This window comes from Shewanella indica (assembly GCF_033842865.1).
In the GTDB taxonomy this organism is placed as follows: Bacteria; Pseudomonadota; Gammaproteobacteria; order Enterobacterales; family Shewanellaceae; genus Shewanella; species Shewanella indica.
Genome location: NZ_JAWXXR010000001.1, coordinates 2200842 through 2662214 on the forward strand (window position 1 = coordinate 2200842; position 461373 = coordinate 2662214).

Here is a 461373-nt window from a genome sequence, read left to right on the forward strand (position 1 = left end):
ATGGTTTGCCCAGTTTGGGTTGTCTGACAATTCTAACTCCACCTCTAGGCGCGGATGAGCTTGTTTATACTCACCTAATAAAGGGGCTATCACATCGTTGCCAAAGCCAAGGGGCGCCAAAACTTGTAGACGACCACTGACATCCCCTCTGCTTTCATTGAGCTTATCGATGAGTTCATCCAAGTCCTCAAGGATCGAAATACCGGTATCGATTAAGACGCGCCCTTCTTCTGTTAGGCTAACCACACGCGAAGGTCGTTGAAGTAACTTAAGTGATAGCTTCTTTTCGATATGTTGAATACGCTGAGTGACTGATGGAGGCGTTATATTGAGCGCACGAGCTGCATCTGCCAATGTTCTATGGTTAGACACTACCACAAGAAATCGAATATCTTCTGTCGTCAACATTAACTTTCAACCTAATCTATAAGTAGATTTTTGTTAATATAATTCAACTTTCTCCTATCTCATAATTATTTCATCGACATTGAACTGCAATTTTCGAGCTTAGGTAAATGAAATGATTAAACATACAGAGCACCCTGATTTAGAAAAGCAATACAATGCCATCGGCACACCATTTCTCTACCTGGACAAACAAAAGTTTTTAAACAATCTCACGCAAATGTGCAGTCATATTTCGAAACTGGGCACGTCACTAAGACCCCACTTTAAAACGGTAAAGTCGTTAGATGCGCTTCCTTACTTAATTGACTCTCTAGAGGACCCAATCACTGTATCTACCCTTGAGGAAGCAGAACAGCTTGCTAATTATGGTTGTAAAGACATTCTCTATGCAGTTGGTATATCACAAGAAAAGCTATTACGAGTCGAGCAGTTACTGAAACGTGGCATTAGCATTGTGGTGTTACTTGATAGCATGGAACAAGTCGATTTTGTTAACACCTACTCTCAGGAACATGAGTGTGTCATTAGCTGTCTTATAGAGATTGATTGTGACGGACACCGAGGTGGCGTCAGTGCAGATTCCGAAGCCTTGATTGCTATGGCTAAGAGCTTAGATAAAGGTTTTGCCGATTTTAAAGGTGTGATGCTTCACGCAGGCGAATCTTACCACTGTTCGTCTCAAGAAGCGCTAAACCAATCAGCCAGTAATGAAGTAGCGACTGCACAACTTGCAGCGAAACGCCTCGAATTAGTGGGGATTCATTGCGAAATAGTCAGCATAGGGTCTACCCCAACGGCATGTTCATACACAAACACAAGTGGAATTACAGAGGTCAGAGCTGGTGTCTATTCGTTGTTTGATTTGGTGATGCATCAGCTTGGAGTGTGTACCTTAAACGATATAGCAATCTCAGTAGTAAGTAGTGTTATTGGACACAATAAATCAAGGGGACAAATATTTGTTGATGCTGGTTGGATGGCTCTTTCTTTAGATAAAGGCCATGAAGAACAATGTTATGGCGTGGTTCTCCAACCGAATGGTCAAGAGAGTAAAATACTGAAAGTCGTGCAGGTAAATCAAGAGCACGGCATACTCGAAGCGGCTTCTGGAAGCGAGATTGACTTCGAATGTTTTCCCATTGGTTCTCGAGTACACATAGTCCCAAATCATGCATGCTCTACAAGCGCAATGCACCGTCAATACCATGTCTTTGACTTGGTCGAGGGGCAAATTGAACAATGGCAACGTATCTCAGGGTGGTAACATGCTTTATTTAGATGAAAAAACAACCGCAGCGTTAATTACTCACGAACTGGCATACAAAGCAGTCAAAGCGGCCTTTTCCGCAGTACAAGAGCAGCACTCATCAATATTTTCAGTGGTTAACGCATCAGGCCCGATAGAAGGCTCAATGTTTTCACTCAAATCAGCACGTACAGATCAATTGCTTGGTTGGAAAATGGGAAGTTATTGGCCTTACAATAATCAATCTGGGCTACCAAACCATGGTACTCATATCTTTCTTCTCTCACCTGATACGGGAGAAATGAAAGCCATTTTGTCAGCAAGTTTGGTTAATGCCTATCGAACCGCTGCAGCCGATGCCATCGCAGTTGATCTATTGGCGAGACAAGATTCAACGGTACTAGCGTTATTTGGCACGGGTCATCAGGCTAAATATGAAGCGCTTGCCATTTCAAAAGTTAGGAACCTATCTAAAGTGCTGATTATTGGTAGAAATCAGACTAGCGCTAACCAACTGGCGCAAGAGCTAAGCAATGAAGGTTTAACAACTGATATCAAGACTGCTCAAGAAGCCTGTGAAAGCGCAGATATTATTGTTACCGTCACAGCATCCACCGCCCCTTTGTTTGAATCGTCGTGGATAAAGCCTGGAACTCATATTTCTGCAATGGGAGCAGATAAAGTAGGAAAACAAGAACTGCCGCCATCACTATTTGAGAATGCCATCCTCTACTGTGACTATTTACCTCAGTCCAAAACAATTGGTGAGTTCCAGCATGCACCAGATAAAGAGATATATCAGATCTGCGACAAGCTTCAATTAAAAGAAAGGAACGAAAACGACATTACTATTTTTGATAGCTCAGGAATTGCCTATCAAGATCTATACATTGCAAAAATAATTTTAGATAAATACCTATCCAAGGAAGATAACCATGAATAACGTTAGCTTTTTAAAAATAAACGGTAACACCATCGATGACATTATTGACCTTACAGTGGGAGAGCTTCAAAAGCATCTTATTGCTAGTAACGCAGAATGGCTTGCAGAGGCGAGTTTTAACGACGATAGTGTCAGCTACGGCATTTATTTAGACGACAAGCCAGCAGGGCTCATCTCTCTTATCGATCCAAGATTACTCGATAAGTTCGATGATCACTTTCAAAAGGATCATTTGTACGTGTGGCGTGTCATGATTGACCATCGTTTTCAAGGAAAGGGATTGGGGAGTCACGCGATTAACTTCAGCAAGCGATACGCTTCCATTGTTGGTTTAAAAGGCGTGTCGCTAACCACAATGGATAAAGAGGAAGGGAATGCTCTCTATATTTACCAAAAGCTTGGGTTTACACCAACGGGCAGAAGACTTGATGATGAAATTGAATTAATTTTTAGCTTAGATATTTGATTGAATAAACGGGTTAGACGGTTCAGTGTAGTACTCATGATTTAATTTGTGATAAAAATTAAGTGGCTATTTAAATTTAGGTTTTCAAATTGTTGATGAATTGATTCATAAAGTTGAGGTTTTAATTTGTCAATCTGGAGAGCTAATGAAGAATATACTGAGATATATTATTTTCTATTGTCACCCCAAACCACTGCCTATGGCGGTGGTGGTTGTCTTAAATTCGGGGTAAAGGTCAATTGATATAAAAAAGACCTAAATGAATAGATCTTTTTATATGCTACCAACCACAAGTAATAACATTCTGGGCTTTATGCTTAACGGGAAACTGCCTCATCAGCAGCCGCGGCAGAATGCTTTAGTCCACCAGGCTGTATTGTTCCTTGAGCACTCGGATGATTTCTGCCTTGGGATTATCCGAGAGAGTAATCTTGGTTCCGGTGACTTTCTCGGCAATACCTGTGTAGGTACGCGAGACATTCATCATGGCCTCCAGTGGCAGGTCGTTGTCGCGGGCCAGGGCTTCACGTTCCGGCATTCTGTCCTTGTTCAACAGGATATCCGGATCCGGGAAGTGGTTGAGCAGGAACTGACGGAAGCCTTCTTTGGAGTTCTCGAGGATCTTACCGTCACGGTAGGCGCTGCCATCCCAAATACGTGAAGAGTCCGGGGTTCCCACTTCATCCATATAGATAAGCTTGGACTGACCTTGTTTGTCAGTGACATAGCCAAATTCGAACTTGGTATCGACAAAGATCTGATCTTGCTGTGCCAGCGCCTCGGAAATGACTTCGAATCCCTGCTTGAGCAGTTTTTCGTACAGATCGATATCTTCAGGCTTTTCAAAGCCGAAGGCCTCGAAGTTGGCTTCGATATCTGCGCGGCTGATGTTGACATCATCCTGCTCCGGCACCCCAGGGATCCCCTTGAGTATGCCCTTGGTCGATGGGGTGATCAGTAACTCGGGTAGCTGCTGGTCCTTTTGCAATCCCTCCGGCAGCGTGATGCCGCAAAATACCCGCTCACCCTTTTGATAGGCGCGCCACATGGATCCGGTAATATAGCGGCGAATAATGGCTTCTACCTTTATCGGGCGAGCCTTTTGTACTATCCACACGAAGGGATGGGGAATGTCGAGAATATGGCTGTCGGCCAGCCCTTTTTCCTTGAACAGGCTGAACCAGTGGTTGGAGATGGCGTTGAGTGCTGCCCCTTTGCCCGGGATCCCTTTGAGATCTTCTTCGCCGTGGAAGATGCAATCGAAGGCGGAGATACGATCCGAGATCACCATGATCGCCAGCGGAGTATCGGCGGGCACATCATAGCCCTTTTCGCGGATCAATCTGGCGCTGTCGGCCTCGGTCAACCAGTAGACACTGCGCACTTTTCCGCTGTGAACCGGCTTGTCGGTGCGGATAGGCAGATCATTGTTTACGGCTAGAACGGAATCAGCAAGACTCATGACGAGTATTCCTCTGGGTGTAGGGTTTAAGGCTAAGTCCGGCAGGCGGGGTTATTGTTATCTGCCTGTTTCCGGGAGAATGCGAGCCGGCGGCGGGGCAGCAGCAAGCAGCAAAAAAGACTGTGCTTGAGAGGTAAAGCCGCTGTGGAGTCATGCAAGTATGAGATGCCGCCGACAAAAGATGGGTTATTTTACCTCAGTCGCAACCTTTTGCCACGGGGAGGCTTTGTTTACTGGAGCAAAACTCTGTTCGCGATAGAGACTAATGAGGCTGCACCCAGGGAGATTGGGCGCTGATTCGGCATCCATGTTTCAGCCACGTTATTTGCGCCAACAGTTTTCGGCGACACCGAGGGGGAAAGTCGGTGCAATTCTGCAATCATAGCGTTGCTTGAAATTGCTTATATACCTACAGACATACGCCTATTTTCCAGGCATAGGCGGAACTGTGACCTTCCGAGCCAGGGATGGCGAGGCGACTACCGCATTTGTTCCAGACAAATGTCGGCATACACTCCATCCATGGAGATAAGGGATGTACTTGAATAACGTCCCTGTTTAACGGCCGGCTCACCGTCCCTGGCTCGCGCTCGAAAGCACGTTGCTGTGCAACTCTCGCCATGTCACAGGATCGCCTATGCATAAGCCGGCGGCAGGCAATGAGCAACATCCATCGCCGGAAGCTCGGGCAATACTAGCTTAGATACTTTTAGCTGGAAGCCATGCTAGCCGCTGTGCCAGCGGCCTAAAGTCGTGGAGCAAATGCATCCATGCATAACGGCAGTACTTGAAAGCACGTTGCTACGCAACTCTCGCCGTGTTACAGAATCGCCTGTGCGAAAGGCCGTTCTCGAACATCCTATTCTTCACTGCATTCGGGCTTCCTGCCCATCCTCACTGCAGGTGATGAGCTGCAGCTTAACCAATACCCAGGCACAGGATTGTTTGTGTAAAAGTTGTTCTTGGCAGCGCCGCGTTCGGGGGAGGGAATAACTTGGTTTCCGGCGGTTATTATCATTAATGAAAAGACCCAACTCACGTTGGGTCTTTGGGGTTTTTAAATCAAGGAGATTTTACCGCTCAGGTTGGCGGCAAACGCCTTAAGCCTGTTGCGGTTCCACTGCCCGATAATGATCCTGCATGGTGTAAGAGCGGGCATAGAGCGCAAACACCAAGGCGGCCAGCAGGGCGAAGCCGGCGAAGAAGAACATCTGGAAGGCGGTGACACTCAGGCCGGTTTCGGCAATCTGATTGGTCACGGCATCGCTCTTGACGCTGGCGTTGGCTAATAGCACCCAGAGGTTGCCCACAGTGACCGATAGGGTCCAGAAACTCATGATGCTGCCTTTCATCGACTTGGGTGCCTGGCTGTATGCAAACTTCAATCCGGTGGCAGAAACCAGTACTTCACCGAAAGTCAGCAGTGCATAAGGCAGTATTTGCCAGGTGATGGACATGGGGGTGCCGCCATCCATCATCAACTGAATGCTGCCTATTACTATCCAGGAAAGGCCGGAGAAGGCGATACCCGCACCCATTTTACGCAGGGCATTGAGGCGCACGCCATTGCGCTCCAGCATGGGGTAGAGCACGAAGTTATTGAAGGGGATCAGCAGCATAACCAGCAGTGGGTTGAGAGCTTGCATCATGGCCGGTTCAAACCAATCCGGCTTGACCATGTCGTTGGCCTGTAAAATCCAGGTGGAAGCCTTTTGATCGAACAGCGACCAGAAGGGGGTGACCAGGGCAAACAGGATTAAGATGCGAAATACGGCGCGCACTCCGTCCACTGCCTCGAGCGGGTGTTGATTGCGGGCCCGCTCAAGCTGCATGGAGGCGCCTACGCCGACAAAGCCCATCAAGAGCACCATTGCCAGACATAGCGCTGTTACCACTCCAAGGCTGTTGTATTGGGTGAGGGAAAACAGCGCCAGCAGTATACCTATGGCACTCAGCAGCAAACCTGTATTGGCCTTGCCGGGTACGGGGGTGAAGATGGCGCTCTTGAGCACAGGTAGGAAGCCGTGTGGATCTTTGGGCTCGGGTTGCTGGTGGACATAACGTTTACGGCCGCCCCAGAAGAATACCGTGGCGATAAACATCAATACTCCTGGGATACCGAAGGCCACCGAAGGGCCGAAGAATTTCAGTAGCAGCGGCATCGACAGCGAGGCGAAGAAGGAGCCGAAGTTGATGGTGAAATAGAACATATCGAAGGCTTTTTGCGCCAACGACTTATTGCTCTGATCGAACTGATCGCCCATGAAAGAGGACACCAGCGGCTTGATGCCGCCTGACCCCAGGGCTATCAGAAACAGGCCCGAATAGAAGCCGGTTTTGCTGGTTTCGAAAATCGCCAGGAAGGCATGGCCAATCACATAGACTATGCTAAGCCACAAAATGGTGTGGTATTTACCGAAGAAACGGTCGGCCAGCCAGCCCCCTAAGAGGGGGAAGAAATACACCCCGATCACAAAGGAGTGGAACACATCTTTGGCTTCGCCCTGACGCAGTTCTTCCGGCACCGACAGCAGCAAAGCCGTCATCAGGAAGGGAGTCAGAATATTGCGCATGCCGTAAAAACTGAAGCGCTCGCAGGCTTCACTGGCAATGATAAAGGGGATCTGCCGCGGCCAGCGTGCAGAGGAAGGTGAGCTCATAATGTACCTTGGTTATTGTCGATTCTAATAAAGGTTGCAGCTATATGCGCATAATCCGGCTTTCCATTCAACTCCGGCCATGAACAAAACCGTTTTTTTTGTGAACTGAAGTGCAAATTTGCTTCGAAAGCCATGAAAAGGGCAAACTGATTACTCGCATTGGCAACGGCATTGAGCTGTCATCATAGCGCCACGCTAAACCAAGGTTATCGGGAGCCAGGCACCATGGATACACCCTTGTATGGACCATTGACTATCGATGAATGGCTCAGGCTCAATCTGCAGCGCCAGGGCTTGTTGCAACCGGCGAACTCGGCGGCGGCCGTGATCCGTCAGTTGGGCTATATCCAGATAGATTCCATCAATGTGGTCGAGCGGGCCCATCACCATGTGCTGCACAATCGGTTGCCCGGTTATCACCCCGAACAGCTGCAACAGGCTATGGCCGATAAGGAGGTGTTCGAGTACTGGGCTCACGCTGCGGCCTATCTGCCCATGAGTGACTACAGGTACAGCCTGCAGCGCAAACGGCAACTGAGTCAGGGGGATAAACACTGGTTTGAACCGGACGAGCCCTTGATGCGGGAAGTGCTTGCCAGAGTGCGCGCCGAGGGGCCGCTCAAGGCCAGTGATTTTGAACACTCAAGTGATCAACGTGGCAGTTGGTGGGACTGGAAACCGGCCAAGAAGGCGCTGGAACAGCTGTTTATGCGCGGCGAGTTAATGGTGCTGCGGCGTGAGCGGTTTCAAAAGGTTTATGATTTGGCCGAGCGAGTGCTCCCGCCGGGCATAGATACCAGGGAGCCTGACGATGATGAGTTTGGCCGGTATCTGGTGAACCGCTTTCTCAATGCCAACGGTTTTGGCTCAGAGGCCCAGTTTGCCTATCTGCGAAAAGGCATGCGGCCGGTTATCAAGCGGGTGTTGGACCAAGGGCTGGAGGCCGGTGAACTGCAGCGGTTCAAGGTCGATGGTCAGCAGTATTTCTGCCCGGCAGAGCTGAGCGCGGTGCCCAAGATCCCGGAGCGGGTCTGGCTGCTCAATCCCTTCGATAATCTGGTTATTCAACGTAACCGCTTAAAGCAATGGTTTGGCTTTGACTATCAACTGGAAGTGTACCTGCCGCAGGAAAAGCGGGTCTACGGCTATTTCAGCCTGGCCATCCTCTGGCGCCAGCAGTTTATCGGCCGGGTCGATGTCAAGGCCGACCGGCTGCGCCAATGCCTGTTGTTGCAAAACCTGGTGTTGGAGCCCGAGTATGCCAACCGGCCTTTGGATGATATGTTGCTGGCCGAGCTTACCAGGGCCATTGGCGACTATGCCTGTTTCAATGCCTGTGAACGCTGGAAGCTGGTGCGCAGCAATCACAAGGGGCTGAAGCAGCGCTGGCGCCGTTTGCAAAGTTTATAGTGCCGACTCGGCTCTGAGCCTACCTTAAAATAGCCGTGTAGTTGGCTGAGAGGAGTGTGGCATTTTGGTCAATAAATCCCCGCAAGCGGACTTTTGTTCTCAAGGCTTTTTTGGCGTCGCCGGTAGACTCGGGCCAGTTTTTATCCGAGAAACAGCTTATGGCAGCACATGCCAACGGCGCCAAAGGCGATTTTGCCAAGACAGTTATCATGCCCGGCGATTCTTGGTGGGCCAACTACATTGCCGAGCACTTTCTCGATGATGCCCGCGAGGTGATCTCGGTGCGCAATATGCTGGGTTATACCGGCAGTTGGCAGGGGAAGCCGGTTTCTGTAATGGGCCAATCAAAGCAAAGAATACGCTTTATAGTCAGCAGGGACAGAGTCAGCGCGCGCTTATAGTACGTTTCGGGACGGCGCGAAATGACATATTGTGAATGGCCTTTGTCGGTTTTTTGCAAGCACACAATAGGTTTCAGTAAAAAACGGGAGCCTTGTGGCTCCCGTTGGCAGTGACTCATTTCAACTTTGCATTAATCGTTCAGGTGGGCACAGCGACCAAACTCGGCTCCGCCTTTAACGGCAGCAACCACCTGTTTAGGGAAGCTGAGCTGAACATCCTGGCCATCACGGCAGACAAAGGCATTGTTCAGATCGACATCGATAGACAAGACTGCTCCTGCGATACCACCCATCATTTCAGAGCCGTTGGCACTGATGGCAAATGGGTTATCTATGGTCAGTGCCTTGGCTTCGGTAACGCCCTGCTTGGCGAAGAACTCCTTGGTGCTCATCCAGCCCAAACCTTCCAGGTAGATACCACCACTGAAACCGGTAAACAGGTTGCCGGAGCGAGCAGTAATCATCGACAGATCGTCGCTGGCATCAAGCAGCAGCATACGCGGTACGCCAAATTCGGCGCTGATGCTGTCGTGATCCCAACCTTCGGCACACAGATTACCCAGGAAGAAGTGATTGAAAGGTACCTGCTCACACCAGCGCAGACTGCCTATGTTCTCCTGTTGGCCCGAGTCCGTATGCCACAGGGTGACTCCGGTGCGGGTACCAAAGCCAACTGTGTTACCGTCGTTGGAGATCACTGAGGAGTCCTGGGCGCCAAATTCAGCCGAGGTGTCGTGGAAGCGGCCATCGACCCAGGCAACCTGACTGGTGCCATCATAAGTACCGGTAATGGTACTGCCGTTGCCGGCTATCCTGTCGGCACGTAGCCATTGAACCTTGTCGGCAAATTGGTAAGGCAGTTGCTGCATACCGGCTTTCTTGGTCCAGATAAAGGGTACTATCTCGTCTTTGAATGCACTCTGGCAGGCGCCGTTACCGTCAGTATCCATATAGGCGGTGCCGACAACTGTGTCGCCGCTATCGTCCATATCCCAGACATAGCTGGAGTTGGTGCCTGACTGGCCCGAACCACCACAGCTGTTACCGTTGAGATCTCCAAGCGAGGTCAACTTGTCGCTGCGCAGATCCCAGATGGCGGCATTGCTGATGCCGTTGCCGCTGAAGTCTGCCATGACGCCGGCCTTGGTGGCGTTTTTGTTCATGGTGGCGTGTCCGGCAGCCACGGCATTCCCGGCCGGGTGCAGCTCGAACAGGGCTTTCTTGGTGCTATCATAGAGGAAAGGCGTAGTGCCGGTTATCCCCATGGCACGTTTGCCGTTCTTGGCATGATCCAGCACAAAGGCGCTTACCAACGGGGTATATTGGATGCCATCGCTATAGCCGTTGAAATAGATATCTGCCTGCTTGGTTACTCCGGCTTCGGCAATGATAGGAGTGAAATCACAGGCGCTATCGCTGGCCGGATTGCTGCTTTCATTGCTGTTCCAATACTCGGCCTCTGACAAGAGGGAGGTTTGCCGGGTAGGATAACCACCGGCCTTGATGGTCTCCATATAGAGCACATAGCGGCCGCCGGGAGTCAATCCATTGATGGTGAACTTGCCATCCGGGCCTACAAGCCCTTGAGTCAGGTTGCCGGACTGCTGAGTGACCACATCGTACAGAGGGTTATCCAGGTTGCGGGCCACCATGTTCATGCCCGAATAGTCCACTCCTTCCTTGGTGTACAAGGTGCCGGAAATCGAGCCGTAGCCTGAACGATATTCCGCTGTTGGATAGAGGTCGGACAGATTGACTATATCGTCGCGCACATTAACAGTTGATTGCTCGGCACCCTGAACTCCTAACACATTGATGAAGGGGAACATGGTTTCAATAGTGTCCGGCGCTATCTGGCTGGCGCTGGTGTATTGATTGGTGATGGCGCAACCCGGTACTCCGTCATATTGCGGGCTGTATGAGGCTGACATATAGCTGAGATGGCCATTGGCCTGGGAGTGCGACATGTTGAGGGCGTGGCCGAATTCATGGGTAAATACCCCGGCAATCATTTCGCCTTCTGTGTCATCTATACCCACATACCAGCCGTTCATCAAGGCAGTAGCCTCGAGGATTTCACCGGTTTCTTCATCGGCCCACTCGGGGAAGGCTATCCCCAGCACCTGGCTGCGTGGTACGCCGAAATACTGTTCCAGGATCTGGCCGTCGGTGTCATAGTTGACCCAGAAACCATAGCCGTTAACGGCGGAATAGATCTGATCGACGTTATGTTGATTCACATCTTTGATGCCGGTTTGCTGTTCAATGGTGCCCTGCACCGACATCTCAAAGGTGGAGGTTTCCACCGCAGACCATTCGCCCACGGCCTTGGCGGTAATGGCATTGGCCTGAGCTATGCTGAGGAAGGTGTAATCCCGCTCCAACACAGTACCTGCCGGGATAACAGTGCCGTCCGGTAGTGTGATGTCGAGATTGAACACCAGCCCTTTTTCCAGAACGGTGAAGGTTTGTACGTCAACGCCATCCTTGTTTTTAATCACAGGGCCGCCGTCGGTATAGACGGGAATCGCCCCCTTGGACGTATCCCACTTATAGGGCTGCATTGTAGGTTCGTGAATATACAGCGGGCCACCGGCCAGCGCGGCAGAGGAGACTGAGCCCAAAAGTAAGGCAGTGGCAATTCTTGAAAGCTTCATTATTTGGCCTCCTGTACCAGTTTGCCAACCAGAGACATAAATGCGGCGGCATCCACAGCACCGGCCGTGGTGATAAGGCTCTGCTCTTCAGGGCTGAGCGACTGAGTGTTCATGCCATCAAACAGGCCTATGTTGCCCAGTTGATTGCTGACTTTGCCGTTTTGCACAGTGAATTTGCCTTGTTCCAGCCCTACGGTAGAAGTCAGGCCGGCACCGAGATCCGGATTCATAAAGGCCACTACCTGCTCGCCAACCGACCAGCGGGCGAACCCTTCGGGTGATACGCCCAGGTAGACTTTGCCATTACCCATGGAGCGGGGCTTGAGCAAACCAAACTGGCGGAAGGTATATTCGCTGCCTGCTTTATGTTTGTGTTTGGCATCCATACCTACCCGAATGGTTATCTGGGTATAGGGGCGTTTGCGCTCATCAAAGCCATCGGTCACAGACACCACTTGGCCCGAGACTATGCTGGACGCTTGATTGGTCAATTGACTGAGATTTTGTTTGAGATGTTTTTGGGCTATCGCGGCGGGTGTCAGCAGCAAACTGGCTGAGACGAGACATAGCGCCGACAGACGCTTGAACCACTGGGATCTTGTCACTGGAATACCTCCTGTATGATTGGGATAAATTCAGCTTTCGATCATCGACCCATACATCCTTGGTCGAATATTGACCGAGCACCTACTTAAGCACGCCGACTCAGTGGGTGGCACGGCAAATGATGTAGCGTTTTGTAGCGTGTTTGTTAAACGCACACGATTTGTCTCAATCTTGTGCTAGGAAAATATCACGGAGAGATAAGAGATTGGCTTTCAACAGGCCTTTGGTTATCTTTTGCTCAGCGTGAGCTGTTTTGCCATGCTGAATATCAGTTAATAACAGGGAGAGAGCTGATGAGCTGTAACTTTTGTGGTGGGCGTTTGAATAGCGGAATGTTACGTAAGCAGGAGCCGGGAAGCTGCCGAAAGTTTAAGTCGTGTCCCAACTGTTCAACGACTCATGGTGAGGAACATATATTTCATCCCTATCCCACTGATTTTGGTAATACGCCGGCACGAGTGACCGCGGCCAATCCGGACGGGCATCAAAGTTATTGCAGAAATTGCCGGGCGCTTGATACGGGTATTGCTTCAGAGAACTATCAAAAATGGAAGGTGCGAACAAGTCCCATGTGTGCTCTGCGTCGGCTTACAGGCCTGGATGCAAGGCGTGGTTCGCAGCAAATGGCCCTAGTCCTTTGCAAGAAGCACAACACAGCAGACAGATCTGTAAGCCACGCCCTTCGGGGCTTTCACAGCAACCGGCTCTCTGCGTTATTCGACTTCAACATGCCCCGGCATGCCTTCAGTCAGATGCCTTGAGCGCCAATTGCTGTGTAAGCCACTCTCTACAAAAGAGAAGGCCACGAGGACCTATTCGCACCTTCCTAAGCGTTGCAGCGAACTGAGCTGATGGCCCAGCCAATTTATCAGCCTAATACCTGATGCATGACAGAGCATGAAATTGACCCTCAAAGCCATGTGAGTCAGGCCTTGAGGGCGCACAGGATTAAACAGGTTTGTTCATTTGTGCTTTGGCGGCTTCAACCTTGGAAAAATCCAGTCCCAGTTCTTCCACGGCTTCTTTGATCAGGGCTGGGTTCTGCATCACCTGCATCATCAACCCCTGCAGCTTTTCCGGTGGCAATCCCAACTGACCCAAGATACCCATGGCCATCAGAGGATTTTCGGTCAGGCTCTGGAACAGGCTGCTTATTTGTTCATCGCTGATATTGTGCTCTTTCAGCAGGGCAATAATAGGGTTCATAAGTTCCTCATTGGTTTCAAGCATTCAGATTGAGTTGATTTTAACAGAAGAAACGCCTGGTACCTTCATCGGGACATCGCAAAATTAAGCTGCTTTGGGTTATTTTTAAAGACTCTATTCAAGCCTGGCTGAGAGAAAACCTGCCAAGAGTCATGGGGCTTGGTTTTTTGTTTTTAGTCGTAGTCTTGGGGTTCAGTTCGATACGGCGTATATGGTCGAATAGCAGGAGAATTGTGACTTCTGATTTGGCATAATGTGGCGCTAATTTTTCAGCGTTCTTCTTCAAGGAATGAAATGAAGCAGTATCTTTCCCTCTTCGGCCTGTTATGGCTCTTATCCGCGTGTACCCCCAATTCCCATGTTGAATTTGACCCTAAACAAGGCGATCGAGTCGATTACTGGGTGCAGACAAAAGCCAACATAGATATTGGCGGACGGGTATTTACTCAGTACAGCAACTCTTTGATGCACTATGAGGTGATTGAGACCTCGCCGACACTAAAGCTGGAGCTGGTGCCCAGGTTTATGACTATGTCCGGTGGCGGCAATAGTTTCAGTAGTTTTACCGCTGCAAACGATGAGCCCGAGTTGCAACAGATGTTTTCCAGCGGCTTTGAAATCACCCTGGATAAAGACTCCGGCAAATTACTGGCATTTAAGGGCAAGGATGAAGAGAGCTGGCAAAAGATGTTGGCACGCTCGGGCCCTGAGTTAATCGAGCATTTGACTCAGGGGATGGAGACTCCCGGTGTGTTGCAAAAGATCCCCGCCAAAGAGGGCAGTAAGCTGATACTCGAGGGGTTCAATGGTCAGCAAACGGAACTATTGGTCACTAAGGTGACCCCGGAGATAGTGGACGCAGAGTTGACCGCCGAAAGCGGCGATAGTCGCCTGTATGGTCATATGCGCCTGGCGCGTGAGAGTGGTTGGTTGCAGAAAATGGTATTGGTGCTGGAGAGCAAGATTGACGCCATGGGCCAACAAGGCAACAACCATATACAGATAGTGATGTCGCGCAAGGATCTGCTCGATCAGGTGGGCGATCTGAGGCAACAAATCGCCTTCGATGATATGGACAACTGGAACCCCATCATGGCATCGCCCCCCAAGCCAGCCGATGGGCTTGAGCTCAGTGCCGAAAGCTTATTCCAATATGGCAAGGGCACATTTCGTGGCGAGTCAGAACATCTGCAACTGGAACTCTTGCTGACCGAAGTCGATAGAGAAGTTTTGGGGGAAATCCGCTACCGAGATCTGCAGGCGCTGGATGCCGAAGATAAACCCATTGCAATGGAGTGGAGCATACTCAGCCAGTTGGGTCCCTATCGGGAGAGTGGTGCGCTAATCACCAGCACCGCGATTGTGCCCCTGGGATGGGATCAGCGAAACCAGTTTGAAAAAATATCCTCCTTCAGTGCCGTGGCAGACTATACGCCACTCGAGTTGGTATCGGTTTCCAGCCAATGGCGGTCTGGGCAGGAGCAGCAGTTGGCGCTGGCCGGTGGCACACTCACTATTACCCCGGTAGCGCAGCAAGAGGGCGAGTATCTGCTGCATTTCAGTGGCGCCGATGGTTATCTGGTGCCGTTTTTCGATGGGCTTGAAGGCGAGTTCCGCTATCAGACACCGCAAGGTGGCCCCGAGTGGCTCAACTGCATGGATCGCAGTTTGCTGTTTAGCGGCCAACAACTTTTTCGGGTGAAATTGACCAAGCCGGCAGCTGAGGTAACCTTCCATGCCATCTTGGATCAGCAACAAGCCGGTTTCAGCCGTGAGGTGCGCTGGGTAAGCCGAGAGGCCTTTGCCGCTGATTACACTCTGCCTCCCATGGGCAAGCATTACCTTTATTACAATGATACCGACGAAGAGGCGGTCGATTTTGATCCGGCCAGCTTTGCGACTCAGGCCGATACGCCACAGGGTGCCAAGCTGATTCTGCCGCAGGACTGGGCCGGTATCTGCCAGCTGCAAATTGAAGGCGATTTTAAACAAGGGCCATCGGCTTTGGTCTGGAAAGCAAAGCCTAACGAGCGCATGACGACTCAAGTCGAGTACCAACTGAGTACCGAGGATGGTATACGCCGTTATTTCTATGGTCTGGAAATACCCAGTCACCTGCATTGTGATGGTCGCCCGGTATGGAACTCTGTCGACTATACCCCGGGTGAACGTGCCTGGTTGGTGCCCCTTGAAGTGTTTGGCGAGCTGGATCGGCAGCAATCTGTGCAGCAATTCCTGCAGAATTACCATCTCTACAGCGCCGATGATGTGCAACTGCCGTTGCTGGACAAGCAGGCGCGCTACCTGAGTTCAGAGGATATCCCGCTGAGCGAAGCCATCATGGAAGACAAATACCTAAGGGTTGCCGATAGCGTGGAACGTATCGGTAAACTCGACTACCAGGGCGAACCCCTGGATATCCGCTGGGTCAACAGTTTCCCGCCACTGCCTTAAGGACAAGAAAATGCGTGTATTGATATTACTTTGTGGCCTGATGAGCTGGATGGCCAGCGCCGAGACAGTGTGGCTGAATGAGGATTGGCAAGTGGTCGACAGTGAGCGCCAGGCCAGTTTTTATGTCAAAGATCCGCAAACTCAAGATCAACAGGGTTGGCAGACCACCATCTATTATGTCGGCTCGGATACCCCCAGATTCAAGGGCAGCTTTGCCAAGCCGGGTATCTTTCAAAATGCCTTGGGTAACTACCAGTTCTTTCACAATAACGGCAAGCTGTCTTCCGATGGCCGTTATAACGATAACAGCGAGATGGAAGGCCCGATCCGTTTCTATGATGAAGACGGCATCTTGACCATGGAGGCCGGTTTTGTTGATGGTGAACAAAGAGGCACTCAAAAAAACTTCTACAGTAACGGTCAGTTAGAGGAGGTTTATCAGCAGTTGGGCGACAAACGCGTCGGTAAAGACAGCCACTATTACCAGGATGGCAGTCTGCAGGCGCAGCACTCGCTGGTCAATGGTCTGCCGGAAGGGGAGCAACTGGAATACTACCCGGGTGGGCAACTGCGTGAGCGCAGTCTGTATCTGGCGGGTAAACTGACAGGGGAGCGCAAACGTTATCACCGCAATGGTGAGCTGTCCTCCATTGACACCTTTGGCCCTAAAGGTCAGCAGGGAAAAGCCTATGAATACTGGGATACAGGTGTCCAAGAGGCCGAGTATGTCTATGTGGATGGTCAGCGACAGGGACCGGCCAAACGCTGGCATAAAAATGGCCAGCTTAGTCGGGAAACCAGTTTCCGGCAGAATCGAGAGCATGGGGAAAGCCGCCAGTATGATGCCAAGGGACAGCTGACTCGAATTGAACATTATCAGCAGGGCAAAAAGGTGGGCGAGCAGCAAACCTTTTATACCAGTAGCTCGCAGCTGCAGCAGTTGCAGCGCTTTGACGAAAAAAGCCGTTTGGTCTTTGAACAAAAGTTTGCCGATGACGGCAGCAAGACCATGGAGTTCAACGCCCGTTTTGTCAAAGACAAACAGATCCTCGACAGACAATACTTCCAAGACGGCAAACTCAGCTCAAGAATGCAGCAGGATATGACCCGGGTGTGGACTTTATACCAGAAGTTTGATGCCAACGGCGTTGTCATCGAACGAGAGGAGAAACTCAAGGGCAAGCGCGAGGGGCTGGCCGTGCAAATGTATCAGGGGCTCTGGGATGATGAGCCCTACATAGAGACCAGTCACTACCAAGAAGGCCAGCTTCACGGTGCTTATGAGAAGAAACTGGTCAGCGGCAAGCTGCTGGAGCAGGGCGAATATGCCCATTACAAAAAGGTGGGGTTTTGGACTTATCAAGATGCCCGTAACCGCCGCACAGAACAGCGTGATAGCCAGGGGCGGTTGCACGGTGAAGTGAAAGAAATCCAGGTACACGATGGCCAATTGTTACAGCTGGCGCATTACCGGCACGGGCAGCTTGAGGGGGAATACCAAACCTACAGCGAAAAAGGCGAGCTGCAAGCCAAGGGAAATTATAGCCAGGACAAACGGCATGGCCAGTGGCAGTACCAGGATCCCTATGAAACCCAATTGTCCCTCTGGCAAGGGGAGTATCATTACGGCAAAAAAGTCGGCACTTGGCTGGCGCACTCTGCAGCGGGTTACGAACTGGGGCGGGAGCAATATGACGCCAAAGGACAGGCGCAGGGCAGTTTTTACTATTTCACCGAAGATGGGTTACTGAACAAGGTCGCCCGTTATCAGGACGGTAAAGAGCATGGCGAAACCGTGTCTTACATCCAGGGTAAAGCTTACTATATCCAGACGTTCGAACACGGTGAGTATCTGGGCAGTCGTGATGTTTACGACGATGAGCTTAAGGCCGAGAGCGACTGCGATAGCTCTGCCTCATCGCTGTTATTTGGCTGTTGAGGCTTTATTTATGGTTTAGCCGTGTGGGCTTAATGATTGCCGCAATAAGCTGTTTGCGCTGCAGCTTGAGCCCTTCGGCAACCTGTTACGCCGAGGGACTATAGTGGCTCTGGCGCTTAAAGCAGGCCGGTTTGTCTGTCAGGAAAGTGGTCAACTCGGCTTCGCTCGGCGCCTGTGCGAATTAATGCGCAGAGTTGTTGAAATCGGGTGTAAAATAAGGTTTTCAACCCTTACCGCAAGCGTTGCAAGGAAAGTATAAGTGGCTGAATTTACTTTTTATTCCTATGTTTAGTGGTGCTCTCTCTTTGGGTAAGAGCATGTCTGAAACTGCATAAACTGACTCAGACCAATCAGGATAAAAACAGGACATTTTGGGGACAAATAGGCCAACAACTAGGCGACTATGATCTGTATATGGGGATCTTGTTTGGAAGAGCTGAACGTTATTCCCTGTATCATTCAGAGTTGGCAGCGCTAATCACTGAAATCAGAGCGGCTTTCAAACCGCGAATTCAACTCCGAAGTGCACCACTCGCTAAATTAGGCTGCCTTGCGTAATTCATTGAATACCGCAATAGGTTGCCTGAAGCCGAGGCACTTTCTCGGTCTGGCATTTAATGCCCGTTCAATCTCACTAATTTGCCTATCTGTTACCGTCCGCAAATCGGTGCCTTTCCGTATGTATTGCCGCAGCAAACCGTTGAAGTTTTCATTCAGTCCGCGTTCCCAGGACGAATAAGGGTTAGCGAAGTAGACATCCGTTTTAAGCTTTTCTGCGACCTGTTCGTGGTCACAGAATTCGCTGCCGTTGTCCGCTGTGATAGTTCGAACATAACTTCGATATTTCCACAGCATGCCAACCATTGCCCGGGCCACATCGACTGCGCTTTTCGCTGGCACTTTGCGTATCAGGTACAGCTTACTTTTTCTCTCAACCAGGCTGACAATCGCGCCCGTACCTTGCTTGCCCAGAACCGTGTCAGCTTCCCAGTCCCCAAACCGCTTTTTCTTGTTCACGATAGCGGGACGATGCTCTATGCCTACGCGATTCGGGATAATCACACGCTTCGCGCGGTTACCTTTACGGTATCTTCGGTGACTCTGGCGTAGCTGTTTGTACAACTTGCCGCCGCATAATTTATCACGCTGGACATAGCCATAAATCCACTCGTGACTGACGTTATATCCGATGATTTTACCGACACCGGCTATTTGTTCCGGACTCCACTTCTCATTGAGACCGAACTCAACAAAGGTGATGGTCAGTCCAGATATTCTAGACTTCGCGGACTGACAACGGCGTTTTAATGCCTTCGCCTGAGCGACTTCCGGCAAGTAATGGTTATCCCGAATTCGATTGCGATTTACTTCCCGGCTGATTGTGCTGTGACTTACTTTCAGACGTTTTCCTATCTCCCGATAACTGAAACCCTCGCGTAAATAGGCCTCAATCTGGTATCGTTGTCCCTCGATCAACTGCTTGTAATTCATGGTAACTACTCATGTTTGTTTGGCGACTACAGAGTATCACCAACAGGCAGTTGATCTCTCCTCACCGTTTAACCATGAGTGGTGCACTTATTATCTGAATTCGGGACTGGCTATATGGGCAATACTCTTGTTTATTTTGTACTTGATATTCAACTTTGGGTTATAGCAAGGCAAATTACCGCGAAAGAAATTTGCGGGTCGAAAAAAGTCATACCAGGGGGCATCAATAGGCAGTTGTTAATGCATAAGCGTGTTTTTTATACATCTCTTACCCAAACTGTTTTTACATGCTTTTTAAGCAAAGCTACCACGCTGTTATGGATAAACAGGTAACCGAAATCCTCTTCAAGCTTAAATATTAGTCGCTCTTCAAGTGGGACACCTTCCAGGCGTGAAAAATCCAGCTTTGCGGTTTCCAAATCCAACCAGTTTAACTTGCCATATTGCTTCTCTTCATTAGTTAGCCGATAAGTCTGGTGTATGTACGGCATACGGAAGTTTTCAAATACTTTTATTTGATCTTTTGATGGTTGGCTTGGTGAGCAATCTACCCTTGCGTCCAGCCATTCGACACCATGTTGGACCCGTTCCGCGATTCTCTCTGCTATATCGTTGACAATAAAAAGCTTGGGGGAGAATGTTATTTCCAGAAGCAGGTCTGGTTCAAGAGTGACTGTGGATTTCGGGGTTGGCTGGAATGCAAATTCAGCCAGAGATTGTCTGGACAGCAGCGCGTAATCATTCATGGTTATATTCATAGCGGCATTATTAGTGGGACTCATAGCCAGGCGCATCCTTTTTAAAGGTTTATATTCTAGGTGCTTCTTCGGATGTATCAAATGAGAAAGCCACAATGCTGGTGTTTATCTTTCCTTCCTCGTCCAGGCGTATGAGGGCTTCAAGTAGTTCAATAGAGAAGAATGTTTTCGTCATTCCTATCGGCTTGAATACGTGTCTTTTACTTTCGGGGAGTTTATTGATTTTTTCAGCCGATAAGAAAAACCGGCTGGTAGCTTTGGTTATTTTGATGCTGTTTTCGGTATCAACGGCATCCACCAAGTTGTCTACTGCCAGTATATAACGATCGGTTAAAACCCCTGAGCCGGCGCAGGTTAACTTGGAGGGATAGACTTCGACCCCGTAAGGGTCAAAGCTCATGATTAATTCGGCTATCTCCTTGGTAACATTAAAAGCGCCCCCTCTGATTAAATCCAGCGCTTCAATATCGAGGATGTCAGTGTCCTGCCATACAATCTCATTCAGACAACTTGTTGGGATAAAGTCATTGTCATCATAAAGTGACGAGCGAATATCGACCGCACTAAATAGTGATTCCCCTTCATTAATGTCTTCGTTTATATAGGCTACTTGCATTCTCAATTCTCTATATTTTTCTCTGGGGCAAAAAAGCCACCTCGTGAGGTGGCTTGGGGAGTATAAACCGGAGTTAGCCCATACGTTTAAGCTTTTCCTTCAACTCTGGGATGGCGCGGGTAAAACCGTCGATATGGTCGGTCAGGCGTGACAGCAGTTTGCGCTTACGCTCTTGGTTACGCCGACCATACAGTAGGGTCCAAACCAGCAGTACTGCACTGACCATGATAAACACTACCAGGGTCAGGTTGTGTCTAAAGAAGGAGGTGCTGTAGATGGGATCCAGCAGCGGGAAGTAGAGCATATCGAACAGCGGATACCAGATATGATCCGGGCCCCAGAAGTTGAAGATCAAGGCGGCAATCGCCAACAAGATCCAGGTGCCTGCGCCGTTGAGCTTGCCGTATTGCTGGAAAGATGTGTTGTTATAACGTTTGCTCTTGGTCAGGTTATAGGCGTACTCACGGTTATAGTCATCAACGCCCAATTTGGCCCTTGAGCTGGCGTAAATCATCCAATCGCCCACATCCAGATCCCCCAACAGATCTTCGCCGAAGCGCATCTCCCGCACTTCACCATCGGCCAGTTGCAGCAAGACTTCGCCATCAACGTTGGAGCTGCGGCTGCGATGGCTGCTGGTTTCAGTGTCTGTGGTGCTGTGGGAGAATCTGTTACCCACATAATGGTCTGTGGTGGTGGTTTTAGTGGTGGTGACCGTGAAGTCATCGACACTGGCGCTGGCACTTCTGTCGAGCACTTTGCCCATGATACAAGAGACGCTGACTTCACCCTTTTCATCGCCGGCCAAGACATGCTTGTGCAGATAGGGCTCACGGTAACTCAGGCTGTATTGCCGCATCATGGCCTCTTCCTCATCGCGGACACTGAGGCTGTTGGCGGCCGTTGCCGGTGCTTGCTGCTGCGAGCTGCCGCATTGAACACAGTAGCCGTGTTCGCCGTCGATGCGACTCTGGCATTTGAAGCAGAAAATATCCGAGTCTTTTCTCGGCCGCTGGGCGATATGGTAGCCCAGCGCTTCTTGGGTGACAGACAACAGGCGTTTCATCGCCAGTTGCAGCGCCTCGTAGCGGCGCAGTTCCCTGGTGTGTTTCTTCTGGTTGCGTTGACGCTCCAGAATGAAACACACCACAGACAGAACCACGGCCACCCCGATAGCGATTTCTGTGGGTTGCTTGGCACCAAAGTACAGCAACAAGGCGCTGGCAATCCCCAGCAGCAGCCACCAGAAGGCGCTGGATTGGCTACCCGGCTCATAGTCGGGCACTATGGTGGAGCGTTGACCGTCGGCTTCATGACTGATGGCTGCCGGAGCCATATGGTTATGGCTGACCAGGCGTTTGGCGTCTTTACCTTCGATGCGGTAATTCAGGGTGTAGTCTGTCGGATAAAACAAGGTCAGCACATCGCCGCGGCGAAGTTGGTCGTAGAACTTGTTCTCGGCGTTGACACTAACCCGCTCTATGTTGCCGTCCTTGTCTTCCAGCTCAAGCCACCAGTAGCTGTAGGTGAGGTTATTGCCACTGTCTACCCGGCGCCGCTTGTAGAGGAAACTGGAGTTGACCCGGCCGGTGAACGTCCTGGCGCCGGAATAGTGGGGTTTGAGATCTTTTAGGATCTCAGGGGCGACATCCTCAATATTCTTCAGTTTGGGCTGCTCAGGCAGGGACTCTCCGCAGTGACCGCAGAAGTTTTCCTTGGCATAAATGGGTTGATTGCAGTGGTGCATTCAGTTTCCTTGTCAATTGGGTAAAAGACGGATTGTCAGTGTTTGTTCGCCGCCATTCAGGCTGTGCCATTTGCGGTAGGTCTGATAACCGGGGGCGCTTACCTGCACATCGTAGTTGCCCGGTTTAAGCCGGATCCCCGAGTGATACTTGGGGCCGATATTCATGATCCTGATATTTGCGTTGTTCACATTGGTTTCGACCTTGAGGTGTGTCTCGGTCGGTGCCAGCTCGCTGGCCTTAAGTGGCGCTGGAGTGCTCTTGTGCAGCAAGTCTATCTTGGCCAGTGAATGTGCCAGTGGCGAGAAGGCCTGATAGATACCCGTGTGTTGCTCAAAGCTCAGCCCCAAAGGATGCAGCAGCGGTTGGGCGTGCAGTGTCCAGCGCAGGGCGTAGGCAAAGCCGATATTGCCGGACTGTTCCACCTTGGTGAGGAAGTAGTTCACCGGGCTGGTATCATCCTGGGTGTAGCGGTTTTGCACCAAAAGCACCGGCAAGGTCAGCAGCAACAGGGGCGGCAATAACTTGGCGGTCAATGCCAGCCAGCGGCGTTTGCCGGACTTGGCACTTTCATTGGCATTCTCATCTATGCCGGTACTGTCTTCGTTGGCACTTGCTTGACTCGCGCCGGGGCGGAACAGCTGCAGCGTCTTTAGCGGCAGTTTGATAAAGGTCATACAGATCAAAAACAGGCTGAGTGACATGGAGATGGGCGGAATAATCACAGATCGCAGCGCCTGCTTACCTTGTTCGGCATAGCGGCCGCCATCGGCAAATTCACGTTCCGACTCGGCCAACATCTGCAGGTAACTCTGGGTACGCTTCTGGATGTTGGGATCCAGCACATGGCGTTTGAAGTTGGCCTGGTTCCAGTCGGCGCGGACGTTCGGCACATAGAGATCGCCCATGCGAGCGGCTATCTTGCGTTGGATCTGCGGATGCAACTGGAAGGCGTTCCAACTTAAGTTGATGGGCAAGTCCAAACCGCGTTTACGCATCTCGCTCTGCCAGCGGGCATCGGCTTCAGCCTTAACCGTCTTGGCCACGCTTTGGCTAAACAGCGGACGATTGCTGATATGCCAGCTGTCCGGCAGTTTCAGTCCCTTGGCCTTGAGGGCCCGGCGTAGTTTCACCTGAGTCACAGGATGCACCCTGAAGTCAGCCAGTGACGCTATGTTGAACGGATAGCCGGTTTCCTTTTCAAACATCGCCTGGAACTTGGGATGGGCCAAGAACAGGCGCTGGTAATGATCCGGATCGTCTGTGTACTTATAGCGTTTGTCCTTAAGACCGCCATCGCCACCTGTAGCCAGGCTCAGCGCCTGCATGGCGGTGCCGACACCGGCAGTCATCACCCCGAACAGGGCGCTGGACAGCAGGTTTTCGCCTGTGCTGATATCTTCGACTATCAACCAGTAGTTGGGATCTATGTAGCCGAGCCCCGCCTTGGAGATCATTGTCTTGTAGCGGGCGTTTTCCCGTTCTATACATTGATAGCGACGTTCTTTCTGGGACGACTTCTTGTAGCGTTCCTGGCAGCGGTTGGTGTCTTTGTGGTAGGCGAAGATCTTGGGGCCGTATTTCTGGGCCCTGGCACCGGCCTTGGCCACATGGGCCTTTTGCGCCTGTTGATACTTGCCCCAGCCTTGATTGACCTCTTGCTCTATGTTTTGCCAGTAACCCATCTCCCGCTCAGGGATCCCCGCCAAGGTCTGGTTGTAGCGGTTGGAGCCTTCGGCATAACTGCGATAGCTGGCCGACAGCTCATCATAGAGTTGACCAAAGTCTTGATAGTGCTGGTCAAAGTCGCGATAGGCCCGCTTTTGCACGAAGTTGTGAATGATCTTCTGCTTGTAATCATCCAGGTTGTCGGTGAGGTTGTGGTCGGCATAGGCCAGGCCGCCGAATAGGGCCAGAAAGGTCAGGTTTTCAGAGCTGTGCAGCTCTTTGGGGTCGTAGTTGAGACCTTCGACTTCGACCGCATTAACCGCCAGGGCATCACGCAGCGCCGCGCTGTAGGCCGCGTATTGACGCTGCTCCGGGGTAGAGGGTTCAATCAGCCATTGCTCTATCAGGTATTTTTGGCCGAAAAACACGCTGGGCCAGACGCACAAGGTGAGCAGCAACAGGGTCAGGCTGCCTCTTAGGCCGGTTTTGAACAGCCGTGCCGGCAAGAGATCGGCCAGCAGCAGGGTCACACCTATCCCGGAAATGGTGCGGCCGTAAATCTCCAGGTGTTCGAGTTGCTCGGGCTTGGGGGTGCCCAAGCCCACCAAAGAAACCAGTTGGGCGTTGAAGATGGCCTCTGGGATCAGATAGGCGGCGCTCAGCAGCAGGAAAAATACCCGCCAGGACAGTTTTTTCATCCTTGGTTCCTCACTGCTGCTCGCTGCGGCGCAGCTCGATTTTCACTGCATCATCTGCGGTGAGGTCTACTTGGGTCTGGTTTTCTCTGGGGCCGGCCTGGGTTTTCATGATCACAGGAACAAAGCCGCCGCCAGACTCGGACTGGGACGCCTTGCCTTTATTGGCCACAGCGCCTGTCTTGAAGGACTTCAGTTTGCCATCCACCGCCGGATACAGACCGTTGGGCCAGTAGGTTTCCAGCAAAGAGAGCTTGGAAAGATCCAGATCCTTGGGCAGTGTAGCCAGCTTGCGGGTCAGCTCAGTACTGCCTTGATAAGGCAGCATGGGCGGCAGGGCGAAGCGGCTGCAAAAACCATAGAGACTGTCGTCGATAATCACAGAGTCGGGTAGTTGACTGCGCTTGAGTCCCAGCAGGCTCTGTTCGTGGTAATCATGACCATTGATGGTATAGCTGGCCACAGGAATGCCGCGGTTATGGGCCAATGACTTGAAGCCTTGGGCGTTTCGCCGATAGTGGCGTATGTCCACGGCGATACCGAAGTTGGACTTGAGCGCCTTTTTCAGCTTATTGAGTCCGGCCGCAGAGTCATAACGCTTTTCCCGGTAGCGGCGGTTGGCGTAACCCTGAATATCCTCCAGCATGGATTGATTACGCAAAAAGATGGGATCTTGACCTGCGCCGCGTTTCATATCGGCCGCCAGTTTGTTCATCGAGGCCTTGGCCGGGCTCTGGATAAAGGACAGGAATACAGCGTCGTTTATCTGCCTCATTTTTTTGAGGTTTTCCAGCTCCAGACTGCTGTAGAAGTAGCGCCCCTGGCCTATGATACTGAAGGCCAGATAGTCGAGCATCTCCAGATCTCGGCTGCCGGCGCGGCTCTTGATCTCAATATTCAGCTTCTGTCCGCTATGGGCATAGCGGCTGAACACCTGCGCCAGCTGGCGAAAGTTGGGCGGTACTGTATCTGTGAGGGCGCCGGTTTGCATGTCCCGCTGGCGCAGATAGCCCCACTCTTTTTCATAGCGAATCGATTCTATCTTGCGGCGCTTATTGTCTATGGTGCCGGTTTCACGTCCGGTGCGGCCATCGTGATGAATGACCCAGACATCATCCCGGGTCAGGCGCACATCGATTTCTATCACATCAAATTGGTTATCCAGGGCATCTATGACGGCTTCCAGCGAGTTTTCCGGAAAACGTATCGAGCCTCTGTGGGCCTGGAGTTCCAGGTTGCTGCACTGCCTGGCACCCAGATAATTGATGTTATCCAGTGCTGACAGAGTAAAGCCTCTGGCGTTGAAGGCTTGTTCCAATGCTAGTTTCTGCGGATCCACGGGTTGAGGTTCGGGGGCGGAGGGGGTGCTTTTACAGCCGCCAAGCAGGCCGAAACAGCAAAGTATCAGGACAAAAAAAAGACGCACTTGTATTCCTTGGTGCTCTGTAACTATTTATAAAAACGGGGTATTAAAATTAATTATTTACTCTCGGTCAACCTGTGATGTCAATGTTTAACAAGTTTTACTTGTGCCGTCTCAAAACTGAACATTGGCTGACTTTTTATTGGTCAGCTCGTCCGCTTTTAAAAGGCTGTATAACCAGAGACTCAGAACCTGGGCCGCGCGTTTTACTCGCAACTTGCTTGAGGTATGCTTGAAGCAATTTTGTGAATAACCAAGGAAACCAGGTGAACAGACTGATACTCTGCCTGCTTTGCAGTTTGGCTCTGAGCCCTGCCGCCCAGGCCAAGTCGCCCAACAAAGCGGTTAATAAAAGCGTTAGCGCCAGGCCGGCCATGCGCATAGTGGCGCTCTCTCCCCATGCGGTGGAGATGCTGTTTGCCATAGGCGCGGGGGAGCAGATAGTGGCCACCACAGACTATGCCGATTTCCCCGAGGCCGCCAAGGCAATTCCCCGCATAGGCGGTTACTACGGCATACAGATAGAAAGAGTGATAGAGCTGAACCCGGATCTGGTGGTGGTCTGGGACACGGGCAACCGCAGCGAAGATATCGAACAGTTGACCAAGCTTGGGTATCGCATTTACGGCAGTGACCCCAAGACCCTGGAAGGTATTGCCGAAGAGCTGGAACAGCTAGGGCGTCTCACCGGCCACAGACAGCAGGCCGGGGAAGTGGCTGCCGACTACCGGCAACAATTGGCAAACTTGCGCCGGGACAATGCCGCCAAGCCGGAGATCAAGGTGTTCTATCAACTCTGGTCCGAGCCTTTGATGACAGTGGCCCAGGACAGCTGGATCCAGCAGTTGTTGGAAGTCTGCCATGGCAACAACGTCTTCAAGGACAGCAGCTCACCTTATCCGCAGGTAAGCATGGAAAATGTGCTTCTCAGTCAACCCGAGGTGATCATCAAGACGGATGAAAAGGGCGATGGCAAGCGGTTGGACTGGAGCCGATGGCAGGAGATCCCTGCGGTGAAAACGGAACAAATCTACACACTTAACGCCGATCTCCTGCACCGGGCGACCCCAAGGGCGCTGGAAGGTGTTGAGGCTATCTGCAAGGTGCTCGACCAGGCCCGCGAAGGGCAGCGGCCATGATAATCATCATCCCGGCTTCGGCGCCAGTCTGGTAATCCTGCTGCAAGCGTTTTAAGCCCGCTCTCTATTTATTCTTCTGTTACTAAGTGTCCGCCAGGCGGACACTTTTGCAAAAAGCGGACAGTATCCGCTTGTCCGCGGACACAAATAAAATCTCCTCTGTTTTTCAACCAATTGATAACTATGACTATCTAAACTTGGCACAAGCTTTGTAAACCTAGTTGCAACAAGATGGTCACAAGCTCAATTGAGGAACAAACGGGATGATTAAGGATACCAGCGGACAAGACAAGCAAGTGGCACCGGGTTTAGCGCGTCGCCTCAAGTGGCCGGCTACCCTGGGCGCGGCAGTATTGTTGCTGTCGGGCCTGGTGTGGGCCAGTGTCAGTGGCAGCGGTGTCAGTGAATCCATAGATCGCAGTGAGCTGCGCTTCGCCACTCTGGAGCGCGGCACTCTGACCCGGGATATCGCCACTACAGGCAAGATAGTCGCCGCCAACGCGCCAATCCTCTACAGCCCGGAAGGTGGCACTGTGACTCTGATAGCCAACCCGGGGGACAGGGTCGAGCAGGGCCAGGTGGTCGCGACCATAGAAAGCCACAGCCTGACCAACAGCCTCAAGCAGCAGCAAGCCCTGCTCGATGGGATGAAGAGTGCCCTGGAACGGGCCAAGTTGGACGCCCGACGTAATCAACTCAAGGCGAATCAGACACTGGATATGGCCAAGGTGGATCTGGAGGCCGCAGACAGGGAGAGCCGCCGCGGCGATCAACTGATCGAAACCAGTCTGATCTCCAAGATAGATTACGAGAAGAGCAAGGATGAGCTGCACAAGGCCAAGCTGCAGTATGCCCATGCCCAGCAGGAAGCCGCACTGATGAAAGACACCCTGACCTTTGAGCTGCAAAACAAGGCGGCCGAGGTCAATCGTCAGGCACTGGTGGTCGCCGAGTTGGAACGTCAGGTGGCAGCACTGAACATCACAGCCCCTGTTGGCGGCATCATAGGTAACTGGCTGACGGAACAAAAAGCCCGTATCGCCCAGAGCCAGCCGATCCTCACTGTTGTGGACTTGAGTGCCTTCGAGGCCGAGTTGGCTGTGCCGGAAACCTACGCCGATGAACTGGGGCTGGGGATGGATGTGGAACTCAACTTCGGCGGCGTGATGGTGATGGGCAAGTTGGCCTCCATCTCCCCCGAAGTACGTAACCGCGAAGTCTCTACCCGGGTCCGGTTTCAGCAGGATACCGCTTTGCACCTGAGGCAGAATCAGCGCCTGTCGGCCAGGGTCTTGTTGGAAAACCGTGCCGATGTGCTGATGGTCAAGCGCGGCGCCTTCGTGAACAGTGGCGGTGGTCGCCTGGTGTACCGTCTCCAGGGGGATATTGCCGAGCGCACCGAGATCAAACTCGGTGCTCGCAGCATGAGCCATATCGAGGTGCTGGAAGGCGGCGAGGTGGGCGACCAATGGGTGATTTCCAATATCGATCTGTTCAATGACGCCGAGCAAGTGCTGGTTCGCTGAGGAGAGAAGAATGAAAACCGAAAGCTTCAACACCGAACGTCTGGTGGCGGCCCTGGCTCTGCTGCTGTTGCTGGTGGCGACTCTGGTCTATACCCGAGATACCTCGGACTGGTTCCTGCTGGGACTCAATCTTATCGAAGCCACCACAGTCAACTCTGTGTCGGCCGAGCCGGGGCAAGTTGCCGATTTCAGCCATGCCGCGATGGCGCCGGGCCAGTGGTTTGGGCAATGTCTGTCTGCCCTGACGAAACTAAAATAACCCACCGAATAACGCAAAAATAAGGAACTAAAACCATGTTAACCATGAAAAATATCAACAAGGTGTTCAAAACGGATTTAGTGGAAACCCATGCGTTACGGGATTTCAATCTGTCGGTGAAAGAGGGGGAGTTTGTTGCCGTGACCGGACCGTCGGGCTCGGGTAAAACCACCTTTCTCAATATCGCCGGTCTGCTCGAAGGCTTTACCCATGGCGAGTATTTTCTTGATGATGTCAATATCTCCAACCTGAATGACAACAAGGCTGCGGCCATTCGTAATGAGAAAATTGGCTTTATCTTTCAGGGTTTTAACCTTATCCCTGACTTGAATCTGGCAGAGAATGTTGAAGTACCACTGCGTTATCGCGGCTTTGGCGCCAAGGAGCGCCAGAAGCGGGTGAAGCAGGCGCTGGAGCAGGTGGGCCTGGGGGCGAGGATGAAGCATCTGCCCTCACAACTCTCGGGGGGGCAGCAGCAGCGGGTGGCCATCGCCCGCGCCTTGGCCGGGGAGCCGAGATTCCTGCTCGCCGACGAACCTACGGGTAACCTGGACAGCCTGATGGCCCGCCAGGTGATGGAACTGCTGGAAGAGATCAACAAGGCCGGCACGACCATCATCATGGTGACTCATGACCCGGAGCTGGCCCGCCGCGCCCAGCGCAATATTCAGATAGTGGATGGCCAGGTGTGTGACTTCAGCCGTTATCAAACCGAACAGGCGCCGCAGCTGGATGTGGCCGAACAAGTGGCCAGCTAAGGAGCGCGAGCATGTTTATTTACTATGTTGACCTGGCCTGGCGCAGCATCAAAAAGACGCCGATATTGTCGCTGTTGATGGTGTTGGCCATCTCAGTGGGGATAGGGATCACCATCACCACGCTGAACGTGTACAGCATGATGTCCTTCAACCCGGCCGGGGAGCGTGCCGAGCAACTCAACACAGTGCAGCTGTGGAGCCAGGGACCCGATTCCTGGGATGAGTTTAACTCGCTGATCACTTTTCAGGATGCCATGAATCTGCGTAAGGGGGATCTTCCCAAATCGCAGGCCGCCATGTTCCGCAGTGGTATGGCGGTGCAAACGGATGACCCTGAAGTTCTGCCCATGTTGCAGGGCGTCAGGGTGACCGACCGCGGCTTCTTCCCGCTGTTCGAAGTGCCTTTTCTCTATGGCAACGTTTGGGACAAATCAGTGGACGAGCAAGCGGCCTATCAAGTGGTTATCGGCAGAAAGCTGAACCAGAAGCTGTTTGGCGGCGAGAACAGCGTCGGCAAGACTGTCTATCTCAACCGTAAACCCTTTCAGGTGGTGGGCGTGATAGCCGACTGGAACCCTCAGCCCAAGTATTACGATCCTACCAGCGGCGCCTTTGCCAGTGCCGAGCAAGTGTATATTCCGTTTTCGCTGGCCGCCCATGAAGAGTTTCCGATTTGGGGGAATGTCTCGGGTTGGAAGTATGAGCGTCTGGACAACTATCAGGACAGACTGGTTTCAGAGAAAGTCTGGCTCGAGTACTGGGTCGATCTGCCAAGCGCAGAAGACAGAGCCGCCTATAAGAACTTCCTCGCTCAGTATGTCGAGCAGCAAAAAGAACTGGGGCGCTTCACCGATGGCAAGTCTCCCTCTGAGTCGGCGCAGCTGTCCGATGTAGACGCCTGGCTGGAGAAAAATCACGTAGTGCCCGAGGACAATAAGATTCTGGTGGGGCTGAGCATACTGTTTCTCAGTGTTTGCCTGGTCAATATTCTGGGATTGATGCTGACCAAGTTCCTTAAGCGAGCCCCCGAGGTTGGCGTGCGCCGCGCCATTGGGGCCAGCCGCGGGCAGATCTTCTCTCAATACATGGTAGAGGTGGGCGTGATTGGGCTGTTGGGTGGTTTTCTCGGCCTCGCCTGGGCCTGGGGAGCACTCTATAGCCTGTCGGCGCGCTTCGGGGTTGCCGAAGGGCTGACGCACCTGTCTTTGAGTATGTGGTTTATCACCCCCGGGATAGCGGTAGGTACCGCCATGTTGGCGGGGCTTTATCCGGCTTGGGTTGTGTGCCGCACTAAACCAAGCGTTTACCTCAAGAGCCAGTAAGGGATTGACTATGCTAAATATTAAACCGGTTTTCAGCAGTCTGATGCGCAGCAAGAGCGGCCCGATACTACTGCTGATGCAGATCATCTTATCGGTGGCCATAGTCGCCAATGCCAGCTTTATTATCCATGAACGTTTGACCATGATGCAGCGTGATTCCGGGATTGCCGAGCAGGAGATCCTGGTCTTTACCGTCTATAACTTCGACCCCAATATAGATACCAAGCTGCAGAACAAGGTCGACCAGCAGATCCTCCGCCGCCTGCCCAATGTCGTCACGGCGACGTCCACCAATATGTTGCCGCTCAGTGGCAGTGGCTGGTCCACCACGCTGAATCTGGGCCCGGATCCGGAAACGTCCAAGACGACGCCTCAGCTTGCCATGTACCTGGGGACAGAGCACACCCTGGAAACCTTGGGGGTCAAGTTGGTGGATGGGCGTAACTTCTACGCCAACGAGATCAATGATGATGTTAACGGCAGCAATAAGCTGGTGATCATCAGCAAGGCGCTGGCCGATGAGGTTTGGCCGAATGAGTCCGCCGTGGGCAAGACCCTCTGGGCCGACAGGGACGAGAATGTCACAGTGATAGGTGTGGTCGACAAACTGCAGGGTGCCTGGGTGGACAGTAAAGATCTCGAGTACAGCCTGATCCAGAACGTCGATTACAGCGGGCATTTCTACATGGTGCGGGCGCCGAGCGAGCATCACAAGGCGCTGAAAGAGCAGATCCTCGAGGCCTTGATGAAGGAAAACCCCAATCGGGTGATCGATGATTTCCAATCTATCCAGGAAGTAAAACAAAGCTCCTATCGTGACCACGAGCTCATGGTCAGCGTGCTGTCCATGATGGTGATTTTGCTGCTGCTGATCACCAGTTTGGGCCTGACAGGTATGGTGATGTTCAATATTCAGCGCCGCACCAAACAGATTGGCACCCGGCGGGCCTTGGGGGCCACCAAGGCCGATATCCTGAGTCTGTTTCTGACGGAAAACTACCTTATCTGTATCGCCGGAGGGCTGTTGGGGGCTTGTCTTGCCGTGGTGTTGGGGCAACAACTGATGCAGCACTATGACCTGCCACAGCTCGACCTCATCTATCCGCTGCTGACAGTGGTGGGCATGTTGCTGGTGACGACAGTGGCTGTGGTCTTGCCTGCCCGCAGGGCGGCGAATATCTCACCGGCAATGGCGACCCGCAGCGTCTGAACCGCCTGCCGCCCATTCGAGTCGACGGCATGGCCCATGCAGTTTGGCTCGCGTTGGCGGTAGCTTTAGGGTAGTTTTACTCATAATTTTTACAATAGATATAACAGGATGTAACAAGCAGGCATGATGGATACTGTACTCGTTGTCGATGACAATCAGGCCGTATGTCAGGCGTTGTCGCTGATGTTGGAAATTGCCGGTTACCGGCCGCTCAGTTGTCAGAGCCCTCAAGAGGCACTGTACTTTATCGAGCAAGAAGAGGTCAGCCTGGTGATCCAGGACATGAATTTCAGCCGCGACACCACCTCGGGGGAGGAAGGACGGGAACTGTTTCACGCCTTGCGCAGTCGTCAGCCGCAACTGCCAATCATCCTGCTCACCGCTTGGACCGAACTGGAAATGGCCGTGGAATTGATGAAGGCCGGGGCCGCCGATTATCTGGCCAAGCCCTGGGATGACAACAAGTTGCTCAACAGTATTGCCAACCTGATTTCCCTTTACAAGTTGCAACAGGATAACCAGCAGTTGCAACAGCGTGAGCAGCAACGGCAGGCGGCATTCGACGGCGCCGATCTCTGTGGTTTGGTATTTGCCAGCGCTGCTATGGAGCGCTGTGTTGATCTGGCGTTGCAACTGGCACGCTCGGATGTCTCTGTGCTGATCACAGGTCCCAACGGCGCAGGCAAGGATAAGCTGGCGGACATACTGCACGCCAATTCGCCGCTGAAACACAAGCCGCTTATCAAGGTCAATGTCGGCGCCTTGCCGATGGAGCTGATGGAGGCCGAGTTGTTTGGCGCCGAGGCCGGTGCATTTACCGGCGCCACCAAGGCCCGTATCGGCCGTTTCGAAGCGGCCGATGGCGGCACCCTGTTTCTGGATGAGATAGGCAACCTGCCGCTGTCCGGGCAGATAAAACTGCTGCGGGTATTGCAGACCGGCGAGTTTGAGCGCCTGGGCAGCCATCAGACCCGTAAGGTCAAGGTCAGGCTGCTGAGTGCCACCAACGCCGATCTGCGTCAGGACATTATCGAAGGCCGTTTTCGCGAGGATCTTTTCTATCGTCTCAATGTGGTGGAGCTGGCATTGCCGCCATTGGCGCAGCGCAAAGACGATATCTTGCCGCTGGTGGAGCACTTTTGTGCCGGCGCGGCCGCGGCCTTGAACAAGAGCGCGGCGTTGAGCAAGAGCCTTACGTTGGACAAGAGTGCCAAAGAGGCGCTGCTGGCCCACGACTGGCCCGGTAATGTACGCGAGTTGGAAAACGCCTGTAAACGCGCGGTTTTGCTGAGTCGCGGCGAGTCTTTGAGCTACAGTGATTTCGGTTTGGCTGCGGCAACCGCCTCGAAAGCTATTTTGGATTCAAGTGTCGGCCAAGCTGCAGAGAACCAAGGCCAACAAGCCGGGGCAGAGGAGCCGGGCAAGGCGGAAATAGAAGCAGCGCTGGCCGAGCACGGCGGCGTTATCGCCAGGGTTGCCAAGTCATTTGGCATCAGCCGTCAAGCGCTCTATCGGCGGATGGAGAAGTTTGGTATCGACGGCAAGAGGCAGGCATGACAGGAGGACTCAGTCTAAGACACAGGCTGCTGCTGGGCATGCTGCTGAGCACCTTGCTGGGTTTGCTGCTCGGGTGGGGTTGTCTGTTGTGGTTGGGGCCTGAATGGTTATGGCTGGCGGTAGTGGCAGGCTTGCTGGCAGCGCTGGGCATAGGGCTCAGGTTGACCCGAACCCTGGGTGACAGCCTGGCGGGGCTGGAAATCGGCATGCTTAACCTGATTGATCGAGATTTTAGTGTCTCGTTGCCGGACAGCGGCATCAGCGAGCTGGATAGACTGGCTCAACTGTTCAACGAGGCGTCGGCCCGACTCAGGCAGGAGCGGCAGCATATCTATCAGCGGGAATTGCTGCTGGATAAGGTCATTCAAAACTCGCCCAATATCATGCTGCTGTGCGATAGCGTGGGTCATATCATTTATGCCAACGACGCCGCCAAACATCTGTTCAATGCCAGGAAAGGCCTGGAAGGAAGCAGCCTCTCTGAGCTCAAAGCCAAGGTGAGCGAAGAGATGCGCCAAATGTTGGAGAGTGAGCGCGATGGCCTGTTCAATCTCGGCTTGCCGGAAGGCGAAAACCAGAGCTGGCACTTGAGTCGCGGCCAGTTCAACCTCAATGGTCAGCAGCATCAGTTGCTGCTGCTCAAGCAGATGACCCGTGAGCTCAACCGCCAGGAGGTGGCGGTGTGGAAGAAGGTGATCCGGGTAATCAGTCATGAGCTCAATAACTCGCTGGCGCCAATTGCCTCCATGGTCAACTCGGGTCGGCGCTTGACCACAGAGAACCGCGATCCCAAGCTGAGCCTGATCTTCGATACCATAGAAAATCGCACCAATCATCTGGGGCAATTTATCGAAGGTTATGCCCGTTTTGCCAAGCTGCCCAGCCCCAAAAAACAAGTTATTCCATGGGCCCGCTTGCTGCCTGAGTTGGCTGAGCATTACGCCTTTGTCTGCCACGAGCCCCCTAGGCTGACCTTGCTGGCCGATGAGGTGCAGCTGGAGCAGGTGTTGCTGAATCTGCTCAAAAACGCCCATGAGTCCGGCTCAGCGCCTGAGGAGATTGAGCTGCAGATAGCCAGCCGCTCCGGTTGGCGCAGCGATGCTGCCGACCCGGTTGCCGGCGTCAGTATCTGCGTGATGGATCGCGGCAGTGGCATGTCAGCGGAGGTGTTGTCGCAGGCGCTGTTACCCTTCTACTCCACCAAGCCCCAGGGCAGTGGCCTGGGACTGGCGCTGTGCCGGGAGATAGCCGAGGCTCACGACGGTCGCCTCAGCCTGCAAAACCGTCAGGATGGTGGCTTGCTGGTTCAGCTGTGGTTACCGCAACAGTGAGTCATACTTTCGTATGGTTTTTAACAGATATTGACTCAGCCGAAATAGCTATTTTCAGGTAAATACATTGCTGACGGGTGACTCGGTTCCGGCGCTGCTGTTAATGTAATGCTCTTGTTAATGGAATGGCCTTCAGGCAACAAAGGGAATTTTCGGGGACAATGCCGCACTCTGTCTTGTTATCCATGCGCTGTATCTTGTGCTTACTTATGCTGACACTTGCGTCTGCTCCGGCGTTGGCTGCAGCCGAGGCGGATGACATAGAGATCAGTGGCCTGGTCATAGACAGAACCCTGACCCGCTTTGGCAAGGATTTTGGTTTTTACTACTCGGGGTATTGGCGGGATCTGCCCTTTACCCAGGGATTCAATGTCACCCTTTACGAAACGGTTTTCCCTCAGGCCGGCACCTTGCTGACACTGGAGGTTAACGGTACCCGTATTTACCAAACCCATTTTGGCCGCAGAGCCAGTCCCATCAAGGAGCGGGCCGAACAGGCGATTCTCTTGACCATAGATTATATCGCCTCGGTCAGAGCCCAATCCATGACAGGGGAATTGGGATCCCATTGGGATGGAATTTAGGAAGCAAGCACAATGACACTCAGGATGTTAATCGCAGCCGGCGCCTTGCTGGCTTTTTCGGGGCAGGCCACCGAACTGGTCTATACCCCAATCAACCCCAGTTTTGGTGGTAACCCTCTCAACGGTTCGTTTCTGCTGAGCAAGGCCCAGGCCCAAAATGACAATCAGCCCAGCGGCAATGAAAAGGATTTTGTTACCCGCTTCAAGGAGTCGCTGGAGCGTAACATTATTAACTCTATCACCCGTGGTGTGGCCGACGGTGATATCACAGATGGCGTTTATGATACGGGTGACTACCGCGTCGAAGTGGCTTCTACCGGCAGCGGTGTGATGTTGACCATTACCAACCTGCTTTCCGGCGAAGTCACAGTGATAGAGATGCCTATTTATGGAGGTAATCCATGAGGTGGCTGGCATTGGTTTCACTGTTACTGCTGGGGGGCTGTAGCCTGGTTCCCAAGCCTGATTTGAATATCAATGAGGCCCAGGTAAATCCCTTGAGTGAAACCATGAAGGCGCTGCAGTCGCGTCCCGGGCCGCGTTTCCCTATCCCGGTTGCGGTTTACTCTTTCCGGGATCAGACCGGGCAATATAAGCCCCAGGCCAATGTCAGTTCCTTCTCGACCGCAGTGACCCAGGGTGCCACTTCCATGTTGGTGCAGACTCTGCTGGACTCCAGGTGGTTTACCCCTGTGGAGCGGGAAGGGCTGCAGAACCTGCTGACCGAGCGCAAGATCTCAGGTAAGCAGCAGGGGCGCAATAATGAAGTGCCGACCCTGACCAATGCCAGGCTGCTTCTGGAAGGTGGGATCATCAGCTATGAAACCAACGTGGAAACCGGCGGCAGTGGCGTGGAGTACTACGGCATAGGCGCCTCCGAGCTGTACCGGGAAGATCAGGTGACCATATATCTGAGGGCGGTGGATGTGCACACAGGTAAGGTGCTGATGTCGGTCAATACCACCAAGCGGGTGTTCTCTCAGGAGATGCGTGCCGGCCTGTTCCGTTACACCAGTTTGAACCGCCTGGCCGAGGCCGAAGTGGGCTTTACCACCAATGAGCCGGTACAGTTTTGTGTGTTGCAGGCGATAGAACTGGCGGTCTCCGAGCTTATCGACAAGGGGAGCCGCATGGGGTACTGGAGCGCCGAGGCTTCGGGCGACGACAACAGCCTGAGTCAGGGATAAACAGCTTGAGCGAGAGAGTAACAGCTTGAGCGATAGGTCAACCTCAGTTTGTTGATTTTTAAAAAGAAGGGCCCGCAATTGCGGGCCCTTTGTTTGACTAACTCCAGGGCGTTCATTTCAGCTGGCTCATTTCAGGAGGCCGATTTCAAGAGCCAGGCTTGCGGCTGCCATTGGGGTTTGACTCCGAAGGGCTAGGCTGCAACACCGCGCCAGAACAGGCGAAAGCTGGCGTCTCTGGCCTCTCGGGTGGCCTTCTGAGGCTGGTTGCAGAAGCAGCGTGCCGCCGCCAGGAACTGGCTGTGGCAAGCTTCCAGCAACAGTTCTCTGGGTAAATCTGCCAGAACCCCTTGGTTGATGCCTTGCTCCAACAGTTCAGCGATAAAGCCGAGAATGCCATGCATCGCCTGCTGCCGGACCGCTTCACTGACACTGGGCGACATGGCGTATTGCACAAAGAAACTCAGCTTCAGAGGCTGCGCCAGCGCCCAATCGAGCCCGGCCTGCCAGAGCATTTCTGCCCGCTGCGGCAATTCAGTGATGCTTGCCGGCGTCTTTGGCAAACTTGCTGAAATGGCGTTGGCAAACTCTGTCTTGATAGCCAGAAACAGCTGATCCATCAGGGTTTCTTTACTGCTAAAGTGATGGAACAGGGTGCCTGTGGCCACGCCGGCGTGGCGGGCTATGCTGGCGGTCGAGGTGGCATAGAAACCTTGCTCGACAAACAGTTGCAATGCGCTGCCCAGGATCTGTTGCTTCTTGTCCTGTTTGCTGCTTATTGCCCGGGCAGCTTCGCTGCTGCGCTTCATCTGAGAAACACCTTAAGCAGCAGCTTCTGGATCCCCTTGCCGTAGGGAGGATGCACCAGTTTGCCGGTATTGAATCGCCCCCGGGACAGCACAGTGCGGGCGTGACTGAAGGTGCGAAACCCTTCCTGGCCGTGGTAGTGCCCCATGCCGGACGGACCTATGCCTCCGAAGGGGGCATCATCGGCGGCTACATGAAACACGGTTTCATTGATACAGACGCCGCCCGAGTGGGTTTGGGACAATACCTTTTGCTGCACTTCTTTATCGAAACTCATCAGATACAAGGCCAAAGGTCTGGGGCGCGCCTTGATATAGCTGAGCGCCTGCTCCAGCTCTTGATAACTGACCAAGGGCAGTAAAGGGCCGAAGATCTCTTCCTGCATCAGTTTCATATCATCGCTGACCTTGGTCAGCAACAAGGTGGGCCATTTGCGCTGTTTGGCGCTGGGCAGTTTGCTGAGTGGTTGCTCGCGGTCGGCGGCAAATACCTGTGCCCCTTTGGCGGTGGCATCTTCCAGGAGGGCGACCAGCCTGGCGGCCTGACGTTCGTTGAGTATCTGGCCATAGTCCGGGGTGTTGTCAAAGTCGGGATAAAACTGCTGGAAGCGGCGCCGATAGGCGCTAATAAACTCAGCCTCTTTGCCACTGGGGCAGAGAATATAGTCGGGGGCGACACAAATTTGCCCGGCGTTGAGACACTTGCCGTAGATGAGGCGCTCTACCGCCGTCTCCATGGGCATGTCCCGGGCGATTAACACAGGGGACTTGCCTCCCAGCTCCAGGGTGACAGGGGTGAGATTATCGGCCGCCGCGCGCATTACATGGCGTCCTACCTGAGTCGAGCCGGTAAACAGCAGATGATCGAAGGGCAGGGCGGAGAAACTGGCGGCAATCTCGGCTTCCCCTTCAATCACACAGACCTCGGAGCCATCGAAGACTTCGGCCAGCAGGGAGCGCAGGGCGGCATTGGTGTGGGGAGTAAATTCAGACAACTTCAACATGGCGCGGTTACCGGCGGCAATCACTGTTGCCAGCGGACTCAAGGACAACATGATAGGAAAGTTCCACGGCACTATAATACCCACCACGCCTTTGGGTTGATACTCCACCCTGACGCTGGCCGGGGCCAGCAATAATCCGGCATGGCGGCGACTGGGTTTCATCCAGCCTTTGAGATGCCTGAGGCTGTAGTTGATCTGGGTAACGACCGGCAGTATGTCGGAGATCAGGCTATCGTCGGTCGATCTGTGGCCATAGTCGCGACTGAGTGCATCCGTGAGGGCTTGCTGGTGTTTCAACAAGGCTTGTTTTAACGCCTTGAGCTTGACCTTGCGCTCGCCAAGGCTTGGCATGGGGGCGGCATTGAAAGCCTGGCGCTGCACGGTGAATTTTTGCAGTAATTGCTGATTTTCCACTGTGAGCGGCTCTGGGTTAACAAGCGACATTTTGCCTCCTTCGGCAACCATTAAGCTGCTTTTAAAATAACCGACTGATTAGTCGGTCTAATGTTAGTTCAGTCTGCGCCTATTGGCAATAACCGGGCTATATTTGATATGGATCACAGAATGCGTTACGGTCGCCAACTAGACTGAAATCGAATAGATGGGGCTTTGTTTTTGAAATCGTTGACATAAGGAATTGATGATGAGCTTGAACATGCATGGTATTTCAATCGGAATTGAGCGTTATGGTGATGACGATTTCTTTGTCACCATGAAAGCCGTGGGAAAACTGACCCACGAAGACTATGAATATATGGTGCCTATGCTGGAATCGGCGATATCCGGTGTGAAGGATCCGGATATTTACGCCCTGCTGGATGTTACCGAAATGGATGGCTGGGAAGCCAGAGCCATGTGGGACGATCTCAAGCTGGGGATCAAGCATGGGCGCCATTTCGAGAAGATTGCCATCATAGGCAATACCAGTTTGCAGGAATGGATGACCAAGATGGCCGACTGGTTCACTCCCTTAGATGTGAAGTTCTTTGTCGACCGTCTCGATGCCATCGACTGGCTGAAAGACTAAACCGTCTTGCCATGAAATGCCCGCGACCTGTGAGGAGGCGCGGGCGTTTTTTATTGCCATTCCAACAGGGCTTTGAGCTGCTCGCTGCGCTCTTGAGTCAAGAGCGCCTGCCACTCCTGCTCAGTGGTAGAGCCTTCAAGTGCGGCAAATAGGCGCGCATTGCTGTCGCGGTATTTAAGCCATAACCGCTGCACCGCGCGAAGGTCTTCTTTGGTCACTTCAAACATATAAAGCTCGGGATCATCTGCCGGGCGCAGTTTCTTCATCAAGGCGCGGTACACCTGGTTGAGCGCTTTGTCGGCGCTGGCAAAGTCAGGGAAAGTGTTCACCACTTGCTCTTCGTTACTGAGCATTTCCAAACGTGCCAGATAGTTTTGCCGCTGCTCGCTCTGGGAGCCAATAATAAAGGCGCTGCGACCGCTGCCGCCATGACCTTCCTCCCTTGAGGTTTTCGCTTGCAACCACAGCTCGAACGCACGGTTGGCCGACTCAAGTAATTTAAGCGGCGCTAATCCCAGGCGTTGTTTGATATTTTGGTTGATCTCTTCTTGTTTGGCGAGGCGTTGCTGCTCCAGCCGCTGCTCTTCCCGTGAGGCACAAAAGCCCATTCCCATGCCGCTGGTAATCGCGCTGCAGAGATCAAATTCAGTGGTCTGTTTGGCACCGGGGTCGAGTTTGAGCCTGTCTTTGACGGCGATATCCAGCTCGGCCGGTACCTCGGCGCCATAGCAGATGAGCTGCAGTACCTGGCGGTCATAATTGTTGCCATCTTGCAGTTTGGAGAGATTCTCGGCCTGTTGCCACAAACGATAGCTATAGCCTTCCTCTAAGGGCGCGCTCAGAGCCTTAAGCCGGTTGAAATCGGGCTTGTCGGCATAGATGCAGGCATCCAGCGTGGTTTGATAGTCGAAGCTAAAGTCCGGGTGGTGAATTCGATACTGTTTTAACACCTCGGCCAGCCTGAGCGGGTCGGCACTGTTTGTTGAGCCGCCGCGGGTCAGCAGGCGCTCTGTCAGGTAATAGAAGGCCTTGGGGTGACCGGCCCTTGCAGCCTGGCTTAAATGGGCTATGTCTTCGGCCAAAGGTAAGGAATAACTGTAGCTCAGCATGAAGTGGGCTTCGCTGCTGCCAAGGGCCGCGGCTCGTTCAAAGAGCGGCTTGGCCTGTTGGCTCTGTCCGGCTTGTTGCAGCGCCTTGGCTTCTTCTACCAGACTGGCGGCATCCTCGGCGTAAACCGGGGTAAAAATAATCACCAATAGGCTTACGGTTGTGGCTAAATGGAGTAAAGTATTCATAGGGTGCTTAAAAGTTTTGCAATATAACTTGTTGATATTATTCGGCAGGTATCTCATTAGTCGATACCCGTCGTGTCAAGGAGGTCGCTATGCGTAACAAAGATATCCTCTGGCCCACTGATTTCAGTGATACAGCCGCCAACGCATTGAGATATGCTATTGAAATGGCTAATCTTTACCATGTAGGACTGCGAATTTTGCACGTGGTGGATCAACCTTTCGGTGATGAAAACTATCAGCTGTTGATCATCACTCCGGAAGAACTGGCACAAACCATGGAGAAGGCCGCCGCCGAGAAGATGCATGAGTTGCTGGCCAAGCTGAAAAGCCCGCTGAAGATTGAAACTGTGATTCGCCGTGGTGACGCAGTTGATGAGATCCTGGCGGAAGCCGAGTCTGCCGATGTCGGTATGATAGTGATTGCCAGCCATGGTCGCAGTGGTCTGGCCCATTTCCTCAGCACCAATGTGGCCGAGGCCGTGGCCAACAAGGCAAGCTGTCCCGTGCTGGTGGTGAAGTAGCAAGTCGATGCCGCTTGAATGAGCACTAGAACGAGGAGCCGGGCTGCTCTAGAAAGGTCAGCTCCTCGGCGGTCGACTCTCGTCCCAATATGGCATTGCGATGGGGATAGCGGCCAAACCTGTCGATAATCGCCTTGTGTCTCAATTCAAAGTCATAGTTGTCCTTGGTCTGTTCCGAGGTGAATAGTTCCAGGGCTTTTTGATGGATAAGCGCCGACTCGCTGTGCATAAAGGGCATATAGAGGAATGCCAGCATAGGGGCTTGCAGCTGTTTGTCGGCGCCTATGCTGATAGCCTCCTGCGCCAGAGCCAATGCCATGGGATCGGCACTGAAGGCATCGGGAGTGTCGCGGTGAATGTTGCGCGAGAACTGATCCAGCAGCAAAATTTCCGCCAGGCGCCCTTGTGGCGTTTGCCGCCAATGCCACAACTCGCCCTGACGGGCCGCATTGAGCAAGGCGCCGAAACGACGCTCAATTGTTTGGTCAAACTCAGGATCCTTGACCCACCAGGCCTTGGGGTTTATCTCTTCAAACCAAAAATGGATTATCTGTTGTGGCTTGTACTCGGACGCGATTTGAGCTGACATGACAATTCCTTCTATTGACCTGAGATTAAATCCAGTTGCTGTGATCATGGGCGATAAGCCCAAGGGTTTGCGCCGCGATATCCTGCGCCTTGGCCAGCGGGATCGCAGGTAGCGTCAGTTCACCGCTGGCCAGCCCCAGTTTGAGGCTGGCGAGGCCTCGGCGTTTTTGTCCCCGGCTTTGGATCAGCTGCAGATGTTGCACCTTGTTCAGCGACACCAATAGCCAACTGTGGCTTAGGATCCCTTTGTGGATCCAGAGATCGTTTTCAATCCGCCAAAATCCCCATTGACGATAGCGTAGGTAAAGCGCCGGGACAGCCATTACTCCTGCCAGTAATAGTAGCCAAACTTCTGTCGTCAGACCCCAAAACGCCCATGTCAACGATGCGGGAGTTAAGCACCACAGCGCCCTATAGTAAAACCAGCTCGGGTGAATGGGGTGCCAACGATTGGGAATACGGTCGGCCTTGCTGCTTCTTTGGTTGAGCCTTTTCAGCAGGCGATGCACTTCGCCGCTACCGAGAGATGGCACCAACATGTGATTGCTGTTGCCCCCTTCCACTTCATTGCCTTTTACCTGCTTGAAGCTCAAAGTCCAGCGTTTCAGCCAGCGGGCCAGCAATGGCTGCTGCAAACTGATGAGTTGAATCCTGTGCTGCTTGAGTATGTCTTGCTGGTGGGACAGCAGGCCGCCGCTACGCTGTAATGTTTCCTGCTCCTGGGTCAGGCGATAGGGGGCATATTTCAGCAGCGCCGCGACTATTGAGATCAAGGAAAACAGCAGATAGCCAAGGAGCAGAAGGCCGACAAGGAACCCCAGCTCCAGCAGCAGGTTGCCGCTTACCTGCTGCTGATGCCAGTCGAAGACTTGTGTCAGCCCGAGCTCCATCAGTTGACTGCCTTCGAGCTGGCTGAGCACCGGACCTGCGATGACGGCAAACCAAACAAAATTATTCTGATACAGACCAAAGAGCGCCAGCTCGGCCAGGGACTTCTTCACCAGTAAGCGGGAGTTTGGCGGTGCAGAGGTGGCGGCGCTTTGGTCTGTGTCGGCCTGTTTCATCAATTGCCGCCTCAGTGACTCGGCCTGAACTTGGGTGACTGCGCTTAAGCAGGCTTCATCCTTGGCTGAACCCGCAGTTTCCACTATCAAGTTACCCAGTCGCAACGGCTTAAAGTAAAAAGGCTGTTCCAGACGCACATTTTGAATTCTATCTACCGGCAGTTCGACTTTGCGCCTGAACAGGGCGCCGCTGTGGACCTCGAGTTGCCCTCGAGTCAAGCGATAACGGAATTTACGCCAGCTCAACAGCCCATGGGCAAAAATGATTACCAGGGTCAATACCAGCGCCAGTGGCAGCCAAACGGAGTCAAATCCCTGCTGCCAGCCGGTATAGAGGATAGGCACCAGGGCATAGCCGTTGCTGAGGAAGTGCTTTAGGCTGGAGAGGCTGAAACTGATGATTGCCCAAGGCGAGAGCGAGTGCCAGTCGGCTTGCTGCACCTGGTTCAATTCGGCGTCTCCATTGAGGTGCCACTGACATTTTTACTCGCCAGAGACAGCAGATGTTGGCGCAGCGCTTCGGCTACTTCATTCTCCAACCCGGGCAGGCTGACCTCGGCCGCCGAACTGCCGGCACTGTAGCAGCGCAAACTTGTCAGTCCGAAATGGCGCTGCAATGGTCCCTGAGACAGGCTCACATGTTGCAGCCTGCTGGCCGGCATGGCGGTATGGCTCTGCCACCAAAGCCCTTCACGTAGCAAAATGCCGTATTCACAAACGCCATAACCCATGGCTCCGGCTTGTTTTTGATTGAGCCAGATCTTGAATCCCAAAAGCAGCAGTGCCAGCGTGACCGAGATGATGACTTCAAGACCACTCAGCTTGGCGCTGAGCAGTAAAGCAGGCACTAGCAGCAGTATGATCAGTGCCATTAGCAGCAGGTTTTGCCACAGCAATTGTTGGCGGTAGCGGGGAGACAAAGGGGTTAAGGGTTGGCTGTCAAAGCCTAACCACTGTTGCTGTGGCAGGGGCGAGTGGGGCGAGCGGATATCCATGTGCTTTGAGTCCTTGGGGCATTGACTCGACTATAGCAATAGAGAGTTTGTCGCTTCAAGCAGCCAGCTCGGATGGCAGAGACTTGATGCAGTTCCAGATCCTGAGCGATTGCACTTGTGTTAACAACTGGATATCAAGTAGTTTGGTTGCAAGACTTTGTTGCCTGTGTGGTGCTCGTTTTCTCAAACGCGCCGCTACTGGCTGTAAACCATCAGGACGATGAGTATGTTCCAAGCCGATAAGGTATCCAAACAGCAAACCGCCTTTTTACGTAAGCTCTATCTGGCCCACCTGATAGACGATAGCCAACATAATCTGTTGTCCTTACAGAAGGAAACCGGCATGCCGCGCCGCACCTTGCAAGATGCCATTGCCGCCTTCGGCGATATAGGTATTCAGGTGGACTTTATCCAGGATGGCCGCCGGAATAACTCAGGGCACTACCACATCCGCACCTGGGGGCCGATTAACAGCGCCTGGGTCGGTACTCACCTGGAGCAGATACGCACCTTGTTGTTTAGCGACATCTGAGCTTCTCTGTTGCCATTAACCGTCAGGAAGTTCGCGGATTATCGTATCTTAAATCATGCCGCAACTTGTTCGTGTGTGGCTGAACTCACTGTGAGGAAGCTATCTTTATAACCTTATCAGTTCTCCAGCTCAGCATTAAGTATTTGATAAGTTTATATAAAAATAAACCAAATCCAGCTTAAAATCAGCAGTATCCAAGGTAACAAGAGTTGCCATTTGGGGATGTGGCTTGAAGGCATTTCGCTTGCCTCTACACAGTCATCTTCGTCGTGCTGGAGTTTCTTTTTCTGTCTAAGCTCTTGCTTGCGCGCCTTGTCTCTTTCTCTGGCCTTGGCCTTTTGTTGCTTCTTGTATTCGGCAATGCCTTTCTCTATGCCCTGGGCAATGAGGCGGGTTTGCTCCTTGGTCTGCCCCGCCTTTTGAGTGGCTTTGGCCATACGCATGGCTTCGGTTTGGGTTTCGTTGGAAATCGTTGGCTTCTTGTTCATCTCTGATGGGGTTGATGACTGACCCAAGGATTATACTTGCCTGCTTGACGTTCTGACCACAGACGGCTTCACATCAAAGGTGTTTGTTGGTGCTGAATTTGTTCTGGGTCATCTTATGGCAGGGTTCATACTGCATGGGCTTTGATAGCTTCAAAAATAGAGTCTCTGTCCCTGCGCGTCGGCGAAGGTGCCCGGTTCATAGTGCCAGACCCTGGAAATCAGTTCAGGCGTCAAAGCCTGTTGGGGCGGCCCCTGTACCAGGAGTTTACCTTTGTCCATAACCAGCAATTGATCAGCATAGTGACTGGCCTGGTTGAGGTCGTGCAGCACGGCCAATACAGTGTAGCCCTGCTCATGTGCCAGCTCTCTGGCGAGCCGCAGTACTCTGTGTTGCTGGGCCAAATCCAGTGCCGAGGTGGGTTCATCCAGCAAGAGTACAGGCGAGTGCTCGGCCTGGGCCAATTGAGTCAAAACCCTGGCCAACTGAACCCGCTGGCGTTCACCGCCGGACAGTGCCGGATAGTTGCGCTCACTCAGATGAGCCAGGTCCAGACGCCAAAGTTGCTGCTCAACCAGTTGGGCGGCATCTCTGGCACTGAGACTGAGAGGATACAGGCCCATGGCTACCACTTCACGAACGCTGAAGGGAAAGCTGAGACTCGAGTGTTGCGGCAACATGGCCAGATGCCTGGCCAAGGCTTGCTTCGGCCACTGCCCAAGAGGCGAGCCGTGAAGGCTTATCCGCCCGGCATCGGCCTTGAGCTCCTGGGTCAACAGCCTTAGCAGACTGGACTTGCCGGCGCCATTGGGCCCCAGCAGAGCGTAAAATTGACCGCTTTGCAGTCGGCAACTGACATCGGTCAGCAAGGGCTTGTTGTCGACTCTGGCATGGAGATGTTTGAGCTCCAGTACTTGCTCAGTAACTGCGGTGGACTCAAATGGCATGGCTGTCTGTGCGGCAGTTGTCGTGGTCACGGATTCAAGTGAAGGCATGGAGTACCTCAATAAAGCTTACGTCGCTGACTCAGCAGCAGATAGAGGAAGAAGGGAGCGCCGAGCAGAGCCGTCATCAGGCCGACAGGGATCTCCGCCGGTGACATCAAGGTGCGGGCCCCTGAGTCGGCCAAGGCCAGTAGCACGGCGCCGAGAATGGCACTCAGCGGCAGCAGTTGGCGATGATCCGGCCCCTTGAGCAGTCGCACCAGATGCGGTACCACCAGTCCGATAAAACCTATGATGCCGGTGGCCGCCACGGCAACACCGACACCCAAAGAGCAGAGTAAGATCAACTTCAACTTGAGCCTGTCTACCTCTATGCCCAGATGACGCGCCTCGGATTCGCCCAGCAATAGGGCGTTGAGCGCCAATGCCTGTTTGTTGAACTGCCAACTCACCAAGGCCAGTACCGGCAGACAGATAACTACGGATTGCCAACTGGCACCGGCGATGGCTCCCAACTGCCACAGGCTAAGATCCCGCAGTGCCATGTCGTTGGCAAGGAAAGTCAGCATGCCAATTCCGGCACCGGCCAGGGCGGTAATAGCCACCCCGGCCAGCAAGAGTAACACCACTGAGGTGCTGCCACCTGAAGTGGCGAGCCGGTAAACCAGTAAACTGGTTGCCAGACCGCAGAGAAAAGCACCAAGGGGGACGGCATAGCTGCCAAGATGCGGCAGCAGCACTATACAGATGGCGGCTCCCAGCGCCGCGCCCGAGGACACACCTATGATGCCTGGGTCAGCCAGAGGGTTACGAAACAGGCCTTGCATTACGGCGCCGCACTGTGCCAACAGGGCGCCGACAATCAGTGCCAGCAAGGTTCTCGGTAGACGGACATTTTGCACTATCAGGGCATTGGCTTCCTGCCCGGCGGCGACTGAGCCAAGCAGGGAGTCGATTATATCGCTCAAGCCTATGGTCACTGGCCCTGTTGTTATCGAGAGCAACGCGGAAAACAGCAGCAGGCTGGCGAGTCCTGGCCAGAGCCAGGGGTGACGGTGGGTGGGCAGCACGGCAGCCATGATTATTGCTCCAGCAGTTCCTGATTCAGGGACTCGGCCGCTTCAATGGCGGAGATACCCAATCCCCCGAGTAAGGCCTGAGGTTGAAGATCCCGGATCAAACCGGCTTTTCCGGCCGGAGTATGGGCCAGTAGCGGCATGCTCTTTAGTAGCTTATCGGCTTGAGGTTCGGGTTGCTCGCTGGCGCTTGAGAGTAAAATCAGCTCTGGCTTGAGCGCCAGAATGCCTTCCTGAGACAGGCTGCGGTAGCCGCTGAAGTCGGCGGCGTTGGTGGCACCGGCTAGCTGGATAATGATATCGGCGGCCGTATCGGTGCCGCCGACTCTGGCGGGACGCTCTGACTGCAGCAACATAAACATGACTCTGGGAGGATGTTCGAATTTGGCCGCAGATTGCGCCAGCTGCTGTAACCTGCCACCCAGGGTATCGGCCAGTTCGGTGGCGGCTTTCTCCTTATTCAGGGCCTTCCCCAGAGTGAGAATATTTTGCTGTAGTTGCTCGGCGGTATCGGCCGCCTTCAGGGTGATAACCGGCACACCGGCCTGTTTTACCAGGTCTATGCTGCTGGTAGGTCCCATCACAGAGGTGCCAATCAGGAGATCCGGTTTTTGCGCCAATATGCCCTCGGCTGACAGCATTCTGTGGTAGCCGAGTCTTGGCAGTTTCAGCGTCTTTGGCAGGGCGCTACTGGCGTCGACAGCCACCAGTTGTGGGGCGGCATCCAATGCCAGCACCAATTCAGTGACACCGGCACCGGCACTGATCACTCGCTTGGGGGGCTCTTCAGCGGCAAAAAGCGGCATGGCGAGCAGGCCACAGAGAAAGATAAGAGAATTTTTCATTCTAGCTCCAAAATAATTCAGGGACTCATCGCCACAGACTTGTGTCTGAGGTTTCATCAGGTGTTTAGGGTTCCATCAGGACCCGGGTCTGGCTGATCTCCAGCCGTTGCAGCAGACTCAGCAGTTGCATCAGCGGCTGGACTCTTGCCTCCTTGTCGGCGGCTACCACCAAGGTCAGCTCGGGATTGTCGGCCAGCGCTTGAGTCAGGGCCTGCTCGAACGCGTCGAACCGGGCAAATTTTTGTTCATTGAGTGCCCAGAACGGCGCCTGGGGTAACACGCTGACCGTCAATTGAGTCTGCGCTTGTGGGCTCAAAGTGCTGGCGCTGTTATCCGGCACTTCAATCGGCAGGCTCAATAACCTGGGGTTGGCTGTGAGCAGTAAAAACACCAACACAATGAAGATGATGTCTATCAAGGGGGTTAGATCCAGGCCGCTATCCAGGCCATGCTCTTCCTTAATTTCAATCATGACAGCGGCTCCGGATGGCGCCGCTTGCCGTTGACACCGGTGAGCTTGGTCAGGTTGAAGGCGGCGTAATCATTGTCTTCGCCCTGCAGCGGAACCCCTTCCAACCAAAGGTTGAGATGATTCAGTACATGGGCGCAGGAGGCCACTGAACGCTCGGCCCAGAGTCCGAACAGCTGCGCTCCCAATAACGCGGGTACAGCGATCAACAAGCCGGCGGCTGTGGTGTACATGGCTAATCCCAAGCCCGAGGCCAACAAGGCCGGAGTGATACTGTCACTCTGATTGGCGCCAATATCGTTGAACATCTCCACTAGCCCCAGCACAGTGCCGAGTAAACCCAGAAGCGGGCTGATGGTACCTATGTATTGCAACAACTTGAGTCCAGCGTGGAGTTTGCGCTTCTCCCTTGCCAGCCAAAGTGACAACAACTCTTCCCGCAGCGCCTTGGGTTGTGCGGCCTGCCTCAGCAAATGGCGGGCACCGCAGGAAATCAGTCCCCGGTTATCTTTCAGGCGTTCAAGCAGGCTGTCACTGCTTTCATCCAGTGTGCCGTTGCGTAATTCGCCGAGCCAGGATTGGCGCCTGAACAGGCTGGGCAACAAGATGGCAAAGCGCTCCAGTAATATCATCAGGGTCAGAAAGGCGCAGATGAGCAAAGGCCAGGTAAGAGCGCCTAGTTGCTGGTGCAGGCTTTGGTACAAATTTAATTCCATCGTGTCTCCAACTGTTAATTAAGGGCGAAGCGAACCGGCACCCTGACTTTGAAACGAGCCGCTGAAGCTTGGGAAGGAATGCTGAACTGCCAGTGGCGTACGGCGGCCAATGCCGCTTCATCCAAAATGGCATAGCCTGAGCTGCTGACGAGCAAGGCGTTTTGGGTTCTGCCCTGGTGATCAAAGAAGATGTCTACCAGAGCCGTGCCTTCAAAGCCCCGCTTGCGGGCGAGTCTGGGGTAGCTCGGCGGCGTAGGCGGGCTGGCAAATACAGGCTCAGCCAGCTCTACTGTGTGATTCAGCCCTGAGGTGGCGGCAGTTTGAACCGGTGACGAAGGAATAGCCGGCTTATCTTCACGTGGCTCAGGTTCTGCTCGCGGAGTCGATGGGGCGTGTTTCGGTTCAGATTTCTCTGCTATCTCACGCGGCTTTTCCTGAGTCGGTTGTGGCTTGCTCATCTTTGAAGTTTGTTTCTGACTCGCTTTGAGCGGCCTGGTTTTGAGCAGCTTTGACTTTGGCGGCTCAGGTTTCGCCACATTCTGTTTCAGCGGTTCTTGATGTTGAGGGGCTTTATGTTCAGCTTCTTTATGCTTAGCGGATGGGGCGTTTGCCGCAGGGTGGCTTTCGGCGTTAGCAGCCTGGTTTTGAGTCTGTACTGAGGCAGTTTGGGACGCTGCAGCAGGGGCTACGCTGAAACTCAGTTGCAAACCGCCCTTGGTGGGCATTACCAAAGGATCTGGGGTGGCTGTCTGAGAGGCCAATACGGCACTCTGAAGTGACAATGCCATGAGCGCAAAACCACAATAACGCTTGGGGGTCACGCCGTTACTCCTGTTTACAACCGCTTGTTGCGGCGGGTGAATGTTCAAATTCAACTAAGCAATGACCCATAAGGCTCAATGCTGTTCTGTCTTGGGTCGGCTCTGTCCCTGAGCCGCCACCATTCCATGGTTCCTGCCTTTACCGTCTGGCCAGTTTTTACCGTTTGGCTGGCACCGTATTTCGTACCGAAAAATGGCTTGGCTTCCCGAGTAACTTCCCTTTCTTCAGATTAAAATATATTAGAGTAAATAATATTGCAAATGATAATAATTACTATTTGATCATCTTCTAAAGTTAAGCTAGAGTGCCGCCTTAAGTGGTGTTGTCCCGGGCTTGCTGTTTGCCCTTGGGCTCAATTTATTTTCAGTAATGCCACTCCCATGAGAAAGGCTGGAGATACAGCCTGATAATCTGTTTGAGGATTAAGATGATGAATAGAAAACCGCTGGTTATGGCTATTACTCTGGCATTGGGAACCCCCCTCCTGAGTCTGGCCGCTGTTGCCGAGCAGGTGAAAACAGCTGAATTTGATGAAGTGCTGGTAAGTGCTACCCGCATTCAGGAGAAAGTCTCTGAATCCAGCCGCAGTGCTGCGGTTGTCGGTGAAGAGCAGTTGGCCGAGAAGCAGGGCAACTCGGTGGCCGAAGTGCTCAAGACGGAAGCCAACATCAATATCGCTAATGGCCCCAGGGCATCTGCCCAGCAGGTAGAAATTCGTGGTCTCAGTGGCCAGAGGGTATTGCAGACCATAGATGGTGCCAGGCAAAACGCCAGTGCCGGCCACAGAGGCACCTTCTTTATGGACCCTGAGCTGCTCAGTTCTGTTGAGGTGGTACGTGGCCCGGCTTCCAGCCTTTGGGGCAGTGGCGCCATAGGCGGTGTGGTATCGCAAAACACCAAGTCGGCCAGAGAGATGCTCGACGAAGGCCAGAGCTTTGGTGGCTATCTCAAGCAGGGCTATGAAACCAATGGCCAGCGCAGCAAGAGCAGTGGTGCCATTTATGGAGCCAAGGGCAGTATCGACTGGTTGTTGAACGGCAGCTACAGCGACGGCGACAACATCAAGGCCGGTAATGACAATACCCTGGAAAACAGCGCCAGCCGTAGCCGCAGCGGCTTGGCCAAGTTCGGTTGGCAGTTGGATGAGGCGCAAAGGTTGCAACTTTCCGGCAGGATCAATGAGATCTTTGAAGCCGTGCCCAGTAATCCGGCCACAGGTGTCAGCAACAGTGTGCCTCTGGTGCGCCGTGACAGCAAAGATTCCAACCTGACCCTGGACTACAGCCTGGCACCAAGGGGCAACGCCCTGCTGGATCTGGATGCCAAGTTCTATTGGAACAAGACGGATTATGATGAGAATCGCCTGACCAAGGGCCAGTTCGACACCACAGAATATGAAACCCTGGGGTTCAGTATTGCCAATCGCAGTCAATGGCAGGGGCTCAAATTAACTTATGGTCTGGACGGCTACCGCGACCAGATAGAAACCTTCCGTGATGACAGCGGCCAGAGCGGTCAGCGTCCCGGCAACATAGATGGTGAGTCTCGGGTGTGGGGCGCTTTCGTTGCCGCCAATATCGCCCTGGGGGAAAACTGGTCATTGGATCCGGCGCTGCGTTACGACAGCTTTGAAAACGAAAGCAATAACCTGGGCCATTCCAGTGATGACGATGCCTTGTCTCCCTCGTTGGCACTGGTGTGGAAGACTGCGCCTTGGCTGACACTCAGCGCCCGTTACGATGAAGCCTTCCGCGCGCCATCAGTGGAGGAGATGTACTCCAGCGGTACTCATTACTGTATTCCTCCCATCCCTAACTTTTTGCCCAACGGCCTGTGCAATACCTTTGAGGTCAATGAAAACCTCAAGGCTGAAAAGGCCAAGAACAAAGAATTGAAGGCCGATATGCGCTTTGCCGAGCTGGCGGGCAACGATGAACTGGCGCTGAGCCTGAGTGTATTCAGAAACGATGTCGATGACTTTATCGAGCAGCGGGTGACCAATCCACTGCACGGCATTCCCAGACTTGAGCAGAACACCCGCTGGGATAACGTCGACAAGGCCAGACTGACTGGCTTTGAACTGACAGGAAAGTATCGCATCAATCAGACCCGCTTATCGCTCAGCTATGGTCAGACTGAAGGTAAAGACAGGCATGACGGGGGCTATCTGGCCAATATTCCGGCCAACAAGTTGGTGCTCGACTTGTCGCAGGGGATCATGGCGGGCGATATGAAGCTGGGAACCCGGGTCAGCTATAACGCCAGTCAAGACAGGGTGCCCAAAGATAACCCGGTTAACCGCTACCAGGACTACACCCTATGGGATGTGTATCTGGCTTGGGAGCCTGCCATGGGGACCTTCGAAGGGTTGCGGGTCGACTTTGCCATTGAAAACATTGGCGATGAAGAGTACATCCAAGCCTGGCAAACCCTGATGGATCAAGGGCGCAACTTCAAGCTCTCGGCCCGTTACCGTTTCTGATGGAGCAACAGATGCAGATAAGCGATACAACAAGGGCGGCCGCTGGCCGCCTGCAGATAGCCGCCGCCATGCTGGAACACCCCGAGTGGTTGCCGGCCGATGCCGCCGCTAATCTGGGGATTTCAGAGCTTGAGGTGGTGCAGGCATTACCGGCCGAGCAGCAGCAATTCTTGCCGCTGGAGTGGCTGGAAGCCCTGTTGCAGGCACTGCCTGAGTGGGGTAAGTTGACCACCATAGTCACAGTTGCCGGGCAGATATTTGAATTCAAAGGCGACTTCCCCAAGGGAAAGACGGCTCATGGCTATTTTAACCTCTACAGCAAGGGAGATGGCCTGCATGGCCATCTGAAATTGGAGAATTTCAGTGCCATTGCCTTGATAAGTCGTCCATTTCGGGGCACTGAAAGTCATTCGATTAATTTCTTCGGCCCTGATGGCGCCATCGTTTTTAAGGTCTATTTGGGCCGGGATCAACAACGCAAGCTGCTGCCGCCACAGTTGGCACTGTTTGCCGACTGGCGTCACCGTGGTGAAGTGGCTGCCCAAAAGGGGGAAATATGACCAGTGAAAACCAACGCCTGCAGGAAAAACTGCTGCCGGAAATCGAAGAGTTCAAACAGGGGCGTACCACCTTGCAGTTGGCGACCCAGGATGCCAACGGGATCCCCAACGCCAGTTATGCGCCGTTCGCGCTGGCCGATGATGGTTTCTATATTCTGGTAAGCGATCTGGCGCGTCACGGTATCAACCTTAAACAGTCACCGCGGGTATCTGTGATGCTGGTGGAAGACGAAGCCGAGGCGCGCAGCGTGTTTGCCCGCCGCCGCCTGACCTTTGATGCCGCCGCCGAGCTGATAGCAAGAGACGGCCCGAGCTTTGCCAAAGGGGTACAGGTGTTGTCCGGGCGCTTCGGTGAGATGATAGATAACCTGGCGGCCTTGACCGATTTCAACTTGTTTAAGCTGGTGCCCGAGCGCGGTCTCTATGTCAAAGGCTTTGGCCAGGCGTTCAGTCTCAGCGGTGCCGAGTTGTTGGATGTCAACTGGATGCGTGATGGTCACCATGGAACGCCCAAGGCCGTACCTGCCTGAGCTGGACTCATCGGCGCTTTGGCGCCACAATCCTGATTAACAGTCATTGTCTGGATTTTCTCTTGTCTGCTCCTCAAACCTCTTCGGCTCGGATCCTGCCCTGGATCCTGAGCTTTCTTAAGCCTTATCGTTTGCGGGTTGCCCTGGCGCTGCTGTTTCTGCTGCTGGGGTCATTGGCCTGGCTGGCCCTGGGGCAAGGGGTTCGCTTGATAGTGGATGAGGGCTTTATGGCCGACAACTCGGGGCGCCTCAACGAAATTGTATTGCTTATTCTGGGGATCACCTTGGTCAGTGCTGTGGCCGTGTTCTGCCGCTTTTATCTGATGACCTGGCTCGGTGAGAAAGTCAGCAACGATATTCGCCGCTTGGTGTATCACAGGTTACTGGAACAAAGCCCGGTGTTTTTCGCCCGCTTGCGCACCGGGGAAATCATCTCCCGCTTTACCGCCGACAGCACTCTGTTGCAGACAGTTATAGGTTCTAGCCTGTCGATGGCGCTGCGATCTTCAGTGACCACTATGGGTGGCTTGGTGATGATGGCTTTTACCAGCATCAAGCTCACGGCCTTGGTGCTGCTGGCCGTGCCGCTGGTGTTGGTGCCTGTGGGCTTACTCGGGCGGCGGGTACGCAAGCTTGCGCGCACCAGTCAGGACAGTGTCGCCGATCTCGGCGCCTATGTGGATGAAACCTTGCATGAGATCCACACGGTACAATCCTATGGTCACGAGGCTCGCGATCGCGATAATTTTGACGGCTACCTGGCGGCGGTGATGCGTGCTGCCAGTGGTCGCATCCGCTATCGCTCGGCACTGATCTCCTCTGTCATGTTGCTGACTATCGGTGCCATAGTGGCTGTGACCTGGGTGGGGGCCAGAGACGTAATGGCCGGTGTGGTCAGCGCCGGTGAGCTGTCGGCATTCATGTTTTACGCCATGATGGTGGCGGGCGCGGTGGCCACCATAAGCGAAGTGATAGGTGATATTCAGCGGGCCGCCGGTGCCAGCGAACGCTTGATGGAGCTGGCCGAGTCCAAGGCAAATATTGCCGAGCCGGCCAAGCCGCTGGCGCTGCCCAGTCCGCTCAAGGGGGAACTCAGAATAGAGCAGCTGAGTTTTGCCTATGATGAGGGCGCAACTGTGCTTGAGGATCTCAATATCCATATTCAACCCGGTGAACGGGTGGCTTTGGTTGGGCCCAGCGGTGCCGGCAAGAGTACGTTGTTTCAGCTGCTGCAGCGTTTCTATCAGCCGAGTTGCGGCCGCATTCTGCTCGATGGTGTCGATATCGCTTCTGTATCATTGGCGAGCCTGAGGGCACAGTTTGCCCTGGTGCCCCAGGAGTCGGTGATCTTCGCCACCAGTGTGCTGGAAAATGTGCGTTATGGCCGCCCGGAGGCCAGCCTGGAAGAGGTGGTTGCCGCCTGCAAGGGCGCCAGAGCTCATGAATTTATCAGTGAGTTTACCCAGGGGTATAACACCTATTTGGGTGAGCGTGGCGTGCGCCTTTCCGGTGGTCAAAAGCAGCGAATTGCCATTGCCCGCGCCATCTTGGCCCGCAGGCCTTTACTGCTGCTCGATGAAGCCACCAGTGCCCTGGATGCGGTCAGTGAAGTCAAGGTCAAACAGGCTTTGGATGAGTTGATGGCGGGACAAACCACTCTCATCATAGCCCACAGATTGGCGACAGTGCTCAATGCCGACCGTATTCTGGTGCTGGAGCGGGGGCGATTATTGGCCAGTGGCAGCCACAGCGAGTTGATGCAAACCAGCCCGCTGTACCGTGAATTTGCCAGTCTGCAGTTGCTTGCGCCCGATGGCCTGGCCGGGAGCTCAAACGAGCCCGGGCAGGCATCATCGCTGGCTTGATCTCAGCGCTTCTGTTTTAAATAAATGATCAGGCCAGTCACGGCCAGCAACAATAAGGCGATCGCCGCCAGATCCATCAGATAACTGCCGGCAGCGCCGAAGATCCGGCCGCTGTGCAGATCCAGAAGAACCCTGTGCCAGGACAGGCGACTGGCGCGAATATCTCCGAGCAACTGCTGCGTTTGTATCTTTGCCCCTTCGAGTGGTTTTATCCAGGGGAGGGCAACCAGGCTGCTGGCCGCTTGCCAATCCAACAGTTCGCTGTCGCTGCGATATTGGCCCCGGGATGTTTTCAGCCAGACACCGCCGGGCTCGACTGCCATGGCGTTTATCTGCGGCGGCAAACCTGTCAGCTCGGTTTGGGTTTCCAGCACAGCAAGATCCTGGCTCAAAATTGTCAAACTGTTTCGGGTCAGCAGTAGCCACTTGTCTTCAAAGGGGGCTATGGCCAGTATCTCATCGGTTTGCTCGGCTAGCGGCGTGCCGGCTATCCAGGCCTGTCCCTGACTGCTGCCCGCCAGCGGCTGGGCTTGCCAGACTTTGACATCTTCCGGGGCGCCAATGCCGTAATAGTCTTGCAGCCATTGCCAGTGCACGCCTTGGGATAGGTTCAGCTCACGGCCGTGATTCAAAGCCAGGCCGGTCAGAGTCAGCAGCAACACAAGCACACTGCTGATGATGCCAATACGTCTGTGCCAGGGGCGCAGGGTGCGCAGGAGACGGACTCGAAAGTCCGGATGTTTACGTGTCATCTGGGCTCGCTGTTTTGTTGCAGGCTGTGTTGTTGCAGATCGTGTTGCAGGCTGAGTTGCCGGTCAAGATAGAGGGCGATGCGGGCCAGTTTGGTCAGGGCCCTGACGGAAAGTGTCGCTCCGGTAATGCCATCTATATGTTTGTCCAGCTGTTTATCTTTTGTGAGTGTTGCCGATTTAAATTGGTCGGTAAAGAAGTCGTGCCTGACTTCATCGCCGCGGCTCTCGCGGTAGATAAGCACCTTGGTGCGATAAATCTGCCCATGGCGCACCTGAATACCCACAGTGATTGGCGCTTCTTTACCTATCTCCTCGAGGATCCAGACAGTGTCGTCTCCCTGCTGCCAATAGCGGGTACGCAGCGGCCGAAAATCGTGGGCCAGTATCTCTTCTATGACCTGGCGTTGCTCGGCGCTGAACCAAAAGACTTTGGCTTTCGCTTGACCTTTACCTTGGTTTCCCAAGGCCTGGGTGACAAAGTCTGCCGGGCTTTGGTAAACGCTTTGCGCCGCCTGGGTTTGAGTGAATGGCAGCAAAAACAGCGAGAGTAATGCAATAAGAGTCTTCATAAATGCCTCAATGAGGGCGCCCCAGAGGGCACCCAAAGATCATCAGAACTGATAACCTACACCCAGATTGAACCCATCTGAGTCTGACTTACCGCCACGTTTTTCGTAGTCGGCCTTGAACACCACATTCTCGTGCAACCAGTAGTTGATACCCACATTGGTTTGGGTTTCTTTGGTGTCTTGATTGTCACCGGCGTTGTTGTCCCATTCGTTGTAGCGGGCGAAAATTCCGAACTGCTCGTTAAAGCGGTAGGACGGTTCTATGTACCAGCCATTTTGCTTGTCGCGGCCCAGGGCTTCGGCTTCAAATCCATCTATGTCCCACTCGGCATAGAGGGCTCTGATACTGAAGTTTTCTAGGTGGTAGATAGCATGCGCCGACCACATCAGGGCCGAGGCGGTGTCTACACTGGCTTCGCCTTGAGTCAGATCCGATTGGTACTGCACCGTCGCGGCCAGCTCCAGGCCGGGAACGGCTGTGTATTTCACCCGGCCGGTATAGGCCAGATCGTCAGCCTTGGCCTCGGAAACCTTTTGGCGACCGCTTCTTGGCTTATAGGCATTTTTACCTGTGGTAGGGACATTCAGACCCGAGGTCACGGCCGCATCGAAGGCCAGTCCGGGAGCCGCCTGGATATTCATTGCCAGACCCGCTTCCCACCAGGTAGCCGGGAGTATGTCTTTCTCAACCGGGTTGCGCTCGACACCATAAAATGCCGGTGGCTCGTGGGTTTCATTGATGATGCCAACCGGCATCAGGAACAGACCCGCCTTGGCAGTCAGGGCTTGGTTGAAGTCGTGCTCTATGTAGGCCTGCTCCAGCTCGACTTCACCATTTTGACCATCACCTGAGATGGAGTGCTCCACTTCCAGCTCGGAGAAGAAACGGGTGTCTTCGGTAAACTCATGGCCGAAGAAGAGCACGAAACGGTGGAAGTCGAACTCTTTCTTATCCTCGCCCAGCTTGTTGTCTATGTTGTTGTAGTGCAGCTCACCATAGCCGCCGATAGTGGTGGCGGTTTTTTGCGGCGTGGCATCTACCACCTCGGCGGTCTGTTCAACCCGCTCAGCGGTTTGCTCGACACGCTCGGCAGTTTGTTGCTGACGCTTTTCGGTTTCTGCCAGACGGCGCTCCAGATCCTTGAGGACCTTCTGCTGCTGTTCGATGATTTTGCGCAGCTCCTGAGTCTCGTCCGAGGCGAATGCCTGTGGGCCGCACAGGGCTGTCAGTAGCGCACTGGCAATGAGAGTTTTCTTGATCATCTTGGTTCCCGTTGTGATGTTACTGTTGTTGAAATCGAGCGAATTCTAGCAATTGATTTAATAAATGCAAACGATTTGCATTTATTGTTGTGATCAAAATTAACAAATGTCAGCGTCTGTAAACCGAGTTGTTATTGTTGAGGTTTTGCCTGAAAAACTGGCTTTACAAAGTAAGCTTTTGATCTTTTAAGCAAAGTAGTAAGGCTGTATTTGAGTTATCCAGCAGAGCTTGGAACCATTTTCGGATAAAGTCGCTGAAGTGCGATTGCTTGATTTTTAAACATTTAACCTTGGCTGGAAGTCAAGGCCAACAGATCGGGTGAGTTATTTGTCAAAAGGCGGTTAAACTGATAAACCTTTTTATTCCGGTTAGCCTTGGCTTTGTGAGTGTTCGAACAAGATGTTTCTAGTTGATTATTTTAAAAGAGAAAATAACCAAATAACCATAGGCCGCAAGCAGGCCAGTGATTTTGCCAAGGGAGTAGCAGGGGATTTCAATCCTATCCATGATGAGGATGCCAAGCGTTTTTGCGTTCCAGGCGATCTTCTGTTTGCCCTGGTGTTGAACGATTATGGCCTTAGCCGCCGGATGCTGTTCAAGTTTGAAGGCATGGTCGGTGACGGCGTATGTCTGCATTTCCCTGGTGACCAGGGGGCCGAGCTGGCGATAGAAGATGAGCGCGGCAAACGCTACCTGAATGTCCATCGCGATGGTGAAACGCGCCACTGCGAGCGGCAACTGGAGTCATTTGTCCGCAGTTATGTGGCTTTTTCCGGTCTCAACTTTACCCATGTTTTGGTGCCTTTGATGCGCGAGCATCAGGTCACCATTAATCCGGCGCGGCCCTTGGTTATCTATGAAAGCATGGGTTTTGAACTGGACACCCTGGAGTTTGAGCAGGTTAAACTGGAGCTGATTAACAGCAATCTCAAAGTCGATGGCAAACGCGGCGATGTGACGCTGGATTTCGCGCTTATCAGTGATGATAAACAGGTAGGAACCGGACGTAAGACCTTGGTACTCAGTGGCTTACGTCCTTTCGACGAGGCGGCAGTGGAGGCCATGGTCAGTGAGTATCAGGCGCGCCGCGATGGCAGCTGGAATGGCGGCGGCTCGCAGACAAACGCCTGAATTCAAACTGCGTTGGCTTCTGAGTCCTGTGCCAGCTCACTTTCGACTCGATTACGCCCAAGCTGCTTGGCTTGATAAAGAAGTTTATCCGCAGTATCAGTCAGTTGACTGAAGCTTTGGCAGCCGTCGACGTCCAAAGCCACTCCTTGGCTAACGGTGAGTCTCAGTGGCTCGCCATTTTCCAGGGTGAATATGTGCTCGGCCACGCTTTGCCTAAGGGTTTCGGCAACAGACACAGCGTCATTCAAGCCGGTATTGGGCAGCAATAACATAAACTCTTCACCGCCAACCCGAGCCAGCAGATCATCCTTCCGCAGCAAGGCTTTCATCACCTTGGCCAGTTCGATCAGCACTCGGTCGCCGTTATTGTGGCCATGAGTGTCATTAACCTTTTTGAAACTATCTATGTCGAGCGTGATTAACGCCAGCGGGCCATGTCTGCGCTGGACTTTGGCCGGCAACAACAGTGATTTCAGTCGAAAAAGCAGTGTGCGCCACTTAGGTTGCGACTCCTGGCTTTGCTCCTCTGAAGCTTGATGGTACAGCAACCAACCTGCCAGATAACGGCGGTTATAGAGGCCGGTGAGGCTGTCAGTCTTGGCCAGCAGTCCCCACTTCAAGCGTGAGCGATTGAGCCAGAGAATGATGATAGTGGCCAGTAACAGCAGCAACAGGATGATGCTGCTGATGATATTGAGTTGATTCAGGGTCGTGCGGTTGGTTTCCAACTCCAGTTTTTGCAGTACGTTGTTCCAGTTGAGATCCTGGTTTTCAAATTCGAGACGTTCTAAGTTAAACAGTAACTGCTGGCGATCCAGATTACTGACCAACTCCTTGGAGCTGTATACGGCGAAGCGTTGCTGGTACTGATCCAATACCTCGTAAGCGCGCTTGAAATTACCCAATCCGGCAAAGCCTTCGGCGCTGACCTTTAACAATTCTATCTGGGAGCGTAACAAGGCTTTTTCCTTGGCAAAGCTGATAAGCAGAGGGTCGACATAGACGGCCATTTCGGCGTACTTATGCTTGTTGAGTAACTCTTGGGCCTTGAGCAGTTGAAAGCGGCTGGTATAGAGGGTTGAAGTCTCGCGATATTGCAACTTGTCGGCCAGTTGCAGGTGCTTTGCCATGGAAGACTCATCCCCGGAATCCCGGTACTTTAGCGCCAGTTCTACATTGATGCGAAAGCGATACAGGCCGTATCCCAATACTCTGGCCAGTTCCAGCGCCGCTTGATATCTATCTATGGCTATTTCAACCTGTCCCTGCTGCTCGGCCAACTGAGCCAATTCCAATTGCACCAGCATCTGATTGTAGGACATCCTTCTGTCCTTGAAGAATTTGAATGCTTTCTTAAGCAGTTTTTCCGAGCGCTCAAAGCCGTTGAGGCGCACCAGAAGGTGGCCCATGCCAAAGGAGATCCGCTCCAGCAACTCTTTGTTCTGGCTCTGTTCGGCGGCGTCCAATGACAGCATCAGGCTGGCATAGGATGCATCCAGCTTGCCTTGCTGTTCAAGCGCCTTACTTTTTAGTAGCAGGGCTTCAGCCTGAACCACTTTATCGGCCGAATTTTGCTGACTATCTATTATTTTTTGCAGTTCGCTGATGGCCTGCGTGACCTTGCCGGATTGCAACATCACCTGTACCAGTCTCAGTTCCAGCAGGGTATGTTCGCTGGTTCCCGGAACCGCCAGTTTCAGGCCCTCTTTGGCGGCTTGCTCGGCGGCGGGGATCTCATGCAGCAGCAGAGATACTGTCGCCTTGGTCAGATAAAAACGGGTCAGCAGGGGCTTGGGCAGGTCTTTGAGTTGCCCGCTTTCCATCTCGTACAGTTGAGCCTGCGACCGTTGCGGCAGGGAATAGAGCTGGCTTTCGGCCCCTTTAAGCAAGCGGGAGAATTGCTCTGCGTTGGTCGCCGACAGAGCAGGGCTGGCCAGTATCATTATTATTGCTATCCATGGCAGGCAGAAGCGTTTCTTCATACTTTTAGTGCTCTTTGAACCGAAAATGTCTGATAAAAGTGATATTGGGGAGGGATTATCGCGTTGGCGGCTTGGGTTTGTCTAATTATTCGCGGGTGACTACTTAAGTTTGGGAATTGTCCGATGGAGCCGGAGTGCCCGAAGGAGCTAGGTGATCAACAAATGGCGGAAAGGCGGGTTGTCGTAAAAACAGCGCCGATAACCGCAAATTTTGTTTGGCTATCGGCGCTTGTGGATCAGTTTTCTACTAGCGTTTGATAGGGGCCGTCGTTGGCAGGGCTGTTTTCAGTTTGCTGATCCAGACGGCTTATTTTGACTTCGGCTATCTGGTGCTGATTCATCTCAGTGACTTCAAAGCGCCAGGGCTCTATAGTCAGCACACTGCCTGCTTCCGGGATCCGGCCAAAGCGTGCCAGTAACATGCCCGCGAGGGTCACATACTCGTGATTATGGCTTTCGAGTTCATCGTAGCCCAGGAGCTTCCCTAACTGATGCAGGTTAATGCTGCCGCGAGCGCGCCAACCATCGCCATCGATGCGGATCTCTTCGGCCTCATCTTCCTGGGGCAGTTCGCCGACTATGGCTTCGAGAATGTCGTGGCCGGTGACCAGTCCCAATAGGGCACCGAATTCGTCTGTGACCAACGCCATGTCGGCCTTGGCGCGCTTTAGCTCTTCCAACAAACGGAACACGCTGATGCTTTTCGGCACTATCACCGGCTTGTGGCCGGGGCGCAGACTCTGCAGTGGCCGTTGTTGCTCTATGGCGGCCAGCAACTCCTTGGCACTCACCAGTGCCACGACCTTGTCTATATCGCCGTCACACAGGGGATACTGGCTGAATCTGTCGCTAAGCAGTTGTTGTTTTATCTGCTCGGGGCTGTGGCTGAGGTTAACCCAGCTTATTTCGGCTCGCGGCGTCATAATGCTCTTGATGCGGCGCTCCGCCAGAGTCAGCACCTCGCCGACCATGTTGCGCTCGTCTTCAGCAAAGCACTTGCTCAGGGCACGCTCGTCGTTTGGCTGTTCTTCATCTTCGTCAATTTCTTCAAACTGTTTCTTGCCGCCCATCAGCTTGAAAATAGCGTTGGCTGTCCTGTCCCTCAAGGGTTTACGGGCTTCACGTTGTTCGAACCTGCGTTGCCCCAACTGGTTGAAGAACTCGATCATGATGGAGAAACCTATGGCGGCATACAGATAGCCTTTTGGAATATGGAAACCAAAGCCTTCGGCTACCAGGCTGAAACCTATCATCAACAGGAAACTGAGACAGAGCACCACCACGGTTGGGTGGGCATTGACAAAGCGAGTCAGCGGTTTGGAAGCCAGCAACATCACAGTCATGGCTACCACTACGGCTGTCATCATCACCCAGAGTTCATCCACCATGCCGACCGCGGTGATGATGGAGTCGATGGAGAATACCGCATCCAGCACCAGTATCTGGGTCACAACTATGCCAAAGCTGGCATAGGCGACTTTCTGGCCTATTTCCGGCTCTTTGGACTCCAGCCGTTCATGCAGTTCACTGGTGGCCTTGAACAGCAGGAATAGACCACCGGATATCAGGATCAGATCCCGTCCGGAAAAACTGAAATTGGCAAGGCTGAACAAAGGTTGGTTGAGGGTGACCAGCCAGGACACCACGGCCAATAGGCCAAGGCGCATCAATAAGGCCAGCGACAGGCCTATGACCCGGGCTTTGTCTCTTTGATGTTGAGGGAGTTTTTTAACCAGAATGGCAATAAATACCAGGTTGTCTATGCCGAGAACTATCTCGAGGATGATAAGGGTAAAGAGTCCGATCCATATGTGTGGGTCGAGCAAAAGTTCCATAGTGGTGAACCAAGGGCCTCAAAATGGGTTTAACTTGGGCCTATTGCAGCACAACTTGGGCGAAATGCTGAATTAATTTTGGTTAATCCTTTGCCGGTGCTGCAGCGCTTGAATGAGTGTCAAAAAACTGCCTTTGAGTCATAAAATTTACGCATTGATAGTTGCTTAAAAAGTTGATTATAAAGGTTTTATCTTTCCATGGCAGACTTTAGAATTAACCCGGAATAACAAATGGGAAACATCTGTGATGGCAAGAAAAAAACCTCTGTTGCTGCACTCGATATTACTGGGTAGTTTACTGCTTGGCGCTTGCGGCGGTGGTGATGATGAAAGTGGCGCCGGGTCAAGCGGTGATAATCTGCAGCCGCCTGCTGGCGTTAATCAAGCGCCTAAGGGTGACGATATTCAGCTGGCTTATGACAGCTTGCTGCAGAGCATTACGGTCAACTGGCAAGGTTATGTGTCAGATCCCGATGGCGATCCCTTGCAGGCCAGCATTGCCGAGCAGGGCAAGCTGGGGCAGTTCAGTCTCGATGGCGATATGCTGAGCTACAAAGCAGATAAAGATGCCAAGGGCAGCGATCAAGGGCTATTGCAGGTCAGTGATGGCCGTGGTGGCAGCGTCAGCCTCAAGTTGGCAGTTTTTGGCGTGGACGGTCAAAGCCCTCTGGAGCTGGCGCTGGCAAGCGGTGATGCAAGCGGGCTGAACCCGGATACTCTGCTTGAGGCGATTGCCGCGCAGATAACGCAGCTGCGCTCGAATGAGCAAGCCCTGCGGCAAAGGGTATTTGCCGATACGGCGCTGGCCTATGCTCCAGGCAACCGAACTCAATTGTTCAATATCATCGAGCCGGAAATCGCCACACCTCTGCTACGTGCCAACACGGGGCAGGTATTGGCCGTCGCCGGCGAGCAGCATACCGGGCGCTTTGCGGCCTTTGGTACCCATCTGTTTGCCCGTTTCCATGCCGGTGAACTCACCGCCATGGAGCCAGCCAATGATAATCTGCTGGCTTGGTTGCTGAACAGAGCACAAGTGGCAGAATTGCAGCAACCATTGACCGTGTCCTTGAGCTTTCTTGGTGGCCAGGAGAGTGCCAGTCGCAGTTGGCTGCAAGGGCGGTTTCCCAATTGGACCATCAAGAGTTGTAATCAGGTCGCCACTTTGGAAGCCTGTATCGCCGATGCCCAGTTGTTAATCAGTGGCTGGCGCGCGGCCGATACCGATGCCGGGCAGGTAGCCGGCGTCTATTCCCGGGCGCTGGCATCGGGCAAGGCACTCTATTATCAGCACAACTGGTATGAAGCGACCAATGCGGTGGCCGACGCCATTGCCGGAACCATGGGAGTCAGTTTGCCCTATGGCGGTAACTTCTGGGCCAGCGCCGCTGCCGATTGGTCTTCGGCCACGGCCATGGCGGCCGCTTTCCCGCTGCTTGGCAGTGAGCAGCGCCTGACACAACACTTTATTGATGATGACTTCAACTTTGACTGGTCCGGCTGTGAAACCTATGTGGGTAAAGTGAGCTGTGACAAGGTCAACGGCTTTGAGTCTGAGTTTCTTGCAGGTGCCAGAGCGCTTAAAAATTCACTTAATCAACTGGATAGCCGTGGTCAGATGTTGTTCGGCAACGAGGGGCGCAGGCTGCTGAAACTCTTTGTGTTGCTTGGCGATCTTTACCGTGCCGACATAGCTTATCCCATGGATAAGGACACCACGCCGCAAGGGCGTTTTCTGGCGGCCTATCTGGCCGACCACTTGGCGCTGTATTTGAGGGGGAATAATCCAGCGCAGCCGGATTTGGGCAATTTCAGCGATCCTTTGCCGCAAACGCTGACGCTTGAGAACGTCAGCCTGGAAATGGCACTGGGCAAAGAGAGTGGTTATCGCGGCAGCGGTTTTTACTTGTTGCCCGGCCAGAGTGTGCGTCTCGAGCGCAAAGACACACTGCCGCTGACGGTCAAGGCCTTTATCAATACCCAGAGAACCGGCTCAACCCGGGAATTCAATAACCAGGGATACCAGCGCCCCAAATTTTTGCGCTCGGTCGAGCTGACCTTGAAACCCGGGCAACCTCTGACCCTGAGTAGCCCTTATGGCGGGACTTTGATGCTGCAACTGCCGGCCGGTGAGGGCGTGGTGAGTGTTGAAGCGCAAAATGTACTGGCCTATCCCTACCTCAAGGATTTCAACCAAGCGAGTGGTTATTTGACGGCGCTTGAAACCAGCCCGCTGAGCTGGGCCGGGCTGCGCACCGACTTTGTCGAAGTTAACTCCCGCAAACATATGATGAAACAGTTCATCTATGCCGAGCCGTACCGCGGCGATGTGGAGCAGGCCCTGAATGATGTTTGGCGCTATATGATCAAGGGGACCTACGATCTGGCCGGCTTCAGTGGTGAAGGACTGGCGCTGGCACCCAGCGTGGCCGCCCGCTGCGCCCTGCTGGGTTGGGATTGCCAAAATGAACAGATCCATGCCAAACCCAAGGTGCAGCACATCAATGTCGATGAGGCGGCACACTGTGGTGGCGGCTGCTCGGGTAACCCCTATGATCAAGCCTGGGTATTGAGTCCCTTCGGCTGGGGCGAGAGTCACGAGATAGGCCACAATCTGCAGCGGAACCGGCTGAAAATCTATGGTGGCCGCTCCGGTGAAGTCTCCAATAATATTTTCCCGCTGTACAAGGGTTGGCAACGCTTTAAAGATAGTGGTGAGCGGATCGCCAGCTGCGATCGCCAGTCGCCTCAAACCACGTTCGAGTGGCTGAAACAGGCGCAAAACAGCAGCGATCCTGTGACCTCTGTCTACGAAAAGCTCTGGAGTCAGACCGGCACCTATGACAACGCCGGGCCCAGGCTGGATTTCTATCTGCAGCTGGCGGCATTGGCCGAAGAACATGCCGGTTTGGATAACGGCTGGCAGATTTTCACCTTGCTCTATCTGCATGAGCGTCTGTTCAGCCATGCGATTGCCGACGTCGCTCGCTGGGGCGAGATGAGGGATGCACTGGGCATGAGCAGTTATATCTATGCCCCGAACCTGGATGGCAACGACTTTATGCTGCTCAGCCTGTCGAAGTTGCTGCAACTGGATATGCGTCCCTGGTTCGATCTCTGGGGTGTGCGCTATCAGGCCCAGGCCGCCAACCAGGTAGCTGCCTATGGTTACCCGGCCGCCGAAGCCGTGTTTTATCGCCTTTCGAGCCAATGTGCTGAGCTGGCGGTGCCCAAGCTCACTCTGGATGCCAATTGGTAACAGAGAGGAAAGGGCGCTTTAGCGCTCTTTCCCTCTTTTCGGAGGCGTTGCGGTTGGGGCGTGATTCAGCCGCGGCTTTTTCCCCCAAGCACTTTGAAGCATATTAAAAATCAGGCATAGTGCACTTTGGTCATTTGCGCGAGACTCAAGGATGACTGTGAGAACTTTTCTTTCTCGATTAGGATGTTGTAGCCAATGAGTTTGTCTGTTTATCAGTTGAAATCCCGCTTTCAGGGCCTACTGAGGCCACTGGTTACCCGTCTGTATCGGCGCGGCGTCAGCGCCAATCAAGTCACAGTGTTGGCGGCGCTGGGTTCTATATTGCTGGGAACCCTGTTGCTTATCTGGCCTCATCCTTGGCTCTTTGCTCTCATCCCTATTTGGATGCTGAAAAGAATGGCGCTCAATGCCATAGATGGCATGTTGGCCCGTGAGTTTGGGCAGCAATCCCGTCTCGGCGCCTATCTCAATGAGCTCGCCGATATCGTTTCGGATGCGATACTCTATCTGCCTTTCGCCTTGCTCGGTGGTGTGGAACCTGCGCTGGTGATCGCCCTGACCTTACTGGCCGTTGCCAGTGAATACGCCGGGGTGCTCGGCCTGATGGTGGGGGCAGAGCGCCGCTATGATGGCCCCATGGGCAAGAGCGATCGCGCGTTTGTCTTCGGTATTCTGGGGCTGGCTGTCGCCTTGGGTTGGTTGACGCCATTCTGGCTCAATTTGATCCTGTCATTGGTGCTCCTGTTACTCTGTCTGACCATATTCAACCGGGTAAAATCCGGTTTGAAGCAGGCCGAGAGCGCAAGTTAAGTTGGTTATCAAAGGAATGAATTATATGGATAATGCCGCAAGGGTACCCGAGGAACACTTTTTTACTACCCATGATGGATTCCAGCTGTTTTATCGTTTCTGGCCGGCGCTGGAAACCAATGAACAAGAGGAATCCGGGGCCGTGTTGCTGTTCCACCGTGGCCATGAACACGGTGGCAGAATGGCGCACCTGGTGGATGAATTGGCGCTGCCTGAGCAGGCTTTTTTCGCCTGGGATGCCCGTGGTCATGGGCAATCACCGGGCGCCAGAGGCGACAGCCCCTCCTTTGGTACCAGTGTTCGCGACATTCAGACCTTTGTGGAACACATAGAGCGCAAACATGGTTTCAGCCAAGAGCAGCTGTGTGTGGTGGCCCAAAGTGTCGGCGCCGTGCTGGCCAGCACCTGGGTGCATGACTATGCGCCTGCTATTCGCGCGCTGGTGCTGGCGTCGCCGGCCTTCAGCGTCAAGCTCTATGTGCCTTTTGCTATCCCTGGGCTCAAGCTGCTGAGGAGCCTCAAGGGCAACTTTTTCGTCAACAGCTATGTTAAGGCCAAGCTGTTGACCCATGACCCCGCCAGACAATACAGCTTTGAGACAGACCCACTGATCGCCAGACCGATCTCGGTCAATGTGTTGTTGGGACTCTATGATGCCGCCGAAAGGGTGGTGGCCAATGCCCAGGCGATTACTGTACCGACTCAGGTACTGATCTCGGGCGCCGACTATGTGGTTCGGCGCAAGCCGCAGCAGCAGTTTTTTGAGCGTTTGGGTTCCCAGCGTAAAGAATTGCACCTGCTGCCCGGGTTTTATCATGACACCCTGGGAGAGCTGGACCGGGCCGACCCGATAGCCAGGATTAGACGCTTCCTGCGGGCCAATATCGCCTCGCCGCAGGCGGCAGTGAATTTGTTGCAGCAAGATAAATTCGGCCCGAGCTGCGCCGAGAGTGAATCGCTCGCCGCCCCTTTGCCCGAGGCTTCCTGGCAGGCCAAATACTGGCAAGCCACCCGCGCGGTGATGAAGCTGGGGGAGAAATACTCAGAGGGCATCGCTCTGGGTTTCGAGCGCGGCTTCGACTCGGGCAGTACCCTGGACTATGTCTATCGCAACACCCCCGCCGGCAAGGGGGAGTTTGGCCGTTTTGTCGACAAACAATATCTCAATGCCATTGGCTGGCGCGGCATACGCCAGCGTAAACGCCATATCGAAGAGCTGCTGGCGCAGGCGCTGTCGACGCTGAGAAAGGAAGAAAAGCCGCTGCATTTGATGGATGTGGCCGCCGGACATGGCCGCTATCTGCTGGAGAGCCTGGCGAACAGCGATATTAAGCCTGATTCTGTGCTGCTGCGTGATTACAGTGATATCAATATCCGCGACGGCCGCGCCCTCATCGATGAGCTTGGCCTCAGTGACATAGTGCGCTTTGAAAAGGGCGATGCCTTCGACTTTGATTCGCTGGCGGCGGTCGAGCCCAAGCCAACCCTGGCGGTAGTCTCCGGCCTTTACGAGCTGTTTGGTGACAATGAGATGGTGTCTCGCTCCCTGGCGGGTATTGCCGCGGCGCTGGCGCCAGGAGGTCTGCTTATCTACACGGGCCAGCCTTGGCATCCGCAGCTGGAATTCATCGGCCGGGCCCTGACCAGCCACAGAGACGGTCAGCCTTGGGTGATGCGTCGCCGCAGTCAGCAGGAGATGGATCAACTGACCAAAGCCAACGGTTTTCACAAGTTGACTCAAAGAGTGGATGAGTGGGGCATATTTACCGTGTCTATGGCGCGTAAGGCCGACTGATGCCTGAGCTGCCCGCCCGTCGACGCGAGGTCGGCACCATTCGCCGGGGCCTGCTTTGGCTGGCCTTGTTGGCGCCGTTTTTCTTTGCCAGCTATGGTTTTGCCAATTGGTATGCCTCGCAGCAAAGTGAGGTTCCCAGTCTGGTGTTTTCCTGGGAACATGCCATTCCGCTCTGGCCCTGGACCATAGTGCCTTACTGGTCGATAGATCTTCTCTACGGCCTGGCGTTTCTGCTCCCCTTCAGCCGTAAGGGGATAGACAGACTGGGGCTCAGGCTGCTGAGCGTACAGCTTCTGTGCATCGGCTGTTTTCTCATCTGGCCCCTTAAATTCAGTTTTGAGCGCCCGCCGCTCGACGGCGTTTTTGGTGGTTTGTTCGATCTCCTGATGGGGTTTGATAAGCCTTTCAATCAGGCGCCCTCTTTGCACATCGCGCTCTTGGTGGTGCTCTGGAGTGAATACAGTCAGCGGGCCAGTGGCCCCTGGCGTTATCTGCTCCACGGCTGGTTTGCCTTGATTGGCCTGTCTGTGCTGACGACTTGGCAACATCATTTTATCGACCTGCCCACAGGGCTGGCGGCCGGTCTGTTCTGCCTCTGGCTGTGGCCACGAAATTCGTTCAGCCGCTTGAGTTTGGCGAGGGAACCTTGCAGGCTCAAGCTGGCAGCGGCTTATGGCGTGGGCGTCGTCTTGCTGCTGCTCGCGGCCTTGCTCTGGCCCATGAGTCTCTTTGGCATGCTGCTGTTTTGGCTGGCCTTGGCGCTGGCCATGGTGGCGCTCAATTATCTCCTGTTTGCCGCCGCGGGTTTTCAAAAGAGTGAGTTGGGCCATCCCAGCTTCGCCAGTCGCTGGCTGTTATTACCTTACCGGTTGTTTGCCTGGCTCAATATCCGTTTCTGGACCGCTGGCAAGGTAGCGGCGCAAGAGGTGCTGCCCGGGGTTTGGCTTGGGCGCATGCCCACCATGAGTGAAGCGCAGCAATATGATGCCATATTGGATCTCTGCGCCGAGTTGCCTTTCCCCTATTCGGGTAAGGCTTTGCTTACACCCGCCCGGGGGATGACCGAAGGCAGGCTCAAATGGTATCAGCCCATGCCCATGCTGGATTTATGCTTGCCGGATGAACAGGACTGCCTGGAAGCGGTCAGGCGGCTCGAGTGTTTGCGCACCTCAGGTACTCTACTTGTATGTTGCGCCTTGGGTTATGGCCGTAGCGCCCTGGTATTGGCGGCCTGGTTGCTGCTGAGCGGTCGGGCCGGCAGTGCCCTGGATGCCGCAAAGATGATTGCCGCCGTTAGGCCCAAGGTGGTTTTCAAGCCAGAGACTCTGGCTTATCTGGAGCGGCTCAAGTCCGGTTTTTGCCCGCCAGAGGTGCAACATGCCTGAGTCGCAGCAGCGGGATCTGGCTAAATTGGTGGCCACTTTATTGGGCAATGCCGCGCCGCTGCGCTGGTTCAGTGCGGTTTTGATGTTGGCACCTTTGCTGCTTCTCTGGGGCGGCAAGCTTCAGGGATGGCCGGAACTGCTCAGCGCCCTGTTGATGGTGCTTTTCGGGCTGGGCGGACAGTATTTCGGCCTCAGAGTGGCGCTGGATGCCAAGCTGTTTGCCGCCCTGGCAAGGGAGCATACCTGCGAACGTCTGGATCACAGCATGCAGCAGCTCGGATGGCTTAAAGAAGAGCAGGCCGGTCGCAGTATGCTGCAGCGCGCCCAAGGGGCGCAGGCGCTGCTAAAGCGTCTGTTCCTCTGCTTTGCCGGGCAGGCCGCCGCATTGGTGTTGTTACTCGTCTGGCGCTTTTTCCTGTAAGAGGAGTTTACCCTTATCTATGGATACCCTAATCGGCTGGCTCGCGGGATTGACTGCCTTTGGGATCACCTCGGCGGCCAGGTTGGTCACCGGTGCCCGCGCCCTGTGGCTTGGCTGCCGCGCCAATCACAATCAGCGGCTCTACTTTGCCAATCACAGCAGTCACGGTGACTTTGTGTTGCTGTGGGCATCACTGCCTGCCTTGCTGAGACGCAAGACACGTCCGGTTGCCGGCGCCGAGTATTGGCAAAAGACGGCGCTGAGGCGCTTTATTATTCAGCGGGTATTCAATGCCGTGCTTATTCCAAGAGAGAGCCATGGTGAGGGCAATCCCTTGGCGCCGGTGGAAAAGGCGCTGGCAGAGGGTGACTCGCTGATCTTCTTCCCGGAAGGTACCCGTAATCTGAGCGAGGCGCCATTGTTGCCGTTCAAGAGTGGAATCTATCATCTGGCGCACTCGCGCCCGGATCTGGAACTGATCCCCGTGTGGATTGCCAACCTCAATCGCGCCATGCCCAAGGGGCGTTATCTGCCGTTGCCGCTGCTCTGCACTTTGAGTTTCGGCACGCCTATCAAGCTGCAGCCGCAGGAAACCAAGGTGGCCTTTCTCGAGCGTTTGCGTTTGGCACTATTGGCGATGTCACGGGAGGAAGTATGAACCAGACACTGTGGTTGTTTGCCGGTATAGGCCTGTTGCTGGTGGTAGCGACCCTGATAGGTCGTTTGCTGGCCTGGCGTAAGGGCAACAACGCCGTTATTGCCAATCTCAATGCCAGAATCGATGCCTGGTGGATGATGGTGCTGGCCATAGGTATCGCTTTCCTGTTCGGGCTCTATGGGGTGATATTGCTGTTTGCCCTGGTATCTTTCTATGCGCTGAGGGAGTTTTTAACCCTGACACCGACCCGGGCCAGCGATTATCCTGCCCTGGTCGCCGCCTTCTATTTTGCCTTGCCGGTGCAGTATCTGCTGATCGCCATCCATTGGTACGGCATGTTCAGTATCTTTATTCCCGTGTATCTGTTCCTGCTGATGCCGATTCTGGCAGCACTTGGCGGCGATACTACACGTTACCTTGAGCGTACCGCCAAAGTGCAGTGGGGGCTGATGATAGCCGTCTATTGTGTCTCGTCAGTGCCGGCGCTGATGACCTTGAAGATAGAGGGCTATGAAGGGCGTAACTTGCTGCTGATCGCCTGGCTTATTTTGGTGGTGCAACTCTCCGATGTGCTGCAGTATTGCTGTGGCAAGCTGTTTGGCAAACGCAAGGTGGCACCCAAGCTGTCGCCCTCCAAGACCCTCGAAGGCTTGGTCGGTGGGGTGTTGCTGGCGACGCTGGTGGGTACTTCGCTGTTTTGGATCACCCCATTCACCCCCTGGCAGGCGGCAATCATAGCTTTACTGGTGAACCTGCTCGGCTTTGCCGGGGGACTGGTGATGTCGGCCATCAAGCGTGACCGCGGCGTCAAGGATTGGGGCCATATGATAGAGGGCCACGGCGGCATGCTGGATCGCATGGATTCTGTCTGTTTTGCTGCGCCGGTTTTCTTCCATGTGGTGCGCTATTGGTGGGTGTGACCTTTCTATAAAGTCGAAGACTCATAGCGGATAAATGCGCTTTTTGTTGTTATTTGTCGGCAGTAAGCTGGGGTTATTCCAAAGTGAAGGAGCCCAATGATGAAAATATTGCAAATACTGCCGGCGCAACCCACCTCTGACGGCGATGGGGTCAATATCAGCCGGGTCGCCGATTTTCAGGCTCTGGCGTTGGATCCCTATCTGATGCTGGATGAGATCCGCTCCGACGATGAACGCGATTATCTCGGCGGTTTTCCGCCGCATCCCCACCGCGGTATGGAAACTTTTACCTATATCCGCAAGGGCGGTTTTGAGCACAGGGATCAACTGGGCAATGTCCGCGCCATCCGCGAAGGCAAGGTGCAGTGGATGAGTACCGGCCGTGGTGTGGTCCACTCCGAAATGCCGCTGGCCGATGCCAAAGAGGGGCTGCATGGCTTTCAGATCTGGCTCAATATGCCGGCCAAGGACAAGATGCGGCCGCCCAGGTATCAGGACAGCGCTGCCGATGAACACCAACAGCTTGAAACTGACGGCGCCAGCCTGAGACTGCTGGCCGGTGATTGGCGTTTCGCCGGTACTGAAGCCAGTGCTCCCTTGACCGGGTTGGCCGGCGATGCGGCGATTGCCGATTTGACGCTGGCGCCTGATGCCCAAGCCGAGTTGGATCTCAGTCATCTGGGGCGACTGGCGCTCTATCTGCACAGTGGTGAATTGCAACTGCCGGATGGCAAACAAGTGGCGGCCGGTAATATGTTGCTGCTCGATAGTCGTTATCCTCTCAAGCTGCAAGCCGGTTTCAAGGGCGCGGGCCTGCTCATTCTGGCCGGTAACCCTATTGGTGAGGCCGTGGTGCAGATGGGGCCTTTTGTGATGAATACCCAGGCGGAGATCCTGCAGGCCATTCGTGATTACCAAAACGGTGATTTCGGTGAGATCCCATCCGGTTCCGTTTAACTGACATAGGCAACAGACGGCTGCTTTACTTCAGCCGTCTGCCATATTGCATCAACTCTGCAATATCTTGAGTGGCAATCCCAGCATATCATCTCCGCTACCCGCCAGATGCCAGATAACCCCTACCAGGGCCGCCACGGTTAACAGATACCAGATAAGGGAAAACACTTGCCCATACCTGTCCAGCGGCAACAGATGGCTTTGATGACGCTGTTTCCACTCAAACAGAATCTCGGCGCTGCCTATCAGCAACAGGAACCCCAGCAGCGCTAGCCCCAGGCTGTAGCTGATAAATACTCCGATGGCGGCACCGAGAATACAGGCGATAAGGCCGATGGCGCTGTTCATTGAAAAGCTGATGCTCTTGAGAATATGTCCGCCGTCCAGCGGCAGAATTGGCAATAGGTTGAACAGATTGAGTAAGGCGTTGAAGGCCGCCAGACCGGCAAAGAAGGGATTGCCAGTGATCCAGTAGGCCACGAGTGCCGCCAACGACATCAACAGGCCAAAGGTTGGCCCCATGATGGAGATCACCACATCTTGCCAGCGGGTGTTGATCTTCTCATCGGATAAGGCCAGGCCGCCCATAAAGGGAATGAGGTAAATACCTTTGGTTTTCATACCAAAATACTTCATCGCCCGGATATGGCCGTATTCGTGAAACACCAGACAGGCAATAAGGGCCAGGGCAAACTGCAGTGAAAACAGCCAGGAATAAGCGGCAATACTGGCCCCGGCCAGTACGACTTTGATTACCTTGGCACTCTTGAGCAGCTTAAAGCCCAGAGACACCAGCCCCACCAGACTCAGTTTCTGTTGTTTCACCGGCGCTATGTCTGGTGTTTGCCGCTCAATATCTTTGCTATCGCGCCTGCCTTCAATCGTGACTTGCTCATCGATGAGCAAACGATAGCTCAGCTCAAAGGGTTGCCAGTTGAGCTGGGTTTCCAGGCGCACCTTGATGCTGCTGCCATCGGTGCGACTAAGACTGAACTCATGGCTGCCGCTGCCTTGGTCATTGGCGCTGGCGGCTTGTTGCGAGACCAATTGGTTATCCCAAAAGAGTTGTTGCCAACCTGCCATGGAACCTTCCAGCCTCAGAGGCTTCCCTAAGCAATCTATTTTCAGAAGTTGCAAATCTATGACTCCGGTGAGAGAAAACGCGCCGATTATACCCGTGGGCGCCGGGCTTTGTCAGAGATTGTCGAGATAACGCACCATCTCCAGCCCTTGTGGAAAAGTGATAAAGGCTAATTTGGCCACGCAGCAACTGCCGAGCGCGGCGGCGTGCTTTTGTACCAACAGCTTGAGATCTTTGAGTTCGAGCCGAGACTGGCTCGGGCCTATTTGCGGCAATGAAGCCAGTACAGGTTCGTCACAGCGAGTGGCCGGAAGTATGGGATAGCATAAGCCGTCGGAATCTATCAGTTGGTCGCCCTGGCAACTCAGGTGTTGATGTAGGCAGATATACTCCAACCAGTCTCTTTCATTCTCAAGGAACAGGAGTTCGTCTGAATCTGCCGGTTTTAGAATGGCGGGCCAGGTGGGCTGTGTCATAGGATATCCAAGCATAAGCTGTTGCCGATACCATAACACAGTGACTTGGTGTTGCTATGATTTCTTCCCGGTCAGATTGAACCATAACCGTGCGGCTTTGAGCTTAACCGCGATTGCTGTAATCGAAGTGGATTTCTCCATTTTGGTTTTCAATCACGCAGGGGCCGTGTTCCCTTTGAGTGCGCTGCTGGGCCGGGCCTATATGAATTTCCACATTGGAGTAGACATGCTTCAGGGCTTCGACAAAGTAATGGCGATAGTAACCTTCGGTTTCTGCTTTCAGTAGATCGAGTTCGGTTTCTTCCCGCAGCCGCTCATCATCGACACGATGTTTCTCCTGCAGCATCATTTTTACCTGTTCGACCATGGTAGGATCTGTTTGCCATTCACTCTTGGGCGGCAGTTTTCTCAGCCGGGCTTCCATTTCCAGCCCGGCCACTACCAGAACCCTAACACTCTCTTCGAGTTCTTTGAGGTTTTGGCGGTATTCCCCCAAACGCATGGCGCAGAAGAGCTCTGTCTTGGTATCGGCTGTGGCGCCTATGGCAACTGCCTTGATGCCTTTTTCTGCCTTGGCTATTCCGCCCACCAGGTCTCCGCGACGGCCGTTGCCATCGCTGACTATCAGTTTGCCATCGGTGCAACTGTGGCTGTGCAGCAGTTGCTTGGTTACCAGAATATCGCCTTGGCACTGAAGATCGGAATATTGCACAAATTGGGCCGAAATTTGCCCCTTGGCTCTTATTTGGGTCGACAGCTCATTGGTGCGGATCTGCCTGCCTATGATGCCTTTGCTGACAGTGATATCTCCCTCGGCCGTCAGGGATGCCGAGTCGACAAAGCCCATGACTGTGATATCGCCGCTGCTCGTGACTTGCATCCCTTCATGGACGTCGCCACTGATAAGAATACTGCCTTTAAAGTCGACGTTGCCATAGCCCACGTCGACATCTTTTATCTGCAGCACATCATCTACCTGCATGCCATTGCGGATTTCCACCGGCTGACCGGCAACTGTGGCGATAAGCTTATTGCTGTCCTTGGCGCTGAGTTCTGTACCTTTACCTATCACCATCTCCAACTCTTTACCTGGCTTGGCCGGTAGTACTTCACCGAAGACATTGTAGCCAGGGGTACCTTGGGTGGCGGGGATCTTCTCCATTAAAAGATCCCCGCTATTGACCATGATGACGGCGCCCAGGTTGCGCATATCCACAGTGCCATCCTCACGTTCTTGCGGATGCAATAGGCGTTCACGGGCCAGGGGCACTTTGCGGTCCAATTTGGCATGGTTGCCATTTACCGCCGCCTTGCCGCAGGCAATGATGCCTTCTATGGTTTCACCGGGTTTACTCTGCTTCAGGCGTTTGAGCATGGTTTCTATCTTGATTTTCGACAGCCCCATGCAGATCTTATCTTCCTTGAGACGGCGAAGGATATCCGGCAGGGTGATCTCCTTCCCCCCCCAGGCGGCGGTAAGGGTCATTGTGGCTTGCATCTTGTCCTTACTGGGCTGGAGTGATATCTGGCCGTCACGACGCTCGGCTATCTGAAAAAATTGCTCGAATTGGCCATCTTCTTCGGCATAGAGCTTGTTGATCTCTTTGACGGCTTTAACAATTTGACTGTCGAGGGGGTAAAGTTTGGCAAAGTCAGGTAATGCCAGCAGATGACGAATGGCTTCCTCGGTAACGGGACCATGGGTTTTGGGGATGAGCCTCAGCTCGGCAAATTGCATGTTACTGCTGAGTTCAACGAGATCCGGCGCCAGCATATTAGAGTATCCAGGTTAGTTATACCTTTCCTTTGGAGCTTGAACATGTTTGCCACTCGAGTAAGAAACTGTTTGTCCATGGTGCGGGGTGTGCCATGACATAACAGGAAAACAGGGGCTCTTATCGACTGAGTCAACTCCTGTGCGGAACGGTACTATTATTATTTTTCCGACTGCTATTGAGTATAACAACATAAGCTCGCCGAAACGAAGCCTGTCGTTAACATCCCATTAGCAGTTATTCAAAAGATAATAGCCCTGAATACTTATAAAAATCTTTGATCTCTTAGCGAAAAGTTACCAAAAATTTTCGGCGCTACTTTTTGTCACTGGTATTCCGGTAAAGCTTGTATTTGTTGTTTTCGGCGATGACATTCACCTTGCCGAAATGGGCCGCGATTGTATCGCTGTAAGGCAGGTGGCGGTTGGCTACTATCTGCCATACTCCTCGCTCTGTGAGTTTTTTGGTACTGTCGGCGATAAAGCTTTCGGCAATATGGGTAGTTGCCGCCAAACCATCATGAAACGGTGGGTTGGAGATAATGGCGTCGAACTCGCCCTGAGTGGCGCTCAAGCCATCTGATGGATAGACTTTGGCGCTAAGGCCATTGGCCTTAAGGGTCAGCTCACAGGACAGCAGCGCCATGGCATTGATGTCGACACATTCAAGGCTCAGCTCCGGCTGGGCCTTGAGCAGGGCGGCCGCAATCACTCCGGCGCCGCAGCCAAAGTCCAATACCCGGCCCTTAAGCTTAGGCAGATGAGACAGCAACAGCTCAGTACCCAGATCCAGCCGTTTTTCACTGAATACTCCGGCCATATTGCAGATTTGCACATCCCCTTGGGGAGTAGGCAAGCTGTAGTGGCTGACATAGGTCTCAATATCCAGCGCAGTTGGGTTGGTGATGGCCTCGGCGGCAAACAATAGACAGTGACGGGCGTTGTCCAGTTTGGCAGCATTGCTGAACCAGCGACTTTGCTGCTTGGCAAACGACTTTATCCCGCCTTTGTTTTCCCCTATGACCAGAAGTTGGCCTCCCGGTTGCAGGTGCAGCGCCGCCAGCTCCAGCAGATAAGCGAGCAGCGGCTTGGCCTTGGGGTAGTAGACCACAACGGTCTCGAACCTGTCTGTATGGGGCAATTGGTGGCCAAAGTAGCAATGAAGCGAGGCTGTGGCTTGCGATTTAAGCTGTTGGAAGTGATTGAAGTCCAGCGCCAGGGCATCGACTCTGGGGCACAGCTTCAAAAGCTCTCTGGCGCAGCTATCGCTTTCATGGTTGAGCAGCAGCAGGCTTTGGCCTTCAAATAGCGCACTGTTGCGCAGCAGTAATTGCGATGGCGGTGTCAGCAACATAGGAGAACTTCCAAGGATAAAATCTGCCGCGCATTATAGCCAATCAGTGGTGGCAGCGGGCAAGAGTTATAGTCGGCAAAGACAAAAAAAGCGGCCGCAGCCGCTTTTACCAGGCCAAGCCTTATTTGGCGGCGTGTTGCCCCTTGGGCAGTAGGCTGCTCAGTTTGGAGGCGATATCCGTGTTGTCCTGGTTGCCGATAAACAGCTCGGCGCCCGGGCCTGCGGCAAACACCTGCACATCTGTGCCCGTATGGCCACCTGTGGTCCAGCCTGTGTTGGAGCGGCGATCCACTTCCTGTTTGATAGCGCTGGCCAGCGTCTCTTTGCCTTGCATTCTGGCCTTGGCCAATTGCTCCAGCAAAGCGGGTTCCAGCTCAAAACCCAGGCCTTGAGCCAGCGGTGCTTGCCAGTCTTCTGCGGTCAACGCCGCGGCTGCCAGAGTGTCGATACTGGCAGAGAGCCCCTTGAGTACCTCTGGATTCCAGGCATATTTGCCCTTGCTGCCGATGGAGAGACCGCCGGTATTGTGATCTGCGGTGGCCACCATCAGGGTATTGGGGTTTTGGCGTACGAACTGCTCGACCACTTCCATGGTACGGGCAAATTCATCCATCTCCGCCATAGCGGCGGCGATGTCGTTGTTGTGACCGGCCCAGTCGATCAGACTGCCTTCGACCAGCAATACAAAGCCGTTGTTGTTTTGTGACAAGAGCTCCAGTGCCTTGCCTGTCATGGTGCTGAGGCGATGGCCGTCCTTGTCATCCAGCACCCAGGGCAATTGCACTTCGGCAAACAGGCCCATTACCTTGGGTTGTGTGATACTTTCAAGCGCGCTGAACTCCTGCAAAATTTGATAGCCCTTGGCATCAAACTTGGCCAGCAGTTCCTGATCAAAGTATTTCTGGCCGCCACCCAGCATTACATCAGCATCCGTCTCCAGATACTTGTTGGCCAGCTCGACATAGTGCTTGCGACTTTCGCTGTGAGACAAAAAGGCCGCCGGTGTGGCGTGATTTATCTGGGAAGTGACCGCCACTCCTGTGCTCATTCCCCGTTGCTTGGCCTTTTCCATTATGGTCGGGATCGGCTGCTTCTGGGTGTCGACCGAGATGGCACCATTATAGCTTTTTACCCCGGTTGCCAGCGCGGTTGCCGCGGCGGCGGAGTCGGTGACATAGCCACTGACTCTGGCGGGGTAGGTACTGGCCATACCGACCAACAGGCGATCGAATACCGTCTGTTCTATCTCTTCGGTATCCGGGTTGTCTTTGAAATATCGGTAGGCGCTGGTATAAGCCGGCCCCATGCCATCACCGACCATGATCACGATATTTTGGGGTCTGGAAGGGGCGGGATTGGGCAACTGATTGGCATCGACTGCCAGTGGCAGCAGCAATGACAGTCCCAGTAATGCGCCCGTGAGTTGGCTCAGTTTCATCAGAGTCTCATCCTTGTTGTTTTTGTTGCAGTCTTTGCTCAATGGCATTCATCAGCATGCCGGTGATATTGACATCGAAAGCCGCTTCAATCTCTTTGATGCAAGTTGGGCTGGTGACATTGATTTCGGTGAGCTTATCCCCAATCACATCCAGACCGACGAAGATCAGGCCGCGCTTTTTAAGCTCTGGCCCCAGGGCTCTGGCAATGGCCCAGTCACTTTCTGACAGAGGCTGGGCAACACCGCTGCCACCGGCTGCCAGGTTACCGCGGGTTTCGCCCTTCTTGGGGATCCGCGCCAAACAGTAGGGGACAGGCTCGCCGTCGATGACCAGAATACGCTTGTCACCCTTGGTGATTTCAGGAATAAATACCTGCGCCATGGCATAGTTTTGGCCGTAGTTGGTCAGGGTTTCTATGATGACCCCCAGGTTGGGGTCGTCCTGCTTGACCCTGAATATAGATGTGCCGCCCATGCCGTCCAATGGCTTGAGGATCACATCGCCATGCTGAGCATGGAAAGCGCGTAACCGCTGCGGATCGCTACTGACCAGTGTGGTGGGGGTGAATTGACTGAACCAGGCGGTAAACAGCTTTTCATTGGCATCACGCAGGCTCTGTGGCTTGTTGACTATCAGTACCCCGGCCTCTTCGGCGCGCTCAAGCATGTAAGTGGCGTAGATGTATTCGGTATCGAACGGTGGATCCTTACGCATCAGAATCACATCCAGCTCCTTGAGCGGCGTGTCGGTCGCTTCACCCAACTGGTACCAATCAGTGGGATCTTCCTGAACTTTGAGTGGCCGCATCTTGGCCCAGGCTTCGCCCTGCAGCAGCGCCAGATCCTGCATCTCCATATAGAAGAGCTCATAGCCGCGGGACTGCGCCGCCAACAACATGGCGAAGCTGGAGTCTTTTTTGATGTTGATATCCTTGATGGGGTCCATCACTATGCCGAGCTTGATCATGATGCCTTTCCTTTATTCGTTACGCCCACCGGGCGGAAAATGGTTAACCCAGATCGCCGAATCTGAGTTGCAATGCGGTAATGGCGGTTAGCGCCGCGGTTTCGGTGCGCAGTACTCTGGGGCCGAGCAGAACTTCGGTAAATGCCTGGGTTTCTGTCATGGCAATTTCCTGCTCCGACAAGCCGCCTTCCGGACCTATCAAGAGTCGCACCTTGTTGTTTGGCAGCTCAAGGCCATTGATGCCGTGAGCGGCTCTGGGATGCAGATTGAGTTTCAATGCTGTTGTTGGCTCGGCGCACCAAGCGGCCAGCTCCATGACTGGTCTCACTTCAGGAACCCGGCTACGGCCGGATTGCTCACAGGCGCTGATAACAATTTTTTGCCACTGCTGCAGTTTCTTTTCTAACCTATCGCCGCTGAGTTTAACGCCGCAACGCTCTGAAAACAGTGGCGTGATGGTGTTAACCCCCAACTCTACCGATTTTTGCAAGGTGAAGTCCATGCGATCGCCGCGGGAGATCACTTGTCCCAGGTGCAGATCCAGAGGGGACTCAGAGGGATTGTCCATGGCAGACAGCACGTTCACATCCACGGCCTTCTTTCCGGCGCTGACGATAGTGGCCGGATAGTCTTTACCATCGCCATTGAACAGGCTTATCTGCTCGCCGCTGGACATCCGCAGCACTCGGCCGACATGGGCGCTGGCATCATCATCCAATGACAGGACTTGCCCCGCAGTTATTGGACCTGGGTGATAAATTCTCGGCACTCTCATGCTCTGTGTTCCTTAGGCTTAATGTGTTCTGCCACTGAAGGCACTTTGGCTGCAGGCAGCCTGCACCCATGGATTGTGATTACCCTGAGAGGTAGCAATCGCCTGATCTCGTTGGCATTCAATAGTATCAACTGGATAGCTTTTGTCCCAAGCCTTGAATAACTTTAATTGGCTGGAGGCTATCTTGAGCCCATAGGTTTGTTGCATATAAAGGTAGGTTCGGGCGATGCGCCCCCTTGCCTGCGCCGGTGGCTCTGCCTTACGGCCTTTAAAGTCGACTGTCATCTGACACTGGCCATATTGGTTTGGCTTGGCGTTCCACTGGCTGAACCTGAAGTTGGACCTATCGCCGTTGACCTCACCTACGGCGGGCACCAGATTATGCAGGTCGGCCTCCATGCGCTTGAAGGTCTTGTCGTTACGGCTGCAGTTCTTGCGGCCGCCGTTTTGCCAGCACTGCAACTGATGGCCAAACTCCCAGGCAGGCACTATGTGCTCCCATTCGATGCGGTTGGCACGGGTCTGTTGTTTGCGGATTTGATAGCCGCAACTTTCCAAGTCAGGCTGCCATTTCTTGCCTTCCATTTTGATGGCGCAGCCACAGTAGAAACTGACCGCCGGCAGGGTTTGGCTGTAGATAGTCCTGGCGCGTTTTTTTGCTTCGGGAAAACTGCTTGGATGGCTGGGCGAAGCCAGCACAGATGAGGCTGCCAAAAGCAGCGGCAGGGCCACAAGCGGCCGCTGAAGGAATGAAATCACTCTGTTCCCTAAAATCATAGCTAAGGATGCCGACAGCCGATACTTCAGGTGTCAGACTTGGAATTGTTGCAGCAGATAGTAAAAGAAGCCGCCAGGCTTGGCAACTTGGCTCAGGATGGCTGAGGGCTTAGCAGTTGGCCGCAGCGGCGGCATTGATATTTAGCCTGACCCCGCATGACCTTGTTATGGCGGCGGATGCTTAGCTCCACCACGCCGCAGCCACACTGATAGGGTAGGGTTCTGGGTTTGACCGAACTGATATCCATTGAGTGAGTGGTACGCGGTGCCAGACCGTAGATCCGTCGCATCAAGCTCTGCCACTCCTTACCATGAGGTCGGGTTTTGCCATGCAGTTGGAAGCAGAGCAGGTGACAGATCTCGTGTGGAACCACCTCATGGGTGAAGGTGTGCAGGTTTTGCTCCAGCAGTACTGGATTGAAACGCAAGCGGTTCTCGGTTGGATGAGCGGTACCGGCGCTGCGGCCTCGCAGGGCAAAGCTGACCGAGGGGCGCTTTAGTGCATGCCCCAGCGCGGCCTCCGCCTTGAGATAGCAAAGCTCTATTGCATCGAGCACTGCCTGCTGCGCTTCACTAGCGGCAGCTTCAGGCTGCGGTTTAGACGCTTGGTTGTATTCAGAGGTGTCGGCGTTTTTAAGGGATCTGAACAACTGACTCAGCATGAGAAAACTCGAATTGGCATGAATTGGTGGCAAATAAGCAGAGGCGCAACCGCGCCTCTATGAGTAAGGAATTATAGGCTTTTGGCAGCCGCTGTCAGCATGGCTTTGACCTGCTCGACAATTGCCGTTTCGGTATCGGCTTCAAAACCGGCAATTCTCGGGGTGTGAATATGCCCGGTGGGAATGCGGCTGCCGAGTTGGTTCTGCAACAGGATAGCCCGGTAGGAGATTTCGTTGGACAGGTAACCGCCGCCAGAGCCCTCCACCGAAATGCTGTTTTGCAGTTCGCTCAGGCTACTTGCCTGAAACTCGCCCCGGGAAATAGTGCTGACGCTATGGTTGTCGTTGACCTTCCAGCGGCCATTTATACTTTGCATGGCCGCTACCGGCAGGGAGAACTCGACAAACTCAGGGCCATTGAGGGTATCGTTATCCAGCTTGGGGGGCAGAGGGCGCTGTATACTGGCGCCGGTGAAAATATTGCGGTTGTCCGGTGCTTCGGCGCTGCGGTTGCGGCCCGGGAAGCGCTCCAGATCGAAGTCGCTGCGCCCCATACTGACAGTGACCACCATGTCGACACTCTTGTCGCGATAAACCGGGGTCAACAGCGACTCTATGATGCCCTCATCAAAGTCGGCGAAACGCACCGGGATCATCACAGTCTCTATCTGCGCCTGACGGCCGTTAACCGAAAAGCGGTAACCATCCAATGCCAAAGCGACCAGACCTGAAGGGTTGCTCTGCTCTATATTGCGGTCGAGAAAGAAGGGGTCGAATCCGGTCAGCAGTATCTTGATGCTGACATCATCCTTAAAGTCGATATCGCTGAAACCTCGGGATGACTTTTCCACCGCCTTGGTGAGTATCTGCCGTTGCCAGGAGGCGATATTGAACTTGGGCGATTGTTTGCTTAGCTCTGCGCGCATTTGCAACCGGCTCCAATAAAGGGAGCGATCGTCGCTGTGACCTGACTGCACATCTCTGACTGCCTGTTGCCACAGGCGTTGCCCCTGGTGCGCCACCATCTGGGTAACCTTGAGCTCATCGGTATGTTGGCGGTATTTGGTTACCAGATCATCAGTCAATGCCTGATAGCGCTGGACCACTTGAGGCATTTTTTCGTTGGCGGCAGGCAGGCGATCCTCTTCGACACCGGCCTGAGCCGACAGAGAAACCAGAGTACCCGACAGCAGGGCTATGGCCAGGCTGGGCTTAAACATGGCAGTTCCTTTCGCTTATAGAGTTGTAAAGTAATGCGTTTGTTAAGTATGCAACACTCGTCAGCAACTGGAAAGCTATCTGTTACCTTGCCAGATTGTTGCCACAATTGAGCAGGGCTTTGCCAGACCATTATTCACTCCAGGGCTGTATGCTTGTTGCTTTGGCCGCCGGGAATAAAAGGGGAATGAGATGAATAAAGGTTTGCACAGAAAACGCCTGAGTAAGCATTTGCTGCTGCCCATGTTGCTGTGTTTATTGGCTCAACAAACGCAGGTTGTGGCAGCGGCGCAGACCAAGGTCAGTGACGTCGGCTCTGAGGTCACGGCCGAGGGGTGGCAAGAGGTACGCCGCTGGGACAAACTGTTCGAATCCGCAGGTGTTAAAGGCTGTTTGCTGCTTTGGGATCAAAAGCGTTCTTTGGGGCTCTCCAACAATCTAAGTCGCGCCGCCGAAGGTTTTATTCCGGCTTCTACCTTTAAGATCCCCTCCAGCCTTATTGCGTTGCAAACCGGGGCAGTGCGCGATGAAACCAGTCGTTTTAGCTGGGACGGAAAGGTTCGTGAAATTGCTGCCTGGAACCGGGACCAGAGTTTTCGCACCGCAATGAAGTATTCTGTGGTGCCTGTGTATCAGCAGTTGGCAAGGGAGATAGGCCCCAAAGTGATGGCAGCTATGGTGCGGCAGCTGCAATATGGCAATCAGGATATCGGCGGTCAAGCGGACAGTTTCTGGCTCGACGGCCAACTTAGGATAACGGCGTTTCAACAGCTGGATTTTCTGCAGCAACTGCATGACAACAAGTTGCCTGTGTCCGAGCGCAGCCAGCGAATAGTCAAACAGATGATGCTGACCGAAGCGAGTACTGACTATATCATTCGTGCCAAGACAGGCTATGGTGTGCGGCATACGCCGGCCATAGGTTGGTGGGTCGGTTGGTTGGAGTTGGACGACAACACTGTCTATTTCGCCATTAACCTGGATCTGGCCTCGGCCGGCCAGTTACCGTTGCGCCAACAACTGGTGAAACAGGTGCTCAAGCAGGAACAGCTACTGCCTTGAGTATGGCTGGCACGGAATATAGAGAGCCAAAAAATAAGTCAGAGAAGGCCGACTTGTGTGCTGTGTTATTGATTCCTCAGCCTACTTTCATCTGCAAAGATTGGCTACATCATTAAAGATTGCAGTGACTCCTGACTGTTGAAGCGTTTGGTGAAAAAGTCCAGAAACACACTGATATTGGTCGCCAGTTGCCGACGGGAGGAGTAGACGCCATAGACCTTGAAGGGCTCTATGGGCCATTCCTGCAGCAGCGGCACCAGGGCGCCACTGGCCAGTTCGTTCTTGCATACCGAATGGGACAACATGGCGATGCCAAAATCATCCAGCGCCAGTTGCTTGACCATGATGGCACTGTTTACCCGAGTGCGGCGCCTGAAGCTGGCCATGGTTTTGCGGCTACCCTTTCCCAGCGGCCAGATGGGGGCCGAACGGGAGGTACCCAGCAAGATACCATCGTGGCGGGCCAGATCTCTCGGGGTTGCCGGCGTTCCTTTGGACTTGAGATAGCCAGGGCCTGCCACCAGAATCGGCTGACGTTCAAACAGGAGCCGGGCGACAAGATCCGAAGGCTGCAGCGGGCCATACTTGATGGCGATATCATAGCCTTCGCCTACCAAGCCCACATCGGCATCGGTAAACTGTACATCCAGTTCGACCCCAGGATAGAGACGCATAAAGCCGCTGCAGAGATTGGCGATTAACTCTTGGCTGAATGAAACCGGGATCGCAATCCGCAATGAACCGGAAACATCGTTATGGGTATTCTCGATTGTGGCTTTTGCCGCTTCCACTTCGTTGCAGATGCTGTCACAGTGTTGATAAAAGAGCGCGCCCACCTGAGTGAGGCTTATTGAGCGGGTATTTCGTTGCAGCAGACGTACCCCAAGCTGTTGTTCCAGTTGGGCGATTTTTCGGCTAATGGTAGATTTTGGCAGGCCGGTTTCACGGGCCGCCTGAGAGAAGCCTTCTGCTCTGACCACTGCTGCAAATAGGAGCATCCCATTCAAATCTGGCATGTTTTTATTACTGTCTCAAAAATGGAACATAGCGTCTAAGGCAGTTTAATGGCATTTGACGGGATAACAAAGGTATATTTACTGGCTAAAAAATTTCAGAGGCTTAGCAGAGGATCGATAGATGACCAGCAAGAAGCAGCCCGCAAACACGACTCAAGCCCAGACTCCGGATCCCCTGTTTTTGCAGGCGGAGCATTTGGCTAAAGATTTTTCGCTGTTCCCAGAGCACAGCAAACAGAGCCTTTCAGAAGAGATAAAGGGTCTGTTGGATGACGATGCCATCCAGAGTAACTTAAAGTCATTGGCGCAGTTGGATGTGGATGGCTATGTTGCCAAAGTTATCCAGCCTACCCAGGACAAGAACCGCCCAGGTGCCAAAAGGATCATTGCCGATCTGAAAGGCAAAATGATCGCCGAGAGCCACAACGGCCCATTCTACAGCGCCGAAATAGAGCTGAATTTTGGTGGTCGTAACCGCCGCATCGGCTTTATCGCCCAGGAGCGCACCACGGCCAACGGTGCCTGGATGCCGGAGCACCACCTGCAGGCCTGTGAGGCGATTCGCCATTTTGCCGAATTGTCCATGCCCATCGTTTACTTGATTGATACCCCCGGAGCCGATGCCGGTGAAGTGGCCAACAGCCACAACCAGGCGCATTCTATTTCCAAGGCGATCGCCGAAAGTGCCAACGTCGATGTGCCGACTCTGGGTATAGTGATTGGTGCTGGCTACTCGGGCGGGGCTATTCCACTGGCGGCGGCCAATATACTGTTGTCGCTGCGTGATGGTATTTTCAACACCATTCAGCCTCAGGGCCTGCAGAGCATTGCCCGCAAGTACAACCTTTCATGGCAGGAGTGTGCCAAGTCTGTGGGCGTGTCCCCGGAAGAGCTTTACACTTCAGGTTGTATCGATGGCATTGTGGATTTCTCTCCTTATGATCGCGATGAGCGTCAGCACAATCTGCGCCGCGCCATCATCAGCGCCATCGAAGCCATTGAGCGCGCTGCGGTGCAGTTTGTAAAAGAATCCGATGACCTGCGCGAACATTATGATCGCAGCCTCAAGCGTTTCCTCGAGCCTTCCAAGAGCCTCAAGGCGTTGGAGTCCAACGCGGAAATGTCGGTTGCTATCAGCCCGACCATGCACCTTAACCTGTTCGGCAGCGCCTACCGTTATTTGCGTTATTTGACCCTGCGTAGCCGTATTCACTCCATCTCAATGGATCAGTATGGTCGCCTGTCCAAGGTGAGTGTGCCGGAAGGGGATCTGTTGGCCCGGATCCAGAAAGAGCAGGAGAAGGTGTTCCAGGCTTGGCTGTCCAGTCCGGATAAACTGGTTTACGACGAAGAACTCAACAAACTGTGGAGTAACTTCATCTCCAAGCGTGATGATGTTTCCACCGAGCGCAACATGCTGACCCGTCTGATCCTGGGTGAGCCGAAAGAGAACTACAAGAAGGCCCGTAAGGCGCTGTTGTTCAACATTGGTTGGTCTTTGTATCACCGCTGGAAGAGTAATGCCGCCAACAACTTCAAGGGGCTTATCCACTATCTGGAAACTCTGCCGGCAGAAGTGACCCAGGCGCCTTGGCCTGAACTGAACCAACTGACAGTATTGGATGTCGTGGTCAATGAAGAACTGCGTGAAGACTTCATTTGGCAGTGTTACAACATCCTGATCTTTAACGCGCTGTACGACAATGTCGTGGGTAACCTGGCCTCTATCGCCAAGGAAGCCATGATGGCCAAGAGCCTGTCGCGTCAGTCTGTTGATGGCTTGCTGCACAAGTCTATCGACCGGGCGATTTCCACTCAGGATACCGCCAACGACAAGAGCAAGTTCTACAAGTGGCTGAAGTACTTCATGTCACAGTCCAACCGCGCTGAACTGCTGACCAAGACTGAGCAGTGGAAGAGCGTGGGTTTCCCACAGCTGAACGATTCGCTGTTCGTTATCCTGACTTACTTCTTCGAACGTCTGTTGCCGGAATACTTCGACAGTGAAGAGGATAAGGGCAAGTACACAGGTGCCATCAACCCGGTGCGTATCGGTCGTCGTAAGGACTTCTGGAACCGTTTGACCATGGGTTACCAGGATCTGCTGATCCAGAAGGTGCTGCGTGACGAGAAGAAAGCCGGCAATATGACCTGGGAAAATATCATCGCCAAGTTCTTCAAGAACTTCGATGAGCTCAACGGCGACAAGATGTCGGCCAACTTGCTCAACTTCCCAGGCTTCCGTCTCTCTATTGAAGATGCACTCGACAAGGGCATTCGCCCCTGCGGTTTGATCACGGGTCTGGCAGACTTTGAACATGGCGGTAAGGCGCTGCGTGTCGGGGTTGCCGTATCCAACACCGCCTTCCAGGCCGGTGCCTTCGATATGGCCAGTGCCGAGAAGTTCTCCGCCCTGCTTATTGAGTGTGCCAAGCGCAGGCTGCCGGTGATCTGCTTTATCAGCTCCGGCGGTATGCAGACCAAAGAGGGGGCTGCTGCGCTGTTCTCCATGGCCGTGGTGAACGATCGTATTACCCGTTTCGTGCGTGACAACGAACTGCCTGTGCTGATGTTCGGTTTTGGTGACTGTACCGGTGGAGCTCAGGCATCCTTCGTGACTCACCCTCTGGTGCAGACTTATTATCTGTCCGGTACCAATATGCCGTTTGCCGGTCAGATGGTGGTACCTGCTTATCTGCCATCCACTTCGACTCTGTCCAACTACCTGTCCAAGGTACCCGGAGCGATGAATGGCCTGGTCAACAATCCATTCAGCAATCAGCTCGATGAACAGCTCAAGAGCATAGATCCTCTAATGCCTATGCCTAACGCTGAGATAAGTGATGTGTTGACCAATGCTCTGTCGACTCTGGTGGTTGAAGTTGAAGAGGTCAGCGAAGAGATAGTTCAGGACGATCCTCGTGCCCTGATGAAGCCTATCGACAAGGTGCTGGTACACGCCCGAGGCTGTACAGCGGTGAAACTGATCCGCAAGGCACACGATAATGGCATTAATGTGGTACTGGTGGCGTCCGATCCTGATATGACTTCGGTTCCCGCTGACATGCTCAAGGAAAACGACAAGCTGGTTTGTCTCGGTGGTAATACTTCCGACGAGTCCTATCTGAACGCTTACTCAGTGTTGAAAGTGGCCGAGTATGAGCAGGTAGACGCGCTGCACCCCGGGATTGGCTTCCTGTCGGAAAGCCCACAGTTTGCTGCCCTGTGTGTGAACAACGGCGTGAACTTTGTTGGTCCAAGTGTGCACTCGATGACAACCATGGGTAACAAGTCCAACGCCATCAAGACCTCTCAGGCGCAGAATGTGCCCGTGGTACCAGGCTCTCACGGTATTTTGACCAACGCCGAGCAAGCGGTTAACGTGGCCAACGAAATCGGCTACCCAGTGCTGCTCAAAGCGGTACAAGGTGGTGGCGGTAAGGGTATCCAAGTGGTTAAGCGCCCCGAGGATATGATTGGCCTGTTCCAGAAAACCTCCACCGAAGCGGCTGCCGCTTTTGGTAACGGTGACCTGTACCTGGAAAAATATGTGACTTCCCTGCGTCACATTGAAGTTCAGCTGCTGCGTGACAAGTTCGGCAACACCAAGGTACTGGGTCTGCGTGACTGCTCGGTGCAGCGTAACAACCAGAAGGTGATTGAAGAGTCCGGTTCCACCATGCTGCCTGAAGAACTCAAGCAGAAGGTGATGGAATACACCCGTGCTCTGGGTGATGCCACCGACTATATGGGCGCAGGTACCGTTGAGTTCATCTATAACCTGGATGCCAACGAAGTCTACTTTATGGAGATGAATACCCGTCTGCAGGTAGAGCACCCGGTAACCGAAGCGACTTCCGGTATTGATATCGTCAGCGCCCAATTCGATGTGGCAGCCGGTCGCTCCATTGAAGATCTGCAGCCGCAGGAAATCGGTTATGCGATGGAAGTGCGGGTGACAGCCGAGAAGGCGGCACTGGACAGCCAGGGCGTTCTGCAGTTGGTGCCAAACCCGGGGCTTATCACTGAGTGCGTGATGCCTGAGCGCGATGATGTGGAAATCATCTCTATCGCGGCCGATGGCAAAGAAGTGTCGCCATACTACGACAGCCTGATTGCCCAGATCATCATCCGTGGTGAAAGCCGGGACGATGTGATTGCCAAGATGTATGACTATCTGGATCAGGTGGTCATCAAGGGTATCGCCACCAACATCCCGCTGCTGAAGCGGATCCTGGCCGACGAGACCTTCCGTGAAGGCGTGTATGACACCAACTATCTGCCGCGCCTGATGGCCGAGCTGGATATCCCTGCCCTGATCGCCGAAATGGAAGCCGCTGCCGAAACTCAAGGTGTGGATACCGAATCGCTGCGTGTGGGTGAGTCCAACGAGCTCAAGGTGTTGGCTCAGGGCGCGGGTATCTTCTATACCTCTCCGGCACCGGGCGAAGCCGACTTCGTCAAGGAAGGCGATATAGTGACTGTCGATCAAACGCTGGCACTGACCGAAGCGATGAAGATGTTCTCTCAGGTGACACTGGCAGGCTTTAACCGCAAGGGCGCCGAGCTGTATCCAGAGGACAAGAAATACCGTATCGAGCGGATCCTCAACAGTAATGGTCAACAGGTGTCCCAAGGCGATTTGCTGTTTGTGGTTTCCCCAGTGGAAGACTGAGGTTACAGATAGTCAGCTCAGGTAAATCGTGAACTGTTAAGCCTGAGCCTTTGCAGTTTCATTTATAAAGTTAAAAATCCGGTGGCTAACAGTCATCGGATTTTTTTATTTAACTCTCAGCATACCTTACACAATTGCCTAAGGTCTTGCTGAAAGCTTGTCTGCCATTGGCTTGTTTCCCATCAATCTATTTGCTGCTGGTTTAAGTTCCTATTTGCGGGACATAGACATTAAATGACAACCAATATGATAAAAATCAATATGATAAAAAAATGCCAGCCGCCCTAAAGCTGACTGGCACTTGCCAAATGGTCAATAGTTGATGAATGAAGAAGAATGAGTTTAAAATTCCCGGGTACTTAAACTATCAGTACCCTTTGAAAACTATGTCAATACAGTTTAGAACTTGTAATCCAAGGTCAAATATACTTGCTGGCTGTCATTAATTTCGATGCCGTTCTTTTCATAGTCCTGGGCCAGGTAACGATAGCCAAGGTCTGAGGAGAAATGTTCACTCCATTTGTACTGGACACCGACTTGACCACCCCAGACGAAATCTGTTGAAGATTTGCCGGCAATCTTGTTGTCATTGGCGCCCATACTGACACCGGCGAACAGATTGACATCTTTATGCACCGGCAATAGGTAATCATAGGATACCAGCCAGCTGTATTGTTCCTGTTTGTAGTTGTTGGCGGCAACGCTGAACTTATCTTCCATGTAACCAAAAGTACCGGTAATACGGTGTTGCTGTTCAATCAGCATACCTATACGTGCCTGATAGCTCATATCTTCGGTGTCTTTATTGACTGCGCCCTCAATTTCATCAGCCTGGTAGCCCAGACCTGCCCCGGCGAAGTACTCTATCTCGACTGCTTGTGCACTGCTACATACCAATGCTGCTCCTGCAGCCATCATCATTATTTTGTTCAGTTTCATCATAGACTCCTAAGACTGCTAAGTCGTTTTATTAAAATGTTTATCGGGTTGATGAGTCATACTTTAAGGTAAGTTAAGCGCTTACAGAAGCCCGCAACTATGTGTCTCTTTGTCTCAAAAAATAGAACAATAAGAGCCTTGTCACAGAGATAGCTTCAGATCTTGTGTGATAACTATTAGAGGAGGGGGTGATGCTGAGATTGCCGCCGCTAAAGTCTCTATCTACTTGATTATATTGTGTATTTTGGATTGTCCAAGTTGGAGTTGTTAGGCCGGTTGTGCACAAGTCCCATGCGTGCGTAGCGTCGGTTTACCGGCTTGGATGTAAGGTGTTTTAAGCCGTCGAAGCTCCAAGCTCATTCATATAATTTTATTATTTAACAGTTGGTTAGATTTTGTTTGGCGATTTGGTGAGTGCATGTTTTTACCCTTCCTGAACCTGAGCTGACTCATTGCTAATAATCCTTCGGGATATCCAACACCGCTGATATAGATGCTGATGTTTTCGCGGCTTTTACACCAGCCCTCAGGGCGAAAGCCCAGAGTGCTGTGATTGGAGACAATAACGGATTTTGGGAAGCGCTTGTTTTAAAGAGGAACAATGGGCAGCAATCAGGGGCTCTGATGAGAAAAGGCGAGAGCCCCTGAACAGCTCAGTTGTTCGCTTAAGAGCTTCTTTTACTCAGGATCATAATCCAACACCGGGGCCAGCCACTTCTCGGCTTCGGCCACTGTCATCCCTTTGCGGCGGGCGTAGTCTTCCACCTGATCTCGGCCTATGTTGCTTACCCCAAAATAGCGTGATTGCGGGTGCGCAAAGTACCAGCCGCTGACCGCCGCCGTGGGGTACATGGCAAAGCTTTCGGTGATCTTGAGGTCGATACACTCGTCTGGCTTAAGAAGCTGCCAAAGCAGGCCTTTTTCCGTGTGGTCCGGGCAGGCAGGGTAGCCGGGAGCCGGGCGTATGCCCTTGTACTTTTCACGAATAAGCGCCTCGTTATCCAGGTTTTCTTCTCTGGCATACCCCCAGAACTCCTTACGCACCCGCTCGTGCATCCGCTCGGCAAAGGCTTCGGCCAGGCGGTCGGCCAGACACTTGAGCATGATGGCGCTGTAGTCATCGTGGGCCGCCTCGAAACGGGCAATATGGGCGTCGATGCCATGGCCGGCGGTGACCGCAAATCCCCCCATATAGTCGGCCACGCCGCTCTCTTTGGGAGCAACAAAGTCAGAGAGACAGAAGTTGTGGTTGCCCACCCGCTCCAGCTGCATCCGTAGATGATGGGTGGTCAACAACACTTGGCTGCGAGAGTCATCTGTGTAGATCTCTATATCATCGAAGTTGACGCTGTTGGCGGGAAAGAGGCCGATAACGCCCTTGGCGGTGAGCCACTTCTCTTGGATGATTTGCTCCAGCATCGCCTTGCCGTCGGCATAGACTTTACGGGCCTCAGTACCGACGACTTCATCATCCAGGATCTGCGGGAAATGACCGTGCAACTCCCAGGCGCGGAAAAACGGTGTCCAGTCGATGCGCTCGAGTAAGTCCTCAAGCGGATAGTCGTCAAACACCTGGATCCCCGGGGTGTTGGGCTTCACCGCTTGATAGTTGGCCCAGTCGTGGCTGCAGCGGTTATCCCGTGCTACCTGCAAAGGCACTATCTGTTTGCGCTTGGTCTGCGACAGGCGCTTTTGGCGCATCATTTCATATTCGCGGTAGGTTTCGTCTATGGTGGCCTGGCGGGTTTCATTGTTGATGAGCTTGCTGACCATAGGCACGGCGCGCGAGGCATCGGCGATATAGATGGCGCCGTGGGGGTAATGGGGCGCTATCTTTACTGCGGTATGGATCTTGGAGCAGGTAGCGCCGCCGATAATCGCCGGCAGGGTCAGACCTTCGCGCTCGAAGGTTTTAACGTTGTGCACCATCTCATCCAGGCTCGGGGTAATGAGCCCGGACATGCCTATGATGTCGACCTTCTCGGCCTTGGCAACTTCGATGATTTTCTCCACCGGAACCATGACACCCAGATCTATCACTTCATAGCCATTACAGGCCAGCACCACCCCGACTATGTTCTTGCCTATGTCGTGAACATCGCCCTTGACCGTGACCATCAGCACCTTGCCGTTGCTCTGGCCTTCGACTTTTTCGGCTTCGATATAGGGATTGAGATAGGCGACCGCCTTTTTCATCACCCGGGCGGACTTGACCACTTGCGGCAAAAACATCTTACCGGCGCCAAAGAGATCGCCCACCACGTTCATGCCGTCCATCAGCGGGCCTTCAATCACATCCAGCGGCCGCTTGGCCTGCAGGCGCGCTTCTTCGGTGTCGGCGTCTATGTACTCGGTGATCCCTTTCACCAACGCGTGTTCCAGGCGTTTGTTGACCGGCAACTTGCGCCATTCGAGATCTTCTTTCTTGCCTGCGCCGCCCGGGCCACCTCGATACTTCTCGGCGACCTCGAGCAGTTGCTCTGTGTTACTGGAGTCGGCAACCGGGCAGGGCAGGTTGAGCACCACGGCCTCTACCTTCAGCTTCAGCTCAGGGTCGATATCATCATAGATGGCCAACTGACCGGCGTTGACTATGCCCATATCCATCCCCGCCTTGATGGCGTGATAGAGGAACACGGCATGAATGGCTTCCCGCACCGGGTTGTTGCCGCGGAAGGAGAAAGAAACGTTGGACACCCCGCCGGAAATCATCGCATGGGGCAGGTTGGCCTTGATATCTGCAATGGCGCCGATAAAGTCCACCGCATAGTTATCGTGCTCCTCTATGCCGGTGGCGATGGCGAAGATATTGGGGTCGAAGATAATATCTTCCGGCGGGAAGCCCACCCTATCCACCAGTACCCGGTAGGCGCGGGTACAGATCTCGGTTTTGCGCTCCCGGGTATCGGCCTGGCCCTGTTCATCGAAGGCCATGATGATGGCGGCGGCGCCGTAGCGCTTCACCAGTTTGGCCTGTTCAATAAACTTGGCCTCGCCCTCTTTGAGGGAGATGGAGTTGACTATTCCCTTGCCCTGAATGCACTTGAGCCCGGCCTCAATCACCTCCCACTTGGAGGAGTCGATCATCACAGGCACCTTGCTGATATCCGGCTCTGAGGCGATAAGGTTGAGGAATTTCCGCATCATCTCGACCCCGTCGAGCATGCCCTCATCCATGTTGATATCTATGATCTGGGCGCCGTTTTCCACCTGGTCACGGGCCACCTCCAGCGCGGTTTCGTACTGACCTTCTTTGATTAACTTGAGAAACCGGGCCGAGCCGGTGACATTGGTGCGCTCGCCCACATTCACAAACAGGCTGCTTGCATCTATGGTCAGGGGTTCCAGTCCGGAGAGGCGACATGCTACCGGCAGCTCAGGCAGCGGCCTTGGTGCATGAAGGCTAACAGCTTCAGAAATCGCCTTGATATGCGCAGGCGTGGTGCCGCAGCAGCCGCCGACAATATTGAGCAGCCCCTCTTCGGCCCAGGGGCCTATCACGCTTGCCATCTCTGCCGGAGTCTCGTCATAGCCGCCGAATTCATTGGGCAGGCCGGCATTGGGGTGCGCCGAGACAAAGCACTCGCTGATACGGGAAAGCTCCTCGACATAGGGCCGCAGTTCTTTCGGGCCCAGGGCGCAGTTGAGGCCTATACTCAGCGGCTTGATATGTCTGAGAGAATGGTAAAAGGCCTCTGTGGTTTGCCCTGTCAGGGTGCGGCCCGAGGCATCGGTAATGGTGCCGGAAATCATCACCGGCAACTTTTGGTCCAGTTTCTCGAACACATTTTCGATGGCAAACAACGCCGCCTTGGCATTGAGAGTATCGAAGATGGTTTCCACCAGGATGATGTCGGCGCCACCGGCGATCAGCGCCTCGGTGGATTCGCTGTAGGCCAACACAAGATCGTCGAAATGTATGTTGCGAAAGCCGGGGTCATTCACATCCGGGCTGATGGAGCAGGTGCGGTTGGTGGGGCCGAGCACCCCGGCCACATAGCGGGGAATACCGCTGGCGGCGGCCACCTCATCGGCCACTTCGCGGGCGATTTTGGCGCCTTGGTAATTGATCTCCGCCGCCAGGCTCTGCATCTCATAGTCGGCCATGGCAATGGTGGTGGCGTTGAAGGTGTTGGTTTCTATGATGTCGGCACCGGCCAGCAGGTATTCCCTGTGAATGGTCTTGATGATCTCGCTCTGGGTCAGTACCAGCAGATCATTGTTGCCTTTGACATCGCAATGCCAATCTTTGAAGCGCTCGCCGCGGTAATCGGCTTCTTCCAGCTTGTAGTCCTGGATCATGGTGCCCATGGCGCCATCTAAAATCAGGATCCGCTCTTTGAGGGTCTGTTTGAGCTTGAACTCTGTCTGGCTTGGGGAGTGCTGGGAAGTCGCCATAGGGTTACCTTTCATACCTGTCTTATTGCTGTTTTACATTCGCGGTGCTTGGCATCCGCGACATCATCTCTGCCGACCTGACGCCCGGGACACTATCTGGCATGATAGCCAAAGGCGTGTGTGGGCGCGGAAAGTTATTTTGGACATTTATACGTATAGACGTCCATAATATACGGATTCCGGCGGCCTGCGGCAAGGTTAAATTGGCCCGGTAACCACCGGACTCTGACGGGAGAAGTGTGTGGCTGAACATAGGCAACTGAATATCTATCTGCTGCGGCACGGTGAATGTGAAGGCGGCGAGATTATCCGCGGCCGCAGTGATGTGGCCCTGAGCGATGAGGGCAAAGCGCAGATGTGGCGTAGCTGGCGGGCTATCAGTAGTGCGCTGGAACAGTTGCCGAGTGCTCCCGACCGCCTGACGCTGCTGAGCTCTCCGGCCCAGCGTTGCCAGGCCTTTGCCGCCGAGCTCAAGGCCGATATGCCCGACTATTTCCCGGCGCCGCTGCAGCAGCATGACTGGCTCTGGGAGCTGGACTTCGGTGACTGGGACGGCATGAAGGTGGCGAGTGTCTATCAGCAGCATAGCGAGGCGGCCGAAGCCTTCTGGCGTGACCCTGTGGCCAATACTCCGCCGGGCGGGGAATCGCTGCCAGCCTTTCGTAGCCGGGTGTTGGATGGCTGGCAGACTATGGTGCAGCGCTGGCTTGCGAGAGAGGTTAGTTGTTCCGAAAGCTCTGATTCAAGAGACTCTGGTTCAAAAGGCTCTGGTTCAAAAGGCTCTGGTTCAAAAGGCTCTGGTTCTTCAGCAAGCGCCGATGCAGCGCTGATCTTGACTCACAGCGGGGTTATCCGGCTGCTGCTGGCCGAGATTTTGCTGCCGGGGCAAATACCGCCTGCGGCAGTGTTCAACGCCTTGGAGCTACCTTATGCGGCCTGGGTCAGAATAACCCTCTATGCCAGCCGTGATGCCAGCGGTGATGCCAGCGGTGAAAATGACCAGGAATGGCAGTGTTTCAGCAAACTCCACTGGCCGCAATAGTGCTGTGCTATTGCGCCGGGCAATTGTGCCGGGCGATAAAACCGGGATAATAACCCCAAATGGCCGCCAAGTGCGGCAGCAGCCAGGGTGTTGGCGCCTTTGCAGGTGAACCAACCCAGGGAACCGGGAAAGCCCGGACTGTGCCCGCAACTGTGAGTCGCCTTTGGCGGCGAGTCAGGAGACCTGCCCAGGCTGATAAACCAAACCAGAAACCCGGGCGGGTAAACCGGGGGAGCGAATAGATGATTCTTCCACTGCAGCTTGAGCCTTCTGCCGGTCACAGGCTCAATGTCGGGGGGCGGTTATGAGCCTGGCACTCAAGGTGCAACAGCTTAGCTGGCTTCCCGGTGGTCACAGCGTATTGGCCGATGTGGGTTTTGAGCTGCCAAGTGGCAAGATGCTCGGGCTCATAGGCCCCAATGGTGCCGGTAAGTCGAGCCTGCTGCGCTGCCTCTATCGTTATATCCGCCCGGATAGCGGCCAGATCCAGCTGTTTGGTCAGGATATCCATAGCTTGTCTGCCAAAGCCTTCGCCAAAGAGGTGGCCGTGGTGCTGCAGGATACCCCGGCCCAGTTGGCACTGGATTTGACTCAATTGGTGGCCATGGGACTGACTCCCCACAAGGGGTTGTTTGATATGCCATCGGCGACCGACAAGGCCCAGGTGCAGGCGGCATTGGCGCAGGTCGGGTTGCAGCACAAGGCCGCAGAGCCTTTCGCGCAGCTTTCCGGCGGTGAGAAGCAAAGGGCCTTGATTGCCCGCGCCATAGTGCAGCGCCCCAAGCTTTTGATCCTGGACGAGCCCACTAATCATCTGGATATCCGCTATCAGATCCAGATCCTCGAGCTGGTGCGCAGCCTGGGGGTCACGGTGATCGCCTCGATTCACGATCTCAATCTGGCCTCGGCCCTGTGTGACGAACTCTTGCTGCTGGATAACGGCCGCCGTATTGCCCACGGCTCGCCCCAGAGCGTATTGACCGAAGACAGAATTGCCGGTGTCTTCGGTGTCTGCTGCCAGGTGGGAAAGCATCCGCAGTTAGGAAGGCCGCTGATCCACTACTTTTACGGCTATCAGTCGCGAGAGCCTGGTCACGGCAAGGCTGTAAGCTCGGCGGCGCTCGCCAGTGGCGAGGTTCAAGGCGCTGCGATAGTCGAGCCAATGGCAGGGCCTGCCTCGGCCGAAACCTGTGTTGCTCACAAGGAAACTGACCGGCGCCCAGGCTCGGTGGGAGGTGGCGCATGAATACTTCCATGGCCACACCGGGGCGCTCGCTTATCGGCTGGTTTCTCAGGCCCTTGCCCAGACTTTACTGGTGCTGGCTGCTGTTGCTGCTCGGCACTGTGTTGACACCCTTGGCCGCCGCGGGTTTTGGCGCCGCCGATATCAGCCTCTTCGATGTGGCAAGAGTGATTGGCAAACACCTGCTGGGCGTGGGTGAGCCTTCTGCCATCAGCGAGCGTATTGTCTGGGATCTGCGCCTGCCGCGTATCTTGCTGGCCTTTATCGCCGGCAGCGGTCTGGCATTGTCGGGTTATGTATTGCAGGCGGTGACCCGCAACCCGTTGGCCGATCCTTACCTGTTCGGTATCAGCTCGGGCGCCAGCTTCGGCGCGGTGGTCTCGGTCGCCCTGGCGACCGGCCTTGGCCTGAGTTCGGCCATCTCCGGGATATCGCTGCCGCTGGGAGCCTTTATCGGTGCCAGTTTGGCTGTGCTTATGGTACTGCTGCTCGCGGGCAGGAATATCGGCAACCAGATAGAGAGAATGTTGCTCTCCGGGGTCGCCATCTCCTTTATGTTCAGCGCCCTCACCAGCTTGATCTTGTATTTTTCCACCCCGCAGGCCACCACCTCCTTGCTGTTTTGGAGTCTGGGCAGTTTTGCCCGTGCCAGTTGGGATGGGCTTGGACTGCCCACTCTGGTGGTGCTGGCGGCCTTGCTGGTGATCCTGGCCTTCAAGCGCCAGGTGCTGGCGATGCTTGCCGGTGATGAAACCGCCCACACTCTGGGGATCAGGGTGCAAAGGCTCAGGGTTTCCATGCTGCTGTTATGCTCGCTTATTACCGCCACTCTGGTGGCCCACTGCGGCGGGATAGGTTTTGTGGGGCTGATGGTGCCTCATATTGTCAGGTTGTTGCTGCCGGGGCAGCATCCCATGGTGCTGACGGCACTGGCGGGCGGCCTGTTTATGGTTTGGGTCGATGTGCTGGCTCGCAGCATACTGCCCACCCAAGAGCTGCCGGTTGGGGTGATCACCTCGGCCATCGGCAGTCTGTTTTTCCTGATGGTGCTGCGTAAACGCGGCCAATAACGATAAGAGAGGGAAGGATGTACCAGGTTGCAGCAATCAATCACGCGCTGGATGACGCGATTCAGGCCCGCATAGACAACAAGACCAAACCCCTGGGCGCTTTGGGTGAGCTGGAGGCTTTGGCGCTGCAGTTGGGGCGCATTCAGCTCGGTTCCGCCACCGATGAGTTAGTCATCCGCTGCCCCGTGATGCTGGTGTTTGCCGCCGACCATGGTATTGCCGCGGCCGGGGTGTCGATTGCTCCCAGCGAGGTGACCACCCAAATGGTGCTTAACTTTGTTGCCGGCGGCGCCGCCATCAATGTGTTTTGTCGCCAGACCGGCTTCGAGCTGGAGGTGATTGACTGCGGCATTCTCAGTCCCTTGGGGATCCCCGAGGTTACAGAGCAGCGTCTGGGCGCCGGTACCGGGCCTATCCACAAACGCGCCGCCATGACTCTGGGCGCTGTGCATCAAGGGTTTGCTATGGCGCGCACCTTGGTAAAACGCCATATCGATGCCGGCAGCAACCTGCTGGCGCTGGGGGAGATGGGAATAGGCAACACCTCTTCTGCCGCCGCCGTGATGGCCGCCCTGACCGGTCTGCCTGTGAGTGAATGTGTCGGCCGCGGCACCGGCATAGATGCCGCGACGCTTAAGCGCAAATGCCTGCTGATAGAGCAGGCACTGCTGCTGCACCACTGCGAGCTGACCGAGCCGCTCAGTATCCTCGCCTGCCTCGGAGGCTTTGAAATAGTGCAGATGACAGGGGCCATGTTGGCGGCGGCCGAATTTGGCGTGCCCGTGCTGGTGGACGGTTTTATCGCGTCGACAGCGGCGCTGGCGGCTGTGCGTTTGGCGCCGGGGGTGAGGGATTATCTTATTTTTGCCCATGAGTCTGAAGAGCGCGGCCACAAGTTGCTGCTCGAGGCCATGTCCGCCAAGCCCTTGCTCAGGCTTGGGCTCAGGTTGGGCGAAGGCTCGGGCGCGGCGCTGGCGCTGCCTTTGGTGCAGGCGGCGGCCAACTTCTACAACCAGATGGCCAGCTTTGGTGAAGCCGGGGTCGACAAGGTGGTAGAGCCTGCTACCCAAGAGGTGCTCTGATGGGATTCTGGCTCGGGCAGCTGCGGCTATTTTTGATCGCAATAGGTTTTTTCACCCGTATTCCTGTGCCCAGCGCCCTGACGGTGGACAGCGACAGCCTCAACAAGGCCAGCCGCTACTTTGGCCTGGTGGGCGTGGTGGTAGGCTTGATCTCCGCCTTGGTGTTACTGCTGGCCGCCGGCATATTGCCAAGCTCCATCGCCATAGTGCTGGCGATGATTAGCAGTGTGCTGGTTACCGGCGGTTTTCATGAAGATGGCCTGGCCGATACCGCCGATGGTTTCGGCGGCGGTTGGCGGGTAGAAGACAAACTGAAAATCATGAAAGACAGCCGCCTTGGCAGCTATGGCGCCTTGGCATTGGTGTTGGTGTTGCTGCTCAAGTACCAGCTACTGCTGGAGTTGGCACTTTACGACATCAACCAGGCGGCGCTGGCCCTGGTATTGGCGCACTGTGTCAGCCGGGTGACGGCGGCCAGCATTATCTTCAGCGAAACCTATGTTCGCGACGAGGGCAAAAGCAAACCTTTGGCGCAGCAGCAGGGGCTCAATGAGTTGGGTATTTTGCTGCTGACTGGAATTGTGCTGACGGCACTGCTGTCCACCACGCTGCTGTTCTGGCTATTGCCGACCATGTTGTTGCTGCGTTGGGCCCTGGTGTTTTGGTTCCGGCGCCAGATTGGCGGTTACACAGGTGATACCCTAGGGGCGGCGCAGCAGGTGAGTGAGCTGGCGGTTTATATGCTGTTGCTGGCATTGGGAGGCAGCCCGGCATGATCCATCTTATTCTGGGCGGTGCCCGCAGCGGCAAGAGTGGTTACGCCGAGCGGCAACTGGCCGACTTGTGCCCGGCCAATGTCCGCCCCTGGTATCTGGCAACGGCCGAGGCCGCCGATGAGGAGATGGCCCGGCGTATCACCCACCATCAAACTGAACGCCAAGGCGGCAGCCTCGAATGGCAGTTGGCCGAGGTGCCGCTCGATTTGGCCAAGGCGCTTGTGCAGCGCTCAGGCTCTGGAGCGCCGGTATTGGTAGACTGCCTGACGCTTTGGCTCAGTAATCAGCTCTGCTTAGGTGCCGATATGGCTTGCGAACGCGCGGCCTTGCTGCAGGCGGTAGCCGGGTTTGACGGCGATCTGCTGCTGGTGAGCAACGAAGTCGGATCCGGCATAGTGCCGCTTGGGGAGCTGAGTCGGCGTTTTGTCGATGAGGCCGGTTGGCTCAATCAGGCGCTGGCCGCAAAGGCCGACACAGTCACTCTGGTGGTCGCAGGTTTACCGCTGGCGTTAAAGCCTGTGAGCTCTGATAGCAGTGGCTCCCTGGGCTTGAGCGTTTCGGGTACAAGCCCAGATCAGCGGGGTAAGGTATGAGTAATCCAGTACCCCATAATGGCGCAGAACTTAAAGCTGAATTGTCGGCTCTGGCCCGGCCTGGCCGCAGCCTTATGGTGCAGGGCACCACTTCGGATGCCGGTAAGAGCACCTTGGTGGCCGGACTCTGCCGGGTGTTTCATCGTCATGGTCAGCGAGTGGCGCCCTTCAAGCCGCAAAATATGGCGCTCAACAGCGCCGTCACCCGGGATGGCGGTGAAATTGGCCGGGCCCAGGCGCTGCAGGCGGTGGCCGCCGGTCTTGAGCCGAGAATCGACTTCAACCCGGTATTGCTGAAACCCAGCTCAGATACCAAGGCGCAGGTGATTATTCAGGGCAAGGCGCTGACCAGCCTGGAAGCCGCCGCCTTTTTCGGCCCCGAGAGTCGTGACTATAAAGCCGCTGCCATGCAGGCGGTGTTGGCATCCTGGCACAGGTTGCAACAGGAGTTTGACTGGCTGCTGGTAGAAGGCGCCGGTAGCCCGGCCGAAATCAATTTGCGCCAGGGCGATATTGCCAATATGGGCTTTGCCGAAGCGGTGGACTGCCCGGTGATCCTCATCGCCGATATCGACAAGGGCGGGGTATTTGCCCACCTGGTCGGTACCTTGGCCCTGCTGTCCGAGAGTGAGCAGGCGCGGGTAAAAGGCTTTGTGATCAATCGTTTTCGCGGTGATATCTCATTGCTGCAGTCCGGGCTGGATTGGCTTGAGGCTCACACCGGCAAGCCGGTATTGGGCGTATTGCCCTACCTCGATGCCCTGCATCTGGACGCCGAAGATGCACTGGTACAGCCCACTGCTCAGTCTCAGGGGGGAACTACCGAGCAGCCGACAACAGCTCAATCAGCACGAGCTCAATCTGAAACAGCTCAAACTGGGACGCGACTGCGAGTCGGCGTCTTGGTGTACCCCAGGATCAGCAACCATACCGACTTTGACCCGCTGCGGCTGCATCCGGATATCGAGTTTTATTATATAGGGCCGACCCATCAGGGCGAACTTCCTGGGCTGGATCTCCTGCTGCTGCCCGGCAGCAAGAATGTGCGCGCCGACCTGGCTTTTATCCGCCAACAGGGCTGGGATAAGGGCATAGCTCGCCATCTGCGCTATGGCGGCAAGCTTATCGGTATCTGCGGCGGCTTTCAGATGCTGGGGCAGAGCATTGCCGACCCCTTGGGGCTGGAAGACTTGCCCGGTACCAGCCAAGGACTGGGCTACCTGCCGCTCACTACCGAGCTGCAAGTCGAAAAACAGCTGCTCAATGTCAGCGGTACCCTGAGGCTTGGCCAATCATCGGCGTCAGTCTCCGGCTATGAGATCCACTGCGGAGCGTCGCGGATCCCGGACAGATGCATGCAGCCACTGTTGCTTAATGAGCGAGGCGGTGACGCCAACTGTGTCAGCGCCACTGAGCCCGCAAAAATCAATGAGCCTGCAAAAATCACTAAGCCTGCAAAAACCACAGTACCTTCACAAATCGCAGGGCCTACACAAATCACAGCAGTCCGCAGCGAAGGCCTGCTGTCGGAGGATAATCAAATTCTCGGCAGTTATTTGCATGGCCTGTTTGACAGCCCAGAGGCCTGTGAGCTGCTGCTCGCCTGGGCCGGGATGACGGCGCCACAGGGCCATGCCGTGGATATCAATCAGCAGCGCCAGCAACAGCTGGATCGTTTGGCCGATGTGCTGGAGCAACATCTGGATTTCAATAAAATAATCAACATATTCAAAGAGGAAGGCCAGGGTGACCGATAATAATCAAACCGATATCAAGGCAGAGCGTCATAAACAGCGGCAGCAGAAAGTGAAAGCGGCGGTGGATGCCAAAATCGCGGCCGCCACCGAAGAGAAGGGCATACTCCTGGTCGTGACAGGTAACGGCAAGGGCAAGTCCACTTCCGGCTTTGGCACTCTGGCCCGCGCGGTCGGTCATGGCAAGCAGGGCGCCGTGGTGCAGTTTATCAAGGGCACCTGGGAGTGCGGTGAGCGCAAGCTACTGGAAGGCGCCGGGGTCAAGTTCGAAGTCATGGGCACAGGCTTTACCTGGGACACCCAGGATAAAGCCAAGGATATCGCCGCCGCCGAAAAGGCCTGGGCGGCCGCCGAAAAATGGCTTCAGGATGCCAGCATAGACATACTGCTGCTCGATGAACTCACCTATATGGTCAGCTACCACTATCTGGATCTGCAGCGAGTGATAGATGCGTTGCAGAATCGTCCCCCCATGCAGCATGTGATCATCACCGGCCGCAACTGCCACAGGCAACTGATTGAATTGGCAGATACTGTCAGTGAGGTGAATAGCGTGAAGCATGCGTTTGAGGCGGGGGTTAAAGCGCAGCCTGGTTTCGACTACTGAATCTGCAGCCTGTTCTTCGAGGCTGACGGTATTGCCAGCGTAGCTTCATCCCATCACCTAGGATAACTAGGCTCAGGGACTGAAGCGACTCGGCGGCTTTGTCAGCCCTCGATCAGACTGCAGTGTTTTACTTTTTGTTTGCGACCGTGGCGTTATTGTCTGCGTCGGCTCACCCAATCACATACTCATTGTATGCTCATGGGCTGAGCTTCCTTGACGGCTTAGCCACAGCCGCAAACAGTTTGAAATGGGTGCATTGGTTTAGGGATTGAAGTGTGTCAGCCCTCGACGACTGTGGCGTTATTGTCTGCGCCTGCTCACCCAATCACATACTCATTGTATGCTCATGGGCTGAGCTTCCTTGACGGCTTAGCCACAGCCGCAAACAGTTTGAAATGGGTGCATTGGTTTAGGGATTGAAGTGTGTCAGCCCTCGACGACTGTGGCGTTATTGTCTGCGCCTGCTCCCCCAATCACATACTCATTGTATGCTCATGGGCTGAGCTTCCTTGACGGCTTAGCCACAGCCGCAAACAGTTTGAAATGGGTGCATTGGTTTTAGGGGCTGAAGTGACTCGGCGGTTTTTTGTTGCCTAAATCAGTGGAATCTTTTTGGCACTTCATGATCAGATCTTGCATCGCAGGTTTACGGTCAATGTCATGGGCAAGTCAAAGCGTAATATCACCAATTGGAAGCAATACAATCATGGGTGACCACCTTTAATGGTCGCTTAACCTCTACTTTTTACTGCCGTTATAAAGGGGGGGATTATCAAGGGGCTGAGGTGTTGATTCAAACTCGCCCCTTGGTTCATATTTTACATTTAGCTCTTGTCATAGTGACGGATGGGTAGCTGGCTGACGCTGTCGAGTCGCCAGGCGCCCTTCTCATACACGAAGCTAACGCTGTGCAGGGCATCCTTAAAGTCATAGCGTTGGTTCGAGTCTGGCAGGAGATTGTTAAACTCCAGCTGAATGTTCTGATAACCATCCTCGATAGACAACTTCCCCAGATGATTTGGCAGATCGATAAGGCGGCTCAGCGCCTTGTCCAACTCGCGATCTTGTATCGGCAGTTGCTGCTTAAACTGCTCACTGAACAGGGCTGCGAAGGCCTGTTTGTCCTTGCTGTGGATATAGGCGGCGTTGGTCCAGTCGGCCAACAAGAGTTCGAAGGTCTTGTTGGCCTGGGTCAGAGATGCGATTGGGGTCTTGTTGTCGTTGGTAAGGTAACTTTTAAGAGTCGCCTCGGCTTCTTCAAGGCCGCGCTCGAATATTTGCGCCACCTTTATCGCCGCCGGATCCTGGCTGGCCTTTAGCTCAGCGCTGACTCTGTTGACGGCCTCCACCCGCTCTTGCCAACTGTTGAAACCCTTCATTAAGCCTTGTAGTGAAGCTTTATGCTGCTTCATCGCTTCGGCGACAGCCTCATCCTGCTGCCGCGCCGCTCTGGCTTCGGAGCTCACATAATCTCTAAAGGTGCTGTTGAGTATGGTTTCGGGGGCATCGAAGTAGAGTCCCGCGCCGCTGTAGGGATCGACCCAGAGATCGCCTGTGCTTATTGGGGCTGATGGCTTAGGGTGGATATCGCCATAGTAGATTCGATCTAATTTGGCTTGGTTTTGGCTAAGGAAGGCGCCAATCGCCTTGCCATCAGTGGCGGACAGCAGTTGGTATTCGGCCGCCAGTTGTTGCAACTCTTTGGAGTTCTGCACCCTTTGGCTGGCATAGTAGCCGCAGCGCAGGTTACAGACTTGCTTGGTCAAACTGGAAGCCGGGCCCAGGGTGATCGCCTTGCTCTGGACAAACACTTCGGCGGTATAGATGCCTCTGGGGATGGCACCACTCTTATCCATCAGGTAGATGGTGTTGTTGGGGCTATGGCGGCCGACGACTTGGAGATCTTGCTTACTGGCGCACAGGGAGTAGTCCCTGCTGGTGACCGGCAGCTCCTTGTCATAGGTGGAAACGATCAACTTATCCAGGCTAATCCCTTCGGGCACAGTACCTGTTATGCTGAGATCGCACTGCTGAGCGTTGGCGTTGAGGGTTAGGCCACCCAGGGCCAGGCCAAGAAATACCAATCTTTGTTTCATGCAAAGTCCTTGTTGCGCGTAGTTTGTAGTGAGGCTTTTCCCATCATGTTTTCGTTAAAAAACCATATTTGCAATTAAAATTAGTTGCTTAGTGAATGATGGTTTTCATTTATTTATGCTATCGCGAATTGTCCTGCCTTGTCATCAGTTAATGGGGAGCAAGGCGTCGGGTGATTGTAGAAAGTAAGGGGGGCATCATCTTATGTTAAACATACCTCACTGATGCCTCGGATAGACTGTAATTGGCGGAAATTGTGCTTTCAGCCGCCGTTTATATAATGTGGTGTTCAGATGTATCAATATAGGTGTTGACAAGCTAATCATTGAAGTGATGCCTGATTCTGGCTTGGGAGAATTACCTGAGAGGTAACATGGTTATAGGTATTAAAAATGTTCAGCACTACTACGAGTTTGAATACGCTCTGCTATAACTAGTAATTGGACAATAGATGTTTTTAATGGAGGGTTATTGCTTTATATGGAAAATATTGTTCCATCGGATGTTGAGATTGTTACCAATTTCGAGCTTGAAAAGAGTGAAAGCTGAACCAGATATAATTTAGACGAAAAACAATAATCAAATAAATTCCGTTAAACGACTTATATCCCCGTAACTTTGATTTCTTGATTGCAGAATGTGAAAGATATGAATGTTTCAGGGGGCTTCTTTTCTGAATGAATCCCTGGGTAATATTTAGGTTAAGTGTTTATTGTGTTGGAATATATTATTGTTTATAGAGCCAAGGTTGAGGCTTTCAATGTTGGATGTATAAGGCTGAATCAGTCAGGGTGTGGCCGAGTTTATTAAATGTTAATCTGTTATGTGTTGAATGTAGTTTAATGAGAATCCAATAGCAAGCTGAGGCGTTGTCGCGTCCAGTTTTTATAGGTCGATATTATTTACAAGTGTATTTTTTATAATGTAAGTATGGTTATCGGTTTGTGATTTGTGAGAACGTTGAGGTTCAATTGTTGTTTTTTGAATTTATACTGAATTATTTTGTAACTGTAGAGCTTGATAGGGCTTCAATAACACCTTTTTATGAGTTAATGACTTACAATGAGTAAAGGACGGTGGGATTGTGACAGGCAGTGCGGAGCCATGCTCATGCGTTATCTGAGCTGTTGATATTCCACATTTGTCATCTTGGTCTCCTTAGAGGCATAGTGTGTAACTTATGTTTGGCATGAGAAGAAAACAGTGAAAATTGACGACCTCAGATTATTTTTATCGGTTGTGGATCTAGGCAGCTTTGCCGCAGCCGCCAGTTCCATAGGTGTTCCAAGAGCCTATGTCAGCCGCCGTATTGGTGAGTTGGAGGCTGACTTAGGTAGCAAACTCTTTACCAGAACCACACGTAAGCTGACTCTGACGCCAACCGGAGAAATCTACTATCAGCAGCTGCTGGAGATTATTCCCAGATTAGAGTCGTTAAATGAGTCGATAAAGAACCAAAGGAATATGCCAACGGGCTCGGTCAAACTGGGTTTAATTGGCGATGCCGATATTGTCGCCCACAACCTGTTGCAGGAATTCCTTCGAACCTATCCGCTGATTACTTTGGAAACTCATGTAAGCAACCTGGGATACCACGATATTTTGACCTATGGTCTGGATGCCTGTGTTCATATAGGTGAGATGAAAGACAGCTCCTTTGTGGCCCGCCCTTTGATGAGAGGATTGCGAAAACTCTATGCCAGCCCGGATTATATCGCGGAGCATGGCATGCCCACATCGATAGATGATCTGGATAATCACGCCTTGATCATTCACCGTTTGGCTAACGGTGAGCTGGAAGATAAATGGATTTTTAATCAGGGCGAGTACCGCACCCATAGCCGGCTGATTTCCAACAATAGTTCCTACGTAAAACATGCTGTTATGAATGGTGCAGGTATCAGTTTGTTGGCTGAACTGAGCGCTGCAGAACACGTTAAATCGGGCGAGTTGCAGGAAGTACTGCCCGAGTGTGAAGTTTATGTTGATGACGTTTGGTTGGTTTATCCCAGCCGCAAGGGGATGACCCATGCGGCCAGGTTATTGATTGACAGTATTATTGAAGAAGCACGTAAGTTGGATCTGTAGATTGTCACGAATTTCATGACATTGATGTGTAAATATATGTTATTGTTTTAAATATGGCTCGGCATTACTCTGTGCCGCAATTGATTCAAGTAGTTAGGAAATTGCAGTGACAAGAGTAAAACCGACCGGGCTTAAGTTAAGCCTGCTATGCAGCAGCGTGGTATTCATGCTGTGGGGTTGTGGCAACAGTGAGCAGCCACAGGCGGCCTCGACCGCGCTTCCACTGGTTCAGGTGATGGAGCTTCCGGCTCCGGTCAGTGATAGAGTGCATCAGTTCAGTGGCATTCTGGAATCAGACAAAACGGCTGAGCTGTCTTTTAGGGTGCCGGGCACACTGGAGCAGATCTTGGCTGATGAAGGCAGTCAGGTTAAAAAGGGCCAAGTCATCGCTCGTCTGGATCCCCATGACTTCCGGGTCAGTGTGATGGAGCTTGAGGCCAGACTCAGCGAGGCCGAGGCTGCACATCGTTTGGCAGCCATTGAACTTAAGCGGGTTCGCGCCGCTATTAATGATAAGGCGATAGCCGGGGTCAAACTGGATCGGGCTATCAGCGCCGAAGCCCGCGCCAAGGCGGGTGTTGAACTGTTGAAGCAATCTTTGAAAAAGGCCCAGGACTCTCTGGCTTATACCTCTCTCAAAGCTCCCTATGACGGCGTCATAGGTAAGCGCTTTGTCGACCGATATGAGCTGGTGGATGTTGGCACTCAGATAGTCACCATACATCAACCCACCACGCTTAATGCCGTGGTCGATGTCTCTGAAAGTCAAATTTGGAATCTACGCCAGGGCGCAAACGGTGAAGTCTCCTGGTTCAATGCTGAAGGTTCGGTTGCGGCTGAGATCACCCAGATTGCCAGTGTCCCCGATAGGCTCAAACGCACCTATGAAGTGACCTTTGCCCTGAAACAAGCACCCAAGGAGTTGGTCGCCGGAAAGGCGGTCAATGTGGCGGTGAACTTACCTTACGCCAGCCAAGCGCCGGTGTTTTGTATTCCGGCGATGGCGGTATCCAGTCAAAAGAGTCAGCTGTATGTTAATCGGGTGGTGAATGAGCATGCCAAGGCGGTAGCGGTTAAAGCCATGAGTCAAACCGACGACTCTATCTGTGTTTCCGGCGATCTCCAGCAAGGTGAACGTATCATTTTGGCCGGTGGTGCCTTTGTGGAAAATGGACACAAGGTGGAGGTATTGGGCGAGGCGCAGGTTAAGTCATGAATCTGTCTACCTTTGCACTGAGACAAAAAACCTTTGTCATTTTTTTCACGATTCTTGGCATGATCGCCGGGATCTACTCCTATTTTGATCTGGGGAAGTTGGAAGACCCTTCATTTACGGTTAAAAGCGCGGTTATCGTGACTCTCTATCCAGGAGCCGATGCCAAGGAAGTGGAACAGTTGGTGACTGACAAGGTCGAGACCAAGTTGGAGGAGATGGAGTCGCTGTGGAAACTGCGCTCACTGTCCCGTCCCGGTAGCTCGATGATCTTTGTTGATCTCAAAGAGAAGGTGAACTCTGACGAACTGCCGCAGCAGTGGGATTTGCTGCGCCGCAAAGTGGAAGATGTGAAGCTGGAGCTGCCGATGCAGGCGCAGATCAGCATAGTCCAGGATGAGTTTTCCGAAGTCTACGGCATGTTGTTTGCGGTCTATGGCGACAACATGAACATGGCGGAGATGAAAGACCACGCCAGGGAATTACAGCGGCGGATCAAGGCAGTTGATGGCGTGAAAAAAGTGCAACTGCACGGCATTCACGAGCAGGAGGTCAATATCCGCATCTCGGAAGAACGTCTGAGCGAAACCGGCCTGACCATGCTGCAACTGATCGATCAGTTGCAGAGCCAGAATATGCCAGTGACCGCCGGTGACTTTGATCTCGGGATTGAAAACCTGCGGGTAGAGCAGGGCGGCAGTTTCCAAACTGTGGATGATATTCGTAACGTCAGTATTCAAACCGGGATCAATGGTTTGAACTCGGCGGTGATCCGCTTGGGCGATATCGCCGATATCACTATGGATTATCAGGATCCTGCCACTACTTTGAGCCGTTTTAATGGCCAACAAGCGGTTACTCTGGCTGTGAGCCCGGTTAACGGTATCAATGTGGTTAGCATAGGCGACACCCTTAAACAGGTGCTGGCAGATTATCAGGCCGAATTGCCTGCGGGTGCCGGTATCGGGGTTATCGCTTATCAGCCGGAAGAGGTGCAGAAGTCGGTCAATAACTTCATCAGTAATCTTATTGAAAGTATTGTGATAGTTGTGGTTGTGCTGCTGATCTTCATGGGCTGGCGCAGTGCTTCGATTGTCGGTGCCAGTTTGTTGCTGACAATTCTCTTTACCCTGGTTTATATGAATTTGACCAATGTGGATCTGCAGCGGGTCTCCTTGGGTTCCTTTATTTTGGCCTTGGGGATGCTGGTGGATAACGCCATTGTGATAGTGGATCTGTTCCAGGCCAAGATTAAACAAGGGATAGAGCGTACCCAGGCGGTTATCGATAGCATCAAGGAGATGGCGGTTCCGCTGCTGGCGGCGACTGTGATTGCCGCTATGGGTACGGCGCCGGTATTGCTGTCACAAACCGATTCGGCCGAGTTCTCCTTGTCCATCGTCCAGGTGCTGTGCAGTTCACTGCTGCTTTCCTGGGTAATCGCCATGATAGTCACGCCGCTGATGTGCTGGTTCTTCCTCGGCACGGCCGTTGATGAAGACAAGGCGAAAGCCCCTTCTCGTTATTGGCTGATGTATGAAAATGCAGTTGATTGGGTAGTGGAAAACCCCAAGAAAACCTTACTGTATGTTGTCCCTTTACTGGTCGGCACCCTGTTGGCCGCACCGCTGCTGAAGGTGAACTTCATGCCGTCATCGGACCGGGCGATAGTGTTTTTGGATTACTGGTTGCCCAACGGTGGCCGCATAGAGCAGACCTCTGCCGATATGCGAAAGGTCGAAGCCTGGTTATTGCAGCAGCCAGAGGTGGAAAGTATCTCCAGCTCGGTCGGCGAGAGTGCACCGCGTTTTTCGGTGACAGTTGAACCCGAGCCGCTGGACTCCAGCTATGGTCAGATACTGATCAACACTCGCAACTATGAGGATATTGAGCCCCTGGTCAGTCGTGGTGATGCCTGGTTAAAGGCGCAATTCCCCTATGCCGAGCCGAGATTCAGGGATCTCAAGCTGGCGACCAAGGATAAGTATTCGATTGAAGCGCGCTTTATTGGCCCGGATCCCGAGGTGCTGCATCGCCTGGCCGATGAGGCAAAGGCTGTGATGGTCTCACACCCCAATCTCAAATATGTTCGCGACGATTGGCGCCAGGAAAGCAAGGTGATGACGCCTATGGTGGACCTGCATGCGGCGCGCCTCGCCGGCGTGACCCGAACCGATATTGCCAATGCCATCAATCGGGTGACCGAAGGCAGCCAGGTGGGCACCATGAGGCATGGGGATGACCTTATTCCTATTAAGCTGCGCAGCGCCAACGCGACTTTGGAGCATTTTGAGAATATTCCGGTGCGCTCTTTACTGGGCACTCACAGCGTGCCTATGGGGCAAGTGGTTGAGAGCATAGAGATCAAGGGTGAAGAAAGCATGATCTGGCGTCGCAACCGGCTGCCGGCTATTACGGTTCAGGCCGGAGTTAGCGGCGACACCGCATCCAATGTTCGTCAGCAGATTGCCGCCGAGATTGAAGCCATTGCCTTGCCGGCCGGTTATAAGATGGAGTGGGGTGGTGAATACTATGACGAGCAGCGCTCTATTGATGACTTGCTGGAACAAAACCCCAAGGCCACCTTGTTGATGCTGATCATTCTGGTCGCCATGTTCAATGCCTTCCGCCAGCCTTTGATCATCATGATCACCTTGCCACTGGCCTCCATCGGCATTGTCTGGAGCTTGTTGTTGCTGGATAAACCCTTCGGCTTTATGGCGATAGTCGGCATGATCTGCCTCTCGGGCATGATCATCAAAAACGGCATTGTCCTGATGGATCAGATAGAGCTTGAGCGTCGTAACGGTTCGGGCATCGCCGAGGCGATCAAGGCCGCGACCTTGAATCGAACCATGGCGATCTCAATGGCGGCGTTGACTACGGCGCTGGGGATGATCCCTCTGCTTACCGATCGCCTGTTTGATCAGATGGCGGCCACCATTATTGGCGGTCTCACCGCCGCATCCGTGCTGTCACTGTTTGTAATGCCGGCCCTTTATCGCCTGTTTTATCATAGGGATGAACAAAGAGAAGCCGAACAAATTGAGTTGGCAGCCCCATCACAGCCTGTATTGACAGCCAAAGAGGTGAAGTAATGAAGAAGCATATTTTGGCTGCCATTGTCGGTGTAACCCTGGTCAGTGGTTGCAGCATGGCACCTGATTATCAGTTGCCGAGCGTGAAGGTCAGTGAGCTGTATTTCAATGCCGATACCCAAGGCGTGGCGGCTCAGGCCCTTGACTATCAAGAGTGGTGGCGGCAGTTCAATGATCCGCAATTGGATGCCTTGGTAGCCGCGGCCCAGCAGCAAAACATCAACCTGAAAATCGCCGCCGAGCGGATCCGTTCGGCCCAGGCCTACGAAACAGCAGTGTCATCTTTGAAGTTGCCTTCGGTTTCTCTGGGCGGTGGGTATATGGATCTGCGGATCAGCGAGAACGATCCCATGATGGGGGGCGCCGTTTCCGGCGTCGCCTTGCCCGATGCCCTCGGTGGCGGCAGCGTCAAACTGATGGACCGAGACCCCAATAGCAGCTTTCTCGGGGCGACGATAGCCTGGGAGGCCGATCTGTTTGGTCGTATAGATAGCCTGAGCCGGGCCGCCGAAATTCGGGTTGAGCAGGCAAAAATACTGAAAGCCAACCTCACCACCCTGATGACGGCCGAAGTCATAGATAACTATCTGCAATATCGCGGCGCCGAGGAGCGGATGCTGATCGCGGCCAAGAATATCAAGGAGCAGACAGAGGTGCTGGCACTGGTGGAATCGCTGGAGCGCCATGGTTATGGCTCCAGCCTGGATGTAGCCAATGCCAAGGCGGCGCTGGCGACGACCAAGGCGATGCTGCCCATGCTGGACTCGGCCAAGCAGGCGCATCTGCATCGGTTGGCGTTGCTGCTTGGGGAGAATATCAACCAAACCCAGGCGCGTTTGACTGATGCCGCATTGCCGCAGATGCAGCAGTTGATCCCGACCGGGGTGCCTTCTGAATTGTTGACCCGGCGTTTGGATATCGCCTTGGCCGAGCGGGAAATTGCCGCCAAGAACCAGGAGTTGGGGGCTGCCATTGCCGCCAAGTACCCCAGCTTTTATCTGACCGGCGCCCCGGGGATATCGGCAGATCACTTTGACGATCTCTTCTCCTCTGGCTCTACCACTTGGGCGCTGGCGGCAGGGTTCAACTGGAATATCTTCGATGCCGGTCGGACTCAAGCCATGGTTGATATCCAGGAGAGTGGCTTCAAGACCGCTGTGATGAGTTACCAACAGACGGTCAATAACGCCATCAATGAGGTGGAAACTGTACTGAGACTCTATGGCAATAGCCAAGAATATCATAAGCATATAGTCAAAGCTGAGACTCAGGCCGAGACGGCGGTGACCAAGGCCACCTCCCTGTATCGAGCCGGGCTTGAGAACCACTTGAGTGTGTTGAATGCCCAGAACGTCAAAAACAACATTCAGGATGCCGAAGTGGTGGCCAGGCTCAATACCGCCTCTACTGTTGTCACTCTGTATAAGGCGCTCGGGGGCGACTGGAGCTTGGAGCAAACCCAGTCGCAACAATAAGGCGTTGATCTTAGGTGCAGGGACTTTGTGTGAGTCTATCCCTGCACCCGCTTTTTCCTGAGTGAACCGCTGAGTCTGGTCACACTGAAAATCACAGGAGTTATTGTGAAGCCGTTAAATACCCCGCCGGAAGATGCTGGCCGCCAAGGGCAAAATACCCAGCTGCAGGCCTGTGAAGAGTGCGGTTTGGTGAGTGCTTTTAGCGAGCCCAAACCCGGCAACAAGGTGAGCTGTCCTCGCTGTCATCACGGCTTACAGTCAGCCTTGAAGGCACCGTTTCAGCAGGTTTGGGCCTACGGTTTGGCAACCCTTATCCTGTTGGCCTTGAGCCTGGGGTTTCCCTTTCTGTCTTTCAGTGTCCAGGGCTTGTCGCAAAAGGTCAGCCTCTGGGGCGCCTTGGTCAGCATGCATTACGCCAGCAACAGCATATTGGCGTTGGTGATCTTACTGTGCGTGGTGATCTTACCGCTGATCTATATCCTTTTTGCCATGTGCATCTATCGCCTGGGTTATCTGGCGAGCCTGGGGAGAGCTGTATCTTTAGGTTGGGCCCGAGTGGGCAGCAAGCTTATTTTCAAGTTTGAATCCTGGTTGATGGCCGATGTGTTTCTGGTAGGGATCTTGGTGGCCATGGTGAAGATCATCGCCTTGGCAGATGTCGGTTTCGGGCCATCTTTCTGGGCTTTTTGCCTCTACAGCATGCTATTGGTGAAGTTTGTCTCCGTCATCGACAGCTCGTGGATCTGGGATCGCTTGTCACCCAGAGAAGAGATTGCCAAGGTTCATAGCGGCGACAGTCATCTGAATCATAACCATGATTCCTGCCATATCTGCGGTCAATTAAATCTGGTGTCGAGTAAAAACTGCTGCCGCTGCGGCGCCGGGGTTCAGCCCTATATTCCGCTGCAAAGTATGCAAACCGCCTGGGCTTTTTTGCTGGCCGCCGTGGTGTTTTATATACCGGCCAACTTCTATCCCATCATGTATACCACCAGCGTTGGGCAGACCGAGGCCTCGACCATAATCAGCGGTGTGGTCTTGCTTTGGCATCTGGGTTCCTATCCTGTGGCTTCGGTGATTTTTCTGGCCAGCATAGTGATCCCTACCGCCAAGATCCTGTCTCTGGCTTATCTGTTTCACCAGGCGGGCAAAGGGCGGGTAAAGGGCAAAGAGAGTCGCAATCAGTCGCTGTACCGGGTAACCGAATTCATTGGCCGCTGGTCCATGATAGATATCTTTGTGGTGGCTTTGTTGACCGCTCTGGTTCAGTTGGATGAGCTTATGGCCATCAAGCCGGGACCCGCGGCACTCTCCTTCGCCATGGTGGTGATTTTGACCATGCTGTCTGCCATTAGTTTTGATTCCAGGGTGCTTTGGAGTCAGTCAGGGCTTAAAAAGTCTACCCATGAATAATATGAGTGAATCTATGTTAAATGACGAATATGTCCGGGCCGAAGAGTCCCCAGCCACCAAGGTGTCGGCCGTTTGGTTGATACCTATAGTTGCACTGGTGATCGGTTGCTGGATGCTTTATGACTACTTCGATCAACTCGGTAGTGAGATCAAGCTACACCTCAAGACTGCCGAAGGCATTGAGGTGGGTAAAACCTTTCTCAAGTCACGTAATGTCAATGTTGGTGTGATTGAGAGCATTAAATTGAGTGATGATTACAGCGCGATTATTGCGACGGCAAGAGTGTCGCCGGACGCCGAGAGAATGCTGACCACAGACGCCCGCTTCTGGGTGGTGAAGCCCAGGATCGGCAAAGAGGGGATCACAGGGCTGGATACCTTGTTGTCCGGTGCCTACATAGAGTTGGAGCCGGGAAGATCTGCCGTCGCCAATTATGAGTTCAATGTACTGGAGAACCCTCCGGTGGCCTCGGCCGATGAACAGGGCATTAGAGTAGTGCTTAATAGCCGTCAGGCGGGCAAGCTTGGCGTCGGCGACCCTGTACTCTACGAAGGGTTCACAGTTGGCAGAGTGGAAAGCACCGGCTTTGATACCGATAAACGCCAGGCGTTTTACCAGCTGTTTATCAATAAACCCTATGATGAATTGGTGCGCAGCAACAGCCAATTTTGGCTGGCTTCGGGGTTGAATATGCAGCTGTCTGCCAAGGGGCTGGATCTGCAGGTGGGTTCATTGGAGTCATTGCTCAGAGGAGGCGTCAGCTTTGGCTTGCCTGAGGGGCGTTTGGCCGGGGAAAAGGTTGAGGATGGTGAGGATAATTTCCCTCTCTATGATTCGCAAGAGCTGGCCAGTCAGAGCCTTTACAGCCAGTATTTGGAATATGTCATGTTGTTTGATGAGTCGGTGCGGGGGCTGCATGAAGGCGCCAGCGTCGAATTCCGCGGTATTACCATAGGTAAAGTGGTCAAGGCACCGCTGACGTTGCAGCAATATGGTGTCCATGGTGCAGGACTCAGCAATGGCACCATTCCTGTATTGGTCAGAATTGAGCTGGCACGAGTATTTGAAAACGCCGAGTCGACGGGGCTTGAGCAGCTGCGCTCAGAAATAGAAAGAGACTTGGGGGCGGGCCTGAGAGCGAGCCTCAAGACAGGGAGTCTGTTAACCGGTGCGCTGTTCATCGACTTGGATCTGTATCCGGATGCCGAGCCATACCAGGCCGGGACTTTTATGGAGTATCCACTGTTTCCTACCAAGCGTGCCGGAGTGGCCGAAATACAAAAGCAGGTGGGGCAACTGATCAGCAAATTAAATAACTTACCACTGGAGAGCACTTTCCAGGGGGTCAACCATACCCTGGAAAACACCAGTGCCGCTTTGGCGCAATGGGACAAGGTGGGGCAAAAATTGGAGCAGTTGCTTAAGCAACAGGAGATGCAGGCCTTACCGGGTGAACTGCAAAACACGCTGCGGGAATTTCAAGGGATGGCGCAGGATTATGGCCAGGACTCGGCCATGTACGCCGAATTGCAATCCAGCCTGAAACAGCTCAAGGCTGTGATGCGGGAGTTGCAGCCCTTGTCACGGCAACTGAATGAAAAACCCAACCTCTTGATCATGGGGGCAGATACTGCCGCCGATCCGACACCGAAAAAGGCCGATTGATATGCGAATTATCCTGTTTTCTCTACTGCTGGTATTGGCCGGCTGCTCCAGCCAACCCCAGGTAACCACTTACTTCTTGGGTAAAGCGCCGCAGGCAACTTCTGAAGCGAGAGCAACACCCCCTCTACGCCAGTGCCAATGGCGCCTCGCCGGGGTTGAAATGGCTGACTTTCTGGCGGGTAATGGTTTGGTTTATCAGGTCTCAAACCATGAATTGGCTATCGCCCGTCAGCATCTGTGGGCCGGCGATATCAGTGAGCAGATAAAGGTCAAGATGGCGTCTTTATTGGCCCATGAATGCCCGCGTGAGGCCTCGGTCAATATACCAGCGCAGCAGCCATTAACCCTGACTTTAGGTTTCAACGAGTTTCACGGACGATACAGCGGCGATGCTTTGATTGGGGGCGATTGGCGCATCAGTAACTCTTCCGGTGAACAAGTACTGCAGGCCGACTTTCATTATGACGTGCCCCTGGCTTCAGACGGATACCCGGCGCTGGTCGAGAGCCTCTCCCAGGGGCTTGAAAAGCTGGCGCGGGATATTAATGCCGGGATTGCGAGCCTGAATCTCACTAGCGAACAGAGTTTGGCCTCCACGCGCTAAAATACGGTTGAACGCGGCCAACTTGCTGACAAATGCCAGAGGCTTGCTGATGGTTTTTGCCTAACGCTATTTGGCTGGCGGCAGCTATGTGGATAAGCATAAAAATGCCTGCAATTGATGCAGGCATTTTTATCATCCTTAAACCACCGCCTTTGGCGGTATTGAGGGTTTCGGTTTAAGGTTTCATCGCCCAGGCGCGGAATGACTTGCCTTTGAGCTTGCGCTCACTCAGTAATTTGACCGCAGTATTGGCGCACTCGCTGCGCACCGCTACATAAGACCAGATATCCTGAATTTGTATTTTGCCCACATCGGCGCCGGTCAGGCGGTTGTCGGCTGTGATGGCTCCAAGAATATCCCCCGGGCGCAGCTTATGCTTCTTGCCGCCTTCAATGCGGATGCAGCGCATGGCCGCTCTTATCGGCGCAGAGGAAAAACTGCCGGGCTTTGGCAGTTCACTCATGGTTTGCGGGCCAAAGATATCCTCCAGCAGCGCCATTCGCATGCCATCTTTGGGGCCTACCAGGCTGACGGCCTGGCCCGAGGCACCGGCGCGGCCGGTACGACCGACCCTGTGCACATGCACTTCGGGATCGAACGCCAGTTGATAGTTGATCACCAGATCCAGGGCTTCGATATCCAGGCCCCTGGCGGCAACATCTGTGGCTACCAACACCACCACGCTCTTGAGGGCAAACTGCACCAGCGCCTGATCGCGCTCACGCTGATCCAGATCGCCATGGAGTGCTCGCACGCTGAAGCCCTGCTGCTCCAGGTTGTCGGCCAGCTCCTGGGTTTCTCTTTTGGTATTGCAAAATATCACGGCACTCTCAGGCCTGTGGGCCAGTAGCAATGCTTCCACCGCTTGCAGCCTGGAGGCGGTGTCTGTCACTTCGATAAACTGCTGCGCTATGCTGAGTTGATCATGTTGCTGCTCCAACTTGATGCTGAGCGGCTTATCCATCATGGCGCGGGCCAATTCGGCAATCGGTTCCGGGAAGGTGGCGCTGAACAGCAAACTTTGGCGTTTGTCCGGCATATAGGCGCTTATCTGCTTCAGTGCATCGGCAAAGCCCATCTCCAGCATACGGTCGGCTTCATCCAACACAAGTTGCTGCAATTCGCCCAGATCCAGACGCCCCTTCTGCAGGTGGTCCAGTACCCGCCCCGGTGTGCCAACTATAATGTGCGCGCCATGTTCCAGCGAGCCTATCTGTGGCCCCACAGGCACACCGCCACACAGGGTCAGGATCTTGATGTTGTGAATGCCGCGGGCAAAACGGCGCAGTTCCTTGGCCACCTGATCGGCCAGTTCCCGGGTGGGGCAGAGCACCAGGGACTGCACCCGAAAACGTTTCACATTGAGTCGATTCAACAGCCCAAGACCGAAGGCCGCCGTTTTGCCCGAGCCGGTTTTCGCCTGAGCCAGTACATCGCGGCCCTCAATAATGGCCGGCAGGCTGGCGGCTTGAACCTGGGTCATGGCGGTGAAACCAAGATCGTTCAGGGTGGCCAGCAGGGCGGGTTTCAACGGCAGGCTGGAAAAGGGTAAATCACTCAAGCTGTGTCCTATGGGCTCGCAAATGGAGCAAAAATGGTAAAGGGGTATTGTAACAGGCGGGGATGGTTTTTAGGCAGACTAATCTTGCAGCATTGATTGCGGCATTGAAAAAGCCCACTCGGGTGGGCTTTCAATCTCAGGCTTGATTGAGCTTAGCGCTCATTTCTTTGCCGGGAGCCGCGCGCTTGTGAGTCGCGTTGCTGTGCCTGGTTGTTGCGCTGCTGGTCTGAGCCGCTATTGCCCTTGCCGGCGCCTTGCGGCTTACTCTCCTGGGAGCGACCGCCCTGAGGCTTGGCGTTCGCGGGTTTGCGTCTGGCACTTGAACCCTCGGTTTTGGCGCCCTGAGCCGGACGACGATGGCGGTTTTCAGCATTGGCCGGCTTGCTGCCACTACTTTTATCCAGGTTGCTGCTACGCTGGCCATCCTGATGCCCCTCTTTGGGCTTTTTCGGCTTCTTGGGCTTTTTCGGGCCTATCTTGTTCGGGTTGAGCCGCGATTCCGGCAAGGCTTCCTGAGGTTCGAAGCCATTGACGATTTCACGCTCGATAGTCTTGCCGATCAGCTGCTCTATGTCTTTGAGCTGCTTGAATTCTTCCGCACTTACCAGCGACACTGCCTGACCACTGGCACCGGCGCGGCCGGTACGGCCGATGCGGTGCACATAGTCTTCGGCCACATTGGGCAGATCGAAGTTAACCACTTGCGGCAACTGATCTATATCCAGGCCGCGGGCGGCAATATCTGTGGCAACCAACACCTTGACCTTGCCACTCTTGAAATCGGCCAGTGCCTTGGTTCTGGCACCCTGGCTCTTGTTGCCGTGGATGGCGGCGGCGCCAATTCCTTTGCCATCCAGGTGCTTGGCCAGACGGTTGGCGCCGTGTTTGGTGCGGGTAAACACCAGTACCTGTTGCCACTTGTACTCTTTGATAAGCGAGGTCAGCAGCGCCGATTTCTTTGACTTGTCTACCGGGTGCAACTTCTGGCTCACCCGCTCGGCGGTGCTGTTGGCCGGCGCCACGGAAATCTCGGCGGGATCGTGCACCAAGCCCTTGGCCAGGCGGCGAATGTCGTCAGAGAAGGTGGCACTGAACATCAGGTTTTGCCGCTTGGCCGGCAGCAAAGCCAGAATTTTTTTGATGTCGTGAATAAAGCCCATATCCAGCATGCGGTCGGCTTCGTCCAGCACCAGCACTTCCAGCTGGCCGAACTTGACGGCATTTTGTTGGTACAGATCCAACAGGCGTCCCGGTGTGGCCACCAGGATATCGACCCCTTTTCTCAAGGTCTGCATCTGTGGGTTAATGGAAACACCGCCAAAGACCACAGAGCTGCGCAGATCCAGATGTTTGCCATAGAGACTGACGCTTTCGGCCACCTGAGCGGCCAGCTCACGGGTGGGGGTCAGCACCAAAGCGCGGATATGGTTGCCCCGCGGACGAATACCACCATTGAGACGCTCCAGCAAAGGCAAGGTAAAGCCGGCGGTTTTGCCTGTCCCTGTCTGGGCGGCAGCCATCACATCCCGTCCCTGCAATACTGCGGGAATGGCCTGGGCTTGAATGGGGGATGGAGTGGAGTAACCTTGTTCGGCGACAGCGTTCAAAATCGGGGCCGACAGGCCCAGGGAGGCAAAACTCATGCAATCTTCTCAATTGACAGCGCGGAGCTGAGATATGGGAGCCGCAATGCACAGCGTTGCGGCGAAGGCGGCAAGCTTACAGCATTTGCGGCTAAAGTGCTAATTGCAGCCAACTTGAACCCTTTTATTTTACGCTTGTCTTAACTTTAACTGTTGCAAAGCAGCCGCTTAACCTATCTTGGAAAAGCAAGAGCCAAATTCAGGCCTCGACTCGGTGAGGTGTATGGGGGCAATAGAGCATATACAGGCGCAGGCCCTGCATCGCAGGGAGTATGCCCTGAGCGTGATCAAGAATGTGCAGTCGATGTCCGCCATCGACACCGCACGGCTCTCTCTCGGGCTGAATATGCTGGCTCAACATGGCCGTATCGCCTTTCATTTCCACCCGGATAGAATCGACTCCCGCGGCTGGCCTGTGTTGGCCGGTATGCTGGCCGATGGTATTTACAAGACCCAGTTTGAAACCCGGGTATCCAACGGCAAACTCTCGCCTCAGGTTGGTGGTCCGCGAGATCATTGGGAAAACCAGCTATTCGGCGACTGTTATCGCGGCGCCAGAGGGCGCCCCAAATACGGCGCCCTGGATCTGGGCATGCATCAAAACGGTCCCTCGGCCCGTTTCGGCAGCTGTTATCTGTTGTCATCACCTGCGTTGCTGCATCGCTGCACATTCAGTTATCTGGACTCCTGCCGTGAGCCCAGGGAAAAAGGCACCGCGGCCTGCTTTGAAGATATTTTTGCCGCGCTGTTCAATGAGTGCTTTGAGCGTAGTTCGGCATTGGGCGTAGGTCAGTTGCGCCCGGCGGCCTTGGTCGATTATCTACTTGATGCCTTGCCTTTGGGGGTGGCAGCCAGGTTTGAGCGCCCCATGAGCGGTGATCTGGATCATTACATTGAGGCTCAGTGCCACGGTGAGCTGGTGATAGCTGAGGATCTGACTCACTTGGTGGCCGATCCGGCATTCAAAGGCACAGAGATGGAGATTTTGATGCAGCGCTTGTGTGACAAGTACCGACTGCAGCTGTGTTGGCATCAGGGCTATCAAATGCCGGTTGATGAGGTGCCGCCGGACTTTCGCGGCGCCGCCATGCCCAAGCTCGCCGCCTTGGTGGCACGGGATGGCCTGCTCGATGCCCGTCTGATAGGGGAAGCGGCGCTGGCACTGCATAAAGATCCGCAGCAGTGGCGCATGCTTGGCAATGAAACCGAGCTCAAGCAGCAGCTCAAGTTGCTGTGGCATGTGCTGGTGCGTTTTGGTCATAGTCGTTGAGGGCACTCCATCTCTGGTCGGTCGTCTCAATTGAGCGGGGATTACCCGTGAGTATGCACTGTGTGCTCACAGCGGTAGCTGCGCCATCGAAGCGAACCTCTAACGTTAGTAGATCTAGCATTAAGTAGATTGTGGGGAGGGCGTTAACCTGGGGTTAAGTTGCTTGGCTTATGGTGCGTTTTTTTGATCTGGCGCAAATTTTGTGAGTCCGGTAACAGTTCCTGGGCAACGGGTTTCTTCCCTTGGCAATGCCTGCGATACTGCTTGCCTACCGAACGATTCGCCTTAGGTCAAGCTATTACCTTGCTGCTTTGGCAGCAACAGCGTCATTAGCTGATTTTGCAGTAGGATCCCATGGACAAATCCTTAGAGAAACAACTCGGTCGCTGGCTCAAAGCGCAACAATCTGCCTGTGGCCCCTTCCTTAAACTCTCTGTGTTGTTGGGCGTGCTCAACGGCTTGGCGCTGGTGGGCCAGGCCTGGGTGCTGGCCACTGTGCTGCAGGGGCTGATCATCGACGAGCTTGATAGGCAGGCATTTATTCCGCATATGTTGGCCTTTGCGACTCTGGTGTTGCTGCGAGCAGTTATCGCTTGGCTCAGAGAGCGGGTCAGCTTCGAGGCCGGCAGACGCCTCAGAGAGCAGATGCGCGCCGCCGTGCTCAATAAACTTGAACGCCTGGGGCCGGCCTTTGTCAATGGCAAGCCTGTCGGCAGCTGGGCCAGTATAGTGCTGGAACAGATAGAAGATTTGCAGGATTTCTATGGCCGTTACCTGCCGCAGATGAGCCTGGCGGCCTTTATTCCGCTGATCATCTTGGTATGTGTGTTCCCCATCAACTGGGCCGGTGGCCTGATTTTGCTCGGCACCGCTCCCCTTATTCCACTGTTTATGGTCTTGGTCGGCATGGGTGCCGCCGATGCCAACCGCAAGCATTTCGGTGCGCTGCAGCAATTGAGCGGCCACTTTATGGATCGCCTCAAGGCCTTGCCGACACTCAAGCTTTTCTATCGCGCCGAAGCGGAGCAGCGCGCCATAGGCAAGGCCTCGGAAGATTTTCGTGAGCGTACCATGGCAGTGCTCAGAATGGCGTTTCTCAGCTCCGCCGTGCTGGAGTTCTTCGCCGCGGTATCCATCGCTATTTTGGCGGTATATTTCGGCTTCAGTTATCTGGGGCACCTGGACTTTGGTCATTACGGCATGGGTATCAGCCTGTTTACCGGGATGTTTGTGCTGATTTTGGCACCTGAGTTTTATCAGCCGCTGCGCGACATGGGCACTCACTACCATGCCAAGGCCCAGGCGGTGGGCGCCGCCGAATCCTTGATGGCACTGCTGGAGTTGCCTGAGCCGCTCAAGCGTGGTGAACAGCCCCTCCCCGGTGAGGGCATTGAACTGCAGGCCCGGGATCTCAAGGTATTGAGCATAGACGGCGTGCCTTTACTGGGGCCGCTGAGTTTTAGCTTAGCGGCGGGCGAGAAGCTGGCCTTGGTGGGCCCGAGTGGCGCCGGTAAAACCAGCTTGCTCAACGCTCTGCTGGGTTTTCTGCCCTATGAGGGCAGCTTAAAGCTCAATGGTATTGAACTGGCCGAGCTGGATCCTGCCGCCTGTCGCAGCCGTATCGCTTGGCTTGGCCAGAATCCGCAGCTGTTCCACGGCTCTATCGCCGATAATCTGCGTCTCGGCCAGCCCGAACTGACCGAGGCGCAATTGTGGGATTATCTGCAACAGGCCAAGGTGGCCGACTATGTTCGCGCCTTGCCGGATGGGCTGGCGCACCAATTGGATGAATACAGCGGTGGCCTGTCTGTGGGGCAGGCGCAGCGGCTGGCGTTGGCCCGCGCCCTTGGGCGTCAGGCGCAGCTGTTTGTGCTCGATGAGCCCAGCGCCAGCCTCGACAGCCAGAGTGAACAACTGGTGCTTAGCGCGCTGTGGCAGGCGATGGCTGGCAAGAGCTGCCTTATGGTGACCCACAGATTGGATCAACTGGATCGGATGGACAGAGTTCTGGTGCTGGATCAGGGAAAACTGGTGCAGCAGGGCACTTTTGCCGAACTCAAAGCGCAGCCGGGCTTACTGGCGCAGATGCTGGATGAGCTGCCGCTGGCGGTTTCCCTCGATGATGCGCCAAAGGCATCGGCGCCGCCGATTGCCGCGAGCGCTGAGGCGGAAGCCGTGCCCGAGTTAAAGTCAGAATCAAAACCAGAGTCAAAGTCAGAGTCAGAGTCAGGGGAGGAGCGTTGAGATGAAGCTGTTACTGCCCTTTATCCGGCTGTTCCGCCGCCAGTCTTTGATGATGTTTGTCGGCCTGCTGCTGACAGTAACGACCCTAATGGCCGGTATTGGCCTGCTGTCGCTCTCCGGTTGGTTCTTATCTGCTACCGCAGTGGCCGGTCTGGCTTTGGTGACGGCGGAAGCCTTCAACTACTTTACTCCGGCGGGCGGGGTGCGTTTCCTCTCCATTGCCCGCACGGCAAGCCGCTACGGTGAAAGGCTGGCTACCCATGAGGCCACCTTCAGGATCCTGACCGATCTCAGGTTGTGGGCCTGGCGCTCTTTGCTGCCTTTGAGTGAACGTAATCTATCCGGGATGCGCCGCGGCGATCTGCTCAACCGTTTGGTGGCCGATATCGACACGCTGGATCACCTGTATCTGAGGTTGTTGACGCCGCTGACGGCCTTCTTGCTGATGCTGCTGGCATTGACCGCCTTTATCGGTTGGTTTGATCTCAACTTGGCTATCCTGCTTTGTACTGGCCTCTTGCTCAGTTGGTTGTTGTTGCCGAGTGTGTTCTATCTGCTTGGCAGGCGACCCGGGCGCGAGCTGATTGAAGCGCGGCGCAGCTACCGGGTTCGGCTGCTGGAATGGTTGTCCGGTCAGGCAGAGCTGAGTCTGTTTTCCGATGCCAAAGGTGGCGCTGCTGAAAGCTTTCGGGCGGAACTCGACCGCGCCGAGCAGAGCTGGTTTGCCAGTCAGAAGGCGATGGCGGCGATCACAGGTCTGAGCCAGGCAATGTTGATCCTCTGTCACGGCTTGCTGGTGTTGCTGCTGCTCTGGTTTGCCGCCGCAGGTGTTGGTCCGGCCGTGCCCCCCGGGCCTTTGCTGGCCATGGTCTTGTTTGCCACTCTGGCCTGTATTGAGATGATGATGCCGTTGGCCGGTGCCTTTCAACATCTGTCTTCTGTGCTCTTGGCTGCCAAGCGGGTGTCCGAGTTGACAGAGCAGCGCTCCGACATTGAATTTCCTGCCGTCTCGGCAACTGGGCCCGAGAGCGGCGCCCTTATCATCAAAGATCTGCATTTCGGTTACACGGACACCCAGCCAGTGCTGCAAGGCTTGTCGCTGCAGGTCCCTGCGGGCAACAAGGTGGCACTCCTGGGTAAAACCGGCTCGGGTAAGTCCAGCCTGCTGGCCTTGATAACCCGTCAGTGGCAGCCGCAGCAGGGTGAGATACTGCTGGGCGGTGTGCCTGTGGCCTCCTTGGATGAAAAGACCTTGCGGGCTTCCATGACAGTGGTCAGTCAACGGGTACAATTGCTCAGCGCCAGTCTCAGAGATAACCTGCAGCTGGCCTTGCCGGAAAAAGTCACCGATGACACGTTAGCCGAGGTGCTGCGCCAGGTTGGGCTGGAGGGGTTACTTGCGGGTGAGGGGCTCAACGCCTGGATAGGTGAGGGCGGGCGTCAGTTATCCGGTGGTGAGCAGCGCCGGATCGGCGTGGCTCGGGCGCTGCTGCGGGATGCGCCGTTGCTGCTGCTTGATGAACCCACCGAGGGGCTGGATCGGCGCACCGAACAGGAGATCCTCAGGTTGCTGCTGCAGTTTGCCAAAGACAAGACGCTGGTGATGATAAGTCATCGCCTAACCGGTATGGCGCAGATGGATGCCATTCACCTGCTGGATGAAGGCAAGATAGTGGCCAGTGGCAGTCATGAGCAACTGCTGCAGGAGTCGACCGCCTACAGCGCCCTGTATCAGAGGTTACACTGAGCCGCAGAGGTTTAAAAACCGACTCAATAAGAGGCTCAAGTTAGACTTATTCAAAGGGATGCTCAGCATCCCTTTTTCTTTTAAAAGCGCTAAATTCTCGCCTGGATCACAGATCCCATACGGGTTCAAAGTCAGAATAGAGTTATTGGCATATGCCAATAACTAATAAGGATACTCCCATGCCCAGACCCAGAAAATGCCGCCGCCTGCAGCATGGCACGCCCTGCCGCTTCTACAAACCCAACGGCATTCCGGCCTCAGCCCTGGAGGCAGTCGCCTTGGCGGCCGATGAGTTTGAGGCCCTGGCGTTGGCCGACTTTCGCGGTCTGGCGCAACAAGAGGCCGCCGAGCAGATGGGGATATCCAGGCAGACCTTTGGCAACTTGATTAAGCAGGCCCGCCATAAACTGGCCAAGGCCCTGATAGAGGGACAGATGCTGGAGTTGCCCCACACTGAGGAACAGAGATGATAGTGATACCCATGAGCCGGGGCCGCTTGGCCGGGCATTTTACCAAGGCCAAAGAGCTGGCCTTTTATGATAACGAGCACAACCACTGTTTTACCCTGGATAATCCGGCAGCCGCAGGCGGCAATTGCGCCGCCAAAAAGGCGATGCTGCAACTTATCAAGGACAAAGGCGGCCGCATTGTGTTGGTGGATCAAATCGGCGAGCGAATGTTGGGTAAGCTGCTCGATGGTGGCATCAGCGTTTGTCGGCCCGGCAAAGAGAGCCGCGATATCGCCGCTTTGCTGGTTGCGGCCAGTGATATTCAGTTACGGCTGACCAGTGCTGCGGCTGGACGCCCGTCACTCAAACATCAAGCCAAAGGCGGTTGTGGTGGCGGCTGCGGTTGTCATGGTCATAATGAAACCGGCGCAGCTTGTCATGGTGAAGATCATGGCCATGAGGGGGAGGCGAAAGGCGGTTGTGGTGGCGGCTGTGGCTGTAAGAGCCGCACCGAGGCCAAACTAAAACCCCTTGGTGATTCGCTAAACCAGCAAGGCAAGTTGAGTTACGCAGGCTTCAGGCTTTTGCGATAAAGCCGTCTGCAGAAAAAAAGAGTGCCGACAGAAAGCCGGCACTCTTTGTTCATCTTGTGTTATCAATCATCCAGGCGGCACTGGCTCAGCAGTTCACCACTTAAGTGGCATTCCAGCTCGACCCTTTTGCCAATATGAGGCTTGAGGCTTTCATCGCTAGCCTTATAACCCCAGAGGCTGGCGCCTTGGCCGTCATCATTGACCAAGCCCTTGAGCTCTATATCTGCTTCCTGCACCTCAGGTTCGATCTCCATCACCAGGAATTGACCATTTTGCTCTGAGCCTTCAACCTGTACCCAGGTACCGTTGAGGCTGGCTTGGTTCAAACCATCTTCAAAACGAGTCTGAGGTGTCAGTGTCAGTACTATGCCGTTGATGCTGAATACACCGGCGTCATACACAGCCTTGCCTTCAACTTCAAAAGCGTGGCTTGCAATTACTGGTGGCTGACTCTGTTTTTCAAAGTCAATCTCGGTGGCCTGCAGCTCTTGAGTGTCGTCTTGCCACAGGCCTTCCACATCGACCAAGGCGCCGGGTTTGAGATCGGCAACAGTACCATCTTCAAAGTGGGTTTTGCCATCCAGGGTCACTTGCCATTTTTGGTTCAAGGTAAAGCGGGTCTGCAACTCGTTGACCCAGGTAACCTGACCTTCGAGTTCCACCTCAGTGCCCTTGTCCAAATCCGGGGCGCGTTCGACTTCCACTTCAGAAGCCAGCAATACTTCACCCTGATATTGACCTTCAACTTCTACCCAGGAACCGTTGGCCAGCGTGTCATCTAGCTGAACGGCATTGGCACCATAGTCCACCTGCATATTACCGAGATAGAACTGCTTCAGATGAGTGTCCAGCTTGCTTACCCGCCCTTCAACTTCCATCTCTTGCCTGTCATTGTCGATAGCAAAATAGGTGGCCTTGAACTGACTATCACTCAGGTTGTAACCACTGAGCTCAACTATGTCACCTGCCTTGACTTTATTGAGGTCAAGTCCAGTTACTTGGTAACCGGCCACAATAGCTTGCTCGCCATCAATTGCGCTCACCGGGGATACCAGCACAGGGTCATAGTCTACGCTGATGGCACTGCTGCCATCTGTCTTGATGTTGAGCTGCATACCGGGCTTCAACTCAGTGATGCTGGCCTTGGTTTCATTGATTTCAACTCTGGCCCTGGCCGCCGGGATTGCTACACCATTGACCCAAAGCGTATCCGTATCGACCTTTTGCAGGGTACCTTGGATAGTCTTGGCCAAAGTGGCAACCGGCGGTTGGGGATCGGGATTGTTCGACTCATTGGAATCTGAACCGCCACAGGCGCTCAGTCCGGCAACGAGAGGAACCAGCCATATGCTTCTTTGCATTCTGTTCTCCTTAGGGTCTTGGTTTTTAAAGCGGCGGCAGGATAAACAACTGTAGATGAGGCTAAGATTAGGGCGGGATGAAAGTTTATTAATGATCGTATGCAGCCGTTAAAAAATAGAGGGTTACTTTGAAAATCTCCGTGCAGATGTGTTTGGTTTTTGAATTTAGTTAAGGTTTAAATCAGCATGATTTACTGCAATCGGCAGACAAACATGCTGTCTGCACGCTTTTTGTTCAAATCCCAAGCCAACTTAAATGGGAAATCGTATGATTTTTAGAGGATTTGTAAGGGAGGTATACAGGCAGTTGGAGAATCTGAATAGCTAAAAAAGAGAACAAGTTACTACTTGGCTCTATGCTTTTTTATAGCTAAAGTTATCAGTATTATAAAAGTTGTGACAATGACGTCCCCACTAATCAGGAAGATACTATGACCCCCACCAAAGAGCGCTCCTTGGATTTGGAAGTGATCAGTCTACTGGAAGACCGGCAGACGATTCATGCAATTAAACTCCTGCGAGAACGAGACAACCTGAGCCTGAAAGAGGCAAAAAAGAAGGTGGATGACTATTTGCAGGGGCATCCTGAACTGGAATTGGCCGACAAAGAACCCGGAAGCGGCAATGCCATTGTCTGGATAGTGCTGGTAGGGTTGGTTGCAGCAGCAGCCTTGGCTGTCTCGACTCATTTGTAGTTGTTGAGATATCTCTATTTTAAGCCGTTATAAGGCGAGTTTATTTAAACTTTTCTCATTTAAAGGCTGGGGAAATTGAATATTTTAAATTCTCTTTGCATCTTTTGCCATTTTTGACTAATTGTTGAGCCTGAGTCGAGAAAACTCACGGAAGCGATTGGCTTGAATGTGGTACCTTTGCCCGCTTTGATTTTGACAAGATGACGCCCTTGTGCGGCGGAGACATAACAATGAATAACAAACACTGGATTGGCAATATCGGCGTGCAAGTCGTGATTGCCATGTTTTTGGGGGCGGCTGTAGGCTGGTGGTTAGGTGAGGATGCCAGCATGTTTGCCCCATTGGGGACTATTTTTATCCATTTGATCAAGATGTTGGTCATACCGCTGGTATTGGTGGCTATCATCTCTGGTGCTGCCAGTTTGGGGGACACCCCTTCGGCTGGGAAAATCGGTCTAGGAACATTCGGCTTCTTTATTGTGACTTCGGGTATCGCAGTCACCTTGGCACTGGTGCTGGGAAACCTGTTTCAACCGGGTAAGGGAGTTGATTTTACTGCCCACAGCATGACTGACCTAATGGAAGTCACCAAAGAACAGGGCGATCTCCCCGGGGTGATGGATACCTTCATCGGCATGATACCAACCAATGTATTTGAGTCGCTGACCGGAGGGAATATTTTACAGATCCTGGTGTTCAGTATTTTCTTTGGCATAGCACTGACCAAGGTCAAGGGCGATGGCGTCAAGCCGATCCTTGGGGCGCTTAATGCCATCACAGAGGCTATGGTCTGGATGATTAACTGTGTCATGTTGGTGGCACCCATAGGGGTATTCGGTCTGATGGCCGACTCAGTCGGCACCTTTGGTTTTGATGCCCTTGAGGTGGTATTCAAGTTATTCATCGTCTTCGTTGGTGCAATTTTGATTTACGCTTTCATCTTCTTCCCCTTGATGGTGCAGCTGTTTTCCAAGGTGTCGGCGGCGCGCTTCATCAGTGCAATGAAAAAGCCCCAGGTGATGGCCTTGTCTACGGCTTCCTCCATGGCGACCTTGCCGGTGAATATGGAAACCTGTGAGCAGGAGTTGAAGGTCTCAAAAGCCACGGCTTCTTTCGTATTGCCGTTGGGCGCCACCATCAATATGAGCGGCAACGCCATCTATTATGGTTTGGTCGCCATGTTCTTTGCCCAAATGTATAACATTGATCTGAGCCTTGCCGCCTATGCGGCTATCATCTTCACCTCTACCTTGGGTGCTATTGGCCAGGCCGGGGTGCCTGGGCCTTCTTTCCTGGTGGTGGCCGTATTACTGGCGGCCAAGATCCCTATCGATGGACTGCCACTGCTGTTTGCCCTCGACCGGATTTTCGACATGATACGTACATCGCTGAATATTACCGGCGATGCCGCTTGCGCTCTGGTGATGGATAACTTTTGTCCCGAGGAAGCCAAGAGCTGATAGCGTGAGTTTGTTTGCCGCGAGCAGATAATAAAAAGCCAGGAAATAATTCCTGGCTTTTTTCATGGGTGGAGATTATTCCGCATCACCCAGTGACAGCAGAGTAGCATTGCCACCTATGGCTGTGATGTTGTTGGTGCGGGTCTTTTCTGTCATAAAGCGGGTCAGGTAGTGTGGCCCGCCGGCCTTGGGACCTGTGCCGGAAAGCCCCTGACCACCGAAGGGCTGCACACCCACCACGGCGCCAATCTGGTTACGGTTAATATAGACGTTACCTACATTGACTTGGTCGGCAACGCTCAGGGCGTGGCCTTCGTTGCGGCTATGGATCCCCAGAGTCAGACCAAAGCCTGTGCTGTTGATATCGGCAATCACCTTGTCCAGCTCTGAGGCTTTGAAACGGATAACGTGCAGTATTGGGCCGAAATGTTCTTTCTCCAGCACCTTGATGGAATCGATTTCCACCGCGGTTGGAGCAACGAAATGGCCATCCTTGCAGTCAGCGGGCAGCTCCACCTGTTTGATAAGCTTGCCTACCTGTTTGATGTGCTCGATATGGGCGTTGAGATTGGCTTTGGCTGTGGCATCGATCACAGGGCCGACATCTGTCTTCACTGAACCAGGATAGCCAATGCTGAGTTCATCCATTGCACCCTTGAGGATCTCCAGTACCCGATCGGCGATATCTTCCTGCAGATAGAGTACCCGCAGCGCCGAGCAGCGCTGGCCAGCGCTGGTAAAGGAAGAGGCAACCACATCGTTGACCACTTGCTCCGGCTGGGAGGTGGAGTCCACCACCATGGCATTTTGACCACCGGTTTCGGCGATAAGCGGAATGATGGCGCCTTCGCGGGCAGCCAGAGCACGGTTGATCACCTTGGCCGTGCCGGTCGAACCTGTGAAGCAGACACCGCCGATACGTTCGTCGCTGGTCAGTGCGGCGCCGACACTGGCGCCTGTGCCCGGCAGGAATTGCAGCGCTTCTTTGGGGATCCCGGCTTCATGGGCCAGTTGTACGGCGCGGTAGCCCACCAGGCAGGTTTGCTCGGCCGGCTTGGCGATAACTGTGTTGCCGGCAGCAAGGGCTGCTGTCACCTGACCGAGGAAAATCGCCAACGGGAAGTTCCAGGGGCTGATACAGACAAAGACACCGCGGCCTTGAACAAACAGTTCGTTCAATTCACCGGTTGGCCCGGGGAGCAGCTCGGGCTTGCTCATCATCTTCTTGGCCTGCACCGCATAGTAGCGGCAGAAGTCGATGGCTTCTCGGACTTCATCTATGCCGTCCTGCAGGCTCTTGCCGGCTTCACGGGTACAGAGCACTATCAGTTCTTCGCGATTTTCTTCCAGCAGGTCGGCCAGTTTTTGCAGTGCGCTGGCGCGCTGTGCCACCGGCGTGCGACACCAGGCTGGGAAGGCGGCGACGGCTGAACTGATGGCCTGCTCAACGGCTTGGTTGTCGGCAAAAACCACCTGACCGACGGTTTGTGTCGTGTCATAGGGGCTGACAACCGGCTTTGACTCGCCGCTCAGGGTTTCACCATTGATCAGCGGGCCGGCATGCCATTGATGAGCCTTGAACTGATCCAGTGCCGCGAAGAAGGGTTCGGCTTCAGAGAGAATGTTCATATTGAGTCCCTTGGAGTTTTTGCGTTCGCTGCCAAAAATGTCGGCAGGCTTCACTATCTTGTTATTGGCCAGGGTTTTGTATTGTTTGACTGTCACCAGAGGGTGGGTGATCAGTGAATCGATTGGTGTGTTGGGATCCACCAACTTATGCACAAATGAAGTGTTGGCACCGTTTTCCAGCAGACGGCGCACCAGATAGGGCAGCAGATCTTTATGGGCACCTATCGGGGCATAAATTCTGACGGTGCGAGCTCGGCTTTCCGCCAAAATGGTGTCGTACAACTCCTGTCCCATGCCGTGCAGACGCTGGAATTCAAACTCACGATCGCCGGCCATATCGCTGATGGCAGCGACTGTCTGGGCGTTATGGCTGGCAAATTGTGGATAGATGGCACCACGGGTCTTGTCCGATAACAGGAAACGAGCACAGGCCAGATAGGAGAGATCCGTCCCCACCTTGCGGGTGTAGAGGGGATAACCGGCTTCACCTGCCTGTTGGGCCCACTTGAGTTCGCTGTCCCAGTAAGCGCCTTTCACCAGTCGCAACGGGATTTCATCGCCTTGCTCTTTGGCAAGCTTGGTCAGCCACAGGAGTACAGGCAGTGCCCGTTTAGAGTAAGCCTGAACCACTATGCCTAATAGGCCCCAGCCCTTGGCGGCTTCTGAGTTGTATAACTTGCGGAACAGCTTGAGTGACAGCTCGAGACGGTCTACCTCTTCGGCATCGATAGAGATACCGACATTCAGGCTGCGAGCCTGCTCAATCAGCTTGATCACAGTGGCATACAACTCGGACATGACTCTGTCTTCATTGGCCACTTCATAGCGGGGATGCAGCGCCGACAGCTTGATGGAAATCGTCGGTCTGGGCGCCTGGGATTCATCGTACTGCTGGGCTCCTAATTCGCTGATGGCGTGGGAGTAATCCTGGAAGTATTTCTCGGCATCTCTCTGGGTCAGAGCGGCTTCACCCAGCATGTCGTAAGAGTGGGTATAGCCCTGCTTGCGCTTGTCTTCACTGTTTTTCAGCGCTTCTTTAACTGTGCGGCCGAGTACGAACTGTTTGCCCATGATCTTCATGGCGGCATACATGGCTTGGCGGATCACCGGCTCACCCAGGCGATTAACCAAGCGTTTCAGTAAGTTGCTTGGACTGCCATCCAGGTTGCGGTCAAGTTTGACGATTTTGCCCGTCAGCATCAGGCCCCATGTCGAGGCGTTGACCAATACAGAATCACTCTTTGACAGATGCTCGTCCCATTTGGCACCTGAGAGCTTGTCTTCAATCAGGGCATCGGCCGTTTCCGGATCCGGGATCCGCAGCAGGGCTTCGGCCAGGCACATGAGTATGATGCCTTCCTGAGTCTCAAGGCTGTATTGCTGTAAAAAAGCGTCTATACCTACCATCAGACCTTTTTTGTCATATTGACGAACCTTGCTGACCAAGTCGTGGGCGCGACGGGTCACACGCTCAATGGTTTCGTCACTCGACGGGACTAGCTTGATCAGATCGGACAGATATTGCTCTTCGTCGACAATATAGTTGTCACTGATGGCTTTAAAGAGTTCGTCGAGATTGGCGCTATCATAGTGGCCTGCCAGAACTTCACTCGCTTTGAACATAGTTATCGCTTCCATCTAAGCCGGTTGGGGGACAGTTAATGACTGCTCGAATTACCTGGAATATGTCTGACGCAAAAGACGCTTTATTAATTTTGTATACAATATTGGCGCTTGCGCGCGCCGATTATACAATCAAAATGTGATCTGTGACACCAATCTTGGCGGGAATGTGAAAATTGTTTAATTGGCTTTACGCACCCCAGCTGTAAAGTCACATAAACAAAAGGCCAGTGGTTTTAAACACTGGCCTTTAAGAAGGGAAAAATGTTATTACATCCAACGATCTTTCTTGCGTCGCTGTGGTCTTGGCATGTAAACCAGAATAACCCCGAGGATTAAACCCAGGGCGGCGATGAGTCCGCCTTCTTGCCACATACGGAAACGCTCATTGTCTTTCATCGATTTGAGCTTGGCGATGGCTTCATCGCGTTCTGCACTGGCTTGGGCCAGTTCGGCCTGGGCTTTGCTCAGCTGAGACTTGAGGCTGCCAAGCTCGCCCTTGAAGTCACCATTTTCGCTCTGAAGTCCTGTGAGCTGGCTTTTGGCTTCGACCAACTGGCTTTCCAGTTCTGAGACGCGAAAACGCAGCGACTTGTCCTTGGAGATCATGCTGGTCAGTACCCAGCCTTCACGATCCTTATGGTCGATAATCTTGGTGTAATCGCCTTGGCGCTCAGGCAACACGTTTATCTGCTGACCGGCTTCGATACTACCCAGGATCCGGTATTGAGTGCCGGGTCCACCATGAATGTAGATGAAGACATCATCCGAAATATAGCGCGTCTGGCCTTGGGCCAATAGGGTGGGAGACAGGAGCATCATCCCTATGAGAGTCAGGAGTCTTAACACTTAGTCATTCTCTGTCGCAAAATACTGCCCACATGCTAGGGATTTGAAGGCTTCAATGCAAGAGGGAAGTCATTCGACTTCCCTCTTATAATCATGATATTTACCGTGATTTCTAATGTTACTTCTGTTAACCGAACACACCCTTGATGGTGAAGAAGAACAGAATAGACAGGCCGGCACCGGCTGGCAAGGTCACTACCCATGAAACTACAATGTTGCGAACCACACCGATATTGATGGCGGCAATCCCCCTGGCCATACCCACACCCAATACCGCACCTACCAGAGTTTGAGTGGTGGAAATAGGTAAACCTGTGCCCGAGGCGATAACCACGGTTGAGGCTGCGGCCAGTTCGGCGGCAAAGCCACGACTTGGGGTCAGGTGAGTAATATTCTTACCTATAGTGGTCATTACGCGCTTGCCGAAGATGGCCAGACCCATAACGATACCAACGGCACCCAGAGGCAGAATCCACCAAACCAGCGGTGCCTTGGCTTCAATGGCACCGCCACTGTTTACCACAGAGACAACTGCAGCCAATGGACCAATAGCATTGGCCACGTCGTTGGAGCCGTGGGCAAAAGCCATACAACAGGCGGTCACAACCATCAGAATGGCGAAGACTCGTTCAACATTGCCGAAGTTGGTCTGGCGATCGTTTTTGCTGCTCATCTTCAGACGGCTGATGGCGATTTTACCCGCAATACCCACCAGAATGGCGATCGCCAATGCCAACAGATAGGCTTCTACAGTACTGAACTTGAGACCAACGTGCTTAAGGCCCTTGGTGATGGTAACCAAAGACATTACAAAGCCGGCAAAGGCCATGTAGAAAGGCACATAACGTTTAGCGTTTTCCAAAGGGTTTTCAGTATTGAAAATCAGTTTTTGTACGCTCTGGAAAATCATAAAGGCGATAAAGCCTGAGATGGCCGGGGTGACGACCCAAGAGCCAACGATACCAACGACTTTGCCCCAGGCAACGGCTTCAGTGCCCACACCCACAGCAGCAAAGCCTATGATGGCTCCCACGATAGAGTGAGTGGTGGAAACCGGCCAGCCAAGAGCTGATGCGGCTACCAGCCAGATACCCGCAGCCAATAGAGAGGCTATCATGCCGTAGACCAGTAACTCGGGGCTATCTACGAAGAAAGCGGAATCTATGATCCCTTTTCGTATGGTACTGGTGACTTCACCACCGGCCAGATAGGCGCCGGCGAATTCAAAGATCATTGCGATAATAATCGCTTGCTTAATGGTAATAGCGTTTGAACCAACAGACGTACCCATAGCATTTGCTACGTCGTTGGCCCCAATGCCCCAGGCCATAAGAAACCCGAAAACAGCCGCGATACCTATGAGCCATGGGCCATAGGTGACTAATACATCAACCATGTTGTTACCTTGATAACCTTTTGTTTGTTAGACGCGAGCCAGCATCAGCTCAAGGCGGGAACCGACACGTTCGGCAAGATCTGCCAGGTCACCAACCCACTCAATTATCTTATAGAGGAACATGACATCGATAGGATTAAGTTCAGCTTCCATGGCGAACAGCTGTCGACGCACCTGAATTTGCAGATCATCAGTGTCTTCTTCGATAGCATCGAGTTCACTGATCATTTTGGCTACCAAATCCACTTCACGGCCTCTAAAGCCTGCTTCCAGCAGATCATCGAGCTCGTTGATCGCTTCTTTGGCCAGGGCGACTGCATCTAGGCAGCGCTGCAAATAAGCGATGAATGGGGTTTGGATGGTTTGAGGAACAAGCAGTTGGCGGCCGATGATTCGACCGGAAATATCTTTAGCTTTATTAGCGATTTTGTCCTGTTGGGTCAGGAGCTCCAGTAAGTCAGTCCTTTCTACTGGCATAAACAAGCCACCTGGCAGTGTCAGGCGGATTTCGCGTTTAAGAAAGTCAGCTTCTTTTTCCTCTTGGCTGATCTTCTTGCGAATAGTGACCGCACTGTCCCAATCTTCAGCTATGGTCGCTTCGAAGAAGGGCACGAGTAGCGAAGCACAATCGTATACTTTGTCTATATGCTCTTGCAGAGGTTTTATCGGCGATTTTGCAAACACGCCTAAAATAGAGTTTACTGGCATAGCCGTTTACCTATTTAGGTTATTCCACTATTGGAAATGCGGGCGAATGTTAACCCAAGCGTCCGCTTATTGAAACTGTGTTTTTACAGAAAACACGTCAGTTTTTATTCTATCGGGTTATATATCACCCGACAGGATAATCCTAGGTCATTTTTGTGACAACAATATGACATTGTGACCTTTGAATGACGAGATGATGAATTTTTGATGACAAAATGAGCAGTAGCGCACCATGGATGCCGACAATCAACAAAATGAGATAGAACTTAAGCTCTTTTTCCCCGCCACAGAAGTCAGTCAGCTGACCACATTTCTGAACTCCTTACCCGCCGCTACATCCCAGGGATGCCAGCAGTTGAGTAATGGCTATTATGATACGCCAGAGCTGGCACTGCGTCAGCTGGATATGGGGCTTAGAGTCCGCGGATGTGACGGTAAGCGGGAGCAGACCATAAAAACTGCCGGTCGGGTCAGCGGTGGGATCCACAGTCGACCGGAATACAATGTCGATATTGATGCCAACAGCCCTGTTTTATCGCTGTTTCCTGCTGAAATTTGGCCTGAGAATACCGATATCGACGGACTGCAAGCCCGCCTCGGTTGCCTGTTTCATACTGATTTTCAGCGTTGCTGCTGGTTGGTGATTCAGGGGGATAGCCTGATAGAGTTGGCACTGGATACCGGCACTATCAGTGCCGGGGGCCGGAGCGAATCGCTTTGTGAGCTGGAATTTGAACTCAAGCGGGGCCGAGCAGCCGATCTCTTACCGCTGGCACAGCAGGTGGCAGCCAATGTGCCCCTGCGCCTGGGGAAGGCCAGTAAGGCGCAGCGAGGCTATCGCCTGGCGCAGCAGGCCAGTCCACTGGCGTTGGAAGCGCTGCAATATATCAGCCTGCCCTGTGATAATGATATCAAGGCGACACTCTTGGTGGTGCTGGAAACGGCGTTGGAGCGTTGGCAATTGTTGGAGGGCATGATTGCCGAGAGTTTTGATGACCCGGTAGGGCAAGCGCTATTGTGGCAGCGTCTGCGCTCTTGCGTGCGCCTGCTGCGCTTGACTTTGGGGCAGTTCACCCTGGGCAACAGCCAGACCAAAGCGGGATTTTCCTGGCTGGAGCAGCAACTCGCTTTTGTGACAGAAGCCAATTATCTCGGGCGTTTGGCCCAGGATAAGTTGCTGCTTGGTAAGCTGGGCAATGCGGGGGATGTGCGTGAACGGGCATCGCAACAGTTGCAAAATATGGATTTCCACGGCCGTTTACAAACGCTATGGCAGGATTGCCGCTATGGTCAGCTGCAGTTGCAACTGGTGAACATGTTGCTCGAACTTGCCAGTGGTGAAATGCAGATAGTCGTGGCCGGTGGCTTGAAGGGAACCTGTGACGGTCTGCAGGAGGCATCCTGGCAAAAGTTGTTGGCGGCCATGCCGGGGGATGAACTCAGCCGTGATGACTATTTGAAACTGGCAACGCCCTTGGATGAAGGCATCTTGGTGGGGCTGGCTTATGGCAGTCTCTACTCATCCAAGGCTCGCGATAGTTTCCGTGCCCCCTGGCAGGACTTGAGTCATGGGATCATCAGTCTTGGCGCTTATGTCATGGCCGAGCAGTTGGCGCCTGAGTGTGCCGAAGCCTTGACCGACAAACAGCAGAGTTTGATTTTTGCGATGGAGCAATCCCGCAAGATGGCGTTGCAGCAACATCCTTACTGGCGTTGACGCCTTGAACGCCAATTGCTGTGCAAGCCACTCTACTACAAAAGAGAAGGCCACGAGGACTTATTCGCGCCTTCCCTAAGTTTTCCGGAGGAGTCGCCCGGAAATAAGCACAAAGAAGGACGCCTAGGCGTCCTTCTTGTTGATTGGATTAGTCCCGCTGTTGCTGCGCCAGTTTCTGCTTCAAGTCGGCGATCTCCGTCAGCATCTGTTGTTGGTTAGCTTCCATGCGTTCGAGTACCAGATCCAACTCGCTCTTGATGACCTTGCTTTGGTTTTCCAGGCTCTCTTGTTCATCAGGGGCGACAAACAGCGATGCCATATAACCGGAAATGACCCCGAAGAAACTGACCCCGCAGACGATGACTATGCCACCTATTACATGACCCACAGTCGTCACGGGGTAAAAGTCACCGTATCCGACGGTGGAAATAGTCACAATTGCCCACCAGATAGCGTTTTCGGCGGTTTGAATATTGGCGCCTTCGACGCCGCTTTCCACCAGCAACATCAATACCGAGGCGATAGTGATGATAGTCACCATGGACACCAGTAGGCTGGCGATAGTGGCTTGACGTCTTTGTTTCAGCAGTGGCCCTATCAGCGAACTGCTCATGCGAATGAGCCGCAATACCCGGAGGATCTGGAATAAACGGGCGAAGCGCAGCGCTTCAATCGCCGGAATGCTGGCGACAAAGTCGACCCAGTGAGACTTGATATAAGCGAGTCGATTCTCTGCCTGAACCAAGCCCACCAGGAAATAACTCATAAAGATAAAACAGATACCCGTATCGATATAAAACAACAGCTTATGGGTTTCAGGATCGACAGGGACAAAGGTCATGATCAGGATCACAACCACAGAAATCAGCGACAATAACATCATCGCCAATTCGAAAGGGGAGACTTGAACAGGCGGCTTCAGGAACCAGCGAGGTTTATCCGGCATTGGTTCTTCCATTGAAAAACTTGATATCCTTTCAGGGTAAAAGACTTACCGTTTCCTGTAAATGCGCGCGTTTATTGTTCGTCTACGAATTGTACCAGGTCTTCCAATACCCGTTTTTTGATTTCCAGCTGTGCATCCGGTGCCAAGCCGTATTTTTCGGCGAGCTGAACATAGTCGGCGGGACTGAGCGAAACGGTTAACCGTGGCCGCTTGGGACGCTTGGCCACGGATAAACCCAATATCATGCGGATCTGATCTGACGGGCTTACTCCTGTATCCAGGGCCGCCTTGCGGATGGAGTATTGAAACCTTTCATCCAGATCGAAAGCTACCTGGGTTGCCTTGGCAGCTTTTTGGTTTTGTAACCATTTTTCCGGATAAGGGTGGTTCTTGCTCATGCCGCATTATTCTCCTGGCCAGTAGTCACGAATATCGCTGAGGGGGCGGTAAAGGGTTAGCGCCACATCGGTTTCGCCGCCTTCATAGACTTCGATATCCACAGCGCGAGACTCGTCATCATCCAGCAACTGATAGCTCTCGAAGGCATCACCTGTTGCACCGTCAGCATCCTGAGGAGGCCTGAGCCCACGGTAATCTTCCCGGTGGAAATAGCCAAACTCAGCAAAACTGACCTGATGGTAGTGTTTCCCGAGCCATTGCTCAAGCATCTCAGTCTCGGCGGTGAGCGCCTTGGTACTCAGCTCAGCTTTCCCCGGTTCATCGAAGATGGCGGAGAAATCATCCAGATCGAATAAGGCATCCACCTGAGCACGGCTTATTTTCAGTGAAAAAGCCAGCCAGGTTTCGTCGTCTTCATCCAGCCCCAGATAGATGGCTTCACCGCTGTGCCCCTTGAGTACCCACTCAGTCGACTGACTGCGCTGATACTCATAGGTATTGATGGCTTCGACCCTAAGCTGCTGCCCGCGCAGGTGCGCAGGCAGGGCAAAGCTGTCATCTAGGGAGATCATATCGCCCTTTTGCAGCTCTGACGGATGCTTAAGCTGACGCACTGGAGTTTCTTTTTTGCCAAACAGGCTGCCAAAGAATCCCATAGGTTATCAGCCTTTCTTGGCTTTTAAACGCTCGAGCACATCGCTGGCGTTGCTCTTCTGCTCGCCGATACCGGCTTCAGCCAGCTTGGCTTTCAGCGATTGGTCGCTGTTCTCGGCTTCCAGGTTTTCGGCAGCCTTCAGGCGGTCGTCAAATTGTTGCTGACGGGCCTTGATACGCTCCAGTGAGTCTTTGGCGTTGAGCAGTTTGGAGTTGCTTGACGCGAAAGAGTCGGTAATGGAAGCCGTGGCCTTTTGCACACTTTCTGTGGTCTTGACCATGCTCAGCTGACGCTGATAGTCGGCCAACTGACGTTCGGTTTTCTTTACCAGATCTTTCAGGCGGGCAGCGTGGGCGCTGAAGCTGTCGTTGGCGGTTTGTTGCTCGGCCAGTTCCATTTCCAGCTGGGCAATCTTCTCGGCCACTTCCAGTGCCAGGGTTTCATTGCCTTTTTCCAGTGCCTGAGTGGCATAGCCTTCATGCTCGGCGATAGCACGCTTAATGCGATCGATTTCGCGGCTGGCTTGCATCTCTTTGGCCATCACATCTGTCAGTTCACGCTTGGCCTTGGTGAGGTGTTTCTCGGCGTCACGGATCTCCTGTTCGAAGATGCGGGTTGAATTGGCATCCACTATGCTTTGGCCGACTTCGTTGGCCCCACCGCGGAATGCTGTAAGAATTTTGTTCAGTATGCCCATGATTTGGCTCCTTATTTCAAAAAGTCGACCAGTTCGTCAATGACTTCGAGACAGTTGTCAGACAGGACAGAGAGTTCCTGCTCTATTTCCAGCATGCTCGATTGCAGGGAGAGTGCACCGTAAACCACATACTTATCATCAATCTTGGCGAATGAAGACAGTGGCATAGGGATGTTGAGTTCCAACATGGTTTCAAACATCTCGGCACGGCGTTCCTGCTTGAGTTCATCCTCTCCCCAGAGATAACTGATGCAGAGGATTTGGTTTTCCGTTACCGAAACAAATACGGGGATCTCTTCACGGCCAACCACATTGACCTGCAACACTTCTACATCCCCTTCAATGGGGTAACAGTCAAACTGGAACCCAGTAGAGCTGTTGTCGCCAAGTCCATTTAAATGATTGGCAATAGTGTGAATATTCATATTTGTCCTCTTTGACATATTATGTCTGCGTTTAAAGATAACACCGAGACATAATATGTCAAGCGTTATCTTTGCCTGTTTAAAAGGTTGCTACACCCTGTTCATCTGTCCACGCCTGCAGGTGGTAGTAATACAGCTGCAGCGAGCCTATGGTGTTGGGCTGAACCTGGTCCATCTTAGTGTAAAATTGTTTCGGAAACTCGAAGGCGCCGCGAATAAGCCCAGGCGTCAACCAGTCATCCTCTACCGGCAGTTGCTGCATCTGCTGCAGCCTGCTCTTGGCGTCCTGGCCATTGAGTGTCCCTATGGTCCAGCCCCATTCGCCAAAGCTGGGCACATTGTGGTGATACTGATTCACCTTGAATCCCGCCAGTGCCAGGGTCTTGCCGACTGAGATAAAGGCCTTGGTCGCATGGTAAGGCGAGGTGGACTGTATACTGATGGCTCCATCCGCGCTCAAAAGTTCCCTGAGTTTTTTATAAAACAGGTCTGAATAGAGCTTATTGAGATCCGGATGTGAGGGATCAGGCAGATCCACTATGATGGCATCGTATTTATCACCGCGGGCCAGCAAGCGGTCGACACCGTTAAAGGCATCGTCGAAAACCGTTTCCACCCTGGGATCGGCAAAGGCGTTGTCGTTGAGGCCGAGCAATGCAGTCCTGAGATCTTCCGGTACTTCAGCCCCGGGTTCTTTGAACAGTTTGACCATCTCGGCATCGAGATCCACCAGAGTGACCTGCTTAGGTTGCCATTTCAGTACCTGTTTCAAGCCTAATCCATCCCCACCGCCTATGATCAACACCTTGTCGTGACGGGCACTGGCTGCCAGAGTCGGATGTACCAGGAAGGCATGATAGATGTGTTCATCACTGGAGGAGAACTGCAGCCGTCCATTGATATAGAGGGAGTACACCGGCGGCAGATGGTTACCCATCAGGCGCTTGGTCAGTGTCAGTTGCTGAAACCGGGTAGCCTTGGCATAGACGACCTTGTCTTGATACAGGAGGTTGTTGAACCCTTGCTCCCAGGTCGGCCCCTTGATGGCCAGCATCAGCAGTATCCCCGTAGCCAGTACGTGTGCCGCCAGTAACCAGTTGGCGGCGCAGATCCTGTCTCTGAAGCGAATAATAAAGATAAACCCGGCCAAGAGGTTAAAGGCGGCTGTCATGGCGGCAGCCAGCTGGATATCCAGCGCCAGCATAAAGCCGACCCAGAGCGCCGCGCCGACACCTGCGCCTATATAGTCGGCGCCATAGATGGTGCCGGCATTGTGCAGCAGGTGTTCTTCGGAAAGAGCCTGACGCACCCTGGCAATGAGCGGGATCTCCATGCCTATCATCAAGCCGAGCAACACACCCCAGAGATAGGGCAGGTAGCGGGATAACTCCTGAAAACGGCCGATAAAGCCACCCTTAGGCAGATGATCCGGCGGTAGCCCCAGGGTTCGTCCTATCAGTTCCGGCAGCTCGTGGCCAAAGCCGATGACGGCCGCAGTGATCAGAATCGCCAGTGAGCCCAGCAAGGCGACAGTTAATTCCAATACTGCAAAGCCACTGAAGGCGCACTTTATCTTGCGGGCGGCAAAGGCCCCCAAGCCCATGGAGACTATCATCAAGCCTATCATGGTGTAGATGGCTGCCTCGAGGGCGCCCAAAATGCGCCCGGCATAATGGGAAAGCAGGTATTCGTATATCAGACCACAGGCCGCCAGTACCCCCATGATCCCCAAAAGCAGGGCATCATCGAGGGCACCTAAGTGGCGTCTGTTGGGCTCTTGGGGGTTGGCGTGACTACTTAATGCCACGGGATCAGGCCATCAAAGCGGTGAGGATCAGCGCAACCGCTATGCTGATCGCCATTTCCACCGCGGCCAAGCCTATGTTGTGCTGCTTTTCCACCTCATCGGCGAGGTCAATTTTTGCCAGCACCAGGAGTTTGACTAAGGGCAGCAGCAGGCTCAGTACCACCAACATAATGAAGGAGAACACCAGCCAGCCAAGGGCGTTGGTGACATAGGCTTCAGGGCTGAAGACGATAAAGTGACTGGCGGCATTGAAGCTCAGCGCCATGGCGATCATCGCCCCGGCATGACGTATCGCCAAGGCGGTATTTCCCTGTGCCAGCGCTTGCTGCATTGAGCTGTCCTGGTTGCGGGCGGCGTAGCGATTCTCTCTGAGGCGGGTCAGCAACACCAGCATCAATTGAGAGATGGCGAAGGCACTGAGGATGGCAATAAAGGTATCCAGAGTCAGATCTTCGGCCCACAGTAGCACGGCGCGGATAATAATCGCAGTGGCGATAGCGGCCGAGGCATCGACTATGGCAACCGACACATTGCCTTTGAGTACCAGGGCGTTCTTGTCGATATTATTCAAGGCGATTTTATCGTGCAAAAAGCGCCCCATTTTGATCAGCACCAGACCAAACAGGCCGTAGGCGCTCATGCCGATGGCTTCCTGCAGATAACTGTGAGCGGCGGCGCCGGTAATGGCGCCTGTCAGCACTATACCCAGTGCCGCAACAGCGCCGGCGGTGCTGATGCCGAAGGCGAAGTTGTCTCTGACCGCCAGCTCTTCACTGCTGTTTACCCGAATACTCCAGCCCTGCAGGTAGCGGGTCAGAGTGAGCAGTACCACGGCGATAGAAAGGTCGATGGCGAGTATGACGGCCAGTTCCTGAGTGATGCCGAATTCCTGAAATAGAGTCATGTTCATTCCTTAAGTTGTGATCCTGGCTGAGTTATTTGCCCCGGCTGACACCACGGCTGGTGCGACTGCCAGAATTACGGAAACTGCTGTCTTTAGAGTAGTTTGAGCGAAACTTGCTGGCCGATTGTCCACTGCTGGATGGCTTGGGTGCGGCGCTGCTCTGACGAGAGAGGGCGCTGGAGCCGGAGCGGGACTTGGCATAAGGGCTGTCAAAGCGTTTGCCTTGAGAGTCGAAACGTTTTTTGGTGCGCTCATAGACCTGAGTTTGGGCCTTGGCCTGCTTGGGGGAGGTATAGCGATAGCGGCCCACATCATTGTAGTAGCTGTAATCCCTGCCTCTGGACCAGTTGTCATAATAAACCGGCCTGTGGAACAGGTTGGAAAACATGGAGTACATGCCATACCAGGCCCAAAAGGACATGCCGTTGGAATCGGTTTGCCACTGGCCATAGGCGGGGTTACCCACCAACTGGCTGCCGGCACCAAAGTCTTCCGAGCCATTGGCCAGGGTTGAAGCCTCGCGGCTGATGGCGTTGACCCTGGCGAGTTTGCCCTCTGACATATCGGCAATCACATTGACGGGATCTGACAGCATGTCGTTGAACAGGCTTGAGTCCAGCGCTTGATAGAGGTTGTTTTCCTCTTCCAACTGTTGGTCAAGATTAACAAAGTTGCTCGCCACCTTGGCGTCTTTCACCCTGCTTTCCAGAGACTTGTACAGTGGTCCTTTACTGGTGGCATCCAGTGTCAGTTGCTCCACCAGCGGTTGTAATTCCGGCCGCTGCTGCGCCAGAATTTGACCATACTGTTTAAGTAAGATGCCGTTGCGCAGCTGGTCTTTGTCCAGCATCTGGCCGAGTTTTTCCAGACGTTGGTCATTCAGCTGTTGCAACTGGGCGATCTGCTCGGGTCTGTCGTCACCGCAGGCTGTCAGTGATAACAGCATTAGCAGACTGAGAATACGGATCAGCATTCCTGCCATGTTTTCTCCATTATGATAAGCACTTGAGACTGGCAAACGGTGCTAAAACCTCTGGTCCCCGTAGGCCGTCAGTGCAAGTTGGTGTAATCTGTGCACAGAGTATCACCCACAAGAATTGGGGTGAAGTCAGAATCACAGGCATCGACTTGGTAACCCTCATGTCGAGCAGAGATACGTGCAGTAAAATGACATAATATGTCTAAATAATCTTGAATACAATCGAACAGGGATAACTATGGAATTGGGGTGTGACAGTCAAAAGCCGTTTTCCGAGTTGCTGTGTAAGCAGGCCGGTAAGCATTGGCATCTGCTGGTGGAGCGCTGGCCTGAGGTGGTCACCGAGCTCAGCCTCATCGAGCAGCAGGAGCTGCAGCGAGTTATGGGCCTGAGTGATTATGTTGCCACTCAGCTGTGCCGCCACCCAGAGTGGATTGCCCCCTTGTTTACCGGCCAGCTCACTCGCCTGGATAGACAAGACTTTGCCGGCGAAATTCAATCCCTGCTCGACTCTGTCACCCAGGAAGAAACCGCCAAATCAGTGCTGCGAAATTATCGCAATCGGCAAATGGTACGCCTCGCCTGGCGCGACTTCATGGGTTATAGCCCGCTGCAGGAGTCACTGCTTGATCTCTCTGTATTGGCTGAGGCACTGATCATCGGCGCCAGAGACTGGCTCTATCGTGAAATGTGCCAGAGTCTGGGAACCCCCTGTGACAGCGACGGCAAGCCACAACCCTTGATGATCCTGGGAATGGGCAAGCTGGGCGGTCGTGAGCTGAATTTCTCATCCGATATCGACTTGATCTTTACCTTCCCGGAACACGGCGAGACCCAGGGCGGTCGGCGCAGCCTGGATAACCAGCAGTTCTTTATCCGCATGGGGCAACGCCTGGTCAATCTGCTGGGGCAGGTCACAGTCGATGGCTTTGTGTTCCGGGTCGACATGCGTTTGCGTCCCTATGGCGAGAGTGGCCCGCTGGTGGTCAGCTACAGCGCCCTTGAGGATTATTATCAGGAGCAGGGGCGTGACTGGGAGCGTTATGCCATGGTCAAAGCCCGTGCGCTTGGTCCCTGGACTCAATACTCTGATGAGCTTCACGACCTGCTGCGCCCCTTTGTTTACCGGCGTTATATCGACTTTTCTGCCATAGATTCCTTGAGGCGGATGAAACGCCTTATCGCCCAGGAAGTACGGCGGCGCCAGCTCAAGGACAACATCAAACTCGGTGCCGGCGGTATCCGCGAAGTGGAGTTCGTGGTGCAGAGTTTTCAGCTTATCCGCGGCGGCCGGGAGCCTGCGCTGCGCAGTCAAAGCCTGTTCGATGCCATAGATACCCTCTTTCGTTTGGGGCAACTTGAGTACCTGGCGGTAGATGAACTCAAGCAAAGTTATCTGCTGCTGCGCCGGGTAGAAAACCTGTTGCAGGCCATAGGAGATAAACAGACCCAGACCCTGCCGGATAACGGTTTGGATTGGCATCGTCTCTGCTATGCACTGGAGATGGCCAATGAAGCAGAGCTGCGCAGTGAGATTGATTCTGCCATGTTCAAAATTCATCGCCATTTTCGCGATACCGTCGGCGGTGATGAAGACAATGAGGAGCAAAGCGATAGCTGGGCCTGCCAGCTCTGGGTCTGTGACAGCGAGGAAGACATACAATCGCTGCTGGCCGAGCGAGGCATAGAAGACAATGAACTCTGGAGCAGTCTGGCCCATTGGCACGAGACGGTATCACGCCGGGCCATAGGCCCAAGAGGGCGGGATACCCTGGATAAGCTGATGCCGAAAATGCTTGAGGAGCTGACGCTGCAGCCCAATCCCAGCAAGGCATTCAAGCCGGTAACCGGCGTACTGGAGCAGATCCTCACCCGCACCACTTATCTTGAACTTTTGTGTGAAAACCCCGGCGCCCGCCAACAATTGGTGAGCCTGTGTTGTGCCAGTCCCTGGATTGCCCAGCAACTGGCGAAATTCCCCATGTTGCTGGATGAGCTGATCGATCCGGCGCAGCTTTATGACACCACTTCTCTGGATGATTACGGCAGTGAACTGCGTCAATACCTGCTGCGGGTTCCGGAAGAGGATATGGAGCAGCAGATGGAGGCGCTCAGGCAGTTCAAACTGTCACAACAGTTGAAAATTGCCGCCGCGGATGTCACCGGGGTCTTGCCTATCATGCAGGTCAGCGATCACCTGACCTTTCTTGCCGAGGCCATTATAGAGCAAGTGGTGCAACAGGCCTGGCAGCAAATGACAGAGCGCCACGGCATGCCGCCTGGCCTGGCTGACGGGGAGATAGGTTTTGCCGTCGTCGGCTATGGCAAGCTGGGGGGCATTGAGCTGGGCTACGGCTCGGATCTCGACCTGGTGTTTCTGCACAATGCCAAGGGCGGCTCGACTGACGGTGACAAGCCGTTGGATGTGGGGCACTTCTATCTCAAACTGGCGCAGCGGATATTACACCTGTTTTCTACCCGCACCATGTCGGGCGAGCTCTACGAGGTGGATATGCGCCTGAGACCATCGGGCGCCTCCGGGCTCTTGGTCAGTGAAATTGGGCATTTCGGTGAATATCAGCAGCAGGAGGCCTGGACCTGGGAACATCAGGCTTTGGTTCGTGCCCGCTTTGTTTTCGGTGACAACGTCCTGGCGCAGGAGTTTCAGACGGTGCGAGACAGTGTGCTGCGCCAAGCAAGAGACAGGAAACAGCTGGCCAGCGAAGTGCGCGAGATGCGCCTTAAGATGCGCGACCATCTGCTCAAAGCGCCGCAGGGAATGTTCGATCTTAAACAAAGCGTTGGCGGTATCGCCGATATTGAATTTATCGCTCAGTATCTGGTGCTGGCCCATGCCCATAAGTACCCTGAGCTGTGTATCTGGTCTGATAATGTGCGGATTTTTGAGGTGTTGGCTGAGCTTGAGCTGTTGCCCTTGATGTCGGCGCAGCATCTGACTCAGGCCTATTGCATGCTGAGGGATGAAAACCACAGGTTAACTCTGGCCGGGTTGCCTGGGCAAGTGGCGCAGGAAAAAGTGGCGGAGCAGGCCGAGCGGGTCAGCAACATCTATGAGCTTATCCTGGGGTAAGAGTTATTTATGGCTGATGGGCATGGCTCGGATACAAGAGGTTGATGTCATCTTTATTCGCGTTTCAATAACCTACCCCTGGCTTGCCGGGAGTTCCCTGCAACATTTCGCTTAAGCGGCTGTAGGTGCGGCGAAACTCGAAGCTGAGGGCGCCGCCCTGATACAGTTGTTCCAGTGGTACTTGGGCATGCAGCACCAGTTGTTTACCCCTGTCATAAAACTCATCTATCAGGGCGATAAAGCGCCGGGCGGCATCATCCTCCGGCGCATAACTGAGCTTTCTATCGCCTGTGCTGACGGCTTCGGCAGCATCTTCGGTGCCACGGGCGCGGATCCAGCCGCGGCGCTCACCGCCAAGCCTGGGCACATGGCTCAGCAGCAGAGTATCCAGTGTTTCGGCCAGCTCCATATAATCCAGAGTGGATCTCGGCCCTTCGCAGAGCTGATCGAAGCGAAACCAGGCCAGGGATTGGGTGGCCTCCATGGCTTGGAAAAAAAGCGCTCTGCCCATGATGCTGAGTTGCCCTGGACCCGAGGCGTTTGTTGAAAGCCACTGGCTGAAGTCAGGTTCATTGCCAAGCTGCAGCAGGGGAAGTGCCGCCTGGGCATGGAGCGCGCCTTTGGTGAGGCGATGGTCCTGCTCGCCATTGAGGTGCAGCGATTCCATCTTTTGTTGCAACAAGTCGATAGTCGGCAAAAAGCGCTCTCGCTGCAGGCCGTTTTCATAGAGGCGCTCGATTGGCGTATTGGAAGTGCTGACCAGCATAACGCCACGGTTAAACAGGCCTTCGAGTAAACGTCCAAGAATAATGGCATCGCCGATATCCGAGACGAAAAACTCATCGAAGCACAGCAGGCGGCATTCTTTGGCCAGTGTGGCGGCAATCTGATCCAAAGGCTCACGGGTGCCGCTGATGCGGTTCAGATCTCTGTGAACCCTGGCCATAAAGTGATGAAAATGCAGTCTGAGCTTGGGCTGCCCCTCGACGGCATTGAAAAAGAGATCCATCAACATGGTCTTGCCGCGGCCGACATCGCCCCACAGGTAGAGCCCGGGGACTTTGTTTCCCTGACCGAGCGCCTGAAAACGCTTATCAAGCGCTGCCAGCGCAGGCAACTGGGCGGGGTCTTGCTGCCAAGGGCCTTGGGCATAGCGTTCAGAGGGGGAAATTGTGTGCTTCATTCTGGACGTCCCATCCTGTGACTGTTATTTAAGTGCCATATAAGTGCCGCGGGCGGCCAGTATAGCAAGGGCTTGAGCTTAAAGGAAAAGTGCCTGCCATGCCGCTTCATCTATCCATGGAATAGTGTTCAGTTCCTTTTACGGATAAGATGCGCCTTTTGAACCATAGGTTGAGGAACAAGCCATGACGGCAGAATTGGCAATCATAGATATTGAGGAAGGTCAGGGCAAAGCTGCGGTGAAAGGAGCGCTTATCACGGCTCACTACCGAGGTTGGTTGAGTGACGGTACTCAATTTGATTCTTCCTGGGACAAGGGCCGTCCCTTTCAGTGTGTCATTGGCACGGGGCGGGTGATCAAGGGCTGGGATCTGGGCTTGATGGGAATGAAGGTCGGTGGCAAACGCCGACTCAAGGTTCCGGCACATCTGGCTTATGGCGAACGCCAGGTTGGGGCGCTGATCAAGCCGAATTCGGATCTTGAATTTGAAATTGAACTGCTGGAAGTCCTGACCCGCGACGATTGAGTCCAGGGCTTTTGAGCGCTATTGGCTCAGATGGATTTTGTTTTTATATAAAGCTGATATTATAGCTTTGCCCTTCATTCATCTGAGTCATAAAAGCACTATGAGCCGTTCCCCCTTCGCATCTTTTCAATGGCATTCAGACATTTTTGCCTGCGACAGTACGGATATCGAACATTTCTATGCCCAATTGCAACAGGAAGTTGATCGTCTGCAGTTGGGGCGCAAGAAGTTGGGCGAAATAGGTGATTATCCACTGGAGCTGTATCAGTCGCCCTCAGCGACGGCGGAGCTGCCCTCTGTGTTGATCAGTGCCGGATTTCACGGTGAAGAGGCTGCCGGCCCTTGGGGTATGCTGCATTTCCTCAGTGAACTGCAACAGGATATTTTCGAGCGAATTAATCTAAGCTTGTTGCCTTTGGTCAACCCCACTGGCTTTGCCAAGGGGCACAGATTCAATAAGTTCGGTGAAAACCCCAACCGGGGGTTTTTACAGCCCAAAGAGGGCGAAGCCAGTTCACCTTCGGTTGAAGGCAAGCTGCTGCTGGAATATGGTCAACTGCTGCAGGGCGCCAGCCGCGAAGGCATATTGACTTGTCATGAAGATGTGTTGCAGCAGCACACCTATATCTATTCTTTTGAGCCCAGACAATCACCCGGCCAGTTCAGTTTGCAGCTGCGTGATACTCTGGGGCGTTTTTTTGATATTGCCGCCGATGGCGATATCGATGGCTGTCCGGTGCAAGACGGGGTCATCTTCAACCACTTTGATACTTCGTTCGAGGCCTGGCTGGTTCGCACCGGCGCCAAGGTGGGGGTATGCAGTGAAACACCGGCAACCCAGAACCTGGATCAGCGAATTCTGGCCAACAGCGCCGTGATGCACGCCTTTGTGCAGCAGCAGTTGGCTCCCATCAAGGGGTAACAGCCAATTGCTGTGCAAGCCAGAGTGCCACAAGGACTTATTCGCACCTTCCCTAAGACCCCAGCCTTGGCTGGGGTCTTGCTTTTTAAAGGGTTCAGGGATTGAGGCGGGTAGGAATACCGCTTCTGTCATCCAACAGGCGTTTGAGCACGGTGGAGTCGGTGTCGGCATGGGCGATAAAGCGGCTGATGGCCGGGGTCATCTTCAATACCACAGGCGCGGTGGATTCAAACTCGGCCTCGGTGCGCGACAGTGGCTGATGCACTTCCAGATAGCGACCGCCATCAGGCTCCAGGCTGGCCTTTATCGGCTGATTGACAAACTGTACCCGGGTGCCGTTGGGCACAGTATTGAACAGATGCTCGATATCCTGATTACGCAGGCGGACACACCCCTGGCTGACACGCAGGCCTATACCGAAGCTGGCATTGGTGCCGTGAATGGCGTACAGGTTACCGATATAAAGCGCATACAAGCCCATGGGGTTATCCGGGCCTGCGGGCCAGACCTTGGGCAGGGTAATGCCGTTGGCGGCATACTCCTTGCGGATCCTGGCCGTTGGGGTCCAGGTGGGGTTGGCGCGTTTGCGATAAATCTTGGTCACCCAGTTTTCCGGGGTATCCCGGCCTATTTGACCTATACCTATGGGTAAGACCTGTACCGTATTGCTGTCTTTGGGATAGTAGTAGAGGCGCATTTCGGCCACGTTGATCACTATCCCTTTACGGGGGGCATCCGGCAGGATCAGTTTATGGGGGATCAGCAATGTGCTGCGGGGCTTGGGAAGAAAAGGGTCTACCCCTGGGTTGGCCTCGGTCATGTTGGTCAGCCCCAGTTGATATTCGTCGGCAACACTCTCAAGTGTGCGTTTGTCATCGGGCACTACATAATACTGGTTGTCACCGACGATACTGCTGCCCTCTGGCGGCAGAGGGTATTCAACTGCCTGCGACAGGCAGGCGGGAAGCAACAGGCCCAGTAACAGGGCGAGGCGGGGAATTCTTGTCATAGGATATTTTTCTTCATTAAACGCTGTCAGTCGCCATGGTTTCAGGCATCAGAGTCGAGCAGGCATCCTTACCTTTTCCGGCGCAGATTTCAACAGATTGCGGCAAAAAACTATTTCAGTTGCAGGCGTTTTGCCAGTCGATGCAGGTTGCCCGGGTCGACACCCAACTCGCGGGCACTGGCGGCCCAGTTGTATTGGTGCCGTTCCAGCACACTGCGCAGCAGCTGTCTTTGGAACTCCGCTGTGGCTTGCTTGAGTGTAATGGCTTCTGCAGGCACTGTTGTGTCCAACTGGCGCGGCAGCGCACTTGGAGAGGAGCTCTTTGACTGTAACTCACCCAGTTGCAACTGGCATTGGTTATGGTCACTGGCGGCGCGCGCCAACACGCTGGCGCGGTGCAACAGGTGTTCCAGTTCCCTGACGTTGCCGGGCCAGTCGTTGGCCAGCAGCCAGGCTTCCGATTCGGCGGACAGACTGAGGCGCTCCAGCCCCAGCTTGCTGCGGCAACGTTCAAGAAAATGCCCGGCAAGCAGCAGTATGTCGCGGCCCCTTTCTCTCAGTGGCGGCACAAGTAGCGGGAAAACACTTAGCCTGTGGTAGAGATCGGCGCGAAAGCGGCCTTCAACCACCTCGGTTTTGAGATCCTTATTGGTGGCGGCGATAACCCGCACATCCACTGTCAGGCTTCTATCTTCGCCAACCCGTTGCAGATCGCCGTATTGCAGCACCCTGAGTAACTTGGCCTGCAGCGGCAGGCTGAGCTCGCCTATCTCGTCGAGAAACAAAGTCCCCTTGTCGGCCAATTCAAACTTACCGGCGCGATTGCTGATGGCGCCGGTAAAGGCGCCTTTGACATGACCGAAGAGTTCACTCTCGGCGACCGACTCGGGTAGGGCGGCGCAGTTGAGGTACACCAGAGCCTTGTTGCCTCTGGGCGAGGCGGCGTGTACTGCCTTGGCAACCAGCTCTTTACCCGTGCCGGTTTCACCGAGGATCAATACGTTCAGATCGCTGGGAGCGACCACGGCAATTTCCCGCTTCAGCGCCAACATTTGCGGGCTTTCTCCCAGGAGTTCACTATGGCCGCTTTCCGGCAAAGGTCGACTCTGGCTCTGTAGCGACAGGCTTTCCAACTTATCCAGCAGCAGGGCATTGCCGAGGGAGGCGGCGGCGATGGCGCTCAGGCTTCGCAGCTCTTCATCGCTGAAATCGTCGAACTGGCAAGGGTCCAGACCATCTATGGTCAAGGCGCCTATCAGTTGTTCCTTGTCCAGCAGCGGCAGGCCGATACAGGCATGCACCTTGAGCTTATCTGTATGGGCGGCTATCAGGCCATCGTAGGGATCCGGCAATTGGCTGTCTGCCGGAAAGCGCACCAGATCGCCGGCGCGGGCGATGGCTTCCAGTCTCGGGTGCTCTGTGATGTTGAAGCTGCGACCGAGTACATCGGCCCTGAGGCCATCGATTGCCAGTGGGATAAAGCGATTGCCCTGAAACCTCAGTAGAGCGGCGGCATCACAATGGAGATTGTCCCGTACCGTTGCCAGCAGACGGCTGAATCTGTCGCTGTTTGGCAAACCTGAGGTGATATCCAGCGCGATACGGGTGAGATCGGAATGGCTGAGTGGCATAAGCTGACCTGAATAAAATCCCTGGGGTGAGTCTACCCCAGGGACAGTGGAATGTCATTTTGACATTGTTTGCAGTGTGAGTGGCTAGTGACTGGTAGCAATGGCCAAGCGTTTGGCCTTGACTGCCTGTCGTAACAATCCCAGCAGGAAGGCGCCCAGCAATAAACCACCGACGGAGAAGATGATATCACCGAACATCCGCATCCATACCAGGCGTTCTACCAGCGGGCTGTGGATCACCTCTGCCGAGCGGGCAAACCAGTAGCCATGATCCAGAACGGCAAAGAACTGCACTATGCCCACCGGCAGCAATGACAGGAACAGCATGGCGGCCAGCCCCAGATTCAGGCTCCAGAATGCTCCCTTGAGCCACTTGTCTTCCCAGCGCAGTTTACCGGCAAGTCCTGACAGGCAGAACAACATCAGGCCTATCCCCAACATGCCGTAGACTCCCATAAAGGCGCCGTGGGCGTGGGTGGCCGTGGTATTCAGCCCTTGAATGTAATAGAGGGCAATCGGTGGATTGATCAGGAAGCCCAGTACACCGGCGCCCACCAGATTCCAGAAAGCGGTGGCAACAAAGAACATGATGGCCCAGTGATAGCGTTGCATCCAGGGAGCGGCCCGGCGCAGGCGATAGCTTTCCACCGCTTCAAAACCGATAAGGGCCAGAGGCACCACTTCCAACGCCGAGAAGATAGCGCCCCAGGCGATGACCGAAGTGGGGGTGCCGGTGAAATAGAGGTGATGCAGTGTGCCTATCAGGCCCCCGGTCAGGAAGATCAGGGTAGAGAAGAGTACCGCACCATTGGCACTGCGGGCACGGATAAGGCCAAGACGCACAAACATCAGGGCGATAACCGAGGTGGCAAAGGTTTCAAAGAAGCCTTCAACCCACAGATGTACTACCCACCAACGCCAGTATTCGGCGATGGCAAGGTTAGTGTGTTTACCCATAAACAGCCCGGCACCATAGAAGAGGCCGATGGCGACACAGGAGGCGTAGAGTACCCAGAGCACAGGCTTTAGCTCAGATTCCTGTTTCAGGGCGGGCAACATGGCGCGGCTCACCAGCGCCAGCCAGATCATCAATCCGGCTAACAGCAGCAATTGCCAAACCCGGCCGAGATCTATGTATTCATATCCCTGGTGACCGAAGAGGAAGTTGTTGTCCAGCGAGAAATATTGTTGTACCCCCAGCCATTCACCGGCCATGGAGCCCAGCACCACGACCAGCAGAGCGACCCACAATAGGTTGACACCGAAGCGTTGATATTTGGGCTCGTGGCCGGAAAGCGCCGGCGCGATATAGAGCCCGGTACCGAGCCAGGCCGTCGCTATCCAGAATACTGCCAGTTGAGTATGCCAGGTGCGGGTCACTGAATAGGGCAGGATCTCACTCAAGGGAAAACCGTAAAACTCCTGGCCTTCAACCGCATAGTGCGCCGTGACGCCACCTAGCAGTATCTGCAGCAGAAATAGGCCGATAGCGGTAATGAAATATTTACCCGTGGCCTTTTGTGAAGGGGTGGGTTTGTGTCTGAACAGGGGATCTTCTGTGGCGGGAGCCGACAGCGCTTCATGTTTGCCGGCGGCATGATACCAAACCAGGGCACCGATACCGGCCAGCAGAGTCACTATGCTCAGAATCGACCAGACGATATTGTCTGAGGTCGGTGTGTTGCCCAGTTGCGGATCGTAGGGCCAATTGTTGGTGTAGCTGTAACTGGCATCCGGGCGCTCGGTCACTGCGGCCCAAGCGCCCCAAAACAGGAAGGCATTGAGCTGCTGACGGCGTTCGGCAGATCCTATGGTATTGGTTTTCATCGCATAGGCTTCTCGCAGCTCATTCAGCGCGGGATCGTCACCAAACAAAGATTGATAGTGCTGACTCACTTGCGCCATGGCAGCGATACGGGTGTCGGAAAGCACCACCCGGGTGTGACCTCTCTCATCTGTAGTGACAGTGTTATGGCGCAAATCGTCCCTTAAAGCTTGCTCCAATGCGGCCTGAGTACTCTTGTCCAGGCTATTGAAAGGCTTGTTGTATGTCTCCTTGGCGCGAATATCCAGCCAGGCTTCGGCCTCACGGTGCAGCCAGTCTGCAGTCCAATCCGGAGCCACATAAGCGCCATGGCCCCAGACGGAGCCCAACTGATGCCCGCCCATGGAGCGCCAAACCAGCTGCCCTTGTTCTATGTCCTTGCCGCTGAAAACCACTTGGCCCTGGCTGTCGCTATAGACATCGGCAATCGGTGGTTTTTCCCGATAGATTTCACTGCCGATACTGAGAAGTACAGTGAAAGAAGCGACCAACACAAGTAACAGTGCGATCAGGGTGAATTTTTGTCTGCTCATTGGCATCCCTCTGACAAAGTCTATTTGATAGGTTTTCCTTCATAGAGCAGCTAATGTGCCAAGTTTTATTCTTGTTTTTAATCAGTATCTTACTGTTCTGTGTGTTTTTGGTTGTGTCATTTTGATTGTATTTTGAATGTCTTTTTAACATTACAAAGTGTCATTATGACACTGAATGTTTGCCCTGAAGCCATCACTGATATATTGATGAGGATTCTTGGATTTCAAATTCTTTAGTTGATTGAAAAAATTAAGTTTTTTTCATTAATTTGAGTTTATGTTTCTTTGGCTTCATATTTGATGTTTTATTGGTAAATTTTCTATTTTTTAAGGGGTTACACGGCTTCTTTTGCTGGTCTTTTTCGCTGAAAGCGAAAATAAGTCAACTGTTTCTACTGAAAAATAACCCTAATTAATGATATAATTCCGTTTGTAACCCACGTGTTTTCCGGAGTCTCATTAGAGTCAGGTTTCTCTTTTATTAGCTTCCCCGCATTTTCAACTGGAGGGTCATTTGAACGCAGATATCATCAACAGCTTTTTCCTTGTCGGGGCCTTGCTTGTCGCAGTCAGTGTATTGCTCAGCCCGGTGTCGTCGCGACTCGGTATTCCTATTTTGGTGGTATTTCTTGCGGTGGGTATCTTTGCCGGTGAAGATGGCCCAGGCGGCATAGTATTCAATGACTATTCAGTGGCTTATTTGGTCAGTAACCTGGCGCTGGCTGTTATTCTGCTCGATGGTGGCATGCGTACCCGGGTTGCCAGTTTCAGGGTGGCATTGTGGCCGGCCTTGTCCTTGGCCACTTTTGGGGTGGCGTTAACCACCACGCTGACAGGTTTATTGGCTGCCTGGCTGTTTGATCTCAGCTTACTTCAGGGCATGTTGGTGGGGGCCATTGTTGGTTCGACCGATGCCGCGGCGGTATTTAGCCTGCTCAAAGGCAAAAACGTGAACGAGCGTGTCGGTTCGACACTGGAAATAGAATCCGGCTGCAATGACCCTATGGCCGTGTTTTTGACCGTGACGCTGATTGCTATTCTCGGCAGCAGTGGCGATGAACTCTCGGGCAGCTATCTGGCTCTGAGCTTTATCAAACAGTTTGGCCTGGGCGGGATCCTCGGTGTCGGCGGCGGTTGGCTGCTGTGGCAAGTTATCAATCGCAATCAATTGCCCGAAGGACTCTACTCCATTTTGGTGCTGAGTGGCGCAATGATGATCTTCGCTATCTCCAATGCCCTGGGAGGCAGTGGTATTCTGTCTATTTACCTGGTGGGTCTGTTTCTCGGTAACAAGGCGACCCGTGGCAAACACTCGATTCTCAACGTCCTCGATGGTATGACCTGGCTCAGTCAGATAGGCATGTTCCTGGTACTGGGACTCTTGCTGACGCCATCGGATCTGAAAGATATCGCCTTACCGGGTTTGGCACTGGCCTTTGGGATGATCTTTCTGGCGCGGCCGATTGCGGTTTGGCTTAGTTTGCTACCGTTTCGCAGCTTCCATGACAGAGACAGATGGTTTATCTCCTGGGTTGGGCTGCGCGGCGCCGTACCCATTATTCTCGCGGTATTTCCCATGATGGCGGGGCTGCCACAGGCGCAGCTTTACTTCAACCTGGCCTTCTTCGTGGTGATGGTTTCCTTGCTGCTGCAGGGCAGTACCTTATCCAAGGCGGCGCAGCTGGCCAAGGTGGAGTTGCCCCCCAAACCGGCACCCATATCCCGCGCCGGGGTGGAAATTTATCCCACCAGTGAATGGGAGATATTTGTCTATCGCCTCAGTGAAAACAAATGGTGTATCGGTGAGCCTCTGAGGCGCCTTGCCATGCCGGCGGGAACCCGGATTGCCGCGGTATTTCGCAATAACGAACTGTTGCACCCTTCGGGGAGTACCAGGCTGATGGCCGATGACATTCTTTGTGTGCTGGGGCAAGAGGACGATTTGGAACCTTTGAGTCAGCTGTTCAGTGAGGCGCCAGAAAAACGCGAGGCGCCCCGCTTCTTTGGTGACTTCTTTATTTCAGTGGATGTGATGCTGGCCGATATGGCACCTATTTACGGCATGCAGCTGGAATCCGAATATGAGCAGATGCGGGTTGCCGACTTACTGCAGCAACAACTTGGCAGTCACCCTGTAGTGGGAGATCAATTCCTCTGGCAAGGGCTGGACTGGATTGTCGCCGAGGTGCAGGAAGGGACTGTCAGCCGAGTTGGTTTGAGATTGCCCTCTGAAGACTGAAAAAAAGCGAAGAAATGCCGACCCTGAGTCGGCATTTTTACGGTTATTTTCTTAATAGAGCGAGGGCGTGCTCTCAGTGGGGCGGGTCTTGAACCTGCGGTGCAGCCACATGTACTGCGCCGGGTTACGGCTGATCAGCTGCTCGACAATGACGTTGCCGCGTTTGGCGTCTTCCACCTCATTTTCGCCGGGAAAGTTATCCAGTGGCGCCTGGATCTCTATGTTGTAACCCGTATCGTCGGCGTTGCGCTCGACAAAGAAAGGCAGCACCTTGGCTTTACCCAGCTTGGCCAAGGTGGTACCGCCGGTAATGGTGGCGGCATCGGGAACGGCGAAGAAGGGGATAAAGACGGCACTGGAGCGGCCAAAGTCCTGATCTGCTGTATACCAGATGACATCAGGGTTACGCAGGCAACGCACCATCTGCCTAAGATCCCGCTTGGGAACCAGCGCCTTGTTTGAACGCAAACGCCCCTTTACCTGCAGGTATTCCATTACAGGATTGTTATGGGGGCGATACACACCAACCCCGGGCTGAAATTGGCCGAATATTCTTGCGCCCATTTCCAGCGGCAAGCAGTGAACCGCAAACAGAATAACCCCTTGACCGGCAGCCAGTGTCTGCTCTACATGCTCCTGGCCCTTTATCTGCATGTGCTTTTGCACCTTGTCGTTGTTCCACCACCAGGCGTTGATAGTGTCGAAAATGGCCTTGCCGGTTTCTTGAAAGTTACGCTTAAGCAGGTTTTCCCGCTCCGCGTTACTCATTTGTGGAAAACACAGCTCCAGGTTGCGTCTGGCGGTGTTGACCCGGCTTCCGGCCAGCTTCATTGCCACAAGGCCGAAGGTGCTGCCAAGCTTCATTTGCCATTTAAGTGGCAGCAGGAGAGTCAGCCTGGCCAGACCGACAGCAAGCCACAGCAACCAGAATTTAGGATGATACAAGTGAGTGGAAAATTGCGCTTTCTCTACCAAAACGATAAACCCGTTTACTGGAAAAATTACCGCATATTCTAACCCAATTTATTGTGAAAATTAGGTACAATTAGGGTTTATTTGGCCCTAAGAAGACAAGTTCGTTATGAAGGTAACTCTGCCCCCATTTGAAAAAGCCAAGGTTCTGGTCGTTGGTGATGTCATGCTCGATCGATACTGGGGTGGCTCAACCGGCCGCATTTCACCCGAGGCGCCTGTACCTGTGGTGCGAATCAATCAAATAGAGGATAGGCCCGGCGGAGCAGCCAACGTGGCACTAAATATCGCGGCGCTGGGTGGGTCGGTGCAACTGGCCGGTATTGTTGGTGCCGATGAGGCCGCAGCAGCCCTGCATATGGGCATCAGTGCTTTAGGTGTGGAGCCTAAGTGGTTGACGGTCGAAGATAAACCCACGATCACTAAGCTGCGCGTGCTGAGCTGTAATCAACAGCTTATCCGCTTGGATTTTGAAGAGACCTTTGCCCGGGAACAGAGCCAGGCGCTATTGGCGCAGAGTGAGGCTTTGTTGGATGATTGCAAGGTACTGGTATTGTCTGACTACGCGAAAGGGGCCATCTTTGAGCCTCAGGCCTTTATTGCCAAGGCGAGAGCAAAGGGGATCAGTGTCTTGGTGGATCCCAAGGGCAGTGATTTCGGTCGTTATGCCGGAGCCAGCCTGATCACCCCCAATATGAATGAGTTTGAGGCTGTCGTGGGCACTGTCAGTTCGGAGGCCGATTTGGTAGCCAAGGCGCAGGCCTTGATTAGTGAGCATCAACTGGGGGCGATTCTGGTTACTCGTTCGGAGAAGGGCATGACACTTATCACCAGTGAAGGAGATGAGTTGCATATCCCGACTATGGCCAGGGAAGTCTATGATGTGACAGGTGCCGGAGATACTGTGATATCGGCGCTTGCCACTGCTTTGGCGGCTGGCAGCGACCTGCCGCAAGCTTGCGCTATTGCTAATAGCGCCGCAGGTGTGGTGGTTGGTAAGCTGGGGACTTCCACTGTCAGTCGTATTGAACTCATTGAGGCTTTGGCTTTACATCAGGGGGAATCGGGCTTTGGGGTGGTCAGCGAAGATCAACTGCTGTACGCCATTCAGCAAGCCAAGCTCAGAGGCGAACGAGTGGTGATGACCAATGGTTGCTTTGACATACTCCATGCCGGGCACGTTAGTTATCTCAAAGAAGCCAGGGCTTTGGGCGATAGATTGATAGTGGCGGTTAATGACGACGCTTCGGTAAAACGTCTTAAGGGCGAAGGACGTCCGGTCAACAGCTTGGAGCGGCGGATGGCTGTTTTGGCAGGGTTAGCTTCCGTCGATTGGGTAGTGCCTTTCAGCGAAGATACGCCGCAGCGGGTGATTTCCAGATTGTTGCCGGATCTCCTGGTCAAGGGCGGAGACTATCGGGTGGAAGAGATAGCCGGAGGTGAAGAGGTGATCGCTGCCGGTGGCAGTGTCAAGGTGCTGGGATTCGAAGATGGTATCTCCACCACAGCTATCATTCAGAATATTATGACCAAATCCTGATGTTGATGGCGGCGTTGCTATCGGGAAGCTTGTTTTGGACCGATGTGGGTCCAAAACAAGCCTTGATATGTCCGCCATCTGAATTGCCACTGTGTCTGCAGCAACTCCCCGATAGGGTCAAGCGGCAATTGCCCCTGTCTCAACAAGCTTTCTTCGATGCTTTGGGGATGAGAGGCGCCATGTCTCTGCCCGTCGAAGATGACAAAATTGCCGGCATGGTTCTCTGGGCACCGCAATATATCCCTCAAAGTCAAACTGCTATCTGGAATGGTCAAAATCATGAACTGGTGTTGCGGCATCAGCCGCAATTAACTCTCTGGCATGAGTTGGGACATTTGGAAGTAAAGCGTCTGCAAGGAGATGTTTTGCCTGCCGAGTTGTCTGAACTGGACCATGAGTGGTTGGCTGATACTTATCTCGCTTGGCGTTGTGCTAAAGAATGGAACAGTCTGGAACTTGTGTGGCAACAATACCATCGTCGCAACCTGGCCGTCATTTCTGATATCGGCAATTTGTCACACTGGAGCCCATTGTATCTGATACAAGTGTTAAAAAAATATGATCAGCAAGAAATCGCAGGATTTGCTGATTTTGCAACATTTGTGCTCGATTTTTATCCGATCGTCAGTGGTTATTCTCAGGACGAAGTGGCGGAATTTTCCAGCTTACTGCAGTATCTTTTTTCTCGAAACCGTCGGCAAGTCCTTCCCAGCTATATGTTTTGGCGTCGTGAGCAGTTGGGTAGAGTGTTGCAACCCACCCTGGAACAGTTGCTGGGAACCGAAAGCGCCAATATTTTGTTGTTTAAAGAGGGTATGTTGCAATAATGTGAAAAATAAGCATTTTTTTCAGTTTTCTTAGCTGAACATTTGCTGAACGAAAGTGAAAAACACTGTTAGCCCCCCTATTTTTGGCAGTATTCTCTTTATCCCTTTGATAAGCTCGTTGGCAATAAAAACAAAAGGGATAAGAGGCAAACAAGAATGGCCAAGCGTTCAAAGGCTCAGACTGAGCTGACTATCAATCAGATTATGGACGAAGCTCTCAAACAGATCTTAACTATTGGCTTTGAGGCTATGTCTTATACAACACTTTCTGAAGCAACGGGGATTAGCCGCACGGGGATTAGTCATCATTTTCCGCGCAAAATTGATTTTTTAACAAGGTTAGATGTGCGTATTGGTCGACTGTTTCTGGCCGCTCTGGATTTTTCCAGTGTTGGAGCACTCGAGCATTCCTGGATGCAGGCGCTTAATCAAGCAGAGCATAGGGCGGTATTGAGGCTTTTCTTTAGTCTCTGTGGATACAATAATCCAGAGATCACTCTATTTCGTGCCGTAGCCATGGCCAGAGAAAACGCCCAAATAGAGCTGGGGGATAAGGGCGAGCAGATGATCAACGATCTCCTGGGGCGCAGTGCTGTTATGTTGTTGTCCGATCCGGGTATCTCTTACGCCGCTTAAAATCCCGTTTAAGTGACGCCCATTCAAGCGATTCATAGAGATAATTGAGGCAGCAGGCTTAGGCCTGCTGTTTTATTTGGACGCTCTGTATATCAAGGCCAGTTGTCGCTTAAGCCGTACTCAGTAGTCAGCGCTGCAAAAAGCCGCGCCGTAGACAGCAACTCTTTAGTATCAAAGGCAACTTATATTAGAGCTGGCGGGTATAGGCCTGGCAGATATTCTGCTCACCGGTCTGCTTGGCTCGTTTTAGTGCTACTTCGGCATTGCCGAGGAATTGCTCCAGACTCTGGCCCGGCAGATAGGCGGCTATGCCTATACTGATCCCTTCGGCCAAGCCGTTTTCATTTAGGCTTGCCAGTGCCTTGACCGCATAGTGGTGTGCCTGGTTGGCATCGGTTTCCGGCAATATGATAATGAGTTTTCCCAACTGCCAGTGGGACATTTGATAGCTGTTGGGCAGATCCCTGAGTAGTTGCATCTCCACCTCATGTTGGCGGTTTTCCAACTGGCCAATATCACTCATATGGCTGAGCATACCCTCTGGGCTGATGTCCATCAGAAGCAGACTGGCCTGCAGTTTTTCCTCTTCGGACATGGACTTGAAGTAGCGATCCAGATCTCTGAGATTCACCAGGATGGTGCTGCGGTGAGGCACCAGATCGCCACTGGCTTCAACTTTACTTCTTGGGGTTGCCTGCTCCAGGGTGCACACCAGATACTCAATCTCGCCGTCTTGATCCAGATAGCCCTTGAGCGTGGCCTGCAGGCAACTGCCATGACGCTGGGTACAAAGGATCTGCCCCTGCCACTGGCCTTGCATACTCACCAATTGGCTTATTCTTTGCCACTGGTTACCAAGATCGTTTTCCAGTAGAGCCGCCAGACTATGGCTGATATCGCCATTGAGCTGCATCAGCTTATCGAAGGCGTCGTTGACCTTGAGCAACTGCCCTGATGGCGTGGTTAGGGCGGTGGCAACATTGCTGCCGGTCAACAGCTTACTGAGGAAGGCTTCCTGTTGGGCTTGTTTCAGTTCGCCGATATCCTCGAGGGTAATCAGTAGATAAGTCTGTCGGCTGGCATAGTAACGGCGGATATGCAGTCTGAGTTGGGCGTTATCCAGTGACTCGAGTTGCACCTCACCGCGCCACTCGCCGATATCTGCCAGTTGCTGCTTCATTGATGAGTAGAGCTCATCTTCCAACTGCAGGATCCGCTGCAAACTGCGATCCGGCAGCTCATCCTGTTCGAGTTGCAGAATACGGGCCGCGCTGGCGTTGGCGCTGACGATACGGCCACTGGGATTGACCAGTACACAACCCAGGTTGGAGCGGAACAGGCCACGGGCCAACTCAATGCTGTTTTGCCTGGCACGTTGTTCAAGGCGGAACATATGGGTCAGCAGAATAACCGCGGTCGCCAGAATGGTCAGTATGGCGGCACAGGCCAACAGCATATTGCGCCATTGGAAAAAGCGCGAAGCGATATCGTGATTGCGGATATAGGAAAGCAGCAGATATTCACGTTTGGCATCATTGGGCGAGGCCAACTGCAACTTGAGGTAGACGAAGGTGGCGTCTTCACCGTGGAATTGGCCAAAGTTGCTTGCGGCCATCTTGCTCCACAGTGCCGGGTAGCTCTGTCTTATGCTGCTGCCCATGGTTTCCGGTAACCTTGCCAAGGGCTCCAGATCCGATGCTCCTGCATAGAGTAGGCCTTGATTGTCAAACAGCAATAGCGGTGAGGCATTGCTGGAGAAAGCGGGTTTTATCGCCTGCAGCATTTGCAACATGGAGTTGTAGGTGACCAGATAACCGCGCACAGTCTGATCCTGAGTTTCCAATCGGGCTACTTGATAGATGTAAGGTTCGAGACGCCCGCCAATCGGGGCAAACTCCAATGCCGAGGTATAAATATCCTGGCTTCCGAGGTTATGCTTGTTACCCAAGAGTGCCGGCGGCATCGACATGCTGCCGAAGCTATTACTGGTAGCGATCCGAAACTTGCCGTCGGCATCAAACAGCGCCAGATCCAGCAGCTCGGGGGTGCTACGCTTCAGGCTGTCCCAGCTTGTTAACAGACGCTGATATTCCTTATGCCCCGGATTATCCAGGTACTGTCGCAGATACTCGGACTTGGCAAACATTTGGGTGCGAAACTGTTGGAAGGAGATTTTATCGGCCAGCAGGGCGCCGACGGTTTGCAGCTCGCTGTATCTTTGCACCGCCCACTCTTCCTGAAGACGTCGTTCGCCCAATGTGATTAACACATTGGTAATAAGTATCACAGTGATCACCAGCATGCTCAGCTGACTGGCAACGGCCAGCAAGCGCTGCTGGGACCAGTGAATACCTTGAGCCGAGATAAGCAAAGGCGTGTCTTTGAGTCCGGTATTCTTTTTGAACATGGAACTGTGCTGGCTCCGGAGTGAAAAATTGCGCTCATGTTAACACGAATTAATCCGGCGGGCATCGACGGTGACTGAGTGCTCACCGGGCGGTTAACAATGGGGCCAAGCAAGGCGCAAATCAGTTATGTGACGGCTTTGACCGGGGTTTATGGCATCATCGGCAGGGTTCGGCAGCTAAATTATCCCAGCTGCCCGAGGACCCTGTGCTTGAATTGACAACCGGCGTCTTCCACTATCTTGCGACAGGCGTCGATATCCACCCCTACCAGGCCATCGAGTGCCGATACCTGTACCTGTTTAATGTAACGGGGCGCTTCGCGGATAAAGGCATTGACCGCATCCCAGGAGCCCGCCAGCCGTGGTCGACAGTGCTTGATGTAGCCCGCTTCAGTGTCGGCATTGAGTGAGACCGACAGGGCATCTACGCTCTCGGCCAGTTCCGGTAATATGTTGCGTCTGTGAAACAGGTTGCCGAGGCCATCGGTATTGACTCTAACCTTGCCGCCGCGGCGTTTGATTTCGCGGGCCACCTCCAGCAAGGTGTCGAGATTGAGCGTTGGCTCACCGTAGCCGCAGAACACATATTCATCAAAACGGGTTACCTCGCCCAGCAGCGGAATGATATCGTTGCCGCGGGGACGAACCTTGAGATCCAGTTGATACTCATGAATACTCTTGCTGCCGTTGTGCTTGGGGCAGAAGCGACATCTCAAGGTGCAGCGGCCGGTAATATTCAGATAGCGGCTGTTGCGGATGTCATAGACGAGTGTGGGTTGACTTTGGGCTGTGCTGCTCATAACGACTCAATAGGGCATGCAGGATATATCTTCGAGTCTAACCAAGAATCCATGTTGAAAATGCTAGCAGGATCAGAAAACACCCACTTGGTACGGGGCGCGATAGAGTTGAGTTTGTTGCTGGCCGATAAAAAGGGAGCCTTTCGGCTCCCTCCATAACCCAATCAATGTTGAGGATCATTCATCTGGGCCTCTGCCTCTTTCGGGCGCCACCACCACTGGTACAGGGCTCGGCTCTTGTGGGTCAGATCATCGAGAATGATATAGAGCATGGGCACCAGGATCAGGGTTACCAAGGTGGAGAACAGAATACCGAACGCCAGAGAGGTGGCCATGGGGATCACTATCTGTGCTTGCAGGCTGCGCTCCATGATGATGGGCACCAGGCCGACAAAAGTGGTCAGCGAGGTGAGGATAATCGCCCGGAAACGATAACAACCCGAATCTATGGCCGCCTTGACCACAGATTGGCCCTGCTCTCGGGCGCGGTTGACGAAGTCCACCAAAATCAATGAATCATTCACCACTACCCCAGCCAGAGCAACTATGCCGCAGAGACTGAGAATGCTCATGGATAGCCCCAGAATAAAGTGACCAAACAGCGCACCTATCATACCGAAGGGGATCACCGACATGATGATCAACGGCTGGCTGTAGGACTTGAGCGGAATGGCCATCAAGGCATAGATGGTAAATATCGCGAAGAAGAAGCCTTGCAGCAAGCCGACCATGGCGGCCTGTTCATCCTGGCTGGCACCATCGAGACTGGCGGAAATATGGGGATATTTACGCTCGAGTTCGGGCATAAACTTCTCCTGGATCTCCTGCACCACCTTGGAGGGCTCCACTTTATCCTTGTTGGCGTTGGCGGTCACGGTAATCGCCCTGCGGCCATCCACCCGGGTAATGGAAGAGTAAGATTCCCCCAGCTCGAGTTCGGCCACGGTAGAGAAGGGCACCGCCATGCCGTTTGGCGTGCGGATCATCATGTTCTCCAGGTGGCCTATGGTGCGGCGCTGCTCCAGCGGATAACGCACCATCACCTTGACCTCTTCCTTGTTGCGCAAAATTCGTTGCGCCTCATAGCCATAGAAGCCATAACGCACCTGGCGCGCCAGATCCGATAACGTCAGCCCCAACGCCTCGGCCTCGGGACGAATCTTGAGGCGAATTTCATGGCTGCCGGAGGAGAAGTTATCGGCAATATCATAAACGCCTTCATAGCTGGCAAGCTGCTGTTTCAGTTCTTTGGCGGCCGCAGATAATTGTTCCAGATCGGTGGAGGTAAAGCGGAAAGAGATATCGCCGCCGGCATCATTGGTGCTGGCATTGATATTGAGTTTCTTCACTGCCACCAAGTCCGGCAGCTGTTTGCGCCAGGCCTCGGCTATGGTCACGCCGTCTACGTCCCTGTCTTCACCCTTGGTCAGCTCGGCAAAGATAAATGCCGAGGTGCGGCTGCTCATATTGATAAAGCTGTGCTTCACCACAGGGTAGCCGATTTCGGACTCCATCTGCTGGTTCATGGCATAGAGGGCATTTTCAATTTTCTGCACTGCATCCAGGGTGTTGAGCTCTGAGCTGCCTTCATCCATTTCCAGATTGACTTGGATAAAGTCGGATGGAATATCCGGGAAGAGCACCCAGCGCACCTTGCCACTGGTGACCATGGCGACCGACAGAATAAGCACGCCGATAAAACCCGCCACCAGGGTATATCTGTGGGGGATCATCCGCTCCATAAAGTTGCGGTAACTGTGGTGGATAAAATGCTGCACTTTGTCGTTGAAGGCGCGCTTGAAGCGACCAAATGGCCCTGGGTTGGGATTGGGTTTGCTGGGCTTCATGTGCGCCAGGTGCGCCGGCAGAATGAACTTGGACTCCACCAGCGAGAAGGCCAGGCAGAGGATTACTACTATGCCGATGGATTTCCAGATGATCCCCATGGGACCTGGCACCATCAACATGGGGATAAAGGCGGCAATTGTGGTCAACACCCCGAAAGTGGCGGGCATGGCGACCTTCTTGGCACCGCGGATCACATTGTTGACCGAGTGGCCGTGGCGCTCAACCTCTGTATGGGTACTCTCGCCTATGACTATCGCATCATCCACCACTATCCCCAGCACCAAAATAAAGGCGAACAGAGTCAACATGTTGATAGACATGCCTATAGGTTCCATGGGCATCAGCGCCATAGCGCCGAGGAAACACACAGGCAGCCCCAGCATGACCCAGAAGGCCAGTTTCAGATCCAGAAACAGCGCCAGGATAATGAACACCAGTAAGGCACCCATCAACATGTTGGACAGCATCATGTTGAGGCGGCCCTTGAGATAGTGGGTCAGGTCGCCCCAGTAGTCCAGCTTGGCGCCACTTGGCAGAGTGGCCTGACGCTCGGCAATAAAACCTTTGACCTGATCGGCAATCGTCAGAGCGTTTTGATCGTCTATGCTGGTGATCTCTATGATGGCCGCCGGCATGCCATCGAAGCGGGTGTACTCGAGCCGCTCCTCAAAGTCATCCTTGATCTCGGCCACCATGGGCAGCATCACCCGGCTGCCATCGGCGCGGGTGCTGACCACTATGTTGGCAAAGTCATCTCCCGTGTAGGCCTGGCCCTTGGTACGCAAAAGTATGTCACCGTCCTGAGCCCGAATTGAGCCACCGGGCAGATCTATCGAGGTGTTTTGCACTGCCTGCGCTACCTGAGTGAAGGTGAGGCCGTACTCTCTGAGCTTATCTTCCGAGACTTCGATACCGATTTCATAGTCGCGTACCCCGGTCACTTCGGCACGGGTCACCGCCGGCAGGTTAGTGATCTCATCGCGGATCTCCTTGGCCAGCTCTTTCATGTCGTGCAGTGTCATGTCGCCATAGACTGACACCCAAATAACGTTGTTTTCCGGTTTGATCCGGTAGATATCCGGCTTTTCGATATTGGCCGGGAAGGTGGCGATGGCATCGACCCTGAGTTTGGCCTCATCCAGCACCTCTTTGGCATCATAGCCGTCTTCCACCTCTATGGTGACTGAGCCCACTCCTTCGCTGGCAACCGAGGTAACCTTCTTGATGCCGCTGATGTCCTGAATCGCTTCTTCAATCTTGATGGTGATCCCTTCTTCAATCTCTTGCGGCGCGGCGCCGGGGTAGGCGACCGAGATCCGCAAATAGTTGAGTTCGAAGCTGGGAAACACCTCTTTATTGATCAGAAAGGCGCTGAAGATCCCGCCGATAAGCAAAACCCACATCAAGAGGTTGGCGGCGACATTGTTGCGGGTAAACCAGGCAATGATTCCTTTTTCCTGCTCCATCAGAGTTCACCCGCCGCAGCCAGGCGCTGCTCCTGAGTATCATTATCTTCGCTGTGGGAAGCGTCTTTATCTTTGCTGTTGGCAACCCGCACCAACTGACCATTGGTCATATTGTTAAGGTTGGTCTTGGAGATTCGCTCGCCATCCTTGAGGCTGTCCTTGATGTAGACATACTCAAGATCTGTGCGTACCACGTTGACGTGACGCATCTCTATCTTGTTGTCCTTGTCTACCACGGCCACATGCTGATTACGCACCATATACCTTGGCAGTTTCACCAGGCCATCGACGGTGCGGCCCTTGATCACGGCATTGACAAAGCTGCCGAATTTCAGTGGCAGTTGGCCGCTCTGTTTCTGCTTTCTCAGATAAGGATCCTGCACTTCGGCCACCAGATAGACCATGCGGTTATCCGGATCTATCACCCCTTCACTGCGTACTACCTTACCGGTCCAGGTCACGGTTTTACCCGCTAAGGCGGCGCTCAGGGTCACTTGAGTATCAGGGTTATCCACCGACTCCAGATAGGCCAGGTCTTTGTTGGCCAGCGGTAGGCGCACTTCGGCCACGGCTGTGTCGTAAAGCTCTCCCAGGTTGGTGCCGATGGAAACGTATTGCCCCAAATCGACACTGCGGGCACGCACTATGGCATCGAAAGGGGCCCGGATAACTGTGCGTTCCAGGTTGCGTTTGGCTCTGGCGAGTGCCGCTTCGGCATACTTGACGTTGGCTTGCTCTTTCTTTAACTGAGGAACCCGCAAGCCAAGCTCGGGTGGCATGCCGTTGTCATAACCGCTGAATTCTATCTTGGCGACTTCGCCACGGGCGATTTCTTCATCCAATGCTGCCTTGGCCTGGGCCAGAGTCGCCTGGGCCTGCATCAGGTCGGCCTCATAGTCAGAAGGTTCTATCACCGCCAGTTCATCGCCTTGATGCACCACGCCACCGGCCACAAAGGCCGGGGCTATGCTGAGGATTCGGCCCTGAACTTCACTGACCAACTGAGTCTTGTACTTGGGAGTCACAGTGCCGTAAGAGGGCAGATTGAGTGACATTGTCTGTTGTTCGACCTGAGTCACGTCGACCACAGGCAGCGGGATCTCCTCCGCTTTTTGCTCCGGCTCCTGCTTGGTCATCATCAGGAGTTCGGCACCAATTACGGCGACCACTATGATGATCAGTGGTGCTATTCTTCGGAAAAATGTCTTCATAATCTTCTGCATATCCATGCTTGCGGCTTGATCTGAGCCTAAATTACCAGACAAGCAACGGCCAATAAATGTGTTTTTGTAAATAAAATGTGTCAAAAGCTGTTAGTGGTGAGAAGGCTGTGAGGCAGGTAACAAAAAAGGACCCAAAGGTCCTTTTTTGCGATAGCTTAAGCCGCAGCTTATGGCGTTCTTGCAAAAGACTTAGTCCATTTACTGCGAACCATGTCTTGTACTCAGGTCAGTAAGCCTGAGTAGAGCACGCATCGGACTTGTTCGCCCCTTGCTTATTTCTTCTTCTTTTTCTTGCCGTTCTTGGTGCTGGCATCCTTGGTTTTGACCTTTTTCTTGGTCGGCACCTTGGCTTCTTTGTGCTTGGGACGCAGCTCTTCGATGATCCGCCGTTTCAGCTTTTGCTCAATATAGCGCTCAATCTTGTTGAGGATCCGCATATCATGGGCTTCCACCAGAGAGATGGCTGTGCCCTTGGCTCCGGCGCGGCCGGTACGGCCAATTCTGTGCACATAGGCGTCGGCAGAGCGGGGCATATCATAGTTGATCACATGGGTGATGCCTTCGATATCTATGCCGCGGGCAGCGACGTCGGTAGCCAACAGCACTTTGACTTCCCCCTTGGTGAAACGCCCCAGCGCCTGGAAACGTTTCTTTTGCTCCATATCGCCGCGCATAAAGGCGGCGGGGATCCCGGCCTGCAGCAACAAGCCTTCCAGGCTGCTGACCACTTCGCGGGTCTTGCAAAAGACGATGGCGCGTTTGGTTTCTTCCTGATTGAGCAGGTGGCACAAGAGAGCAAACTTGTGCTCTCTATTATCGGCCAGGTGGATCCATTGATGGATCTTGGCCTTTTCGCTGCGTGGTGGTTCGGCTTCTACTAACACAGGATCATTGAGCAGCTCGCCGGCAAAACGGCGCACGCCGCTACCTTCCAGCGTGGCGGAGAACAGCATGTTCTGCTTACGTCCCTGTGCTTCTATGGCTATGGTCTGCACCACCTGAGAGAAGCCCATATCCAGCATGCGGTCGGCTTCATCTATGATAAGCAGTTCCACTTCGGTGGCTTCAAACTTACGCTTCTCCAAGTATTCGAGCAGGCGACCCGGAGTCGCCACCAGAATATCCAGGTTACCGGCCAGGGCTTCTTCCTGGGGGGCGTATGGAACGCCGCCTGTGATTATGCCTATGTCCAGCCCAAGTCCGGTCGCCAGATGGCAGGCGTACCTGTGTACCTGACTAGCCAGCTCGCGGGTCGGGGTCAACACCAGTACTCTGGCCTGGCCGGGACGACGACGGGGGAAGTCAATCAGGTGTTGCAGTGCCGGCAGTAGGAAACTGGCGGTCTTACCTGTGCCGGTCGGGGCGTGGGCAAGAATATCCCGCTGCTCCAGCGCCAAAGGCAGAGCCAATTGTTGAATACTGGTCGGTGTCTTGTGGCCCATAGCTTTCAGCGAATCTAAAAGCCTATGGTCCAGATCAAAATCTTCAAATAGCATGGGAAGCATCTCAAACAATAATGCGCGGGAGTATACCTTGTCTGGGTTGCCGTGCACAGCTTGGAGCTTGGGAAGCTGTGAATAAATCCCATCTGTGGTCTGTGGCGGCTTAACGGCTTGGATCCCGGGTTTGGTTGGCAACGAATGCCCAAGTCCTTTACTGTAAGCAATGGTTTAAAGTTTCAGGTAAAAATCCCGGGTTAGTCGTACCATGGCCTCTGAATAACGGCCATCGGTTTCTCTGATATAGAGAGCCGAGTGGGCTTCCGGCGCGGTAACCGCTTCGCCGTCCTTGACATGCTCAAGCAGTAACAGCTGTCGGTTACAGGGCTTTTGAGGCGTGCTGCTGACACTGACCCGTGCGGCCAGTCGCAAACCTTGCTCAATTGCGGCGCGCTCAAATCTCTCTAGGCTCTGGATTGGCAGAATAAGACTCGCCTGCCCCTGTGGTTTTAACAACTGCTTTATCGCCAGACACAGCTCGTCAAAGTTCAGCTGTTCCGTATGTCTCGCTGTGGCCCGTTTGGGGTCATTGGAGCGCGGGCCGGTTTCGAAATAGGGCGGGTTACAGAGAATATGGTCGAACAGCGCTGAGTCTGCCAAGGCAAGTTCATCGCAATAGGCCTGAATTGAGCCTTGAAACAGAGCGAGTCTGCTCGACCAGGGTGAAGCCTTGAAGTTGGCATTGCTGGCATGGGCTGCGCTGTGGTCGATCTCAACCGCCAGTATTTCGGCCTCACTGCGCTGCGCCGCCATCAGACTCAGCAAGCCGCTGCCGGCCCCTATATCCAATACTCGTTTGGCCCCGGTTAAGGGCGCCCAGGCGCCCAAGAGCACCCCATCGGTGCTGACCGGCATACCGCAGCCGTGATCTTCGATATGAAATGCCTTGAAACTGAATGCCATTAACTGCCCAACCTCTCAAGCAAAATGCTTGGCGGTGATTTTATCCCGAAAGAGTCATCATTCGCCAAGGCTTTGCCATAGCTTTGTTTCGCTGGAGTTCATACTTTGGCAGCGAATACTGCTCACTTTAGGTTAGTGATGTCGGGCGAGTGTTAAAGGTCGTACCAGCAGGGAAGTTGGGCCGCCAGTAAATGTTTGCAAAATGCTATGTCTGTTGCCTCGTTTGGGGCTGGGTGTGACCTTGAACAACTTTTTTTCATCCTGAGATTTGCATCTGTTGTGTTTTTGGTCGGCTGTTGGGGCGTGTTATTGCGTACTTTGGTTGGGTCTGGTATTAGTGTTTCCCCTTAATTCGCAGCATTCTGCGAATTAGATCAAGGTAAAACAGTTTTAGGATAAGCAAAGCAGCGAAAACCCCTGCCATTTGTTCATAAACTCGCCAAGAATGGGCCGAATTTACCACGGATACCTGTAATAAAGGCTTTACACTCGAATAGGGCGAGCGCGGCGGCTGTTATTTCAGCTATAGCTAAAAATGTCGCAATCACTTAAGTTTATTAAAAAAACATAACAAGATGGGGCATACAGTGCACAAGACTCAATTGACACTTGGTGACACCCTGGGCCTGGGATTCATGACCTTTGCGTTTTTCCTGGGGGCGGGCAACCTGATTTTTCCTCCTTTTGCCGGACAACTGGCCGGCGACAATATGCCACTGGCCATGATTGGCTTTTTGATTACCGCCGTGGGGTTACCGCTGGCCGGCTTGATAGCTGTCGCCAAGGCGCAGGGCAAAGTGATGAAGCTGTTGCCGGCCTTTGCCGCGACAGCTCTGGCGGTGGCAATTTATATCATTATTGGCCCAGCCTTCGCGGCGCCTCGTACCGGCCTGGTGGCCTATGAGATTGGTGCGCTGCCTTTCATTCAAGACCCAGCATCGGTAGTCAATATCCTTGGACTTGAACTGAATAAGCCGCAACTATTTTATACCCTGGGATTTTTTATTGTGACTATGCTGCTGGCACTGTTTCCAGGCAAGCTGATGGATAGCATAGGCAAGGTGTTGACTCCTGTGCTGATTCTGCTGCTGGTAGGATTGGCGGTCTCGGTGATCTTGCTGCCCGGCAGTGAGGTACCGGCCGCCAGCGGCGACTATATCAAGCATCCGCTGACCAAAGGCATTATCGAAGGTTATAACACTATGGACACCTTGGCGTCCTTGATGTTCGGTATGCTGATTATCGATATTTTGCGTAACAAAGGGGTGTCTGAGCCAGGCTTACAGACCCGCTATCTGGTGCGTGCCGCCTTGGTGGCCGCTGCCGGGCTGGCATTTGTGTATGTGTCGCTGTTTTTCCTTGGGGCAACTGCCGGCGATATGGCCAAGGGCGCAGAGAGCGGTGGTCAGATCCTCACCAATTATGTGACTCATGAGTTCGGTGACATGGGGATTATCCTGCTGTCCACAGTGGTGACTCTTGCCTGTTTGACCACGGCCGTAGGCTTGGTGAGTGCCTGCTCTGACTTTTTTCAGGAGTTGATCCCGGGTGCCACTTATCGCTTTCTGGTGGTGCTGTTCAGCGTGATCTGTGCCGTGGTAGCCAACGTAGGTCTAACTCAACTGCTGGCTATCAGTATCCCCGTGTTGATGACCATCTACCCAGTGGCTATTGCTTTGGTGTTGGTGACCTTCCTGACACCGTATTTCCGCAATCCGAAATTTGCCCACAGATTGGCGCTGTCGGTGGCCTTGTTCTTCGGGATTTTTGATGCGCTTAAGGTGACTGTGGCTTCACTCAAGCCGTTGACTGAAGTTGCCGAACCCAATGGTTTGCTGTTGGCATTTGTTTCAGGGGTGGAAAGCCTGGCCCCTGTGATGTCTACTTTGCCGCTTTACGAAGAGGGCATGGCCTGGCTACCGCCAACTCTGACAGTGATGATTATCTGTCTGTTTGTCAGCCCTAAGGCAGCGCAAACGACCTGAGGAAGGTATTCACTCACAAGTTGCATCTATGCTCTGCATTGGCTTACCGGGCTGATGTAAGGCATAGTTCGCAGCAACTAACCTTAAGTCCTTTGCAAGAGCTCTGAGTGGCTGGAGTCTATTTCGAGACGGCGTTATCCTTGATGACGCCGTTTTTTATTGGAGTATTGTTTGTGGCCGCGACTTCTTCATCCGCTTATGTCCAGGATCCCTTGATTGAAGGTTTTCTCGATGATTTATGGTCCAGTAAGGGGTTGAGCGACAACACACTGGCGGCCTATCGCAATGATTTGCGCCATTTTGATCAGTACCTGCAGGGAAGAGGGCTGACGCTCAGTAGTGCCGGGCGCGAAGTGGTGCAGGATTATCTCGGTTTTCGATTCGATAAAGGGGGAGCCGAGAGCAGCAGCGCCAGGTTGAAGAGCAGCTTGCGGCGCTTTTTCGGTTTTTTGCTGCGTCGGCAACTGATAACGGAAGATCCTATGGCGCGTATCGCCTCCACCAAGCTCAAGCGCAAACTGCCCGGCAGTCTCAGCGAGGCCGAGGTGGATGCCTTGTTGGCTGAGCCCATACGGGAAGATCCGGTCGAAGCCAGAGACAAGGCGATGCTGGAGCTGTTATACGCCACCGGGCTCAGGGTCAGTGAGCTGGTGGGGTTGACGCTGGAGCAGGTGAGTCTGCGTCAGGGGCTGGTACGGATCACGGGGAAAGGCGGCAAGGAGCGTCTGGTGCCCATGGGCGAGGTGGCCGTCAGTGAAATCGAGTCCTTCCTTAAGCTGGCACGTACCGAACTGCTCGGCGGCAAACAGAGTGATGTGGTGTTTCCCTCCAAGCGTGCCCAGATGATGACCCGCCAGACCTTTTGGCACAGGATCAAGCTTTATGCGTTGCGGGCTGGTATCAGTACTGAGTTGTCGCCCCATACCCTGAGGCATGCCTTTGCCACCCATTTGCTTAACCATGGCGCTGACTTGCGGGTAGTGCAGTTGCTGCTGGGGCACAGCTCGCTGTCTACCACCCAAATCTATACCCATGTGGCCAATGCCAGGTTGCAGTCGCTACATCAACAGCATCATCCAAGAGGTTGAATAGGTTATCCCTTGTAAACCATTTGGCTTTAACGCTAATGGCCGAGAGGGGTTTGATGAGAGCAAGCTCTTGTATAAGATGGTATTAGTTGCTTTAACTGACAACAGCCTGTAACTTTTCAGCCTCTGGCCCGGTCTGATGAAAGACGATAAAACCCAATCAGGCCCAAATAAGATAGGATTTCCAATGAAGTTAACCCGTGCATTTTCCCTGTGTCTGGCGCTGGCGGTTACACCCTTTGTCGGTGCCGCCTCAGCGGCTTCCGAGCCGGGTGATCAACTGAAGCAAAAGCTCAGTGACACCTTGGGTATTGAAGTGATCTCTATGGCAGATTCACCTATCCCAGGCTTGTATCAGGCAATCACCAACCGTGGCGTACTCTATATCAGCAAAGATGGTTCCAAGCTGCTGCATGGCAATGTTTATGATCTGAACCAAGGGATGAAAAACCTCACCGAGGCGGCGCTTGCAGGCCCAAGACTCGAGATGCTCAAGCCATTTGAAGACAAGATGCTGGTCTACAAGGCCAAGAACGAAAAGCATGTGGTGACTGTCTTTACCGATATCACCTGTGGTTATTGCCGTAAGCTGCATAACCAGATGCAGGAATACAACGATTTGGGGATAACAGTGCGCTATCTGGCCTATCCCCGTCAGGGCGTGCCTTCACCCAACGCCGAGGAGATGGAAGCGGTTTGGTGTGCCAAGGACCCTCACAAGGCCATGGATGACGCCAAGGCCGGCAAGAGTATCAAAATGGCCAAGTGCGATGCCAATATTCCTGGGCAGTATCAACTGGGGATGAGTTTCGGCATCAATGGTACTCCGGCGGTTATCCTCGAAGATGGCAGCCTGATCCCGGGTTATCAGCCACCGAAAGAGTTGTTGTATAATCTTGAGCGTGCTCAGCAGTAATCGAAAAATCCCATTCAAAAAGGCGAGCAACCCACTCGCCTTTTTGTTATCTTGCCCGCCAAAGCCATTTTCAAGAATAACCCACAGTGATCCACAAAATCGTCCGTCGTCCCAGGGTGGACGACAGCCATTTACCCGCTAATTTGCACCCGCTTTTAAAACAGATTTACGCCAGTCGCGGCGTTCAGGCTCCCGAGTGCGAACTGGTGCTCAAGCGTCTGCTCAGGTCGGATACCATGCTGGGCTTGCAGCAAGGGGCCGAGCTGGTGGCCGATGCCATCGCCGCCAACCGCCGTATTCTGATCATGGGTGATTTCGATGCCGATGGCGCCACCTCCACCAGTGTGTGTCTGTTGGCGCTCAGAATGATGGGAATGGAAAACTGTGATTATCTGATCCCCAATCGTTTCGATTATGGTTATGGCCTCAGCCCTGAAATAGTGGCGGTGGCGCACGGCAAGGGCGCCGAGTTGCTGATCACTGTCGATAACGGTATTTCCTCCATCGAAGGCGTCAGGGCCGCCAAGGCGCTGGGGATGACGGTTGTCATCACAGATCACCATTTGCCGGGCAATGAATTACCCGAGGCCGATGCCATTATTAACCCCAACCAACCCGGTTGCAGCTTCGCTTCCAAGTCGATTGCCGGGGTCGGGGTGGCTTTCTATCTGATGTTGGCACTGCGGGCCGAGCTGAGAAAACGTCACTGGTTTGTTAATCATGCCTTGGCCGAGCCCAACTTGAGCGTATTGCTGGACTTGGTGGCCTTGGGCACTGTGGCCGATGTGGTGTCGCTCGATGCCAACAACCGTATTCTGGTGGACGCGGGTATCAAACGGGTGCGAAACGGCGCCTGTCGCCCGGGGATCACCGCCTTGCTGGAAGTGGCCCGCCGCAATCCGGCGCGTTTGGTGGCCGCCGATTTCGGCTTTGCGGTTGGCCCCAGACTTAATGCCGCCGGAAGGCTGGATGAAATGGCGCTCGGGGTTGAAACCCTCTTGTGCGATGACATGCTCAAGGCGAGAAGAATGGCGGCCGAGCTTGATGGCCTCAACGCCGAGCGCCGCGAGCTGGAAACCGGCATGCAGCAAGAAGCGATGAAGAGCCTGGAGGCGCTGCAGCTCAAAGAGAGTGAACAGCCCTGGGGTATTGCCCTGTATCAGCCGGACTGGCATCAGGGGGTGATAGGCATTCTGGCTTCCCGGATTAAAGACAGGTTCCACCGCCCGGTAATCGCCTTTGCCGAAGCCAGCGACACTGAAATCAAGGGCTCGGCTCGCTCCATCAAGGGGCTGCATATGCGCGATCTGCTGGAGCTTATCAATGCCCGTCATCCCGGGATGATCCTCAAGTTCGGTGGTCATGCCATGGCCGCCGGGCTTTCGTTGCGTAAGGATGCCTTCGAGCAGTTTGCCGCGGCCTTTGACACCTGTGTCCGTGAGCTGCTGACCCTGGAAGATCTCAATGGCGAGCTGTTCTCCGACGGTGAATTGCCGCTTGAATGTTTTACCTTGGATACGGCGCAGCTGCTCAGAGATGCCGGTCCCTGGGGCCAGGCCTTCCCCGAGCCGCTATTTGATGGCCATTTCAGAATTCTGCAGCAAAGACTGGTGGCAGAGAAACATCTTAAACTGGTGCTGGAGACTGAGTGCGGCCGGATCATGGCCGATGCAATCGCCTTCAATGTGGATCTCAAGACCTGGCCCGATGCCAGCATCAATCATGTGCGCCTGCTGTATAAGCTGGATGTGAACGAGTTTCGCGGCAACAGTAACCTGCAGTTGCTGGTTGAGCAGCTGGAGCCCCTGTAAAACAAGCAGTAAAACAGGCAGTAAAACCAAGTGCACACCGGGAGTCTATTTAAGATAGAGATAGGCTGAGTAACGGCTCATATGTCGCAGGAGAGCAAGATGAACAATCTGTTTGCCAACTTACCCAAGCAGCTTGATGCCGAGCAGTTTGACGCGCTCTTGGCCACGCCGGATCTTAAAATTGAGCGCATTCTGTCCCACGGTCAGGTAACGCCCGAAGGGCAATGGTACGATCAAGCACAGCATGAATGGGTATTGTTGCTGCAAGGCGCCGCCCGGCTGCAGTATGAAGATGGTTCAGAAGTGAGCCTGAACCCGGGGGACTGGCTCAATATCCCCGCTCATGTGCGCCACAGAGTCAGTTGGACCGCCGAGGAGCAAACTACTGTCTGGTTGGCTATTTTTTACTCCTGAGCCGACTGTTCTTGCTTTGCTCTTGCCCTGCAATCTGCTTAAATTTTTACAAAAAAGCCGCCTGCTGGCGGCTTTTGGCATTCAAGCTTAGGGCTTACTTGATGGTTTTAACCCCTTCTGGGGTGCCCACCAGGAGCACATCGGCACCACGGTTGGCGAACAGACCATTGGTCACTACGCCCACTATGGCATTAATCTGCACTTCCAGCTCTTTGGGATTCAGTATCTTCAGGTTATAGACATCCAGAATGACGTTGCCGTTATCTGTTACCACACCTTCACGATAGACAGGATCGCCACCCAGTTTAACCAGCTCACGGGCTACGTAGGAGCGGGCCATGGGGATCACTTCTACCGGCAGCGGGAAGTTGCCCAGCACATCGACTTGCTTGGTGTTATCAACGATACAGATAAACTTGTCGGCCACGGCCGCAACTATCTTTTCCCGGGTCAGCGCGGCGCCGCCACCCTTGATCATGTCCATATGGCCGTTGATTTCATCGGCGCCATCGACATAGACAGACAGCTTATCTACTGAATTGAGATCAAACACAGGGATCCCCAACTGTTTGAGTTTGGCGGTGGAGGCTTCAGAGCTGGAAACCGCGCCTTCAATATCGGCCTTTATCGTAGCCAGAGCATCGATAAAGTGGTTGACTGTAGAGCCGGTGCCTACGCCAACTATGCTGTCTTTCTCGACATATTCCAGCGCCGCCCAACCGGCCGCTTTCTTCATTTCATCTTGGGTCATAATGCCATCCTGTTGATTCTGACAAATTCACTTGAACTTGCCCTAGTATACTCCGAGTTGTAGTGAAAAGTGCCGCTCAATCTTGTCCTGAAGAATAGTTCTTGAAGAACAACATAGGTTAAGCATTTTTTACTGTGGTGGCATGCGCCCCTGCGCTACTATACGGCCAGGGGGGAACGGCCAGGCTGATGTGGCAGTACTGCGCTGAAAAAGTGCACAGGTGCCGCTTGAATATGTCGCATACCGAACCTATTTAGAGCGCAAAATTGACCTGGTTTAAGGAGATTTAAATGGCTGGAGCGAGTCTACTGACTCTTTTGGATGATATTGCCACCATCCTGGATGATGTGGCGGTAATGAGTAAGGTTGCTGCCAAGAAAACTGCCGGGGTATTGGGGGACGATCTGGCGCTCAATGCGCAGCAGGTAACAGGGATCAGCGCCGAGCGGGAGCTGCCCGTGGTATGGGCCGTTGCCAAGGGCTCTTTTCGCAACAAGCTTATTCTGGTGCCGGCAGCCTTGCTGATCAGCGCCTTTATACCCTGGGCCGTTACACCGCTATTGATGTTCGGTGGCTTGTTTCTCTGCTTTGAAGGCTTTGAAAAACTCTGGCACAAGGCCAGTCACAGCAAGGCTTCTGCCGAAGCAGACGATGAAGCCGTCATCGAAGCTGCCATGAAAGAGGTCGAGGATATTCGCGCCTGGGAGGCACAGAAAGTCAAAGGGGCGATACGTACCGACTTTGTGTTATCGGCGGAAATCATCGCCATCACCTTAGGGATTGTGGCGGAAAAAGCCTTTATGACCCAGTTGGCCACTCTGTCTATCATTGCCGTGGTCATGACTATCGGGGTCTATGGCTTGGTGGCCGGTATCGTTAAGCTGGATGACGCCGGGCTGTATCTCTCAAGGCGTAGAGGCGAAGGTTTTTGGGCCCATAACCTCAGACGCCTAGGACTTGTGCTGGTCAGCGCCGCGCCCAAGCTGATGAAGCTGCTCACCATAGTAGGTACCGCTGCCATGTTTATGGTGGGGGGCGGTATTCTCACTCATGGCCTGCATTGGGTCAGTGAGCAGATAACCCATGTTGCCAACTGGGTAGGCTCTCTGGCTGTGGCCGGCCCTGTGCTGGCAGCGCTGACACCTACCTTGCTCAACGCCCTGTTCGGCATTTTGGCCGGTGCTATCGCCGTGGCCTTGATGAGTATGGTGGCGCGTTTAAGAGGCAAGGGCGAAAGCCACTAAAAAAGCCAAGCTATAGGTTCCGGAATTGTAATAAAAAACGCGGCTCAAGAGCCGCGTTTTTGTGTTAGGTGTGGCTCAGTTAATCACGCCACAGGCCATGCGGGCGCCACCGCCGCCCAGTGGTGCCGGGTGATCTGAATGGTTATCGCCTCCCATGTGGATCATCAGCGCTTTGCCCTTGACGTCGGCCAGTTTCAACCTTGGTGCCAACACAGGTGTGGAAGCCATGCCGTCAGCATCGACATAGAGCGGTGGCAGATCGCCCTTGTGATTGTCATCTGTCCAGGGATAACCGTGCTTGCCGCTGCCATCAGGGTCGAAGTGACCTCCGGCCGCACCGCCCAATACCGTCTTGCCGTCTTTGCTGCTGGTGTCACAACTGCCATTTTGATGCACATGGAAGCCGTGAACGCCGGGTGTGAGTTGCTTAAGATTGGGGGTTAACACCAGGCCGTAGGCAGAATCACTGAGACTGATGCTGCCTATGGGGCTTGGGCCACCTGCCGACAGTAATGAGATGCTGACCTCTTCGGCGGCCAGTTGTGATGCGGCAAACACCAGTGATAAACAACCCGGGATCAGGATGGACTTTTTCATCGCTTGTTCTCTCCTTTGAGTGGAATTCCAAAAACGACAAGGCCGACTCGGCGGCATGATAATGAGCTGCATATATGGCTTTCAGCATAGAAGTCGTTTGGACAGAGTGCCAGCAGGGCGGACGTTATTAACCTGCCCTGAGATTCAAGCCAACGCCATAGGAGGATTTGCCAAGATATTCAGTAACAGCAATAACCGCCAGGAGCCAGGTCTCAGTGTTGCTCCAGCTTCGCCTGCCACAGGGCGCTTTGCTCCATGGAAGTCAGTGAACGGCGGGCGCAGTAAAGGCTGATACCACAGCAAAGCGGCACTATCAGGAGATCCGAGGCATGAAAGCGCAGTAACAACCAGAGTGCCAGGCTATAAAGCAGTAGCGTAATCAGTGGAACCGGCAGCAAAAGCTGCCACTCGAAACACTTCCCCAGCCATCTGGCCCCCAGGCCCACAGCCACCGCCGGCAGCATATACAGCCAAACCAGAGTGCTGTTGCTGCTGGCCATAAATAGAAACAGCCACACAGCAAGAATGGCACCCAGCAAGGCGCCGAGCAGCGCCTTGGGTTGTGACTGTTGCCGGCGCATATTTTTATAGGTTTCCCGCTGCATCTGCTGCTTAACCTTGGCCCGCTGGGCACTGTCTGGTCTATCAAGGCTGCGATACTGACGTGCCATACTTGCTTACTCCGCGACTTCTCAGGCTGACGTTATACCATTTTTTCGGGTCAAGACTCAGCCGTCAAAGTGTTGAAGCTATGCAGCTTGTCCGGGGTAACGATAAAGGGCAGCGGGATATCCCAGGGGGCGAGGGGCAGGGAGTCCACCAACTGCAGGGTATGGGCAAAGCCGACCGCCAGTAATGGCACAGTTCGGTCTCCTTGCTGCGCCGCGGCCAGTGTTCTGTCGTAGAAGCCGCCGCCCATGCCCATACGGTTGCCCTGGACGTCGAAGGCCACCAATGGCGTGAGGATGAGATCCAGTTCAGCCAAGGGCACCAGACTGCGGATATCCAGCCTGGGCTCGGGGATACCAAAGCGGTTGGCGTGCAGTTCACTGGAGAGTTGATAACGCAGAAACAGTAAACGCCCCGGGGCAAAGGGATGAATGATCGGCAGACAAGTGGTGATTCCCCGTTGCCATAGCGCTTCGATAAGGGGAGCTGTGTCCAGCTCGCCGTCACAGCTAAAGTAGAGGGCGACTGTCTTGATGGCTCTGCCTTGGGCGCTCAGTTCATCGAGCAAGGTTAGAAACTGCTCACAACCCTTGAGGGCGGCGACATGCTGCTCGGCTTCGGGAATGGTCCTGCGGGCATGGCGAATAGCCTGCCTGAGCGTCTTGCAACGCCCATCACGGGTTTGGCTGCTTGAGTCTGTGTGGGTCATAAAGAGGATGCTCCCCAGAATGTCGATGCCGGTGTAGCCCTTGAACCGTAGGTTCAAGGCGGGTAAATGATTACCTCCTAAGGCTTCTCGGTTCGCGCCGAGCATGCACAATGTCAGTAAAACATTCACCCTGAGATTAAAAATATCGGCACAGGGACATTACCAGCTGTCGCACACCCCAGGGAGCAAATTCTGGGTCGAACCTGTGAGGGTTCGTGCTATTTCAGTTTAATCCTCTCTTGCGCTTCGCTCAACCAATGCGTGCTCAAGAGTGGATTGCAGCAAACGGATCCTATCATCCATTTGGCTCATATAATCTTGATTCTTCCGCTGCTCTTCATAGAGCTCATAGCCTATGTTGAGTGCGGCCATCAAAGCCATTTCCTCGCGGCTGATGGCGTTGGTGCGGGCCTTTATCTTGCCCAGTTGCAGCTCCAATTTCTGCGCCACCGCTTGCAGTGCCTGTTCCTGACCCGGGGGACAGGCGATGGAGTAGGTGCGCCCCAACAGGGTGATATCTATGGCACTGTTACTCATCTTCCGCACGGGATCCTTTTCTTTGGCTCTGTGGCGGAATATATCTAGCTCAGCGTTAAAGTGCAAGACAAGCGCCGCTTTGTTGCATCGGATGCTGTTTCTATGAGCTTCCCTGGCACAAAATCCCGGCAGGAGAGCAGGAGATAAACGGCGAAGCCTGGATGCATTGCCAAATGCACGACCTGGCTCGCAGCTTGGGTAAGATTCCAGTCTTGGTCGCCATCCCTAACTCTGCTAGCATGACGGGGGTAAATTCAATACTTGGACAGCTTTATGGCAACCCCACCCTCATTACGTATCGAAAGCCTGCGCAGTGCGCTCGACAACGCCGACATAGGTCAGCATCCGGTTGAAGTGCATGGCGCCTTGGTGGGCCTGATTTGTGGCGGCGTGTCACAGCAGGAGCAGGCCTGGTATCAGCCCTTGCTCGAGCTGATGAACGACGGCCAGCGACTGCCCGACGAACTGACACAACTGATAACCGAACTTTTTGGTGACACAGTCAATCGACTGCAGGATCCCGACTTTGGCTTCACCCTGCTGCTGCCGGAAGAGGAAGAACCTCTGACTGTGCGGGTAGAGGCGCTCTCGCTCTGGACCCAGAGCTTCCTCACTGGTATCGCCATTATTCAACCGGGTTTGAATCAGGCGTCGGAAGATGTCCGTGAAGTGATCAAAGATCTGGCAGAAATTGCCCAGGTAGAGTTCGATGTTGCCGACGATGACGAATCTGAAAGTGCATATCTCGAGCTGCTGGAGTTTGTTCGGATGGCCGCCATTCTCTGCTATTCAGAGTTCGGCCCAGAGTTGCCTGATCTCGACGCCGAAACACCAGACAATAATACGCTGCATTGACAGGGCGCCCGTTCGCCCTGTCATTTTCTGTGACGGCACCCATTGAGCGTGCCTGAGTAGAGGAAAGATGAACCCGCAAGTTGACGCCCAAGCTGTGAGTCAGGAGTGCACTGAGCTGGATATCGCCATTGTCGGTGGTGCCATGGCCGGTGCCACCCTGGCATTGGGGCTGGCCTCCCTGGCCAGGAAACTCTCCCGTCCGCTGAAAATTGCCGTTATCGAGGCCTTCGATCCCGCCAAGCAACATCCTGGTTTCGATGCCCGCTCCATCGCCATAGCCAATGGCTCAGTGTTTGAACTCAAGCGCCTCGGCATCTGGCCTTTGCTGGCAGACCTAGGCACGGCGATAACCGATATTCATGTCTCGGATCGCGGCCATTTCGGCATGACAGAGCTCAATGCCGAGCAGTTTGCGCTGGACTCCCTCGGCCAGGTGGTGGAACTCGAGCGGGTCGGTCAGAGGCTGTTTAGCGCCATCGGCAACAGTGATATCCAGCTTTATTGCCCGGCGCGTCTCGAGAAGCTGCAAACTTCGGCTGCGGGCCATAGTTTGACGCTCAGTAACGGTCAGCGGCTTTCCTGCCGTTTATTGCTGGCGGCAGATGGGGTTAACTCCTCGGTGCGTGCCCAGCAGCAACAGGTGTTGCAGCAGTTTGAGTTTGGCCAGAGCGCGGTTATCGCCAATATTGCTACCGACAAGCCTCATAATGGCATGGCCTGGGAACGCTTCACCGAGCACGGCCCGCTGGCACTGCTGCCTATGGGTGACAGCGACGGCCAGGCCCGGCTCTCCCTGGTGTGGGCCTTGCCCCATGAAGAGGCCGAGCGGGTGCAGGCTTTGCCGCAGGCCGAGTTTTTGCAGCAGCTGCAACAGGCCTTCGGCTATCGAGCCGGGCGTTTTGTGGCCGTGGGTGAGCGTCACCGTTACCCACTGAGCCTCTCTTACATGCCAAGGCCCATCTATCACCGCACGCTTTATTTGGGCAATGCCGCCCAGACTCTGCACCCGATAGCCGGGCAGGGCTTTAATCTGGGGCTCAGGGATCTAGTCACTGTGCTGGAAACGCTGGAGCCGGTATTGGCCGAAGGCGCTGACCCAGGCGCAGCCCAGGTGCTGCATGCCTATCATGCTGCCCGTGAGCAGGACAGACGCCAGACCATCAACAATATCGAGTTTCTGGTGCGCGGTTTTTCCAACAACTACTGGCCGCTGGTGGCCGGACGTAATTTGGGACTCAGGATCCTCTCCTGGTGTCCACCTCTCAAGACCCCGGTGGCCCACAGAGCCATGGGGTGGCACAGGCAATCGGCTGCTTGTTTGTTTTCCAGGAGTCAGTGACGATGAATTTCCAAAGCTATGATGTGGCCGTGGTTGGCGGCGGTATGGTGGGACTGGCAACGGCCTGCGGTCTGGAACAGGCCGGGCTCAAGGTGGTGGTGATAGATGCCGCCGGTGCTGCGCCGGTCGAGGGCGCGCCGCGCCTGAGGGTCAGTGCCATCAATAAGGCCAGCCAGGCGCTGCTCGAACACTTGGGGGCCTGGGCCTATCTGGATAAGTCCCGCCTCGGGCCATACAGTAAGATGGATGTCTGGGAAAAAGACGGCATGGGGCGCATTCAGTTTGATGCCCAGAGCCAGTGTGAGACTTCCCTTGGCACCATAATCGAAAACGATGCCATTCACTACGCCCTGGCCCAGCGGGCCGCAGAGCTGGAACAGCTGACGCTGCTGGAACATACCCGGCTTGAGCGTATCGCCTTTGGTGAGCGTGAAGCCTGGCTGACGCTGGATAACGGCGATAACCTCAGTGCCGCCCTGGTGGTGGCTGCCGATGGCGCCAACTCCTGGGTTCGTCAACAGTGCCAGATCCCACTGACTTTTTGGGATTACGGCCATCACGCCATAGTCGCCAGTATTCGCACTCAATTGCCCCATGGTGACTGTGCCCGTCAGGTGTTCAGTGCCGATGGCCCGCTGGCGTTTCTGCCGCTTTATGAGAGCGACCTCTGTTCCATCGTCTGGTCGGTGCCGCCGCAAAAGGCCGAAGCCTTACTGGCTTTGGATGATGAGGCCTTCTCCCGGGCGCTGACCGCCGCCTTCGATGGCCGCCTGGGCCTGTGTCAGCTGGAGAGTGAACGCCGGAGTGTTCCGCTGCGGATGCGTTACGCGCGCCATTTCGCCCGCCATCGTTTGCTGCTGGCCGGCGATGCGGCGCACACCATACATCCGTTAGCGGGGCAGGGGGTTAACCTGGGTTTCCTCGATGCCGGCGCCATAGTGGAAACCGTGGCGGCATTGCACGGTGAAGGCAAGGATATCGGCGCCTATGGCGAGCTGCGCGCCCTTGAGCGCTGGCGCAAGGCAGAGGCGATGGAGATGATAGCCGCTATGGAGGGGTTCAAGCGGCTGTTTGCCGGCAGTAATCCTCTGAAGAAGGCGATTCGCGATCTCGGTCTCAACTTGGTGGACAATGTCGCTGGGCTGAAAACTGTGTTCATGCAACAGGCCATGGGACACAAATTCAAGCTGCCGCGTCTGTGCCGTCCTGAATAATCTTCATCCTCGGTTAGCCGTATGTGAAGGGAAACGCCCAAAAACAGTCGCTTTTGGGCGTTTTTTATACTCAAGCTGTGATTTGCTGTAAAAAAATTACAGGCAAACCATGAGAAAAATTAATCTATTGTAGTTCGGATTAGAAAAATCACTTATATACAAATTTGTGACGCAGGGTATAATTTCGCTGCATTTTAACTCAGTGTTGCCCCTGGGTGACACTGTAAAGCCCCGACTAGAAGGGATAACAATGGCTAATAAAACTGTACTCTTTAACAAGCACTTGGAAGCCAATGCCAAGATGGTTGATTTTCATGGTTGGGAGATGCCACTCAACTATGGTTCGCAGATAGAAGAACATCACGCAGTGCGTCAGGACGCCGGTATGTTCGACGTTTCCCATATGACGGTTGTTGATGTTAGCGGCAGCGACGCCAAAGCCTTCCTGCGTAAACTGCTGGCCAACGATATCGCCAAACTCAAGGTCTCCGGCAAGGCGCTGTACAGCGGCATGCTGAACCATGAAGCCGGGGTGATTGACGATCTGATCACTTATTATCTCGATGACACCCATTACCGGGTTGTTGTCAACTCAGCCACCCGCGACAAAGATCTCGCCTGGATTGCCGAGCAGTCCAAGCCCTATGATGTCACAGTGACCGAGCGTCCTGAGCTGGCGATGATTGCCGTGCAGGGCCCTAACGCCAAGGCCAAAACCGCTACTGTGTTCACTGCCGAGCAAAACGCGGCCGTTGAAGGTATGAAGCCTTTCTTCGGTGTGCAGGCGGGCAACCTGTTTGTGGCCACCACAGGCTATACAGGTGAAGAAGGTTACGAAATTACCGTGCCGGCAGAAGAAGCCGAAGCCTTGTGGCAAGCGCTGCTTGAGGCCGGTGTTAAGCCATGTGGCCTGGGCGCACGCGATACGCTGCGCCTGGAAGCCGGGATGAACCTCTATGGTCAGGACATGGACGAAACCGTTAACCCATTGGCTGCCAACATGGGCTGGACCATAGCCTGGGAACCGAGCGACCGTGATTTTATCGGTCGTGAAGCCCTGACCGCCATCAAAGCGGCCGGAGCCGACAAGTTTATCGGTTTGGTGATGGAGCAAAAAGGCGTGCTGCGCCACGGCATGCCGGTATTCTTCACTGACGCCAACGGCCAAGAGCAGGAAGGCGTGATCACCAGTGGTACATTCTCACCGACATTGGGCTATTCTATTGCGATGGCCCGGGTACCGAACTCCATAGGGGATACGGCCGAAGTCGAAATGCGCAAGAAGCGCGTCGCTGTTAAAGTAGTGGCGCCAGGCTTTGTGCGTAACGGTAAACAAGCATTCTAAAACACGGGAAAGGAACAAGAATAATGAGCAATATTCCAAGCGAACTGAAGTACGCTTCTTCTCACGAATGGATCCGTAAGGAAGAAGACGGTAGCTACACAGTCGGTATCACTGAACATGCACAGGAGCTGCTGGGTGATATGGTTTTCGTTGAATTGCCGGAAGTAGGCGACACTGTCAGCGCCTCAGAGGATTGCGCTGTGGCCGAGTCTGTTAAGGCCGCTTCAGATATCTATGCCCCTCTGTCCGGTGAAGTGATTGCCATCAACGAAGCGCTGGAAGACAGCCCTGAGCTGGTCAACAGTGATGCATTCGGTGACGGCTGGTTCTTCCGTATCATGCCTTCTGACCTGTCTGAGCTGGACAACCTGCTGGATGCCGAAGGATATCAGGCTGTCATCGACGAAGAATAAGCGTCGCTGAAAAACGAAGCCCTCCGGGGCTTCGTTTGTTTTACCACTAAATAAAGAGACTGGTACACCGCCTCCCTACGGCAGGATACCGGCGAACATGGAACAAGGTTAATCATGACCAAGCAAACCCTCACTCAGTTAGAGCAGCACGAACTCTTTATCCGTCGTCATATCGGCTCCGACGCCCTGCAGCAGCAAGAGATGCTGAATTATGTTGGCGCCGAGTCACTGGAAGATCTGACGGCGCAGATAGTACCGGAGTCGATTCGTCTGAACCGGGATCTGGCCGTGGGCGAAGCCTGTGGCGAAGCTGAAGGTCTGGCCTATATCAAGGGCCTGGCCAAGCAGAACAAGGTATTCAAGAGCTACATAGGCATGGGCTACTACGGCACTGAAGTGCCTAACGTCATTTTGCGCAATGTGCTGGAAAACCCGGGTTGGTACACGGCTTATACCCCATACCAGCCGGAAATTGCCCAGGGCCGTCTGGAAGCGGTACTGAATTTCCAGCAGATGTCTATGGACCTCTCCGGCCTGGATCTGGCCTCCGCTTCTCTGCTGGACGAAGCCACTGCCGCCGCCGAAGCCATGGCGCTGGCCAAGCGGGTGTCCAAGGCCAAGAAAGCCAATATCTTCTTCGTTGCCGATGACGTATTCCCGCAGACGCTGGATGTGGTCAAGACCCGCGCCGAATGCTTTGGTTTTGAAGTCGTCGTAGGCCCCGCCGAGGAAGCGCTCAATCATGAACTCTTTGGTGCCCTGTTTCAGTACAGCGGCAAGACAGGCGAGCTGAACGATCAGCGTGAACTCTTCGCCAAGCTGCGCGAGCAGAAAGCGGTTGTGGCTGTTGCCGCCGATATCATGTCGCTGGTATTGCTCAAGTCTCCGGGTAGTCTGGGCGCCGATGTGGTCTTTGGCAGCGCGCAGCGCTTCGGCGTGCCTATGGGATATGGTGGCCCGCACGCCGCCTTCTTCGTGACCCGAGATGAGCACAAGCGTTCCATGCCTGGCCGTATCATAGGCGTTTCCAAAGACAGCCGCGGCAACACAGCGCTGCGGATGGCGATGCAAACCCGTGAGCAGCATATCCGCCGCGAAAAGGCCAACTCCAATATCTGTACCGCGCAGATCCTGCTGGCCAACATGGCCTCTTTCTACGCCGTATACCATGGCCCACAAGGGCTGAAGACCATAGCCGAGCGTATTCACCGTCTGACCGACATTCTCGCCGCCGGCCTCAAGGCCAAGGGCGTTGAGCTGGTCAACGCTAGCTGGTTCGACACTCTGACCTTCAAAGTGGCCGACAAAGACGCAGTGCTGGCCCGCGCCATTGCCGCCGAGAGCAACCTGCGTATTGATGCCGAAGGCACTCTGGGTGTCAGTCTGGATGAAACCACGACTGCTGACGATCTGGCTGCCCTGTTCGATATCATTCTGGGCGCCGGTCATGGCCTGGATGTGGCGGCACTGGACGCTGAAATCCTTGCCAAGGGCAGTGAGTCCATCCCTGCGGCGCTGCTGCGTGATGAGGCTATCCTGACGCATCCAACCTTCAACAGCTTCCACAGCGAAACCGAGATGCTGCGCTACATCAAGCGTCTTGAAAACAAAGACCTGGCGCTGAACCACTCGATGATCTCTCTGGGTTCATGCACCATGAAGCTGAACGCTACCGCCGAGATGCTGCCAATCAGCTGGCCGGAATTTGCCAACCTGCATCCTTTCTGCCCGCTGGATCAAGCCAAGGGCTATGAAAAGCTGCTCAATGAGCTGTCTGACTATCTGGTGGAAATCACCGGCTATGACGCCATGTGCCTGCAGCCCAACTCGGGTGCATCCGGCGAATACGCCGGTCTATTGGCCATCAAGAAGTACCATGAATCCCGCGGCGAGGGGCACCGCAATGTCTGTCTGATCCCTCAGTCGGCTCACGGTACCAACCCGGCTTCGGCGCAGATGGCCGGTATGAAGATAGTGGTTGTGGCCTGTGACAAGCGCGGTAACGTGGATATGGAAGATCTGCGCGCCAAGGCGGCCGAAGTGGCGGGCAACCTGTCCTGCATCATGATCACTTATCCTTCCACCCACGGCGTGTATGAAGAAACCGTCTCGGAGATCTGTGAGGTGATCCATCAACACGGCGGCCAGGTGTATCTGGACGGTGCCAACATGAATGCCCAGGTGGGCGTGACCACTCCCGGCTTTATCGGCGCAGATGTTTCCCACCTCAACCTGCACAAGACCTTTGCCATCCCTCATGGCGGCGGTGGTCCAGGCATGGGCCCTATCGGCGTAAAAGCGCATTTGGCTCCTTTCGTTGCCGGTCATACTCTGGTTAAGCCGGGCCGCGAAAGCGACAACAACGGCGCCGTTTCTGCCGCGCCTTACGGCAGCGCCAGCATACTGCCAATCAGCTGGATGTACATCAAGCTGCTGGGCGCCAAGGGCCTGCGTGAATCAACCCAGAACGCCATGCTCAACGCCAACTATGTGATGAAGAAGCTGTCAGAGCACTATCCAGTGCTGTACCGCGGCCGTAATGACCGTGTGGCTCACGAGTGCATTATCGATCTGCGCCCGCTGAAAGAAGCCTCCGGCGTCACCGAAATGGATGTTGCCAAGCGTCTCAACGACTACGGCTTCCACGCTCCGACCATGAGCTTCCCGGTTGCCGGAACCCTGATGATCGAGCCGACCGAGTCTGAGTCCAAGGCCGAGCTGGACAGATTTATCGAAGCCATGGTGGCCATCCGCGGTGAAATCGCCCGGGTCGAAGCCGGTGAATGGCCTGCGGACAATAACCCGCTGCACAATGCACCACACACGCTAGCCGACATCATGGATCCCGCCTTCGACAGCCGTCCATACGATCGCGAACTGGCGGTATTCCCGAATGCCACAGTCAAGGCCAACAAGTTCTGGCCGACCGTGAATCGTATTGATGATGTGTATGGGGATAGGAATTTGTTTTGTGCCTGTGTGCCCATGTCTGAGTACGAATAATTGCTGCTTGGATGATAACTACAATTGAAGTTGGAAATTAACTAAGTATAGAAAGCGAACCAGAAATGGTTCGCTTTTTTATCATATTTTGCTATTTCTTTTTACAAGCACCATCGCTAAAAATCTACAATTCCTGAATATTTGACTTACAAATTACACAACTGTGGTATCATGCAACAGTATTAGTATACGTGTAAGTATCTGGCATATATGAAAATAATAATTATTAGTGATTTGCATGTTGGTGATGCGGCTGTTTCAAATGAGTTTGCAGTAGGAAGCTCTAACAACGCCGTAAAAAATCAGTTTCTAAATGAACTAAGGCAGCTTGCTAAACAAGAGAACATTAGAGCCGATTATCTTGTTGTCGCAGGTGACATCACCAATAGAGCAACTAGAGAAGAATTTGAACTTGCATCTACTCGCTTGAAAGAAATAGCAAAAATAGTGGGAGTAGAGCAGGAAAAAGTCTTTTTCGTTCCAGGGAACCACGATGGCAACTGGGTTGAGGAAGAGCTCTCAATGACCTCAAAAGAAAACATCAACCTGACAATTGAGCGTAAATATAACAACTTGCGCTTCAATGACTTTTTTAAACAATGTTTAGACCGAGCTCATTTCGGCTGTTATTACAATGAGCCTTATTTTGCGATTTGGAGTGATGAGAGCCTAAATATCATTGGTTTGAATAGTTCGGTTTTTGACCATTACGATAAAAAACCTCATCACGGTGTTATTCGCAAACTGGACTTAACAGAGCTGGATAAAAAGCTTCAAGAACTACAGATTGCATATAGCGATAAAATTAATCTACTAGTCGTCCATCACCATCCAATCCAACAGCCTGATTTACCTTTTGACACAGCAGACCATAGTATCTTACAAAACGCAGCTATCCTGATGGAAATTGCTTCTAAGCATAACGTTAATTTTATCGTGCATGGACATAAACATATACCTCGGCTTGCACAATACTCCGACGACTATCTGCATCCTATTAATATACTTTGCGCAGGCAGTTTCTCTGCACGTTTGGATGATAGGTGGTTCCAAGGGGTACCGAACACAATCCATCAAATTGAAATCGATAAAGTTTGTGACATAAACAAAACACCTTTAGGAAAGGTAGTAAGTTGGTCACACAATACAGGACATGGGTGGACAAAAGATGAGTCCATTAACGGTATACCTCATAAAGAGTTTTTTGGTAATCGCATGTCACCTATTGAGCTAAAAAAGAAGCTAAAAGAATCTATTGAGTGTTTTTTCGAGACTCAGACACATGTAAAGTGGAGTGAGCTATCTAACCATTGCGCTGACATTATATATACTTCGAGAAAACTACTTGAAAAGACTATTGTAGAGTTATCGGGTGAAGTTGGGTTCACAATATTTAAAACTCCGGGACAAGATGAGTTATTCATTTTGCTGAAGGGAAACTAATATGCATAATTTATTTGGGTTTAATAATATATTTGAACACTCTAATGCTAGATACTTCACTTCTAACCAACTAGCTGAAGAATTTGTTTGGACTCCAGCATTTGAATCTCTAATATCCAATAAGAACCATATCATACTAGGCTCTAGAGGCTCGGGTAAGACTGCGCTGATTAAAATGCTTTCTCATGAGTGTCTTACTAAGTTGAATGATGATAAAGCAAAGCAAGTCATAGATGAACGTTCATTTATTGCGACTTATATCCCCTTGAAAGTTGAGTGGGTAAACTCAATTGGTGATATTGACGATAATAACCAACTTTTTAAGTGGAGTTTGAACTTATCTTCATGCGCACGATTTCTAGATACAATAAGAAGTTGCCTTCATTCATATATTGAGGATGAAGTGGATAGGATTGTCAAAGAGAAAGCTATTTGCAATAAAATATCAGAACTATGGCTGTCTAAAAAATTAAATACGATTACTGATATTTATGACAATCTAGAAATTGTAGAGTATAGGAAAAATATTATTTTTAATAAAATTAAATTGGGTCTAGGATTAAGTGGTGATGACCTTATGGTAGGGCTTAATTTCAATACTGATTTATTTAAGCCTTTAATAATGGCCCTGTCGACGGTAAGAAAAGAAATCGGACTTTCTAATGCTTCCACATTCTGTGTTTGTATTGATGAGGCTGAATTCTTAACAAAAGAACATCATAGGATACTGAACACTCATATGAGGTCATATAACGAAATTGTGTTCAAAATAACAACAATGCCATATCGGCACTACACTCTGGAAACTGACACGGGTACTCCATTAAACATGGGGCACGACTTTGATTATTTAAATATTGACAAACAAGGTCTTCATGGTAGTTCAAAAAATAACTCTAATAATTTCTTTGAAAATTTCGCTGAGAAACTATTTAGAAAAAGAATAGAAAGTTCATCTGTTATAAATAAAGATATCACCTTAAAATCTCTTTTAGGAAATTCAATCTTAATTGACTCTCCTAAAGATGCTCTCCCTGATGAGAAATTGATGGAAAAGGTGAGAGAGTATTGTGATTACAATACGATAAAAAGAGCGGAAAGGTTATTGGAAGAAGATTACCCTCTTTTCGAAAGTTCAGTATCAAGAAAATTGAGAGGGACGCTGATATTAAAGGACTCCTTTCAACGTTATAAAGGTAATTCTTCACCATTTATATACTCTGGGTATTCGCTGATAGTAAGATGTGCTGATGGAAACCCCCGTCGACTATTAAGGCTGTTTAATTATCTTTTTTCAAAGAATATTGAGTCTTTCACTGAGCTTAAGCCTCTATCAGACAAGGAACAAGGGGCGAAACTAAAAGAGTTTTCATACTCAGAGCTTGACGGTTTAAACCTGGAGGTCGATGGTAAAAAAGCCTTTGATCTGTTTACAATAATTGGTAGGTTCTTAAAAGATAAACTACATACAGACAAGATCAATACAGATACATACAGCTCATTCTCATTCGATGTTGAAGACGATAGAGTATGGAAATATATAGAAACAGCTGTAGACCTAGGTTTGATTTATCCTGACTTTAGAGGATTGGATAATGATAACAAAATGCCAAATAGAAAAGGTAGATTCGCTTTGGCTTTTTGTTTGTCACCTCATTTTTACTTAATGCCAAGAAAAGGAAACTCCATCAAGCTATCTGTAATAATGAATAATCATTCTTACAGTCGATTTAAGGCTATAAATAAGAAAAATGATGATGGGCAATATAGTCTAGATTTGGAGGGGGATGATGAATAAATTACATGTGGATGACTTGTCAATAGGTGAGCTAAGTCAGTCAGAATATGATATCGCATTATTTTCTTGTGGATACGAAGAGCGCTGTATTGATGTGGCTACACGATTACATAAAGATAATGTCGAAAATGTAATTGTGTTAGCGTTTGATCAACATAAAGAAGACCCAGTTCGAGTAGATAGCTTGAATTATTTTTTGGAAAACTGGACTGGTTTTAAATTGCTAGAAATATCGCAAAGAGAAATTTCTGAAATACAAAAAACACTAAGTGAAACAATTAATAAAGTCAACCGCGCTGAAATAAAAATATTAATTGACTATACTTCGATGTCTCGTGCTTGGTATGCGGCAGTCTTGAATTATCTAGTAAATTTCTGTGAAGTAAGAGTAATAGTTGATTTAACATATGCAACAGCAGTGTATAAAAATTTAGATCTTAACGTTGAGCTAGGTGAGTTGCGCATAATTCCTGGGTGTGAAGGTATTTCATTGACCAAACGACATAATGCAGCAATATTTATGCTGGGCTTTGATAGATATGGTCCGCAACGATTATATAACTTATTAAATCCAAATAAGTGCTTTGGTATTATGGCAGCACCAGCTGCAACCTATGATTATGAAAATACTTGTTTAGAGAAAAATAAGGACTTTATTTCACATTACCTCGGAGGTGAAGATAAACTCATAAAGCTGCCAATTAATAGTATTGCGACATGTTATGATAACATGTCGCAAATGCTCTCTCCTCTTCGATCTGAGTATAACGTCTCAATCATTCCATTTGGGCCAAAGCCACACATTTTAGCCGCAATACTATGTAGTTTTAACTACCCAAATGTTACCTGCCTTTACTCTGAATATATTCGAAATGAAACTGCAAAAGTTCAATCTTCCGGTGATTTCGTAATATCTCGCCTGTATATCAAAAGAGATGAATAATTTATTGAAGGTACCAAATAGCGAAAACGCCGATTAAAAAACATGTGAAGATCAGAAGTGTAGCGAATCCGCTCGACCCTCAATACCAAGATTACTTGTGACCTTTCCCCGAGATTAGTACCAGGGAGCCTCGGGGATTCAGCTAAAAAGCTTCCGGCAATTAGCAGCCCCTTACCTTTGCCGTCGTTGCAGATCCACAGCTCTGGCTTTACAAAGCGCTGTAAGTGGCTCCAGCGTACTGTCCGGCCCTTTCAATACATGGTTAAAGCCGGTCGTCAGCTTGAGCCTGTTATCGATGGGTAAGCGGTTCAATATGGCTGCGCTTGTTGTGACGGATAATGTATCCGGTATCATCGACCTGTTATTAAATAATCCTTGGCTTCAAAGTGCAATCCTTGTGGCATGTTATGCCGTTTATTGTCGCCAAAGGGTAATAGTTCAGGTGTTTTTACCCAGTATCCCCGCCCGTATCTGCCGTTGAATACTGCTATAGTCTGAGTCCTCCAGGATTTTGCTTATTCCAGCGCGAATAGGGTTCTGGTCAACATAAACTATGCAGGCCAACAGGTTACATCACCCAGAAGTAAAAAGATGATTGAAGAACAATGACCGGAGTGGTTGACTGGTGGGTTATAAGCTGGTAACGGTGGTGTAAACAAGGAGGTGTAAGGTGAAAAAAATATTTTTTTTACTGATGGGGATTTTACCATTTTCATCAATGGCTACTCAGAACTATTTGTGCTCAAGTTGTACAAATGATGCTAGTGCGCGACAGTTTGCTGTTAAAAATTTTACGCCACGTCTGAATTGTTACCCGGAAGACAGAACTCAGCCCATGACACCAGATAACATGATTTGTGGCTCAACGAGCAATAAAATAGCCCTGGTCAATCCAAATACCGGTGTTGTTTATAGTTTCAGTGTAGGGCATAGGTTTGATGGGATATCTTATGAAGCGACAACTTGGTCTTTTTCTATAACATCAGAACAAAAGGCTCTTTTGTCAGATGCCGGGCTAGCCTATGGAGCCTTAAAAAAATCAGTTGTAGAACAAAATAAAATCCGTCGAGACGAGATTGGTATTATCTCAGCTGGAATTAATCAAGTTGGATTATATGATAGTAAGCAGGATAGCAGTTCTGGTGTTTCAAGCGAGTGCTCCATAGACACAGCACTCGCTGTTATAGTTGACCCAAATAAATTAACGGATATAGAAAACAAATTAAAGTCAGATATAGTTAGCGGTACTCGTCTTTTGGAGGATATTCATGCTGTATTGAGTAAGAATGGTTCGTCAATCGATATAAATGATGTACAAGTAACTCTAAGTAATCGGCTGGGAACAGTAGGTCTTAACTATACAAGTAAAGATCCATCCTTATCACTTCAGTTCGGTTTTAGGCAGTCTGAGGGCGGTGGGTTTATGACAGATTATCTTCTATTTGACTTAAGTGCTATTAAAAATGACAACATCGCAGCTACACCAATAATTGATTTAACATTGAATGATCTTTCAGTCGTCGCTGGAGGCTATACTTTAGCACAGTTGAAGGGGAAAAATGGCCCTCTCGCTTTTACTGAACCCTGCATTCTTAGCAAGTTAAAAACGCTAGGTGAAAGCGGTGACTTTAAAAACTCATCAGGTGGTCCCTCCAACTTCAGCAATGTTGGTGAAAATACCGGCGAATCTAGTGACGGCGGGTACCAAACTTGTACGGTTTATTTCTATCAGGTAGGTGCTCTAAAATACGTATTTAGAGTTCCAGTTAATGAATGTTAAATCTGATTTTTTATTTAGGCTGGCTTTTATTGCTCATAAGAGCCAGCTATCCCTATCACATTGCTTTAAAAGCTTGGGCTGCTTCTTGTCCATTGAAATAGATGATTTTTACGGAAACTCTCGTTTTCTCCATAACCGCTCCCAGCGTACCATCCGACCCTTTGAACAACCGACTAAGGCCCTTGGTTAAGCTCGCCATTGATGGAGTGTTTAAGCAGTTCAATATGGCCGCGCTTGTCATCGCAGGCACCCGGTAGAATCTGTAGAACGCAGGGGCAGGATTGATGATGTCGTTAGAGTTCAAATTTCCGCTAAGAAAGCATTGCAGAAGGCTGCTTGTAACATTTATCCTGAACCTTACTCAAATGATATCAATGCTTTACATAGCTAAGTATTGAGCAAGGTTTTATACAAGGAACAAGATAAATGGAAACAGATGTGCTGGAGATTTTGCAGAACTTCCACTCTGATGGGCTTTTTGTTGCTCCCAACATACCCAGTAAGAAAGCTAAAAATGCCAGTGCATGTTATGGCATGCCTGCGTCAGTCAATATTTATGCCATAGTCGATTCTACGGTTTTTGGTTCTGCAAAAAATGGTCTGGCATTTACATCTGAAGGATTGTTTTGGAAAAATGACTGGACTACAACTTCTGCAAAAAACCAAATGTCGTGGGAAGAGTTGATAAACACCAGTCAAGAGCATGCCGTTGACGGTTCCGAGCTGTTGTTGGGGCAAGGCTGTGCTTTTGGTATGGCGGGTTCCGGGATGAAGCCCGCGGTTTTATTGACACTATTGGAAAGACTGACCCAAAAGATACAAGGCAATACAGGGACGACAGAAACTGCTGAAGTTTCGAATGTGGCACAAGCCAAGGTTACTCCGGTAGCAGATGCAAATAGTGACGCTTCTGTCTGCAATACAGCTTCGGCGAGCGCTACTACTGAAAATCTTTCCTCTGAAGGCGTTACAACCGAGAGTGTTACTCCGGCAGCAGATGCAAATGGTGGCGCTTCTATCACTAATACAGCACCGGCGAGCGTCACTGCTGAAAGCGCTGCACCGGCAAGCCTTACGCCTGAAAAGCCGCAGCAGGAATCCAGTTCCAAGCCTGCTTTTGAAGGTAGCTATCAGCGGGAATACTTGGATATAGTTAACGCTGTGGCCAAGAGGCATCGTCTATCCCAGCAAATCCAAATCGCGCCGGCTATCAAAGTCCACAAAGTCAGAAAAGTCATTGAGATATCAGAGGGTAAAATCGAACCTTACGATATCCTGATGATTGTGGATAACACCTTTATGCAAACAACCAAAGATTTTCTGGTTGTGACTCCTCACGCCATTTGGGCTAAAGGTACGCTAAGAAAGGTAGAGAGCTTTTCCTTAAGTGAAATTCGTAGTATTCGCTGTGATAAAAAAACTCTGTTTATCAATGATTATGACTTCCAGTACTTGGATCAGTTTTCTGAAAACGAAGTTTTGATATTGACGAATATGCTCGAAGAGCTAGTGGTCGCATTGCGTAAGTCTGACTCCGTATCGGATACTGACGAGCAGCTTGAATTACCTGCTGCTTTGGATACTTTGTTATCCAACATATACGAAGTGGTATTGGATGATGTTGTTTCCGGCTTGAGGGACAAGGGATACCCCGAAAACAAACAGTTGGTTACTTCGATGGCGGAATGTTGTTTTAGTACCTTTTTCATTGTTGACTCCCACTTAAAATATCGGCATCAAGATACAGCTGAATTGGTGGGGCAATACTTACTCGCTCAAACATTGTCTGGCTTATTTGCGTTAATGAGCGTAGAGCGGTTATGGCACCGTACAGAAGTGAAATCCACCTATGTGATGATGCAATGTTCTGTGATCATTCGAACATGCCAGTACTTTGAAAGACAAGGAATAGCGTTACGGCCGAACCAAAACTGGTATTTGCAGCTTTTTCAAACTGTGATGGACGCCAATACCCTGGAACAAGGTGCAGAGTTAATTGACCAGGAGATGGGTAACCTCAGTGCCGATAGACAATTAGCCATTGATTGTGCCTTCAAGAGTGGTAAGGGGGTTAGGGAAATGTTGTGTGATGCTCTTTGACCGGTTTCAGCTGTTCTCAATAGGTGTGAGTCAAGCCTATATTAAAGTATGAAGCAGTGCATTTCAGTTTTATCCTAATGCGAAAAAGTGGTTACCAGTTAGGCGGTGGATTATTCGCCTCTTAACTGGTAGCACAGTATAAATAGACATGCCTATGTATAGCGTCGAGTTAAAGGTGGCGTCACTGCCAACAATAAAATGACGCATCCATTACTGAATGAGTCAAGACTCTAGCTGCCAGGGTACTCAATGCTAGATGCTTTTAATGATGAGTCATTGGCATCTAAGTCGATTTGGGCTCGTTCAGGTGATAAATGAATACAAAATTTAAAATTTCAGGCAGGGTAGGGCTATAAAAATGATAGTTGCCTATGTGGTATTTCTATTTGCCTGTTTTTCAAAAGTTTTTATGCTTTATTTTCCCCATTCCAAGGATTTAGCCAGCTAGGCCTCCTTCTGGAAATATTTGCCATTTCTCTCACAACAACTTGAATCCAATGCCAAAGCTGACTAGCTTTGTGTGATGCAATGGAAGGCGGGATAGTCTGGCTCGCCGGTATGCGGTAACAGATAGGGAGAGGCTGTTTATGTTCAATCGAGTGTTGAGTAGGGTGGGCTTGGGAGCGAGTTACTTTGGCGATAAGGCGGCCGTTAGTGCCAAGGGGGGTTGGGCTTATCTGCCTATCTACGCATCTATCTTGGTCTCTGTGAGTGTGCTTAGCGCCTGCAATTCGGATTCGCAAGAGGTGGTGCTCAATCCTGTCGACACGGCCAAGATGCAGCAGACGGTGGAACAACTGGCCAAGGAGATGCTGGTGCCTGGCGCTGTGGTCATTCTGCGAACGCCCAGGGGCGATTTTAAAACCGCCTATGGGGTAACCCGTTATGGCGGCAGTGAAGCGACCGACTTTGATCAGCATGTCAGGGTGGGCTCCAATACCAAGACATGGGTCGGTACCGTGATTTTGCAGATGGTGCAACAAGGGCGATTGCAACTGAATGACACTGTCTCTATGTTTCTCAACAATGTGCCAAACGGTGAGTCGATCACTATAGAGCATTTGCTTACGATGCGCAGCGGCCTGTTCAATTACACCACAACGCTCGAGTTGAATCAGACGCTTGATGAGCAGCCAACCAAGGTGTGGACCCAGAATGAGCTACTGGCAATGAGTTTTGCCCATAGGCCAGGTTTTGCCCCCGGCAGCGCATTTGAATACTCCAATACCAATACCGTCTTGCTGGGACTGATTGCCGAGCAAATCGATGCCAAGCCGCTGGCGGCTGTGATGCAGCAGAGGTTGTTTGCTCCCTTGGGGCTTGAGCGGACTCTGTTTCCCGATATCCATTCGAATACTCTTCCCACGCCCTTGGCGCGGGGCTATATGTATGGCACCAATGTGTTGACTATGGATCCACCCTATATGCTGCCCGAAGAGATGCAACAAGAAGCCCGAGCGGGCATTCTGGCACCCATAGATCAAACCGAGGCCAATCCTTCCTGGGGCTGGGCGGCCGGCGCCGGGATCTCCACTGCCAATGAGTTGGCAACCTGGGTAGAGGCTTTGGTTGCCGGAGAACTGCTGAATGCCGATTGGCAGCGAAGGCGTCTGGATAGTGTCAGGCCGATAGATCCCGAGAATCCCAACACTGCCTATTACGGCTTGGGGATCGCCAAGTTTGGCAACCTCTATGGGCATACAGGTGAGCTGCCCGGCTATAACTCTTTTATGGGGCATGATCCTGTTAACAAGGTGACTCTGGTGGTTTGGACTAACCTGGCACCGGCTGTGGATGGCAAAGATCCGGCTACCACCATAGCGGCGGCCCTAATTAACATGCTCTATATTCAATCCAGTTAGCGTTAAACCCGCGCCGGGGAAGGAGAGTCTCCCCGGCAAACCTCCTGATTGGCCTCTTCCAATTTGCGCCATAAAGCCATCGCCTGGCATGGTTTTATGCCTTGCAGTTTTCTGTGCTCCCCTTGGGTAGCGGTGCTGCGCATTTTGGTAATGATTTGTTCTTAATACAAAATATCTCTATCATTGCCGCTCGGCTGTTGGTTGGAAACGTTTAGAAGGGAATCCATGAAAGAACTTGTCAGGGAAAACAAGCGGCCGGACTTCAGGCTGTTGCAAAGCTTTGTTGTTCGTAGTTTGGTGGGCGCTATGTTCGCCTACTATCTGGTGTATCTCGCCAATGAGCCTTTTGAGCATCAGTTGGCCTATATCGCCGTGTGCGTCCTGTTGTCGCTGCTGATGGACTATTTAACAGCCAGAAGCAAAGGCGCGTTGGAGGTCAAACTGGTTGAAGGCAAGTTAGTCTTGCTTGGGGTCATCATAGAGATAGCCCAGATAGAACAGGTACTTTACTGCCAGAGCAAGCGCTTTGAACACCAACTGAGGTTTCGTTTCAAGGATCACACCTATCAGGACTTTGAGCTATCCGAGCCGTCATTGATAGCCGATTTGCAACTCTACTATTTTTTGCTGGATAACCAATTGCCGGTGAAAATGCTGGACAATGCCGAGCGCCTCAACTGAAGCGCCGGCACCTGCCTTGGCTGCACCCTATATCAAGCCTATTACCCTTGTGAAGGGTATTATTCAGGTGAGCGCCATTATCCGGATATCGCTTCAACCGGGTCGAAAACCGCTCCGGGCTGATCGGCATCAAGCCTGATATTCATCATCAGTGACTTTTTCCATCCAGATGGCAGCCGGTGCTGTCTCCGATGCTTCGGCTACGGCCACATGGCTCATGGCCCTGTCTTGGCTGGCCCCGTGCCAGTGTTTTTCGTTGGCTGCAATCCATACGGTATCACCGGCTTCAATCATTTGTTTCGGCTCACCGGCTTTTTGGATCCAACCCCTTCCCTCCGTGACATACAAGAGTTGCCCGGCGCCGTGGGCATGCCAGGCGGTGCGGGCACCGGGCTCGAAGGTGACCAGTGCGGCACCGATACGCGATGGGCTGCCGGGTTCAAAGTGATTATCGATTCTTACCCGACCGGAGAAGGTGGCTTCCGGGCCCTGAAGGGATTGGCTGGCGGCATTTTTGATGATTTTCATGATCTGTTCCTGTGTAGATGAGGACTTGCATTCGATCTTAGCCGCGCAGATTATGTAATTTAAATGATATATCAGTATTGGCTTTATATTTGAGATTCATATATGAGACGGGAAGAGCTGGGGGATTTATGGGTGTTTCAGGCGGTAGTTGAAGAGGGCAGCTTTACTCGCGCCGCGGCCAGGTTGGGGACATCACAATCCTCTGTCAGCCATACCATAAGGCGCCTGGAGCAGCGCCTCAATGTACAACTGTTGAATCGAACCACCCGCAGCGTGGCTGCCACTGAGGCTGGGCAGCAGTTGCTGCAGACCCTAAGGCCTGCCTTTGGTCAGATAGCCGAGCAGTTGGAGCGACTCAACAGTTTCAGGCAGGAAATCAGCGGCCACATTCGGCTTACCGCCACCAAGTTTGCCGCTGAGTCGATATTGCTGCCGGTGGTTAATCGCTTACTGGCGCAGCATCCACAGCTACAAATCGAGGTTTCTGTGGATCAACAACTGCTTGATTTGGCCGCTCAAGGTTTTGATGCCGGGGTACGATTGGGCGAGCAGGTGGCCAAAGACATGGTTGCCGTGAGTATCAGCCCGGATCTGCGTATGCTGGTGGCGGGTTCGCCGGATTACTTTTCCCGCCATGCAAAGCCGGATATCCCCCAGGACTTGACCGGGCATAACTGCATTAATCTACGTCTTCCCACTTCGGGCGGCTTGTATGTGTGGGAGTTTGCCAAAGAGGGCCGCGAGCTGAATGTGCGGGTAAGCGGCCAGCTTATCTGCAATGAACCGGATTTGGTGACCAAGGCCGCAATAGCCGGTGCCGGGCTCTGTTTTCAACCTGAGGATGCGTTGGCGCCGGCGATAGCTGCCGGTGAACTGCTCCCGGTGTTGGAAGATTGGTGCCCGCGGTTTGCCGGTTATCACCTCTATTTTCCGAGTGGGCGTCAGCACTCGGCCGCCTTTAGATTACTGATTGATGCGCTCAAGTATTCAGGCGCTTAATTGAACCGTTACTGTATTGACTTGTAAACCAGAGCGTTGTTTTATAAGGCGAATTCTGGCGACGCCTCATTGCTGATTGGCCGGGATTACTGTGTCGGCAATCATCTGCCTGAGCCATTTGTGGGCCGAATCCTGGTTGAAATGTTTGTGCCACAACAACACGTATGCGCCTGGCACCAGATCTATCGGCACTTCCAGCGTCGCCAGCTCAACATGTTGCAGCGCCTGGGCCGCATATTTGGCAGGTGCGCATAGTAGCAATTCGCTGTGACGGCACAGCTCAATTGCAGTAGGAAAGTCAGTGATGTTAGCGCGGATCCGTCGGGTCTTGTGATTGAGTGCCAGTACATCATCCAGCAGCCAATGTTCGATACCGCCAAAGGCTACCTGCAGATGCTCGAAGCTGAGAAAACGCTCCAGGTTCCAGTCGCCCTCAAGCGCAGGATGATCCGGCGGCAGCAGACAGATGGGCTTGTCGCGGGTCAGCTCCAGATACTCGAGTTCATCCGGTAGGCTATTGATATGCATTAGCGAGCGCGGATCCCACTCGCGGCAGCCTATGGCAAAGTCCAGCTCGCAGCGCAGCAGCTGCTCCATGGTGCCCGGGTGCCAGGTCTTGCAGTTGATATCCAGCCCGGGAGCCTGGCGCAGCAAGGAAGGCATAAAATGCGGCAGGGTGAGGGAGTAGGCGGTTTCCACCAAGTGCATACGAAACTGACGTTCACTGGCGGCGGGGTCAAACTTGTCCGGTAGCGTCAACCGCTCGGCCAACCTGAGCCATTGCTGCAGCTCTGGCCCCAGAGCCAGCGCTCTGGGAGTGGGCTTGAGACCAAAGGCGCTACGTTCAAACAGCGGGTCATTGAACAACTCCCGCAGGCGGTTGAGCTGCTTACTGACGGCCGATTGACTCAGGTGCAACCGCCTGGCCGCGCCGGTAACGCTTTGTTCTTCCAGCAGGACTTCCAATACCGGAAGCAGGTTGAGATCGACTTTCATTATTATCCTGGCCGCAGGGTAGAAGCTTAAGGGAAGGCGCTAATAGGTCCTGGTAACGCTCTGGCTTGCACTATAGGACTTGTTTGCACCTTCTCAAGTCTAACAGTTTGATCTGCCTGTCCAAAGAACAAAAGGCTGCTATTCTGGCCAGGGAGAGAGTCATCAAAGGAGTGGGATTATGCTGAGTAAATGGGGCTGGCGACTGTTGCAATTGAGCCGCAAACTCTGGATGCGCACTGTGCTGTTTGCGATTCTGGCGGTGGTTACCGCATTGCTGGCGATAGTGGTGCAGGGGGTTATTCCCCCTTCGCTGTCGGGCATGATAGGTGCAGATGCGGTGGATAAGCTGCTCAATATCCTCGCCTCCAGCATGTTGGCCGTGACCACCTTTTCCCTGAGTGTGATGATTTCAGCCTATGGCGCAGCCACCAGCAATATTTCCCCCAGAGCCACCAAACTGTTGATGGAAGACTCCACTGCCCAGCAGGCGCTGGCCACCTTTGTCGGCTCCTTTGTTTTCAGCATAGTGGGCATTATCGCCCTCAGTACCGGTGTTTATGGCGAAGAGGGGCGGGTGGTACTGTTTCTGGTGACTGTGGCAGTGGTGGTATTGATAGTGGCCACTATTCTGGTTTGGATCAATCATCTGTCCAAGCTAGGCCGGGTAGGGGAAACCACAGACAGAATTGAAAAGGCGGCCGGAGCGGCTATCCAGCGGCGCTGTGAGCATCCTTGGCTGGACGGGCAGCGCCTGGCATCAGAGGAGGAGATTCCCAAAGGGGCTTTAGCTCTCTATCCGGCCGACACAGGCTATGTGCAGCATGTGGATCTCGGCAGCATCAATCAATGGGCCGAAGATTACGGCGCCGAAGCCTATATCACGTCATTGCCAGGTGCCTTTGTCCATCAGGGACGGCCACTGCTGTGGTTGAGTTTTCAGGCCGAGGATGGCGGTGTCGATGACGCTCAGTTGCAGCCACTGCACAAGGCTTTTACCGTGGCTAATGAACGTTCTTTCGATCAAGACCCTCGCTTTGGGTTATCGGTATTGGCCGAAGTGGCATCGAGGGCCTTGTCGGCGGCGGTGAATGATCCTGGCACAGCGATAGATGTGATTGGCCGCGGAGTTAGATTGATAGCCAAATGGCAGGTGACCGATGAGCAGAATCTGCCGGCGCCGGAGGCTATTCCCTATCCCAGAGTTTGGATGCTGCCGATACGTCTTGAAGAACTGTTCGATGACTTCTTTATGCCGATCGCCCGGGATGGTGCGGCGCTGGTGGAAATTCACATTCGGCTGCAAAAAGCCTTTCAAGCCTTGTCCAACCGGGCAGAGTTTGCCGAGGTGTGTCGTAAACACTCTGAGCTGGCGCTGGCAAGAGCCGAGCAGGCACTGACGTTTGAGCCAGATGTTACACTGCTTCGGAAGCTTGCCGCCGAGCTACAGCAAGGGCCCGGTAACGGATAGCTGGCGTAGGGCTCAGCTTGCGGCTATGCTAATCGCGGACTTTTTATCAGGGAAAGATAATGAAACCTTCAAATCTATTACTTGTTGCCTCATTGGCATTGGCGGCGCCGCTGCAGGCCGCTGAAGATCCTGCTGTAGCCGAAGCTATTGAGGCCGGGTTACAGCATTACCGTAAGGGTGAATTGAGCCAGGCCAGTTCCCAGCTGGATTATGCATCAGCCCTTATCCGGCAGCAGCGGGCCGGGGAAGTGGTGGGGGTATTTCCAGAGCCATTACCTGGCTGGCAAGCAGATGAACCTGCAAGTGAAAGTGGTGGCATGATGTTGGGGGGCGGCATCAATGCCAGCCGCCATTATTATAAAGAAGACAGTGCGCGGTTGGAGATAGAGTTGGTGCTTGATTCTCCCTTGTTGCAGTCTGTGATGGCCATGCTGACCAATCCTTCAATGATTACCATGAGCGGCGGCAAGCTGGTCAAGGTTCAGGGGCATAACGCCATGCTGAGCACAGAGTCCGGTGAGCCTGAGTTGACTGTGATAGTCAATGGCAATGCCATGTTTACCCTCTCGGGTGAAGGGGTTAAGGTCAGTGAATTACAGGCGTTTGCCAATGCTCTGCAACTGGATAAGCTCTAAGCTTTGGTGTTTTTGAATGCTGAAGTATCGGCTTGATAGGGCTCCGGCGCTTTAAGCAACACGGAGCTCTTGTTTTACAGGGAGATATCCGGGGGTGTTTGGGAGCGAGTGTTCCTCAGCGCAGTAACTGCTGGTAGAGCCAGGACTTGAGTTCGGCGCGGCGCAATGTCAGTTGGCTGAAACGTTCTTCTGCCGTGGGCACACAGTTTTCTTCCAGACCGCGGATCTCAAGGTCGAGAGCCTGATACTCTGCCGCCAATTCACTAAAGTGCGGATCGTTTTCCTTGAGTTGATGGATTTTCTGTTTGTACTCCGGAAACTCCAGGATCAGCGCATGGTTTTCGCCCAACATAAGCTCTCTCCTTCAAATAGTGCCTGGCCGAAACAGGCTCAAGCCTTGATTCCTACTCTACCCAGTGACGCTTTGTCTGTCATCCAGAGAAAGCCGACAACTGACGCTAATCCCTGTCTTGGCTATACCGATTAACCACAATGCCGGACACGGCAAAACTGAGCTGACAGAGCTGTAGTTGGATTGCATCCCTGTATAACTGCCGCTTTAGCTTCCTTGGCTTGTAGCGGAAAGTGTGTTGTTGACTAAAAGCATTGCTAACTATGGCCTCTTTTTTGAAGTCGAAGGAATTTAAGTTTCCTGCATACACATGGCATCTATCGATACAAATAGCATAATATTCAATAAGTTAAGGCGTAAACTTCAGTGGAAAAGATGTTTGGTCAACAATATCCAATTAACGGAGGCAGAGCTTGCCAAGGTGCAGCAGTGGGCAGATGAATTTTGCGGACGTTAATCAAGGTATTAAGGAGTCAGTTATGGGTAATGCCGTTAAGTTGGGCGATATAGGGACAGATCATGATGGGTTTCCACCCACGCCGGTGATTTCGGCCTCTTCCACGGTCAAGGTGGATGGTATTCCGCTGGCGCGTCAGGGCGATTCATTGACCCCCCACGACAAGCCCAAACATCCGCCGCACCCTCGTACCATTGCCGCGGGTTCGGGCAGTGTTTTTATCGATGGGAAACCCGCCGCCAGAACCGGCGATGCGGTTGACTGCGGCGGTATTCTGGTGGGCGGTGGTACTGTGAATATCGGTTGAGAACAGAGGAGAAAAGCCCTTTTGGCTAGCTCGTTGCATTGCCCTTCTGTATGATGTCGACCTTAAAAACCCATTCAGTTTCATAGAGGTATTGAAATGGAAGTCAATCAAGAGTCAAGTCAGCGTCGGGGCGCCAAAAAGATCAGATTCGATAATCAGGAGTTGGTGAAAACCAGTTTTTGGGTCAGCCAGATTTTTATGATTATCGCCACGGTTGCCGGGGTTTATTTGGCGGCGCAGGAAGGTCTGTCACAGGCGATTAAGTTTGATAGCCTGACCAATATGCAGAACAATTATCATCTGCAGCACTCTCTCTATGAGGAGCTGAAAGACAATGTCAAAGTCATGACAGAGTACACTGAGCTTATCGAGAAAGAAAAACCTTATAATATCAAAGAATATCATCCAGTTATGGCAGACTTCATCTGGGAAAATATGAAGTACTCGGCCTATACCCTGGAAACCCCCAGTGATATTCTCTCCGGTGCGCGCCGTTTCTATATGGGTTCTGCTGATATTGTCGGCAAGATAGAACGTAAGTTTTATGGACCCAGCTTTGGCTCCAAACAGCTGCGAACCCTGATTGAAGAGGTGGAAACCCACACCTTACCTAAGTTAGAGCAGAGCTATAAAAAGATGGCTGATGAGCTCAAGCGCGCCGGGATCGACGTTAACTGACAACTCAGGTTGTTACTTGGGAATTGGCCGACGGATAACCAGGTTTTTCTGACTCACAATGACAGGTTAAATACCATCATCGGGAGTTGCTATGGAAAGGAAATCTGAGTCGGTATCAAACGGTCGTAAAATTCATTTTGACAATAGTGAGCTGGTTAAAACCAGCTTCTGGGTGAGCCAACTGTTTATGGTGCTGGCAACGGTTCTGGGCGTTTATTTGGCGGCGCAGCAAGGGCTGTCACAGGCGATTAAGTTTGACTCTCTGGTTAATACCCAGAATAACTATCATCTGCAGCGAGCCTTGTATGATGAAGTGCGGGATAACTTGCAGACGCTGGAAGCCTATATGGCGGACATAGATAAACAGAGACCGCTGGACTTGAAGTCATTGCATCCCCAGCTCAGTGATTTTGTTTGGCAAAACATGTATTACTCGGCCAATGCGCTGGAAACACCGGCTGAGATCCTGACCGCTATCCGCAGGTTCAGAATTGAATCTGCCCAGCTGATTGAAAAAATGGAAAAGCAAGAGTTGAGCCGTGGTGTCGGTACAACCAGGTTAAGAGCCTTGGTAGGGAAGATTCCGGCCGACACTTTGCCTAAGCTGCAACTGAATTTTCAGCGTATGGAGCTTGAGTTGCAACGTAGTGGCGTGGATGTGAATATCACAGAGGAATAATCCATGAATTTAAAATGTCCCGGGTGTTACAGCGAATCGATGCGCACCTTCGAACTATACGGTGAGCAGGTGGACAGCTGCAATCACTGTGAAGGCATTTGGTTTGATAATGGCGAGCTTAACGGCGCGCTGTCAACTGCTGACAATGGCAATGATCATGTACGCATTGAAGAGTCGCTCGGGCCTCATCTTGGGCTTTCCAAGCGGCACTGCATGCACTGTGAAGAACAGATGCACAGATACCATCTGATGGACGGCTATCAGATAGAGCTGGATGTCTGCCACAGTTGCAATGGCGTCTGGGTCGATAAAGACGAAAGGAATAAAGTGGTGCAGTCCCCAAGGTTGCAGGGACTGTTGGCGGAGTTGAATGGCAAGATCAGTGTCAAAACCTGGCTGTTTCAGTTTCTGTCGCAAATGCCGGTGGAGTTTAATCTCAAGACTCGCTCACAACCCGCCATCACCTATCTGCTGCTGGCGCTCAACATCATGATTTTTGCCGCTTATGGCACAGACTTGGATATAACTGATACCGTATTTGCCAACTTTGCCCTGCGGGCCGATGAGGTGTTGCACGGCAGTCATGTTTGGACCCTGTTCAGCCATATGTTCCTTCACGGTGATTTGATCCACCTGGCGGGCAATATGTACTTCCTTTATGTGGTTGGCGACAACCTAGAAGACGCCTTGGGGCGCATGAGATTCCTTGGGCTTTATCTGCTTTGTGGCCTGGCGGCTGCGGCGGTGCAGATTATTGCCGATCCCGGCTCCAATATCCCTATGGTGGGGGCCAGTGGCGCCATTGCCGGTCTGTTCGGTATGTATCTATTGTGGTTCCGCCATGCCAGCTTGACCTTTATGTTTGTTATCTACCAGAAGAAGTTGTCGCCTATGGCTTTCTTTGCCATCTGGCTGGTATTCAACCTGGTTGGTTTGATGATGGCCGGTGAAGGCGTGGCCTATTGGGCTCATATAGGTGGCTTTATTATGGGACTTATCCTGGGATTTGGCCTCAAATCCAGAGTGATGCAGCAAAACCCCTTGCTGGCGATGCTTAATGAGCCAGAGGTGAAGATCCGTCGCTGAGTGTCAGTTAGGTTGGCTGGTAAGGTGCGAACAAGTCACATGTGTGCTCTGCGTCGACTTATAGGCCTGGATGCAAGGCGTGGTTTGCAGCAAATGGCCAATTCCTTTGCAAGAAGCACTTCCCCTAAACCCCGGTCAGTTTTCTGAGCGGGGTTTATTTTTTACCGCTGAAAAATATTGTGCTTTTTTCCAAGGCGGTGTTATTGTCGGCAAATGGGCGTTTTGAGACTTGGGTCACAGATGAGTCGAATCGAGAGATGGTTTGCATTATTGCTGGTCAGTATTTTGCTGACAGGCACTCTTGCTGCTATCCCCAAGGCCCATTCTCAGCAGGTTTCTCTGGTACCGGTTTCAGCCTCAATACCTCTGGCAGTGCAGGGGGATAATTCCCAAGACCTGTTCCTCAAGACGCTGACAGACTCTCAGGAGCCGCCGCTTCTGAAACAGAAATCTACTCATCTGGCGCCTTCGGCCGAGTTGGTACTGCGTCTGCCGTCGCTGGAGTCATTGCAATCCCATGCACTGCATGTATTTCCTCAGGCACAGACCCGCGCACCGCCATTTGCCCTCATTTGAAAACCGTCTTTCGGGTTCGCACTAATGTGAAGCCCGGCAACCCAGTTTCCAAGTGAGGTAACAACATGAAAACACTTCATCCTTTTGCGATTGCCAGCAACGACAGGCTGCAAGCCTCTGCTTTAGCCAATCAACTCAACCCTTATGACAATGCCTTAGAGGCCATGATGGACTTCAGCCATAGTGCGCGTATGGTCATCAGTGCCGATATGCCGGCGCCTGATGCCTCAGCCCTGATGCAGAGTGAACACAGCGCATTGCATTTTGTTATTAACGCCCGTCATCAAATGCTGGGCATCATCACCCAGGAGTTGTTGGCACCGGACAATCTGCTCAAGCTTGTCGACAAGGCCCATCAACCTTCCTCCTGGACGGTATTTGATTTGATGCTGCCAAGGGAGCAACTGCAGGCGCTGGCCTATGATGAGGTTGCCAGCGCCAGTGTCGCCGATGTACTGCAGAGCCTGCGTCATAGCCGCGATAACTATTTTGCTGTGGTCGATACCCAAACCCATCAGATCCGCGGGTTGTTGAGCCTGGCCGATATTAGTCACCGTTTGAATGTCGGCCAGTTGAGGGAAGACAAGGGCGGCAATCTGTTGAATATTCTGCGGCAGATAAACACCAGTCATGGCCTGGTTCAGCAGATGGCCTGATTTCGGTCCTGTTGCCAATATTGTGATTGATAAAGGCTCGGCAGATTGAGCGCGCCGGGCCTGTTACTGCAGTTCCCACCACTCCCAGCTTTCCAGTTGATAGGCTTCGGCCAGTTCCAGCGCCTTGGCATGAGCTGCTTTTGCCCCAAGGCTGTCGCCTTCAGCAGCCAGTGCCAGGCTTAGTTGTTGCTGCCAATCGGCTTGGGTAGTACCCACTTTTGAGGTCATCAGCAAGAGTTCCTTGGCCAGCTTAAACTCGCCCCGGTTGTTGAGCACTTTGGCAAAGCCGGCACTCAGCTCTGCAAGATCCTCTGGAAACTGCTTTTTGGCCAGGGCGAGCACTTCGGCCATCTTTGATTTCTGCTCACTGTAATAGAGGTACTTTCCCAAGGTGTAGGCCTGCAGCCAGTCGAAATGAAAGCCGCTCCAAAGTGTTTTCTTGGCCTCAAAGTGTGCCAGTACCGCTTCGTAATCCCCAAGCTGCAGCAAGGGGCCAACATCGGTAAAGTAACCTGGCGTCAGGCTTTCCAGCCCGGCAAGCAGCGCCGGCATAGCGGTGCTGTAGTGTGTTTCTGAGGGAAAGAAGCGGTAGTCGAAATGCCATTCGGGCGCCTGCTCATGAAGCAGCTTTCTGAATTCATCCACCCCCATGCCTTGTTCGTTGGCCAGAGAGAGAAAAGCCTGGGGTAGGCCGATGTCTGCCTAGGCTGTTTCAGCCAAGGAGCGGTCCGCTCAAGCAGCGCCATGTTGTCGTACCAGATGCTGGGACTCATGGCGAGAAAGGCACTGAAAGGACTCTTGGATTGCAGCATCATCTGCAGGCTCAGCAAGCCACCCAGAGAATAACCGGCAAGGGCGTTGTGGCCCGAGGTGCGGTAATGTTTGTCGATATAGGGCACGAGTTCCTGTTGCAGGTGGGCGAGCATTTTGTCGCTGCCGCCAAAGTCTGCGCCCTCAGCCGATGGCCAGGTGGTGGAGTAGAGGTAGTCTTTCTGCCCCTGCATGGCGATACCCACTACTATCATGGGCGGTATCTTGCCCATTCTGGCGAGGTTGTTGACCGCAGCAGAGATATGGCGGAACTGGAAGTCGGCATCGACGATATAGAGCACGGGATAACGGCGATCACTGTCTTGGGTGGCATGGTAGCGTTCCGGCAAGGACAGCATCCAGCGCCGCTCACTTTGGTAGACCTTGGATGCCAGGGTATCACTGTAGCCATAGAGCAAAGGCTCTGGCTTGGCCTGGGCGACTGAACTTAAAAGAAGTACCGGCATTAAAACCAGCAGCGGCAGCCTGAGTTTCATGGTTCATCCTTGTTTGTTTTTTAATCTTGTACCTGAATAAACTCCTGGAGGAAAGCGGTTATAGGCACGACCACTGGCAAAGGCAAGCACAAGATGAAAGAAGAGGGAGCCATCAGGCTCCCTCTGTTACACAAGTTGTTGCTGCCATAGGTGACTTAGAGTGATTTCAAAACCTTCTCGGTAGTTTTCATAAATCTGTGTTAACTCAATCATATACGCCAGGAAGGATATTCAAATGACAAACCTACTTTTGACATGGGAGTGGCGACTTTGCAGCACAAGCGAGCAAATTTTGCTTTATACACATCTTGCGCTGGTTCATTTGCAAGCCGTTATCACTTTGGGGGCAATATCCACAATTTGCATCAGATAGGCGGTTTTACTTGGGTATAAAGTCTCCCTAACTTATTGGATATACAGATTTTTTGATATGTTAAAGGCCACCCTGGGGTGGCCTTTAAATTGTTGGCGAATAGAGAGTTTTGTCGCTATAGCGTCTGATTTCAGCGGCGGCGTCTGCTGACTGCAGCGACACCGGCAAAGGCCAGGAACAACCAACCCAGGCTGCCGCCTTCATCTTGCTTGGCATCTTTTTCGGTAGCCAGGAAATTGATCAGATCGGTCAGTTCGCCCAGAGTGCGAATTTCTCCCAGGTTAACCATATATTTGTCGTTTACCACGAAGCTTGGCACGCTCTGAATGGCAAATTCATTCTGCTGTTTACGCCACAGGGCGATGACATCATTGATTTTCTTGCTGTCGGCCAAGGCATCATACTGGCTGACATCGACGCCGTTGGCGGCAAACAATTGCTTGATATCGTCGCGGCTATTGATGGCAGAGGTGTGCTTGTGTCCAGGGGCGGAATGGTCATGGCCATGGGCCCCTTCCTCGCCCTGAATGGCGGCAAACATGGGGTGAGTCAACTTCTCTGTCGCACCCAGCTCCTGCATGATGGCCAGAGACTTCATCACCTCAGTGCCCAGATCGCTGTTCATAAAGTCGACATGCTTGTTGTCAAAGCTGACTTCTTTATTGAGACCGGCCTTGATGTCCGGCAGATACTGGGTTTCCATGCTGAAGCAGTTATGACAGTAGAAAGAGAAGAACTCGGTGAGCTTGGGTTCTTCACTGCCTTTCTTGGCTATCTGGGTATAGTGTTTACCTTCGATAAAGTCGGCGGCGTTGGCGGCCAGCGGGATCAGGGTAAGTGCCATTGCGGCAACCAGTGGCTTGAGCAAAATAATCTCCTCAGAATTGACCGGGCGCAGCGCCCTTTGCTGTCAGGTTAGTGTGACTGGCTTAATTATGACTTAAGCGTCGGTGCCTTTGGCGGTCATTTCTGTGAGCGAGGCTAAGCTTTGGCGCTTTGCCTGGTTATTCAACCTCGCAGGGCTTGCCAGGCTTCGCAGATCTGTCTGAACTTGGCGGTATCACCGCCTTGCCTGTCCGGGTGCCACTTTAGCGCCAGTTTACGCCATTGGCGACGGATCTCCTTGTCACTGGCGTCGGCTTCTAGTTCCAATACCCGCAGCGCCTCTCGCTGGGCAAAACGGCCGCGTCGTACGCCAATATAATCCTGATAACTGTTCCAGAAGGACTCCAGCATCTCACGAACGACATTGACGCAGGTGTCATAGTTGTTCCAGTCGAGGTAGTAGTCTCTAAGCGCTGAGTCATCCTGTTGTAGTTGCAGCACATTGGCCGGTGGGATCCGCAGCAATATGATATTCATGGCTTCTACCTGCAGCCATTGGCCCGGCAGCAGTATGTGTTGCAGTTCATAGAGGGCATTCATCAGCAGAAAATTGCGTTTGAACAGATCTTTCTCGGGCAGAGGATCCAAGTCGTGCATCAGTCCCTGCTGCTGTAATTCGGTGGCGAGGTGATGCACCTTCCAGGAGCGGTTACTGCGTTTGAGCAAACCGAGAATTGGCCAGATAAGCGGGTTATCGCCCTTGAGTCGGGTCGGCTTGACTTCAGTAACGTCGGCCTGGTTCAGCGCGGGTTTGGCAAGCAGCATGGTAGCAATCATTCATCCTGAACTGACGATAAAATCTACTATGCCACAGGTGTCCGTGGGTGCAAGGTGAAAATAATGGAACCCGGCGTGGAGCCGGGTTCTGAAAGAAAAGCAGGGAAGGAGACCTCGCTTAAATTTTGGTAAACAGCTCTTCCTGAGGCAGGCGAGACTTGGGCAGCTTGGCGTTGAAGTCTGACTCGTCATGGTAGCCAAGGGCCACAACCACGCTGGCCGTCAGGCCTTGTTCTCTCAAACCCAGAACCTGATTGAGTTTGCTGGCATCGAAGCCTTCAATAGGAGTGGCATCTATGTCCAATACGCTGGCGCCCAGCAGCAGAGTACCCAGCGCCAGATAGGTTTGTTTTTCCATCCAGTGCTGCAGATCCTTAAGTTCGAACTTGTGCATATTGGTGAAGAAAGAGCGGCCGTTGTGTTGGCCTTGTTTGGCGTTTTCGTCGGCGAAGCGGCCATCGGCCTCTTCCTGCTCAAGCAGACGCAGCAGATGGGCTTCGTCCATGTTGTTGCGGGTACAGAGCACAATCACGTGGGAAGCGTTGAGGATCTTTGGCGTGTTGAAGCCATAGTCTGCGGTAGACTCGGCAATTTTGGCTTTGCCTTCATCTGTCGCGGCCAGTACAAAGTGCCATGGCTGGGAGTTCACCGAGGAGGGGCTGAACTGCAGCAGACTCTGCAGATCTTCAATTTTATCCTGGGGGATCTTCTTGTTGGGATCAAAAGCCTTGGTGGTATAGCGTTTTTTGGCAAGGTATGTCAGATCTGTCATGTCACTGCTCCGGACAAATGAGGCTGAAATTGTTTTGGCATTCTACGATCTCTGTTGCGCTTTACAACAGTGTTTCTGCTGCAAGCTATATCAAAAATAAATTGAAAGTACGCTGGTGGGAACCACCAATTGGTGTTAGTGGGGTTGCTTTTGCATCTATATCGAGTCTTAAATTGCGTTTGCCGTGATAGTTGGCTAATATATGGACAGGTTTATGGCGGAGCAGCAAAGATGAATACCCTAGAGAAAGCCAATGCAGCCGAGGTATTGTTCAAGGCGTTTTCCAATGCTTGCAGCGAGTTACAACTTACCCAGGCCGAGGCCAGCCGTATCATAGGCGTAAATCCCAGCACCTTGAGCCGTAACAGCGGCAAGGGGTTTAAACCCGATTCCAAGCAGGGGGAGTTGCAGTTGCAACTTATCCGTCTATATCGCTCGCTGTATGCCATAGCGGGTGGTGAAAAAGCCTTTATGCGTCACTGGCTCAACAGTCCCAACAAGGCGCTGAATGGAACCCCCAAGACTTTATTGCAAACCGTGGTTGGTCTGGTGAGTGTTAACCAATATCTGGATGCTATGAGAGGCAAGGTCTGACAGCCATAACCGGTGACAGGAGACAAACAACTGAAAATGGATTTTAGTGCGTTAGAGCCGCAGGACTTTTTTCCTCGCCACTACTTTGGCCGAGGTTATCGCCTGGTCGAGTCCCAGGAAGAAGCCGCCACCCTGAGTCTGGTGGATGATTTTGACGAACAGATGCTGCTTGAATCCCTGCTCGATGAGGTTAAACCGCCTTACCGAAGCGGGACTGAGCACTTGCATTATCTGCTCAAGACCCCGTTTCGTTATCCGCCGCTGCGCCATGGTTCGCGCTTTGGCAGTATCACAATGGAAAGCTTCTTTTATGCCAGTGAATCCTGGCAGACCTGTTTGGCCGAAGTCGCCTATTATCGTTTTGTCTTTATGGCCGATATGTTGGAGCCTTATCTGGAGCCGCTGCGCTCTGAGCATATGTTGTACTCTGTGGATATCAATGCCCGCGATTGTGCTGACTTGACGCTATTGCAGGGGCCGGAATTGCAGCAGCAATTGACTCACAAATCGAGCTATGCCTATACCCAGGCTTTGGGGGCCTGGTTGCTGCAACAGCAGGCACAGATGATCCGCTACACGTCGGCCAGAGCTGAAAAGGGCGTCAATTTGGCGCTGCACGATCCTTTGGTGTTGCTATCAACCGAGCCGCAGGAGTGTGAATATTGGCTCTGTCAAAGCTCCGCAGACAAGGTTGCTTTCAGTCGTCGTAATAGCCGCAGCATGCCATTGACCTGGTTTTTAAAAGACTTTTTGCGGGACGGGCAGTTGCCGCGTCCCGCCTGAGAACAGAAATTACTTCAGGATTGGGTGGTGATAAACAGCGGGTTGGAATAGAACCAGAGATCGCCGTAGTTACGCTCATTGATGTCGTTGTACCATTGCTGCACCTGCTCCCCTTCAGCCTGAGGCAGTAACTTTGAACGCAGAGGTGTGCCCTTGTTGGTCAAGCCGTTGACGTTGTAATCCAGGTTAGTACCACGCAGGCGGAAATACTGCTTACCATCGGCGATAAAGCTGAAGCTCATGTTGTAGAAACCATCGCTGTCTTTTTGCCAGTCAGCCTGGGTGAAAGACTTAATCACCCGGGTGCTGTCGTTGGTTTCCTTTTGCCAGGCAGCCGTTCCCGGCTTGGCTCGCTCACCGATATCACCGGCAATCAAATCGATATGATGTACTCCAGGATTAATGCCAGCGTAGTGTTCATTGCCGATATCGCTTTCCTTGTTATTTAGCTCAGGGCTGCGGAACCTGATATTGATAGTGACCTTGTCGTCGGCCTTGGCGCTCAAGGTTTGTCCCATAGTGATGGTTTGCTCACCGCTATTCATCTGGAAATCCAGCCCGTCGATGAGATCGCCAAATACCGCAAAGCTGTTCCCCGAGCGTAGCCCTTCAAGCAGTGCCTGGGTACCTTCACCCTCAACCCAGGTGTAATTCTTGGCATATTCGCCGGGATAATAACTGCTGGCGTAGGGTGGCCTGGTCTTGAAGTGAATATCCGAGTTACCCATGTTCCAAATTCTGCGCCCTTCTCCCAGTAGCGCATCCCACCAACCGCCGACTTCGGCAACGACGGGATCGACACCGCCGTACACACCGCTCGAGCTGTCACCATAGTCACCGCGGTTGCCACTGAACTGGCCGCCAACCATACCTTCCACCAGGAAGAAGACCTCAGGCGCGGCATCATGAAGCTCCCTGACTTCGGCTATGGTGTAGCTGTCGAGATAGCGTCTGGGATGATTGAGCATGCCGTAGCTCTGTTTGGGAAAATGTTGCTGTAGCCAGGCAAGCGCCGCTACGGCATCTGCATGGGTTTGATTCTGACGCTTGACGCCGGCGGCCTCCCAGGCGGCGAGATCTTCGGCTGCGAAATCCTCCGGCTCATTCTTGGCGCTGAAGCTGTATTCGAAGGTTTTAATCGCATCCAGAGTCTGCTGTTCATCGGCCAGGATGGCGATATTGAAGTGCTCGTGAGTCGGCATATCCCACTCAAAGCCGGAGTAAACCAACTTGCCCGGGTAGTTGGGCATCAGGCTGGCGAGTCCGGGTTTTTCGTAGCGGGTGAGGGCATCATAGAAGAGAATGCCGCCTAGGTCGTTATCGTCATTGTCCTGGCTGTTGTTGCGCATATGGTTGGTCAGGCTCATATAATCCAGGCCAAAGTCCTCGAAGCCCCACTTGAGAATATCGGCCTGGGTCTCTCTGGCATCCTGGGAAACCGCGGTGTGAACATGAAGATCGCCTTTGAGCCAGCGACCCGTTACCGGCTCCGGAGTTTGAGTGTCGTTATCTGAGTTACAGCCGGCCAGCAGGGCCAGAGACAGCAGTGACAATGCTGCGACTTGATGGGATTGACGCAAGAATAACCTCTCTATATTGGGCGTTTGGGAAAGCACCCAACATAGAGAGAAACGATGGCAGATTTATGGCACTTTTGTACTAAAAAGTTACCTTGTGATCAGCGCAGCACCTTGGCAAGGAAACCTTGAGTTCGGGGATTTTGCGGCGCGTTAAAAATCTGCTCCGGTGTGCCCGCTTCCTGGATCACTCCTTCATCCATGAAGATCACCCTGTCAGACACCTCGCGGGCAAACCCCATTTCGTGAGTGACTATCACCATGGTCATGCCGTCGCGAGCCAGAGATTGCATTACGTCCAGCACATCGCCGACCATTTCCGGATCCAGCGCCGAGGTAGGTTCGTCAAATAGCATCAGCTCCGGAGACATGGTCAGGGCTCTGGCAATGGCCACCCTCTGCTTCTGGCCGCCGGACAGGCTGGATGGATAGGCATCTTTCTTATCTGCCAGACCAACCTTAGCCAGCAATCCCAAAGCCTTGGCTTCGGCCTCGGCCAAACTCATCAATCCCAGCTTGACCGGTGCCAGCGTTAGGTTGGCCAATACCGTCTTGTGGGGAAACAGGTTAAAGTGCTGAAATACCATGCCCACTTTCTGCCTGAGCTTGTCGACACAGGCGCCAGGCGCCGTTATCGATTCACCGGCTATCCGTATTTCGCCTTCAGTCGGTTGCTCCAACAGGTTGATACAACGCAGAAAAGTGCTCTTGCCACTACCACTTGGGCCTATGATGCTGACCACTTCTCCCTTGGCGATATGCTGATCTATGCCTTTGAGTACTTCCAGTTTGCCGTAGGACTTATGCAGGTTGGTTATCTCAATCACTTTGTTTCAGCCTCGCTTCAAACTTACCCAACAGCCAGGTGAAGCTGTAGGTCAATAACAAATAGATAAGGGCACAAGTCAGCAGCGGCACCACATCTTCGAAGGTTCGGCTGCGGATGATTTCACCGGCGCGCATCAGATCCACGCCACCGATAAAGCCGATGACGGCGGTTTCTTTCAAGAGCACGATAAATTCATTGCCGAGCGCCGGCAGAATATTCTTGATTGCCTGCGGTAACACGACTTCACGCATGGTCAGTGAATGGCTCATCCCTAAAGAGCGAGCGGCCTCGGCCTGGCCCTTGTCGACCGCCTGGATACCGGCGCGGATGATCTCACTGATGTAGGCGCCGCTGTTGAGGCCAAAGGCGATGATGGCGGCGGTCACCTTGTCGACATCCATGGCGGCCAACACGATAAAGTAGAGGATCACCAGTTGCACTACTACAGGAGTACCGCGGATCACCCCGACATACAGCTTGGCCGGCCAGCGCAGATACCAGCGCTCGGACATGCCCATCAAGGTGGTGAGCACCCCGAGAATGGCGCCGAGGATCATGGCGAAGAAGGTCACAGTCAAGGTGACCTTGAGGCCGTTTAGGATCAGCAAAATACCGATCATGCCGTCTTCCCCTATGGGGGTAAACAGCGAAGAGATTATTGCATCCATCTAAGACTACTTCTGATATTTTTCAAGGAGTTGTTGGTATTCGCCTGAGCTTTGTAGCCGTACCAGTGTGGCATTGATCTGGCTGAGCAGTTCGGGTTGATTTTTGGCAACAGCAATACCGTAAAACTCGGGGGAGAAATCGATATCCAACTGTTTGAGAGTGGGGTTCTTGGCCAGATAAGTGGCTGCCGGTTGGCTGTCGAACAGTACCAGGTCTACCTTGTGGTTTTTTAGCTCCATAAAGGCTTCAAAACCCGTATTGAAAGCTACGACTTCGGCCTTGAGTTCCTTGGCCATGATGTCGCCGGTAGAGCCCAACTGCACCGCAATCTTCTTGCCGGCAAGATCAGCCGGAGTGTTGAATACCTGGCTGTCCTGATTGACTATCACCACTTGGGTGGCTTCATAGTATGGCGTAGAGAAGTTGACACTCTTTTGCCGCTCATCCGTGATTGTCATACCAGAGGCGATAAAATCGATTTTGCCTGAGTTCAGCGCCACTATCAGAGAGTCGAACTTGAGGTTTTCTACCTTGAGGGTTTTACCTGCATCGGCGGCAATCGCCTTGGCAATGTCGATATCCAGCCCTTTTACCTCATCACCATTGGCGCCCCCCATGTATTCAAATGGTGGGAAAGCGGCATTGGTGCCGACGACCAGTACATCTTGATCTTTACCGCAGCCGGTCAACAGCAAGGCCGTGATAGTGGCCATAAGCAGGGATTTTTTCATCTTGGAGATACTCTTGAGGAACCGTATGACTGGCACTATAGCCAGTTCCCATATTTCAATCAATAACTAATCATAAAAAATGATTAAGTATTCACTTGTGATTCGTTTGGTGTTAAAAAAACATTGTTAATTAGTTTGTTATTTATTAATTGAACATGCTTGAATGAATAAAGTAGAGATTGCTCAATTAGGGCTGAGCAACTAGAGAAGATTTTTTGTCGCCTGAGACACAAGAATGTGCATTTGGCACAGCACCGAGGAAAAATTTGTTATAAAATGCGCGCCCAAAATCCTCTGCCTGCCTACAATGGTGGAAGCCCACTCCGGATTTTGGAACAGGCCTCCAATTCAGTACCTGCCAAAGCAGACAGCGAAGCACACAAAATAGAACAAGATGGGGTCGTATACCTATGATAGAAAAACGCTTTATTACCGCTCAGGAATTGCTGGAGGATTCATTTCGTCTGGCTGCACAGGTCTATGACAGTGGTTTTCGGCCGCAGTTTATTGTTGGGATCTGGCGGGGCGGCGCTCCAATAGGGATCGCGGTACAGGAGTTTTTCGACTTCAAAAAGGTGGAAACCGACCATATAGCGGTGCGCACTTCATCCTATTACGGCATAGGTACAGACAAGCAGAGCAAGGAGATCAAGGTTCATGGTCTGCATTACATTGTTGAAAATGCCAATGCCGATGATGGTTTGTTGATTGTTGATGATGTCTTCGATTCCGGGCGCAGCGTTTTTGCTCTCAAGGAAAAGCTCAGTCAATCCATGCGTCTGAATATGCCCAAGGATATCCGTATCGCTTGTCCTTACTACAAGCCACAGAATACTGCGGTGCCACTGAAGCCCGACTACTATATCCACGCCTCGGATGAATGGCTGGTATTCCCCCATGAAGTTTCCGGCCTGAGTGCACAAGAGCTGGCCGAAGGTAAGGGCGATCTCAAAAATATCAAAGAGCTGTTTCTCTGATAAAAAATCCAATACAAAGAGGGCGCCGATGGGCGCCCTCTTTGTTGTCAGCAATGGCTAGATATCCATGCAGTTGGCATAGTAAGTTACGGTCGCCGGCCAATCGGAGAAGACCCCCAGTACTCCTATTTCTTTGGCCAGTACATCCAGTAGTTGATAAACATCGCCATCGTTATTAATGTTGCCGCTGATGCTTTGGTAGTACCAACCACCGCCTTGTGCCAGGGGGCCGGATCGCTCCAGTGACCAAGTGATTATTTTAAGCCCGGCTTCCTTGGCCGCCAGAGCATAGGCCGAGGGAACTATTTTGCCGCTGTCATCCAGAACGACTAATACCCACAAGGGCGGCGCAATGATTTCGACTCCCAGCGCCTTGAGCCTTTGCATATCGGCCTGCCAATGGCCCATATCATTGGGGTTAAAGCTGCTGTCCGAGTCATACCTGCCATCCAGATAGACGGCCTGCCTGCCAAAATCGGTATTATTGGCCAACCAGTACTGCACATCTTCCAGATTAAATGACTGGGGATAGACGTCTTTTGCCGGCACCCCGGCGGCCTGATATTCGTCGATCATCTTCTGAGCATAGTCCTGTTGGCTGAAGCCATCGAAGGGCATGGGCACGCTGGCAGCCTTAAGTTCAGGCGTCATCTTGACCTTGGCTTCTTTAAACAGAGCTATGCTCTCGGCATGGGTCATCAATGTGCCGCAACTGGCGTAAAGATCCGTGCGCCAGGCAGGAGTGCCCTCCATAAATGCTTGCGCCGTGGTGGCCTTGGGATTAAAACCATCCATCTTGCCGCAAAGCTGGTTGAATTCGTCCAGAGTTATATCGCTGGTACAGCACTCGGCGCTGGCGTTAATACCATTGGCAGCATCGGCGGGAGAGAAAGGCTGACGGCATTTGGCTGCCAACTCAGGGATGCCGAGGATATTGGTGGTTGTGGCCAGATCGCATTGGGAGTGCCGACAAACCAGCTGTTTATCGGCGGTGAAGGTGACATCACATTCCACTATCCCGGCGCCGGCATCTATAGCCGCCAAATAGGCTTCTTTGGTGTGCTCTGGAAACTGCATGGAGGCGCCGCGGTGGCCTATGCTGAAGTCGGTGCGATAAAAGGGCCCCTTGCTGCATTGTGCCAGTTTATCTTTGAGCGGCCCTTCATCCATGTCATTTACCAGAAACAGGGGACGGGGGCCCAGGTTGGCGCCAACTTTCTCCTGCTGATCCTGAGCCGGAGTTGAAGTATTGGCGTTGTTGTCATTGCTGTTGCAGCCACCGAGCAACAGACCAAGCAGTACAGAGCCAAGTAATGCCGACGTTGTTTGGGAGTGAAAAACCTTCATTAAGCAGATCCTTTTGCTATTTCGCACAGGAGTTTACTCGCCTGACGAGCATGGTATTTCTTAAGCTAAGGATGCTAAATGACAGCCGGATAGTAAAATTATGACAACTAACTTAATTAATACAGTATCTTGTTCCGGATATACTGAAGAGGAACCATTGCGTTAGTCTTAGAGTCGATTGATCTTGTCCTTCAGATCGTAGCTCTTGTCTGTAACTATGGTTTCCAGGTTGGCAATCCGCTGCTTCAGTTCGTCCACTTCCCGTTGCAGTTTTTCTATCTCACGGCTTTGACCGTCTTGCTGCTTACTGTTGTAGTCCTTGATGAGTACCATGGCAAAAAAGCCTATGGCTATGACGGCTACCAGACTCATTAATCCCATAATGACTCCTTGGGTGTTAAGCATATTGAATATTTTGGCACATTATTCTCGCACATTACGGCACTATTGTGTGGCTCGGTTGGACCAATAATACGCCAAGGGCCTCATTGAGGCCCTTGAACTTGCTTTGCCAATTAAGGCTTAAGGGTTTCTTTTATCAACACGCAGCGCCGCTCCCTTTCTATAGCTTGCTTGAGATTGCGCTGGGTCTGGGCCGATAGCTCTGGGTTGGCCTGCAAGGCTTTTTCGAGCCGCAGCACTGAGGCGTGACTGCATTGACGCGGCAATAATGCCGGCGCGTAACTGCGCATAAATACCGGGTCTTTTTCGGCGTCCAGAGTGGCTAACTGATTCAAGCGCTGCTCTGCGGTGCTGGCCTGCAGTTGCCCTTGGCTGCTGGGATAGAGGTTTTCCATCGCCACCCTCAGCTTGGCAAACGGCAGCGCCGAATGGTTGATTTTTTCCAGCCAGCGGCGTTTACCGGCGGTGTCCGGACGCACTACTTCGGCGGCGATGGCCGCCTTTTGCCCTGAATCGCTGATATCAAGTTTGGCTTCTTGCTGCAGCAGAAGTTTGCTGGTGGGGTAATCGTAACGGTTCAACTGATAGATAAGCTGCCAGCGGGTATCTTGATCCAGCTCTATTCCCTTTATCTTACTGTAGCCCTGCAGCAGTGACAGCAGGTGATCCAGCGAGTCCCCGTCGCGGGCAAAGTCCACATAGGCATCGAACCAGCGCCGCTGCAGATCTTTATTATCCGCGTTTTGCATGGTCAGACGCAGGCTCATCTGCGCCAGCGCTCTGATGGCGCGCTCGGCATAGGCCGAGTGAATCGGAGCCATCGACTCGAGCAAGGCCTTGCTGTAGCGCATATTGCCGAGAATTTGCCCCAGCAGGGTGTAATCGCTCTCTTTGGGAGCATTGATAAGCACGGTTTCCAGATACTTGTTCAAAGGCAACTTACCGCTCTGGACACTGTCCCACAGGCTTTGCCAGAGCATGGCGCGCAGCAGGGGATCTTCTACCCTGGCCAGGTGATTGAAGGCGGTATCGAACGAGCGAGGGTCGAGCTCGACTTTGACATAGCCCCAGTCCTGATAGTTGGGATAAACCAAATCAGGACAGGATGCTCCTGTAAGTTGCGGCACCAAGGTTTTTTCACCTTGGTAGCTAACGGCCAGAGTTTGCAGCAGGTGCATCTCATGGCGGCCATTGTTCAGTAAGGCTAGCTGAACTTTTTGCTCTCTGAGAGTCGGGTAGGCGGGATCGCTTGTTGACTGCAACAGGGCAAATTCACTGATGCGGCCATCTTGGCACTGGAACTCGGCCTTGAGGCTGTTGACACCGGCGCTGTAGAGCCAATCCCGGGTCCACTGGCTCAGATCCCGCTTGGCGGCCTGGCCGAGACTGCTAATGAAGTCTTCCAGTGTGGCGTTTTGCCAGGAGTAGCGTTTGAGGTATTCACTGACGCCACGGCGGAAGGTTTGCTCCCCAAGCAGGTGACGCAGTTGAATCAGAACCGCGGCCCCTTTCTGATAAGTGATGGCATCGATATTATCGAAGGCGTTGGCACTACTGGCCACTGGCACTTCTATGGGGTGGGTGGTAACGCCTGAGTCCTGTTGATAGGCACTCTGTTTGCCCCTGGCGTAAAAACTGCGCCAGGTATTGTCAAACTCAGTGGCCTCGGCGCTCGCCAGCATGCCCATAAAGGAGGCGAAGCTTTCATTGAGCCACAGACCGTTCCACCATTTCATGGTCACCAGATCGCCAAACCACTGGTGCGCCATTTCATGCATGATCACAGACGCCAAGCGCTGGCGCTGATTGGCTGTCATCTCACCACTGCCAAGAAAACGCCCTTCGGCAAAGGTGACGGCAGCAGCATTTTCCATGGCACCATAGAGGAAGTCAGGCACCAGCAGCTGATCGTATTTTTTAAAGGGGTAGTCGATACCGAAATAGTCGTCAAAAAACTTAAGCCCGGCGCCTGTGTATCTGAACCAGTCGGCGGCATTGACCTGGGCCGCCACAGATTGGCGGGCAAACAGGCGCATGGGGTATTTGCCGCTGTTGTCTTGCCAGACGTGGTAAGGGCCGGCATGCATGGAAAAGTTGTAGGGGCTCAACTTGGGCGTTGCCGGAAACTGCCACAGCTGGCTGTTACCCTCCGGGGTCACACTCAATTCTTGGGTGGCGCTGATCACCTGCCAGTCTTTGGGGGCTCTGACGGTTAACTTGTAGCTGGCCTTGAGATCCGGTTGATCGAATACGGCAAACATCTGCTGCGCGGCGGCGGGCTCAAAGTGAGAGTAGAGATAGACCTTGCCATCGACGGGATCCACAAAGCGATGCAGTCCTTCACCATTGGTGGAGTGCTGGCGTGTGAAGCTGACTTCTATCTCATTGTCGCCTTTGAGCAGCAACTTGGCACTGATCTCCAGGTAGGCGCCATTGTATTTGGGATAGAGCCTGTGGCCGTTGATCTTAAGGCTGGTGATCTGCGCCTTGCTCAAGTCCAGTGTCAGGGGCTGTTGGTTGTCGCTGAGACTGAAACGTACCAGGGTGCGGTTGGCAAATCGCTCGCTACCATCCAAGGTAAAGTCCAGTTCATAGCTGACATTGCTGACTCTGGCAGAGCGGGCCATCGCCTGTTGCTCGCTGATATAACTGCTGCCATCACGCACACCGGCAGAGGATTGAGTGCTGCTGCAGCCGCTGAGTGTCAGTAGTCCGGCAGCCAACAGGCTGAGACCAAACAACCGGGGAAGAGATTTCACAAACAGATTCCTTGCTTTTTATTGTTTTACCATTGGGTGTCGGTGTTTTCCCTCACAACAGGAATGAAAGGGGAGGAATACACTTAGGATTAATACCCTCTCAGGCTTGGTGCCCGCGGCATAAATTACGCTATTTGCCGCCAAAGAACAAAGGAGAAATGTTACAAAAAAGCCGCTGTGACAGCGGCTTTTGGGAAGGAGCGTTAGACTTGGTTAGAGCCCGAGGAAGGACTTGGACTTCACTTTGCGGATCTCTTTTTCATCGGACCATTCGATTAAGCCGGTTTCCAGATCCATCAGGCGCATAGTCATCTTGTAGTAGACATCACGGGTGCTGCCATTTTGTTTAACTATGCTGGAAAGGTTGCCGTAGAGCATGTATTGAGCGCCTATCTGACGACCGAACTTGATGGCGGTGGATGGGTCAACCATGCCGGCGTTGTTCTGGTAGTCCAGTTGCTTGCGCACTGAATCCACCTTGGTCATATCGATAAAACGGAACTTGCCTGAGCGCAGCAGCTTGTTGCTGATGGAGTCGGTCACTGACTCAGTATCTATATGCTCAGAGGTCTTGTTCTTGATCTTGTCGACAAAGATGATAGGTCTGTCGTTGGCTGTCATGGCCACCACAGGCGGGAAAGTCAGCATGCTGTCGACCATTTTGGCGGCAATGGCTTGCAGATCTGTCGAACCGAAGTTTTCATTCACTGTCTCTACCTCAGTGGCATCACCGTATTCCACTTTGGATTGACAGGCTGCCATGCCCATAGCCATTGCCAGTATCAGTATCAGCTTCAAGTGTTTCATAGTCAGTTCCATTTCAAGGTTATCAAATCAATTTTGTATAAAAACGTGTGACATTGCCAGTGTCTATTGCCCAGACCAGAGTGGTCTTGCCACTCTGAACCTGAATTTCCGTGCCCTGATTATCCAGGGTCAGTTGATAGCTGCCGGCATCGACAAACTGCCTTGCTATCTGTGCTTGGCGCGGTAACGTGAGCCAACTGCGGCGATCGGCCTGCTCTGTAACCACGTTGAATATCTGCATGGCGATCACCCCAAGATCCGAGCCGTCTTTGCGCTCTGCCTTGCGGGCCATTTCCGACTTGGCATAGACCCTGGCGGCCTGGCGCACCAGCAGATAGGGCAGTTCCTCCTTGAGCGCCGTGATGGCTAAGGCATCTATATTGGCTATCGGGGCTGCAGTCATAGGTTTTGACAAGCCGCGGATATGGGCACTGTTGACCGGTACTCTGGAGGGCATATAGGTGGGCAGAGAGACAGTTTGCCAATTGCCGTGAATGGTGAAGGGAACCGTTAGGCTCTCTTTGGCGGGCACAAAGCCGCGCTCCAACAGCAAGATGACCTGGCCTTGTCCCTTGGCAGGCGAGGGCGCTTCTCCCCAACGGCGTTTGAACTCATCATACTGAGGCATGGCAAGCTCTTTGGCCAAGCGCACCAGATCCTGCTGCAGATAAGGGTTGTTCGGCATAATCTGCGCCGCCTTGCGATAGTCGATAAAGGCATCGTTGCGCTCACCAAGGATTTCGTGCAGTACCCCTGTGGTGTAGTAACTGTAGGCGTTCAAAAACGAGCTGGTGACATTGCCGGCGGCCTTGCCCAGTTTATCCATTTCGGCGCTGATGGTGCCGTTGGCCATCTGTTGCACCGCACTGCTGGATTTCTCATACCTTTGCTGCTCCAGCGATTGCAGTTCATTGCTGCGACGTACCTCAACCAACGCGCCTTCGGCATCGCCGGCAAACAGATAATTGAGAGCCTGATACTGGTGCAGCATGATGCGCTCATACCCGGGACCGCGATAGGGAATGATATTGTCGTTCAGCAGCAGGCTGCCGCCTTGGGAACCCAGTCCGGATAAACTGAGCTTGGCCTTATCGTCAAAGGCTTGGTAGGCGGCTATGGCGCTTTGGTAATAGTCTTTGCTGGCGGCGAAATTGCCGCTTATCTGGGCGGCGCGCCCCGCTTCCTGGGCATAGAGCAGGCCATCGCGGCCGTTTATGCCATTTGCCAGTTCTTTGGCTGCATTGCCCGGCTTTGATGAGTTGAGCTCGGCGCGAACGCCTGCCAACTGGGATGGATAGTTGACTAATACACTGTTGAAGGCGCAGCCAGTGAGGCTCAATGACAACAGCAGTGGCAGCAGTAACTTGCCTGACTTCAAGAGCCGGCTCCTTGGTTTTGGATCTCCAGTCGTTCTCTCAAGGTGAGCCCTTCCAGATGATCATATTCATGCTGAAAAATGCGCGCGATAAAGCCCTGTAACCATTCCTGCTGCCACTCGCCACTGAGATCCTGATAACGTACCTCTATGCTTTCATGGCGCAGAATCTGTACTCTTTCGCCGGGCAGAGACAGGCAACCCTCTTCCCCGGCCAGCATCTTGCTTGAGCGTTTGAGTATCTGTGGGTTGATCACCACCTGGGGCGCCATCAAAGGCGCATCCGGATATCTGTCGTTGGGGTGGGGGGCCATAATAAACAAGCGGATACCTTGGCCTACCTGAGGCGCAGCTATGCCAACGCCCTGTGCCAGTTTCATGGTCTCGAGCATTTTCTCGGTCAGGGCTGCCAAAGGTTCATCGAATCGCTGAACCGGCTGGGCAGTCTGCCCCAGAATACGTTCTCCGTGGGTTGCTATGGCTAACATCCTTATCCCCCTTTATTCGACTCAGTAGTGAGGCGGCGGCGTTTCTTCCGATTGAGACGCTATATTGCTTGGCTCTACCGCCTTGAGTTTACTGATTAACAACTGGATCTGAAACTGCTGTTCAGCTACGACTTTATTGAGTTCGAAAATCTCCTGACTCAATTCTTCCAGTGTGGCTTCCTGAAATGACAGCTTGGTTTCGAGTTCTTCGATCCTGTCCGGGATTGCTTGCATTACTTACCTCTGTGTTGGCGCCGACCAGCGTTCCAGCAAGCTGGCACTACTGATACTTTGAAGTTGGCCGTTGTCGGATTCAGACACTGAGTATACTACGGCGCTTTGGGGCAAAGGCTTTTTTGGCAGTGAAACTTGCCAGTCGGCGACTCTTTTCCCCGAATCGACCTGCCACAGACTCAATTCTCTGGCTGGTGTGCCGGTTAACAAGGCCTGCTCCTGTTGGATAAAGCGCGCCGCCGAAAAGTTCATTTGCCGCCGTACTATCGCCAGCGAGCTGACCAGTTTCCCTGAGTCATTGTGCCAAATGTCGGCATTGCCGGTACTGTCGGACACTAAGCTGAGGTTACCGCTGCGGCTGAGGGCAACCTTCAGTACCCTGGAGTCCATCTGCCAGCGCCTCAGTACCTGAGCATCCTGGGTGCGCCACAGCAGGGCGGTGGCATCGTTGGCGCCGGTCAATGCCAGGCGGCCATCGGCAGAGAGGGCAACGCTGTTGACCTTTTCGCTGTGGCCAAGAAATTTCACCAGCACACCTGTGGTCGGGGTCAGCGACATTACCGCGCCATCGGCCAACCCCACCAGCAACTGGCCGTTGTCGGCCACGGCCACAGCCTGGGCTACTGCCGGCAGTGACCACCAACCCGCCGCCCGGCCGTCGGCGATTTTCCACAGTGCAACTGAATCGCGGCTTAACGTCACCGCATATTCTCCATTTACCGAAATATCAGTGGCGATCACATCGTTGGCTGCACTGCTTTGAGCCCACTGATACTTGACAGCGCCTTGTTTGAGATCCCAAAGCCTGATCCCCTCTTTGCTGCTTATCAAAGCGTAGCGGCCATCGGCAGAGAGGCTGGCGCTGTAGCTGGGATCGGCCGCCAAGGATTGGCTGCTATCCGGGCCTGGATGGCAGGCACCAAGGCCCAGCAGAGTAAAACTGAGCGTGCAAATAAGTAGCAATCTGTTTATTGCCATGAACTTATACCGCCTCGACTTGTCATTTTGAGTAAGGGTAAAACGCTGTCACTTCCATACAAGGGGCTCGGCTTGTTGACCGCTTTCCCTTGTTAACCAGTATGGATAATCTGCTTTGTATCTCAAAGTTAACTGGTATAAAGTGAGTCGTCTTACACATTTTGGGTTAATTGTAACCATTTGAAGATCCTGAGGATGCCTTTAATGAAACCGATTTACAAAATTTCACTGGTCGCGCTGGCTCTATTCGGCCTTTCCGCTTGTAACCAAGAACAAAAAACAGCGAGTGCCGACAAGGTGGAACTGAGCTCTGTCGAGCAGAAAGAAGCCTATAGCGTGGGCGCCTCTATCGGCCGCTATATGGCCGGTCATATCAAAGAACAGGAAGAGCTGGGTTTCTCAGTCGATCGTGCTTTGATTGTGACAGGTTTTCAACAGGGTCTGAAAGACGAGCTGCAACTGACAGAAGATGAGATGCAGAAAGTGCTTGAAGGTCTGGATCAAAAGCTGAATGAAAAACGTATGGCCAAGGTTCAGGAAATGGCAGCCAAGTCGATGCAGGAAAGCAAAGCCTATCTGGAACAGAACAAGGCCAAAGAAGGTGTGATCACCACTGAATCCGGTCTGCAATATGAAGTATTGACTCCAGGCGAGGGTGAGAAGCCGGCCGCCGAAGACGTAGTGACAGTTCACTACCGTGGTACTCTGATCGACGGCACTGAGTTTGACAGCTCCTACTCCCGTGGTGAACCGGCAGAATTTGCCCTGAACCGGGTGATCCCGGGCTGGACCGAAGGTGTACAGTTGATGCCGGTCGGCGCCAAGTATCGCTTCGTAATCCCATCTGAGCTGGCCTATGGCGAGCGTGACATGGGCACTATTCCAGCCAACTCAACACTCATCTTTGAAGTCGAGTTGCTCAAGGTCAAGAAGGCCGATGCCCCCGTAGAACCGACCGAAGCCGAGGCTTCTGCCAAGTAATCCCTTCTTTATATACGAAAAGTGGATACCCGATATTGAAAAGGACGCCGCCGGCGTCCTTTCTTCTTTACGACCACTGCTTGCGTCATTGATTCTAAAGCCACTTATAGCGATAGAACAGCCACAATTGTCCTCCCACCAATATCAGCAGAAATAGGCAAAAGGCTCCGAAGGCCCAGCCGACATCGGCGCCCGGGATCCCGGCGATATTGACCCCGAGCAGACCTGTGAGAAACCCCAGTGGCAGGAAGACGGCGCTGATCAGCGACAGGAAATAGAGGCGGCGATTGACGGCCTCGGCCTGACGGTTTTGCAACTCCTCCTGGGTGACGCTGGCTCTGTCTCTTATTGCGTCCAGATCTTCGATGCAGCGAATGAGTTGATCGTTGATTTCGTTGAATTTAAGCCGCTGCTGTTCATCAAATATCTTGGCCGAGTCTGCCAGCAGGCGGCTAAAGGCTTCCCGCTGCGGCGCCAGGTAGCGCCGGACCACCACTATCTGGCGCCTGAGCTCGGCGATGTCGCTGCGCAGATCCTTGTCGTTACCGGCCATGACCTTGTCTTCCAGGTCGTCGACGGTTTCCTCCAGCCGGTCGATAAACTCCGTCTTCCGCTGGGTGAGCCGCTGCGTCAACGTCAACAAGTATTCTCCTGTGTTGCCGGGGCCAGCGCCTTGGCCGACGCTTTGGATGATGTCATTGACCGATAATAGCTCGCGACTGCTGGTGCTGATTATTCTGTGATTGTCCAGGTAGAGGCGTATCGACACCATGTCTTCCGGGTCAGCCCCGGGGTTGTGATTGACCCCCCGGAGTGCCAGCAGTAGCCCGTGGCCGGATTGTACCACCCTGGGGCGAGTGTCCTGTGCCAACAGGGCAGCCACTTCCAGCGCTTCCAGGCCGCTGTGTTGTTGCAACCACTGACGGTTGGATTTCTTCTTATAGTCCAGATGCAGCCAGAGTATACCCTGCTCTGGCTGCCAGTCGCTGACCTGTTGCAGCGTCAACTCCTTGCCTGCCATCTCTCCACTGAGCAGCAAGGCACAAAACTGTTTTTCGGCCATAGATTCACTCTCATAGATTTGCTTTAGTTCAAGCTAACCTAGTTATACCACTGGGCATAGGAATTTACTCATTCAGTGGCAATGAAAAGCTCGGCAGGCAAGTAAGGTCATGGGGGGGATCGGGATAAAGCGACATTGGCTTGCGCCGCATGCGCGCTTTTTCGACTCGCGCTTTGGGAATTTGTCAGCCATTCGATGATTACACCAACTTGTCTTGCTGTAGCATCACTGTGCCATTGCCAATCTTCAATGGCTTAAATGGCTCAGAGCAGAGCTAACTGAGGAATACGGCTATAGAAAGTAAAGCATGGGCATAACTATGGGCAATCCCCGGGGCTCTGGGTTAAAATTAGTATAGGTTTGGTTACAGCAAAAGAAGTGGCACCATGGAATACGAATTTCGGCGCAATTCACTGACGGGAACCGCAATGGCCCGCTTCAGTATGGAGCATCATGTACTGGGGCAATGGTTCTCTGAAGAGTTGGCGGATGACGTCGAGATCTGCACTCGGGTCAAACAGGCATTGGCAGACTTACAGTCAGGACGCATTCGCGAATGGCAGTTGATTGGCCGGGATCTGACGCTGCAACTGGATCAGGAGCAGGTGCGTGTTTACGCCAATGTGCTCGAATTCGGCGAGAGTCAGGAGTTGGATGAGTCCCTCTCCCTCTATGATGCCGAGTCAGAAGCCTGGTGCGGCCTGGAAGACTTTCAGGATGTGCTTGAAAGTTGGTGTGACTTTCTGCACCAGAGTCGCTGATTAAGCGGCGTTGGCAACTATGAGAAGGGACGCGGGAGCGTCCCTTTTTTGTGGCTTAACGGTTGAGGTAACGCACAGCCATCTCGGTGCGGGACTTGGCATTGGCCTTGCGAAGCAGGTTTTTGACATGCACCTTGACCGTGCCTTCGCTGATATGTAGTTCTTCGGAGATTACCCTGTTGCTCTGGCCTTCAGCCAGATGCTGCAGTATCTGCAATTCTCTCGGTGTCAGGCTGTCGAGCCAGGCTTCCTCGTCGGCGGCATTTTTCAATTCAAACAGATAGTCTTCCACTTCGGCGCTGATCACTCGGTGGCCGGACATGGCTTCTTTTAGTTGCCCGAGCAGCAGATCGGGTTCAGTATCCTTGAGCAGGTAACCATCGGCGCCGGCTCGCAGTAAACGGATAACATCCTGTTTGGCATCGGAAACCGTCAGGATAACGATTCTGGAGGTCACTCCCTCCTGACGCAGGGCGTTCAGGGTATCTAGGCCTGTCATACCTTTCATATTCAGATCCAGCAGGATAATGTCCGGCTCGTTTTCGGCGGTAGCCGCCAGGGCGTCGAGCCCGGTACCGGCTTCACCGAAGAGACTAAAGTCAGGATCGGATGCCAGTAACTGACAGATACCGCGACGCAGTAAGGGATGGTCATCGACTACCAGAACTGAATAAGGTTTACCCATGATGTGGCTCCTGCTGAGGTGGGAAAGTCAGGACAACACTGGTGCCTCCCGACGCATTGCTGGAAAATTCAACCATACCCGAGAGACGGCTGGCTCGTTCGTGCATTATCCCTATGCCGAAATGTTGATCCCTTTCCTTGATATGCGCCAGGCCTATGCCGTTGTCTTCGACACAGATAACCACCATGTTATCAGAGTTCTTTTCGCAGCTGATACAAATACGACTCGCATTTGCATGTTTAATGGCATTGAGGGTGGCTTCTCGGGTGAGCTGCAGAATGTGAATGTGTTGGTGCGCCGCCAGTAACTGTGGCGGCAGGCGATAGCTGAGTTCCAGCTCTGTATCTGTTTGGCCGCGCAGTTGCTCCAGCATGGCTTCGAGGGCGTTGCGCAGATTGGGTTCTTTAACGGTCAGGCGGAAGGTCGACAGCAGTTCTCTGAGTTGGGCGTAGGCTGTGGTTACTCCCTCATTGAGTTCTTCGAGCTGTTGGGTCACTGCCGGGCTTTTGCAGCTCTGGTCGAGGCCTTTACGCAGCAAACTTATCTGAATTTTTAGGAAGGACAGCAGTTGCCCAAGAGAATCGTGCAGCTCTCTGGCGATAACTGCCCGCTCTTCCAGCAGGGCCAGCTGTTGGCGCTGCTCGGAGGCGTTGTGAATCACAATCGAGCGAGCCAGCATAATGGCGAAGTTTTCAAACAGGGGCACATTGATATCGTGCTTGCCTATCACTTCCAGAAAGCCGAGTTCCTGCTGTTCAAATTTGAGCGGAAACTGCATGGTCTGTCCGGATTGCGGCCAGATATCCTCGTCGGTAGCTATCACCTCCATGGCATCTTCATCCTGCTGAATAATCAGCCGCAGATGTTGCAGGTGCTCATACTCCTTGAGTTGCAGCAGCGACTGCCGCATCACCTCGAAATTGAGTTTGCCCGAGTGCAGCAACACCAGATTGTCATAAAGAAACTTGAGCTCACGGTTGGCACGGGTCAACGCCAGGGTCTTCTCCTTTACCTGAGTTTCCAGGTTGCCGTAGAGAGTTGCCAGCTCCTGAGCCGTACTGTCGAGGGCATCGGAAAGAGCGCTGAGCTCAATATATTCCGTCTTCGGCATTTCGACGGCAAAGTTACCTTTGGATATAGTGTTGGCCGATTCCATCATCTGTTGCAGCGGCACCACCACCTTGCGTTTGGTAAAGCGCACGGCGATAAAGGCAATCAGCAGCATCAAACCCAGACCTACTATCTGGCTGATGGCCAGCAATCTTAGTTTGAAGGCGGCATGGTGCTCCATCTCCAATACCAGCAAATCTATGGTATCGACAAAGTCTTTCAGCGAGGAGGCGTAGTTGCGTGAGTCTTCCTGCTCTATGTAGTACTTCATGACCTTCCACTTGCTGATCACCAGTTGGTACTGCTGCCCGAGCCTGGCAGGTGATGACCAGTCCATCGAGCGCACCAAGGCATCTGAGTAGAGGGTATTTTCAAATTCGCGAATTTTTTGCAGCGCTTCTTCACTGCCAGAGTTGGCATAAAACATCAGCCGGTAGCTCTGCATCCGCAATGAACCGGAAGCGTTGATCGCCCTGGCATCCCCCAGGCTGTAAGACAGATTGATAATGGCAAAAGTGGCCAAACCGCTTGAAAGCAGGATAAGGGTCAGCATTAAGCCTAAAATGGTAGAGGTCAAACTGCCTCGTTTCATGAAATATTCACTCACTTTTGCTAAGGTTTCCTCAGTCCCTGCAGTGTTGCTCTCGATGACCGGAAAGGAAACGCGCCGATAAGATTGTCGAGAATAAAAAAGGACTTGGGTCTCAGAGTTCTACATTAGCCAGCACTTGAATACATTAACAAGAGTACAAAAATGTGAACAACATCGCCTTCACATTTTGATCTGGCGCAAACTTCGCCCCGGATACCCCCTAAGAGGTATATTTTTGGTGTATTCAAGCGGCTACTTTTGACCTTGGAGATGTCGTGGTTATTGCAAATAACGATAAAGTAACACGGAGATGAGATGGTGAAAAAATTAAACCAAAAATCCTTTGCACTCAGTGCATTGGTCGCCGCAAGCCTAATGGCTGCCGGTGCGTTTGCGAGTGACAAGACCGAGCCTCGCAACGAAGTCTACAAAGACAAGTACAAAAATCAATATGCCAGTTGGCATGACACTGCAAAGAGTTCTGAAATTGTTGATGTATTGGCAGAAGATCCCAACCTGGTCATCATGTGGGCCGGTTATGGTTTCGCCAAGGACTACAATGCCCCTCGTGGCCACATTTATGCCGTGACAGATGTGCGCAATACCCTGCGTACCGGTGCGCCAAAGAGTGCCGAAGATGGCCCAATGCCAATGGCTTGCTGGAGCTGTAAGAGCCCGGATGTACCTCGCCTGATTGAAGAGCAGGGTGAAGATGGTTACTTCACCGGCAAGTGGGCCAAAGGTGGCCCTGAAGTGGTTAACGCCATAGGTTGTGGTGACTGTCACGAGAAAGGCTCGCCTAAGCTGCGCTTGGGCCGTCCTTTTGCCGAGCGCGCCATGGATACCCTGGGTACACCATTTGGGGTAAGCGGATTAAATGGTTGATCTTACCTTTGCATGAGAGTGAGACAGACCGGCATCTCATCGGATTATCTGGTTGATGCTTCACCTACTGCTGGTGCATGTTTCCTTCGCTAATTCCAGCAAGAACCCCACACGCCTCAACTTCCCGGTCATCGTTGCAACTCGCTCTCAGTGAAACGAGTTGTTTCTCAAGCGCTTGCAGAGCGGTTATCTGCGACCGCACATGAGAGATGTGATCATCGAGCAAGGCGTTGACGGCGGTACAAGGCTGATGAGGGTCGTCCTGATAGCTCTGTAGTTCGTGAATCTCAGCCAGTGACAGGCCCAGGATTCTGCAGCGACGGATGAAGGCCAGCCCCTCACCATGCTTCTCGGTATAGACACGGTAACCGTTGTCCTGCCGATCAGGCGGCGGCAACAAGCCCTGCTGTTCATAGAAGCGGATCGTCTGTGTTTCGACCCCTACCAACTGCGCCAACTGACCAATGCGCATCAGCCTCCTCCCCAACGGATTCTTTACTCTATTGACCTTATAGTAGCTTTATAGTTTTAAATGGTACCACAACATTGTTCAAGTGGAGTCGTATCATGAGCAAATCCTGTGGTGGCGCCTGTGGCGGTGATGCAACGTCCGCAGCGGATACCGATATACAGGCCTCCTCCGAGGCGCCAGGGAGATGGGTCAGTGTTTATGCCGTGCCGAAGATGGACTGTCCATCAGAAGAACGAATGATTCGCCTAGCCCTGAACGGCTTTGAGGAGATTCGGGCGCTGTCCTTCGACTTGTCGAACCGCCGGCTGAAGGTCGTGCATGACGGCGAGGTCGAGCCCGTCACCTCGAAACTGAAGACCTTGGGGCTAGGCGCCTCGCTTCAGGAAACCGTCGCTGCAAATCCGGAGACCATCAAGGCCGCCGAGTTTTCGGCAGCTTCTGCTAAGCAAGAATCCGGGACCCTGCGCTGGTTGCTCGGCATCAATGCACTTCTGTTCGTGGTGGAAATGACTGCCGGTCTGATCGCCCAGTCCACCGGCCTGATTGGAGAATCCCTGGACAATTTTGCCGATGCGGCGGTGTACGGGCTTGCCCTTTATGCGGTTGGACATAGCGTGAAAATGCAGGTACGTGCCGCGCATCTTGCTGGTGTACTGCAACTGATCTTGGCTGTGGGCGTGCTCGTAGAGGTGGTGAGACGCTTTGTATTCGGTAGTGAGCCTGAATCGCTGGTGATGATGGCTATCGCATTCGTCGCATTGATTGCCAATACCAGTTGTCTGCTGCTCATATCCAAACATCGGGAAGGCGGGGCGCACATGAAGGCAAGCTGGATATTCTCGGCCAACGACGTGGTGATCAACCTGGGGGTCATCACCGCCGGCGCCCTGGTCGCGTGGACCGGTTCCAATTATCCGGATCTGATTATCGGCACCATCGCGGGGGGCATTGTACTTAACGGTGCCAGACGCATTTTGGCGTTGAAGGGTTAAATAATGCTCATTATTGGCAAAAAGCTCTCGCCGTATGCCCTATTGTCCATATCGGGCCTGCTGGCAGCGTCTGATCAGGCTGTAAAGTGGCTGGTGCAGCAATCAATGGCCTATGGCGAGTATGTTTCGGTGACCCCGTTCTTTAACTGGGTGCACCTATGGAACACCGGTGCCGCATTCAGTCTTTTTGCGAATGGTGGAGGCTGGCAGCGCTACTTTTTTATCGGAATCGCGGTAGTGGTCTCGATTTTTCTGATCAAGCTGATCCTTGAAAATCGTCATAAAGGAGAAGCCATCGCTTACAGTCTTATCCTCGGTGGCGCCATGGGCAACCTGATTGACCGGGTCTTTCGCGGCTATGTTGTGGATTCCTTTGATTTCTATTGGCGAGATTGGCATTGGCCGGCCTTCAACCTGGCTGATATTGCAATTGTCCTCGGTGCCTTACTTTTCGTTTCCAGCAGTTTGTTGGGTAAAAAAGCAAACACCAATGCCGAGCCGGATGGATCTGACTGACACCTACGCCTATACAACACCATGACCGAACTTCCCGACAACATCCTTCACCTGCCGCAATACCAAGTACTGGGCTGCAAATCAACCGACGACGAAATGCACTTCCAGGTGGACGCGCCCGATCCCATCTCCTGCGAGGAATGCGGCGTGCAGGGTGAGTTCGTGCGGTTCGGCAAGCGTGATGTTCCCTATCGGGATCTGCCCATCCACGGTAAGCGGGTCACCCTCTGGGTGGTCCGCCGCCGGTACACCTGCCGGGCCTGCAAGACTACCTTCAGGCCCCAGCTACCGGGGATGGTGGACGGCTTCCGCATGACGCTGCGGCTGCATGAATACGTGGAGAAGGAATCCTTCAACCACCCCTACACCTTCGTGGCGGCACAGACCGGCCTGGACGAGAAGACGGTACGCGACATCTTCAACGCCCGCGCCGAGTTCCTGGGGCGCTGGCACCGCTTCGAGACGCCCCGCATTCTGGGCATCGACGAGCTGTACCTGAACAAGCGCTACCGCTGCATCCTGACCAACATCGAGGAGCGAACCCTGCTCGACCTGCTGGCCACCCGCCGTCAGGACGTGGTGACCAACTACCTGATGAAGCTGAAAGACCGGCATAAGGTCGAGATCGTCAGCATGGACATGTGGAACCCCTACCGGACAGCGGTCAAGACGGTGCTGCCACAGGCCCGCATCGTGGTCGATAAATTCCATGTGGTGCGTATGGCCAACGATGCCTTGGAGAAGGTACGCAAGGGTCTCAGGAAGGAGCTGAAGCCTTCCCAAAGCCGAACCCTCAAGGGAGACCGGAAAATCCTGCTGAAACGCGCTCACGAAGTCTCAGACCGGGAACGCCTCATCATGGAGACCTGGACGGGAGCATTCCCGCAACTGCTGGCCGCCTACGAGCACAAGGAACGCTTCTACGGCATCTGGGACGCCACCACACGACCCCAGGCAGAAGCCGCCCTGGACGACTGGATAGCTACTATTCCGAACGGCCAGAAGGAAGTCTGGAGCGATCTGGTCAGGGCGGTGGGCAACTGGCGCGAAGAGATCATGACCTACTTCGAGACGGACATCCCCGTCACCAACGCTTACACGGAGTCCATCAACCGACTGGCCAAGGACAAGAACCGTGAAGGGCGTGGTTACTCCTTCGAAGTGATGCGGGCACGAATGCTCTACACCACGAAGCACAAGAAGAAGGCCCCGACTGCGAAGGTCTCTCCGTTCTACAAGAAAAGCATCGGTTACGGACTGCCGGACTTCGCAGAGGAACTCAACTACGGGGTCGATCTATCAACCATCTGAGGGTGGTATCAGGTTGGTGGGGTAAAGGTGCCCCATCAACCATTAAATCCGTATACCCACCATTTGATAAGGCCTCCCGTAAAGACAAGCAATCCATGGTTTGTGGTCAGTGTCACGTAGAATACTACTTTGAGAAAGTGGAAGGCCGTAAGGGCTTTGTTAAGTTCCCATGGGATCAAGGTACTACAGTGGAATCCATGGAAGCCTACTACGATGCCATTGAGTTTGCTGACTGGACTCACGCCTTGTCCAAGACACCTATGTTGAAGGCACAGCACCCAGGCTATGAAACTTGGCAGTTGGGGGTACACGGTAAGAACAACGTGACTTGTGTTGACTGTCACATGCCGAAAGTAACCAACGACAAGGGGCGTAAGTTCACCGATCACAAAGTGGGTAATCCTTTCGACCGCTTCGAAGAAACCTGTGCTCAGTGCCACACTCAGAGCAAAGAGTTTATGGAGAATCTGACTGCCGAGCGTAAAGCCAAGGTTAATGAGCTGAAGTTGAAGGCTGAAGATCAAATCGTCAAGGCGCACTTCGAAGCTGCTGCCGCCTGGAAAGCCGGTGCGACTGAAGTCGAAATGAAGCCAATCCTGACTGATATCCGTCATGCTCAATGGCGCTGGGATTATGCTATCGCCTCTCACGGTGTCGCGGCTCACGCTCCTGATGAAGCGCTGCGGGTACTGGGTACTGCGGTTGACAAGGCTGCCAACGCCCGGGTGAAACTGGCGCAGTTGCTGGCCAAGAAAGGTATCGTTGATCCTGTCGCTCTGCCTGATATCTCCACCAAGGCCAAGGCTCAGGCCGCTCTGGGTATGGACATGAAGAAGATGGTTTCCGACAAGGAAGACTTCAAGAAAAATGTTCTGCCCAAGTGGGATGCTGAAGCCAAGAAGCGTGAAGCGACCTACAAGTAACAGTCGTTAACACTCGTAAATGAAAAATCCCCGCACCGCGGGGATTTTTTTATCTTACAAGAAATCAGTGGTAGCCCGTGAGGGATTACAGACCTATTTGATCAGCTTAAGCAGAGCCTTGAAGCGTTCACCTTCTGCCTGATGTTGCAGTTCAAACAGTAAAGATTCGCTGTTGTTGAGCCTGGCTCCCTGCTGCTTCATCATCTCTATTCCCAAGCGTTTGTTGCTTTCACTGCGGGAGCTGACGGCATCGGCTATCAAGTGCACATCGAAACCCTGCTCGATAAGGTCACCACAGGTTTGATAGACACAGACATGTGTCTCTATCCCGGCCAGCAGTACCTGTTTGCGGCCCGCGCTCAACAGTGCCTCACGGAACGCCGGGCAGTGCCAGCCACTGAAGTGATGCTTGGCAATCGGCGATGTGGTTTTGGATAGCAGGGCGGCCAGTGACTCTGTAGTGGGGCCGAGCTTCTGCGGCAACTGTTCCAGCCAGAGCACCGGGATATCAAACAAGGCTGTGCCTTCTATCAGCATGGCCAGTTGCTGATGCAGCTGTTCACTCTTGTCCATTATCTGCGCCAGTTTACCCTGAACATCCACTATGACCAGCACACATTCTTCCGCTTTTAACATCTTGTTCTCCTTCTGGTTGGCCTTAGGACAGGTGTAAACGAGCCCTGCTTTTGCTTCAGTAAACCTAAGGACATTCAGTTAACGACAGGACAGGGCTTAAGCCAATAGGCCTTAGGTCGTAGATGATTGCGCTTTTTTTGTGCGCCTGAGCCTTGCTTGCACTTAATTGGTGCATATCTGCAGCTCTCAACCGGGTCCGTAAAAACTAACTCTTTATAAAACAAAAAATTAACATTTTGGCCTAATGTTTGAATTGCTTTTGGCATAACACCAATACAGCAAGGCGATTCTGGAGGTCTGGATGAAATTAGTCAGCGCAATCATTAAGCCGTTCAAGCTCGATGATGTCCGCGAAGCGATTGCGGGCATAGGCATTGAGGGGATGACGGTTACCGAAGTTAAAGGTTTTGGTCGGCAAAAAGGACATACAGAGCTCTATCGGGGAGCCGAGTATCAGGTGGACTTTCTGCCCAAGGTTAAGCTCGAGATAGCCACTAAGGCGGAGAATCTTGAGCACCTGCTGGAGGTCATCACCAATGCCGCTCATACCGGCAAGATAGGTGACGGCAAGATCTTTGTGACAGATCTGGAACAGGTTATCCGTATTCGTACGGGCGAAACAGACACAGAAGCGCTGTAAGGGGGAGAAGATGGAAGAACTGAGCAAATTGGGTACTACGGTCACAGAGCTGCGTTTTGCGCTGGACACCTTTTACTTTCTGATCTCCGGCGCGCTGGTGATGTGGATGGCGGCGGGTTTCGCCATGCTGGAGGCCGGGTTGGTGCGTTCCAAAAATACCACAGAGATACTCACCAAAAACATCTGTCTCTATTCAATTGCCTGTATCACCTACCTGATTGTGGGTTACAACATCATGTATGTGGATAATGTCGAAGGTGGCTGGCTGCCGAGCATCAGCACCTTGATAGGAGCTCAAGCCGCCGACGCCGACCATGCGCTGGAGTCTGATTTCTTCTTCCAGGTGGTATTTGTGGCTACAGCCATGTCGATTGTTTCCGGCGCCGTGGCCGAGCGCATGCGCCTGTGGGCTTTCCTGGCATTCAGCCTGGTAATGACGGCAGTCATCTATCCGGTGGAAGGTTACTGGACCTGGGGCGGTGGTTTCCTTTCCGAAGCCGGCTTTGTCGACTTTGCCGGTAGCGGCATAGTGCATATGGCCGGTGCGGCCGCGGCCTTGGCCGGTGTCTTGCTGCTGGGAGCCCGCAAAGGGAAATATGGCGCCAATGGCCAGGTTAACCCTATCCCGGGTTCCAACCTGCCGCTGGCAACCCTGGGGACTTTTATCCTCTGGATGGGCTGGTTTGGTTTCAACGGTGGTTCTCAGTTACTGGTCTCTGATGCCGAAAATGCCAGCGCTGTGGCCAAAGTCTTCGTTAACACCAATTCGGCGGCGGCCTTCGGTGCGGTATCTGCACTGATCGTCTGTAAGATGGTGTGGGGCAAGGCCGACTTGACCATGATACTCAATGGTACTTTGGCTGGTTTGGTGGCTATCACGGCCGATCCCTTGTCGCCCTCGCTGCCGATGGCGGGTGTGATAGGCCTGGTAGCCGGCGGTTTGGTGGTGTTCTCCATTGTGGGCTTTGACCGCATCAAGATAGACGATCCTGTCGGGGCTATCTCGGTGCACGGGGTCGCCGGTTTCTTCGGTTTGATGATGGTGCCTCTGTCCAATGCCGATGCCAGTGTGACAGGGCAGCTGTTTGGCGCTGCGGTGATCTCTGCCTGGGTGTTCCTGGCGTCATTGCTGGTGTGGGGCGCCTTGAAAGTGACCATGGGGATCCGGGTGACCGAAGAGGAAGAGTACAACGGTATGGACGCGTCGGACTGTGGTATCGATGCCTATCCTGAGTTTGTAACTGTCAAGAACGCCAACTGAGAGGCCAAGAACGCCAATTGATAAGTCAAGAACGCCAATTGATAAGTCAAGAATGCCAGCTGATAAGCCATGAGTGTTCTTGAGAGATCAAGCAGGCTTCCTTCACCTTTAAGCCATCTCTTGTGAGATGGCTTTTGGTTAGAGCTGGCTTTGGGGTTACCGGCCTTGTTGTTACCTGGCTTGGCGGGAGTCGGCCAGGAAAAGCGTATTTTGCGGCTATGGCGCTTGATGACAGACGCTCTTGGGGGCAGACTGAAAGCAGAAACAGCCTGGAGCCTAAGGGGATGGCGATGAAGACTCTCAGTGTAATGAAGCTGACCGGTACTTTTTTCGGCGCTTTGTTAGTTACCTTGCTGTGGCTTGGCAATGCCGAGGCAGGTCAAGTGGTGGTTCGTGATGCCAGTGAGCCCTTCGATGCCTTTGCCGTCAGGGATGAATTACTGCGTCAGCATGAGTGGCAGGAACTACTGCGCTCGCAGCAACAACTGGAGATCCTCCGCAGCCTGCCTGCCATATGTGTTCCTTACATGCGCCCCTATCGCTACTTTTCCTGCAATGGCCATTTTTATCGCCCCTATCTTTACCGGCAACAGCAGCTCTATATAGGGATCCCCAAGCCGGGTTCCGAAGTTATCGCTCCCGGAAATGAAGGCTTGAACTAGGGTATATTCACATTTTGTCACCCTTTGGCGCGGCAGGAGTGGCCAGTCTGACTTAAGCTTTCAGTAAAGAAGCCTTAACTCAGGAGGCCTTATGTTCTCAGGCACTTTCTCAAGCGCTTTCTCCGGCTCTCTCACTCGTGCTTTCTCTGGCGCTCTATCCGCTACCATCTTGAGTCGCTTAATTGGTGCGGTTTTGCTGCTGCTATTTTGCGGTTGCAGCAGTATCCCGGTGCCAAGCAAGATGGCCCTTGGCAGCCTGTTTCAGGATAACCAATTCAAAGAGGCAGGGAATATCCCCGAGCCCGCCGAGTTATTCGCTTTGCCTCCCGAGGCGGTGCAGTTACTCAGAGGTGCCTATAGCCGCGGTGCACTCATCTCCAATCAGCAGTTGGCCCACGAGTGGTTGGCTGACTATATCCATGCCGACAAGGGCGGCTTTCGCTATCAGGACAACTATACCCGCACCGCCGCCGAAACCTTTCATGACAGGTCTGGAAACTGCATGTCACTGGTGATCCTGACGGCGGCCATGGCGCAACAACTGGGGATAGAGGTTGAATTTCGTGATGTGGAAGTGCCTCCGGTCTGGGATCGCCAAGGCGCCTTTTATCTGGTCAATGGTCATATCAACCTCAAGTTATACCCGCCCAAGAGCAATCAGGTCTTCCATGTTACCGAGCGTTCCATTCTGGTGGATTTCCTGCCCGAGCGTGCTGTGCGCAGCTATAAGGTCAATAAGATCAGCCAAAGTACTGTGGTCGCCATGTATTACAACAATGCGGCGGCCGAGGCATTGATCAATGAGAATTGGGATCTCGCATACGGCTTGCTGAAAAAGAGCCTGCAACAGCAGAGTCTGTTTATTCCGGCGCTCAACAGCCTGGCGGTGCTCTATCGCGCCAGGGGCATGGAACAGATGGCCGAGCGGGTCTACCGCTATGCGTTGACGCTTGAGCCGGAAAACATGACTACCCTCTATAACCTGGCGGTCATGCTGAGCAGCCAGGACAGACTGGATGAATGGGCCGAAGTGCACAAGGTACTGGAGCTTGCCCGGATCCGTAATCCTTATTACTACTATGATATGGCGCAACAAGCCTACATGGATCGCCAATATGATGAGGCGCTGAGTTGGTATCGAAGAGCGATTGAGAAGGCGGATTATCGTCACGAGTTTTACTTTGGTTTGTCCAGAACCTATTGGGCAAAAGGGGACTCCGACCGGGCGAAGAGCAATCTGCAAAAGGCGTTGGCGCTGGCCGGTGACGGCGAGCAGAAAAAACGCTATCAGGCCAAGTTGCATGCGATGGAAGGGCATTGATTCAAAAGCTTGGCTAAAAGAGCGGGGTTATAAAGGCGCAATTGGTTAAGCCAAGTTGCAGGGTAAAAAGCCCGATGCTGAGATCTGCATCGGGCTTTGTTGCTTTTGGGCTATAAGTTGCTTTCTGGTTATAAGTTTCTCTCTGCCTGAAAGCTGGCCTTAAAGGGCATCGAAACTCAGCGCCTTGTCGCGGTAACTCAAGCGCGCCATCTGCCCCATATCCTTGAGCTCAACGGCCCTGACACCATAGGGCGGCTTTAAGCCCGAATTTTGGATTAGCTCAAGGTTTAGAGGCAACTGCAGACTGTTTTGCTCTTGTGTCAGCCAGACCGCAGTCTCACTCTGCAGTATGGCGATTTCCCGACCTTGGGCATCGGTCCCTGTCAGTATTGCCGACACCCCAAAACGACCACTTTGGGCCAGCTCCAGCGTAAAGTTAAGAGTGCTTGGCAGACCATTTTGCCAACCCACTTTGATTTCGGGTGCCAGCCGCGCCGATGGATAGAACTGCTTGAAGGCGGTCTTGACTGTACGTCGTACCAAGGTGTTATCCACCAGGGTCTCAATATCGACCACCAATTCACTGAACCCCGCATTGCTTGAGGGCATGGGCAGCTGCTCATTTTGCAGTCGCCAGCTGTTGCCACTTTGGCTGAGTTGCAGTGGGGTTTGCTCGCCGCTTGCTTGCTGTAGCCGGGCACTGGCCAAACGAGGTGAACCCAGGGCCTTATCGTTCTCAAGCGCCAGCTCCAACTCGAGATGGGTGTTGGCCTCGAGTGATGATGGGGTGCTTAACTTGAGACGATAGGCAGAGCCTTTCTCTTTGACATTAACCAGATAGTTGTCAGTGGCGGTCAGCGCTGCGGCGACCTGCAGGCGATAGAGGCCGGGCTTGATATCTGAGCTCAGCAACAGGGCACTGGAGTCATCATCCATTCCGGCGCTGGCCAGAGACTCAGAGTCTACGGCGCGGCGGATAAGGCGTTTGTTCTCAGTTTTGCCTGCGGCTGAGCTGAGTTGAACTGCGTCCGGAGCAATGCTCTTGGGGGCCGTCGGGGCGCCGCTGCTTTTATCCCAGCGAGGCGCCAGACGGATAACGCTGCTGCCTTGGGTTAATGGCAGCTCTATGCCTTGGTTAAGCTCGGCGCCTGTAACCATCAACCAGTATTCATCACTGCTGGCACTGGCGGTTTTGTCCGGCAGCTGGGCTTGATACTCCCCTGACAGCGCCCTGACAAAGCTGACATCTTCCCTGGAGGTATTCAAGGGCGGCAATTGCCCTGTATCCAGCTCTTCTGAAGCCTTGATATCGCTTGCCTGGGGCGGAGCCATGGCCAAGGTCAGGTTTTTGGGCTGCTGGTTCTGTGCTACCTTGGCATCATCCTGGCAACCCGCGAGGCTCAGGAGTATCGCTGCCAGCAGCGGTGTCTTGCTGATATGCATCTTCATACTTACCTCCTCAGATATGATTGCGCAGAAGGGTGTCGAGATTAAAACAGGCCCGGCGGCTTTGATGGTGACTCAAAGGTTCTCTGTCACGGGTTTTCTGCTTATCGGTAAACCAGACACTGCCGGCGGCACTCTGGGAGCTGCACTCAAGAAAACCGTCGGAGCAGTTATCCAACCAGTTTTGGGTGGTCTCCAACCCGACCTGGTACTGGTAACCGCCGCAATAGCTGTCGCTGTCCCAAACTGCCGACTCCACGTCCGAGCCGACAACAGCTTCAAAAGGCTTACCCAGAGAAGGACGCCCGGCTGTGCCGTACAGCCATTGACTGTTGTATTGCGCCATCCAGCCCACTTGCTGCTGTTTGACGGCGTCACTGTCGTAACCGAGCAGCCAGCCGAGACTGGTTTCAAACACATTGCCTTGAGTGACGGCATCGGCCAGTGGTGTACCGGCACTGGAAGGCGCCAGCGCTATCACTCGGCTGATGCTGTTGATCACAGCTGGATAACGTCCATCCCAGGTGGGATTGGACAAGACCCAGCGCACTATGTTGCCGCCATTGGAGTGGGTGATAAGGATCAGTTGATCCAGATTGCGGGCGTTGATAAAGCTCAGCAGCTGATCGACCAAACAGCCGGCAGCGGCCTCATCCCACATATATTGCTCGAAGTCACAGTTGATGACCTGATAGTTACTCGGGGTGCTGATACCTTGACGAACTGAATCGACAAACTCGCGGGTCCAGTAATCGTTCAGGGCATCGGTTTGTTTTCCTGTTCCATGGACAAAGGCGACGCCGGTGGCGCCATGACTCAGGGAGCAGACACTACAAAGACCCAACATCATCAGGGTGGTGGATATTTTCATGTCGCATTTCTCTTGTTGATTATCATTATTTTGTGAATGGATAAATATGCTTATCCGCTAATCAAGTTAGTTGTAATGTTTGCTTGCGGCAAGTCAATTACTGAAATGTTGGCTAGGTTAAGCCAATTGGAATGGGTAGTTGTATATGTAGGAATTTGTTGATTTTTTAGTTAAATATAACAGTTAATCATGAGAGGTGGGAGCCACTTTTGAGCGCACTCTATAAATGAGTTACTTGCCTATAAATAGGAATTCAATAGGGTTTGATTCAAACCATGTGAGAGCTTGTAGCGATAAGGGCTAATCCTTGATTGAAAGGTGGTGTTGGTGGTTTGTTTATCAACAAGGCTGTGTTTAGGGAATTTCTCATTGGAAGGCAGGGATTATCATACAAAAAATAAGAAATAACATGAATTGCAGAGAAATCCATATAAGTTAATTGCATTGGTTGAATATAGCGGATAGATTGAAACTGTTATTCAAAACAAGAGATTCTTATCAATAGCCGGAGCTGTGTGACGTTTATGTATTACCAGAATGATGATGTACGGATTAATGAAGTTAAAGAGTTACTGCCACCGATAGCCATTCTGGAACGATTTCCGGCAACCGAACGCGCCTCATCCACCGTCTTTAAAGCCAGGAAGAATATTCACAAAATCCTGCATGGACAGGACGATCGCCTGCTGGTGGTGATAGGCCCATGCTCTATTCACGACCCTGAGGCCGCCCTGGAATATGGTGCGCGTTTGGCCAAACTCAGAACGGCCTATCAGGATCAGTTGGAAGTGGTGATGCGGGTCTATTTCGAGAAACCCAGAACGACAGTGGGCTGGAAGGGGCTGATTAACGATCCCTACATGGATAACAGCTTCAAGCTCAACGACGGCCTGAGAACTGCCCGCAAACTGCTGCTGGAATTGAATGACAGCCAGGTACCAACCGCGGGTGAGTTTCTCGATATGATTACCCCGCAATATATGGCCGACCTCATGTGTTGGGGCGCCATCGGCGCCCGTACCACAGAGTCTCAGGTTCACCGCGAGTTGGCATCGGGCCTGTCTTGTCCTGTGGGATTCAAAAACGGCACAGATGGCACCATCAAGGTGGCGATAGATGCCATTGGGGCCGCTAGCGCGCCCCACCATTTTCTGTCGGTGACCAAGTTTGGTCATTCGGCAATTGTGTCAACCAAGGGTAATGATGACTGCCATATCATTCTGCGTGGTGGACGCGAACCTAACTACAGCTCAGCTCATGTGAACCGGATATGTTCTCAGCTTGAGAAGGTTGGCCTGAAACCTAAGGTGATGATTGACTTCAGTCATGCCAATTCCAGTAAAGACTTCCGGCGTCAGATGTTGGTGGCTGAAGATGTCTGCGGCCAGATTGCCGCTAAACAGCAGGCGATTTTCGGAGTGATGGTGGAGAGTCATCTGGTGGAAGGGCGTCAGGATCTTAATCCCGGGCATCCTCTCTGTTATGGGCAAAGTATTACCGACGCCTGTATCGGTTGGGATGATACAGAGAAACTGCTGTCAATGCTCAATGACAGCGTGCTGAAGCGCCGTCAGGGTTGAGCGTCAATATTATAGGGTTAAAGGCGCCATTGGCGCCTTTACTTTTGGGCTTGCTGTGCCAGGTATTCGTTGGCCTTGGCCAGGCTGCCAAAGGAAGCTATCAGATTGTTACGGCCTTTTTCCTGGATCTCGGGGTTGCCTGATTCGATCATCATCCATACCCAGGTTTGGATCAGTGGCAGGGGCGGGTATTGAACTTTTGAATCCAACATAAGATTTCCTTCAACAGATACAGTAAAAAATCGGTGCGGACCGGTTTGTTTGACATTTTTGAACACTCGTTGCCGCCCGTACTTAGCAGGAAAGAGTAGCAAATTCTTTTTTCATGCATAACCATCTTTCCGCTCTTTGGAGGAATTTTGGCGATAAAAATTCCGTTGCTAGCCATTTAGTCTAGGTTAAATGTTATTTTTGTCATTCTAAAGTGCTGCTTCTGATGATTATTTCCGGGCGGTCAGCCAAACAGATCGCAGACTTGGGCCCCACTCACTGCTACACTCGGAACACTCTTTTCTCCTGGCAAGATGTATGCGTCCAACTCTTTACCTTGAAGGTCCCGTCGATAAGCTCAACTGGCAAGTGCTCAAACTTCTCTGGCCCTATCTGTTGGAATACAAGGGCCGGATTATCCTGGCGCTGCTGTGTCTTGTTGTGGGAAAACTCGCCAGTGTCGGTTTGCCTTTCCTGTTGAAGCATTTGGTTGATGACTTGGGGAGCGCCCAAACGGCGCAGCTGTTGGCCGTGCCTATAGCGCTGGTTTTGGCTTATGGCAGCTTGAGATTAGTCAATGCGCTCACCGGGGAGATCAGGGATACCCTCTTTGGCCGAGTGACCGAGAGGGCGATACGACGCCTGGGATTGCAGGTATTTGAACATCTGCACCGGCTGGATCTCGGTTTTCACCTCGACAGGCGCACCGGCGGATTATCGCGGGACATAGAGCGCGGCACCAGCGGCATCAGTTTTCTGATGCGTTTTATGGTGTTCAACATAGTACCCACCTTGTTGGAAATCCTGATGGTGGTGGCCATTTTACTGTGGAATTATGGTATCTGGTTTGCGCTGATAACCTTCTGTTCCGTACTGGCCTATGGTTTGTTTTCTGTTGTGACGACTGAGTGGCGTACCTCTTATGTCCGTGAGGCGGCGAAGGCCGACTCGGTATCCAACACCCGCGCTATCGATAGCCTGCTTAACTATGAAACCGTCAAATACTTCAACAATGAAGCCTATGAGGCGAATGAGTATGACAAGGCGTTGGCAGACTGGGAAGTGGCCAAGCGCAAGAATCGTCTGTCGTTGTTCGCCCTCAATGCCGGTCAGGCCACCATTATTGCTGTCGCCATGACTTTAATGCTGGGGCTGGCGGCCTTTGAAGTGACCCGTGGACAGATGACTGTGGGTGACTTTGTATTGATCAACGCCTTTATGATGCAACTCTTTATGCCGCTCAACTTCCTGGGTTTTGTGTATCGTGAAATTCGGGGTGCTTTGGCCAATATAGAGCGGATGTTCTCGCTGCTGGATAAGACTCCGCTGGTAAAAGACAACCCAGCGGCCAAGGATATCGTGCCGACAGAGGGCCGAATCAGCTTTGACTCGGTTGGCTTTGGCTATGGTGACAGGCAGATACTCAAGGGTGTGAGTTTTGAGATAGAGCCCGGGCAGAAGGTGGCTGTCGTGGGTGAAAGCGGCGCCGGTAAATCGACGTTGGTGCGCTTGTTGTTCCGCTTTTACGATGTCAGCCAAGGAGCGATTCGGGTCGATGGTATCGATATTCGCGATATGACCCAAGATGCACTGCGCCGAGCCATTGCCATAGTGCCTCAGGACACTGTGCTGTTTAACGATACTCTGTTTGAGAATATTCGCTATGGCCGCCCCGATGCTTCGGACGCCGAAATCTGGCAGGCGATAGAGTTGGCCCACCTTAAGCAGTTTGTTGAGGCATTACCGCAGCAGGCCCAGACCAAGGTGGGTGAGAGAGGCATGAAACTCTCCGGCGGTGAAAAGCAGCGAGTGGCTATTGCCAGGGCGATATTGAAGCGCTCGCCGATACTGATCTTCGATGAAGCCACCTCGTCGCTGGACAGCCGCTCCGAGCGGGCAATTCTCAAGGCGCTCGACGAAGTTGCCAAGGGCCATACCAGCTTGGTGATTGCCCACAGGCTATCGACAGTGGTGGATGCCGATAAAATCTTAGTGTTGCACCAAGGCCAGTTGGTTGAATCCGGATGCCATGACAGCCTGCTGGCCGCCGATGGATATTACGCGCGTTTATGGCGGATCCAGCACACAAAACAGTCAGATGAGTCGGTGCAAGTTCAGCATTGATTCAGCCTGGCTGCCGCATACTCGAAAGTCCAAAGTCGCGTCAGCCATGGGGGCAGCACAGATGGAAAACATTGTATTGCAGGTCAATATTGAAGGAATGCAGGACAAAGTCCGTACAGATTGGAATTGTCTGGCGGATGAGCTTAAGGCCCGAGGTATGGATGATGTTGCCCTCAATCAATTACATACCGAGTTACGTGCCGGGCTGAGAGTATCCACCCGCGGCCTGACTCTGTCTATGGTATCTGCAGAACCCTTTAATGAGGCGTTGGAAGGAATTATCAGTGAGTCAAGAAAGCAGGCTCAGTCGCAAGGGGAAGTGCGTAGCTGAGCCTGAGTTGATGCTATTTCTTGGTTTGGTTGCGGTCGGCTTGCCAGCCGTCGCACAGTAGGTTGAAACTATTTTTCGCTTCATTTAGCGGTGTCAGTTCAGTTATTTTACCGCCGCGATAACAGAGCATCTCTCCCTCAATCTCAATTAAACGGCTGCAATTCTTGCAGCTGAGCGATGCAGTTTTGCTCGTTTCCGGCTTGGGGACCTGACTGACAAATGTCATTTTCACTTCAAAATCCTCTGGAAGTGGCAAGTCTTGATTAGGCGCAAGATCTTACCACTTTTGTGATGCAACGCACAATCTAACCATTATTACGCTTCGGTGACAGTGACAATACCTCATTGATCGAAGTGAGCGTAGTATTTATCCAAAGATACCGACAGGCCACTTTGGGTAACGATTCTGACGTGGCGTGGTTTGAGTTGTCTTGGGTCAGTAACCCCGCAGGAGTGGGCCAGCATCCCCAGATCATGGTGCAATGCCTTGTTGTAGTTGGCGACTCGGGTGGATTTATCCCTGGGATCCAATCCTTGTTGCAGTTTCTTGTTATGGGTGGTTATCCCGGTGGGGCAGGTATCCTTGTTGCACTGCAGTGCTTGAATACATCCCAGCGCGAACATATTCCCTCTCGCTGAGGCGGTGAAATCCGCCCCAAGCGCCAGCGCCCAGGCCACTCTGGAGGGGGTGATAAGCTTGCCAGAGGCTATCACCTTAATCCTTTGCTTCAGTCCATGCCGCCGCAGTTGATCGACCAACAGTGGCAAGCTCTCTTTCAGCGGTAGGCCAACATAGTCCATCAAGGTTTGCGGCGCTGCGCCCGTTCCGCCATCGGCGCTGTCGAGGGTGAAGAAATCGGGAGCCGAGTCATGACCGCGTTGGTTAATCTCTTCCAGAAAATTTTCCAACCAGTGAGTATCACCCAAGACCGCTTTGATCCCTGTGGGTTTGCCTGTCACCTGTCTGACTCTGGCTATCATGTCGAGAATATCGCCGACATGATGAAACTCGATATGGCCGTTGGGACTGATGGAATCCTCTCCTGCTGGGATCCCTCTAATCGCGGCTATCTCTTCGGTTACCTTTACCCCGGGAAGAATTCCCCCCTTGCCTGGCTTGGCTCCCTGACTGAGTTTGATTTCGAACATTTTCACCTGAGAGTGAGCGGCCACTTCCCTGAGCTTGTCATCATCCAGGTGCCCTTCAGCGTTGCGAACGCCATATTTGGCAGTGCCTATCTGGAATACCAGATCGCAGTTTCCCTTGAGGTGGTGGGCGCTGAGGCCGCCTTCCCCTGTGTTGAGCCAGCATCCTGCCTGGGCTGCCCCATGGGAAAGGGCGGTAACAGCTGGGCGAGAAAGAGCGCCGAAACTCATGGCGGAAATATGGCAAATGGCGCTGGTGGCAAAGGGATATTCGCAGTCAGGGCCAATAATCACAGGTGTTGGCGGTACAACGTCTTGATCCAGTGTGGGGAAGGCGGTGTTCATAAACAGTATGCTGCCGTTGGCTTCCAGTGGCCTGGTGGAGCCGAAGGCTATGGTGCGGTCGACATTTTTCGCCGCCCGGTAGACCCAACTACGCTCGGCACGATTGAAGGGGAGTTCTTCCCGATCGAGAGCGAAAAAGTACTGGCGGAAGAATTCGCCCATTTTCTCGAAGAAATATCGGAATCGTCCGACAACAGGGTAGTTATGCCGCACCGCCTGCTTGGTTTGCATCACATCGGCGATATACATATAAGTGATTACCAAGAGTCCTAAGCCGACGACTATCAAAAACAGGCCGGAAAAGAGTTCCAGGCCCCACATAAACCAGTTTTGCTCGCGCATCTTCTATCCTTATTGACTGCCAAAGTGGCTGGTTACCAGGCCCGTGGGCCCCTGTTCTGCCAAGGTGAGAATAAAAAGTTGATCGTATTGCTGCTCATCCAAACTAACAAGGGGGCCACCGAGTGCCTTGATGATGGCCGGAATCGTATTGCTATGGCCGGCGATCAGCACATTGCCTTGGCTGGCTTTGACCGCATCAGCTATGGCATTGATGTGAACCTCCAAGCCGCCTTTGGCTGGAAACACCTCAATCCTGAGTTGTTTGGCTGTTGCAATTGGTCCCAGGGTTTCCTGAGTTCGGCGAAACTCACTCGACATCAGCCTTTGCAGTTGGGTGTCCTGTAGTGCCGCTGCCAGAGCCTCGGCTCGCGCCTTACCGGCGGCTGTCAGCCCGGGATCGCTTCCCTGAGCTTTTTCCGCGTGCCTAACCAGGAATATGGTTTGATTAGTGTTGGCGGCCTGGGACGGCAAACCAAAAAGCACTGAAAGACAAAGCAGTAGAAAAATTCTTACCATTTTTATTTTCTATCAAATACTTAAATAACATGTGGGATCATAGCCCGAGTATCGGCCTGGGTAAACAATCACTAAACTAATTGCTGAATTGGTCGATAATTAACCTGGGACACGCTTTTCATACGAGGAAACCAAGATGGAAATCCGCAATCATGGCGCTCAGGTCTCTGAGGTGGCCAAGGATAAGACCCAACAACTGGATGGTAATCATGGCAAGGCGGTATCTGAAGTCGCCAGTAGCAAGAGCATCCGCCATGTCAGTCAGCAGTTGATGAATAACGCTATTCTGGCGGCGCAGGAGGAGGTAAGTCTCAATAGTGGCAACGAACCCATGAGTCTCTTGTATCGCGCCGCGATTGAGGCCATCAATGAAGAACTGGCACCCTACATGGGTGAAAATGCCCTGCAGCAGGTGCAGGAGCAGCAGATAGATACTTCTCCCGAGGCCACGGCCGACAGAATTGTTAGCTTTGCGACTCAGTTCTTCAGTGTCTACCAGCAGCAAAATTCCAGCATGGACTTTGACAGTCAGCTGTCCGGTTTTATGGACGTTATCGGCGGCGCCATAGATCAGGGCTTTAAAGAGGCGACGGATATCCTCTCCGGGCTCAAGGTGCTGGAAGGCGAAATCAAGACTGGGGTGGATGAAACTTACGCTCTGGTACAGCAAGGGTTGCAGGCATTCAGAGATAGCTTTAGCACAGAGCAGGAATAATCGAGATCATGCGAAATCTTACCTGCAGATAACCCCCTCACTATGAGGGGTTTTTGTTGGTTGAATATGGGGTTATGCTGCAATAATCGTCTTGTGTTACCTAAGGAGAAGCTATGTGGACTGAAGGTCGGGTCATTGAGCGTATCGATTGGAACAGCAAGTTATTCAGCCTGAGGATTGCCGCCGAGATAGCACCGTTTATTGCCGGCCAGTTTATCAAGCTCAGTCAGCTGCGGGATGATAAACGTATCGCCCGGGCCTATTCGCTGGTGAATGCCCCTGGGACTGACTATCTTGAAATACTGGCGGTGGCGGTAGATCAAGGCCAGTTGTCACCGGATCTGCAATCTTTGCAGCCGGGTGACAGTATTAGCGTGACAGACAAAGCCACCGGCTTTATGACTTTGGATGAGATCCCAAAAGGAGAATTACAGGGGCGTCACCTGTGGTTTTTGGCAACAGGTACGGCTGTGGGGCCGTTTCTTTCCATGTTGGATACTCCTGAGCCTTGGCAGCGGTTTGATAAGGTGGTTCTGGTTTACGGGGTAAGAGAAGCGCAGGATCTTGCCTATCTCGATAAGATCCGCGGCTATCAACAGGCCTATCCCGAGCAATTTGTGTTTGTGCCCTGTGTCACTCGTGAAGATTTTGATGGTGCGTTGCGTTGTCGCATCCCGGATGGCCTGCAAAGTGGTGAGATAGAGGCCAAGGCCGGGCTGAACATAAGTGCAAAGGACTCGCAATTGATGCTTTGTGGTAATCCCGGGATGATCCAGGGGGCTACGGCGGCACTTATCGATAAAGGCTTGGCCAAAAACCTGCGCCGGGCCCCAGGACAGATAACAGTCGAAAAATACTGGTAACAGGAGAGTCTGGATGCAGCTCTATTACTCTACAGCTTCGCCTTATGCCCGCGTGGTCAGGGTTATTGCCCGCGAGCTGGGTTTGGCGTTGGATGAAAAGCTGGTCAATCCTTTCGATAACAGTGACGAGTTACTGTCGGTTAACCCTTTGGGGAAAGTTCCCTGTCTGCTTTTGGATGATGGCGCCGCACTGTTCGACAGCGAAGTCATAGCTCGCTTTCTGGACGACAAATTCGGCCAGAATTGTTTCTTTGGACCACCCGGAAACTGGGCTTATGAGTGCCAGTTCTCGCTGCTCAAAGGCGCGCTGGATAGCGCCGTTGGCTTAAGGCAGGAACAGATGCGTGAAGAGGAGGGGGTTCGTTCATCTTTCTGGAGCGGCCGTTTCGAGCAGGCCCTGCTCAGAGCCTTAATGGAGGTGGAGCGTCAGGGAATTATTGCGAGCGGCCCACTCGATGCCAGACAGGTACTGCTGTTGGTGCTACTCGAATACCTTGATTTTCGTCATCCGGATCTCGACTGGCGTAAAGTGGCACCGGCCTTGGCATACTGGCTGGAATCGGCATCAATCAGGCAGAGTTTCCGAGATACTCGTCCTGGGTGATTTCTCGGTGATTTGCGGTTTGGCCAAGTCCGAGTAACGCCTGCCCTTGGGGTGGGTTCTGCGGTTGGTTTCACCGAAGACGCCATAGAGGTCACGGCTCATGCCATAGTCCAGTCGCCGATCGCTGAAGGGAACTCTTCTGTCTTCATGATGTTGATACTTGCAGTCGCATTGGCTGCAGTCACATTCCGCCAAGGGGAGCCGGGGCGCCTCCTTTGACAGAAAACGCTTGCCTTCAAGCGCTCTTATCGCTTGGCAGGCATTTGGCGTCAACACTATGGAGACACAGTGATATTGTTTCTCTTTGGGGGCAGAGGGTCTGTCCTGCCGACGCTTTTCAGGTCTTAACCTGTGACGGAACAGAAACAAGATCAGTAGCAAAGACACCACAGCCAGCAGGATTTCCAAAATATCCAAGATACTTCCTCTCTCCATGTATAAGTTTTAAGGTTCAGTTTAGTTTAGTTTGCGACAATTTGGCCGATTCCAATCGCTTTGCTCCCAGCCACTGCCATTCTGTCTGTTTTCATCTGTATTCCCCTTGTCAGAATTTTTGCATTAGGCTGAAAATAAAGTTGATTAGAAATAGTTCTCATTAAATTACTCATCCAACATGAGGTACTGAATAATATGAGCTACAAGACAGGTCTGATACTTGGCAGTGCGTTGGCCGCATCCAGCTTGATGTTGCCGGTGGTTGCCGCCGATGAGGTGACGGTTTATTCCTATCGTCAGGAGTTTTTGGTCAAGCCCATTCTGGATGACTTCAGTCAGGCTACCGGGGTGAAGGTTAATTTTGTGTTTGCCAAAGATGGCATCGCCGATAGATTGGCCCGTGAAGGACGCTTATCACCGGCGGATTTGGTGCTGACGTCTGACTTTTCCCGCTTGCAGGAATTGGTGGACAAGCAGTTGGTCAAACAGGTGGAAAGTGACACACTCAAGCAGAATATTCCGGCCCAATACCGGGATCCCGAAGGAAACTGGTATGCCCTGACTATGAGGGTGCGTAATCTCTATTCCAGCAAGGAGCGCCTCGGGCCGCTGACAATCAACTATGAAGACCTGGCCGATGCCCGTTACAAGGGTAAGGTGTGTATGCGTAGTGGCAAGCATCCCTACAACATAGCGCTGGTGGCCTCCATGATAGCCCACCACGGTGAAGCTGATGCCAAGAGTTGGCTTCAGGGACTGAAGAGTAACTTGGCCCGTAAGCCTCAGGGTAACGATAGGGCGCAGGTGCAGGCGGTGAAAGAAGGCTTGTGTGATATCGCCATCGGCAACAGTTATTACTATGGCAAGATGCTGCAAGATCCCAAACAGCGGCCATGGGCCGAAGCGGCAGTGATCAACTTCCCGAATCAGGAAAATCGTGGTGCCCATATCAATGTCTCGGGTATGGCGCTGGCCAAGCATGCGCCTAACTCGGCCGATGCCCTCAAACTGATGGAGTATCTGTCTTCGGATGCCGCCCAACAGAGCTATGCCGAGGTCAATATGGAATATCCGGTCAAGGCCGATGTGCCTGTCTCAGAGTTGGTGGCATCCTGGGGAGACTTTAAAGCCGATGATTTGCCTGTCTACAAGTTGGCAGAGCATCATCAGGCGGCGCTGAGACTGCTCGATGAGGTTAAGTTTGATCTCTGAGCTTGAAGGCGTTTCTGCAAAGGCTATGGGGGAATAGCTGTGATCCTGACCTTCTCCAGGGGCTGGTCGTGGGCGGGGTTTATCGTCTGCGGCTTAATGGTGGCGCCGTTGCTGGCGCTGGTCATGCAGGCGTTCGAACCGGGTGAAACCCGCTTTGGGCAGATGTTTGCCACTGTGTTGCCGTCATACATAGCCAATACCTTTTGGCTGATGTTGGGGGTGAGTGTCGGCAGTTTGCTTTTGGCGGTGCCTGCTGCCTGGCTGGTGGCGCGCTGTGAATTTCGCGGCAGGCGCCTGTTCCAGTGGGCTCTGTTGTTGCCGCTGGCCATGCCGGCCTATATTGTCGCTTATGTGTATACCGATTTACTGGATTATGCCGGGCCTGTGCAGCGTTTTTTACGCGCAAGTTTTGGTTGGCAATCGGTAACCGACTACTGGTTTCCCGATATTCGAACTCTGGGCGGCGCCACTGTGATGTTGTCGCTGGTGCTCTTCCCTTATGTTTACCTCTTGGGGCGCACCGCGTTTCTGGAGCAGTCCTTAAGTTTGCAGCATGCGGCCAAGGTAATGGGCTGCTCGCCATGGCAGAGTTTCTGGCGTTTGTCGCTGCCAATGGCGCGCCCGGCGCTGGCGGCCGGTGTCGCCCTGGTGGCCATGGAAACCATGGCTGACTTGGCGACGGTCAATTATTTTGCGGTATCCACCCTGACCACGGCTGTCTACGATACCTGGCGAGCCTATGGTGACTTGGCGGCCGCCGCCAAAATTTCGCTATTGATGTTGCTTGGTGTTTTTACTCTGTTTGCGCTGGAGCGTATGGCGAGACGTAAACAACAATTATTTCAAAAGCAGCTGTTGCTTGAGGCGCCGGAGCCTTACCGGCTTAAAGGTTGGCGTGAGTGGTTGGCGCTCGGCTACTGCTCGCTGTTGCTGCTGCTGGCCTTTGTTTTGCCATTTGTCATTCTCGGCAGTTACGCCTTGGATTACTGGCAGCAGAGCTGGAACAGTGACTTTTGGCAGTACAGTCTCAACAGCCTAACGGTTGCCGCCATCAGCAGTGTATTGTGTTTGCTTTTGGCTATCCTCTTGGTGTTCATTCGCCGCCTGAGCCCGCGAAAGTGGGACATGCTGCCATCCCGTCTGGTCAGTACCGGCTATGCACTGCCGGGCACTGTGCTGGCGATTGCCGTGCTTATTCCGCTGACCTGGCTCGATTTCAGAATCGATGATCTCTACGCTCTGTTCGAGCGTCAAGGCCCGGGGCTCTTGTTCACCGGCAGTATCGCCGCCCTGGTGCTGGCGTTTTGTATTCGCTTTGCCGCCATCGCCATCGGCAGCATAGAGAGCAGTTACAAACGGCTGTCGCCTTCTCTTGACATGGCGGCCATCAGCCTGGGCAAGACACCGGGTAAAGTACTGGCATTAATCCATCTGCCATTGCTGCGCAGCGGTATTTTTGCCGCTCTGCTGCTGGTATTTATCGAGGCGATGAAAGAGTTGCCGGCAGCCTTGCTACTAAGCCCTGTCGGGTTTCACAACCTGGCCACCCAAGTGTTCCAATACGTCTCCGATGAGCAGTTGGAGCAGGGGGCGTTGGCGGCTATTGTTATTGTGTTGGTGGGGCTGGTGCCCTTGATTTATCTCAACCGTTCGCTGGAGCAAAACAACTGATGTCGACCCTGAGTGTCAAGCAACTCCATAGCCATTATGGCGCCCAGCAGGTGCTCAAAGGGCTGAGCATTACTTTGCAAGCCGGTGAAATTGCCGCCCTGCTCGGACCCAGTGGTTGTGGTAAAACGACTCTGCTCAGAGCCATTGCCGGACTGCAGCCGGTCTCCGCCGGTGAAATTCATATCAGCGGCCGTGCAGTAACCACGGATAAGCTGCAGGTTCCTGGAGAGGAGCGTGGCGTGGGGATGATCTTTCAGGACTATGCCCTGTTTCCCCACTTGACGGTCGCGCAGAATATCCTCTTTGGTGTCAAGGGGTTGAACAAGGCGCAGCGCCTGAGCCGGCTCGAGGAGATGTTGGATTTGGTCAAGCTCCCGGGGCTTGGTGAACGGTATCCCCACGAGTTGTCCGGTGGTCAACAACAGAGGGTGTCGATTGCCAGGGCGCTTGCCTATGAACCTGAACTGCTGTTGTTGGATGAACCCTTCTCCAATATAGACGCCCAGGTACGCGGCGAGCTGATGCTGGAGATTCGCGCGATCCTCAAGAGCCGTAACGTCAGCGCCGTATTTGTGACCCACAGTAAGGATGAGGCCTTTGTTTTTGCCGATACCCTGGCGCTGTTTGAAGATGGTAAAATAGTGCAGCAAGGCAGTGCCGAAACCCTCTATGCCAACCCGGTCAATCGCTATGTGGCGGACTTTCTCGGCAGTGGTAATTATCTTAAGGCCAAGGTCAGCTGCGAGCACTGTGTCGATACTCAAATCGGCCGCCTTAAGAGCTCTTTGCCCCATGGTTTGCCACTGAACTGGCAGGGTGAGTTGTTGCTGCGGCCACAGCAGTTGGAGTTACAACCCGACGAACAGGGGCTGGCCGTGGTTACCGAGCGGCGTTTTCTGGGCAATGTTTGCCATTATGATGTGCAGCAAGAGGGCGTCACTCTCGAGGTTCGTAGTCATCAGGTACAGTTTTCTCCAGGGCAGAGAGTCAGGCTGTCGACACTGGAACATCCGCTGGTGTTGTTCGGTAACGACTGTTAATAACAATTGTTTCATAAGTTTGCTGTGGGTGATAATTTGTTTGTCTCTGTGTTATACCAAACAATCGGTTTGATTGAATTCACCATAGGTATTCACTGAACCCCGGTCTCGCCCATGCGCCGCTCCGGGATGAGAGCGGAGGCGAGATGCATAACCACAGCAATAATAAAATGCAGGACGCACAAGGGATACGGAATATCAGCAACAGCTCATGTCGTCAGCTGTTACTCGGCGTCATCGGGAGTTTGGCTGTTTGCTGTAGCACGGGAAGCATGGCGATGGATAGAATCACGGGCGCGGCCTTTGCGAGCCGCTCTGAAGTCTATGCGGTTAATGGTATGGCGGCAACCAGCCAACCACTGGCGACTCAGGTGGCAGTCGATATTCTCAAACAAGGTGGCAGCGCCGTGGATGCCGCGATTGCGGCCAATGCCATGCTGGGGTTGGTGGAGCCTACTGGTTCTGGCATAGGCGGCGATCTTTTTGCCATTGTCTGGAGCGCCAAAGAGCAGCGGCTCTATGGGCTTAATGCCTCTGGCCGCAGTCCGGCTTCTCTGACGTTGGAGATGCTCAAGGCCAAAGGGCTTGAGCATCTGCCGCCTTATGGACCTTTGCCCGTATCCGTGCCCGGTGCCGTGGATGGCTGGTATGAACTGCATGACAAGTTCGGCAAATTGCCCATGAAGGATAACCTGGCGCCGGCTATTCATTATGCCCGTGAAGGATTTCCGGTTTCCGAGCTCATCGCCTTCTATCTGGCGCGAAGCGGTGACAAGCTGGCCAAATACCCGGGGTTTAAAGAAACCTATATGCCAGGCGGCCGCATGCCGGCCGTCGGTGAATTGTTTCGAAATCCGGCTTTGGCCAACAGCTATGAAAAAATTGCCAAGGGGGGCCGGGACGTCTTTTACAAAGGAGAGATAGCCCGCAGTATTGCCGCCTATATGCAACAACAGGGCGGTTATCTTTCCTATGAAGATCTCGCTTCTCACAAGAGTGAGTGGGTTGAACCTGTATCGGTTAATTATCGGGGCTATGATATCTGGGAGCTGCCCCCCAACGGCCAGGGGATAGCGGCACTGCAGATCCTTAAAACCCTGGAGCCATTTAATCTCAAGGCCATGGGGCTGGACAGCGCCGAATATGTGCATCATTTCGTGGAAGCAAAAAAGCTGGCGTTTGCCGACCGAGCCAAGTTCTACGCCGACATGGACTTTGCCAAAGTGCCGGTAGCGTCACTTATCTCCAAAGAATACAACTACGCCAGAGCCAAGCTTATCGATGCTGACAAAGCCGCCGCCAGTGTTGAGTCGGGTAATCCCAACCTTTTACACGGTGATACCATCTATCTCACTACCGCCGATAAAGAAGGCAATATGGTGTCCCTCATCCAGAGCAATTATCGTGGCATGGGCTCAGGCATGACGCCTCCGGATTTGGGATTTGTGCTTCAGGACAGAGGCCAGCTGTTTGATCTCACTCCCGGGCGTGCCAATTCCTATGCACCGGGTAAAAGACCGTTTCATACCATAATTCCGGCCTTTGTCACCAAAGATGGCAAGCCCTGGCTCAGCTTTGGTGTCATGGGGGGAGCCACCCAACCCCAGATGCATGCCCAGATCATGATTAATCTGATTGATTTTGGCCTCAACCTGCAGGAGGCGGGCGATGCTCCGAGAATATTGCATACAGGTTCCAGCCAACCGACCGGCGAGCAGATGACAGATGGCGGTTATATCAGCCTCGAGTCGGGCTTTTCCATGGAAACCCGCCGTGAGCTGATGAAAAAGGGGCATACTTTAAGTGATTCTCTCGGGGCTTTCGGTGGTTATCAGGCCATAGGCGTCAATGTTGAAAGCGGCGTTTATCGGGGAGCGTCCGAGTCCCGTAAAGACGGACAAGCATCAGGTTATTGAAAGTAATCGGCAAAAACGTGCGTGAGCTAATTCAAATTAATGCTCAAGTTGCGGATAATAAGGCCGAAGATGAATTAATCTGAAAGGGTAGATTGCAAATGGATACACAGGTTATGCCACGGGAACAGCTGGGGATCTGCGCAGAGGGAAATCTGCACAGTGTTTATCTGATGTTCAATGCCAACGAAGGCGGGGAGTCACAACTGCGCCCTTGTCTGGCCAATGTTGCCCAGTATTTGTATGAGCTGGCAGATCAGTATGCCGACAGTGCCTTTAATGCCTTTGTGGCGATTGGTGCCAACTTTTGGGATCACCTCTATCCGGGAAGCAGACCGGCTGAACTCAAGCCATTCCCCGCGATGGAGTCGGGTAACCGGGATGCGCCGGCGATAGAGTTCGATATCTTTATTCACCTGCGTTGTGATCGCCTGGATATTCTTCATCTGGTGGCCAATGAGGTCAACGAAATGCTGGAAGGCCTGGCCGAGCTGGAAGAGGAGGAGCGCGGGTTCCGCTTTATGGACAGCCGCGATCTGACCGGTTTTGTCGATGGCACAGAAAACCCCAAGGGCAGAGGTCGTCAAGCTGTGGCCCTGGTAGGGGATGAAGACGATGCATTTCGCGGCGGTAGCTACATTCATGTACAGAAATATGTCCACAATTTGAGTAAGTGGCACAGACTGCCGCAGAAAAAGCAGGAAGACATCATAGGCCGCACCAAGCAGGACAACATAGAGTACGCCTCGGAAGACAAACCGCTGACGGCGCATATCAAGCGGGTAAATCTCAAGTATGACAATGGTGAGTCGATGGAGATCCTGCGTCAGAGCATGCCTTATGGTTCAGTCAAACAACAGGGATTGATGTTTATCTCTACTTGTAAGACACCAAGCCATTTCGAAAAGATGCTTCACAGTATGGTTTTCGGTGACGGAGAAGGACACCATGATCACCTGATGCACTTTACTCAGGCGGTAACAGGTTCCTCTTTCTTTGCCCCATCTCTGGATTTTATGATCCAGTTTGATGATTAATAACGCGATAGCGACAAAAACGCCCCTCATTGAGGGGCGTTTTTTTATGAAATGTTCAACTTAGTCTGTGTAATTGAACAGTGATTTGACTGTTTCCAGCGTTTCATCAATGGTCTTGATGCTGGAAGGGCAGATAAAGATAGTATCATCACCGGCAATGGTGCCCAGAATACCTTCTGGCTTGCCGATGGAGTCCAACAGCCTGGCAATTAACTGCGCCGCCCCCGGGCTGGTACGTACCACTATCATGGCTTGGTTATGATCCACATCCAATACCAGATTCTTCAGTGGGCTGCCGGCAGTTGGCACCCCAAGTTCCGCCGGTAAGCAGTAGACCATCTCCTGCTTGGCGTTACGGGTGCGCACGGCACCGAACTTGCTCAGCATGCGCGAGACTTTGGACTGGTTGATATTGGCAAAGCCTTCGGCTTGCAGTGCATTGACTATTTCACTCTGGGAGCCGAAGCGCTCCTCTTTAAGCAGAGCCTTGAAGGTTCTGATTAGCTCATCCTGATTTTTGCTTGCTTGCATTATCTTCTTCTGTCGTTATTCAGAAAATCTCGCTCATTCTGCATATCAAACGGGTAAGTGTCAACAAATACCCAAGATGCCTGCATAAAAATGCAGTTTGGGTCATTTGTTGGGTAAAAGAAGCCTCAGTAGGCGAGAGCAAATGCTGAAGTTAATTCAGCTTTTGATGAAGCAGAGTCATATGACTAAGGGATAATTGCTATTTTTGTGACGATCCTTTAATGTTGCGCCATCACAGAATTAGATCTATGTCACACATAATTCCGAGAATTGACGGAGATAACTATGAAAGTTGCTGTACTAGGTGCTGCTGGTGGTATTGGCCAGGCTCTTGCCCTTCTGTTGAAAACCCAATTACCTGCCGGCTCTCAGCTGTCACTCTATGATATCGCCCCCGTAACGCCTGGGGTTGCCGTGGATCTGAGTCATATCCCGACAGCAGTTGAAGTTAAAGGTTTTGCCGGTGAAGACCCAACACCTGCACTGGAAGGTGCTGATGTGGTGCTGATCTCTGCCGGTGTTGCCCGTAAGCCTGGCATGGATCGTTCTGATCTGTTCAATATCAATGCCGGTATCGTCCGTAACCTGATTGAAAAGGTGGCTGCGACTTGTCCCAAGGCGCTGATCGGTATCATCACCAACCCAGTGAACACCACTGTGGCCATTGCGGCTGAAGTACTGAAAAAAGCCGGTGTTTACGACAAGAACCGTCTATTCGGTGTGACGACTCTCGATGTCATCCGCTCTGAAACCTTTATCGCCGAAGCCAAAGGGTTGAACGTTGCCGATGTTAAAGTCAATGTGATTGGCGGCCACAGCGGTGTGACCATTCTGCCTCTGTTGTCTCAGGTTGAAGGTGTCAGCTTCTCCGATGAAGAAGTTGCTGCCCTGACCAAGCGTATTCAAAACGCCGGTACTGAAGTGGTTGAAGCCAAAGCCGGTGGCGGCAGCGCGACTCTGTCCATGGGCCAGGCCGCTTTCCGTTTCGGTCTGTCGCTGATCCGCGGTCTGCAGGGTGAAGCCAATGTGATCGAGTGCGCCTATGTAGACGGTGGCAGTGAACACGCTGAATTTTTTGCCCAGCCAGTGGTACTCGGCAAAAATGGTATCGAAAAGGTTCTTCCATATGGTGAACTGAGCGCGTTTGAAACCAACGCCCGTGATGCCATGCTGGATACCTTGAAGGCGGATATCAAACTGGGTGTAGACTTCGTTAAGTAAGTCGACTCCGGGAATAACAAGGAGCGCTTCGGCGCTCCTTTTTGCTACTAGAACCTATTTTACTCTGGCCTTGCTGGCTAGTTTCTTTGGCAAAATAGCCGAATTCTTTCCTGCTGCTCCTTTATCTGCGCCTGCCGTTCTTCTTCAGTCATCTTAATCATTTCACCTGAGACATCATCTTTACGTTGTAGCCTGGTGTGGGTATTGAGGACATCCAATTGGAATTTGGCCTTATCGCATATAGCCTGAGCCTGGACTGCATCTTTCTCCTTGAGCAATTTTGCCTGTTTCTCAGACTCAGTCTCCAGCACAATGTCATCTTTTCGCTGCGGCGCGACCGTGCCGATTCTGGCGGGTTGCAGATTTTGGCTGTCCAGTTCGGTGGCTTGCTGTTGTGGCGGCGGCTCCTGGCTGTAGTGGGTGACGCCATTTTCATCGACCCAAGTATAAATGGGGGTTGCCGAGGCAGCGTTGGCTCCGAGTAATGCCAGCAGAGCCATAAATAGGCTGATTCTTATCATTGTTTGTTTCCGTTTCTGCAGGGTGAGCTTGTCTGAGCAAGTGTGTTATCTTTGCCGTTATGAGTTTGATTACACCATCAGGTTAAGTGTATGCAAAATTTATCCAAGCCAACAATAAAAACCCGTGGTATCTATCTGTTACCCAATCTGATGACAACGGCAGGATTGTTCTCGGGCTTCTATGCTGTTATCGCTTCCATGAATGGGCACTTTGAGGCATCGGCTATTGCTGTGTTTGTTGCCATGTTATTTGATGGACTGGATGGTCGTCTGGCGCGTTTGACCAACACTCAGAGTGCCTTTGGTGCCGAGTACGACTCGATGGCAGATATGGTGTCCTTCGGTATGGCTCCGGCCTTGATAGCCTATAACTGGGGGCTTTCTGAATTGGGCAAAATAGGTTGGTTGGCGGCGTTTATCTATTGCGCCGGGGCTGCCTTGCGTCTGGCGCGCTTCAATACCCAAGTAGGAGTGGCCGATAAACGTTTCTTCCAAGGGCTTGCCAGTCCGGCCGCAGCGGCTCTTATTGCCGGCAGTGTCTGGCTGGGGCAGGGCTACGGCGTCTCAGGGCATGATATAGGTATATTGGTGGCTCTGGTCACGGCCGTTGCCGGTCTGTTGATGGTGAGTAATTTCCGCTATCACTCCTTTAAAGAAGTCGATTGGCGTGGCAAGGTGAACTTCCTGGTGATTCTGCTGGTAGTGGCCGTATTTGTGGTGATCTCGGTCGAACCTGCATTAATTCTCTGTCTGCTGTTTTATCTCTATGCTCTCTCGGGGCCTGTGGTTACCATTCGCAGCGTTAGAAAACTCAAGGTGTCTCACGTTTTGGGTGATGACGATGAGACAGATGACAGTGATGGCAAAGCATCAAGTGCAGAGGGTTCTCCCACTTCCCATGCCCGAGATAATAGAGATAGCGATAACAAAGAAAGCGCCGAAGAAAAAGAAGATACGGGAGATAAAGCGAGTCTAGACAAGCTCAAGTCATGATTCTCTCGTGATAATGATAACTTTGGGCTGCCATTTCAAAAGGCTTTTACTCTGCAAAGCGGCGAAATATGTGCTAAACCTAGATCCCACCTTGAGTGAAATAGCCTTTTGACGAGCAACTCAGGTTAGTGAGCAAGTCAGTTTGCATAGCCATCTCAGTTGGTTCAAGTTACTCATCGAGATGAAAAGGGACTTTAGGGTAATGTCTGTGTTGCTTAAAAGTTGACAGTAACCTGGTAATGCCTAAATAGTGTTCGCTTGGTGTGGTTTTGCAAAAATCCCCCTTGCACAAAAGTTCAGGCTCCCTATAATGCGCTCCCACTGACACGGCACAGCGGCAACGCGAAAGACGTGACAGGGTCGAAGAAAAGAGGCTCTTGAGTCCTTTCAACGACAGGCGAAAAAAAGATGGTAAATACCTCTTGACGCCGCAACAGGAAAGCGTAAAATACGCAGCCCTGACCCGATGACCACAGCGTCTAAGGGATTGCTCTTTAACAAGATAAACAAGCAAATCTGTGTGGACACTCACAGGCATTGAGAAATCGACAAAACGATTTAACTCGATGAAGAGTGTTCATACGAACAGAATTCATTGAGTCGATTCTTCGGAATCAACCAAAACTTTAATTGAAGAGTTTGATCATGGCTCAGATTGAACGCTGGCGGCAGGCCTAACACATGCAAGTCGAGCGGTAACATTTCAAAAGCTTGCTTTTGAAGATGACGAGCGGCGGACGGGTGAGTAATGCCTGGGAATTTGCCCATTTGTGGGGGATAACAGTTGGAAACGACTGCTAATACCGCATACGCCCTACGGGGGAAAGCAGGGGACCTTCGGGCCTTGCGCTGATGGATAAGCCCAGGTGGGATTAGCTAGTAGGTGAGGTAATGGCTCACCTAGGCAACGATCCCTAGCTGGTCTGAGAGGATGATCAGCCACACTGGGACTGAGACACGGCCCAGACTCCTACGGGAGGCAGCAGTGGGGAATATTGCACAATGGGGGAAACCCTGATGCAGCCATGCCGCGTGTGTGAAGAAGGCCTTCGGGTTGTAAAGCACTTTCAGCGAGGAGGAAAGGGTGTAAGTTAATACCTTACATCTGTGACGTTACTCGCAGAAGAAGCACCGGCTAACTCCGTGCCAGCAGCCGCGGTAATACGGAGGGTGCGAGCGTTAATCGGAATTACTGGGCGTAAAGCGTGCGCAGGCGGTTTGTTAAGCGAGATGTGAAAGCCCCGGGCTCAACCTGGGAACCGCATTTCGAACTGGCAAACTAGAGTCTTGTAGAGGGGGGTAGAATTCCAGGTGTAGCGGTGAAATGCGTAGAGATCTGGAGGAATACCGGTGGCGAAGGCGGCCCCCTGGACAAAGACTGACGCTCAGGCACGAAAGCGTGGGGAGCAAACAGGATTAGATACCCTGGTAGTCCACGCCGTAAACGATGTCTACTCGGAGTTTGGTGTCTTGAACACTGGGCTCTCAAGCTAACGCATTAAGTAGACCGCCTGGGGAGTACGGCCGCAAGGTTAAAACTCAAATGAATTGACGGGGGCCCGCACAAGCGGTGGAGCATGTGGTTTAATTCGATGCAACGCGAAGAACCTTACCTACTCTTGACATCCAGAGAACTTTCCAGAGATGGATTGGTGCCTTCGGGAACTCTGAGACAGGTGCTGCATGGCTGTCGTCAGCTCGTGTTGTGAAATGTTGGGTTAAGTCCCGCAACGAGCGCAACCCCTATCCTTACTTGCCAGCGGGTAATGCCGGGAACTTTAGGGAGACTGCCGGTGATAAACCGGAGGAAGGTGGGGACGACGTCAAGTCATCATGGCCCTTACGAGTAGGGCTACACACGTGCTACAATGGTCGGTACAGAGGGTTGCGAAGCCGCGAGGTGGAGCTAATCTCATAAAGCCGGTCGTAGTCCGGATTGGAGTCTGCAACTCGACTCCATGAAGTCGGAATCGCTAGTAATCGTGGATCAGAATGCCACGGTGAATACGTTCCCGGGCCTTGTACACACCGCCCGTCACACCATGGGAGTGGGCTGCACCAGAAGTAGATAGCTTAACCTTCGGGAGGGCGTTTACCACGGTGTGGTTCATGACTGGGGTGAAGTCGTAACAAGGTAGCCCTAGGGGAACCTGGGGCTGGATCACCTCCTTACCTAAGCGATAATTGGTGTTTGTTGAGTGTTCACACAGATTGCTTGTTCATAGAGCAGGCCGTTGACCCTGGTAGGTCAATGAGTTCTTTAACAATTTGGAAAGCTGATAGTAGACATCAAGACGACTCTTAGGAGTTGTATTTGATGAATACAAATTGAGTTCTCAAACACTTCAATCAAGTGTTTTGGAAATTCTTCAAGGCGAGTCCACTTCCTTAACCCGGAGGTGAGACAAGTAAACCTAAGCTGGTTGCGATACAACCCGTGTTTTCCGCTATGTTGCCGATAAGGCAGCGCAGACAAGCGAAATGAAAACTCATCCGGGTTGTATGGTTAAGCGACCAAGCGTATACGGTGGATGCCTTGGCAGTCAGAGGCGATGAAGGACGTAGTAACTTGCGAAAAGCGTTGGTGAGCTAGTAACAAGCATTTGAGCCAGCGATGTCCGAATGGGGAAACCCGGCACCATAAGGTGTCATCAATACGTGAATACATAGCGTATTGAGGCGAACGAGGGGAACTGAAACATCTAAGTACCCTCAGGAAAAGAAATCAACCGAGATTCCCCAAGTAGCGGCGAGCGAACGGGGATTAGCCCTTAAGTCTTTGGGGTGTTAGTGGAATGTGTTGGAAAGCACAGCGGCACAGGGTGATAGCCCCGTACATGTAAACTAACCAGAGATGAAATCGAGTAAGGCGGCACACGTGACATGTTGTCTGAATATGGGGGGACCATCCTCCAAGGCTAAATACTCCTGACTGACCGATAGTGAACCAGTACCGTGAGGGAAAGGCGAAAAGAACCCCTGTGAGGGGAGTGAAATAGAACCTGAAACCGTATACGTACAAGCAGTGGAAGCGGTTCTTGAGACCGTGACTGCGTACCTTTTGTATAATGGGTCAGCGACTTACATTTAGTAGCGAGGTTAAGCGAATAGCGGAGCCGTAGGGAAACCGAGTGTTAACTGCGCGTTTAGTTGCTAGGTGTAGACCCGAAACCCGGTGATCTAGCCATGGGCAGGTTGAAGGTTGAGTAACATCAACTGGAGGACCGAACCGACTAATGTTGAAAAATTAGCGGATGACTTGTGGCTGGGGGTGAAAGGCCAATCAAACCGGGAGATATCTGGTTCTCCTCGAAAGCTATTTAGGTAGCGCCTCGGACGAACACCTTTGGGGGTAGAGCACTGTTAAGGCTAGGGGGTCATCCCGACTTACCAACCCTTTGCAAACTCCGAATACCAAAGAGTGCTATCCGGGAGACAGACGGCGGGTGCTAACGTCCGTCGTCAAAAGGGAAACAACCCAGACCGTCAGCTAAGGTCCCAAAGTAATTGCTAAGTGGGAAACGATGTGGGAAGGCTTAGACAGCTAGGATGTTGGCTTAGAAGCAGCCATCATTTAAAGAAAGCGTAATAGCTCACTAGTCGAGTCGGCCTGCGCGGAAGATGTAACGGGGCTAAGCAATTCACCGAAGCTACGGGTACTGATGCTTGCATCAGTGCGGTAGAGGAGCGTTCTGTAAGCCGTTGAAGGCGAAGGGGTAACCCACGCTGGAGGTATCAGAAGTGCGAATGCTGACATGAGTAACGATAAAGGGGGTGAAAAACCCCCTCGCCGAAAGACCAAGGGTTCCTGTCCAACGTTAATCGGGGCAGGGTGAGTCGACCCCTAAGGCGAGGCTGAAAGGCGTAGTCGATGGGAAACGGGTTAATATTCCCGTACTTCTGCTAACTGCGATGGAGAGACGGAGAAGGCTAGGCCAGCGCGGCGTTGGTTGTCCGCGTTTAAGGTAGTAGGTGGTGTGCTTAGGCAAATCCGGGCACACATACACTGAGAGCTGACGACGAGTCCCCAAGGGGATGAAGTGGTTGATGCCATGCTTCCAGGAAAATCTTCTAAGCTTCAGGTTAGTAGAAATCGTACCCCAAACCGACACAGGTGGTCGGGTAGAGAATACCAAGGCGCTTGAGAGAACTCGGCTGAAGGAACTAGGCAAAATGGTACCGTAACTTCGGGAGAAGGTACGCTGCCGGCGGTGAAGACCTCGCGTCGTAAGCTGCTGGCAGTCGCAGATACCAGGTGGCTGCAACTGTTTATCAAAAACACAGCACTGTGCAAAATCGCAAGATGACGTATACGGTGTGACGCCTGCCCGGTGCCGGAAGGTTAATTGATTGGGTTATCTTCGGAGAAGCTCATGATCGAAGCCCCGGTAAACGGCGGCCGTAACTATAACGGTCCTAAGGTAGCGAAATTCCTTGTCGGGTAAGTTCCGACCTGCACGAATGGCGTAATGATGGCCACGCTGTCTCCAGCCGAGACTCAGTGAAGTTGAAATTGCGGTGAAGATGCCGTATACCCGCGGCTAGACGGAAAGACCCCGTGAACCTTTACTATAGCTTGGCACTGAACATTGACCCTACATGTGTAGGATAGGTGGGAGACTTTGAAGCGGGAACGCCAGTTCTTGTGGAGTCAACCTTGAAATACCACCCTTGTAGTGTTGATGTTCTAACCTTGGTCCCTTATCGGGATTAGGGACAGTGCCTGGTGGGTAGTTTGACTGGGGCGGTCTCCTCCCAAAGAGTAACGGAGGAGCACGAAGGTTGGCTAAGTACGGTCGGACATCGTACGGTTAGTGCAATGGCATAAGCCAGCTTAACTGCGAGACAGACACGTCGAGCAGATGCGAAAGCAGGTCATAGTGATCCGGTGGTTCTGAATGGAAGGGCCATCGCTCAACGGATAAAAGGTACTCCGGGGATAACAGGCTGATACCGCCCAAGAGTTCATATCGACGGCGGTGTTTGGCACCTCGATGTCGGCTCATCACATCCTGGGGCTGAAGTCGGTCCCAAGGGTATGGCTGTTCGCCATTTAAAGTGGTACGCGAGCTGGGTTCAGAACGTCGTGAGACAGTTCGGTCCCTATCTGCCGTGGGCGTTGGATGATTGAGGGGAGCTGCTCCTAGTACGAGAGGACCGGAGTGGACGAACCGCTGGTGTTCGGGTTGTCATGCCAATGGCATTGCCCGGTAGCTACGTTCGGAATCGATAACCGCTGAAAGCATCTAAGCGGGAAGCGAGCCCCAAGATGAGTCATCCCTAGGTCCTAGAGACCTCTAAAGAGCCGTTCGAGACCAGGACGTTGATAGGCAGGGTGTGTAAGCGTTGCGAGGCGTTGAGCTAACCTGTACTAATGACTCGAGAGGCTTAACCATACAACCCAGATGGGTTTTACGGACTTGAAGAAGTTAGATACTTGATTGAAGTTTGAACTCAAGCTCTGAAAAGAGCACAGCCAAGAATACCGGTCGCTTAGCTCAGCCGGGAGAGCACCTCCCTTACAAGGAGGGGGTCACTGGTTCGATCCCAGTAGCGACCACCATATTTCAAAGCAACAGCTTTCTGAATTGAAGAACAAAGGTTAATGACGCAGGTAATTGTTTGGCTGATAAAGCTGGAGCAATACCGTCAGACGGACAATTAACCAGTAAGAATATGTCTGGTGACAATAGCATTGTGGTCCCACCTGATCCCATCCCGAACTCAGAAGTGAAACGCAATCGCGCCGATGGTAGTGTGGGGTCTCCCCATGTGAGAGTAGGTCATCGCCAGACGCCCAATAAAATGAAAATCCCCAGCACTCTGTGTTGGGGATTTTTCGTTTTAATAGCATTTTGATATGTCCACTCTCACATGGGGAAGATAAAGAGTCCGAACGCAGTGAGGCACAATCCCATTTGGAGTAGGGTGAGGTTGTCGTGTTTATCAAACTTAGTTTGATGCGACAAACGAACGCGCAGAGCTTGCTCGAAGCTGGCCATCGCCAGACGCCACTTTGGTTTTCACTTTTTACTCATTTATCAAAGAAATGAGTGAAGACAAAACAGTAACGATAGATCCCCAGCACTCTGTGTTGGGGATTTTTCATTTTAATAGCATTTTGATATGTCCACTCTCACATGGGGAAGATAAAGAGTCCGAACGCAGTGAGGCACAATCCCATTTGGAGTAGGGTGAGGTTGTCGTGTTTATCAAACTCAGTTTGATGCGACAAACGAACGCGCAGAGCTTGCTCGAAGCTGGCCATCGCCAGACGCCTAACAAACAAAAAAGCCCTAGCATTCAGCTAGGGCTTTTTTGTTTGTCTCGCTTCCAGCGAGCACGACTTAACATGCAGCCCAAAGCGGCTGGCGCAGTGTGTGCCCCTTAGCTTGCAGCCAAGCTGCTTCGCGCTCCAGCCATCTATCAAGCTGTGCTTGATGAGCAGATGTCTTTCGCCCCCATGTGATACCATTCCGCATTAAAGTTCAGTCACTTTCGCCCAGTCTCTGGTGCACATCTTTATCACTCGCTTTGTACTGCTGACGAAGTCGTTCCAAGCCTGACTGCAAGCATCCACAATGTCCTCATATCCTTTGAAACAGCGATTAGCGAGATGACGTTGGCGTAGCCAACTCCACACCTGTTCGATGGGGTTTAGCTCCGGGGAATAGGGCGGCAATTTGAGTATCGACAAGTTGGGGATATCAACTGCAATGTCATTGGTATGCCACCCTGCACCATCCATTACCACCACAGCATGTCGTCCTGGTTTAGTTCGGTTGGCGATCAGTTCCAGGTGCTGGCGCATGATGTCCTTATTAACAAACGGCGTGATGATGGCTTCAGTTTCTCCTGTTGCGGGACAGACTGCGCCGAAGAGGTGCGCGTATTCAAACTGCTGCTGTTTTAGCGCTCTGGGTCTACTGCCTTTCGGTGCCCAGAGTCGTGTTGTTGTATTTTGCTGACCAAATCTGGCTTCGTCCTGAAACCAAATATCAATCTGGTGTGGTCGTATATGGATAGGTGTGTGAAGGTTAGTTTCCATCAGGAAGTTTTTTAAAAGCCGTTTGAGCTTCATCAGACTGCTTGGGGTGTTTTGAACGGCTGGTTATCCGACTGAAATCAAGTGCATTAAGTAATAAGTATACATTGACCATCACACTGTAAGTAGCTTGCAGGATAATGCTGAGTTTTATATGGGTGCTTCTTTGGGGGAAGCATGCAAAGTCTTTGGCTTGGTGAACCTAGATAATTTGTTGTTTACAGCAACCTTACCTTACTGACGTTGTCCCCAGAAACTTCGGGATACCTACAATGCCATAGCTTTGCCTGAAAAAGCTGCAATCAGCGGGGTTTGTACCAAAAAGTCCTTTACCTTTAGGAAGGCTTTTTGCATAATGCCCCTCGTTCCACAGGGGTGTAGTTCCAATTGGTAGAACAGCGGTCTCCAAAACCGACGGTTGCGGGTTCGAGTCCTGCCACCCCTGCCACATTCCAGACGGCCTGCATAGCAATATGCGGGCCGTTTTCCTTTTGTAGATATCATAAAGTGCTTGAGGTTGATATGGACCCGTTTATTTTTCATCTAGCACTGTCAGCTTGCAGATATCTTTAAAACTACTGTTACAGGGTTAAACCCTGCCCGGTGCCAAATAAGATAACGGCTCACGCAACACGCGTAAGCCGTATAGATTAATACTCAGTTTGTTTCAGCATTAGCCGCTAATTCATGCCGTTTCTGAACGCCGTATCAAAGTGATGCCAGATTACTGCACTAACAAGCTGCGCAGCATCCAGGCGGTCTTTTCATGCAGCTGAATACGCTGGGTCAGCAGATCTGCCGTTGCTTCGTCATTGGCCTGGTTCACCAGAGGATAGAGTGCCCGGGCGTTGCGAATAATGATCTCTTGGCCTTCCAGCAGTTCCTCAAGCATCTGTTTGGCATCTGTGATGCCTGAGTCTTCTTTGATTTCGGTCTGAGCGGCGTAGGCGCTGTAGGAGCCCAAGGCTCTTTCACCCAGGGCTCTGACCCGCTCTGCGATGACATCCACCGCGGCAGCCAATTCGGTGTACTGCTCTTCAAACAGTTGGTGTAGGCTGGTGAACATGGGACCTGTCACGTTCCAGTGGAAGCTGTGGGTTTTGAGATAAAGGCTGTAGGTGTCAGCAAGTAAGCGATTCAAACCGTTGGCTATTTCCAGGCGATCGGCTTGGTTGATCCCGATATTGATATTCATAATATAACCTCCGTAAATGATCTGTTTTCTATATTACTCCGGAAGATAATTAGTTAAAGTGGATAAACTAGATGTCCGCAATCGATTTTGTTTGAGTTGATAGCCAAGGGATTTGCTCTCAGGTCACAGACAGTTGCTGAGCAAGCTGGTATTCTAAAGCGCTTAACTTGGAAGCTCTGTTGCGGGTTTCTTTCAGTCATTTTTGCCCTTCTTGTTCGTCCCTCGGCTATGGGTTTTGGGCGACATTTTCAAACTGCGTTAAAGCGGAGCGCAATCACCATGAATAAATATCTGCACGCCATGGGAATAGAGCTGTGGCGCAGTAGAAAAGACTCTCCCGCCCAGGTGCCTTTCATGCTGTTGGTGCCAGATGCTGATGAGCGTGTATTGCAACATCCCCTGGTGCTCAAGGTGTTGGCGTTATTGGGATTGGAGGCAGGGCAGTGCAGCGTCGGTAATCGGCCTGTGGCTGGGCAAGAGGTGATATGGAATATGTTCCCTGAGCCTGTTGAAGGGGCCTGGCTACACTCATCGCAGCCGGCGCAATTAATGTCAGGCAGTGAGGGCAAGCGCGCCCTATGGCAACAGATTTGGCACAGATTGGAGGCGAAGTGACTGAGGTTATCGCAATCAGAGCCTTGGAGGCCAATGACCTCGACGAGATGATGAAAATTGAACAACTGGCCCATGAGTTTCCCTGGAGTGAGGCGACTCTGGGCAGTTGTTTTGGTCGTTTTTACCGCGCTCTGGGGTTATATCTAGGACCGGAGCTTCAAGGCTTTTGCTTGCTGCAGGTCTTGTTCGAGGAAGCGACCCTGATGAATATCTGTATCGCTCCTGCCGCACAAGGTCAGGGTTTGGGGCGGCAATTATTACAGGCGGCAATCGAACTGCTTAAAGAGACTGGTGTGGAGAGACTATTGCTGGAAGTCAGGGTGGGTAATGCTGCCGCTATCGCCTTGTACCGACGCCTAGGCTTTATTGAGACCGGCTCCAGGGCCGATTACTATCAGGCCAAAGAGGGCCGGGAAGATGCTCTGTTGATGGAGTTGTCTCTTCACGCTTCTTAGCTCTCCTTGGCTCTTAGAGCATCCCGGCTAATATGGCTAGAGGCTGTTATGTCAGAGCTTTTGCCGCTAACCCTAAAGCTTTAAATTGTGCCCATAAATAGAAAAACAGCGCCTTTGGGCGCTGTTTCTTTAGGTGCTTGGACTTGCTCTATTTGACCTCTTTCCCCTGGGCCTGAAGGTCTGCATGGTAGCTTGAGCGAACCAGCGGGCCACAGGCAGCGTGGGTAAAGCCAAGTTCGGTTGCCAGGTTGTGGAAGTCGTCAAACTCCTTGGGAGTCACGTAACGCTCCACCGGCAAGTGGAACTTGGATGGCTGCAGATACTGGCCCAGAGTCAGCATGTTGACATTGTGAGCGCGCAGATCTCTGAGCACCTGTTCAATCTCTTCATTGCTTTCACCGAGTCCGAGCATGATCCCCGATTTAGTCGGGATATCCGGATGACGCTCTTTAAAGCGTTTGAGCAGATCCAGTGACCACTGATAGTTGGCACCGGGACGGGCCTTACGATAGTGAGCCGGAGCCGTTTCCAGGTTGTGGTTGAATACATCCGGTGGCTCGGTCGCCAGAATATCCAGCGCCTGATCGATACGGCCGCGGAAGTCAGGCACCAATATCTCTATCTTGATCTCAGGGTTGAGTTTGCGGATCTCACGGATACAGTCGGCGAAGTGCTGGGCGCCGCCGTCACGCAGATCGTCACGATCCACAGAGGTGATCACCACATACTTGAGCTTCATATCCCTGATGGTCTGTGCCAGCTTGAGAGGCTCCTCGGCGTCAGGCTTGAGTGGGCGGCCATGGGCTACGTCACAGAAGGGACAACGCCGGGTACAGATGGCGCCGAGGATCATAAAGGTGGCTGTACCATGGTTGAAGCACTCGGCCAGGTTTGGACAGGAGGCTTCTTCACACACTGAGTGCAAACCATTTTTACGCAGTGCCTGTTTGATATCCAGGATCCGCTGATTGGAAGATGGCAACTTAACCCGCAACCAATCGGGCTTGCGCAGCATGGTGTCGCGCTCTGATGGCACAACTTTGACCGGGATACGGGCGACCTTTTCGGCGTCCCGCAATTTCACGCCGGGCTGTAATCTTTCTGGCCTATTCATATGACTCTGCTAATCCTTGGTGATGCACTGTTTGCTCATAGCCCAAACGCTGGCTAAAAGTTTCAATCAGGTGTTGGCCTGCCTCCTCGACACTCTGGGGGCCACCGAGCGCTTTGCACTGGGCCATTTCGAGTCCGGCATAACCACAGGGGTTGATACGACGAAAAGGGGCGAGATCCATGTCGACATTCAGCGCCAAGCCGTGGAATGAGCATCCCTTACGGATCCTCAACCCCAAAGAGGCTATTTTACGCTCCTCGACATAGACACCCGGCGCATCGGACTTGGCATAGGCCGGAATATCGAAGCGCTTGAGCAGCTCCACCAGGCTTTGTTCTATGTCGGTAACCAGCTGTCTTACCCCAAGCTTGCGCCGTTTGATGTTGATAAGAGGGTAGGCGACCAATTGCCCCGGGCCATGGTAAGTTACTTGACCACCGCGATCCACCTGGATCACCGGGATATCACCGGTGTTGAGCAGGTGCTCGCTCTTACCGGCCTGGCCTTGGGTGAAAACCGGTGGATGCTCCACCAGCCAGAGTTCATCCGGGCTGTGTTCGTCACGGGTGTCGGTATAGTGCTGCATGGCATGCCATACAGTCTCATAATCCATGTTACCCAAGTGGCGGATATGCAATGTATTGTCTGGCAAGGGCAACGTCTCCCCCTCTGTTTGAGATGATAGCAATCAGTATCAAGCTGTGCTCACTCTCTGATACCGGCAGGTATTATACGCTTTGGCAGGAAAAATGTAATCCAGATCACACTTTCTCTGCCGAGTGCCAGGTATCAGAGTACCCGGCGAACGCCTTCAATAGCGGCAAGTTCAGTGTACAAGGTTTCGATATGTTCCTTGCTGGTCACTCTCACATTTATGGTCACCGAGATGTAGGTGCCTTTGCTGGAGGCCTTGGTGGTAGGGCTGTAATCGCCGGGGGCGTGCTTCTGGACGACTTCGACTACGCGGTCGGCCAGGGTATCGCTGGCATCGCCAACCACTTTAAATGGGAAGGAGGTTGGAAACTCCAGATACTGATCAAAGGTGGTACTTATCATGGGATTGAGATTCTCATGGCAAAATAATAACAGCTATATGGCGGCTATTATATCCCAATTCAAGGGGCGGATCTTCTCGTGAATAGCACCGAGAGTTTGACAAAGGGCGCCGGCCATTGACGGCGCCCTTGGGCGTTACAGCGGCGAGGTAGCCTGTTCGAGCCAGGCCAGTGATTCGCCACTCATCAGCGGTGACAGGGTCTGATAAACGCAGCTGTGATAGTCATTGAACCAATTGAGCTCAGCTTCAGTAAGCAGACTCTTGTCTATCAAGCGTTTGTCCATAGGGATCAGAGTCAGAGCGTCGAACTCGAATATCTCCCGTTCGGCCCCTTTGAGCGCTTCACAGGGGCGTACTTCCACCAGGTTTTCCAGACGAATACCGAAGGCATCAGCCCGGTAATAGCCGGGTTCGTTGGAAAGCACCATCCCGGGCAGCAAAGGAATGGCATTGAGGTTCTTGCCTATTCTTTGCGGGCCTTCATGAACGCTGAGGAAGTGGCCAACACCATGGCCCGTGCCGTGGTCGTAGTCAAAACCGTGCTGCCATAAGTATTGACGGGCGAAGGCATCCAGTTGTTGCCCCGTAGTGCCCCGCGGGAAGCGGGCCTGATCCAGGGCGATATGCCCCTTGAGCACCAAGGTCACCATTTTCTTCTGCTCGGCGCTGACTTCACCTATGGCTATGGTGCGGGTAACGTCTGTGGTGCCGTCCAAATACTGGGCGCCAGAGTCCACCAGATAGATGCTGTTCATCTCCATCATGGCCGGAGTGCCGTTGAGATGGTTGTAGTGGCACATGGCCGCATTGCCGCCGGTGGCGGAAATAGTGTCAAAGCTTGGCTCGCGGTAGAGGGGATCCTCAAGGCGATAACTCTCAAGCTTATCTGCCAGAGTGCCTTCATCATAGAGTCGGCCAGCAGCCACTTCGGCATCCAGCCAAGCCAGGAAACGGCTCACGGCAACGCCGTCACGGATATGACTGGCGCGGATTCCCTGCAGTTCGGCACTGTTTTTACAGGCCTTGGGCAGTGCCACAGGATCGAGTCCGGCGATCAGTTTGGCGCCGGCGGCTTTGGCCTGTAATTGGCTGAAGGCGTTGGCATTATTGGGATCGGCTAAAAGTTTTCTGCCTTCAAGCGCTTGCAGCGCTTCGGCGAGTTCCGCCTCGGCGCGGAAGCTGACACCGGCCCCTACGTGGGCTTCAATCCCCTGGGGTAACTTGGCAAGCTCGGTAAACAGTGTCATCTCACCATTGGCTTCCAGCAGGGCACAGCCCAGTACCACGGGCAACCTGGGCACGTCCTGACCGCGGATATTGAGTAACCAGCAGAAGGAGTCCAGCGCCGCTATCAGCGCCACATCGGCCCCGGCCTTTTTCACCAGGGCGCCGATTTCACTGCGCTTCTGTTCGCTGCTCTTGCCGGCAGACTCGGCATTGAAGAGGATAATGGGCTTGTTTTCCGGCACGGGTCTGTCTTGCCAGTGCAAATCTACCGGGTTGTTGTCAAGCGCCACCAATGTCATACCCGCTTTGCTCAGCGTGGCTTCGGCATCCTGCTGCCAGGCCAGGGTATGCAACCTGGGATCGTAGCCAATGCGGCAACCGGCCGGCAGCTTTTCCGCCAACCATTGTGCCTGAGGCATATCTGTCAAGCTCTCATAACTGAACAGGGTCGAGTCCACCTGTTGCCTTACCTGCACTGTGTAGCGGCCATCAGTAAAAATGGCGGCGCAGTCCTTCATCACAATCGCCATCCCCGCCGAGCCGGTAAAGTCGGTCAGCCAATGCAAACGCTCGTTGTGCGCCGGCACATACTCGCCGAGATACTCGTCGGCACGGGGCTGAATAAAGGCATCGAGTTGGTGTTTGGCCATTTCGCTGCGCACGGCATTAAGCCGTGATGCGATATGGGGGCTCTTGGGCGATTGTGATTGCAACATAGGGGCTCCGCTGATGGTCGGCTTGGCTACCCTTGGCCGACCTTGTCTTTATGAGTGATAGCGGATTATGGCAAGCCCTGAAGTCGCTTCGCAAGGGCTTGCATGAGGAAATCCTTGTGGCAGCTGTAAAGGGGGCCCAAGTCAATTGCTGCCAAACAGAGTCGCTATGCCCACCAGAAAGGAGCTAACCAGAGTTGCCATTACGCCTTTACTGACATCTTCACTCTTTACTCTGTCATCGCTTGGTTGTTGATCCCGCGCCAGCTTTTCATTGCGCTGCTCGACATTGTCGGCCACGTTGTCATAGAGATCCTGAGAAGGGGAGTAAGGCTGGTTACTGCAGCCTGCCCCCATGCCCAGAAGCAAGGTCAACAGTAGCACTCTGATACAGTTTCGCTTTCCCACAGTGTTCTTCCTTGAATGAAAATGTTAAAACTGATTGGCTTAGGTTAACCCTATGTGTGTTTATTGGCCTGTTCAAGGTTTTTATCTGTCTCGATTTTTATTCAAGGATGCCTTTATGCCGCTAAATGTTTGGGTGTTGATGTTGGCGCAGGCCTTTGCCATGAGTGCCACACCTATCATGGTATTGCTCGGAGGCATAATAGGGGCAGAGCTGAGCCCGGTTCCCTCGCTGTCGACATTGCCTATCGCCATGATGGTAGTCGGAGTCGCTGTGGCGATTGTGCCTATCAATATCTTGATGCAGCGTTTGGGACGGCGACGGGTATTTATCGGTGGCGCCCTGCTGACCAGTATGGCGGGTGTTATGGCGGCGCTTAGTGTTTGGTATGCCCAGTTCTGGGGATTTTGTGCCAGCGGTCTGCTGCTCGGATGCGGCGGCGCCATTATCCAGCAATACCGGTTTGCCGCCATGGAGTCAGTGGCGCCGACTCTGTCTGCCAAGGCAGCCAGCCGGGTGTTGCTTGGTGGTTTGCTCGCCGCCTTCCTCGGGCCAGAACTGGCCTTGCTGGCCAAGGATATTCTGCCGGTAACCTACACAGGTGCATTTTTGATGGTGACTCTGGTCGGTGTGCTGGCGCTGGCTTGCTTGTTGTTTTATCAAGATGAAGGCCCGGTGCTCAAAGCCTCCAAGGTTGAGAGTATGGATATTCGGCCATTGTCGGTTATTTTGCGTCAAAGCCGACTCTGGGTTGCCTGCGGCGCTGCAGTTATAGGCTATGCCTTGATGAGTTTTATCATGACGGCGACCCCTGTGCATATGCATCACATAGAGCATCACAGCCTTGAGGATACCAAGTGGGTGATCCAGAGCCATGTGATTGCCATGTATCTGCCTTCGCTGATAAGTGGCTACCTGATAGCCCGTTTGGGGCATACCCGCATCATGTTGGCCGGGCTGGCGCTTTACTGCCTGACCTTGGCTCTGGCGCTGGCGGGGCGTGACCTGCTCAACTATTGGAGTGCGCTGGTGATGTTGGGTGTGGGTTGGAACTTCCTGTTTGTTGCCGGCACTTCGCTGTTGCCTGGCTGTTATCGCACCGAGGAGAGGTTCACTGTGCAGTCTTTCAACGATTCTCTGGTATTTGGCTCTCAGGCGTTGGCCTCTCTGGGAGCCGGCTGGGTCATTTATCAGCTTGGCTGGCAGTTGCTATTAGTGATCTGTATTCCCGCCATTGCGACCCAACTTATCCTGATAGCATGGTGGAAGTTAAGTAAAAGCAAAGCGTTACAAATAACAGAACCTTGATGATTAGGTGCGGTGCCGGCAGCACTGTGCTAACATCTTAGGCCGTCTACCGCCTCTGGCGGTACGGTAAAAAGGGGTTTATTGATGTCGACATTAACGATCGAAGTGGGGACTGAAACCGCGCTGTTTCAGCTGCGGCAAGGGGAAACAACAGAACAATATAAAATCCCCACCGGAGAGAATTTCACCATAGCAGATCTCAATCGGCAATTGGCTGAACTTGAATCTGATTATGGGCTTGCAAACTACCGTCTGGCACTGGCCTTCCCCGGCATGGTGCGAGACAACCAACTGATATCCTGCCGAGCCTTGCCTGCACTGGTGGGGCTTAACCCGGAAAAGCTCAGTAGCCGTGGTGAACTGGTGGCCATTAGCAATGATATCCACGCCGGTCTGCACGCCATTGCCAGCGTCAAACACCAGTGCGAACTCTTGGTGATGTGTGGCACAGGGATCGGTATGTCACTGGCGCTCAACGGCCGGGTGTTCAGCGGTGCCAATGGCCTGGGCGGTGAGCTTGGCGCTTGCCGGGTGATGACGGAGTCGGGGGAATTCAGCCTCGAACAGTTGGCCAGCGGCGAGTCGGTACGGCGTCGACGCTTGCGTAACCCGGTGGAACTCTACCGCGCCGGGGCTTATTTGGGGATGGGCATAGCCTGGGCGGTTAACCTGCTCAATCCGCAAAAACTCTGGCTCGCCGGTAGCATGTTGGCCAATGCCGACTACTACAAGGGCTGTGTCAGCGGTGTTAAAGACTTGGCGGTTCCAGCCACTGTCAGTCAGTGTCAGATAAGTCGGGTCGACGATATGGAGACCTTGGTCTGCCGCGGCCTGCAAGTAATGCTGATGCAACAGGCCTGATACTCTGGCTCAAGGGGGGAGACATCCCCCTTCAAGCTGGTTCCTGGCAGGCCTGACGCATCTTTAACCAGAAGGCCCTTTGGCACAGGTTGCTGAAGGCTTTTTGTTTTGGGCTGATATCGTTTCCTTTCAGCACCCGATAACGGGTCCAGTTATCTTCGCAAAGCTCGCCGATGTTGGACCGGTTTGGCTCCTGTTCCAGCTCCTGCTGTTTTTCGATAATGGCGCCATCGGCAAAGTGATATTGCCATAAACCTTCATCGTCCGTGGTGTGAATTTGCACCGACTCCAACAACTCAGTGCAGCTTGTTCGTCCCTCTATAGCCAGAATATAGTTGGCAAGATCCTGCATATTGTACTCCCGCGTTTGGCGCAAGCAGCATATCAGCGGTCACCGGAAATTGGTAATTTCGTTTGTACTTTAAAATTTGCATGCAATATTTGCATACAATATATTAAAAATCCGAAACAGATTAGTACCCAATTAATAAAAACAATCAAGCAGGAGAAGTCTATGAGCACAGGCGTTGGTGGCTCAACCCCGGAGCAGGAGTTGGCAAAGCTGGTGGATATGACTCGGGATGTCACAGCGGTGGATGCCGCCGAATTCAAAACCAGGCAACAAAATGCCCAGGCGCTGATGCAAGAGTTGGGGATAGATGCCCTCTATCTCAATGCCGGCACCAATCTTTACTATTTCTCCGGCCTGCGCTGGTATGCCAGTGAGCGTATGGTCGGGGCGATTTTGCCCTGTCGTGGTGAGCTGGAATACCTGGCGCCGGCATTTGAGCTCGACACCCTCAAAGGCTTTATGTTGCAGCCTGGACAGGTTAACACCTGGCATGAGCACCAGAGTCCCTATGTGCTGTGCCGCAATGTGCTTGAGCGCATGGGCTGTCTGCGCCCGGGCGCCGTTCTGGCTATAGATGAATCAGCCCCTTTCTTTTTGTTTGATGGCCTGCGTGAGACTTGCCCCGAGCTTGCCTTTGTCAACGGCGCCAAGATTAGCGCCCAATTGCGAATGCATAAATCGCCCGCCGAGCTGAGGCTGATTCAGCGGGCGATGGATATGACGCTCGAAGTGCACAAGGCCGCCGCCAGAATATTACGCCCGGGGATCAGTACCGCCGAGGTGGAAGATTTTATCGATAAGGCCCATAGAGCCGTGGGTGCCAATGGTTCCTATTTTTGCATAGTACTCTTTGGTGAAGACAGTGCCTATCCCCATGGGGTCAAGTCGCCCAAGACGCTGGCGCCGGGCGACACTGTGTTGATAGACACAGGCTGTCAGCTGCATGGTTACAACTCGGATATTACCCGCACCTATGTATTTGGTACGCCAAGCGAGCGGCAGCGGCAATTGTGGGCATTGGAGCAGGCAGCGCAGCGGGCCGGTTTTGAAGCGGCGGCTTTAGGTGCGCCCAGCAGTGGTGTCGACAAGGCGGCCAGAGCCGTGTTGGAAGCGGCCGGTTTCGGGCCTGGATACCAACTGCCGGGACTGCCCCATAGAACGGGCCACGGCATAGGCCTGGATATTCATGAGTGGCCCTATCTGGTTGATGGCGACAACACCCCACTGGCCGTTGGTATGTGTTTTTCCAATGAGCCAATGCTTTGTGTGCCCGGCGAGTTCGGCGTTCGCCATGAAGATCACTTCTATATGACGGCAGAGGGGCCACGCTGGTTTACCCAGCCGGCTAAGTCGATTGACGATCCCTTCGCGCAGGGGGATAAGTTGTAACAGTTCCTTGCCCGGATAACAAAACCATCAGTCAGCCTGTATTGGCTGACTGATATTGGGCTGAGCTCGAAATCAAGCGCCAATCATGTCCATCAAATGCAATCTTTACCGGTAAAAATTGACTGACGTTAGCTGTTATCGCGATAGGCGGCGATTTTGGCGAGTGCAGCCTTGATTTCCTGCTTGCGACCCGCATCTGCCAGCTCGCGCCCTGGCCTTGGGGCGGCTTCGAGCGCTTTTTGCAGGAAAGGCAGGGCTTCGTCATACCTGTCCTCTTCCAACAGGAAGTCGCCGTAAAAGTAGTTGCTGTCTATACCATCGGGGTTGAGCTCCAACGCCTGTTTCAGCAACTCCTCGGCCTTGTCATCGTCCCCAAAGCCCAGCGGCCAGCCGGGCACCTTGTAGTAAAGTACCCCGAGACTGGTATAGGCCGAGCCCTTGAGCGCGGTGGGATCTTGCTTAAGCGCCAGCTCAAAGTCACTGCGAGCCCGCTTGGCATACTTGAGGGCACCGAGGCCGCCGCTGACCCCGGCATAGGTAGAGTTGATAATGCCGTGCCAGATGCGCACGCCCGTACTTTGAGGGTGGGACTGCACCGACTCATCTGCCAGCTTCAGCAGTTTGACAAAGGCTTTTTCCTGCTCGTCGCCGCTGAGTTGATAGTTGTTGATGGCCCAGTCGTGTTGCAACTGTTTGACGGCCAGATCGCTGGCGTCATCGGCCCAGAGCGAAGGACTCACCAGCAGCGCTGCGCTCAGGCACAAGAGTTTAAATGGCTTCATGTTTCTCTCCTTCGGTGATGGGGTTGGCCGTGTCTTGTGTTGACATGGCCCTTTGGCAAAACTGGCGGATAAGTGGCAGTTTCTTGCGGGTATCATAGTTAACCAGGCCTGGCAGCAGGGCGTTTACCCGCACAAACAGCTTTTCCGGCCAACCGATAAAACGGCGGCCCCGGCGACTATCGGCCAGATCCCGACAGAGGATGTTGGCCACCCATTCAGGGCTGTCCTGACGGTTGCCGAGCGCCGAATTGAGCTGGCGCATCGATTCTGTGTTGAGTTCGGTATCCGTGGCTCTGGGGGCGAAATAGAGCACCTTAATCTTGCTGTCGGCCAACTCCCGCTCCAGTGCTTCGGTAAAACCCCTGAGGCCAAACTTGCTGGCGCAGTAAAGACTGGAGCCCGGGTAGCCTATGCTGCCGAGAATGGAGCCGACATTGATGATGGCGGCCTCGGACTGGCGTTTGAGCAAGGGCAGCAGGGTGCGGCAACAGTTGATGGGCGCCTCCAGGTTCACCGCCATCATGGCGCGGGTATCACAGGTGTCGCTGGCTTCCAACATGCTGAGTTGATTGACTCCGAGGCAGTTGATCAACACCTTGGGGCTGAACACCCCGGCGGCCTGGCGCAGCTGGCATTGACCGCCACTGCTGGTCAGATCGGCGCTTAAGGTGTGATGTTCTCCGGCAAGGCTCTGTTTCAGGATATCGAGCTTGGCTTGATCCCGGCCGCAGAGCAGCAGCCTGGCGCCTTTGGCGGCCAATGCCCTGGCGATGGCGCTACCGATGCCGCCACTGGCGCCGGTGATGATGACATTCAAATGTTTGAGTTCCATATTGGTCACCGTTTTCAGGAGGCCAGCGCCAAGGCCTGGGCCGGCGCCAGCTCGCGGAAGATGTTGCCGTAGAGGCGGTAGAAGTTGTTGGCGGCGTGAATGATCAAGGCTTGTTCTTCGGGATCCTCAATCCGGTTCATCAGCCCTTCAAAAAACTGGATATGTTGCTTGTCCAGCTCGCCGTGAGACTTGAGATAACTGAAGGCCGAATCCGGCAGCCCCAGGCGCGATTGCACTTTCTCGGCCGCCAGCAGCGCCAGATTGATGCTGGTGCCTTCCAGTACATTGACCATGCCGAAAAAGCCCAGCGGACTTACTCGATTCACCATGTCGTAGGCGTAAGCCACCATGAGTTCGGTGGCAAACAGCGGCGTGCTGCGTCTGGCCTTTTCCTTGTCAAAACCGCAGGCGGCTATGTCATTGAGGATCCACTCCTGGTGGCCTTGCTCCTCTTCGATATACTCGGCTACCGCCACCCTGAGCCATTCCTTGCTTTCCGGCAGTCTGGCGCCTGTGGCCATGAGCAGCGGCGAAGTGTGCTTCACATGGTGATAGGCCTGGTGCAGGAAGGCGACATAGTCCTCCAGGCTTATCTCTCCTTGCAGGCATTTGCCTATGATGGGACTGGCCTGCAGATACTCGCGTCCGCTCTGGGTTGCTTGTTGTAATTGGTCGTAGAAATTCATTATAAGGTTCCCTCAAGATATGGGGTTTCAGATAGATAGAGCTGTTCTATTTGAGCGGCCAGGGCGCTCAGCAGTGAGGCGCGCTTGACCCTGCCATTGGCGGTGGTGTGAGGCTTGAGCTCGGTTTCATTCAGTCTTATCCAGCGTTTGATCCTGGCGTAGTCGGGCAGTGTGGCATTGACCGCATCCAGCCAGGTCTGGAGCTGCTCATCACTGACTTGGTGCGGAGCGCACAGTAGCGCGCTGAGCCAGGGTCTGGCGTCGCCAAGGACCATACACTGACTCAGCAGCGGTTTGGCCATCAGCGCCGACTCCACCCACTCAGGGCTGATATTGCGGCCAAAGGAGCTGATAAGCAGATGCTTGCGGCGCCCGTTAATGGCGAGTACACCTTTATCGAGCAGGCCAAGGTCGCCGGTGGCGACTTCCCCCTGGCCCCAAGTCTCGGGTTGGCCGAGATACCCCAGGTGACTGGCGCCGCTGACATGGATTTCGCAGCCGCGAATGGTGACTTTGCAGTGAGGCAACACAGTGCCGGCAAAGCCGGGAGTGTCTTTATCCGGGGTGTTGAGCGCCACGACGGAGCCGCATTCCGACAGGCCGTAACCTTCATAAACCGGCAATCCAAGCTCCCTGGCCCGCATTAGCAACTCGGGAGCGACCTTGCCGCCACCAACGGCGACAAAGCGCAGTGAGTTTGGCGCTTGCCAACCTTGCTCGCAGGCCCCGACCAGCAGTGTCAGCAACTGAGGAATGAGGATCATGCTGCTCGGCTGCGCTTGGCTTATGGTCTGCAGCAGCGCCCGGCTGTCGAGTCTTGAGCTGCCGTGCATGCCGCGGGCTTTATCAGAGGGCAGCAGCACAGTGCCGCCGCACAGCAAGGGGCTGTAGATACCGGCGATGTTTTCCAGCAAGGTGCTCAAGGGCAACAGACAAAGATGCCTGGGGCTGGGCAGGGCCGTGACTTTTGCAAGCGATTCGGCCACCCGCCATTGATGCTCGCTGCTGAGACACACCCCCTTGGGGTTACCGGTAGAGCCTGAGGTAAAGGTAATTTTGGCTGTGCCCTGTGGGACTTGCGGAAAAGCCGTCCTACTCTCGGCGCAAACACTCTGTTGGCCCGGATGTCCGTCGCAGAGCTGTCCCTCAGATAGCCGCTCGTCATATAACTGCCAGCCGTATAGATTGCAGCCCAGTTCACTGAGACCTTGGTACGGCGCAAAGCCCTTTGGCAAACAAGGCTGAATTTGTGGGCTTTCGCTCAGCACCAGCTCAACCGAGGTTTGTTCAAGGCAGTTTGCCAACTGCTCTTGGGAGAAAAACAGCGGCAAGGGCAGGCAAAGAACTCCCGCCTGCTGGCAGGCGAGATCCAGTATCGCCCACTGCACACTGTTGCCGGCATGCAGTGCCAGGCTACGGATATTGAGGCGTTTGAGGAAATCACTGTAGCGGCGGATTTCTGTTTTCAGTTCAAGGTAGCTGAGTTGCCGCTCAGCATCGCTAAGGGCAATGGCCTGATCTTCGCCGTTGAGTTTGCCCAGGACATCCCAATCAAGGTTGGTTCCGGTGCCTGACTCAGAGATATTGGCTTGATTTAATTGAGGTGATGGAGTCATAGGCTTGATTCCCGGGTTCTGGCATAAGCCAATTCGGCCGCCATGGAGTTGATATCCGATTCGTGCCTTTGTGCCAGTCGTCTCAAGCGGGGGCTGGTTTCTATCACTTCTTGGGCGAGGCGCAGATCGCCAATCATGACTTTGGGGTTGTTGCGGTAGTAATTGCCCCAGATGGCGCTGTCACCTTCCAGTCGCTCAGGATCGGCGCTGCACAGCAGCATGGGCGAAAAGCCCAGCAGTTTCATTAGCGCTTCCACCTGCTCTGTGACGGTAAAGACCATATACTCAAAACCGGCTCTGGCCAGAGTGGCGGCAAGCAGTACCAGCAGCAGGGGCCCTGAACTCTTATTGGTGAGTGCCAGATTGCCCACTTCCACCAAGGAAGCCCTATCCACCGGGCGTTTGGCCAGCAGTGCCACCTGTTGCTCTATGGGGGCTTCTAGGTATTGCTCCAGAAACAAGGGATAGTAACATCCGGCCCTGAGGCCGAAGGCGCCCTGAGGCTGACCTTTAATGGTCAGTTGCAGTAAGAAAGGTAAAAACTCCTTGAGCCTGGCGCCATGCACCTGAAAGTATTTGGCGGCGATATAGTCTTCGACCTCAGTGCGGCCCTCTGCCTGTTCATGGAACAGGCGACACTCGGGAAGCACATGAGGCGGGTTGGCAGAATGTGGGACGTCCTTTTCCAGGGCAGACAGGGGAAACTGCTTGACCATAGAGATACTCCGGATCTGTTAACCAGTATCCAAAGCCTAGAAAAGCAGTCTTAAGAAATACTTATGTGTCCATTAATATTTTATCAATTAGATAAAAATCAATGAGTTGGTTTTAGCTTTTATTGTTCTTTCGTCGCTTGGGGCAATACAACAGCCCCAAAAGCAGCAGCAAGCCACTCAGCCCCAGTACCGGCCATTGACCGACCCGGCTGAACAGAGTCTGGCCTTCGACCAGCGGCACTTCAGCGGTGAGTACACCTTCTACAAACTGCGGCAGTTTGGCACTGATATTGCCAAATTCATCCACCACGGCGGTGACGCCATTGTTGGTGGCCCGCAGCAGAGGTCGGCCCAACTCGGCCGAGCGCATCTGGGCTATCTCCATGTGTTGCAACGGGCCATTGGATTCACCAAACCAGGCATCGTTGGAGACGGTCAGCAACACCTGGGTATCCTCGGCGACGTTGGCCCTGAGCTGCTCGGGGAAAGCGATTTCATAGCAGATTGCCGGTGCCAGAGTATGACCCAACGCCGTCAGATTATTTTGCTGATAACTGCCTCTGGCAAATGAGGACATGGGCAGGTTGAAGAAGGGGGCCAGGGGCCGCAGCAGCGACTCCATGGGCACAAACTCGCCTATTGGCAGCAGGTGATGCTTACGGAACTGATTGTCGCCAGCCGCGCTATAGTTGGCGTTTTGTTGCTGTTTCTGATGATGATTTCCCAGCACGATCAGCGAGTTGTAGAAGTCGCCATTTTGCTGGCTGATGATACCTGTGATGATGGCGGCATCCCGCAGATTGGCGACCTTGTTGGCGTTGTCGAGAAACTCGGCCACCATGCTTTCGGGGGCCGGTATTGCTGCCTCGGGCCAGATCACCAAGTCTCTGTCCAGATGCGGGCGGGAGAGATCCATATACTTGAGCATAGTCGGCCAGAGCGCGTCCGGCTCCCACTTCATGCTCTGGGGAATATTGCCCTGCACCAACGCCACGCTGAGGGTCTCGCCGGTGCGCTCAACTGTTGAAAATCGCGGCGCCTGCCATACGAGCAGGGCCAGTAGCGCCGAGCTCACCACCAGGCTGAGCCAGCGGCGTTTGAGTAGCAGCACCAGGCTTGCAGCCAGCAGCGCTACCACAAAACTGAGTCCCAAAGTGCCTATCATTGAGGCCAGTGGCTTCAAGGGGCCCGAGGTTTGGCTATAACCACCCCAGAGCCAGGGAAAACCGGTGAGCACCCAGCCCCGCAGCCATTCGCACAGGGTCCAGAGCGCCGGAAACAGCCCCAGTAGTTGCCAGTTATGACGCTTGGGCGCCAGCCTTGCCAGCAGGGCACCGGCCAGCGCCGGATACAAGGCCAGATAGAGGGCCAACAGGGCCATCAGGCCCATGGAAACAAGCAGCGGCAAGCCACCGAATCTATCCATGCTGACATGCACCCAGCTGATCCCGAAGGCGAAGGCGCCAAAGCCAAAGCTGAGCCAATAGCCAAAACTGGCCTTGGGGGAAAGCTTGTCACTGTGCCAAAGGCCAAAGGCCAGCGCCAGCGGGTAGATGGGCCAGAGATCGTAGGGGGCAAAGGAAAGTGCCGTACTGGCACCGGCCCAAAAGGCCAGTACCAGACGCAGCTTGGGATGGCGTTTAAGCGCCGCTAATGTGGACTTCACTGGTCGTTACTGTCTTCAGTATCGTTGGGATCGGGTAGTTTCACCCTGAGTTGCAATAAACGACGGGTATCGGCACTGATCACTTTGAATTCAATGCCGTCGATGACGATCTTCTCGTTGCGCTCCGGCAGGTGACCGAAGGCGTGGGACACCAATCCGCCGACTGTGTCGAACTCTTCATCACTGAAATGGGTGTTGAAGGTTTCGTTGAAATCTTCAATCTCGGTTAGTGCCTTGACCATGTAAACCCGGTTACCGGCTTTACGGATTTCAGACTCGTCGCTGTTGTCGTGATCGAACTCATCTTCGATATCGCCGACAATCTCTTCGAGAATATCTTCAATGGTGACCAGGCCGGAAACACCACCATATTCATCAACCACAATCGCCATATGGTAGCGTTGGGAACGGAACTCTTTGAGTAGCACATCCACTCTCTTGCTCTCGGGCACCACAACGGCTGGGCGGATCACTTTTTCCAGTGAGAAGGGTTCTTCACTGTTGTTGAAGCCGTACTTCAGCAGATCTTTGGCCAGCAGTATGCCTTCGATATGGTCTTTGTCTTCATTGACCACAGGAAAGCGGGAATGAGCAGAGTTGATGACAGTGTTGAGCAGTTCCTCAACAGAGTCATTGAATTGGATGGCGACAATTTGCGCTCTGGGGATCATTATGTCCCTTACACGCAAATCAGATACCTCTAAAACACCTTTTATCATCTCGCGGGTATCTTCTGTGATGAGCTCACGCTGCTCGGCATCGTGGATCACCTCAACCAGATCTTCGCGATTTTGAGGTTCGCCCTGGAATAACTGGCTTACACGGTCAAACCAGCCTTTCTTATGGGCGCTGGTACTCGGGGGGATATCGTCACTCATAGTGTTCTTCATGACAGGGCGAACCCTGGCAATTATTGCTCCTTGTATGGGTCAGTAAAACCTAAGCTTTCAATGAGTTGGGTCTCTAGCGACTCCATTTCTTCGGCTTCGGCATCTTCGATGTGATCATAACCTAGCAGATGCAGGCAACCGTGCACAACCATATGTGCCCAGTGCGCCTGTAGCGGTTTATGCTGTTCACCGGCTTCATTTTCAACGACTGAAACGCAAATGACAAGATCCCCGAGTAATGGCAGGGTTATTCCCGGTGGCGCTTCAAACGGAAATGACAATACATTGGTGGGCTTGTCTTTGCCGCGATAGTCCCGGTTCAACTGCTGGCTCTCTTCGCTGTCCACCAGACGTATGGTCAGTTCGGCCTGCTCCATACTATTGCCTATGGCAGTACGGGCCCAGAGCTCGAAATCGCTCTGGGATGGCAGGTTTTGCGCTTCTGTAGCCAGTTGCAGGTCCAGTTGCAGATCAAGACTCATGGGCGCCGGCCTCTGTCAGTTGATATTGGCTGTCGCGTTGGGCCTTGGCCGCCTGCTGGCGCTGATCGTGCGTTTCATAGGCTTCCACTATGCGGGCGACTACCGGGTGGCGTACCACGTCCTGGGCCTGGAAGAAGTTGAAGCTGATCTCTTCTACTTCGCTCAGTACTTCAATGGCGTGGCGCAGGCCGGACTTGGCGTTGCGCGGCAGATCTATCTGGGTAATGTCACCTGTGATCACCGCCTTGGAGTTGAAGCCGATACGGGTGAGGAACATCTTCATCTGTTCCACCGTGGTATTTTGGCTCTCATCGAGGATGATAAAGGCGTCGTTGAGGGTGCGGCCACGCATATAGGCCAGCGGTGCGACCTCGATAACATTGCGCTCTATCAGTCGCTCGACCTTCTCAAACCCGAGCATCTCAAACAGGGCGTCATACAGAGGCCTGAGGTAAGGGTCTACCTTCTGGCTCAGATCGCCGGGCAGGAAGCCCAGTTTCTCACCGGCTTCTACCGCAGGGCGGGTTAGCAGAATGCGGCGGATCTCCTGACGTTCCAGCGCATCCACGGCGGCGGCAACAGCCAGATAGGTCTTGCCGGTACCGGCGGGGCCTATGCCGAAGGTGATGTCATGGCGCACTATGTTGGCCACATATTGGGTCTGGTTGGGATTGCGCGGCTTAATCACCCCTTTGCGGGTCTTGATATAGTGCTCTTTGGGTTCTGCACCGCTGTCGTCGGCTTCCAGGGCAATGGCTTCCTGAATGGCGATATGCACCTGCTCGGGCTCAAGATCCGGAGTCGAGCCTTTTACCGGCGCGGTTTCGACATAGAGCTGTTTCAGCAGGTTGTTGGCGGTGAGGCAGTTACGCGGCTGGCCGACAATCTGAAAATGGTTGTTGCGGTAGCTTATCTCGACGCCCACCCGGCGCTCGAGCTGTTTGATATTGTCATCGAACGGACCACACAGAGACGCCAGACGGCGGCTGTCGGCCGGTTCGAGATACAGATTCATGGTGGTTAATTTGTGAGACAAACAAAAACTCCTGTTGATGTCATCTTTGATCAGTTTACGAGCGTGAAGGCATAAATGCTAACGGAAAATCGAGCCTAAAATAAAACGGCCCGGGTCCGAAGAGCCGGGCCGCCGTGGAAGTCTCGGCGCTTACGGGGTGAACTGAGTCACGCCCAGGGTGTCTTCCTGAATATGCTTGGCCAGAATATCACTGGGGCGCAGGCTCTTGCGCAAGTCCATCTCATCTTCTCCGCGAACAAACTTGCCGCGCAGCGAGTTGGTGTAGACATCGACGATTTCCACGTCCACGAAGCTGCCTATATGCTTGGGCTGGCCTTCGAAGTTGACCACCCGGTTGTTTTCGGTGCGGCCGCGCAGTTCCATGGGATTCTTGACCGATGGGCCTTCCACCAGAATACGCTGCACTGTGCCCAGCATCTGGCGGCTGTAGCGCTGCGCCTGTTGGGTGATTCTGTCTTGCAGAATTGCCAGGCGCTGCTTTTTCTCTTCCATATCCACATCATCCGGCAAGTCGGCCGCCGGGGTGCCGGGACGGGCACTGTAGATAAAGCTGAAGCTGTGGTCAAAGCCCACTTCTTCAATCAGCTTCATGGTGTCGGCAAAGTCTTCTTTGGTTTCGCCGGGGAAGCCGATGATAAAGTCGGAACTTATCTGAATATCCGGCCGCGCCTTGCGCAGACGGCGAATGATTGACTTGTACTCGATTGCCATATGGCCGCGCTTCATCTGGGTCAGAATGCGGTCTGAACCTGATTGCACCGGCAGGTGCAGGAAGCTTACCAGCTCAGGAGTGTCTTCATAGACGTCGATAATGTCCTGGGTGAACTCTATCGGATGGCTGGTGGTAAAGCGGATGCGGTCGATACCGTCGATGGCGGCCACATAACGCAGCAGCTCGGCAAAGCTGCAAATTTCGTCATCATGGGTCAGGCCGCGATAGGCGTTAACGTTTTGTCCCAGCAGGTTGACTTCACGCACCCCTTGCTCGGCCAGTTGAGCGATTTCCAGGATGATGTCATCCAGTGGCCGACTGACTTCTTCACCGCGGGTATAGGGCACCACGCAGAAAGAGCAGTACTTGCTGCAGCCTTCCATGATGGAGACAAAGGCGGTGGGGCCTTCAGCGCGGGGCTCGGGCAGACGGTCGAACTTCTCGATTTCAGGGAAGCTGACGTCAATCACCGCCTGGTCGCCGCTGCGAACCTGGTTGATCATCTCTGGCAGACGGTGCAGGGTTTGGGGGCCGAAGATAATATCCACGCACTGGGCGCGTTCTTTTATCGCCTTGCCTTCTTGCGAAGCCACACAACCACCCACGCCAATGATCAGCTCAGGATTCTTGTCTTTGAGTGTTTTCCAGCGGCCCAGCTGATGGAATACCTTTTCCTGCGCTTTTTCACGAATAGAACAGGTATTGAGCAGCAGAATATCTGCCTCATCAGCCTCTTCGGTCAGGGTGTAGCCCTGAAATTCGTTTAACAGATCGGCCATCTTGGATGAGTCGTACTCATTCATCTGACAGCCCCAGGTTTTAATATGGAGTTTTTTACTCATCAGTTTTGCGTCGCTCTTCGGAACCACTTAAAAAATAGCGCGCCATTTTACCCGCTGTTCAGTCCGCTGACCAGCTTTTGAACGCCAGGACTGAGAATTACTCTGGTGGCTGTAGTACCCCTTCAAAAAGTATGGGTAAACGATTATCGGCCAGCTGAATGTCCTGCTGTTGATAAAACTGCTCAGCCATCTGTTGGGTACCGGCGCGAGCCTGAAGATAGATATCCTCCAGTACCTCTATATGAAAGCCGGCCATGGTTTCCGTGATTTGTTGATATAGGGCATAATTCAGCGACGAGCGATAGGTTACAGTTATCACTTCCATCTGGTCTGCCGTGGTGGCGGCCAGAATATGACCAGAGCTAAAGGCGGCCGGGACGATAAGGGCTGCGGCTATCAGGCTGTTGGTAAGTTTGCACATGGTATCCTCACTTGTTGATGTCGATAACCGCCAATGCGGTGTTGGCTATGACAGATACTGCTTGGACACACTGAGGCTAGCCTATGGTTGCCAAGACTCGTGTGTCGGCTTGTAAGCAGGTGTTTCAGGAGGGCCGGCAGCAACATTTGCTCATGATTGAAGCCAAAACAGTTACCATTGAACACAACTCTGTGGCCAAGGCGGCAGAGAAGAGAGACAGCAGGAAAGGCATAGTGACAGAACAACATGAGACCAAGGATATCGTCATCATAGGTGGCGGTATGGTAGGTGCGGCAACGGCGCTGGGGTTAGCCAAACTCGGGCTGGAAGTGGCGCTGGTGGAGGCCTTTGAACCCGAGGCCTTTGATGCCTCGCAACCTCTGGATGTCAGGGTCTCGGCCATCAGCGCCGCATCGGAGGCACTACTCGAGCGTTTGGGGGCATTCGATACTCTGCTCGGTATGCGCCATGTGGCCTATCGTGGCCTGGAAACCTGGGAGATGGAAGGCTGCATAACCCGTTTTCATGCCAGTCAGATTAAGGCCGAGCGTCTGGGCCACATAGTGGAAAACCGTTTGGTGCAGCTGGCCCTGTGGCAGGAATTCGACAACTACCCCAATCTGACACTCTGCTGTCCGGCGCGGGTCGGGCGCATGGTGCGCTCCTGTGCCGGCATCGAGGTTAGCCTGGACGATGGTCGAGTGTTCGATGCCCGCTTGCTGGTGGGGGCCGATGGTGCCAACTCCAGAGTGCGCCAATGGGCCGGAATTGGTATCAGCGGTTGGGATTATTCCCAGTCCTGTATGTTGATCAATATCGCCACCGAGTGCGAAGAGCAGGATGTGACCTGGCAACAGTTTACTCCGCAAGGGCCGCGTTCCTTGCTGCCATTGCCGGGCAAAAATGCGTCCCTGGTTTGGTATGACGATGCCAAACAAATTCGCAGTTTGATGCAGCTAAGCGACAGCCAACTGAAGCAGGCGATCATCAATCACTTCCCCGATAGGCTCGATCCCCACTTCGAAGTGTTGGCCAAGGGCAGTTTTCCGCTGACCCGGCGCCATGCGCAGCAATACTATCGCGATAACCTGGTGATCCTGGGGGACGCGGCTCACACCATTAACCCGCTGGCGGGGCAGGGGGTTAACCTGGGCTTCAAAGACGTCGAAGCCTTGATAGCGACAATCACCCAGGCGCTGGAAAAGGGCGAAGACTGGTCAAAGGCCACAGTGCTTGAGGGGTTCCAAAAGCAGCGCTGGTTTGACAATCAGTTGATGATGACAGGCATGGATCTCTTCTATGCCGGTTTCAGTAACGATCTGTTGCCACTTAAACTGCTGCGTAACGCCGGCCTCAAGCTGGCGGATATCAATACTCCGGTTAAGCAGCAAGTGCTCAAGTATGCGCTGGGGCTGAGATAACCCCGGTCGATTTGTTGATTGTCGCAAGAGAGTGCTAAAATGCCGCGTTTTTATAAGAATGCGGCATTTTTCATTGGCTTTTATGCCGGGTTTTGGCCTGTAACGGTCAAGCTTCAAGAGCGGTGAATATTTGCCTGGCCACCTCTGGCCTTCGCAGAACTTCTCGTTGAATAAACAGAATAGAGACTGATGACAGAGATTAAACTTATCGTCGGGCTGGCCAATCCCGGCGCCGAGTATGCCCAGACCCGCCATAATGCCGGTGCCTGGTATGTGCAGGAGCTGGCCAGAGGTTGCGGTGCCCAGCTCAGTGCCGACAGCAAGTATTTTGGCCTGACTGCCAGAGTTACGCTCAAGGGCCGCGATGTGCGCCTGCTGATCCCTTCCACTTATATGAACCTGAGTGGTAAGTCGGTGGCGGCATTGGCGAACTTCTTCCGTATTCAACCGGAGGAGATTTTGGTGGCCCACGATGAGCTGGACATGCCGCCGGGTGTGGCCAAGTTCAAGCTTGGCGGTGGTCATGGCGGCCATAACGGCCTCAAGGACATTATTGCCAAGCTGGGCAATAACAAGAATTTTTATCGTCTGCGGATTGGCATAGGTCATCCCGGAGACAAGAATAAAGTCAGTGGCTATGTGCTTGGCAAGGCGCCGAGTACTGAGCAGTCGCTGATCGATGCCGCGGTAGATGAAGCGGTGCGCGCCACAGATATCCTCTTTGCCGAGGATATGACCAAGGCGATGCACAGGCTGCACTCCTTTAAAGCGGTCTAAGATTATCCAGGCGTCAGACGCCTGTTTCATTATCCTGTCCGGGGCCGAGTGCGCCGGGCTCAAATTAGAGAGAAAGGTAAACATCATGGGTTTTAAATGCGGCATCGTTGGTCTGCCAAACGTCGGTAAGTCAACTCTGTTCAATGCGTTAACCAAGGCTGGCATCGAAGCGGCAAACTTTCCCTTCTGTACCATAGAACCCAACACTGGTGTGGTGCCAGTGCCGGATGCTCGTCTGGACGCCCTGGCTGAAATCGTTAAGCCTGAGCGGGTTCTGCCGACCACTATGGAGTTTGTGGACATTGCCGGTCTGGTTGCCGGGGCATCCAAGGGCGAAGGTCTGGGTAACAAGTTCCTGGCCAACATCCGTGAAACCGATGCTATCGGCCATGTAGTGCGTTGCTTCGAGAATGACAATATTGTTCACGTGGCCAACAAGGTTGACCCAGCCGGTGATATTGAAGTGATCAATACCGAACTGGCACTGGCGGATCTCGACAGTGTTGAGCGCGCCATACTGCGTCAGCAAAAACGTGCCAAGGGTGGCGATAAAGACGCCAAATTTGAAGTCGAAGTGTTGGAAAAACTCAAGCCGGTACTGGACGAAGGCCATATGCTGCGCACTCTGGATTTGAGCCCGGAAGAACTGGAAGCCGTGGCTTACCTGAACCTGCTGACGCTCAAGCCAACCATGTATATTGCCAACGTTTCTGAAGATGGCTTCATTAATAATCCGCATCTGGATACAGTGCGCGCCATTGCCGAAAAAGAAAATGCCGTTGTGGTGCCTGTGTGCGCCGCTATCGAGTCAGATCTGGCGGAAATGGATGAGGAAGAGCGCAGTGAGTTCCTCGAAGAACTGGGCCTGGAAGAGCCAGGGCTTGATCGGGTGATCCGCGCCGGTTACGAATTGCTGACACTGCAAACCTACTTTACTGCCGGGGTGAAAGAGGTTCGTGCCTGGACTGTGAGCGTAGGTTCTACCGCACCGCAGGCGGCCGGTAAAATTCACACCGACTTTGAGCGTGGCTTTATTCGGGCTCAGGTTATGGCCTATGATGACTTTATTCAGTACAAGGGCGAAGCCGGTTGTAAGGAAGCAGGTAAGTTGCGGGTGGAAGGGAAAACCTATATCGTCAAAGACGGCGATGTGATGCACTTCCTGTTTAACGTATAAAGTGACTCTAAATGGGCGATAGAACACGGATTTGCATATCTGTTGCCCAGTTTGATGGGTTTATAGGCAAACGGCGGGGGCGGCGGGATTTAGCCTAAAAAAGCTGTTGACCTGAATAACCTGAATAAGCATAATACGCCCCGTTCCTCGGCACGGGGAACAGCAAAGTTATCGTGGCTATGTAGCTCAGCTGGTTAGAGCACAGCACTCATAATGCTGGGGTCGCAGGTTCAAGTCCCGCCATAGCTACCATCCTTCTTGGGATGTCAAAACAAGAGACACTGCGGGAGTGGTGAAATTGGTAGACACGCCAGATTTAGGTTCTGGTGCCGCAAGGTGTGAGAGTTCAAGTCTCTCCTCCCGTACCATATCTGTCTCTTATTGAAATAGCTTTGATTATTGGTGGGGTATCGCCAAGCGGTAAGGCACCGGGTTTTGATCCCGGCATTCCCAGGTTCGAATCCTGGTACCCCAGCCATCTTTACCAAGTTTATATATTGGGGTATCGCCAAGCGGTAAGGCACCGGGTTTTGATCCCGGCATTCCCAGGTTCGAATCCTGGTACCCCAGCCATAAACGCTAAAGAGAAAAAATACAGTGGCTATGTAGCTCAGCTGGTTAGAGCACAGCACTCATAATGCTGGGGTCGCAGGTTCAAGTCCCGCCATAGCTACCATGTTTCTTTAGCAGCAAACTTGGTCTTCACGAGTCTTAAGATTCGTATCGGTTAATACCGACCCTGATGGGGTATCGCCAAGCGGTAAGGCACCGGGTTTTGATCCCGGCATTCCCAGGTTCGAATCCTGGTACCCCAGCCATATTCAACGAAAGAGCCCGTCATAGACGGGCTTTTTTGTATCTGTTTTTCATCGTTTGAACTTTTCAGCTATTGGCATATCGGCGGGATAGAGTCCCAATGCCGTGAAAGGCCATGCCCTCAGCCACGTTATTTGCGCCAATGGCCCTCGGCGGCTCCGAAGGGGGAATTAGTGCATTCTGTGGTAATGGAGTAGCTTGAAACATTAGAAGTGTCCGCAGACATACACCTCATTTCCAAGCATAGGCGAAACTGTGACCGTCGAAAACAGGGCCGAATTTTGTTCCCGACAAATTCGGCATTTCCTACGTCCTTGTAGGTCAGATGTTTTTGTCGAGGCTACATGGACGTATTTACAACAACATCCCTGTTTAACGGCCAGCTCGTCATCCATGACTCGCGCTCGAAAGCATGTTGCTATGCAACTCTCGCCACGTCATAGGATCGCCTGTGCGAAAGGCGCACCGCAGGTGATTGGCGGCTGCTTAGCCAGAAGCTAAGACCTAGTTTATTGGAAATAAAACATAAAAAATGGACACCCAGCATCATAAAAAATGGACACCCAGCATTAAGGACATAAAAAATGGACACCCAGCATTAATGGCGCGCTAGTTAGTCTCCGACTATGCTTTGTTTAAGCATTTAACAAGGAGGTTATTATGCCGCGCCCTCGCCGAACTCAAATCAGCCTTGAAGATACGCCCTACTACCACTGTTGCAGCCGCGTGGTGCGGCGAGCCTTTCTGTGTGGTGATGATGCCTACTCGGGTAAGAATTATGACCACCGCCGTGGTTGGGTGGAATCGTTATTGTTTGAACTGGAAGCTGTTTTTGCCATTGATGTGGCGGCATTCGCCATCATGAGTAATCATCTGCATCTGGTGTTGCATATCGATATAGAGACAGCAAACCGATGGACAGACAGAGAAGTGCTTGAGCAATGGCACAAGCTGTTCAAAGGTGATGAGTTGACCCGCAAATTCACCCAGGGTGAGCTGATTGAAGCGCATGAAGTTCCCAGGCTGAAGCATACTATTGCGATTTATCGCAGCAGGTTATGTGACATCAGTTGGTTCATGCGTTGTCTCAACGAACCGATAGCGCGTCAAGCCAATCAGGAAGATAACTGTACCGGCCGATTCTGGGAAGGAAGATTTAAATCACAAGCCTTACTGGATGAAGCCGCGGTGTTAACCTGCATGGCCTACGTTGACCTCAATCCCATCAGAGCCAAGATGGCCGATACGCCTGAGCAGTCGGAACATACCAGCATTCGGCTACGTATTCAGGCAGCATTGAAATGCGAACAACCCGCCAGGTTACTGCCCTTTATCGGAAATGAATGCGATAACCAGCGCAGTGGTATTGCGTTTGGGCTCAAGGATTATCTTGAATTGGTGGATGATACTGGGCGTTGTATTCGCAATGATAAACGTGGCGCGATAAGTGAAAAGAGTACCAAGCTACTGACGCAGTTGAATATCCCTCATGAGAACTGGCTCAAGCTTACCACTGAATTTGGAAGACTATTTCATGGACCGGTAGGCACCTTGCAAGAGCTCAGCTGTTACTGCGAACATTTGGAGAAGCGACGACGGCATTTTGCAACCAGTTGCCAGTACTTTCAAACGGCTTGAACCCCACTCTATCTCAACCGCAGTCATTGAAATCCCCTGAACCATGGGTGGGGCTTGCACGGCTCAAATCTCGCATTTTTGCGTGAAATCGGTTCGATTTCATCAAACCTCTGCAACTCACGGATATCTTTCTACCTCCGGGTGCTCAAATCCCCTAGCGGTGCTTGAACGCAGACTGAAAGAAGATTAAGTTATTGTTTTACAGTGGGTGGCTTGATTTTTGCCCATCAGAGCCAAGATGGCCGATACGCCTGAGCAGTCGGCACATACCAGCATTCAGCTACGTATTCAGGCAGCATTGAAATGCGAACAACCCGCCAGGTTACTGCCCTTTATCGGTAATGAATGCGATAACCAGCCCAGTGGTATTACGTTTGGGCTCAAGGATTATCTTGAATTGGTGGATGATACCGGGCGCTGTATTCGCAATGATAAACGTGGCGCGATAGGTGAAAAGAGTGCCAAGCTACTGACGCGGTTGAATATCCCTCATGAGAACTGGCTCAAGCTTACCACTGAATTTGGAAGACTATTTCGTGGACCGGTAGGCACCTTGCAAGAGCTCAGCTGTTACTGCGAACATTTGGAGAAGCGACGACGGCATTTTGCAACCAGTTGCCAGTACTTTCAAACGGCTTGAACCCCACTCTATCTCAACCGCAGTCATTGAAATCCCCTGAACCATGGGTGGGGCTTGCACGGCTCAAATCTCGCATTTTTGCGTGAAATCGGTTCGATTTCATCAAACCTCTGCAACTCACGGATATCTTTCTACCTCCGGGTGCTCAAATCCCCTAGCGGTGCTTGAACGCAGACCGAAAGAAGATTAAGTTATTGTTTTAAAGTGGGTGGCTTGATTTTTCTTGATTTTTCTTCTCCACGGGTAAGCCAATTAATGCCTTTTTTGAACAATTATATTGGCTGTATTATTTCATTCCGTTACTTTGCCTATGTTTAACAGTTGCATTTGGTTTAAAAAGTTATGCTTCATATCGTAACCAAAAAGGCATATAACAATGCGCCGCACTGGACAAACCGGTGATCGCGGTTTTATTTTTCAAGGAAGATATTATGAGAGTTTGGCTCCTCGCTTTTTTAAGCCTCCTGTTACTAGGTTGCTCTTCGACCAATAAAACTACCTATCAACCTGTTTGTTTTCAATCCGTAGAACAAGCAATAAACATTGGTGAATCTCTTATATCCGCGGGATATTTTGAAAAAGTAAGTTACTGGGTTAACGGAGACCCCAGCATACCTGTTCGTGGGTTGGGTTTGGAATGGGATGGATTCGAACATTCAAAGTATTGTCCCAGCGGAGGATATCCTGTCCTCATCTCTTACCTGGATAAAGATGAACTTGGGAATTCTGAAATAGTAATTAAATGGGCTCAAATAGTTTTTAAAAATATGCTTAAGGAACGAGGCATTGAAACATAACAAGTGACTGCGGCATTCCGTCAATAGGTATTTCGCTAATTGTGATAGCTTTCGCCCCATTCGGGTTCGATTTTTCATCATGGTATTGAGCATAACCAACAACTTTCGCATATAGGCTATCAACGCTACTTAGGGCAGCGGTTATTTCCCGAGGAGGGATTGGTACAATTCTGCAAGAATAGTGTTGCTTGAAGTTGCTTATATTCCCGCAGACATACACCTATTTTCCAGGCGCAGGCGGAACTGTGACCTTCCGAGCCAGGGATGGCGAGGCAGAGCTTACCACCGCATTTGTTCCAGACAAATGTCGGCATACACTCCATCTAAGGAGATAAGGGACGTACTCGAACAACGTCCCTGTTTAACGGCCAGCTCACCATCCCTGGCTCGCGCTCGAAAGCATGTTGCTATGCAACTCTCGCCATGTCACAGGATCGCCTGTGCGAAAAGCGCACCGCAGGTGATTGGCCGCTGCTTAACCACGTTATCTGCGCCAACGGCTGTCGGCGACACCGAGGGGGGATTAGTGCAATACTGTTAGTCCTGAGTAGCTGAAGTGTTCGCAGACATGCACCTCATTTCTAGGCACAGGCGGAACTGTGACTGTCGAAAACAGGGCCGAATTTTGTTCCAGACAAATTAGGCATTTCCTACGTCCTTGTAGGTCAGACGTTTTCGTCGAGCGCCCAAGGATGGGGAATGAATGTACTATTCCCAATCTCAACTTCTGGGTAAAAACAGGGTGAAGCGGGCGCCGCCCAGGGGAGATTGATCTATTTGCCACTGGCCTTGGTAGCTCTGCAGCAGATCTTTGACTATCGCCAGTCCTATACCATGACCTTGTTGGTAGTTATCGGCTCTGACACCGCGCTCGAACAGCTGGTTTTTTTGCTGCTCAGTAATGCCCGGGCCATCGTCTTCGATGCAGAGGTTCAGCCCTTTTTCGCTAACCCAGGTTTTGAGGGCGACCTTGCTATTTGCTGCCTTGCAGGCGTTATCCAATAGATTGCCGAGGAGTTCGGCCAGGTCGGCTTCATCACCGTAAAACAGGGCATTTGTTGCCAGCTCAGCCTCAAACTCCAGCGCCTTGTCCGCATAAATCTTGCCAAGGGTTCGCAGCAGTTTGTCGGCCACGGTTTTACTGTTCACCCCTTGGTGCCAAGCGCCGCTGCCGGCACTTTGGGCTCGCTTCAACTGGTGGCCTATGCTGGCGTTGATTTGGCTGATGGGCTCTTGGGCATCGCTCGGCAAAGACTTGAGGCTTTGCAGTACCGCCAGCGGTGTTTTCAGGCTATGGGCCAGATCCGACAAGGCGTTGCGATAACGCTGGCGTTGGCGCTGTTCGTTGCTTATCAGGGCATTGAGCTGGGTCGCGACCTGTTGCAGCTCCTTGGGATAGTCGCTGCCGAGATGTTGCCGTTTGCCTTGCTCTACCGCTTCGAGCTCGGCGCGAAAGCGCGCCAGTGGTTTGAGTGTCCACCAGAGCCAGCCACCTTGTACCAGTAACAGGAACAGCATCAATAGTCCCAGGTATTGCCAGAGCTGGCGGCTGAAGGCGCCTTGGGTTTGCTCAAAGCCGGTCTGATCTTTGATGATGTGTACGGTAAAGGGAATATCCCGGCCATTATTCGAGGCCGAGGCAAAGCTGGCGCTGAAGCTGTAATTGAAGTGGGGTTTGCCCAGGAGAAGCATTTCGCCAAAGCGGCCTTCACCGAGTGGTGGGCTTGGAAGCTTGCCCGGAGGCGGCATACCGATAAAGGAAGGCGAATGCCATACCAGTTTGCCTTGGCTGCTGACCAAGGCGTAGAGCCCGGATTGATCTATGTTGAACTGTTTGTCTTGTAATTGATCCGGCAGAACCAGTTCGCCCTGTTCCACTTCTGCCAATGCCAATACTCCATAAAGGGCGGCGCTGAGTTCATCTTTTACCGCGTGGGTCAATTGGGCACGAAAGGCATCGCTCAGGGTCACGCCGATAAGCGGCAAGAGCACCAGATTCAACAGCAGGGCGCTGATCACCAACCGGCCCTTGAGTGAACCGGGCAGCAGCCTTGCAGGCAAGGGCTTCATCAGGGGTTATCTCTGACAGGAAGCGTATTAAGGCGATAACCCTGACCACGCAGGGTTTCAATAAGCCCAAGCGTGCCCTCGGGATCCAGCTTCTTGCGCAAACGGCGAATAAATACCTCAATCACATTGGAGTCGAGATCAAAGTCCTGATCATAGATATGCTCGATAAGCAGACTCTTGGAAGTGACTTCGCCCTGATGCAGCATCAGATACTCGAGCAATTTGTATTCGGAGGCGCTGAGGCTGACGCTGTGTTTGCCGAGTCTCACTTCACCGCTGCTGGTATTCAGGGTGACAGGGCCACTTTGCAGCAAGGGGCTGGCCTTACCGGCGCTGCGGCGGATTAAAGCCTTGATCCTGGCGGTGAGCTCCATGGGGTGGAAGGGTTTGGTGAGGTAGTCATCACCGCCGGCATCCAGGCCTTCCACCTTGTCTTGCCAGCCATCTCTGGCGGTGAGGATCAGCACAGGGTAATCCAGTCCCTTGGCGCGCATCTGTTCAATCAGTGCTATGCCGCTGAGTTTGGGCAGGCCGATATCGATAATGGCGGCATCATAGGGATACTCCGCCGCCAGAAACAGCCCTTCTTCGCCGTCTGATGCCGTATCCAGATTGAAACCTGCCTCTTGCAGATGCTGTTTTAAGTTGGCCTGTAAGGCGGCATCATCTTCTACCAATAACAGTCGCATAAGCTATTTCCTGTCAGTTTGCCTGCAGGCGGCCGCTGCGGGCATCCACAGAGACATAGACAATTCGGCCACTGTCCTGCAGCAGTTTGACCCGATACCCCGGGTTGCCGTTGACCTTCACAGACTGCACCCTGAGTACCTTACCGCCATAAGCCTGCTTCACCAGTCTGGCGGCTTCATCGCCGCTGCGGACTTTCAGCTTGGCCTCCTGGGCCTGAGTCGTTCGTTCCGGCTTGGCAAAGGGGCCAGCATGCAGGGGCTGAGCGAAAGCCAGCGACAGCAATAGCATGCTTGCCGCGATAATTCCGCTTGAGTGATAAGCTTGATGCTTGATTTTACTGCCCCTTTTCATGGTTTTGCCCTTTTGGAAACGCTTGGCCCAGTGTAAAAGATCCCCGCGGTGGATGAAATAGCCAGCCGGGCCTTCACTCTCTATCTGTCCTTCACCCCCGGTTTTCGCTCAGGCCCGGTCAGTTGTACTCCTTCCAAGATGAACATCGGCTGACAGAAACCGTTCATCTCATGTTCACCCAGGCTGACTTTTAATAATGCTAAGGAAGGTGCGAATAAGTCCTCGTGGCCTTCTCTTTTGTAGAGAGTGGCTTGCACAGCAATTGGCGCTCAAGGCATCTGACTGAAGGCATGCCGGGGCCTGTCGAAGTCGGATAACGCAGAGAGCCGGTTGCTGTGAAAGCCCCGAAGGGCGTGGCTTACAGACCTGCCTGCTATGTTGTGCTTCTTGCAAAGGACTAGGGCCATTTGCTGCGAACCACGCCTTGCATCCAGGCCTGGAAGCCGACGCAGAGCACACATGGGACTTGTTCGCACCTTCCCTAAACCCGAATAAGCGCGGGATGCGCCCTGTGGAGAAGCACTATGAAATTATTATCTTACACTGTATTTAGCCTGTCGCTGTTTTTGGCTCTGTTTGGGGCTCTGCCTGCTGCCTATGCCAAGGAGCCTGTCGGCGGACAAGTCTCCATCGGCCAAAAAGCGCAGCAACCGAGCGATGAACAGGATAGCTCAGGCGCGAAGCTACGGGCGGCACAACACAGGCAGTTGCTCAAGCAACTGCAGCAGGAGTGGCAATCTACCGGAGCTCAGGTTTCCGGTGAGCGCATGACCCGCGAGCAGATGATTGCCAATAAACAGAAACTGCCCAAGATCCAAGCCGCGCCGCAGCGGATGGTCTCCACTACTGCCCACAGCTATTACCATGAGTTCAGCTTTTATGAGGCGGCCAGCTACCTTTATGATGATTATGACTCTGATGGCTTTTATCGCAGCTTTGCGGTGCGCTTCGATGCCGATGTTTACGGTAATGATCCGGCCGAGTCTGTGCCCGTTTATGCCGAGCTTTATCTGAGCCGCAACGGCGGTGACTGGGAGCATTACTACAGCACTGAGGTGTTCTACATTCAGGGAGACAGTACCCAGGATGACTTTGAAGTGCTCACCACGTTAGAGAGCGGCTACCCCAGCGATCACTATGATGTGCTGATCGACCTCTATGAACCCGGTTACAGTGACATAGTGGCAACCATAAGTTCTTATGAAAGCAATAGCCTCTATGCCTTGCCGCTGGAGAGTCGCGAATGGGACAGAGATGATGGCGCGACTGTGATAGTCGATGCCGGCGGCAGCCTGTCAGTGCTGGCGCTCGCGAGTCTGGTACTGCTTGGCGGCTTGCGTTACAGACGCGGCCAAGTTGCCGCATGAAATCACAAAATTTAACTACACAGGCCGGGGTCTCTCCCGGCCTGTTTCTTTCCAGGTTCCCAACGGGGGCCGGAATGGGTCAACAAGGTTTACTCTTGTTGGCCTTTTATTTAGAGGCTTGCAGGATCACAAACTTACCATTGGAGGCTATGGTCTTGCAGTTGCCAAACAGGCGCTTGAGCTTGATGTGGTAGCCCAGGTGACGGTTGCCGACCACATGCAGTATGCCGCCGTTCACCAGACGCCGTCTGGCATCGAGGAACATCTGCCAGGCAATATGATCTGTGATGGCCTCTCCCTGATGAAACGGCGGGTTACAGAGCACCAGATCCGGTGCGACGCCGGCGCTCAAATGACTCAGACAGTCATCCCAATAGAAGTGGCCGCGTTCGGCTTCAAAGCCATTGCCCTGCCAGTTGAGCCGGGCACTTTCCACGGCCATCTCTGAGTCATCGACAAAGTGAATGCTCGCCTCGGGATAACGTTTGGCCGCCGCCAGCCCCAAAACGCCATTGCCGCAGCCCAGGTCCACCACAGAGCTAAACTCACCTTCGGGGAGGTTGGCCAACATCAAACGGGCGCCGATATCCAGTTTGCCGGCGGCAAATACATTGCTGAGATTACAGATGTTGAGGCCGAATTCGCCAAGGGGCCACTCGCTGGGGGCAGGCAATTCGCGTGCCTGGCCATCGGCAAAAGCGGTAATCACCCGGGTCTTTTTCCATGCCAGACTGGCGCTGGCCTGGCCCAGATGTTTGCCAATCAGGGCCAACAAGGCTTGATTGATGGATTTGGCCTTGGCGCCAATCAATACCCGGGTACCGGCGGGAAGCATATTGGCCAGCATGGTCAGCTGCCAGGCAAAAAAGTTGAGGTTCTTGGGCAGCTTCAGCAATATGGTATCGGGTACACAAGCAGGCATTTCCCGACTGTTTAGCCAGTGAATGTCGGCATCGCTGAGATGGTTTTTCTCAAGATTCTGTCGAGCGCCAAGGTGGGAAGTGCGGGCATCCGAGCTCCAGTGAATCTTTGCATCTGGGTAACGTCGGCGAATGGCGCACAGCAGGGCTCCAAAGCTGTCGTTGATAATAAGCACAGATTGAGGCGCCTCTTCCTCGGCGAGCTGTTTGAGCAGGTGTTCATCGGCGGCATCCCAGGCCTGGAGGTTGGATTCCTGCTCTTCGGGATAGCGGTGCAGAGTGAGCTGAATATCAGCGGCTGAGAACTGGCTAGTCATATAACTGGGCTTAAAGGACGAATTTGCGCGGATTATCGCAAATACTGGCGCTCAAGGCGATATTTGCGAAAGTCTGCCTTGGTCATTATGTAATAAAGAAGGCTTAAGCCGGGCAATAAGCCACAGAGAAGCAATGCCATGAAGTTCAAAGGTGAGTTCAAATATGAGTTCAAAAGAGATACAGCAGTCGCTGTTTGCGCTTGAGCCTGGGTCATCTGCTGAGTCGGTAACAGGCGTGCAGCGGTTTGAGCAGCCGCCTATGTTGCTGGTGCGCGGTTATCTCAATCCAGCCCAGCAGGATGCCATTTGGCGCGAGGCGGAGCATTATCCCCTGACTCGCCCCGAGCTTGAAATATTCGGTAAGCGTCACGCCATTCCCCGTACTCAGGTGTGGTTTGGCGATCCCGGCTGTGATTATCGCTACTCAGGGTTATTGGTCAGGGCGCTTCCCTGGCCCAAATATCTGTTACGGCTAAGGCAAAAGCTGGATCGGGACTGGCAGCTTGACAGCAACGGCGTGCTGGTAAACCGTTATGCCGATGGCCACGACGCCATGGGTTGGCACTGCGACGATGAACCTGAGCTGGCTGAGGGGGCCGATATCGCTTCAATCAGTCTGGGCGCCGGGCGCGATTTTGATTTGAGACACAAGCAAAGCGGCGAGAAGCTGCGGCTCAGGCTTAACTCGGGCGATCTCTTGTTGATGCGCTGGCCGATGCAGCAGGAGTGGCAACATGCATTGCCAAGAAGGCTGAAACTCACAGAGCCCAGGCTCAATCTCACCTATCGGCGGCTCAAATTGGGTTTTCATCCCCCTGGTGGTTGAAAATTGTCGGATTGATCTTTGTTCGCCGACGCAGTAACCTGCCGCCAATCCCAACAGTTTATATCAGGTTTTACCATGTCCGTTGCCCAGACCATAGAGCAGAAGTTGCACCTCGCCCTGACGCCGAGTCATATAGAAGTCATCAACGAGAGCCACAATCACCATGTGCCGCCTAATTCAGAGACGCACTTCAAGGTGATCATTGTCAGTGAAGCCTTTGATGGCAAGCGTCTGCTGGCTCGCCATAGAGAAGTGAATCAGGCATTGGCGGAAGAACTGGCCAATGGCGTGCACGCTCTGTCCATGCACACTTATACTCAGGCCGAATGGGATGCCCAAAGCGCCGTGCCTGAGTCGCCCAAGTGCCGAGGTTAAAAGTCCTAGCTTGATAAACCGCCTCCAGGGGCTGCATTTGTGTTTTGGCGCTGTAATAATAGCGCTTTGAGACGCGAAACCATATAACAGTGCAAGCCTGCTTGCCATCCAAGGGAGAATACCCATGCCATTGTTAGACAGCTTTACCGTGGACCATACCAAGATGGAGGCACCGGCAGTGCGGGTGGCCAAGACCATGAGCACACCAAAGGGCGATACCATTACGGTATTTGACCTGCGTTTTTGCGCGCCCAACAAGGATATTCTCAGCGAGCGTGGCATTCATACTCTGGAACACCTGTTTGCCGGCTTTATGCGCGATCACCTCAATGGTGACGGAGTGGAGATCATAGATATTTCACCCATGGGTTGCCGCACCGGCTTTTACATGAGCCTTATCGGGACACCGGCAGAAGGCCGGGTTGCCGATGCCTGGTTGGCAGCCATGGAAGATGTGCTCAAGGTACAAGATCAAAAGGCTATTCCCGAGCTGAACGAATACCAGTGCGGTACCTATCAGATGCATTCTCTGGAGCAGGCGCAGGATATTGCCCGCAATATTATTGCCGCCGGTGTCAGCGTTAACCGTAACGACGATCTCAAGTTGAGTGAGGAACTGCTGAAGCAGCTCTAATCCCGCCCGGCTTACCTCGCTCAATCAAGCGGCTTGATATTTACTCAAGTCGCTTTTTTTTATTCGCAAATCAGTTAGTTTACAAAAATATAACATTAAATATGCGGTAACTGCTGATAGGGGATTGGGATATGAGTCAGAGGCGTGGCTTGCTTAAGGTGAGTGCAGTGGCCGTTTTGGTGAGCGGGAGTTTGGCCGGGCAGTGGGCGCGTGCTTCCGAAGCTTTGGCTGCTGACCATCCGGCTTTTGAGCCCGCAGCAATCAATGCCATGTACTATGACTCGGCCGAGCGGCAATTGACTGCCGGTGGCGAGCTTATCCCAACCCTGCCTGGCAGTTTCAGTATCCGCGGCGCCGGTGGCAGCGGCCATTCCGGAATAGCGATTATCGAAGACAGGGTCAATCTGGCGCCGGCACCTTATTCTGCACCTTATTTGTGGCAACTGCCGGATCCCGATACCCTGGTTGCCAGCAGGGCCAATGCCGCCGGTAGCTTGTTCTATGGCGGTAGCGGCAGTTTTGGCGTTTTGGAAACCCAAAGCCTGGGGTTGCAGGAATCTCCGGGCAAGAGCGTGCGGCTTCAAGGCAATGAAGATAAAGGTTGGGGCGCCGAGGGCCGCGGCCTGATTGATGCCGATGATTATAAGGTGTTGCTGCAGGCGAGCCACAGGCGCCAGCAACCCTGGCAGGAGCCGAGAAGCGCCGAGCAGGGGCAAGACGACAGCCAGACCAAGGTCCTTTTCAAGATAGCGGCCAACAGCTTGCCGGGTGCCCGCAGTCGGCAACATACTGAATTCAAGTATCAGTATTCACAGCTGCGGCAGTTTTTGCCGGGAATGGGGCTGACGGCTGCCGATTGGCAACTGAACCCTGAACTGGTGTATGGCGCTGCCACGCAGGATAGACTCAAGAACCGCAGTCACAGATATCAGCTGTCACACCGCGTTGAGCCTAGCGCCGGCTCTCGAGTGTTTACCGAGCTTTACTACCATAGCCATCACAGCTCGCAGTTGCAGATGAGTTTTGCCGATGGCGCCTTTATTCAAGGTGACGTGCTTGAGCAACTGGCGGCCTTGGATGCCGATGCTATCGGCGCGGTTTCATTGGTCGACTTTCGCCGTGATGATGACTTCGAGGCTATGGGGATCCAGACTCAGGCCATTACTCAGTATGGTCGCCACAAGGTGAGTTACAGTGCCCGCTGGCACAGAGACAAGGCCGAGCAGGCCCCCGGCCTGGGGAGTTGGTTATGGCAGGATGGACTGCTGAGTGATACCGCGCAGAGTCTGAGTATCAGGATTGATGACAAGGCCAGTGTCTGGAGCTCGGCGGTGACGGCTGAGCTCAACTGGTCGGCCGTGACTCTGGAGCTCGGCGTCGGCTATGAAGATGTCAGCTTGGAGCGCAGCAGCGAAACCGTGCCGCTTTCAGCCGCGGATTTCTCCGAAAGTGAATGGTTACCCACGGCCAAGCTCAGTTGGCGCGGGGAGGCACTGAGCCTGTTCATCAGTGCCGGCAGGGCCTGGGCGGCGGCGAGCCCCGGCAACCAGGGGCAACGCTCCCAGCAAGCCTGGCAATATGAACTCGGTGGCCGCTTTGAGTCAGGTAGGCTGAAAAGTGCACTGAGCCTGTACCAGCGAGACTTCGACAATCTGCATTTTGACTGCACCGCAAGTAGCTTCTGCGACCCTGCGCTGCGCCTCAATCAATACAATCTCGGAGAAGTAGATGTTAAAGGCGCCGAACTGGCGCTCGATTACCGGCTGGACTCAGGCAGTGTCAATTGGCCCATGGGGCTCAAGTATCATTATACCCAAGCCAAGGCGCAGCATTCGGGTTGCCTTATGCTGAGTGGACCTTGCCTGATGGTCGATGAGCAGTTGCCTTGGTTGCCTGAGCATGCCTTGAGTCTTCATGCCGGTCTGGAGTGGGGCGGCTTTAAGGCCAGAGCTCAGGGTATATATCGTTCAGAAGTGGCAAGCCTTACCCCTCAGGTGACGGCTAAGGACAGCATGCAGCTGGATCTGCTGCTGAGTTATGACTTCAACTCAAAACATCAGCTCTATTTTCGCGCCGAGGATCTGCTCGATGACGCTAGTCCGTTACGTGAAGATGACAGTGGTTTGTTGGCAAGTGTTGGTCGACGTTTACAGCTGGGCTATCGAATGAAATTTTGAAGCAGAGCCTCCCCGGTAAAGCTGTGAAGATGAAATAAGTATTTTCGACTATTTAGTCGATTATTTCTTTAAAAATTAAAGGTATAAATTTATGAGTCAGGACAAAATCCTGCCTTTTGCCTGCTTATCGCTATCTCTGCTTAACTCGTTTGGCTCAATTCTCTCTTGGTCACTTTGAAAGCAGGTTAAAACACTACAATTTTCGTGGCGATAGCGTTTCAATTGGGGTAAAATGCGCGCGACCAGCGTGATTGCGATCGCATTTCTGTGATAAATCTGCGCTAGCTCAACGCTCGATTTTTTTGTGTGAGAGTCGGGGGTTAGCAGGAACGCGGCGCATTGTCTTTCCTTCAAAACGTAGTGCATGTGGATATGATTACAATTAAGAAAGGATTGGATTTGCCTATAGCAGGCGGACCAAAGCAAGTTATCCATGATGGCCCAGCCATTAAACACGTAGCTACTTTGGGTGAAGAGTATATTGGCTTACGTCCAACGATGAAGATCAAAGTGGGCGATAAAGTGCAAAAAGGTCAGGTGATTTTTGAGGATAAAAAGAATCCTGGCGTTAAATATACGGCTTTGGCCAGTGGCACAATATTAGAAATCAACCGCGGCGCCAAACGTGTTCTGCAGTCGGTCGTCATAGACATAGAAGGGGACGACGCCGTCTCTTTTGCCAAGTATGATGCCCAGGCTCTGGATACTCTGGAACCGCAGCAGGTTCGCGATAATCTGATTGAATCAGGTATGTGGACCGCATTGCGCACCCGTCCTTTCAGTAAGGTGCCGGCAGTGGATGCGACAGCAGCGGCTATCTTCGTGACAGCCATGGACACCCAGCCACTGGCGGGCGATCCTCAAGTTGTTATCGCTGAGCATAAAGACGATTTCGTCAACGGCCTGAAAGTACTGGCCCGACTGACAGACAAAGTCTTCGTCTGTAAAGCACCAGGAGCAGACATTCCAGCGGCTAATGCCCAAGTGGAAGAGTTTGCTGGCCCCCATCCAGCGGGTCTGCCTGGGACTCATATCCACTTCTTGATGCCTGCCTCTGCCCGTCGCAGCGTATGGTACCTGGGTTACCAGGATGTCATTGCGATCGGTCAGCTGTTTACCACAGGTGAACTGAACAACCAGCGCGTAGTGGCCATCACTGGCCCCAAAGCCAAGAACCCTCGCTTAGTGCGCACTCTGCTGGGTGCCAGCACACAAGCCCTGACCCAAGACGAAGCCGATGGCCAAGTTCGGGTTATCTCAGGTTCTGTGCTTAACGGCCGTACTGCAATAGGTCCTCATGCTTATATGGGACGCTACTTTCAGCAGTTGACCCTGATTGAAGAGGGTACTGAGAAAGAGTTCTTCGGTTGGGTGATGCCTGGATCCGATAAATACTCTATTACCCGTGCTTTCCTGGGCCACTTGAGTCCTTCCCGACTGTTCAATATGACCAGCAGTACCGGTGGTTCCGAGCGGGCCATGGTGCCTATTGGCAACTATGAGCGGGTGATGCCTCTGGATATTCTGCCCACTATGTTGCTGCGCGATCTTATCTCTGGTGATACCGATGGCGCCGTGGCATTGGGTGCGCTGGAGCTGGATGAGGAAGACCTGGCACTGTGTACTTTCGTATGTCCCGGTAAGTATGACTATGGTTCATACCTGCGTGACTGCTTGGAGACCGTCGAGAGGGAAGGCTTATGAGCTTGAAAGATTTTCTTGAGCGTATTGAACCGCAATTTGAAAAGGGCGGTAAATACGAGAAGTGGTATGCGCTCTATGAAGCCGCAGCGACCATTTTTTACACCCCGGGTAAAGTGAACAAGGGCAAGACCCACGTACGCGATAACCTGGATCTGAAACGCATGATGATTACTGTCTGGGCCTGTACTTTCCCCGCCATGTTTGTCGGGATGTACAACGTGGGTCTACAGGCGCAAATCGCCCTGGCCGCTGGCTTCGGTACTCCCGATGTTTGGCAGGTGGGTCTGTTTGAGCTCTTCGGTACTCAGCTGACAGCCGATTCCGGCTGGGCCACCTTGATGTGGTATGGCGCCTGTTTCTTCCTGCCTATATATGCAGTGACCTTCGCGGTCGGTGGTATTTGGGAAGTGCTGTTCGCCTCGGTTCGTGGTCATGAAGTCAACGAGGGTTTCTTCGTAACCTCTGTGCTGTTTGCCTTGACCTTGCCGGCGACTATCCCATTGTGGATGGTGGCACTGGGTATCACCTTTGGTGTGGTTGTGGCCAAGGAAGTGTTCGGTGGTACCGGACGTAACTTCCTCAACCCAGCACTGGCCGGTCGTGCCTTCCTGTTCTTTGCCTATCCGTTGAATATGTCCGGTGACACTTCTTGGGTGGTTGCCGACGGTTTCTCCGGCGCTACCGCGCTGAGTCAAGCGGCTTCAGGTACTCTGGACTACGCCTTCAACCAGAACTGGTGGGACGCCTTCTTTGGCTTTATTCCTGGTTCTGTCGGTGAAGTTTCTACCCTGGCTATCCTGCTCGGTGGTCTGGTTATCATCTATACCCGTATCGCTTCCTGGCGCATTGTCGGCGGCGTGATGGTCGGTATGATTGCCGTCTCTCTGTTGCTGAACCTGGTCGGTTCTGAAACCAACCATATGTTTGCCATGCCTTGGTACTGGCACCTGGTTCTGGGTGGCTTTGCCTTCGGTATGATGTTTATGGCCACTGACCCAGTGTCGGCTTCCTTCACCAACCAGGCCAAATGGGCTTACGGTATCCTGATAGGTGCCATGGCAGTATTTATCCGTGTCATCAACCCTGCATTCCCTGAGGGCATGATGCTGGCGATTCTGTTTGCCAACCTGTTTGCGCCACTGTTTGACCATTTTGTAGTCCAGGCAAACATCAAGCGGAGGATTGCTCGTGGCTAGTAATAAGGATTCGTTCGGAAGAACGCTATTTGTTGTCGTTGGCCTGTGTCTTGTCTGCTCGATTTTCGTATCGACCGCAGCGGTACTGCTCAAGCCAACCCAGCAGGAAAACAAGCTGCTGGATAAGCAGAAGTTTATTCTGGAAGCCGCCAATCTGATCGATACCAAATCCGGCAAGGTCAGCAAAGATGTGGTTTTGGAAACTTACAAGAAGTATGTTGAAGCCAAGGTTATCGAGCTGAAAACCGGTGACGAAGTCACAGATATCAACGGCGATACCTATGATCAACAGAAAGCCTCTCGTGATCCTGCCACCTCTGTGGTGCCTGAGCATGACATTGCTTCGGTTAAGCGGATTGCCAAAAACGCCGTGGTTTATCTGGTGCGTGATGATGCCGGTAAAGTGACCAGCGTTATCCTGCCGGTTCATGGCTATGGCCTGTGGTCAACCATGTACGCCTTCCTGGCTTTGGAACCTGACATGAACACCATCCAGAACCTGGTTTATTACAACCAAGGGGAAACCCCGGGACTGGGCGGTGAAGTTGAAAATCCAAGCTGGAAAGCCAAATGGCAGGGTAAGAAGCTATTTGACGAGCAGGGTAACATAGCTATTACTGTGACCAAAAACCCCGCCGTTGCCGAGTCAGCTCATGGTGTTGATGCCTTGTCTGGTGCAACCCTGACCAGTAATGGTGTTCAGCACTCGCTGACATTCTGGCTGGGCGAGGAAGGTTTTGCTCGCTTTATTGAAAAAGCACGCAATGGAGGATTGAGCTAATGGCCGATAGTAAAGAACTCAAACAGGTTCTCACCGGACCTATAGTCAGCAATAACCCTATTGCGCTGCAGATCCTCGGGGTGTGTAGTGCCCTGGCGGTAACCAGTAAGCTGGAAACCGCATTGGTTATGACCATAGCACTGACGGCGGTAACCGCGTTTTCCAACCTGTTTATCTCCATCATACGTAACCATATTCCTGCCAGTGTGCGGATTATCGTGCAGATGACCATTATTGCTTCGTTGGTAATCGTGGTGGATCAGGTGTTGCAGGCATACGCTTATGACATCGCCAAGCAGCTGTCGGTATTCGTTGGTTTGATTATTACCAACTGTATCGTGATGGGTCGCGCCGAGGCCTATGCGATGAAGACCCCGCCGCTGATGAGCTTTATGGATGGTATAGGTAATGGCCTGGGTTATGGTCTGGTACTGATGAGCGTAGGTTTTGTCCGTGAACTCTTTGGTAACGGTTCGCTGTTTGGCGTCGAGATACTTTCCAAAGTATCAGACGGTGGCTGGTATCAGCCCAACGGCCTGTTACTGCTGCCGCCAAGTGCCTTCTTCCTGATCGGTATTCTGATTTGGATAATCCGCACTTATAAGCCAGAGCAAGTAGAAGCAAAAGGGTAAGCGCGATGGAACATTATATCAGTTTGTTAATTCGCTCTGTTTTCATCGAAAACATGGCACTGGCCTTCTTCCTGGGGATGTGTACCTTCTTGGCAGTTTCCAAGAAAGTGAAGACGGCCATGGGGCTTGGGGTTGCGGTTATCGTGGTGCTGACCATTTCAGTACCTGTTAACCAGATAATCTATCAAGGTATTCTGGCTCCTGGCGCACTGGCTTGGGCAGGTGTACCGGATGCCGATCTGAGCTTCCTTAAGTTCATTACCTTTATCGGTGTTATCGCAGCCTTGGTTCAGATCCTGGAAATGGCTCTGGATAAGTACTTCCCGCCACTCTACAACGCCTTGGGGATCTTCCTGCCGCTGATCACAGTAAACTGTGCGATTTTCGGTGCGGTATCTTTCATGGTTGAACGTGACTACAACCTGGGTGAGAGCCTGGTGTTCGGTTTCGGTTCCGGTTTTGGCTGGGCATTAGCTATCGTCCTGTTGGCCGGTATCCGTGAGAAGCTGAAGTATGCTGATGTGCCTAATGGTCTGCGTGGTCTGGGTATTACCTTTATCACTGCAGGTCTGATGGCCTTAGGTTTCATGTCGTTCTCTGGTGTGTCCCTTTAAGGGGCACCAAGCGGCTTCCGAAATTGAACCTCTAAGGATAAGTTAATGGATATTCTTGGTATTTTTAAGTCTACTCCGCTCGAGGTTTACCTCGGTGTGAGTATGTTTACCGCGATAGTTCTGATCCTGGTACTGGTGATCCTGTTCGCCAAATCCAAGTTGGTCTCCAGCGGTGATATTACTATTGGCATCAACGGTGACCCAGACAAGGCGATTACCACTGCTGCCGGTGGCAAGTTGCTGGGCGTTTTGGCCAACAACGGTATTTTCGTGTCATCTGCTTGTGGTGGCGGTGGCTCTTGTGGTCAGTGTCGTGTCAACGTTAAGTCCGGTGGCGGTGATATTCTGCCAACCGAACTGGATCACATCAGCAAGGGTGATGCCCGTAAGGGTTGCCGTCTGTCTTGTCAGGTTAACGTCAAGTCAGATATGGAAATTGAGCTGGACGAAGAGATCTTCGGCATCAAGAAGTGGGAATGTACTGTTATCTCCAACGATAACAAGGCAACCTTCATTAAAGAGCTCAAGCTGCAGATCCCTGATGGCGAGTCTGTACCTTTCCGTGCAGGTGGTTATATTCAGATTGAAGCCCCTGCTCACCATGTGAAGTATAAAGACTTCGATATTCCAGCAGAGTATCGTGGTGACTGGGAACACTTTGGTTTCTTCAACCTGGAATCCAAGGTTGATGAAGAAACCATTCGTGCATACTCTATGGCCAACTATCCGGAAGAGTTCGGTATTATCATGCTGAACGTGCGGATTGCCACGCCTCCACCACGGAATTTGAGTCTGCCTTGTGGTAAGATGTCGTCTTACATCTGGAGTCTCAAGCCAGGTGATAAAGTCACTATCTCCGGCCCATTCGGTGAGTTCTTTGCCAAAGATACCGATGCTGAAATGGTCTTTATCGGCGGTGGTGCAGGTATGGCGCCTATGCGTTCTCATATCTTCGACCAGCTCAAGCGTCTTAAGTCCAAGCGTAAGATGAGCTTCTGGTACGGTGCTCGTTCCAAGCGCGAAATGTTCTATGTTGAAGATTTCGATGGCCTGGCGGCAGAGAATGATAACTTTGTCTGGCATGTGGCCCTGTCCGATCCTCAGCCTGAGGACAATTGGGATGGCTACACTGGCTTCATTCACAACGTGCTCTATGAGAACTACCTCAAGTCGCACGAAGCCCCTGAAGATTGCGAGTTCTACATGTGTGGACCTCCAATGATGAACGCAGCGGTAATTGCTATGCTGAAAGATCTTGGCGTTGAAGATGAAAATATCCTCTTGGATGACTTCGGTGGCTAAGCATTAGTTCATTCCCTGGCACTGCCTTTGGGCAGTGCCAGTTTGTAAGGGAAATTCATAGTATGCAGTTCAAGACCGCTAAGTTTACAACGCTGGCAAATTGGCTGGTCCTCATAGGATTGGCCTTTTTTGTTTCTGGGTGCAGTAGTCAGGATGATGTGATTGCACTCTCCGGCAGCACCATGGGCACCACTTATCACATTAAGGTGGTCAACAGTGAGCGCTTGCCGGATGCTCAGTTGTTACAGGCTGAAATCGATATGGCGCTGGAGCAGGTGAACGACCAGATGTCGACCTACAGGCCCGACTCCGAGCTTTCACGTTTCAATCAGCTCAAGCCAGGCCAAAGCCAGGCCGTTTCCGCCGATACCATTACCAATATTCGTGAAGGAATTAGACTATATCAGCTCACCGACGGCGCGCTCGATATTACCCTGGGACCCTTGGTCAACCTGTGGGGGTTTGGCCCGGATAAGCGGCCTTTGGAAGTGCCTTCTGCCGAGCAGATAGCCAACGCCAAGGCAAGAATGGGCATAGATGCCATTCAAATAGAAGGGGACCGGCTCAGCAAGACTCAGTCCAGCGTCTATGTGGACTTGTCATCCATAGCCAAAGGGTTTGGGGTCGATAAAGTGGCTCATTTGCTGGATAAGTATCAGCCCAAAGGTTATCTGGTGGAGATTGGCGGTGAGATCAGCGTCAAGGGAAGCAAAGGCGATGGCAAACCCTGGCGGGTGGCGATAGAGCAGCCGGCGGATAATGGCCTGGCCGTGCAACAGGTGATAGAGCCGGGCACCATGGCCATGGCGACCTCGGGTGATTATCGCAACTACTATGAGGAAGACGGACAGCGCTTTACTCATATTATTGACCCCCGCAGCGGCTTTCCGGTAGAGCACAGACTGGCCTCTGTCACAGTGTTGCACCCTCAGTGTATGACGGCCGATGGTTTCGCCACTGCCATGATGGTGATGGGCACAGAAGCCTCACTGGCCCTGGCCGAAAAGGAAAAGCTGGCCATCATGCTGATTGAAAAACAGGACGAAGGGTTTAAGGTATACTATAGCTCTGCGTTTAAAGCCTTCGTTGACTAGAGTAATTGGAGCCTTTATGAGTACTTTTATTGCAGCCTTTGTGATACTGCTGGCATTTTTCCTGCTGATGTCTGTGGGCTATTTAATCAAGCGCAAGGCGGTGCAGGGTAGCTGTGGTGGCCTCGGGGTCTTGGGCATAGAAAAAGCCTGTGATTGTGATGAGCCATGTGATAAACGCAAGGCCCGTGAAGCGGCAGAAGAAGCCCGGCGCGAGCGTTTAACCAAAGATAGAATTATTTGAAAAAGGGCCTCTTCGGATGCCTTTTCTTCGTCCATCGTTCTCGTCAATTTCTCTTGTACTACACTCTGTGGCATGGACAAGCGCTCTGTAGAGGAGATATGCCGATGAACCGGGAACCGGAAGCTATTCTCGATTCTGTGGTACAACTGACCGAGCAGCGGCAGTTGGATTCGCTGGCCGAGAGCCTGGTGTCCACTGTATCGCAAATGCTCAGTATAGATGAGGTGTGTATCCTGGATGTGGATAAGCTGACCAAGCGTAAAGGGGGCCTGGATGGCCAGCGCAATGTCAGTAGCGCCAGCTTGGCGGTGTCGGTCAAACTCTGTATTGAACAACGAAGGGAGATCTGTTTTTCCAACGGTTTGCATCAGGAGTTGGCCGTTCCTATTATCATCAATGACAAACTCACCAAGGTGCTCTTGGTCAGCGCGCCTTTATTGACTGAGCAAGACAGGGTTCTACTCAGAGGTTTCGCCAAGGTCTATGAGAACTATTTTCACATAGTGGTGGAGAGTGAAACCGACAGCCTGACCAATTTATTAAACCGCAAGGCCTTTTTGCCACAGCTTTATAGCTCGGTGGAGATTGCCTGCGACCTCCTGCAGGAGCAAGCGCAGGCAAGTCAGGATGCCGACGAGGAGCTCAAGTTGTGGATCTGCATCTTCGATATAGATTACTTCAAAAAAATCAACGATACCTTTGGTCACCTCTATGGCGATGAAGTCTTGTTGCAGGTTTCGGCGCTGATGAAACAGGTGTTCAGTGCTCAGGATCTTATGTTCCGTTTCGGCGGTGATGAGTTTGTTATCTTGCCGGCGCCGCGCAGCCGCAGGGCACTTATCGAATTGTGTCAGGAGTTCACCCAGAATTTGGCTCAATTGCAGCAGGAGCGTTTAGGCGGGATCCGCATCTCTATGGGCATTGTGGGAATCGATCCCCGGGTTGATCCCGGCACCTTGCTCAATCAGGCTGACAATGCACTGTATTTTGTTAAAGGCAATGGCCGTAACCAAGTAGCGTTTTATGGGCAACTGCTGGCGGAAGGCAAGCTCGAAGGACCACAAATTGAGGATGATATTGAGCTTTTTTAATCACTTGAACACAAAGTTTTCTTGCTAATCATAGTCAAAATGATAATGGTTGCCTTTTGTAAGTTGGTGAAATTAAAGGTTAATTTGTAATGCCTCCTACTTTAGGCTAGGCTGGGAAAACTTGACTTGGATCAAGTTTAATCAAAGCTAAAGGACGAGACAATGAAAGGTCATCCCAAAGTGGTTTCCCAGCTCAACAAGGTGTTGACCTGTGAGCTGACAGCCATCAATCAGTACTTCCTTCATGCCCGCATGTTCAAGAACTGGGGCCTGGAAGGACTCAACCATAAAGCCTACAAGAAATCGATTCAGGATATGAAACACGCCGACAAGCTTATCGAGCGGGTGTTGTTTCTCGAAGGTCTGCCCAACTTGCAACAGCTGGACAAGCTGCGCATAGGTGAACACAGCGAAGAGATGCTGGCCTGTGACAAACAGATGCTGGAAGAACAACTGACAGTGCTGCGTGATGCCATTGCCTTGTGTGAGGCTGAGCGTGATTATGTCAGTCGCGATATCCTTGAGGATCTGCTGGAAGATGAAGAGGAACATCTGGATTGGCTGGAAGCTCAGTTTGAGCTGATAGGCCTGACCGGACTGGCTAACTATCTGCAATCACAGATTGAGACAGAATAAGGAGACAGATATGAAAGGCCATCAGCAAGTCATAGATGTGCTCAATAAGCTGCTGACCGGGGAGCTGTCGGCAATGGATCAGTATTTCGTACATGCCCATATGTATGAAGACTGGGGGCTGAATGAGCTCTATGAGCGAATTAAACATGAGTCGGATGATGAAAGAGAGCATGCCGCCAAGTTGATTGCGCGGATCCTGTTTCTGGAAGGCACTCCGGATGTTGCCAGTCGCGACGCTCTCACCATAGGCAAGAATGTGCAGGAGATGCTCCACAACGACTTGCAATATGAATACAAGGTTGCTGCCAACCTGAGAGAAGCCATTACCTTGTGTGAGCAACTCAAGGACTATCAGAGCCGGGAGTTATTGGAGCTATTACTGGAAGAAACCGAAGACGACCACATGTATTGGCTGGAGAAACAGCTGGGCCTTATTGGCAAGGTTGGGCTACAGAATTACATCCAGTCCAAGATGTAACGGTATCAAAGCCACTACGACAAGAGCCGCTATTGCGGCTCTTTTGCTATCTGATGTTGCATTGAACCTGAATTAAATTGAATGCACTTAAGTTGGGCAATAAGGCACTGAATTACTTCGGTTTGGTGCAGTGGATTGTTTACATAGAAAATTATATTGTTTCTTGCCATTTTATAGTCAAATTTGTTAACAGATTCTGATACATTGCAGGTTTCCTTAAATAAAAATATAACAAATAGGACTCGCAATGGAGCAGATAAGACGTTCCCTCAGTTTGCAACTTGTATTAGCTATCGCCGGTGCCCTGGCGCTGTTGTTGTCTATCGTGGCGGCTGTGATGGTTAAGAGCAGTAGTGAAGATACCCGTGCCCGTATAGATCAGGATATATCGGCGCTGATCACCCTCAAGGCCAATGAAATCGGCAACTACTTCTACGCCAAGGGGCAGATTATTCACTCTGTCTTTGCTAACCCTGCCATCAATAACTGGTTTGCCAAATACCATAGCCGTGGCTTAGATCTCAGTCTTGATCCCGGCTATCAACAGCTGGTGGATTACTTTCACTTTTTCTCCGAGCAGGACAAGGAGATCAAGTCGGTGTTCTTCGGCTCGGCCAATACCTTCGAGTACTTTGATCTCAATGGCCGTTACGATGGCGATCCCGACTACTACACCAACAAACGTCCCTGGTGGCAGGAGGCGATAGACAAAAATGGTTTGTTTGTCGGCGACCCGGCTGTGGATGCTAACGACGGCTCAATCTCGGCCACAGTCAAGACAGTAGTCAAGGATGCCAATGGTCGCCTGATAGGCATAGGCGGTATGGATATTCTCATCGATACCATAGGTAAAAACCTGCTGGCGCCAATCAAATATCGGGGCGAAGGCCAGGCATTTTTGATGACGGAGCAGGGAAAACTGGTGTACTTCCCGGGTTTTAATCAAGCGTTCCCCGCCGGCTCTGATGCGGCCGTTATTGACAATCTCAGCGGTGACAATCAGGGCTTTAGTGAACTGAAACGTGAAATGCAAACCCGGGATGCCGGTATTGCCGAAGTCACTTATCAGGGAGAATTGCAGCGAGTGAGCTATATTGCCATTCGCGGTGATTATCCCAAAGTGCGCTGGTATTTGGGGTTTATGTTGCCTAATGAAGTGTTTCAGGCTCCTGTGAAGCAAAGCCTTTGGCAAACCAGCCTGGTCTCAGTGGGGATTATTTTACTGGTGGCGTTAACCGTTTTCCTGATGATGCTGCCTTTTCGGCGTAATCTCAATAGCCTGCTGCACACCATGGAAGATATCGCCGAGGGTGAGGGCGACTTGTCACGCCGCATTGAAATCAACCGCACCGATGAACTTGGGCGTCTTGGCGCAGCATTCAACCGTTTTGCCGCCAAGGTGCAGAGTCTGTTGCTGGAAACCCGTGAGCTCAGTGGTCGGGTGGATAATGGGGTTGCCGCCGCGGCTGAGGTGTGTGACAACGCACTGGCCTCTGTCAGCGCCCAGAAACAGGAAATTGCCTCAGTGGCCACTGCCGCTACCGAAATGGCCCACACAAGCCAGGAGATGGCGACCAGCGCCCAACGAGCCGCCGAGTTTGCCGAGACGGCACTGTTGCAGTCAAGAAACGGCGCAGATGTGGTGCAGCAGGCCAGTCAGGGAATGCACTCACTTTCCACACAGGTTAACCAAGCCGCCGGGGTTATTCGGGCGCTCAGAAGCAGCTCAGAGGAGATAGGCGAGGTGCTCAGTGTGATCCGCGCCATTGCCGAGCAAACCAATCTGCTGGCACTCAATGCTGCCATTGAAGCGGCCCGCGCCGGGGAGCAGGGAAGGGGCTTTGCGGTTGTTGCCGATGAGGTGCGCACCCTGGCATCCCGCACCCAGGACTCGACTACCAATATTCAGGGCATTATCCAGACTCTGCAGCAACAGGCACAGCAAGCCGAACAGGTGATGGAAGCCGGAGTCAGGGAGGCCAACCAGGGCCAAAGCCTGACACTGGAGGTTGAGCGAGCATTGACAGAAATCACCGCGGCAGTGGATGCCATCCAGTTGCAAACCATGGAGATCACCGCGGCGATAGGCCAGCAGGCTGTGGTGGCCGAAGAAGTGGCCTGCAACATTGAAAATGTTCGTGGCCGCTCCGATGAATCCCTGAGCGCCAGCGAAGAATTGTCACAAAAGATGCGGGCATTCCAACAGTTGGCCACGGCTCTGGGGCGTAACATAGGTCAGTTCCGCATCGATTAAGACGAGCTTCAAATCCATAAAGGAGAGCCCAGGATCTCCTTTTTTGCTCCCGATTGAAATATCTTTACGTTATCCCAGCTTGTTAACTGTGTTTATATACAGTACTCTGTTTATATCCGGCTCGACCGAGCCCTTTGAGATCCGGAAAGCAAGCTTGAGAAAGATCATACATATCGACATGGACTGCTATTTTGCCGCGGTGGAGATGCGTGATTTTCCAGAATATCGTGGCCGACCTTTGGCCGTAGGCGGCAGTAGTGACAGACGCGGGGTGATAAGCACTTGTAATTATGAGGCGCGTAAATTTGGCGTTCGTTCTGCCATGGCCTCGGCCTATGCGTTAAAGCTTTGCCCGGATCTGCTGCTGATCCCCGGGCGCATGTCTGTCTATAAGGAAGTCTCGGCAGAGATCCGGGCCATCTTCGCCCGCTATACCTCACTGATTGAACCTCTGTCGCTGGATGAAGCCTATCTGGATGTATCCGATAGCTCGTTATACCAAGGTTCGGCCACCCTAATTGCCGAGGCTATTCGCGCCGATATCCTGGCGGAAACCGGCCTTACGGCTTCTGCGGGTATCGCTCCGGTCAAGTTTCTCGCCAAGGTGGCCTCAGATCTCAATAAGCCCAACGGCCAGTATGTGGTCACGCCACAGGCGCTGCCTGAGTTTGTAAAAAAACTGCCGCTTATCAAGATCCCCGGAGTCGGTAAGGTCACCGCTCAGAAACTGGCCGAAATGGGGCTGCATACCTGTGCGGATGTACAGAAGGTGCCTTTGGCCATATTGCAACAGAGGTTTGGAAAGTTTGGAAGCTTACTTTATGAAAGGGCTCAGGGGATAGACGAGCGTGAACTGACCATCAACCGAGAGCGTAAATCGGTCGGGGTAGAGACCACGCTGGCAGAGGATATCCATACCCTGGCTCAGTGTCGTCAGGTAATGCCACAGTTGGTGCAGGAGTTGGCCCGCCGTTTGGAGCGCGGAGCCAAAGACAGGCAAATTCAAAAGCTGGTGGTCAAACTCAAGTTCAGTGACTTTAAACAGACCACTATAGAAACCCGCTCGAGAGAGTTATCTGTGCGTCTGCTGGATGACTTGCTGACCCAGGCATTGCAAAGAGCCAACGGCCGTGGCATCCGCCTGCTGGGGGTCGCTGTCGGCCTGGTTAGCCAGGATGACAGCCACTCATCGGCAGAGGAAACTCTACAGCAGTTGGATTTGGCTTTCTAAATTGACAGTTTGGATTAGTTTACAGAAATTCAATCGGCTATCGGTTCTTGGGGTAACGGATTGTGAGGCTAAAAAGCTCCTTCTACGGCATTACCTTTATGTGCCAGTTTACCCGACGCTTACTGTATGAGGCGGTTCCTGGGTATTGGGCCATCATCATAGGGCCATCATCATAGGGCCATCATCAATTTCCAACATTAGACGAGTTGCACAGATAAGGCCGAGAATCTTCGTTGCCCTTAAATAATGGCTTAATATGGCGTATCACACTACCTTCATTTTCGGTGCCTTGGGTTTCAGCACTTTCTGTATCAAGAGGGCTGACAGGATAAGTCCCATACCGACCAGAGTCGCCAGAGTGATGGCTTCTTTCAATATCAGCGCAATAAACACCATGGACATGAGTGGCGTCAGAAACACCAGATTGGTGATGCTGGCTGCCCGCTCTGTGGTTCTCAGTGCCATTAGCCAGAGCACAAAGGTGACGCCCATCTCAAATAGCCCCACATAGACACCGGCTCCCAGCGCTTGCCAATGCAAAGAGGGCAGACTTTCTGTTGTCAGCAGGGTGATGGTTATCAGCGGTAGACTCACCAAAAAACTCAGCAATAGGCTGACAATGGCATCGCCCTTGTCTTTGGTGTTGATGATCCAATATAGGCACCATAGCAGGGTACTGGAGAGTGCCAGCAGAATACCGAAGGGGTTTTCAAAGTCCATCGATAACAGATTACCGCCGGTGGCTATCACCAGTACTCCAAAGTAGCCGGTGATGGCCGCCAGCATGTCGCTGAGTTGCAGCTTTTGCTGCAACATGGGGGCGGCAAGCAGTGGCAACAGTACCGCCCAGGTGTAGTTCAGCGACAGCGCCTGCTGCGCCGGCAAGAGATCATAGGCTTTGAACAGTACCAGATAATATAGAAATGGATTCAGTATTCCGGTTTGCAGATAAAACCAGGGCCGGGCGCGAAACTGCTGCTTTAATAATGTGAGTTTCCCCTGCCAGGCAAGAATAAGCCCCAGACAGATGGATGAAGTGATAACGGCAATAAACACCAGTTGCAACGGCGAGAAAAAGCCGAGGGCGATTTTAAAGGCGGTCGCAACAGTGGACCAGAGGAATACGGCGGCCATTCCGTAGATCAGGGCCAGCTGGGATTTTTTCACTTTAGAGGTCTCTGTTTCTACTCTTGTTTTATGGCTGGTTCTGCCACGGTCGCAATCGACACTATTTTATTCAGTACTGCTAAACAAAAAAAGATCTCCGGCACCGACGATGCGTAAAAAGATTGTACAAAAAAATCTATTTTTTTCTTCCTGGCCCTTGTAAAGCAGTTTTACGCCCCTATATAGGGGGTAAGGCAAGATTGGGGGCCATCTACAACGGGCTTGAAAACAGCGAGTTTACCCCCATATCTGAAATCAGATAAACATATTCAGTTCGAAAGAAAAGATTTTTCGGAGGACCTCATGGGTAAAATTATTGGTATCGACTTAGGCACAACAAACTCTTGTGTAGCTGTCCTCGATGGTGACAAGGCTCGCGTATTGGAGAATGCCGAAGGCGATCGCACAACACCTTCTATCATCGCCTTCACTGAAGACGAGACGCTGGTTGGCTCACCTGCAAAACGTCAGGCTGTGACCAACCCTGCCAACACTTTCTTTGCCATCAAGCGTTTGATTGGCCGTCGCTTCACTGATGATGAAGTTCAGCGCGACGTCAGCATCATGCCTTTCAAAATCATCAAGGCCGACAACGGCGATGCTTGGATTGAAAGCCATGGTAAGAAGATGGCACCTCCTCAGGTGTCTGCTGAAGTACTGAAAAAGATGAAGAAAACTGCTGAAGACTTCCTGGGTGAGCCAGTGACTGAAGCGGTAATCACAGTACCTGCTTACTTCAACGACTCTCAGCGTCAGGCCACCAAAGATGCCGGCCGTATCGCGGGTCTGGAAGTAAAGCGTATCATCAACGAGCCAACTGCTGCGGCACTGGCCTATGGTATCGACAAGAAGCAGGGCGACAATATTGTTGCTGTATATGACCTGGGTGGTGGTACTTTCGATATCTCCATCATCGAAATCGACAGCAACGACGGCGACCAGACTTTCGAAGTACTGGCAACCAACGGTGATACTCACCTGGGTGGTGAAGACTTTGACAACCGTCTGATCAACTACCTGGCTGACGAATTCAAGAAAGAGCAAGGTCTGGATCTGCGTAACGACCCTCTGGCTATGCAGCGTCTGAAAGAAGCTGCCGAGAAGGCCAAGATTGAGCTGTCCAGCACCACTCAGACCGAGGTGAACCTGCCTTACATCACTGCTGATGCGACAGGTCCCAAGCACTTGGTGGTTAAGATCACCCGTGCCAAACTGGAATCTCTGGTTGAAGACCTGATCCAGCGTTCTCTGGAGCCTCTGAAAGTGGCTCTGGCCGATGCCGACCTATCAGTGTCTGACATCAACGAAGTGATCCTGGTGGGTGGTCAAACCCGTATGCCTAAGGTTCAGGAAGCGGTAACCAACTTCTTTGGCAAGGAACCACGTAAAGACGTGAACCCTGATGAAGCGGTAGCCGTAGGTGCTGCGATTCAAGGTGGTGTACTGGCCGGTGACGTGAAAGACGTACTGCTGCTGGACGTAACGCCTCTGTCTCTGGGTATTGAAACCATGGGCAGCGTAATGACCAAGCTGATTGAGAAGAACACTACTATTCCTACCAAGGCGCAGCAGACCTTCTCTACAGCAGACGACAACCAGAGCGCAGTGACCATTCACGTGCTGCAGGGTGAGCGTAAGCAAGCCAGCGCCAACAAGTCACTGGGTCAGTTCAACCTGGAAGGTATTGAGCCTGCTCCACGCGGCATGCCACAGATTGAAGTGACTTTCGACATCGACGCCGACGGTATTCTGCACGTGTCTGCCAAAGACAAGAAGACAGGCAAAGAGCAGAACATCACCATCAAGGCCTCTTCCGGTCTGTCTGATGATGAAGTCGAGAAAATGGTTCGCGACGCCGAGGCTCATGCCGAGGAAGACAAGAAATTTGAAGAACTGGTCAGCGCCCGCAACCAGGCTGACGGTCTGGTACACGCTACCAAGAAACAGGTGGAAGAAGCCGGTGACGCTCTGGCAGCAGACGACAAGGCCAAGATTGAAACCGCTATGGCCGCTGTAGAAACTGCCACCAAGGGTAACGACAAAGAAGCTATCGAGAAGGCGACTCAAGAGCTGATAGAAGCTTCTGCCAAGCTGATGGAAATCGCTCAGGCCAAGGCACAACAAGGCCAAGGTCAAGGCGAAGCCCAGAGCAGCAATGCCCAGGCCGATGACGTTGTCGATGCCGAGTTCGAAGAGGTTAAAGACGACAAGAAGTAATTGGGTGGTAACACTCGATTAATTCCGGCGGGCGTTACGGGGCAACCCTAACGCCCGCTTGTGTGAATCCAGCTTGGAAAGCGTGAGATTATGTCAAAGCGAGATTATTACGAAGTATTGGGCGTCGGTCGCGACGCCAGCGAGCGGGAGATCAAGAAGGCCTATAAGCGCCTGGCGATGAAGTATCACCCTGACCGCAATCCGGGCGATAAGGCGGCCGAGGCCAGCTTTAAAGAAGTCAAAGAAGCCTACGAGATCCTGACCGACGAAGACAAAAAAGCTGCCTATGATCAGTTTGGTCATGCTGGGGTTGACCCTAACCGTGGCGGTGGTGGTTTTGGTGGAGGCGCTGATTTCGGTGATATCTTTGGTGACGTGTTCGGGGATATCTTCGGTGGTGGTCGTCGCGGCGGGCATCGTCAAGCTGCCCGTGGTTCAGATCTGCGTTACAACCTGGAACTGTCGCTGGAAGAAGCGGTGCGTGGTATTACCCGTGAGCTTAGGATCCCAACCTTGGTTAGCTGTGATCTCTGTGATGGCAGCGGCGCGAAGAAGGGTACCTCGGCTACTACTTGTGGTACCTGTCACGGTGCCGGTCAGGTACAGATGCGTCAGGGTTTTTTTGCTGTGCAGCAACCTTGTCCTACCTGTCATGGTCGCGGCAAGATCATCAAAGAACCTTGCAGCAAGTGTCACGGTGATGGCCGCATAGAAAAGAGCAAGACACTGTCGGTGAAAATTCCGGCCGGTGTCGATACCGGCGACCGTATCCGCCTGGCCGGTGAAGGTGAAGCCGGTGAATTCGGAGCCCCGGCGGGGGATCTCTATGTACAGGTTACTGTGCGCGAGCACCCGATCTTTGTCCGTGACGGCAATAACCTTTATTGTGAAGTGCCGATATCCTTCGCCAAGGCCGCCCTCGGCGGTGAAGTGGAAGTGCCGACACTGGATGGTAAGGTCAACCTGAAGATCCCGGCGGAAACCCAGACCGGCCGCATGTTCCGCATGCGCGGCAAAGGGGTTAAGTCGGTGCGCAGTCACGCGGTTGGCGATCTGCTTTGCAAAGTGGTGATGGAAACGCCGGTGAACTTGTCCGAGCGTCAGAAAGAGCTGCTGCGTGAATTTGAAACTTCAGTCACCGGCGCATCCAAGAAACATAGCCCCAAGGCTGAAGGCTTCTTCGATGGAGTGAAAAAGTTCTTTCAGGATTTGAATAGCTAACCGGCGCTCTACCGAAACAAAAAACCGATGCTCAAGGCATCGGTTTTTTTTGGGGTCATACTTGAGCTGGCGTGAATGTCGCACTCGATACTTATGCCGTTTCTGCTGTTTCTGCTGTTTCCGGCCGCGGATTTAAGCACTTTTAGAATAGCAATGTTCAGAGTTACTGTCTGGTATTCAGAGCCCTGATATTCAGGCACCCAGCTTATGGAGCAGGCTTAGCCACAGTTGTTGCTCTTGCTCACTCAAGCGTGACATAAACTCATCGGCGACTTGCTGAAATGATACCTCGGCCTCAGTAAAAATCTTAGTGCCCGCCGGTGTCAGGGCTACCAGGCTGACTCTGGCATCACGGCTGGCAGTTTCCTTTTCCACCAGACCAATTTTTTCCATTGGGTTAAGCAGGCGGGTGATCCCCGAAGCGCTGAGCCCGGCACCCTGGGCCAGGTCGATCCTTCTGAGTTTATTGCCCTCGGCCTTTGCCAATTGTCTCAGTACCAAAAACTCGCTGAAGCTGATACCGTGCAGCGACAACCTGCCTGCCAGACTGCGTTGCAGTTGACTGTGCATCTCGGTTATAGCAAGCACAATGCTTGTCGTTATAGATTGTGTCATCTGTGAAACCTCTGGAAACGAAACTAACTTGACCAATGCTTTATCAATACTTGATTGTGCAAGTATTGGTTTACTTACTTGAGCAGTCAAGTAGTTTGCAAGTTTCTATCGGGTTGGATGACTTATGGCGCTGAGCTTCAGGTCTTTGCCTAAGGCTTTTGTTCGGAAGCAGACTCTTGCTCTTGCGGTGGCGCAGACTCTTGCCCTTGCTTTGGCGCAGACTCTTGCTCTTGCGGTGGCGCAGACTCTTGCCCTTGCTTTGGCGCAGACTCAGCTTGGGTTGCGGGTGCATTGGCCTTGCTTATCATGGCGGCGCTGCGCTCAAACGTCATTATCAGGCGCTCAAACATCCCCTGAACCATCTCCAGTTGCTCCTGTGTCAAACCATCGGTTTGCAGCCGGGCTAAAAGGCGTTCGCAACTGTTACGGAAATCAGGTGGATTTTCGCCGCGGGAACAGAAGATAAAGGCGTTGGCGAGCGCCAGTTGCCAGTCTTGCAGTAGTTCGTCGAGTTGGCTGTCGCTGATGCTGGCCAGCAGGCGGCGCAGACGCATTGATACATGGCCCAGGTTAAGGCCGGTGAGGCCTAAGTCGGTCAGGGTTCGGTTGTTGCTCTGGCTGCTGCGTTCATAATTGGCCAAGCGCAGCAAGCGATCAGCCATACGGGCATTAAACCAGTCTTCAGGCTTGTCCTGTTTGACCATCTCAATCAGATCTTTGCGGGTGGCGTTGAGTAGGCGTTGCTGCATCATTTTGACTCCTGGCTCAGTCACCAGCTTAAACAGCCAATAGAGGATGCTGACGCCGACAAAGATGGCCATCGCCTTGCTCAGGGTGTTGTCTACGGCAAAAGCCTGGCTCATGTCTTTGCCGGGGCTGACCAAAATGGCAAATGGTATGCAAAATCCAAGGCCGTAGGGCAGGGTGGCCTGATTGGCCAGGGCCATCAGACCAATAAAGAAGGGGCCTGCCAATACCAACAACATGATCTCAATATCGCCGCTGCTTTGGGCCAGTAGTCCGAGGGCGTAAAATATTGCGACAGGAATGGCTATCATTACTCCTATCAGTAGTCGCCGCAGGATCATGCTCAAAAGGGGTAAGGGCAGTCTGGCCATCATGATGGAGAAGATCACCGGCATAGTCATTATCATCAGGGCCGCACTGGAAGCGGTGCCAATCCACATCCCGGCACCTATCAGGAAAATCAGCATGGTTCTGACACCCGTGATAAGCCCCAGCAGGGGATCTCTGTGGGTCTGCATTGCGGGAGCATTGAGCAGCGTTTTATCCGGTGACTCCAACGCCTTGAATGCCCGCAGCACCAGCACCAAATCGCTGGCCAGCTCCGAGGCGGTTTTCAGCAGCCGCGATTCCAGTGGGCTGATACAGGTATGAGTGTTGCGAAAGTGGATGATTTCGCGCCTTTGCCTGTGTGCCAATTCATAACAGAATTGGAAATCGTCCGACTCGGACATCGCCTTGAAGTTGCTTTTTAGGGTACGGATTAGCCCTGAGAGGGTGCCTGTCATCAACTCTTCATGGTTACGCTGCAAACGGCCGAATATCTGGATCACGGCGAGCAATGATAACACCTTGTTGAATAACAAATTGGCCGCACGACTGCGTCCCGGGCCTTCCGGACCCTCGTAGCTGAGAGCGTTGGCATCGTCGCTGGCTGCTGCCAGTGATTCAAGAATTGCGTCTATCTGATTATGGCGATTTTCATGGGAGCCGTTGAGATCCAGCTCCAGTGTGAGGTATTCCAGGGTTTGGTTGACTATTTTACGGGTTTGTTTTTGTAGCCCTTCGGTGACTCTGACTGGCCACAGCAACTGGCTCACCAGAGTGGCACAGATGGCACCGACTATAATTTCGCTGACCCTGGAGTGGGCGACGGCGAAGATGGTTTCACTGTTTGCTGTAGCTGGGCTTACCATCACCAAGAGCACAATAAGACAGGGGGTGATCCCCGCCATGGCGAAGGCGTAGACAAAGTTGATATGGCGTACCATGGCCGACAATGCAGAGTTGAGCCCCAACCACAGCGCCAGGGTGAGCATGGCCAGTTCGGGGGCACCGTAAAAAATGCTGAGAATAGCTATGCCGGCAACCCCGCCTACCAGGGTGCCTATTATCTGGCAAAGACCTTTTTCCAGCACCAGGCCACTTTCGGGGCGCATCTGCAGGAATATTGCCGATACCAGCGCCCAGTAGGGGCGCTCCAAGTCCAGATAGAGCGCCGCCGTCAATGCCAGTGCCATGGCAATCACCCCTTTGGTGGCGAAGATTAGCGTGCGCTTGTCCGGGGTCAGAAATACCGCCAGCGTGGGAGATAGGGGCATATTATTTTTCGGCTTGCAGTTGGATGGAAACCGTCAATCCGGCGCTGAGTTCATGTTGTTCCGAAGCCGGGTCCAGCTTGATATCCACAGGGATCCTCTGCGCCAACCTGACCCAGTTGAAGCTCTGTTGAATTTGCGGCAATAGTTGACCATTGGCATTGGTATTGGTATCGGCAATTGCTTTGCCTATGCTGATCACTTCGCCCCTGAGCGGCTTGCCACCGCTCATTAGGCTGATTTTGGCCTTTTGGCCTACCTTTATTAGTGGCAGCTTGGTTTCTTCAAAGTAACCTGTGACATAGAAAGAGCCTTGTTTAACCAGAGATAATACCGCCTTGCCCTGGTTGACATAGTTGCCCTGACGCAGGCTGAGGTTGATTATGGTGCCATCGGCGGGGGAGTGAACCTGAGTGCGCTGAAGATCTATTTTGCTGCTGTCGAGTCTGGCCTTTGCCAAGTTGTAGCTGGCTTTGGCCAACTCTGTGTTGATCCGTGCAGTTTCCAAATCCTCTTCACTGATCACCTCGCGGCCGGTGAGATTCTTGCGCCGTTCATATTTGTGCTTGGCCAGTTCCCAAGCGTGTAGCTTGTTTTCCAGCTCGGCGGCCAATTCGGTACAGGCGGCTTGATAACGGGTATCGTCCACCTTAAACAGCAGATCGCCACGTTTAACTTGTTGGTTATCTTTAACATTCAGTTGAGTGACCCAGCCTGAGACATCGGCCGAGAGGGTAATGACTTCGGCCCGCACCCGGCCATCACGGGTCCAGGGGGAATAGAGGTAGTGATTCCAAATCCAATATCCGGCCACTAAGGCTGCCAGCACGAGAAGCAAGGTAATGGAGATGCGCAGTACTTTTGCCATGATAAGTGTCAACTCTCAAACAGGTAGATAATCAGTGCCAGATAGCACACGAACAGGGCGACTTCGAACCAGGCCACTCGCCAGATTTTTGTGTACAGCCCGGTCCAGTGAAGAACCAGTCTGGTCAGAAACCAGAGTGCGAGCGCAAGAGGTGCGAAGAGAACCAAAGGACTGAACAGCAATCCCCCCAAGGCTAATTCTTCAAGCATTGTATGAGTTGGAACCTATAAAAAGACGTTTGGTAAAGAGTCACTTATAAGTGGATAACGGCGTTTGCCGTATCCATGTATCTCAATCAGTGTCGTGCCTGACAAGCCAGAGGTCAACTTTTTTCAAGCCTTGGCTGTACGCGCAGCTGGCTTTTGGCCGGCGGGATCATTGGCGATACGACAAGCTGTGCTTGCGTGTGACACTCAGGTAAAATCCAGGGAAACTTTATCACCGGAAGATAAAAGATGAATAACCGAATTTTCGGCCTACTTGCCATACTCTTTGTGGGAGCTCTTTCAGGCTGCTCCACTACTCAGTCGCCCACCGGGCGCTCGCAGATGTTACTGTTTTCGCCCGAGCAGATAAACCAGATGGGTACCGCCTCTTTCGAGCAGATAAAAGCAAAAGAGAAGCAGAGCCAGGACAAGGCCGCCAGTGCCTATGTTGCCTGTGTGGCGCAGCGTATTACCTCTTTATTGCCGCAACAACATTGGCAATGGGTACTGTTTGAGTCGGATCAGGTCAACGCCTTTGCCTTGCCTGGTGGTCATATCGGTGTCTATACCGGGCTTCTTAAGGTGGCCAACAATGAAGACCAACTGGCAACGGTAATCGGCCATGAGATAGCGCATGTGTTGGCGCAGCACGGTAATGAACAGGCCTCACGGGCCCAACTCAGCAATACCGGTATGCAGTTGGCCGGTACGGCGTTGGGGATGGGGCAAGTAGCCAATGCCGATCTTTACATGGCGGCCCTGGGGCTTGGGGTGCAGGTGGGCTATATCTTACCCTATGGCCGGGCGCAGGAATCCGAGGCCGATGTGATGGGGCTGGAGCTGATGGCCAGGGCCGGCTTCGATCCTGGAGCCGGGGTGACCTTATGGCAAAACATGGCCAAGGCGGGGGGCGGTCAGGGGCCGGAGCTGTTGTCGACTCATCCATCCAATGAGAACCGCATTGCCCAGTTGCGTGATTTACAAGCGCAGATGATGCCGCTCTATCAGGCGAGCAAGGGTAAATTTAGCTCTTGCCAAAAATGAGGTTAACAAAGTCGGCTTGAGGCTAGGCCTTCTGTCCATTTTGGCTTGAGACTCGGCGAATGAACAAAGCGTAAGGATACGAATAAGCGCAACACTTGAACCCGGATAAGTGTTACACTGTGCCGCGAAAAATTCACAGATAAACTGAGAGTAAACTGATTATGTCTGATAAGTTCACCAGTGTTGAACAACAAGCCAGCTACGGCGTAGGCCGCCAGTTGGGTGAGCAACTGGCCGCAAACTCTTTCGAAGGTCTGGATATTCCAGCCGTTCAAGCCGGTCTGGCCGATGCATTTGACGGCAAAGAGAGTGTTGTTTCCATGGAAGATATGCAGGTTGCTTTCTCTGAAATCAGCCGTCGCTTGCAAAAGGCGCAGGAAGAGGCTGCCGAAGCCGCTTCTGCCGAAGGTAATGCTTTCCTGGCCGAAAACGCCAAACGTGAAGGTGTGGTGACTACCGAATCAGGTCTGCAGTACGAAATCATCAACGAAGGCTCAGGCGAGAAGCCAAGCTATGATTCCAACGTTCGTACTCACTATCACGGTACCTTTATCGACGGTAAAGTATTCGACAGTTCAGTAACCCGTGGTCAGCCTGCCGAATTCCCGGTTTCCGGCGTGATTGCCGGTTGGACCGAAGCGCTGCAACTGATGCCGGTTGGCGCCAAGTACAAGCTGTATGTACCGCATCACCTGGCCTACGGCGAGCGCGGTGCCGGGGCGGCTATCCCGCCTTATTCCACTCTGGTCTTTGAAGTGGAACTGCTGGACATTCTGTAATACCAAAATCGCTTGAGTCTGACTCAGGCGATTTTTTTAGCCTGTATGTGGAGAAAGTTATGAGTGGACATGTCAGAGTTGCGGTTGCCGGAAGCAGCGGCCGTATGGGGCGTACCTTGATAGAAGCGGCCGCGCATTTCAGCCGGATCATTCTGGGCGCGGCCATCGAGCGCGCTGGCTCGACTCTGGTGGGAGTCGATGCCGGGGAGTTGGCCGGGGTCGGTTGTCTTCATGTCCGGGTCTGCGATAGCCTGGATCAAGTTGCGGATGACTTCGATGTGCTGGTGGATTTCACCAGCCCGGAAGGCACCCTCAGCAATCTGGATTGGTGCGCCCGCCATCATAAGGCGATAGTGATAGGCACTACAGGTTTCAATTCGGCGCAAAAGGCGCAGATTGAGGCCTTTGCCGAGCAGATCCCTGTGGTATTGGCACCCAATATGTCGGTTGGGGTTAACTTGATGTGGAAGCTGCTGGAACTGGCGGCGGAAGTCATGGGTGATTATACCGACATAGAGATCATCGAAGGCCATCACAGACACAAGAAGGATGCTCCTTCAGGTACCGCCTTGAAGATGGGGGAAGTGATTGCCAACACACTGGGGCGGGATCTGGAAAAAGTCGCCGTCTATGGCCGCGAAGGGATCACCGGCGAGCGTGAGCGCGACACCATAGGTTTTGCCACTATCAGAGCGGGTGACTTGGTGGGCGAGCATACCGCCATGTTTGCCGATATGGGCGAGCGTTTAGAGATCACTCACAAGGCTTCCAGCCGAATGACCTTTGCCAACGGCGCCATGCGTGCGGCACTTTGGTTGCAGGAACAGGATGCCGGGCTCTACGACATGCAACAGGTATTGGGGTTGAACCCCCTGTGACATTATTTAAAAAACCGCCGATTGGCGGTTTTTTTTCGAATTCGTCCGCCAAGCTATAGACGGATCGATATTTATCGTGTAGGATGCGCGGAATTTGTCAAAATTTCGTATTTTAGCGGAAATTGGTACTTTAAACAAAGATAAAAACATTACATTTCAGTGGCTTGGCTCTTTTCTCGGAGGTCGCGTTGACAAAGTCTGCCTTACTCGTACTCGAAGATGGAAGCGTATTTTCCGGCACAGCAATCGGTGCCGATGGGATCGCAGTCGGAGAAGTCGTTTTTAACACTTCGATGACCGGATATCAAGAAATCCTCACCGATCCATCTTATTCTCGCCAGATAGTAACTCTAACCTACCCACATATCGGTAATACCGGTACTAACAATGAAGACACAGAATCCGATGCAGTTCATGCCTGTGGTCTTATTATTCGTGATCTTCCCCTCCTCGCCAGTAACTTCCGTAACCAACAATCCCTCAGTGATTACCTCAAAGCCAACAAGGTAGTCGGTATCGCCGATATCGACACCCGTAAGCTGACCCGTATTCTGCGGGAGAAGGGCGCTCAGGCCGGTTGCATTCTGGTGGGTGAGCAGGACGTAGACAAGGCGCTGGCTGCCGCCAAGGCATTCCCTGGGCTGAAAGGCATGGACTTGGCCAAGGAAGTGACGACCGACAAGCCTTACACCTGGCGCAAGGGAACCTGGCGTTTGGAGAGCGGCCTGCCGGTCGATACTCCCGAGTCAGAACTCAAGTACAAGGTAGTGGCTTATGACTATGGCGTGAAGCAGAACATACTGCGAATGCTGGTAGACAGAGGCTGTGATGTGACTGTGGTTCCCGCACAAACGCCTGCCAGTGAAGTGCTGGCGATGGCACCGGATGGGGTATTCCTCTCCAACGGCCCCGGTGACCCGGAGCCATGTGATTACGCCATCAAGGCGATTCAGCAAATTCTCGAAACCGATATCCCGGTATTCGGCATCTGCCTTGGCCACCAACTGCTGGCGCTGGCCAACGGTGCCAAGACGCTGAAGATGAAGTTTGGTCACCACGGCGCCAACCACCCTGTGAGCGATATTGACAAAGGCACTGTGATGATCACCAGTCAGAACCATGGTTTTGCTGCCGATGAAGCCACATTGCCTGCCAACATCAAGGTGACTCACAAGTCGCTGTTTGATGGCTCACTGCAAGGGATCCACCTGACAGACAAGCCGGCTTTCAGCTTCCAGGGCCACCCTGAAGCGAGTCCGGGGCCGCACGATTGTGCGCCTCTGTTCGATCACTTTATCGAACTGATTGAGCAATACCGTCACCAAGTCAAGCTGTAATCGCCGGGAGAAGATAGAAGAAAATGCCAAAACGTACTGATATTCAAAGTATTCTTATCCTGGGTGCCGGCCCAATCGTTATCGGTCAGGCCTGTGAGTTTGACTATTCGGGAGCCCAGGCCTGTAAGGCGCTGAGAGAAGAGGGTTACCGGGTTATTCTGGTGAACTCTAACCCTGCAACCATTATGACAGACCCGGAAATGGCCGATGCCACATACATCGAGCCTATCCACTGGGAAGTGGTGCGCAACATTATCGCCAAAGAACGCCCCGATGCGATTCTGCCAACCATGGGCGGCCAGACGGCGCTGAACTGCGCCCTGGAACTGGAAGCCAAAGGCGTATTGAAAGAGTTTGACGTCGAGATGATCGGTGCCACTGCCGATGCCATCGATAAGGCCGAAGACCGTGCCCGTTTCGACAAGGCGATGAAGAGTATCGGTCTCGAGTGTCCCCGTGCCGGTATTGCCCACAGCATGGAAGATGCACACAAGGTACTGAATGAAGTGGGCTTCCCCTGCATCATTCGCCCCTCTTTCACCATGGGCGGCAGCGGTGGCGGTATCGCTTACAACGTCGAAGAGTTTGAAGAGATCTGTACCCGAGGTCTGGACTTGTCGCCGACCAATGAGCTGCTGATAGACGAGTCGCTGATTGGCTGGAAAGAGTACGAGATGGAAGTGGTGCGCGATCGTAACGATAACTGCATCATAGTCTGTGCCATCGAAAACTTTGACCCCATGGGTGTACACACAGGTGACTCCATCACAGTTGCACCGGCCCAGACCCTGACCGACAAAGAATATCAACTGATGCGTAACGCCTCCATGGCGGTGCTGCGGGAAATCGGTGTTGAAACCGGTGGTTCCAACGTGCAGTTTGGTATTAACCCCAAAGATGGTCGCATGGTGATCATCGAGATGAACCCACGGGTATCGCGCTCATCTGCGCTGGCCTCCAAGGCGACCGGTTTCCCGATTGCCAAGGTTGCGGCCAAGCTGGCGGTGGGCTTTACCCTGGATGAGCTGATGAACGACATTACCGGCGGTTTGACTCCGGCTTCGTTCGAGCCTTCTATCGACTATGTGGTTACCAAAATTCCTCGCTTCAACTTCGAGAAGTTTGCCGGCTCCAACGACCGCCTGACCACTCAGATGAAGTCTGTCGGTGAAGTGATGGCCATCGGCCGTACCTTCCAGGAGTCGATGCAAAAAGCTCTGCGCGGCCTGGAAACCGGGATGACAGGTTTTGACCCTATCGTGGATATCAACGAGCCGGAAGCCCTGGCCAAGATACGTTACGAGTTGCAGGATGTCGGCCCTGAGCGTCCGTGGTATATCGCCGATGCTTTCCGCGCCGGTATGTCCATGGAAGGTATCCGCCGCATCACCAACATAGACCCTTGGTTCCTGGTGCAGATTGAAGATCTGGTGCTGCAGGAAGAGAAGGTCAAAGAAAGTGGCTGGAGCGGTCTTACCCAGGAGTTCCTGCGCAAGTTGAAGCGTAAAGGTTTCTCCGATGCGCGCCTGGCGTCACTGCTGGGGGTTTCTGAAAGTGAAGTGCGCAAACTGCGTCACAAGTATGAACTCTTCCCTGTCTACAAGCGGGTAGATACCTGCGCCGCCGAGTTCGCCACGGATACCGCCTACATGTACTCCACCTACGAGGAAGAGTGTGAGGCCAATCCGTCCGATAAAGACAAGATCATGGTGATAGGTGGCGGCCCCAACCGTATCGGTCAGGGTATCGAGTTCGACTACTGTTGTGTGCATGCGGCGCTGGCGATGCGTGAAGACGGTTATGAAACCATTATGGTTAACTGTAACCCTGAAACCGTTTCCACTGACTATGACACCTCTGACAGACTCTACTTTGAACCTGTTACCCTGGAAGACGTACTGGAAATCGTGCGGGTTGAGCAGCCCAAAGGGGTTATCGTGCAGTATGGTGGCCAAACGCCACTGAAACTGGCCCGCGCCCTGGAAGCCGCAGGTGTGCCCATCATAGGAACCAGCCCGGATGCCATCGACCGCGCCGAAGACCGTGAGCGCTTCCAACAAGCGGTTGAGCGTTTGGGGCTGAAACAGCCTGAAAACAGCACAGTGACCAATCTGGAGCAGGCGGTACTGGATGCCGAGCGTATAGGTTACCCTCTGGTGGTTCGTCCCTCCTATGTATTGGGTGGCCGGGCGATGGAAATCGTCTACGATGAGCAGGATCTGCGCCGTTACTTCAACGAAGCCGTGAGCGTATCCAACGAGTCGCCGGTACTGCTGGACCGCTTCCTGGATGACGCCACCGAAGTAGACGTGGACGCCATCTGCGATGGTAAAGACGTGGTTATCGGCGGCATCATGGAGCATATCGAACAGGCCGGTGTTCACTCAGGTGACTCAGGTTGTTCACTGCCTCCTTACACTCTCTCCAAGGCGATTCAGGATGAGATGCGCGAGCAGGTACGCAAGCTGGCGCTGGAACTGGGCGTTGTTGGTCTGATGAACGTGCAGTTTGCGGTCAAGAGCGACGTGATTTACCTGATTGAGGTGAACCCGCGTGCCGCCCGCACAGTGCCTTTCGTCTCCAAGGCCACAGGCGTGCCTCTGGCCAAGATTGCCGCCCGGGTAATGGCCGGTACTTCACTGGCCGAACAGCAACATACTCAGGAAGTGATCCCGCCTTACTACTCAGTGAAGGAAGTGGTTCTGCCGTTCAACAAGTTCCCGGGTGTTGACCCTCTGCTCGGCCCTGAAATGCGCTCTACCGGTGAGGTGATGGGTGTGGGTGATACCTTCGCCGAAGCCTACGCCAAGGCGCAACTGGGCTCAGTGAAGGATGTACCCAAGTCAGGCCGCGCCCTGTTGTCTGTTCGTCACAGCGACAAGAAGCGGGTTTCGGATCTGGCGGCCAAGCTGATTGAACTCGGCTATGAGCTGGATGCCACCCACGGTACGGCTGTGGTGCTGGGTGAAGCGGGTATCAATCCTCGCCTGGTGAACAAGGTGCATGAAGGTCGTCCACACATTCTTGACCGGATCAAGAACGGTGAATACACCTACATAGTGAATACCACTGAGGGTCGTCAGGCCATCGAGGATTCCAGACAGCTGCGCCGCGGCGCGCTGCAGCACAAGGTGAATTACACCACCACCATGAATGCGGCTTTTGCAACCTGTATGGCCCATGATGCCGACGACAGAAGCAATGTTGCCTCGGTGCAGGAACTGCACGCCAGAGTCAACAAGTAAACGCTGTCAGTGACTGAAAGTGACCAGGCCACCCATTAGGGTGGCCTGTTTTTTTGTAGGCAGGATGATTTGGGTCAAACTTCTTGGGAAGGTGCGGACAGGCCCCGGCATGCATTCAGTCAGATGCCTTGAACGCCAATAGCTGTGCAAGCCACTCTCTACAAAAAAGAACGCCGCGAAGACTTATTCGCACCTTCCCTTGGCTTTGGGATCTTGGCGGCTCTTGCTAAACTCGCTCACTATCAAGGCGTTTCATTTAAGATGCTGTAATCAAGATGTTTCAGGGAAAGGAAGTGATGATACTCGAGTCTGTCTCAAAGGAGCCCAAGGGCCGGGAAAGCGTTGCGGGGCGAGTCAAAGGGTTGTTCAACCGGCGGCGTAACACGCAGGCTCTGGCCTTAAGCCTTGGCTTGGCTTTGAGCCTCGGCAGCAACGGCGTGCGGGCCGATATTAACACCGTGCCTTTGGTGGCACCCTTGTATCACGGCGGCGAACTGCTGCAAAAGCAGTTGTTTAAAGGGTTGGAGCTCAGTGTCACCACAGGGCGCGATCTGGCGATATTTTCTGTTGCCGGTATGAGCCTGGATGCCTACATTTTAACGCTGCCGCTCGATGCGCCGACCAAGGCCAGGGTCATAGCCCGGCTGTCGGATCCTTTCTACAGCATCCCCCTTGGGCATTTTCTCTACCTTTTTTACGACAGATACAGCCGCGCCGAGAACCGGGATCAGTTCCGGGATTATCTGCTGAGCCAATACAGCAAGGAGCAAATCGCGCCCTGGCAGCATTCGCTGTTCAGCCTGGAAGAGCAGGTTAAAGACAACACCGAACCGACCGCTGAAGCCAATGACAGACGCGAGGGCATGACGCTCAATCGCCAGTTGGTTGCCATGTTGGTGACTGTCTATGATCGCCTGTTCAACAATGATGACTGGGCCCTTGGCAAGATACTGCCGGAGCATTACAACTATCTTGGCGATAGCCCCGAAGATCTGGCGTTGATTGCCGACATTCAGCCGCTGATCATCACTGAGATTGGCAAGTATGTCGGCAGTCTGCCTGAGGGGGATATGCGCAGCGCCCTCGAGCTGATTATTGAAGATGGCAAGGCGGAAAATGCCGCCAAGGTAAACAACAAGGCGCAGGCGATAACCGTTACCCTTATCGACTTTGTCCGTCTCAATGTGCTCAAGGCCTATCGCCAATATGCATTACCGGCGCAGCGGGCAAAAGCCTTTTCGGCCTGGATGCAGGCCAGTCTCAAGGAAGATCCCAAGGGGCTGAGTGATTTTCTGGCAAGTTGGAGTCAACGCCCAAGAGCGGTGCAGATAACGGTAGATGGCTTGAGCCAGGGACTGATGCAGGCGTTGGTTGCACCCAATTCCGGCCCTTATCTCAAAGAAGTACTTGCCAGGGACGCGGCTTTGTCGCAACTCACGCCCGCGTCAGCCAAGGGGCGGCCGCAGCACACTCCCAAGCAGGACTTTTTGCGTCAACTGGTGAAAAATGGCGCCACCGACCAGTACTATCTGCCGTTTTTCAAGTCACTCTATCGCCGGAGTGAGAATGGCATAGCCACAGGAGGCATCTCTTCCACGCCGACCATCAGTGTGCGCAATCTGCCGATTATCAAGACAGGCGCCGCAGTGTCCGGTAAGGGTGGCACAGGGATCCCCAATTTTCACTTTGTCGATCGCACCCGTGACCGGGCCTATTACTTTTTCGGCAACGACGCCCTGCAGCTCGAAAATCTGGTGGAGAGCCGCGGCATGCGTACCATGTTCGACCGGCTGAATTATCTCAAGACCTTAAACTGCAACGCCCAATATGACTGGAACGCCCAGACCAGTTTCGATGCCCTGGTTAATCTGGGGCTGGGGGAAGCGATCCGTGATTTTGGTGAGCAGCGCTGTCTCAATGAGTTGTCGCTGCGCGCCGAAGCCGAGAGGGACTTGCAACATAGCGTGGCGGCGGTTCGCAAGCAACTCGAGGCCTACGACAAGATGGGGGCCTGGCGGCTGTTTTCCCGCATGAGCTTGCGGGGTAAGCTCAATGAACAGCTCAATGAGCTGGCCTTGCTGAGTGAACAGGCGATGCCGGACTATCTGCTTATTTATAACCCCTGGCCGGATCATTTCGCCCATTTCAAGGGGCCGTTCAGCGACGAAATCATAGCGCCGACCGGTGAGCTTAACCGGCTCGATTACTGGCTCGGTCGTCTGGACAAGGTGTATCGGGACGCGGGTATCTATCCGCAGACGCTGTGGGGCATGGCCGGCGATCATGGTTTGGCACCTGTGTATCACACCCTTAACCCCGAACTGGTGTTGCAAGATGCGCTCAAGCAACGCGGGGTCGAGCTCAAGATAAGCAAAATCTCCTCTGATGAAGGGGAAGGCCCCAAGATAACCAACAACCTCAACCCGCCTTCACTGCATGGGGTAGACTTGGTGATAGCCTCTACCGCAGGTGGTAACTATATGCTGGACTTCTTTAACTCGGACCGAGGTTGGCAGGTGCAACCCTTGTATCAGGAGTTGACCCGTTTTAAGGTCAAAGAAAGCGAGGCGCTGGATATGGTCAGCTTGCTTGCCGATGAGTTGCAGGAATCGCTGGATTATCTGGTGGTGCGTCAAAGTGATTGCACACTTGATAGCTGCTCTGTGCGTTTGGTGGGATATAGAAACGGGCAGCGCCGAGATGAAATGATCAGTCGTGACTCGGGCGCTATCCGTTATCAGGCGCTTGATGATAAAGGCGCGCCTGAGCTGCTGGCACTGGCTCAGAGCAACCCTTATCTGCCGCCGCTGTCTGATGTTCAGTTATCGGCCAAACAACAACTGCTCGAATTGTGCTTGGGGAGTGCCAAGGGCTGCAGCGCCGAGCAGTGGCGCAATCTGGCGGCCATGAGTCCCAGACCCGATGCCGTGGTGCAGCTGGCACACCTCTATGATGAAGACAGGGCTGGCACCATCAACCTCTTCCCCAAAGAGGGATTTGGCTATAACACCCTGGTGCCGGGGCGTCATGCGGGCGAGCATTATCTGGAAAAAGATGCCTTCATAGGTTTCTGGGGCGAGCCTAGCAAACCCGGCCAGAGATTGGGGCCGCTGGATAACGGCTCACTGGCACCGACTTTGTATCAGTACCTTACCGGTGAGCAGGTCGAGGTAGGAGACAATGGTTGGGGTTATCCCTCTGTGCTTTCGAGTCTTAACTGAGATGAATTTATTATCGTCGGTGCCACAGAAACAGAGATTTTTGTCGCCATCACTGGCAAGCCTGCCATGCCTTAGGTAAGCTTGTAGCCAAGATGAATTGAGTTTTGGCCGGTGTGTTCCCCGGTATTCCGCTATGCATCCCTGGCGCCGCAGACAAAATGGCGCCCATTCACCCGAAAAATGAGTCTCTGTTGGCCCTTGGCTGACGGAGGCTGCTTTTGTTTGACAGGAGACGAAAGAGATTATGAACAAGGTTCCCATGACCCTGGTTGGGGCAGAACAGTTGCGCAAAGAACTGGATATACTCAAGTTTGATCGCCGTCCCAAGATCACCGAGGCAATTGCCGCGGCGCGTGAACTGGGGGATTTGAAAGAAAACGCCGAATACCATGCCGCCCGTGAAGAGCAAGGCATTTGCGAAGCCCGTATCCGCGATATCGAAGGCAAACTGTCCAACGCCCAGATCATTGATGTGACCAAGATGCCCAACAATGGCCGGATCATCTTTGGTTCTACCGTGACCATACTGAACCTGGACACAGATGCCGAAGTGACTTACCGCATTGTCGGTGACGATGAGGCGAATATCAAAGAGAACCTGATCTCGGTGAACTCCCCAATTGCCCGTGGCCTTATCGGTAAAAATCTGGGGGATGAAGTCAATATTCAAACTCCCGGTGGCCTGGCAGAATATGAAGTTGTTGCCGTCGAATATATCTGATTGCGTTATCAAGCCGCCTCCGGGCGGCTTTTTTGTGCAAGATGGACAAAGTTTAATTTGCCCGCCAGGGCTTGAAAGGCTAGCATCCGCCCAAATAACCATTATCAATGGACACCTTGTTGCTGAAAATCATGCGCCTCTTTACCCTGCTGATCGCCATAGGTCTGCTGGGAAATGTGTATTCCGGGATTGCCTCAGATGCAACCTGGAAGGCGTTTGAACAGGCTTTGCCCGAGCTCAGTCAGCAAGATGCTGACAAAGAGCCGTTGTCCATAGCTTCATCTACCTCAGTTGGTCAGGAGTCTCAAGTCCAAGAGGCCCGGCAGCACAAGTTTGGCAAGCATGATGCTAGTGGCAGAGCTGAGGTGGATGGCAAGGTTTCCCTGTCTGACTTATCCAAGTTGCTGCGCTCCGAGCAGGGCGACCAACTCTATTCTGCCCCTGGTGCTCGTCTGTGCTGTCTCAGTATGGCCGCTCAGCAGGATGTGCCCGAGCCGCCCTATGAATTGGCGTTTGAAATCGCTATGCCACCGGCGCCAGTGCTCAGCATAGGTTTTGCCGAGCAGTTGCCTATCGAGCAGAATTGGACCTTAACGCACCCCGGGGCTGGTTTGCGCCTTGGGGGCTGGAAAGACGCCAACCTCCGCTATCGCTTCAGTCAGCAGGCCGCCTGACGCTCTCTTCCGGGCTTTTCTGTCCGGGTTTCACTTCATCTGTTGTCAGTCACTCCTTCATTGGATGACTGCGACTGTGATATGTGGCTTAAGCCACGAGTCGAAAAGAGAGCATAAATATGATAACTGACTCATTATTAAAGAGTAATGGCCGTGGGCGCCAGCCTAAAAAATTGCTTAATCACTACAGCGCCTGGAAATATCTGGTGTTGGTAGTCACTCTGGTGGTGATGGCGCTGAGCGCCTTGCCAACCTGGTATGGTGAAGATGCCGCGGTGCAAATTTCTCCCAAGGCTGGAATAGCCTTATCTCCGACCCAGATAGTTTCTGAACTGGCCAAGGCCGATATTCTCGTCAAGCGCCTGGACAGCAAAGATCAGCAAACCCTGGTTATTCTCAATGACGAAGGCCAACAGACACTGGCCAAGTCCTTGCTGGCCAATCATGCCAAAGATCCCGCTGAACTCACTCTGGCCTTGAGCCCGGCGGCGCCCGAGTGGCTGCTCGGCACGGGATTTGAACCCATTAAACTGGGACTGGATCTTCGTGGTGGGGTGCAGTTTCTGTTGGATGTGGATATTGCTCCTGTGTATCAGACTCAAGGCAGTTCATTGGCCGACGCCCTGCGCGCCTTTGCCAGAGAAAAGGGGATCCGTGGCTTAAGTGTACGTCAGGGCGCTGAAGAGCAACTGACTGTGATTATGCCTGAGGCGGCTCGCGCCGAGGTGCGGCAATTTATGGCCAAGCAATACCCACTTTGGCAGGTGAGCAGCGATAACAGTCAACTCAAGCTGGTGCTGACGGAGGCCGAGAAAATCAACCTGCGTAATCTGACGGTGCAGCAAAATCTGCAGATCATGCGTAGCCGAATTGAGGAACTGGGGATCACCGAAGCCTTGGTGCAGCGTCAGGGCGAGAGCCGCATCCGTATCGAGCTGCCCGGTGTTCAAGACCCGGCGGCCGCCAAGAGCGTGATAGGGGCGACCGCGACTCTGGCCTTCTATGAGGTTAAGGATAGTGCCACCGGCGCCATCTTGATTAAAGACAAGTCCGGCAATCCTGTGCCCGTGGCACGTAAACCTGTGCTGACCGGCGAGCATATTGTCGATGCCCGTGCCGGAATAGGAGAAATGGGCGCTGCAGAGGTGAATATTACCCTGGACAGTGAAGGCGGCCGCCGTATGACCGACTTCTCCCGAGGCCATATCGGTAAACCTATGGCCACGGCATACAGTGAGTACAGTCGCGATGCCGATGGCAAGGCGGTGCAAAGCAATGAAATTATCAGTGTCGCCACCATCCAGTCTGTGCTGCCGGAGCGTTTTCGCATAACCGGCGCCGGTAGTTATCAGGATGCGCAGCAATTGGCTCTTTTGCTGCGGGCCGGTTCTATGACTGCACCTGTCACCATAGTTGAAGAGCGCACCATAGGCCCGACGCTGGGGGCAGAGAATATTCACAACGGCTTTGCCGCCCTGGCGCTCGGTCTGGGGATCACCCTGGTGTTTATGGCGCTTTGGTATCGTAGGCTGGGCTGGGTCGCCAACCTGGCACTACTGGCTAACATGGTGTTGCTGTTTGGCTTGCTGGCCTTGATCCCCGGCGCGGTACTGACTCTCCCCGGGATTGCCGGTTTGGTGCTGACAGTGGGGATGGCGGTGGATACCAATGTGCTGATTTTCGAGCGGATCCGCGACAAGCTTCGTGAAGGGCGAGCATTGGCGCACGCCATTGACAAGGGCTTTGACAGCGCCTTCTCCACCATTTTCGATGCCAACTTCACCACTATGATCACTGCTGTAGTGCTCTATGCCATAGGTAATGGTCCTATTCAGGGGTTTGCGCTGACGCTGGGGCTGGGGTTATTGACCAGTATGTTCAGCGGGATTTTTGCCTCAAGGGCGATTATCAATCTGGTTTATGGCAAGAACTTCAGCCGCGAAGTGAGGGTTTAATATTATGATTAATATGAAAAATGCAACCAAGTGGCGTTATTTCAGCAGCGCGATTTCTGTGATTTTGATGATAGTGTCCATCAGTGTGATTGCCGTCAAGGGGCTCAACTGGGGGCTGGATTTTACCGGCGGTGTGGTCAGTGAAATCCGTATCGACAGCTCAATCAGCGCCAAGACGTTGCAACCTTTGTTGCAGCAGGCCTATGGTCAGGAAGTCAGCCTGATTGTTGCCGGTGAGCCGGGACGCTGGGTGCTGCGTTATGCTGCGCCAAGTGCCGGGCAGAGTATGCCCGAACTGCCGGAGGTACTGGCGGGTATGAACACTCAGGTGGAAGTGCTCAATACCAGCATAGTCGGGCCTCAGGTCGGCCAGGAGTTGGCCGAGCAGGGCGGCTTGGCTTTGCTGGTGGCAATGCTGTGTATTCTGGGGTATCTCTCTTATCGCTTTGAGTGGCGCCTGGCATCCGGCGCGGTATTTGCTCTGGTACATGATGTTATCTTTGTACTGGCCTTTTTTGCCGCCACTCAGATGGAGTTCAACCTGACGGTACTGGCGGCTGTGTTGGCCATTTTGGGATATTCACTCAACGATTCCATCATTATTGCCGACAGGATCCGCGAATTGCTGGCTGCCAAACCCAAGCTGGCGGTAAAAGACATCAATAACCAGGCGATTGCGGCCACGTTTGCCCGAACCATGGTGACATCCGGTACTACCCTGATGACCATTTCAGCGCTGTGGATCATGGGCGGAGGTCCCTTGGAAGGATTTTCCATCGCCATGTTTATCGGGGTGTTGACCGGTACCTTCTCATCGATATCAGTTGGTACTTCATTGCCGGAATGGCTGGGACTGTCCAGTGAACATTATCGGGTGACGCCTGTGACCCAGACCCCTTGATTGAAACCCGTCAATTAATACTGATTTAATCCACCGGCGCCACAATGTGCGCGCCGATGGGATACTGGCAACAAAAAAGCCACCTTAATTAGGTGGCTTTTTTGAGGGGAATGGGCTTATCTGGCCTTGGGCAGAGCGATTTTCATCTCTTCGGATTGGCGGAAGAGCACCAATACATGGCCTATCAGCTGCACCTTGGTTGCCTGGGTTTCACGGACAATGGCATCAACGATAGCGGCTTTCAGTTCTCTGTCTTCAGAGGCGACTTTAACTTTAATCAGCTCATGATGAGAGAGCGCATTATCAATTTCAGCCAGTACCCCTTCAGTCAGGCCATTGGCACCAAGCAGCACTACTGGCTTGAGGCTGTGTGCCAGGCCCTTTAGATGCTGTTTCTGTTTGGTTGTTAAGTTCATTTCTACCAACTTTTGCTGAGTTACTGTTGAAAAGCCGCTATTCTACCCTCATATAGCCCTTGTGTAACTCTCATTTGTTGCGGATTTTGAATGTCAGGTAAGAAACGTACGGCCAGTTCCACCCGTTGGATGCAGGAACACTTTGATGATCACTATGTCAAATTGGCACAAAAACGGGGGCTGCGTTCGCGGGCCGCGTTCAAGTTAGAGGAGCTGCAACAAAAAGATCAGCTGATTAAACCCGGGATGACAGTGGTTGACCTGGGGGCCGCTCCCGGAGGTTGGTCTCAGGTAGCAGCCAAGTTGGTCGGTGAAAAAGGTAAAGTGGTTGCCTGTGATATTTTACCGATGGACCCAATCGTTGGCGTCGATTTCCTTCAGGGAGACTTCCGTGAGGAAAAAGTCCTTGAGGCCTTGCTGACTCGTGTAGGGGAAGATAAGGTTGACTTGGTGCTCTCGGATATGGCGCCCAATATGAGTGGTTCAGATGGTGTGGATCAGCCCAGAGCCATGTATTTAGTGGAGTTGGCGCTGGATATGTGTCATCAGGTGTTGGCAGCCAATGGCAGTTTTGCTGTTAAAGTCTTTCAGGGGGAGGGCTTTGACGAGTATATGAAAGCAGTCAGACAAGCGTTCAAGACTGTAAAAACCCGTAAACCGGATTCCTCCAGGCCACGTTCTCGCGAGGTCTATCTGGTAGCGACAGGGTACAAGTTGTAGTACCCTGATTGAAGTAAATCTCAAGACTTTGTGAGGTTCAGTAATTGAGTGACATGGCAAAAAATTTGATTCTCTGGGTGGTCATCGCCGTGGTGCTGATGTCCGTGTTCCAGGGTTACTCCCCCTCTTCTTCGTCAGCGCAGAAGATGGATTATTCGACTTTCCTGGACGATGTTCGTAGCGGCCAAGTCAGCAACGTGGAAGTGAAAAGCGACCAACGTACGATAGAAGGCGTTAAAAAGTCCGGTGAAAAGTTCACCACCATTATGCCCTTGTATGACCAGGATCTGATCAATGACCTGGATCGTAAAGGCATCCGTATGAAAGGGCAGGAAGCCGAAGAGTCAGGATTCCTGACACAGATCTTTATCTCCTGGTTCCCCATGCTGCTGCTTATCGGGGTGTGGATCTTCTTTATGCGACAGATGCAGGGCGGTGGCGGTAAAGGCGCCATGTCCTTTGGCAAGAGTAAAGCCAAGCTGATGAGCGAAGATCAGATTAAGACCACCTTTGCCGATGTGGCCGGTTGTGATGAGGCCAAGGAAGAAGTGAAGGAGATGGTGGATTATCTGCGTGATCCCAGCAAATTCCAGAAACTCGGTGGCCGTATTCCTACCGGTGTGTTGATGGTAGGCCCTCCAGGTACAGGTAAAACCTTGCTCGCCAAGGCGATTGCCGGTGAAGCCAAGGTGCCTTTCTTTACCATCTCAGGTTCTGACTTTGTGGAAATGTTTGTCGGTGTCGGTGCCTCTCGGGTACGTGACATGTTCGAGCAGGCCAAAAAGTCGGCTCCATGTATCATCTTTATCGATGAAATCGATGCCGTTGGCCGTCAGCGTGGTGCCGGACTCGGTGGTGGTCACGATGAGCGTGAGCAAACATTGAACCAGATGCTGGTGGAAATGGACGGCTTTGAAGGTAATGAAGGTATTATCGTTATCGCCGCAACCAACCGTCCAGACGTATTGGATGCCGCGTTGCTGCGTCCCGGCCGTTTCGACCGCCAGGTTGTAGTAGGGCTGCCGGATGTTCGCGGCCGTGAGCAAATTCTTAAAGTGCACATGCGTAAAGTGCCTTTGGGTGACGATGTTAAAGCCAGTGTAATTGCCCGCGGTACGCCTGGGTTCTCTGGTGCGGATCTTGCCAACCTGGTTAACGAGGCGGCACTGTTTGCTGCTCGCGGTAATCGCCGTGTAGTGACCATGGAAGAGTTTGAGAGTGCCAAAGACAAGATCATGATGGGCGCCGAGCGCCGCTCTATGGTGATGTCTGAGTCCGAGAAAGAGATGACGGCTTACCACGAAGCCGGTCACGCGATTGTGGGTTATCTTGTACCTGAGCACGACCCTGTGCATAAGGTAACCATTATCCCTCGAGGCCGCGCCTTGGGTGTGACCTTCTTCCTGCCGGAAGCCGATGCCATCAGTGAGAGCCGCCAGAAGCTGGAGAGTAAGATCTCCGTGGCCTACGGTGGTCGACTGGCCGAAGAGATTATCTTTGGCACTGAAAAAGTCTCTACCGGTGCATCTCAGGACATTAAATATGCCACGGCCATTGCCCGTAACATGGTGACCCAATGGGGCTTCTCCGAGCGACTCGGTCCACTGCTGTATGCAGAGGAAGAAGGTGAGGTATTCCTGGGCCGCTCCATGGCCAAGTCCAAGCATATGTCTGATGAGACAGCGGCCATCATAGACTCTGAAATCAAGGCCATCATTGACCGCAACTACCAGCGAGCCAAACAACTGCTGGATGAGAATATGGACGTACTGCACGCGATGAAAGATGCGCTGATGAAGTATGAGACCATAGACTCGCGCCAGATAGAGGACCTGATGGAGCGCCGCGAAGTGCGTCCTCCGGTCGATTGGCATATGGATGACAACGGTTCTTCCAACGGTAATAACGGCAATAAAGCTGCTAAGCCTGAAGAGACTGAAGTTGAAGAGCATGAGCCGAGTGATACGACTGCAGATTTGGGCAAACCCGGCGAGAGCCCGCTGAAATAGGCCCATTCTGAGGTTAAAGAAAACCCCGCAAGGGGTTTTCTTGTTTCTGCCGCAAGGCACAATACTAAATCCAAGAAAGATGTTCTCGCGCTTGACGCGTAAGGGAGTAATGAGTGTTTGAATTGAAGTCCGGTGCTCAGCAACTACTACTCGATGAGCCCAAGGTGATGGGGATCCTCAACGTAACCCCGGATTCGTTTTCCGATGGCGGGCGTTTTTCTTCCTTTGAACTGGCCTGCCAGCACGCCGACCAGATGGTGGCCGATGGCGCCGTGTTTATCGATATCGGCGGTGAGTCCACCCGGCCCGGTGCTGCCGATGTCAGTGTCGATGAGGAGCTTGCCCGGGTTGTCCCCCTGGTGGAGTATATTGCTGCCAAGCATCCCCAAATTTGGATCTCTTTGGATACCAGTAAAGCCGAAGTGATGCGTGCCGGTATCAATGCCGGCGCTCACCTTATCAACGACGTGCGGGCCTTGCAGGAGCCCGGCGCTCTACAAGCCGCTGCTGAGCTGCAGGTGCCTGTGTGCCTGATGCATATGCAAGGGCAGCCCAGAACCATGCAGAATGCGCCCCACTATGAGGATCTGCTCGCCGAGGTGAATGACTTCTTTGCCAAGCGTATCGAGGCCTGTATTGAAGCGGGGATCGCCAGAGAGGCAATATTGCTGGATCCGGGTTTTGGATTTGGCAAGACGCTGGAACACAATTATCATCTGCTGGCTCATTTACAAGAGCTGGCAAAATTTGATCTGCCTTTACTTATCGGACTGTCGCGAAAGAGTATGATAGGAAATCTGCTTGAGCGCAGCGTAGATAATAGATTGGCAGGCAGCCTGGCTGGCGCCATGCTGGCTGCTCAGCGGGGCGCACATATTATTCGGGTACATGATGTCGCAGAGACTTGCGATGTACTCAAGGTTATGGCTGCCAGCAAACGCTTTGGATAGGAAATGTATTTGGGATAAAAGCATTTCAAGCCAATAGGTCAGCCAACATTAGGTTTACAGTATATAGAATAGCCATTTGAAGATGGTTCTCAGTAGGAGTGAACGTGAGAAAGTTTTTTGGTACGGATGGGATCCGCGGCAAAGTCGGAGCGGGCAAGATGACCCCGGAGTTGGCTCTTAAGCTTGGCTGGGCTGCCGGTAGAGTCTTGTCCCGCAGTGGCACTCGTAAAGTGATCATAGGCAAGGATACCCGGATCTCTGGTTATCTGTTTGAGTCGGCGTTGGAAGCCGGCCTGTCTGCCGCCGGACTCAATGTGATGTTGATGGGCCCTATGCCTACGCCTGCAGTCGCCTACCTGACCCGAACTTTCCGCGCAGAGGCGGGGGTCGTTATCAGTGCATCTCACAATCCTTACTATGATAACGGTATCAAGTTTTTCTCCACAGATGGCAGCAAGCTGGATGACGAGTTGGAACTTGAGATTGAAGCCGAGCTGGAAAAGCCTCTGGTTTGTGTCGAGTCGCATCTACTGGGGAAGGTCTCCCGTATCGATGATGCCGCCGGTCGTTATATCGAATATTGCAAAGGTAACTTCCCGGCGGATCAAACCCTTGCCGGACTCAAGATAGTGGTGGACTGTGCTCACGGCGCAACCTATCACATTGCCCCCAATGTGTTCCGTGAACTGGGCGCCGAGGTAGTGACCATAGGGGATAAGCCCAATGGCATCAATATCAATGATCAAGTAGGTGCGACCTCCATGACCAAGATTTGTGAAACCGTGGTCAGCGAAGGCGCCGATCTGGGTATCGCCCTCGACGGTGATGGCGACCGTATCATGATGGTCAATCGACAAGGTGACATTATAGACGGCGACCAGATCCTCTATATTCTTGCCTGCGACGCGCAAAAGCGCGGCATCCTCAAAGGCGGGGTTGTCGGTACTCTGATGTCCAATCTCGGGCTCGAATTGGCGCTCAAACAGCTCAATATCCCTTTTGCCCGTTCCAAGGTCGGTGACCGCTATGTAATGGAACTGCTGAAAGAGAAAGATTGGCGCATAGGGGGGAAAACTCAGGTCATATCCTCAATCTGGACCATGGCACGACTGGAGATGGTATAGTTGCAGGTATTCTTGTGCTGGCGGCCATGCGTCGTCACAACGCCTCACTGGAAGAATTGACCGAGTCGATGCAGATGTTGCCCCAGGTCCTTATTAATGTTCGCTTTGAAGGCAACTCAGATCCGCTGGCGTCGCAACTGGTACAAGATGCCCAGACTCAGGTTGAGTCGCAACTTGGCGAGCGTGGCCGGGTACTGCTGCGTAAATCCGGAACCGAACCTTTGATTCGGGTAATGGTGGAAGGGGATGATGAAGCCTTGGTGCGCGCCCATGCCGAAACCATAGCCGCTGCAGTCAAACAAGCGGTTTAAACTGGCATTCTTTAGCTTAATTAAAGTAAAATTAATAACTTAAGCTGGAATTGTGAGCGATTTACTGAGTGTGAGCATAAAAAGTAGCCGAACACACAGTAAATCGCAAAAATTCCGTAATCAGGTATTGTAAGTTAATAAGTGGTTCGCTATTATTCACGCCGCTTTCAGAGGAGATGGTGATGGCACTCAGACGTCCAATGGTAGCAGGTAACTGGAAAATGAATGGCAGTGCGCAGTTAGCACAAGAGCTGTTCAAGAAGTTTGCCAGCAAGCTACATAATGATTCTGTTGAAGTGGTTTTATGCCCACCAGCGATTTACCTGGAAAGCGTAAGGCAACTGCTCGAAGCTAACAAAGAAACCCTGAATGGTTCTCTGGTTAGAATGGGGGCTCAAAACCTGAGTCAGCACGATTTTGGTGCTTACACTGGTGAAACCTCAGGGCGGATGCTGAAAGATGCCGGTTGTCGTTATGTGATAATTGGTCACTCGGAACGCCGCCGTATGTACGGTGAGACGAGTAACATAGTGGCAGAGAAATTTGCTGCTGCTCAAAAGCACGGTCTGACTCCGATACTTTGTGTTGGTGAATCTGGCCCGGCTCGTGAGGCAAGACGTACCTTCGAGGTGCTTGCCGAGGAGCTTGATGTGGTAATCGAAAAGAACGGTACCATGGCTTTTGATAATGCGATCATCGCCTATGAGCCCCTTTGGGCTGTAGGGACAGGTAAGAGCGCAACACCGGAGCAGGCACAAGAAGTTCACGCGTTTATACGCAATCGCCTCTCTGAAGTGTCCCCTTATATTGGGGAAAATATCAGGATATTGTACGGCGGCAGCGTCACACCGAGTAATGCTGCAGATTTATTCGCCCAACCTGATGTGGATGGTGGACTGATAGGCGGTGCTAGCTTAAACTCTACCGAATTCTTGAGTTTATGTTCAATAGCAATGAGCGCTTAATATGAAAGAAGTACTGATGGTTATTTACTTGTTGGTAGCTTTGGGTCTGGTTGGACTCATTCTTATCCAGCAAGGGAAAGGGGCTGACATGGGCGCATCTTTTGGTGCCGGTGCTTCAGGAACCCTGTTCGGTTCAGCAGGTTCAGGTAACTTTCTGACTCGGACAACGGCGATTCTCGCTATCGCGTTTTTCACTCTAAGCCTGGTTATTGGCAATATGAGTGCACACCACGTGAAGCAGGATACCAACATATTGGGGCCTGAAGTAGAACAGACCCAACAGTCTGAGACTAAAATTCCAGACTAATACCGAATATGCCGAGGTGGTGAAATTGGTAGACGCGCAGCCTTGAGGTGGCTGTGACCTAACGGTCGTGCGGGTTCAAGTCCCGCTCTCGGCACCAATCTTTAACTGAGTTAATCGATATGAAATTTTTCTCAGTTATTGCAAGTAAAAGCTGAAATCAGTAAACTTGCAGCAGTTGACGCGGGGTGGAGCAGCTTGGTAGCTCGTCGGGCTCATAACCCGAAGGTCGTCGGTTCAAATCCGGCCCCCGCAACCAGCTCCCAGTGATGAATTAAGCTGATAGATAATTCATCCTGTTTACAGGTTCTTGAACATAATGACCTCGTGATTACGGGGTTTTTTGTTATCTGGGACTTTTAAATTTGCTGCCTTTTACGGCAGCTCAATACTGGGGCTATTAATAGCCCTTTTTTGTTTTTCGGGGGTTACCTTGGCAACATTAGAATCCAGACTCACAGAAATGCTTACTCCGGCAGTGGAAGGCCTCGGCTACCAGCTCTGGGGTATTGAATTTGTTAAGGCCGGCAAGCATTCAATCTTGCGGCTCTTTATTGACGGTGAGAACGGCATTAATATTGAAGATTGTGCCAATGCCAGTCGTCAGGCGAGCGCCATTCTGGATGTCGAGGACCCAATCACTTCCGAATACACACTGGAAGTCTCCTCTCCCGGTCTCGATAGGCCGCTGTTCACCTCTGAGCAATATGGTATGTACCTTGGAGAGGAAGCAAAGATTCAACTGACTATGCCGGTGGCGGGTAGTCGTAACTTAAAAGGTACCATCACTAAGGTGGAAGGGCAGATGCTCACCCTGACAGTGGATGGAAAAGACTTGATTATTGCCTTGGATAACATCCGTAAAGGCAACCTGATCGCTAAGTTTTGATGGTTTCAAGGTGAACGAGGCAAGACGATGAATAAAGATATTTTGCTGGTCGCTGAAGCGGTTTCCAACGAAAAGGCTGTACCGCGCGAAAAGATTTTCGAGGCGCTCGAAATTGCGCTGGCTACCGCAACCAAGAAAAAGTATGAAGGCGATATCGATGTTCGTGTTGCCATAGATCGCAAAACCGGCGATTACGAGACTTTCCGTCGCTGGTTGGTGGTTGATGATAACGGTGAAGCGTTGGAAAACCCTTACCGTGAAATCACTCTGGAAGCGGCTCGTTATGAGAACCCTGAGATCCAGCCTGGCGAGTTCATTGAAGATGAAATCGATTCGGTACAATTTGACCGTATTACTACTCAAACCGCCAAGCAGGTAATAGTACAGAAAGTTCGTGAAGCCGAGCGCGCTCAAATCGTCGAGCAGTTTATCGACAAAGAAGGTGAGTTGGTTACCGGTGTGGTCAAGAAGAGCAACCGCGACAGCGTAGTGGTTGATCTCGGCAACAACGCCGATGGCGTGCTGTTCAAAGAAGACCTGATCTCCCGTGAGACTTTCCGTCCTGGTGACCGGGTACGCTCCCTGCTGTATGCTGTGCGTCCTGAGGCACGTGGTGCTCAGTTGTTCCTGACCCGCACCAAGCCAGAGATGTTGATCGAATTGTTCCGTGTTGAAGTACCGGAAATTGCCGATGAGATGATCGAAGTGATGGGCGCCGCCCGTGACCCAGGTTCACGGGCCAAGATCGCCGTGAAATCAAACGATCGTCGTATCGACCCTATCGGGGCTTGCGTCGGTATGCGCGGTGCCCGGGTGCAGGCTGTATCCAATGAACTCGGTGGCGAGCGTGTTGATATAGTGCTGTGGGACGATAACCCGGCACAATTTGTTATCAACGCCATGGCACCGGCCGATGTGGCCTCAATTATTGTTGACGAAGATAACCACTCAATGGATATCGCCGTCGAAGCCGATAGTCTGGCACAAGCTATCGGCCGCAATGGTCAAAACGTTCGTTTGGCGACACAGCTGACAGGCTGGGTACTGAACGTGATGACAGTGGAAGACATGAACAAGAAACATCAGGCCGAAAGCGCCAAAGTGATGGAGCTGTTCGTGGGTGCGTTGGATGTGGACGAAGATTTCGCCCAGGTGCTGGCCGACGAAGGATTCACCTCTCTGGAAGAGGTGGCTTATGTTCCTGTTTCCGAGCTGTTGGCCATCGAAGGATTTGATGAGGACATAGTTGCTGCATTGCGTGAGCGCGCCAAGGCTGCCTTGTCTACCCGTGCACTGGCATCCGAAGAAGCACTGGATGGTGCCGAACCTAGCGAAGAGTTGTTGTCCATGCCTGGAATGGAGCGCCACCTGGCGTACGTTCTGGCAAGTATGGGTGTGATAACTCTGGAAGATTTAGCCGAGCAAGGCATTGACGATTTGATCGAAATTGAAGAATTGACAGAAGAAAAAGCAGGTGAGCTCATCATGGCAGCCCGCAACATCTGTTGGTTTGGCGAAGAAGCATAGTCGATCAACAGGGGGATTTAACTGATGGCAGAGACAACAGTAGAGAAACTGTCCACTGAAGTGGGAAAAAGCGTAGACCGATTGATCGAGCAGTTTTCCAAGGCCGGTATCAAGAAAGGCAAGGATGACAGTGTCACCGAGGCCGAGAAACAGCAACTGCTGGACTACCTGAAAAAACAACATGGTGCGGACAGTGCGCCCACCAAGATGACATTACAGCGTAAAACCGTATCGACTCTGAGTGTTGCCGGCAGCGGCGGCCAGTCCAAAGACGTCAAAGTCGAAGTACGCAAGAAACGCACCTTTGTGAAGCGTGACCCGGCCGAATTGGCCCGTCAGGCGGAAGAACAGGCTCGCGCCGAAGCCGAAGCCAAAGCTCAGGCAGAAGCCGAAGCGAAAGCCAAGGCAGAAGCTGAAGCCAAGGCTAAGGCAGAAGCCGAAGCGAAAGCCAAGGCGGAAGCTGAAGCCAAGGCCAAGGCTAAAGTGGCTCAGGATGCCGGAAAAGCCAAAGAAGAGGTTAAGGCCGATCCCAAGACCAGCGCTGAGCAGGAAGCTGCCCGTGTTGAGGCCGAGCGTCTGAAAGCGGCTCAGGCTGAAGCTGTTAAGCGCAAGGCCGATGAAGAAGCCGCCCGTGCGGCAGCCGAAGCCCGTCGCCTGGCTGAAGAGAATGAAAAACGCTGGGCCGAAGAAGAGCGCCAGCGTCTTGAAGCCGAGAAGCGCAGCGATCACCATATCACCACCTCCAAAGTGGCCCGCGCCGCCGAAGATACCAGTGATATGGATGAAGAGAAGCGTGGTCGTCGTTCACGTCACAAGAGTGCCGGTAAGAAACGTACCAAGGACTCCCGTGACGGTCGTGAGCGCAACATCCGCAATCGTGCGCCTCAAGCCATGAGCCATGGCTTCAATAAGCCGGTTGCTGCGGTAAACCGCGATGTACGCATAGGTGAAACCATTACTGTGGCCGAACTGGCGCAGAAGATGGCCATCAAAGCCACTGAAATCATCAAGACCATGATGAAGATGGGCTCTATGGTGACCATTAACCAGGTACTGGATCAGGAAACTGCCCAACTGGTTGCCGAGGAGATGGGTCACAAGGTTGTGCTTATCCGTGAAAACGAGCTGGAACATCAGGTTCTGGCTGACCGTGACGGTGAAGATGTCAAACTGGAGCCTCGTGCGCCGGTTGTGACCATCATGGGTCACGTTGACCACGGTAAGACTTCGCTGCTTGACTATATCCGTCGCACTAAAGTCGCGGCCGGTGAGGCCGGTGGTATTACCCAGCATATCGGTGCCTACCATGTAGAAACTGATAACGGCATGATCACCTTCCTGGATACTCCTGGCCACGCCGCGTTTACCGCTATGCGTGCCCGTGGTGCCAAGGCCACAGATATCGTGATTCTGGTGGTGGCTGCCGATGATGGCGTAATGCCTCAGACTATTGAAGCTATCCAGCATGCCAAGGCCGGCGGTGTACCGCTGATCGTGGCAGTGAACAAGATGGATAAGCCTGAAGCCGATGTCGATCGCGTCAAGAGTGAACTGTCCCAGCACGGCGTGATGTCGGAAGATTGGGGCGGCGACAACATGTTCGTGTTTGTCTCTGCCAAGACAGGTATGGGCGTGGACGAGCTGCTGGAAGGTATCTTGCTGCAAGCTGAAATCCTCGAACTCAAGGCTGTACGTGACGGCATGGCCGCCGGTGTGGTTGTTGAGTCTCAGCTGGACAAGGGCCGCGGTCCTGTTGCTACCATCCTGGTTCAGGAAGGTACTCTGCGTCAGGGCGATATCGTTCTGTGTGGTCTGGAGTACGGTAAGATCCGTGCCATGAAAGATGAAAACGGCAAGAACATCACTGAAGCCGGTCCGTCGATTCCGGTTGAAATCCTGGGTCTGTCCGGGGTGCCTTCTGCCGGTGACGAAGCGACAGTTGTTCGAGACGAGCGTAAGGCCCGTGAAGTTGCCCTGTATCGTCAGGGTAAGTTCCGCGACATCAAGCTGGCGCGTCAGCAGAAGTCCAAGCTGGAAAACATGTTTGCCAACATGACCGAAGGCGAAGTGAAAGAGCTGAATATCGTGCTCAAGTCTGACGTACAGGGTTCTTTGGAAGCCATCGTCGACTCGCTGACTCGTCTGTCTACCGAAGAAGTGAAAGTGAACATCATCGCCAGTGGCGTGGGTGCACTGACCGAGACAGATGCGACTCTGGCCGCAGCGTCCAACGCCATCATGGTGGGCTTCAACGTCCGTGCTGACGCTCAGGCTCGTAAGACCATCGAAAGTGAGAGTGTGGATCTGCGTTACTACAGCGTGATCTACGACCTCATCGACGAAGTCAAGTCGGCCATGAGCGGTATGCTTTCTCCTGAATTCAAGCAGGAGATCATTGGTCTGGCTGAAGTGCGAGATGTGTTCAAGTCGCCTAAACTGGGTGCAATCGCCGGCTGTATGGTGACCGAAGGTATCGTTAAGCGCAGCGCACCTATCCGGGTTCTGCGTGAGAACGTGGTTATCTATGAAGGTGAGCTTGAGTCTCTGCGTCGCTTTAAAGATGACGTTAGCGAAGTTCGCAATGGCATGGAATGTGGTATCGGCGTGAAGAACTACAATGATGTTCGCGTAGGCGACCAGATTGAGGTGTTCGAAACCGTCGAGGTTGCCCGTACCCTGTAACGACAACATCGAAAAGGGCGGCTGAGGCCGCCCTTGTTGATTTTGGGGAAGAATACTATGGCAAAAGAATTTAGTCGTACCCGGCGTATCGCCCAGCAACTGCAACAGGAACTGGCGCAGGTACTGCAGCGTGATATGAAAGATCCTCGTGTAGGCATGGTCACAGTCAACGACGTGGAAGTCTCACGGGATCTGAGTTATGCAAAAGTGTATGTCACCTTCTTTGAAGAAGACCCGGTTAAGGTTGATGAAAAGCTGGCTGCACTCAACAAGGCAGCACCTTATGCCCGCACCCTGGTTGCCGGCAGAATGAAGCTTAGGGTGATGCCTGAACTGAAATTTGTCTATGACAAGTCTCTGGTCGAGGGGATGAGAATGTCCAACCTGGTAACCGAGGTTATTAATAAGGACAAGGCCAAGCAGCAAACCTTTGGCACCGAATCTCAAGACAAGGATGAGGAAAACAACTGATGGCGCGTCGTCCCAAAGGCCGTTTGGTCGATGGTATCGTCCTGTTGGATAAAGACACAGGCATGAGCTCCAACTTTGCCCTGCAAAGGGTAAAGCGGATCTACAATGCCGCCAAGGCTGGCCATACCGGCGCGCTGGATCCACTGGCGACCGGGATGCTGCCCATCTGCCTTGGCGAAGCTACCAAGTTTTCCCAGCACCTGTTGGATGCCGATAAACGTTATCTGGTGACTGCCAAGCTTGGGCAGCGCACTGATACCAGCGATTCAGATGGTGAAGTGGTGCAAACCCGGCCGGTTGAGTTTTCCATGGCCCAACTGGAACAGGCGCTGGAGCATTTTCGTGGTGATAGCATGCAGGTGCCTTCCATGTACTCGGCGCTCAAGTATCAGGGTCAGCCCTTGTACAAGTACGCCCGGGAAGGTAAAGAGGTGCCTCGGGAAGCCAGGCCTATTCACGTCTATGAGCTCAAGTTCATCTCTTGGGAGAATGACGAGCTGACGCTGGATATTCACTGTTCCAAGGGCACTTACATTCGTACTATCGTAGATGACTTGGGTGAAATGCTTGGTTGTGGCGCCCATGTGATCATGTTGCGTCGTACTCAGGTGGCGGGTTATCCCTATGAACGCATGGTTAGTCTGGCACAGCTCGAAGCCTTGCTGGAACAGGCCATGACCGAAGAGCGGGTGCCTTCCGAGCTATTGGACCCTTTGCTGCTTCCCATGGATACGGCGGTTGCCGACCTTCCAGAGTGCAATGTCCCCGATGCCATGGCCGGATATCTGCTTAATGGTAACCCGGTGCGGGTTGCTAAGTTGGAAGCCGATACTCTGGTGCGGATCACCTTGGGTGACAGCAAACGCTTTATTGGTGTCGGCATGATGAATGATGATGGTTTGCTGGCTCCCAAGCGCTTGGTAGTGTTGCCTGAGGCAAAAAGCTGAGCTTGACTTGCGATCTACAGCCCTTGGGGTTATTATGTCGCGCCCTTGGCTGAGTTAGTGATCGGCTGGGGAAACTATCAAGACTATTTTGGAGAGACACATGTCACTAAGTACTGAAGCGAAAGCGAAAATCCTGGCTGAGTTCGGCCGTGGCGAAAACGATAGCGGTTCTACTGAAGTTCAGGTTGCGCTGTTGACTGCTCAGATCAACCACCTGCAAGGCCACTTTAAAGAACACACTCACGATCACCACTCACGTCGTGGTCTGCTGCGTATGGTTAGTTCTCGTCGTAAGCTGCTGGCTTACCTGAAGCGTACCGACGTTGCTCGTTATACCGCTCTGATCCAGAAGCTGGGTCTGCGTCGCTAATCGCGAACTGTACCAAAAGAAGAGGAGGCCCAGGCCTCCTTTTTTTGTGTCTGCAATTTTGGGGAAGCGTATTTTAGCTCGTCCCTTTTCACTTAATGTCAGTCCTCTAAAACCGATTGATTACAATTCAGCTCAGTTGGCCATCCAATTTGAGGATCCTGGCAGTATGGGGGGCTATGTATTTAGCTTCAAACTCCTCCAGTGACAGCGGCTGACTGAAATAAAAGCCTTGACCTATGGCGCAATGATTTTGCTTCAGCCATTCAAGTTGCTGCTCGTTCTCAATACCTTCAGCGACAATTTTCAGATCCAATTGTCGCCCCAGCATCAGAATGGTGGAAGCTATTGCGCTCTCTTGAGGAAGATCGGTCACAAAACAGCGGTCAATCTTCATGGTGGTGATTGGTAGGTGTCTTAGGTAAGAGAGGGATGAGTAACCCGTGCCGAAGTCGTCGACGGCAATACCAAAGCCTGCCGATTTAAGCTGTTCAAGCTTGCTGATCGCCAGCTCAATGTCATTCATCAATGAGGTCTCGGTGATCTCCACCTCCAACAGTTCGGGCCTTATTTGATAGCGCAGAGCCATCTGTTTGATATCCGGTACCAGGCTGGCGTCGGCAAACTGTTGTGAAGCGACATTGACAGCGATTGGAGGACTGAAATTATAGCGTTTTTGCCAGCGCCGCAGTACCCGGCAGCTTTGCTCTATGACCCAGCGGCCAATAGGAATGATGATCCCGGTTTCTTCGGCAACCGGAATAAAGGACATGGGGCTTATCAAACGGCCGTCTTTTTGCCAGCGGATCAGTGCCTCACATCCCACCAGTTCACCGGTCTCGATATTAACTTTTGGTTGAAAGTGCAGCAGAAATTCGTTGTTGCGAATGGCATCGTGCAGCGAGGCTTCGGTGCGCAGTCTCACCGCCGCCCGCTCTGTCATCTGCTGCTTGAAGAAGGCCCATTGGTTAGAACCGGCTGCCTTGGCGCTGTACATGGCGATATCGGCGTGACGAATAAGATCTTCGGCACTCAGGCCATCTTCGGGATAGATGGAGATGCCTATGGATGCGGCCGGGTGAATGGTATGTTCATTGAGTTGCACTGGGGTGTTGAGCTGGATTAACAGCTTGTCTACAAAGTCGGCCGCCTGAGTTGGTGATTGAATCTCATCGGCCAGGATCACAAATTCATCCCCACCGAGACGGGCTACAGTTCCCTTGTCTCCGACCACCCGTTCCAGAATCCGGGCAATTCTTGCCAGAAACTGGTCACCCACCGCATGCCCCAGTGAGTCGTTGACGTTTTTGAATCTATCGAGGTCGATAAACAGCAGGCTGAAGTTGCGTTTATGTACCCGGGCACGCTGAATGGCAACGGCTATAGTTTCCAATAACAAGGTACGGTTGGGCAGGCCGGTGAGAGGGTCCCGGGTCGCCATTTTGCGCAGCTTGCTTTGGGTCTGGCTGAATTGTTTAAGGATCTGATTGAATTTGGAGGTTACCAGTCCCAATTCGTCATCTTTGTGGTTGGCTGATACCGGCAGCATGTTTTCATCCGGTGACTCAGGGTCAATTTTGTCTATTGCTTCACTGATCCGGGCGATGGGTTGGGTCAGGAAACGGTGGAACACTATGGACAGCACCAGTGTCAGAAACAACGCCCTGGCCAGGGTGGCGGCAAAACTGAACTGCAGTTGGCTGATCAGGCTTTGGGTCAACTCTCGGGTATCATAATTGATGGTGAGCGTGCCTATCAGTTGCTCTTTTTCCGCGCCTTCAAAATAAAAAGGACGTTGCAGTGGCCTTGATATCTGCTTGAGATCGCCAAACAGTTTGAGACTCAAATGTCCAAAAGTATCAGAAGGCTCAGGACGGCTGCTGCCGAGATTGACGAATAGGGAGTTGTCATCCAGGGTGATCCTGGCTGAACCGACATGCTCCACTTTCATCACGCCTTCCATTGTCTGACGCGCCAAATTGTCATCCAATGCCCAGACCGCATTGGCGGCCGGTTGTTCAACTGAGTCGAGTAACTCTTGTTGACTACTGAGCAACGATTGCCTTTCTGTGGTCACTACAATCAAAATTTCAATGATAAAAATAGCAACGGCAAAGAAAAGAGCTGTGAAAACCACCAGATTGGTTTGCTTCCAGGTGAGCGACTTGAACCTGGCGGTATTCATCTGCCTTTTCCTGCTATTATGGGGGCGAATTCTATATTCAAGGCTAGTCCAATTCGGTAGCAATGCAGCAACATGTGATTGATATAGTCCACTTTAGAAAAAAGAAGCGTCTTTGTCATCATCTGGCACTCTTTATCTATTCTAGAGGTTTGCAGTATACTTACGCGCGAAATTCAAGGTTATTAAATTAAGGAATGGGTCAAGTGAATCCAATTGTAAAAAGTTTTGAGTATGGTCAACACACAGTCACTCTGGAAACAGGGGTTATTGCACGCCAAGCCGATGCAGCCGTTCTGGCCAGCATGGGCGATACTACAGTTCTGGTGACTGTGGTTGGCAAGAAAGAAGCAGACCCAAGCCGTGACTTCTTCCCGCTGACTGTTAACTATCAGGAAAAGACTTACGCAGCCGGTAAGATCCCTGGTGGTTTCTTCAAGCGTGAAGGTCGACCATCCGAAGATGAAACACTGATCGCCCGCCTGATTGACCGTCCTATCCGTCCACTGTTCCCTGATGGTTTTACCAACGAAGTTCAAGTGATCATCACTGTGGTTTCTGTTGATCCACAGATCGAGCCAGACATCGTGGCCATGATAGGTACTTCTGCTGCTTTGGCTATTTCCGGTATTCCATTCAATGGTCCTCTGGGTGCGGCACGTGTCGGTTACATCAATGGCGAATATGTGCTGAACCCTGGTGCAGAGCAGCGTGAAAACAGCCAGCTGGATCTGGTTGTTGCCGGTACCCAGAGCGCTGTGCTTATGGTGGAATCTGAAGCCAAGGCCCTGCCTGAAGAAGTGATGCTGGGCGCCGTGGTATACGGTCACGAGCAGCAGCAGGTAGTGGTTAATGCCATCAATGAACTCAAGGCCGAAGCCGGTAAGCCTGCTTGGGACTGGACTGCTCCTGTTGCCAATGAAGAGCTGGTTGCCAAGGTTAAGGCGCTGGCAGAGGAAGGTCTTACCGCCGCTTACCAGATCATCGCCAAGCATGAGCGCCGCGATGCGGTAGTTGAAGTCAAGAAAGCTGCTATTGAAAAGCTGCTCGAGGAAAACCCTGAACTGGATCAGCGTGAGCTGGACGGCCTGCTGGGTAGCCTGGAGAAGAAAGTGGTTCGTAGTCGTATCATCAAAGGTATGCCTCGTATCGACGGTCGTGAGCCTGATATGGTACGTGCCCTGTCTGTGATGGCCGGCGTGCTGCCACGTACTCACGGTAGCGCCCTGTTCACCCGTGGTGAAACTCAGGCTCTGGTGACCTGTACTCTGGGTACCGAGCGTGATGCACAGAAGATTGACTCCATCATGGGCGAGCGTACCAACCGCTTCATGTTGCACTATAATTTCCCTCCATACTCTGTTGGTGAAACCGGCATGGTGGGTTCACCCAAGCGTCGTGAAATCGGTCACGGTAAGCTGGCATGGCGTGGTATCAACGCCGTAATGCCTTCTGCTGAAGAATTCCCATACAGCGTGCGCGTAGTATCTGAAATCACTGAATCCAACGGCTCCAGCTCTATGGCGTCTGTGTGTGGTACTTCTCTGGCGCTGATGGATGCCGGTGTACCTATCAAGACTTCAGTTGCCGGTATCGCCATGGGTTTGGTGAAAGAAGGTGATGATTTCGTCGTATTGTCTGACATTCTGGGTGATGAAGATCATCTGGGTGATATGGACTTTAAAGTGGCCGGTACCCGTGATGGTGTAACCGCACTACAGATGGATATCAAGATTGAAGGTATCACCAAAGAGATCATGGAAATTGCACTGCAGCAAGCCTATGGTGCCCGTGTGCATATCCTTAATGTGATGGACCAGGCCATTGGCTCTGCCCGTGACGATATCTCTGACCACGCTCCACGTATCACTACCATCAAGATCAACCCTGAGAAGATCCGTGAAGTGATAGGTAAGGGCGGTGCAACTATCCGCGCGCTGACCGAAGAGACTGGTACTACCATTGAGCTGGAAGACGATGGCACTGTAAAGATTGCTTCAAGCAATGCCGACGCCACCAAGGAAGCTATCCGCCGCATTGAAGAGATCACCTCTGAAGTGGAAGTGGGTCGCATCTACAAGGGTAAAGTTATCCGCATCGTTGACTTCGGTGCCTTCGTTAACATACTGCCCGGTAAAGATGGTCTGGTACACATCTCTCAAATCGCTGAAGAGCGTGTGGCCAACGTATCCGACTACCTGCAACTGAATCAGGAAGTTGCCGTTAAGGTAATGGAAGTGGATCGTCAGGGCCGTGTACGTCTGTCTATCAAGGAAGCACAACAAGCCGCTCCAGAAGCTGCCGAGTAAGCTTTCATTGCATGAGAAAAGGAGACCTTAGGGTCTCCTTTTTTATGGTTAAAACTTAAATTATCTTGGATTTGCCACCGCAGGCGGATAGCGTAGGTACGGCTGTATTGCTATGATTGAGCCTGCATTGGGATATGACAAAGGATGGATTGGATGAGTTTTAATCTGCGCGCCGCTGTGTTTTCTGTACTGGCCGGAGCCAGTTTGCTGACTTCGGGATGCGCTTCCCTGCCGGCGTCTGAAGCCAACAGTGAATTGTTGGTTGCCCCTGTTTTGCCGGACTATAAGTTGGAAGTCACTCTGGCAAAACTCAATGAAATCCTGGCCAGGGCTGAACTCACTACCGAGCAACGGGCTCGTTTTCATTATGACCGCGGCGTTATATACGACAGCGTGGGCTTGAGGATCTTGGCTCGCATCGATTTTCATCAGGCGTTGAAACTGCAACCCAACTTAGCTGATGCCTATAACTTCCTCGGTATTTATTACACTCAGGAGGGGGAGTTTGAGAGCGCTTATGAGGCCTTTGATGCGGTTCTTGAGTTGTCTCCTGAATATGATTATGCCTTCCTCAATCGTGGTATTGCACTTTACTATGGCGAGCGCAAACAGCTGGCTGCCAAAGACATGGAAAGCTTTTATCTCAAGGATGAAAGTGATGGTTACCGGGCGCTGTGGTTATATCTGATCGAATATGAGCTCTCCCCCCAGGAAGCGCTGGCAAGGTTGCAGTTTAATCGTACCCGTTTGGATGACAATGCCTGGGCGACAGTGTTGGTCGACTATTACCTGGGAGCGGTTGATGAATCTCGGGTGTTTGCCATGGCCAAGAGTGGCCTGACTCACCCCAAAGAGTATGCAGAGCGCTTGTGTGAAACCTACTTTTATCTGGCTAAGGTGGCGGCCGAACAAGGCGATAAAGATAAGGCTGCTGATTATCTGCGCCTGGCACTGGCCACCAATATCTATGATTTTGTCGAGCACAGATATGCCCGAATGGAACTGGCATTGCTGGAGCAAACGCCGGAACCTGTGCAACAGACGGCTAACTGATCTACCTTTATCTGACAATCAAAGGCCTTGCCTAGCCAAGGCCTGAGTGAGGCGCTATAATTTGCGCCTTTTTCAAGCGTCATAAGTGTACGGAAGATCATGTCAGGTATTAAAGTCGAAGTGGACAAGCGCCGCACCTTCGCCATCATTTCTCACCCGGATGCGGGTAAAACCACTATCACAGAAAAAGTCTTGCTTCATGGCCGCGCCATTCAATCTGCCGGTACAGTAAAAGGCCGTGGCTCGTCTCAGCATGCGAAATCTGACTGGATGGAGATGGAAAAGGAGCGGGGGATCTCGGTCACGACTTCTGTAATGCAGTTTCCTTACAACGACTGCTTGGTCAACCTGCTGGATACCCCAGGTCACGAAGACTTCTCTGAGGATACCTACCGTACCCTGACAGCGGTGGACTCCTGCCTTATGGTTATCGATGCTGCCAAAGGGGTTGAGGACAGAACCCGTAAGTTGATGGAAGTGACTCGGCTGCGTGACACCCCGATCGTCACCTTCATGAACAAGCTTGACCGGGATATCCGCGATCCGATGGAATTGCTCGATGAAGTGGAAAACGAGCTCGATATTCTCTGTGCTCCGGTCAGTTGGCCCATAGGTTGTGGTAAGTCTTTCAAAGGCGTTTACCATATTCACCGCGATGAAACCATTCTGTATCAGACAGGTCACGGTCACACCATTCAGGAAGTGCGGATAGTTAAAGGGTTGGATAACCCTGAGCTGGATGAAGCCGTTGGCAGCGACCTTGCAACACAGCTACGTGACGAGATGGAGTTGGTAACCGGCGCCTCCAATGAATTTGATCTTGAACTATTCTTGAGTGGTGAGCTGACACCTGTGTTCTTCGGTACCGCCTTGGGTAACTTTGGGGTCGACCATATGCTCGATGGCTTGACCGCTTGGGCTCCCAAACCTATGCCTAGGCAGACCACCGAGCGTCTGGTCGAAGCCGGAGAAGAGAAGTTTTCCGGTTTCGTATTCAAGATCCAGGCAAACATGGATCCGAAACACAGAGACCGTATCGCCTTTATGCGTATCGTTTCCGGTAAATATACCCAGGGCATGAAGATGAAGCATGTCCGCTTAGGGAAAACTATCAGTATCTCAGATGCGGTTACTTTTATGGCCGGTGACCGTGAGCGCGCCGCCGAAGCTTACGCCGGCGATATTATAGGTTTGCACAATCATGGCACCATTCAGATTGGCGATACCTTTACCCAAGGTGAAGAGTTGAAGTTTTCCGGGATCCCCAACTTTGCACCGGAAATGTTCCGTCGTATTCGTCTTAAAGATCCGCTGAAGCAGAAACAGCTGCTCAAAGGCCTGGTGCAACTCTCGGAAGAAGGGGCTGTACAGGTTTTTCGTCCTCTGGATACCAATGATTTGATCGTAGGGGCTGTTGGGGTACTGCAGTTTGAAGTGGTGGTCGCCAGACTCAAATCGGAATACAACGTGGAAGCCATCTATGAGGCTATAAACGTGGCAACCGCGCGTTGGGTCTACTGTGATGATGCCCGTAAGCTGGAAGAGTTCCAACGTAAGTGCTCCACCAATCTGGCATTGGATGGCGGTGATAACCTGACTTATATCGCTCCGACCATGGTTAATCTTAATTTATCCATGGAGCGCTATCCGGATATTGAGTTTGCCAAGACCCGGGAACACTAAATCATAAAGGTGGAGCTTGCTCCACCTTTTTTATTGGGATGTTGTTGAGAGATCTTCTGATGTTTTTTATTCAAAAATGCTGGAAAAGTTACATCCGTTTTTGCGACAGCTTGGGGTTAACCGAAGATAGTCGCCGTTGTTGTATGCCAAGGCTCAGCGATCCGCCATTAAAGAAACGTGAGCAGGAAGAACCTCTGGCAGACGAACAAAAAGAAGGAAAGCAACATGATCTTTGACTCCCATGCTCATCTGGATTTCAGTGAGTTTGATCATGACAGGCAAGCCCTCATAGCCGCGATGAAGGCTGCCGGTATTGGTGGGGCCATAATTCCCGGTGTTAGCCGTGAACATTGGTCAAAACAGAAAGCGATTGCTCACCAACTGCAACTGCCTTATACCTTGGGGATCCATCCCTGGTATTGCCCGAAAACCCTCATTGAATGTGATCAATCCCTTGCCGCACTGAGAACCGAGCTCATAACGGCGAATGACTCTTTGATGGTGGGAATTGGCGAGTGTGGTTTGGATAAACCCAAGGCAGAGCTCGCACCAGATAACCCGGCGCATGCCCCTTGGAATTTACAATACCGAGTGCTTGATGGGCAGTTGGCCTTGGCGTCGGAGTTGAAGCTGCCACTGATATTACATTCGGTGAAGACCCATAATGAACTCTTGGGAATGCTGAAACAGTATTCACTGCCGCGGGGCGGAGTGGTTCATGCATTCAACGGCTCCTACGAAACAGCAATCGCTTATCTGGAACTGGGTTTCAAATTGGGGATTGGTGGCTTATTGCTGAATAAAAACGCAAAAAAGTTACGTGACACAGTTAGCAAATTACCTCTGGATGCGCTCTTGATCGAGACGGATTCACCCTCAATGGCACCTCATTTCTTGCCGGAAAAGCGCAATACCCCTCTGACGCTGGTACAAATAATAGCCGAAATGGCGAATTTGCAGAAAAACAGCAATGTTCTAATATCAGAACACCTCCAACAGAATCTAATGCAACTATTTGAGCTTTAGTTTTTTTTAATGGAACAGGTGTAACTCGCATTACATGCGGTGACTAAACTTTTGAAAATTAACTTCAAAAACTTGATCAAAACGACGATTTTGCCCCGGAGGTCGGGTATAATCTTGCTCGGAAAAAGGTTGGTTAACAACATAATTAAAAAGCGTTAACAATAGGGTGATGGTTAATGAATATACTTATGAGCTTGGTAGGGGTGGTCACCCTACTCGCGATTGGTTTCTTGTTGTCCAACAACAAGAAAGCAATCAATCTTAGAACAGTCGGTGGTGCACTGGCGATTCAGGCCGCTTTCGGTGGCTTTGTGCTGTATGTGCCGGTCGGTAAAGATATCCTGAAAAGTATCTCCGACGCTGTTTCCAGTGTTATCGGTTATGCACAAAATGGTATCGGTTTCCTGTTTGGTGATTTGGCTAACTTTAAGGTCGGCTTTATCTTCGCAGTAAACGTGCTGCCAATCATAGTGTTCTTCTCTTCTCTGATCGCTGTGCTCTATTATCTGGGCATCATGCAGTGGATTATCCGCATCATAGGCGGCGCCTTGCAGAAGGCCCTGGGTACCAGCCGTACCGAGTCTATGTCTGCCACTGCCAATATCTTCGTGGGTCAGACCGAAGCACCTCTGGTGGTTCGTCCCTTCATTCCTACCATGACTCAATCTGAGCTGTTCGCCATTATGGTCGGTGGTCTGGCATCTATCGCGGGTTCTGTTCTGGCAGGTTACGCGCAGATGGGTGTACCGATCCAGTATCTGGTTGCGGCATCTTTCATGGCCGCTCCAGGTGGCTTGTTGATGGCCAAATTGATGCACCCAGAGACAGAAACTGCCAAGAACGACATGGATGAGCTGCCGGACGATCCTGACAAGCCAGCTAACGTGCTTGACGCTGCTGCAGCCGGTGCTTCTTCCGGTATGCACCTGGCGCTGAACGTTGGTGCTATGCTGCTGGCCTTCATCGGTTTGATTGCCATGATCAACGGTATCATTGGTGGTATCGGCGGTTGGTTCGGCATGGAAAACCTGACCTTGGAACTGATCCTGGGTTATATCTTCATGCCGCTGGCTTACCTCATTGGTGTGCCTTGGAATGAAGCCATGATTGCAGGTTCTTTCATCGGTCAGAAGATAGTGGTCAACGAGTTTGTGGCTTACATGAACTTTGCACCCTACATCCATGATGCTGCTATGGCTTGTACTACAGTTGCCGCTGACGTCACTAAAGAGTTGCCTATGTGTGTGGCTGAAACTCAGGCGCCAATGACAGCCCGTACAATGGCGATTGTCTCTTTCGCTCTGTGTGGCTTTGCTAACCTGTCTTCCATCGCAATTCTGCTGGGCGGTTTGGGTGCCATGGCACCAAATCGTCGTCACGATCTGGCTAAACTGGGTCTGCGTGCTGTGGTTGCCGGTTCTCTGGCTAACTTGATGAGTGCGACTCTGGCCGGTTTGTTCCTGGCACTGTAAGACGGTAGTGAACAGAGGCCTGAATTCGCAGGCCTCTTGTTAACCCAATCGATTTCCAAATTAGCTTTGCTTGGCTCATATGCCTATCTATGGTTGGCAAGATGAGCAGAACAAGAGTGCAGATATTTCTGGCAAGTGAGTGAAATGGGTACTTTTGTTCAAATATAAAATTAAGTGTTCGCATTTTATTTTTGTCTTTCTTGTAGTTTTGGACGGAGAAGGTAGAATGCGGGCGCCAATTAAAAGAATGCCGCTCCAAGAGGGTGGCGAGAACCAAAGATGAATGGGGTTGATGATGAAAAACGTTAAAACTTTAGCTTTAGCCGCTACCGCGGTCGCCGCCATGTCAGGCAATGCTTACGCCGCTGATCGTTCTGATCTGCACGGCAGTGATTACAAGTGGATGCAGTTCAACCTGATGTATTCTATCGGTGAGAAGCCCGATAACCCAGCTACAGGTGATCAGCACAACTACCTGGAAATGGAATTCGGTGGTCGTTCCGGTATCTTTGACCTGTACGGTTATGTTGACGTGTTTAACCTGGGTAACCAGTACACCAACGACGGTGACAAGAACCCAGGTTCAGGCAGCAGCAAGCTGTTCATGAAATTTGCACCACGTATCTCCTTGGATGCCGTATTTGGTAAAGATCTGTCATTCGGTCCAATTCAAGAAGTTTACTTCTCTACTCTGTTTAACTGGGACGGTCTGATTAACGACGGTGATGGTACAGGTGTAAACAGCTCTTTCTGGGGTGTGGGTGCTGACGTTATGGTGCCATGGCTGGGCAAAACCGGCATGAACCTGTATGGATACTACGACCTGAACAACAAAGAATGGAACGGTTATCAGTTCTCCATGAACTGGTTCAAGCCTTTCTACTTCTTCGACAACAAGAGCTTCCTGTCATTCCAGGGCTACATCGACTACCAGTTCGGTGCTGACGAAAACAAGACCGCTTTCGTACCAACATCTACCAATGGTGGTAACGTATTCTTCGGTCTGTACTGGCATTCAGACCGTTACGCTCTGGGTTATGGCCTGAAAGGCTTTAAAGACGTATACCTGATTGAAGATGGTGCCGGTGCTCTGGCTCTGGAATCTACAGGTTGGTCTCACTACCTGAGCGCGACCTACAAGTTCTAAGTTCTGATGGGGGTGACCCAATTGGGTGACCCCCGTTTTTATTTTGCTCTGACTTAATCTTTACCTAAGCCTGAGCTATAGTGAATTGGGTTCAATGAACCCGGATTAATAGCCGGAAGCTGGTTCAGCTTGTTTATGTAAAGGTTGACAGATTTCTCGCGTTAAAAGGGATTTTTCGCGGCAAGGCAAGGAACTCGAGTTCCCCCTTCCCGGTCTTCAAGGATTCAAGTCGTGATACTCGTTATCAAGGTTGAATACCCTACAAAGATGATTTGCAGTCAAATGCAGGCGTCGCCCGAAGGCCCGGCCATAACAATAACCACAAAAGCCCCTCTGGCGCTGCCAAGACAGATTTTTAATCCTTTGATTTTATGTCTCGGAGAGCAATTATGAGCGATTTAAAACAAGCAGCACAGCGCGCCATCCAACTGATGGACCTGACCACCTTGAATGATGATGATACCGATCAGAAGGTGATTGATCTGTGTCATAAGGCCAATACCCCGGCCGGTCATACCGCTGCTATCTGCATTTATCCACGTTTTATTCCTATCGCGCGCAAGACTCTGGATGCCATGGGTGCCGATGATATCCGTATTGCCACAGTCACCAACTTCCCTCACGGCAATGATGACATCGCTATCGCGGTGCTGGAAACTCGTGCAGCAGTCGCTTACGGTGCTGATGAAGTGGATGTGGTATTCCCTTATCGTGCGCTGATGGAAGGCAACGAAACTGTTGGTTTTGAGCTGGTGAAGGCTTGCAAAGAAGCCTGTGGTGAAGATGTGCTGTTGAAGGTGATCATCGAATCCGGCGAGCTGAAAGACCCGGCGCTTATTCGCAAGGCTTCTGAGCTGTCTATCGATGCCGGCGCTGACTTTATCAAAACCTCTACCGGTAAGGTGCCGGTCAATGCCACTCTTGAAGCAGCTGAAATCATGCTGACTGTTATCAGTGAGAAGAATCCTGCTGTAGGCTTCAAGCCCGCCGGTGGTGTGCGTGATGCCGCCCAAGCTGCTGAATTTCTTGGCGTAGCCGAGCGTATTCTGGGCAGTGACTGGGTGTCTCCCCGGACTTTCCGTTTCGGTGCATCCAGCCTGCTGGCCAGTCTGCTGCACACGCTGGAACTGGCTGACGCACCAGCACCGACTCAAGGTTACTAATCCCCGCTGATTGTGATCCAAGTCTATTTGGGGACGTCAAAACTTGGTTAGTATCTGTAATAAAATTACTACACATTTGACGTCCAACCCCAATGCTGTAACAGCTTTTATAGACAAGGTTGCAGCAGAAAGGAGGCAGTATTATGTTTCTGGCACAAGAGATAATCCGTAAAAAACGTGAAAAAATGGCGCTTTCCAAGGAGGAGATCCAGTTCTTTGTCAAAGGCATTACCGATAACAGTGTGTCTGAAGGTCAGATAGCTGCATTCGGGATGGCGGTGTATTTTAACGACATGACCATGGATGAGCGCATCGCACTGACTACGGCTATGCGTGATTCCGGCACTGTGCTCAATTGGGATAGCCTGCAGCTCGACGGCCCTGTCATAGACAAACACAGCACAGGCGGCGTGGGTGATGTTATCAGCCTGATGCTTGGCCCTATGGCGGCAGCCTGCGGCGGTTATGTTCCCATGATTTCCGGTCGTGGTCTGGGCCACACAGGTGGTACTCTGGATAAGTTTGACGCCATTCCCGGCTATCAGACTGAGCCCGACAGCGAACTATTCCGTAAGGTAGTTAAAGAGGTCGGTGTGGCCATTATCGGTCAAACCGGCGATCTGGTGCCCGCCGACAAGCGTTTCTATTCCATTCGTGACAACACGGCCACCGTCGAATCGATCCCGCTTATCACCGCCTCTATTCTGTCGAAGAAGCTGGCTTGTAGCCTGGATGCGCTGGCGATGGACGTCAAAGTGGGCAGCGGTGCCTTTATGCCTACTTATCAGGCATCCGAGGAGCTGGCTCGCTCTATTGTTGCGGTTGCCAATGGTGCAGGTACCAAGACCACGGCGCTGCTGACAGATATGAACCAGGTGTTGGCCTCCTGCGCCGGGAACGCGGTCGAAGTGCTTGAGGCGGTGAATTTCCTTACCGGCAAATATCGTAATCCGCGCCTCTACGAAGTCACCATGGGACTTTGCAGTGAGATGTTGCTGCTCGGTGGCCTTGCCGCCAATGAGGCCGAGGCCCGCAGTAAGCTCAACGCCGTGCTGGATAATGGCAAGGCCGCCGAGATCTTCGCCCGTATGGTTTGCGGACTGGGTGGCCCGGCCGATTTTGTCGAACATCCTGAAAAATATTTGCCCCAAGCCAAGATTATTCGTCCTGTATATGCCGAGCGTTCAGGCTTTGCTTACAGTATGGATACCCGTGAACTCGGCTTGGCTGTGGTCACTTTGGGTGGTGGTCGTCGTAAGCCTGGTGATGCCCTGGATTACAGCGTCGGCCTGACACAGGTTTGTGCCCTGGGACATGAAATCAATGCCGACAAGCCGCTGGCAATGGTGCATGCCCAGTCAGAAAGCGCCTTCGAAGAAGCCGCTGCCGCTGTGCGCCGAGCCATAGTCATTGGCGACAGCGCCCCTGAGAAAACACCGGAGATTTATCGCGCCATCCGCGCCGCCGATCTCCAGGAGAAGTAGTATGAAACGTACCATTATTTTAATGCTGGATTCCTTCGGCGTCGGTGCAGCCGGTGATGCTGCCAAGTTTGGTGACCTGGGTTCAGATACCTTTGGTCATATCGCCAAAGAGTGTGCCGAAGGGCGTGCCAATGATGGCCGTGAAGGGCCGCTGAAGTTGCCCAATCTTAGCCGTCTGGGGCTGGCACATGCCGCCATGGAAAGCACAGGTCAGTTTGCCCCTGGGTTTGACGCCGATGTCGAGCTGATAGGCGCTTATGGCCATGCCGAAGAGCTGAGCTCAGGCAAGGATACCCCCAGTGGTCACTGGGAAATGGCCGGTGTTCCCGTGCTGTTTGATTGGGGCTATTTCAGCGACAAGCAAAACTCTTTCCCCAAAGAATTGACCGATAAGATCCTGGCGCGCGCCGGCCTTGGCGGTTTCCTCGGTAATTGTCACGCATCCGGAACTGCGATTCTTGAAGAGTTGGGTGAAGAACATATGCGTTCCGGCCTGCCTATCTTCTACACTTCGGCCGACTCTGTGTTCCAGATTGCCTGCCATGAAGAAAGCTTCGGCCTGGAGAACCTCTACCGTTTGTGTGAAATCGCCCGTGAAGAGCTTGAGCCATATAATATCGGCCGAGTCATAGCGCGACCTTTTGTTGGCAGCGGCGCCGCCGATTTTGCTCGCACCGGCAATCGCCGTGACTACGCAGTAGAGCCACCGGCGAAAACTGTGCTGGATAAGCTCAAAGCCGCCGGCGGCCAAGTGGTCAGTGTCGGTAAAATTTCCGATATTTATGCCCACTGCGGTATCACCAGCAAGGTTAAGGCCTCGGGCCTGGAAGCCTTGTTTGATGCTACACTGGAGCAGGTCAAGGCTGCCGGTGACAACACCATAGTCTTCACCAACTTCGTGGATTTCGACTCCCATTATGGTCACCGCCGCGACGTGGCAGGTTACGCCCGGGGACTGGAATACTTTGATGCAAGATTGCCTGAAATCCTGGCACTGCTGAATAAGGATGACTTGCTTATCCTGACCGCAGACCATGGTTGCGACCCTACCTGGGAAGGCACAGATCATACCCGCGAACATGTGCCGGTTCTGGCCTATGGCGCAGGTTTGAGTGCCGGCTCGTTGGGGCGTCGCAAGAGCTTTGCCGATATCGGCCAATCCATTGCCAGCTACTTCAAGCTGGAACCAATGGAATACGGCGAATCATTTATTCGCTGACAAGATTTGGCTCCCTCGCCGGAGCCGTCTTTAATAAACAGACTTGAGTCTTTATAAAACTAACGGGGTTATTTCGATGGCAACACCACATATAAATGCAGTTGACGGCGCATTCGCTGAAACCGTACTTTTCCCTGGCGATCCACTGCGGGCCAAGTACATTGCCGAAACCTTTCTGGAAAACGTAGAGCAGGTTACCGATGTACGTAACATGCTTGGTTTTACCGGTACTTACAAAGGTAAGCGTATCTCTGTGATGGGTTCAGGTATGGGTATCCCTTCCTGCTCCATTTATGCCACTGAGCTTATCAAGGACTATGGTGTCAAGAACCTGATCCGTGTGGGCACCTGTGGTGCAATCAGTACTGACGTGAAAGTGCGCGATGTGATCATCGGCATGGGCGCCTGCACCGATTCCCAGGTAAACCGTCTGCGTTTCAAGGGCCAGGACTTTGCCGCTATCGCCAACTATGAGCTGATGAGCGCTGTGGTTGACTCAGCCAAGGCTCACGGTACCAAAATTCGTGTAGGTAACGTGTTCTCTGCCGATCTCTTCTACACTCCGGATCCTGAAATGTTCGACGTGATGGAAAAGATGGGGGTACTGGGTGTGGAAATGGAAGCTGCCGGTCTCTACGGTGTTGCCCATGAATTCGGTGCCCGCGCTCTTTGCGTGGTAACTGTCTCCGACCATATCCGTACCGGTGAGAAGACCAGCTCTGATGAGCGTCAAACCACTTTCAACGATATGATCGTCATGACGCTAGACGCCGCGGTTACCCTGTAATCCGGTAGCGAACTGACATCATAAGGGCTCCCTCGGGAGCCCTTATTGTTTAAGCCTTTTCGTTTATTCCTGGAGCGCAGCTCTGCAGCAGAAGCTAGCTTTCAGGCTAGTTGTTCTTTTTGTTTGCTTCTGCAGTTTGTGACTCCCGTTTGGGGGCTACTTCTGTCCTGGGACGTTTACTGCGGGGATTGTCCGCATCGACAGGATCCGGGTTCAGGCTATCGCTGGCTTGCTTGGCTTGCTTGGCTTGCTTGGCTTGCTTGGCTTCGCTTTGGTCTCTTTGGTCTCTTTGGTCTCTTTGGTTACTTGGGTCAATTGGGGATGCTGAAGTTTCAGAGCCTGTTTCTGTTTGGATTTTTTCCCCTGTTTTATTGCCAATCCCAGATTCGGTGTTTACCTCTGAGAGCTCTGGCCTGGCAGCCTTTGTGGCCGATGCTTTGGCGGGCTGTTCAGCCTGTTTGGGAGACGTATTGGTGTTGAATTCAGCGGCAAGCTCTGTCTGGGATTCGCCTGTATCCGGGGCTGAATCTTGGCTTTCGGTGGCAATCAGTTCAGTATCCGCGGCTTCCTTGGCGGCTGCTTTGTCTTGCTGCTTGAGCTTTTTACGCCTGCGTTTGACCCGGGTGCGGCGGCGGTCAAAGTCGGCGCGTTTGAACGACAAGGCCCGTGATAATAGCAGGCCGATAAAGCCCGCGACTATCAGCATCAGTTGCTGCTGCTCCATATTCAGCTGGTGGGCTTCCTGGATCTCATTGAAAAACAGCTTGGGATCCAACCTGACTTCGACAAACCCCAGGTTGTTACCTTGCTGGATCACCGGCTCGACATAAGGGGGATAGGGCGCCAGCAGATCATCCAGTTCCGGGGAATCCGGCTCCAACAATTCGGGGCTGACGTCCTGGGCAAAGGATAAGCGCTGGCCATCCTCACTGTAGATAGTCGCCGCCATCACCTTGGGATCTTCCACCAATGCGCTGGCGAGCCACTGCAACTGCTCATCATTTTGCAGTTGCAGCGCCGGGGCGGCACCGTAGGCTGTTTGTTGCACCAATAATCTGGCCATCTTTTGGGTTTGGGTCTTCAGAAGCCGCTGCCCTTGTAGTAGGCTTGTCTGCCACAGCTGGACCAGGCCGACCAGCAGAGTGACGGCTATGGCGATCTGCAGCAGTCTGCTGATCTTCTGGCTTTTTTTAAGGCCCTTGAACAACAATACTTTGTCCCTTAATCAATTCGGTGTTTCCCTAATCATAATGGATTATGGGTATGCCCGATAGCCGGAGAGCAGTGACCATGGAGTCAGTCTTACCTTTTCCCCTGTTGGCCAGTCAGCGTCAAGATGGCGTCTATACCTTGAGTCTGCAGCAGCACACTTGGCCGGCATTCAAGGAAGGGCTACACGCTCAAGGCGAGCGACTGCGGTTGATCTTCAGTGAAAAGGCCGCGGCTGCTGTTGCCGACTTGCTTCTTGAGCTGGCACCGAGGGCGGTGGCAATTTTGCAGCGCGAGCAATCCTTGTATGGGCTTGAGTTACAACTCGAAACCAGCCCCTGTCAAGCCATGTTGCAACGTCTTGAGTCAATTGGCGAGCTGGATTACCTGCCCATAGCCGCGACAGCGAATTTACCTGAGCTTTCTACTCCAGGCCTGTTGGTGATGGATATGGACTCGACCGCGATTACCATTGAGTGTATCGATGAATTGGCGGCCGCTGCCGGAGTGGGCGCCGAGGTGGCACAAGTGACCGAGCGGGCGATGCAGGGAGAGCTGGACTTTGAACAAAGCCTGCGCCAGAGGGTGGCCAAGCTCAAGGGCGCCGACCAAAGTATTATTGATGATCTCTGTGCCCGCTTGCCCCTGAGTCCAGGGCTTGAGAGCATGATAGCCGAGCTCAAGTCCCATGGCTGGCGCACTGTGGTAGCCTCAGGTGGTTTTACTCCCTTTGTTGGTCATCTGCAGCAGTTGCTTGGGTTGGATGCCGCCTTTGCCAACGAGTTGGTGATAAGCGATGGCAAGTTGCTCGGCGAGGTTCGCGGCCAGGTAGTGGATGCCGCCTTCAAGGCCGATGTGGTGACAAAATGCGCCGAGCAGTGGCAGATAGCTGCCGGGCAAAGGTTGGCTATAGGCGATGGCGCCAACGACATCCCCATGGTGCAGGCGGCCGATTTTGGTATTGCCTATCATGCCAAACCTAAGCTGGCTGCGGCGGCTGCGGCGAAGATCAATAAGCTGGGCCTGCAGGCATTACCTTTCTTGCTGCAAGGGCGCTGAAGCGTCAACCGTTAGAACTAGAGTGATTGCTCTTGTTTTTATGACCGGGTTTTATTAGCTTCTGCTATAGAACCCGGTGACGACACAATTCATGGAAACTGTACAGCAATCAATCTTTCTGCCTTATCGCGATGGTGAGCTTCACCTTCGCAAAATTTCTCCCGCTGCCGGTTTTCGGCATCAGATCCCGATTTTGATGTTGCATGGTGCCATGTCCAACGGCCGGGTATTTTATAGCAGCAGAGGTCGAGGTCTGGCGCCGTTTCTGGCTCAGGCGGGCTTTACCGTCTATGTAATGGATAGTGCAGGTCGTGGCCTCAGCACGCCTAAGCTGGCGCGTGGGTTCGAGCTTGGGCAAGGCGAGGTCATCCGTGAACAACTACCCTTGGTGCAGCAATATCTGCTTAAGGCCGAGTCGCTGGACAAGCTGCATTGGTGCGCCCATTCCTGGGGCGGGGTGCTGATGGCCAGTGCCCTGGCCCGGTTTCCTGAGCTGCAAGCCTCGGTGGCATCACTGCTTACCTTTGGCAGCAAGCGCACCATAAGAGTCAGGTCACTGAAAAAGTGGTTGATGGTGGATCTTGTTTGGAACCGCCTGGCTCCCGGGATTGCCGCCGGTCACGGCTATCTTGCGGCCGACAAGTGGCGCATGGGTATGGATAACGAGAGCCGGGCTTCGCTGCAGCAGAGCATAGATTGGGTGCGCGGAGATTGGATAGATCATGACGATGGTTTTGACTATGGCCAGGCTGCCGCCAAAGCCACTTGGCCCAAGAGTTGGTTTATCGCCGGACAGAATGACACTGTGCTCGGCAACCCGGAAGATGTGTTGGATATGATGGCCGAATGCGGCTTGCAGAATAGTCGCTTTACCTTGCTGTCACGGGAAAACGGCAATCGCCACGACTATGGTCATGCGGATATGCTGACCCATGTGGATGCACCGACCGATCATTTCAACAAGGTGCTTGCCTGGTATCAGGGCTTTGAGCTTTCCAGCGTCAGTGATTGAGCTTCAGGGTTCAGTTCCGGGTAGCGCAGCAATACCTCGCTGGTGATCTCCAAAAACTCGCCGACGCCCACTACCCGCCATAGCATCTCTTCGAGCTTCTTGGCCTTGTGCTTGGCATGGACACCTATATATTCCAGCTCGCGGCGGATATAGCCCAGATCCGGTTTACCGGCAGCGCCGCGATAGACTTTCAAGGCCATAAAGCTGCCGAGCGATTGCGCCTGACGAATAAAATCTATTTGAGCCTGACGCTCTGTCAGCTCATGGCGGGCAGTGCAGCGCAGCCGCAACTGGCCGCTGGATTGGCGCACCAACTGCACAAAGACTTCGAAGCTGTCCATAGTCATCTGCGGCTTCATTGCCCGTATCGGACCGATAAAGTCGCGCTTCAGCCGGCCGTCTTGCAGTAAAGGTTCGAGATTGAACTGCAACTGTTCAGCGCTGCTGTTGGCGAACAAGTCGCTGACGACATCCGGCTCTACGCCGACCCCCAGCGCCGACAAACGGAAAGACTTGACGGTTTTTTCCACAAGGAAAGGCACTGAATGCAGTTTGCGCATCAAGAGGTTTTTCATTCCTTCGGCCAGTTCTTTGACCTCAGAGTTATCCTCTGTCAGTTGCTGCAATTTCTCGCGGTTTTGCTCTATCAGGCGATGTAAAAACTCCACTCCCGGATGAGGCGTGTGGCCCATCACCGCTGCCAGATGCAGGGTGACACCGTTTTTACGGCTGCGCACCAATCGATAGGGCAGCGCCTGCAGTTTTGCCTTGGGCGCCAGCTCCTGCAGTTTGGGAAAGCTCAGCAGCAGCGGCTCCTTGGGATTGAGAGTCGCGTTTTCATCCAGATTCAGCTGCAGGCCACGACTGGAAATATCATGGGTGATCCCTGTGTATTGCTGTTTGCCCTGACTGATGTTGACCAAGGTCTTGAAGGAGAACCTGGCTTCCTGGCGCCGCTCGCTGAAATACATGGACACCAATCGGATACTGTTGGTGGTAATTTTGGCTTGGCCGAAACGCTTGAGCTCATTGGCGTCCATCTTGAATGGCCAGCGACGATACTCTTCGGCGGCCTGTTCGTCGGTCACGTCCATCAACTGTAATATGTGGCTGTATTTGCTCAGCTGCTGCTCAGTCAGTGCCGAGTAGTTGCTGTCATCCCCCGGGAGCATGGAGGCCTTGTAGGAACCCCGGTGGTCTATGGTATCCAGGCTCACCTGGATAACCTTCCAACTGCCCTTGGTGGCACCAAAGCCCAGAAACAGAGGTTGCAGGCGGCTTTTTTTCAGCTCGCTGAGGCTGGCTGAGTAGAAGTAGAGTTGACCACGGGCATTATAGGTAAAGCTGAACAGTAATCTGTGGTCGGCGTTGTCCGGCTCGGCGAGCATGGCCGCCAGTCTCTGCTTGCTCAGCAGTCCCGGCAATTGGTTGATATCGGCTTCATCGAGAAAATCGTGCAGCAGTGCCTGATTGTCCCGGCTCAGCAGCAAAGCGCCAATAGTTGGGTTGCCTTGGCTGTCCTGCTCGATAAACAGCGGCAGGTGTGGCAGATGGGCCAGATAATGGCGCTCGAATCCCAGTCCTGTTGCTGTTGTCAGTACATCGTTGACATCCACCTTGTAACGGAACTTATAACCGCGAATAAGGCTGGCAAGTAGCTCGGAGAGTTGCTCACTGCCGCCGATGCGTTTTAGCCGCATCCAGCAGGTGTCCTGCTCTGTCTGGGCATCGACTATCTGGTAGTCGACTCCGAGTTGCAGATCCCGGTAATAGTATTCATCGCTGAGGTCCAGTAGCTTGACCCTTAGCGGCCGGTTAAGATCTAAGTTGTGTCTGGCAGGCAGGCGCACCCTGGCGCCACCGACGGAAAGATCTGCGGTATTGCCGCGCAACTCTTCTCTGCCGGGTTGGGAAACCGCTATCTTGATGCTGTAGTTCATCCGCTCTTCACTGCGGTTGAAGTAACGTCCCAGGACGATTCCGGGTACCAGATAGGGATTCTCCTGGCCTTCCTGATTGCGGGGCGTTTGCTGTAGTCGTTGGCGACGCTGGCGATGAGCCTCCATCACCTGTTCATATACTCCCATTGTGTACTGGTTGCGGTACAGCGCCAGTGCGGCATCTAAGGCCTCTTTGGCCGGGGCATCGAGATAATGGCGTTGGTCAGCGAAGCGATACTCCAGGCAGGGCAGTTCCGATTTGTCTCTGAGATCAATGATCCTCAGACAGGGGGAAGCCAGGCGCTGGATTTCCATCTTTAACAGAAAGCGGGTCGAGTTGGACTCTTCGGCGGTGAGCTGCAAGAAGATCTCACTAAAGTCCGGCTCCATCATCAGGGGCTTGAGTTGCTCAATCAGGGCGCTGTGGTGATCTGGGCTCATGGACTCGCTCTTTAAAGGGTGCTTATTCTTGTGCTGACTGTTAGTCTTATGTCGGCCCGGCTTTGGGAAGCTTGAACCCAAATCGGGATTATCGCGCTGAAACTATCACTTTGAAAGTGCAATTATTTTAATTAACTATTACAGATTTTACACAAGTTTGAACCCAGATGGCGAAGAATAAAACAGCATACGTGTGCAACGAATGTGGCCAGGACTTTCCCCGTTGGCAGGGGCAGTGCAGTGCTTGTCATGAATGGAATACCATTACCGAAGTCAGACTGGGGGCGGCCACACCATCCCGGGGGGGGCAGTTCAGCGGTTATGCCGGTGCCGGTGCCAGTGAGATCCAGACGCTGGATCAGATAGATCTCAACGAAGTGCCCAGGATCCCCAGTAGCTTTATCGAATTCGACCGTGTGCTCGGTGGCGGCATAGTCGCCGGCAGTGCCATCCTGATTGGCGGTCATCCGGGGGCCGGTAAGAGTACCTTGCTGCTGCAAACTTTGTGTCAGCTGGCAGAGACAATGCCGGCTCTCTATGTCACCGGCGAGGAATCTTTGCAGCAAGTGGCTATGCGTGCCCATCGTTTGGGTCTGCCCACCGGACGTTTGAAGATGTTGTCCGAAACCAGTGTCGAGACCATCTGCACTGTGGCACTGCGGGAGAAGCCGAAGGTCATAGTGATAGACTCGATTCAGGTGATGCATATCAGCGATGTGCAGTCTTCCCCCGGCAGTGTGGCTCAGGTTCGTGAGTCGGCCGCTTTTCTGACCCGTTTTGCCAAACAAAATGGTATCGCCATTATCATGGTCGGCCATGTCACCAAAGATGGCTCCCTGGCCGGCCCCAAGGTGCTGGAGCACTGCATAGATTGCTCCGTGATGTTTGAAGGGGACAGCGATAGCCGCTACCGTACCCTGCGCTCCCATAAGAACCGCTTTGGCGCGATCAATGAGCTTGGGGTATTTGCCATGACGGAACGGGGGCTCAAGGAAGTGGCCAATCCGTCGGCGATATTCCTGTCACGCGCCGATGAAGCTGCCTCCGGCTCCTTGGTGATGGTGGTTTGGGAGGGCACCCGGCCGCTGCTGGTGGAGCTACAGGTGTTGGTGGACAGCTCGGCACTGTCGCATCCGCGGCGAGTCGCCGTGGGGATGGATGCCAACCGTTTGGCTATGTTGCTGGCGGTAATGCATCGTCATGGCGGCTTACAGATGTCGGATCAGGATGTATTTGTTAACGTGGTCGGTGGTGTCAAGGTGACAGAAACCAGCGCCGATTTGACTCTGCTGTTGGCCATGGTTTCCAGTTTCCGTGGTGATATTCTGCCCAGGGATCTGGTGGTGTTCGGCGAAGTGGGCCTTTCCGGTGAGATACGTCCTGTGCCCAATGGTCAGGAGCGTTTGGTGGAAGCTGCCAAGCATGGCTTTACCCGGGCGATTGTGCCTAAGGCCAATATGCCGAAAAAGCCGCCTCAGGGGATGCAGGTGATAGGGGTGAGCAAACTCAGCGAGGCACTCGGGGCTTTATGATTGCTATGTGAGCGCTATGTGAGTGCTATGTGGAGTAATAGCCCGGCAAACAGGGCTATTGCCGCCCTGTGACCTGTGAAGCAGGAGCCGCTTCAGCGGCTCTGTTCATGTTCGGCGATAAACTGTTCCAACTCCCGGTGCAGCAGTGAGGCATCACCAAGATTCAGCTCCAATAGCCGTCTTAAGTGACTGATACTCTCGATATCAATAAGCCCGCACTTGAGGCCCAGAAGGCCGTTGCGGCGATACACGACGTCAGCCTCCATGCACAGTTCAACTTCGGACTGGGGCAGGCAAAAACTCAGCTTCAGCACGCCTTCGGGAGCGAAATCGGCAGGTTCTTCCACCATGGCGCCGTTGAGACAGAGATCCAGCAAATGGGTGCTCCACACCTTGTCACCGCAGCTCAGCTGGGCATCTATGCTAAACAGGATCCGCGAAAACTTGCGCTTTTCGTCCATATTCAGTCCTTTAATTTTTGATTCGTCCTTATTGTAGCCACATAAAAAGCGCTTAGCACCGAACTCAGGTCAAATATCTATCCGCTACAGACAAAATATGAAAAATTGTGAATAATGGCCTCTATCCCAGCCGGTTGGAATACAAGCATGGCATACCGCATATTGATAGTGGACGATGAGGCTATCATTAGGACTCGTTTAAAAGGCTACTTTGAAAAAGATGGTTACCAGGTGATGGAGGCCGCTGACGGTGAGCAGATGTGGCAGCAACTACAACAACAGCATGTGGACCTGGTGATGCTGGATATCAATATGCCTGGTGACGATGGTTTGATGCTGACCCGTGAGCTGCGCAGTCGCTCAGATGTGGGCATTATTCTGGTGACCGGCCGGGATGAGGCGATAGATAAAATAGTTGGCCTGGAAATGGGCGCCGATGATTATGTCACCAAGCCATTTGAGTTTCGTGAGCTCAGGGTCAGGGTCAAAAATCTGCTCTGGCGCATCTCTCTGGTGAAGAAGGCGCAGCAACAAACGGCCGAACAACTGTCGCGCTCGGACGACAATCTTTATTTCGAAGGCTATCACCTGCAGCTCAATAGCCGCCGTTTGAGCTTGGATGGGCAGGCTATCAAGTTGACCAAGGCTGAGTTTGAACTGCTGGTGGCCTTTGCCCTGCACCCGCAGCAGGTGCTATCGAGAGAGCGCTTGATGCAACAAACCAGTCACAGGGATCAGGATGTTAACGACCGTACCATAGATGTGATTATTCGGCGTCTGCGCAGCAAGCTGAGTCCAGAGCTGTTTGTCACTGTGCATGGTGAAGGTTATCTGTTTGCCGCCGATGTTAGCGACTGAGTTCTGAGGCCTTGGCTTCCACTCTGTATACCGGGTAGAAATCCGCCGGTGCCAAACTGTCATCCAGTTGCATGCTGTTGAGGTTATCCGGGCGCAATTGCAAAATTGCCGGGCCTATATCACCAAACGCCTTTTCCCCCTGCAACAGCCTAACGGCGAGATCGACCGCCAGCCGCCCCTGTAGTACCACTCTGTCATCATTGGCATAAGCGACCTTGTTGCGCTTGAGGCCTCGCATGACATCCGGAGACAAGTAGCTGCTTACCAGCGCCATTTTATCCGTCATATTTCTCTGTCTCAGAGTGCCCATGGCGGCTTCAATCGCCACAGCACTGCCGAGTAAGGCTTGTGGCAGCGGCGGCTTATTTTGGTTAAGCAACAGATTGAGCTGATCCCGGTAGAGATTGCGGTTGTTGTCGGCATGCATCACGGCCACGATCTCTACGGTGCTGTCTTGCAGTGCTTGTCCGACGCCTTTTTCCACCAGATCGGTACCACCGCGGCCTTCGGGGCCCGCCAGCATCGCCAGACGTTGATATGGTTTGGATGCGAGAAATTGACCTGTGAGATAACCCATCTGATACCAGTTGACTCCTATATGGGTTTGTACTCGGCTGTCTGCCAACTGGTTCACCAGCGCCAACACCGGCTTGGTCAGCTCAAGCGCCTGGCCCTCAAGCAGGTGTGGGCTGACGGCGCCGAGCAAAATGGCATCGGCATCACCATCAAGGCAGGATTTGAGTTGTGCCAACTGGGTTTGAGTGTTGCCATAGCCACCGGCTTCATGGAGTTCCAGCCCGAGCCCCAATACTTGGCTCTGTTTGGCTAAGCCATAATTAATCCCTATCCAGTAAGCATCTTTCAGATGCGGCACCAACGCGCACAGTTTCCAAGGTTTGTTGGCCTTGGTGAGCGGCGTGTGGGTCAGAGGGCTGGCCTGCTGGATTGCTTCGTTGAAAGGACTGCGTTGCTCCAGCTCCCAGATTTCATTGGCCAGCGCGGCAGGGATAAACATCAGCAGAGCCAATAACCACAGCTGTAGCGGTTTTTTAGTTGCAGGCAACACAGCCTCAAACTTGGCGGAAAATTGGCTCATGGGGAAGGCCCTGATATATGATGCAAGTATTCTACCATAGCATTCCTGCTGAATGTTTGAGTGAGTCAATGCCTATGCGAACCGGTATCAACAAGGATAACAAGTGAGACCTTTATCTTCATGGCTGAGCAGCCTGACCGGCCGTCTGATGCTGGCGTTCTGTTTACTGGCGCTGTTGCTGTTATTACTGGTGACTCTGGGCAATTTGAGCCTGCACTGGGTCAAGGGTGCCGACAGTTTTCTGTATGAGAAGGCCTTGCCCGCATCAGAAGCCGCGCGGCAGTTATCGCAGTCGGCCACCTCGTTGGCGGAGAATGCCCAGCGCCTGGGCACAGTTGCAGATGAAAAGCAGCGTCAATATTTGGGACGCCGCCTGTCTCTTGAAAGCAATCGCATGTTGGCGGCGATAGCGACCCTGGAGCAGTTGGCGGTGCCGGATTCGGCCAACCTTAAACAGGCGGCGGCCACCATTATCGCCGAGCTGACCTTACTCGGCGAACAGACTGGCGAGCGACTTGAGCGTACCCAAGCGCTGAAGCAGCAAGGACTTTTACTGGTACAGGCTTCCAAGCAGGCCGATAATCTGCTGCGTTCCGAGCTGGCGGTGCTGGATTCAGTTATTATTGCCAAGCTGAGCCAGATCCCTGGCGCTGAGACAGTAGATGACATTATAGAGCTGGATCTCAGCAGCGCCGAGCAGCTCAACCGCGCCCTGAAACTGACCCACAAGATAGCCTTGCTCGGGCAGATATTTGCCGCGGCCGATGCGCCGCAAGACTTGGTCGGCGCCATCAACCAGGCGCCATTGACCGATGATGCCCTGTCGCCGGGATTGCTCAAGCGTATTCCTGTGGCCGATTTGGTTCGGGACCCAGGTAGAGCCGAGGCGCTCGAGGCAGAATTTGCTCGTCTTGACCAGGTCATTGCCGGTCAACAATTGGCCGAAGCGATATGGCAGTTGCAGCAGCAACTGGAACAAAGGCAATTGGTGATTTCTGATAACCTCAAGTCGATGGAGCAAACCGTGGATGCCGCCCTCGAAGGCCAACAGCAACAGCTGAATTTGGCCCGCCGCGACTATCTGGGGCAGCTCAATTGGGCCAGCGCCGGGCTCTGGGGGACGGGCGCTTTGATGTTGCTGCTGATCCTGTTTGTCAGTTGGCAGGTTATCTATAAGGGCATCGCCCGGCGCTTGAGCGATGCCACCCAGGCACTCAGTCGCCTGAGTCTTGGCGATACCAATGTCAGTATACGCTCCTACGGTGATGATGAACTTACTGCTATGGCCTCGGCGCTGGAAGCCTTCAAACAGAAAACGGCCCATAATCAAAAGTTGCAGCAGGATCTGCAACGCACTGCCGCCGAGTTGACCGAGCATAAATTGGCGCTGGAGCTGAAGGTCGCCGAGCGAACCCGCGAGCTCGCCCAGACCAATGCCCAGTTGGAGGAAGCCAGTCAGGCCAAGTCGTTGTTTTTGGCAACCATGAGTCATGAAATACGTACACCGCTTAATGGCTTGCTCGGCACCCTGAGTTTGCTGGGGCAGGCGGAGTTACCCGCCAAGGCGCGGCAGATGTTGGCGTTGTCCCAGTACAGTGGCACTCAACTGCAAACCGTGCTCAATGACATTCTCGATTTTTCACGTCTGGAGCAGGGTAGGCTGCTCAATGAGCCAAGGGCTGTGGAGTTGCCGGCGCTGCTCAACGAAGTGACCGCCATCATGTTGGCCGGGGCCAATCTTGCCGGGCTTGAGCTCAGGCTGTTAAAGCCGGAATTGCCCGAATGGGTCTGGCTTGATGGGCCCAAGCTCAGGCAGGTATTATTTAACCTTCTGGGCAATGCGATCAAGTTTACCACCAAGGGCAGTGTGACTCTGGAGGTCAGTATTGAAGGTGCACGCCTGTGCTTCAGCGTGACTGACACAGGTATCGGCATCCGCCCCGAAGCCATGGCGCATCTGTTTACCCCCTATGCCACAGAGGCGACCCATGCCAGTGCCAGGGGTACCGGGCTTGGGCTGAGTATCAGTCGTGACCTGGTGCAACTGATGAATGGCCGTGAGAGCGAGGATGAGCCCGCCATAGACGTTATCAGTACGCCGGGACAGGGCAGCCGTTTCAGTTTCAGTGTGCCGCTTCAGCCCTGTGAGCAGGGGGAGCAACAATCGAGTCGCCTGCCGCAGAGTGAAATCGCCAAGCGGGTGTTGCTGGTGGAAGATAACAGGGTTAACGCCCTGGTGGCTCAGGGCTTTTTGGCGCACCTTGGACATGAATCACTCTTGTGTGTCAGTTTGGCTGAGGCGCGAAGTGTGTTGCTTGATAACACGTCAGGCCCCTTTGATGCCGTGATGCTGGATTTACAGCTGAGTGACGGCTCCGGCAGCGAGCTGTTGCCTGAGCTCAGGCAACAGCTGGGCACCAAGGTGCCTATTGCCGCCTTTACCGCCCAGTTGCAGACTCAGGACATGGCTGATTATCAGGCCATGGGCTTTGATACAGTGCTGGGTAAGCCCTTGGGATTGCAGGCACTGGCCAATTGGCTAGGGGTTGTCTCCGGCTCGAATCTGAGTGATGAGCGCCATAAGGAGGAGGATATCCAAGCGCCGGGCCTTAAATCCCGCAATACGGACAACGCCCAATGGCTGGCGCTGGAGCAACTTGAGCAGGACTTGCAGGTACTCGGCAAGGCCACTTTGCTGGAGATGCGGCAACAGTTTGTGGATAGCTGTGACGCGCAGCTGCAAGCTTTAAAGGCGGAGGATGGGCAACGGGATATCATGGCTGCCAAGCTGCACGCACTCAAGGGCAGCAGTGGCAACATGGGGCTTGAAGCGCTGCATTTGCGCTGCGCCGCACTGGAACAGTCCATCAAGGTTGGCAATCTTTTGAGCGACGAGGAACTTACCGAGCTGACAGATTGCGTAGCGGCATCATTGCAGGCGCTCGAAAACTGGCTTGAGCAGCAATCAGACTAAGGTGCTTTTTTACCTGGGGTTTAAGCGAAAGAGAGGAAGCGCAGTATTTACCGGCTACTGATGATATAGAAAGGGCGCCGCTCGATACTCGAGTTGGCGCCCTTTGACCCTTTGACCCTTTGATCCTTTGACCCTTTGATCCTTTGATTAGGGGGGGCTGTGTTACGTTTGATTCAGGCAAGCACTTGAGTCAGCACTGGTCTAAATCGCCTCGCTCAGTGCGCTGCGGCGCCTTTCAGCCATTCGGCATCGCTTTGAACAAAGGCCAGGGTCAGGCGCGCGAGCGCGGCATAAAAACCGCCGCGATCGCATTCGATCACCCGCTGACAAAATGGCTCCAACCAACTGAGCAGACATTCTTGCAGAAATTCTTGCTGCGTTGAGGCCGAGGCGTTCAGACACAGATGAGCCTGGTATGCCAGAATCACCGCCAGATGGTCGGCGGGCTCGGGGAAGTCACCGCTCAGCTGCAGCTGACTTCGCTGCAAAAAGGTCAGCATCTGTTGATGCTGTTCACCGAACAGGGTGACATCGTCATCCGCTTGCAGATAGAGGCCTGCATAGGGCGAAGCACTCTGTTTACTGCCCACCAGAAACAGCCCGCAGAAGTCTGCCGCCAGCTCCAGCAGCGCCTTGTCTCTGTCCTGCATCCAGGCGATGGCCAGCAGTTTTTGCTCCATCAGCTTGGCTTCTTGCTTGAGGGCAGGATCGCTGCTCAGCTGTTGCCAGAAGTCCTTGCTCTGCGGCGCCGTCAATTGATTCAGGCGCTCGGCATTCAACTCGCGGGCGAACAGGCCCGAGAGGAAGTTGTACAGCATGGCTCTGCCTTGATTTAACTGTTTCATTGGCTTACCTCAGTTATCTGCGAACCTTAGGTTAGATTTTTATCTCAATCGGACCATCGAAGGAGGATACCTTGGGCGCCTTGCCGGTGAATTTTTCAAACTCCACTTGGCAAGTGTAGGCCGAGCAAGCCTGCGCCAGCTTGGAGGTACCTATATCCTGAGTCAGGGTATTGGGGTCACCATAGCTGCACAGGGCACCGATTTCGGCGCCGCCTTCGACGCTGCCATCTTTGCCGACCGGGCCATACCAGGCGCCTTCATGGATCCGAATTACCCCTTTGGGGAAACGGCCGGAGACGACGGCACCGGCCAGCAGTTGGCCACGGTCGTTGAACACCCGCACCAGATCGCCGTCTTTGATACCGCGGGCCCTGGCATCTTCAGGGTTAATGTAAACCGGCTCACGCCCTTGCACCGTATAGGTTTCGCGATATTCCTTGGACTCACACATCTGTGAGTGTAGGCGCTTGTCCGGGTGGCAGGACTGCAGCCAAACCGGGTACTTATCGCTGCCTGGACCGCCGTGACTGCGCTCGGATTTTTCCATCCACACTGGGTGGCCTGGGCAGTCATCATAACCGAACTGGGCAATCTTACGGCTGAAGATTTCAATCAGGCCTGAAGGAGTACCCAAGGGGTTGATCTCAGGATCCTCGCGGAAGTCGGCGTGTCTGACCCAGTTTTGCCCTTCACCGAAGTGCACATAACCCTGCTTCCAGAACTCGTTGAAGTCCGGCATGGCAAACTTGCCCTGGTTGGCGGCCTTACACTCGTTGTAGAGTTTTTCCAGCCATTCCATTTCGGTTAGCCCACGGGTGTATTCCTTCTCTTTGCCGAGTATTTTGGCAAAGCGGGTGAATATCTCAAAGTCAGACAGACTTTCAAACAGCGGCTCAACCATCTTGTGCATCGCCAGAATACCGCGGCCGGCGTAGGCACCGTAGACATCGATATCGTTGCGCTCCATGGTGGTACAGGCTGGCAAGACTATGTCTGAGAAGCGGCAGGTGGCGGTCCAGTTCACATCTATGGAGACCACACATTCCAGCTTGCGGAACGCCTGCTTCATACGGTTTCTGTCCTGATGGTGGTTCCAGGGGTTGTTGCCCGAGAACACCATCATGCGGATATCCGGATAGGTGACCTTGCTGCCGTTGGCATCAATAGTCTTGCCGGGTTCCAGAATGGCATCTATCCAGCGGGCGACCGGAATGGTGCTGCTGGCACCCTTGAAGTCCTTGTTGTCGAACAGCGGCTTTTGGCCTTCGTCCAGGTTGCGCGGGAAGGCGCCCGGCGCGGCGGCACCTGTGGCAGGTACGCCGATACCTGAGTAGTGGTGGCCATAGCTGATACCACCGCCAGGCAGGCCTATCTGGCCTATCATGGTGGCCAGTACTGCTGCCATCCAGTAAGGCTGCTCACCGTGTTGCTGACGCTGAATGCACCAGCCCATCATGATCTGGGTACGGCCCTTGGTCAGGGTGCGGGCTAGATCGCGGATGACTTCAGCCTTGACGCCACAGATGGCTTCGGCCCATTCAGGAGTCTTGGCGATGCCGTCTTTGTCACCCAGGAGGTAGGGCAGGAACTCTTCAAAGCCCAGGCTATAGCCTTCGATAAACTTGGCATCATGCAGCTTGGCTGTGTACATCTCATGGGCGATACCCAACATCAAGGCCACGTCTGTTTGTGGGTTGACATACAGCTGCTCACAACCCAGATAGGCCTGGGTTTTGGTTTCGACCGGATCTATGCTGATCACCCGGATCTTACCGGCTTTGACCTTTTCCTTGAGCTGCGCCAGATAGGCGAAGGACTCGTGGGTTTCGGCGTTCCAGCCCACCTGCAGGTTTTTATATGGATCGTTGGACCAGAGCACTATGGTTTCGCTGTGCTCGAGGATCAGCGGCCAGGAGGTGCCTTGAGCGTACACTTCGGTAGAGCCCAGCACATAAGGCATAATCGTTTGCCCGGCGCCGGTGGAGTAGTCGCCTACTTTCTTGACGAAGTTGCCGTGCATAGCAATGGCGCGCTGCATATGGCTGGTGCTTGAGTGCAGTTGTCCGGTGGCACGCCAACCGGTTTGTCCGGCGTGCAGGCCAGATGGGCCGTACTGGGTTTGAATGATATCCAGCGACTCTTTGAACAGAGTCAAGGCCTTGTCCCAGGTGACACGAACGAAACGGAAGTCGCCGCGTTCATGGGTATTGCTCTTGTGTCCCTTGAGCAGGAAGTCGAGCCGCACCATGGGATAACGGATCCGTGATGGATTATAGACCAAGCCACGGATACCGCGGATCATGTCGGTGGGATACTTGTCGTATTCCAGTGGTTTGACTTCGGCGATAACCCCGTTGCGGCGCTTGATACGAAATGCACCGAAGTGGGAGCCTGTGGTCAGCCAGGCGTCACCGTCATCCATCCCCTTGGCCAGCGCCGACAGGGGAGCGAGTACCGAACTGCTTCCGGCAACCACAACGGAAGTGGAGGCCAGGCCTTTTAAAAAGTCTCTTCTGTTCATAACGCCAACCTCTTAGTGCTCTTCTTTGCTGAAGGTGGAAGAATGTTGTTGCAGGTATTTCTGCACCAGTGCCTGGGTGTCCTGATCCATGTTGACGAAGGCCAACATCCCCTGGAACATGCCCGGCCAGGTGTTGGCATCAAAGTGATGCTCATCGGGCTGGGTGTGACAGACACTGCAGCTAGAGGCATAAGTGCTGCGGGCATAGCCCCAGAGTGGTGCCAGTTCGGTCAGCAGATAATCGCTGTCGGTCCAGATCTCGGCTTCCACACGTTGCCACTTGAGGCCAGTCATGGGATCTTCTTTCTCTTCAAAGGTCTTGATCACCCCGTCGGTTTCGGCAGCGGCCTTGGTCAATTGAGCCGAGAGGATATTGATACCGAAGTCCATGTAGATCACCCGGCCGGCACCTATCTTTTTACGCCAGCCATCGATGGCGATTTTGACGCGCTTGCCCTTGAGCTCCAGTACCTTGATTTCGGTGGCCACGTTCAGAGTACCGGCTTCTTCCGCGCTCTTGTCATCCAGATACAGAGGCTTGGTCAAGGCGCTGAAATATTTGCCGCCCTGTTGCAGTGAAGTCTCACCCGAACCCACTTCGGCAATCAGTTCCGGGGCTCTGGCTGTGCCCATATCAGGCAGCTTGTGAGCTATGCCCTTGTGGCAATCGATGCAGGACTGATCTTTCTCGGCCGCCTGTTTCATCTGTTTTTGCGCCAGGGCTGACATCTCTTCCCATTTCATTGACTTGTAGTCATGGCAGTTTTTACAGGCCTGGGAGTTGTCACGGGCAAAGCGTTTCCATTCACGGCTGGCCATTTCCAGACGCTTGGCTTCAAATTTTTCCGGAGTGTTGACCGTTTGGAACAGCCAGCCCCAGACATCGTGAGATGCTTCCATCTTACGGGCTATCTTGCGGCTCCAGTCGTGGGGCACGTGGCAGTCTGGGCAGGTTGCCCGCACGCCGGAGTGATTCGACCAATGCACAGTTTGCTGCAGCTCTTGATAGGGATTGCTCTCCATCGAGTGGCAACTGATACAGAAGGCCTCTGTGTTGGTGGCTTCCAGCGCCGTGTTGAAGCCGCCCCAGAAGATAATGCCCATGATAAAGGCTGACAGGCTGATGGCGCCCAGGCTCAGGTACTTGGTTGGGCGGTTGAGAGTACGCCAGATTGCTATTAACCGTTTCATCTATTCAATCCTCTCTTGTATCAGTGACTGGCGACGCCGCCGAGGGCCAGCATGATCCAGATGATCAGGCCATAGAGGCTGATACCTGTGATGGTCAGGGCCGGAAACAGCATGAAAATAATCAGGCCGTGGGCCATAAGTTCCTGTTTTTTGCTTGATGTGGACTCAGACATAGTGATTGCTCCAACGCAGCAGGGTTTGCTTGATGGGGCCACTATAGGGAAAGGATGTGAATGGCGATTGCGCTGCCAATGAATGGGATTTGAGAAAATATGAAAAGTTATGAACAACTGCATATTCAGGATGAGCCACAGATCCCGAAATCTTTTTAGCCGGGGGCGCCAATTTGCAGTATTATCCGCGACCAACAAAGGCTGCGTTGGACATCGTTTGACGATACTCCTTGGTGCCCACCACCTGCAGGTCACGTTTTGTTGTGGATCTCTCACCCGCCCAGCGGGGCTCTCACCTGCCGTAGCCGGCGTCATCTGACCCGAATAAAGAGATCAAAAAGGTAGAATAATTATGATGTCTTCAAAGACAAATACCGCTGTACCTACTACATCGTCATGGCTGGAACGCTTCTTCAATATCAGCGCTCGTGGCAGCACTGTCCGCCAGGAAGTGATCGCCGGTTTGACCACGTTTCTTGCCATGGTTTACTCAGTTATCGTTGTACCCTCCATGTTGGGAAAGGCCGGGTTTGATCCCGGCTCCGTGTTTATTGCCACCTGTCTGATTGCCGCCTTCGGCTCATTGCTGATGGGTCTGTGGGCCAATCTGCCGATGGCAATAGGCTGCGCCATCTCACTGACTGCGTTTACCGCCTTCAGTCTGGTGTTGGGGCAGGGCATGAGCCTGCCTGTCACCCTGGGGGCGATTTTCCTTATGGGTATCGTCTTTACCCTGGTGAGCGTTACCGGCGTTCGCCAGTGGGTGCTTGCTAACCTGCCCAAGGGGATTGCCCATGGTACAGGGATAGGTATCGGCCTGTTTTTGCTGCTGATTGCCACTAACAGTGTGCAACTGATTGTGGCCAATGATACCGGTTTGCCGGTCAAGCTCGGCGACATCCACAGCCTGCCGGTGATCGCTACTGTTGTGGGGCTGGCTGCCACTATCGGACTCGAGCGTCGCCGGGTGCCGGGCGGCATTCTGTTAGTGATAATCGCCCTGTCAGTGTTTGGTTTGCTGTTTGACCCCAATGTGGAGTTCAAAGGTGTGTTTGCCATACCCGACTTAGGCGCTGAAGGCTCTTTGATTGGCCAGCTGGATATCATGGGCGCCCTTAACCCTGTGGTGCTGCCGATAGTGCTGGCGCTGGTGATGACAGCCATCTTCGATGCCACAGGCACCATAAGAGCCGTGGCCGGACAAGCCAATCTGCTGGACAAGAATGACAACATCATAGGGGGCGGGAAGGCGCTGACCTCGGATTCTGTCAGTTCTATCTTCGCCGGTCTGGTGGGCGGCGCACCTGCCGCTGTATACATTGAATCGGCCGCCGGTACTGCAGCAGGCGGAAAAACAGGCCTGACCGCCACTGTGGTGGGGGTACTGTTCCTGCTGATGATCTTCCTGGCACCCCTGTCTTATTTGGTACCTGCCTACGCCACGGCGCCTGCGCTTATGTATGTGGGACTGCTGATGTTGTCCAATGTCACCAAGCTGGACTTCGATGACAAGGTAGACGCCATGGCGGGACTGACCTGTGCGGTATTCATCATACTCTCCTGCAACATAGTCACAGGCATTATGTTGGGGTTTGCGACCCTGGTTATCGGCCGAATCTGCAGCGGTGAGTGGCGTAAGCTCAAGCCTGGTGTGTTGGTTATCACCATAGGCTTGGTAGTGTTCTATATGGGCGGCTGGGCCATTTAACCCTGAAGTTCAAGCTTTAGGCTTGGTTTAGGGAAGGCAAACAAGGCTTAACTCGTTGGCGCTTTTAATTCCCTATAGGGCAAACTAACCGTGATCCAATAAGGCGGCGGCCAAGCATTACTGCTTTGGCCGCCGTTTTTATTGTCCCGGAATAGGGATGAGTGGATTAATCCAGCAGCAAGTCGATTTGATTCAGCGAGCACAGGTGAGCATAAACCGGTGAGTAGACGCCGCGCTTGGCAAATTCCAGTTTAACCTCATCGCTCAGGGCATTGAGCTTTTGCTCATCGACGATATAGAGGCCATCTATATTGCTCTTTTCACCCTGTTTGTTGGTTACTGTCAGAGTCTTGGGTTGCAGTAATTCATGGCTGGTCAGGGTCTTGACGAACTGCTTGGTGATCTCACGGTACTCAATCAGGTTGCCGATAAATTCGATGCGGTTTTTCAGGAATTCGGTCTGCTCACCGGTTTCGGTAAACAGGGCTTCGCCCTTGTCTTCGCTGACATGCTTGCTGTTGACATCGATACCGATAAGTACATTTTCCTGGCTGGAGTCTCCGGCGGCAAAAGGTTGCATCCGGCACTGCATAGGTAGGTAACGTCGGGTCCAGGTGTTGTCCTTGATAAAGCAGTTGCTCTCAGGCTTCAGAGAGGTGATGGCAACCGGCTGGAATTCTCCACTTTGGCTGTTCTTGGCGAAAATGATCGGGAAACTGGTGGCGGCAGGCAAAAATTCCTGCACCAGCAAGGGCAACATATGGTGCTGCTCAAATTCGCTGAAATCTATGCCTGGAGTGACTTTCAGAGCCTTGTGTGCGCCGTTGTTGAGCGGGACGTATTGTGCTGTCATTGTCTTTTTATCCTTGTTGTTATCTGAGGTTCCGTCAGCCAATCAACTGACGCACCGGAAAATAAATCGTCACTGAAATATCGGGCCAGAACCGCTTCTTCGGTTGTATTAGTACCGCAAACCAGTAAAAAGTTCAGCTTGAGACTTATTGGCTTGTGACCCCAAGCATGCTGCGGATGTTAACAGTGGGCAAACTGGATGTCATTGTTAAAAATATGTTTGCAAGCGCTGTTTTCAAGGGGGCTTGGGAAAATAAAAATTGTCAAAAAAATGTAGAAATAAGGTTTGTACTTGTGTATGTTTATCGATGACAGCGTTGTCATTGCTTGTGTGACTATTGTTTCCATGACCATGCTGTCTTGTAAGGTCTGCATGTCGAGGATGAGGTCTCCTTTACATGCCTTCCACAGTTGAGTATCTGTCGGGCGGCTGCGCAACTGTGTTTTCAATACTGTAGTCTCTCCCCGGAAACTAGAGTGGGCTGGGTGCTGATTTCAGTACCTGGCCATTTTTTTATCCCGGTTGTCACTCAACATAGCTTGTTGAGGTGGCAGCCACTGCTTGAGTCGACAGGGAATATGGCATCATGGTGAAAACAATAATAAGGACAGGAGAGTAACGGAATGAAGTTAACTATCGCGGCGTTAGCCATTGCCTTGAGCTTGGGGCTGACGGCTTGTTCTGACAAGCCGCCGGCAACCGGGACTGAACCAGGGCAGAGCCAAGCCGGTTCTTCGTCAAAAGCCTCGAGTGAAGATCTGACTCAGAATAAGCTGCATAGCTTTGCCCAGAGTTTGCAGCTGAAATATGCTGTGCTGTCCAATGTGCCGGATGATAACTGCGACCCGAGCCGTGCCGAAGGCCGCTGTTTCCAGGCGCAAATTCGCCTGACTCCGAGCGAAGATCTCAGCGCTTCTGACTGGGCCATCTATTTTAGCCAGATGCGTCCGGTACTCTCGGTTGCCTCGCCTGAGTTTCATATAGAGCATATTCAGGGCGATCTGCATCGTCTGACGCCAACCGCCGCCTTCGGCGGTTTCAAAAAGGGTGTCAGCGAAATCATCAATTTTCGCGGTGAGCTGTGGCAGCTGTCGGAAATCGATGCCATGCCCAACTATTACATGGTTGTTGAGGGGCTCAAGCCGGAGGTCATCGCCAGCACTGAAGTTAAGCAAGACCCGGATACCGGGCTTGAGTTGCTTCCCTATGTGCAGCATTACACGGATGCCGAGAAACAATATCGCCGCAGCTCACAGGATAAGCTGCCCTGGGATACCGCCAATGTTGTCTTCGGCCAAAATGCCGATACTCCCGATGATGCCGGCCTTGCGGTGGCAAGCCTTATTCCTAAGCCGGATTCAGTGACTAGGCTTGAACAAACACCTGTCACCCTCAATGCCGGGATTAAGCTTAACCCGAGCCACATAGCTACCGGAGTCGAGCTGCTATCACTCGAGGCGGCGCTCTTGCGCCTACAAAGGCTGGGTGTCAGCCAGAGCGAGCAAGGATTGGCGCTTAACTTGCTGCCACTTGAGGGAGGGCAAAGCGAGCACTATCGACTCGAGATTGAGGCCGGCGGAATTAACCTGGCCGCCGCAGACGCCGCGGGTTACTCCTATGGCTTGGCGAGTCTTGCCGCCTTGCTGCAGTTGCCTGCCGATGATACCCAATCAATAGCACTGCCACAGCTGCGCATTCAAGATGGCCCCAGATACCCGTTTCGCGGTATGCATCTGGATGTTGGCCGCAACTTCCACTCCAAGGCGTTTGTGCTGAGCCTGCTGGAGCAGATGGCGGCTTATAAACTCAACGTATTGCATCTGCACATGGCCGACGATGAAGGCTGGCGCCTGCAGATCCCCGGCCTGCCGGAGCTGACCGAGATTGGCAGCAAACGCTGCCATGATCTCGATGAAAACCGCTGTTTGCTGCCGCAACTCGGCAGTGGCCCCAATCCTGAGACTCAGGTCAACGGGTACTACACGACCCAGGACTATATCGACATTCTCAAGTTTGCCGCCGCAAGACAGATCCAGGTGATCCCGTCGATGGATATGCCGGGGCACTCCCGCGCCGCTATTAAATCGATGCAGGCCCGCAGCCGCAAGCTATTGGCTCAGGGCGACAGTCAGGCCGCCAGCCAATATCTGCTGGCGGATCCCGAGGATGCCACTGTCTACAGCTCTATTCAGTATTACAACGACAATACGCTCAATGTCTGTATGGAGTCCAGTTACACCTTTGTTGCCAAGGTGATAGATGAAATTGCCAAGCTGCATCAGGCCGCCGGAGTACCGCTTAAGCGCTATCACATAGGTGCCGATGAGACCGCCGGTGCCTGGCTCGACTCGCCGGCCTGTGAACGCTTTATTGCGGCCAATTCGCAGCGAGTGGCCGACAAATCGGCCCTCGGCGCCTACTTTATTGAGCGGGTATCGCAGATGCTGGCCGATCGCGGCATAGAGGCTGCCGGTTGGAGCGATGGCATGAGTCACGTCAACCCGGCCAATATGCCGAGCCCGGTGCAAAGCAATATCTGGGACATAGTCGCCCACGGCGGCTTCAAACGGGCACATGCCCAGGCCAATCTCGGCTGGGATACTGTGCTGTCCAACCCGGAAGTACTCTATTTCGATATGCCGCCGGCGGCCGATCCGAAAGAGCCCGGCTATTACTGGGCCAGTCGCAGCAGCAACAGTCGCAAGTTACACAGCTTTATGCCGGATAACCTGCCGGCCAATGCCGAGCAGTGGGGCGATATTGAGGCCAGGCCTTTTGTCGCCGATGACACAGAGCAACTCAGCCCACAAGGAAAGCGTCTCAGCGGCCCAATGGCGCCGGGCAGGGGCTTTGTTGGCCTACAGGGACAACTCTGGAGCGAGACGATTCGCAGCGACACGACCGCAGCTTATATGATTTTCCCTCGCCTCTTGGTTTTGGCGGAAAAGGCCTGGCATAAGCCGGACTGGGAGCTGGCTTACCGGCATCAGGGGGCAAGTTACAGCCAGGATTCCGGTTATTTCGGTGCCGAGCAGCGACAGGCGCAGGCAGAGGATTGGTATCGACTGGCCAACATCCTGGGGCATAAGGAGTTGGCCAAGCTGGATAAGGCCGGGGTGCATTACCGTTTGCCGTTGCCGGGCGGCAGAATCAAGGATGGCAAGCTTGAGGCCAATATCATCTTTCCCGGGCTCAAGATCCAATATCGCCGACCAGGGGCTGAATGGCAGGAGTATCGCGGCCCTGTGGCAATAGCAGCTCCGCTTGAGCTTCGCAGTGTTTCGCCCGATGGCCGCCGCTATAGCCGGGTTCAGCCACTGAATTAGTCTTTAAGCAGGTACGGATGTGGGCTGGCGTTAACAGATAACGCCAGCCCACGTTGCCTGACTTATTTTTAATGCCCGGTTTTTAATGCCTGGTTTTAATACTTGAGTTGCGTTTAGAAGAGTGGCGTTTAAGAGTGGTTAAGGGGCCCGAGTCGCTCAAAGATAGTGGCTTGCTGAATATTTATTGGTTAATTTTCAATGTATTAGTCAATGGCGAGTCCTAGCCATGAGTCGATTTATCTCTGCTGATTAAAATTAAATGACAACGCTGTCATTTGTGATGTAACATTAGTTTAACCACATGGTTAACGATAGCTTTAACTTGAGTGCGCTCAGTGGAATGTCATCGGGTTAATCCTGAAAGGCGCCTTACTGCAGCGATTTGCCAGTGTTCCGCCGCGCCAGATTGCGCCGTGACCATAAAAGAAACAGAAAGAGGTCTGCCATGGGGGAAAACCCGACACCGGATACACAAGTGTTTATAGGGATAGACGGCGGCGGCAGTAAGTGCCGGGCAACCCTCTACTGCCGGCAAAAGGGTGTGCTGGGAACCGGAGTTGCCGGTCGGGCCAATCCTTTGCACGGTCTGAGCCAAACTTTCGACTCCATCATCAGTGCTACAGGTTTGGCCCTGGCCGATGCCGGTCTGCAGCAAGCCGATTGCGCCAATATGGTGGCCGGTCTCGGGCTTGCCGGTGTCAATATTCCCAGGCTTTATCAGGAGATCCTCGATTGGAGGCATCCCTTTGCCGCCATGTATCTGACCACAGATCTGCATACCGCCTGCATAGGCGCCCACCAGGGGGAAGACGGTGCCGTCATCATCACAGGCACAGGTTCCTGCGGTTATGCCCATGTGGGCGAACGGCAATTGTCTCTCGGTGGTCATGGTTTTGCGCTGGGCGATAAGGGCAGCGGCGCATGGATGGGCTTGAAAGCCGCGGAGCAGGTGTTGTTATCGCTCGATGGTTTTGCGCCGCAAACAGCCCTTGGCGCCAAACTGCTGGCCCATTTCGGGGTGACAGATGCTCTGGGGATAGTGGAAAACCTCGCCGGACGCTCCTCCAGTTGTTATGCCGCCCTGGCGAGAATAGTGCTGTCCTGTGCGGCCGAGGGCGATGATACCGCCACCACTATTGTCAGCGAAGGTGCCGACTATATCAGCCAGTTGGCACGGCGCCTGTTTGAACTCAATCCGCCGCGATTTGCCATGATAGGCGGCCTGGCCGAGCCGCTCCGGCCCTGGCTGGCCGACGATGTGGTCGAACGAATCGCTCCCGTGTTGGCGCCACCGGAAATCGGTGCCGTGCACTTTGCCATGCACCAACACTCGCAATTTTCAGCCCGTCCGGCCGATGCCGGCGCATACGACTTAGCAAAGGTGAAACCATGACCCATACCATAATGGAGCGCGAGGCTCGCAGTGCTCCCGAGAAGATTGCCAACCAGTTGCAGGCCAATGACCAGTTAACCCGGAAACTGGGGCAGCGGCTGCGCGAGTTTGCGCCCAAGTTTGTGATGATTGTGGGTCGCGGCTCTTCCGATCACGCCGGGGTATTTGCCAAGTATCTGTTTGAAATAGAGGCCGGTGTGCCTACCTTTGCCGCCGCGCCTTCGGTGGCCAGTGTCTATGGCAAGCGCTTGCAGTTGGCCGGTGGTCTGGTGATAGTCATCTCTCAGTCGGGACGCAGCCCGGATATTCTGGCCCAGGCCAAGATGGCCCGCGAAGCCGGTGCCTTTTGCGTGGCGCTGGTCAATGATGAAACCGCCCCCATTAAGGACATAGTCGATCTTGTATTGCCGCTTCGCGCCGGAGAGGAGCAGGCGGTGGCCGCCACCAAGAGCTATTTGGCTACCCTGTCGGCGCTGCTGCAACTGGCCGCTGCCTGGACCCAGAGCCCTGAGTTGGCCCGCGCCATAGATGAATTGCCCCAGGCGCTGCAGGCGGCTGTGGATGCAGAACCTCAACTGACTGCCGAATCTTTGCAGCACAGCAACAACCTGGTAGTGCTGGGACGAGGACTGGGTTATGCCATCAGTAAAGAGATAGCGCTCAAACTCAAGGAAGTCTGTGCTATCCATGCCGAGGCCTTCTCCAGCGCCGAGTTTCTTCACGGCCCTGTGACCCTGGTGGAGAACCAGCTCAAAATAGTCGATGTCTGTGTGGCCGATGAATCCTATGCCAGCCATCTTGAGCAGATAGCCGAAGTCGGGCGCCGCGGCGCTGAGTTGGTGCACCTCAAGCAAACCGCCAATGAGGTTCACCCCAGAGTGGCACCACTGGCATTACTGCAGCGTTTTTATATCGATGTGGCCGCTGTGGCCATAGCCAGAGGCATAGATCCGGATCAACCGGCCGGGCTTAAGAAAGTCACCCAAACCCTTTGATTAAAGTGGCCGGCGTGCCCAACCTGGATAACGCAGTGGAGAGCAGAGAATGACGCAAACTTTTATCGCCGAGCGCTTGTTCGATGGCAGGCAATATCATCACAATCTGAGCTTTGCCGTGGAGAACGGCCATCTGCAGGCCTTGGGCTCTGCGGCAGGTTCAGATGCTATCCGCCTGCAAGGCCTGGTCGTACCCGGATTTATCGATGTGCAGGTCAATGGTGGTGGCGGCGCGCTGTTTAACGGCGAGCCTACACTCGAGTGTATCGCAACCATAGCCCGGGCCCACGCCAGGTTCGGCACCACGGGCTTCTTGCCGACCCTGATCAGCGACAGAATCGAGGTGATGAACCGCGCGGCCGATGCGGTGGCCGAGGCGATAGCCAGGCAAAGCACAGGGGTGTTGGGGATACATTTTGAGGGGCCGCACTTGTCTGTGCCGAAGAAAGGTGTGCATCCACAGCAATATATCCGCCGAATTTCCGATGCCGAGCTGGCACTGTTCAGCCGTCAGGACTTGGGTGTTCGTTTGGTGACTCTGGCGCCAGAAAATGTGGCGCCTGAGGTTATCAGTGCCTTGGTCGAGGCCGGTGTCCGTGTTTGTCTAGGTCACTCCAATGCCGACTATGATACCGTGCGTTCGGCCCTGGCGGCAGGTGCCAGTGGTTTTACTCATCTCTACAACGCCATGTCGCCCTTGGGCTCCAGAGCACCGGGTATGGTGGGCGCCGCCATAGAGGACGAGGCCAGTTGGTGTGGCCTTATCGTCGATGGTCACCATGTGCATCCGGCTGCAGCCAAGGTGGCTATCCGCGCCAAGGCTAAAGGCAAGATGCTCTTGGTGACGGACGCCATGCCACCTGTGGGGTTGGAGCAAGATGCCAGTTTTGAGCTCTTTGGCCAGCAGGTGCTGCGCCAGGGCGACAGACTCAACGCCATCACAGGAGAGCTGGCCGGATGTGTGCTGGATATGAATACCGCGGTGCGAAACGCTGTCTCTCTGCTGGGGCTCAGTGTTGAAGAATCCATGCGGATGGCGAGCGAGTATCCGGCGGCATTTCTTGGGCTTGAGCAGCAAGGCCACTTGGCTGTGGGCAAACGTGCCGATTTCCTGGTGCTCGATAATGAACTCAAGGTGCAAAGCACCTATATCGGCGGTCAATTGGTTTACGCCGCCGAGGAAAGAGTGCAGTGAAATAAGCCGTTGCGCCAAGAACGCGATTAACCCTCTTCACCTAAGCAGTGCAGCTTTTACCCGGATAAAGATAATAACAACAGGGAAGCCCTATGACTGAAAAGATAGCGGCGGCAACTGAGACCGCCAACAAGCCCAGGCTGATGTCGCTCGATGCGCTGCGGGGCTTTGACATGTTCTGGATCCTCGGCGGTGAAGCGCTGTTTGCCGCCCTCTTGCTGCTGACTACTTGGAGTGGCTGGCGTTGGTTCGATGGCCAGATGCACCACAGCAGTTGGCATGGTTTTACCTTCTACGATCTTATCTTCCCGCTGTTTATCTTCCTCTCCGGCGTTGCCCTGGGTTTGTCTCCCAAGCGTCTGGACAAGTTGGCGTTTGCCGAGCGACTTCCAAAATATAAGCACGCAGTTAAGCGTTTGGCTTTACTGCTGTTTTTTGGCGTGCTCTACAATCACGGCTGGGGGACGGGCATGCCGGTGGCCCTGGATGAGATACGCTATGCCAGCGTCTTGGGGCGTATCGCCTTCGCCTGGTTTTTTGCCGCCATGCTGGTGTGGCACACAGGGCTCAGAACCCAGATCTATGTTGCTGTCGCTATCTTGCTGGGATACGCCATGGTGCAGCTGTGGCTACCGGTCCCGGGCGGCAGTGCCGGGGACTTCAGCGCCGCCGGTTCTATCAACGCCTGGGTAGACAATCATTTCCTGCCCGGGATCAGCTACCAACATAAGCCTTATGATCCGGAAGGCCTGTTATCGACCCTTCCCGCAGTGGTCAATGCTTTGGCCGGTGTGTTTGTGGGCCGCTTTTTGCAGCAGCAAAGTTTTTCAGCCTGGGGCAGGGTAGGTTTGCTGTGTCTGGCCGGGCTTGTTTGTTTGGGGCTTGGCTGGCTGCTTAATCCTCTGATCCCGGTCAATAAAGATCTCTGGACCAGCAGTTTTGTGCTGGTGAGCAGCGGCTGGAGCCTGTTGCTGCTGGCACTGTTTTACGCCGTTATCGATGTGCTTGGGCTGCGTTGGTTGGGTTTCCCCTTTGTGGTGATTGGTTGCAACGCCATCATCATCTATCTCGCTTCCAGTCTGGTTCAGTGGCGCTATAGCAGCGAAAGTCTGCTTGGCGGTTTTATCAATAGCGCTCCCGAGAACTGGCAGCCACTGCTTGGGGTATTGGCCATGCTCGGGGTGCAATGGTTGCTGCTCTGGTGGATGTATCGCAGGCAGTTGTTTATTCGGGTTTAGCTTGCCTAAGTGAGGTGAACAAGCGGCCATCTGCCTGGTTTAAAATTAATGACAGCGTTGTCTTTTTTGTTATTATGGCGTAACTTTATTGAAACAAAGCCGTGTATAAAGCTGCCGCGGCATCAAGCTTTCAAGGGTTAAACACCACTCAAGATGGATGGGGCGCCGATAAATTTGGTTGCCAAACAATAAATTACTATAAGAAGCAGGTTTATGAACATGACAGTTGCTACCCCGGCTGACGCAGCCTCAAGAAGCAGTTTTCTGCCTATGACTATCGTAGGTGCGCTGTTTTTCATCTTTGGATTTGTGACCTGGTTGAATGGTTCATTGATCCCTTTTCTGCAAATCATCTGTGAGCTCAATGAGTTTCAGGCACTGTTTGTCACCTTTGCCTTCTACATCGCTTATACCGTGATGGCGCTGCCCATGTCGTCTATCCTGCGCCGCACCGGCTATCGCAATGGTATGGCGGTAGGGTTGGGGATTATGGCTGTCGGCTCTGTGCTGTTTATTCCCGCCGCCTTCAGCGCCAACTTTTTGATGTTCCTGCTGGCGCTTTTTGTACTGGGAACCGGCCTGACCATTTTGCAGACGGCGTCCAACCCCTATGTGGTGCATATTGGTCCAAAGGAGAGCGCCGCCATGCGGATCTCCATCATGGGGTTGATTAACAAGGGGGCCGGGGTGATAGTGCCTATCCTGTTTACCGCTTTGGTACTGGCTGATCTGGAAGGGTTCACCGCCGGGCATCTGGCTGCCATGGCCCCGGCCGAGCGAGAAGCCCAAATAAGCGAACTGTCTTCGCGTCTGGTGATGCCCTATATCTATATGACGTTGGCGCTTGTGGTACTGATCGCACTGGTGAAGTTTTCTGCTTTGCCGGAAATCGCCTTCGAGGGAGAAGAGGGAGAGCACGCCGACAAGAGCGGTATAGTGCATTTCCCTCAGGTGATCCTGGGCGCCATAGCCATCTTTGCCTATGTGGGGGTTGAAGTGATTGCCGGTGATACCATAGGCCTCTATGGTGCTAGCCTCGAGGTCAACAATTTCGCATCCCTGACCTCCTACACCATGGTGTTTATGGTTATCGGCTACCTTTTGGGGGTTAGTTGTATTCCACGTTTTATCAGCCAGGAAAAGGCTTTACTCGCCTCGGCCTTGGCGGGTATTGCTTGCATCTTTGGTATCATCTTCTCATCGGCCGAGAGCCATGCTATCTCGTCGCTGCTGTGGGGGTGGAGCGGTATTCCAACTATTCCGGATACAGTCACCTTTGTTGCCATGATGGGCCTGGCTCACGCTCTGGTTTGGCCTTCTGTGTGGCCGCTGGCGCTGGAAGGGCTGGGCAAGTACACGGCCCAGGGCTCGGCGCTGCTGATCATGGGTATTTCAGGTGGCGCCATACTGCCGCTGATATTCGGCAAGATCGCCCACTTCAGCGACAATGTGCAGTTGGGTTACTGGATAGGCTTGCCCTGTTATCTGTTTATTCTCTTCTATGCGCTGAAAGGCCATAAGATGCGTAGTTGGTAAACAGGGAAATTCCGGGCATAAAGAAGCCACCTGCTAAACAGGTGGCTTCTTGCTTATCAAGGTATCTCTCGTATTCTTCTGTAACTCTGGCTCTTGCAACAAATAGAATAGATAAAGAAACCAGTTAACCTTTCCGTGCCGAGCTTGGCAGGTAATCAATTCCAACTTGGATTAGTCGTACGCTTGTGGCCATGAGCCACTGGTTCCTTGATTGAGCCGTTATCGCTGACATAGATATCAAATGCCGTAGAAGTAGTTACCCAGTAGCAACGTCAGAGCATAGCCCACCGAGTAGCACAGCAGCAGCGCTGGTACATACTTGAGGTAGGAGACAAAAGTCAGCTCTTTGACCTTGCTCATGGCGATGATCCCGGCCGCCGAACCTATTACCAGCAGAGAGCCACCAACACCTACTGCGTAGGTCAGGCCGAGCCACTCTGGTGTGGTCAGTTGCGGTGCGGCTTTCAAAAGTGCCGCGGTCAAGGGCACGTTATCCAATACCGCCGAGCCCATACCTGTGACAAAGTTGGAAATGTTGGGGTCGTGACGGGCGTAGACCTGGGCCAGCAGATCCAGCGTTCCTATCTCTTTGAGCATCCCTACCAACAAGAGGATCCCGAGGAAGAACAGCAAGGTGTCGTATTCCACTTGGCGGATATACTCGAGGATCTGCAGCTCTTCTTTGTCGTTACGGGCGGTGTGGCCCACCAGGAACATGATTGACAACCCGGTGAGGAAAGTCAGCACGGGGGGAATGGCAAACAGAATATTCAGTGCCATGGTCATCAATATGGTGGTGAAGAAGATGATGGCTATCAGCACATCCACTGTCTCGTAACTTTGACGAATAGGTGTGGTGGACACCTCGCCCTTGGCATTGAGGGAGAAGAGTATTGCCAGCAACATCACGCTGAACGCCGCCGGCAGCACCAACATCAACAGCTCTGACATATGCACATGGCCGCCGAGGAAGATCATCAGGGTGGTGACGTCACCCGTTATCAGGGAAACCCCTCCTGAGTTGACGGCAAAGATAATCAATACCGCCATCCGGCGACGCATCTGTTTGTCGAGTTTGAAGGTGGTCAGCAGTCCCAGAGAGACCAAGGTAGCGGTGACGTTGTCACAGATGGCCGACAATACCAGGGAAAACAGGGCGACTTGCAGCATCAGCATCCGGGTGCTGACCCGTTGCGGAAACAGCTTCTGCACTAAAATTTGGATCATGCCCTTGGCGTTGAGGTAGGCCACAAAGGTCATGGTCGACATCAAAAACAACCAGAGCGTCGCGATTTCCAGCAGGTTTTCATTGAGTTGATGCTCTACCAGCTTTTCATGGCCGGGGTCGCCGGCAGACATGAACAGAGCTATCCAGGAGATACAACCGAAAAACAGAGTCGTTTTGGCTTTGTTGAGGTGAGTCACCTCTTCAAAAATGATACTCAGCAGTGCCAACACCGCCAGTATGATAAGAAAGGTATAGAGCATAAATGCAATTCCAACTGCTGATTTTATGTTCGTCTGCCCTGGGGGATGTGGGCAGTTTTTGTGTCAGCCATCAAGGTTCAATTAATCAAGCTGTGATAGCGCGTGCGCATCAGACCACACTGACATGGATAACGCAACTGTTAACTGGAACACATTTTCTTAGACTTTGTGATAAGCGTCCGTCGACTTTCGGGCTAAGCCAGTGATTTGGTCTGTTTATTTTTTATATCTTGGTGTTTTGCACTGATTGGGTTTGTTTGGCAGCGAAACGCGACAGTCGACTCGCGAGCCGGTGGCAAGTTGGCGTGACAGACATGGTGCAGCTTTAATTGACTTGTGAGTATGGCGCTGGGTGGAAAATTTGCAGAAGGGGAATTGAGCAACCTGAGTTCGAGCTGGACGCCAGAGAAATCTACCCGGCGGGAGTGGGCATAAAAAACGGGGCCGTATAGGCCCCGTTTTCAATCCATCTGCGGATTACTTCATGCGTGCCAAGACGCGATCGGCTGCATCCAGAGTCGCTTGCAGCTCTTGCTCGCCGTGAGCCATAGACAGGAAACCTGCTTCAAAGGCGCTTGGTGCCAGGTAAATACCTTCATCCAACATGCCGTGATAGAAGGCGCGGAACTGCTCCATATTGCACTTGGTGACCTGCTCAAAGCCGGTGATCTTCTCTTCATCGGTAAAGAAGAAACCAAACATGCCGCCAACATAGTTGATGGCCATAGGGATACCATGTTTGTCGGCCGCGGCCTTGAAGCCTTCGGCAATACGCTTGGTCTTGGCAGCCAGATCTTCATAGAGGCCAGGCTCTGACAGGGCTTCCAGCTGGGCCAGACCTGCGGTCATGGCGATAGGGTTACCTGAAAGGGTACCGGCTTGGTACACAGGGCCGGTCGGGGCAATATACTGCATGACTTCTTTCTTGCCACCGAAGGCACCAACCGGCATACCGCCGCCGATAACTTTACCCAGAGTGGTCAGATCCGGTGTCACGCCATAGTGGCCTTGAGCACCGCTCTTGGAGACGCGGAAGCCTGTCATCACTTCGTCGATGATTAACAGGGCGCCGAACTGATCGCATAGCTCACGCAGTCCTTCAAGGAAACCTGCAACCGGCGGGATACAGTTCATGTTGCCGGCAACCGGCTCAAGTATGATACAGGCGATATCCTGCGGATGCTGGCTGAACAGCTCTTTGACTGAGTCCAGATCGTTATAGACAGCAGTCAGAGTGTGCTTGGCGAAGTCAGCTGGGATCCCAGGGGAGCTGGGCTGACCCAGAGTCAGGGCGCCTGAGCCGGCCTTAACCAGCAGACAGTCGGCATGGCCGTGGTAGCAGCCTTCGAACTTGAGGATTTTGTCTCTGTTGGTGTAACCACGAGCCAAGCGTATGGCGCTCATGGTAGCTTCTGTACCAGAGCTCACCATGCGTACCTGTTCAATGGAAGGCACCATCTCAATGACTTTTTCTGCCATCTGCACTTCCAGTTCGGTAGGTGCGCCGAAAGACAGACCGTTCTCCACCGCCTTGAGAACTGCTTCGCGGATCTTGGGATGGTTGTGACCCAGGATCATAGGCCCCCAGGAACCGACATAGTCGATATAGGCTTTGCCGTCGGCATCATAGATATAGGCACCGTCGGCCTTTTCGATGAAGCGGGGAGAGCCGCCTACACCATTGAAGGCACGTACTGGCGAGTTCACACCGCCGGGGATGGTTTTCTTGGCCTGTTCAAACAGGTCTTCAGAACGGGTCATGTTTAATCCTTAAAGTCAGTGGCCGCTCTTTAGCGATTGGCCTTGCGTGAATACCAGTTAACCGGACACTCGTATTTTTCCAACTGATTGTCCACCCCGAGTGTCAGGGCAAACAGTGCCATGCGGATCAACAAGCCATTGTCGGCCTGACGGAAGATAGCCAGGTTGGGATGGTTGTTAAGATCATTGTCCAGCTCATTGGCCTGCAGCCTGGAGTCCCGAGGCAATGGATGCATGATCACTGTATTGGACTTACAATTTTTGGTGTATATGGCGCTGTTCAAACGGAACTTGCCACGATACTTATCGGCTTCCTCCTGCGAGGGGAAGCGCTCTTCCTGAATGCGCGTCAGGTAGAGTATATCAGCCTGATCTAAATTGCCTTCCAGTTGGTCTGTTATTGTGATCTTATGCCCGGCATTTTCAATGTCGGCGATCACATAGTCAGGCATTGCCAGCTCGGCAGGGGAGATCAGGGTGAAGCTGATGTTCTTGTACATGCACAGTAGACGCGACAGCGAGTGCACAGTGCGGCCGTATTTGAGATCGCCCACCATGGCGATATGCATACCGTCTATGCCTAAGCCTTTGCTGTGCAGCTCTTTCTGTATGGTGAACAGATCCAGCAGTGCCTGGGTTGGATGCTCGTTGGCACCATCGCCGCCGTTAATCACAGGCACCCGGCTGCCTTCGGCAAATTCGCGTACCGAGTAGGACTCGGGGTGGCGCATGGCTATCACGTCCGAGTAGCTGGACAACACCCTGGCGGTATCGTAGAGGGACTCCCCCTTGGACAGCGACGAGGAGGCCATACCGACCGTTTCAGCAACCCGGCCGCCAAGCAGGTTGAAGGCGCAGCCGAAGCTGACCCGGGTGCGGGTGCTGGGTTCAAAAAACAGATTGCCGAGAATAGCACCGTCCAGCACCTTGGTACGCTTCTCGCGCAGTGCGTATGGGGTCATCTTTTGGGCTACTGAGAAAATGGTTTGAATGGCGTCCAGATCTAACTGGTTTACAGAGAGGATATGTGATCCCTGGAAATGGTTCATCAGCCTTGGTTTCCAATGCAGTTGGGTGTTGACACTGAGGTCTGGACCCATGGGTTATGTAGGGTTTGGCTGAGGCGCAACTATAACAGAAGGCGGCGGTCATGAAAATGACTGATGACTGAAATTACACTTCTCCGGCACGGATTTCCTGCTGCAGGTTAGACCAACTGATCACTCCGACGATATTCTCCGGGTTATCTTGATAGATATAGACTTCACCGGCACGTTTCGGTGCCAGTATTTCATACACCTCGTTGAGGGTGGCCGAGTCGGGTAGCCCCTGGATCCTGTGTTGGGTCAGGCTGGTGTCAGTGTCAAACGAAGGCATCTGCAACTCCAGCATGGCAATCTGGCCTTCGGCATCTCTGGCAAGCACGGGCCTGCCCTGGGCGCGTTTCATTACTTCCAGCAGCAGCTCATCATTGTTGTTGACTATCACTATGCGCCTGTCCATCAGGGCGCGTACTCCGAGTTTCTGTAACCCCAGGTTAACCGGGGCCACTTTATAACCCAGGCCCATGATATCCAACTGACGAAAGAATATGGATTTGGCATTCAGCCCCTGATAGGCGATGAGGTAGGCGGGCACGGCCACTATCATTCCGGGCAGTATGATGGAGGCATCATTGGTCATCTCCAGCAGCGCCACCAGGGCGGCGAGCGGTGCACTGAGGCAAACCCCCATCATGGCGGTCATGCCGATGACGGTATAGAGCCCGGCATAGGGGGCCACCGAGGGAAACAGCAGCGCGGTCGCCTGAGCCAGAATGGCGCCGCCCAAGGCGCCTATGCCGTAGAGTGGGCCTATGATCCCACCCGGGATCCCAAGGCCGATAGCGGCAATGGTCGCGATAATCTTGGCCAGCAATACCGCCAGCAAAAACCAGATGGCCGGATTGTCGCTGACCGCAAGTCCTATGGCCATTTCACCGCTGCCCAATGCCTGAGGCAGCACCAGGCCTATCAAAGTGGTGATAACACCCGCCAGTAACAGGCGGATAATCAAGGGCCAGTGTTGGCCGCGCTCGGTCACCTGAATAAGGCTGTGATTGAATAAGGCCGCGGCGACCCCCAGCACTATACCGCCGAGTGCCAGCAGCGGGTACTGATCCAGTGGAATATGGCTGACCTTGATGGCATCAAACTCGTGGATATTACCGAACACCACCTGGCTGGATACGGCGCCGCAGATGGCCGACAGCATGATGGGGAAGAAGTACTGTACCTTGTATTCCCTGAGCACCACTTCGAGGACAAATACCACGGCGGCCAAGGGCGCGTTAAAGGTGGCGGCTATCCCGGCGGCTATGCCGCTGGCGCACATGATGCGTACACTGTTGTCCGGCAGCTTGAATTTTTCCGCCAATACCGAGGCGGTGACCGCCCCCAGATGAATTGCCGGGCCTTCACGACCGACCGAGAAGTTGCTCGCCAGTGCAAACAGCGCCTGAAAAAACTGCCCCGGTGCCGACTGCAGCGGAATTTTGCCGTAATGCAGTTTCACCCTGTGCAGCACATAGGCTATGCCCATCCGCTTGTAGCGTTTGGAGCCGAATTTGGCGACAATCCAGATCAAAAAAGCCCCAAAAAGTGGTAACAGGACTCGCCAGTCACCGATTGAGCCCGTAAAATCCCATTCTTGTGTTTGGGTAAAATGATTGGCCCATTGCAGCAGCAGGCGAAACAGTATGATGACAGCCGAGGCCATCAGCGCAAACAACAGGGCCAGCAGACACAGTTGAATACTGATCCTCGTTTGGGACAGCTTGTCTCTCATCTGGTGGCGCAGATACTTTCGCGCCTCAAGTTTGAACTTTCTGAATCTTGTCTGCACTGCTGCTTTCCGAAGCCTGATGTGAAATCTTAGTACCCAAGATGGAAATTTTTATATAAGGGGCTGTTAGTTAATGGCAAATTATCATCGCTGGCTCGATCGCCTGCAAGTGATGGAGCGAAATATTCGCCCATCCAGTCTGTATTTGTTGCTCTTGGTCATGGTGGCCTTTCTGACTGGACTGCTCAGCTATCACTTTTTTATTCCGCCAGCAGAAGTCAAATTTCAACGAAACGATGGCAAGAGTCAGCGATTGCAGATCGAGTTACAGGAGCAGGCGCAGCAGTTGGCGAGCCGCAATTTGGAGCTGAGCCTGGCCAAGGAAGCCAACGAACAGATGCAGCAGCTGTTCAACAAACAGCATAAAAAGCAGCAGGAGCTGGAACGTGAGTTGGCCTTCTACCGCAGCATCATGGCGCCGGAGTATAATGCCGAAGGGGTGGCTATTCATGGTTTGGAATTGATGCCTTTAGCCACAGCTGGACAGTTTCGCCTCAAATTGGTGCTGACCCAGTTGCAAAAGCGTAAGCAGGCGCTCAAGGGAAGAAGTGAGATACTTCTCATTGGCATGCAAGAGGGCAAGCAAGTCGAACTGAATTTAGCTAAACTGGTGGACACCAAGTTGGCATTTAACTTCAAGTACTTTCAGGTACTGGAAGCGGAATTTACCCTGCCTGAAGGGTTTGAATTACAGCAGATGAAAGCCAAGGTCGTTGTGCCTGCGAGTCGCTGGAGCAAAGGCGCCGAAACCGAGCAAAGTTTCAGCTTGCCTGAGTTGCTTGAGGGCGAAAAAGATCCCGGCATAATACTTGAACAAAATAGTCAGGTAACAGATAATCTGCCACAGCAAACAGATGTAAGAGGTAGTAATGACTGAACAAGCTGAATCAGCTATGCCCATCCAGTTTACCGATGCGGCGGCAACCAAGGTCAAGGCCTTGCTGGAAGAAGAACAGAACAGTGCGCTGAAGCTGCGGGTCTATGTCACGGGCGGCGGCTGCTCAGGTTTTCAGTATGGCTTCACCTTTGACGAAAAAGTGAATGAAGGCGATTTCACTGTGGAAAAACAAGGGGTACAGCTGGTCGTTGATCCCATGAGCCTGCAATACCTCGTTGGCGGTGAAGTGGATTACACCTCAGGGCTGGAAGGTTCGCGTTTTTTCGTCAAAAACCCAAACGCCACCACCACCTGTGGCTGTGGGGCCAGCTTCTCGGTATAACCGAGAATAAAAGCAGCAAAAAGCCGTCCACTGGGACGGCTTTTTTGTGGGCGCAAGGCCGGTTACTGCATCAGGTTGAAGTTCATCTTACGCTTGAAGAAGGCTTTGACCTTGGGGGTAAAGGCTATCCATACCTGCAGCATGCAAAAGCCTATCAGAAAGCTGAAAATGGCCCAGTCCGGTGCCTTGATCTCAAAACCTGTGATTTTGAGTGAGTTAGGCCCAGTAGCTACACTGTCGCCCTGATCCAGAAGATAGGGCAAGAAACTCACCAGCGCGAGTTGCACCAAGGTATAGAGTCGTAGTGCCCATAAGCCGGCTTGATGGCGCGCTAATACCGCCAACACCATGATCAGCGTCAGCAGACAAAAGATAACGCCTTGACCGGCAATCAGACCACTGACCGCGGCAGCGATATAAAGTAGCATCAGCAGCAGTAGGCGTTTGGGAATGGCGTAGCTTTCTGTGGCGGTTTGGCTCATCTCGCGGCGCTCCTTGTGCGCTATTGAATCATGTTCTATTGAATCATGCTCTATCGACTCAGTGACGCGTCTTGGGCGCCAGTCGCTGCTCCAGCTCATGTGGCGGGATCACTACGCCGAGATCTTCCAGCATAGGGAAGACGGCAACATAGAGCTCGTCATCTTCCATACCTGGAACCCAGCGCTCCAGCCACTCGGCCAGGCCGATAGACAGCGGTCGGCAATCTTGCCAATCATCCTCGGCCCACAGGGAAGCCGTCTCTTCACTGGGCCAAACTGGAATACAGTCTTCATCATCCGTGGTCAGCATCACGCAGCCGTCATTGTCTTGTAATACCCACAGCTCTTTATGTTCTTTTACCTGCTCTACCAGAAAGTCGTAGCGGCCTTCCGGTGTCATACCGGCGAACTGGGCCTGGGTTTGTTTCTTGCTCATGGTGACATCTCATCTCGGTGGCCACGGCACTGCGCCCGGCCAAAAATTGACGGCATGTTAACATTGCTTGCAGGCAAGAAAAAGCGCCCCGCAGGGCGCAATGGCTAATTCCTGTTTTTCAGCTTTGCCTGGTTGAAGCCAATCTTTTCTCAGGCGGCGGGGAAACGGGCACCGAGCACGGCTTCGCGGCTGGCGCCGGTTACCGCCGGCAGGTTCGCCGGTAAGCCTTGATGGTGGCGCAGCGCCAGCCAGGCAAACGCTATGCCTTCCACCCACTTGGGATCAATACCCAAAGCCGAGGTAGTGGCTATGCTGTGCTTTGGTAACTGGGCCCCGAGGCGTTTCATCAATACGCCATTGAGCGCGCCGCCACCACAGACATAGATTTCGCCATCCGGGCTCAGCTTGGCTATGTCTCTGGCAATGCTGTGACAGGTGAGATCCAAGAGTGTCGATTGAATATCTTCTTCCGGCAGATGGCTGAACAGCGCCAGTTGTTGATCCAACCAGGCGTTGTTGAATAGCTCTCTGCCCGTGCTCTTGGGATAATCCAGTGAGAAATAGGGGTGTGATAACAACTGCGCCAGAAACTCCGCCGAACTGTTGCCGCTTTCGGCCCACTGGCCATCTTCATCAAACGGCAGTTGTCTTATCTGCTGGCTCCAGGCGTCTATCAGGGTGTTTCCCGGGCCGGTATCAAAGCCAAGGATCTCCCGGTTATCGGCGGGCAGGAAAGTGATGTTGGCGATGCCGCCGATATTGAGAATGAAGCGATTTATACCTGGGTGTGAGAATATCTGCTGGTGGAATGCCGGCACCAAGGGAGCACCCTGGCCACCGAGGGCGACATCCTTACGGCGAAAGTCGGCGATAACATCTATACCGGTTTCGGCGGCGATTGTGTTGGGGTCGCCAATTTGCAGGGTAAAGCCCACTTCCAGGTTGGGCATGTGGCGTACTGTCTGGCCGTGGCTGCCGATAGCACAGATCTGTTCTTTACTCACCCCAGTCTTGGCCAGCAGTTGCTTGACCGCGGCTGCAAACACCTTACCCACAGTGCGATCCAGCCGTCCCAAACGGTTAATTTCATCTGTATCCGGTTGGCACAGACGCTGCAACCCCTTGAACAAATGAGTGGGCAACGGCTCTGTATGTTGGCCAAGCAGCTTAGGTTGACCACTGCTGAAGTCCACTAATACGGCATCAACGCCGTCCATGCTGGTGCCGGACATCAGCCCAATAAAGTATCCTGAATTCATCTATGCTTCCCTGTTATTGCATCGCAACCTGAACTTGTTTGTTGCGATGTAGCGTGGCCATTAATTGGTTACTGAGCTGTTGGAAGGCGACACGTTCGCGCTTGGCTATCGCTTCGGCCTTGGGGAGATCCACAGTGCGTGGATTTCTGTGTACACCGTTGACGATAAACTCATAGTGTAGGTGCGCACCTGTTACCCGGCCTGTGCGGCCAAGGGTTCCTATGATCTGTCCCTGTTTGACGCTTTCACCTTGTTTGACCTTACGCTTGTTGAGATGCAGGTATTTGGTGGTATAAGTTTCGTTGTGTTTGATAAATACATAATTGCCGTTGTATTGGTTGTAACCTGCCTTGATCACCCGCCCGCTGCCTGCCGCTTTGATGGGAGTACCTATGGCAGCAACATAATCTACCCCGCGGTGAGCCTTCACCTGACCGGTAACAGGGTGCAGGCGGCGGGGATTGAAGTTGGAACTCACATACTTGAAGTCAACCGGAGAGCGCAGGAATGCCTTGCGCATGCTGCGGCCTTCCTCGGAATAGTAGTTGCCATCCTTATACCTTACCGCGGTGTAGCGCTCGCCCTGATTGATAAATTCGGCGGCCAATATGTTGCCGTTACGCAGAAACTCGCCGTCGGCATATTCCTCTTCATACATGAGGGCAAAGCTGTCGCCTTCGCGGATATCCAGGGCAAAGTCGACGTCCCAGCCGAATATGGTGGCCAGTTGCATAATCTGCGCCGGGGTCAGTCCGGCATCGACACCGGCATTCCAGAAGTTGTTCTTGATACTGGCGCGGGTGAATTTATCCCGGGTCTCGACAGTTTTTACCGCCAGTTCTTCTTGATAACTCTTGCCCTGTTTGCGGACTATCAGAGTAGAGATGGCATCGAGGCGGTATCTGAGCTCTTGCAATTCGCCATCGGCGTTTTTACCTATGGCGACTTCGTCACCAGGCATGATTTTCAGCAGGTTTTTTTTCGCCAGCGGCAGCTGGGTAATGTCGTGAACTTCTCTGGCAGTAAGTGAGGCGCGACTGAAGAGCGCCGCCAGCGTATCGCCACTCTTTATCTCGAAATGTTCAAGCTCGGCTATCGCCGGACTGGTTTGCTCCGGAACTGTCAGAGCGGCTTTAGCCTGTTGATTGAGTTTCTCTGTCAACGCCTCGGCGGCGGCTTCTGATTCTGGATCTTGCCCGCTTTCAACCACTTGCTGGGCCGTAGGTGAAGTGGGGGTACGAAAGGCCAGAGGCACTTGGTAACGAACATGGGTTTCCGGAACTGCGCTGTTTTTCGATGCCTTGGCTTCGTCAGAGGGCAGCAACAGGGTTATCAGGGTTATGGTAGTAAAAATACTAAGCAGGATTTGATGCTTTCTGGGCAGCAGTTTGAAGAGAGTTATAAGCTTTGCCATCGACCCGGATACCAATTTCTTAATTCTTGGGCATATTGCCTTAGTGTACACACTTTCATTTAGGCTGGCTAACAAGTAACATAAGTCTCTTTGAATTTGAAGAGCCTAGGGAGTTGTTGGCGAGATGGCTGATTTAGCACAAATAATGGCGGAAATTAAACGTGGTACCGACGAGGTTTTGCTCGAAGCAGATCTGCTTGAAAAGCTGAAAGAAGGTCGGCCACTTAAAATCAAGTTGGGTGCTGATCCGACTGCGCCGGACATTCACCTAGGCCATACCGTTATTCTTAACAAACTCAGACTGTTCCAGGACCTGGGACACGAGGTTATCTTCCTTATCGGTGACTTTACCGGTATGGTCGGTGACCCGAGTGGCAAGAACAGTACTCGCCCACCTCTGACCCGTGAGCAGGTATTGGCCAACGCCGAAACCTACAAGGAGCAGGTATTCAAAATTCTGGATCCGGCCAAGACCCGGATTGAGTTCAATTCCAGCTGGTTGGAAGATCTCGGCGCCGCCGGTATGATCCGCCTGGCCTCCCGCCAGACTGTTGCTCGTATGATGGAGCGTGACGATTTCAAGAAGCGCTTTGCCTCAGGTCAATCGATCGCTATCCATGAATTTATGTACCCGCTGCTGCAGGGGTATGACTCAGTGGCATTGAATGCCGATGTAGAACTGGGCGGTACTGATCAGAAGTTCAACCTGCTGATGGGCCGTGAGCTGCAGAAATCCGAAGGCATGAAGCCTCAGGTGGTGATTATGATGCCGCTGCTGGAAGGGCTGGACGGCGTGAAGAAGATGTCAAAGTCTGCCGGAAACTACATAGGTATCAGTGAAGCCCCGGATGAGATGTTCGGTAAGATAATGTCCATTTCCGATGAGCTGATGTGGCGTTACCTGGAGCTGCTGTCTTTCCGTCCGCTGACTGAAATCGAACAGTTTAAGGCCGATGTCGAAGCCGGTGCCAACCCAAGGGATATTAAGATAGCCCTGGCGAAAGAGATTATTGGTCGTTTCCACAGTGAAGAAGCTGCCGAGGCTGCCCATCAAGCCTTTATCAATCGTTTCCAAAAGGGTGCTATGCCGGATGATATTCCCGAGCTGACTCTGGAAGCCGGTGAAGGGTTGGCGATTGCCAATCTGCTGAAAGAAGCTGGTCTGGTTGGCTCCACTTCCGATGCCATGCGGATGATCAAGCAAGGTGCGGTGAAGATGGATGGTGATAAGCTTGAAGACAGCAAGCTGGTACTGAACGCCGGCACTTGCGCGGTATTCCAGGTTGGCAAGCGTAAGTTTGCCAAGGTAACACTGGCCTGAACTCAAGGTACCTAAATTCCAAGGTAGCTAAATTTAAGCATTTGTTTGAGCGCGTAAAATACCAAACCCGGCATTGCCGGGTTTTTTCTTACCTGTATCAGGCTCAGTGGTCGTGAGGTGGGCTACAGTTGTCGGTACCAAAGTAGACCTTGTTCTGGCAGCGCCAACTGAGCACGGCTTTTTCCACTGACCAGTCTCCGGCATTGTTATCGAGCGCCAGAATAAGCAGCATCTGCGGATGTCCTTCCTGGGTGCTGACATTATAGGTTAAGGTCTTGCCGTGAGAGTGGCTGATGCGTACAAACTTAAAGGCTGAGCCAGAATAGTGACGGCTGATCCCTTCGGGATTGTTACTCCAGGGAGCCTGTTGATGTTGCGCCTGCATCAGCTTTTGATTGAAACGGTTTATAGGTTGTGCGGCGTAGGAAACCACCAGGGGTGGTTCAAACTTTTCTTCGGCATTGAATGCTGCCTGGGCCTGAGTCATCAGAGGGAAGCACAGGGGCAGGACAGCCAGTACGGATAAGCGACTCATCTTTACCTCTCGGATCAGAGTGAACCCTGATCTCGCTGTTGGCACTCAGATGAGTTGGACAGTAAAAAACAGGCCGGGTTCCCGGCGAGCTGGATTACTGAGCCGAGAGTTGATCCACCATGGTCTGATAGTCCATCAGATCCATATGTTCTTTCACCCTGTGGTTGAGTGTATCCAGCTTTAGCGTGGTTACTCCGGGGATGGCGATATCAATAATTTTCCCGGGCTTGCCAAATTGCTCGCCCGGACCCTTATAGTGGTAGTTGCCTATCATTACCACCAGAGAGCCTGAGTTGAACATGTGCTCTATGTTGAATCGATACTCGAGTACGCCGCGGTGTGCCCGCTCCAGAAACTCTATAATATGCCTGCCGCCCGTGTATTTGCGGTTTGCTGTACGGTCGTTGAAGACGCTGTCACGATTGTAAAAGGTCGCCAGCTCATCATAGTCGTGAGTGGTCAGAGCATGGATATAGCGTACGGCCATCTGCTGCTCCGGCGGCATATCGCCGCTGTTGGCCAGCAATGGTGGGCTTAACAATGCCAGGATCAACACCAAATAACGCACAATCAATCTCTCTTGGTCTTTAGGTCAAACGCGGGTAACGACAGGTGCCAACGTATGGCGGCCAGGCGAATTATCAAAGCCGTGAAAAAAGCCAGCATCAGCGCCGCCTCGGCTTCGAATTTTAACTGCAGGCTGCAGGTGTACACCAGACCGCCCAGAATAGATGCTGTGGCGTAGATTTCGGTACGCAACACCATGGGGATCCGGCGGCAAAGCAGATCCCGAATAATGCCTCCTCCCACTCCTGTGATCAAGCCCATGACTACGGCTATCAGGGCGCCAAACTCCAGAGTCAGGGCCTTTTGGGTACCGATAACGGTAAAGAGCGCCAGGCCGACGGCATCGGCTATGGCCAGGCTAGATGGGGGCAAACGCCAGGGGCGGCGTACCAGAATCAAGGTCAGTACCACGGTCAGTAGTATCACGTAGAGATAGTTGTGGTCATGAAGCCAGAATACCGGAGCGCCCAGAATGGTGTCTCTTAGGGTGCCGCCACCTATGGCTGTGACCGCTGCCAGTACCAAAACGCCGAAAGGATCCATCCTGTGCCGGCCGGCAGCCAAAGCGCCGGAAAGGGCGAATACTGCGGTGCCGAACAGATCCAGGCTATAGACCCACAATGTCATTAACCCATCTCTTTGAGATGAATGTTGAGGGCATCGACCGAGATACGGATTTCAATCACCGACAGGATTAAGGAATACAGCAATAACAGCAAACTGGCGCCGAAAATCATCGAGCCTGTAGTGTTAAAGCCAAGATAGATAAAAATCATACACAGCACACACAGGGCGAAGCTGGTGACACCTGCCTCCTGCATGCGACGGATGATAACGATGCGGCGGCGCAGGTTTTTCAGTTGTTCGGCGGCAACGGGTTTATCGCCGCCACTCAAGGTGCGAATTAGCGCGGCCAGTGAGAAAAATCTATTGGTATAAGCCAGCAGCAGCAGGGAAATGGCCGGAAACAGCAATGCCGGGGTCGTCAAAGAGATATGCATATTGTCCAGCACGGCAGTCTTCTCAGTGTCAAGCGGGGAATGAAGGCATTATAAGGAGAAATTGAATAATTTAAAGCGTTTGTGAATAACGTAACAAAACCCAAATCAGAGGTAACAAGATCACAAAAGCAAACCAGATGGTGAAGGTGCGAAATGTCAGTGAAATCGCCTTGGGAATGGTCTTGTGATCCGGCACTGGGCCCGGGCCCACTTTCTCCACCTGAACCTTGATGCCGGAATACTTTTGTGGTCCGCCAAGCTCTGTCATCAGTACAAATGCTGCCATGGTTGCCACCTGGAAATTAGAGCCGATAGGAAAGCGGCTATGGGGTGTGTGCCAAAGCAGTTTTAATGTCTGGGGACCACCCTGAATCGCCAGGGTAAAACGCCACAGCTGCGCCGGAATATACAGTAGCACTTGATTGACCAGAAAAACGGGGCGACCGAAGAAACGGTATTGTGGATCCAGACACCACCAGCTCTGTTCCAATTGTTTGAGCATTCTCACCAGCAGCACCATGGGCGCGCCGGCGAGACAGAAGAAAAACACCACGGTAACAGTGCCGTGAATGGGAGTGGTCACCAGCTTTTCTATAGTGGCCTTGGCTATGCCTGCCTCGGACAGTTCGGCAGTGTCGCGGGCAACCCAGGGGGCGAGCAACTCTCTGGCGGCCGCTTTATCTCCCCGCCTGAGGGCTTGGTATATCTCTTCGGCTTCCTGAATAAAACAGGCGTCGTTGAGACACAGATAGAGGATCAAAAACTCAAAGAACCAGGGGAATGCCGCCAGTTCCAGCAGAAAGGTGATGATTAACCAAAATGGCAGTACCAGCAGTAAAATGGCCAGTGAACCGGCAATCAGCTGCTGCTTTTTGTCTCTGTCGCCCCGTTTGACCTTGGCGGCCAGTGACCTGGCAAGATGGCTCAACCAGGCCAGGGGTTGAAACGCCTGGGGCAGCGGCGCCAAACGTGCCAGTAACAAGGCCAAAAACAGCACCAGAAACCCCTGTATGAGGGGGCCATCTAAGGCCAGCAGCTGCTCGCAAAAGGGCAGACTCATGGGCTCTGGTGCTCCTTAAATTAAAGGTGATGCAGCATGCCTATGACCATCAGGGCCGAGTGGTGCCCCGCCTTGACCAGATAGGCATCAAAGTCGACCGGAGAGTCGTTGTTGGCATTATCGGACAGAGAGCGGATCACCACAAAGGGCACGCCGAACTGATGACATACCTGAGCAATGGCGGCGCCTTCCATTTCGCAGGCGGCCATGGTGGGGAAATGTTTTAACATGACGGCAGTGCGCTCGGGATCGCAAATAAAGCTGTCACCTGTGCAGATAAGGCCTTCAATGGCTTTGACCTCTCCCAAACCTGCGATGGCCTGTTGGGCTGCCAGCATCAATTTGGGATCCGGGATAAAGGCTGCCGGTTGCTGCGCCATCTGGCCCATCTCATAGCCAAAGGCGGTGACATCGACATCGTGGTAGCGGACTTCATCGGAAATCACTATATCACCTATCTGCAGCGCATCGACAAACCCACCGGCCGAGCCGGTATTGATGACTGCATCCGGGGCGAACTTTTCAATCAACAGACTGGTCGCTATGCTGGCGGCAACCTTGCCTATGCCGGAGCGGGTAACTATGACTTCTTTGCCAACCAGAGTGCCGCTGACAAATTCAATGCCGGCAATCTTGCTGTGCTGTGGGTTTTCCAAAGAGGCAATCAGGTGAGCAACTTCCGGCTCCATGGCGCCGATAATACCGATTTTCATGGCTTAACCTTCTTTAAATGTCTTGAGTGAGCCTGAGGGCGGCTTAATATAGCACAAGCCTAGGATGGTGCGAACAAGTCAGCTGCTTGCGACTTGTAGGGACGACAAGTCCAAGGCAGTCGCAAGCGTGTTATTTGAAGTGTGGCGGTTGGATGAAAAAAAAGCGCACCCGGGAGGTGGGTTCCCGTATGCGCTCAAAGTGTTGAGTTGTCAGCTGAGGAAATTGAGGATCCCAAGCGCCGCATCGCGTCCTTCGGCGATGGCGGTGACCACCAGATCTGAACCCCTGACCATATCACCACCGGCAAACACTTTGGGATTGCTGGTCTGGAATGGATTGGCCGCTTCTTTTTCAGCTTTTACCCGGCCCCATTGATCCAGGGCGATATCAAACTCGGCAAACCAGGGCGCCGGGCTGGGTTGGAAACCGAAGGCGACAATCACGGCGTCAGCCTCCAGCAACTGATCGCTGCCCGGGATGGGCTCTGGACGCCGGCGACCGCTGGCATCGGCGTTGCCAAGCGCGGTTTCAACAAATTCGACTCCCTTGACCTTGCCATCGTCTGTGGCAATCGCCACCGGCTGGCGGTTGAACAGAAACTCGACTCCTTCTTCGCGGGCATTTTGCACCTCACGGCGCGAACCCGGCATATTCTCTTCGTCGCGGCGATAGGCACAGATAACCGACTCGGCGCCTTGGCGCACCGCCGTGCGCACACAGTCCATGGCGGTATCACCGCCGCCGAGCACTACCACCTTCTTGCCCTTGAGGTCGATGTAGGGCTGCGCCGGATCGGCTTGCCCCATCAACTCACGGGTGTTGGCAATCAGGTAGGGCAGGGCTTGAATAACCCCTTCAGCTTCTTCACCGGGCAGGCCCGCCTGCATGGCGTTATAGGTCCCCATGCCGAGGAACACGGCATCGAAGTTGGTCAGCAGCTCGGCAAAGGGAATATCTTGGCCTACAGTTACGCCGAGGCGGAACTCTATCCCCATGCCTTCCATCACGCTGCGGCGGGTAGCCATCACGGACTTGTCGAGCTTAAAGGCGGGAATGCCATAGGTCAGCAGGCCGCCTATCTGAGGATATTTGTCAAAGACTACAGCCTTGACCCCGTTGCGGGCCAGGATATCGGCGCAGCCAAGACCGGCCGGCCCCGCGCCTATGATGGCGACCCGCTCGCTTCTGGGCGTTACCTGGCTCATGTCAGGGCGCCAGCCCTGGGCGATGGCGGTATCTGTGATGTACTTTTCCACATTGCCTATGGTGACGGCGCCGAAGTCATCATTCAGGGTACAGGCACCTTCACAGAGCCTGTCCTGCGGGCAGACTCGGCCGCAGACCTCCGGCAGGGTATTGGTTTCATGCACCAGGTCTGCCGCTTCCAGGATACGTCCCTGTTTGGCCAGCTTGAGCCAGTTGGGGATATAGTTGTGCAGCGGGCACTTCCACTCGCAGTAAGGGTTACCACAGTCCAGGCAGCGATCGGCCTGCTGGTCGACCTGCGCCTGGGCAAAGGGTTGGTAAATCTCAATAAACTCAGTCTTGCGGCGTGCGATAGCCTGCTTGCTCGGGTCGATACGACCCACTTCGATAAACTGAAAATCGTTACTCATGCTCGCTTACCCCGCTTTTACGGCCAGTTCCGGGCTCGGTTGTTCCAGTTTGAGCAGATCCGAAACCTGAATATTCTTGGGCTTGACCAGGACAAAACAGTCGAGCCAGTTGTCAAACTCACTGAGAATGGCACTGGCGTGTTCACTGCCGGTCTTGGCCACATGTTGCTCTATCAGCCCTTTGAGGTGCTGTTGATGAATGGGCATCTCCAGCTTGAGGGTATCGACCAGTTCGGTATTGACCCTACGGCTAAAGCGGCCGAATTGGTCGAACACATAGGCAAAACCGCCAGTCATACCGGCGCCGAAGTTGACGCCCGTGGTCCCCAGCACCACTACTATGCCGCCTGTCATATATTCACAGCCGTTGTCACCGACCCCTTCAACTACCGCCAATGCCCCAGAGTTCCTGACCGCGAAGCGCTCACCGGCCCGTCCCGCCGCAAACAGTTTGCCGCCGGTGGCACCATAGAGGCAGGTATTACCGACAATGGCGCTGCGCTCGGATTGGAAGGCGCTGCCGAGCGGTGGATAGATGGCTATCTTGCCGCCGGACATACCTTTACCCACATAGTCGTTGGCGTCGCCGCACAGTGACAGCTCGAGTCCGGGGCTGTTCCAGACCCCGAAACTTTGGCCGGCGCTACCGTTGAAGCTGAGTCTTATCGGCTTGGGACAGCCTTTTACGCCCCAGGTTGCCGCGATATGGCCCGAAAGCGCGGCGCCTACTGAACGGTCGGTATTATTGATGGGGAAGCAGATATCGAAGCCTTCGCCCTTGGTGGCACGCTCGGCGCACTTGGCCAGCAGTTCCTGGTTCAGGCTGCCGGGATCTGCCGGCGTATTGATCTCTTTCCAGGTCAAACTGGTGCTTGGCAATACTTCGGGTTTGAACAGGATAGGGCTCAGATCCAGTCCCTGCTGCTTGGCGGTCTGGCCTTCGATGGCCTGCAGCCAATCGCTGCGCCCTACCAATTGTTCAAACTCGCTGACCCCCAGCTTGGCCATCCATTCACGCACTTCTTCGGCGACAAACTCAAAGTAGGTCATTACTCGCTCGGGCAAGCCATGATAGTGCTTGTCTCTCAAGGTCTTGTCCTGGGTGGCAACGCCGGTGGCACAGTTGTTTAGGTGACAGATACGCAGGTATTTGCAGCCGAGCGCTATCATGGGCACAGTGCCAAAGCCGAAACTCTCGGCACCCAGTAAGGCCGCCTTGATAACATCTGTGCCAGTCTTGAGACCACCATCCACCTGCAGGCGTATTTTATGTCGCAGACCATTGGCCACCAGAGACTGGTGAACTTCGGCAAGGCCCAGCTCCCAAGGGCTGCCAGCATACTTGACCGACGTCAGTGGGCTGGCGCCTGTGCCGCCATCATAGCCGGAAACGGTAATCATATCGGCATAGGCCTTGGCGACTCCTGTGGCTATGGTGCCAACACCCGGCTCAGAGACCAGCTTGACCGAGATAAGCGCCTTGGGGTTTATCTGCTTGAGATCGAAGATCAGCTGCGCCAAATCCTCAATAGAGTAGATATCGTGGTGCGGCGGCGGTGATATCAGCGTTACACCCGGGCGGGCATGCCTGAGGCCGGCGATTTCAACACTGACCTTATGACCGGGCAGCTGACCGCCTTCACCGGGCTTGGCGCCCTGGGCGACCTTGATCTGCAGCACTTCGGCGTTAATCAGATAATGGGCGGTTACCCCAAAGCGGCCAGAGGCTATCTGCTTGATGGCCGAATTGCGTTCGCTGTTGAATCTGCGGGCATCTTCACCGCCTTCGCCCGAGTTTGAGCGGCCGCCGAGACGGTTCATGGCGATGGCCAGCGCTTCGTGAGCTTCCGGGCTCAGGGCGCCGATACTCATGGCGGCGCTGTCGAATCTGGGGAAGAGAGTTTTGGCCGCCTCTACATCTTCGAGCGCTATGCTTTCGCGCTGCTGTTTGATGCTCAGCAGATCTCTCAAGGTGGCGACCGGCCTTTGGTCTACCAACTCGGCAAACCGTTTGTAGAGCGGGTAATCCACCTCTTTCAGAGCCCGTTGTAAGGTATTGACCACATCCGGGTTGAAGCAGTGGTATTCGCCGCCCTCAACGTACTTGAGCAAACCGCCCTGCGGCAGCGGTACATGGGGGCGGAAGGCCGCCTGACTCAGCAGTTGCTGATCGGCTTCTATGCCATCGAAGCCCACACCCTGAATACGGCTGACCACGCCGTTGAAGCATTGTTTAATCACTTCGTCGGCCAGGCCTATGGCCTCAAATTGCTGGCTGCAGCGATAGGAGGCGACTGTGCTGATCCCCATCTTGGACATGATCTTGCGCAGCCCCTTCTCAATGCCGTAGCGGAAGTTGAGCATCAGATTGACGATATCCTCGGCCTGATGGCGCTTGGCGAGTTCGGCAATGGACTCGTACACCAGATAGGGGTAAATGGCCGTAGCGCCAAAGCCCAGCAGTACCGCGAAATGGTGCGGATCCCGGGCCGAGGCTGTTTCCACTATGATGTTGGTGTCACAGCGCAGGCTCTTGTTCACCAGCATCTGCTGCACTGAACCTACCGCCATGGCGGCCGGAATGACCAGGGTGTCTTTGCTGACGGCGCGATCCGAGAGCACTATCAGGGTGGTGCCGGTGCGTGCCAGGCGTTCGGCTTCATCAGTGATCCGTTTGATTGCCTGACTCAGGCCTTCGGAGGCCGGATAGTTAAGGTCAACCTTGTTGGCACGGTAATAGGTGCTGTCCAGACTCAGCAACTGGTTGAAGTCACTGAACAACAAGATAGGTGAGTTGAACATCACCCGATAGGCGTGTCCCGTGGTTTCGTTAAACAGGTTCTGCTCGCGGCCGATACAGGTGGCCAGCGACATCACATGTTTCTCCCGCAGCGGATCGATTGGCGGGTTGGTGACCTGGGCAAATTTTTGCCGGAAATAGTCATACAGCGAGCGCTGTTTCTTCGACAGCACTGCCATCGGGGTGTCGTCGCCCATGGAGCCGGTGGCTTCTTCGCCTTTGCTGGCCAGTACCCAGATCACTTGCTCAAGCTCTTCACGGCTGTAGCCGAACAGCTTCTGGTACTGCAGCAAAGTGCCCTGGTTGAATTCACTGACGCCCTGATCCTGCGGCGACAACTGCTCTGCCGGTACCAGAGTCTGGCTGTTTTTCGCCATCCACTCCTTATAGGGGTGACGACGTTTAAGATCGTTATCGATTTCGAATGACTGATAAAGACGACCGCTGAGGGTGTCGAGTACCAGAAGTTCACCCGGGCCGACCCGGCCTTTTTCAATCACTTCATCCGGGCCATAGTCCCAGATACCCACTTCCGAGGCCAGGGTGAGAATTCTGTCTTTGGTGATCACATAGCGCGATGGCCGCAGCCCGTTGCGATCAACCGCGCAGGCGGCGTGGCGACCGTTGGTCATGACTATCCCGGCCGGGCCATCCCAAGGCTCCATATGCATGGAGTTGAAGTCATAGAAGGCCTTGAGCTCTTCATCCATCTCGGGGTTACTCTGCCATGCAGGCGGGATCAGCAAACGCATGGCGCGGTACAGGTCCATGCCGCCGGCCAGCAGCATCTCCAGCATATTGTCCAGTGATGACGAGTCTGAGCCGGTTTCATTGACAAACGGGGCGGCCTGCTGCAAGTCAGGCAGCAGCGGTGAGTTGAACTTGTAGGCCCGCGCCCTAGCCCATTGACGGTTACCTGTGATGGTATTGATCTCGCCATTGTGGGCCAGAAAACGGAACGGCTGTGCCAGTGGCCACTTGGGTGAGGTGTTGGTCGAGAAGCGCTGGTGGAACAGGCAGATAGAGCTTTGCAGCCTAATATCGGCCAGATCCGGATAAAAGGCCGGCAGATCGGCCGGCATCATCAAACCTTTGTAGACAATGACCTGGCCGGAGAGGCTGGCGACATAAAAGTCTTTATCCTGGCTTAATTGCTGCTCGAGACGGCGGCGAGCCATATAAAGGCGCCGCTCCAGATCTTTTTCTCGCCAGCCAATGGGAGCATTGATGAGCACTTGCCAAATTTGCGGCAAGCTGGACTTGCCTATCTCGCCGAGCACTTGCGGATTGACCGGAACCGGGCGCCAGCCGGCAATACTCAGGGTTTCTTTCTCCAGTTCCCGTTCGAGCAATATTCTGGCTTCGGCGGCCAGGGTTTCATCCTGGTTTAAAAACAGCATACCAACGGCGAACTTACGGCTGAGATGCCAGCCCTGTTCGGCCGCAATGGCTTCAAAGAATCCTGTGGGCATTTGCATCAGCAAACCGCAACCGTCGCCAGTGCGTCCGTCAGCTGCAATACCACCACGATGTTTCATGCGGTCGAGGCCATGGATTGCCGTGCGAACAATGCGATGGCTGGCTTCGCCATCCATTTGGGCTATTAATCCAAAACCACAGTTATCCCGCTCGAAACTGGGATGATACAAGCTCATACAAAACCTCCCTTAACATCACTATTACTACTCGGGAGAGAGTACCAAACTCTATAGATATGCACCCGAACCATTCAAATTATCCTGAGACTTGCTAAAGGTCAAACCTAAATATTGCATATATTTGATGAATCTTGGGGTGTTTCATACGGAATCTTCAATTGCATTACGTTAACGTAAACTGAGGATTGCGCTGTATAACACTATGAATGAAAAGAAAATCTACTTTGCCCCTGTTTTCTGTTCACCTAATTTTAACAAGCGGCCTCGAATTATCCTTAAAGAAGAAAAACTGATTTCCGGTCTCGCTGGTGTTTACATTAAAAATTTGCATTAAATGATTAAATATTCACAAAAGTGTGATCTGGGAGCGGTTTGCGCTCAAGCGGTTTGATCATTGATCACTGGCAAAAGTAGCAGCCATTTGTGACATAAATTGACCTGGAGCAGAGTAGTCCCAAATTGGAGTCGTTAGACTGGCGACTTTTTTGAGAGAAGCAAATGGGACTGGACGATTTTGTCACTACCTTTGGTCAATACTGCCGGCAACAATTTGGTCAACGGTTACAAAAGCTGACTCTGGATGCACGTTTTACCTGTCCCAATCGCGACGGAACTCTAGGGCGCGGTGGTTGCACTTTCTGTAATGTTGCCTCTTTCAGTCATGAACATGGAACCGACTTGTCGATTGCGGCTCAGCTTGAGGCCGGCAAACAGAAGATGAGGGCAAAGGCTTCGCGGTTTTTGGCTTACTTCCAGGCCTATACCAGTACTTATGAAGAGTATGCCGAGTTGAAGCGCAAATACGATGAGGCACTGCAGAGCGAACAAGTGGTGGGTTTGTGTGTCGGTACCCGCCCGGATTGCGTACCGGACAGGGTGCTGGATCTGTTGGCGCAATATCAACAAAACGGCAGTGAAGTTTGGTTGGAACTGGGTTTACAGACAGCTCACGACGCCACGCTGAAAAGAATTAACCGTGGTCATGACTTTGCCGCTTACCAGGATGCTGTATGCCGCGCCCGCAGTCGCGGACTCAAGGTATGTACTCATCTGATCCTCGGACTGCCGGGAGAAGGGCTGATTGAACATCAACAAACGCTGGAAGCAGTGTTAAACACAGGTGTCGATGGCCTTAAATTACATCCCCTTCATATAGTAGTCGGCAGTACCATGGCCAAGGCCTGGGAAGCAGGCAGGTTGCAGCCACCGACACTGGACGAATATGTTACCAGTGCGGCGCAACTGATCCGTCACACGCCAAAAGAGATAGTGTTTCATCGGGTGACCGCTTATGCCAGCCGTCCCGTGTTGCTGGCGCCGGATTGGTGCGCTCAGCGCTGGATAGGCTTGGTAGCACTGGTGGATGAGTTGGCGGCTAAGGGCGGGCAAGGTTCTAGTTTAATCAATTTAAATCAATAGCCTATAAATCATTGTATCTATTGTGCCCGGATTTTGTATCGCCAATGTTAAATCCGGGAAAGTTTTGTCTTGTTTAGCGCCTATAAGTTGCACCGGTAATTTTAGCGGGTATGATGTGGTAAATCTGACACATTTGAGGAGCGCCTTCATGGCCACAACTGAACTGGATACTATCTTAGATCTCAATACCCTGGAGCAGTACTGTAGTGCTATTGGTGCCGGCACCTTACTCAAGAGTGTGGTGTTATTTGAACAGTTGTTGCCTGAATACGTCGCGAATTTGCAAAAGGCCGAAGCGGCCGGAGATAAAGATACCCTGTGCGCTGAGGCTCACAAGTTCAAAGGTGCTGCCGGCTCTGTGGGATTAAAGCGGATCCAGCAAACTGCACAGCAACTGCAACACGGTGAAGAAGCCGCTTGGGAAGCCGGGCATAAAGAGTGGCTGGCGGTTATTGTTGAACATGCCGGTGCAGATCTGCAGCAACTCAAGTCTTTCCTCGAAGCCAAAGCATAAATTAGCCTTGGGTGCCGGAGAGAAGCTCCGGCGCAGTCAAGGTATTAAGAAACTTCCGTTACTACCCCCTTTTTTAATACCTGAACCTTAGCCGTCAAGGCTTGGGTTCTCTGCTATTTCCGCTTCAGTGATAGATATCTTGGGGGATGATTTATCGCCTCGGTCACACTCCTGATGTGATACTGCTGCTCGACAGACTTTTTGTGTTAGATTAGATAGAACTTTCTAATGCATTACTCAATTGGTAATCGACAAAATGAAACACTTACCCAGTTTGAAAAATCTCTATTATCTGGTGAACCTGCATCAGGAACAGAACTTCAACCGGGCAGCCAAGGTGTGCCATGTTAGCCAATCGACGCTGTCCAGCGGGATCCAAAATCTGGAAGAACAGTTGGGTTATCAGCTGATTGAACGGGATCATAAGTCTTTTATGTTTACCGCTATCGGTGAAGAAGTAGTACAGCGTTCGTTGAAAATTCTGACCGATGTCGATGACTTGGTGGAATTGGTGAAAAACCAGGGTGCGCCTATGACTGGAGAGATCCGACTTGGCTGTATTCCCACCATTGCCCCGTTCCTGCTGAGCCGTGTAGTTAAGCAGTGCCAGAAGACCTATCCGGATCTGAGTTTGCTGCTCAAAGAGGACACCACAGAGCGTTTGTTGACAGCTTTGGGTAAGGGCGAGTTGGATCTGTTGTTGTTGGCTCTGCCTGCTGATACTTCCGGCTATCACAGCATGAAAGTGGGTATAGATCCCTTCAAGATGGTGGTGCACAAGGACTTATCTGCCGATATTCATGAGCCGGTGGACTATCAGGCGCTGCCGGATGAGAGTATTTTTCTGTTGCAGAGTGAGCACTGCATTACCGGTCATGCCATCAGTGCCTGCCAACTGGGTGACAGCGCCAAGGTCAACCCTTTTGCGGCCACCAGTTTGCACACTCTGGTACAGATGGTGAACAGTAAATTGGGCACGACTTTCCTGCCGCAGATGGCAATAGATGCCGGGATATTGAAAGACACAGATCTGGCGGTGATGAGCCCTCCAGGGGAGGCTCCATATCGTGAGATAGGTCTGGTATGGCGTCAGACTACCAGCCGGATCCTGACTTTCAGAACTTTGGGGCTGGAGATCCAGCAGCTGCTTCAGCAGCAGGTTTAGGCTTGGATTCAAGTCGTAACAGTAAGAAAATACATCTATGATATCTTAGAAAAGCCTTGCAGGATGCGGCCTGCGTAGAGCCGTTTACTCAAACTGCTCTACGCAGGTATATTGAAAGCTCAAGAGCGGTAGTTACACCGATTCAAAACTGGAGCTTGACGCTGTCTCAGTTGTTCATCCATTTTGAAGAGCGACAGGAAACCTACATTGCGCTGTGATTTTTAACGTGACACAGAATTTTGAAAACCCTCTTTCGAATATAATCCGTAAAGCATGTTACTTGACGATGAGCTTCATCTTTACCATCAATATAGCGTTGTGAAAACAAACTAGGGACGATTCCCAAAGTCATCTTACCTGATGGACATACTTATTATTGTAAGAGTAAGACTCCATTCAACTATTCACCTAACTTCCTTTTATAACTCCTTATTGCACATTGTTTTTAAATTGATGGTTTTAGTTGTGGGTGATGGATAGGTGTTTTATTTGGTTTTTGTTTGGTGTGTTTGTTGGTTTTTTGAGGGCGGTTTGTTTTGGGTGTTGACTTTTTGCCTGTTGTTGTGTTGGATGGTCATTGATAATGATTGTACAAGTGGAATGACTTTAAACATGGAATGTTTGTCATTATGCGTTGGCTCCCCCGTTTTATTTTGCTGGTTTCTTTCGCAGTTCTAACAATATCAACAGTGCACGCATCATCCACAGCCCCTTTAAGCGCTTTTCGGGTCAGTGAGCAAGGTGCGGCAACATATACCATCCCCATAGATACTCCCGCAGCCAGAGGTAAACTAAAGCCCGCCGTAGAGCTGAGTTATTCATCAGGTAGCGGCGAAGCCATTATGGGATTGGGGTGGGGGCTTCAAGGGCTTTCCGCCATCAGCCGCTGTCCAAAAACCATTGAACAGGATGGTTATTTGCAAGGTGTAGAGCTTACCAACAAGGACAGTTACTGCCTTGACGGTGCTCGTCTGGTTTTAACCGCCGGAACCCATAGTCTAAATGGCGCCGAGTACCATAAGGAGCTGGATGATGCCTCCGTGGTGACTGTGATTGGCCAGGCGCCTGGCGGCGGCCCAGCGGCCTTCAAGGTTGAAACCAAATCGGGAGACACCTATTTTTATGGCGATGTGGATGAGGTTTCCGGGAAGCGGTTTCTGGATGTGAATGGCGCCTCATCATCCGGAGATGGTTATCGGTCCGTATCTCAAAACAACAGTGATGTGATTTATCATTGGAGTCTGAAGGCCATTGAGGACTCTGTAGGTAATTACATTAGTTATCACTATGAAAACATCGCCGGTGAGCAATACCTGAAAAGCATCGATTATGCCGGGCACAGCAATGGTGAGGTTTCCTATAATCAGGTCAGATTTATCTATACCCCCCTCAGTTACCCTAAGTATGGTTATTCCTATGGCACCTCTGTTGCGATAAAGCAGCAATTGCAAAAGATTGAGGTGAGGCTGGATGACGAAGTCGACAAAACCTATTACCTGACGTATCACAAGGCGACTTCCAGCGATAAGCATGATTACCTTGAGCAGGTTAAAGCCTGTATTGGTCAAACCCAAACCGACTGCAGCACACCGATAACCTTTGAGTGGGACAGACCGCCGGGTGCATCTGCCGGCCCTGCTTATCAACCCTTTTCCGGCAGACGGGCGTTGAATATTCCGTCCGGTAACAACGACACCGCCAAGTTTTTTGATATGGACGGCGACGGCTTATCAGATATCGTTTATGTACGGGGCGGGCGTTGGTACAAGCGTGGTATTCAGTCGGGTATTGAACAGGCGATGGCCTCGACCGGAGCCGCTAAGGCGGCTTATGCCCAAACCATAGATTATGATGGTGATGGCCAGCGTGACTTGTTGGTGGCCAACAGTGAAACCGCCAATTGGCAAATTCTGTCTTTTAAACCTTCTACTTATCAGCACACTGTGTGTGAGCCAAATGGCCGTGGTACTCAGCTATGTGAGGATGTTGAGCGTGTAGTGAATTACACGCTCAAGGATTTGGGGCGTAAGGCTATTGGGCTTGAAGGCAAAGCGCTGGTTGCCGATGTCAATGGTGATGCATTGGAAGACATCATCTTCATCGATGGTGGCGCCATCAAGTGGTATCGCAATCTGGGAAATGGAAGTTTTGCTGCGGCGCAAAGTCTTTATAGCTTTCCCAGTACTGAAGTTGGGCACAACACCAGTGTTCACCAGTGGCATTCCAGTCGAGGTTTTGGCAGCTCCTTTATGGATATCAACGGTGATGGACTCACCGACTTTATGTTGGAGGTTAGAGAGCGGGAGGCCGTGTGTATTTCCGGTAGCGGCAAAGTGATTTCGGGAGTGACCGAGAATGAGTGTCGTCTGGATATCAGAGGTACTTGGTCTGTCAGTGATTACGAGTATTGGAATCTTTATGTCTCGACTGGCTCCAGTTATCAAAGACGGCAGAAAATTTACCGGGGGCCACACAATAATATCAATATCGCCAATACCCTACGCAGTGCCGATTTCAATGGTGATGGCTTGTCGGACATTGCCTATGTCCATAATAATAAATGGTTTATTCAACTGTCAGATGGCAATGGTTTCTTGCCTCGAATGGATACGGGCATTACTACTTCCGATACTCAGAAGTACAAAACCTATTTTATCGATATCGCGGGTGATGGCAGAGCCGAAATGGTGGTTCAGCATACCTCGTCTCAGGCGTTGGTGTATCACTCCAACCCCGAGTTAACTTCATGGACCACTTATGGCGCAATCAATTACCTGTCCGATCAACCATTGAATTTTGCGGATATCGATGGTCGTGGAAAACTGGATATTGTCTATTTCAGTAACGGTCAATGGCAAAGGTTAACCCATAAGAGCCATGCATATCACAATACCATCAAGGGGATTACCGACGGATTTGGAGTCAAGACCAGGGTGACTTACGCGTCGTTGACGGAAAAGTCTGCTGGCGAATACAGTGTCTATAAGACTCAGGTTTCCAGTTATCTGGACAACAGTCGTAACTTCTCCCTTATTCCGCCGCAAAAAGTTGTTAAGCAAGTTGCCACTGAAACCGGGGATGGCAGCCAGGTTTCCGTTAACTATGAGTATGGCGGCTTGCTGATAAACCGTTTGGGGCGTGGCCCGGCCGGGTTTGAGTTATTACGCACCAGAGACAATCAGACTCAGGTGGTGACCGAGACTATCTATCATCAGTTGTTCCCGCAAATAGGTTTGCCCCTGGCAACCAAACAAACCTATCAGGGAAAAATATTGTACTCGGCAATCAATGAATACAGCTTTCAGCGAGGCAATGACGGTATTTATCGCCGGGGTGAAGAAAACGTAGTGGAGCGCACCTCGCAATATGGCAGCGATGGGGTGGTAAGGGAGTTAACGCAGACAAACACCCAGACTCAGTTCGACGACTGGGGAAATGCCATTGCCATTAAAGCGGATGTGACTGACCTTGAAGCCAATCAATTGGTTTCAAGGGTCGAGACGGTTAACCAGTATGATGGTCATGGTGGCGGCGAAGCCAAGGGGCGACTGAGTCATACCAGGGTGACTAAATCACGCTTTAATCAGCGAGAGCAGGTTCAGGCGATAGTGACCGAGAGCGCATTCAGCTATTACGATAACGGTTTGCTGATGAACTCAACGGTATCGCCAAATGACAATCGCTACAAATTGACTACCGGCAAAACCTATGACATTTACGGCAACACCCTGACCAAGCGGGTCACCGGAGGCGTAGATGCCGCCGGCAACACCCAGCAGTCGAGACAGATGAGCTATTTATTCGATGCCAGAGGGCGTCTGCTCAAGACAGTGACCAACGCGGCAGGCGACAGCAGCACCTATACCTACAATGGTCAGTCTGCAGACCAGGTAACGGGTAAAATCACTCAAATTACCGTGACTGATGCCAATGGTCGCAAACTGACCAAGGACCATGACAAGTGGGGAAGGCTGGTGCGGGAAGTCACTCCGGATGGTGTTCCAACAAGCTATCAGTATGCCACCTGTGATGCCGGGTGTTCACCTCTCGGTCATGGCCATTTGGTTACCACCAAGACCAAGGCCGGTGCGCCTCAATCCAAAGTCATCACAGATAAATATGGCCGTGAAGTCGGTAAGCAGAAGCAGGGTTTTGATGGGCAATGGGTTGTTACTGCAACCAGCTACGATGCGCAGGGAAGGCCTGTCAGACAATATGAACCCGCTTTTGCCGGTATCAGTGCCTATTACACCGAAATAGAGTACGACCACTTTGGTCGGGTCATCAACCAAACCAATCCCAACGGTGGTGTTTCCAGTATTCAATATCTGGGATTTGAGACGCTGACGATAGACCCCAATGGCAAGCAAAAGCGCGCTGTCTCCAATGCCATGGGTGAGCAATTTAAAGTTGTTGATGATATCGGCAACGAACTGGAGTTTGTCTATGATGCTGGTGGCAAGCTGGTGGCAAGCTGGTGAAAAGTTTTATCACCTCAGCATCGGGACAAGAGCTGCTGCGCACCGAGGCAAGCTATGATGCCTACGGCCGCAAAATCAGCACCAAGGACATTGATAAGGGACAGTGGCGCTACACCTATAACGCCTTTGGCGAAATGCTGTCACAGACCAATGGTAAATCCCAATCCAGCTTTATCTACTATGACATTCTAGGGCGTAAAGTCAGGCAAACTGAGCCAGATGGCACCTCTTGCTGGACCTATGGTAACAAAAGCAGCAAAACCGCCGGTTTACTTATTGCGGAAACCCGTTTCGACGCCGTTGTGTCCAATTGCTCTCAAACCGGCTGGGTACACAGCAAGCAGAGCGGGTATGACAGTGCCGGCCGGTTGGCCAGCAGCAAGACAAGCATAGCAGGTAGTAGCTATGAGCATCGCTTTAGCTATGACAGCCATGGCAGAGCGGCGACTCAGACATACCCCAATAACTTGCTGACGGTCGTCAACCACTACAATGCTCAGGGATACCTTTTCAAGCGTACCGACCAACAAACAGGTAAGGCATATCAAACTATCACCGAAATGAATGCCCGTGGGCAGGTGGAACAGGTGCGTTATGGTAATGGTGCCCAGGAATCAACTGTTTTTGATGCAACCACTGGCTGGGTTAGCGGTATCAATTTGACCACTGCGGGAGTAACAGCCCATCAACTTGACTATCGCTTTGATACCGTGGGTAACCTGGAGTACCGTCAGCACAACCTGTCTTCGGCTCCGGCCACATTCAGCGAAAACTATCACTATGATGATTTGTATCGCCTGTATGAGCGTACCGTCAGTATCCACTCCGGTGGTACGAGTCTGCCATCAGACTTTAAAGCCACCCATGAGATGCAATATGACGATTTGGGCAATATCACCTTTAAAACCGGTGTTGGTGATTACCGCTACGATAGCACCAACCCTTACCGTTTATTAGATATTTGTGGTAAAGGAGGCTGTGGTGCGCTTGAAACAACACCTGTAAGTAAATCCTGCCCAACAGGTTATGCGCTCAATGCGGCAGGCACAACCTGCCAAAAGAGTGAAACTCAATCAGCATCGCTAAGCTACAGCTATAGCTGTCCCAGTGGTTACACTCTTTCCGGTACAACTTGTTCTAAAACGGAAACCAAAGTTGCACAGGTTAAAACCGAACAAACTTGTCCTAAAGGTGGCTACTTAAATGCATCAACGGGTAAGTGCTCTCGAGATTTCACCATAGTTTCAGCAACTAAACCTTCAGGAGCAGGGGTTGTATGCGGTGGTGGTGAACCAATGGGAGGAGGGCGCCGTCTGTGGGAGTGTACAGAAACGTATCAATCCACACCTAAACAGGTCTATAACTGTGATGCGGGCTGGACATTAAGCGGCACTAACTGCACGCGGACGCTATCACAAGCGGCAACAAAGACGCCTGTTTATTCTTGTCCCGCTGGCTGGTCTGTTTCAGGGAGCGCTTGTAATCGAACACTCACTGCCCCCATAACCTACAGCTGTCCAACGGGGTGGACGCAAAATGGCGCTCAGTGTAGTCGTGCCCGTCAAGCCAGCTATGTGATGGTTTATGATAAGAATGGCAATATCACCCAGGATGGCAGTCGCCGTTTCACTTATAGTTCTTACGATTTGGTCACCAACATTACTCAAGGTGGGGAATCGACCCGCTTTAAGTATGATGCCAACCGGCAACGCTTCGAGCGTTACGACGTTAAAGTTGAAGCGGGAGTGACAAGCTATCTCACCACCTTATATGTCGGGGGGTATGAGAAAGTCACCCGTAGCGGCGGCAACAAACCGGCACTCACCGAGCAAAAATTGTATGTCGGCAATTTGGTGATAACCAAGCGTAGTAATAACACTGTTGACGAGTTTTACCTGCACAAAGATCATCAAGGCTCAACCACGACGATTACCAATAAGTCAGGTAATGTGGTGCAGCAGTTTACCTATGACCCTTGGGGTAAACAAACCGCCGCCTATAGCCATTCACTGTTGAATGATTATATCGCGCCCGCGGCATCCAAAGGTTATACCGGGCATGAAGGTATAGATAACCTGAGTCTTATCCATATGAATGGGCGTATCTATGACCCCACCATAGGACGTTTCTTGCAGGCCGATCCGCATATCCAAGCGCCAACCGATACACAAAGCTATAACCGTTATAGTTATGTTTTGAATAACCCGATGAGTTATACCGATCCGAGTGGGCGCGAATTCAACTCCGAAGTGCACCACTCGCTAAATTAGGCTGCCTTGCGTAATTCATTGAATACCGCAATAGGTTGCCTGAAGCCGAGGCACTTTCTCGGTCTGGCATTTAATGCCCGTTCAATCTCACTAATTTGCCTATCTGTTACCGTCCGCAAATCGGTGCCTTTCCGTATGTATTGCCGCAGCAAACCGTTGAAGTTTTCATTCAGTCCGCGTTCCCAGGACGAATAAGGGTTAGCGAAGTAGACATCCGTTTTAAGCTTTTCTGCGACCTGTTCGTGGTCACAGAATTCGCTGCCGTTGTCCGCTGTGATAGTTCGAACATAACCTCGATATTTCCACAGCATGCCAACCATTGCCCGGGCCACATCGGCTGCGCTTTTCGCTGGCACTTTGCGTATCAGGTACAGCTTACTTTTTCGCTCAACCAGGCTGACAATCGCGCCCGTACCTTGCTTGCCCAGAACCGTGTCAGCTTCCCAGTCCCCAAACCGCTTTTTCTTGTTCACGATAGCGGGACGATGCTCTATGCCTACGCGATTCGGGATAATCACACGCTTCGCGCGGTTACCTTTACGGTATCTTCGGTGACTCTGGCGTAGCTGTTTGTACAACTTGCCGCCGCATAATTTATCACGCTGGACATAGCCATAAATCCACTCGTGACTGACGTTATATCCGATGATTTTACCGACACCGGCTATTTGTTCCGGACTCCACTTCTCATTGAGACCGAACTCAACAAAGGTGATGGTCAGTCCAGATATTCTAGACTTCGCGGACTGACAACGGCGTTTTAATGCCTTCGCCTGAGCGACTTCCGGCAAGTAATGGTTATCCCGAATTCGATTGCGATTTACTTCCCGGCTGATTGTGCTGTGACTTACTTTCAGACGTTTTCCTATCTCCCGATAACTGAAACCCTCGCGTAAATAGGCCTCAATCTGGTATCGTTGTCCCTCGATCAACTGCTTGTAATTCATGGTAACTACTCATGTTTGTTTGGCGACTACAGAGTATCACCAACAGGCAGTTGATCTCTCCTCACCGTTTAACCATGAGTGGTGCACTTATTATCTGAATTCGGGCGTTCTTCTTCGATAAACTCTGGAAGGCGATTAAGAAATATTGGCGAGTAATAGTAGCTGCAGTTGTTACTTATTTTACAGCAGGCGCAGCATCGGGTTGGGCGGCTAGCTGGGGGGTTGCTGCAGGGACTGCGGGAAATGCAATAGTTGCAGGAGGTATCACTGGTTTTATAGGTGGAGCTGTTGCTACTGGTAATTTACGAGGGGCATTATGGGGTGCATTTAGCGGGGCTGTATTTGGAGCTTTAGGAAACCAAATTCATGGAGCGGAGGGGACTTCTAATGCTTGGTCAACTGGGGAGCAGATGTTAGCTCATGGTTCAACAGGAGGAGTCATTAGTGTCTTACAAGGTGGAAAGTTTGGTCACGGGTTTATCTCTGCTGGAATCATGAAGGGGATTGGGAAAATTCAAACGAGTGCGTCTTTTGGTCGAGTAATGATTCAGACCGTAGCAGGTGGAACAGTATCCAAACTTACAGGAGGTAAGTTTGCAAATGGAGCGATAACATCTGCAATGCAATATGTAGTAAATGAAGTGGCAAATGTTTTAAAAAGTAGAACAGATGTCCTAGAACCTAAAAAACAGAAACCTGAGGTTGTATCTATTCAATCTAGAACTGTTTATTCTAAGTGGATAGGAGATCCGCCTCCAGGTTTAAAGGCTGGGCCTGAAGTAGCATGGAGGTTGGTTGATTCATCTGTATACACTGAATATGAGATTACATATGTAACTACTCAGGTTAAAACTACGCAGGATACAATATTTACACTATGGGAGGAAGATGCTTCTGGTAACGTGAGTGATTTTATAGGGCAACGGGTTACATCAGAAACGTTGAGAACCGATTTTAATGAGTCAGTACATATAAGGTCGATAGGTATAGTTGGTGTTACAAGGTTGCCGGAAGGGGCTAAAATTGTTGATTCACTTTGTATACAGAATAACATGCGGGGGTGCTAGTGAAAGTTCTAATAAGAATATTTTTATACATTTTTGTTGGAGTCGTTATAGGGTATTTTTTGTTTTATAAAGAAAATGTTGAGCCAGTAGGAAAACAATATGGAGTACTAAGAATTCCTATGTTAAGTGGCTGTCCCTTGAAGCCTGACGGGCTTCATGTGGAGGGGGTTGTTAAAGTAGAAGCAATAGACTTTAACTTAAAGGTTGATGGTGTTTTTTCATCTGGGTTTTGGAAAGTTTATCATACAGGTACACCAGTAGAAGCTCTACGGGGAGTTTATGGTTACATCGGGGAGTGTATACCTAGCATGAGTTCTGAGTACCTTGGTGAAGGGGTTTTTGAAAAGGATTTATCCCGTTATTTTGCAATGTCTAATGAATTTGATGTCTACGTTCATATTGATGGAGGGAAAGCTAAAGTGATCTATTTTAAAGAGTAGAAATACAAGATGAGGTGTGGGGTGGAATATGGTAAAAATGGGACACCCAGCATTAATGGTGCAGAGGTTAGCCTCCAACTATGCTTTGTTTACGCAAATGGGTGGAAGATATGAAGAACACGGAAAATAGGACCACACGGAAAACAGGAACGGAAAATAAACGGAAAACACACGGAAAACAAACGGAAAACAAACGTAAAACAAATGGAAAACGGAACGAAAACAGGACAGCCATATCTTTTTGAGAGGGTGTTCAAAATTCTGTGTCACGTTAAAAATCACAGAACGATGTGAGCATCCAGTCGTCCTTCAAAATGGATGGACAGCTGAGATAGCGTTAAATTCCAGTTTTGAATCGGGTGTGACCACCGCTCCTGAGCCTTCAATATACCGGCGTAGAGCAGTTTGAGTAAACTGTTCTCGTTGGCAAAACCACCCTTGGTTTTCGTCAGTTTCATGAAACCATGCCCGCCATCAGGGAATGGGGTAGTGTTAAATTCCCTGTTAGCGCACAAGGCAATTGAAAATTGCTACGGATAAGTACTCTGATAGCAACTTTGCCACTTAAAATTTAGCCCTTAATAGGCTGTTTTTTATGACTGATTGCCTTGTTTTGGTTTAACCCCGAACACTTCAATGGAGTGTTGTTTACCCTTTAACTTGACCGGTCCTAAATTGGTGAGCTGATACTCGCTGTCATCATTTTCCAGCCTAGCTACCAGCGCGCCGGAGAGCAGCATCCTTTGTCCTAAGGGGTTACACTGATCCTGTAGTCGCGCTAGGGTGTTGAGCACGTCGCTGAAGAAGCTGATCTCCTGTTTTTGCACCCCGACCACAGCTGCAACCACTTGGCCACAGTGAGCCGCCGCCTTGAATTTGGGGACAAAGCCATAGTGTTCTTCAAAATAGCGTCGCTGCCAATTGAGCTGCTGGCTGAATTCAAAGTAGATATTCATACATCTGTAAAAACGGAATACAGGACAGCCATATCTTTTTGATGTTTCGCACAGCTTTGACTAGGCTTTGAAATACCCATCAAAGCTCAGTCGAGGTTGGTTATGACCACTGCCCGTCGCCAGTTGATAGATGCTGAAAGTACGCCCTTTTACCACGTGATTAACCGTTGCGTGAGAAGGGCATTTTTGTGTGGTGAAGATGCACTGTCGGGGCGCAGTTACGAGCATAGACGTGGCTGGATAGTGGATAAAATCAGGCAGTTGTCGTCAATATTCTGCATCGACGTTTGCGCTTATGCGGTCATGAGTAATCACTACCATTTGGTGCTCAAAATCGACCTTGCTGCGCAACAATCATTGTCGCCATTTGAAGTCATCGAGCGTTGGACCGGGCTCTTTAGTGGCAATCCTGTGGCGGCAAAGTTCCTCAAGGGCGATAGTCTCTCAGAAGGCGAGCGAATACTGTTGGATACGCTGATTAGCGATTGGCAGGAACGCCTTGGCAGTATCAGTTGGTTTATGCGCTGTTTAAACGAAGATATCGCCCGCAAGGCCAATCGAGAAGATAGTTGCAAGGGTGTATTCTGGGAAGGGCGCTTTAAGTCGCAGGCGCTGCTCGATGAACAGGCGCTGCTGGCCTGCATGATGTACGTGGATTTAAATCCCATTCGCGCCGGTATTGCAGATTCACTGCAAACTTCTGATTACACATCCATTCAGGAACGCATAGAAGAAGTTGCTGAGCCAGCAACTGCCAACGCTTCACTTAAGTCACTGCTTCAATTTGATGGTGCAGCCACTGCCGCCGAACAAAGCGGTATTCCGTTTCACTTTGCCGACTATCTGGAGCTGATTGATTGGACAGGCCGGGCGGTGCGGGAAGACAAGCGTGGCTTTATTGACTGTTCCAGACCCAAACTACTGCTTGAACTTGGTATCAGCGACGATGCCTGGATAACTTCCGCCAAAGAGTTTCGCCGTCAGTACAGTGGCATGAGTGGCCGATGGGATGCAATGTGTGCCATGAAGGCCAAATATGGTGGTAAATGGTGCCGGGGCAAGCAACAAAGCCAAGCAATACATCCCTATTAACCTTAAACCCTTGGTGATTTTGCATAAACAGGCTTAAGCCTGCCGTTGGCATGCTTGGCAACCGCAGTTTTTGCATGAACCTCGCAGATTACTCATCTTAGAGAGTCTACTTCTAATAATTCATCGTCATTTATAAGCGATTGAGACCGAATGATAGGCTTCCTCGTGGCTCGCAAAGTGTTTAGGATGTCCTGTATATCGAGCATCGCTAAGCTACAGCTATAGCTGTCCCAGTGGTTACACTCTTTCCGGTACAACTTGTTCTAAAACGGAAACCAAAGTTGCACAGGTTAAAACCGAACAAACTTGTCCTAAAGGTGGCTACTTAAATGCATCGACGGGTAAGTGCTCTAGAGATTTCACCATAGTTTCAGCAACTAAACCTTCAGGAGCAGGGGTTGTATGCGGTGGTGGTGAACCAATGGGAGGAGGGCGCCGTCTGTGGGAGTGTACAGAAACGTATCAATCCACACCTAAACAGGTCTATAACTGTGATGCGGGTTGGACATTAAGCGGCACTAACTGCACGCGGACGCTATCACAAGCGGCAACAAAGACGCCTGTTTATTCTTGTCCCGCTGGCTGGTCTGTTTCAGGGAGCGCTTGTAATCGAACACTCACTGCCCCCATAACCTACAGCTGTCCAACGGGGTGGACGCAAAATGGCGCTCAGTGTAGTCGTGCCCGTCAAGCCAGCTATGTGATGGTTTATGATAAGAATGGCAATATCACCCAGGATGGCAGTCGCCGTTTCACTTATAGTTCTTACGATTTGGTCACCAACATTACTCAAGGTGGGGAATCGACCCGCTTTAAGTATGATGCCAACCGGCAACGCTTCGAGCGTTACGACGTTAAAGTTGAAGCGGGAGTGACAAGCTATCTCACCACCTTATATGTCGGGGGGTATGAGAAAGTCACCCGTAGTGGCGGCAACAAACCGGCACTCACCGAGCAAAAATTGTATGTCGGCAATTTGGTGATAACCAAGCGTAGTAATAACACTGTTGACGAGTTTTATCTGCACAAAGACCATCAAGGCTCAACCACGACGATTACCAATAAGTCCGGTAATGTGGTGCAGCAGTTTACCTATGACCCTTGGGGTAAACAAACCGCCGCCTATAGCCATTCACTGTTGAATGATTATATCGCGCCCGCGGCATCCAAAGGTTATACCGGGCATGAAGGTATAGATAACCTGAATCTTATCCATATGAATGGGCGTATCTATGACCCCACCATAGGACGTTTCTTGCAGGCCGATCCGCATATCCAAGCGCCAACCGATACACAAAGCTATAATCGCTATGGCTATGTAAAAAATAATCCCATGAGCTATATTGACCCTAGTGGCTTTTTCTTTAAACGCCTCTATAAGGCTTTAATGGATATTGGAGGGGTGACCTTTATTCATCGACAGATTGCGAAAGTGGAAGGACTTGGTTCGGCTATTCAAATTGGGTTGAATTATATTCCATTTTTTGGACAGCTAGCGTCAGCGCACTTTGCCTTTGATGCTTCATTTGTTGCTACGGGGAGTTTAAGTTCGGCCTTTAAGGCTGGGGCAATATCTTACGCTGCTTCAAGCTTGGCAACTAGTGGAATGAGTGGTGTTGAAGGCTTTGTTGTTAGAAGTGTGGCTGGTGGTATTTTCAATGTTGTTCAAGGTGGTGAGTTTGGTCATGGATTTATTGCTGCTGGAGTAGGGATTCTTGGAGCTCAAGGCGTTGGAATATTAGGTGTTTCAGGGTTTATGGGGCAAACATTGGCATCCGTGGTTATTGGAGGAACTGCTTCTCAGTTAAGTGGAGGTAAATTTGCGAATGGTGCTGCGTCAGCCGCTTTTGCTGCATTGGTACATAACTTTAGTAGTATTGCCACTAGTAGATCTGAACAAAATACAAACAAATCTGATAGGATTGGGGCGGAGAATGCTATCGCAAAATTAAAGGCTAATGGAAGAATTAGTACGGCTAAGTATTTTGATTATCCAGATGATGCTGCAAAATATATTCTAAGTCTAGTTTCGCCAATATCTGATGAGTATGGTGTGGAAATTGGTGGGAGTATTTATCATGACCGTCTTGGGTATCGCTTTAGCTATCCAATAGTGGGTTCTGCAACATCAGTTAATATTGTGAATGGTATTGATGGATACCATACTCATCCAAACTCATTTTTCGAGTTTTCTAATCAATTTAATGCTGCCAATGATGGTAAGGGGGACATTGGTTGGTTGAATAGGCAAGAAAACAAGAGGGTGACATTGTATTTGGGAACTCAAATAGATGGAAAAACTTTGATTGGTAGTTGTACTTCGGCAACTTGTTTTCATAGCCCATACGGCACTCTACCCAATAAGGTGTTATAGTCATGCGCTTCATGTTACTAATTGTTGTTCTTTTAAATCAATTTGCTTGTGTGGCAATTGAAAGGAAATCAACTTCAGATTTTTTTACGCCATTGATTTTCTCTTGCTTAAATGCATATGCAAAAAGTGGTGATGGGAAAGATATAGAAGAGGTTGATCGTGTATATGTGGTTTATGTTGATGGTAATGGATTTGTAGATGTATTTTTCTCGCATGGAGATACAGGTTCATTTGGAGGTAGAAAAGATGATTATAAAGGTATTTTATCTTGTAGCGGTGTTTTAGATAATGGGTTCAATATTTATCGGCTTCGCAATCCTAATGTATCGGAATATTTTATTGATAAACCGGGTGTGGGTAATGGTGTTATCAATGTTGATACTTGTGGAGTAGCTAAGGAGCGCATGTATTTTTTTGAGTCTGGAAAAGTATTCTACCAAGGTGAGAAAGTTTTTGACTGCCATTGAAAAATGAAGATTCTTAACCTTAATGGCGAATAAAACGGAAAGGAATAAAAATGAGGATACCTAACCTTAATATCGCGGCAGTTAGCCTCCGTCTATTGATACAGCGTCTTTAAACTTTGTTGGGGAAAACAGGACAGCCATATCTTTTTGATGTTTTGCACAGCCTTGACTAGGCTTTGAAATACCCATCAAAGCTCAGTCGAGGTTGGTTATGACCACAGCCCGTCGTCAGTTGATAGATGCTGAAAGTACGCCCTTTTACCACGTGATTAACCGTTGCGTGAGAAGGGCATTTTTGTGTGGTGAAGATGTACTGTCTGGGCGCAGTTACGAGCATAGACGTGGCTGGATAGTGGACAAAAATCAGGCAGTTGTCGTCAATATTCTGCATCGACGTTTGCGCTTATGCGGTCATGAGTAATCACTACCATTTGGTGCTCAAAATCGACCTTGCTGCGCAACAATCGTTGTCGCCATAGATATGGTTGACAGCCTGGGAGTGGAGGGCAAAACTGTGATTATTTTTGGGAAGCGTGGCCTTAAAGATTTCTTTCTAGGTGTGGAAGGGCCGGTTACAGACTTTCTAAATCATGAGGTAGTCCATGAACATGCCTTTGCAATTCAAAATGGAGTTCTTGTTTATAATCGTGGTTTTTCAAGTGGTGGATTATTTACTGAGGAAACGATTAGATTCACCGAATTTGGATATAGATCTTACGCCTTTACCGATTACTACATCTTACCCGGAGGTGTTGATGCTGTCTCTTTGCTAAATAACGTCTCTGGTAATTGGAGTAGTTATGTTCTTGGAGGACCGTCGGTGAACAACTGTCAAACTTATGCTGATAGTGTAAGGCGGCAAATTGAGGTGACATATGGTTCTAAGGAATAGTCTATTATCATTTTTATTATTGGGGGTAAGCTTCATGGTTTCAGCCATACCAACACAGGTCATAATTTCTCGGACCTTGGAGTTTAATAAAGGTAATGGGACTGGTCTAATTAGTATTATTGATATCAAGAGCCGTTCTACCGTGAAAGAATACCATGTAAATGCTGGTAATAGCCCTGTTATGCGGGTTTATGGTGAAAAGCTTTCAGTTTCCAATGGTATTTTGAACGCCGGTGAGTACATACTTAATCTTAATAATGCTTCAGTTGAGTATTTCCCTGAGCGGCGAGGTACTGTCTTCTTTTCTCAAGACTCATATATGTATTTTTCCGTAGTGAAAAATTTTGGGGAAATTGTTTTCATTAAAAATGGTAGAGAAGTTGAGCGAATCAGTGAAATGAATGTGGTTATGCGGTCACCTCATGTGTACGTCTATCCTGAAAAAATTATCAGTTTCTATCTTCGCAAAGGAGAATTATATCTTGTTAATGGGAGTGATTTGTCTTTTAGTAAATTTTCATTAAAAGATTATACAGATGTTATCTATTTGGGTGAGAACAAAGTATTAGCTGTTGATGGTCGTACGTTGTATTGGTTGCGTCTCTCTGATGGGAAGGTTTTAAAAACTAAAAAGCTGGCCTTTACTGGAAGTTTTTTATTTAAAGCTAAAAGTGATGATGGCAGATTTATTACACTTCAAACGTTGACCGTGTCATTAGTTCCTTGGTCAGATGCTTTCATGCAAGAACGTATTGATTTATATGTGTTCGACTTGAAAAATGAGACATTAGAAAAGCTGGTTGGCAGTATTGCAGCAATAGGAGTAGGCCTTACTGTTAAGTAAAATATATGTTATGGCTTGGCCTGAAAACAGGACAGCCATATCTTTTTGATGTTTCGCACGACTGAAAACAGGACAGCCATATCTTTATAAGATATATGATAAAGGATTAACTAATGAAACTAATGAAGCAGTTTTGGTTATCACTTACTCTGTTGGTTTGTGGCTGTACAACCACTACTCTGGAAGTCGCAAGTGTTCCTTCAATTAAGCCGTGGGATTCTGTTCCTGATAAAAAGGTGTATACATATAATAAAAGCCTTGATGATATTGTTGAATTTTCTGATGTCAACATTTCGTTGTCGCTGACAAATTACGAAACTCAATACAGGGGGCTAGCAATGCTGGGTATTGAGCTGGAACGTTGGCCAAATAGTAAGTTTGATAGTGATGAGATTATTCTTGCATTGGGAGTAACCCCCTTAAAAAACGGTTTGGAGTTAATGGGGGAGGGGATAGCTTTAATCATGAAGTTTGATGGTGGCGATATGTATGTTAAACCACATAAAGTTATGAAATATAATAGAAGTGATACTCTGTTTTGTGGATTTGATAACTCTATTGATGGATGGGGGGGGAGGAGTATAGATGTTGGGAATAAGAAGGAGAGTTTGCTGAAAAGCAGCCGTTTTTCAGACAACTGTTACAACTTGTATTTCAAGCTGCCTGAAAAGATCAAGGATGCTGATTTTGCCCTCGACTTCTCGGAGTCTCTTTTGCCATTGAATAGTAAGGTTGTTTATTTCCATAAAAAGCTGATTAAGTGGACTTCATCGAACTAAATGGTGACAGATTTAAAAATTTTCTATTCTTCCTTGCATAGTCGATCAATATTATTCCTTGGGCTAGAGAATCACCGTTATTATTTGACTAATCAGGAATGAGGGCCATAATGCGAAATATATTTCTGACTATGTGTTTTCTTATGGGATATTGGTTACAAGGATGTGCCTATTATGTCTATGATACTCATACCGCTTATGGCCTGAACAGGGTTGATACGGAGGAGTACTTAGGGCCAATAGATACCGGCTACGACTCTCCGATCACCAGCCCGGTACTTAGTTTTGATAATGGTGTGCAAGTTAAGTTCATGATCCCTGGTATATATAATCATCCACGAAAGAAAACGGGTATTGACTATCTGGATGATATTAACATAGAGATTTTTATAACATCACGAAAAGCAGGGGTTTCTCTGGATGTACAAAATATGGTGTTGGACCAGTATCGAACCGGCAGAAAGACTCCCCTTCGATTCCTAGAGAAGAAACGTTACCCAAGTTTGGAGAAAGGGAAGGAAGGGGTATTAGTTTGTAGATATTCTGATTCCGAAGAGGCTTTCTCTGATTTTTATCAAGGGGAGCGTATCGAGTTGCCCTATCGAGAGACAGGCTTAAGACTGGTCAAAGTCGGAATGCTAAGGGTAGACCCTGATATACTCTGTGGTGAATTAGTTGCTATGAATATCAATTTTGTCGGGGATGATGGATACTTCACTATTAATCTGCCATTTATAGATGATTCAGGGAGAAAGGAGTATACGGTGTATTTTTATCCGGTGGGAATACGATACACTATGAAGTAAACCATTATGATTTAGTTTTAGGTAATTAGTTGAGGGTGTTCAAAATTCTGTGTCACGTTAAAAATCACAGATCGATGTGAGCATCCAGTCGTCCTTCAAAATGGATGGACAGCTGAGATAGCGTTAAATTCCAGTTTTGAATCGGGTGTGACCACCGCTCCTGAGCCTTCAATATACCGGCGTAGAGCAGTTTGAGTAAACTGTTCTCGTTGGCAAAACCACCCTTGGTTTTCGTCAGTTTACGAAACTGACGATGTACGGCCTCAACCGCGTTCGTGGTGTAGATAGCCTTACGCACGTATTCCGGGTACTTAAAATAGGTCGATAACAGCGCCCACTTGTTGCGCCAGGACTTGATGACCACAGGATATTTGTCGCCCCATTTGGCTTCCAGCTCGTCCAGCGCCATCTCAGCTGCATTGAGGGTTGTGGCTTTATAGACACACTTTAAATCAGCCATAAACGCCTTCTGGTTTTTAGACGCTACGTATTTCATTGAGTTACGAATTTGATGAATGATGCATGACTGCACCTCTGTATGTGGGTAAATGGTTTCAATGGCTTCAGGGAAGCCTTTAAGGCCATCAACACAGGCAATCAGGATGTCTTTAATACCGCGACTATGAAGATCGGTTAGTATACTTAGCCACTGATGTGCACCTTCAGTGTCTGAGATATACAAGCCCAACAGCTCCTTTTTTCCTTCTACATTGAGCGCCAGAATGGTGTACACAGCTTTGCTGACAAAGCGGCCATTCTCTTTGATTTTATAGTGAATAGCATCAAGCCAGAGGATGGGATACAGGGCTTCTAAATCACGTTCACGCCAAGCCTGAAGCTCAGGTAGCAGTTTATCAGTAATGGCGCTGATGGTGCCATTGGGGACTTCAATGCCGTAGATATCGGCGATATGGGCACGAATATCCTGATAACTTGTGCCCAGTGAAAATAGCGCAATGATTTTCCGCTCCATCTCATCGGTCAGGTATGTCTGGTTCTTTTTTACAACCTGAGGCTCGAAGGTGCCATCTCGGTCACGCGGAGTATGCAGCTCAAAGCTACCGGTAGCGGTCTTCAGTGTCTTACTGGTCTTGCCATTTCTGCGATTACCAGGCTGCTTATCTTCAAGATGTTGGTCGAGCTCAACATTGAGGGCCGCTTCAGTAAGCTGTTTAATGAGTGGTGTGAGAATACCATCTTTGCCGGTCAGGTCTTTACCTGCACGCAGAGCTTCAATGGCGGCTTCCATGTCAAATGTAGGTTTGGTCATTTGAATATCCTTTTGGGTGTATATTACTCAAATGACACAGATTTATGAACACTACCAATTAGTTGTCTTGTGAGGTGTAGAATGAAATTTAAACTGTTATTGATTTTTTGTGTGTCTATGCTGTTTGCTGGATGTGCTTCTGTACCTACTGAAAGGGCGTTTGCTTAAAATTTAGCCCTTAATAGGCTGTTTTTTATGACTGATTGCCTTGTTTTGGTTTAACCCCGAACACTTCAATGGAGTGTTGTTTACCCTTTAACTTGACCGGTCCTAAATTGGTGAGCTGATACTCGCTGTCATCATTTTCCAGCCTAGCTACCAGCGCGCCGGAGAGCAGCATCCTTTGTCCTAAGGGGTTACACTGATCCTGTAGTCGCGCTAGGGTGTTGAGCACGTCGCTGAAGAAGCTGATCTCTTGTTTTTGCACCCCGACCACAGCTGCAACCACTTGGCCACAGTGAGCCGCCGCCTTGAATTTGGGGACAAAACCATAGTGTTCTTCAAAATAGCGTCGCTGCCAATTGAGCTGCTGGCTGAATTCAAAGTAGATATTCATACATCTGTCGTTAATGATGCCGTCTTCCAGCGGCCAATGGATGAGCACGGCATCACCCATGTAACGATAGATCTCGGCATCATTGTTGGTGACTGTATCGGAAAGCAAGCTGAAACTGTCCTGTATCAGCCGGGCAAAGCGGTAATCCCCCAGAGATTCGGCATGGGTAGTGGAAGCTACCATATCGAGATAGAGAAATAGCCGCTGTTCATATCTGGGCTTGTGATACTTACCCAGACCTATGTTTAACAGGATCCTGGGGCCTACCAGTAGTCCCATCTGTTCAATAAAGGCGAGCCCGACCCTGACTACCACCAGATAAATAATTAACGCCTGGAATGAGGGACTATAGAGGATATGCACTGTCAGCATCTGCCTCAAGGTTGCCATATGGTTCTCTATGGCCCACATATTCAGGTACTGGGTCATATAAGCCAAAGTGGTGGCACCCAAGAGCAGAAACAGCCCTTTAAAAATGACGGAGAAGACATAGGGCAGGCGATTGATGGCACTGAAGTCGGCTATCAGGTTTGACATCCAGTGCAAGCTACCGAAAATAATTCCCATGTAGGCGGCCAGCGTCGCGAGATCCGCCGAGCCGACAGCCCACTGAGGTAGCTCAGTGGTTTGGGCATAGCGAAAAAATACAAAAGCTGCCATAGCTACTGTCCATGCCATTATGGCAAACAGAAGCTTTTTGGCCTGGCGACGCGCTCTCACGGGGTAACTTCTATCCTAAATTAACGGGCCTTCTCAGGATGCGCTAGTTTATAGAATATACCCCTCTGATTTCCAGTGGTAATTGTGATCTTAATCAAGGCAAGTGCCGATTAGAGGCGATATCAGCCAAAAAAGCGCTCAAGTAACCCTTTTGTGAACTGAGTTTTGAGATAAAAGCCCCTGGGGTTGGTCATCTGGATACTGCCATCCTCGGCAATACTCTCGGTTAACACCTTACTGTTGGCCGCCTTTGGCCTTAACTGTAATACTTCACCGTGCCTGGCCGTGATCTTGCTGACCTTGCCCATGCTGATAAGCTCCATGATTTCTTCCCAATCCTGGCGCAATAGCCTGTCTTCCTCGACGCTTGGTTCCCATAAAAGCGGCGAGCCGATACGTCGGACACCCGGGGGAAGATCTCTGTCCCCCTGAACCGGGATCCACAGTACCCGCTGCAATTTGTGATACACCAGACTCTGCTCCCAGCGCAGTCCTGAAATATTGGTTAGCGGCGCGACACAGACATAGGTGGTTTCCAGCGGCATACCGCGTTCATCTATTGGAATGCTCTTCAGTTCTACCCCAAGGTGCAGAAAGTCCTGTTCGGGCTTGGAGCCTGCGGTCGCTCCCAATGCCAGCTCCAGTAGTTGTCCGGTCCAGCCTTTATCACGGCGAAAGTCTTTGGGCACGGCTACCCCTAAAGATTCGGCGAGCTGTCCCAGAGTCAGCCCGGCGATATCGTCGGCGCGCTTTAGCAGTTGTGCCAAGGAGCTTGGCGGCAAGATATTGGTTTTCATGGCGTTGATTTTACCTGAGCGGGATTGGATAACAAGTTTGTGCAAAAAATGGTCATTGCGATGTCGGGTGAAGTCATCCCCAAAATTAATTTTTCTATCATTATGTTTTTATTGACTAAAGTTTTCATCTTCAACTATAGGGGAATGGATTTCCTGAGTTACTCGCCGATTTCCCCTGTGTTGCCAACAAACTTATCCACAGCATTTTGGGATAACTGAACAATTATGGCCGCAGTAAAACAAATAATGGTCGGTGTCAACCGGGTTTTGACGCTGTTTTTCAGCTTGAAAGTCGAGTTTTTGTCCGTAGGGTGTGAATAAAGTTTTGTGACATTGCCGAGAAATTGCTTCTGATCGAGTGTGGGTTAAAAAGTGTACTATTGGTGGTTTGGTTGTGGTTGTATTCGTTTTTGTGCTTTGTATCATTATGTATTTTAAGTGTTTTTGTTGGGTTTGTGTCTTTGTCAATTAGGAGGGGAAGGTTGTAAAAAGCAGCGTTTCCAGAAGTTCAGCCGAGTTTCAAACAGAGATATCCACAGTTTTTGTGGATATCCACTCAAGCAGAGATGGTTAATTGTTGATAAAGTGGAAAAGCTTATTTGATTATCCAAAGAAAAAGCCGTAAATAGAGAATTGCTGCCGACGTGGGATTGTGAAACAATCGAATCATTGAAATTTATCGCTTTTTCGGAGTCCATGTGATTGACAGCGACGGTTTTCGCGCAAATGTGGGCATCATTATCTGTAACAGATTTGGCCAAGTAATGTGGGCCAGGCGTTTTGGTCAGCACTCCTGGCAGTTTCCCCAAGGGGGATTGGATGACGGTGAATCCGCCGAAGATGCCATGTATCGAGAGCTGTATGAAGAAGTCGGGCTCAGGCCGGAACATGTGCAGATATTAACATCCACCCGCTCCTGGTTGCGATACAGATTGCCAAAGCGTTTGGTGCGCCAAGACAGCAAGCCTGTCTGTATCGGTCAAAAGCAGAAATGGTTTTTGCTGCAGCTCAAGAGTCAGGATAGTGCCGTTAACTTGAATTCGTCCGGCCATCCTGAATTCGATGACTGGCGCTGGGTCAGTTATTGGTACCCTGTGCGTCAGGTCGTATCTTTTAAACGTGACGTCTACCGGAAAGTGATGAAAGAGTTCGCCACCACGGCTCTGGCATTGCAGACCCGGGAGCCTTCACGCCGAAGGGGACGACAAAGAGCAGCAGGCTGAGGTTTGATATCGAAAGGGGGAACAGGTGTTAAACACGCTCAGGGATATTACTCAGGCAGTTGCGGCCGCAAGGGATCTTGAGGCTGCCCTTGAGCTATTGGTCGGCCAGATAAAGGCCGCCATGAGCACTCAGTGTTGTTCTATCTATATTCTGGATAAAAATGAGTTGGTCCTCTCGGCCACTGATGGTCTTAAGCCCAGTGCCGTTGGCCAGGTTCGCATGCCGTTGACCGAAGGTCTGGTGGGCTTGGTTGCTGAGCGTGAAGAAGCCATCAACCTTGCCGATGCCAGAGCACATCCCAGATTCAAACTCTTTCCCGAAGTGGCTGAAGAGGAATATCGAGCTTTTCTCGCCGCGCCTATTATCTATCAGAAACAGTTGCTTGGCGTCATAGTGGTGCAGCAGCCCAGTGCCCGTCAGTTCAGCGAAGGGGAAGAAGCCTTTCTTATGACGCTGGCGGCGCAGTTGGCCATGGCTATTCGCGGCCTCAAACAAAAGGCCAGCGTCAAGGAAGATCAGCTGCAAATCCTGTTTCAGGGCACACCGGCTTCCAATGGTATCGCCATTGCCCATGCTTTGGTGCTGGGTGGTCAGATATCCCTGGAGCAGCCGGATCAAACCGCAACAGATATCCCCAATGAGCTTGAACGCCTCAAGGCGGCAATCGAGCGTTGCCGTAACACTCTGAGCACCCTGGCACAGCGTTTTGACCGCGAGCAGGATGAAGAGGTGGTGTCTATCTTCTCGGCGCTGCAGCTCTTGCTGGAAGAGGCCAGCCTTGGGGGCGAATATCGCGATGAAGTGCTTGCGGGTTGGTGCGCCGAGTCGGCGGTCAGCCGCGTGTCTTTGCGTTACATCACCCAGTTTATGGCGATGGAAGACCCCTATCTCAAGGAGCGGGCCAGCGATATCCGTGACTTGGGGCAGAAGGTGCTGCGCCAGTTGATTGAGCCGGAACGGTTGGAGCTCAATGCCGATAAGCCGGTTATACTGGTGACCCGTGAAGCTGATACCACCTTGCTGGCCGAGTTTCCGCGGCAAAAGTTGGCCGGGATAGTGACAGAACTTGGCGGGGTCAACTCCCATGCTGCTATTCTGGCCCGGGCGCTGGGTGTGCCGGCTATCACAGGGGTCGACCAGGTTTTGGCTGCCGATATCGACAAGAAGCTTTTGGTGCTCAATGCCACCCGCGGTCAGCTGATGGTGTCGCCGTCTCCGGCCGTGGTCGGTGAGTACCGCAGTTTGTTGTCCGCCGAGAGAGCGTTACAGCGGCAATACGCCAGAGAACTGAACCTGCCGGCCGAGACGGTCGATGGCAAACGTATTCATCTATACATGAATGCCGGCTTACTCAGTGGTTTGGCCTCGGAAATTGCCGAAGGCGCCGATGGTATTGGGCTATATCGCACCGAAATCCCTTTCATGTTGCAGCAGCGTTTTCCCAGCGAGTCTGAGCAGGTCAAGGTGTATCGCCAGGTGTTGGAGGCGGCATCGGGGCGCCCCGTGGTGATGCGCACCCTGGATGTGGGCGGAGACAAACCCTTGCCTTATTTCCCCATCAAGGAGGAAAACCCATTTTTGGGCTGGCGTGGCATTCGTTTGTCGCTGGACCATCCAGAGCTGTTTCTGGTGCAAATTCGCGCCATGCTCCAGGCCAGCGGCAGCGGCGAGCAGCTGCATATTCTGCTGCCCATGGTCAGTAATCTCGATGAGATAGATCAATCGCTTGAATATATCGAACAGGCTTATTCCGAGCTTAAGTCGGATGTGAATCCTGAGCTGAAAAGACCCAAGGTGGGCATTATGCTGGAGGTGCCGGCGCTGCTGTTTCAACTGGATGAAGTTGCCAAGCGGGTCGATTTTGTTTCGGTCGGCAGCAACGATTTGACCCAATATCTGTTGGCGGTGGATCGCAACAACCCCAGGGTCAGCGCCCTGTTTGACAGTTATCATCCGGGGATATTGCGTTCGCTGAAACAGGCGCGGGAGACCTGCCGTCTATATGGCCTCGGTGCCAGTGTCTGTGGCGAGTTAGCCGGTGAACCCGGTGGTGCCTTGCTGCTGGTTGCTATGGGCTACAACCGCTTGAGTATGAACCAGGGGAGCTTGGCCAGAATAAATTATCTGCTGCGGCGAGTGCGCAGCGATGAACTCGAGCAGTTATTGGCCGAGGCATTGACACTCAAAAGCGGCAACGAAGTGCGGCAACTGGTGCACGATTATTTGGGGCAAAGAGAACTGGCAGCCATTCTCAATTGAACCTGCTATGTCGGGTATGGAATAACAACAAGAATTAAGGAACCTCTGTGGACGCATTTCTCTGGGTATTTGGTGTTTGTCTGGCGTTGGGAGCTTTTGTCGGCTTTATGGCCGGTTTGTTGGGGATAGGCGGCGGTCTTATCGTGGTGCCGGCGCTGCTGTATATTTTACCCAAGGTGGGGGTTCCTGCCGCGCAGTTGCCCCATGTCGCCATTGCTACTTCGTTGGCGGCCATTATTTTGACCTCTTTTTCATCCGCCCGCGCCCACCACAGCCGCGGCAATATTCCTTGGCCGCTGTTTAAATCCATGTTGCCGGGTCTGGCACTGGGGGCCTTGTGTTCGGGTTTTATTGCCGAGTTGATCCCGGCCGATGATCTGCGCCGTGCCTTTGCCGTGTTTGTTATTCTAATGGCCGCCCAGATGGCATTTCCTTTCCGTCCATCAGCGAAAGAGGGCTTGCCGCCATTTCCCGTGTTGCTTATCGTCTCGGCGATGATTGCCATTATTGCCGCCTTGATGGGGATAGGCGGTGGGGTGCTCTTGGTGCCTTTCCTCACTTGGTGTGGGTTGCAGATGCGTCAGGCGGTGGGTTTTTCATCGGCTACCGGCCTTATTATCGCCCTTTGGGGCAGTTTAGGGTATGTTATCGCAGGCTGGAATGCCCCTGATATGCCAAGTGGTACTTTGGGATATGTCTATCTGCCGGCTTTGCTGGGTATTATTGCTTCCTCAATGTTGGTTGCGCCTGTGGGGGTCAAAGCGGCCAGCACCTGGCCGACGCCTGTACTGAAGAAAATATTTGCACTTTTATTGGTTGTTGTGGGTCTTAAACTTATTCTGGCCTGATCTGCGCCTTGGTTAATTTAGGAATCGTCTTTCTGTTATGGCTTTAGAATTTCCCAATATTGATCCTGTGATCGTCTCTTTTGGCCCCTTTGAGCTGTTCGGCCAGACTTTTGAACCGGCTTTGCGTTGGTATGGTTTCATGTACCTGCTGGGCTTTTTGGCCGCTATGATACTGCTCAACCGTATGGCTGACAGATCCAAGGGGTTATGGAGCCGCGAGCAGGTCTCTGATCTGCTGTTCTATGCCTTTCTCGGGGTGATCCTGGGGGGCCGCATAGGTTATGTGCTCTTTTACCATCTGGATTACTTTATTGCCGACCCCTTGTACCTATTTAAGATCAGCGAAGGCGGCATGTCTTTCCATGGTGGTTTGATGGGGGTTATTCTGGCCATGCTCTACATCGCCTGGAAACAGAAGCGCAGCTTCTTTGCGGTGGCGGATATGGTGGCCCCTGTGGTACCTATCGGCTTGGGGGCCGGGCGTTTGGGTAACTTTATCAATGGTGAGCTTTGGGGCCGGGTGACAGATGTACCTTGGGCCATGGTGTTTCCTTCCGGTGGCCCTGAGCCTCGTCATCCTTCACAACTGTATCAATTTGCCCTCGAAGGCGTTGCGCTGTTTATTTTACTGCAATGGTTCAGCAAACGCAGTCCCAAGACCGGAGCCGTGTCCGGGATGTTTTTGCTCGGCTATGGTATCTTCCGCTGCATAGTGGAAACGGTCAGGCAGCCGGATGCTCAACTCGGGCTTTATTTGGGCTTTTTGACCATGGGGCAAATACTGTCAGTGCCCATGATCCTCTTTGGACTCTATCTGTTAATGCGTAATGCGCCGCAGGCCGGCGTGGTGAAGGACAAGCAGTAATGCAGCAATATCTAGATTTAATGCAACATATTTTAGATGCCGGTACCGAAAAAACTGACCGTACCGGCACGGGAACCCGCTCTGTATTTGGCTATCAGATGCGTTTTGACCTCAGTAAGGGGTTCCCCTTGGTGACCACCAAGAAGTGCCATTTGCGCTCCATTATTCATGAGTTGCTCTGGTTCCTGAAAGGGGACACCAATGTTGCTTACCTGCATGAAAATAAAGTGACGATTTGGGATGAGTGGGCCGATGAATCCGGTAATCTGGGACCGGTTTACGGCGCTCAGTGGCGTAGCTGGCCAACGCCCGATGGCGGTCATATCGATCAGATTACCCAGGTGATAGAACAGATCAAATCACAACCTGACTCCAGACGTTTGATTGTCTCCGCCTGGAATGTCTCCGAGCTCGACAAGATGGCGCTGGCGCCTTGCCATGCCTTCTTCCAGTTTTATGTGGCCGATGGCAAGTTGTCTTGTCAACTGTATCAGCGCAGCTGTGATGTGTTCCTGGGGCTGCCGTTCAATATTGCCAGTTATGCGCTGTTGACCATGATGGTAGCGCAGCAGTGCGATCTCGAATTGGGCGATTTCGTCTGGACCGGCGGTGATACCCATCTTTATTCCAATCATATGGAACAAACGGCGCTGCAACTCAGTCGTGAACCCAAGTCTTTGCCACAAATGAAAATTATTCGCAAGCCTGAGTCTATTTTTGACTACCGATTCGAAGATTTCGAGTTGTCAGGTTACGATCCTCACCCTCATATCAAAGCACCAGTTGCCATTTAAAAACAGTTTTTTAGCGAAATACCTCGTATATTTCGAGGTGTTTCGCAGAAACTTTCGATTATTCTTACCTAAATCCATCTACTACACTCAAATCAATTATGTTTTTGGGAGTTTAGTATGGAAAAGGCACTTCGGAATTTCCTGAGTCAGGAATCTGCCGGCGGCATCTTGTTATTGATTGCTGTAGCCTTGGCAATGGTCTTGGCTAATTCACCACTAGCCGGCGTTTATCAAGGTTTTTTGGATACCCCGATGCAGTTGCGTCTCGGGGCGCTGGATATCAACAAGCCCTTACTGTTGTGGATCAACGATGGTTTGATGGCGCTGTTCTTTCTGTTGATCGGTCTTGAAGTTAAGCGTGAATTACTTGAGGGAGCGCTGTCCAGCGTTTCCAAGGCATCTCTACCCACTTTTGCTGCTATAGGCGGCATGCTTGTTCCGGCCGCAGTCTATCTGCTGTTTAATGCCAATGACCCTGTGACCCAGGGGGGCTGGGCTATTCCGGCCGCGACCGATATCGCCTTTGCGCTGGGGATAATGGCACTTTTAGGCAACCGGGTTCCTGTTGCGCTCAAGGTGTTTTTATTGGCGCTGGCAATCATAGATGACCTGGGTGTAATCGTTATTATTGCGCTGTTCTATAGCAGTGATCTGTCGATGATAAGCCTGGTGATTGCTGCTGCTGCGGTTATAGGTTTGATTATTCTGAACCGCCGCGGTGTAACTGCGCTTGGCGCTTATGGCGTGCTTGGGGCCATTCTTTGGGTTGCCGTACTCAAGTCCGGGGTTCATGCCACTTTGGCCGGGGTGATCATCGCCTTCTGTATTCCGCTGCGCGACAAGCAAGGTGGTTCACCGTCCGAGCATTTGGAGCATACGCTGCACCCTTGGAGCACTTTCCTGATCCTGCCGGTATTTGCTTTTGCCAACGCCGGGGTAGCCTTGGGCGGTATGTCGCTGGAGAGCCTGCTATCGCCTGTACCTCTGGGGATCGCTTTGGGTCTGTTGCTCGGTAAGCCGATTGGTGTGGTGTTGTTCAGTTTTATTGCAGTTAAGTTGCGTCTGGCAGAGTTGCCTGAGGGCATTGCCTGGCGCCATATCATGCCTGTGGCTGTGATGTGCGGTATAGGATTTACCATGTCGATGTTTATTGCCTCGCTGGCATTTGAACATGGTGGCGTTGTCTATAGCGATTTGGCCAGGTTGGGGATCCTGATCGGATCTATGTTGGCGGCAGTCGTGGGCTATTTCTGGCTGTCAAAAGTGTTACCTGAAAAAGGAGAAAAGGAATGAAAACAAGCATAATGGCAGGACTCATTCTGGCGGGCTTAGCCCCTTTGGTTCAGGCGTCACAGATAGAAGCCTGTGTTGCAGACAAGGAAGCTGTCCTGTGTCAGAGTTACCTTGAGGGTGTTGTTGATGGTGCGCTTATGTATAAGCCTCAGGCGGTAGGTGCCCGCCTGGACAGCAACGGTTATGAAGCCCGCGCGCTTAAATATCGGGGTGGTAAGCGTTTTCAGGAAGCCAATCGCAAGTATTGCCTGGAGAGGATCCCGGATAGGGAGCAACTGGTACAGGGGATCAGCGAAGCTTTTGAAAGCGGCGAGGTCAAGGATATAGAGACACTGCAGCTTGCCGTGAATAATTTGCTGGACTGTCAGCGTTTGAAGTAAGGAGTCGG

382 protein-coding genes, 10 tRNA genes, 3 rRNA genes, 1 other RNA gene, 10 pseudogenes and 1 riboswitch (1 of these 407 cut by a window edge) are annotated in these 461373 nt (G+C 52.7%); of the genes and pseudogenes, 235 read left to right on the forward strand and 171 right to left on the reverse strand.

What is annotated here, in order from left to right; translation table 11 throughout:
* Positions 1–408, reverse strand: partial view of a LysR family transcriptional regulator gene (locus tag SIL79_RS09965; protein ID WP_144360898.1) — the 5' end (the start) only. Its footprint begins 507 nt before the window's first position; only the first 408 of its 915 coding nucleotides appear in the window; its start codon is at positions 406–408; its stop codon lies beyond the left edge, outside the window.
* A gap of 112 nt (positions 409–520) precedes the next feature.
* Here SIL79_RS09965 and SIL79_RS09970 point away from each other — a divergent pair, with 112 nt between their 5' ends.
* Genes SIL79_RS09970 through SIL79_RS09980 form a run of 3 tightly spaced genes read left to right on the forward strand, consistent with a single transcriptional unit; the run spans position 521 to position 3063 of the window.
* Complete coding sequence (locus tag SIL79_RS09970; RefSeq protein ID WP_162207267.1) at positions 521–1672, forward strand: alanine racemase; 1152 nt, start codon at positions 521–523, stop codon at positions 1670–1672.
* Position 1673: 1 nt separating this feature from the next.
* The gene (locus tag SIL79_RS09975; RefSeq protein ID WP_144360900.1) at positions 1674–2597 is read left to right on the forward strand and encodes an ornithine cyclodeaminase family protein; all 924 of its coding nucleotides are present in this window, start codon (positions 1674–1676) and stop codon (positions 2595–2597) included.
* Positions 2590–3063, forward strand: coding sequence for a GNAT family N-acetyltransferase (locus tag SIL79_RS09980; RefSeq protein ID WP_144360901.1), 474 nt, complete (start codon positions 2590–2592; stop codon positions 3061–3063). The genes SIL79_RS09975 and SIL79_RS09980 overlap by 8 nt, the downstream gene beginning before the upstream one ends.
* A gap of 358 nt (positions 3064–3421) precedes the next feature.
* Here the strand turns inward: SIL79_RS09980 and SIL79_RS09985 are convergent, their stop codons facing one another.
* Both SIL79_RS09985 and SIL79_RS09990 read right to left on the reverse strand, forming a co-directional pair.
* Positions 3422–4525, reverse strand: coding sequence for a phosphoribosylaminoimidazolesuccinocarboxamide synthase (locus tag SIL79_RS09985; protein WP_039034111.1), 1104 nt, complete (start codon positions 4523–4525; stop codon positions 3422–3424).
* A gap of 1100 nt (positions 4526–5625) precedes the next feature.
* The gene (locus SIL79_RS09990; RefSeq protein WP_319619228.1) at positions 5626–7185 is read right to left on the reverse strand and encodes a POT-type proton-dependent oligopeptide transporter; all 1560 of its coding nucleotides are present in this window, start codon (positions 7183–7185) and stop codon (positions 5626–5628) included.
* Positions 7186–7422: 237 nt separating this feature from the next.
* Between SIL79_RS09990 and SIL79_RS09995 the strand changes: the two genes are divergently transcribed.
* Positions 7423–8595 carry a winged helix-turn-helix domain-containing protein gene (locus SIL79_RS09995; protein ID WP_405130435.1) on the forward strand — a complete coding sequence of 391 codons (1173 nt, stop codon included), beginning with the start codon at positions 7423–7425 and terminating at the stop codon, positions 8593–8595.
* A 158-nt stretch (positions 8596–8753) separates the two neighbouring features.
* Positions 8754–8936, forward strand: a pseudogene (deoD, locus tag SIL79_RS10000) (purine-nucleoside phosphorylase); the annotation flags it as partial.
* A gap of 191 nt (positions 8937–9127) precedes the next feature.
* Here deoD (SIL79_RS10000) and SIL79_RS10005 read toward each other — a convergent pair.
* The 3 genes from SIL79_RS10005 to SIL79_RS10015 all read right to left on the reverse strand — a co-directional run bounded on the left by SIL79_RS10005 (position 9128) and on the right by SIL79_RS10015 (position 13465).
* Positions 9128–11653 carry a hypothetical protein gene (locus SIL79_RS10005; RefSeq protein WP_319619229.1) on the reverse strand — a complete coding sequence of 842 codons (2526 nt, stop codon included), beginning with the start codon at positions 11651–11653 and terminating at the stop codon, positions 9128–9130.
* Positions 11653–12258, reverse strand: coding sequence for a hypothetical protein (locus SIL79_RS10010; RefSeq protein WP_319619230.1), 606 nt, complete (start codon positions 12256–12258; stop codon positions 11653–11655). The genes SIL79_RS10005 and SIL79_RS10010 overlap by 1 nt, the downstream gene beginning before the upstream one ends.
* Positions 12259–13207: 949 nt before the next feature.
* Entirely contained in the window at positions 13208–13465 is a 258-nt protein-coding gene (locus SIL79_RS10015) for a DUF2999 family protein (protein WP_039034164.1), read from the reverse strand.
* A gap of 294 nt (positions 13466–13759) precedes the next feature.
* On the opposite strand from SIL79_RS10015, the gene SIL79_RS10020 reads away from it, so the two are divergent.
* On the forward strand, positions 13760–15919 hold the full coding sequence (locus SIL79_RS10020) for a hypothetical protein (RefSeq protein ID WP_071476666.1): 2160 nt from the start codon (positions 13760–13762) through the stop codon (positions 15917–15919).
* A 10-nt stretch (positions 15920–15929) separates the two neighbouring features.
* A complete protein-coding gene (locus SIL79_RS10025; protein WP_039034116.1) occupies positions 15930–17858 on the forward strand; it encodes a toxin-antitoxin system YwqK family antitoxin in 1929 nt (642 codons plus the stop codon).
* A 540-nt stretch (positions 17859–18398) separates the two neighbouring features.
* Here the strand turns inward: SIL79_RS10025 and SIL79_RS10030 are convergent.
* The 6 genes from SIL79_RS10030 to SIL79_RS10055 form a co-directional block, all read right to left on the reverse strand.
* Positions 18399–19349, reverse strand: coding sequence for an IS30 family transposase (locus SIL79_RS10030; RefSeq protein WP_319619231.1), 951 nt, complete (start codon positions 19347–19349; stop codon positions 18399–18401).
* A gap of 257 nt (positions 19350–19606) precedes the next feature.
* A complete protein-coding gene (locus tag SIL79_RS10035) occupies positions 19607–20131 on the reverse strand; it encodes a hypothetical protein (protein WP_200887989.1) in 525 nt (174 codons plus the stop codon).
* Between the two features lie 25 nt (positions 20132–20156).
* Complete coding sequence (locus SIL79_RS10040; RefSeq protein WP_319619232.1) at positions 20157–20723, reverse strand: imm11 family protein; 567 nt, start codon at positions 20721–20723, stop codon at positions 20157–20159.
* A 73-nt stretch (positions 20724–20796) separates the two neighbouring features.
* On the reverse strand, positions 20797–22470 hold the full coding sequence (locus SIL79_RS10045) for a hypothetical protein (RefSeq protein WP_100144837.1): 1674 nt from the start codon (positions 22468–22470) through the stop codon (positions 20797–20799).
* 12 nt (positions 22471–22482) lie between these two features.
* On the reverse strand, positions 22483–24834 hold the full coding sequence (locus SIL79_RS10050) for a PEGA domain-containing protein (protein ID WP_319619234.1): 2352 nt from the start codon (positions 24832–24834) through the stop codon (positions 22483–22485).
* Between the two features lie 10 nt (positions 24835–24844).
* Complete coding sequence (locus tag SIL79_RS10055) at positions 24845–26257, reverse strand: glycerophosphodiester phosphodiesterase (RefSeq protein ID WP_319619235.1); 1413 nt, start codon at positions 26255–26257, stop codon at positions 24845–24847.
* 371 nt (positions 26258–26628) lie between these two features.
* Between SIL79_RS10055 and SIL79_RS10060 the strand changes: the two genes are divergently transcribed.
* The 11 genes from SIL79_RS10060 to SIL79_RS10110 all read left to right on the forward strand — a co-directional run bounded on the left by SIL79_RS10060 (position 26629) and on the right by SIL79_RS10110 (position 37127).
* A complete protein-coding gene (locus tag SIL79_RS10060; protein WP_082014276.1) occupies positions 26629–27393 on the forward strand; it encodes a cobalamin-binding protein in 765 nt (254 codons plus the stop codon).
* Positions 27394–27656: 263 nt separating this feature from the next.
* Positions 27657–28919 carry an efflux RND transporter periplasmic adaptor subunit gene (locus SIL79_RS10065; RefSeq protein ID WP_071476662.1) on the forward strand — a complete coding sequence of 421 codons (1263 nt, stop codon included), beginning with the start codon at positions 27657–27659 and terminating at the stop codon, positions 28917–28919.
* A 10-nt stretch (positions 28920–28929) separates the two neighbouring features.
* Positions 28930–29178 (forward strand): hypothetical protein, encoded by a 249-nt coding sequence (locus SIL79_RS10070; protein ID WP_144360911.1) that lies wholly within the window; start codon positions 28930–28932, stop codon positions 29176–29178.
* Positions 29179–29213: 35 nt separating this feature from the next.
* Complete coding sequence (locus tag SIL79_RS10075) at positions 29214–29936, forward strand: ABC transporter ATP-binding protein (RefSeq protein WP_101096184.1); 723 nt, start codon at positions 29214–29216, stop codon at positions 29934–29936.
* Positions 29937–29947: 11 nt separating this feature from the next.
* Positions 29948–31258 (forward strand): ABC transporter permease, encoded by a 1311-nt coding sequence (locus tag SIL79_RS10080; RefSeq protein WP_162206451.1) that lies wholly within the window; start codon positions 29948–29950, stop codon positions 31256–31258.
* A gap of 10 nt (positions 31259–31268) precedes the next feature.
* Entirely contained in the window at positions 31269–32468 is a 1200-nt protein-coding gene (locus SIL79_RS10085; protein ID WP_039034125.1) for an ABC transporter permease, read from the forward strand.
* Between the two features lie 126 nt (positions 32469–32594).
* A complete protein-coding gene (locus SIL79_RS10090) occupies positions 32595–34025 on the forward strand; it encodes a sigma-54-dependent transcriptional regulator (RefSeq protein ID WP_226684545.1) in 1431 nt (476 codons plus the stop codon).
* Complete coding sequence (locus tag SIL79_RS10095) at positions 34022–35356, forward strand: sensor histidine kinase (protein WP_319619236.1); 1335 nt, start codon at positions 34022–34024, stop codon at positions 35354–35356. The genes SIL79_RS10090 and SIL79_RS10095 overlap by 4 nt, the downstream gene beginning before the upstream one ends.
* 209 nt (positions 35357–35565) lie before the next feature.
* Entirely contained in the window at positions 35566–35940 is a 375-nt protein-coding gene (locus tag SIL79_RS10100; RefSeq protein WP_226684543.1) for a curli production assembly/transport protein CsgE, read from the forward strand.
* 12 nt (positions 35941–35952) lie between these two features.
* Positions 35953–36345, forward strand: coding sequence for a curli assembly protein CsgF (locus tag SIL79_RS10105; RefSeq protein ID WP_162206448.1), 393 nt, complete (start codon positions 35953–35955; stop codon positions 36343–36345).
* A complete protein-coding gene (locus SIL79_RS10110) occupies positions 36342–37127 on the forward strand; it encodes a CsgG/HfaB family protein (protein WP_039034130.1) in 786 nt (261 codons plus the stop codon). Before SIL79_RS10105 ends, SIL79_RS10110 begins: the two co-directional genes overlap by 4 nt.
* Before the next feature lie 191 nt (positions 37128–37318).
* Here the strand turns inward: SIL79_RS10110 and SIL79_RS10115 are convergent, their stop codons facing one another.
* Positions 37319–37933 carry a TetR/AcrR family transcriptional regulator gene (locus SIL79_RS10115; RefSeq protein WP_162206447.1) on the reverse strand — a complete coding sequence of 205 codons (615 nt, stop codon included), beginning with the start codon at positions 37931–37933 and terminating at the stop codon, positions 37319–37321.
* Positions 37930–39378 (reverse strand): coniferyl aldehyde dehydrogenase, encoded by a 1449-nt coding sequence (locus SIL79_RS10120; RefSeq protein WP_162206446.1) that lies wholly within the window; start codon positions 39376–39378, stop codon positions 37930–37932. The genes SIL79_RS10115 and SIL79_RS10120 overlap by 4 nt, the downstream gene beginning before the upstream one ends.
* 199 nt (positions 39379–39577) lie before the next feature.
* Between SIL79_RS10120 and SIL79_RS10125 the strand changes: the two genes are divergently transcribed.
* On the forward strand, positions 39578–39961 hold the full coding sequence (locus SIL79_RS10125; RefSeq protein WP_039034132.1) for a SpoIIAA family protein: 384 nt from the start codon (positions 39578–39580) through the stop codon (positions 39959–39961).
* A 50-nt stretch (positions 39962–40011) separates the two neighbouring features.
* On the opposite strand, the gene SIL79_RS10130 is transcribed toward SIL79_RS10125, so the two are convergent.
* The gene (locus SIL79_RS10130; RefSeq protein ID WP_162206445.1) at positions 40012–41256 is read right to left on the reverse strand and encodes a lysozyme inhibitor LprI family protein; all 1245 of its coding nucleotides are present in this window, start codon (positions 41254–41256) and stop codon (positions 40012–40014) included.
* Positions 41257–41345: 89 nt separating this feature from the next.
* Here SIL79_RS10130 and SIL79_RS10135 point away from each other — a divergent pair, with 89 nt between their 5' ends.
* Positions 41346–41777 carry a universal stress protein gene (locus SIL79_RS10135; RefSeq protein WP_039034134.1) on the forward strand — a complete coding sequence of 144 codons (432 nt, stop codon included), beginning with the start codon at positions 41346–41348 and terminating at the stop codon, positions 41775–41777.
* A 25-nt stretch (positions 41778–41802) separates the two neighbouring features.
* On the opposite strand, the gene SIL79_RS10140 is transcribed toward SIL79_RS10135, so the two are convergent.
* The 3 genes from SIL79_RS10140 to SIL79_RS10150 are packed head-to-tail and all read right to left on the reverse strand — an operon-like array spanning position 41803 to position 44424.
* Positions 41803–42366 carry a DUF924 family protein gene (locus tag SIL79_RS10140; RefSeq protein WP_162206444.1) on the reverse strand — a complete coding sequence of 188 codons (564 nt, stop codon included), beginning with the start codon at positions 42364–42366 and terminating at the stop codon, positions 41803–41805.
* 25 nt (positions 42367–42391) lie between these two features.
* Positions 42392–43870, reverse strand: coding sequence for a PH domain-containing protein (locus SIL79_RS10145; protein ID WP_071476672.1), 1479 nt, complete (start codon positions 43868–43870; stop codon positions 42392–42394).
* Positions 43871–43875: 5 nt separating this feature from the next.
* Positions 43876–44424, reverse strand: a complete 549-nt coding sequence (locus tag SIL79_RS10150; protein ID WP_071476654.1) for a PH domain-containing protein — start codon at positions 44422–44424, stop codon at positions 43876–43878.
* A 226-nt stretch (positions 44425–44650) separates the two neighbouring features.
* On the opposite strand from SIL79_RS10150, the gene SIL79_RS10155 reads away from it, so the two are divergent.
* Positions 44651–44956 carry a winged helix-turn-helix domain-containing protein gene (locus tag SIL79_RS10155; RefSeq protein WP_039034136.1) on the forward strand — a complete coding sequence of 102 codons (306 nt, stop codon included), beginning with the start codon at positions 44651–44653 and terminating at the stop codon, positions 44954–44956.
* Between the two features lie 152 nt (positions 44957–45108).
* Here the strand turns inward: SIL79_RS10155 and SIL79_RS10160 are convergent, their stop codons facing one another.
* The 7 genes from SIL79_RS10160 to SIL79_RS10190 form a co-directional block, all read right to left on the reverse strand.
* The gene (locus SIL79_RS10160; protein WP_162206463.1) at positions 45109–45444 is read right to left on the reverse strand and encodes a DUF2956 domain-containing protein; all 336 of its coding nucleotides are present in this window, start codon (positions 45442–45444) and stop codon (positions 45109–45111) included.
* Positions 45445–45594: 150 nt separating this feature from the next.
* Positions 45595–46389, reverse strand: coding sequence for a heme ABC transporter ATP-binding protein (locus tag SIL79_RS10165; protein WP_052248080.1), 795 nt, complete (start codon positions 46387–46389; stop codon positions 45595–45597).
* Positions 46390–46445: 56 nt separating this feature from the next.
* Entirely contained in the window at positions 46446–47465 is a 1020-nt protein-coding gene (locus SIL79_RS10170) for a FecCD family ABC transporter permease (protein ID WP_319619237.1), read from the reverse strand.
* Positions 47466–47467: 2 nt separating this feature from the next.
* On the reverse strand, positions 47468–48307 hold the full coding sequence (locus SIL79_RS10175) for a heme/hemin ABC transporter substrate-binding protein (protein WP_186299997.1): 840 nt from the start codon (positions 48305–48307) through the stop codon (positions 47468–47470).
* Positions 48308–48371: 64 nt separating this feature from the next.
* Complete coding sequence (locus SIL79_RS10180; protein WP_162206440.1) at positions 48372–48779, reverse strand: ExbD/TolR family protein; 408 nt, start codon at positions 48777–48779, stop codon at positions 48372–48374.
* The gene (locus tag SIL79_RS10185) at positions 48776–49492 is read right to left on the reverse strand and encodes a MotA/TolQ/ExbB proton channel family protein (RefSeq protein WP_052248064.1); all 717 of its coding nucleotides are present in this window, start codon (positions 49490–49492) and stop codon (positions 48776–48778) included. Before SIL79_RS10185 ends, SIL79_RS10180 begins: the two co-directional genes overlap by 4 nt.
* Before the next feature lie 14 nt (positions 49493–49506).
* On the reverse strand, positions 49507–50313 hold the full coding sequence (locus SIL79_RS10190) for a TonB family protein (RefSeq protein ID WP_319619238.1): 807 nt from the start codon (positions 50311–50313) through the stop codon (positions 49507–49509).
* A 431-nt stretch (positions 50314–50744) separates the two neighbouring features.
* Here SIL79_RS10190 and SIL79_RS10195 point away from each other — a divergent pair, with 431 nt between their 5' ends.
* The 4 genes from SIL79_RS10195 to SIL79_RS10210 are packed head-to-tail and all read left to right on the forward strand — an operon-like array spanning position 50745 to position 55751.
* The gene (locus SIL79_RS10195) at positions 50745–52796 is read left to right on the forward strand and encodes a TonB-dependent hemoglobin/transferrin/lactoferrin family receptor (RefSeq protein ID WP_144360992.1); all 2052 of its coding nucleotides are present in this window, start codon (positions 50745–50747) and stop codon (positions 52794–52796) included.
* A gap of 11 nt (positions 52797–52807) precedes the next feature.
* Positions 52808–53356 (forward strand): heme utilization cystosolic carrier protein HutX, encoded by a 549-nt coding sequence (hutX, locus tag SIL79_RS10200; protein WP_405130414.1) that lies wholly within the window; start codon positions 52808–52810, stop codon positions 53354–53356.
* Positions 53353–53886, forward strand: a complete 534-nt coding sequence (gene hutZ, locus SIL79_RS10205; RefSeq protein ID WP_319619239.1) for a heme utilization protein HutZ — start codon at positions 53353–53355, stop codon at positions 53884–53886. The genes hutX and hutZ overlap by 4 nt, the downstream gene beginning before the upstream one ends.
* 32 nt (positions 53887–53918) lie before the next feature.
* Positions 53919–55751, forward strand: a complete 1833-nt coding sequence (locus SIL79_RS10210; RefSeq protein WP_405130436.1) for an ABC transporter transmembrane domain-containing protein — start codon at positions 53919–53921, stop codon at positions 55749–55751.
* A 2-nt stretch (positions 55752–55753) separates the two neighbouring features.
* Here the strand turns inward: SIL79_RS10210 and SIL79_RS10215 are convergent, their stop codons facing one another.
* From SIL79_RS10215 to SIL79_RS10225, 3 genes are read right to left on the reverse strand one after another with little or no spacing between them, the layout of a single operon-like run.
* Entirely contained in the window at positions 55754–56503 is a 750-nt protein-coding gene (locus tag SIL79_RS10215; RefSeq protein WP_162206437.1) for a PepSY-associated TM helix domain-containing protein, read from the reverse strand.
* Entirely contained in the window at positions 56500–57072 is a 573-nt protein-coding gene (locus tag SIL79_RS10220) for an FMN-binding protein (protein ID WP_052248068.1), read from the reverse strand. Before SIL79_RS10220 ends, SIL79_RS10215 begins: the two co-directional genes overlap by 4 nt.
* 42 nt (positions 57073–57114) lie before the next feature.
* Positions 57115–58335 (reverse strand): porin, encoded by a 1221-nt coding sequence (locus tag SIL79_RS10225; protein ID WP_039034144.1) that lies wholly within the window; start codon positions 58333–58335, stop codon positions 57115–57117.
* Positions 58336–58735: 400 nt separating this feature from the next.
* Between SIL79_RS10225 and SIL79_RS10230 the strand changes: the two genes are divergently transcribed.
* Entirely contained in the window at positions 58736–59467 is a 732-nt protein-coding gene (locus tag SIL79_RS10230; protein ID WP_052248069.1) for a DUF3581 domain-containing protein, read from the forward strand.
* Positions 59468–59469: 2 nt separating this feature from the next.
* Here SIL79_RS10230 and SIL79_RS10235 read toward each other — a convergent pair whose 3' ends face one another.
* Entirely contained in the window at positions 59470–61410 is a 1941-nt protein-coding gene (locus SIL79_RS10235; RefSeq protein ID WP_052248070.1) for a GGDEF domain-containing protein, read from the reverse strand.
* Between the two features lie 275 nt (positions 61411–61685).
* Positions 61686–63284, reverse strand: coding sequence for a TerC family protein (locus SIL79_RS10240; protein ID WP_144360928.1), 1599 nt, complete (start codon positions 63282–63284; stop codon positions 61686–61688).
* Positions 63285–63531: 247 nt separating this feature from the next.
* On the opposite strand from SIL79_RS10240, the gene SIL79_RS10245 reads away from it, so the two are divergent.
* From SIL79_RS10245 to SIL79_RS10280, 8 genes are all read left to right on the forward strand, one after another.
* Positions 63532–66543: an ImpA family metalloprotease gene (locus SIL79_RS10245; RefSeq protein WP_162206436.1), complete on the forward strand. Its 3012-nt coding sequence runs from the start codon at positions 63532–63534 to the stop codon at positions 66541–66543.
* A 195-nt stretch (positions 66544–66738) separates the two neighbouring features.
* Positions 66739–67353 carry a CDP-alcohol phosphatidyltransferase family protein gene (locus tag SIL79_RS10250; protein WP_144360930.1) on the forward strand — a complete coding sequence of 205 codons (615 nt, stop codon included), beginning with the start codon at positions 66739–66741 and terminating at the stop codon, positions 67351–67353.
* Between the two features lie 25 nt (positions 67354–67378).
* Positions 67379–69148, forward strand: coding sequence for a bifunctional alpha/beta hydrolase/class I SAM-dependent methyltransferase (locus SIL79_RS10255; RefSeq protein ID WP_162206435.1), 1770 nt, complete (start codon positions 67379–67381; stop codon positions 69146–69148).
* Entirely contained in the window at positions 69148–70533 is a 1386-nt protein-coding gene (locus SIL79_RS10260) for a phosphatase PAP2/dual specificity phosphatase family protein (protein ID WP_319619241.1), read from the forward strand. Before SIL79_RS10255 ends, SIL79_RS10260 begins: the two co-directional genes overlap by 1 nt.
* On the forward strand, positions 70526–70954 hold the full coding sequence (locus tag SIL79_RS10265; RefSeq protein WP_071238432.1) for a hypothetical protein: 429 nt from the start codon (positions 70526–70528) through the stop codon (positions 70952–70954). The genes SIL79_RS10260 and SIL79_RS10265 overlap by 8 nt, the downstream gene beginning before the upstream one ends.
* Before the next feature lie 19 nt (positions 70955–70973).
* Positions 70974–71612 carry a lysophospholipid acyltransferase family protein gene (locus SIL79_RS10270; protein WP_025889733.1) on the forward strand — a complete coding sequence of 213 codons (639 nt, stop codon included), beginning with the start codon at positions 70974–70976 and terminating at the stop codon, positions 71610–71612.
* On the forward strand, positions 71609–72532 hold the full coding sequence (locus SIL79_RS10275) for a phosphatidate cytidylyltransferase (RefSeq protein ID WP_025008904.1): 924 nt from the start codon (positions 71609–71611) through the stop codon (positions 72530–72532). The genes SIL79_RS10270 and SIL79_RS10275 overlap by 4 nt, the downstream gene beginning before the upstream one ends.
* Positions 72533–72631: 99 nt before the next feature.
* Entirely contained in the window at positions 72632–73489 is an 858-nt protein-coding gene (locus SIL79_RS10280) for a pirin family protein (protein WP_319619966.1), read from the forward strand.
* Between the two features lie 51 nt (positions 73490–73540).
* Here the strand turns inward: SIL79_RS10280 and SIL79_RS10285 are convergent, their stop codons facing one another.
* The 10 genes from SIL79_RS10285 to SIL79_RS10330 all read right to left on the reverse strand — a co-directional run bounded on the left by SIL79_RS10285 (position 73541) and on the right by SIL79_RS10330 (position 84013).
* Entirely contained in the window at positions 73541–74572 is a 1032-nt protein-coding gene (locus SIL79_RS10285; RefSeq protein WP_222116194.1) for a site-2 protease family protein, read from the reverse strand.
* A 111-nt stretch (positions 74573–74683) separates the two neighbouring features.
* Positions 74684–75046, reverse strand: coding sequence for a DUF4144 family protein (locus tag SIL79_RS10290; RefSeq protein WP_052248073.1), 363 nt, complete (start codon positions 75044–75046; stop codon positions 74684–74686).
* A 103-nt stretch (positions 75047–75149) separates the two neighbouring features.
* Positions 75150–76820 carry a DUF342 domain-containing protein gene (locus SIL79_RS10295; protein ID WP_039034152.1) on the reverse strand — a complete coding sequence of 557 codons (1671 nt, stop codon included), beginning with the start codon at positions 76818–76820 and terminating at the stop codon, positions 75150–75152.
* 316 nt (positions 76821–77136) lie between these two features.
* The gene (locus tag SIL79_RS10300; protein WP_162206459.1) at positions 77137–78171 is read right to left on the reverse strand and encodes a class I SAM-dependent methyltransferase; all 1035 of its coding nucleotides are present in this window, start codon (positions 78169–78171) and stop codon (positions 77137–77139) included.
* A gap of 124 nt (positions 78172–78295) precedes the next feature.
* Positions 78296–79612: an alkaline phosphatase gene (locus SIL79_RS10305; protein ID WP_039034153.1), complete on the reverse strand. Its 1317-nt coding sequence runs from the start codon at positions 79610–79612 to the stop codon at positions 78296–78298.
* A gap of 7 nt (positions 79613–79619) precedes the next feature.
* On the reverse strand, positions 79620–80579 hold the full coding sequence (gene gshB, locus SIL79_RS10310; protein ID WP_039034154.1) for a glutathione synthase: 960 nt from the start codon (positions 80577–80579) through the stop codon (positions 79620–79622).
* A gap of 43 nt (positions 80580–80622) precedes the next feature.
* The gene (gene rsmE, locus SIL79_RS10315; protein WP_039034155.1) at positions 80623–81354 is read right to left on the reverse strand and encodes a 16S rRNA (uracil(1498)-N(3))-methyltransferase; all 732 of its coding nucleotides are present in this window, start codon (positions 81352–81354) and stop codon (positions 80623–80625) included.
* 18 nt (positions 81355–81372) lie between these two features.
* Positions 81373–82110, reverse strand: coding sequence for an endonuclease (locus SIL79_RS10320; protein WP_233962965.1), 738 nt, complete (start codon positions 82108–82110; stop codon positions 81373–81375).
* A gap of 113 nt (positions 82111–82223) precedes the next feature.
* Positions 82224–82793: a SprT family zinc-dependent metalloprotease gene (locus SIL79_RS10325; RefSeq protein ID WP_039034157.1), complete on the reverse strand. Its 570-nt coding sequence runs from the start codon at positions 82791–82793 to the stop codon at positions 82224–82226.
* A 71-nt stretch (positions 82794–82864) separates the two neighbouring features.
* Positions 82865–84013, reverse strand: a complete 1149-nt coding sequence (locus SIL79_RS10330) for a pyroglutamyl-peptidase I family protein (protein WP_039034158.1) — start codon at positions 84011–84013, stop codon at positions 82865–82867.
* Positions 84014–84203: 190 nt separating this feature from the next.
* Here SIL79_RS10330 and blaOXA point away from each other — a divergent pair, with 190 nt between their 5' ends.
* Positions 84204–85073, forward strand: a complete 870-nt coding sequence (gene blaOXA, locus SIL79_RS10335; RefSeq protein WP_319619243.1) for an OXA-55 family carbapenem-hydrolyzing class D beta-lactamase — start codon at positions 84204–84206, stop codon at positions 85071–85073.
* A gap of 104 nt (positions 85074–85177) precedes the next feature.
* Here blaOXA and SIL79_RS10340 read toward each other — a convergent pair whose 3' ends face one another.
* Positions 85178–86089 (reverse strand): LysR family transcriptional regulator, encoded by a 912-nt coding sequence (locus SIL79_RS10340; protein WP_025008920.1) that lies wholly within the window; start codon positions 86087–86089, stop codon positions 85178–85180.
* Between the two features lie 121 nt (positions 86090–86210).
* Here SIL79_RS10340 and SIL79_RS10345 point away from each other — a divergent pair, with 121 nt between their 5' ends.
* Entirely contained in the window at positions 86211–90764 is a 4554-nt protein-coding gene (locus SIL79_RS10345) for an ATP-binding protein (protein WP_039034159.1), read from the forward strand.
* A 399-nt stretch (positions 90765–91163) separates the two neighbouring features.
* Here SIL79_RS10345 and SIL79_RS10350 read toward each other — a convergent pair whose 3' ends face one another.
* Positions 91164–91703, reverse strand: coding sequence for a porin family protein (locus tag SIL79_RS10350; RefSeq protein WP_052248075.1), 540 nt, complete (start codon positions 91701–91703; stop codon positions 91164–91166).
* A 678-nt stretch (positions 91704–92381) separates the two neighbouring features.
* Positions 92382–96101 (reverse strand): methionine synthase, encoded by a 3720-nt coding sequence (metH, locus tag SIL79_RS10355; RefSeq protein ID WP_319619244.1) that lies wholly within the window; start codon positions 96099–96101, stop codon positions 92382–92384.
* Positions 96102–96342: 241 nt separating this feature from the next.
* Here metH and SIL79_RS10360 point away from each other — a divergent pair, with 241 nt between their 5' ends.
* The 8 genes from SIL79_RS10360 (at position 96343) to cobO (ending at position 104268) form a co-directional block, all read left to right on the forward strand.
* Positions 96343–97143 (forward strand): histidine phosphatase family protein, encoded by an 801-nt coding sequence (locus SIL79_RS10360; RefSeq protein WP_162206431.1) that lies wholly within the window; start codon positions 96343–96345, stop codon positions 97141–97143.
* A gap of 68 nt (positions 97144–97211) precedes the next feature.
* Positions 97212–97348: riboswitch (cobalamin riboswitch) on the forward strand.
* A 99-nt stretch (positions 97349–97447) separates the two neighbouring features.
* Complete coding sequence (locus tag SIL79_RS10365; RefSeq protein WP_162206430.1) at positions 97448–98389, forward strand: ABC transporter ATP-binding protein; 942 nt, start codon at positions 97448–97450, stop codon at positions 98387–98389.
* The gene (locus SIL79_RS10370; protein WP_233962938.1) at positions 98386–99456 is read left to right on the forward strand and encodes a FecCD family ABC transporter permease; all 1071 of its coding nucleotides are present in this window, start codon (positions 98386–98388) and stop codon (positions 99454–99456) included. Before SIL79_RS10365 ends, SIL79_RS10370 begins: the two co-directional genes overlap by 4 nt.
* 17 nt (positions 99457–99473) lie before the next feature.
* A complete protein-coding gene (gene cobT / locus SIL79_RS10375) occupies positions 99474–100538 on the forward strand; it encodes a nicotinate-nucleotide--dimethylbenzimidazole phosphoribosyltransferase (protein WP_162206429.1) in 1065 nt (354 codons plus the stop codon).
* The gene (locus SIL79_RS10380; protein WP_025011255.1) at positions 100538–101314 is read left to right on the forward strand and encodes an adenosylcobinamide-GDP ribazoletransferase; all 777 of its coding nucleotides are present in this window, start codon (positions 100538–100540) and stop codon (positions 101312–101314) included. Before cobT ends, SIL79_RS10380 begins: the two co-directional genes overlap by 1 nt.
* A complete protein-coding gene (gene cobU, locus SIL79_RS10385; protein WP_162206428.1) occupies positions 101311–101907 on the forward strand; it encodes a bifunctional adenosylcobinamide kinase/adenosylcobinamide-phosphate guanylyltransferase in 597 nt (198 codons plus the stop codon). Before SIL79_RS10380 ends, cobU begins: the two co-directional genes overlap by 4 nt.
* Positions 101908–101981: 74 nt before the next feature.
* Positions 101982–103664, forward strand: a complete 1683-nt coding sequence (locus SIL79_RS10390; RefSeq protein ID WP_162206457.1) for a cobyric acid synthase — start codon at positions 101982–101984, stop codon at positions 103662–103664.
* Positions 103654–104268: a cob(I)yrinic acid a,c-diamide adenosyltransferase gene (gene cobO, locus SIL79_RS10395; RefSeq protein ID WP_025011252.1), complete on the forward strand. Its 615-nt coding sequence runs from the start codon at positions 103654–103656 to the stop codon at positions 104266–104268. Before SIL79_RS10390 ends, cobO begins: the two co-directional genes overlap by 11 nt.
* 824 nt (positions 104269–105092) lie before the next feature.
* Here cobO and SIL79_RS10400 read toward each other — a convergent pair.
* Complete coding sequence (locus tag SIL79_RS10400; protein WP_071475443.1) at positions 105093–106364, reverse strand: hypothetical protein; 1272 nt, start codon at positions 106362–106364, stop codon at positions 105093–105095.
* Positions 106365–107565: 1201 nt separating this feature from the next.
* Between SIL79_RS10400 and SIL79_RS10405 the strand changes: the two genes are divergently transcribed.
* The 7 genes from SIL79_RS10405 to SIL79_RS10435 all read left to right on the forward strand — a co-directional run bounded on the left by SIL79_RS10405 (position 107566) and on the right by SIL79_RS10435 (position 117919).
* A complete protein-coding gene (locus SIL79_RS10405; RefSeq protein ID WP_071475444.1) occupies positions 107566–108450 on the forward strand; it encodes a LysR substrate-binding domain-containing protein in 885 nt (294 codons plus the stop codon).
* A gap of 106 nt (positions 108451–108556) precedes the next feature.
* On the forward strand, positions 108557–109666 hold the full coding sequence (locus tag SIL79_RS10410) for an efflux RND transporter periplasmic adaptor subunit (RefSeq protein WP_233962940.1): 1110 nt from the start codon (positions 108557–108559) through the stop codon (positions 109664–109666).
* Positions 109663–112761 carry an efflux RND transporter permease subunit gene (locus tag SIL79_RS10415; protein WP_039034514.1) on the forward strand — a complete coding sequence of 1033 codons (3099 nt, stop codon included), beginning with the start codon at positions 109663–109665 and terminating at the stop codon, positions 112759–112761. The genes SIL79_RS10410 and SIL79_RS10415 overlap by 4 nt, the downstream gene beginning before the upstream one ends.
* Positions 112761–114236 carry an efflux transporter outer membrane subunit gene (locus SIL79_RS10420; RefSeq protein WP_039034515.1) on the forward strand — a complete coding sequence of 492 codons (1476 nt, stop codon included), beginning with the start codon at positions 112761–112763 and terminating at the stop codon, positions 114234–114236. The genes SIL79_RS10415 and SIL79_RS10420 overlap by 1 nt, the downstream gene beginning before the upstream one ends.
* A gap of 105 nt (positions 114237–114341) precedes the next feature.
* Positions 114342–115649, forward strand: a complete 1308-nt coding sequence (locus tag SIL79_RS10425) for a paraquat-inducible protein A (RefSeq protein ID WP_234501112.1) — start codon at positions 114342–114344, stop codon at positions 115647–115649.
* Complete coding sequence (gene pqiB, locus SIL79_RS10430; protein ID WP_233962944.1) at positions 115642–117315, forward strand: intermembrane transport protein PqiB; 1674 nt, start codon at positions 115642–115644, stop codon at positions 117313–117315. Before SIL79_RS10425 ends, pqiB begins: the two co-directional genes overlap by 8 nt.
* A gap of 1 nt (position 117316) precedes the next feature.
* Entirely contained in the window at positions 117317–117919 is a 603-nt protein-coding gene (locus SIL79_RS10435) for a PqiC family protein (RefSeq protein WP_071475446.1), read from the forward strand.
* A 175-nt stretch (positions 117920–118094) separates the two neighbouring features.
* Here the strand turns inward: SIL79_RS10435 and dbpA are convergent, their stop codons facing one another.
* Together dbpA and SIL79_RS10445 are read right to left on the reverse strand one after the other, a co-directional pair.
* The gene (gene dbpA / locus SIL79_RS10440) at positions 118095–119480 is read right to left on the reverse strand and encodes an ATP-dependent RNA helicase DbpA (protein WP_319619245.1); all 1386 of its coding nucleotides are present in this window, start codon (positions 119478–119480) and stop codon (positions 118095–118097) included.
* A 152-nt stretch (positions 119481–119632) separates the two neighbouring features.
* Complete coding sequence (locus tag SIL79_RS10445; protein ID WP_039034517.1) at positions 119633–121123, reverse strand: DEAD/DEAH box helicase; 1491 nt, start codon at positions 121121–121123, stop codon at positions 119633–119635.
* Positions 121124–121346: 223 nt separating this feature from the next.
* On the opposite strand from SIL79_RS10445, the gene SIL79_RS10450 reads away from it, so the two are divergent.
* The 5 genes from SIL79_RS10450 to SIL79_RS10470 all read left to right on the forward strand — a co-directional run bounded on the left by SIL79_RS10450 (position 121347) and on the right by SIL79_RS10470 (position 127426).
* Positions 121347–122393 (forward strand): DUF3626 domain-containing protein, encoded by a 1047-nt coding sequence (locus tag SIL79_RS10450; RefSeq protein WP_319619246.1) that lies wholly within the window; start codon positions 121347–121349, stop codon positions 122391–122393.
* A gap of 354 nt (positions 122394–122747) precedes the next feature.
* Positions 122748–124637 (forward strand): heme ABC transporter permease/ATP-binding protein CydD, encoded by a 1890-nt coding sequence (gene cydD / locus SIL79_RS10455; RefSeq protein WP_319619247.1) that lies wholly within the window; start codon positions 122748–122750, stop codon positions 124635–124637.
* A 1-nt stretch (position 124638) separates the two neighbouring features.
* Positions 124639–126384 (forward strand): heme ABC transporter ATP-binding protein/permease CydC, encoded by a 1746-nt coding sequence (cydC, locus tag SIL79_RS10460; protein WP_039034519.1) that lies wholly within the window; start codon positions 124639–124641, stop codon positions 126382–126384.
* Positions 126385–126563: 179 nt separating this feature from the next.
* Complete coding sequence (locus SIL79_RS10465) at positions 126564–126854, forward strand: DUF134 domain-containing protein (RefSeq protein WP_025888568.1); 291 nt, start codon at positions 126564–126566, stop codon at positions 126852–126854.
* Positions 126851–127426 (forward strand): NifB/NifX family molybdenum-iron cluster-binding protein, encoded by a 576-nt coding sequence (locus tag SIL79_RS10470; RefSeq protein ID WP_162206422.1) that lies wholly within the window; start codon positions 126851–126853, stop codon positions 127424–127426. Before SIL79_RS10465 ends, SIL79_RS10470 begins: the two co-directional genes overlap by 4 nt.
* Positions 127427–127488: 62 nt before the next feature.
* Here SIL79_RS10470 and SIL79_RS10475 read toward each other — a convergent pair whose 3' ends face one another.
* Positions 127489–128787, reverse strand: a complete 1299-nt coding sequence (locus SIL79_RS10475; protein ID WP_319619248.1) for a DUF5666 domain-containing protein — start codon at positions 128785–128787, stop codon at positions 127489–127491.
* Positions 128788–129218: 431 nt separating this feature from the next.
* Here SIL79_RS10475 and SIL79_RS10480 point away from each other — a divergent pair, with 431 nt between their 5' ends.
* Complete coding sequence (locus SIL79_RS10480) at positions 129219–129482, forward strand: hypothetical protein (RefSeq protein ID WP_162206420.1); 264 nt, start codon at positions 129219–129221, stop codon at positions 129480–129482.
* A gap of 230 nt (positions 129483–129712) precedes the next feature.
* Positions 129713–130942 (forward strand): dicarboxylate/amino acid:cation symporter, encoded by a 1230-nt coding sequence (locus tag SIL79_RS10485; protein ID WP_162206419.1) that lies wholly within the window; start codon positions 129713–129715, stop codon positions 130940–130942.
* Positions 130943–131017: 75 nt separating this feature from the next.
* Here SIL79_RS10485 and putA read toward each other — a convergent pair whose 3' ends face one another.
* The 4 genes from putA to SIL79_RS10505 all read right to left on the reverse strand — a co-directional run bounded on the left by putA (position 131018) and on the right by SIL79_RS10505 (position 137147).
* Entirely contained in the window at positions 131018–134209 is a 3192-nt protein-coding gene (putA, locus tag SIL79_RS10490; RefSeq protein WP_177192571.1) for a bifunctional proline dehydrogenase/L-glutamate gamma-semialdehyde dehydrogenase PutA, read from the reverse strand.
* Between the two features lie 255 nt (positions 134210–134464).
* Positions 134465–135043: a TIGR04211 family SH3 domain-containing protein gene (locus SIL79_RS10495; protein WP_083399717.1), complete on the reverse strand. Its 579-nt coding sequence runs from the start codon at positions 135041–135043 to the stop codon at positions 134465–134467.
* A 127-nt stretch (positions 135044–135170) separates the two neighbouring features.
* Positions 135171–136439, reverse strand: coding sequence for an inorganic phosphate transporter (locus SIL79_RS10500; protein WP_039034526.1), 1269 nt, complete (start codon positions 136437–136439; stop codon positions 135171–135173).
* 27 nt (positions 136440–136466) lie between these two features.
* Positions 136467–137147 carry a TIGR00153 family protein gene (locus tag SIL79_RS10505; protein WP_039034527.1) on the reverse strand — a complete coding sequence of 227 codons (681 nt, stop codon included), beginning with the start codon at positions 137145–137147 and terminating at the stop codon, positions 136467–136469.
* Positions 137148–137379: 232 nt separating this feature from the next.
* On the opposite strand from SIL79_RS10505, the gene SIL79_RS10510 reads away from it, so the two are divergent.
* Positions 137380–138864, forward strand: coding sequence for a CYTH domain-containing protein (locus SIL79_RS10510; protein WP_202932801.1), 1485 nt, complete (start codon positions 137380–137382; stop codon positions 138862–138864).
* 148 nt (positions 138865–139012) lie between these two features.
* On the opposite strand, the gene SIL79_RS10515 is transcribed toward SIL79_RS10510, so the two are convergent.
* The 8 genes from SIL79_RS10515 to SIL79_RS10550 form a co-directional block, all read right to left on the reverse strand.
* Positions 139013–139810, reverse strand: coding sequence for an ion transporter (locus SIL79_RS10515; RefSeq protein WP_039034569.1), 798 nt, complete (start codon positions 139808–139810; stop codon positions 139013–139015).
* 71 nt (positions 139811–139881) lie between these two features.
* Positions 139882–140208 (reverse strand): hypothetical protein, encoded by a 327-nt coding sequence (locus SIL79_RS10520; protein WP_039034529.1) that lies wholly within the window; start codon positions 140206–140208, stop codon positions 139882–139884.
* 6 nt (positions 140209–140214) lie between these two features.
* A complete protein-coding gene (locus SIL79_RS10525; protein WP_162206418.1) occupies positions 140215–140865 on the reverse strand; it encodes a DUF4178 domain-containing protein in 651 nt (216 codons plus the stop codon).
* A gap of 6 nt (positions 140866–140871) precedes the next feature.
* Positions 140872–141561 carry a PspA/IM30 family protein gene (locus SIL79_RS10530; RefSeq protein ID WP_039034531.1) on the reverse strand — a complete coding sequence of 230 codons (690 nt, stop codon included), beginning with the start codon at positions 141559–141561 and terminating at the stop codon, positions 140872–140874.
* 11 nt (positions 141562–141572) lie between these two features.
* Positions 141573–141986, reverse strand: coding sequence for a YjfI family protein (locus SIL79_RS10535; protein ID WP_025010359.1), 414 nt, complete (start codon positions 141984–141986; stop codon positions 141573–141575).
* Between the two features lie 79 nt (positions 141987–142065).
* Entirely contained in the window at positions 142066–143793 is a 1728-nt protein-coding gene (locus tag SIL79_RS10540) for a polyamine aminopropyltransferase (RefSeq protein ID WP_162206417.1), read from the reverse strand.
* 4 nt (positions 143794–143797) lie between these two features.
* On the reverse strand, positions 143798–144697 hold the full coding sequence (locus SIL79_RS10545; protein ID WP_039034533.1) for a DUF350 domain-containing protein: 900 nt from the start codon (positions 144695–144697) through the stop codon (positions 143798–143800).
* A gap of 31 nt (positions 144698–144728) precedes the next feature.
* The gene (locus SIL79_RS10550) at positions 144729–145679 is read right to left on the reverse strand and encodes a hypothetical protein (protein ID WP_039034534.1); all 951 of its coding nucleotides are present in this window, start codon (positions 145677–145679) and stop codon (positions 144729–144731) included.
* 235 nt (positions 145680–145914) lie between these two features.
* Between SIL79_RS10550 and glnE the strand changes: the two genes are divergently transcribed.
* A complete protein-coding gene (glnE, locus tag SIL79_RS10555) occupies positions 145915–148767 on the forward strand; it encodes a bifunctional [glutamate--ammonia ligase]-adenylyl-L-tyrosine phosphorylase/[glutamate--ammonia-ligase] adenylyltransferase (protein WP_144360954.1) in 2853 nt (950 codons plus the stop codon).
* Positions 148768–148831: 64 nt separating this feature from the next.
* Here glnE and zapE read toward each other — a convergent pair whose 3' ends face one another.
* Positions 148832–149950 carry a cell division protein ZapE gene (gene zapE, locus SIL79_RS10560; RefSeq protein WP_162206416.1) on the reverse strand — a complete coding sequence of 373 codons (1119 nt, stop codon included), beginning with the start codon at positions 149948–149950 and terminating at the stop codon, positions 148832–148834.
* 184 nt (positions 149951–150134) lie between these two features.
* On the opposite strand from zapE, the gene SIL79_RS10565 reads away from it, so the two are divergent.
* Both SIL79_RS10565 and SIL79_RS10570 read left to right on the forward strand, forming a co-directional pair.
* Positions 150135–150476: an FKBP-type peptidyl-prolyl cis-trans isomerase gene (locus SIL79_RS10565; RefSeq protein ID WP_025890081.1), complete on the forward strand. Its 342-nt coding sequence runs from the start codon at positions 150135–150137 to the stop codon at positions 150474–150476.
* A gap of 100 nt (positions 150477–150576) precedes the next feature.
* Entirely contained in the window at positions 150577–151398 is an 822-nt protein-coding gene (locus tag SIL79_RS10570; protein ID WP_025890080.1) for an N-acetyl-ornithine deacetylase, read from the forward strand.
* Positions 151399–151492: 94 nt separating this feature from the next.
* On the opposite strand, the gene SIL79_RS10575 is transcribed toward SIL79_RS10570, so the two are convergent.
* The 3 genes from SIL79_RS10575 to SIL79_RS10585 form a co-directional block, all read right to left on the reverse strand.
* Positions 151493–152407 (reverse strand): L,D-transpeptidase family protein, encoded by a 915-nt coding sequence (locus tag SIL79_RS10575; protein ID WP_071475457.1) that lies wholly within the window; start codon positions 152405–152407, stop codon positions 151493–151495.
* 110 nt (positions 152408–152517) lie between these two features.
* Complete coding sequence (norR, locus tag SIL79_RS10580) at positions 152518–154038, reverse strand: nitric oxide reductase transcriptional regulator NorR (RefSeq protein WP_162206415.1); 1521 nt, start codon at positions 154036–154038, stop codon at positions 152518–152520.
* A gap of 84 nt (positions 154039–154122) precedes the next feature.
* Positions 154123–156396, reverse strand: a complete 2274-nt coding sequence (locus SIL79_RS10585) for a nitric-oxide reductase large subunit (protein WP_233962947.1) — start codon at positions 156394–156396, stop codon at positions 154123–154125.
* Positions 156397–156910: 514 nt separating this feature from the next.
* On the opposite strand from SIL79_RS10585, the gene SIL79_RS10590 reads away from it, so the two are divergent.
* Entirely contained in the window at positions 156911–158635 is a 1725-nt protein-coding gene (locus tag SIL79_RS10590) for a potassium/proton antiporter (RefSeq protein ID WP_319619251.1), read from the forward strand.
* Positions 158636–158686: 51 nt separating this feature from the next.
* Here SIL79_RS10590 and lpxL read toward each other — a convergent pair whose 3' ends face one another.
* On the reverse strand, positions 158687–159610 hold the full coding sequence (gene lpxL, locus SIL79_RS10595) for an LpxL/LpxP family Kdo(2)-lipid IV(A) lauroyl/palmitoleoyl acyltransferase (RefSeq protein ID WP_101095374.1): 924 nt from the start codon (positions 159608–159610) through the stop codon (positions 158687–158689).
* A gap of 106 nt (positions 159611–159716) precedes the next feature.
* Between lpxL and hldE the strand changes: the two genes are divergently transcribed.
* The 3 genes from hldE (at position 159717) to SIL79_RS10610 (ending at position 162610) form a co-directional block, all read left to right on the forward strand.
* Positions 159717–161147, forward strand: coding sequence for a bifunctional D-glycero-beta-D-manno-heptose-7-phosphate kinase/D-glycero-beta-D-manno-heptose 1-phosphate adenylyltransferase HldE (gene hldE, locus SIL79_RS10600; RefSeq protein ID WP_039034542.1), 1431 nt, complete (start codon positions 159717–159719; stop codon positions 161145–161147).
* Positions 161147–161974, forward strand: coding sequence for a hypothetical protein (locus SIL79_RS10605; protein ID WP_052248126.1), 828 nt, complete (start codon positions 161147–161149; stop codon positions 161972–161974). Before hldE ends, SIL79_RS10605 begins: the two co-directional genes overlap by 1 nt.
* Positions 161975–162130: 156 nt before the next feature.
* Entirely contained in the window at positions 162131–162610 is a 480-nt protein-coding gene (locus SIL79_RS10610; protein WP_071475461.1) for a TetR family transcriptional regulator, read from the forward strand.
* Positions 162611–162797: 187 nt separating this feature from the next.
* On the opposite strand, the gene SIL79_RS10615 is transcribed toward SIL79_RS10610, so the two are convergent.
* From SIL79_RS10615 to SIL79_RS10640, 6 genes are all read right to left on the reverse strand, one after another.
* Positions 162798–165017: a PAS domain-containing protein gene (locus SIL79_RS10615; RefSeq protein WP_233962949.1), complete on the reverse strand. Its 2220-nt coding sequence runs from the start codon at positions 165015–165017 to the stop codon at positions 162798–162800.
* A gap of 182 nt (positions 165018–165199) precedes the next feature.
* Positions 165200–165817 (reverse strand): TatD family nuclease-associated radical SAM protein, encoded by a 618-nt coding sequence (locus SIL79_RS10620; RefSeq protein WP_319619252.1) that lies wholly within the window; start codon positions 165815–165817, stop codon positions 165200–165202.
* Positions 165818–165981: 164 nt separating this feature from the next.
* Positions 165982–169131, reverse strand: coding sequence for an efflux RND transporter permease subunit (locus SIL79_RS10625; protein WP_039034547.1), 3150 nt, complete (start codon positions 169129–169131; stop codon positions 165982–165984).
* Positions 169131–170345 carry an efflux RND transporter periplasmic adaptor subunit gene (locus SIL79_RS10630; RefSeq protein ID WP_039034570.1) on the reverse strand — a complete coding sequence of 405 codons (1215 nt, stop codon included), beginning with the start codon at positions 170343–170345 and terminating at the stop codon, positions 169131–169133. Before SIL79_RS10630 ends, SIL79_RS10625 begins: the two co-directional genes overlap by 1 nt.
* Positions 170346–170626: 281 nt before the next feature.
* Entirely contained in the window at positions 170627–171850 is a 1224-nt protein-coding gene (gene srmB / locus SIL79_RS10635; RefSeq protein ID WP_039034571.1) for an ATP-dependent RNA helicase SrmB, read from the reverse strand.
* Positions 171851–172024: 174 nt separating this feature from the next.
* Positions 172025–172756 (reverse strand): tRNA1(Val) (adenine(37)-N6)-methyltransferase, encoded by a 732-nt coding sequence (locus SIL79_RS10640; protein ID WP_071475463.1) that lies wholly within the window; start codon positions 172754–172756, stop codon positions 172025–172027.
* A 575-nt stretch (positions 172757–173331) separates the two neighbouring features.
* On the opposite strand from SIL79_RS10640, the gene brnQ reads away from it, so the two are divergent.
* The 5 genes from brnQ to SIL79_RS10665 all read left to right on the forward strand — a co-directional run bounded on the left by brnQ (position 173332) and on the right by SIL79_RS10665 (position 178970).
* The gene (gene brnQ, locus SIL79_RS10645) at positions 173332–174741 is read left to right on the forward strand and encodes a branched-chain amino acid transport system II carrier protein (protein ID WP_071475464.1); all 1410 of its coding nucleotides are present in this window, start codon (positions 173332–173334) and stop codon (positions 174739–174741) included.
* 143 nt (positions 174742–174884) lie between these two features.
* Positions 174885–175829, forward strand: a complete 945-nt coding sequence (gene xerD, locus SIL79_RS10650) for a site-specific tyrosine recombinase XerD (RefSeq protein WP_319619967.1) — start codon at positions 174885–174887, stop codon at positions 175827–175829.
* Between the two features lie 187 nt (positions 175830–176016).
* Entirely contained in the window at positions 176017–176745 is a 729-nt protein-coding gene (dsbC, locus tag SIL79_RS10655; protein WP_039034550.1) for a bifunctional protein-disulfide isomerase/oxidoreductase DsbC, read from the forward strand.
* Positions 176746–176831: 86 nt separating this feature from the next.
* Complete coding sequence (gene recJ / locus SIL79_RS10660) at positions 176832–178556, forward strand: single-stranded-DNA-specific exonuclease RecJ (RefSeq protein ID WP_319619253.1); 1725 nt, start codon at positions 176832–176834, stop codon at positions 178554–178556.
* A 99-nt stretch (positions 178557–178655) separates the two neighbouring features.
* Positions 178656–178970 carry a cupin domain-containing protein gene (locus SIL79_RS10665; RefSeq protein ID WP_039034552.1) on the forward strand — a complete coding sequence of 105 codons (315 nt, stop codon included), beginning with the start codon at positions 178656–178658 and terminating at the stop codon, positions 178968–178970.
* A 94-nt stretch (positions 178971–179064) separates the two neighbouring features.
* Here the strand turns inward: SIL79_RS10665 and rpiA are convergent, their stop codons facing one another.
* Positions 179065–179721, reverse strand: coding sequence for a ribose-5-phosphate isomerase RpiA (rpiA, locus tag SIL79_RS10670; protein ID WP_025008999.1), 657 nt, complete (start codon positions 179719–179721; stop codon positions 179065–179067).
* Positions 179722–180011: 290 nt separating this feature from the next.
* Between rpiA and SIL79_RS10675 the strand changes: the two genes are divergently transcribed.
* Positions 180012–180965: a DUF808 domain-containing protein gene (locus SIL79_RS10675; protein WP_071475468.1), complete on the forward strand. Its 954-nt coding sequence runs from the start codon at positions 180012–180014 to the stop codon at positions 180963–180965.
* Between the two features lie 75 nt (positions 180966–181040).
* Here the strand turns inward: SIL79_RS10675 and sodC are convergent, their stop codons facing one another.
* The 5 genes from sodC to zapA form a co-directional block, all read right to left on the reverse strand.
* Positions 181041–181562, reverse strand: a complete 522-nt coding sequence (gene sodC / locus SIL79_RS10680) for a superoxide dismutase family protein (RefSeq protein WP_039034554.1) — start codon at positions 181560–181562, stop codon at positions 181041–181043.
* A gap of 212 nt (positions 181563–181774) precedes the next feature.
* Positions 181775–182233 (reverse strand): hypothetical protein, encoded by a 459-nt coding sequence (locus tag SIL79_RS10685; RefSeq protein ID WP_319619254.1) that lies wholly within the window; start codon positions 182231–182233, stop codon positions 181775–181777.
* Positions 182234–182283: 50 nt separating this feature from the next.
* Positions 182284–182940 carry a 5-formyltetrahydrofolate cyclo-ligase gene (locus tag SIL79_RS10690; RefSeq protein WP_319619255.1) on the reverse strand — a complete coding sequence of 219 codons (657 nt, stop codon included), beginning with the start codon at positions 182938–182940 and terminating at the stop codon, positions 182284–182286.
* Between the two features lie 7 nt (positions 182941–182947).
* A non-coding RNA gene (ssrS, locus tag SIL79_RS10695) (6S RNA) lies at positions 182948–183128 on the reverse strand.
* 40 nt (positions 183129–183168) lie between these two features.
* Positions 183169–183477 carry a cell division protein ZapA gene (gene zapA / locus SIL79_RS10700; RefSeq protein ID WP_039034557.1) on the reverse strand — a complete coding sequence of 103 codons (309 nt, stop codon included), beginning with the start codon at positions 183475–183477 and terminating at the stop codon, positions 183169–183171.
* Between the two features lie 273 nt (positions 183478–183750).
* Here zapA and SIL79_RS10705 point away from each other — a divergent pair, with 273 nt between their 5' ends.
* From SIL79_RS10705 to SIL79_RS10765, 13 genes are all read left to right on the forward strand, one after another.
* Positions 183751–184332 (forward strand): UPF0149 family protein, encoded by a 582-nt coding sequence (locus tag SIL79_RS10705; protein WP_039034573.1) that lies wholly within the window; start codon positions 183751–183753, stop codon positions 184330–184332.
* 67 nt (positions 184333–184399) lie between these two features.
* Positions 184400–185671 (forward strand): 2-octaprenyl-6-methoxyphenyl hydroxylase, encoded by a 1272-nt coding sequence (gene ubiH / locus SIL79_RS10710; protein WP_319619256.1) that lies wholly within the window; start codon positions 184400–184402, stop codon positions 185669–185671.
* A 2-nt stretch (positions 185672–185673) separates the two neighbouring features.
* Positions 185674–186885, forward strand: coding sequence for an FAD-dependent monooxygenase (locus tag SIL79_RS10715; protein ID WP_039034558.1), 1212 nt, complete (start codon positions 185674–185676; stop codon positions 186883–186885).
* Between the two features lie 250 nt (positions 186886–187135).
* Positions 187136–188230 (forward strand): glycine cleavage system aminomethyltransferase GcvT, encoded by a 1095-nt coding sequence (gene gcvT, locus SIL79_RS10720; RefSeq protein ID WP_144360963.1) that lies wholly within the window; start codon positions 187136–187138, stop codon positions 188228–188230.
* Positions 188231–188253: 23 nt separating this feature from the next.
* Positions 188254–188643, forward strand: a complete 390-nt coding sequence (gcvH, locus tag SIL79_RS10725; RefSeq protein WP_025009008.1) for a glycine cleavage system protein GcvH — start codon at positions 188254–188256, stop codon at positions 188641–188643.
* Between the two features lie 114 nt (positions 188644–188757).
* Positions 188758–191646 (forward strand): aminomethyl-transferring glycine dehydrogenase, encoded by a 2889-nt coding sequence (gene gcvP / locus SIL79_RS10730; RefSeq protein WP_039034561.1) that lies wholly within the window; start codon positions 188758–188760, stop codon positions 191644–191646.
* Positions 191647–191856: 210 nt separating this feature from the next.
* A complete protein-coding gene (locus tag SIL79_RS10735; protein ID WP_319619257.1) occupies positions 191857–193089 on the forward strand; it encodes a metallophosphoesterase family protein in 1233 nt (410 codons plus the stop codon).
* A gap of 1 nt (position 193090) precedes the next feature.
* The gene (locus tag SIL79_RS10740) at positions 193091–194887 is read left to right on the forward strand and encodes an ORC-CDC6 family AAA ATPase (protein WP_319619258.1); all 1797 of its coding nucleotides are present in this window, start codon (positions 193091–193093) and stop codon (positions 194885–194887) included.
* A complete protein-coding gene (locus SIL79_RS10745; RefSeq protein WP_319619259.1) occupies positions 194877–195830 on the forward strand; it encodes a hypothetical protein in 954 nt (317 codons plus the stop codon). Before SIL79_RS10740 ends, SIL79_RS10745 begins: the two co-directional genes overlap by 11 nt.
* Before the next feature lie 670 nt (positions 195831–196500).
* On the forward strand, positions 196501–197610 hold the full coding sequence (locus SIL79_RS10750) for a hypothetical protein (protein WP_319619260.1): 1110 nt from the start codon (positions 196501–196503) through the stop codon (positions 197608–197610).
* A 426-nt stretch (positions 197611–198036) separates the two neighbouring features.
* Positions 198037–199710: a hypothetical protein gene (locus tag SIL79_RS10755; protein WP_319619261.1), complete on the forward strand. Its 1674-nt coding sequence runs from the start codon at positions 198037–198039 to the stop codon at positions 199708–199710.
* Positions 199711–200297: 587 nt separating this feature from the next.
* Entirely contained in the window at positions 200298–201572 is a 1275-nt protein-coding gene (locus tag SIL79_RS10760; protein ID WP_319619262.1) for a serine hydrolase domain-containing protein, read from the forward strand.
* Positions 201573–201797: 225 nt separating this feature from the next.
* On the forward strand, positions 201798–202253 hold the full coding sequence (locus tag SIL79_RS10765) for a hypothetical protein (protein ID WP_144360971.1): 456 nt from the start codon (positions 201798–201800) through the stop codon (positions 202251–202253).
* Positions 202254–202382: 129 nt separating this feature from the next.
* Here the strand turns inward: SIL79_RS10765 and SIL79_RS10770 are convergent, their stop codons facing one another.
* Entirely contained in the window at positions 202383–202781 is a 399-nt protein-coding gene (locus SIL79_RS10770) for a (R)-mandelonitrile lyase (RefSeq protein WP_025009023.1), read from the reverse strand.
* A 102-nt stretch (positions 202782–202883) separates the two neighbouring features.
* Here SIL79_RS10770 and SIL79_RS10775 point away from each other — a divergent pair, with 102 nt between their 5' ends.
* A complete protein-coding gene (locus tag SIL79_RS10775) occupies positions 202884–203780 on the forward strand; it encodes a LysR family transcriptional regulator (RefSeq protein WP_251767423.1) in 897 nt (298 codons plus the stop codon).
* 66 nt (positions 203781–203846) lie between these two features.
* Here the strand turns inward: SIL79_RS10775 and SIL79_RS10780 are convergent, their stop codons facing one another.
* Positions 203847–204782, reverse strand: coding sequence for a LysR family transcriptional regulator (locus SIL79_RS10780; protein WP_144360972.1), 936 nt, complete (start codon positions 204780–204782; stop codon positions 203847–203849).
* Positions 204783–204954: 172 nt separating this feature from the next.
* On the opposite strand from SIL79_RS10780, the gene SIL79_RS10785 reads away from it, so the two are divergent.
* Positions 204955–206244, forward strand: coding sequence for a DUF2254 domain-containing protein (locus tag SIL79_RS10785; protein ID WP_101095389.1), 1290 nt, complete (start codon positions 204955–204957; stop codon positions 206242–206244).
* A 59-nt stretch (positions 206245–206303) separates the two neighbouring features.
* Positions 206304–206879 carry a hypothetical protein gene (locus SIL79_RS10790; RefSeq protein WP_234501671.1) on the forward strand — a complete coding sequence of 192 codons (576 nt, stop codon included), beginning with the start codon at positions 206304–206306 and terminating at the stop codon, positions 206877–206879.
* A 115-nt stretch (positions 206880–206994) separates the two neighbouring features.
* On the opposite strand, the gene SIL79_RS10795 is transcribed toward SIL79_RS10790, so the two are convergent.
* A complete protein-coding gene (locus SIL79_RS10795; RefSeq protein WP_039035791.1) occupies positions 206995–207231 on the reverse strand; it encodes a YdcH family protein in 237 nt (78 codons plus the stop codon).
* A 479-nt stretch (positions 207232–207710) separates the two neighbouring features.
* Here SIL79_RS10795 and SIL79_RS10800 point away from each other — a divergent pair, with 479 nt between their 5' ends.
* The 6 genes from SIL79_RS10800 to SIL79_RS10825 all read left to right on the forward strand — a co-directional run bounded on the left by SIL79_RS10800 (position 207711) and on the right by SIL79_RS10825 (position 211670).
* A complete protein-coding gene (locus SIL79_RS10800; RefSeq protein ID WP_071477147.1) occupies positions 207711–207995 on the forward strand; it encodes a type VI secretion system PAAR protein in 285 nt (94 codons plus the stop codon).
* A 96-nt stretch (positions 207996–208091) separates the two neighbouring features.
* Positions 208092–208673, forward strand: coding sequence for a hypothetical protein (locus SIL79_RS10805; RefSeq protein ID WP_039035794.1), 582 nt, complete (start codon positions 208092–208094; stop codon positions 208671–208673).
* A 91-nt stretch (positions 208674–208764) separates the two neighbouring features.
* On the forward strand, positions 208765–209352 hold the full coding sequence (locus tag SIL79_RS10810; RefSeq protein ID WP_319619263.1) for a hypothetical protein: 588 nt from the start codon (positions 208765–208767) through the stop codon (positions 209350–209352).
* Positions 209353–209355: 3 nt separating this feature from the next.
* Entirely contained in the window at positions 209356–210438 is a 1083-nt protein-coding gene (locus SIL79_RS10815; RefSeq protein ID WP_071477148.1) for a rhomboid family intramembrane serine protease, read from the forward strand.
* A 240-nt stretch (positions 210439–210678) separates the two neighbouring features.
* Positions 210679–211014, forward strand: a complete 336-nt coding sequence (locus tag SIL79_RS10820; RefSeq protein WP_071477149.1) for a hypothetical protein — start codon at positions 210679–210681, stop codon at positions 211012–211014.
* A 65-nt stretch (positions 211015–211079) separates the two neighbouring features.
* Positions 211080–211670: a CBS domain-containing protein gene (locus SIL79_RS10825; RefSeq protein WP_039035798.1), complete on the forward strand. Its 591-nt coding sequence runs from the start codon at positions 211080–211082 to the stop codon at positions 211668–211670.
* Between the two features lie 63 nt (positions 211671–211733).
* Here the strand turns inward: SIL79_RS10825 and SIL79_RS10830 are convergent, their stop codons facing one another.
* The 5 genes from SIL79_RS10830 to SIL79_RS10850 all read right to left on the reverse strand — a co-directional run bounded on the left by SIL79_RS10830 (position 211734) and on the right by SIL79_RS10850 (position 215784).
* Positions 211734–212222 (reverse strand): hypothetical protein, encoded by a 489-nt coding sequence (locus tag SIL79_RS10830; RefSeq protein ID WP_319619264.1) that lies wholly within the window; start codon positions 212220–212222, stop codon positions 211734–211736.
* Complete coding sequence (locus SIL79_RS10835; RefSeq protein ID WP_319619265.1) at positions 212189–212977, reverse strand: alpha/beta hydrolase; 789 nt, start codon at positions 212975–212977, stop codon at positions 212189–212191. The genes SIL79_RS10830 and SIL79_RS10835 overlap by 34 nt, the downstream gene beginning before the upstream one ends.
* A 503-nt stretch (positions 212978–213480) precedes the next feature.
* A complete protein-coding gene (locus SIL79_RS10840) occupies positions 213481–214218 on the reverse strand; it encodes a DsbA family protein (protein WP_039035800.1) in 738 nt (245 codons plus the stop codon).
* Positions 214219–214358: 140 nt separating this feature from the next.
* On the reverse strand, positions 214359–215000 hold the full coding sequence (locus SIL79_RS10845; RefSeq protein WP_101096625.1) for a DNA-J related domain-containing protein: 642 nt from the start codon (positions 214998–215000) through the stop codon (positions 214359–214361).
* A gap of 130 nt (positions 215001–215130) precedes the next feature.
* Positions 215131–215784 (reverse strand): oxygen-insensitive NAD(P)H-dependent nitroreductase NfsB, encoded by a 654-nt coding sequence (locus SIL79_RS10850; protein WP_039035801.1) that lies wholly within the window; start codon positions 215782–215784, stop codon positions 215131–215133.
* 231 nt (positions 215785–216015) lie between these two features.
* Here SIL79_RS10850 and SIL79_RS10855 point away from each other — a divergent pair, with 231 nt between their 5' ends.
* Positions 216016–216378, forward strand: a complete 363-nt coding sequence (locus SIL79_RS10855; protein WP_025011540.1) for an MbcA/ParS/Xre antitoxin family protein — start codon at positions 216016–216018, stop codon at positions 216376–216378.
* Between the two features lie 36 nt (positions 216379–216414).
* Complete coding sequence (locus tag SIL79_RS10860; RefSeq protein ID WP_052248263.1) at positions 216415–217161, forward strand: RES family NAD+ phosphorylase; 747 nt, start codon at positions 216415–216417, stop codon at positions 217159–217161.
* Between the two features lie 14 nt (positions 217162–217175).
* Here SIL79_RS10860 and SIL79_RS10865 read toward each other — a convergent pair whose 3' ends face one another.
* The 4 genes from SIL79_RS10865 to SIL79_RS10880 all read right to left on the reverse strand — a co-directional run bounded on the left by SIL79_RS10865 (position 217176) and on the right by SIL79_RS10880 (position 220967).
* On the reverse strand, positions 217176–218741 hold the full coding sequence (locus SIL79_RS10865; RefSeq protein WP_319619266.1) for a CehA/McbA family metallohydrolase domain-containing protein: 1566 nt from the start codon (positions 218739–218741) through the stop codon (positions 217176–217178).
* 98 nt (positions 218742–218839) lie between these two features.
* Positions 218840–219565: an amino acid ABC transporter ATP-binding protein gene (locus SIL79_RS10870; RefSeq protein ID WP_039035803.1), complete on the reverse strand. Its 726-nt coding sequence runs from the start codon at positions 219563–219565 to the stop codon at positions 218840–218842.
* A complete protein-coding gene (locus SIL79_RS10875) occupies positions 219558–220235 on the reverse strand; it encodes an amino acid ABC transporter permease (protein ID WP_025011537.1) in 678 nt (225 codons plus the stop codon). Before SIL79_RS10875 ends, SIL79_RS10870 begins: the two co-directional genes overlap by 8 nt.
* A gap of 6 nt (positions 220236–220241) precedes the next feature.
* Entirely contained in the window at positions 220242–220967 is a 726-nt protein-coding gene (locus SIL79_RS10880) for a basic amino acid ABC transporter substrate-binding protein (protein WP_039035804.1), read from the reverse strand.
* A gap of 410 nt (positions 220968–221377) precedes the next feature.
* On the opposite strand from SIL79_RS10880, the gene SIL79_RS10885 reads away from it, so the two are divergent.
* On the forward strand, positions 221378–221944 hold the full coding sequence (locus tag SIL79_RS10885; RefSeq protein WP_039035805.1) for a phosphoribosyltransferase: 567 nt from the start codon (positions 221378–221380) through the stop codon (positions 221942–221944).
* A 57-nt stretch (positions 221945–222001) separates the two neighbouring features.
* Here the strand turns inward: SIL79_RS10885 and SIL79_RS10890 are convergent, their stop codons facing one another.
* The 8 genes from SIL79_RS10890 to SIL79_RS10925 form a co-directional block, all read right to left on the reverse strand.
* Positions 222002–223291 carry a glycerophosphodiester phosphodiesterase family protein gene (locus SIL79_RS10890; RefSeq protein WP_144360976.1) on the reverse strand — a complete coding sequence of 430 codons (1290 nt, stop codon included), beginning with the start codon at positions 223289–223291 and terminating at the stop codon, positions 222002–222004.
* 168 nt (positions 223292–223459) lie between these two features.
* The gene (locus SIL79_RS10895) at positions 223460–223672 is read right to left on the reverse strand and encodes a hypothetical protein (protein WP_039035807.1); all 213 of its coding nucleotides are present in this window, start codon (positions 223670–223672) and stop codon (positions 223460–223462) included.
* Between the two features lie 134 nt (positions 223673–223806).
* Positions 223807–226452 (reverse strand): aminopeptidase N, encoded by a 2646-nt coding sequence (gene pepN / locus SIL79_RS10900; RefSeq protein ID WP_405130415.1) that lies wholly within the window; start codon positions 226450–226452, stop codon positions 223807–223809.
* Positions 226453–226665: 213 nt separating this feature from the next.
* The gene (gene lpoB, locus SIL79_RS10905) at positions 226666–227259 is read right to left on the reverse strand and encodes a penicillin-binding protein activator LpoB (protein ID WP_177192617.1); all 594 of its coding nucleotides are present in this window, start codon (positions 227257–227259) and stop codon (positions 226666–226668) included.
* 22 nt (positions 227260–227281) lie between these two features.
* Complete coding sequence (locus SIL79_RS10910; protein ID WP_234501548.1) at positions 227282–228637, reverse strand: COG3014 family protein; 1356 nt, start codon at positions 228635–228637, stop codon at positions 227282–227284.
* Complete coding sequence (gene def / locus SIL79_RS10915; protein ID WP_234501549.1) at positions 228634–229122, reverse strand: peptide deformylase; 489 nt, start codon at positions 229120–229122, stop codon at positions 228634–228636. The genes SIL79_RS10910 and def overlap by 4 nt, the downstream gene beginning before the upstream one ends.
* A gap of 21 nt (positions 229123–229143) precedes the next feature.
* Complete coding sequence (locus tag SIL79_RS10920) at positions 229144–229356, reverse strand: SlyX family protein (protein WP_025011529.1); 213 nt, start codon at positions 229354–229356, stop codon at positions 229144–229146.
* 3 nt (positions 229357–229359) lie between these two features.
* Positions 229360–230334: a WD40 repeat domain-containing protein gene (locus SIL79_RS10925; RefSeq protein ID WP_319619267.1), complete on the reverse strand. Its 975-nt coding sequence runs from the start codon at positions 230332–230334 to the stop codon at positions 229360–229362.
* 204 nt (positions 230335–230538) lie between these two features.
* Here SIL79_RS10925 and fkpA point away from each other — a divergent pair, with 204 nt between their 5' ends.
* Positions 230539–231315, forward strand: a complete 777-nt coding sequence (gene fkpA, locus SIL79_RS10930; protein ID WP_039035812.1) for an FKBP-type peptidyl-prolyl cis-trans isomerase — start codon at positions 230539–230541, stop codon at positions 231313–231315.
* Between the two features lie 94 nt (positions 231316–231409).
* Here the strand turns inward: fkpA and zntB are convergent, their stop codons facing one another.
* Positions 231410–232378, reverse strand: a complete 969-nt coding sequence (gene zntB, locus SIL79_RS10935) for a zinc transporter ZntB (protein WP_071477156.1) — start codon at positions 232376–232378, stop codon at positions 231410–231412.
* A 386-nt stretch (positions 232379–232764) separates the two neighbouring features.
* Here zntB and SIL79_RS10940 point away from each other — a divergent pair, with 386 nt between their 5' ends.
* Positions 232765–233139, forward strand: coding sequence for a YacL family protein (locus tag SIL79_RS10940; protein ID WP_039035814.1), 375 nt, complete (start codon positions 232765–232767; stop codon positions 233137–233139).
* Between the two features lie 55 nt (positions 233140–233194).
* Here the strand turns inward: SIL79_RS10940 and SIL79_RS10945 are convergent, their stop codons facing one another.
* Together SIL79_RS10945 and narQ are read right to left on the reverse strand one after the other, a co-directional pair.
* Positions 233195–233824, reverse strand: a complete 630-nt coding sequence (locus SIL79_RS10945; RefSeq protein ID WP_025011524.1) for a response regulator — start codon at positions 233822–233824, stop codon at positions 233195–233197.
* Entirely contained in the window at positions 233817–235526 is a 1710-nt protein-coding gene (narQ, locus tag SIL79_RS10950; protein ID WP_319619268.1) for a nitrate/nitrite two-component system sensor histidine kinase NarQ, read from the reverse strand. Before narQ ends, SIL79_RS10945 begins: the two co-directional genes overlap by 8 nt.
* A 315-nt stretch (positions 235527–235841) precedes the next feature.
* Between narQ and SIL79_RS10955 the strand changes: the two are divergent.
* A pseudogene (locus tag SIL79_RS10955) lies at positions 235842–236387 on the forward strand (ammonia-forming cytochrome c nitrite reductase subunit c552); the annotation flags it as partial.
* An 88-nt stretch (positions 236388–236475) separates the two neighbouring features.
* Here the strand turns inward: SIL79_RS10955 and cadR are convergent.
* Positions 236476–236883 carry a Cd(II)/Pb(II)-responsive transcriptional regulator gene (gene cadR, locus SIL79_RS10960; RefSeq protein ID WP_004364961.1) on the reverse strand — a complete coding sequence of 136 codons (408 nt, stop codon included), beginning with the start codon at positions 236881–236883 and terminating at the stop codon, positions 236476–236478.
* Positions 236884–236978: 95 nt separating this feature from the next.
* Between cadR and SIL79_RS10965 the strand changes: the two genes are divergently transcribed.
* The 4 genes and pseudogenes from SIL79_RS10965 to SIL79_RS10980 form a co-directional block, all read left to right on the forward strand.
* A complete protein-coding gene (locus SIL79_RS10965) occupies positions 236979–237875 on the forward strand; it encodes a cation transporter (protein WP_004574643.1) in 897 nt (298 codons plus the stop codon).
* 3 nt (positions 237876–237878) lie between these two features.
* A complete protein-coding gene (lspA, locus tag SIL79_RS10970; RefSeq protein WP_004863699.1) occupies positions 237879–238391 on the forward strand; it encodes a signal peptidase II in 513 nt (170 codons plus the stop codon).
* A 21-nt stretch (positions 238392–238412) separates the two neighbouring features.
* Positions 238413–239702 (forward strand): ISL3 family transposase, encoded by a 1290-nt coding sequence (locus SIL79_RS10975; RefSeq protein ID WP_319619287.1) that lies wholly within the window; start codon positions 238413–238415, stop codon positions 239700–239702.
* Positions 239703–239761: 59 nt separating this feature from the next.
* Positions 239762–240625, forward strand: a pseudogene (locus tag SIL79_RS10980) (ammonia-forming cytochrome c nitrite reductase subunit c552); the annotation flags it as partial.
* A gap of 93 nt (positions 240626–240718) precedes the next feature.
* Here SIL79_RS10980 and SIL79_RS10985 read toward each other — a convergent pair.
* Positions 240719–241261, reverse strand: a complete 543-nt coding sequence (locus SIL79_RS10985; RefSeq protein ID WP_039036015.1) for a hydrolase — start codon at positions 241259–241261, stop codon at positions 240719–240721.
* Between the two features lie 301 nt (positions 241262–241562).
* On the opposite strand from SIL79_RS10985, the gene glnK reads away from it, so the two are divergent.
* The 4 genes from glnK (at position 241563) to SIL79_RS11005 (ending at position 245145) form a co-directional block, all read left to right on the forward strand.
* A complete protein-coding gene (gene glnK, locus SIL79_RS10990; protein WP_025011521.1) occupies positions 241563–241901 on the forward strand; it encodes a P-II family nitrogen regulator in 339 nt (112 codons plus the stop codon).
* Between the two features lie 10 nt (positions 241902–241911).
* Positions 241912–243162 (forward strand): ammonium transporter, encoded by a 1251-nt coding sequence (locus SIL79_RS10995; RefSeq protein WP_101096608.1) that lies wholly within the window; start codon positions 241912–241914, stop codon positions 243160–243162.
* A 290-nt stretch (positions 243163–243452) separates the two neighbouring features.
* Entirely contained in the window at positions 243453–243824 is a 372-nt protein-coding gene (locus tag SIL79_RS11000; protein ID WP_229800126.1) for a hypothetical protein, read from the forward strand.
* Positions 243825–243915: 91 nt separating this feature from the next.
* Positions 243916–245145, forward strand: a complete 1230-nt coding sequence (locus tag SIL79_RS11005; RefSeq protein ID WP_319619288.1) for a hypothetical protein — start codon at positions 243916–243918, stop codon at positions 245143–245145.
* Positions 245146–245304: 159 nt separating this feature from the next.
* Here the strand turns inward: SIL79_RS11005 and SIL79_RS11010 are convergent, their stop codons facing one another.
* Together SIL79_RS11010 and SIL79_RS11015 are read right to left on the reverse strand one after the other, a co-directional pair.
* The gene (locus SIL79_RS11010) at positions 245305–246594 is read right to left on the reverse strand and encodes a DUF4785 domain-containing protein (protein ID WP_319619289.1); all 1290 of its coding nucleotides are present in this window, start codon (positions 246592–246594) and stop codon (positions 245305–245307) included.
* A 10-nt stretch (positions 246595–246604) separates the two neighbouring features.
* Positions 246605–247462 carry a lipase family protein gene (locus tag SIL79_RS11015; RefSeq protein WP_144360982.1) on the reverse strand — a complete coding sequence of 286 codons (858 nt, stop codon included), beginning with the start codon at positions 247460–247462 and terminating at the stop codon, positions 246605–246607.
* A gap of 524 nt (positions 247463–247986) precedes the next feature.
* Between SIL79_RS11015 and aroG the strand changes: the two genes are divergently transcribed.
* Positions 247987–249042 (forward strand): 3-deoxy-7-phosphoheptulonate synthase AroG, encoded by a 1056-nt coding sequence (aroG, locus tag SIL79_RS11020; protein ID WP_039036012.1) that lies wholly within the window; start codon positions 247987–247989, stop codon positions 249040–249042.
* A gap of 38 nt (positions 249043–249080) precedes the next feature.
* Here the strand turns inward: aroG and SIL79_RS11025 are convergent, their stop codons facing one another.
* Positions 249081–249254: a hypothetical protein gene (locus SIL79_RS11025; RefSeq protein WP_096142315.1), complete on the reverse strand. Its 174-nt coding sequence runs from the start codon at positions 249252–249254 to the stop codon at positions 249081–249083.
* A gap of 316 nt (positions 249255–249570) precedes the next feature.
* Between SIL79_RS11025 and SIL79_RS11030 the strand changes: the two genes are divergently transcribed.
* Together SIL79_RS11030 and SIL79_RS11035 are read left to right on the forward strand one after the other, a co-directional pair.
* Positions 249571–251376, forward strand: coding sequence for an ABCB family ABC transporter ATP-binding protein/permease (locus tag SIL79_RS11030; RefSeq protein WP_144360983.1), 1806 nt, complete (start codon positions 249571–249573; stop codon positions 251374–251376).
* Positions 251377–251437: 61 nt separating this feature from the next.
* A complete protein-coding gene (locus tag SIL79_RS11035; protein WP_039036010.1) occupies positions 251438–251707 on the forward strand; it encodes a hypothetical protein in 270 nt (89 codons plus the stop codon).
* A 13-nt stretch (positions 251708–251720) separates the two neighbouring features.
* Here SIL79_RS11035 and SIL79_RS11040 read toward each other — a convergent pair whose 3' ends face one another.
* The 3 genes from SIL79_RS11040 to SIL79_RS11050 all read right to left on the reverse strand — a co-directional run bounded on the left by SIL79_RS11040 (position 251721) and on the right by SIL79_RS11050 (position 254056).
* A complete protein-coding gene (locus SIL79_RS11040) occupies positions 251721–251933 on the reverse strand; it encodes a hypothetical protein (protein ID WP_202932803.1) in 213 nt (70 codons plus the stop codon).
* Positions 251934–252049: 116 nt separating this feature from the next.
* Positions 252050–253540, reverse strand: a complete 1491-nt coding sequence (locus SIL79_RS11045) for an FMN-binding glutamate synthase family protein (protein ID WP_319619290.1) — start codon at positions 253538–253540, stop codon at positions 252050–252052.
* A 9-nt stretch (positions 253541–253549) separates the two neighbouring features.
* Positions 253550–254056 carry a phosphoglycerate mutase family protein gene (locus SIL79_RS11050; protein WP_039036007.1) on the reverse strand — a complete coding sequence of 169 codons (507 nt, stop codon included), beginning with the start codon at positions 254054–254056 and terminating at the stop codon, positions 253550–253552.
* 136 nt (positions 254057–254192) lie between these two features.
* Between SIL79_RS11050 and SIL79_RS11055 the strand changes: the two genes are divergently transcribed.
* The 3 genes from SIL79_RS11055 to SIL79_RS11065 all read left to right on the forward strand — a co-directional run bounded on the left by SIL79_RS11055 (position 254193) and on the right by SIL79_RS11065 (position 256238).
* On the forward strand, positions 254193–254771 hold the full coding sequence (locus tag SIL79_RS11055; RefSeq protein ID WP_039036006.1) for a DUF5610 domain-containing protein: 579 nt from the start codon (positions 254193–254195) through the stop codon (positions 254769–254771).
* Positions 254772–254884: 113 nt separating this feature from the next.
* On the forward strand, positions 254885–255634 hold the full coding sequence (locus tag SIL79_RS11060; RefSeq protein WP_071477160.1) for a ferredoxin--NADP reductase: 750 nt from the start codon (positions 254885–254887) through the stop codon (positions 255632–255634).
* Positions 255635–255647: 13 nt separating this feature from the next.
* Entirely contained in the window at positions 255648–256238 is a 591-nt protein-coding gene (locus tag SIL79_RS11065; protein WP_071477161.1) for a glutathione S-transferase N-terminal domain-containing protein, read from the forward strand.
* On the opposite strand, the gene SIL79_RS11070 is transcribed toward SIL79_RS11065, so the two are convergent.
* On the reverse strand, positions 256200–256655 hold the full coding sequence (locus SIL79_RS11070) for a hypothetical protein (protein ID WP_202932797.1): 456 nt from the start codon (positions 256653–256655) through the stop codon (positions 256200–256202). The two genes, SIL79_RS11065 and SIL79_RS11070, sit on opposite strands and share 39 nt — an antisense overlap.
* 267 nt (positions 256656–256922) lie before the next feature.
* Here SIL79_RS11070 and SIL79_RS11075 point away from each other — a divergent pair, with 267 nt between their 5' ends.
* From SIL79_RS11075 to SIL79_RS11095, 5 genes are all read left to right on the forward strand, one after another.
* Positions 256923–257885: a Fe(3+) ABC transporter substrate-binding protein gene (locus SIL79_RS11075; protein ID WP_052248285.1), complete on the forward strand. Its 963-nt coding sequence runs from the start codon at positions 256923–256925 to the stop codon at positions 257883–257885.
* Positions 257886–257924: 39 nt separating this feature from the next.
* Entirely contained in the window at positions 257925–259556 is a 1632-nt protein-coding gene (locus SIL79_RS11080) for an ABC transporter permease (protein ID WP_039036003.1), read from the forward strand.
* The gene (locus SIL79_RS11085; protein WP_177192618.1) at positions 259553–260596 is read left to right on the forward strand and encodes an ABC transporter ATP-binding protein; all 1044 of its coding nucleotides are present in this window, start codon (positions 259553–259555) and stop codon (positions 260594–260596) included. Before SIL79_RS11080 ends, SIL79_RS11085 begins: the two co-directional genes overlap by 4 nt.
* A 272-nt stretch (positions 260597–260868) precedes the next feature.
* On the forward strand, positions 260869–262512 hold the full coding sequence (gene ggt, locus SIL79_RS11090; RefSeq protein ID WP_260852939.1) for a gamma-glutamyltransferase: 1644 nt from the start codon (positions 260869–260871) through the stop codon (positions 262510–262512).
* A 98-nt stretch (positions 262513–262610) separates the two neighbouring features.
* Entirely contained in the window at positions 262611–263546 is a 936-nt protein-coding gene (locus SIL79_RS11095) for a Dyp-type peroxidase (RefSeq protein WP_039036001.1), read from the forward strand.
* A 60-nt stretch (positions 263547–263606) separates the two neighbouring features.
* On the opposite strand, the gene argR is transcribed toward SIL79_RS11095, so the two are convergent.
* The gene (gene argR, locus SIL79_RS11100) at positions 263607–264077 is read right to left on the reverse strand and encodes a transcriptional regulator ArgR (protein ID WP_025012091.1); all 471 of its coding nucleotides are present in this window, start codon (positions 264075–264077) and stop codon (positions 263607–263609) included.
* A 285-nt stretch (positions 264078–264362) separates the two neighbouring features.
* Here argR and mdh point away from each other — a divergent pair, with 285 nt between their 5' ends.
* The gene (mdh, locus tag SIL79_RS11105) at positions 264363–265298 is read left to right on the forward strand and encodes a malate dehydrogenase (RefSeq protein WP_025012092.1); all 936 of its coding nucleotides are present in this window, start codon (positions 264363–264365) and stop codon (positions 265296–265298) included.
* A 77-nt stretch (positions 265299–265375) separates the two neighbouring features.
* On the opposite strand, the gene SIL79_RS11110 is transcribed toward mdh, so the two are convergent.
* Positions 265376–265819, reverse strand: a complete 444-nt coding sequence (locus SIL79_RS11110) for a DUF4124 domain-containing protein (protein ID WP_071477165.1) — start codon at positions 265817–265819, stop codon at positions 265376–265378.
* 90 nt (positions 265820–265909) lie between these two features.
* Between SIL79_RS11110 and pssA the strand changes: the two genes are divergently transcribed.
* The 5 genes from pssA (at position 265910) to rrf (ending at position 272607) form a co-directional block, all read left to right on the forward strand.
* Positions 265910–266812 (forward strand): CDP-diacylglycerol--serine O-phosphatidyltransferase, encoded by a 903-nt coding sequence (gene pssA, locus SIL79_RS11115; RefSeq protein ID WP_071477166.1) that lies wholly within the window; start codon positions 265910–265912, stop codon positions 266810–266812.
* Positions 266813–267439: 627 nt separating this feature from the next.
* Positions 267440–268984 (forward strand): 16S ribosomal RNA (locus tag SIL79_RS11120).
* 332 nt (positions 268985–269316) lie between these two features.
* A 23S ribosomal RNA gene (locus SIL79_RS11125) occupies positions 269317–272208 on the forward strand.
* Between the two features lie 91 nt (positions 272209–272299).
* A tRNA-Val gene (locus SIL79_RS11130) sits at positions 272300–272375 on the forward strand.
* A 116-nt stretch (positions 272376–272491) separates the two neighbouring features.
* Positions 272492–272607, forward strand: a 5S ribosomal RNA gene (rrf, locus tag SIL79_RS11135).
* The 16S, 23S and 5S rRNA genes sit together here with 1 tRNA gene alongside, the layout of an rRNA operon.
* Positions 272608–273293: 686 nt before the next feature.
* Here rrf and SIL79_RS11140 read toward each other — a convergent pair.
* A pseudogene (locus tag SIL79_RS11140) lies at positions 273294–273966 on the reverse strand (IS630 family transposase); the annotation flags it as partial.
* A gap of 262 nt (positions 273967–274228) precedes the next feature.
* Here SIL79_RS11140 and SIL79_RS11145 point away from each other — a divergent pair.
* Positions 274229–274305: transfer RNA gene (locus SIL79_RS11145), tRNA-Trp, on the forward strand.
* A gap of 276 nt (positions 274306–274581) precedes the next feature.
* Here SIL79_RS11145 and dpsA read toward each other — a convergent pair.
* On the reverse strand, positions 274582–275052 hold the full coding sequence (dpsA, locus tag SIL79_RS11150; protein ID WP_025009858.1) for a DNA starvation/stationary phase protection protein DpsA: 471 nt from the start codon (positions 275050–275052) through the stop codon (positions 274582–274584).
* Positions 275053–275331: 279 nt separating this feature from the next.
* Here dpsA and SIL79_RS11155 point away from each other — a divergent pair, with 279 nt between their 5' ends.
* Both SIL79_RS11155 and rimI read left to right on the forward strand, forming a co-directional pair.
* Positions 275332–275667 carry a DNA polymerase III subunit psi gene (locus SIL79_RS11155; protein WP_152608464.1) on the forward strand — a complete coding sequence of 112 codons (336 nt, stop codon included), beginning with the start codon at positions 275332–275334 and terminating at the stop codon, positions 275665–275667.
* A complete protein-coding gene (gene rimI, locus SIL79_RS11160) occupies positions 275631–276122 on the forward strand; it encodes a ribosomal protein S18-alanine N-acetyltransferase (protein ID WP_082014367.1) in 492 nt (163 codons plus the stop codon). The genes SIL79_RS11155 and rimI overlap by 37 nt, the downstream gene beginning before the upstream one ends.
* A 148-nt stretch (positions 276123–276270) precedes the next feature.
* Here the strand turns inward: rimI and lipA are convergent, their stop codons facing one another.
* The 5 genes from lipA to SIL79_RS11185 all read right to left on the reverse strand — a co-directional run bounded on the left by lipA (position 276271) and on the right by SIL79_RS11185 (position 280641).
* Positions 276271–277236, reverse strand: a complete 966-nt coding sequence (lipA, locus tag SIL79_RS11165) for a lipoyl synthase (RefSeq protein WP_028781164.1) — start codon at positions 277234–277236, stop codon at positions 276271–276273.
* Positions 277229–277888 carry a lipoyl(octanoyl) transferase LipB gene (lipB, locus tag SIL79_RS11170; RefSeq protein WP_039035899.1) on the reverse strand — a complete coding sequence of 220 codons (660 nt, stop codon included), beginning with the start codon at positions 277886–277888 and terminating at the stop codon, positions 277229–277231. The genes lipA and lipB overlap by 8 nt, the downstream gene beginning before the upstream one ends.
* 137 nt (positions 277889–278025) lie before the next feature.
* Positions 278026–278292: a DUF493 family protein YbeD gene (gene ybeD, locus SIL79_RS11175; RefSeq protein ID WP_028781166.1), complete on the reverse strand. Its 267-nt coding sequence runs from the start codon at positions 278290–278292 to the stop codon at positions 278026–278028.
* A 135-nt stretch (positions 278293–278427) separates the two neighbouring features.
* Positions 278428–280236, reverse strand: coding sequence for an aminopeptidase P family protein (locus tag SIL79_RS11180; RefSeq protein ID WP_039035884.1), 1809 nt, complete (start codon positions 280234–280236; stop codon positions 278428–278430).
* Between the two features lie 141 nt (positions 280237–280377).
* Positions 280378–280641, reverse strand: coding sequence for a hypothetical protein (locus tag SIL79_RS11185; protein WP_039035885.1), 264 nt, complete (start codon positions 280639–280641; stop codon positions 280378–280380).
* A 115-nt stretch (positions 280642–280756) separates the two neighbouring features.
* Here SIL79_RS11185 and SIL79_RS11190 point away from each other — a divergent pair, with 115 nt between their 5' ends.
* Positions 280757–281947, forward strand: a complete 1191-nt coding sequence (locus SIL79_RS11190; RefSeq protein WP_039035886.1) for an MFS transporter — start codon at positions 280757–280759, stop codon at positions 281945–281947.
* Positions 281948–282031: 84 nt separating this feature from the next.
* Positions 282032–282808, forward strand: a complete 777-nt coding sequence (locus SIL79_RS11195; RefSeq protein ID WP_039035887.1) for an ROK family protein — start codon at positions 282032–282034, stop codon at positions 282806–282808.
* 31 nt (positions 282809–282839) lie between these two features.
* Here the strand turns inward: SIL79_RS11195 and SIL79_RS11200 are convergent, their stop codons facing one another.
* Positions 282840–283160 (reverse strand): hypothetical protein, encoded by a 321-nt coding sequence (locus SIL79_RS11200; RefSeq protein ID WP_039035888.1) that lies wholly within the window; start codon positions 283158–283160, stop codon positions 282840–282842.
* A gap of 162 nt (positions 283161–283322) precedes the next feature.
* On the opposite strand from SIL79_RS11200, the gene SIL79_RS11205 reads away from it, so the two are divergent.
* Entirely contained in the window at positions 283323–284549 is a 1227-nt protein-coding gene (locus tag SIL79_RS11205) for a M24 family metallopeptidase (RefSeq protein ID WP_162207165.1), read from the forward strand.
* 128 nt (positions 284550–284677) lie between these two features.
* Here SIL79_RS11205 and SIL79_RS11210 read toward each other — a convergent pair whose 3' ends face one another.
* The 11 genes from SIL79_RS11210 to SIL79_RS11260 form a co-directional block, all read right to left on the reverse strand.
* Positions 284678–285331 (reverse strand): tetratricopeptide repeat protein, encoded by a 654-nt coding sequence (locus tag SIL79_RS11210; protein ID WP_162207164.1) that lies wholly within the window; start codon positions 285329–285331, stop codon positions 284678–284680.
* Positions 285318–286163 carry an SDR family oxidoreductase gene (locus SIL79_RS11215; protein WP_039035890.1) on the reverse strand — a complete coding sequence of 282 codons (846 nt, stop codon included), beginning with the start codon at positions 286161–286163 and terminating at the stop codon, positions 285318–285320. Before SIL79_RS11215 ends, SIL79_RS11210 begins: the two co-directional genes overlap by 14 nt.
* A 14-nt stretch (positions 286164–286177) precedes the next feature.
* Positions 286178–286849, reverse strand: a complete 672-nt coding sequence (locus tag SIL79_RS11220; RefSeq protein ID WP_039035891.1) for a TenA family transcriptional regulator — start codon at positions 286847–286849, stop codon at positions 286178–286180.
* Positions 286849–288465, reverse strand: coding sequence for an AMP-binding protein (locus SIL79_RS11225; RefSeq protein WP_162207163.1), 1617 nt, complete (start codon positions 288463–288465; stop codon positions 286849–286851). The genes SIL79_RS11220 and SIL79_RS11225 overlap by 1 nt, the downstream gene beginning before the upstream one ends.
* Positions 288462–289181 (reverse strand): thermostable hemolysin, encoded by a 720-nt coding sequence (locus tag SIL79_RS11230; RefSeq protein ID WP_071476514.1) that lies wholly within the window; start codon positions 289179–289181, stop codon positions 288462–288464. The genes SIL79_RS11225 and SIL79_RS11230 overlap by 4 nt, the downstream gene beginning before the upstream one ends.
* A gap of 112 nt (positions 289182–289293) precedes the next feature.
* Positions 289294–290847 carry an apolipoprotein N-acyltransferase gene (lnt, locus tag SIL79_RS11235; RefSeq protein WP_162207162.1) on the reverse strand — a complete coding sequence of 518 codons (1554 nt, stop codon included), beginning with the start codon at positions 290845–290847 and terminating at the stop codon, positions 289294–289296.
* Positions 290844–291725 carry a CNNM family magnesium/cobalt transport protein CorC gene (corC, locus tag SIL79_RS11240; RefSeq protein ID WP_025011682.1) on the reverse strand — a complete coding sequence of 294 codons (882 nt, stop codon included), beginning with the start codon at positions 291723–291725 and terminating at the stop codon, positions 290844–290846. Before corC ends, lnt begins: the two co-directional genes overlap by 4 nt.
* Before the next feature lie 32 nt (positions 291726–291757).
* A complete protein-coding gene (ybeY, locus tag SIL79_RS11245) occupies positions 291758–292219 on the reverse strand; it encodes an rRNA maturation RNase YbeY (RefSeq protein ID WP_039035893.1) in 462 nt (153 codons plus the stop codon).
* Positions 292209–293255, reverse strand: a complete 1047-nt coding sequence (locus SIL79_RS11250; RefSeq protein WP_039035894.1) for a PhoH family protein — start codon at positions 293253–293255, stop codon at positions 292209–292211. The genes ybeY and SIL79_RS11250 overlap by 11 nt, the downstream gene beginning before the upstream one ends.
* Before the next feature lie 129 nt (positions 293256–293384).
* Positions 293385–294809 (reverse strand): tRNA (N6-isopentenyl adenosine(37)-C2)-methylthiotransferase MiaB, encoded by a 1425-nt coding sequence (miaB, locus tag SIL79_RS11255; protein ID WP_162207161.1) that lies wholly within the window; start codon positions 294807–294809, stop codon positions 293385–293387.
* Positions 294810–294906: 97 nt separating this feature from the next.
* Positions 294907–295230: a hypothetical protein gene (locus SIL79_RS11260; protein WP_052248273.1), complete on the reverse strand. Its 324-nt coding sequence runs from the start codon at positions 295228–295230 to the stop codon at positions 294907–294909.
* 152 nt (positions 295231–295382) lie between these two features.
* Here SIL79_RS11260 and SIL79_RS11265 point away from each other — a divergent pair, with 152 nt between their 5' ends.
* The 12 genes and pseudogenes from SIL79_RS11265 (at position 295383) to SIL79_RS11320 (ending at position 302496) form a co-directional block, all read left to right on the forward strand.
* Complete coding sequence (locus SIL79_RS11265) at positions 295383–296651, forward strand: FAD-dependent oxidoreductase (RefSeq protein ID WP_082014368.1); 1269 nt, start codon at positions 295383–295385, stop codon at positions 296649–296651.
* A 189-nt stretch (positions 296652–296840) separates the two neighbouring features.
* Positions 296841–297428 (forward strand): aminoacyl-tRNA hydrolase, encoded by a 588-nt coding sequence (gene pth, locus SIL79_RS11270; RefSeq protein ID WP_025011686.1) that lies wholly within the window; start codon positions 296841–296843, stop codon positions 297426–297428.
* A gap of 85 nt (positions 297429–297513) precedes the next feature.
* The gene (gene ychF, locus SIL79_RS11275) at positions 297514–298605 is read left to right on the forward strand and encodes a redox-regulated ATPase YchF (RefSeq protein ID WP_101095864.1); all 1092 of its coding nucleotides are present in this window, start codon (positions 297514–297516) and stop codon (positions 298603–298605) included.
* 175 nt (positions 298606–298780) lie between these two features.
* Positions 298781–298857, forward strand: a tRNA-Met gene (locus SIL79_RS11280).
* A 31-nt stretch (positions 298858–298888) separates the two neighbouring features.
* Positions 298889–298973 (forward strand) — tRNA-Leu (locus tag SIL79_RS11285).
* Between the two features lie 35 nt (positions 298974–299008).
* A tRNA-Gln gene (locus SIL79_RS11290) sits at positions 299009–299083 on the forward strand.
* Between the two features lie 20 nt (positions 299084–299103).
* Positions 299104–299178, forward strand: a tRNA-Gln gene (locus SIL79_RS11295).
* 26 nt (positions 299179–299204) lie between these two features.
* Positions 299205–299281, forward strand: a tRNA-Met gene (locus SIL79_RS11300).
* A 67-nt stretch (positions 299282–299348) separates the two neighbouring features.
* Positions 299349–299423 (forward strand) — tRNA-Gln (locus tag SIL79_RS11305).
* Positions 299424–300081: 658 nt separating this feature from the next.
* The gene (locus SIL79_RS11310) at positions 300082–301059 is read left to right on the forward strand and encodes a transposase (protein WP_233962559.1); all 978 of its coding nucleotides are present in this window, start codon (positions 300082–300084) and stop codon (positions 301057–301059) included.
* Positions 301060–301282: 223 nt separating this feature from the next.
* A pseudogene (locus SIL79_RS11315) lies at positions 301283–301699 on the forward strand (transposase); the annotation flags it as partial.
* Positions 301700–302130: 431 nt separating this feature from the next.
* Positions 302131–302496 (forward strand): hypothetical protein, encoded by a 366-nt coding sequence (locus tag SIL79_RS11320; protein ID WP_144361797.1) that lies wholly within the window; start codon positions 302131–302133, stop codon positions 302494–302496.
* A 720-nt stretch (positions 302497–303216) separates the two neighbouring features.
* Here SIL79_RS11320 and SIL79_RS11325 read toward each other — a convergent pair.
* From SIL79_RS11325 to SIL79_RS11335, 3 genes are read right to left on the reverse strand one after another with little or no spacing between them, the layout of a single operon-like run.
* Positions 303217–304566: an ATP-binding protein gene (locus tag SIL79_RS11325; RefSeq protein ID WP_162206770.1), complete on the reverse strand. Its 1350-nt coding sequence runs from the start codon at positions 304564–304566 to the stop codon at positions 303217–303219.
* Complete coding sequence (locus tag SIL79_RS11330; protein ID WP_101095255.1) at positions 304566–305255, reverse strand: response regulator transcription factor; 690 nt, start codon at positions 305253–305255, stop codon at positions 304566–304568. The genes SIL79_RS11325 and SIL79_RS11330 overlap by 1 nt, the downstream gene beginning before the upstream one ends.
* Positions 305256–305268: 13 nt before the next feature.
* A complete protein-coding gene (locus SIL79_RS11335; RefSeq protein WP_233962558.1) occupies positions 305269–305607 on the reverse strand; it encodes a PepSY domain-containing protein in 339 nt (112 codons plus the stop codon).
* Positions 305608–306131: 524 nt separating this feature from the next.
* Between SIL79_RS11335 and SIL79_RS11340 the strand changes: the two genes are divergently transcribed.
* On the forward strand, positions 306132–306974 hold the full coding sequence (locus SIL79_RS11340) for a choice-of-anchor H family protein (protein WP_319619292.1): 843 nt from the start codon (positions 306132–306134) through the stop codon (positions 306972–306974).
* A 106-nt stretch (positions 306975–307080) separates the two neighbouring features.
* Here SIL79_RS11340 and SIL79_RS11345 read toward each other — a convergent pair whose 3' ends face one another.
* On the reverse strand, positions 307081–308211 hold the full coding sequence (locus SIL79_RS11345; protein ID WP_319619293.1) for a methyltransferase: 1131 nt from the start codon (positions 308209–308211) through the stop codon (positions 307081–307083).
* A gap of 163 nt (positions 308212–308374) precedes the next feature.
* Here SIL79_RS11345 and SIL79_RS11350 point away from each other — a divergent pair, with 163 nt between their 5' ends.
* From SIL79_RS11350 to dinB, 17 genes are all read left to right on the forward strand, one after another.
* Positions 308375–309037: an alpha-ketoglutarate-dependent dioxygenase AlkB family protein gene (locus SIL79_RS11350; protein ID WP_144361801.1), complete on the forward strand. Its 663-nt coding sequence runs from the start codon at positions 308375–308377 to the stop codon at positions 309035–309037.
* Between the two features lie 75 nt (positions 309038–309112).
* Positions 309113–309412 carry a BolA family protein gene (locus SIL79_RS11355; RefSeq protein ID WP_039033687.1) on the forward strand — a complete coding sequence of 100 codons (300 nt, stop codon included), beginning with the start codon at positions 309113–309115 and terminating at the stop codon, positions 309410–309412.
* Positions 309413–309536: 124 nt separating this feature from the next.
* Positions 309537–310046: an S-ribosylhomocysteine lyase gene (gene luxS, locus SIL79_RS11360; protein WP_025011876.1), complete on the forward strand. Its 510-nt coding sequence runs from the start codon at positions 309537–309539 to the stop codon at positions 310044–310046.
* Between the two features lie 131 nt (positions 310047–310177).
* The gene (locus SIL79_RS11365) at positions 310178–312223 is read left to right on the forward strand and encodes a TonB-dependent receptor (protein WP_144361802.1); all 2046 of its coding nucleotides are present in this window, start codon (positions 310178–310180) and stop codon (positions 312221–312223) included.
* Between the two features lie 372 nt (positions 312224–312595).
* A complete protein-coding gene (locus tag SIL79_RS11370) occupies positions 312596–313927 on the forward strand; it encodes a Na(+)-translocating NADH-quinone reductase subunit A (RefSeq protein ID WP_039033688.1) in 1332 nt (443 codons plus the stop codon).
* On the forward strand, positions 313924–315123 hold the full coding sequence (locus SIL79_RS11375; protein ID WP_039033611.1) for an NADH:ubiquinone reductase (Na(+)-transporting) subunit B: 1200 nt from the start codon (positions 313924–313926) through the stop codon (positions 315121–315123). The genes SIL79_RS11370 and SIL79_RS11375 overlap by 4 nt, the downstream gene beginning before the upstream one ends.
* Entirely contained in the window at positions 315116–315904 is a 789-nt protein-coding gene (locus SIL79_RS11380) for a Na(+)-translocating NADH-quinone reductase subunit C (RefSeq protein WP_039033612.1), read from the forward strand. The genes SIL79_RS11375 and SIL79_RS11380 overlap by 8 nt, the downstream gene beginning before the upstream one ends.
* Positions 315904–316536 (forward strand): NADH:ubiquinone reductase (Na(+)-transporting) subunit D, encoded by a 633-nt coding sequence (locus tag SIL79_RS11385; RefSeq protein WP_039033613.1) that lies wholly within the window; start codon positions 315904–315906, stop codon positions 316534–316536. Before SIL79_RS11380 ends, SIL79_RS11385 begins: the two co-directional genes overlap by 1 nt.
* A gap of 5 nt (positions 316537–316541) precedes the next feature.
* Positions 316542–317150: an NADH:ubiquinone reductase (Na(+)-transporting) subunit E gene (nqrE, locus tag SIL79_RS11390; protein WP_039033614.1), complete on the forward strand. Its 609-nt coding sequence runs from the start codon at positions 316542–316544 to the stop codon at positions 317148–317150.
* Between the two features lie 45 nt (positions 317151–317195).
* On the forward strand, positions 317196–318452 hold the full coding sequence (nqrF, locus tag SIL79_RS11395; protein WP_039033615.1) for an NADH:ubiquinone reductase (Na(+)-transporting) subunit F: 1257 nt from the start codon (positions 317196–317198) through the stop codon (positions 318450–318452).
* Positions 318453–318514: 62 nt separating this feature from the next.
* Positions 318515–319546, forward strand: a complete 1032-nt coding sequence (locus tag SIL79_RS11400) for an FAD:protein FMN transferase (protein WP_071475608.1) — start codon at positions 318515–318517, stop codon at positions 319544–319546.
* A 16-nt stretch (positions 319547–319562) separates the two neighbouring features.
* Complete coding sequence (gene nqrM / locus SIL79_RS11405) at positions 319563–319787, forward strand: (Na+)-NQR maturation NqrM (RefSeq protein WP_025011868.1); 225 nt, start codon at positions 319563–319565, stop codon at positions 319785–319787.
* 104 nt (positions 319788–319891) lie between these two features.
* Positions 319892–320878 carry a GGDEF domain-containing protein gene (locus tag SIL79_RS11410; RefSeq protein WP_039033617.1) on the forward strand — a complete coding sequence of 329 codons (987 nt, stop codon included), beginning with the start codon at positions 319892–319894 and terminating at the stop codon, positions 320876–320878.
* A 162-nt stretch (positions 320879–321040) separates the two neighbouring features.
* Positions 321041–321514 carry a bacterioferritin gene (gene bfr, locus SIL79_RS11415; RefSeq protein WP_039033618.1) on the forward strand — a complete coding sequence of 158 codons (474 nt, stop codon included), beginning with the start codon at positions 321041–321043 and terminating at the stop codon, positions 321512–321514.
* 10 nt (positions 321515–321524) lie between these two features.
* Positions 321525–321992, forward strand: a complete 468-nt coding sequence (bfr, locus tag SIL79_RS11420) for a bacterioferritin (protein ID WP_039033619.1) — start codon at positions 321525–321527, stop codon at positions 321990–321992.
* A gap of 247 nt (positions 321993–322239) precedes the next feature.
* Positions 322240–324246, forward strand: a complete 2007-nt coding sequence (locus SIL79_RS11425; protein ID WP_144361803.1) for a methyl-accepting chemotaxis protein — start codon at positions 322240–322242, stop codon at positions 324244–324246.
* A 154-nt stretch (positions 324247–324400) separates the two neighbouring features.
* The gene (gene dinB / locus SIL79_RS11430) at positions 324401–325477 is read left to right on the forward strand and encodes a DNA polymerase IV (protein WP_101095273.1); all 1077 of its coding nucleotides are present in this window, start codon (positions 324401–324403) and stop codon (positions 325475–325477) included.
* Positions 325478–325741: 264 nt separating this feature from the next.
* On the opposite strand, the gene SIL79_RS11435 is transcribed toward dinB, so the two are convergent.
* Positions 325742–326644 (reverse strand): DMT family transporter, encoded by a 903-nt coding sequence (locus tag SIL79_RS11435; protein ID WP_071475606.1) that lies wholly within the window; start codon positions 326642–326644, stop codon positions 325742–325744.
* Between the two features lie 303 nt (positions 326645–326947).
* On the opposite strand from SIL79_RS11435, the gene dnaK reads away from it, so the two are divergent.
* A complete protein-coding gene (dnaK, locus tag SIL79_RS11440) occupies positions 326948–328861 on the forward strand; it encodes a molecular chaperone DnaK (RefSeq protein ID WP_039033622.1) in 1914 nt (637 codons plus the stop codon).
* A gap of 90 nt (positions 328862–328951) precedes the next feature.
* A complete protein-coding gene (gene dnaJ / locus SIL79_RS11445; RefSeq protein ID WP_039033623.1) occupies positions 328952–330082 on the forward strand; it encodes a molecular chaperone DnaJ in 1131 nt (376 codons plus the stop codon).
* A 192-nt stretch (positions 330083–330274) separates the two neighbouring features.
* On the opposite strand, the gene SIL79_RS11450 is transcribed toward dnaJ, so the two are convergent.
* From SIL79_RS11450 to SIL79_RS11465, 4 genes are all read right to left on the reverse strand, one after another.
* Entirely contained in the window at positions 330275–330697 is a 423-nt protein-coding gene (locus SIL79_RS11450) for a MarR family winged helix-turn-helix transcriptional regulator (RefSeq protein ID WP_162206773.1), read from the reverse strand.
* Between the two features lie 149 nt (positions 330698–330846).
* Positions 330847–333042, reverse strand: coding sequence for an FUSC family protein (locus SIL79_RS11455; RefSeq protein ID WP_162206774.1), 2196 nt, complete (start codon positions 333040–333042; stop codon positions 330847–330849).
* A gap of 1 nt (position 333043) precedes the next feature.
* The gene (locus SIL79_RS11460; protein WP_234501331.1) at positions 333044–333907 is read right to left on the reverse strand and encodes an efflux RND transporter periplasmic adaptor subunit; all 864 of its coding nucleotides are present in this window, start codon (positions 333905–333907) and stop codon (positions 333044–333046) included.
* An 8-nt stretch (positions 333908–333915) separates the two neighbouring features.
* On the reverse strand, positions 333916–334116 hold the full coding sequence (locus SIL79_RS11465; protein WP_039033625.1) for a DUF1656 domain-containing protein: 201 nt from the start codon (positions 334114–334116) through the stop codon (positions 333916–333918).
* A gap of 246 nt (positions 334117–334362) precedes the next feature.
* Here SIL79_RS11465 and SIL79_RS11470 point away from each other — a divergent pair, with 246 nt between their 5' ends.
* The 10 genes from SIL79_RS11470 to secF all read left to right on the forward strand — a co-directional run bounded on the left by SIL79_RS11470 (position 334363) and on the right by secF (position 348868).
* A complete protein-coding gene (locus tag SIL79_RS11470) occupies positions 334363–335157 on the forward strand; it encodes a M48 family metallopeptidase (RefSeq protein WP_039033626.1) in 795 nt (264 codons plus the stop codon).
* 161 nt (positions 335158–335318) lie between these two features.
* Complete coding sequence (locus SIL79_RS11475) at positions 335319–335936, forward strand: FKBP-type peptidyl-prolyl cis-trans isomerase (protein WP_039033627.1); 618 nt, start codon at positions 335319–335321, stop codon at positions 335934–335936.
* A gap of 59 nt (positions 335937–335995) precedes the next feature.
* On the forward strand, positions 335996–336814 hold the full coding sequence (gene dapB / locus SIL79_RS11480) for a 4-hydroxy-tetrahydrodipicolinate reductase (RefSeq protein WP_039033628.1): 819 nt from the start codon (positions 335996–335998) through the stop codon (positions 336812–336814).
* Between the two features lie 188 nt (positions 336815–337002).
* On the forward strand, positions 337003–338151 hold the full coding sequence (gene carA, locus SIL79_RS11485) for a glutamine-hydrolyzing carbamoyl-phosphate synthase small subunit (protein ID WP_039033629.1): 1149 nt from the start codon (positions 337003–337005) through the stop codon (positions 338149–338151).
* A 23-nt stretch (positions 338152–338174) separates the two neighbouring features.
* Positions 338175–341396 (forward strand): carbamoyl-phosphate synthase large subunit, encoded by a 3222-nt coding sequence (gene carB / locus SIL79_RS11490; protein ID WP_233962548.1) that lies wholly within the window; start codon positions 338175–338177, stop codon positions 341394–341396.
* Between the two features lie 296 nt (positions 341397–341692).
* A complete protein-coding gene (locus SIL79_RS11495) occupies positions 341693–344617 on the forward strand; it encodes an alkaline phosphatase family protein (RefSeq protein ID WP_319619969.1) in 2925 nt (974 codons plus the stop codon).
* A gap of 244 nt (positions 344618–344861) precedes the next feature.
* On the forward strand, positions 344862–345338 hold the full coding sequence (greA, locus tag SIL79_RS11500) for a transcription elongation factor GreA (protein ID WP_039033631.1): 477 nt from the start codon (positions 344862–344864) through the stop codon (positions 345336–345338).
* Between the two features lie 107 nt (positions 345339–345445).
* Entirely contained in the window at positions 345446–346012 is a 567-nt protein-coding gene (locus tag SIL79_RS11505) for a hypothetical protein (protein WP_162206775.1), read from the forward strand.
* A gap of 119 nt (positions 346013–346131) precedes the next feature.
* Entirely contained in the window at positions 346132–347967 is a 1836-nt protein-coding gene (gene secD / locus SIL79_RS11510) for a protein translocase subunit SecD (RefSeq protein ID WP_162206776.1), read from the forward strand.
* Between the two features lie 4 nt (positions 347968–347971).
* A complete protein-coding gene (gene secF / locus SIL79_RS11515; RefSeq protein ID WP_405130416.1) occupies positions 347972–348868 on the forward strand; it encodes a protein translocase subunit SecF in 897 nt (298 codons plus the stop codon).
* A 116-nt stretch (positions 348869–348984) separates the two neighbouring features.
* On the opposite strand, the gene yhbY is transcribed toward secF, so the two are convergent.
* Positions 348985–349284, reverse strand: a complete 300-nt coding sequence (gene yhbY, locus SIL79_RS11520) for a ribosome assembly RNA-binding protein YhbY (RefSeq protein ID WP_025009926.1) — start codon at positions 349282–349284, stop codon at positions 348985–348987.
* 90 nt (positions 349285–349374) lie between these two features.
* Between yhbY and rlmE the strand changes: the two genes are divergently transcribed.
* The 14 genes and pseudogenes from rlmE to rpsO all read left to right on the forward strand — a co-directional run bounded on the left by rlmE (position 349375) and on the right by rpsO (position 362553).
* Entirely contained in the window at positions 349375–350004 is a 630-nt protein-coding gene (gene rlmE, locus SIL79_RS11525) for a 23S rRNA (uridine(2552)-2'-O)-methyltransferase RlmE (RefSeq protein WP_025009927.1), read from the forward strand.
* A gap of 53 nt (positions 350005–350057) precedes the next feature.
* A complete protein-coding gene (ftsH, locus tag SIL79_RS11530; RefSeq protein ID WP_162206777.1) occupies positions 350058–352013 on the forward strand; it encodes an ATP-dependent zinc metalloprotease FtsH in 1956 nt (651 codons plus the stop codon).
* Between the two features lie 113 nt (positions 352014–352126).
* Positions 352127–352963: a dihydropteroate synthase gene (gene folP / locus SIL79_RS11535; protein ID WP_162206778.1), complete on the forward strand. Its 837-nt coding sequence runs from the start codon at positions 352127–352129 to the stop codon at positions 352961–352963.
* A 98-nt stretch (positions 352964–353061) separates the two neighbouring features.
* A pseudogene (glmM, locus tag SIL79_RS11540) lies at positions 353062–354398 on the forward strand (phosphoglucosamine mutase).
* Between the two features lie 182 nt (positions 354399–354580).
* Complete coding sequence (tpiA, locus tag SIL79_RS11545; protein WP_039033635.1) at positions 354581–355363, forward strand: triose-phosphate isomerase; 783 nt, start codon at positions 354581–354583, stop codon at positions 355361–355363.
* A gap of 1 nt (position 355364) precedes the next feature.
* Positions 355365–355670 carry a preprotein translocase subunit SecG gene (gene secG, locus SIL79_RS11550; RefSeq protein ID WP_039033636.1) on the forward strand — a complete coding sequence of 102 codons (306 nt, stop codon included), beginning with the start codon at positions 355365–355367 and terminating at the stop codon, positions 355668–355670.
* 10 nt (positions 355671–355680) lie between these two features.
* Positions 355681–355767 (forward strand) — tRNA-Leu (locus tag SIL79_RS11555).
* An 82-nt stretch (positions 355768–355849) separates the two neighbouring features.
* A tRNA-Met gene (locus SIL79_RS11560) sits at positions 355850–355926 on the forward strand.
* 174 nt (positions 355927–356100) lie between these two features.
* Entirely contained in the window at positions 356101–356556 is a 456-nt protein-coding gene (gene rimP, locus SIL79_RS11565) for a ribosome maturation factor RimP (RefSeq protein ID WP_039033637.1), read from the forward strand.
* A 27-nt stretch (positions 356557–356583) separates the two neighbouring features.
* Positions 356584–358083, forward strand: coding sequence for a transcription termination factor NusA (nusA, locus tag SIL79_RS11570; protein WP_039033638.1), 1500 nt, complete (start codon positions 356584–356586; stop codon positions 358081–358083).
* A 24-nt stretch (positions 358084–358107) separates the two neighbouring features.
* Positions 358108–360765 (forward strand): translation initiation factor IF-2, encoded by a 2658-nt coding sequence (gene infB / locus SIL79_RS11575; protein WP_039033639.1) that lies wholly within the window; start codon positions 358108–358110, stop codon positions 360763–360765.
* Positions 360766–360822: 57 nt separating this feature from the next.
* The gene (rbfA, locus tag SIL79_RS11580) at positions 360823–361236 is read left to right on the forward strand and encodes a 30S ribosome-binding factor RbfA (RefSeq protein WP_039033640.1); all 414 of its coding nucleotides are present in this window, start codon (positions 360823–360825) and stop codon (positions 361234–361236) included.
* The gene (truB, locus tag SIL79_RS11585) at positions 361236–362183 is read left to right on the forward strand and encodes a tRNA pseudouridine(55) synthase TruB (protein ID WP_039033641.1); all 948 of its coding nucleotides are present in this window, start codon (positions 361236–361238) and stop codon (positions 362181–362183) included. The genes rbfA and truB overlap by 1 nt, the downstream gene beginning before the upstream one ends.
* Before the next feature lie 100 nt (positions 362184–362283).
* On the forward strand, positions 362284–362553 hold the full coding sequence (gene rpsO / locus SIL79_RS11590) for a 30S ribosomal protein S15 (RefSeq protein ID WP_039033642.1): 270 nt from the start codon (positions 362284–362286) through the stop codon (positions 362551–362553).
* Positions 362554–362680: 127 nt separating this feature from the next.
* On the opposite strand, the gene SIL79_RS11595 is transcribed toward rpsO, so the two are convergent.
* Positions 362681–364735, reverse strand: a complete 2055-nt coding sequence (locus SIL79_RS11595) for a putative bifunctional diguanylate cyclase/phosphodiesterase (protein WP_039033643.1) — start codon at positions 364733–364735, stop codon at positions 362681–362683.
* A 203-nt stretch (positions 364736–364938) separates the two neighbouring features.
* Here SIL79_RS11595 and pnp point away from each other — a divergent pair, with 203 nt between their 5' ends.
* From pnp to deoD (SIL79_RS11645), 10 genes are all read left to right on the forward strand, one after another.
* The gene (pnp, locus tag SIL79_RS11600) at positions 364939–367041 is read left to right on the forward strand and encodes a polyribonucleotide nucleotidyltransferase (protein WP_039033644.1); all 2103 of its coding nucleotides are present in this window, start codon (positions 364939–364941) and stop codon (positions 367039–367041) included.
* A gap of 153 nt (positions 367042–367194) precedes the next feature.
* Positions 367195–368094, forward strand: a complete 900-nt coding sequence (gene nlpI / locus SIL79_RS11605; RefSeq protein ID WP_071475603.1) for a lipoprotein NlpI — start codon at positions 367195–367197, stop codon at positions 368092–368094.
* Between the two features lie 99 nt (positions 368095–368193).
* On the forward strand, positions 368194–369777 hold the full coding sequence (gene prfC, locus SIL79_RS11610) for a peptide chain release factor 3 (protein ID WP_039033646.1): 1584 nt from the start codon (positions 368194–368196) through the stop codon (positions 369775–369777).
* A gap of 228 nt (positions 369778–370005) precedes the next feature.
* Entirely contained in the window at positions 370006–370803 is a 798-nt protein-coding gene (locus tag SIL79_RS11615; protein ID WP_039033696.1) for a TatD family hydrolase, read from the forward strand.
* 176 nt (positions 370804–370979) lie between these two features.
* Positions 370980–372275, forward strand: a complete 1296-nt coding sequence (locus SIL79_RS11620; protein WP_071475601.1) for a NupC/NupG family nucleoside CNT transporter — start codon at positions 370980–370982, stop codon at positions 372273–372275.
* 295 nt (positions 372276–372570) lie between these two features.
* A complete protein-coding gene (locus SIL79_RS11625) occupies positions 372571–373422 on the forward strand; it encodes a nucleoside-specific channel-forming Tsx family protein (RefSeq protein WP_071475619.1) in 852 nt (283 codons plus the stop codon).
* Positions 373423–373811: 389 nt separating this feature from the next.
* A complete protein-coding gene (deoC, locus tag SIL79_RS11630; RefSeq protein WP_071475600.1) occupies positions 373812–374585 on the forward strand; it encodes a deoxyribose-phosphate aldolase in 774 nt (257 codons plus the stop codon).
* Between the two features lie 143 nt (positions 374586–374728).
* On the forward strand, positions 374729–376069 hold the full coding sequence (deoA, locus tag SIL79_RS11635; protein ID WP_144361806.1) for a thymidine phosphorylase: 1341 nt from the start codon (positions 374729–374731) through the stop codon (positions 376067–376069).
* 1 nt (position 376070) lies between these two features.
* Positions 376071–377288: a phosphopentomutase gene (locus tag SIL79_RS11640; protein ID WP_044733933.1), complete on the forward strand. Its 1218-nt coding sequence runs from the start codon at positions 376071–376073 to the stop codon at positions 377286–377288.
* A 76-nt stretch (positions 377289–377364) separates the two neighbouring features.
* Positions 377365–378075, forward strand: a complete 711-nt coding sequence (gene deoD, locus SIL79_RS11645) for a purine-nucleoside phosphorylase (protein WP_144361807.1) — start codon at positions 377365–377367, stop codon at positions 378073–378075.
* 106 nt (positions 378076–378181) lie between these two features.
* Here the strand turns inward: deoD (SIL79_RS11645) and SIL79_RS11650 are convergent, their stop codons facing one another.
* Positions 378182–379285: a YtjB family periplasmic protein gene (locus SIL79_RS11650; RefSeq protein WP_233962546.1), complete on the reverse strand. Its 1104-nt coding sequence runs from the start codon at positions 379283–379285 to the stop codon at positions 378182–378184.
* A gap of 107 nt (positions 379286–379392) precedes the next feature.
* Here SIL79_RS11650 and serB point away from each other — a divergent pair, with 107 nt between their 5' ends.
* Entirely contained in the window at positions 379393–380343 is a 951-nt protein-coding gene (gene serB / locus SIL79_RS11655) for a phosphoserine phosphatase SerB (protein ID WP_405130437.1), read from the forward strand.
* Between the two features lie 91 nt (positions 380344–380434).
* Positions 380435–381355, forward strand: coding sequence for an alpha/beta fold hydrolase (locus tag SIL79_RS11660; protein WP_162206780.1), 921 nt, complete (start codon positions 380435–380437; stop codon positions 381353–381355).
* Here the strand turns inward: SIL79_RS11660 and SIL79_RS11665 are convergent.
* Positions 381322–383736, reverse strand: coding sequence for a PilZ domain-containing protein (locus SIL79_RS11665; protein WP_162206781.1), 2415 nt, complete (start codon positions 383734–383736; stop codon positions 381322–381324). The two genes, SIL79_RS11660 and SIL79_RS11665, sit on opposite strands and share 34 nt — an antisense overlap.
* Before the next feature lie 167 nt (positions 383737–383903).
* Between SIL79_RS11665 and radA the strand changes: the two genes are divergently transcribed.
* Entirely contained in the window at positions 383904–385268 is a 1365-nt protein-coding gene (radA, locus tag SIL79_RS11670; RefSeq protein WP_039033655.1) for a DNA repair protein RadA, read from the forward strand.
* A 92-nt stretch (positions 385269–385360) separates the two neighbouring features.
* On the opposite strand, the gene SIL79_RS11675 is transcribed toward radA, so the two are convergent.
* Positions 385361–385729, reverse strand: a complete 369-nt coding sequence (locus tag SIL79_RS11675; RefSeq protein WP_039033656.1) for a PilZ domain-containing protein — start codon at positions 385727–385729, stop codon at positions 385361–385363.
* 147 nt (positions 385730–385876) lie between these two features.
* Between SIL79_RS11675 and torR the strand changes: the two genes are divergently transcribed.
* The gene (torR, locus tag SIL79_RS11680) at positions 385877–386587 is read left to right on the forward strand and encodes a two-component system response regulator TorR (protein WP_025009949.1); all 711 of its coding nucleotides are present in this window, start codon (positions 385877–385879) and stop codon (positions 386585–386587) included.
* Here the strand turns inward: torR and torT are convergent.
* Positions 386577–387602, reverse strand: a complete 1026-nt coding sequence (torT, locus tag SIL79_RS11685) for a TMAO reductase system periplasmic protein TorT (RefSeq protein ID WP_052248009.1) — start codon at positions 387600–387602, stop codon at positions 386577–386579. The two genes, torR and torT, sit on opposite strands and share 11 nt — an antisense overlap.
* Before the next feature lie 184 nt (positions 387603–387786).
* Here torT and torS point away from each other — a divergent pair, with 184 nt between their 5' ends.
* Positions 387787–390657: a TMAO reductase system sensor histidine kinase/response regulator TorS gene (gene torS, locus SIL79_RS11690; protein WP_162206782.1), complete on the forward strand. Its 2871-nt coding sequence runs from the start codon at positions 387787–387789 to the stop codon at positions 390655–390657.
* Between the two features lie 215 nt (positions 390658–390872).
* Here the strand turns inward: torS and torD are convergent, their stop codons facing one another.
* The 4 genes from torD to SIL79_RS11710 are packed head-to-tail and all read right to left on the reverse strand — an operon-like array spanning position 390873 to position 395387.
* A complete protein-coding gene (torD, locus tag SIL79_RS11695; RefSeq protein WP_162206783.1) occupies positions 390873–391502 on the reverse strand; it encodes a molecular chaperone TorD in 630 nt (209 codons plus the stop codon).
* 31 nt (positions 391503–391533) lie between these two features.
* Positions 391534–394023, reverse strand: coding sequence for a trimethylamine-N-oxide reductase TorA (gene torA, locus SIL79_RS11700; RefSeq protein WP_162206784.1), 2490 nt, complete (start codon positions 394021–394023; stop codon positions 391534–391536).
* Positions 394024–394035: 12 nt separating this feature from the next.
* Positions 394036–395214, reverse strand: coding sequence for a pentaheme c-type cytochrome TorC (gene torC / locus SIL79_RS11705; RefSeq protein WP_039033660.1), 1179 nt, complete (start codon positions 395212–395214; stop codon positions 394036–394038).
* 20 nt (positions 395215–395234) lie between these two features.
* Positions 395235–395387, reverse strand: a complete 153-nt coding sequence (locus SIL79_RS11710) for a nitrate reductase (RefSeq protein WP_025009952.1) — start codon at positions 395385–395387, stop codon at positions 395235–395237.
* 352 nt (positions 395388–395739) lie between these two features.
* Between SIL79_RS11710 and SIL79_RS11715 the strand changes: the two genes are divergently transcribed.
* Positions 395740–397095 carry an NCS2 family permease gene (locus SIL79_RS11715; protein ID WP_039033661.1) on the forward strand — a complete coding sequence of 452 codons (1356 nt, stop codon included), beginning with the start codon at positions 395740–395742 and terminating at the stop codon, positions 397093–397095.
* A gap of 166 nt (positions 397096–397261) precedes the next feature.
* Here SIL79_RS11715 and SIL79_RS11720 read toward each other — a convergent pair whose 3' ends face one another.
* The gene (locus SIL79_RS11720; RefSeq protein ID WP_039033662.1) at positions 397262–397948 is read right to left on the reverse strand and encodes a SapC family protein; all 687 of its coding nucleotides are present in this window, start codon (positions 397946–397948) and stop codon (positions 397262–397264) included.
* A gap of 623 nt (positions 397949–398571) precedes the next feature.
* Here SIL79_RS11720 and SIL79_RS11725 point away from each other — a divergent pair.
* The 6 genes from SIL79_RS11725 to SIL79_RS11750 all read left to right on the forward strand — a co-directional run bounded on the left by SIL79_RS11725 (position 398572) and on the right by SIL79_RS11750 (position 407631).
* On the forward strand, positions 398572–401274 hold the full coding sequence (locus SIL79_RS11725) for a family 20 glycosylhydrolase (RefSeq protein ID WP_039033664.1): 2703 nt from the start codon (positions 398572–398574) through the stop codon (positions 401272–401274).
* 445 nt (positions 401275–401719) lie between these two features.
* A complete protein-coding gene (nagK, locus tag SIL79_RS11730) occupies positions 401720–402667 on the forward strand; it encodes an N-acetylglucosamine kinase (protein WP_052248004.1) in 948 nt (315 codons plus the stop codon).
* Positions 402664–403662, forward strand: coding sequence for a glucosamine-6-phosphate deaminase NagB-II (nagB-II, locus tag SIL79_RS11735; protein WP_039033665.1), 999 nt, complete (start codon positions 402664–402666; stop codon positions 403660–403662). The genes nagK and nagB-II overlap by 4 nt, the downstream gene beginning before the upstream one ends.
* Before the next feature lie 49 nt (positions 403663–403711).
* Positions 403712–404857: an N-acetylglucosamine-6-phosphate deacetylase gene (nagA, locus tag SIL79_RS11740; protein WP_319619296.1), complete on the forward strand. Its 1146-nt coding sequence runs from the start codon at positions 403712–403714 to the stop codon at positions 404855–404857.
* Between the two features lie 92 nt (positions 404858–404949).
* Positions 404950–406095 carry a transmembrane glucosamine N-acetyltransferase NagX gene (gene nagX / locus SIL79_RS11745; protein WP_052248005.1) on the forward strand — a complete coding sequence of 382 codons (1146 nt, stop codon included), beginning with the start codon at positions 404950–404952 and terminating at the stop codon, positions 406093–406095.
* Positions 406096–406308: 213 nt separating this feature from the next.
* Complete coding sequence (locus SIL79_RS11750; RefSeq protein WP_452580357.1) at positions 406309–407631, forward strand: sugar MFS transporter; 1323 nt, start codon at positions 406309–406311, stop codon at positions 407629–407631.
* 237 nt (positions 407632–407868) lie between these two features.
* Here the strand turns inward: SIL79_RS11750 and nhaD are convergent, their stop codons facing one another.
* The 4 genes from nhaD to SIL79_RS11770 form a co-directional block, all read right to left on the reverse strand.
* Positions 407869–409119 (reverse strand): sodium:proton antiporter NhaD, encoded by a 1251-nt coding sequence (nhaD, locus tag SIL79_RS11755; protein ID WP_039033667.1) that lies wholly within the window; start codon positions 409117–409119, stop codon positions 407869–407871.
* A gap of 477 nt (positions 409120–409596) precedes the next feature.
* Entirely contained in the window at positions 409597–410880 is a 1284-nt protein-coding gene (gene hemL, locus SIL79_RS11760; protein ID WP_039033668.1) for a glutamate-1-semialdehyde 2,1-aminomutase, read from the reverse strand.
* 29 nt (positions 410881–410909) lie between these two features.
* A complete protein-coding gene (locus SIL79_RS11765; RefSeq protein ID WP_039033669.1) occupies positions 410910–411929 on the reverse strand; it encodes an aspartate carbamoyltransferase in 1020 nt (339 codons plus the stop codon).
* A 124-nt stretch (positions 411930–412053) separates the two neighbouring features.
* Complete coding sequence (locus SIL79_RS11770; protein ID WP_082014254.1) at positions 412054–413706, reverse strand: chloride channel protein; 1653 nt, start codon at positions 413704–413706, stop codon at positions 412054–412056.
* A 130-nt stretch (positions 413707–413836) separates the two neighbouring features.
* On the opposite strand from SIL79_RS11770, the gene SIL79_RS11775 reads away from it, so the two are divergent.
* Entirely contained in the window at positions 413837–414640 is an 804-nt protein-coding gene (locus tag SIL79_RS11775) for a DUF6776 family protein (protein WP_039033671.1), read from the forward strand.
* Complete coding sequence (erpA, locus tag SIL79_RS11780) at positions 414633–414983, forward strand: iron-sulfur cluster insertion protein ErpA (protein ID WP_025010525.1); 351 nt, start codon at positions 414633–414635, stop codon at positions 414981–414983. Before SIL79_RS11775 ends, erpA begins: the two co-directional genes overlap by 8 nt.
* 62 nt (positions 414984–415045) lie before the next feature.
* Here erpA and SIL79_RS11785 read toward each other — a convergent pair whose 3' ends face one another.
* From SIL79_RS11785 to SIL79_RS11800, 4 genes are all read right to left on the reverse strand, one after another.
* A complete protein-coding gene (locus SIL79_RS11785) occupies positions 415046–415465 on the reverse strand; it encodes a hypothetical protein (protein ID WP_101094926.1) in 420 nt (139 codons plus the stop codon).
* A 58-nt stretch (positions 415466–415523) separates the two neighbouring features.
* The gene (locus SIL79_RS11790) at positions 415524–415901 is read right to left on the reverse strand and encodes a DUF2750 domain-containing protein (protein ID WP_039033673.1); all 378 of its coding nucleotides are present in this window, start codon (positions 415899–415901) and stop codon (positions 415524–415526) included.
* 149 nt (positions 415902–416050) lie between these two features.
* Positions 416051–417160: an anhydro-N-acetylmuramic acid kinase gene (locus SIL79_RS11795; RefSeq protein ID WP_039033674.1), complete on the reverse strand. Its 1110-nt coding sequence runs from the start codon at positions 417158–417160 to the stop codon at positions 416051–416053.
* Positions 417161–417173: 13 nt separating this feature from the next.
* A complete protein-coding gene (locus SIL79_RS11800; RefSeq protein ID WP_162206787.1) occupies positions 417174–418574 on the reverse strand; it encodes a peptidoglycan DD-metalloendopeptidase family protein in 1401 nt (466 codons plus the stop codon).
* Positions 418575–418698: 124 nt separating this feature from the next.
* On the opposite strand from SIL79_RS11800, the gene tyrS reads away from it, so the two are divergent.
* The gene (tyrS, locus tag SIL79_RS11805; RefSeq protein WP_039033676.1) at positions 418699–419895 is read left to right on the forward strand and encodes a tyrosine--tRNA ligase; all 1197 of its coding nucleotides are present in this window, start codon (positions 418699–418701) and stop codon (positions 419893–419895) included.
* 103 nt (positions 419896–419998) lie between these two features.
* On the opposite strand, the gene SIL79_RS11810 is transcribed toward tyrS, so the two are convergent.
* The 8 genes from SIL79_RS11810 to gltB all read right to left on the reverse strand — a co-directional run bounded on the left by SIL79_RS11810 (position 419999) and on the right by gltB (position 429843).
* Positions 419999–420430 carry a hypothetical protein gene (locus SIL79_RS11810; protein WP_039033677.1) on the reverse strand — a complete coding sequence of 144 codons (432 nt, stop codon included), beginning with the start codon at positions 420428–420430 and terminating at the stop codon, positions 419999–420001.
* A gap of 94 nt (positions 420431–420524) precedes the next feature.
* Positions 420525–420998 (reverse strand): nuclear transport factor 2 family protein, encoded by a 474-nt coding sequence (locus SIL79_RS11815; protein WP_373296856.1) that lies wholly within the window; start codon positions 420996–420998, stop codon positions 420525–420527.
* Positions 420999–421000: 2 nt separating this feature from the next.
* Positions 421001–421624, reverse strand: a complete 624-nt coding sequence (locus tag SIL79_RS11820; RefSeq protein WP_039033679.1) for a trimeric intracellular cation channel family protein — start codon at positions 421622–421624, stop codon at positions 421001–421003.
* On the reverse strand, positions 421624–421998 hold the full coding sequence (locus SIL79_RS11825) for a DUF2721 domain-containing protein (protein WP_039033703.1): 375 nt from the start codon (positions 421996–421998) through the stop codon (positions 421624–421626). Before SIL79_RS11825 ends, SIL79_RS11820 begins: the two co-directional genes overlap by 1 nt.
* 70 nt (positions 421999–422068) lie before the next feature.
* The gene (locus tag SIL79_RS11830; protein WP_162206789.1) at positions 422069–423058 is read right to left on the reverse strand and encodes a cobalamin biosynthesis protein CobD/CbiB; all 990 of its coding nucleotides are present in this window, start codon (positions 423056–423058) and stop codon (positions 422069–422071) included.
* A gap of 20 nt (positions 423059–423078) precedes the next feature.
* A complete protein-coding gene (locus SIL79_RS11835) occupies positions 423079–423771 on the reverse strand; it encodes a 5'-methylthioadenosine/adenosylhomocysteine nucleosidase (protein WP_039033681.1) in 693 nt (230 codons plus the stop codon).
* A 210-nt stretch (positions 423772–423981) separates the two neighbouring features.
* Positions 423982–425388: an FAD-dependent oxidoreductase gene (locus SIL79_RS11840; RefSeq protein WP_071475582.1), complete on the reverse strand. Its 1407-nt coding sequence runs from the start codon at positions 425386–425388 to the stop codon at positions 423982–423984.
* A gap of 6 nt (positions 425389–425394) precedes the next feature.
* Complete coding sequence (gene gltB, locus SIL79_RS11845; RefSeq protein WP_162206790.1) at positions 425395–429843, reverse strand: glutamate synthase large subunit; 4449 nt, start codon at positions 429841–429843, stop codon at positions 425395–425397.
* Positions 429844–430344: 501 nt separating this feature from the next.
* On the opposite strand from gltB, the gene SIL79_RS11850 reads away from it, so the two are divergent.
* From SIL79_RS11850 to SIL79_RS11875, 6 genes and pseudogenes are all read left to right on the forward strand, one after another.
* A complete protein-coding gene (locus SIL79_RS11850) occupies positions 430345–431265 on the forward strand; it encodes a TIGR01212 family radical SAM protein (RefSeq protein WP_039033705.1) in 921 nt (306 codons plus the stop codon).
* A gap of 148 nt (positions 431266–431413) precedes the next feature.
* Entirely contained in the window at positions 431414–431779 is a 366-nt protein-coding gene (locus SIL79_RS11855; RefSeq protein WP_039033706.1) for an Hpt domain-containing protein, read from the forward strand.
* Between the two features lie 256 nt (positions 431780–432035).
* Positions 432036–432944, forward strand: coding sequence for a hydrogen peroxide-inducible genes transcriptional activator OxyR (gene oxyR, locus SIL79_RS11860; RefSeq protein WP_052248010.1), 909 nt, complete (start codon positions 432036–432038; stop codon positions 432942–432944).
* Positions 432945–433028: 84 nt separating this feature from the next.
* A pseudogene (locus tag SIL79_RS11865) lies at positions 433029–433162 on the forward strand (IS256 family transposase); the annotation flags it as partial.
* 471 nt (positions 433163–433633) lie between these two features.
* Positions 433634–437425: an FG-GAP-like repeat-containing protein gene (locus tag SIL79_RS11870; protein WP_226684966.1), complete on the forward strand. Its 3792-nt coding sequence runs from the start codon at positions 433634–433636 to the stop codon at positions 437423–437425.
* The gene (locus tag SIL79_RS11875) at positions 437422–439695 is read left to right on the forward strand and encodes an RHS repeat-associated core domain-containing protein (RefSeq protein WP_319619299.1); all 2274 of its coding nucleotides are present in this window, start codon (positions 437422–437424) and stop codon (positions 439693–439695) included. Before SIL79_RS11870 ends, SIL79_RS11875 begins: the two co-directional genes overlap by 4 nt.
* Here SIL79_RS11875 and SIL79_RS11880 read toward each other — a convergent pair.
* Complete coding sequence (locus SIL79_RS11880; RefSeq protein ID WP_233962465.1) at positions 439692–440642, reverse strand: IS30 family transposase; 951 nt, start codon at positions 440640–440642, stop codon at positions 439692–439694. The genes SIL79_RS11875 and SIL79_RS11880 overlap by 4 nt on opposite strands.
* Before the next feature lie 410 nt (positions 440643–441052).
* On the opposite strand from SIL79_RS11880, the gene SIL79_RS11885 reads away from it, so the two are divergent.
* Positions 441053–441709 carry a hypothetical protein gene (locus SIL79_RS11885; RefSeq protein ID WP_319619301.1) on the forward strand — a complete coding sequence of 219 codons (657 nt, stop codon included), beginning with the start codon at positions 441053–441055 and terminating at the stop codon, positions 441707–441709.
* Positions 441709–442149 carry a hypothetical protein gene (locus SIL79_RS11890; RefSeq protein ID WP_101095225.1) on the forward strand — a complete coding sequence of 147 codons (441 nt, stop codon included), beginning with the start codon at positions 441709–441711 and terminating at the stop codon, positions 442147–442149. Before SIL79_RS11885 ends, SIL79_RS11890 begins: the two co-directional genes overlap by 1 nt.
* 278 nt (positions 442150–442427) lie before the next feature.
* Here SIL79_RS11890 and SIL79_RS11895 read toward each other — a convergent pair.
* Both SIL79_RS11895 and SIL79_RS11900 read right to left on the reverse strand, forming a co-directional pair.
* Positions 442428–442610: pseudogene (locus SIL79_RS11895) on the reverse strand (IS256 family transposase); the annotation flags it as partial.
* Positions 442611–442742: 132 nt separating this feature from the next.
* Positions 442743–443111: pseudogene (locus SIL79_RS11900) on the reverse strand (adenylate/guanylate cyclase domain-containing protein); the annotation flags it as partial.
* Positions 443112–443207: 96 nt separating this feature from the next.
* Here SIL79_RS11900 and SIL79_RS11905 point away from each other — a divergent pair.
* From SIL79_RS11905 to SIL79_RS11940, 8 genes and pseudogenes are all read left to right on the forward strand, one after another.
* Positions 443208–444197, forward strand: coding sequence for a transposase (locus SIL79_RS11905; RefSeq protein ID WP_233962543.1), 990 nt, complete (start codon positions 443208–443210; stop codon positions 444195–444197).
* A 703-nt stretch (positions 444198–444900) separates the two neighbouring features.
* A complete protein-coding gene (locus SIL79_RS11910; protein WP_319619971.1) occupies positions 444901–446571 on the forward strand; it encodes an RHS repeat domain-containing protein in 1671 nt (556 codons plus the stop codon).
* Positions 446572–446573: 2 nt separating this feature from the next.
* Complete coding sequence (locus SIL79_RS11915) at positions 446574–447038, forward strand: hypothetical protein (RefSeq protein ID WP_162207337.1); 465 nt, start codon at positions 446574–446576, stop codon at positions 447036–447038.
* A 211-nt stretch (positions 447039–447249) separates the two neighbouring features.
* Positions 447250–447511, forward strand: a pseudogene (locus tag SIL79_RS11920) (alpha-amylase family glycosyl hydrolase); the annotation flags it as partial.
* A 41-nt stretch (positions 447512–447552) separates the two neighbouring features.
* A complete protein-coding gene (locus SIL79_RS11925; RefSeq protein WP_226685345.1) occupies positions 447553–447930 on the forward strand; it encodes a hypothetical protein in 378 nt (125 codons plus the stop codon).
* A gap of 34 nt (positions 447931–447964) precedes the next feature.
* The gene (locus SIL79_RS11930; protein ID WP_144362217.1) at positions 447965–448774 is read left to right on the forward strand and encodes a hypothetical protein; all 810 of its coding nucleotides are present in this window, start codon (positions 447965–447967) and stop codon (positions 448772–448774) included.
* Between the two features lie 113 nt (positions 448775–448887).
* Positions 448888–449553, forward strand: a complete 666-nt coding sequence (locus SIL79_RS11935) for a hypothetical protein (RefSeq protein WP_162207339.1) — start codon at positions 448888–448890, stop codon at positions 449551–449553.
* 110 nt (positions 449554–449663) lie between these two features.
* Positions 449664–450359, forward strand: coding sequence for a hypothetical protein (locus SIL79_RS11940; protein ID WP_233962541.1), 696 nt, complete (start codon positions 449664–449666; stop codon positions 450357–450359).
* Positions 450360–450423: 64 nt separating this feature from the next.
* Here SIL79_RS11940 and SIL79_RS11945 read toward each other — a convergent pair whose 3' ends face one another.
* From SIL79_RS11945 to mutH, 3 genes are all read right to left on the reverse strand, one after another.
* Positions 450424–451629 carry an IS256 family transposase gene (locus tag SIL79_RS11945; RefSeq protein ID WP_117199825.1) on the reverse strand — a complete coding sequence of 402 codons (1206 nt, stop codon included), beginning with the start codon at positions 451627–451629 and terminating at the stop codon, positions 450424–450426.
* Between the two features lie 193 nt (positions 451630–451822).
* Positions 451823–452905 carry an adenylate/guanylate cyclase domain-containing protein gene (locus tag SIL79_RS11950; protein WP_039034192.1) on the reverse strand — a complete coding sequence of 361 codons (1083 nt, stop codon included), beginning with the start codon at positions 452903–452905 and terminating at the stop codon, positions 451823–451825.
* A gap of 122 nt (positions 452906–453027) precedes the next feature.
* Positions 453028–453702, reverse strand: coding sequence for a DNA mismatch repair endonuclease MutH (mutH, locus tag SIL79_RS11955; protein WP_039034193.1), 675 nt, complete (start codon positions 453700–453702; stop codon positions 453028–453030).
* Between the two features lie 698 nt (positions 453703–454400).
* Here mutH and rppH point away from each other — a divergent pair.
* The 7 genes from rppH to SIL79_RS11990 all read left to right on the forward strand — a co-directional run bounded on the left by rppH (position 454401) and on the right by SIL79_RS11990 (position 461365).
* Entirely contained in the window at positions 454401–454925 is a 525-nt protein-coding gene (gene rppH / locus SIL79_RS11960; RefSeq protein ID WP_025010542.1) for an RNA pyrophosphohydrolase, read from the forward strand.
* Positions 454926–454950: 25 nt separating this feature from the next.
* Positions 454951–457185, forward strand: a complete 2235-nt coding sequence (gene ptsP / locus SIL79_RS11965) for a phosphoenolpyruvate--protein phosphotransferase (RefSeq protein ID WP_039034194.1) — start codon at positions 454951–454953, stop codon at positions 457183–457185.
* Positions 457186–457232: 47 nt separating this feature from the next.
* Positions 457233–458033 (forward strand): sulfite exporter TauE/SafE family protein, encoded by an 801-nt coding sequence (locus SIL79_RS11970; RefSeq protein ID WP_039034195.1) that lies wholly within the window; start codon positions 457233–457235, stop codon positions 458031–458033.
* A gap of 37 nt (positions 458034–458070) precedes the next feature.
* Positions 458071–458898 carry a prolipoprotein diacylglyceryl transferase gene (gene lgt, locus SIL79_RS11975; RefSeq protein WP_039034196.1) on the forward strand — a complete coding sequence of 276 codons (828 nt, stop codon included), beginning with the start codon at positions 458071–458073 and terminating at the stop codon, positions 458896–458898.
* A complete protein-coding gene (gene thyA / locus SIL79_RS11980) occupies positions 458898–459692 on the forward strand; it encodes a thymidylate synthase (RefSeq protein WP_039034197.1) in 795 nt (264 codons plus the stop codon). Before lgt ends, thyA begins: the two co-directional genes overlap by 1 nt.
* A 117-nt stretch (positions 459693–459809) precedes the next feature.
* A complete protein-coding gene (gene nhaA / locus SIL79_RS11985) occupies positions 459810–460985 on the forward strand; it encodes a Na+/H+ antiporter NhaA (RefSeq protein ID WP_226685026.1) in 1176 nt (391 codons plus the stop codon).
* The gene (locus tag SIL79_RS11990; RefSeq protein ID WP_039034199.1) at positions 460982–461365 is read left to right on the forward strand and encodes a hypothetical protein; all 384 of its coding nucleotides are present in this window, start codon (positions 460982–460984) and stop codon (positions 461363–461365) included. The genes nhaA and SIL79_RS11990 overlap by 4 nt, the downstream gene beginning before the upstream one ends.
* Positions 461366–461373 lie beyond the last annotated feature (8 nt).

Bases quoted from the DNA above. Each gene is read 5' to 3' on its own strand.
- SIL79_RS10025 (WP_039034116.1), top strand. From the start codon at position 15,930: ATGCGTGTATTGATATTACTTTGTGGCCTGATGAGCTGGATGGCCAGC.
- SIL79_RS10810 (WP_319619263.1), top strand. From the start codon at position 208,765: ATGGAAAGGAAATCTGAGTCGGTATCAAACGGTCGTAAAATTCATTTT.
- SIL79_RS10975 (WP_319619287.1), top strand. From the start codon at position 238,413: ATGACCGAACTTCCCGACAACATCCTTCACCTGCCGCAATACCAAGTA.
- dpsA (WP_025009858.1), bottom strand. From the start codon at position 275,052: ATGAATATCAATATCGGGATCAACCAAGCCGATCGCCTGGAAATAGCC.
- rpsO (WP_039033642.1), top strand. From the start codon at position 362,284: ATGTCACTAAGTACTGAAGCGAAAGCGAAAATCCTGGCTGAGTTCGGC.
- SIL79_RS11325 (WP_162206770.1), bottom strand. From the start codon at position 304,566: ATGAAGCCCTTGCCTGCAAGGCTGCTGCCCGGTTCACTCAAGGGCCGG.
- SIL79_RS10475 (WP_319619248.1), bottom strand. From the start codon at position 128,787: ATGCAAAGAAGCATATGGCTGGTTCCTCTCGTTGCCGGACTGAGCGCC.
- SIL79_RS10920 (WP_025011529.1), bottom strand. From the start codon at position 229,356: ATGCAAGCAATCCCGGACAGGATCGAAGAACTCGAAACCAAGCTGTCA.
- SIL79_RS11795 (WP_039033674.1), bottom strand. From the start codon at position 417,160: ATGAATTCAGGATACTTTATTGGGCTGATGTCCGGCACCAGCATGGAC.
- SIL79_RS11930 (WP_144362217.1), top strand. From the start codon at position 447,965: ATGGTTTCAGCCATACCAACACAGGTCATAATTTCTCGGACCTTGGAG.
- SIL79_RS10155 (WP_039034136.1), top strand. From the start codon at position 44,651: ATGTTCCAAGCCGATAAGGTATCCAAACAGCAAACCGCCTTTTTACGT.
- nagK (WP_052248004.1), top strand. From the start codon at position 401,720: ATGGGGGAAAACCCGACACCGGATACACAAGTGTTTATAGGGATAGAC.
- SIL79_RS11035 (WP_039036010.1), top strand. From the start codon at position 251,438: ATGGAAAACATTGTATTGCAGGTCAATATTGAAGGAATGCAGGACAAA.
- nusA (WP_039033638.1), top strand. From the start codon at position 356,584: ATGAATAAAGATATTTTGCTGGTCGCTGAAGCGGTTTCCAACGAAAAG.
- rlmE (WP_025009927.1), top strand. From the start codon at position 349,375: ATGTCAGGTAAGAAACGTACGGCCAGTTCCACCCGTTGGATGCAGGAA.
- SIL79_RS10740 (WP_319619258.1), top strand. From the start codon at position 193,091: ATGCATAATTTATTTGGGTTTAATAATATATTTGAACACTCTAATGCT.
- SIL79_RS11370 (WP_039033688.1), top strand. From the start codon at position 312,596: ATGATTACAATTAAGAAAGGATTGGATTTGCCTATAGCAGGCGGACCA.
- SIL79_RS11355 (WP_039033687.1), top strand. From the start codon at position 309,113: ATGTCCGTTGCCCAGACCATAGAGCAGAAGTTGCACCTCGCCCTGACG.
- carB (WP_233962548.1), top strand. From the start codon at position 338,175: ATGCCAAAACGTACTGATATTCAAAGTATTCTTATCCTGGGTGCCGGC.
- SIL79_RS10295 (WP_039034152.1), bottom strand. From the start codon at position 76,820: ATGCTGGCGCCGGATCTCGTTGAACTCAGCAGTAACATGCAATTTGCC.
- SIL79_RS10800 (WP_071477147.1), top strand. From the start codon at position 207,711: ATGGGTAATGCCGTTAAGTTGGGCGATATAGGGACAGATCATGATGGG.
- rimI (WP_082014367.1), top strand. From the start codon at position 275,631: ATGGCAACAGATTTGGCACAGATTGGAGGCGAAGTGACTGAGGTTATC.
- SIL79_RS10575 (WP_071475457.1), bottom strand. From the start codon at position 152,407: ATGACAAGAATTCCCCGCCTCGCCCTGTTACTGGGCCTGTTGCTTCCC.
- ftsH (WP_162206777.1), top strand. From the start codon at position 350,058: ATGGCAAAAAATTTGATTCTCTGGGTGGTCATCGCCGTGGTGCTGATG.
- SIL79_RS11310 (WP_233962559.1), top strand. From the start codon at position 300,082: ATGCCGCGCCCTCGCCGAACTCAAATCAGCCTTGAAGATACGCCCTAC.
- SIL79_RS11905 (WP_233962543.1), top strand. From the start codon at position 443,208: ATGACCACTGCCCGTCGCCAGTTGATAGATGCTGAAAGTACGCCCTTT.
- tpiA (WP_039033635.1), top strand. From the start codon at position 354,581: ATGGCACTCAGACGTCCAATGGTAGCAGGTAACTGGAAAATGAATGGC.
- SIL79_RS10170 (WP_319619237.1), bottom strand. From the start codon at position 47,465: ATGGCTGCCGTGCTGCCCACCCACCGTCACCCCTGGCTCTGGCCAGGA.
- SIL79_RS11040 (WP_202932803.1), bottom strand. From the start codon at position 251,933: ATGACATTTGTCAGTCAGGTCCCCAAGCCGGAAACGAGCAAAACTGCA.
- SIL79_RS10535 (WP_025010359.1), bottom strand. From the start codon at position 141,986: ATGAATATTCACACTATTGCCAATCATTTAAATGGACTTGGCGACAAC.
- SIL79_RS11990 (WP_039034199.1), top strand. From the start codon at position 460,982: ATGAAAACAAGCATAATGGCAGGACTCATTCTGGCGGGCTTAGCCCCT.
- SIL79_RS11855 (WP_039033706.1), top strand. From the start codon at position 431,414: ATGGCCACAACTGAACTGGATACTATCTTAGATCTCAATACCCTGGAG.
- radA (WP_039033655.1), top strand. From the start codon at position 383,904: ATGGCGAAGAATAAAACAGCATACGTGTGCAACGAATGTGGCCAGGAC.
- SIL79_RS10735 (WP_319619257.1), top strand. From the start codon at position 191,857: ATGAAAATAATAATTATTAGTGATTTGCATGTTGGTGATGCGGCTGTT.
- SIL79_RS10240 (WP_144360928.1), bottom strand. From the start codon at position 63,284: ATGGAACTTTTGCTCGACCCACACATATGGATCGGACTCTTTACCCTT.
- SIL79_RS10835 (WP_319619265.1), bottom strand. From the start codon at position 212,977: ATGAAACTCAGGCTGCCGCTGCTGGTTTTAATGCCGGTACTTCTTTTA.
- SIL79_RS11030 (WP_144360983.1), top strand. From the start codon at position 249,571: ATGCGTCCAACTCTTTACCTTGAAGGTCCCGTCGATAAGCTCAACTGG.
- SIL79_RS10625 (WP_039034547.1), bottom strand. From the start codon at position 169,131: ATGGAGCAGGAAAAAGGAATCATTGCCTGGTTTACCCGCAACAATGTC.
- SIL79_RS11470 (WP_039033626.1), top strand. From the start codon at position 334,363: ATGAATAACCGAATTTTCGGCCTACTTGCCATACTCTTTGTGGGAGCT.
- SIL79_RS10225 (WP_039034144.1), bottom strand. From the start codon at position 58,335: ATGATCAAGAAAACTCTCATTGCCAGTGCGCTACTGACAGCCCTGTGC.
- zntB (WP_071477156.1), bottom strand. From the start codon at position 232,378: ATGGCCGAAAAACAGTTTTGTGCCTTGCTGCTCAGTGGAGAGATGGCA.
- rbfA (WP_039033640.1), top strand. From the start codon at position 360,823: ATGGCAAAAGAATTTAGTCGTACCCGGCGTATCGCCCAGCAACTGCAA.
- SIL79_RS11095 (WP_039036001.1), top strand. From the start codon at position 262,611: ATGGATACACAGGTTATGCCACGGGAACAGCTGGGGATCTGCGCAGAG.
- SIL79_RS11840 (WP_071475582.1), bottom strand. From the start codon at position 425,388: ATGAGTAACGATTTTCAGTTTATCGAAGTGGGTCGTATCGACCCGAGC.
- bfr (WP_039033618.1), top strand. From the start codon at position 321,041: ATGAAAGGTCATCCCAAAGTGGTTTCCCAGCTCAACAAGGTGTTGACC.
- oxyR (WP_052248010.1), top strand. From the start codon at position 432,036: ATGAAACACTTACCCAGTTTGAAAAATCTCTATTATCTGGTGAACCTG.
- nhaA (WP_226685026.1), top strand. From the start codon at position 459,810: ATGGAAAAGGCACTTCGGAATTTCCTGAGTCAGGAATCTGCCGGCGGC.
- SIL79_RS11210 (WP_162207164.1), bottom strand. From the start codon at position 285,331: ATGAAGCCATTTAAACTCTTGTGCCTGAGCGCAGCGCTGCTGGTGAGT.
- SIL79_RS10850 (WP_039035801.1), bottom strand. From the start codon at position 215,784: ATGACAGATCTGACATACCTTGCCAAAAAACGCTATACCACCAAGGCT.
- SIL79_RS11025 (WP_096142315.1), bottom strand. From the start codon at position 249,254: ATGTTGGATTCAAAAGTTCAATACCCGCCCCTGCCACTGATCCAAACC.
- SIL79_RS10070 (WP_144360911.1), top strand. From the start codon at position 28,930: ATGAAAACCGAAAGCTTCAACACCGAACGTCTGGTGGCGGCCCTGGCT.
- SIL79_RS11075 (WP_052248285.1), top strand. From the start codon at position 256,923: ATGTTGCCGGTGGTTGCCGCCGATGAGGTGACGGTTTATTCCTATCGT.
- cobU (WP_162206428.1), top strand. From the start codon at position 101,311: ATGATCCATCTTATTCTGGGCGGTGCCCGCAGCGGCAAGAGTGGTTAC.
- SIL79_RS10745 (WP_319619259.1), top strand. From the start codon at position 194,877: ATGATGAATAAATTACATGTGGATGACTTGTCAATAGGTGAGCTAAGT.
- ybeY (WP_039035893.1), bottom strand. From the start codon at position 292,219: ATGAGTCTTGATCTGCAACTGGACCTGCAACTGGCTACAGAAGCGCAA.
- cydC (WP_039034519.1), top strand. From the start codon at position 124,639: ATGAAGCTGTTACTGCCCTTTATCCGGCTGTTCCGCCGCCAGTCTTTG.
- SIL79_RS10235 (WP_052248070.1), bottom strand. From the start codon at position 61,410: ATGATACTGGCCAGCCCTGCTCTGTCGGCGACCAACGCAGAGCAATTC.
- SIL79_RS10605 (WP_052248126.1), top strand. From the start codon at position 161,147: ATGTTGATGGCGGCGTTGCTATCGGGAAGCTTGTTTTGGACCGATGTG.
- SIL79_RS10895 (WP_039035807.1), bottom strand. From the start codon at position 223,672: ATGGGATTAATGAGTCTGGTAGCCGTCATAGCCATAGGCTTTTTTGCC.
- gshB (WP_039034154.1), bottom strand. From the start codon at position 80,579: ATGATCAAGCTCGGCATAGTGATGGACCCCATCAAGGATATCAACATC.
- SIL79_RS10830 (WP_319619264.1), bottom strand. From the start codon at position 212,222: ATGCCGGCGCTGCTTGCCGGGCTGGAAAGCCTGACGCCAGGTTACTTT.
- nqrF (WP_039033615.1), top strand. From the start codon at position 317,196: ATGGATATTCTTGGTATTTTTAAGTCTACTCCGCTCGAGGTTTACCTC.
- rsmE (WP_039034155.1), bottom strand. From the start codon at position 81,354: ATGAGAGTGCCGAGAATTTATCACCCAGGTCCAATAACTGCGGGGCAA.
- SIL79_RS10080 (WP_162206451.1), top strand. From the start codon at position 29,948: ATGTTTATTTACTATGTTGACCTGGCCTGGCGCAGCATCAAAAAGACG.
- SIL79_RS11710 (WP_025009952.1), bottom strand. From the start codon at position 395,387: ATGTCTGAGTCCACATCAAGCAAAAAACAGGAACTTATGGCCCACGGC.
- SIL79_RS11675 (WP_039033656.1), bottom strand. From the start codon at position 385,729: ATGGACGAAAAGCGCAAGTTTTCGCGGATCCTGTTTAGCATAGATGCC.
- glnE (WP_144360954.1), top strand. From the start codon at position 145,915: ATGGAATTGGGGTGTGACAGTCAAAAGCCGTTTTCCGAGTTGCTGTGT.
- glnK (WP_025011521.1), top strand. From the start codon at position 241,563: ATGAAATTAGTCAGCGCAATCATTAAGCCGTTCAAGCTCGATGATGTC.
- SIL79_RS11775 (WP_039033671.1), top strand. From the start codon at position 413,837: ATGGCAAATTATCATCGCTGGCTCGATCGCCTGCAAGTGATGGAGCGA.
- SIL79_RS11660 (WP_162206780.1), top strand. From the start codon at position 380,435: ATGGAAACTGTACAGCAATCAATCTTTCTGCCTTATCGCGATGGTGAG.
- SIL79_RS11350 (WP_144361801.1), top strand. From the start codon at position 308,375: ATGAGTTCAAAAGAGATACAGCAGTCGCTGTTTGCGCTTGAGCCTGGG.
- SIL79_RS11050 (WP_039036007.1), bottom strand. From the start codon at position 254,056: ATGGTAAGAATTTTTCTACTGCTTTGTCTTTCAGTGCTTTTTGGTTTG.
- SIL79_RS09970 (WP_162207267.1), top strand. From the start codon at position 521: ATGATTAAACATACAGAGCACCCTGATTTAGAAAAGCAATACAATGCC.
- SIL79_RS10195 (WP_144360992.1), top strand. From the start codon at position 50,745: ATGAATAGAAAACCGCTGGTTATGGCTATTACTCTGGCATTGGGAACC.
- SIL79_RS11945 (WP_117199825.1), bottom strand. From the start codon at position 451,629: ATGACCAAACCTACATTTGACATGGAAGCCGCCATTGAAGCTCTGCGT.
- SIL79_RS11335 (WP_233962558.1), bottom strand. From the start codon at position 305,607: ATGAAAAGGGGCAGTAAAATCAAGCATCAAGCTTATCACTCAAGCGGA.
- SIL79_RS11750 (WP_452580357.1), top strand. From the start codon at position 406,309: ATGAACATGACAGTTGCTACCCCGGCTGACGCAGCCTCAAGAAGCAGT.
- SIL79_RS11910 (WP_319619971.1), top strand. From the start codon at position 444,901: ATGGTTTATGATAAGAATGGCAATATCACCCAGGATGGCAGTCGCCGT.
- SIL79_RS11915 (WP_162207337.1), top strand. From the start codon at position 446,574: ATGCGCTTCATGTTACTAATTGTTGTTCTTTTAAATCAATTTGCTTGT.
- SIL79_RS10255 (WP_162206435.1), top strand. From the start codon at position 67,379: ATGGATAATGCCGCAAGGGTACCCGAGGAACACTTTTTTACTACCCAT.
- SIL79_RS10035 (WP_200887989.1), bottom strand. From the start codon at position 20,131: ATGAGTCCCACTAATAATGCCGCTATGAATATAACCATGAATGATTAC.
- thyA (WP_039034197.1), top strand. From the start codon at position 458,898: ATGCAGCAATATCTAGATTTAATGCAACATATTTTAGATGCCGGTACC.
- SIL79_RS09985 (WP_039034111.1), bottom strand. From the start codon at position 4,525: ATGAGTCTTGCTGATTCCGTTCTAGCCGTAAACAATGATCTGCCTATC.
- zapE (WP_162206416.1), bottom strand. From the start codon at position 149,950: ATGAAGCACACAATTTCCCCCTCTGAACGCTATGCCCAAGGCCCTTGG.
- lpoB (WP_177192617.1), bottom strand. From the start codon at position 227,259: ATGAAACACTTGAAGCTGATACTGATACTGGCAATGGCTATGGGCATG.
- SIL79_RS10615 (WP_233962949.1), bottom strand. From the start codon at position 165,017: ATGTTCAAAAAGAATACCGGACTCAAAGACACGCCTTTGCTTATCTCG.
- SIL79_RS10305 (WP_039034153.1), bottom strand. From the start codon at position 79,612: ATGAAACTGAGCCAACTCACGGGCGCATTACTGGGACTGTCATTGCTG.
- SIL79_RS10420 (WP_039034515.1), top strand. From the start codon at position 112,761: ATGAAGAAGCATATTTTGGCTGCCATTGTCGGTGTAACCCTGGTCAGT.
- SIL79_RS10550 (WP_039034534.1), bottom strand. From the start codon at position 145,679: ATGGCAGGAATGCTGATCCGTATTCTCAGTCTGCTAATGCTGTTATCA.
- nhaD (WP_039033667.1), bottom strand. From the start codon at position 409,119: ATGCTCTATACCTTTCTTATCATACTGGCGGTGTTGGCACTGCTGAGT.
- SIL79_RS11665 (WP_162206781.1), bottom strand. From the start codon at position 383,736: ATGAGCCCAGATCACCACAGCGCCCTGATTGAGCAACTCAAGCCCCTG.
- dsbC (WP_039034550.1), top strand. From the start codon at position 176,017: ATGAAGTTAACCCGTGCATTTTCCCTGTGTCTGGCGCTGGCGGTTACA.
- infB (WP_039033639.1), top strand. From the start codon at position 358,108: ATGGCAGAGACAACAGTAGAGAAACTGTCCACTGAAGTGGGAAAAAGC.
- SIL79_RS10545 (WP_039034533.1), bottom strand. From the start codon at position 144,697: ATGACTCTATTTCAGGAATTCGGCATCACTCAGGAACTGGCCGTCATA.
- SIL79_RS11055 (WP_039036006.1), top strand. From the start codon at position 254,193: ATGGAAATCCGCAATCATGGCGCTCAGGTCTCTGAGGTGGCCAAGGAT.
- pqiB (WP_233962944.1), top strand. From the start codon at position 115,642: ATGAATAATATGAGTGAATCTATGTTAAATGACGAATATGTCCGGGCC.
- SIL79_RS11110 (WP_071477165.1), bottom strand. From the start codon at position 265,819: ATGATAAGAATCAGCCTATTTATGGCTCTGCTGGCATTACTCGGAGCC.
- gcvP (WP_039034561.1), top strand. From the start codon at position 188,758: ATGACCAAGCAAACCCTCACTCAGTTAGAGCAGCACGAACTCTTTATC.
- lspA (WP_004863699.1), top strand. From the start codon at position 237,879: ATGCTCATTATTGGCAAAAAGCTCTCGCCGTATGCCCTATTGTCCATA.
- bfr (WP_039033619.1), top strand. From the start codon at position 321,525: ATGAAAGGCCATCAGCAAGTCATAGATGTGCTCAATAAGCTGCTGACC.
- SIL79_RS11770 (WP_082014254.1), bottom strand. From the start codon at position 413,706: ATGAGAGACAAGCTGTCCCAAACGAGGATCAGTATTCAACTGTGTCTG.
- SIL79_RS11410 (WP_039033617.1), top strand. From the start codon at position 319,892: ATGAACCGGGAACCGGAAGCTATTCTCGATTCTGTGGTACAACTGACC.
- SIL79_RS11345 (WP_319619293.1), bottom strand. From the start codon at position 308,211: ATGACTAGCCAGTTCTCAGCCGCTGATATTCAGCTCACTCTGCACCGC.
- SIL79_RS11785 (WP_101094926.1), bottom strand. From the start codon at position 415,465: ATGAGCCAAACCGCCACAGAAAGCTACGCCATTCCCAAACGCCTACTG.
- SIL79_RS10620 (WP_319619252.1), bottom strand. From the start codon at position 165,817: ATGAGCAGCACAGCCCAAAGTCAACCCACACTCGTCTATGACATCCGC.
- SIL79_RS11830 (WP_162206789.1), bottom strand. From the start codon at position 423,058: ATGAGTCTGCCCTTTTGCGAGCAGCTGCTGGCCTTAGATGGCCCCCTC.
- SIL79_RS10250 (WP_144360930.1), top strand. From the start codon at position 66,739: ATGAGTTTGTCTGTTTATCAGTTGAAATCCCGCTTTCAGGGCCTACTG.
- gcvH (WP_025009008.1), top strand. From the start codon at position 188,254: ATGAGCAATATTCCAAGCGAACTGAAGTACGCTTCTTCTCACGAATGG.
- SIL79_RS10005 (WP_319619229.1), bottom strand. From the start codon at position 11,653: ATGAAGCTTTCAAGAATTGCCACTGCCTTACTTTTGGGCTCAGTCTCC.
- SIL79_RS10220 (WP_052248068.1), bottom strand. From the start codon at position 57,072: ATGAAGACTCTTATTGCATTACTCTCGCTGTTTTTGCTGCCATTCACT.
- SIL79_RS11495 (WP_319619969.1), top strand. From the start codon at position 341,693: ATGATACTCGAGTCTGTCTCAAAGGAGCCCAAGGGCCGGGAAAGCGTT.
- erpA (WP_025010525.1), top strand. From the start codon at position 414,633: ATGACTGAACAAGCTGAATCAGCTATGCCCATCCAGTTTACCGATGCG.
- SIL79_RS10130 (WP_162206445.1), bottom strand. From the start codon at position 41,256: ATGAATACTTTACTCCATTTAGCCACAACCGTAAGCCTATTGGTGATT.
- SIL79_RS11505 (WP_162206775.1), top strand. From the start codon at position 345,446: ATGGACACCTTGTTGCTGAAAATCATGCGCCTCTTTACCCTGCTGATC.
- SIL79_RS11180 (WP_039035884.1), bottom strand. From the start codon at position 280,236: ATGTTGCAATCACAATCGCCCAAGAGCCCCCATATCGCATCACGGCTT.
- SIL79_RS10175 (WP_186299997.1), bottom strand. From the start codon at position 48,307: ATGAAAAATTCTCTTATCTTTCTCTGTGGCCTGCTCGCCATGCCGCTT.
- SIL79_RS10275 (WP_025008904.1), top strand. From the start codon at position 71,609: ATGAACCAGACACTGTGGTTGTTTGCCGGTATAGGCCTGTTGCTGGTG.
- SIL79_RS10290 (WP_052248073.1), bottom strand. From the start codon at position 75,046: ATGACACAGCCCACCTGGCCCGCCATTCTAAAACCGGCAGATTCAGAC.
- SIL79_RS11595 (WP_039033643.1), bottom strand. From the start codon at position 364,735: ATGAATACCGCCAGGTTCAAGTCGCTCACCTGGAAGCAAACCAATCTG.
- SIL79_RS10795 (WP_039035791.1), bottom strand. From the start codon at position 207,231: ATGTTGGGCGAAAACCATGCGCTGATCCTGGAGTTTCCGGAGTACAAA.
- SIL79_RS11465 (WP_039033625.1), bottom strand. From the start codon at position 334,116: ATGCTTGAAGAATTAGCCTTGGGGGGATTGCTGTTCAGTCCTTTGGTT.
- SIL79_RS10940 (WP_039035814.1), top strand. From the start codon at position 232,765: ATGGAATACGAATTTCGGCGCAATTCACTGACGGGAACCGCAATGGCC.
- SIL79_RS10775 (WP_251767423.1), top strand. From the start codon at position 202,884: ATGAGACGGGAAGAGCTGGGGGATTTATGGGTGTTTCAGGCGGTAGTT.
- torC (WP_039033660.1), bottom strand. From the start codon at position 395,214: ATGAAACGGTTAATAGCAATCTGGCGTACTCTCAACCGCCCAACCAAG.
- SIL79_RS11820 (WP_039033679.1), bottom strand. From the start codon at position 421,624: ATGACATTGTGGGTCTATAGCCTGGATCTGTTCGGCACCGCAGTATTC.
- SIL79_RS10085 (WP_039034125.1), top strand. From the start codon at position 31,269: ATGCTAAATATTAAACCGGTTTTCAGCAGTCTGATGCGCAGCAAGAGC.
- greA (WP_039033631.1), top strand. From the start codon at position 344,862: ATGAACAAGGTTCCCATGACCCTGGTTGGGGCAGAACAGTTGCGCAAA.
- SIL79_RS11455 (WP_162206774.1), bottom strand. From the start codon at position 333,042: ATGCCCCTATCTCCCACGCTGGCGGTATTTCTGACCCCGGACAAGCGC.
- SIL79_RS10270 (WP_025889733.1), top strand. From the start codon at position 70,974: ATGGATACCCTAATCGGCTGGCTCGCGGGATTGACTGCCTTTGGGATC.
- SIL79_RS10510 (WP_202932801.1), top strand. From the start codon at position 137,380: ATGGATGCCGACAATCAACAAAATGAGATAGAACTTAAGCTCTTTTTC.
- mutH (WP_039034193.1), bottom strand. From the start codon at position 453,702: ATGAAAACCAATATCTTGCCGCCAAGCTCCTTGGCACAACTGCTAAAG.
- SIL79_RS11000 (WP_229800126.1), top strand. From the start codon at position 243,453: ATGAAGACTCTCAGTGTAATGAAGCTGACCGGTACTTTTTTCGGCGCT.
- SIL79_RS11425 (WP_144361803.1), top strand. From the start codon at position 322,240: ATGGAGCAGATAAGACGTTCCCTCAGTTTGCAACTTGTATTAGCTATC.
- SIL79_RS10330 (WP_039034158.1), bottom strand. From the start codon at position 84,013: ATGTTTAAGCCCAGCCTGGCCATAGCCCTGCTGTCGGGTACTCTGGTT.
- cobT (WP_162206429.1), top strand. From the start codon at position 99,474: ATGTACCAGGTTGCAGCAATCAATCACGCGCTGGATGACGCGATTCAG.
- SIL79_RS10110 (WP_039034130.1), top strand. From the start codon at position 36,342: ATGAGGTGGCTGGCATTGGTTTCACTGTTACTGCTGGGGGGCTGTAGC.
- SIL79_RS10875 (WP_025011537.1), bottom strand. From the start codon at position 220,235: ATGGATGCAATAATCTCTTCGCTGTTTACCCCCATAGGGGAAGACGGC.
- SIL79_RS10765 (WP_144360971.1), top strand. From the start codon at position 201,798: ATGAAAGAACTTGTCAGGGAAAACAAGCGGCCGGACTTCAGGCTGTTG.
- SIL79_RS10845 (WP_101096625.1), bottom strand. From the start codon at position 215,000: ATGCTGCTTGCCAAACCCGCGCTGAACCAGGCCGACGTTACTGAAGTC.
- pssA (WP_071477166.1), top strand. From the start codon at position 265,910: ATGCAAAATTTATCCAAGCCAACAATAAAAACCCGTGGTATCTATCTG.
- SIL79_RS10445 (WP_039034517.1), bottom strand. From the start codon at position 121,123: ATGAGTTTTGCCTCCCTGGGCCTGTCGGCCCCGATTTTGAACGCTGTC.
- SIL79_RS10995 (WP_101096608.1), top strand. From the start codon at position 241,912: ATGGAAGAACTGAGCAAATTGGGTACTACGGTCACAGAGCTGCGTTTT.
- dnaJ (WP_039033623.1), top strand. From the start codon at position 328,952: ATGTCAAAGCGAGATTATTACGAAGTATTGGGCGTCGGTCGCGACGCC.
- nqrE (WP_039033614.1), top strand. From the start codon at position 316,542: ATGGAACATTATATCAGTTTGTTAATTCGCTCTGTTTTCATCGAAAAC.
- nagA (WP_319619296.1), top strand. From the start codon at position 403,712: ATGACGCAAACTTTTATCGCCGAGCGCTTGTTCGATGGCAGGCAATAT.
- SIL79_RS10285 (WP_222116194.1), bottom strand. From the start codon at position 74,572: ATGGCAGGTTGGCAACAACTCTTTTGGGATAACCAATTGGTCTCGCAA.
- SIL79_RS10585 (WP_233962947.1), bottom strand. From the start codon at position 156,396: ATGAGCAGACAAAAATTCACCCTGATCGCACTGTTACTTGTGTTGGTC.
- SIL79_RS11340 (WP_319619292.1), top strand. From the start codon at position 306,132: ATGAAATTATTATCTTACACTGTATTTAGCCTGTCGCTGTTTTTGGCT.
- SIL79_RS11260 (WP_052248273.1), bottom strand. From the start codon at position 295,230: ATGTGCAAACTTACCAACAGCCTGATAGCCGCAGCCCTTATCGTCCCG.
- SIL79_RS10675 (WP_071475468.1), top strand. From the start codon at position 180,012: ATGGCTGGAGCGAGTCTACTGACTCTTTTGGATGATATTGCCACCATC.
- hldE (WP_039034542.1), top strand. From the start codon at position 159,717: ATGAAGGTAACTCTGCCCCCATTTGAAAAAGCCAAGGTTCTGGTCGTT.
- truB (WP_039033641.1), top strand. From the start codon at position 361,236: ATGGCGCGTCGTCCCAAAGGCCGTTTGGTCGATGGTATCGTCCTGTTG.
- SIL79_RS11195 (WP_039035887.1), top strand. From the start codon at position 282,032: ATGTCGACATTAACGATCGAAGTGGGGACTGAAACCGCGCTGTTTCAG.
- SIL79_RS11850 (WP_039033705.1), top strand. From the start codon at position 430,345: ATGGGACTGGACGATTTTGTCACTACCTTTGGTCAATACTGCCGGCAA.
- SIL79_RS10790 (WP_234501671.1), top strand. From the start codon at position 206,304: ATGAAACCTTCAAATCTATTACTTGTTGCCTCATTGGCATTGGCGGCG.
- metH (WP_319619244.1), bottom strand. From the start codon at position 96,101: ATGGCGACTTCCCAGCACTCCCCAAGCCAGACAGAGTTCAAGCTCAAA.
- torD (WP_162206783.1), bottom strand. From the start codon at position 391,502: ATGAAACAGTTAAATCAAGGCAGAGCCATGCTGTACAACTTCCTCTCG.
- SIL79_RS10925 (WP_319619267.1), bottom strand. From the start codon at position 230,334: ATGGCAATAAACAGATTGCTACTTATTTGCACGCTCAGTTTTACTCTG.
- SIL79_RS10020 (WP_071476666.1), top strand. From the start codon at position 13,760: ATGAAGCAGTATCTTTCCCTCTTCGGCCTGTTATGGCTCTTATCCGCG.
- putA (WP_177192571.1), bottom strand. From the start codon at position 134,209: ATGGAAGCGATAACTATGTTCAAAGCGAGTGAAGTTCTGGCAGGCCAC.
- SIL79_RS10485 (WP_162206419.1), top strand. From the start codon at position 129,713: ATGAATAACAAACACTGGATTGGCAATATCGGCGTGCAAGTCGTGATT.
- zapA (WP_039034557.1), bottom strand. From the start codon at position 183,477: ATGAGTAACAGTGCCATAGATATCACCCTGTTGGGGCGCACCTACTCC.
- SIL79_RS10390 (WP_162206457.1), top strand. From the start codon at position 101,982: ATGGTGCAGGGCACCACTTCGGATGCCGGTAAGAGCACCTTGGTGGCC.
- SIL79_RS10120 (WP_162206446.1), bottom strand. From the start codon at position 39,378: ATGTCGCTTGTTAACCCAGAGCCGCTCACAGTGGAAAATCAGCAATTA.
- norR (WP_162206415.1), bottom strand. From the start codon at position 154,038: ATGCCACTCAGCCATTCCGATCTCACCCGTATCGCGCTGGATATCACC.
- SIL79_RS10705 (WP_039034573.1), top strand. From the start codon at position 183,751: ATGGCAACCCCACCCTCATTACGTATCGAAAGCCTGCGCAGTGCGCTC.
- SIL79_RS10945 (WP_025011524.1), bottom strand. From the start codon at position 233,824: ATGGGTAAACCTTATTCAGTTCTGGTAGTCGATGACCATCCCTTACTG.
- blaOXA (WP_319619243.1), top strand. From the start codon at position 84,204: ATGAATAAAGGTTTGCACAGAAAACGCCTGAGTAAGCATTTGCTGCTG.
- SIL79_RS10340 (WP_025008920.1), bottom strand. From the start codon at position 86,089: ATGCCAGATTTGAATGGGATGCTCCTATTTGCAGCAGTGGTCAGAGCA.
- SIL79_RS10415 (WP_039034514.1), top strand. From the start codon at position 109,663: ATGAATCTGTCTACCTTTGCACTGAGACAAAAAACCTTTGTCATTTTT.
- SIL79_RS10215 (WP_162206437.1), bottom strand. From the start codon at position 56,503: ATGACACGTAAACATCCGGACTTTCGAGTCCGTCTCCTGCGCACCCTG.
- SIL79_RS11230 (WP_071476514.1), bottom strand. From the start codon at position 289,181: ATGGTCAAGCAGTTTCCCCTGTCTGCCCTGGAAAAGGACGTCCCACAT.
- deoA (WP_144361806.1), top strand. From the start codon at position 374,729: ATGTTTCTGGCACAAGAGATAATCCGTAAAAAACGTGAAAAAATGGCG.
- SIL79_RS11015 (WP_144360982.1), bottom strand. From the start codon at position 247,462: ATGAAAATATCCACCACCCTGATGATGTTGGGTCTTTGTAGTGTCTGC.
- torA (WP_162206784.1), bottom strand. From the start codon at position 394,023: ATGAACAGAAGAGACTTTTTAAAAGGCCTGGCCTCCACTTCCGTTGTG.
- lipA (WP_028781164.1), bottom strand. From the start codon at position 277,236: ATGAATAGGCCAGAAAGATTACAGCCCGGCGTGAAATTGCGGGACGCC.
- SIL79_RS11065 (WP_071477161.1), top strand. From the start codon at position 255,648: ATGCAGCTCTATTACTCTACAGCTTCGCCTTATGCCCGCGTGGTCAGG.
- miaB (WP_162207161.1), bottom strand. From the start codon at position 294,809: ATGAGTAAAAAACTCCATATTAAAACCTGGGGCTGTCAGATGAATGAG.
- SIL79_RS11880 (WP_233962465.1), bottom strand. From the start codon at position 440,642: ATGAATTACAAGCAGTTGATCGAGGGACAACGATACCAGATTGAGGCC.
- SIL79_RS11885 (WP_319619301.1), top strand. From the start codon at position 441,053: ATGTTAGCTCATGGTTCAACAGGAGGAGTCATTAGTGTCTTACAAGGT.
- SIL79_RS11620 (WP_071475601.1), top strand. From the start codon at position 370,980: ATGAATATACTTATGAGCTTGGTAGGGGTGGTCACCCTACTCGCGATT.
- SIL79_RS10760 (WP_319619262.1), top strand. From the start codon at position 200,298: ATGTTCAATCGAGTGTTGAGTAGGGTGGGCTTGGGAGCGAGTTACTTT.
- SIL79_RS10370 (WP_233962938.1), top strand. From the start codon at position 98,386: ATGAATACTTCCATGGCCACACCGGGGCGCTCGCTTATCGGCTGGTTT.
- SIL79_RS10520 (WP_039034529.1), bottom strand. From the start codon at position 140,208: ATGAGCAAGAACCACCCTTATCCGGAAAAATGGTTACAAAACCAAAAA.
- SIL79_RS10400 (WP_071475443.1), bottom strand. From the start codon at position 106,364: ATGAAACAAAGATTGGTATTTCTTGGCCTGGCCCTGGGTGGCCTAACC.
- nagB-II (WP_039033665.1), top strand. From the start codon at position 402,664: ATGACCCATACCATAATGGAGCGCGAGGCTCGCAGTGCTCCCGAGAAG.
- SIL79_RS09975 (WP_144360900.1), top strand. From the start codon at position 1,674: ATGCTTTATTTAGATGAAAAAACAACCGCAGCGTTAATTACTCACGAA.
- SIL79_RS11045 (WP_319619290.1), bottom strand. From the start codon at position 253,540: ATGCGCGAGCAAAACTGGTTTATGTGGGGCCTGGAACTCTTTTCCGGC.
- SIL79_RS10140 (WP_162206444.1), bottom strand. From the start codon at position 42,366: ATGTCAGCTCAAATCGCGTCCGAGTACAAGCCACAACAGATAATCCAT.
- SIL79_RS11940 (WP_233962541.1), top strand. From the start codon at position 449,664: ATGCGAAATATATTTCTGACTATGTGTTTTCTTATGGGATATTGGTTA.
- ggt (WP_260852939.1), top strand. From the start codon at position 260,869: ATGGCGATGGATAGAATCACGGGCGCGGCCTTTGCGAGCCGCTCTGAA.
- SIL79_RS09980 (WP_144360901.1), top strand. From the start codon at position 2,590: ATGAATAACGTTAGCTTTTTAAAAATAAACGGTAACACCATCGATGAC.
- SIL79_RS11155 (WP_152608464.1), top strand. From the start codon at position 275,332: ATGAATAAATATCTGCACGCCATGGGAATAGAGCTGTGGCGCAGTAGA.
- SIL79_RS10815 (WP_071477148.1), top strand. From the start codon at position 209,356: ATGAATTTAAAATGTCCCGGGTGTTACAGCGAATCGATGCGCACCTTC.
- SIL79_RS10500 (WP_039034526.1), bottom strand. From the start codon at position 136,439: ATGGTTGATGTATTAGTCACCTATGGCCCATGGCTCATAGGTATCGCG.
- SIL79_RS11935 (WP_162207339.1), top strand. From the start codon at position 448,888: ATGAAACTAATGAAGCAGTTTTGGTTATCACTTACTCTGTTGGTTTGT.
- SIL79_RS10825 (WP_039035798.1), top strand. From the start codon at position 211,080: ATGAAAACACTTCATCCTTTTGCGATTGCCAGCAACGACAGGCTGCAA.
- deoD (WP_144361807.1), top strand. From the start codon at position 377,365: ATGGCAACACCACATATAAATGCAGTTGACGGCGCATTCGCTGAAACC.
- SIL79_RS10860 (WP_052248263.1), top strand. From the start codon at position 216,415: ATGGATTTTAGTGCGTTAGAGCCGCAGGACTTTTTTCCTCGCCACTAC.
- SIL79_RS11725 (WP_039033664.1), top strand. From the start codon at position 398,572: ATGAAGTTAACTATCGCGGCGTTAGCCATTGCCTTGAGCTTGGGGCTG.
- pth (WP_025011686.1), top strand. From the start codon at position 296,841: ATGACAGAGATTAAACTTATCGTCGGGCTGGCCAATCCCGGCGCCGAG.
- SIL79_RS11190 (WP_039035886.1), top strand. From the start codon at position 280,757: ATGCCGCTAAATGTTTGGGTGTTGATGTTGGCGCAGGCCTTTGCCATG.
- secG (WP_039033636.1), top strand. From the start codon at position 355,365: ATGAAAGAAGTACTGATGGTTATTTACTTGTTGGTAGCTTTGGGTCTG.
- SIL79_RS11365 (WP_144361802.1), top strand. From the start codon at position 310,178: ATGAGTCAGAGGCGTGGCTTGCTTAAGGTGAGTGCAGTGGCCGTTTTG.
- SIL79_RS10665 (WP_039034552.1), top strand. From the start codon at position 178,656: ATGAACAATCTGTTTGCCAACTTACCCAAGCAGCTTGATGCCGAGCAG.
- secD (WP_162206776.1), top strand. From the start codon at position 346,132: ATGATAACTGACTCATTATTAAAGAGTAATGGCCGTGGGCGCCAGCCT.
- srmB (WP_039034571.1), bottom strand. From the start codon at position 171,850: ATGCTATTTGAAGATTTTGATCTGGACCATAGGCTTTTAGATTCGCTG.
- xerD (WP_319619967.1), top strand. From the start codon at position 174,885: ATGACGCCGTTTTTTATTGGAGTATTGTTTGTGGCCGCGACTTCTTCA.
- SIL79_RS10805 (WP_039035794.1), top strand. From the start codon at position 208,092: ATGGAAGTCAATCAAGAGTCAAGTCAGCGTCGGGGCGCCAAAAAGATC.
- SIL79_RS10525 (WP_162206418.1), bottom strand. From the start codon at position 140,865: ATGGGATTCTTTGGCAGCCTGTTTGGCAAAAAAGAAACTCCAGTGCGT.
- SIL79_RS10505 (WP_039034527.1), bottom strand. From the start codon at position 137,147: ATGCCAGTAAACTCTATTTTAGGCGTGTTTGCAAAATCGCCGATAAAA.
- SIL79_RS10280 (WP_319619966.1), top strand. From the start codon at position 72,632: ATGAAAATATTGCAAATACTGCCGGCGCAACCCACCTCTGACGGCGAT.
- SIL79_RS10265 (WP_071238432.1), top strand. From the start codon at position 70,526: ATGCCTGAGTCGCAGCAGCGGGATCTGGCTAAATTGGTGGCCACTTTA.
- SIL79_RS11205 (WP_162207165.1), top strand. From the start codon at position 283,323: ATGAGCACAGGCGTTGGTGGCTCAACCCCGGAGCAGGAGTTGGCAAAG.
- SIL79_RS10050 (WP_319619234.1), bottom strand. From the start codon at position 24,834: ATGAAAAAACTGTCCTGGCGGGTATTTTTCCTGCTGCTGAGCGCCGCC.
- SIL79_RS11060 (WP_071477160.1), top strand. From the start codon at position 254,885: ATGTGGACTGAAGGTCGGGTCATTGAGCGTATCGATTGGAACAGCAAG.
- SIL79_RS10015 (WP_039034164.1), bottom strand. From the start codon at position 13,465: ATGAACCCTATTATTGCCCTGCTGAAAGAGCACAATATCAGCGATGAA.
- SIL79_RS10105 (WP_162206448.1), top strand. From the start codon at position 35,953: ATGACACTCAGGATGTTAATCGCAGCCGGCGCCTTGCTGGCTTTTTCG.
- SIL79_RS10435 (WP_071475446.1), top strand. From the start codon at position 117,317: ATGCGAATTATCCTGTTTTCTCTACTGCTGGTATTGGCCGGCTGCTCC.
- luxS (WP_025011876.1), top strand. From the start codon at position 309,537: ATGCCATTGTTAGACAGCTTTACCGTGGACCATACCAAGATGGAGGCA.
- SIL79_RS10985 (WP_039036015.1), bottom strand. From the start codon at position 241,261: ATGTTAAAAGCGGAAGAATGTGTGCTGGTCATAGTGGATGTTCAGGGT.
- SIL79_RS10090 (WP_226684545.1), top strand. From the start codon at position 32,595: ATGGATACTGTACTCGTTGTCGATGACAATCAGGCCGTATGTCAGGCG.
- SIL79_RS11765 (WP_039033669.1), bottom strand. From the start codon at position 411,929: ATGAACCATTTCCAGGGATCACATATCCTCTCTGTAAACCAGTTAGAT.
- SIL79_RS10150 (WP_071476654.1), bottom strand. From the start codon at position 44,424: ATGGATATCCGCTCGCCCCACTCGCCCCTGCCACAGCAACAGTGGTTA.
- SIL79_RS11330 (WP_101095255.1), bottom strand. From the start codon at position 305,255: ATGCGACTGTTATTGGTAGAAGATGATGCCGCCTTACAGGCCAACTTA.
- SIL79_RS10185 (WP_052248064.1), bottom strand. From the start codon at position 49,492: ATGGAATTAAATTTGTACCAAAGCCTGCACCAGCAACTAGGCGCTCTT.
- rpiA (WP_025008999.1), bottom strand. From the start codon at position 179,721: ATGACCCAAGATGAAATGAAGAAAGCGGCCGGTTGGGCGGCGCTGGAA.
- nqrM (WP_025011868.1), top strand. From the start codon at position 319,563: ATGAGTACTTTTATTGCAGCCTTTGTGATACTGCTGGCATTTTTCCTG.
- SIL79_RS10060 (WP_082014276.1), top strand. From the start codon at position 26,629: ATGCGCATAGTGGCGCTCTCTCCCCATGCGGTGGAGATGCTGTTTGCC.
- SIL79_RS10450 (WP_319619246.1), top strand. From the start codon at position 121,347: ATGGGGGCAATAGAGCATATACAGGCGCAGGCCCTGCATCGCAGGGAG.
- SIL79_RS10345 (WP_039034159.1), top strand. From the start codon at position 86,211: ATGACCAGCAAGAAGCAGCCCGCAAACACGACTCAAGCCCAGACTCCG.
- SIL79_RS10040 (WP_319619232.1), bottom strand. From the start codon at position 20,723: ATGCAAGTAGCCTATATAAACGAAGACATTAATGAAGGGGAATCACTA.
- hutX (WP_405130414.1), top strand. From the start codon at position 52,808: ATGCAGATAAGCGATACAACAAGGGCGGCCGCTGGCCGCCTGCAGATA.
- ubiH (WP_319619256.1), top strand. From the start codon at position 184,400: ATGAACCCGCAAGTTGACGCCCAAGCTGTGAGTCAGGAGTGCACTGAG.
- SIL79_RS10365 (WP_162206430.1), top strand. From the start codon at position 97,448: ATGAGCCTGGCACTCAAGGTGCAACAGCTTAGCTGGCTTCCCGGTGGT.
- SIL79_RS10045 (WP_100144837.1), bottom strand. From the start codon at position 22,470: ATGCACCACTGCAATCAACCCATTTATGCCAAGGAAAACTTCTGCGGT.
- SIL79_RS10245 (WP_162206436.1), top strand. From the start codon at position 63,532: ATGGCAAGAAAAAAACCTCTGTTGCTGCACTCGATATTACTGGGTAGT.
- SIL79_RS11475 (WP_039033627.1), top strand. From the start codon at position 335,319: ATGTCTGATAAGTTCACCAGTGTTGAACAACAAGCCAGCTACGGCGTA.
- secF (WP_405130416.1), top strand. From the start codon at position 347,972: ATGATTAATATGAAAAATGCAACCAAGTGGCGTTATTTCAGCAGCGCG.
- SIL79_RS10715 (WP_039034558.1), top strand. From the start codon at position 185,674: ATGAATTTCCAAAGCTATGATGTGGCCGTGGTTGGCGGCGGTATGGTG.
- SIL79_RS10480 (WP_162206420.1), top strand. From the start codon at position 129,219: ATGACCCCCACCAAAGAGCGCTCCTTGGATTTGGAAGTGATCAGTCTA.
- torT (WP_052248009.1), bottom strand. From the start codon at position 387,602: ATGTTTATCCCTGCCGCGCTGGCCAATGAAATCTGGGAGCTGGAGCAA.
- aroG (WP_039036012.1), top strand. From the start codon at position 247,987: ATGTATTACCAGAATGATGATGTACGGATTAATGAAGTTAAAGAGTTA.
- SIL79_RS10755 (WP_319619261.1), top strand. From the start codon at position 198,037: ATGGAAACAGATGTGCTGGAGATTTTGCAGAACTTCCACTCTGATGGG.
- SIL79_RS10075 (WP_101096184.1), top strand. From the start codon at position 29,214: ATGTTAACCATGAAAAATATCAACAAGGTGTTCAAAACGGATTTAGTG.
- mdh (WP_025012092.1), top strand. From the start codon at position 264,363: ATGAAAGTTGCTGTACTAGGTGCTGCTGGTGGTATTGGCCAGGCTCTT.
- SIL79_RS11800 (WP_162206787.1), bottom strand. From the start codon at position 418,574: ATGGCAAAGCTTATAACTCTCTTCAAACTGCTGCCCAGAAAGCATCAA.
- SIL79_RS11005 (WP_319619288.1), top strand. From the start codon at position 243,916: ATGTTCTCAGGCACTTTCTCAAGCGCTTTCTCCGGCTCTCTCACTCGT.
- SIL79_RS10690 (WP_319619255.1), bottom strand. From the start codon at position 182,940: ATGACCCACACAGACTCAAGCAGCCAAACCCGTGATGGGCGTTGCAAG.
- cydD (WP_319619247.1), top strand. From the start codon at position 122,748: ATGGACAAATCCTTAGAGAAACAACTCGGTCGCTGGCTCAAAGCGCAA.
- SIL79_RS10165 (WP_052248080.1), bottom strand. From the start codon at position 46,389: ATGCCATTTGAGTCCACCGCAGTTACTGAGCAAGTACTGGAGCTCAAA.
- SIL79_RS11450 (WP_162206773.1), bottom strand. From the start codon at position 330,697: ATGACACAATCTATAACGACAAGCATTGTGCTTGCTATAACCGAGATG.
- torR (WP_025009949.1), top strand. From the start codon at position 385,877: ATGGCATACCGCATATTGATAGTGGACGATGAGGCTATCATTAGGACT.
- SIL79_RS11375 (WP_039033611.1), top strand. From the start codon at position 313,924: ATGAGCTTGAAAGATTTTCTTGAGCGTATTGAACCGCAATTTGAAAAG.
- gcvT (WP_144360963.1), top strand. From the start codon at position 187,136: ATGGCTAATAAAACTGTACTCTTTAACAAGCACTTGGAAGCCAATGCC.
- SIL79_RS10610 (WP_071475461.1), top strand. From the start codon at position 162,131: ATGGCCAAGCGTTCAAAGGCTCAGACTGAGCTGACTATCAATCAGATT.
- ybeD (WP_028781166.1), bottom strand. From the start codon at position 278,292: ATGATAAGTACCACCTTTGATCAGTATCTGGAGTTTCCAACCTCCTTC.
- SIL79_RS10095 (WP_319619236.1), top strand. From the start codon at position 34,022: ATGACAGGAGGACTCAGTCTAAGACACAGGCTGCTGCTGGGCATGCTG.
- SIL79_RS09990 (WP_319619228.1), bottom strand. From the start codon at position 7,185: ATGAGCTCACCTTCCTCTGCACGCTGGCCGCGGCAGATCCCCTTTATC.
- SIL79_RS10685 (WP_319619254.1), bottom strand. From the start codon at position 182,233: ATGGCACGTCAGTATCGCAGCCTTGATAGACCAGACAGTGCCCAGCGG.
- gltB (WP_162206790.1), bottom strand. From the start codon at position 429,843: ATGAGCTTGTATCATCCCAGTTTCGAGCGGGATAACTGTGGTTTTGGA.
- SIL79_RS11720 (WP_039033662.1), bottom strand. From the start codon at position 397,948: ATGACAGCACAATACGTCCCGCTCAACAACGGCGCACACAAGGCTCTG.
- nagX (WP_052248005.1), top strand. From the start codon at position 404,950: ATGACTGAAAAGATAGCGGCGGCAACTGAGACCGCCAACAAGCCCAGG.
- SIL79_RS11220 (WP_039035891.1), bottom strand. From the start codon at position 286,849: ATGAATTTCTACGACCAATTACAACAAGCAACCCAGAGCGGACGCGAG.
- SIL79_RS10565 (WP_025890081.1), top strand. From the start codon at position 150,135: ATGACGGCAGAATTGGCAATCATAGATATTGAGGAAGGTCAGGGCAAA.
- fkpA (WP_039035812.1), top strand. From the start codon at position 230,539: ATGAAACCGATTTACAAAATTTCACTGGTCGCGCTGGCTCTATTCGGC.
- corC (WP_025011682.1), bottom strand. From the start codon at position 291,725: ATGAGTGACGATATCCCCCCGAGTACCAGCGCCCATAAGAAAGGCTGG.
- SIL79_RS11810 (WP_039033677.1), bottom strand. From the start codon at position 420,430: ATGAGTCGCTTATCCGTACTGGCTGTCCTGCCCCTGTGCTTCCCTCTG.
- ychF (WP_101095864.1), top strand. From the start codon at position 297,514: ATGGGTTTTAAATGCGGCATCGTTGGTCTGCCAAACGTCGGTAAGTCA.
- SIL79_RS11320 (WP_144361797.1), top strand. From the start codon at position 302,131: ATGAGAGTTTGGCTCCTCGCTTTTTTAAGCCTCCTGTTACTAGGTTGC.
- SIL79_RS10515 (WP_039034569.1), bottom strand. From the start codon at position 139,810: ATGCCGGATAAACCTCGCTGGTTCCTGAAGCCGCCTGTTCAAGTCTCC.
- SIL79_RS10855 (WP_025011540.1), top strand. From the start codon at position 216,016: ATGAATACCCTAGAGAAAGCCAATGCAGCCGAGGTATTGTTCAAGGCG.
- SIL79_RS10470 (WP_162206422.1), top strand. From the start codon at position 126,851: ATGATAGTGATACCCATGAGCCGGGGCCGCTTGGCCGGGCATTTTACC.
- brnQ (WP_071475464.1), top strand. From the start codon at position 173,332: ATGGGGCATACAGTGCACAAGACTCAATTGACACTTGGTGACACCCTG.
- SIL79_RS11265 (WP_082014368.1), top strand. From the start codon at position 295,383: ATGATTGAAGCCAAAACAGTTACCATTGAACACAACTCTGTGGCCAAG.
- lgt (WP_039034196.1), top strand. From the start codon at position 458,071: ATGGCTTTAGAATTTCCCAATATTGATCCTGTGATCGTCTCTTTTGGC.
- SIL79_RS10570 (WP_025890080.1), top strand. From the start codon at position 150,577: ATGAGCCGTTCCCCCTTCGCATCTTTTCAATGGCATTCAGACATTTTT.
- deoC (WP_071475600.1), top strand. From the start codon at position 373,812: ATGAGCGATTTAAAACAAGCAGCACAGCGCGCCATCCAACTGATGGAC.
- SIL79_RS10885 (WP_039035805.1), top strand. From the start codon at position 221,378: ATGATAGAAAAACGCTTTATTACCGCTCAGGAATTGCTGGAGGATTCA.
- SIL79_RS10125 (WP_039034132.1), top strand. From the start codon at position 39,578: ATGAGCTTGAACATGCATGGTATTTCAATCGGAATTGAGCGTTATGGT.
- hemL (WP_039033668.1), bottom strand. From the start codon at position 410,880: ATGACCCGTTCTGAAGACCTGTTTGAACAGGCCAAGAAAACCATCCCC.
- SIL79_RS10530 (WP_039034531.1), bottom strand. From the start codon at position 141,561: ATGGGCATACTGAACAAAATTCTTACAGCATTCCGCGGTGGGGCCAAC.
- SIL79_RS10640 (WP_071475463.1), bottom strand. From the start codon at position 172,756: ATGGCATTCAGTTTCAAGGCATTTCATATCGAAGATCACGGCTGCGGT.
- SIL79_RS10890 (WP_144360976.1), bottom strand. From the start codon at position 223,291: ATGAAGGTTTTTCACTCCCAAACAACGTCGGCATTACTTGGCTCTGTA.
- SIL79_RS10785 (WP_101095389.1), top strand. From the start codon at position 204,955: ATGCTGAGTAAATGGGGCTGGCGACTGTTGCAATTGAGCCGCAAACTC.
- hutZ (WP_319619239.1), top strand. From the start codon at position 53,353: ATGACCAGTGAAAACCAACGCCTGCAGGAAAAACTGCTGCCGGAAATC.
- narQ (WP_319619268.1), bottom strand. From the start codon at position 235,526: ATGAAACGAGGCAGTTTGACCTCTACCATTTTAGGCTTAATGCTGACC.
- SIL79_RS11825 (WP_039033703.1), bottom strand. From the start codon at position 421,998: ATGCATATCTCTTTGACGACCCCGGCATTGCTGTTTCCGGCCATTTCC.
- SIL79_RS11400 (WP_071475608.1), top strand. From the start codon at position 318,515: ATGCAGTTCAAGACCGCTAAGTTTACAACGCTGGCAAATTGGCTGGTC.
- yhbY (WP_025009926.1), bottom strand. From the start codon at position 349,284: ATGAACTTAACAACCAAACAGAAACAGCATCTAAAGGGCCTGGCACAC.
- SIL79_RS11385 (WP_039033613.1), top strand. From the start codon at position 315,904: ATGGCCGATAGTAAAGAACTCAAACAGGTTCTCACCGGACCTATAGTC.
- SIL79_RS10135 (WP_039034134.1), top strand. From the start codon at position 41,346: ATGCGTAACAAAGATATCCTCTGGCCCACTGATTTCAGTGATACAGCC.
- SIL79_RS10065 (WP_071476662.1), top strand. From the start codon at position 27,657: ATGATTAAGGATACCAGCGGACAAGACAAGCAAGTGGCACCGGGTTTA.
- SIL79_RS10115 (WP_162206447.1), bottom strand. From the start codon at position 37,933: ATGAAGCGCAGCAGCGAAGCTGCCCGGGCAATAAGCAGCAAACAGGAC.
- sodC (WP_039034554.1), bottom strand. From the start codon at position 181,562: ATGAAAAAGTCCATCCTGATCCCGGGTTGTTTATCACTGGTGTTTGCC.
- prfC (WP_039033646.1), top strand. From the start codon at position 368,194: ATGTCAGGTATTAAAGTCGAAGTGGACAAGCGCCGCACCTTCGCCATC.
- SIL79_RS11640 (WP_044733933.1), top strand. From the start codon at position 376,071: ATGAAACGTACCATTATTTTAATGCTGGATTCCTTCGGCGTCGGTGCA.
- SIL79_RS10230 (WP_052248069.1), top strand. From the start codon at position 58,736: ATGTTTCTAGTTGATTATTTTAAAAGAGAAAATAACCAAATAACCATA.
- tyrS (WP_039033676.1), top strand. From the start codon at position 418,699: ATGGCTGATTTAGCACAAATAATGGCGGAAATTAAACGTGGTACCGAC.
- SIL79_RS10180 (WP_162206440.1), bottom strand. From the start codon at position 48,779: ATGATTGAAATTAAGGAAGAGCATGGCCTGGATAGCGGCCTGGATCTA.
- nlpI (WP_071475603.1), top strand. From the start codon at position 367,195: ATGAGTTTTAATCTGCGCGCCGCTGTGTTTTCTGTACTGGCCGGAGCC.
- dnaK (WP_039033622.1), top strand. From the start codon at position 326,948: ATGGGTAAAATTATTGGTATCGACTTAGGCACAACAAACTCTTGTGTA.
- SIL79_RS11225 (WP_162207163.1), bottom strand. From the start codon at position 288,465: ATGACTCCATCACCTCAATTAAATCAAGCCAATATCTCTGAGTCAGGC.
- cadR (WP_004364961.1), bottom strand. From the start codon at position 236,883: ATGCGCATTGGTCAGTTGGCGCAGTTGGTAGGGGTCGAAACACAGACG.
- SIL79_RS11200 (WP_039035888.1), bottom strand. From the start codon at position 283,160: ATGCAGGATCTTGCCAACTATATTCTGGCTATAGAGGGACGAACAAGC.
- SIL79_RS11215 (WP_039035890.1), bottom strand. From the start codon at position 286,163: ATGGAACTCAAACATTTGAATGTCATCATCACCGGCGCCAGTGGCGGC.
- SIL79_RS11715 (WP_039033661.1), top strand. From the start codon at position 395,740: ATGATGTCTTCAAAGACAAATACCGCTGTACCTACTACATCGTCATGG.
- SIL79_RS10160 (WP_162206463.1), bottom strand. From the start codon at position 45,444: ATGAACAAGAAGCCAACGATTTCCAACGAAACCCAAACCGAAGCCATG.
- SIL79_RS10260 (WP_319619241.1), top strand. From the start codon at position 69,148: ATGCCTGAGCTGCCCGCCCGTCGACGCGAGGTCGGCACCATTCGCCGG.
- SIL79_RS11835 (WP_039033681.1), bottom strand. From the start codon at position 423,771: ATGAAAATCGGTATTATCGGCGCCATGGAGCCGGAAGTTGCTCACCTG.
- SIL79_RS10325 (WP_039034157.1), bottom strand. From the start codon at position 82,793: ATGCTGAGTCAGTTGTTCAGATCCCTTAAAAACGCCGACACCTCTGAA.
- dapB (WP_039033628.1), top strand. From the start codon at position 335,996: ATGAGTGGACATGTCAGAGTTGCGGTTGCCGGAAGCAGCGGCCGTATG.
- SIL79_RS10030 (WP_319619231.1), bottom strand. From the start codon at position 19,349: ATGAATTACAAGCAGTTGATCGAGGGACAACGATACCAGATTGAGGCC.
- SIL79_RS10350 (WP_052248075.1), bottom strand. From the start codon at position 91,703: ATGAAACTGAACAAAATAATGATGATGGCTGCAGGAGCAGCATTGGTA.
- SIL79_RS10380 (WP_025011255.1), top strand. From the start codon at position 100,538: ATGGGATTCTGGCTCGGGCAGCTGCGGCTATTTTTGATCGCAATAGGT.
- SIL79_RS11460 (WP_234501331.1), bottom strand. From the start codon at position 333,907: ATGGCAAAAGTACTGCGCATCTCCATTACCTTGCTTCTCGTGCTGGCA.
- SIL79_RS10880 (WP_039035804.1), bottom strand. From the start codon at position 220,967: ATGAAAAAATCCCTGCTTATGGCCACTATCACGGCCTTGCTGTTGACC.
- SIL79_RS10770 (WP_025009023.1), bottom strand. From the start codon at position 202,781: ATGAAAATCATCAAAAATGCCGCCAGCCAATCCCTTCAGGGCCCGGAA.
- SIL79_RS10465 (WP_025888568.1), top strand. From the start codon at position 126,564: ATGCCCAGACCCAGAAAATGCCGCCGCCTGCAGCATGGCACGCCCTGC.
- SIL79_RS10100 (WP_226684543.1), top strand. From the start codon at position 35,566: ATGCTGACACTTGCGTCTGCTCCGGCGTTGGCTGCAGCCGAGGCGGAT.
- def (WP_234501549.1), bottom strand. From the start codon at position 229,122: ATGTTAGCCATAGCAACCCACGGAGAACGTATTCTGGGGCAGACTGCC.
- SIL79_RS10820 (WP_071477149.1), top strand. From the start codon at position 210,679: ATGAGTCGAATCGAGAGATGGTTTGCATTATTGCTGGTCAGTATTTTG.
- SIL79_RS11790 (WP_039033673.1), bottom strand. From the start codon at position 415,901: ATGAGCAAGAAACAAACCCAGGCCCAGTTCGCCGGTATGACACCGGAA.
- SIL79_RS11625 (WP_071475619.1), top strand. From the start codon at position 372,571: ATGAAAAACGTTAAAACTTTAGCTTTAGCCGCTACCGCGGTCGCCGCC.
- SIL79_RS10965 (WP_004574643.1), top strand. From the start codon at position 236,979: ATGAGCAAATCCTGTGGTGGCGCCTGTGGCGGTGATGCAACGTCCGCA.
- argR (WP_025012091.1), bottom strand. From the start codon at position 264,077: ATGCAAGCAAGCAAAAATCAGGATGAGCTAATCAGAACCTTCAAGGCT.
- SIL79_RS11010 (WP_319619289.1), bottom strand. From the start codon at position 246,594: ATGAAGATGCATATCAGCAAGACACCGCTGCTGGCAGCGATACTCCTG.